Source organism: Mesorhizobium sp. LjNodule214, from assembly GCF_964252735.1.
Lineage (GTDB): Bacteria > Pseudomonadota > Alphaproteobacteria > Rhizobiales > Rhizobiaceae > Mesorhizobium.
The window spans coordinates 1222407-1674745 of sequence record NZ_CAXUPE020000001.1; the positions used below are offsets into that span (position 1 = coordinate 1222407).

At 63.4% G+C, this 452339-nt stretch carries 409 protein-coding genes, 3 tRNA genes, 1 other RNA gene, 7 pseudogenes and 1 riboswitch (1 of these 421 only partly in view); of the genes and pseudogenes, 230 read left to right on the plus strand and 190 right to left on the minus strand.

The window, feature by feature from the left end; all coding sequences use genetic code 11:
- Window positions 1-59 precede the first annotated feature (59 nt).
- The 3 genes from rpe (at window position 60) to ACSQ3Z_RS05960 (ending at window position 3420) form a co-directional block, all read left to right on the plus strand.
- On the plus strand, window positions 60-737 hold the full coding sequence (gene rpe, locus ACSQ3Z_RS05950) for a ribulose-phosphate 3-epimerase (RefSeq protein WP_436170415.1): 678 nt from the start codon (window positions 60-62) through the stop codon (window positions 735-737).
- 342 nt (window positions 738-1079) lie between these two features.
- The gene (locus ACSQ3Z_RS05955) at window positions 1080-1826 is read left to right on the plus strand and encodes a GntR family transcriptional regulator (protein ID WP_436170416.1); all 747 of its coding nucleotides are present in this window, start codon (window positions 1080-1082) and stop codon (window positions 1824-1826) included.
- 64 nt (window positions 1827-1890) lie between these two features.
- Window positions 1891-3420, plus strand: a complete 1530-nt coding sequence (locus ACSQ3Z_RS05960) for a malonate--CoA ligase (protein WP_436170417.1) — start codon at window positions 1891-1893, stop codon at window positions 3418-3420.
- 36 nt (window positions 3421-3456) lie between these two features.
- On the opposite strand, the gene ACSQ3Z_RS05965 is transcribed toward ACSQ3Z_RS05960, so the two are convergent.
- From ACSQ3Z_RS05965 to ACSQ3Z_RS05990, 6 genes are all read right to left on the minus strand, one after another.
- The gene (locus tag ACSQ3Z_RS05965; protein ID WP_436170418.1) at window positions 3457-4569 is read right to left on the minus strand and encodes an NAD(P)/FAD-dependent oxidoreductase; all 1113 of its coding nucleotides are present in this window, start codon (window positions 4567-4569) and stop codon (window positions 3457-3459) included.
- A gap of 65 nt (window positions 4570-4634) precedes the next feature.
- Window positions 4635-4955: a hypothetical protein gene (locus ACSQ3Z_RS05970; RefSeq protein WP_436170419.1), complete on the minus strand. Its 321-nt coding sequence runs from the start codon at window positions 4953-4955 to the stop codon at window positions 4635-4637.
- Window positions 4956-4999: 44 nt separating this feature from the next.
- Window positions 5000-6178 (minus strand): N-acetylglucosamine-6-phosphate deacetylase, encoded by a 1179-nt coding sequence (nagA, locus tag ACSQ3Z_RS05975; RefSeq protein ID WP_436170420.1) that lies wholly within the window; start codon window positions 6176-6178, stop codon window positions 5000-5002.
- A complete protein-coding gene (locus tag ACSQ3Z_RS05980; protein WP_436170421.1) occupies window positions 6175-7209 on the minus strand; it encodes an SIS domain-containing protein in 1035 nt (344 codons plus the stop codon). Before ACSQ3Z_RS05980 ends, nagA begins: the two co-directional genes overlap by 4 nt.
- Complete coding sequence (locus tag ACSQ3Z_RS05985) at window positions 7206-7985, minus strand: GntR family transcriptional regulator (protein ID WP_436170422.1); 780 nt, start codon at window positions 7983-7985, stop codon at window positions 7206-7208. Before ACSQ3Z_RS05985 ends, ACSQ3Z_RS05980 begins: the two co-directional genes overlap by 4 nt.
- The gene (locus ACSQ3Z_RS05990; RefSeq protein ID WP_436170423.1) at window positions 7982-8863 is read right to left on the minus strand and encodes a BadF/BadG/BcrA/BcrD ATPase family protein; all 882 of its coding nucleotides are present in this window, start codon (window positions 8861-8863) and stop codon (window positions 7982-7984) included. Before ACSQ3Z_RS05990 ends, ACSQ3Z_RS05985 begins: the two co-directional genes overlap by 4 nt.
- 199 nt (window positions 8864-9062) lie before the next feature.
- Here ACSQ3Z_RS05990 and ACSQ3Z_RS05995 point away from each other — a divergent pair, with 199 nt between their 5' ends.
- From ACSQ3Z_RS05995 to ACSQ3Z_RS06025, 7 genes are all read left to right on the plus strand, one after another.
- On the plus strand, window positions 9063-10019 hold the full coding sequence (locus ACSQ3Z_RS05995; protein WP_436170424.1) for an N-acetylmuramic acid 6-phosphate etherase: 957 nt from the start codon (window positions 9063-9065) through the stop codon (window positions 10017-10019).
- 2 nt (window positions 10020-10021) lie between these two features.
- Window positions 10022-11281 carry an ABC transporter substrate-binding protein gene (locus tag ACSQ3Z_RS06000; RefSeq protein ID WP_436170425.1) on the plus strand — a complete coding sequence of 420 codons (1260 nt, stop codon included), beginning with the start codon at window positions 10022-10024 and terminating at the stop codon, window positions 11279-11281.
- 219 nt (window positions 11282-11500) lie between these two features.
- On the plus strand, window positions 11501-12430 hold the full coding sequence (locus ACSQ3Z_RS06005; protein WP_436171841.1) for a carbohydrate ABC transporter permease: 930 nt from the start codon (window positions 11501-11503) through the stop codon (window positions 12428-12430).
- A gap of 10 nt (window positions 12431-12440) precedes the next feature.
- Window positions 12441-13280 carry a carbohydrate ABC transporter permease gene (locus ACSQ3Z_RS06010; protein WP_436170426.1) on the plus strand — a complete coding sequence of 280 codons (840 nt, stop codon included), beginning with the start codon at window positions 12441-12443 and terminating at the stop codon, window positions 13278-13280.
- Entirely contained in the window at window positions 13277-13744 is a 468-nt protein-coding gene (locus tag ACSQ3Z_RS06015) for a DUF4304 domain-containing protein (RefSeq protein WP_436170427.1), read from the plus strand. Before ACSQ3Z_RS06010 ends, ACSQ3Z_RS06015 begins: the two co-directional genes overlap by 4 nt.
- Before the next feature lies 1 nt (window position 13745).
- Complete coding sequence (locus ACSQ3Z_RS06020; RefSeq protein WP_436170428.1) at window positions 13746-14801, plus strand: Gfo/Idh/MocA family protein; 1056 nt, start codon at window positions 13746-13748, stop codon at window positions 14799-14801.
- A gap of 18 nt (window positions 14802-14819) precedes the next feature.
- Entirely contained in the window at window positions 14820-15818 is a 999-nt protein-coding gene (locus ACSQ3Z_RS06025; protein ID WP_436170429.1) for an ABC transporter ATP-binding protein, read from the plus strand.
- Window positions 15819-16029: 211 nt separating this feature from the next.
- Here the strand turns inward: ACSQ3Z_RS06025 and ACSQ3Z_RS06030 are convergent, their stop codons facing one another.
- The 5 genes from ACSQ3Z_RS06030 to ACSQ3Z_RS06050 form a co-directional block, all read right to left on the minus strand.
- Window positions 16030-16875: a fumarylacetoacetate hydrolase family protein gene (locus ACSQ3Z_RS06030; protein WP_436170430.1), complete on the minus strand. Its 846-nt coding sequence runs from the start codon at window positions 16873-16875 to the stop codon at window positions 16030-16032.
- Window positions 16876-17094: 219 nt separating this feature from the next.
- A complete protein-coding gene (locus tag ACSQ3Z_RS06035; protein WP_436170431.1) occupies window positions 17095-17826 on the minus strand; it encodes an SDR family oxidoreductase in 732 nt (243 codons plus the stop codon).
- 191 nt (window positions 17827-18017) lie between these two features.
- Window positions 18018-20390: an aldehyde dehydrogenase family protein gene (locus tag ACSQ3Z_RS06040; RefSeq protein ID WP_436170432.1), complete on the minus strand. Its 2373-nt coding sequence runs from the start codon at window positions 20388-20390 to the stop codon at window positions 18018-18020.
- A gap of 48 nt (window positions 20391-20438) precedes the next feature.
- Window positions 20439-21488 carry a deoxyribose-phosphate aldolase gene (gene deoC, locus ACSQ3Z_RS06045; RefSeq protein ID WP_436170433.1) on the minus strand — a complete coding sequence of 350 codons (1050 nt, stop codon included), beginning with the start codon at window positions 21486-21488 and terminating at the stop codon, window positions 20439-20441.
- A gap of 166 nt (window positions 21489-21654) precedes the next feature.
- Window positions 21655-22482, minus strand: a complete 828-nt coding sequence (locus tag ACSQ3Z_RS06050) for a ferredoxin--NADP reductase (protein ID WP_436170434.1) — start codon at window positions 22480-22482, stop codon at window positions 21655-21657.
- Window positions 22483-22702: 220 nt separating this feature from the next.
- Between ACSQ3Z_RS06050 and ACSQ3Z_RS06055 the strand changes: the two genes are divergently transcribed.
- Entirely contained in the window at window positions 22703-24775 is a 2073-nt protein-coding gene (locus ACSQ3Z_RS06055; RefSeq protein ID WP_436170435.1) for a hydantoinase/oxoprolinase family protein, read from the plus strand.
- A gap of 1 nt (window position 24776) precedes the next feature.
- Window positions 24777-26474 (plus strand): annotated as a pseudogene (locus ACSQ3Z_RS06060) (hydantoinase B/oxoprolinase family protein); the annotation flags it as partial.
- Between the two features lie 461 nt (window positions 26475-26935).
- On the opposite strand, the gene gyrB reads toward ACSQ3Z_RS06060, so the two are convergent.
- The 4 genes from gyrB to ACSQ3Z_RS06080 all read right to left on the minus strand — a co-directional run bounded on the left by gyrB (window position 26936) and on the right by ACSQ3Z_RS06080 (window position 32846).
- The gene (gene gyrB / locus ACSQ3Z_RS06065) at window positions 26936-29407 is read right to left on the minus strand and encodes a DNA topoisomerase (ATP-hydrolyzing) subunit B (RefSeq protein WP_436170436.1); all 2472 of its coding nucleotides are present in this window, start codon (window positions 29405-29407) and stop codon (window positions 26936-26938) included.
- A gap of 161 nt (window positions 29408-29568) precedes the next feature.
- Window positions 29569-31071: a hypothetical protein gene (locus ACSQ3Z_RS06070; RefSeq protein WP_436170437.1), complete on the minus strand. Its 1503-nt coding sequence runs from the start codon at window positions 31069-31071 to the stop codon at window positions 29569-29571.
- On the minus strand, window positions 31053-32189 hold the full coding sequence (locus tag ACSQ3Z_RS06075; RefSeq protein WP_436170438.1) for a caspase family protein: 1137 nt from the start codon (window positions 32187-32189) through the stop codon (window positions 31053-31055). The genes ACSQ3Z_RS06070 and ACSQ3Z_RS06075 overlap by 19 nt, the downstream gene beginning before the upstream one ends.
- Before the next feature lie 87 nt (window positions 32190-32276).
- Window positions 32277-32846, minus strand: a complete 570-nt coding sequence (locus tag ACSQ3Z_RS06080) for an NADPH-dependent FMN reductase (protein WP_436170439.1) — start codon at window positions 32844-32846, stop codon at window positions 32277-32279.
- A gap of 185 nt (window positions 32847-33031) precedes the next feature.
- Here ACSQ3Z_RS06080 and ACSQ3Z_RS06085 point away from each other — a divergent pair, with 185 nt between their 5' ends.
- Window positions 33032-34408 carry a cytochrome P450 gene (locus ACSQ3Z_RS06085; protein ID WP_436170440.1) on the plus strand — a complete coding sequence of 459 codons (1377 nt, stop codon included), beginning with the start codon at window positions 33032-33034 and terminating at the stop codon, window positions 34406-34408.
- 86 nt (window positions 34409-34494) lie between these two features.
- Here the strand turns inward: ACSQ3Z_RS06085 and ACSQ3Z_RS06090 are convergent, their stop codons facing one another.
- The 7 genes from ACSQ3Z_RS06090 to ACSQ3Z_RS06120 all read right to left on the minus strand — a co-directional run bounded on the left by ACSQ3Z_RS06090 (window position 34495) and on the right by ACSQ3Z_RS06120 (window position 40916).
- Complete coding sequence (locus ACSQ3Z_RS06090) at window positions 34495-35469, minus strand: complex I NDUFA9 subunit family protein (RefSeq protein ID WP_436170441.1); 975 nt, start codon at window positions 35467-35469, stop codon at window positions 34495-34497.
- Window positions 35470-35631: 162 nt separating this feature from the next.
- Window positions 35632-36084 (minus strand): DoxX family protein, encoded by a 453-nt coding sequence (locus ACSQ3Z_RS06095; RefSeq protein ID WP_436170442.1) that lies wholly within the window; start codon window positions 36082-36084, stop codon window positions 35632-35634.
- Window positions 36085-36470: 386 nt separating this feature from the next.
- On the minus strand, window positions 36471-37472 hold the full coding sequence (locus ACSQ3Z_RS06100) for an Ldh family oxidoreductase (protein ID WP_436170443.1): 1002 nt from the start codon (window positions 37470-37472) through the stop codon (window positions 36471-36473).
- A gap of 92 nt (window positions 37473-37564) precedes the next feature.
- Window positions 37565-38374 carry an ABC transporter permease gene (locus tag ACSQ3Z_RS06105; RefSeq protein ID WP_436170444.1) on the minus strand — a complete coding sequence of 270 codons (810 nt, stop codon included), beginning with the start codon at window positions 38372-38374 and terminating at the stop codon, window positions 37565-37567.
- The gene (locus ACSQ3Z_RS06110; RefSeq protein ID WP_436171842.1) at window positions 38374-39039 is read right to left on the minus strand and encodes an ABC transporter permease; all 666 of its coding nucleotides are present in this window, start codon (window positions 39037-39039) and stop codon (window positions 38374-38376) included. The genes ACSQ3Z_RS06105 and ACSQ3Z_RS06110 overlap by 1 nt, the downstream gene beginning before the upstream one ends.
- 213 nt (window positions 39040-39252) lie before the next feature.
- Window positions 39253-40047, minus strand: coding sequence for a transporter substrate-binding domain-containing protein (locus ACSQ3Z_RS06115; RefSeq protein WP_436170445.1), 795 nt, complete (start codon window positions 40045-40047; stop codon window positions 39253-39255).
- A 56-nt stretch (window positions 40048-40103) separates the two neighbouring features.
- Window positions 40104-40916, minus strand: coding sequence for an ABC transporter ATP-binding protein (locus tag ACSQ3Z_RS06120; protein ID WP_436170446.1), 813 nt, complete (start codon window positions 40914-40916; stop codon window positions 40104-40106).
- 222 nt (window positions 40917-41138) lie between these two features.
- Here ACSQ3Z_RS06120 and ACSQ3Z_RS06125 point away from each other — a divergent pair, with 222 nt between their 5' ends.
- The 3 genes from ACSQ3Z_RS06125 (at window position 41139) to ACSQ3Z_RS06135 (ending at window position 44449) form a co-directional block, all read left to right on the plus strand.
- Complete coding sequence (locus ACSQ3Z_RS06125) at window positions 41139-41987, plus strand: dimethylarginine dimethylaminohydrolase family protein (protein WP_436171843.1); 849 nt, start codon at window positions 41139-41141, stop codon at window positions 41985-41987.
- Window positions 41984-43564 carry a 5-guanidino-2-oxopentanoate decarboxylase gene (locus ACSQ3Z_RS06130; RefSeq protein ID WP_436170447.1) on the plus strand — a complete coding sequence of 527 codons (1581 nt, stop codon included), beginning with the start codon at window positions 41984-41986 and terminating at the stop codon, window positions 43562-43564. Before ACSQ3Z_RS06125 ends, ACSQ3Z_RS06130 begins: the two co-directional genes overlap by 4 nt.
- Before the next feature lie 177 nt (window positions 43565-43741).
- Window positions 43742-44449: an SDR family NAD(P)-dependent oxidoreductase gene (locus ACSQ3Z_RS06135; RefSeq protein ID WP_436170448.1), complete on the plus strand. Its 708-nt coding sequence runs from the start codon at window positions 43742-43744 to the stop codon at window positions 44447-44449.
- 76 nt (window positions 44450-44525) lie between these two features.
- On the opposite strand, the gene rpsA is transcribed toward ACSQ3Z_RS06135, so the two are convergent.
- From rpsA to aroA, 3 genes are all read right to left on the minus strand, one after another.
- Window positions 44526-46223 (minus strand): 30S ribosomal protein S1, encoded by a 1698-nt coding sequence (gene rpsA / locus ACSQ3Z_RS06140; RefSeq protein ID WP_436170449.1) that lies wholly within the window; start codon window positions 46221-46223, stop codon window positions 44526-44528.
- Between the two features lie 207 nt (window positions 46224-46430).
- Window positions 46431-47081: a (d)CMP kinase gene (cmk, locus tag ACSQ3Z_RS06145; RefSeq protein WP_436170450.1), complete on the minus strand. Its 651-nt coding sequence runs from the start codon at window positions 47079-47081 to the stop codon at window positions 46431-46433.
- 272 nt (window positions 47082-47353) lie between these two features.
- Entirely contained in the window at window positions 47354-48712 is a 1359-nt protein-coding gene (gene aroA / locus ACSQ3Z_RS06150) for a 3-phosphoshikimate 1-carboxyvinyltransferase (protein WP_436170451.1), read from the minus strand.
- A gap of 193 nt (window positions 48713-48905) precedes the next feature.
- Here aroA and ACSQ3Z_RS06155 point away from each other — a divergent pair, with 193 nt between their 5' ends.
- The 4 genes from ACSQ3Z_RS06155 (at window position 48906) to ACSQ3Z_RS06170 (ending at window position 51186) form a co-directional block, all read left to right on the plus strand.
- On the plus strand, window positions 48906-49298 hold the full coding sequence (locus ACSQ3Z_RS06155; RefSeq protein WP_436170452.1) for a TIGR02300 family protein: 393 nt from the start codon (window positions 48906-48908) through the stop codon (window positions 49296-49298).
- A 173-nt stretch (window positions 49299-49471) separates the two neighbouring features.
- A tRNA-Ala gene (locus tag ACSQ3Z_RS06160) sits at window positions 49472-49547 on the plus strand.
- A gap of 36 nt (window positions 49548-49583) precedes the next feature.
- A complete protein-coding gene (locus ACSQ3Z_RS06165) occupies window positions 49584-50033 on the plus strand; it encodes a hypothetical protein (RefSeq protein WP_436170453.1) in 450 nt (149 codons plus the stop codon).
- 133 nt (window positions 50034-50166) lie between these two features.
- Window positions 50167-51186 carry an LLM class flavin-dependent oxidoreductase gene (locus ACSQ3Z_RS06170; RefSeq protein WP_436170454.1) on the plus strand — a complete coding sequence of 340 codons (1020 nt, stop codon included), beginning with the start codon at window positions 50167-50169 and terminating at the stop codon, window positions 51184-51186.
- A 78-nt stretch (window positions 51187-51264) separates the two neighbouring features.
- Here the strand turns inward: ACSQ3Z_RS06170 and ACSQ3Z_RS06175 are convergent, their stop codons facing one another.
- Window positions 51265-51609, minus strand: coding sequence for a hypothetical protein (locus ACSQ3Z_RS06175; protein ID WP_436170455.1), 345 nt, complete (start codon window positions 51607-51609; stop codon window positions 51265-51267).
- Between the two features lie 50 nt (window positions 51610-51659).
- Between ACSQ3Z_RS06175 and ACSQ3Z_RS06180 the strand changes: the two genes are divergently transcribed.
- Window positions 51660-52310 (plus strand): DUF2161 family putative PD-(D/E)XK-type phosphodiesterase, encoded by a 651-nt coding sequence (locus tag ACSQ3Z_RS06180; RefSeq protein ID WP_436170456.1) that lies wholly within the window; start codon window positions 51660-51662, stop codon window positions 52308-52310.
- A 69-nt stretch (window positions 52311-52379) separates the two neighbouring features.
- Here ACSQ3Z_RS06180 and ACSQ3Z_RS06185 read toward each other — a convergent pair whose 3' ends face one another.
- The gene (locus ACSQ3Z_RS06185; RefSeq protein WP_436170457.1) at window positions 52380-53327 is read right to left on the minus strand and encodes a GlxA family transcriptional regulator; all 948 of its coding nucleotides are present in this window, start codon (window positions 53325-53327) and stop codon (window positions 52380-52382) included.
- 88 nt (window positions 53328-53415) lie between these two features.
- Between ACSQ3Z_RS06185 and ACSQ3Z_RS06190 the strand changes: the two genes are divergently transcribed.
- From ACSQ3Z_RS06190 to ACSQ3Z_RS06220, 7 genes are all read left to right on the plus strand, one after another.
- Window positions 53416-54123, plus strand: coding sequence for a DJ-1/PfpI family protein (locus ACSQ3Z_RS06190; RefSeq protein ID WP_436170458.1), 708 nt, complete (start codon window positions 53416-53418; stop codon window positions 54121-54123).
- A gap of 122 nt (window positions 54124-54245) precedes the next feature.
- Window positions 54246-54977: a FadR/GntR family transcriptional regulator gene (locus ACSQ3Z_RS06195; RefSeq protein WP_436170459.1), complete on the plus strand. Its 732-nt coding sequence runs from the start codon at window positions 54246-54248 to the stop codon at window positions 54975-54977.
- Entirely contained in the window at window positions 54974-56176 is a 1203-nt protein-coding gene (locus tag ACSQ3Z_RS06200; RefSeq protein ID WP_436170460.1) for a PLP-dependent transferase, read from the plus strand. Before ACSQ3Z_RS06195 ends, ACSQ3Z_RS06200 begins: the two co-directional genes overlap by 4 nt.
- A 29-nt stretch (window positions 56177-56205) precedes the next feature.
- Complete coding sequence (locus ACSQ3Z_RS06205; RefSeq protein ID WP_436170461.1) at window positions 56206-57483, plus strand: ABC transporter substrate-binding protein; 1278 nt, start codon at window positions 56206-56208, stop codon at window positions 57481-57483.
- Window positions 57484-57662: 179 nt separating this feature from the next.
- Window positions 57663-58586: a carbohydrate ABC transporter permease gene (locus ACSQ3Z_RS06210; protein ID WP_436170462.1), complete on the plus strand. Its 924-nt coding sequence runs from the start codon at window positions 57663-57665 to the stop codon at window positions 58584-58586.
- Window positions 58586-59434 carry a carbohydrate ABC transporter permease gene (locus ACSQ3Z_RS06215; protein WP_436170463.1) on the plus strand — a complete coding sequence of 283 codons (849 nt, stop codon included), beginning with the start codon at window positions 58586-58588 and terminating at the stop codon, window positions 59432-59434. The genes ACSQ3Z_RS06210 and ACSQ3Z_RS06215 overlap by 1 nt, the downstream gene beginning before the upstream one ends.
- Window positions 59435-59437: 3 nt before the next feature.
- Window positions 59438-60505: an ABC transporter ATP-binding protein gene (locus ACSQ3Z_RS06220; protein ID WP_436170464.1), complete on the plus strand. Its 1068-nt coding sequence runs from the start codon at window positions 59438-59440 to the stop codon at window positions 60503-60505.
- Window position 60506: 1 nt separating this feature from the next.
- Here ACSQ3Z_RS06220 and ACSQ3Z_RS06225 read toward each other — a convergent pair whose 3' ends face one another.
- Both ACSQ3Z_RS06225 and ACSQ3Z_RS06230 read right to left on the minus strand, forming a co-directional pair.
- Window positions 60507-61358: a TIGR01459 family HAD-type hydrolase gene (locus ACSQ3Z_RS06225; protein WP_436170465.1), complete on the minus strand. Its 852-nt coding sequence runs from the start codon at window positions 61356-61358 to the stop codon at window positions 60507-60509.
- Window positions 61355-62629, minus strand: a complete 1275-nt coding sequence (locus ACSQ3Z_RS06230) for an FGGY-family carbohydrate kinase (protein ID WP_436170466.1) — start codon at window positions 62627-62629, stop codon at window positions 61355-61357. The genes ACSQ3Z_RS06225 and ACSQ3Z_RS06230 overlap by 4 nt, the downstream gene beginning before the upstream one ends.
- A 219-nt stretch (window positions 62630-62848) precedes the next feature.
- On the opposite strand from ACSQ3Z_RS06230, the gene ACSQ3Z_RS06235 reads away from it, so the two are divergent.
- The 5 genes from ACSQ3Z_RS06235 to ACSQ3Z_RS06255 all read left to right on the plus strand — a co-directional run bounded on the left by ACSQ3Z_RS06235 (window position 62849) and on the right by ACSQ3Z_RS06255 (window position 67757).
- Window positions 62849-63631, plus strand: coding sequence for a DeoR/GlpR family DNA-binding transcription regulator (locus ACSQ3Z_RS06235; RefSeq protein WP_436170467.1), 783 nt, complete (start codon window positions 62849-62851; stop codon window positions 63629-63631).
- Window positions 63628-64968 carry an FGGY-family carbohydrate kinase gene (locus ACSQ3Z_RS06240; protein ID WP_436170468.1) on the plus strand — a complete coding sequence of 447 codons (1341 nt, stop codon included), beginning with the start codon at window positions 63628-63630 and terminating at the stop codon, window positions 64966-64968. Before ACSQ3Z_RS06235 ends, ACSQ3Z_RS06240 begins: the two co-directional genes overlap by 4 nt.
- Window positions 64969-65049: 81 nt before the next feature.
- Window positions 65050-65535, plus strand: a complete 486-nt coding sequence (locus ACSQ3Z_RS06245; protein WP_436170469.1) for a hypothetical protein — start codon at window positions 65050-65052, stop codon at window positions 65533-65535.
- A gap of 158 nt (window positions 65536-65693) precedes the next feature.
- Entirely contained in the window at window positions 65694-67133 is a 1440-nt protein-coding gene (locus tag ACSQ3Z_RS06250) for an aldehyde dehydrogenase family protein (protein WP_436170470.1), read from the plus strand.
- Between the two features lie 48 nt (window positions 67134-67181).
- A complete protein-coding gene (locus ACSQ3Z_RS06255; protein WP_436171844.1) occupies window positions 67182-67757 on the plus strand; it encodes a DUF1349 domain-containing protein in 576 nt (191 codons plus the stop codon).
- A gap of 86 nt (window positions 67758-67843) precedes the next feature.
- Here the strand turns inward: ACSQ3Z_RS06255 and ACSQ3Z_RS06260 are convergent, their stop codons facing one another.
- The 5 genes from ACSQ3Z_RS06260 to ACSQ3Z_RS06280 form a co-directional block, all read right to left on the minus strand.
- Window positions 67844-69412, minus strand: coding sequence for a glycosyltransferase (locus ACSQ3Z_RS06260; RefSeq protein ID WP_436170471.1), 1569 nt, complete (start codon window positions 69410-69412; stop codon window positions 67844-67846).
- 141 nt (window positions 69413-69553) lie between these two features.
- On the minus strand, window positions 69554-70699 hold the full coding sequence (locus ACSQ3Z_RS06265) for a glycosyltransferase (RefSeq protein ID WP_436170472.1): 1146 nt from the start codon (window positions 70697-70699) through the stop codon (window positions 69554-69556).
- A gap of 283 nt (window positions 70700-70982) precedes the next feature.
- Window positions 70983-71735 carry an SDR family NAD(P)-dependent oxidoreductase gene (locus ACSQ3Z_RS06270; RefSeq protein ID WP_436170473.1) on the minus strand — a complete coding sequence of 251 codons (753 nt, stop codon included), beginning with the start codon at window positions 71733-71735 and terminating at the stop codon, window positions 70983-70985.
- Window positions 71736-71842: 107 nt separating this feature from the next.
- Window positions 71843-72772 (minus strand): TIR domain-containing protein, encoded by a 930-nt coding sequence (locus tag ACSQ3Z_RS06275; RefSeq protein WP_436170474.1) that lies wholly within the window; start codon window positions 72770-72772, stop codon window positions 71843-71845.
- Between the two features lie 121 nt (window positions 72773-72893).
- Window positions 72894-73676 (minus strand): helix-turn-helix domain-containing protein, encoded by a 783-nt coding sequence (locus ACSQ3Z_RS06280; protein WP_436170475.1) that lies wholly within the window; start codon window positions 73674-73676, stop codon window positions 72894-72896.
- A gap of 158 nt (window positions 73677-73834) precedes the next feature.
- Between ACSQ3Z_RS06280 and ACSQ3Z_RS06285 the strand changes: the two genes are divergently transcribed.
- From ACSQ3Z_RS06285 to ACSQ3Z_RS06305, 5 genes are all read left to right on the plus strand, one after another.
- On the plus strand, window positions 73835-75985 hold the full coding sequence (locus tag ACSQ3Z_RS06285; protein WP_436171845.1) for a hydantoinase/oxoprolinase family protein: 2151 nt from the start codon (window positions 73835-73837) through the stop codon (window positions 75983-75985).
- Between the two features lie 13 nt (window positions 75986-75998).
- Window positions 75999-78203, plus strand: coding sequence for a hydantoinase B/oxoprolinase family protein (locus tag ACSQ3Z_RS06290; protein WP_436170476.1), 2205 nt, complete (start codon window positions 75999-76001; stop codon window positions 78201-78203).
- Complete coding sequence (locus tag ACSQ3Z_RS06295; protein ID WP_436170477.1) at window positions 78200-78691, plus strand: acetone carboxylase subunit gamma; 492 nt, start codon at window positions 78200-78202, stop codon at window positions 78689-78691. Before ACSQ3Z_RS06290 ends, ACSQ3Z_RS06295 begins: the two co-directional genes overlap by 4 nt.
- 103 nt (window positions 78692-78794) lie before the next feature.
- Window positions 78795-79622: an SDR family NAD(P)-dependent oxidoreductase gene (locus ACSQ3Z_RS06300; protein ID WP_436170478.1), complete on the plus strand. Its 828-nt coding sequence runs from the start codon at window positions 78795-78797 to the stop codon at window positions 79620-79622.
- A gap of 243 nt (window positions 79623-79865) precedes the next feature.
- Entirely contained in the window at window positions 79866-81149 is a 1284-nt protein-coding gene (locus ACSQ3Z_RS06305) for an O-antigen ligase family protein (RefSeq protein WP_436170479.1), read from the plus strand.
- Between the two features lie 17 nt (window positions 81150-81166).
- On the opposite strand, the gene ACSQ3Z_RS06310 is transcribed toward ACSQ3Z_RS06305, so the two are convergent.
- The 3 genes from ACSQ3Z_RS06310 to ACSQ3Z_RS06320 form a co-directional block, all read right to left on the minus strand.
- Window positions 81167-82258, minus strand: a complete 1092-nt coding sequence (locus tag ACSQ3Z_RS06310; protein ID WP_436170480.1) for an acyltransferase family protein — start codon at window positions 82256-82258, stop codon at window positions 81167-81169.
- Between the two features lie 107 nt (window positions 82259-82365).
- Window positions 82366-83529 carry a polysaccharide biosynthesis/export family protein gene (locus ACSQ3Z_RS06315; protein ID WP_436171846.1) on the minus strand — a complete coding sequence of 388 codons (1164 nt, stop codon included), beginning with the start codon at window positions 83527-83529 and terminating at the stop codon, window positions 82366-82368.
- 193 nt (window positions 83530-83722) lie between these two features.
- Window positions 83723-84400 (minus strand): sugar transferase, encoded by a 678-nt coding sequence (locus ACSQ3Z_RS06320; RefSeq protein ID WP_404275008.1) that lies wholly within the window; start codon window positions 84398-84400, stop codon window positions 83723-83725.
- A 609-nt stretch (window positions 84401-85009) separates the two neighbouring features.
- Between ACSQ3Z_RS06320 and ACSQ3Z_RS06325 the strand changes: the two genes are divergently transcribed.
- Complete coding sequence (locus ACSQ3Z_RS06325; RefSeq protein WP_436170481.1) at window positions 85010-85282, plus strand: exopolysaccharide production repressor exox; 273 nt, start codon at window positions 85010-85012, stop codon at window positions 85280-85282.
- 33 nt (window positions 85283-85315) lie between these two features.
- Here the strand turns inward: ACSQ3Z_RS06325 and ACSQ3Z_RS06330 are convergent, their stop codons facing one another.
- The 6 genes from ACSQ3Z_RS06330 to ACSQ3Z_RS06355 form a co-directional block, all read right to left on the minus strand.
- Window positions 85316-87205: an ABC transporter ATP-binding protein gene (locus ACSQ3Z_RS06330; RefSeq protein ID WP_436170482.1), complete on the minus strand. Its 1890-nt coding sequence runs from the start codon at window positions 87203-87205 to the stop codon at window positions 85316-85318.
- A 7-nt stretch (window positions 87206-87212) separates the two neighbouring features.
- The gene (locus ACSQ3Z_RS06335) at window positions 87213-88205 is read right to left on the minus strand and encodes a serine kinase (RefSeq protein ID WP_436170483.1); all 993 of its coding nucleotides are present in this window, start codon (window positions 88203-88205) and stop codon (window positions 87213-87215) included.
- Entirely contained in the window at window positions 88202-90121 is a 1920-nt protein-coding gene (locus tag ACSQ3Z_RS06340) for a lasso peptide isopeptide bond-forming cyclase (protein WP_436170484.1), read from the minus strand. The genes ACSQ3Z_RS06335 and ACSQ3Z_RS06340 overlap by 4 nt, the downstream gene beginning before the upstream one ends.
- A 3-nt stretch (window positions 90122-90124) precedes the next feature.
- Window positions 90125-90514, minus strand: coding sequence for a lasso peptide biosynthesis B2 protein (locus ACSQ3Z_RS06345; protein WP_436170485.1), 390 nt, complete (start codon window positions 90512-90514; stop codon window positions 90125-90127).
- A gap of 10 nt (window positions 90515-90524) precedes the next feature.
- Complete coding sequence (locus ACSQ3Z_RS06350) at window positions 90525-90824, minus strand: PqqD family protein (protein WP_120011969.1); 300 nt, start codon at window positions 90822-90824, stop codon at window positions 90525-90527.
- Between the two features lie 136 nt (window positions 90825-90960).
- Window positions 90961-91113 (minus strand): lasso peptide, encoded by a 153-nt coding sequence (locus ACSQ3Z_RS06355; protein WP_006205257.1) that lies wholly within the window; start codon window positions 91111-91113, stop codon window positions 90961-90963.
- A gap of 510 nt (window positions 91114-91623) precedes the next feature.
- Here ACSQ3Z_RS06355 and ACSQ3Z_RS06360 point away from each other — a divergent pair.
- From ACSQ3Z_RS06360 to ACSQ3Z_RS06395, 8 genes are all read left to right on the plus strand, one after another.
- Window positions 91624-92769: a nucleotidyltransferase family protein gene (locus ACSQ3Z_RS06360; protein WP_436170486.1), complete on the plus strand. Its 1146-nt coding sequence runs from the start codon at window positions 91624-91626 to the stop codon at window positions 92767-92769.
- A 64-nt stretch (window positions 92770-92833) separates the two neighbouring features.
- Window positions 92834-93853, plus strand: coding sequence for a glycosyltransferase (locus ACSQ3Z_RS06365; protein ID WP_436170487.1), 1020 nt, complete (start codon window positions 92834-92836; stop codon window positions 93851-93853).
- Between the two features lie 249 nt (window positions 93854-94102).
- The gene (locus ACSQ3Z_RS06370; protein ID WP_436171847.1) at window positions 94103-94495 is read left to right on the plus strand and encodes a hypothetical protein; all 393 of its coding nucleotides are present in this window, start codon (window positions 94103-94105) and stop codon (window positions 94493-94495) included.
- A gap of 153 nt (window positions 94496-94648) precedes the next feature.
- The gene (locus ACSQ3Z_RS06375) at window positions 94649-95515 is read left to right on the plus strand and encodes a family 16 glycosylhydrolase (protein WP_436170488.1); all 867 of its coding nucleotides are present in this window, start codon (window positions 94649-94651) and stop codon (window positions 95513-95515) included.
- Between the two features lie 133 nt (window positions 95516-95648).
- A complete protein-coding gene (locus tag ACSQ3Z_RS06380; RefSeq protein ID WP_436170489.1) occupies window positions 95649-96980 on the plus strand; it encodes a UDP-glucose dehydrogenase family protein in 1332 nt (443 codons plus the stop codon).
- Between the two features lie 81 nt (window positions 96981-97061).
- Complete coding sequence (locus tag ACSQ3Z_RS06385; RefSeq protein WP_436170490.1) at window positions 97062-98504, plus strand: GMC oxidoreductase; 1443 nt, start codon at window positions 97062-97064, stop codon at window positions 98502-98504.
- A 13-nt stretch (window positions 98505-98517) separates the two neighbouring features.
- The gene (locus ACSQ3Z_RS06390; RefSeq protein WP_436170491.1) at window positions 98518-98967 is read left to right on the plus strand and encodes a hypothetical protein; all 450 of its coding nucleotides are present in this window, start codon (window positions 98518-98520) and stop codon (window positions 98965-98967) included.
- Between the two features lie 71 nt (window positions 98968-99038).
- The gene (locus tag ACSQ3Z_RS06395) at window positions 99039-100121 is read left to right on the plus strand and encodes a glycosyltransferase (protein WP_436170492.1); all 1083 of its coding nucleotides are present in this window, start codon (window positions 99039-99041) and stop codon (window positions 100119-100121) included.
- Window positions 100122-100181: 60 nt separating this feature from the next.
- Here ACSQ3Z_RS06395 and ACSQ3Z_RS06400 read toward each other — a convergent pair whose 3' ends face one another.
- On the minus strand, window positions 100182-101204 hold the full coding sequence (locus ACSQ3Z_RS06400; RefSeq protein WP_436171848.1) for a phosphoribosyltransferase: 1023 nt from the start codon (window positions 101202-101204) through the stop codon (window positions 100182-100184).
- A 31-nt stretch (window positions 101205-101235) separates the two neighbouring features.
- Window positions 101236-102732: a lipopolysaccharide biosynthesis protein gene (locus tag ACSQ3Z_RS06405; RefSeq protein ID WP_436170493.1), complete on the minus strand. Its 1497-nt coding sequence runs from the start codon at window positions 102730-102732 to the stop codon at window positions 101236-101238.
- A 190-nt stretch (window positions 102733-102922) separates the two neighbouring features.
- On the opposite strand from ACSQ3Z_RS06405, the gene ACSQ3Z_RS06410 reads away from it, so the two are divergent.
- From ACSQ3Z_RS06410 to ACSQ3Z_RS06435, 6 genes are all read left to right on the plus strand, one after another.
- The gene (locus ACSQ3Z_RS06410) at window positions 102923-104095 is read left to right on the plus strand and encodes a glycosyl transferase family 1 (RefSeq protein ID WP_436170494.1); all 1173 of its coding nucleotides are present in this window, start codon (window positions 102923-102925) and stop codon (window positions 104093-104095) included.
- 36 nt (window positions 104096-104131) lie between these two features.
- Window positions 104132-105163, plus strand: a complete 1032-nt coding sequence (locus tag ACSQ3Z_RS06415) for a glycosyltransferase family 2 protein (protein ID WP_436170495.1) — start codon at window positions 104132-104134, stop codon at window positions 105161-105163.
- Window positions 105163-106110 carry a glycosyltransferase gene (locus tag ACSQ3Z_RS06420; RefSeq protein ID WP_436170496.1) on the plus strand — a complete coding sequence of 316 codons (948 nt, stop codon included), beginning with the start codon at window positions 105163-105165 and terminating at the stop codon, window positions 106108-106110. The genes ACSQ3Z_RS06415 and ACSQ3Z_RS06420 overlap by 1 nt, the downstream gene beginning before the upstream one ends.
- Entirely contained in the window at window positions 106100-107050 is a 951-nt protein-coding gene (locus tag ACSQ3Z_RS06425) for a glycosyltransferase family 2 protein (RefSeq protein WP_436170497.1), read from the plus strand. The genes ACSQ3Z_RS06420 and ACSQ3Z_RS06425 overlap by 11 nt, the downstream gene beginning before the upstream one ends.
- A 72-nt stretch (window positions 107051-107122) precedes the next feature.
- Window positions 107123-108019, plus strand: coding sequence for a UTP--glucose-1-phosphate uridylyltransferase (locus tag ACSQ3Z_RS06430; protein WP_436170498.1), 897 nt, complete (start codon window positions 107123-107125; stop codon window positions 108017-108019).
- A 167-nt stretch (window positions 108020-108186) separates the two neighbouring features.
- Window positions 108187-110571: a polysaccharide biosynthesis tyrosine autokinase gene (locus tag ACSQ3Z_RS06435; RefSeq protein ID WP_436170499.1), complete on the plus strand. Its 2385-nt coding sequence runs from the start codon at window positions 108187-108189 to the stop codon at window positions 110569-110571.
- Between the two features lie 98 nt (window positions 110572-110669).
- Here ACSQ3Z_RS06435 and ACSQ3Z_RS06440 read toward each other — a convergent pair whose 3' ends face one another.
- From ACSQ3Z_RS06440 to ACSQ3Z_RS06450, 3 genes are all read right to left on the minus strand, one after another.
- Window positions 110670-111434, minus strand: coding sequence for a metallophosphoesterase family protein (locus tag ACSQ3Z_RS06440; RefSeq protein WP_436170500.1), 765 nt, complete (start codon window positions 111432-111434; stop codon window positions 110670-110672).
- 153 nt (window positions 111435-111587) lie between these two features.
- Window positions 111588-112667 (minus strand): acyltransferase family protein, encoded by a 1080-nt coding sequence (locus tag ACSQ3Z_RS06445; protein WP_436170501.1) that lies wholly within the window; start codon window positions 112665-112667, stop codon window positions 111588-111590.
- 130 nt (window positions 112668-112797) lie between these two features.
- Window positions 112798-114705, minus strand: a complete 1908-nt coding sequence (locus tag ACSQ3Z_RS06450) for a propionyl-CoA synthetase (protein WP_436170502.1) — start codon at window positions 114703-114705, stop codon at window positions 112798-112800.
- Window positions 114706-114902: 197 nt separating this feature from the next.
- Between ACSQ3Z_RS06450 and ACSQ3Z_RS06455 the strand changes: the two genes are divergently transcribed.
- The 4 genes from ACSQ3Z_RS06455 to ACSQ3Z_RS06470 all read left to right on the plus strand — a co-directional run bounded on the left by ACSQ3Z_RS06455 (window position 114903) and on the right by ACSQ3Z_RS06470 (window position 117927).
- Window positions 114903-115709 carry a DUF2259 domain-containing protein gene (locus ACSQ3Z_RS06455; protein ID WP_436170503.1) on the plus strand — a complete coding sequence of 269 codons (807 nt, stop codon included), beginning with the start codon at window positions 114903-114905 and terminating at the stop codon, window positions 115707-115709.
- A 522-nt stretch (window positions 115710-116231) separates the two neighbouring features.
- A complete protein-coding gene (locus ACSQ3Z_RS06460; RefSeq protein WP_436170504.1) occupies window positions 116232-116519 on the plus strand; it encodes a PqqD family protein in 288 nt (95 codons plus the stop codon).
- Complete coding sequence (locus tag ACSQ3Z_RS06465) at window positions 116519-116944, plus strand: lasso peptide biosynthesis B2 protein (RefSeq protein WP_436170505.1); 426 nt, start codon at window positions 116519-116521, stop codon at window positions 116942-116944. The genes ACSQ3Z_RS06460 and ACSQ3Z_RS06465 overlap by 1 nt, the downstream gene beginning before the upstream one ends.
- A complete protein-coding gene (locus ACSQ3Z_RS06470) occupies window positions 116941-117927 on the plus strand; it encodes a serine kinase (protein ID WP_436170506.1) in 987 nt (328 codons plus the stop codon). Before ACSQ3Z_RS06465 ends, ACSQ3Z_RS06470 begins: the two co-directional genes overlap by 4 nt.
- A gap of 33 nt (window positions 117928-117960) precedes the next feature.
- Here the strand turns inward: ACSQ3Z_RS06470 and ACSQ3Z_RS06475 are convergent, their stop codons facing one another.
- Complete coding sequence (locus ACSQ3Z_RS06475; RefSeq protein ID WP_436170507.1) at window positions 117961-118980, minus strand: nucleotidyltransferase family protein; 1020 nt, start codon at window positions 118978-118980, stop codon at window positions 117961-117963.
- Window positions 118981-119137: 157 nt separating this feature from the next.
- On the opposite strand from ACSQ3Z_RS06475, the gene ACSQ3Z_RS06480 reads away from it, so the two are divergent.
- Window positions 119138-119233 (plus strand): putative RiPP precursor, encoded by a 96-nt coding sequence (locus ACSQ3Z_RS06480; protein ID WP_436170508.1) that lies wholly within the window; start codon window positions 119138-119140, stop codon window positions 119231-119233.
- 44 nt (window positions 119234-119277) lie between these two features.
- On the opposite strand, the gene dhaK is transcribed toward ACSQ3Z_RS06480, so the two are convergent.
- The 14 genes from dhaK to ACSQ3Z_RS06550 form a co-directional block, all read right to left on the minus strand.
- Window positions 119278-120264, minus strand: a complete 987-nt coding sequence (dhaK, locus tag ACSQ3Z_RS06485) for a dihydroxyacetone kinase subunit DhaK (RefSeq protein ID WP_436170509.1) — start codon at window positions 120262-120264, stop codon at window positions 119278-119280.
- 33 nt (window positions 120265-120297) lie between these two features.
- Window positions 120298-120723, minus strand: coding sequence for a hypothetical protein (locus ACSQ3Z_RS06490; protein WP_436170510.1), 426 nt, complete (start codon window positions 120721-120723; stop codon window positions 120298-120300).
- A gap of 8 nt (window positions 120724-120731) precedes the next feature.
- Window positions 120732-122333 carry a phosphoenolpyruvate--protein phosphotransferase gene (ptsP, locus tag ACSQ3Z_RS06495; protein ID WP_436170511.1) on the minus strand — a complete coding sequence of 534 codons (1602 nt, stop codon included), beginning with the start codon at window positions 122331-122333 and terminating at the stop codon, window positions 120732-120734.
- Window positions 122317-122619, minus strand: a complete 303-nt coding sequence (locus tag ACSQ3Z_RS06500; RefSeq protein WP_436170512.1) for an HPr family phosphocarrier protein — start codon at window positions 122617-122619, stop codon at window positions 122317-122319. Before ACSQ3Z_RS06500 ends, ptsP begins: the two co-directional genes overlap by 17 nt.
- 19 nt (window positions 122620-122638) lie before the next feature.
- A complete protein-coding gene (gene dhaM / locus ACSQ3Z_RS06505) occupies window positions 122639-123028 on the minus strand; it encodes a dihydroxyacetone kinase phosphoryl donor subunit DhaM (RefSeq protein WP_436170513.1) in 390 nt (129 codons plus the stop codon).
- A complete protein-coding gene (dhaL, locus tag ACSQ3Z_RS06510) occupies window positions 123025-123627 on the minus strand; it encodes a dihydroxyacetone kinase subunit DhaL (protein WP_436170514.1) in 603 nt (200 codons plus the stop codon). Before dhaL ends, dhaM begins: the two co-directional genes overlap by 4 nt.
- A 76-nt stretch (window positions 123628-123703) precedes the next feature.
- The gene (locus ACSQ3Z_RS06515; RefSeq protein WP_436170515.1) at window positions 123704-125347 is read right to left on the minus strand and encodes a dihydroxyacetone kinase subunit DhaK; all 1644 of its coding nucleotides are present in this window, start codon (window positions 125345-125347) and stop codon (window positions 123704-123706) included.
- An 82-nt stretch (window positions 125348-125429) separates the two neighbouring features.
- The gene (locus tag ACSQ3Z_RS06520; RefSeq protein ID WP_436170516.1) at window positions 125430-126443 is read right to left on the minus strand and encodes an ABC transporter ATP-binding protein; all 1014 of its coding nucleotides are present in this window, start codon (window positions 126441-126443) and stop codon (window positions 125430-125432) included.
- Window positions 126436-127548 carry an ABC transporter ATP-binding protein gene (locus ACSQ3Z_RS06525; RefSeq protein ID WP_436170517.1) on the minus strand — a complete coding sequence of 371 codons (1113 nt, stop codon included), beginning with the start codon at window positions 127546-127548 and terminating at the stop codon, window positions 126436-126438. Before ACSQ3Z_RS06525 ends, ACSQ3Z_RS06520 begins: the two co-directional genes overlap by 8 nt.
- 3 nt (window positions 127549-127551) lie before the next feature.
- Window positions 127552-127758, minus strand: coding sequence for a hypothetical protein (locus ACSQ3Z_RS06530; protein WP_436170518.1), 207 nt, complete (start codon window positions 127756-127758; stop codon window positions 127552-127554).
- The gene (locus ACSQ3Z_RS06535) at window positions 127755-128705 is read right to left on the minus strand and encodes a carbohydrate ABC transporter permease (RefSeq protein WP_120012003.1); all 951 of its coding nucleotides are present in this window, start codon (window positions 128703-128705) and stop codon (window positions 127755-127757) included. The genes ACSQ3Z_RS06530 and ACSQ3Z_RS06535 overlap by 4 nt, the downstream gene beginning before the upstream one ends.
- Entirely contained in the window at window positions 128702-129649 is a 948-nt protein-coding gene (locus ACSQ3Z_RS06540; protein ID WP_436171849.1) for a carbohydrate ABC transporter permease, read from the minus strand. The genes ACSQ3Z_RS06535 and ACSQ3Z_RS06540 overlap by 4 nt, the downstream gene beginning before the upstream one ends.
- Before the next feature lie 108 nt (window positions 129650-129757).
- Window positions 129758-131089 (minus strand): ABC transporter substrate-binding protein, encoded by a 1332-nt coding sequence (locus tag ACSQ3Z_RS06545; RefSeq protein ID WP_436170519.1) that lies wholly within the window; start codon window positions 131087-131089, stop codon window positions 129758-129760.
- Window positions 131090-131340: 251 nt separating this feature from the next.
- Window positions 131341-132030, minus strand: a complete 690-nt coding sequence (locus ACSQ3Z_RS06550; protein WP_436170520.1) for a PIG-L deacetylase family protein — start codon at window positions 132028-132030, stop codon at window positions 131341-131343.
- Window positions 132031-132056: 26 nt separating this feature from the next.
- Here ACSQ3Z_RS06550 and ACSQ3Z_RS06555 point away from each other — a divergent pair, with 26 nt between their 5' ends.
- The 5 genes from ACSQ3Z_RS06555 (at window position 132057) to nhaA (ending at window position 138814) form a co-directional block, all read left to right on the plus strand.
- Window positions 132057-132947: a DMT family transporter gene (locus tag ACSQ3Z_RS06555; RefSeq protein WP_436170521.1), complete on the plus strand. Its 891-nt coding sequence runs from the start codon at window positions 132057-132059 to the stop codon at window positions 132945-132947.
- A gap of 55 nt (window positions 132948-133002) precedes the next feature.
- Window positions 133003-135465, plus strand: a complete 2463-nt coding sequence (gene hrpB / locus ACSQ3Z_RS06560; RefSeq protein WP_436170522.1) for an ATP-dependent helicase HrpB — start codon at window positions 133003-133005, stop codon at window positions 135463-135465.
- 62 nt (window positions 135466-135527) lie between these two features.
- Window positions 135528-136850: an ActS/PrrB/RegB family redox-sensitive histidine kinase gene (locus tag ACSQ3Z_RS06565; protein ID WP_436171850.1), complete on the plus strand. Its 1323-nt coding sequence runs from the start codon at window positions 135528-135530 to the stop codon at window positions 136848-136850.
- A 106-nt stretch (window positions 136851-136956) separates the two neighbouring features.
- Entirely contained in the window at window positions 136957-137520 is a 564-nt protein-coding gene (locus tag ACSQ3Z_RS06570; RefSeq protein ID WP_436170523.1) for an ActR/PrrA/RegA family redox response regulator transcription factor, read from the plus strand.
- Between the two features lie 97 nt (window positions 137521-137617).
- Window positions 137618-138814 carry a Na+/H+ antiporter NhaA gene (gene nhaA / locus ACSQ3Z_RS06575; RefSeq protein WP_436170524.1) on the plus strand — a complete coding sequence of 399 codons (1197 nt, stop codon included), beginning with the start codon at window positions 137618-137620 and terminating at the stop codon, window positions 138812-138814.
- Between the two features lie 98 nt (window positions 138815-138912).
- On the opposite strand, the gene ACSQ3Z_RS06580 is transcribed toward nhaA, so the two are convergent.
- From ACSQ3Z_RS06580 to ACSQ3Z_RS06595, 4 genes are all read right to left on the minus strand, one after another.
- Window positions 138913-139947, minus strand: a complete 1035-nt coding sequence (locus tag ACSQ3Z_RS06580) for an RNA polymerase subunit sigma-70 (RefSeq protein ID WP_436170525.1) — start codon at window positions 139945-139947, stop codon at window positions 138913-138915.
- A gap of 42 nt (window positions 139948-139989) precedes the next feature.
- Window positions 139990-140736 carry an SDR family NAD(P)-dependent oxidoreductase gene (locus ACSQ3Z_RS06585; RefSeq protein WP_436170526.1) on the minus strand — a complete coding sequence of 249 codons (747 nt, stop codon included), beginning with the start codon at window positions 140734-140736 and terminating at the stop codon, window positions 139990-139992.
- A gap of 185 nt (window positions 140737-140921) precedes the next feature.
- Window positions 140922-141422 (minus strand): MmcB family DNA repair protein, encoded by a 501-nt coding sequence (locus ACSQ3Z_RS06590; RefSeq protein WP_436170527.1) that lies wholly within the window; start codon window positions 141420-141422, stop codon window positions 140922-140924.
- Between the two features lie 395 nt (window positions 141423-141817).
- Window positions 141818-142060 (minus strand): hypothetical protein, encoded by a 243-nt coding sequence (locus ACSQ3Z_RS06595; protein WP_436170528.1) that lies wholly within the window; start codon window positions 142058-142060, stop codon window positions 141818-141820.
- A 103-nt stretch (window positions 142061-142163) separates the two neighbouring features.
- On the opposite strand from ACSQ3Z_RS06595, the gene ACSQ3Z_RS06600 reads away from it, so the two are divergent.
- Complete coding sequence (locus tag ACSQ3Z_RS06600; RefSeq protein ID WP_436170529.1) at window positions 142164-143123, plus strand: IS1595 family transposase; 960 nt, start codon at window positions 142164-142166, stop codon at window positions 143121-143123.
- Between the two features lie 8 nt (window positions 143124-143131).
- Window positions 143132-143311: a hypothetical protein gene (locus tag ACSQ3Z_RS06605; protein ID WP_436170530.1), complete on the plus strand. Its 180-nt coding sequence runs from the start codon at window positions 143132-143134 to the stop codon at window positions 143309-143311.
- Here the strand turns inward: ACSQ3Z_RS06605 and ACSQ3Z_RS06610 are convergent.
- From ACSQ3Z_RS06610 to ACSQ3Z_RS06620, 3 genes are all read right to left on the minus strand, one after another.
- Window positions 143308-144150 carry a hypothetical protein gene (locus ACSQ3Z_RS06610; RefSeq protein ID WP_436170531.1) on the minus strand — a complete coding sequence of 281 codons (843 nt, stop codon included), beginning with the start codon at window positions 144148-144150 and terminating at the stop codon, window positions 143308-143310. The genes ACSQ3Z_RS06605 and ACSQ3Z_RS06610 overlap by 4 nt on opposite strands.
- A gap of 283 nt (window positions 144151-144433) precedes the next feature.
- Window positions 144434-144820 (minus strand): hypothetical protein, encoded by a 387-nt coding sequence (locus ACSQ3Z_RS06615; protein ID WP_436170532.1) that lies wholly within the window; start codon window positions 144818-144820, stop codon window positions 144434-144436.
- Window positions 144821-144965: 145 nt separating this feature from the next.
- Window positions 144966-145133, minus strand: coding sequence for a hypothetical protein (locus tag ACSQ3Z_RS06620; protein ID WP_436170533.1), 168 nt, complete (start codon window positions 145131-145133; stop codon window positions 144966-144968).
- A gap of 27 nt (window positions 145134-145160) precedes the next feature.
- Here ACSQ3Z_RS06620 and ACSQ3Z_RS06625 point away from each other — a divergent pair, with 27 nt between their 5' ends.
- The gene (locus ACSQ3Z_RS06625; protein ID WP_436170534.1) at window positions 145161-146420 is read left to right on the plus strand and encodes a hypothetical protein; all 1260 of its coding nucleotides are present in this window, start codon (window positions 145161-145163) and stop codon (window positions 146418-146420) included.
- 262 nt (window positions 146421-146682) lie between these two features.
- Here ACSQ3Z_RS06625 and ACSQ3Z_RS06630 read toward each other — a convergent pair.
- Window positions 146683-147623 (minus strand): annotated as a pseudogene (locus ACSQ3Z_RS06630) (IS1595 family transposase).
- 249 nt (window positions 147624-147872) lie between these two features.
- Between ACSQ3Z_RS06630 and ACSQ3Z_RS06635 the strand changes: the two are divergent.
- The gene (locus tag ACSQ3Z_RS06635; protein WP_436170535.1) at window positions 147873-148208 is read left to right on the plus strand and encodes a hypothetical protein; all 336 of its coding nucleotides are present in this window, start codon (window positions 147873-147875) and stop codon (window positions 148206-148208) included.
- Window positions 148209-148306: 98 nt separating this feature from the next.
- Here ACSQ3Z_RS06635 and ACSQ3Z_RS06640 read toward each other — a convergent pair.
- Together ACSQ3Z_RS06640 and ACSQ3Z_RS06645 are read right to left on the minus strand one after the other, a co-directional pair.
- Window positions 148307-148429 (minus strand): annotated as a pseudogene (locus ACSQ3Z_RS06640).
- Window positions 148430-148872: 443 nt separating this feature from the next.
- The gene (locus tag ACSQ3Z_RS06645; RefSeq protein WP_436170536.1) at window positions 148873-149070 is read right to left on the minus strand and encodes a hypothetical protein; all 198 of its coding nucleotides are present in this window, start codon (window positions 149068-149070) and stop codon (window positions 148873-148875) included.
- Window positions 149071-149203: 133 nt separating this feature from the next.
- Here ACSQ3Z_RS06645 and ACSQ3Z_RS06650 point away from each other — a divergent pair, with 133 nt between their 5' ends.
- Window positions 149204-149398 (plus strand): hypothetical protein, encoded by a 195-nt coding sequence (locus ACSQ3Z_RS06650; protein WP_436170537.1) that lies wholly within the window; start codon window positions 149204-149206, stop codon window positions 149396-149398.
- 76 nt (window positions 149399-149474) lie between these two features.
- Here the strand turns inward: ACSQ3Z_RS06650 and cueR are convergent, their stop codons facing one another.
- Window positions 149475-149864: a Cu(I)-responsive transcriptional regulator gene (gene cueR, locus ACSQ3Z_RS06655; RefSeq protein WP_436170538.1), complete on the minus strand. Its 390-nt coding sequence runs from the start codon at window positions 149862-149864 to the stop codon at window positions 149475-149477.
- 226 nt (window positions 149865-150090) lie between these two features.
- Between cueR and ACSQ3Z_RS06660 the strand changes: the two genes are divergently transcribed.
- A complete protein-coding gene (locus ACSQ3Z_RS06660) occupies window positions 150091-150708 on the plus strand; it encodes a L,D-transpeptidase (protein ID WP_436170539.1) in 618 nt (205 codons plus the stop codon).
- Between the two features lie 220 nt (window positions 150709-150928).
- Here the strand turns inward: ACSQ3Z_RS06660 and ACSQ3Z_RS06665 are convergent, their stop codons facing one another.
- From ACSQ3Z_RS06665 to ACSQ3Z_RS06690, 6 genes are all read right to left on the minus strand, one after another.
- Complete coding sequence (locus ACSQ3Z_RS06665; protein WP_436170540.1) at window positions 150929-151498, minus strand: NifU family protein; 570 nt, start codon at window positions 151496-151498, stop codon at window positions 150929-150931.
- 190 nt (window positions 151499-151688) lie between these two features.
- Entirely contained in the window at window positions 151689-152180 is a 492-nt protein-coding gene (locus tag ACSQ3Z_RS06670) for a universal stress protein (RefSeq protein ID WP_120012020.1), read from the minus strand.
- Window positions 152181-152270: 90 nt separating this feature from the next.
- On the minus strand, window positions 152271-153338 hold the full coding sequence (gene trpS / locus ACSQ3Z_RS06675; RefSeq protein WP_436170541.1) for a tryptophan--tRNA ligase: 1068 nt from the start codon (window positions 153336-153338) through the stop codon (window positions 152271-152273).
- Window positions 153339-153633: 295 nt separating this feature from the next.
- Window positions 153634-155241: a murein biosynthesis integral membrane protein MurJ gene (gene murJ, locus ACSQ3Z_RS06680; protein ID WP_436170542.1), complete on the minus strand. Its 1608-nt coding sequence runs from the start codon at window positions 155239-155241 to the stop codon at window positions 153634-153636.
- Between the two features lie 46 nt (window positions 155242-155287).
- Window positions 155288-158227, minus strand: coding sequence for a [protein-PII] uridylyltransferase (locus tag ACSQ3Z_RS06685; protein ID WP_436170543.1), 2940 nt, complete (start codon window positions 158225-158227; stop codon window positions 155288-155290).
- The gene (locus ACSQ3Z_RS06690; RefSeq protein WP_436170544.1) at window positions 158124-159053 is read right to left on the minus strand and encodes a glycosyltransferase family 25 protein; all 930 of its coding nucleotides are present in this window, start codon (window positions 159051-159053) and stop codon (window positions 158124-158126) included. The genes ACSQ3Z_RS06685 and ACSQ3Z_RS06690 overlap by 104 nt, the downstream gene beginning before the upstream one ends.
- Before the next feature lie 107 nt (window positions 159054-159160).
- Between ACSQ3Z_RS06690 and ACSQ3Z_RS06695 the strand changes: the two genes are divergently transcribed.
- The 3 genes and pseudogenes from ACSQ3Z_RS06695 to ACSQ3Z_RS06705 all read left to right on the plus strand — a co-directional run bounded on the left by ACSQ3Z_RS06695 (window position 159161) and on the right by ACSQ3Z_RS06705 (window position 163036).
- Entirely contained in the window at window positions 159161-161668 is a 2508-nt protein-coding gene (locus tag ACSQ3Z_RS06695; RefSeq protein ID WP_436170545.1) for a heavy metal translocating P-type ATPase, read from the plus strand.
- Between the two features lie 44 nt (window positions 161669-161712).
- Entirely contained in the window at window positions 161713-162105 is a 393-nt protein-coding gene (gene copM, locus ACSQ3Z_RS06700; RefSeq protein ID WP_436170546.1) for a CopM family metallochaperone, read from the plus strand.
- A gap of 86 nt (window positions 162106-162191) precedes the next feature.
- A pseudogene (locus ACSQ3Z_RS06705) lies at window positions 162192-163036 on the plus strand (aldo/keto reductase).
- Window positions 163037-163060: 24 nt separating this feature from the next.
- Here ACSQ3Z_RS06705 and mutS read toward each other — a convergent pair.
- Window positions 163061-165796, minus strand: coding sequence for a DNA mismatch repair protein MutS (gene mutS / locus ACSQ3Z_RS06710; protein ID WP_436170547.1), 2736 nt, complete (start codon window positions 165794-165796; stop codon window positions 163061-163063).
- Window positions 165797-166035: 239 nt separating this feature from the next.
- Here mutS and ACSQ3Z_RS06715 point away from each other — a divergent pair, with 239 nt between their 5' ends.
- The 6 genes from ACSQ3Z_RS06715 (at window position 166036) to ACSQ3Z_RS06740 (ending at window position 172933) form a co-directional block, all read left to right on the plus strand.
- Complete coding sequence (locus tag ACSQ3Z_RS06715) at window positions 166036-168315, plus strand: NADP-dependent malic enzyme (protein ID WP_436170548.1); 2280 nt, start codon at window positions 166036-166038, stop codon at window positions 168313-168315.
- 118 nt (window positions 168316-168433) lie between these two features.
- Window positions 168434-169006, plus strand: coding sequence for a PP2C family protein-serine/threonine phosphatase (locus ACSQ3Z_RS06720; protein ID WP_436170549.1), 573 nt, complete (start codon window positions 168434-168436; stop codon window positions 169004-169006).
- Window positions 168993-169505, plus strand: coding sequence for a hypothetical protein (locus ACSQ3Z_RS06725; RefSeq protein WP_436170550.1), 513 nt, complete (start codon window positions 168993-168995; stop codon window positions 169503-169505). Before ACSQ3Z_RS06720 ends, ACSQ3Z_RS06725 begins: the two co-directional genes overlap by 14 nt.
- 98 nt (window positions 169506-169603) lie before the next feature.
- On the plus strand, window positions 169604-170557 hold the full coding sequence (locus tag ACSQ3Z_RS06730; RefSeq protein ID WP_436170551.1) for a protein kinase domain-containing protein: 954 nt from the start codon (window positions 169604-169606) through the stop codon (window positions 170555-170557).
- Complete coding sequence (locus ACSQ3Z_RS06735) at window positions 170554-171633, plus strand: serine/threonine-protein kinase (protein WP_436170552.1); 1080 nt, start codon at window positions 170554-170556, stop codon at window positions 171631-171633. The genes ACSQ3Z_RS06730 and ACSQ3Z_RS06735 overlap by 4 nt, the downstream gene beginning before the upstream one ends.
- Before the next feature lie 226 nt (window positions 171634-171859).
- Window positions 171860-172933, plus strand: a complete 1074-nt coding sequence (locus ACSQ3Z_RS06740) for a sensor domain-containing diguanylate cyclase (protein ID WP_436170553.1) — start codon at window positions 171860-171862, stop codon at window positions 172931-172933.
- A gap of 90 nt (window positions 172934-173023) precedes the next feature.
- Here ACSQ3Z_RS06740 and ACSQ3Z_RS06745 read toward each other — a convergent pair whose 3' ends face one another.
- The 3 genes from ACSQ3Z_RS06745 to ACSQ3Z_RS06755 all read right to left on the minus strand — a co-directional run bounded on the left by ACSQ3Z_RS06745 (window position 173024) and on the right by ACSQ3Z_RS06755 (window position 176431).
- Window positions 173024-174106, minus strand: coding sequence for a porin (locus tag ACSQ3Z_RS06745; RefSeq protein ID WP_436170554.1), 1083 nt, complete (start codon window positions 174104-174106; stop codon window positions 173024-173026).
- A 337-nt stretch (window positions 174107-174443) separates the two neighbouring features.
- Window positions 174444-175181 (minus strand): antitoxin Xre/MbcA/ParS-like domain-containing protein, encoded by a 738-nt coding sequence (locus tag ACSQ3Z_RS06750; protein WP_436170555.1) that lies wholly within the window; start codon window positions 175179-175181, stop codon window positions 174444-174446.
- Window positions 175182-175438: 257 nt separating this feature from the next.
- Window positions 175439-176431, minus strand: coding sequence for an adenosine kinase (locus ACSQ3Z_RS06755; RefSeq protein ID WP_436170556.1), 993 nt, complete (start codon window positions 176429-176431; stop codon window positions 175439-175441).
- Window positions 176432-176704: 273 nt separating this feature from the next.
- On the opposite strand from ACSQ3Z_RS06755, the gene ACSQ3Z_RS06760 reads away from it, so the two are divergent.
- Together ACSQ3Z_RS06760 and ACSQ3Z_RS06765 are read left to right on the plus strand one after the other, a co-directional pair.
- The gene (locus tag ACSQ3Z_RS06760) at window positions 176705-177607 is read left to right on the plus strand and encodes a DMT family transporter (protein ID WP_436170557.1); all 903 of its coding nucleotides are present in this window, start codon (window positions 176705-176707) and stop codon (window positions 177605-177607) included.
- A 75-nt stretch (window positions 177608-177682) separates the two neighbouring features.
- Window positions 177683-178381, plus strand: coding sequence for a sulfate transporter family protein (locus tag ACSQ3Z_RS06765; RefSeq protein WP_436170558.1), 699 nt, complete (start codon window positions 177683-177685; stop codon window positions 178379-178381).
- Between the two features lie 41 nt (window positions 178382-178422).
- On the opposite strand, the gene ACSQ3Z_RS06770 is transcribed toward ACSQ3Z_RS06765, so the two are convergent.
- From ACSQ3Z_RS06770 to ACSQ3Z_RS06790, 5 genes are all read right to left on the minus strand, one after another.
- Window positions 178423-179226, minus strand: a complete 804-nt coding sequence (locus ACSQ3Z_RS06770; protein ID WP_436170559.1) for an isocitrate lyase/PEP mutase family protein — start codon at window positions 179224-179226, stop codon at window positions 178423-178425.
- A 78-nt stretch (window positions 179227-179304) separates the two neighbouring features.
- Window positions 179305-180156, minus strand: coding sequence for a hypothetical protein (locus ACSQ3Z_RS06775; protein ID WP_436170560.1), 852 nt, complete (start codon window positions 180154-180156; stop codon window positions 179305-179307).
- A 76-nt stretch (window positions 180157-180232) separates the two neighbouring features.
- Complete coding sequence (locus ACSQ3Z_RS06780; RefSeq protein ID WP_436170561.1) at window positions 180233-180889, minus strand: HAD family hydrolase; 657 nt, start codon at window positions 180887-180889, stop codon at window positions 180233-180235.
- Window positions 180889-181374 (minus strand): dUTP diphosphatase, encoded by a 486-nt coding sequence (dut, locus tag ACSQ3Z_RS06785; protein WP_436170562.1) that lies wholly within the window; start codon window positions 181372-181374, stop codon window positions 180889-180891. The genes ACSQ3Z_RS06780 and dut overlap by 1 nt, the downstream gene beginning before the upstream one ends.
- A gap of 84 nt (window positions 181375-181458) precedes the next feature.
- Window positions 181459-181929: an Lrp/AsnC family transcriptional regulator gene (locus ACSQ3Z_RS06790; RefSeq protein WP_436170563.1), complete on the minus strand. Its 471-nt coding sequence runs from the start codon at window positions 181927-181929 to the stop codon at window positions 181459-181461.
- Window positions 181930-182044: 115 nt separating this feature from the next.
- Between ACSQ3Z_RS06790 and ACSQ3Z_RS06795 the strand changes: the two genes are divergently transcribed.
- The 3 genes from ACSQ3Z_RS06795 to ACSQ3Z_RS06805 all read left to right on the plus strand — a co-directional run bounded on the left by ACSQ3Z_RS06795 (window position 182045) and on the right by ACSQ3Z_RS06805 (window position 184606).
- Window positions 182045-182296, plus strand: a complete 252-nt coding sequence (locus tag ACSQ3Z_RS06795) for a DUF6356 family protein (RefSeq protein ID WP_436170564.1) — start codon at window positions 182045-182047, stop codon at window positions 182294-182296.
- Window positions 182297-182311: 15 nt separating this feature from the next.
- Window positions 182312-183112, plus strand: coding sequence for a class II glutamine amidotransferase (locus tag ACSQ3Z_RS06800; RefSeq protein WP_436170565.1), 801 nt, complete (start codon window positions 182312-182314; stop codon window positions 183110-183112).
- Between the two features lie 120 nt (window positions 183113-183232).
- Window positions 183233-184606 (plus strand): amidase, encoded by a 1374-nt coding sequence (locus ACSQ3Z_RS06805; RefSeq protein WP_436170566.1) that lies wholly within the window; start codon window positions 183233-183235, stop codon window positions 184604-184606.
- Here the strand turns inward: ACSQ3Z_RS06805 and ACSQ3Z_RS06810 are convergent.
- On the minus strand, window positions 184600-185673 hold the full coding sequence (locus ACSQ3Z_RS06810; RefSeq protein ID WP_436170567.1) for an NAD(P)/FAD-dependent oxidoreductase: 1074 nt from the start codon (window positions 185671-185673) through the stop codon (window positions 184600-184602). The genes ACSQ3Z_RS06805 and ACSQ3Z_RS06810 overlap by 7 nt on opposite strands.
- A 140-nt stretch (window positions 185674-185813) precedes the next feature.
- Here ACSQ3Z_RS06810 and ACSQ3Z_RS06815 point away from each other — a divergent pair, with 140 nt between their 5' ends.
- Complete coding sequence (locus ACSQ3Z_RS06815; protein ID WP_436170568.1) at window positions 185814-187406, plus strand: peptide chain release factor 3; 1593 nt, start codon at window positions 185814-185816, stop codon at window positions 187404-187406.
- A gap of 214 nt (window positions 187407-187620) precedes the next feature.
- On the opposite strand, the gene ACSQ3Z_RS06820 is transcribed toward ACSQ3Z_RS06815, so the two are convergent.
- The 3 genes from ACSQ3Z_RS06820 to ACSQ3Z_RS06830 all read right to left on the minus strand — a co-directional run bounded on the left by ACSQ3Z_RS06820 (window position 187621) and on the right by ACSQ3Z_RS06830 (window position 189111).
- Window positions 187621-188091, minus strand: coding sequence for a VOC family protein (locus ACSQ3Z_RS06820; RefSeq protein WP_436170569.1), 471 nt, complete (start codon window positions 188089-188091; stop codon window positions 187621-187623).
- Between the two features lie 35 nt (window positions 188092-188126).
- Window positions 188127-188654: an SRPBCC family protein gene (locus ACSQ3Z_RS06825; RefSeq protein WP_436170570.1), complete on the minus strand. Its 528-nt coding sequence runs from the start codon at window positions 188652-188654 to the stop codon at window positions 188127-188129.
- A 112-nt stretch (window positions 188655-188766) separates the two neighbouring features.
- The gene (locus tag ACSQ3Z_RS06830) at window positions 188767-189111 is read right to left on the minus strand and encodes an ArsR/SmtB family transcription factor (protein ID WP_436170571.1); all 345 of its coding nucleotides are present in this window, start codon (window positions 189109-189111) and stop codon (window positions 188767-188769) included.
- Between the two features lie 197 nt (window positions 189112-189308).
- On the opposite strand from ACSQ3Z_RS06830, the gene ilvD reads away from it, so the two are divergent.
- A complete protein-coding gene (gene ilvD, locus ACSQ3Z_RS06835; RefSeq protein ID WP_436170572.1) occupies window positions 189309-191153 on the plus strand; it encodes a dihydroxy-acid dehydratase in 1845 nt (614 codons plus the stop codon).
- Between the two features lie 235 nt (window positions 191154-191388).
- On the opposite strand, the gene ACSQ3Z_RS06840 is transcribed toward ilvD, so the two are convergent.
- Window positions 191389-193143, minus strand: coding sequence for an ABC transporter ATP-binding protein (locus ACSQ3Z_RS06840; RefSeq protein ID WP_436170573.1), 1755 nt, complete (start codon window positions 193141-193143; stop codon window positions 191389-191391).
- A gap of 177 nt (window positions 193144-193320) precedes the next feature.
- Here ACSQ3Z_RS06840 and ACSQ3Z_RS06845 point away from each other — a divergent pair, with 177 nt between their 5' ends.
- The 3 genes from ACSQ3Z_RS06845 to ACSQ3Z_RS06855 all read left to right on the plus strand — a co-directional run bounded on the left by ACSQ3Z_RS06845 (window position 193321) and on the right by ACSQ3Z_RS06855 (window position 196035).
- Complete coding sequence (locus ACSQ3Z_RS06845) at window positions 193321-194613, plus strand: amidohydrolase family protein (protein ID WP_436170574.1); 1293 nt, start codon at window positions 193321-193323, stop codon at window positions 194611-194613.
- 115 nt (window positions 194614-194728) lie between these two features.
- Window positions 194729-194980, plus strand: a complete 252-nt coding sequence (locus ACSQ3Z_RS06850) for a hypothetical protein (protein ID WP_436170575.1) — start codon at window positions 194729-194731, stop codon at window positions 194978-194980.
- Between the two features lie 131 nt (window positions 194981-195111).
- Window positions 195112-196035, plus strand: a complete 924-nt coding sequence (locus tag ACSQ3Z_RS06855; protein WP_436170576.1) for a DMT family transporter — start codon at window positions 195112-195114, stop codon at window positions 196033-196035.
- A 12-nt stretch (window positions 196036-196047) separates the two neighbouring features.
- On the opposite strand, the gene ACSQ3Z_RS06860 is transcribed toward ACSQ3Z_RS06855, so the two are convergent.
- Window positions 196048-196950 carry a phosphotransferase gene (locus ACSQ3Z_RS06860; RefSeq protein WP_436170577.1) on the minus strand — a complete coding sequence of 301 codons (903 nt, stop codon included), beginning with the start codon at window positions 196948-196950 and terminating at the stop codon, window positions 196048-196050.
- Between the two features lie 102 nt (window positions 196951-197052).
- On the opposite strand from ACSQ3Z_RS06860, the gene ACSQ3Z_RS06865 reads away from it, so the two are divergent.
- Complete coding sequence (locus ACSQ3Z_RS06865) at window positions 197053-197685, plus strand: class I SAM-dependent DNA methyltransferase (RefSeq protein ID WP_436170578.1); 633 nt, start codon at window positions 197053-197055, stop codon at window positions 197683-197685.
- Between the two features lie 17 nt (window positions 197686-197702).
- Here ACSQ3Z_RS06865 and ACSQ3Z_RS06870 read toward each other — a convergent pair whose 3' ends face one another.
- Both ACSQ3Z_RS06870 and ACSQ3Z_RS06875 read right to left on the minus strand, forming a co-directional pair.
- Window positions 197703-200144: a GcvT family protein gene (locus ACSQ3Z_RS06870; protein ID WP_436170579.1), complete on the minus strand. Its 2442-nt coding sequence runs from the start codon at window positions 200142-200144 to the stop codon at window positions 197703-197705.
- Window positions 200141-201025, minus strand: coding sequence for a phosphotransferase (locus tag ACSQ3Z_RS06875; RefSeq protein ID WP_436170580.1), 885 nt, complete (start codon window positions 201023-201025; stop codon window positions 200141-200143). The genes ACSQ3Z_RS06870 and ACSQ3Z_RS06875 overlap by 4 nt, the downstream gene beginning before the upstream one ends.
- 415 nt (window positions 201026-201440) lie before the next feature.
- On the opposite strand from ACSQ3Z_RS06875, the gene ACSQ3Z_RS06880 reads away from it, so the two are divergent.
- From ACSQ3Z_RS06880 to ACSQ3Z_RS06910, 7 genes are all read left to right on the plus strand, one after another.
- Entirely contained in the window at window positions 201441-202217 is a 777-nt protein-coding gene (locus tag ACSQ3Z_RS06880) for a DeoR/GlpR family DNA-binding transcription regulator (protein ID WP_436170581.1), read from the plus strand.
- A 170-nt stretch (window positions 202218-202387) separates the two neighbouring features.
- Window positions 202388-203299, plus strand: coding sequence for a LysR substrate-binding domain-containing protein (locus tag ACSQ3Z_RS06885; RefSeq protein WP_436171851.1), 912 nt, complete (start codon window positions 202388-202390; stop codon window positions 203297-203299).
- Window positions 203300-203441: 142 nt separating this feature from the next.
- Window positions 203442-204596, plus strand: coding sequence for an ABC transporter substrate-binding protein (locus tag ACSQ3Z_RS06890; protein WP_436171852.1), 1155 nt, complete (start codon window positions 203442-203444; stop codon window positions 204594-204596).
- 217 nt (window positions 204597-204813) lie between these two features.
- Window positions 204814-205812 (plus strand): ABC transporter ATP-binding protein, encoded by a 999-nt coding sequence (locus tag ACSQ3Z_RS06895; RefSeq protein ID WP_436170582.1) that lies wholly within the window; start codon window positions 204814-204816, stop codon window positions 205810-205812.
- Window positions 205813-205871: 59 nt separating this feature from the next.
- Window positions 205872-206777, plus strand: a complete 906-nt coding sequence (locus ACSQ3Z_RS06900; RefSeq protein ID WP_436171853.1) for an ABC transporter permease — start codon at window positions 205872-205874, stop codon at window positions 206775-206777.
- On the plus strand, window positions 206767-207582 hold the full coding sequence (locus ACSQ3Z_RS06905; RefSeq protein WP_436170583.1) for an ABC transporter permease: 816 nt from the start codon (window positions 206767-206769) through the stop codon (window positions 207580-207582). The genes ACSQ3Z_RS06900 and ACSQ3Z_RS06905 overlap by 11 nt, the downstream gene beginning before the upstream one ends.
- Window positions 207583-207607: 25 nt before the next feature.
- Window positions 207608-209035: a gamma-aminobutyraldehyde dehydrogenase gene (locus ACSQ3Z_RS06910; protein WP_436170584.1), complete on the plus strand. Its 1428-nt coding sequence runs from the start codon at window positions 207608-207610 to the stop codon at window positions 209033-209035.
- A 356-nt stretch (window positions 209036-209391) separates the two neighbouring features.
- On the opposite strand, the gene ACSQ3Z_RS06915 is transcribed toward ACSQ3Z_RS06910, so the two are convergent.
- The 7 genes from ACSQ3Z_RS06915 to ACSQ3Z_RS06945 form a co-directional block, all read right to left on the minus strand.
- Window positions 209392-209700 (minus strand): formate dehydrogenase subunit delta, encoded by a 309-nt coding sequence (locus ACSQ3Z_RS06915; protein WP_436170585.1) that lies wholly within the window; start codon window positions 209698-209700, stop codon window positions 209392-209394.
- Window positions 209690-210520 (minus strand): formate dehydrogenase accessory sulfurtransferase FdhD, encoded by an 831-nt coding sequence (gene fdhD / locus ACSQ3Z_RS06920; RefSeq protein WP_436170586.1) that lies wholly within the window; start codon window positions 210518-210520, stop codon window positions 209690-209692. The genes ACSQ3Z_RS06915 and fdhD overlap by 11 nt, the downstream gene beginning before the upstream one ends.
- A gap of 2 nt (window positions 210521-210522) precedes the next feature.
- On the minus strand, window positions 210523-213432 hold the full coding sequence (gene fdhF, locus ACSQ3Z_RS06925) for a formate dehydrogenase subunit alpha (RefSeq protein ID WP_436170587.1): 2910 nt from the start codon (window positions 213430-213432) through the stop codon (window positions 210523-210525).
- Between the two features lie 10 nt (window positions 213433-213442).
- Window positions 213443-214999, minus strand: coding sequence for a formate dehydrogenase beta subunit (locus ACSQ3Z_RS06930; protein WP_436170588.1), 1557 nt, complete (start codon window positions 214997-214999; stop codon window positions 213443-213445).
- Entirely contained in the window at window positions 214996-215475 is a 480-nt protein-coding gene (locus ACSQ3Z_RS06935; protein WP_436170589.1) for a formate dehydrogenase subunit gamma, read from the minus strand. Before ACSQ3Z_RS06935 ends, ACSQ3Z_RS06930 begins: the two co-directional genes overlap by 4 nt.
- A 134-nt stretch (window positions 215476-215609) precedes the next feature.
- Entirely contained in the window at window positions 215610-216509 is a 900-nt protein-coding gene (locus ACSQ3Z_RS06940) for a LysR family transcriptional regulator (protein WP_436170590.1), read from the minus strand.
- Window positions 216510-216569: 60 nt separating this feature from the next.
- On the minus strand, window positions 216570-216947 hold the full coding sequence (locus ACSQ3Z_RS06945) for a VOC family protein (protein WP_436170591.1): 378 nt from the start codon (window positions 216945-216947) through the stop codon (window positions 216570-216572).
- 197 nt (window positions 216948-217144) lie between these two features.
- On the opposite strand from ACSQ3Z_RS06945, the gene ACSQ3Z_RS06950 reads away from it, so the two are divergent.
- A complete protein-coding gene (locus ACSQ3Z_RS06950) occupies window positions 217145-218314 on the plus strand; it encodes an Mrp/NBP35 family ATP-binding protein (RefSeq protein ID WP_436170592.1) in 1170 nt (389 codons plus the stop codon).
- 12 nt (window positions 218315-218326) lie between these two features.
- Here ACSQ3Z_RS06950 and ACSQ3Z_RS06955 read toward each other — a convergent pair whose 3' ends face one another.
- Entirely contained in the window at window positions 218327-218776 is a 450-nt protein-coding gene (locus tag ACSQ3Z_RS06955; protein WP_436170593.1) for an SRPBCC family protein, read from the minus strand.
- 149 nt (window positions 218777-218925) lie between these two features.
- Between ACSQ3Z_RS06955 and ACSQ3Z_RS06960 the strand changes: the two genes are divergently transcribed.
- Entirely contained in the window at window positions 218926-220731 is a 1806-nt protein-coding gene (locus tag ACSQ3Z_RS06960; RefSeq protein ID WP_436171854.1) for an IlvD/Edd family dehydratase, read from the plus strand.
- Window positions 220732-220935: 204 nt separating this feature from the next.
- Here the strand turns inward: ACSQ3Z_RS06960 and ACSQ3Z_RS06965 are convergent, their stop codons facing one another.
- Entirely contained in the window at window positions 220936-221352 is a 417-nt protein-coding gene (locus ACSQ3Z_RS06965; RefSeq protein WP_436170594.1) for a GFA family protein, read from the minus strand.
- Between the two features lie 164 nt (window positions 221353-221516).
- Between ACSQ3Z_RS06965 and ACSQ3Z_RS06970 the strand changes: the two genes are divergently transcribed.
- Window positions 221517-221915: a hypothetical protein gene (locus ACSQ3Z_RS06970; protein ID WP_436170595.1), complete on the plus strand. Its 399-nt coding sequence runs from the start codon at window positions 221517-221519 to the stop codon at window positions 221913-221915.
- A 13-nt stretch (window positions 221916-221928) separates the two neighbouring features.
- On the opposite strand, the gene ACSQ3Z_RS06975 is transcribed toward ACSQ3Z_RS06970, so the two are convergent.
- Window positions 221929-223518: a trimethylamine methyltransferase family protein gene (locus tag ACSQ3Z_RS06975; protein WP_436170596.1), complete on the minus strand. Its 1590-nt coding sequence runs from the start codon at window positions 223516-223518 to the stop codon at window positions 221929-221931.
- 197 nt (window positions 223519-223715) lie between these two features.
- Window positions 223716-225209: a PLP-dependent aminotransferase family protein gene (locus ACSQ3Z_RS06980; RefSeq protein ID WP_404275162.1), complete on the minus strand. Its 1494-nt coding sequence runs from the start codon at window positions 225207-225209 to the stop codon at window positions 223716-223718.
- Between the two features lie 308 nt (window positions 225210-225517).
- Here ACSQ3Z_RS06980 and pgi point away from each other — a divergent pair, with 308 nt between their 5' ends.
- From pgi to ACSQ3Z_RS06995, 3 genes are all read left to right on the plus strand, one after another.
- The gene (gene pgi / locus ACSQ3Z_RS06985; RefSeq protein WP_436170597.1) at window positions 225518-227161 is read left to right on the plus strand and encodes a glucose-6-phosphate isomerase; all 1644 of its coding nucleotides are present in this window, start codon (window positions 225518-225520) and stop codon (window positions 227159-227161) included.
- 5 nt (window positions 227162-227166) lie between these two features.
- Window positions 227167-227889, plus strand: coding sequence for an HAD family hydrolase (locus ACSQ3Z_RS06990; protein WP_436170598.1), 723 nt, complete (start codon window positions 227167-227169; stop codon window positions 227887-227889).
- A gap of 173 nt (window positions 227890-228062) precedes the next feature.
- Window positions 228063-228674 carry a hypothetical protein gene (locus ACSQ3Z_RS06995; protein ID WP_436170599.1) on the plus strand — a complete coding sequence of 204 codons (612 nt, stop codon included), beginning with the start codon at window positions 228063-228065 and terminating at the stop codon, window positions 228672-228674.
- Between the two features lie 123 nt (window positions 228675-228797).
- Here the strand turns inward: ACSQ3Z_RS06995 and ACSQ3Z_RS07000 are convergent, their stop codons facing one another.
- Window positions 228798-229454: a class I SAM-dependent methyltransferase gene (locus tag ACSQ3Z_RS07000; protein ID WP_436170600.1), complete on the minus strand. Its 657-nt coding sequence runs from the start codon at window positions 229452-229454 to the stop codon at window positions 228798-228800.
- 83 nt (window positions 229455-229537) lie between these two features.
- Entirely contained in the window at window positions 229538-231559 is a 2022-nt protein-coding gene (locus tag ACSQ3Z_RS07005; protein WP_436170601.1) for a long-chain fatty acid--CoA ligase, read from the minus strand.
- A gap of 469 nt (window positions 231560-232028) precedes the next feature.
- Between ACSQ3Z_RS07005 and ACSQ3Z_RS07010 the strand changes: the two genes are divergently transcribed.
- Genes ACSQ3Z_RS07010 through ACSQ3Z_RS07030 form a run of 5 tightly spaced genes read left to right on the plus strand, consistent with a single transcriptional unit; the run spans window position 232029 to window position 237268 of the window.
- A complete protein-coding gene (locus ACSQ3Z_RS07010) occupies window positions 232029-233627 on the plus strand; it encodes an ABC transporter substrate-binding protein (protein ID WP_436170602.1) in 1599 nt (532 codons plus the stop codon).
- Between the two features lie 47 nt (window positions 233628-233674).
- Window positions 233675-234682: an ABC transporter permease subunit gene (locus ACSQ3Z_RS07015; RefSeq protein ID WP_436170603.1), complete on the plus strand. Its 1008-nt coding sequence runs from the start codon at window positions 233675-233677 to the stop codon at window positions 234680-234682.
- A gap of 47 nt (window positions 234683-234729) precedes the next feature.
- Window positions 234730-235590: an ABC transporter permease subunit gene (locus ACSQ3Z_RS07020; RefSeq protein ID WP_436171855.1), complete on the plus strand. Its 861-nt coding sequence runs from the start codon at window positions 234730-234732 to the stop codon at window positions 235588-235590.
- Entirely contained in the window at window positions 235590-236441 is an 852-nt protein-coding gene (locus ACSQ3Z_RS07025; protein WP_436170604.1) for an ABC transporter ATP-binding protein, read from the plus strand. The genes ACSQ3Z_RS07020 and ACSQ3Z_RS07025 overlap by 1 nt, the downstream gene beginning before the upstream one ends.
- Entirely contained in the window at window positions 236438-237268 is an 831-nt protein-coding gene (locus ACSQ3Z_RS07030) for a dipeptide ABC transporter ATP-binding protein (RefSeq protein WP_436170605.1), read from the plus strand. Before ACSQ3Z_RS07025 ends, ACSQ3Z_RS07030 begins: the two co-directional genes overlap by 4 nt.
- Before the next feature lie 176 nt (window positions 237269-237444).
- On the opposite strand, the gene ACSQ3Z_RS07035 is transcribed toward ACSQ3Z_RS07030, so the two are convergent.
- From ACSQ3Z_RS07035 to ACSQ3Z_RS07055, 5 genes are all read right to left on the minus strand, one after another.
- Window positions 237445-238734: a cysteine desulfurase-like protein gene (locus ACSQ3Z_RS07035; RefSeq protein WP_436170606.1), complete on the minus strand. Its 1290-nt coding sequence runs from the start codon at window positions 238732-238734 to the stop codon at window positions 237445-237447.
- A gap of 48 nt (window positions 238735-238782) precedes the next feature.
- On the minus strand, window positions 238783-239457 hold the full coding sequence (locus ACSQ3Z_RS07040) for an amino acid ABC transporter permease (protein WP_436170607.1): 675 nt from the start codon (window positions 239455-239457) through the stop codon (window positions 238783-238785).
- A 216-nt stretch (window positions 239458-239673) separates the two neighbouring features.
- On the minus strand, window positions 239674-240471 hold the full coding sequence (locus tag ACSQ3Z_RS07045) for an ABC transporter substrate-binding protein (RefSeq protein WP_436170608.1): 798 nt from the start codon (window positions 240469-240471) through the stop codon (window positions 239674-239676).
- 73 nt (window positions 240472-240544) lie between these two features.
- Window positions 240545-241741, minus strand: coding sequence for a pyridoxal phosphate-dependent aminotransferase (locus tag ACSQ3Z_RS07050; RefSeq protein ID WP_436170609.1), 1197 nt, complete (start codon window positions 241739-241741; stop codon window positions 240545-240547).
- Window positions 241742-241920: 179 nt separating this feature from the next.
- Window positions 241921-242697, minus strand: a complete 777-nt coding sequence (locus ACSQ3Z_RS07055) for an HpcH/HpaI aldolase family protein (protein ID WP_436171856.1) — start codon at window positions 242695-242697, stop codon at window positions 241921-241923.
- Between the two features lie 123 nt (window positions 242698-242820).
- Between ACSQ3Z_RS07055 and ACSQ3Z_RS07060 the strand changes: the two genes are divergently transcribed.
- The gene (locus tag ACSQ3Z_RS07060; RefSeq protein WP_436170610.1) at window positions 242821-243912 is read left to right on the plus strand and encodes an LLM class flavin-dependent oxidoreductase; all 1092 of its coding nucleotides are present in this window, start codon (window positions 242821-242823) and stop codon (window positions 243910-243912) included.
- Window position 243913: 1 nt separating this feature from the next.
- Here ACSQ3Z_RS07060 and ACSQ3Z_RS07065 read toward each other — a convergent pair whose 3' ends face one another.
- From ACSQ3Z_RS07065 to ACSQ3Z_RS07120, 12 genes are all read right to left on the minus strand, one after another.
- On the minus strand, window positions 243914-244309 hold the full coding sequence (locus ACSQ3Z_RS07065; protein WP_436170611.1) for a RidA family protein: 396 nt from the start codon (window positions 244307-244309) through the stop codon (window positions 243914-243916).
- Window positions 244310-244376: 67 nt separating this feature from the next.
- Window positions 244377-245525, minus strand: a complete 1149-nt coding sequence (locus ACSQ3Z_RS07070) for an acyl-CoA dehydrogenase family protein (RefSeq protein ID WP_436170612.1) — start codon at window positions 245523-245525, stop codon at window positions 244377-244379.
- Window positions 245526-245576: 51 nt separating this feature from the next.
- Entirely contained in the window at window positions 245577-246389 is an 813-nt protein-coding gene (locus ACSQ3Z_RS07075) for an enoyl-CoA hydratase family protein (protein WP_436170613.1), read from the minus strand.
- Window positions 246386-246856 (minus strand): MarR family winged helix-turn-helix transcriptional regulator, encoded by a 471-nt coding sequence (locus ACSQ3Z_RS07080; protein ID WP_436170614.1) that lies wholly within the window; start codon window positions 246854-246856, stop codon window positions 246386-246388. The genes ACSQ3Z_RS07075 and ACSQ3Z_RS07080 overlap by 4 nt, the downstream gene beginning before the upstream one ends.
- Entirely contained in the window at window positions 246850-247623 is a 774-nt protein-coding gene (locus ACSQ3Z_RS07085; RefSeq protein ID WP_436170615.1) for an SDR family NAD(P)-dependent oxidoreductase, read from the minus strand. The genes ACSQ3Z_RS07080 and ACSQ3Z_RS07085 overlap by 7 nt, the downstream gene beginning before the upstream one ends.
- Window positions 247620-249914, minus strand: coding sequence for a bifunctional salicylyl-CoA 5-hydroxylase/oxidoreductase (locus ACSQ3Z_RS07090; RefSeq protein ID WP_436170616.1), 2295 nt, complete (start codon window positions 249912-249914; stop codon window positions 247620-247622). The genes ACSQ3Z_RS07085 and ACSQ3Z_RS07090 overlap by 4 nt, the downstream gene beginning before the upstream one ends.
- Window positions 249915-250031: 117 nt before the next feature.
- A complete protein-coding gene (locus tag ACSQ3Z_RS07095; protein ID WP_436170617.1) occupies window positions 250032-250868 on the minus strand; it encodes an ATP-binding cassette domain-containing protein in 837 nt (278 codons plus the stop codon).
- Window positions 250861-251742: an ABC transporter ATP-binding protein gene (locus tag ACSQ3Z_RS07100; protein WP_436170618.1), complete on the minus strand. Its 882-nt coding sequence runs from the start codon at window positions 251740-251742 to the stop codon at window positions 250861-250863. The genes ACSQ3Z_RS07095 and ACSQ3Z_RS07100 overlap by 8 nt, the downstream gene beginning before the upstream one ends.
- The gene (locus tag ACSQ3Z_RS07105; protein ID WP_436170619.1) at window positions 251739-252587 is read right to left on the minus strand and encodes an ABC transporter permease; all 849 of its coding nucleotides are present in this window, start codon (window positions 252585-252587) and stop codon (window positions 251739-251741) included. Before ACSQ3Z_RS07105 ends, ACSQ3Z_RS07100 begins: the two co-directional genes overlap by 4 nt.
- Window positions 252580-253587, minus strand: coding sequence for an ABC transporter permease (locus ACSQ3Z_RS07110; protein WP_436170620.1), 1008 nt, complete (start codon window positions 253585-253587; stop codon window positions 252580-252582). Before ACSQ3Z_RS07110 ends, ACSQ3Z_RS07105 begins: the two co-directional genes overlap by 8 nt.
- A gap of 71 nt (window positions 253588-253658) precedes the next feature.
- Entirely contained in the window at window positions 253659-255185 is a 1527-nt protein-coding gene (locus ACSQ3Z_RS07115) for an ABC transporter substrate-binding protein (RefSeq protein ID WP_436170621.1), read from the minus strand.
- A 108-nt stretch (window positions 255186-255293) separates the two neighbouring features.
- Complete coding sequence (locus tag ACSQ3Z_RS07120; RefSeq protein ID WP_436170622.1) at window positions 255294-256868, minus strand: phytoene desaturase family protein; 1575 nt, start codon at window positions 256866-256868, stop codon at window positions 255294-255296.
- Between the two features lie 119 nt (window positions 256869-256987).
- On the opposite strand from ACSQ3Z_RS07120, the gene ACSQ3Z_RS07125 reads away from it, so the two are divergent.
- The 15 genes from ACSQ3Z_RS07125 to ACSQ3Z_RS07195 all read left to right on the plus strand — a co-directional run bounded on the left by ACSQ3Z_RS07125 (window position 256988) and on the right by ACSQ3Z_RS07195 (window position 272601).
- Window positions 256988-257779 carry a cyclase family protein gene (locus ACSQ3Z_RS07125; RefSeq protein WP_436170623.1) on the plus strand — a complete coding sequence of 264 codons (792 nt, stop codon included), beginning with the start codon at window positions 256988-256990 and terminating at the stop codon, window positions 257777-257779.
- A 161-nt stretch (window positions 257780-257940) separates the two neighbouring features.
- Window positions 257941-259512, plus strand: coding sequence for a phytoene desaturase family protein (locus ACSQ3Z_RS07130; protein WP_436170624.1), 1572 nt, complete (start codon window positions 257941-257943; stop codon window positions 259510-259512).
- Window positions 259512-259994 (plus strand): MarR family winged helix-turn-helix transcriptional regulator, encoded by a 483-nt coding sequence (locus ACSQ3Z_RS07135; RefSeq protein WP_436170625.1) that lies wholly within the window; start codon window positions 259512-259514, stop codon window positions 259992-259994. Before ACSQ3Z_RS07130 ends, ACSQ3Z_RS07135 begins: the two co-directional genes overlap by 1 nt.
- Before the next feature lie 44 nt (window positions 259995-260038).
- Window positions 260039-262192 (plus strand): thiamine pyrophosphate-dependent enzyme, encoded by a 2154-nt coding sequence (locus ACSQ3Z_RS07140; RefSeq protein ID WP_436170626.1) that lies wholly within the window; start codon window positions 260039-260041, stop codon window positions 262190-262192.
- Window positions 262185-263777 carry an indolepyruvate oxidoreductase subunit beta family protein gene (locus tag ACSQ3Z_RS07145; protein WP_436170627.1) on the plus strand — a complete coding sequence of 531 codons (1593 nt, stop codon included), beginning with the start codon at window positions 262185-262187 and terminating at the stop codon, window positions 263775-263777. Before ACSQ3Z_RS07140 ends, ACSQ3Z_RS07145 begins: the two co-directional genes overlap by 8 nt.
- A gap of 84 nt (window positions 263778-263861) precedes the next feature.
- Complete coding sequence (locus tag ACSQ3Z_RS07150; protein WP_436170628.1) at window positions 263862-264128, plus strand: GCG_CRPN prefix-to-repeats domain-containing protein; 267 nt, start codon at window positions 263862-263864, stop codon at window positions 264126-264128.
- A 586-nt stretch (window positions 264129-264714) separates the two neighbouring features.
- Window positions 264715-266358, plus strand: coding sequence for a cytochrome-c oxidase, cbb3-type subunit I (gene ccoN, locus ACSQ3Z_RS07155; protein WP_436170629.1), 1644 nt, complete (start codon window positions 264715-264717; stop codon window positions 266356-266358).
- Window positions 266359-266361: 3 nt separating this feature from the next.
- A complete protein-coding gene (ccoO, locus tag ACSQ3Z_RS07160; RefSeq protein ID WP_436170630.1) occupies window positions 266362-267099 on the plus strand; it encodes a cytochrome-c oxidase, cbb3-type subunit II in 738 nt (245 codons plus the stop codon).
- Window positions 267096-267266, plus strand: coding sequence for a cbb3-type cytochrome c oxidase subunit 3 (locus ACSQ3Z_RS07165; protein WP_436170631.1), 171 nt, complete (start codon window positions 267096-267098; stop codon window positions 267264-267266). The genes ccoO and ACSQ3Z_RS07165 overlap by 4 nt, the downstream gene beginning before the upstream one ends.
- Window positions 267257-268138 (plus strand): cytochrome-c oxidase, cbb3-type subunit III, encoded by an 882-nt coding sequence (gene ccoP / locus ACSQ3Z_RS07170; protein ID WP_436170632.1) that lies wholly within the window; start codon window positions 267257-267259, stop codon window positions 268136-268138. Before ACSQ3Z_RS07165 ends, ccoP begins: the two co-directional genes overlap by 10 nt.
- Window positions 268135-268365, plus strand: coding sequence for a hypothetical protein (locus tag ACSQ3Z_RS07175; protein ID WP_436170633.1), 231 nt, complete (start codon window positions 268135-268137; stop codon window positions 268363-268365). The genes ccoP and ACSQ3Z_RS07175 overlap by 4 nt, the downstream gene beginning before the upstream one ends.
- Window positions 268366-268393: 28 nt before the next feature.
- Complete coding sequence (locus ACSQ3Z_RS07180) at window positions 268394-269179, plus strand: DUF2189 domain-containing protein (protein WP_436170634.1); 786 nt, start codon at window positions 268394-268396, stop codon at window positions 269177-269179.
- Window positions 269180-269216: 37 nt separating this feature from the next.
- On the plus strand, window positions 269217-271508 hold the full coding sequence (locus ACSQ3Z_RS07185) for a cation-translocating P-type ATPase (protein ID WP_436170635.1): 2292 nt from the start codon (window positions 269217-269219) through the stop codon (window positions 271506-271508).
- Entirely contained in the window at window positions 271505-271651 is a 147-nt protein-coding gene (gene ccoS, locus ACSQ3Z_RS07190; protein WP_436170636.1) for a cbb3-type cytochrome oxidase assembly protein CcoS, read from the plus strand. The genes ACSQ3Z_RS07185 and ccoS overlap by 4 nt, the downstream gene beginning before the upstream one ends.
- 473 nt (window positions 271652-272124) lie before the next feature.
- The gene (locus tag ACSQ3Z_RS07195; RefSeq protein ID WP_436170637.1) at window positions 272125-272601 is read left to right on the plus strand and encodes a histidine kinase; all 477 of its coding nucleotides are present in this window, start codon (window positions 272125-272127) and stop codon (window positions 272599-272601) included.
- Window positions 272602-272618: 17 nt separating this feature from the next.
- Here ACSQ3Z_RS07195 and ppk2 (ACSQ3Z_RS07200) read toward each other — a convergent pair whose 3' ends face one another.
- Together ppk2 (ACSQ3Z_RS07200) and ACSQ3Z_RS07205 are read right to left on the minus strand one after the other, a co-directional pair.
- Window positions 272619-273443, minus strand: coding sequence for a polyphosphate kinase 2 (gene ppk2, locus ACSQ3Z_RS07200; protein ID WP_436170638.1), 825 nt, complete (start codon window positions 273441-273443; stop codon window positions 272619-272621).
- A gap of 48 nt (window positions 273444-273491) precedes the next feature.
- Window positions 273492-275171 carry a SulP family inorganic anion transporter gene (locus tag ACSQ3Z_RS07205; protein ID WP_436170639.1) on the minus strand — a complete coding sequence of 560 codons (1680 nt, stop codon included), beginning with the start codon at window positions 275169-275171 and terminating at the stop codon, window positions 273492-273494.
- Between the two features lie 83 nt (window positions 275172-275254).
- Here ACSQ3Z_RS07205 and ACSQ3Z_RS07210 point away from each other — a divergent pair, with 83 nt between their 5' ends.
- The 3 genes from ACSQ3Z_RS07210 to ACSQ3Z_RS07220 all read left to right on the plus strand — a co-directional run bounded on the left by ACSQ3Z_RS07210 (window position 275255) and on the right by ACSQ3Z_RS07220 (window position 277411).
- A complete protein-coding gene (locus ACSQ3Z_RS07210; RefSeq protein WP_436170640.1) occupies window positions 275255-276805 on the plus strand; it encodes a CHAD domain-containing protein in 1551 nt (516 codons plus the stop codon).
- A 118-nt stretch (window positions 276806-276923) separates the two neighbouring features.
- Complete coding sequence (locus ACSQ3Z_RS07215) at window positions 276924-277100, plus strand: hypothetical protein (RefSeq protein ID WP_436170641.1); 177 nt, start codon at window positions 276924-276926, stop codon at window positions 277098-277100.
- A 101-nt stretch (window positions 277101-277201) separates the two neighbouring features.
- The gene (locus tag ACSQ3Z_RS07220) at window positions 277202-277411 is read left to right on the plus strand and encodes a hypothetical protein (protein WP_023799928.1); all 210 of its coding nucleotides are present in this window, start codon (window positions 277202-277204) and stop codon (window positions 277409-277411) included.
- Window positions 277412-278514: 1103 nt separating this feature from the next.
- On the opposite strand, the gene ACSQ3Z_RS07225 is transcribed toward ACSQ3Z_RS07220, so the two are convergent.
- Window positions 278515-279492, minus strand: a complete 978-nt coding sequence (locus tag ACSQ3Z_RS07225; RefSeq protein WP_436171857.1) for a SulP family inorganic anion transporter — start codon at window positions 279490-279492, stop codon at window positions 278515-278517.
- A gap of 135 nt (window positions 279493-279627) precedes the next feature.
- Here ACSQ3Z_RS07225 and cls point away from each other — a divergent pair, with 135 nt between their 5' ends.
- From cls to ACSQ3Z_RS07285, 12 genes and pseudogenes are all read left to right on the plus strand, one after another.
- Window positions 279628-281064 (plus strand): cardiolipin synthase, encoded by a 1437-nt coding sequence (cls, locus tag ACSQ3Z_RS07230; protein ID WP_436170642.1) that lies wholly within the window; start codon window positions 279628-279630, stop codon window positions 281062-281064.
- A gap of 591 nt (window positions 281065-281655) precedes the next feature.
- Entirely contained in the window at window positions 281656-282924 is a 1269-nt protein-coding gene (locus ACSQ3Z_RS07235) for a tyrosine-type recombinase/integrase (RefSeq protein WP_436170643.1), read from the plus strand.
- A gap of 232 nt (window positions 282925-283156) precedes the next feature.
- The gene (locus ACSQ3Z_RS07240) at window positions 283157-283420 is read left to right on the plus strand and encodes a DNA-binding protein (protein WP_436170644.1); all 264 of its coding nucleotides are present in this window, start codon (window positions 283157-283159) and stop codon (window positions 283418-283420) included.
- A gap of 134 nt (window positions 283421-283554) precedes the next feature.
- Window positions 283555-283761: a hypothetical protein gene (locus ACSQ3Z_RS07245; protein WP_436170645.1), complete on the plus strand. Its 207-nt coding sequence runs from the start codon at window positions 283555-283557 to the stop codon at window positions 283759-283761.
- Window positions 283758-284972 (plus strand): AAA family ATPase, encoded by a 1215-nt coding sequence (locus ACSQ3Z_RS07250; protein ID WP_436170646.1) that lies wholly within the window; start codon window positions 283758-283760, stop codon window positions 284970-284972. Before ACSQ3Z_RS07245 ends, ACSQ3Z_RS07250 begins: the two co-directional genes overlap by 4 nt.
- A 154-nt stretch (window positions 284973-285126) precedes the next feature.
- Complete coding sequence (locus ACSQ3Z_RS07255; RefSeq protein WP_436170647.1) at window positions 285127-285549, plus strand: hypothetical protein; 423 nt, start codon at window positions 285127-285129, stop codon at window positions 285547-285549.
- 479 nt (window positions 285550-286028) lie between these two features.
- Window positions 286029-287093, plus strand: coding sequence for a hypothetical protein (locus ACSQ3Z_RS07260; protein WP_436170648.1), 1065 nt, complete (start codon window positions 286029-286031; stop codon window positions 287091-287093).
- Window positions 287094-287501: 408 nt separating this feature from the next.
- Window positions 287502-288122 (plus strand): hypothetical protein, encoded by a 621-nt coding sequence (locus tag ACSQ3Z_RS07265; protein ID WP_436170649.1) that lies wholly within the window; start codon window positions 287502-287504, stop codon window positions 288120-288122.
- Window positions 288123-288128: 6 nt separating this feature from the next.
- Window positions 288129-288521, plus strand: coding sequence for a hypothetical protein (locus ACSQ3Z_RS07270; protein ID WP_436170650.1), 393 nt, complete (start codon window positions 288129-288131; stop codon window positions 288519-288521).
- Window positions 288522-288670: 149 nt separating this feature from the next.
- Window positions 288671-289558, plus strand: coding sequence for a PhzF family phenazine biosynthesis protein (locus tag ACSQ3Z_RS07275; RefSeq protein ID WP_436170651.1), 888 nt, complete (start codon window positions 288671-288673; stop codon window positions 289556-289558).
- Window positions 289559-289670: 112 nt separating this feature from the next.
- Window positions 289671-290235, plus strand: a pseudogene (locus ACSQ3Z_RS07280) (ATP-dependent DNA ligase).
- 300 nt (window positions 290236-290535) lie between these two features.
- A complete protein-coding gene (locus ACSQ3Z_RS07285; RefSeq protein ID WP_436170652.1) occupies window positions 290536-290826 on the plus strand; it encodes a hypothetical protein in 291 nt (96 codons plus the stop codon).
- Between the two features lie 182 nt (window positions 290827-291008).
- Here ACSQ3Z_RS07285 and ACSQ3Z_RS07290 read toward each other — a convergent pair whose 3' ends face one another.
- Window positions 291009-292097, minus strand: a complete 1089-nt coding sequence (locus ACSQ3Z_RS07290; RefSeq protein WP_436170653.1) for a hypothetical protein — start codon at window positions 292095-292097, stop codon at window positions 291009-291011.
- A gap of 747 nt (window positions 292098-292844) precedes the next feature.
- On the minus strand, window positions 292845-294404 hold the full coding sequence (locus ACSQ3Z_RS07295; protein ID WP_436170654.1) for an ORC-CDC6 family AAA ATPase: 1560 nt from the start codon (window positions 294402-294404) through the stop codon (window positions 292845-292847).
- 148 nt (window positions 294405-294552) lie between these two features.
- On the opposite strand from ACSQ3Z_RS07295, the gene ACSQ3Z_RS07300 reads away from it, so the two are divergent.
- Window positions 294553-294942 carry a hypothetical protein gene (locus ACSQ3Z_RS07300; RefSeq protein ID WP_436170655.1) on the plus strand — a complete coding sequence of 130 codons (390 nt, stop codon included), beginning with the start codon at window positions 294553-294555 and terminating at the stop codon, window positions 294940-294942.
- Window positions 294943-295073: 131 nt separating this feature from the next.
- Here ACSQ3Z_RS07300 and ACSQ3Z_RS07305 read toward each other — a convergent pair.
- Window positions 295074-295149 (minus strand) — tRNA-Thr (locus tag ACSQ3Z_RS07305).
- A 196-nt stretch (window positions 295150-295345) separates the two neighbouring features.
- Here ACSQ3Z_RS07305 and ACSQ3Z_RS07310 point away from each other — a divergent pair.
- Window positions 295346-295594, plus strand: coding sequence for a hypothetical protein (locus tag ACSQ3Z_RS07310; RefSeq protein ID WP_436170656.1), 249 nt, complete (start codon window positions 295346-295348; stop codon window positions 295592-295594).
- 62 nt (window positions 295595-295656) lie between these two features.
- Complete coding sequence (locus tag ACSQ3Z_RS07315; protein WP_436170657.1) at window positions 295657-296799, plus strand: hypothetical protein; 1143 nt, start codon at window positions 295657-295659, stop codon at window positions 296797-296799.
- Window positions 296800-296860: 61 nt separating this feature from the next.
- Here ACSQ3Z_RS07315 and ACSQ3Z_RS07320 read toward each other — a convergent pair whose 3' ends face one another.
- Both ACSQ3Z_RS07320 and ACSQ3Z_RS07325 read right to left on the minus strand, forming a co-directional pair.
- Entirely contained in the window at window positions 296861-298459 is a 1599-nt protein-coding gene (locus tag ACSQ3Z_RS07320) for a cisplatin damage response ATP-dependent DNA ligase (protein WP_436170658.1), read from the minus strand.
- A 61-nt stretch (window positions 298460-298520) separates the two neighbouring features.
- Window positions 298521-299531, minus strand: coding sequence for a ligase-associated DNA damage response exonuclease (locus ACSQ3Z_RS07325; RefSeq protein WP_436170659.1), 1011 nt, complete (start codon window positions 299529-299531; stop codon window positions 298521-298523).
- Between the two features lie 107 nt (window positions 299532-299638).
- Here ACSQ3Z_RS07325 and ACSQ3Z_RS07330 point away from each other — a divergent pair, with 107 nt between their 5' ends.
- Together ACSQ3Z_RS07330 and ACSQ3Z_RS07335 are read left to right on the plus strand one after the other, a co-directional pair.
- Window positions 299639-300562, plus strand: coding sequence for a class I SAM-dependent DNA methyltransferase (locus ACSQ3Z_RS07330; RefSeq protein WP_436170660.1), 924 nt, complete (start codon window positions 299639-299641; stop codon window positions 300560-300562).
- A complete protein-coding gene (locus ACSQ3Z_RS07335) occupies window positions 300559-301044 on the plus strand; it encodes a hypothetical protein (protein ID WP_436170661.1) in 486 nt (161 codons plus the stop codon). Before ACSQ3Z_RS07330 ends, ACSQ3Z_RS07335 begins: the two co-directional genes overlap by 4 nt.
- Window positions 301045-301054: 10 nt before the next feature.
- On the opposite strand, the gene ACSQ3Z_RS07340 is transcribed toward ACSQ3Z_RS07335, so the two are convergent.
- The 7 genes from ACSQ3Z_RS07340 to ACSQ3Z_RS07370 form a co-directional block, all read right to left on the minus strand.
- Window positions 301055-301996 (minus strand): 2-hydroxyacid dehydrogenase, encoded by a 942-nt coding sequence (locus ACSQ3Z_RS07340; protein ID WP_436170662.1) that lies wholly within the window; start codon window positions 301994-301996, stop codon window positions 301055-301057.
- 29 nt (window positions 301997-302025) lie between these two features.
- Window positions 302026-303654 (minus strand): ABC transporter ATP-binding protein, encoded by a 1629-nt coding sequence (locus ACSQ3Z_RS07345; RefSeq protein ID WP_436170663.1) that lies wholly within the window; start codon window positions 303652-303654, stop codon window positions 302026-302028.
- Window positions 303651-304790, minus strand: coding sequence for an ABC transporter permease (locus ACSQ3Z_RS07350; RefSeq protein ID WP_436170664.1), 1140 nt, complete (start codon window positions 304788-304790; stop codon window positions 303651-303653). The genes ACSQ3Z_RS07345 and ACSQ3Z_RS07350 overlap by 4 nt, the downstream gene beginning before the upstream one ends.
- Entirely contained in the window at window positions 304790-305884 is a 1095-nt protein-coding gene (locus ACSQ3Z_RS07355) for a microcin C ABC transporter permease YejB (protein ID WP_006202912.1), read from the minus strand. The genes ACSQ3Z_RS07350 and ACSQ3Z_RS07355 overlap by 1 nt, the downstream gene beginning before the upstream one ends.
- A gap of 30 nt (window positions 305885-305914) precedes the next feature.
- Window positions 305915-307783, minus strand: coding sequence for an extracellular solute-binding protein (locus ACSQ3Z_RS07360; protein WP_436170665.1), 1869 nt, complete (start codon window positions 307781-307783; stop codon window positions 305915-305917).
- Entirely contained in the window at window positions 307783-309660 is a 1878-nt protein-coding gene (locus tag ACSQ3Z_RS07365; RefSeq protein ID WP_436170666.1) for an extracellular solute-binding protein, read from the minus strand. The genes ACSQ3Z_RS07360 and ACSQ3Z_RS07365 overlap by 1 nt, the downstream gene beginning before the upstream one ends.
- A 158-nt stretch (window positions 309661-309818) precedes the next feature.
- Window positions 309819-310481 (minus strand): c-type cytochrome, encoded by a 663-nt coding sequence (locus tag ACSQ3Z_RS07370; RefSeq protein WP_436170667.1) that lies wholly within the window; start codon window positions 310479-310481, stop codon window positions 309819-309821.
- A gap of 191 nt (window positions 310482-310672) precedes the next feature.
- Here ACSQ3Z_RS07370 and ACSQ3Z_RS07375 point away from each other — a divergent pair, with 191 nt between their 5' ends.
- Complete coding sequence (locus ACSQ3Z_RS07375; RefSeq protein ID WP_436170668.1) at window positions 310673-311401, plus strand: 3-deoxy-manno-octulosonate cytidylyltransferase; 729 nt, start codon at window positions 310673-310675, stop codon at window positions 311399-311401.
- Window positions 311402-311410: 9 nt separating this feature from the next.
- The gene (locus tag ACSQ3Z_RS07380) at window positions 311411-312274 is read left to right on the plus strand and encodes a prephenate dehydratase (RefSeq protein ID WP_404275227.1); all 864 of its coding nucleotides are present in this window, start codon (window positions 311411-311413) and stop codon (window positions 312272-312274) included.
- A gap of 47 nt (window positions 312275-312321) precedes the next feature.
- Here ACSQ3Z_RS07380 and ACSQ3Z_RS07385 read toward each other — a convergent pair whose 3' ends face one another.
- On the minus strand, window positions 312322-313164 hold the full coding sequence (locus ACSQ3Z_RS07385) for a LysR family transcriptional regulator (RefSeq protein ID WP_436170669.1): 843 nt from the start codon (window positions 313162-313164) through the stop codon (window positions 312322-312324).
- 85 nt (window positions 313165-313249) lie between these two features.
- Between ACSQ3Z_RS07385 and ACSQ3Z_RS07390 the strand changes: the two genes are divergently transcribed.
- A complete protein-coding gene (locus tag ACSQ3Z_RS07390; RefSeq protein WP_436170670.1) occupies window positions 313250-314236 on the plus strand; it encodes an aldo/keto reductase in 987 nt (328 codons plus the stop codon).
- Window positions 314237-314286: 50 nt separating this feature from the next.
- Here ACSQ3Z_RS07390 and ACSQ3Z_RS07395 read toward each other — a convergent pair whose 3' ends face one another.
- From ACSQ3Z_RS07395 to ACSQ3Z_RS07405, 3 genes are read right to left on the minus strand one after another with little or no spacing between them, the layout of a single operon-like run.
- The gene (locus ACSQ3Z_RS07395; RefSeq protein WP_436170671.1) at window positions 314287-314589 is read right to left on the minus strand and encodes a Dabb family protein; all 303 of its coding nucleotides are present in this window, start codon (window positions 314587-314589) and stop codon (window positions 314287-314289) included.
- 10 nt (window positions 314590-314599) lie between these two features.
- Window positions 314600-315541: an NAD(+) diphosphatase gene (gene nudC, locus ACSQ3Z_RS07400; RefSeq protein ID WP_436170672.1), complete on the minus strand. Its 942-nt coding sequence runs from the start codon at window positions 315539-315541 to the stop codon at window positions 314600-314602.
- 39 nt (window positions 315542-315580) lie between these two features.
- Window positions 315581-316000, minus strand: a complete 420-nt coding sequence (locus ACSQ3Z_RS07405) for an HIT domain-containing protein (protein WP_120015023.1) — start codon at window positions 315998-316000, stop codon at window positions 315581-315583.
- 202 nt (window positions 316001-316202) lie between these two features.
- Here ACSQ3Z_RS07405 and ffs point away from each other — a divergent pair.
- The 11 genes from ffs to ACSQ3Z_RS07460 all read left to right on the plus strand — a co-directional run bounded on the left by ffs (window position 316203) and on the right by ACSQ3Z_RS07460 (window position 327316).
- Window positions 316203-316299: signal recognition particle sRNA small type (gene ffs / locus ACSQ3Z_RS07410), an RNA gene on the plus strand.
- Window positions 316300-316404: 105 nt separating this feature from the next.
- Window positions 316405-318207 (plus strand): DNA polymerase III subunit gamma/tau, encoded by a 1803-nt coding sequence (locus ACSQ3Z_RS07415; RefSeq protein WP_436170673.1) that lies wholly within the window; start codon window positions 316405-316407, stop codon window positions 318205-318207.
- 17 nt (window positions 318208-318224) lie between these two features.
- Window positions 318225-318548: a YbaB/EbfC family nucleoid-associated protein gene (locus ACSQ3Z_RS07420; RefSeq protein WP_120015025.1), complete on the plus strand. Its 324-nt coding sequence runs from the start codon at window positions 318225-318227 to the stop codon at window positions 318546-318548.
- Window positions 318549-318765: 217 nt separating this feature from the next.
- Window positions 318766-319761 (plus strand): cell wall hydrolase, encoded by a 996-nt coding sequence (locus ACSQ3Z_RS07425; RefSeq protein ID WP_436170674.1) that lies wholly within the window; start codon window positions 318766-318768, stop codon window positions 319759-319761.
- Window positions 319762-319882: 121 nt separating this feature from the next.
- Window positions 319883-320488, plus strand: a complete 606-nt coding sequence (gene recR / locus ACSQ3Z_RS07430) for a recombination mediator RecR (protein ID WP_006199390.1) — start codon at window positions 319883-319885, stop codon at window positions 320486-320488.
- 24 nt (window positions 320489-320512) lie between these two features.
- Window positions 320513-321829, plus strand: a complete 1317-nt coding sequence (locus tag ACSQ3Z_RS07435) for a lytic murein transglycosylase (RefSeq protein ID WP_436170675.1) — start codon at window positions 320513-320515, stop codon at window positions 321827-321829.
- 259 nt (window positions 321830-322088) lie between these two features.
- On the plus strand, window positions 322089-323726 hold the full coding sequence (locus ACSQ3Z_RS07440; RefSeq protein ID WP_436170676.1) for an ABC transporter substrate-binding protein: 1638 nt from the start codon (window positions 322089-322091) through the stop codon (window positions 323724-323726).
- Between the two features lie 18 nt (window positions 323727-323744).
- Window positions 323745-324812 carry an ABC transporter permease gene (locus ACSQ3Z_RS07445; RefSeq protein ID WP_436170677.1) on the plus strand — a complete coding sequence of 356 codons (1068 nt, stop codon included), beginning with the start codon at window positions 323745-323747 and terminating at the stop codon, window positions 324810-324812.
- On the plus strand, window positions 324809-325729 hold the full coding sequence (nikC, locus tag ACSQ3Z_RS07450) for a nickel transporter permease (RefSeq protein WP_436170678.1): 921 nt from the start codon (window positions 324809-324811) through the stop codon (window positions 325727-325729). Before ACSQ3Z_RS07445 ends, nikC begins: the two co-directional genes overlap by 4 nt.
- A 10-nt stretch (window positions 325730-325739) precedes the next feature.
- The gene (locus ACSQ3Z_RS07455) at window positions 325740-326573 is read left to right on the plus strand and encodes an ABC transporter ATP-binding protein (RefSeq protein WP_436170679.1); all 834 of its coding nucleotides are present in this window, start codon (window positions 325740-325742) and stop codon (window positions 326571-326573) included.
- Entirely contained in the window at window positions 326570-327316 is a 747-nt protein-coding gene (locus ACSQ3Z_RS07460; RefSeq protein WP_436170680.1) for an ABC transporter ATP-binding protein, read from the plus strand. Before ACSQ3Z_RS07455 ends, ACSQ3Z_RS07460 begins: the two co-directional genes overlap by 4 nt.
- Window positions 327317-327352: 36 nt before the next feature.
- Here the strand turns inward: ACSQ3Z_RS07460 and ACSQ3Z_RS07465 are convergent.
- Together ACSQ3Z_RS07465 and ACSQ3Z_RS07470 are read right to left on the minus strand one after the other, a co-directional pair.
- Window positions 327353-328471 (minus strand): annotated as a pseudogene (locus ACSQ3Z_RS07465) (efflux RND transporter permease subunit); the annotation flags it as partial.
- Window position 328472: 1 nt separating this feature from the next.
- Window positions 328473-329175, minus strand: a pseudogene (locus ACSQ3Z_RS07470) (efflux RND transporter periplasmic adaptor subunit); the annotation flags it as partial.
- 254 nt (window positions 329176-329429) lie between these two features.
- Between ACSQ3Z_RS07470 and ACSQ3Z_RS07475 the strand changes: the two are divergent.
- The gene (locus ACSQ3Z_RS07475) at window positions 329430-330707 is read left to right on the plus strand and encodes a 4-aminobutyrate--2-oxoglutarate transaminase (RefSeq protein ID WP_436170681.1); all 1278 of its coding nucleotides are present in this window, start codon (window positions 329430-329432) and stop codon (window positions 330705-330707) included.
- Here the strand turns inward: ACSQ3Z_RS07475 and ACSQ3Z_RS07480 are convergent.
- Entirely contained in the window at window positions 330704-331954 is a 1251-nt protein-coding gene (locus ACSQ3Z_RS07480; protein ID WP_436170682.1) for an NAD(P)/FAD-dependent oxidoreductase, read from the minus strand. The genes ACSQ3Z_RS07475 and ACSQ3Z_RS07480 overlap by 4 nt on opposite strands.
- A 425-nt stretch (window positions 331955-332379) precedes the next feature.
- Here ACSQ3Z_RS07480 and ACSQ3Z_RS07485 point away from each other — a divergent pair, with 425 nt between their 5' ends.
- From ACSQ3Z_RS07485 to trmB, 18 genes are all read left to right on the plus strand, one after another.
- The gene (locus tag ACSQ3Z_RS07485; RefSeq protein WP_436171858.1) at window positions 332380-333669 is read left to right on the plus strand and encodes an imelysin family protein; all 1290 of its coding nucleotides are present in this window, start codon (window positions 332380-332382) and stop codon (window positions 333667-333669) included.
- A gap of 151 nt (window positions 333670-333820) precedes the next feature.
- Entirely contained in the window at window positions 333821-334132 is a 312-nt protein-coding gene (locus tag ACSQ3Z_RS07490; RefSeq protein ID WP_006201122.1) for a hypothetical protein, read from the plus strand.
- Window positions 334098-334583, plus strand: a complete 486-nt coding sequence (gene bfr / locus ACSQ3Z_RS07495) for a bacterioferritin (protein WP_065518165.1) — start codon at window positions 334098-334100, stop codon at window positions 334581-334583. The genes ACSQ3Z_RS07490 and bfr overlap by 35 nt, the downstream gene beginning before the upstream one ends.
- A 12-nt stretch (window positions 334584-334595) precedes the next feature.
- On the plus strand, window positions 334596-336203 hold the full coding sequence (locus ACSQ3Z_RS07500) for a di-heme oxidoredictase family protein (protein WP_436170683.1): 1608 nt from the start codon (window positions 334596-334598) through the stop codon (window positions 336201-336203).
- Complete coding sequence (locus ACSQ3Z_RS07505; protein WP_436170684.1) at window positions 336203-337276, plus strand: imelysin family protein; 1074 nt, start codon at window positions 336203-336205, stop codon at window positions 337274-337276. Before ACSQ3Z_RS07500 ends, ACSQ3Z_RS07505 begins: the two co-directional genes overlap by 1 nt.
- Before the next feature lie 61 nt (window positions 337277-337337).
- Window positions 337338-338444, plus strand: coding sequence for a DUF1513 domain-containing protein (locus tag ACSQ3Z_RS07510; protein ID WP_436171859.1), 1107 nt, complete (start codon window positions 337338-337340; stop codon window positions 338442-338444).
- Between the two features lie 138 nt (window positions 338445-338582).
- Entirely contained in the window at window positions 338583-339320 is a 738-nt protein-coding gene (gene tsaB, locus ACSQ3Z_RS07515) for a tRNA (adenosine(37)-N6)-threonylcarbamoyltransferase complex dimerization subunit type 1 TsaB (RefSeq protein ID WP_436170685.1), read from the plus strand.
- Window positions 339320-339814, plus strand: a complete 495-nt coding sequence (rimI, locus tag ACSQ3Z_RS07520; RefSeq protein ID WP_436170686.1) for a ribosomal protein S18-alanine N-acetyltransferase — start codon at window positions 339320-339322, stop codon at window positions 339812-339814. The genes tsaB and rimI overlap by 1 nt, the downstream gene beginning before the upstream one ends.
- Before the next feature lie 128 nt (window positions 339815-339942).
- The gene (locus tag ACSQ3Z_RS07525) at window positions 339943-340743 is read left to right on the plus strand and encodes a lysophospholipid acyltransferase family protein (protein WP_436170687.1); all 801 of its coding nucleotides are present in this window, start codon (window positions 339943-339945) and stop codon (window positions 340741-340743) included.
- A 62-nt stretch (window positions 340744-340805) separates the two neighbouring features.
- Entirely contained in the window at window positions 340806-342215 is a 1410-nt protein-coding gene (gene miaB / locus ACSQ3Z_RS07530) for a tRNA (N6-isopentenyl adenosine(37)-C2)-methylthiotransferase MiaB (protein WP_436170688.1), read from the plus strand.
- Window positions 342216-342298: 83 nt separating this feature from the next.
- The gene (locus ACSQ3Z_RS07535) at window positions 342299-343291 is read left to right on the plus strand and encodes a PhoH family protein (RefSeq protein WP_436170689.1); all 993 of its coding nucleotides are present in this window, start codon (window positions 342299-342301) and stop codon (window positions 343289-343291) included.
- Between the two features lie 17 nt (window positions 343292-343308).
- Window positions 343309-343815, plus strand: coding sequence for an rRNA maturation RNase YbeY (gene ybeY, locus ACSQ3Z_RS07540; RefSeq protein WP_436170690.1), 507 nt, complete (start codon window positions 343309-343311; stop codon window positions 343813-343815).
- 27 nt (window positions 343816-343842) lie between these two features.
- Window positions 343843-344916, plus strand: coding sequence for a hemolysin family protein (locus ACSQ3Z_RS07545; protein ID WP_120015045.1), 1074 nt, complete (start codon window positions 343843-343845; stop codon window positions 344914-344916).
- A 10-nt stretch (window positions 344917-344926) separates the two neighbouring features.
- Entirely contained in the window at window positions 344927-345397 is a 471-nt protein-coding gene (locus ACSQ3Z_RS07550; RefSeq protein WP_436170691.1) for a VOC family protein, read from the plus strand.
- 94 nt (window positions 345398-345491) lie between these two features.
- The gene (gene lnt / locus ACSQ3Z_RS07555) at window positions 345492-347084 is read left to right on the plus strand and encodes an apolipoprotein N-acyltransferase (RefSeq protein WP_436170692.1); all 1593 of its coding nucleotides are present in this window, start codon (window positions 345492-345494) and stop codon (window positions 347082-347084) included.
- Between the two features lie 140 nt (window positions 347085-347224).
- Window positions 347225-347644: a helix-turn-helix domain-containing protein gene (locus tag ACSQ3Z_RS07560; protein ID WP_006202918.1), complete on the plus strand. Its 420-nt coding sequence runs from the start codon at window positions 347225-347227 to the stop codon at window positions 347642-347644.
- A 167-nt stretch (window positions 347645-347811) separates the two neighbouring features.
- Window positions 347812-349077 carry a methionine adenosyltransferase gene (gene metK, locus ACSQ3Z_RS07565; RefSeq protein ID WP_436170693.1) on the plus strand — a complete coding sequence of 422 codons (1266 nt, stop codon included), beginning with the start codon at window positions 347812-347814 and terminating at the stop codon, window positions 349075-349077.
- Window positions 349078-349097: 20 nt separating this feature from the next.
- Complete coding sequence (gene trmB, locus ACSQ3Z_RS07570; protein ID WP_436170694.1) at window positions 349098-349796, plus strand: tRNA (guanine(46)-N(7))-methyltransferase TrmB; 699 nt, start codon at window positions 349098-349100, stop codon at window positions 349794-349796.
- A 61-nt stretch (window positions 349797-349857) separates the two neighbouring features.
- On the opposite strand, the gene ACSQ3Z_RS07575 is transcribed toward trmB, so the two are convergent.
- Complete coding sequence (locus ACSQ3Z_RS07575) at window positions 349858-350022, minus strand: hypothetical protein (protein ID WP_120015150.1); 165 nt, start codon at window positions 350020-350022, stop codon at window positions 349858-349860.
- Window positions 350023-350332: 310 nt separating this feature from the next.
- On the opposite strand from ACSQ3Z_RS07575, the gene rimP reads away from it, so the two are divergent.
- The 10 genes from rimP (at window position 350333) to ACSQ3Z_RS07625 (ending at window position 362648) form a co-directional block, all read left to right on the plus strand.
- Window positions 350333-350977: a ribosome maturation factor RimP gene (gene rimP, locus ACSQ3Z_RS07580; RefSeq protein WP_436170695.1), complete on the plus strand. Its 645-nt coding sequence runs from the start codon at window positions 350333-350335 to the stop codon at window positions 350975-350977.
- A gap of 47 nt (window positions 350978-351024) precedes the next feature.
- A complete protein-coding gene (gene nusA, locus ACSQ3Z_RS07585) occupies window positions 351025-352620 on the plus strand; it encodes a transcription termination factor NusA (protein WP_436170696.1) in 1596 nt (531 codons plus the stop codon).
- A 38-nt stretch (window positions 352621-352658) separates the two neighbouring features.
- Window positions 352659-353309 (plus strand): RNA-binding protein, encoded by a 651-nt coding sequence (locus ACSQ3Z_RS07590; protein WP_436170697.1) that lies wholly within the window; start codon window positions 352659-352661, stop codon window positions 353307-353309.
- Window positions 353306-355876, plus strand: a complete 2571-nt coding sequence (infB, locus tag ACSQ3Z_RS07595; protein WP_436170698.1) for a translation initiation factor IF-2 — start codon at window positions 353306-353308, stop codon at window positions 355874-355876. The genes ACSQ3Z_RS07590 and infB overlap by 4 nt, the downstream gene beginning before the upstream one ends.
- Before the next feature lie 126 nt (window positions 355877-356002).
- On the plus strand, window positions 356003-356407 hold the full coding sequence (rbfA, locus tag ACSQ3Z_RS07600) for a 30S ribosome-binding factor RbfA (protein ID WP_006202926.1): 405 nt from the start codon (window positions 356003-356005) through the stop codon (window positions 356405-356407).
- A complete protein-coding gene (gene truB, locus ACSQ3Z_RS07605) occupies window positions 356407-357387 on the plus strand; it encodes a tRNA pseudouridine(55) synthase TruB (protein ID WP_436170699.1) in 981 nt (326 codons plus the stop codon). Before rbfA ends, truB begins: the two co-directional genes overlap by 1 nt.
- A 45-nt stretch (window positions 357388-357432) precedes the next feature.
- The gene (gene corA, locus ACSQ3Z_RS07610; protein WP_436170700.1) at window positions 357433-358527 is read left to right on the plus strand and encodes a magnesium/cobalt transporter CorA; all 1095 of its coding nucleotides are present in this window, start codon (window positions 357433-357435) and stop codon (window positions 358525-358527) included.
- Between the two features lie 204 nt (window positions 358528-358731).
- The gene (rpsO, locus tag ACSQ3Z_RS07615) at window positions 358732-359001 is read left to right on the plus strand and encodes a 30S ribosomal protein S15 (protein WP_436170701.1); all 270 of its coding nucleotides are present in this window, start codon (window positions 358732-358734) and stop codon (window positions 358999-359001) included.
- A 408-nt stretch (window positions 359002-359409) separates the two neighbouring features.
- Window positions 359410-361557 carry a polyribonucleotide nucleotidyltransferase gene (gene pnp / locus ACSQ3Z_RS07620; RefSeq protein WP_006202930.1) on the plus strand — a complete coding sequence of 716 codons (2148 nt, stop codon included), beginning with the start codon at window positions 359410-359412 and terminating at the stop codon, window positions 361555-361557.
- An 80-nt stretch (window positions 361558-361637) separates the two neighbouring features.
- On the plus strand, window positions 361638-362648 hold the full coding sequence (locus tag ACSQ3Z_RS07625; RefSeq protein WP_436170702.1) for a class I SAM-dependent methyltransferase: 1011 nt from the start codon (window positions 361638-361640) through the stop codon (window positions 362646-362648).
- Window positions 362649-362662: 14 nt separating this feature from the next.
- On the opposite strand, the gene ACSQ3Z_RS07630 is transcribed toward ACSQ3Z_RS07625, so the two are convergent.
- The 4 genes from ACSQ3Z_RS07630 to fabA form a co-directional block, all read right to left on the minus strand.
- On the minus strand, window positions 362663-364213 hold the full coding sequence (locus ACSQ3Z_RS07630) for a putative bifunctional diguanylate cyclase/phosphodiesterase (protein ID WP_436170703.1): 1551 nt from the start codon (window positions 364211-364213) through the stop codon (window positions 362663-362665).
- 84 nt (window positions 364214-364297) lie between these two features.
- On the minus strand, window positions 364298-365107 hold the full coding sequence (gene fabI / locus ACSQ3Z_RS07635) for an enoyl-ACP reductase FabI (protein WP_436170704.1): 810 nt from the start codon (window positions 365105-365107) through the stop codon (window positions 364298-364300).
- Window positions 365108-365119: 12 nt separating this feature from the next.
- Complete coding sequence (fabB, locus tag ACSQ3Z_RS07640) at window positions 365120-366340, minus strand: beta-ketoacyl-ACP synthase I (RefSeq protein ID WP_436170705.1); 1221 nt, start codon at window positions 366338-366340, stop codon at window positions 365120-365122.
- A 31-nt stretch (window positions 366341-366371) separates the two neighbouring features.
- A complete protein-coding gene (fabA, locus tag ACSQ3Z_RS07645) occupies window positions 366372-366890 on the minus strand; it encodes a 3-hydroxyacyl-[acyl-carrier-protein] dehydratase FabA (RefSeq protein ID WP_006202935.1) in 519 nt (172 codons plus the stop codon).
- A gap of 270 nt (window positions 366891-367160) precedes the next feature.
- Between fabA and irrA the strand changes: the two genes are divergently transcribed.
- Complete coding sequence (gene irrA / locus ACSQ3Z_RS07650; protein ID WP_436170706.1) at window positions 367161-367592, plus strand: iron response transcriptional regulator IrrA; 432 nt, start codon at window positions 367161-367163, stop codon at window positions 367590-367592.
- Between the two features lie 10 nt (window positions 367593-367602).
- A complete protein-coding gene (locus tag ACSQ3Z_RS07655; RefSeq protein ID WP_436170707.1) occupies window positions 367603-367962 on the plus strand; it encodes a DUF4260 domain-containing protein in 360 nt (119 codons plus the stop codon).
- 36 nt (window positions 367963-367998) lie between these two features.
- Here ACSQ3Z_RS07655 and ACSQ3Z_RS07660 read toward each other — a convergent pair whose 3' ends face one another.
- Complete coding sequence (locus ACSQ3Z_RS07660) at window positions 367999-368556, minus strand: SH3 domain-containing protein (protein ID WP_436170708.1); 558 nt, start codon at window positions 368554-368556, stop codon at window positions 367999-368001.
- Between the two features lie 156 nt (window positions 368557-368712).
- Between ACSQ3Z_RS07660 and ACSQ3Z_RS07665 the strand changes: the two genes are divergently transcribed.
- Window positions 368713-369714 (plus strand): 2-hydroxyacid dehydrogenase, encoded by a 1002-nt coding sequence (locus ACSQ3Z_RS07665; protein WP_404275301.1) that lies wholly within the window; start codon window positions 368713-368715, stop codon window positions 369712-369714.
- 7 nt (window positions 369715-369721) lie between these two features.
- Here the strand turns inward: ACSQ3Z_RS07665 and ACSQ3Z_RS07670 are convergent, their stop codons facing one another.
- The 11 genes from ACSQ3Z_RS07670 to ACSQ3Z_RS07720 form a co-directional block, all read right to left on the minus strand.
- The gene (locus ACSQ3Z_RS07670) at window positions 369722-370135 is read right to left on the minus strand and encodes an aconitase X swivel domain-containing protein (RefSeq protein ID WP_436170709.1); all 414 of its coding nucleotides are present in this window, start codon (window positions 370133-370135) and stop codon (window positions 369722-369724) included.
- Window positions 370132-371385: an aconitase X gene (locus ACSQ3Z_RS07675; protein ID WP_436170710.1), complete on the minus strand. Its 1254-nt coding sequence runs from the start codon at window positions 371383-371385 to the stop codon at window positions 370132-370134. The genes ACSQ3Z_RS07670 and ACSQ3Z_RS07675 overlap by 4 nt, the downstream gene beginning before the upstream one ends.
- Entirely contained in the window at window positions 371382-371870 is a 489-nt protein-coding gene (locus ACSQ3Z_RS07680; RefSeq protein WP_436171860.1) for a GNAT family N-acetyltransferase, read from the minus strand. The genes ACSQ3Z_RS07675 and ACSQ3Z_RS07680 overlap by 4 nt, the downstream gene beginning before the upstream one ends.
- Window positions 371871-371883: 13 nt before the next feature.
- Window positions 371884-372639, minus strand: coding sequence for a molybdopterin-synthase adenylyltransferase MoeB (locus ACSQ3Z_RS07685; protein ID WP_436170711.1), 756 nt, complete (start codon window positions 372637-372639; stop codon window positions 371884-371886).
- Between the two features lie 31 nt (window positions 372640-372670).
- Window positions 372671-373831 carry a DNA replication/repair protein RecF gene (gene recF / locus ACSQ3Z_RS07690; RefSeq protein WP_436170712.1) on the minus strand — a complete coding sequence of 387 codons (1161 nt, stop codon included), beginning with the start codon at window positions 373829-373831 and terminating at the stop codon, window positions 372671-372673.
- Between the two features lie 98 nt (window positions 373832-373929).
- Complete coding sequence (gene dnaN / locus ACSQ3Z_RS07695) at window positions 373930-375048, minus strand: DNA polymerase III subunit beta (RefSeq protein WP_436170713.1); 1119 nt, start codon at window positions 375046-375048, stop codon at window positions 373930-373932.
- A 199-nt stretch (window positions 375049-375247) separates the two neighbouring features.
- Window positions 375248-376720 (minus strand): chromosomal replication initiator protein DnaA, encoded by a 1473-nt coding sequence (dnaA, locus tag ACSQ3Z_RS07700; protein ID WP_006202947.1) that lies wholly within the window; start codon window positions 376718-376720, stop codon window positions 375248-375250.
- A gap of 916 nt (window positions 376721-377636) precedes the next feature.
- Window positions 377637-377903, minus strand: a complete 267-nt coding sequence (gene rpsT, locus ACSQ3Z_RS07705) for a 30S ribosomal protein S20 (RefSeq protein WP_006202948.1) — start codon at window positions 377901-377903, stop codon at window positions 377637-377639.
- Between the two features lie 146 nt (window positions 377904-378049).
- Window positions 378050-378823 (minus strand): enoyl-CoA hydratase, encoded by a 774-nt coding sequence (locus ACSQ3Z_RS07710; RefSeq protein ID WP_436170714.1) that lies wholly within the window; start codon window positions 378821-378823, stop codon window positions 378050-378052.
- 46 nt (window positions 378824-378869) lie between these two features.
- A complete protein-coding gene (mutM, locus tag ACSQ3Z_RS07715) occupies window positions 378870-379760 on the minus strand; it encodes a bifunctional DNA-formamidopyrimidine glycosylase/DNA-(apurinic or apyrimidinic site) lyase (RefSeq protein ID WP_436170715.1) in 891 nt (296 codons plus the stop codon).
- Window positions 379744-380991 (minus strand): phosphopentomutase, encoded by a 1248-nt coding sequence (locus ACSQ3Z_RS07720; RefSeq protein ID WP_436170716.1) that lies wholly within the window; start codon window positions 380989-380991, stop codon window positions 379744-379746. Before ACSQ3Z_RS07720 ends, mutM begins: the two co-directional genes overlap by 17 nt.
- Window positions 380992-381151: 160 nt before the next feature.
- On the opposite strand from ACSQ3Z_RS07720, the gene ACSQ3Z_RS07725 reads away from it, so the two are divergent.
- Window positions 381152-382117, plus strand: a complete 966-nt coding sequence (locus ACSQ3Z_RS07725) for a phosphate/phosphite/phosphonate ABC transporter substrate-binding protein (RefSeq protein WP_436170717.1) — start codon at window positions 381152-381154, stop codon at window positions 382115-382117.
- 16 nt (window positions 382118-382133) lie between these two features.
- Here ACSQ3Z_RS07725 and ACSQ3Z_RS07730 read toward each other — a convergent pair whose 3' ends face one another.
- From ACSQ3Z_RS07730 to ACSQ3Z_RS07740, 3 genes are all read right to left on the minus strand, one after another.
- Window positions 382134-382754, minus strand: coding sequence for a TadE/TadG family type IV pilus assembly protein (locus tag ACSQ3Z_RS07730; RefSeq protein WP_436171861.1), 621 nt, complete (start codon window positions 382752-382754; stop codon window positions 382134-382136).
- Between the two features lie 37 nt (window positions 382755-382791).
- Window positions 382792-383415 (minus strand): TadE/TadG family type IV pilus assembly protein, encoded by a 624-nt coding sequence (locus ACSQ3Z_RS07735; protein WP_436170718.1) that lies wholly within the window; start codon window positions 383413-383415, stop codon window positions 382792-382794.
- Between the two features lie 152 nt (window positions 383416-383567).
- Window positions 383568-383990 (minus strand): pilus assembly protein N-terminal domain-containing protein, encoded by a 423-nt coding sequence (locus tag ACSQ3Z_RS07740; RefSeq protein WP_436170719.1) that lies wholly within the window; start codon window positions 383988-383990, stop codon window positions 383568-383570.
- 356 nt (window positions 383991-384346) lie between these two features.
- On the opposite strand from ACSQ3Z_RS07740, the gene ACSQ3Z_RS07745 reads away from it, so the two are divergent.
- The 9 genes from ACSQ3Z_RS07745 to ACSQ3Z_RS07785 all read left to right on the plus strand — a co-directional run bounded on the left by ACSQ3Z_RS07745 (window position 384347) and on the right by ACSQ3Z_RS07785 (window position 393463).
- A complete protein-coding gene (locus ACSQ3Z_RS07745) occupies window positions 384347-384517 on the plus strand; it encodes a Flp family type IVb pilin (protein ID WP_436170720.1) in 171 nt (56 codons plus the stop codon).
- A 174-nt stretch (window positions 384518-384691) separates the two neighbouring features.
- The gene (locus tag ACSQ3Z_RS07750; RefSeq protein ID WP_436170721.1) at window positions 384692-385210 is read left to right on the plus strand and encodes an A24 family peptidase; all 519 of its coding nucleotides are present in this window, start codon (window positions 384692-384694) and stop codon (window positions 385208-385210) included.
- A gap of 192 nt (window positions 385211-385402) precedes the next feature.
- Window positions 385403-386215, plus strand: a complete 813-nt coding sequence (gene cpaB / locus ACSQ3Z_RS07755) for a Flp pilus assembly protein CpaB (protein ID WP_436170722.1) — start codon at window positions 385403-385405, stop codon at window positions 386213-386215.
- On the plus strand, window positions 386212-387729 hold the full coding sequence (locus ACSQ3Z_RS07760; RefSeq protein WP_436170723.1) for a type II and III secretion system protein family protein: 1518 nt from the start codon (window positions 386212-386214) through the stop codon (window positions 387727-387729). Before cpaB ends, ACSQ3Z_RS07760 begins: the two co-directional genes overlap by 4 nt.
- Before the next feature lie 14 nt (window positions 387730-387743).
- Window positions 387744-388484 (plus strand): CpaD family pilus assembly protein, encoded by a 741-nt coding sequence (locus ACSQ3Z_RS07765; RefSeq protein WP_436170724.1) that lies wholly within the window; start codon window positions 387744-387746, stop codon window positions 388482-388484.
- A gap of 29 nt (window positions 388485-388513) precedes the next feature.
- The gene (locus ACSQ3Z_RS07770; protein WP_436171862.1) at window positions 388514-389797 is read left to right on the plus strand and encodes an AAA family ATPase; all 1284 of its coding nucleotides are present in this window, start codon (window positions 388514-388516) and stop codon (window positions 389795-389797) included.
- 29 nt (window positions 389798-389826) lie between these two features.
- Window positions 389827-391329 (plus strand): CpaF family protein, encoded by a 1503-nt coding sequence (locus ACSQ3Z_RS07775; protein WP_436170725.1) that lies wholly within the window; start codon window positions 389827-389829, stop codon window positions 391327-391329.
- 29 nt (window positions 391330-391358) lie between these two features.
- Window positions 391359-392372, plus strand: coding sequence for a type II secretion system F family protein (locus ACSQ3Z_RS07780; protein ID WP_436170726.1), 1014 nt, complete (start codon window positions 391359-391361; stop codon window positions 392370-392372).
- Window positions 392373-392440: 68 nt separating this feature from the next.
- Window positions 392441-393463 carry a type II secretion system F family protein gene (locus tag ACSQ3Z_RS07785; protein ID WP_436170727.1) on the plus strand — a complete coding sequence of 341 codons (1023 nt, stop codon included), beginning with the start codon at window positions 392441-392443 and terminating at the stop codon, window positions 393461-393463.
- Window positions 393464-393557: 94 nt separating this feature from the next.
- On the opposite strand, the gene ACSQ3Z_RS07790 is transcribed toward ACSQ3Z_RS07785, so the two are convergent.
- The gene (locus ACSQ3Z_RS07790) at window positions 393558-394379 is read right to left on the minus strand and encodes a tetratricopeptide repeat protein (RefSeq protein WP_404279997.1); all 822 of its coding nucleotides are present in this window, start codon (window positions 394377-394379) and stop codon (window positions 393558-393560) included.
- A 125-nt stretch (window positions 394380-394504) separates the two neighbouring features.
- On the opposite strand from ACSQ3Z_RS07790, the gene ACSQ3Z_RS07795 reads away from it, so the two are divergent.
- The 5 genes from ACSQ3Z_RS07795 (at window position 394505) to pdeM (ending at window position 400513) form a co-directional block, all read left to right on the plus strand.
- Window positions 394505-395869 carry a leucyl aminopeptidase family protein gene (locus ACSQ3Z_RS07795; protein WP_436170728.1) on the plus strand — a complete coding sequence of 455 codons (1365 nt, stop codon included), beginning with the start codon at window positions 394505-394507 and terminating at the stop codon, window positions 395867-395869.
- Between the two features lie 59 nt (window positions 395870-395928).
- Complete coding sequence (locus tag ACSQ3Z_RS07800; RefSeq protein WP_436170729.1) at window positions 395929-396279, plus strand: MarR family winged helix-turn-helix transcriptional regulator; 351 nt, start codon at window positions 395929-395931, stop codon at window positions 396277-396279.
- A 46-nt stretch (window positions 396280-396325) separates the two neighbouring features.
- Window positions 396326-397186: an NlpC/P60 family protein gene (locus tag ACSQ3Z_RS07805; protein WP_436170730.1), complete on the plus strand. Its 861-nt coding sequence runs from the start codon at window positions 396326-396328 to the stop codon at window positions 397184-397186.
- 69 nt (window positions 397187-397255) lie between these two features.
- Window positions 397256-399775, plus strand: coding sequence for a ligase-associated DNA damage response DEXH box helicase (locus ACSQ3Z_RS07810; RefSeq protein ID WP_436170731.1), 2520 nt, complete (start codon window positions 397256-397258; stop codon window positions 399773-399775).
- 21 nt (window positions 399776-399796) lie between these two features.
- Window positions 399797-400513 (plus strand): ligase-associated DNA damage response endonuclease PdeM, encoded by a 717-nt coding sequence (pdeM, locus tag ACSQ3Z_RS07815; RefSeq protein WP_436170732.1) that lies wholly within the window; start codon window positions 399797-399799, stop codon window positions 400511-400513.
- A gap of 7 nt (window positions 400514-400520) precedes the next feature.
- On the opposite strand, the gene ACSQ3Z_RS07820 is transcribed toward pdeM, so the two are convergent.
- The 4 genes from ACSQ3Z_RS07820 to ACSQ3Z_RS07835 are packed head-to-tail and all read right to left on the minus strand — an operon-like array spanning window position 400521 to window position 405277.
- Entirely contained in the window at window positions 400521-401456 is a 936-nt protein-coding gene (locus tag ACSQ3Z_RS07820; RefSeq protein WP_436170733.1) for a dimethyl sulfoxide reductase anchor subunit family protein, read from the minus strand.
- A gap of 4 nt (window positions 401457-401460) precedes the next feature.
- On the minus strand, window positions 401461-402195 hold the full coding sequence (locus ACSQ3Z_RS07825) for a 4Fe-4S dicluster domain-containing protein (protein WP_436170734.1): 735 nt from the start codon (window positions 402193-402195) through the stop codon (window positions 401461-401463).
- Window positions 402192-405122, minus strand: a complete 2931-nt coding sequence (locus ACSQ3Z_RS07830) for a molybdopterin oxidoreductase family protein (RefSeq protein WP_436170735.1) — start codon at window positions 405120-405122, stop codon at window positions 402192-402194. Before ACSQ3Z_RS07830 ends, ACSQ3Z_RS07825 begins: the two co-directional genes overlap by 4 nt.
- A complete protein-coding gene (locus tag ACSQ3Z_RS07835; RefSeq protein WP_436170736.1) occupies window positions 405119-405277 on the minus strand; it encodes a hypothetical protein in 159 nt (52 codons plus the stop codon). The genes ACSQ3Z_RS07830 and ACSQ3Z_RS07835 overlap by 4 nt, the downstream gene beginning before the upstream one ends.
- Window positions 405278-405402: 125 nt before the next feature.
- Here ACSQ3Z_RS07835 and ACSQ3Z_RS07840 point away from each other — a divergent pair, with 125 nt between their 5' ends.
- Window positions 405403-406299 carry a LysR substrate-binding domain-containing protein gene (locus ACSQ3Z_RS07840; protein ID WP_436171863.1) on the plus strand — a complete coding sequence of 299 codons (897 nt, stop codon included), beginning with the start codon at window positions 405403-405405 and terminating at the stop codon, window positions 406297-406299.
- Between the two features lie 5 nt (window positions 406300-406304).
- Here the strand turns inward: ACSQ3Z_RS07840 and ACSQ3Z_RS07845 are convergent, their stop codons facing one another.
- From ACSQ3Z_RS07845 to ACSQ3Z_RS07860, 4 genes are all read right to left on the minus strand, one after another.
- Complete coding sequence (locus ACSQ3Z_RS07845; RefSeq protein ID WP_436170737.1) at window positions 406305-407561, minus strand: Hsp70 family protein; 1257 nt, start codon at window positions 407559-407561, stop codon at window positions 406305-406307.
- 172 nt (window positions 407562-407733) lie between these two features.
- Window positions 407734-408525 (minus strand): TIGR02186 family protein, encoded by a 792-nt coding sequence (locus tag ACSQ3Z_RS07850; RefSeq protein WP_436170738.1) that lies wholly within the window; start codon window positions 408523-408525, stop codon window positions 407734-407736.
- Window positions 408525-409448, minus strand: a complete 924-nt coding sequence (locus ACSQ3Z_RS07855) for a sulfite exporter TauE/SafE family protein (protein ID WP_436170739.1) — start codon at window positions 409446-409448, stop codon at window positions 408525-408527. The genes ACSQ3Z_RS07850 and ACSQ3Z_RS07855 overlap by 1 nt, the downstream gene beginning before the upstream one ends.
- A 194-nt stretch (window positions 409449-409642) precedes the next feature.
- A complete protein-coding gene (locus ACSQ3Z_RS07860; protein WP_436170740.1) occupies window positions 409643-413614 on the minus strand; it encodes a peptidoglycan-binding protein in 3972 nt (1323 codons plus the stop codon).
- 457 nt (window positions 413615-414071) lie between these two features.
- On the opposite strand from ACSQ3Z_RS07860, the gene ACSQ3Z_RS07865 reads away from it, so the two are divergent.
- From ACSQ3Z_RS07865 to ACSQ3Z_RS07900, 8 genes are all read left to right on the plus strand, one after another.
- On the plus strand, window positions 414072-414533 hold the full coding sequence (locus ACSQ3Z_RS07865; protein WP_436171864.1) for a MerR family transcriptional regulator: 462 nt from the start codon (window positions 414072-414074) through the stop codon (window positions 414531-414533).
- A gap of 282 nt (window positions 414534-414815) precedes the next feature.
- A complete protein-coding gene (locus ACSQ3Z_RS07870) occupies window positions 414816-416612 on the plus strand; it encodes an acyl-CoA dehydrogenase (protein ID WP_436170741.1) in 1797 nt (598 codons plus the stop codon).
- Between the two features lie 52 nt (window positions 416613-416664).
- Window positions 416665-417837, plus strand: a complete 1173-nt coding sequence (locus ACSQ3Z_RS07875) for an acyl-CoA dehydrogenase family protein (RefSeq protein WP_436170742.1) — start codon at window positions 416665-416667, stop codon at window positions 417835-417837.
- A 32-nt stretch (window positions 417838-417869) separates the two neighbouring features.
- The gene (locus tag ACSQ3Z_RS07880) at window positions 417870-419078 is read left to right on the plus strand and encodes an acetyl-CoA C-acetyltransferase (protein WP_436170743.1); all 1209 of its coding nucleotides are present in this window, start codon (window positions 417870-417872) and stop codon (window positions 419076-419078) included.
- 23 nt (window positions 419079-419101) lie between these two features.
- Complete coding sequence (locus ACSQ3Z_RS07885) at window positions 419102-421321, plus strand: 3-hydroxyacyl-CoA dehydrogenase NAD-binding domain-containing protein (RefSeq protein ID WP_436170744.1); 2220 nt, start codon at window positions 419102-419104, stop codon at window positions 421319-421321.
- A 65-nt stretch (window positions 421322-421386) separates the two neighbouring features.
- Window positions 421387-421932, plus strand: a complete 546-nt coding sequence (locus ACSQ3Z_RS07890; protein ID WP_436170745.1) for a thioesterase family protein — start codon at window positions 421387-421389, stop codon at window positions 421930-421932.
- 137 nt (window positions 421933-422069) lie between these two features.
- Window positions 422070-422714 (plus strand): S24 family peptidase, encoded by a 645-nt coding sequence (locus ACSQ3Z_RS07895; RefSeq protein ID WP_436170746.1) that lies wholly within the window; start codon window positions 422070-422072, stop codon window positions 422712-422714.
- Window positions 422715-423554 carry a thermonuclease family protein gene (locus ACSQ3Z_RS07900; RefSeq protein WP_436170747.1) on the plus strand — a complete coding sequence of 280 codons (840 nt, stop codon included), beginning with the start codon at window positions 422715-422717 and terminating at the stop codon, window positions 423552-423554.
- Here ACSQ3Z_RS07900 and ACSQ3Z_RS07905 read toward each other — a convergent pair.
- On the minus strand, window positions 423517-425166 hold the full coding sequence (locus ACSQ3Z_RS07905) for a lysine--tRNA ligase (RefSeq protein WP_436170748.1): 1650 nt from the start codon (window positions 425164-425166) through the stop codon (window positions 423517-423519). The genes ACSQ3Z_RS07900 and ACSQ3Z_RS07905 overlap by 38 nt on opposite strands.
- 156 nt (window positions 425167-425322) lie before the next feature.
- Between ACSQ3Z_RS07905 and ACSQ3Z_RS07910 the strand changes: the two genes are divergently transcribed.
- Window positions 425323-425736, plus strand: coding sequence for a tellurite resistance TerB family protein (locus tag ACSQ3Z_RS07910; protein WP_436170749.1), 414 nt, complete (start codon window positions 425323-425325; stop codon window positions 425734-425736).
- Window positions 425737-425899: 163 nt separating this feature from the next.
- Here the strand turns inward: ACSQ3Z_RS07910 and ACSQ3Z_RS07915 are convergent, their stop codons facing one another.
- Window positions 425900-426742, minus strand: coding sequence for a transporter substrate-binding domain-containing protein (locus tag ACSQ3Z_RS07915; protein WP_436171865.1), 843 nt, complete (start codon window positions 426740-426742; stop codon window positions 425900-425902).
- Window positions 426743-427005: 263 nt separating this feature from the next.
- Between ACSQ3Z_RS07915 and ACSQ3Z_RS07920 the strand changes: the two genes are divergently transcribed.
- The 3 genes from ACSQ3Z_RS07920 (at window position 427006) to ACSQ3Z_RS07930 (ending at window position 429239) form a co-directional block, all read left to right on the plus strand.
- Window positions 427006-427737 (plus strand): helix-turn-helix transcriptional regulator, encoded by a 732-nt coding sequence (locus ACSQ3Z_RS07920; protein WP_006199958.1) that lies wholly within the window; start codon window positions 427006-427008, stop codon window positions 427735-427737.
- Between the two features lie 97 nt (window positions 427738-427834).
- A complete protein-coding gene (locus ACSQ3Z_RS07925; RefSeq protein WP_436170750.1) occupies window positions 427835-428473 on the plus strand; it encodes an acyl-homoserine-lactone synthase in 639 nt (212 codons plus the stop codon).
- A 16-nt stretch (window positions 428474-428489) separates the two neighbouring features.
- Window positions 428490-429239 carry an enoyl-CoA hydratase-related protein gene (locus ACSQ3Z_RS07930; protein ID WP_436170751.1) on the plus strand — a complete coding sequence of 250 codons (750 nt, stop codon included), beginning with the start codon at window positions 428490-428492 and terminating at the stop codon, window positions 429237-429239.
- A 91-nt stretch (window positions 429240-429330) separates the two neighbouring features.
- On the opposite strand, the gene ppk2 (ACSQ3Z_RS07935) is transcribed toward ACSQ3Z_RS07930, so the two are convergent.
- Window positions 429331-430236, minus strand: coding sequence for a polyphosphate kinase 2 (gene ppk2 / locus ACSQ3Z_RS07935; protein WP_436170752.1), 906 nt, complete (start codon window positions 430234-430236; stop codon window positions 429331-429333).
- Between the two features lie 99 nt (window positions 430237-430335).
- Here ppk2 (ACSQ3Z_RS07935) and ACSQ3Z_RS07940 point away from each other — a divergent pair, with 99 nt between their 5' ends.
- From ACSQ3Z_RS07940 to ACSQ3Z_RS07950, 3 genes are all read left to right on the plus strand, one after another.
- A complete protein-coding gene (locus tag ACSQ3Z_RS07940; RefSeq protein WP_436170753.1) occupies window positions 430336-431601 on the plus strand; it encodes an ATP-binding protein in 1266 nt (421 codons plus the stop codon).
- Window positions 431602-431710: 109 nt separating this feature from the next.
- Window positions 431711-432436: a phosphate signaling complex protein PhoU gene (gene phoU / locus ACSQ3Z_RS07945; RefSeq protein WP_436170754.1), complete on the plus strand. Its 726-nt coding sequence runs from the start codon at window positions 431711-431713 to the stop codon at window positions 432434-432436.
- A 91-nt stretch (window positions 432437-432527) separates the two neighbouring features.
- The gene (locus tag ACSQ3Z_RS07950; protein WP_436170755.1) at window positions 432528-433535 is read left to right on the plus strand and encodes a magnesium and cobalt transport protein CorA; all 1008 of its coding nucleotides are present in this window, start codon (window positions 432528-432530) and stop codon (window positions 433533-433535) included.
- An 89-nt stretch (window positions 433536-433624) separates the two neighbouring features.
- Here the strand turns inward: ACSQ3Z_RS07950 and ACSQ3Z_RS07955 are convergent, their stop codons facing one another.
- On the minus strand, window positions 433625-434143 hold the full coding sequence (locus tag ACSQ3Z_RS07955; RefSeq protein WP_436170756.1) for a GcrA family cell cycle regulator: 519 nt from the start codon (window positions 434141-434143) through the stop codon (window positions 433625-433627).
- Window positions 434144-434499: 356 nt separating this feature from the next.
- On the opposite strand from ACSQ3Z_RS07955, the gene ACSQ3Z_RS07960 reads away from it, so the two are divergent.
- From ACSQ3Z_RS07960 to ACSQ3Z_RS07970, 3 genes are all read left to right on the plus strand, one after another.
- Window positions 434500-435699: an aspartate aminotransferase family protein gene (locus ACSQ3Z_RS07960; RefSeq protein ID WP_436170757.1), complete on the plus strand. Its 1200-nt coding sequence runs from the start codon at window positions 434500-434502 to the stop codon at window positions 435697-435699.
- Between the two features lie 17 nt (window positions 435700-435716).
- Window positions 435717-436628, plus strand: a complete 912-nt coding sequence (argF, locus tag ACSQ3Z_RS07965) for an ornithine carbamoyltransferase (protein WP_436170758.1) — start codon at window positions 435717-435719, stop codon at window positions 436626-436628.
- Between the two features lie 78 nt (window positions 436629-436706).
- The gene (locus ACSQ3Z_RS07970; RefSeq protein ID WP_436170759.1) at window positions 436707-437741 is read left to right on the plus strand and encodes an Hsp33 family molecular chaperone; all 1035 of its coding nucleotides are present in this window, start codon (window positions 436707-436709) and stop codon (window positions 437739-437741) included.
- Between the two features lie 94 nt (window positions 437742-437835).
- On the opposite strand, the gene apaG is transcribed toward ACSQ3Z_RS07970, so the two are convergent.
- Complete coding sequence (apaG, locus tag ACSQ3Z_RS07975) at window positions 437836-438228, minus strand: Co2+/Mg2+ efflux protein ApaG (protein WP_436170760.1); 393 nt, start codon at window positions 438226-438228, stop codon at window positions 437836-437838.
- Window positions 438229-438458: 230 nt separating this feature from the next.
- Here apaG and ACSQ3Z_RS07980 point away from each other — a divergent pair, with 230 nt between their 5' ends.
- On the plus strand, window positions 438459-439607 hold the full coding sequence (locus ACSQ3Z_RS07980) for a ceramide glucosyltransferase (RefSeq protein ID WP_436170761.1): 1149 nt from the start codon (window positions 438459-438461) through the stop codon (window positions 439605-439607).
- Window positions 439608-439646: 39 nt separating this feature from the next.
- Here the strand turns inward: ACSQ3Z_RS07980 and ACSQ3Z_RS07985 are convergent, their stop codons facing one another.
- Window positions 439647-440834 carry an O-succinylhomoserine sulfhydrylase gene (locus ACSQ3Z_RS07985; RefSeq protein WP_436170762.1) on the minus strand — a complete coding sequence of 396 codons (1188 nt, stop codon included), beginning with the start codon at window positions 440832-440834 and terminating at the stop codon, window positions 439647-439649.
- A gap of 56 nt (window positions 440835-440890) precedes the next feature.
- A riboswitch (SAM riboswitch) is annotated at window positions 440891-440968 on the minus strand.
- 143 nt (window positions 440969-441111) lie between these two features.
- Between ACSQ3Z_RS07985 and ACSQ3Z_RS07990 the strand changes: the two genes are divergently transcribed.
- Both ACSQ3Z_RS07990 and ACSQ3Z_RS07995 read left to right on the plus strand, forming a co-directional pair.
- Window positions 441112-442206 (plus strand): 2'-deoxycytidine 5'-triphosphate deaminase, encoded by a 1095-nt coding sequence (locus ACSQ3Z_RS07990; protein ID WP_436170763.1) that lies wholly within the window; start codon window positions 441112-441114, stop codon window positions 442204-442206.
- 96 nt (window positions 442207-442302) lie between these two features.
- Window positions 442303-443076 carry an ABC transporter substrate-binding protein gene (locus tag ACSQ3Z_RS07995; RefSeq protein WP_436170764.1) on the plus strand — a complete coding sequence of 258 codons (774 nt, stop codon included), beginning with the start codon at window positions 442303-442305 and terminating at the stop codon, window positions 443074-443076.
- A 61-nt stretch (window positions 443077-443137) separates the two neighbouring features.
- On the opposite strand, the gene araD1 is transcribed toward ACSQ3Z_RS07995, so the two are convergent.
- From araD1 to chvE, 4 genes are all read right to left on the minus strand, one after another.
- Window positions 443138-444130: an AraD1 family protein gene (gene araD1 / locus ACSQ3Z_RS08000; RefSeq protein ID WP_436170765.1), complete on the minus strand. Its 993-nt coding sequence runs from the start codon at window positions 444128-444130 to the stop codon at window positions 443138-443140.
- Window positions 444131-444331: 201 nt separating this feature from the next.
- Window positions 444332-445624 carry a multiple monosaccharide ABC transporter permease gene (gene mmsB / locus ACSQ3Z_RS08005; protein WP_436170766.1) on the minus strand — a complete coding sequence of 431 codons (1293 nt, stop codon included), beginning with the start codon at window positions 445622-445624 and terminating at the stop codon, window positions 444332-444334.
- Window positions 445621-447153, minus strand: a complete 1533-nt coding sequence (gene mmsA, locus ACSQ3Z_RS08010; protein WP_436170767.1) for a multiple monosaccharide ABC transporter ATP-binding protein — start codon at window positions 447151-447153, stop codon at window positions 445621-445623. Before mmsA ends, mmsB begins: the two co-directional genes overlap by 4 nt.
- Before the next feature lie 100 nt (window positions 447154-447253).
- Window positions 447254-448321 carry a multiple monosaccharide ABC transporter substrate-binding protein gene (gene chvE, locus ACSQ3Z_RS08015; protein WP_436170768.1) on the minus strand — a complete coding sequence of 356 codons (1068 nt, stop codon included), beginning with the start codon at window positions 448319-448321 and terminating at the stop codon, window positions 447254-447256.
- 295 nt (window positions 448322-448616) lie between these two features.
- Between chvE and ACSQ3Z_RS08020 the strand changes: the two genes are divergently transcribed.
- Window positions 448617-449606, plus strand: coding sequence for a LysR family transcriptional regulator (locus tag ACSQ3Z_RS08020; RefSeq protein WP_436170769.1), 990 nt, complete (start codon window positions 448617-448619; stop codon window positions 449604-449606).
- 4 nt (window positions 449607-449610) lie between these two features.
- On the opposite strand, the gene ACSQ3Z_RS08025 is transcribed toward ACSQ3Z_RS08020, so the two are convergent.
- Window positions 449611-449684, minus strand: a tRNA-Gly gene (locus tag ACSQ3Z_RS08025).
- Window positions 449685-450079: 395 nt separating this feature from the next.
- On the opposite strand from ACSQ3Z_RS08025, the gene ACSQ3Z_RS08030 reads away from it, so the two are divergent.
- Together ACSQ3Z_RS08030 and ACSQ3Z_RS08035 are read left to right on the plus strand one after the other, a co-directional pair.
- Complete coding sequence (locus ACSQ3Z_RS08030) at window positions 450080-450883, plus strand: hypothetical protein (RefSeq protein ID WP_436170770.1); 804 nt, start codon at window positions 450080-450082, stop codon at window positions 450881-450883.
- A 112-nt stretch (window positions 450884-450995) separates the two neighbouring features.
- On the plus strand, window positions 450996-451259 hold the full coding sequence (locus tag ACSQ3Z_RS08035; protein WP_006204546.1) for a DUF6460 domain-containing protein: 264 nt from the start codon (window positions 450996-450998) through the stop codon (window positions 451257-451259).
- A gap of 1 nt (window position 451260) precedes the next feature.
- On the opposite strand, the gene ACSQ3Z_RS08040 is transcribed toward ACSQ3Z_RS08035, so the two are convergent.
- Complete coding sequence (locus ACSQ3Z_RS08040) at window positions 451261-452163, minus strand: histone deacetylase family protein (protein WP_436170771.1); 903 nt, start codon at window positions 452161-452163, stop codon at window positions 451261-451263.
- A 126-nt stretch (window positions 452164-452289) separates the two neighbouring features.
- Here ACSQ3Z_RS08040 and ACSQ3Z_RS08045 point away from each other — a divergent pair, with 126 nt between their 5' ends.
- A protein-coding gene (locus ACSQ3Z_RS08045; RefSeq protein ID WP_436170772.1) for an MATE family efflux transporter crosses the window boundary here: on the plus strand, window positions 452290-452339 show its 5' portion. 1282 nt of this gene lie beyond the right edge of the window; 50 of the gene's 1332 nt are visible here — the first part of the coding sequence; its start codon is at window positions 452290-452292; its stop codon lies off the right edge, out of view.

Genomic DNA, 452339 nt, shown 5'->3' on the forward strand with positions numbered 1-452339 from the left:
TTCCGATTTTCGGGCCGATGCGTTAGGGCGGGAGCGGGTTCCAAGAACGGGAAGTGGACATGGCTCAAAAGACCCTGATCGCGCCATCGGTGCTGGCGTCGGATTTCTCGAAGCTCGGCGACGAGGTCGAGGCCGTCGCGGCGGCCGGCGCCGACTGGATCCATCTCGACGTGATGGACGGCCATTTCGTGCCCAACATCACCTTCGGCCCGCCGGTGGTCAAGGCGATCCGCAACCGCACCAAGGCCTTCTTCGACTGCCATTTGATGATCGCGCCGGCCGATCCCTATCTGGCCGCCTTCGCCGAAGCCGGCTGCGACGGCATCACCGTGCATGCCGAGGCCGGGCCGCATCTCGACCGTTCGCTGCAGACGATCAGGAACCTCGGCAAGAAAGCGGGCGTGTCGCTCAATCCGGCGACGCCCGAAAGCGCGATCGAATATGTGCTCGACCGGCTCGACCTGATCCTGATCATGACCGTCAATCCCGGTTTCGGCGGCCAGGCCTTCATTCCGGCTATTGTCGACAAGGTGAAGCGGGTCAAGGCGATGATCGGCAAGCGGCCGATCCGGATCGAGATCGACGGCGGCGTCTCGCCGGAGACGGCGCCGCTGGTCACCGCTGCCGGCGCCGACGTGCTGGTCGCGGGTGCGGCCATCTTCAAGGGCGGCAGCGTCGAAGCCTATCGGGCAAACATCGAGGCGATCAGGACGGCAGCGGACCGCGCCGCCGTCTGAAATCGATTGCAGCAAGATTCGACAGCTTCAGCCTGCCCTGACGATGAACCCGAAATTGCTAGGCCAGGCACGGGCTTGGTCGCCAAACTTCCGATTGTAACGGCAAAGGAAACGCGCCAAACGCCTCTTGTTCGGCGCGCGCGGGTTTCTTCGCGACAAAAAGATTTTCCTGACAATAGTTACATTGGCGGATGGGGTACTACCATCTCTCCTCTTTAAGTCGAATACCGCCATCTTCTGCTTGAGGGTCGAAAGCAGGGCGCGGTATAGTACGCGTACGGGATCAATGCTGCTTTGACACAAGAATCCACAACGGGCCCCAAGCAGGCAACAGGAGCTATATTGACATACGGAACCGCCGATCTGGGCGATGAAGGGGCCGGACCCAAGAGCACCCTCGCCAGCACGGTCTATCATCAGCTACGCGACGATCTTCTGCGCGGCGTGCTCGAAACCGAGAGCAAGCTTCGGGTCGAGTGGGTGGTTTCGCGGTATGGCGCCGGGGCTTCGCCCGTGCGCGAAGCTCTCAACCGTCTCGCCTCGGAAGGTCTGCTCGGCCGGCACGACCAGCGCGGCTTCTTCCTCATGCCGGTCAGCGCCGAGGAACTGGAGGAGTTGACCCGCACGCGCTGCTGGCTGGAAGAGCGGGCGCTTCGCGAATCGATCGCCCACCGCACGGCGGAATGGGAAGAGCAGCTGGTGCTGGCGCTGCATCGCCTGGCGCGCGCGCCGCGCCGCCTGCCGGAGGAGCCTTCCTCGAACAATCCGGACTGGGAAAAGCTGCATCGCGCGTTCCATCGGGCGCTGATTGCAGCCTGCCGGTCGCACTGGCTGGTCGGGTTTTGCGACCAGCTTTCCGATCAGGCCTCCCGCTACCGGCTGATGTCGCAGGTCAGCCCGGCAATCGAACGCGACGATCTCGGCGAGCATCGCCTGATCGCCGAACGCACGCTGGATGGCGACGCCGACGGCGCGGTCGAAGCTCTGCTCAGCCACTACCGCCTGACGGCGGCCATGTGCATGGAGCGCTTCGCCCAGGACGAACAGGCTAAGGCCGGCGCTGGCAAGGCATCGCGCGGCCGCAAATAGCTGCTCGTCCCGCACCAAAAATCTGATATTTGCGCTGCTGCAAAACGCCATATCAGGGAAAACCATGAGCAATCACCTGTTCGACGCTTTCCGCGCCCGCATGCCCGGGCCCGGGCGGCGGTTGATGGAGACGGATGACGGGCGCTCCATCACCTATGGCGAGATGCTGGCCCAGTCCGCGCAGCTGGCGCATGCGCTCTCGCAATTCGGCGTCAAGCCGGGCGACCGCGTTGCCGTCCAGGTCGAGAAAAGCCCGGAGGCCATTTTTCTCTACCTTGCCTGCCTGCGCGCCGGTGCTGTGTTCCTGCCGCTCAACACCGCATACACGTTGGCGGAACTTGGCTATTTCTTCGGCGATGCCGAACCGCGGCTGGTCGTCTGTGATCCGGCGAAGGCGGCCGATATCGGGCCGCTGGCGGAGGCATCGGGCGCCGCTGTGGCCACGCTTGGCGCCAAAGGCGATGGCTCGCTGACCGGCCATGCAGCGCACCAGCCGAGGGATTTCCACGATGTGGCGCGCGGGCCGGACGACCTCGCCGCCATCCTCTACACGTCAGGCACGACCGGCCGTTCGAAAGGCGCCATGCTCAGCCACGACAACCTCGCTTCGAACGCGTGGGTGCTGGTTGACCACTGGCGTTTCACCTCTGACGACGTGCTGATCCATGCGCTGCCGATCTTCCACACGCACGGCCTGTTCGTCGCCACCAACGTCATCCTGATGGCCGGGGCCTCGATGCTGTTCGAGCAGAAATTCGACGCAGGCCGCATCGCCTCGCTGCTGCCCGGCGCAACAGTGCTGATGGGCGTGCCGACCTTCTATGTCAGGCTTTTGCAGCAGGCAGGCCTCAACGGCCAGGCGGCAAAAAACATCCGCCTGTTCATATCCGGGTCGGCACCGCTTCTGGCCGAGACGCATGCGGCCTGGCGCGAGCGCACCGGCCACGCCATTCTCGAGCGCTACGGCATGACCGAGACCAACATGAACACGTCGAACCCCTATGATGGCGAGCGGCGCGCCGGCACGGTCGGCTTTCCGTTGCCGGGCGTTTCGCTGCGCATCGCCGATCCCGACAGCGGCGGCACGCTCGCCCAGGGTGAGGTTGGCATGATCGAGGTGAAGGGCCCGAATGTCTTTGCCGGCTATTGGCGCATGCCGGAGAAGACCAAGGCCGAGTTCCGCGAGGACGGCTTCTTCATCACCGGCGATCTCGGGCTGATCGATGCCGATGGCTATGTGCACATCGTCGGGCGCGGCAAGGACCTGATCATTTCCGGCGGCTACAACATCTATCCGAAAGAGATCGAGAGCGAGATCGACGCGCTTGCCGGGGTCAGCGAGAGCGCTGTGATTGGCATTGCCCATCCGGATTTCGGCGAAGGCGTCACGGCGGTCGTGGTGCGGGCGCCGGCCTCTGCCATCAGCGCCGCCGATATCATCGCGGCGATCGGTGCACGGATCGCCAAATACAAGCATCCCAAGCAGGTGATCTTCGTCGACGAGTTGCCGCGCAACACCATGGGCAAGGTGCAGAAGAATCTTTTGCGCGAAACCTACAAGGACCTTTACGCGCCATCGAAAGCCGGCTCATGAGCTGAACTCGGTTCGGACATTGCAGCCTGCGCGGGGTCAGTTCGGATACAACAGCTCGAAAACATGTTCGGCGATGGCGAGGCTCGCGGTCAGGCCAGGGCTCTCGATGCCGAACAGACTGACAATGCGGCCGGCACCATGGTCGGCCGGGCCCTGGATCAGGAAATCGGCCGCCGGCTGGCCCGGACCGGACAGTTTCGGCCTGACACCGGCATAGGCCGGGAGCAGGGCGTCGTCCGCAAGACCCGGCCAGTAACGCCTGATCTCGCCGTAGAATGAATCGGCTCGGCCGGGATCGACCGTATAGTCGACATGGTCGATCCATTCGACATCGGGTCCGAAGCGCGCGCTGCCGCCGAGATCGAGCGTCAGGTGGACGCCAAGGCCGCCATCGACGGGGACTGGATAGATCAGCCGCGAGAAGGGCGAACGGCCCGAAAGCGCAAAATAGTTGCCGCGCGCCAGCCATTGCTGAGGGATGAGGTCTTGCGGGAAACCCTCGATCCGCCCGGCCAGGGCCTGCGCGTCAAGGCCTGCAGCGTTGACGAAGGCGCCAGCCTTCAATTCGAACGGTTCACCGCTGGCGTCGAGCGTGCGGATTTGCACCCCATCGGCTCCGGCGACCGCCGCGGCAACCGTGGTCAGGAAAGCAAAAGAAGCGCCGGCTGCTTCCGCGTCGCCGCGCAGGGACAGCATCAGTGCGTGGCTGTCGACGATGCCGGTCGAGGGCGACAGCAATGCGCCAGCGCAGTTCAGATGAGGTTCGAGGCTTTCGGCTTCCTGTCGCGTCAGCAATTCGAGATCGTCAACGCCGCTGCGTTGCGCATTGGCCCGGATCGTCTGCAGCCTGTCGAGTTGTGCCGCTTCGACGGCAACGATCAGCTTGCCGGTGCGGGCATGGCCGATGTTGCGCTCGCGGCAGTAGGCATAGAGCCTTTCGCGTCCTTCCACGCAGAGACAGGCCTTAAGGCTTCCCGGCGCGTAGTAGATGCCGGCATGGATGACTTCGGAATTGCGCGAACTCGTTCCGGTGCCGATGTCTGCCGTCTTTTCGACCACCAGCACCTCGCGGCCCGACAAGGCAAGCGCGCGGGCGACGGCGAGGCCAACGACACCTGCCCCGGCAACAACGCAATCGACTGTGTGCATCGGTCCGCTCCCCGAGGTTAAAACTCAATCATTCTCAACGATCGGGTTCGACCCGGTGCGGACGATCAGCCAGGCGCCACAAGCGCGTAAGACTTCATCAGGTCGAGTACTGTCTCGGCCCGAACAGAAAGGTTGTCTGGCACCTCAATTCGAACGAGCAAAACGTCCGTTCCCTGATCAATTCCGAACAAAGCGGTAATGGGTCGGGGACCATCGAATTGGCACGATGCCCATCGCGGTGGAGATGCATCCGTATCGGACTCTTTGAGCTCGTCGTCGAGAATCCTGCGCAACCCCACGTCAAGGGCCTCGCCAGCCATGTGACCGATCTGATCAATCAGCGGATCCCAATTAACGAGCCAAACCCAATTCTGCACCAAGGCCACTTGCTGGTCTCCAGTTTGAGACGAAAGCCAACGGGTCTCTGACTCTAATGCAAAATGTCGGGGCCGGCCGCAAAAACCTTAGTGCCGTCGATCCAGACGCCTTTGACATTCAGATCGTCCGACAAAGCGACGATATCGGCCGCGGTGCCGTTGGCGAAGCGGCCGAGCCGGTGCGACTGGCCGATCGCCTGTGCCGGATAGAGCGAGGCCATGCGCAACGCCTCCGAGAGCTCCAGCCCGACGACCCGGTGGACATATCGGACAGCCGAGATCATGTCGAGATCGGCACCCGCCAGCGTTCCGTCGGCCAGCCGCAGGCTGCCGTCCTTGCGATAGATGGTACGGCCGTTCAGCGTGAACGAGGTCATGTCGGTGCCGATCGTCGCCATGGCGTCGGTGACCAGCACGATCTTGCCGGGCCCCTGCTTGGCGCGCAGCGCAATCGCCATGGTGGCAGGATCGACATGGATGCCGTCGGCGATGATGCCGGCAAACAATGTGCCGGTGTCGATGGCGGCTCCCGCCAGCCCCGGCTCACGATTGCCGACCTGGCTCATGGCGTTGAACAGATGGGTGACCACGGTCGCACCGGCGCCGGCGAAGGCGCGTGCCCTGGCGTAGCCGGTGTCGGAATGGCCGAGGCTGACGACGATGCCGGCCTTGGCCAGCGCTGCAACGCGCGACGGCTCGACGGATTCAGGTGCGATCGTCGTCAGCAGGACGGGAAGCTCTTTCCGAGCCGCGATCAGCGCCGCCTGGTCGGCATCCAGCATCGGCCGGATCAGAGCCGGATCATGCGCGCCCTTGCGGGCAACGGACAGATGCGGACCTTCGAGATGCAGGCCGAGAAAGCCCGGCACCTTCTGCCGCGCGGCTTCGGCTCCTGCGGCAACCGCCGCCGCTGTGATCGCGGGCGTGTCGGTGATTAAAGTCGGCAACAGCGCCGTCGTGCCGAAGGGCGCGTGCGCTCGGCAGATGGTCGCGATCGAGGCGACGTCAGGATGGTCGTTGAGCATGACGCCGCCGCCGCCATTGACCTGCAAATCGACGAAGCCCGGCGCAAGCAGCCCGCCGCCGGTCTCGACTTTGATGACGTCGGACGGAACGGCGCCGGCAGGCACGATGGCCTCGACCAGACCGCCCTGCACGACAAGGGCGGCATCCTCGTGCCAGTCGGCGCCGTCAAAGATGCGAGCGCCAGTCAGGGCGAAACGGTCGCTCATACGGTTTCCGTCACTTTGCGCAGATTGGGCGGCGTGTCCGGATCAAGGCCGCGATGACGGGCAAAGGCTTCGACGAAGCCATAGAAGGACACGATCAGCGCCAGCGGGTCGGTCAGCGGGTGGCCGGTGGCGACATAAGGCAGGCGCAGCGCGCTCTTCGCCTTGTCCGACGTCACGAAGACCGCCGCGCCCTTGCCCGCCAGGCTGTCGGCCGCCTCGGCGACCGACGGTTCGGAGGCATCGCGGGCAGCCAGCGCCAGCACCGGGAAGCCCGGTCCGACCAATGCCAGCGGACCGTGCATGACTTCGGCGGCGCTATAGGCCTCGGCATGCATGCCGCAGGTTTCCTTGAATTTCAGCGCCGCCTCGTTGGCGATCGCGGCAGACGGACCACGGCCGAGGATGAACAGCGATCTAGGTGTCTCCAGTGCGCCGGCCAGCGCCATCCAGTCGCAGGCGATCGCCTTGCGGAAATGCTCGGGCAAGCCGGCGAGTGCGGCCAGCAGCGCATCGTCACCGGTGGAATGCGCCATCAAGGCGAGACCGGCAACGGCGGAATTGACGAAGGTCTTGGTCGCCGCGACGCTGCGCTCCGGTCCGGCGAGGATGTCGATGGCATAGTCCGAGGCGCGCGCCAGCGGCGAATCGGCGGTGTTGGTGATGGCGACGGTCAGCGCGCCGCCGGCCCTTGCCGCTTGCGCCATGGCGACGATGTCGGGGCTCTTGCCCGACTGCGAGATGGCGAGGCAGGCAGAGCCGGCAAGCCTCAGCTTGGCGCCATAGATGGACGCGATCGATGGGCCGACCGAAGCGACGGCAAGGCCAGCGGTCAGCTCGACGGCGTATTTCATGAAGGTGGCGGCGTGGTCGGACGAGCCGCGCGCCACAGTGACGACGAAGCTCGGGTCGCGCTCGCGGATGCCACGCCCGGCTTCGGTCAACACCGCCGCCGAGCCGTCGAGCAGGCGGGCGGTGGCTTCCGGGATCTCCTCGATCTCGCGCCGCATATGGGTGGTTGATGTTGCGCTCATGGCCGGCCCTCTTCGCCCGGCCCGCTCAGCCGGAGTTCGGCGACGAAATCATAGGCGTCGCCCCTGTAGATTGAGCGGGTGAATTCGATCACCTTGCCGCTCGCCAGATAGGAAATACGTTCGATATGCAGTCCGGCAATGCCCGGTGGCACTTCGAGCAGGCGCGCGTCGCTGTCGCCGAGATTGGCGGCGGAGATGCGCTGCACCGCCCGCACCGGCCGATTGCCGGATATTTCCAGTGCCGCGTAGAGCGACGAGCCTATTGCCTCCGGGTCGGGCAGCACGCTGGCCGACAGCGAGGCGCGTTCGATCGCCAGTGGCGTGTCGTTGGCAATGCGCAGGCGTGCCACGCGCGCCACAAGTTCGCTCGACGACAGGCCGAGCACCATCATCTCGTCGGGCGAGGGCGCATAGAGGCCGCGGTCGAGCCAGGCCGAACGCACCGCCATGCCGCGCCGTGCCATGTCCTCGGTGAACGAGGTCAGCCGCGACAGCGACTGCTCGACCCGTTCCATGCGCGGCGCAACGAAAGTGCCGGAGCCGTGGCGCTGGACGAGAATGCCGCCCTTGACCAGATCCTGCACCGCCTTGCGCACGGTAACGCGCGAAATGTCGGCCTTGCTGGCAATGTCGCGTTCGGACGGCAGCGCGTCGCCGGGTCCGATCAGGCCGCGATTGACCGCGTCCTCGATGCTCTTCCTGAGCTGCAGGTAGAGCGGCGCACCGCTTTGCGACGACTCTTTCAGCATGGCGAAGATCTGGTCGGCGGCGTTCATCCGGCCGTCTCCGCGGCATTGGCGAAGATGCGCACCGCCATCTGCACCGCGCCACCCAGCGCATCGTCGAGCGGCGGCTTGAGCAGCGCCTGGTAGCGCGCCGACAGGCGCGGCGCATAGAGCGGCGCCAGCCCGCCGAGCAGGCAGAGCGGGGCACCGCCCGAGAGATCGAGCGCGCCGAGCGAGGCCTCGACATCGGCGATTGTCTTGTCGAGGATCCAGTTGGCGACGATGTCGCCCTTGGCGGCGTGATCGAAGACCTTGGGCGCGAAGCCGCCGAAATCACCGGGCTTGGCATTGGTGGTGAACTCGACCACGTCCTCGGGATTGTTGCGGAAGACGGCGAGCATGGCGTCCGTCAAGGGCGAGGCGGGGCGAATGCCGTCATAGGCAAGCAGAGTCTGTTCGAGCAGGTCGCGGCCGATGCGGGCGCCACTGCCCTGGTCGCCGACCTGGAAACCCCAGCCGCCGATGGCGCGCGACGTGCCGTTCTTGCGCGCCATATAGGCGGTGCCGGTGCCGAGGATGGCCATGGCACCGTCGCCGGAGCCAACCGCGCCCTCCAGCGCGATCTCGGCATCGGTCTCGACGCGGCTTTGGCTGAACGGCAGGATCGCTTCGAGCTGCTGCCTGTAGGTGCCGACATTGGCGCCGGCAAGACCGAGAATGGCTGGCGTCTGCGGGATCAGTTCCGGATCCTGTCCGGCGGCGATAAAGGCCTGCCGTGCCGCCTCGACGATGTTGGTCCGGGCGCCGGTGAGATCGGTGCGGATGTTGGCGGCGCCGCTCTTGGCGCGGCCGACGACCATGCCGCCCGCTGTTGCAAGGGCTGCCCTGCAGCTGGTGCCGCCGCCATCGATGCCAAGCACGAAATTCACGCGATTTCTCCTCCGGGCGAATAATACCAATAAAATACCAATAGCCAAGAGTTAATTTCGGTTTCAAAAAGATTAAGGCGTATTTTATTGAAAAATCAACGTATTTTGCCGGCAGTCCAATTTCTGAGCAATGAATTCGTTAATGCGTGTGGACAAGTGGTATTTTTTTGGTATTGTTTTGTGAGTTGGAGGGAATTGGATGGCCGAGAAGCGCACAGAAGCGCATCACCAGAATGCCGAGGGACTGGACATCCAGGCCCCGGACGCCATCCTTTCCTTTTTGGCCGACGCACAGATCGAGGCCGCCAGGGCCGTGCGCGGCGCCATTCCCACTATTGCCAAGGCCGCCGAGATCATCGCCGGCCAGCTGGCCAGTGGCGGCAAGCTTGCCTATGCGGCGGCCGGCAGCTCGGGCCTGATGGCATTGGCCGATGCCCTGGAACTGCCGGGCACGTTCGGCATAGCGCGCGATCGGATCGCCATCCTGATTGCCGGCGGCGACGAAGCCTTCAAGGCACTGGCCGGTGGACCGGAGGACGACACCCAAGAGGCCTCGGCGGCCGTCGCTGGTGCCGGTATCGGCAATGGCGATTGCCTGATCGCCGTCTCGGCCAGCGGCTCGACGCCTTATGCGGTCAGGGCCCTGGAGGATGCGCGCAGCCGGGGTGCCGCGACCATCGCCATCGCCAACAACAAGGACACGCCGCTGCTCAAGCTGGCGGATGTCGCCATCCTGCTCGAGACGCCGCCGGAGATCATTGCCGGCTCGACCCGCATGGGCGCCGGCACGGCGCAGAAGATCGCGCTCAACATGCTGTCGACGCTCACCGCCATCCATCTCGGCCATGTCCATGACGGCTACATGGTCAATCTCACCGCCGACAACATCAAGCTGCGCGATCGCGCGGCACGCATCGTCGCCGCCATCAGCGGGCGCGGCAGGGACGATGCGGTGCGGCTGCTCGAAAAGAGCGGCGGCGTCGTCAAGACAGCCATTCTGCTCGCCGCCGGCGCCGCCAACGCCGATGCGGCTGAGAAGATACTGGAAAGGACCGGCCGGAAACTGCGGCCGGCGCTTTCCGCGATCGAGGGGAACAAGGGCGCGAAAGCCTCTGTTCTCAAAACCGAACCTGAAAAAGGTCAACAGGGAGACTGAGCATGACAACGAAACTACTGACGGCCCTTCTTCTCGGCACCAGCATTCTCGGCACCGCCGGGGTGGCCTATGCCGACGACGTAACGCTCAACATCGAAAGCTGGCGCGGCGACGACCTTGCCATCTGGAAAGACAAGCTGATCCCGGCTTTTGAGGCCAAGAACCCCGGCATCAAGGTGGTGTTCGCACCGTCGGCGCCGACCGAGTACGACGCGGCGCTGGGCGCCAAGCTCGCCGCCGGCTCGGCGGGAGACCTGATCACCTGCCGCCCGTTCGACAAGTCGCTGGTGCTCTACCAGAAGGGCAACCTCGCCGATCTGTCGGCGCTGCCCGGCATGGAGAATTTCTCCCCCGTGGCCAAGGCCGCCTGGCAGACCGACGACGGCAAGGCGACGTTCTGCGTGCCGATGGCCTCGGTCATCCACGGCTTCATCTACAACAAGGACGCCTTCGACAAGCTCGGCATCAAGGTGCCGGAGACTCGCGACGAATTCTTCGCCGCGCTCGACAAGATCAAGGCCGACGGCACCTACATCCCGATGGCGATGGGCACCAAGGATCTCTGGGAAGCAGCGACCATGGGCTACCAGAACATCGGCCCGAACTACTGGAAAGGCGAGGATGGCCGGACAGCGCTCATCAAGGGCGAGCAGAAGCTGACCGACAAGGACTGGGTGGCGCCGTATGAAGAACTTGCCAAGTGGAAGCCTTATCTTGGCGACGGCTTCGAGGCGCAGACCTACCCGGATAGCCAGAACCTGTTCACGCTCGGCCGCGCCGCCATCTACCCGGCCGGCTCGTGGGAGATAGCACTGTTCAACACCCAGGCGCAGTTCAAGATGGGCGCCTTCCCGCCGCCGGTCGAGAAGGCCGGCGACACCTGCTACATCTCCGACCACACTGACATCGGCATGGGCCTCAACGCGGCTTCGAAGAATGCCGATGCGGCCAAGACCTTCCTGTCCTGGGTCGCTTCGCCTGACTTCGCGACCATCTACGCCAACGCGCTGCCAGGCTTCTTCAGCCTGAACAACACGCCGGTGAAGATGGAAGACCCGCTTGCGCAGGAATTCGTCTCCTGGCGCGGCAAGTGCAAGTCGACTATCCGCTCGACCTACCAGATCCTGGGCCGCGGTACGCCGAACCTCGAAAACGAGACCTGGGTTGAATCGGCCAACGTCATCAACGGCACCGACACGCCGGAAGTGGCCGCCAAGAAGTTGCAGGACGGTCTCGACAGCTGGTACAAGCCGGCAAAGTAAGAGCTCAGGCAACGGGCCGGCCGGGCAAATGCCCGGCCGGCATTCGAGAAGCGTCTGTTTTGAGATTGCGATTGTCGGCCCTGCCTCTCAGCCTTCCTCGCTTTGCGGGGAAGGCGAAGCTGACGTGTCGCAGGCCTCCATTCTTGGATGCGGGCCGTGCATCGAGGCATCATCGAGCATCGCATCACCTGGAACCGAGAGACGGCGGGGACCGAACTCATGGCCGCACAAACACGACCCAAACGACCGTTCCGCTGGCACATCGGCATCTTCCTGGCGCCGGCGGTGCTGGTCTATACGGCGATCATGATCCTGCCGCTGGCCGGCACGCTGCAGCTGTCGCTGTTCCGCAACATCGAGCAACATCAGGTCTTCATCGGGCTGCAAAACTTCCGCACCCTATTCGGCGACCCTAACTGGTCCGTGGGCTTCTGGAATGCGCTCCGGAACAACGTCTGGTTCTTCATCATCCACATGCTGGTGCAGAACCCGATCGGGGTCCTGCTGGCGGCACTTCTGTCCAGCCCGCGGCTGAGGTTCTCCGCATTCTACCGCACGGCAATCTTCGTGCCGACCATCCTCTCCTTCGTCATCGTCGGCTTCGCCTGGAAGCTGATCCTGTCGCCGCTGTGGGGCGTGGCGCCGCATTTGCTCGACCTTGTCGGCCTGAAGAGCCTGTTCACGCCATGGCTCGGCAAGGAAGAGTACGCGCTGACCGCGCTCAGCCTGATTTCGGTCTGGCAGTTCGTCGGCATTCCGATGATGCTGATCTATGCGGCACTTCTGTCGATCCCCGATGAGGTGCTCGAGGCGGCCGAATGCGATGGCATCACCGGCATGTCGCAGTTCTGGAAGATCAAGCTGCCCCTGATCCTGCCGTCGATCGGCATCATCTCGATCCTCACCTTTGTCGGCAATTTCAACGCCTTCGACCTGATCTACACCGCGCAAGGAGCGCTTGCCGGGCCGAATTATTCGACCGACATCCTCGGCACCTACCTCTACCGCGCCTTCTTCGGCTTCCAGCTACAAATCGGCGATCCCAACATGGGCGCGGCGATCGCCACCATGATGTTCCTGATCATCCTCGGCGGCGTCTGCGTCTACCTCTTCCTCGTGCAGACGCGCCTGCGTCGCTACCAGTTCTGAGGGGCGACAGATGAGCACCGCAACCCGTTCGCTGCCCCGCACTATCGGCGCCCACGCGATCTTGTTGACCTATACGGCGATCGCGCTGTTTCCGGTCATCATCGTGATCATGAATTCGTTCAAGTCGCGCGCCGGCATTTTTGGCGAGCCGCTGACGCCGCCGACGCCGAAGACGTTCGACCTGATCGGCTACACCACGGTCATCGGCCAGGGTGACTTCATCCACTATTTCCAGAACAGCCTCGTCGTCACCGTCGCTTCGCTGTTCTTCGTGCTTCTGTTCGGCGCCATGGCCGCCTTCGCGCTGTCGGAATATCGCTTCCGCGGCAACACGCTGATGGGGCTTTATCTGGCGCTCGGCATCATGATCCCGATCCGGCTCGGCACCGTCGCCATCCTGCAATTGATGGTGGCGAGCGGCCTGGTCAACACGCTGACGGCGCTGATCCTGGTTTACACCGCGCAAGGCCTGCCGCTGGCTGTCTTTATCCTGTCGGAATTCATGAAGCAGGTGTCCGACGACCTGAAGAATGCCGGCCGCATCGACGGCCTGTCGGAATACACGATCTTCTTCCGGCTGGTGCTGCCGCTGGTCAGGCCGTCGATGGCGACAGTCGCGGTCTTCACCATGATCCCGATCTGGAACGATCTGTGGTTCCCGCTGATCCTGGCGCCGTCGGAAGAGACCAAGACGGTGACGCTCGGCGCGCAGCTCTTCCTCGGCCAGTTCGTCACCAACTGGAACGCCATCCTGGCAGCACTCTCGCTGGCGATCATGCCGGTGCTGATCCTCTACGTCATCTTCTCGCGGCAGCTGATCCGCGGCATCACGTCTGGAGCCGTCAAGTGAGTGACGGGCGAGAGACTATCGTACAGGCCCTCGTCGAGACAGCGAGCCGCTATGGATTCCGGGGCGTTCGCGCCACAAATTTCTACCGGGAGTGGCCAGAGACGATCTGCGTGCTGAACCTTCAGAAGTCTTCCTGGGGGCCGCAGTTCTATGTCAACGCCGCGGTGTGGTTTAAGCGGCTTGGGCCGGAGCGCCGGCCGAAGGAATACAACTGTCACATCATCTGGCGCGTCGACTCTCTGATGACTAGCGAGCAATCCAAGGCATTCACGGAGGCGCTCGATCTGGATCATTCGATCCCGGATGACCGGAGATATTCTCTGATCAAAGAGGGTGTCGATACGTACGGCTTCGGACTTCTGGCACGTTGCGAAAGCGAACAGGCTGCTCTGCAGATCGCCAGTGAGAATGGGCCGACTGTGAGGGTAGCTCTCAAGGCGCGCGGGCAAGAAAAGGCAGATTGAAATGGCTCAACCCCTTCGCGTCGTCGTCGCCGGCCTCGGCAATATGGGCCGCAGCCACGCGCTCGCCTATCACAACAATCCGGGCTTCGAGATCGCGGCACTGGTCAACCGCTCCGACGTGCCGCTGCCTGAAAAGCTTTCCGGCTATGGCATCAGGCGCTCCTTCGACGAGGCGTTGCGCGACGAGAAGCCCGATGTCGCCTCGATCGCCACCTATTCGGACAGCCATGCCGACTATGCGGTGAAGGCGTTCGAGGCCGGTTGCCATGTCTTTGTCGAAAAGCCGCTGGCAACGACCGTTGCCGATGCCGAGCGCGTCGTCGCGGCGGCCAAGGCCAACGGCAAAAAGCTGGTGATAGGCTACATCCTGCGCCATCATCCGTCATGGATCCGGCTGATCGCCGAGGCACGCAAGCTCGGCGGTCCGTACGTGTTCCGCATGAACCTCAACCAGCAATCCTCGGGCCATACCTGGGGCACGCACAAGCAGCTGATGCAGACGACCTCGCCGATCGTCGACTGCGGCGTGCACTATCTCGACGTGATGCTGCAGATCACCGACGCCAGGCCGGTCGAGGTGCGCGGCATGGGGGTGCGGCTGACCGAAGAGGTCGCGCCCTCGATGTACAATTACGGCCACCTGCAGGTGCTGTTCGATGACGGCTCGGTCGGCTGGTACGAGGCCGGCTGGGGGCCGATGATTTCGGAAACCGCCTTCTTCGTGAAGGACGTGATCTCACCGAACGGCTGCGTATCGATCGTCATGAAGGAAGGTGTCAAATCCGACGATATCGACACCCACACCAAGACCTCGACCATCCGCCTGCACAGTGCCGCGACCGGAGCCGACGGCAAGTTCGCCAGGCCCGACGAGATGCTGTCGATGGAAGGCGAGCCGGGCCACCAGGACCTGTGCGATCTCGAGCAGGCCTTTGTGCTCAAGGCGATCCGCGAGGATCTCGATCTCAACAGGCATATGGACGACGCGGTGAAGTCGCTCGCCGTCTGCCTTGCCGCCGACGAGAGCGTGCGCAGCGGCGCCGCCGTCAAACTCTAAAAGCTAGGAACCAATATTGTGGGCTCGCTGAAGATCGAGAATGTGAAGAAGGCTTTCGGGCCGGTCGAGGTGCTGAAGGGCATCAACCTCGAAGTGACGGACGGCGAGTTCGTCGTCTTCGTCGGCCCGTCCGGCTGCGGCAAGTCGACCTTGCTCAGGGTCATCGCCGGGCTGGAGGATTCGACCTCGGGCCGCGTGGTGATCGACGGCGACGACGTCTCCGTTACGCCACCGGCCAAGCGCGGCATCGCCATGGTGTTCCAGACCTATGCGCTCTACCCGCATCTGACGGTGAAGAACAATATGGGCCTCGGCCTGAAGCAGGCCAGCACGCCGGCGGCCGAGATCGACCGCCGCATCGGCATTGCGTCCTCGATGCTGTCGCTGGAGCCCTATCTCGAGAGGCGGCCGGCCGAACTCTCGGGCGGCCAGCGCCAGCGCGTCGCCATCGGCCGCGCCGTGGTGCGGGAACCCAAGCTTTTTCTCTTCGACGAGCCTTTGTCCAATCTCGATGCCGCGCTACGCGTCAACACCAGGCTGGAAATCGCGCAGCTGCATCGCCGGCTGAAAGCGACGATGATCTACGTCACCCACGACCAGGTCGAAGCGATGACGCTGGCCGACAAGATCGTCGTGCTCAATGCGGGCCGGATCGAGCAGATCGGCGGGCCGATGGAGCTCTACAATTCGCCGGCGAACGAATTCGTCGCCGGCTTCATCGGCTCACCGAAGATGAATTTCATCGACGGCGCGAGACTGGGCGAGACGGCCAAGACCATCGGCGTCCGGCCAGAGCACCTGACCGTTGACACGAAATCGGGAGCCTGGAAGGGCACGGTGGTGCATGCCGAGCACCTCGGCGCCGACACCAATCTCTATCTCGACTGCGAAAAGGCCGGGCTGATCACGGTGCGCATCTTCGGTGTCTACAATGCGGAGCCGGGTGCCACGCTTTATGCGACGCCGGACCCGGCGAAGACCTATCGCTTCGGGGTTGATGGGAAGGTGTTGAAGTAGCTTCGCAGCATTGGCCGGCGCTGCCCCTCATTGCCCCGCCGGGCATTTCTCCCCGCAAACGGGGAGAAAGAAAGCTGGCCGCAGCGCTGGCGCCTTTTCCGCAACGTAGGCGATCGGCGAAATCGTCGATGACGGCGTCCTTCTCCCCGTTCACGGGGAGAAGATGGCGGCAGCCAGTTGAGGGGCGGCGCAAGCCTGTGAGGTGATACGCCTACGCGTCCGCCTTGAACGTCTGCTTCTGCTGACCCAGCCCCTCAATACCGAGCTCGACAACATCGCCCGCCTTGAGGAACACCGGCGGCTTCATGCCCAGTCCGACGCCGGGCGGCGTGCCGGTGGATATGATGTCGCCGGGATGCAGCGACATGAACTGGCTGAGGTAGGAAACCAGATAGGCGACGCCGTAGACCATGGTCTTGGTCGAACCGTTCTGCATCGTCTTGCCGTTGACCGTCAGCCACATCTTGATGTTCTGCGGGTCGGCCACCTCGTCCTTGGTCACCAGCCACGGGCCGATCGGGCCGAATGTGTCGCAGCTCTTGCCCTTGGTCCACTGGCCCTGGCGTTCGGCCTGGAATGCGCGCTCCGACACGTCATGCGCGACGCAGTAGCCGGCAACATAATCCAGCGCCTCGGCCTCGCTGACATATTTTGCTTTTCTGCCAATAACCACGGCGAGTTCGACCTCCCAGTCGGTCTTGACCGAGCCGCGCGGGATCAGCACGTCGTCGTCAGGCCCGACGATGGCCGAGCTTGCCTTCATGAAGATGATCGGCTCCGGCGGCACTGTGGCGCCGGTCTCGGCGGCATGGTCGGAATAGTTCAGCCCGATGCAGATGAATTTTCCCGTGCCGGCGACGCAGGCGCCGATGCGAGGGTTACCGGAAACCGCCGGCAGCGATTTCGGATCGAGCTTCGACAGCATGTCCAGCGAGGCCGGATGAAGCACCGTGCCGGCGATGTCGGCGACATAAGCGGAGAGGTCGCGGATCGTCCCATCCGCATCGAGCAGGCCGGGACGTTCGCTCCCTACCTCGCCATAGCGCAGCAGTTTCATGCAGTCTTTCTCCTGATTGCGGCCCGAGGCCTTTTGCAAACTCTCCGCCGAGGCAACGATATGGTTTTCAGAAACCGGGCGGAACGTACCTATTGGACCTGACTCCGGGCAAGCGCAGAAGCCATTTCAAGCGCTGGCGGGGTGGGATTTTCAGACTCCTCGATCCTGATCCATCCATGACCTTTTCCGAAAACCGGTTCCCACTTTTCGGGATCATGGTCAGATCGACCAGCCGCCATCGATGTTGTAGGCCTGCCCCGACGTGTAGGTGGCGCCGGCCAGATAGACGGCGAGATCGGCGATTTCCTCCGGCGTGCCGAGACGGCCCATCGGCTGGCGGGCGATGAAGGCGGTGCGGGCGGCTTCGTAGTCGCCTTGCGCATGCATGCGATCCTGCAGCGACGGGCTCTCGACGGTGCCGGGGCAGATGGCGTTGCAGCGTATGCCCTTGCCGACATAGTCGGCGGCGACCGCCTTGGTCAGGCCGATGACCGCGGCCTTGGTGACGCCATAAGCGAAACGGTTGGGCACGCCTTTGCCGGCACCGGCGACCGAAGACATGTTGACGATCGATCCGCCGCCACGGTCCAGCATTCCCGGCAGCACGGCGCGGATGGTACGGATCATCGCGCGCACATTGAGGTTGAAGGCGAAGTCGAGATCGGCGTCCGCCATTTCGAGGATCGAGCCGGAATGGACGAAGCCAGCGCAATTGAACAGCACATCGACAGGCCCGATTTCGGCGAAGCCCGATTTCACCGCCTCGTCGTTCAGCACATCGAGCTTGCGGGTCTTGATGTCAGACGTCTTGCCGAGTTCGGCCAGCAGCACCTCGTTGATGTCGGTGGCGTGCACCACGGCGCCTGCTTTGGCGAAGGCCAGCGCGCTCGCCCTGCCGATGCCTTGCGCCGCTGCGGTGACGACAACGACCTTGCCTGCCAGATCCGCCATGCTTTTCTCCTCGACTGTATGTCGCCGCCCGGATTTCTAAGGGCATTCGGCCAATGTGCAATGTGCCAGGCAGGCACTATCGTGCCGCCTGTGCGGGGGCGTGCCCCTGCAGGCCAATTGTTTTTTCTCGTTAAAGAACATCCATTGACCCGTCAAGCCCGAACGTCAGCGCCGGACGCTCGGGTGGACCGTCAGTCGCCGTAGGGCACCCAGACGTTCTTGACCTCGACGGCACGGCGCAGGAAAGCGTCCCCTGCGGCTTCGCCCGATGCCCAGTCGAGGCTGCGGCCATTGCCGGTCCAGACGCGCTTGAGGTTGCCGATCGAGTCGGCTTCCGCCTTGGCGCAGGTCTCGGCATCGGCAAACACCCAGAGCCCGTCGACATCGTCGTGCTTGGCCAGCACGCCGGCAAGCTCGGCGCTGCGGCCGGTGACGATGTTGATGGCGCCGGCCGGAACGTCGGAATACTCGATCACCTGATAGAGATCGGTGGCCAGGAGCGGATATTTTTCCGAAGGCACCGCCACCACCGTGTTGCCCATGGCGAGCGCCGGAGCAACCAGCGAGATCAGACCGAGCAAGGGTGCTGCGTCGGGCGCGACGATGCCGACGACGCCGACCGGCTCGTGCAGCGCCAATGTGACAGCCCGGGCAGGCGGCTGGTGCACGCGGCCCTCGAACTTGTCGGCGAGGCCGGCATAGAGGAACAGCCGCTCGATCGACTGCTCGACCTCTTCGCGCGCGGCTTTTGCCGCCACACCCGTAAGCTGGACAAGACGCGCGGCGAATTCATCGGCACGGCCGGACAGGTTTTCGGCCAGATAATAGAGCACCTGGGCACGATTGTAGGCGGTCGCTTCCGGCCAGCCCTTGCAGGCGCGGGCAGCCGAGACGGCGTCGCGGATATCCTTGCGGTTGCCGAGCCCAACCTCGCCTGCAAGCTTGCCCTTGGCAGTGGCAATGCCAAGCGAATAATTGCCGTCCGGCCTGACCTGCTTGCCGCCGATGAACAGCTTTGCCGTGCGATCGATGGCGTCGCCTTCAGATTGCTCGACAGGCTGCGCGGAAGATGTCGTCGGCTTGATCACCGGGCCGAGCGGCAGTTTCACGGACAGATATTCGAACATCCCCTCGCGGCCGCCTTCGCGGCCGAAGCCGCTCTCGCGGTAGCCGCCGAAGCCGCAGGCGGCGTCGAACATGTTGGTGCCGTTGACCCAGACGACGCCGGCCTTCAGCTGCGGCGCGACATGCAGCGCAAGGTTGACGTTTTCGCTCCACACCGAGGCTGCCAGCCCATAGCGCGTGTTGTTGGCGAGCTCGATCGCTTCCTCGGTGTTGCGGAAGGTCATGGTGGCCAGCACCGGGCCGAACACCTCCTCCTGCGCCAAGATATTAGCCGGCGAAACACCAGTCGCGAGCGTTGGCAGATGGTAATAGCCGGAGGACGGCAGTGCAGCATCGGGCTGCCAGCAGACGGCGCCCTGTTTTGCCCCTTCGGCGACCAGTCCCTTGACGCGCTCGAGCTGGGTCAAGTCGACCAGCGGGCCGATATCGGTGTTCTTGTCCAGCGGGCTGCCGACGCGCAGCCGGCCCATTCGGGTCTTGACCTTGGCGATCAAGGCATCGGCGATGCCTTCCTGCACCAGAAGCCGCGAGCCGGCGCAGCAGACCTGGCCCTGGTTGAACCAGATGCCGTCGACCAGGCCCTCGACGGCGCTGTCGAGATCGGCGTCCTCGAAGACGACGAAGGCCGACTTGCCGCCGAGCTCCAGCGATATCTTTTTCCCCGATCCCGCCGTGGCTTTGCGGATGATCTTGCCGACCTCGGATGAGCCGGTAAAGGCGATCTTCTGGACGCCCGGATGGTTGACGATTGCAGCACCCGCCTCCGGCCCGCCTTGGACGATGTTGACGACGCCTTTGGGCACGCCTGCCCGTTCGCAGATCTCGGCGAACAGGATGGCGGTGAGCGGCGTGAACTCGGCCGGCTTCAGCACCACCGGGCAGCCGGCGGCGAGTGCCGGCGCGATCTTCCAGGCCAGCATCAGCAGCGGGAAGTTCCACGGGATGATCTGGCCGACGACGCCGACGCCCTTATGATCTGCGAAATCCTTGTCCAGCGCCTGTGCCCAGCCGGCATGGTGGATGAAATGGCGGATGGCTAAAGGCACGTCGATATCACGGCTTTCGCGGATCGGCTTGCCGTTGTCGATCGATTCCAGCACCGCGAACAGGCGCTGATGGCGCTGCATGGCGCGGCCGATGGCATAGAGCACCTTGGCTCGGCTGTAGCCGGTGCTGGCGCTCCATTTCGGCAAGGCTTTTGCTGCAGCCGCAACCGCGGCGTCGATATCGGCTGCACCCGCATCCGAGACTTTTGCGAGCAGCTTGCCGGAGGCGGGATCGCTGGTGTCGAAGGTCTGGCCGCTGCCCGCCGCCTTCCACTCGCCGCCGATGAACAGCGCCTTGCCGAAATCTCGCGCGGCAAGCCAGGCGTCCGCCTCGTTGCGGGCCTCCGGCGCCGGGCCGTAATCCATGGCGTGATAGCGTTCGATAATGTTCATCGGGCGTCTCCGCTAGGAGGAGGTTTTTGTGCGGCGCGGTGTGGCGCCTCAGGCCATCGCGTGGCGATGGTTGGCCGAGTAATGGCCGGTCAGATGGTGTTCGAGCTGGCGCTCGATGTCGGTCAGCAGGCTCGATGCGCCGAAGCGGAACAGGTCGGGCTCCAGCCATGGCCGGCCCAACTCTTCCTTCATCAGCACCAGCCAGTCGAGCGAGGCCTTGGCGGTGGAAATGCCGCCGGCCGGCTTGAAGCCGATAAGATAGCCGGTTTCCTCGAAATAAGCGCGGATGGCGCGCACCATGGCGAGGCCGACGGGCAGCGTCGCGTTGACGCTTTCCTTGCCGGTCGAGGTCTTGATGAAATCCGCGCCCGCCATCATCGCCACCATCGAGGCCAGCATGACGTTGCGCAGCGTGGCGAGGTCGCCGGTGCCGAGAATGACCTTGAGATGCGCCTCGCCGCAGGCTTCGCGCATCGAAACGATCTCGTTGTAGAGTTCCTGCCATTTCGCCCCGAAGACCAGCCCGCGCGGAATGACGACGTCGATCTCGTCGGCCCCGTCGCGGACCGAGGCTTCAATCTCCTGCAGGCGCGTCGACAGCGGCGCGAGACCGTGCGGGAAGGCGGTCGAGACGGCAGCGACATGGATGCCGGTGCCGCGCACGGCATCGACGGCGGTGGCGACGAAGGGATGATAGACGCAGACCGCCGCCGGGCGGATGGTTTCGCCCGCTATGCCCAGGCCTTCGACGATGTCGCGGCGAAACGGGTTGATCGCCTTGGCGCAGAGCCGGCGCACGCGCTCCTCGGTATCGTTGGAATTCAGTGTCGTCAGGTCCATGCAGGCGACGGCGCGCAGCAGCCAGGCCGCCTGGTTGTCGGCCTTGATCGAGCGCCGCTTGGTCAGGCTGGCGACACGGCGCTCCAGCGCCGAGCGGTTGACGCTGCGCACCGATTCCATGAAGCCGAGATCGAGCCGCATGCCGGGATTGCGGGCAATAGCGTGGTCCGGCAGTGCGGGCGTGTTGGCGGCGGTGCGCGCCGGCAGCGGCGTGACCTTGGACGCGCCGACGTCGGCTTCACGGATTGTGCTGCTCATCTCCTGCCCTCTTCATTCAGCGGCGTGCGCCGAAGATAGCCCGTGAAGGTGCACTTCACGAGTCCTCAAGCGGCTCATAGCTGAAAAAGGCAGCGAAAGCAGCAGATCTTTGACCGCGTGGTCAAAAATGCAGATTTGGCGGAAGGACGTTAAACGTCCCGACGTCTCAGCCGACGAAGGCGCGCTCGACGACGAAGCTCGACGGATGATGCAGCGAGCCTTCCTCGAAGCCCAGGCTCTCGGCCAGTTCCTTGACGTCCTTGAGCATGTGCATCGAGCCGCAGATCATGATGCGGTCGGTCTCGGGGTTGAGCTTGTCGATGCCGAGGTCGCTGTAGAACTTGCCCGAGCCGATAAGCGCGGTGATTCGGCCCATGCGCGCCGACTCTTCGCGCGTCGTCGAATTGTAGAGGGTGACGCGGCCGCCGGTCAGTTCGCCGATCAGCGGGTCGTTTTCGAGTGCGGCGACCAGCTCCTGGCCGTAAACCAGCTCGGCATTGTCGCGGCAGGTGTGGGTCAGGATGACCTGCTCGAACTTCTCATAGGTGTCGGGATCGCGCAGCAGGCTGGCGAAGGGCGCGATGCCGGTGCCGGTCGAGATCATGAACAGGCGCTTTGCCGGGGTCAGCGCATCGAGCACCAGCGTGCCGGTCGACTTCTGGCGCATGATGACGGTGTCGCCAACCTGGATCTTCTGCAGCTCGGAGGTCAGCGGGCCGTCCGGCACCTTGATCGAGAAAAATTCCAGTTCGTCGTCCCAGGACGGGCTGGCGACCGAATAGGCGCGGTACACCGGCTTCTCGGCATTGGGCAGGCCGATCATGACGAACTCGCCGGAGCGGAAGCGCAGCGACTGCGGCCGGGTGATGCGGAACGAGAACAGACGGTCGGTGTAGTGCTTCACCGAGACGACCGTTTCGGCATAGACATTGGCCGGAATCGGAAACTGCAGCGGCCGGGCGCCGGCGGTGTTGAACGCGGATGTGGTGTTCATCAAATCCAACCTTCTGGCCCAATTTCAGACGCGGGCGCCAAACCTTCTCCTGCACGCCCGAACCAGTCAGGTTCCGGCGTGCCCTTTGCACACTGCGAAGCGGTAAGCTCTTGTGTCCCGAATTTATTAGTATACAAATGATATTTGCGTCAAGAGACCAGCGTAAAACACCTTTCCAAACTGTGACATATCCGTAGTCCGGGCATTTCGGGTTTCGACAATGAAAGAGAATTTTTCGGCGTTACCGGGCAATGTCGTCGCCGGCATCGATGTTGGCGGAACCTTTACCGACCTGCTTTTGATCGATGGCAAAGACGGCGGCCGGGTGCATATTGCCAAGACCCCGACCACGGTCGACAACCAGGCCTTCGGCGTCGTTTCAGCGCTTGGCGCCACCGGCTTTCCCATCGACGGCATCGACCTCATCGTGCACGGCACGACCACCACCACCAACGCCGTGCTGGAGCGCCGGCTGGCGAAAACCGGCATGATCACCACGCGCGGCTTTCGCGACGTGATCGAACTCGGCCGGCGCACCCGGCCGCAGCCCTATGGCATGACAGGAACGTTCGTGCCGGTCATTCCGCGCAATCTCAGGCTCGAAGTGTCGGAGCGGGTCGAGGCCTCTGGCGCGGTTCGCGTTCCGCTCGACGAAGCCGAGATGCGCATGGCTGTCTCACAGCTGATCGAGGCCGGCTGCGAATCCCTCGTCATCCACTTCCTGCATTCCTATGCCAATCCGGCGCATGAGCGCCGCGCCGCCGAAATCGCCGCCGAACTTTGGCCGAACGGCTACATCACCGCGGGCCATGCGCTGCTGTCGGAAGCGCGCGAGTTCGAGCGCGGCGTGACGGCATCGGTCAACGCCTCGGTGCAGCCGATCCTCGAGCGCTATGTCGAAAGGCTGCGCAAGGAGCTTGGAGCAAAAGGCTACGCCCGCGATTTTTTGATCATGAACGGCAATGGCGGCATGATCTCGGCCCGTTTCGTCACCCGTGAATCGGCAAAGACCGTCATGTCGGGGCCGGCCTCGGGCGTCATCGCTGCCGCCTATACCGGCAAGCGCGCCGGCTTCGAGAACTTGGTCACCTACGACATGGGCGGCACCTCGACCGACGTGGCGCTGATCCGCAACGCCGAGCCGGCGGTGTCGAACGAGATCGAGATCGAATATGCAATGCCGATCCATGTGCCGATGGTGGCGGTGCACACGGTTGGCGCCGGCGGCGGCTCGATCGCCCGCGTCGATGCCGCGGGGCTGATCCAGATCGGCCCGGAAAGTGCCGGCGCCAATCCCGGCCCGATCTGCTACGGGCGCGGCGGAAACGAGCCGACCGTCACCGACGCCAATCTGGTGCTCGGACGGCTGGCGCCGAAGAAACTGCTGGCGGTGGAAAATCCCGTCACCGTCGAGCGCGTTACCGGCATATTCGAGGACAAGATCGGCAAGGACACCGGCCTTTCCGGCGTCGAAGCCGCAGGTGCGGTGCTCAGGCTCGGCAACATGAAAATGGCCGGCGCCATCCGCATGGTCTCGGTGTCGCGTGGCCACGACCCGCGCGATTTTGCGCTGTTTGCCTTTGGCGGTGCCGGGCCGCTGCATGCGACAGCACTGGCGCGCGAGCTTGGCCTGCCCAAGGTGCTGGTGCCGGCGCGGCCTGGCATCACCAATGCGCTCGGTTGCGTGGTCGCCGATCTCCGGCACGACTTCGTCAACACCGTCAACCAGCCGGTGTCCAGTCTCGATGAGACCCAGCTTCACGCCATATTGGAACGGCACCGGAACGAAGGCGAGGAGCTGATCGGCAAGGAAGCGGTAAAGCCGGAGACGATCCGCGTCACCCATTCCGCCGACATGCAGTTCGTCGGCCAGACCCACATCATCAACGTGCCGCTGCCTTCCTCTTCCGTCACACGTGAAATGTTGCAGCTTCTGTTCGAAAAGGCCTATTTCGCCCGCTTCAAGGTCGAATTGCCGGAGATCCGCGCCAACCTGGTCAACCTCAACACCTCGGTGACCGGTGTCAGGCCAGCGATCGATCTGTCGCGGCTGATCGACCCGGCCGGTCGCGCGGCGACGCTCGCCGACGCACGGCGCGAAATCCGGCCGGTCTGGTACGCCGGCACCTGGCACGACACGCCGATCTACGCACGCGAAAAACTGCCGCTCGATGCGGTGATAGAAGGTCCGGCGATCCTGGAGCAGATGGACGCCACCACGGTGCTCGAACCCGGCGACCGGGCGCGTTCGGACGCCGATGGCAACATCATCATCGACATTGGCGAGGCCTGAGATGGCAAGGCTCGACACCATCACGCTTTCGGTACTTCAGGCAGCCCTGCAACAGGTCTGCGACGAGATGGACCTGACATTTTCGCGCGCCGCCTTCTCGCCGGTCATCGCCGAAGCCAACGACCGTTCCGACGGCATATATTCGGCGCTCGACGGCTCGCTGATCGCGCAGGGCTCGCAGGGTCTGCCGGTGTTTGTCGGCGTCATGCAATATTCGACCAAGACGGTCATAGAGATGATCGCCGACGGGCGCTGCCTGCCGCCCGAGCCAGGCGACATCTACATCGTCAACGATCCCTATCTCGGCGGCACGCATCTGATGGATGTCCGCTTCGCCATGCCGGTGTACCGGAACGGCAAGATTTTCTGCTGGCTGTCGAACACCGGCCACTGGCCCGACATCGGCGGTTCGGTGCCGGGCGGCTTCTCGGCCTCCGCAACCGCGGTCGAGCAGGAAGGGCTGCGGCTGCCGCCGGTAAAGCTGTTCAAGAAGGGCGTGCTCGACGCGGAGATCTACGCCATCATCTGCTCCAACATCCGTGTTGCCGATCAACGCATCGGCGATATCCGGGCGCAGGCCGCGGCACTGCTGATCGGCCAGGACCGCCTCAATGGGATCCTCGATCGTTACGGAGATGAAACGGTTGTCGAGGCGATCGCGGAACTGCGCCGCCGCGCCGCCGAGCAGATGCGCGCCAACATTGCCGCCATCCCGGATGGAACCTACCGGTCAAAAGCCTTCGTCGATTCCGACGGGGTGGTGAACGAGCCGCTGACCATCGCGCTAGCCGTCGAGAAGCAGGGCGATATGCTGACCTTCGACTTTTCCGGCTCATCAAAGCCCTGCGCCGGGCCGATGAACAGCGTGCTGGCGACGACCTTGTCGTCGGTCTATCTCGCCATGCGCCACATCTTTCCGGACGTGCCGATCAGCGCCGGCGCCTTCGAGCCACTCATCGTCAAGCGACCGGAAGGCACCTTCCTCGATGCCAGATATCCGCGTCCGGTGTCGGGCTGCGCGGCCGAGGTTTCGCAGCGCATCGCCGAAGCGGTGTTCGCGGCCATGGTGCAGGCGCTGCCAGACAAGGTGACGGCGGCTCCCGCCGGCTCCAGCGGTAATTTCGCGCTCGGCGGCAACGACCCGGTGCGTGGCCGCGACTACGTCATGTACCAGATTTCCGGCGGCGGCTATGGCGGCAATGCCGGCCATGACGGCCTGACCAATGGCTGCTCGACCATCGGCATTTCCAAATCGCCGCCCGTCGAGATCATGGAGCAGGCCTTTCCCGTGCTCTACCGCCACTATGCCCTGCGCGAAGGCTCCGGCGGCGCCGGCAAGCAGCGCGGCGGTTTCGGGCTCGCCTATGAGGTCGAGATCCTGCGCGGCGACGCCCGCGCCTCCTTCGTTATGGATCACGGCCGCTTCGGCCCGCAAGGCGCGCTTGGCGGTAGGGACGGCGCCCCCAACACGGTGACGGTGTTCCGCGGCGGCGAGGCGCATGTGCCGCCGCACCTTTCCAAGGAGCAGGATATCGCGCTCAAGGCCGGCGACCGCGTGCGCGTCGGTACGCCTGGCGGCGGCGGCTATGGCGATCCGCTAGCTCGTGACCCGGCGCTGGTCGCGCGCGACGTGGCGCTCGGCTACTATACGCCAGAACAGGCCAGAGAGATGTTTGGAGCCACCGTTGATGATGCTGGATGGTCCAAGTGCCGTGTCTGCGGGCTGGGTCAATTCCCGGATTTGCCTTGGGGTGAAAACGGCGAAGAACCCAGCCATGACATATGCGTCTGTTGCGGCGTCGAGTTCGGCTATGAAGACGACGGACTTGAAAACTGTCTGTTGGTCCGGCGCCGCTGGGTGGAAGTCAACCGGTGCAAATGGTTCGCACCTGAGCATCGTCCGGCCGACTGGGATATGCCGGCCCAAATCAGAGGCATCCCGAGAGCATACAAGTCCGACGATGATGATGAGAGGCTGATCCAAGCCTATCTTCAAGCAGGCGAGCCGCCTCCACAAGGCTTGGCGGCCTTGAGCGCAGTCGAGAGGCCGAACCGCTAACCAGTCCGCCATGGCGGGTGCATTTTGCCGACAGCGTCACGCCGGCCCTTCATGGCTTGATGAAGCAGAATGGCTCCATCAAGGCGTGAATCTAAGCCGGCTCAAATATCCAGATTGGCAACCGATAGCGCATTGTCCTGGATGAACTCGCGCCGGGGTTCCACCTCGTCGCCCATCAGCCGCGAGAACAGGCTGTCCGCGTCGGTGGCGTCATTGACCTTGACCTGCAGCAGCGAGCGCACATTCGGGTCGAGCGTGGTTTCCCAGAGCTGTTCGGCGTTCATCTCGCCAAGACCCTTGTAGCGCTGCATGGTCAGGCCCTTGCGGCCGGTCGCAAACACCGCGTTGAGCAGCGCCAGCGGTCCCGAAATGGTCTCGGAGACATCCTTGCGGCGCAGCACTGGCGGCGTGCCGTAGACTTCGGTCAGGCGCGGCGCATAGCGGTCGAGCTGGCGGGCGTCGGCCGAATTGATCAGCCCGAGATCAAGCTGCGCGAATTCCTTGACGCTGCGCACCGTGCGCTCGAACACATAGCCGCCGACGCCTTCGTTCGAGGTCGACATGCGGCCGGTCCAGCCGCGCTCGGTGTCCTCGGCGATGATGTCGAGGCGCTTGGCGACACGGTCGGCCATGGCGTCGGCGCGGCCAAGATCGGCAAGCACGTCCGGGTTGAGCGCGCCGGCGATCGCCGCCTGCTCGACCACGGCGCGGTTGTAGCGCGTGTGCAGCCCGTTGATCAGCTGCCGCACCGCCAGCGCGTCGTCGATGGCGCTGCGCAGGTCTTGTCCCGCCCGCACCTCGCCGGAACCCAGCGAAAGCGACGCCTCCTCCAGTCCCGAACCGATCAGGAACTCCTCGAACGCACCTTCGTCCTTGATGTATTGCGAGCTCTTGCCGCGCGTCACTTTGTAGAGCGGCGGCTGGGCGATGTAGAGATGGCCGCGTTCGATCAGCTCCGGCATCTGCCGGAAGAAGAAAGTGAGCAGCAAGGTGCGGATGTGGGCACCGTCGACATCGGCGTCGGTCATCAGGATGATCTTGTGGTAGCGCAATTTGTCAGCGTTGAACTCGTCCTTGCCGATCGAGGTGCCGAGCGCGGTGATCAGCGTGCCGATCATGTCGGAGCCGAGCATGCGGTCGAAACGTGCTCGCTCGACATTGAGGATCTTGCCGCGCAACGGAAGAATGGCCTGGTTCTGCCGCGAACGGCCGCCCTTGGCCGAGCCGCCGGCCGAGTCACCCTCGACGATGAATATTTCGGACTTGGCCGGGTCGCGTTCCTGGCAGTCGGCCAGCTTGCCGGGCAGCGAGGTGACGCCGAGCGAACTCTTGCGGGTGATGTCGCGCGCCTTGCGCGCGGCTTCGCGCGCCGCGGCGGCCTGGATCACCTTCTCGATCACCACCTTGCCCTCGGTCGGGTGTTCTTCCAGCCAGGTGCCCAAAGCCTCGTTGACCAGCCCTTCCACCACCGGGCGAACCTCGGACGAGACCAGTTTGTCCTTGGTCTGCGAGGAGAATTTCGGGTCGGGAACCTTGACCGACAGCACCGCCGTCAGGCCCTCGCGGCAGTCGTCGCCGATCAGCGACACCTTCTCCTTCTTGGTCTGGCCGGAGGATTCGCCATAGCCGGTGATCTGGCGCGTCAGCGCGCCGCGGAAGCCGGCCAGATGCGTGCCGCCGTCGCGCTGCGGGATGTTGTTGGTAAAGGCCAGCACGTTCTCGTGGTAGCTGTCGTTCCACCACATCGCCACTTCGACGGTGATGCCGTCGCGCTCGGCCTTGATGGCGATCGGCTTGTCGATCAGCGGTTTCTTCACGCGGTCGAGATATTTGACGAACTCCTCGAGCCCGCCATCATAGTGCAACTCGTGGCGCACGATGTCGGCATGGCGGGCATCGGTCAGCACGATGCGCACACCGGAATTCAGGAAAGCCAGCTCGCGCAGCCGGTGCTCCAGCGTGCCGTAGTCGAACTCGACCATGGTGAAGGTCTCGGCCGACGGGAAGAAGGTGATCTCGCTGCCGCTGCGTCCCTCATAGGTGCCGGCGGTCTTGTTCTGCGCGTAGCTGCCAGTGACCTTCAGCGGCGCGTCGGCATCGCCATGGGTGAAGCTCATCTCGTAGATCTGGCCGTTGCGGCGGATCCTCAGTTTCAGCCAGGCCGACAGCGCGTTGACCACCGACACGCCGACGCCATGCAGGCCGCCCGACACCTTGTAGGAATTCTGGTCGAATTTGCCGCCGGCATGCAGCTGAGTCATGATCACTTCAGCCGCCGAAATGCCTTCGCCGGTGTGGATATCGGTCGGAATGCCGCGGCCATTGTCGATGACGGTGACCGATCCGTCGGGATTGAGCGTCACCGTGACGAGGTCGGCATGGCCGGCCAGCGCCTCGTCGATGGCGTTGTCGACCACCTCGTAGACCATGTGATGCAGGCCCGAGCCGTCATCGGTGTCGCCGATATACATGCCCGGCCGCTTGCGGACAGCATCCAACCCCTTCAAAACCTTGATGGAATCGGCGCCGTACTCGGCTTCCGCGCCAATGGCGCTTTCAGTCTGATCGCTCATGAAAACCTGTCTGATTGATGGCGCTGGCCCGGTGCCGGAAATTGGCTCCGAATCGCGCCGTTTTGATGTCCTAGATATAGGCGCAAAAGGCGGTTTTTCCAAGGTTTGCGAGGATTTCCGGGGCGGAAGAGCCGGCTATCGACGACCGGCTTCAGTCAGGCCTATTTCACGCGGGCCAATCGATCCTTGAGAAACTTGATCATGAACTTGTAGCGTGGCGCCAGCCGGCCGCTGCGGTCGAGTTCCAGTGTGATGTCCAGCGCCTGCGAAAGAACCGCCTTCGGGTTCTTGGCGACCTGCGCATAATCGATCATCGCAACCACCAGATCGCGCTGCCAGGTGGCGTTTTCGGGGTCGGATCGGGCAAGTTGCTGGCGGATGTCCAGGCTGTCCTGGAACGCCTGCCGCGCGCCCTTGATGTCGCGCTGCTTGACCTTGAGCATGCCGATCTCCGACAGCGTTATCGACAGGTCGCGCTGCCAGTCAAGATTGGCCGGGTCGAGCTTCGCCAGCCTGTCGACGATGACGAAACTGTCGAGATACAGTTTGAGCGCGCCCTTGCGGTCGCCCTGGATGGCAAGCACGCCGGCGACCTTTTCGAGGCTGACCGAGAGGTCGCGCTGCCACTCCGTATTTCCGGGGTCGCCGTCCGCCAGCTGACGGGCCTGCGCCAGCCCTTGTTGATAGGCCGCAAGGGCAGCCGGCCAATCCTCATGATCCTTCAGCGCGTTGCCGATCTTGGTGTTGCCGACCGACAGGTCGCGCTTCAGCTCGGTGTTGTCGGGGTCAAGGCTCGCCAGCCGTTCGACAATTTCCAGGCCTTCGCGGTAGGCGGCAAGCGCGCCGACGGCGTCGCCGCGCTCGCGCTTGAGGTCGCCGATCGTGTCGTGGCTGACCGAGACGTCGCGCTGCCTTTGCGCGTCGTCAGTCGCCTTCGCGGCCAAGGCAAGGCGGATCTTCAGGCTTTCCTCAAAGTCCGCCTGCGCGTTGTCCAGCTGTCCCGCGGCACGCGCAAGGCGGGCGATCTCGTCATAGGAGATGGTCAGGTCACGCTGCAGGTCGGCGCGCTCCGGCTCGTTGGCGGCGAGCACTTTCTTGATCGACAGGCTTTCCTGGTAGACTTGCGAGGCGCCGGCCAGATCGCCGTTCGTCACCAGCACGTCGCCGATCTTGTCGTCGTTCATGGCCAGATCGCCGAACCATTCCAGGCGGCCCGGCTCGGCCGAAATCAGGTCGTGCAGCATCGCGCGCGCCGTCTGGTAGTTCTGCAAGGCGGCTGGCAGATCGCCTTGCGCCATCCTGATATCGCCGAGCTTGGTGTGGCTGATGGCGAGATCGCGCCGCACGCCCGGATCGGCTTCCTGCCGCGATCTCTGCTCGAGATTGGCCCGCAGCGCCTCGAAGGCGCGGCCGGCGGCGGTGATGTTGCCAACGATGGTGTAGAGTTTGCCCAGCTCATCCTGGGTGCGGATCTGGCGGTCGAAATCGTCGGGCTCGAGCGCCGACTGCCCGGCCTCGCCATAGAGTGCCAGCACCGCCTCATAGTCCTTGATGGCGGCGGCATAGCTGAGGTCGGCGCGGGCCGCGCCGCCCGAGAGGAAGCGCGTCGCGGCTTCGGACAGTGTGCGACTGGCGAAATTGGCCTTCAGCGCCTTGCGCGACACACTGTCGATGCCGGCGGCCTCGGCGAGTTTTGCCCGCGCGGCGTCGAAGGCGCGCCCAACGAAAGCTGCTCTTGCGCCTGCTGGCGCAACGCGCTCACCTGCGGATCGCTTGGGCCGAGAACCTTCATTTCGCTGCGCACCTTGACGAAGGCGTCCGCCGCCTCGCGCAGCCTGGCGTCCAGGCTTTCAGCCGAAAGATGGCTCGCATCGGTGCTGATCAGTGCGCCGTAGAGCGGCGCCAGCGGCATGTCGGCGTCGCTGGCGATCCGTTCGACCTCGCCGCGCATCTCAGGTGTCACCTCGGCCATCGCCAGCAGCAGCCGTTCGCGCTCCGGCAACTGCTCCCTGGTGGATGTGGCAAAGAACAGTTGCGGCAGGCCGCTTTCGACATAGGGGAGCTGTTTGCCGCGCGTCAGGTCGTAGACCTCCTGCTGCACCAGTGTCAGCACCGAGCGGATTTCGAGCCCATCGGTGCCAAGATATTTGGTCAGCGCTGCCGTGAAGGGCGAGTTCTGCCCCGAACCGTCCGCGGCGGTCTCGCCGGGCGCGGACGCGAAGGCGAACAGGATGTTTTCCGCCTTCCCGATACGGCCGAGACCGGGCCGCACCTTGTCCGAGACATCCTTGGCCAGCGCAGTCGCGCCGCGACCTTCGCCGGCGCTTGCCGTGAACGGATCGCGGCGGCAGGCATCGAGCACGATCAGCCCGACCTTGGCCGTGGCGGCGACAGCATCGCGCACCTCTTCCAGCGGCAGGCTGGTCCTTTTCAGCGCATCGAGCGAAGAGGCGTCGGCATCGACCGGCAGCAGCCGGTTGTCCCCCGAGATTTCGACGCCATGGCCGGAGAAATACACCAGCGCCACGTCGGCGCCCTTGGCGTCCTCGCGAAAATCGTCGAGCGCGCGGCGCATGCGGCGCAGGTCCCGGTTGGTTTCGAGCACGACCGCGAAGCCGAACTTCTTCAGCGCCGCCTCAATCGCCTCGCCGTCATTGACGGGATTTGCCAGCGGCCGGATCAGCCGGTAGTCGTCATCGGCGACGACCAGCGCGACGCGCCGCTCCGCCATGGCGGCAGCGGCCGTCGACAAGATCAGCAATAGCGCAAACAGAAATCGCAAGCGAACCGCCCCGGCCCGGTCAATGGCCGGAGCATTTCATCTCTTTATGGCGTGAACAAGCCGCGTTGTTCGAGCGGCGGTCGGCCCCTAGCCGGCGCGCAGCGGCTTCAGCGCCTCGCTCCAGCGGAACAGCTCATCCAGCATGATCCTTGCCTCGCCAAGCACGTATTCGCTCGGCTGGAAAGCACGGTCCTTGTCGAGCAGCTTCCTGTAGGACTGCAGGGCCACGTCCTCCGGGATGGGCATCACACCGACCCCGGTCAGCAGCGGCTTGATCGCCTCCGCCGCACGCAGCCCGCCGGAGACGCCGCCATAGCTGAAAATGGCGGCCGGCTTGTAGCGCCATTCCTTGAGCAGATAGTCGATCGCGTTGACGATCGCCGGCGCCACGAAGTGATTGTATTCGGGCGCGACGAAGACAAAGGCGTCGGCCGCGTCGATCGCCTTCGACCACGCCTTGGTGTGGTCCTTCTCATATTTGGCGAGCTTGGGATGGTGCGGTTCGTCCAGCAAAGGCAGGTCGAACGAGGCGATATCTGTCAGGACAGGCTCGAATTTCTCGTGCTCGCGCGCGAAGCCGTCCAGCCATTCGGCGAAAATCGGCCCGGCGCGGCCGGGTCGCGTGCTGCCGATGATGATGCTCAACCGATGTTTCAAGGCGTGCTCCTGCGGATAGCGGTATCTGTTGGTGGCTGCCCGTAGGGCACGCGGCAACTGGCAGCAAGAGGGCAGGGCTCGGGCGGCCGGTCAAAATCCGGAGAGCGGATGCCGGTGCCCTGCCGTTCGGCGGCATGGACGCCGGCTTTGCCGCTCACTACATTGGGGTATCAGCGGAGCATCCCATGGACACGCAGCCCGCCCCTTTCGTTCCGCCCGCGCCGAAGCCGCGCACGACGCCGCCTTCGACGCTGGAGATGATGCGCATCGTCTATCGCAATCCGCTCGAACTGTGGGGCGAGCACACCTACAACGAGCCCTGGATCTCGGTGAACGGCGTCGGCGGACCATTGGTCGTCGCCAACGATCCTGGCCTCATCCGCCACGTACTGGTCGACAACGCCAGGAACTACAAGATGGCGACGGTGCGCCAGATGATCCTGCGCCCGATCCTGCGCGACGGCCTGTTGACCGCCGAGGGCGAGGTGTGGAAGCGGTCGCGCAAGGCGATGGCGCCGGTGTTCACGCCGCGCCACATCTTCGGTTTTGCCCAGCCGATGCTGAGACGCGCGCTGGACTTCGTCAATCGCTACGAAGCCGGCGGCATCTCCGACATCGCCCATGACATGACGCTGCTCACCTACGATATCCTGGCCGAGACGTTGTTTTCCGGCGAAATATCGGGCGAGCCGGGCAGCTTCGCCAGGGAGATCGACCGGCTGTTCGAGACCATGGGCCGCGTCGATCCGCTCGACCTGCTGCGCGCGCCAGAATGGTTGCCGCGCCTGACCCGCATCCGTGGCCGCAAGACCATGGCCTATTTCCGCAAGATCGTCACCGACACCGTCCGGATGCGCGAGGAGCGGCTGAGGCGCGATGCCGATACCGTGCCGCAGGACTTCCTCACCCTGCTGCTCAAGGCCGAGGGGCCGGACGGGCTGACGCGCGCCGAGGTCGAGGACAATATCATCACCTTCATCGGCGCCGGCCACGAGACCACGGCCCGCGCCCTGGGCTGGACGATTTATTGCCTGGCCGAGGCGCCCTGGGAGCGCGAAAAGGTCGAGCGCGAAATCGACACAGTGTTGGCGCGCGAGCCCGATCCGACGAAATGGCTCGATGCAATGCCTCTCACCCGCGCCGCTTTCGAGGAGGCGTTACGCCTCTATCCGCCCGCGCCGTCGATCAATCGCGAGCCGATCGAGCCGGAGACCTGGAACGAGCTTTACATTCCCAAGCGCGCCGCGGTGCTGGTGATGCCGTGGGTCGTGCATCGCCACAGAAAACTGTGGGACAGGCCGGACGCCTTCATGCCCGAACGCTTCCACCCGGGAAATCGTGAAAAAATCGACCGCTACCAGTATCTGCCCTTCGGGGCCGGCCCGCGCGTCTGCATCGGCGCCAGCTTCGCCATGCAGGAGGCGATCATCGCGCTGGCCGTCATGCTGTCGCGCTTCCGCTTTGACACCACTCCTGAGACGAAGCCCTGGCCGGTACAGAAGCTGACGACGCAGCCGCAAGGCGGCCTGCCGATGCAGGTCACCGCCAGACGCGCGTCGTAGCCTGAAGCGAATTTCTACCGGCTCTATCTGTTCGTTTTGACGCAATTCCGGACGGAAAACCGCTACGCACTTTTCCTGGAATTGCTCTACGCAGCCGACTTGCGCTGGAACTGGCCGGCGGCGCGGAAGCGCCAGAGGTAGCTGGGCAGGATCGTGCCGATCGACTGCGGCTGGATGCCGAGGCCGGCAAGCGTCCTGCTTTCCCTGGCGGCCGCGTCCGAGACGATGTTGTGCTCGCGCAGTTGCAGCACCTGGTCCTTGGTCAGCACCGGGTTGGGCAACAGCCCGAGAACCGACGCCTGCATGTTCGCCACCCACCACGGCACGGGCAGCAAAATCCGCTTGCGCTCGATCACGGTGAGCAGTTCTTCCATGCATTCCTTGAAGGTGAGCACCTGCGGCCCGCCGAGTTCGTAGATCCGGCCGCCTTCGACCTTGCCGTCGACCGAGCGCGCCACTGCCTCGGCGACATCGCCGACATAGACCGGCTGGAACTTGGTCAGCCCGCCGCCGAGCAGCGGCAGCACCGGCGAATAGCGTGCCATGTTGGCGAAGCGGTTGAAGAAGGCGTCCTCCGGTCCGAAATTGATCGAGGGACGGAAGATGACAGCATCCGCGATCGTCTCCAGCACCGCCTTTTCGCCGAGTGCCTTGGTGCGGGCATAGTCCGATTTCGCGTTGAGATCCGCGCCCAGCGCCGAAATATGGGTGAGGCCGGCGCCGACCGCGCGCGCGGCTTCGGCGATGGCGCGGGTGCCGAACTCATGCACGGCGGAAAATTTCTGCCGGCCGCTCTCATGCAGGATTGCGACCAGGTTGATGACATGGTCGGCGCCCTGCACGGCACGGTCGACCGACCAGCGCACGCGCACATTGGCCTGCACCGGCTGGATCTGGCCGACATTGCCGAGCGGCTGCAGATGGCCGGCGAGATCGGGCCGGCGCACGGGCACCCTGATACGGTAGCCGCGCTTGGCCAGTGCCTGCACCACGTGGCGGCCGACAAAACCGGACCCGCCGAACACGACGACGAGCTTGGGGGTCTGCAGGATTTCGGTCATGGCTGGCTCCGGCGCTCGCAAGCTTGGCTGAAGCCGCTTCTTAATCCGTTTCGAGGCAAAGGCAAAGAGCGACTGGAGGTCGCTCGTGACCTTGTTTCAGAGCAATTCCAGGAAAAGTGTGAAGCGGTTTTCCGTCCGGAATTGCGTCTAAACAGACCCGCCTCAGAACGCCTTGCCGATGCGCGCGTCGACCGAATGGCGGTTGCCGCCACGGATGACGAAGAAGAGCAGGATCGCTGCCCACAGCAGCGACTTTTCGGCGCCGGAAAAACCCTCGCCGACGGTGACCCAGTGGAACCACACAGTCACCAGAAGCACGAACATCCCGGCAAAGGCAGCTGGGCGGGTAAGCAGGCCGATGGCGATGAAAATGCCGCCGAAGAATTCGGTGCAGGCGAGAAGCAGCGACCAGAACGCGCCGGGATAGAAGCCGAGGCCCTCGACCATCTCGGCGGCGCCGAACGGATCGGTGATCTTCTGCGAGCCATGGATGGTAAGGAAGATGCCGGCGACGGCCCGCAGCATGGTTTCCGCGGCATTGTTGAGTGTGGCGTAGACGCCGCCAAGGGCGGGAACGAAAAGGCTGCTGCGAGTGTTGTCGGTGGTTGCGGACAAGGCGGTCTCCTCTGTGTTGCTGTCATCCGCAAACGCCCGATGGGGTCGGGCAGTGTCAAATAAACAAAAGTTGACCATCGCTCACATGTTTTTCTTGACAGCAGGCAAAACGCAGAAAACCCCGCCGAAGCGGGGTTTTCCGGGTGACGTTCGTGTCGAAACCAGGGTCCAACGAGACGGCCTGACCTGAGACGGTATCAGCTTGGCGTGAGACGCCCGCCCCAGCCCTGGACGCATCCGACGGTAGACACCGACCGGGCAAACCCGACCCGGACATGAATTGGTCACGGCCACCCACCGGAAGGTTCAGCGACAAACGCAAAAAAATCCACGCCTGCCCACAGCCTCGCGGGAGAGGTCAGCTATTTATTTGATGGATAAGGATTTCAGCCCGAATAGCGCTCGGCGAATTCGGAAATGCGCTGCACCACCGCCTTGGGCGCGTCTATGCCCCGTGCTTGCGCCTTCTCCGCCGCCTCGGCCCGGGCGCGTCCCGGCACGTGCACGCCGTAGCGCCGCCGCAGCCGGTCGAGTTGGCCTCTCATGCGCTGCTCGAAATCCGGATCGAGCAGCTTCGGCTCGATCGCAAGCACGAACAGGCCGGTTCCCGGGCTGTCCGGCCCGCCGGTGAACCAGGGGGCGTCGATTGACCAGTTGGCGCCGGACAGGCCGGCGGCCAGCACCTCGACCATCAGCGCGATGTTGGCGCCGCGCTGGCCGCCGAAGGCAAGCATGGCGCCTTTCATGGCCGCCGCCGCATCGGTGGTCGGGTTGCCGCTAGCATCGAGCGCCCAGCCTTCGGGGATCTTCCTGCCATCCTCGGCCGCCTTGCGGATGTTGACGAAGGCGGTGGCGCTCGACGACTGGTCGATGACTAAAGGCGAACCGTCGGCGGCTGGAGCGGCAAACGACATCGGGTTGGTGCAGTAGACCGGCTTGACCGAGCCTGAACCGGCAAGCACCGCCGGCCCGTTGGTGGCGGCGAAGGACACCAGCCCAAGTGCTGCCAGCCGTCCGGTGAAATAGCCGAGCGCGCCGCATGTATAGGCGTTCTTCTGCGAGAAGATCGAGACGCCGAACAGTTTTGCGGCCTTGGCGAGATCGTCGATCGAACGGTCGAAGCCGGTATGGGCGAGGCCGCCACGCGCATCGGAAAGATAGACCGCGAGCGCCGGCCTGGTGATGACGGGGTCGGCATTGCCATCGATGCGGCCGGCTTCGATCGCTTCCAGATAGTCGATGAAATGCGTCAGCCCGACCGAGGTCAGCCCTTCCGCCTCGGCCGCGACGATGGAGGCGGCGAGCGACTGCGCCGCTTCCTCATTGGCGCCGGCGCCGAGTGCCGCCATCCGGCACAATCCGGTTGCCTGGTCGAGACTGAGTTGCATGGCGATTGCCCTTAGTGAGTAGTGAGTGGGGATTAGTGAGTGGTGGGAGCGACTGCCTGCACACTACTCACTCCTGGCTACTCACCAAAATCCTACCCGACCTTGTTCGGGATCCGCGCTTCGATCCGGCTGAAGGCGAAGACGAGAATGCCGGTGATGGCCATATAGATCAACGCCAGCAGCAGCAAGGGTTCATAGGTGAGGTAGGTGTCCTGCCGCACCTTGGAGGAGACGGCGAAGATATCGATGACGCTGATCGTCGCCACCAGTGGCGTCGACTTCAATTGCAGCACGGTTTCGCCGGTCAGCGTCGGCAGCGCCCGGTAGATGGCCTGCGGCAGCCAGATGCGCCGGAATATCTTCCAGCGGCTCATGCCGAAGGCGCGGGCAGCCTCGAGCTGCCCCTTCGGCACGCCGGCAAAGGCGCCGCGCATCACCTCGCCCTCATAGCCGGCGAAGGACAGTGTCAGCGCCAGGACGCCATAGGGCCAGGCCTGGCGGAGATAGGGCCACATCCAGGACTCGCGGATCCACGGATACTGGGGAAACAGCGAACCCAGCCCGTAGTAGAGCAGCCAGAGCTGGATCAGCAGTGGCGTGCCCCGGATGACGGTGCAGAAGGCCTTGGCCGGTGCGGAGAACCAGAATGGGCCCGCCGCCTGCGCCAGCCCGAGCGGCACGGCGAGCATGAAGCCCAGGAAGCAGGTGACGGCCAGGATCCATAGCGACCGCCAGATGCCCAGCAATCCCATTTCGTAATATTGCGGCAGCCAGTCCCAGCGCATGAAGAAGGCGGCGCCGAGGACCAGCGCCAGCGCGATCAGGATCAGCACGATGCGATGCGGCTGCAGCCATAGCGATGTGCGCGCGGCAACGTTGATGACGGTCGCTTCGCCGGCCATCAACGTGCCTCCTTGACCGAAGGCATGCCGCGCCGCGACCAGGCCTCGATCCGGCCGAGGATCACGTTGGAAAACAGCGACAGCATGAGGTAGAGTGCGCCCGCCGCGACATAGAAGGTGAAATAGGCCTTGGTGACGCCCGCCGCCTGCCGCGTTGCCAGCGCCAGTTCGAAAAAGCCGACGACTGCCAGCAGCGCGGTGTCCTTGGTGGCGATCAGCCAGAGGTTGGCAAGGCCGGGTATGGCGAAAGGCAGCATCGCCGGTAGTGTGATGCGCCGCAGCAGCAGGCCGGGAGACATGCCGTAGGCGCGCGCGGCTTCGATTTGGCCCTGCGGAATGGCAAGGATGGCGCCGCGGATGACCTCGGTCGAATAGGCGCCCTGGACGAAGCCCAGCACCGCAATGCCGGCCGCGAGCCCGCTGATGTCGATGCGCGGATAGCCCATCGCCGTCAGCAGCTGGTTGATCAGGTCGGTGCCGGCATAATAGAGCAGCAGGATCAGCACTAGTTCCGGCACGGCGCGCACCACCGTCGTGTAGACTGCGAGGAGATCGCGCACCACCGGGCCGCCATACAGCTTGCCATAGGCGCCGCACGTACCGATCAGCAGGCCGAGGCACGTTGCACCGACCGCGATCTCTATCGAATGAAGCAGACCGAGCAACAGAGTCCCGCCCCAGCCGGGCGGCACGGGCGAGAGAAGCTCGATGATGCCGGCCGCCGAGGCCAGAAGAAGTGCTTCGATCAGCTTCGCCCCCAAATGGCTGGCGCCGGCCGCGGGCTGCGCCCGTCAGCGGAAAGCATGCGTGGACAGATTTCGGCGAGGCTGCACGGCGCGCATTACGCGCCGTGCAGACATTCGCTCGTGCGCGAGCCGTCAGTTCGACTGGCTGTCTTCGCCGTAGATGTCGAAATCGAAGTACTTCTTCGAGATCTCTTCATACTTGCCGTTGGCGCGGATGGCCTTGATGCCGGCGTTGATCTTGGCCTTCAGCTCGGTGTCTTCCTTGCGGATGCCGGCGCCGACGCCGGGACCCAGAACTTCTAAGTCCGGAGCCACCATGCCCTTCAGGTCGCAGCATCCCTTGCCCTGGTCGGACTTGAGGAATTCGCCGAGTGCGATCGAATCGGCCTGCACCGCGTCGACACGGCCGGCTGCGAGGTCCTGGTTGGCCTCATCCTGGGTCTGGTATTCCTTGATTTCCGCCGCACCGGTGAAGTGCTTCTTGGCGTAGACGGCATGCACGGTCGACACCTGCACCCCGATGATCTTGCCCTTGAGGTCATCCGGCGTGGCGCCGAACTTCTGGTCCTTCGGCCCGACAATGGCGGTCGGTGTGTTGTAATACTTGTCGGAGAAGTCGATCGTCTTCTTGCGCTCGTCGGTGATCGACATCGAGGCGGCGATGACGTCGATCTTCTTGGTCGTCAGCGCCGGAATGATGCCGTCCCAGCCGACCGGGGTGATGACGCAGTCGAGTTTCTCTTCGGCGCAGACGGCGTCGATGAAATCGACCTCCCAGCCGACCCACTTGCCGGAGGCGTCCGGTGAGGCGAAGGGCGGATAGGGTTCGGCGGCGACGCCGATCTTGACCGGATCGGCCTTGGCCACGCCAATGGCGGCGACGCCGAGCAGCAACGCTGCGGCGAATGTCTTCAGAACAGTCTTCATGTCAGAACTCCCAGTTTGTTGTTGGTTCCCGGTTCTTCGCCCGCTTTCGGCCTGATCTAGCCGATGTTGCGGATGAATTGTTTGAGCCTTTCGGATTTGGGCGCGCCGAAGATCTGCTCCGGCGGTCCTTCTTCCTCGACCAGCCCGTTGTAGAGATAGACCACATGCGTCGCGACCTCGCGGGCAAACTTCATCTCATGGGTGACCAGCACCATGGTGCGCCCTTCGCGCGCCAGGTCGCCGATCACCTTCAGCACCTCGCCGACCAGCTCGGGATCGAGTGCCGAGGTCGGTTCGTCGAACAGCATGACGCGCGGGTTGATCGCCAGCGCGCGAGCGATCGCCGCGCGCTGCTGCTGGCCCCCCGACAGATAGGCTGGATAGACGTCGCGCTTTTCGGCCAGGCCAACGCGGGCAAGCAGCTTTTCGGCCTGGGCGATCGCCTCGTCGCGCTTGACGCCAAGCACGTGCACCGGAACTTCGATGACGTTCTCGATCAGCGTCATATGGCTCCACAGGTTGAAGTTCTGGAACACCATGCCGAGCTTGGAGCGGATGCGTTCGATCTGCTTGCGGTCTGCGGGAACGGTGTGGCCGTGGCTGTCGGCCTTCAGCTTGATCTCCTCGCCATTGACGCGGATGATGCCGCTGGTCGGATTTTCCAGGCAGTTGATACAGCGCAGAAGCGTCGACTTGCCGGAGCCTGAGCCGCCGATGATGGCAATGACCTCGCCGTCGCGCGCCGACAGCGAGACGCCCTTCAGCACATGCAATTCGCCGAATTTCTTGTGCAGGTTCTCGACATGGATGGCTTCGGCGGCGCCGTCCTGCGCCGTATGTTTCAGTGCGGGAGCCGTAGCCAACGCCATTACGCTTTCGGTGCTCCGCGGAGCCGCCGGAGCCATCGCTGCTGAAATCTTTTACCCATTACCCGTCGCAAAACAGAAGTTCCCTTTCGCAAGATGGACCGTTCCGCTTGCATCCGTCAACCATGGTTTTTGGACCATTGATCACAGCCTGTTGTGGTGGTTAGTGGCGGCAACGGACGTTTCAGGGAGAATTTGGTGGGCAAAACATTCGGGTCGCAGTCCATGGCCGGGCAGCTTGAGCGCGTGCTGATGCGCTCCGCCGCCAGCGCCATGCGCCGTGCCAGGGCATCGGAGTGGCACTATGGCCCCGGTTTCGATCCGCAAAAGGCCGCCGCCCAGCATGAGGCGTTGACCAGGCTGGTTTCGGCCTCCGGCGCCGAGATCGAATGGCTGACCGACGCCGATGACGGGCTGGCCGATTCCGTCTTCACCCACGACCCCTCGCTGATGACCGACCATGGCGCCATCATCCTCGCCATGGGCAAGGCGCTGCGCGTCGGCGAACCGGCTTTGCACGAAGCTGCCTACAGTCGCATGGGCATTCCCGTTCTTGGCCGTATCGAAAGCCCCGGCCAGGTCGAGGGCGGCGACTGTGTCTGGGTGGACAGAACCACGCTGGCCGTGGGCCGCGGCCTGCGCACCAACCAGGATGGCATCCAGCAGCTTGCGAACCTGCTTTCGCCGAAGGGCATCCATGTCTATGGCTTCGACCTGCCGCTCTGGCACGGCGAGGAAGCTTGCCTGCACCTGATGTCGGTGATCAGTCCGCTGGCCGACTATCTGGCGCTGGTCTACGCGCCGCTTCTTCCGGCTGCCTTCTACCAGATGCTGCGCGGCCGCGGCATTCGCCTGGTCGAGGGCGACGCCGAGGAGTTCTTCGCCTCCAACGGGCTCAGCCTCAACGTGCTGCCGACCGCCCCGCGCCAGGTGATCGCCGTCGCCGGGTTTCCGAAGACCGCCGCCGCCATGCAGGCCGCCGGCTGCACGGTCTCGACCTTCGAGGCGGACGCTCTGTGCATCGCCTGCGAGGGCGGCCCGACCTGCCTCACGCGTCCGGTGCTCAGACAATGACCACGATCGGCGAAGCGCTCATCACCTTGCTCGAGGCCCATGGCGTCGATACCGTCTTCGGCATTCCGGGCGTCCACACGGTCGAGCTCTATCGCGGCCTGGCGCGCTCGAAGATCCGCCATGTCACGCCGCGCCACGAGCAGGGCGCCGGCTTCATGGCCGACGGCTATGCCCGCGCCAGCGGCCGCCCGGGCGTCGCCTTCGTCATCACCGGGCCGGGGCTGACCAACACCATCACCGCCATGGGCCAGGCGCGCGCCGATTCGGTGCCGATGCTGGTGATCTCCGGCGTCAACGCCATGCCGACGCTCGGCAAGGGTCTCGGCCATCTGCACGAACTGCCCGACCAGCGCGGCATGATGGAGAAGGTGGCGTTGTTCTCGCATCGTGTCACCGAGGCCGGCGAATTGCCCGGCGTGCTCGCCCGCGCCTTCGCGCTGTTCTCGTCCTCGCGTCCGGGCCCGGTCCATATCGAGATCCCGACCGACGTCATGGTCAAGCCGGGCGACGGCATCGAAGCCTTGCTGAGCAATGCCGCGCCGCCGATTCCCGATGCGGCGGCGATAGAGGAGGCAGCCAGGCTTTGCGCGGACGCCCGCCGCCCGCTGATCCTTGCCGGCGGCGGCGCCAGGCGGGCCGAGGCGCCGTTGCTGCGGCTGGCCGAAAGGCTCGGCGCGCCGGTCGTCGAGACCGCCAATGCGCGCGGCCTGCTACACCGCCATCCGCTGTGCGTGCCGGCAGGCCCCTGCCTGAAGGCGGTGCGGGCGCTGATGGCGGAGGCCGACCTGGTCATTGCCGCCGGCACCGAATTCGGTCCGACCGAGTATGACGGTTATAGCGATGGCGGTTTCGTCCTGCCGGCCAATCTGATCCGCATCGACATCGGCGCGGACCAGCTCGCGCGCCGCCCGGCCACCGTCGCCATCCAGGCTGACTGCGCCGAGGCGATCGAGGCCCTGCTGGCTCGGCTTGGCGACAGGCCGCCTGCTTCGGCCGACGGCCCGGCCCGCGCCGCCGCAACCCGGCAGGCCGCATTTGCAGAACTTGGCCCGGCCATGCAGGCGCAGATGCGCGCGGTCGAAGTGATCCGCGATGCACTGCCCGGATCGATCATCGTCGGCGACTCGACGCAGCCGATTTACGCCGCCAACCTTTACTACGACCATGACCGGCCGGGTGGCTGGTTCAACGCTGCCACCGGCTTCGGCGCGCTGGGCTTTGGCCCGCCGGCGGCGATCGGCGCCGCGCTTGCCGTGCCCGAGGCACCGGTGGTCTGCCTCACCGGAGATGGCGGCTTCCAGTTCACCTTACCGGAGCTGGGCGCCGCGCTCGATGCGGATGCGCCGGTCATCTTCGTCGTCTGGAACAATCGCGGCTATCGCGAGATCGAGACCTCCATGCTCGACGTCGGCGTCGAGCCGGTCGGTGTGTCGCCGGCGCCGCCGGATTTCTGCAAGCTGGCCGAGGCCTATGGCATTGCCGCCGAGCGGCTTGCCGGCGTTGGCGGCCTGGCGGATGCGCTCAAGCGCGCACGCGCGACCGGACTGCCCTACGTCATCGAAATAGCCGTCGACTGAATTTGGCCGAGCGACGCGCTTCATGCGTCAGCCTGGCGAGACTTCCGTCTGGCCGGCGGCCCGAGCGATGCAAAGACGCGACCCAGCCATGTCGATATTTCAGTTGAGTGATCGAGCGAAAGGCGCGACTTTCGCCGGCGGCGTGGCCTAAGCATAAGAACACTGGAGCAGTCGAATATGACGGAAACACTGGACGGCAGGCATATCGTGGTGACCGGCGGCACCGGGGCGCTGGGCGGCGCGGTTGTCGGCAAGCTCTTGGAACAGGGCGCGGTCTGCCATGTGCCCAATGCCCATGCCGCCGCGCCTTCGCATTTTCCTTTCACCACGCATGACCGCGTCAGGCTGGCGCACAATGTCGACCTGTCGGACTCCGCCAAGGTCGAGGCGTTCTACCACCAGCTTCCGGAGCTCTGGGGTTCAATCCATCTGGCGGGTGGCTTCACCATGGCGCCGGTGGAGAAGATCGAATCGGCGTCCTTCGCCGAGATGATGGACACCAACGCCCGCACCACGTTCCTGTGCTGTCGCGCCGCTGTCCGCTCGATGCTGGCGTCAAGCACGGCGGGTCGCATCGTCAACGTCACGGCGCGCGCTGGGCTCGAGCCCAGGCGCGGCTCCGGCATGGTCGCCTATGCCGCCAGCAAGGCGGCGGTCGCCGCGATGACACTGGCGATGGCCGAGGAATTGAAAGGCAAGGGCATACTGGTCAATGCCGTGGCGCCCTCGACGCTCGACACGCCGGCAAACCGGGCCGACATGCCGGACGCCGATTTCAGCAAATGGGTCAGCCTCGAAGCGGTGGCCGAAGCCATCGCCTATCTCGCCTCGCCGGCCAATTTGGCAATGAGCGGCACGCTGGTGCCGCTTTACGGCCGGGCCTGATCCCTCGGCATATCCCAAAGAAAAACCCCGCCGGATCGCTCCGGCGGGGTTTTGTTTTCAGTCGTTGCGAAGGCGCTTAGCTGCCCTGCTTCTTCAGCGCGGCACCCAGGATGTCGCCCAGCGAAGCGCCGGAGTCGGTCGAGCCGTACTGAGCGACCGCTTCCTTCTCTTCGGCGATTTCCAGCGCCTTGATCGAGACCTGCAGCTTGCGGGTCTTCTTGTCGAAGGCGATGACGCGGGCGTCGACCTTCTGGCCGACGGTGAAGCGCTCGGGGCGCTGCTCGTCGCGGTCGCGGCTCAGATCGGAGCGCTTGATGAAGGTCTCGATGCCGCTGTCGACCAGCCGCACTTCCAGACCGCCATCCTTGACACCGATAACCTCGCAGGTGACGACGGCGTTCTTGCGCAGTTCGCCCGAAGTCGCCGCTTCGCCGACCGTATCCTTGGCCAGCTGCTTGATGCCGAGCGAGATGCGCTCCTTCTCGATGTCGACGTCGAGTACCTGCGCCTTGACCATGTCGCCGCGATTGTACTCTTCGATGACCTGCTCGCCCGGACGGGTCCAGTCGAGGTCGGAGAGGTGCACCATGCCGTCCACGTCGCCTTCCAGGCCGATGAACAGGCCGAACTCGGTCTTGTTCTTGACCTCGCCCTCAACCTGGCTGCCGACCGGATGGGTGCGCGCGAAGGCTTCCCAAGGGTTTTCCAGCGTCTGCTTGAGGCCGAGCGAAATGCGGCGCTTGGCCGGATCGACTTCGAGCACCACCACGTCGACTTCCTGGGTCGTCGACAGGATCTTGCCGGGGTGCACGTTCTTCTTCGTCCACGACATTTCCGAAACGTGGATGAGGCCTTCGATGCCCGGCTCCAGCTCGACGAACGCGCCGTAGTCGGTGATGTTGGTGACGGTGCCCTTGATCTTCTTGCCGATCGGGAACTTGGTGCCGATCTCGGACCACGGATCGCTCTCGAGCTGCTTCATGCCGAGCGAGATGCGGTGGGTTTCCTGGTTGATGCGGATGATCTGCACCTTGACCGTCTGGCCGATGTTGAGGATTTCGGTCGGATGGTTGACGCGGCGCCATGCCATGTCGGTGACATGCAGCAGGCCGTCGATGCCGCCGAGGTCGACGAACGCACCGTAGTCGGTGATGTTCTTGACTATGCCTTCGACCACCTGGCCCTCTTCGAGGTTCTGCACGATTTCCGAACGCTGTTCGGCGCGGCTCTCTTCGAGCACGGTGCGGCGCGACACCACGATGTTGCCGCGGCGGCGATCCATCTTGAGGATCTCGAAGGGCTGCGGGTTGTGCATCAGCGGGGAAACGTCGCGGATCGGACGGATATCGACCTGGCTGCGCGGCAGGAAGGCCACGGCGCCGTCGAGGTCGACGGTGAAGCCGCCCTTGACCTGGTTGAAGATGACGCCTTCGACGCGCTCACCCTTGGTGAACTTCTCTTCGAGACGCACCCAGCTCTCTTCGCGACGAGCCTTCTCACGCGACAGCATCGCTTCGCCAAGCGCGTTCTCGATGCGCTCGACATAGACTTCGACGGTGTCACCAACCTTGAGGGTGGTGTCCTTGCCCTTGACGCCGAATTCCTTCAGCGGCACGCGGCCTTCGACCTTGAGGCCGACGTCGATGATGGCCATGTCCTTTTCGATCGCGGTGATCGTGCCCTTGACGACCTGGCCTTCGCCGGAATGGCCGGCGGTAAAAGATTCTTCGAGCAGGCTCGCGAAATCATCGCGAGTGGGATTTGCAGCTGACATATTTTCTCCTGGAATGCCCCGCATCTCAAGCGGGACGGGCGCCGTGGGTTAGCGTTGCGTTGGCCTGCCGGCGTTCCGGGCTACAAAAGCCCTGGGCCGCTTTCAGGCGGCAATTCCGGCGCATGAAGAATGCTGGCAGGCTGGTTCGTGCCCGATATGGGTATTTTCTTCGCCGCCGGCAATCGGCAGCGTGAGGAAAAACCTAGATCAGGCCTTGTTTCTCTTGGCCAGCACGTCGTCGATGATCGCCATGGCTGCAAGAAACGCGGCTTCTATAGCCATTTCGCTTGTATCAAGCAAGTGCGCGTCGGCCGCCGGCTTCAGCGGCGAGTCGGCGCGGCCCATGTCGCGCTCGTCGCGGCGCATGATGTCGGCAAGGATCTCGTTGAAATTGGCGGTGCCGCCGATGCTTTCGATCTCGGCCAGCCGCCGCCGCGCCCGCACCTCGGCGCTGGCGGTGACATAGAGCTTGATGTCGGCGTCGGGGCACACCACGGTGCCGATGTCGCGCCCGTCGAGCACCGCACCCGGCGGCGTTTTAGCGAAGCCGCGCTGCTTCTCGACCAGGATGCGCCGCACGGTCGGATACACCGCCACCTTCGAGGCGGCCTCGCCGACCGCATGCGCCGACAGCACGGCCCGGTCGAGCTTGGCCAGGTCGACCTGGCGCGCCGCGGTTTCCGCCGCCGAGACATTGTCGAGCGGCAGGGCGTGCTGGATGAGCGCATGCGCGACCGCGCGATAGGTGAGGCCGGTGTCGAGCAGGTTCAGCCGGTAGTGGTCGGCGAGCCGCCGGGCGAGAGTGCCTTTACCGGCGCCCGCCGGGCCGTCGATGGCGATGGTGAAGGTTGGGGTCATTGGTAGGTCAACGCCCTTGTTCGCTTGGCAACTCGCGCCTTCGTCATCCCAGGGCGCAGCGAACGCGCAGCGGAGCGAAGACCCTGGGATCCATGCCGTGACATCAGCCGAAGATTGTTGCGGACCAGAATTCTGCACCGTTGCGGCGCTCCGATGCAACGGCATGGATCCTGGGGTCTGCGCCGCGTCGCTTCGCTCTTTGCTCCGCCCCAGGATGACGAAGGGAGAGATGTCAGGCGCCAATTTCCCAGGGTTGCCATTGCCATCGACCGCTATCCGATCTCCGCTCCAAGCCCCTTCATCAGTCCCATGAACTCCGGAAAACTCGTCGCGATCATCGCCTGATCGTCGATGGTCACCGGCTTCTCCGTCGCCAGCCCCATGACCAGAAAACTCATCGCGATGCGGTGGTCGAGATGGGTCTGGACGATGGTGCCCTGGCCATTGGGGTGCTGGCCCAGTCCCTTGCCGCCGGGCCTGCCGCGCACGGCCAGCGTCGCTTCGCCCTCGGTGCAGTCGACGCCGTTGAGCTTCAGCCCGTTGGCCACCGCCGACAGCCGGTCGGATTCCTTCACCCGCAACTCCTCCAGCCCCTGCATCAGCGTCTCGCCTTCGGCGAAGCTCGCCGCCACGGCGAGCACCGGGTACTCGTCGATCATCGACGGCGCCCGCTCGGGCGGCACGACGACGCCCTTGAGCTCGGAGGAGCGCACGCGCAAATCGGCGACATCCTCGCCGCCGGCATTGCGTGGGTTGAGGATATCGATCCGGCCGCCCATTTCCTGCAAGGTCAGCAATAGCCCGGTGCGGGTCGGGTTCATCAGCACGTTTTCAATGGTGATGTCGGAGCCCGGCACGATCAATGCCGCCACCAGCGGGAAGCCGGCCGAAGACGGATCGCCAGGCACGGCGATGGTCTGCCCCGTGAGCTTGCCCTGGCCTTCGATGAAGATGTGGCGCACGCCGCGTTCGTCGGTCTCGACCGACAAATTGGCGCCGAACCCCTTCAGCATCTTTTCGGTGTGGTCGCGCGTCATCACCGGCTCGATCACGGTGGTGATGCCGGGCGTGTTCAACCCGGCGAGCAGCACCGCCGACTTCACCTGCGCCGACGCCATCGGCACGCGGTAGGTGATGGGGGCGGCATGCTTGGGCCCGCGCAGCGTGATCGGCATGCGGTCGCCGGGCGTCGCCTTCAGCACCTGCACGCCCATCTGGCGCAAGGGTTCGAGCACGCGGCCCATCGGCCGGCCGGACAGCGAAGCATCGCCAATGAAGGTGGTTTCCATGTCGTAGGTGCCGACCAGGCCCATGGTGAGGCGCGAGCCGGTGCCGGCATTGCCGAAGTCGAGCGGGCCTTCCGGCTGCAGCAAAGCCCCGTTGCCGGTGCCGCGGATCACCCACTCGTCGCCATGCTTCTCGATATGCGCGCCCATCGCCTTCATGGCCGCACCGGTGCGCATCACGTCCTCGCCCTCCAGCAGGCCGGTGATGCGGGTCTCGCCGGAGGCCAGCCCGCCGAACATGAAGGAGCGGTGCGAGATCGACTTGTCGCCGGGCACGCGCGCGGCGCCGGAAAGTGCTGGGGATTTGCGGGCCGTGGCCGGTTTCGGGGCGGCAGCGTGAGACATGGTTTTCCCTGGATGGAATGCCGGCGGACCGGCCATTTTCTTTTGTTGCGGCGGTCTCGTATCACGGCGGACGGAAATGGTCATCCCCTTGTGCCGGGCCCTCGACGGCCGGCTTTTGCAACGCCGGCTTTTGGCTTTGACAGCGCCGTAAACAGTGGTTAAGGGGACCAACCTTTTATCTACGAGGCTTGCCGTGGCAAAACCCGAACTTGGCACCAAACGCATAGACCCGGAAACGGGTCGCAAATTCTATGACTTGAACAAGGACCCGATCGTCTCGCCCTATACCGGCAAGAGCTATCCGCGTTCCTATTTCGACGAAGGCAAAATCACCGCGATCGAGGAGGACGAGGAAGTCGCGGAGAAGGAAGTCGACGCCGAGGAGGAAGAGGGTGCCGAGGTCGTCTCGCTCGAAGAGGCTGACGACGAGGCGAAGGGCGGCGACGATCTTCCTGATCTGGGCGACGACGAAGACGATGTGGACCTCGGCGACGAGGAGGACGACACCTTCCTCGCCGACGAAGAGGAAGAAGACGACGATGTTGCCGACATGATCGGTGTTGGCGACGACGACGACGAAGTCTGATCGGCCGCGGGCGCAAGCGCCCGCAGGCTTTCTTGGGTTGTGACGAAAAAGCGGCTCTGGAAGGCTTGATATTGACGGAAGGCGGGGTTAGAAGCCGCCTGCACTAACGGCGCGGTCTTCACAACCCGCGCCGATCTCTTCGCCGGAAACGGCGCCGGCTGACTGCCGGGAGTGGGGCCATAGCTCAGTTGGGAGAGCGCTTGAATGGCATTCAAGAGGTCGTCGGTTCGATTCCGATTGGCTCCACCAAACAGTCCTCTTCCGACGCTTGGTTTGGCGGCATTCATGCTCGCCGCCTGCCAGTCTGCTCCTGAAACACCGCCACCGCCTGCTCCCCAGCCCGCTCTTCCCGCTGTTGCGGCGCCTGCTCCGGAGGGTTCGGCGGTTCTGGATCCCTCCGTTGCCATCATTCCACCCGCCAAGGGCGTTCCGCCCAAATACGCCGCTTTTTCCGGCATCTGGGCCGGACGGCTGGATGGGCTGTATGAAGGCAAGCTGGCCGTGCTGACGATTTCTCCGCGCGGGCAGGTGACGGTCACCTATGCGTGGGGCGATCTGGCCGACAACAGGCCGGGAGTGGCCGACGGCGCCGGGAAGATTGTGGGGAACACGATGAAGCTTGGGCGGCTTCCCAACGGCGCGGATGCCAGCTTTGCGATGCTGCCGGACGGAACGCTGGCCGCCACCTATACGCTTGCCGGGCAGACCTACACGGGCGCGTTCGCCAGGCAATAGTCGAGGCAGACAAACGCCGTTCTCGGAACCTTGACAGTCTGTGTCATGGACGATGGGTGCGTGGACGCGCTACCCACGGACCCGACGTAATCCTGTCGCGCCGACGAGGATGTAGAATGAACGGGCTTGTCGCATGAAGAAGATTGGCTTCCTTTCCTTTGGCCATTGGTCGCCCTCGTCCCAGTCGCAGACGCGGTCGGCGTCCGACGCGCTTCTGCAGTCGATCGAACTTGCGGTGGCCGCCGAGGAGCTGGGCGCGGACGGCGCCTATTTCCGCGTGCATCATTTTGCCCGCCAGCTTGGTTCGCCCTTTCCGCTTCTGGCTGCGGTTGGCGCCAAAACCAGCCGCATCGAGATCGGCACCGCCGTCATCGACATGCGTTACGAAAACCCGCTGTATATGGCCGAGGACGCAGGCGCGGCCGACCTGATAGCCGGCGGTCGCCTGCAACTTGGCATCAGCCGGGGATCGCCGGAGCAGGTGATCGACGGGTGGCGCTATTTCGGCTACGTGCCGCAGGAAGGCCAGAGCGATGCCGACATGGCACGCAGCCACGCCGAGGTTTTCCTCGAAGTGCTGCGCGGCGAAGGCTTCGCGCAGCCCAACCCGCGGCCGATGTTTCCCAATCCGCCTGGAATGCTGCGCCTCGAGCCTTTCGCGGCCGGTTTGCGCGATAGAATCTGGTGGGGCGCCGCCACCAACGCCACCGCGCAATGGGCGGGCAAGCTCGGCATGAACCTGCAAAGCTCGACGCTCAAATTCGACGAGGGCGGACAGCCGCTCCACATCCAGCAGGCCGAGCAGATCCGGGCTTTTCGCGCGGCGTGGAAGGAAGCAGGACATGCGCGCGAGCCGCGAGTGTCCGTCAGCCGCAGCATCTTCGCGTTGGTGAATGACCACGATCGCGCCTATTTCGGCGGCAACGGGAGCGAGGATCATTTCGGCTACATCGAGCCCGACAAGCTTGCCGTGTTTGGCCGCACCTACGCCGCCGAGCCGGATGTCCTCGTCGAACAACTGAGAGAGGACGAAGCGATCGCCGAGGCCGATACGCTGCTGCTAACCGTCCCCAACCAGCTCGGCGTGGATTACAACGCGCATGTCATCGAAGCGATACTGAAGCACGTCGCACCGGCCCTCGGCTGGCGCTGACGTTCCGACCTTGTTGGCGCGGGCGGGCGCGGCGCCTATGCGCTCGCGCAAACCGCCCAAGCCGCCCTGCGGCGCAGCTTACTTCGGCTTTCGGCCGAGCCATTCGACGTCCGCAGTGCCGTGGAAATTCCGCGGCAGGCGCTCAGTGCGAGCAATGACATTGAGCAGAGCGCGAGCTCGACAGTCGATCAAACGCAGTTCAATCCCGCGCGAGCCGAGTTGGCATCTGCTCTTGCCCGCATCGGATGGCACAATGCGAGGACCATTCTTCGCGACATCGACGATGATGTCATGAGCGCAACCGGACGAACCGGGTTTCGCAAGATGTGTCGGGAAGCGGCTGGCCCTGCGGCGATGCTGAGGTCGCTCGTCGGTTTCTGGTGAAGTCTGCCGCGCCAGGCACCGCAGGATCGTAGCGGGCATTGCGCGGTCCCCACGGTGCCAGCTTGGCCCGAATCGGCTAAGCCTTGCGCATGCAGGAAACGTCCCTCTACGCGCCGGTGAAGCGGTTCCTTGAGAGCCTGGACTTCACCATCAAAGGCGAGATTGGCGGTTGCGACATCGTCGGCGTGCGCGATGGCGAGCCGCCCGTGGTCGTCATTTGCGAACTGAAACTGCAGTTCAACCTCGAACTCGTGCTCCAGGCAGTCGATCGCGCCGCGGCCTGCGACGAAGTCTGGCTTGCCGCGCGCATGTCGGCACGCGGCAAGGGCCGCGAGCACGATCGCCGGTTCAGGGCGTTGTGCCGGCGGCTCGGCTTCGGCCTGCTGGGCGTTGGCGGCAAGGGCGAGGTCGAACTGCTGCTCAGCCCCGCCGCGCTGCCGCCAAGGCGCGACCCGAGGAGACGGTCGCGATTGATGGACGAGCATCGGCGCCGGCGCGGCGATCCCGCACCCGGCGGCAGCACGCGCGTGCCGATCATGACCGCCTACCGGCAGGACGCGCTGGCTTGCGCCGCCGCCATGGCCGATGGCCCGAAGCGGCCGCGAGATTTGAAAGCCGTTTCACCACGCGCGGCCAGCATCCTGCTGCACAATTACTACGGCTGGTTTGCGAGGGCCGAGCGCGGCGTCTATGCGCTGACCGACCTCGGTCACGCCGCCATGCAATCGTCTGACGTCTGACTCCTTGGTATCGGTGAGCGCTGTCGCGTCCGGCGATGCATTCGCTTCCCCACCCAATAAGTCGGCGCGTCAGAAACGCTCGCGATAGTCGCGCGGGTTCGTGCCGAGGACGCGCAGAAAGCCGCGCCGCATCGTCTCTTCCGAGCCGAAGCCACAGCGCCGGGCCGTCTGGTTGACGGCCAGGCCCCGTTCCAGCATCCGTCGCGCCGCCTCGATCCGGATCTCTTCGATCGCACGGGCGGGCGTCCGGCCCGTTGCGTCCCGATAGTGCCGCGAGAAGCTGCGCGGGCTCATATTGGCGCGGTCGGCCAAGTTCGGCAACGACAGGTCGCCGTCCAGATTGTCCAGGATCCAGCCATGCAGCCGGTCGAAGCGCTCGTCGCCTTCCTGCAGCTTGAGGGTCTGGCTGAACTGCGCTTGGCCGCCGGGGCGTTTCAGGAAAACAACCAGCTGGCGAGCCACGGCAAGAGCCATGCGCCGGCCAAGGTCGGCCTCGACGAAGGAGAGCGCGAGATCGATTCCCGCTGTCACGCCCGCGGACGTCCAGACATTGCCGTCGCGAATGAAGATCGGGTCGGGTTCGAGCCGGACCGCCGGAAAGCGCTGGGCAAACTCGGCGCAGCGTCCCCAATGGGTAACGGCGCGACGGCCGTCGAGGAGACCCGCCGTCGCCAGCAGGAAGGCGCCGCTGCAGACCGAAGCCGTTCGCGTGGCGCCGCGCGAGCGGCCGATGATCCAATCGATCAGCGTTGGATCCTCGCAGGCTGCGTTGACACCCCAGCCACCAGGCACGATCAGCGTGTCGATCTCGAGCTCATGCGGCGGCAGCGCCGCGGTCTCGAGCACAAGGCCGGCCGATGTCCTGGTCCGCGGCGAAGCGGCGACGACCACGACCTCATAGGCAGCCGGCTCGCCGGCCCGCACCAGGAAGTCGTTGGCGCTGGAGAAGACCTGAAGCGGCCCGCTGACATCGAGGAGCTGGACGTCCGGATAGGCAAGGATATCGATGCGACGCATGGCGATTTGGCTCGAAACGAGGGGCGATTGGCGATCGTGCCAAAGCATGATGCCTTAGATTGGCGGGAGTCAACCTGCAGAGATTTCCATGGCCCTTCTTTTCGGCATCCTTGTCTTCCCCAATGTTCAGCAGCTCGACCTCACCGGCCCTTACGAAGTCCTGGCCTCGGCAAAGGGTGCCGAGGTGGAACTGATCTGGAAGGACCGCAATTCCGTAATGTCGTCGACCCGACTGTCCCTCAGCCCGACGGCGACCTTCGACGATTGCCCGCCTCTCGATGTGCTGTGCGTTCCAGGCGGTGGCGGCGTCAACGCGCTGCTGGAGGATCAGGCGGTCCTCGATTTCGTGCGGGAGCGCGCGGCGCAGGCCCGTTACGTCACGTCCGTGTGCAGCGGCGCCCTAGTGCTTGGCGCAGCCGGGCTGCTCAAGGGCAAGCGGGCGACGACGCATTGGTATGCGCATGACTTCCTTGTCGAGTTCGGCGCCATTCCTGTCGACGAGCGAATTGTCGAGGACGGAAACCTGATCACTGCCGGCGGCGTCACCTCGGGGATTGATTTCGGTCTCCTCTTGGTCGCTAGGCTCCTCGGACAGGCCGAAGCCGAAACGGTGCAGCTCTCGCTCGAATATGCCCCAGCTCCTCCCTTCCGATCCGGCACGCCCGCACAGGCTTCGCCTGTCGTGCTGGCGCAGGCAAAGGAGCGGCTTGCGGGTTCGAGGCGGGCTCGCGAGGAGATGTTTGCCCGCTGGCGCAGCGCCGGTGCGGATCCAGCGCCGTCGCGCGCTCACGGCTGAACCGGACCGGTCGAATGGCGCATCTCCGCGCTATTCGGCCCCGCTTTGTTTCGGCGGTTGACTCGGTCTTCGGTCTGTGCAGAAATTGGTTGGACCATTGAACCACTTTGGGCTTAGCCTGCGTGACCGATTTCCTTCCGCCGATCCAGACGACGGCCCGCGACGACGCGGTGCTGAAGGCGTTGGCCGGCTTCGTCACGCAGGAAAAGCTGCAGCCCGGTGAGAAGCTGCCGACCGAGCGCATCCTCGCCGAGCGCCTCAAGGTCAGCCGCAACACGGTGCGCGAGGCGCTGACGCGCTGGGAGGGGCTTGGCCTGGTCGAGCGCCGCCAGGGCAGCGGCACCTATCTCAAGGCGGCCGTTTCGCTCGATATGCTGCACATGCCGCTGACATTGGCCGGCGGCAATGACTTCACCGGCCTGATGCGCACGCTGGAAATCCGCCGCGCGCTGGAGGCCGAGGCTGCCGCCCTGTGCGCCGTGCGCGCCGACGAGGCCGACCTCGCCGAGATCGAGCGCAAGCTCGACATCATGGAAGAGGCCTTCCAGACCCGCGCCGGCATGTCGTCGGAGGAGGACTGGGAGTTCCACCAGGCGGTTTATCGCGCCTCCGGCAATCCCCTGTTCGAGCAGATCATCAGTGCCATGCACGAACTCTTCCACCGCTTCTGGGAACATCCGCTCGGCGTGCGCGATTTCGGCCATGCCAGCTTTCCCTATCACCGCACCATCTTCAATTGCATCGCCGCGCACGATCCGGAAGGAGCTCGGGCCGAGGCGCTGAAGCTCATCGCCACCGTCGAGAACGATCTGAAGCGCGGCGCCGCCAATCTCAAACTTTCGGACCGAAAATGAACGAGCACCCCACCGGCTTCGACCCAGGCACTTTTGGCAGCGACTACCTCGCCGAGGCGGCAACTCTTCTGGCGCATGACGATCCGTTCCCTGGCGGTGCGGTGGTGCCGCCGATCTACCAGACCTCGCTGTTCACCTTCGCCAACTATGCCGAGATGGCCGATACTTTTGCCGGCCGGCGCCGCCAGCCGATCTATTCGCGCGGCGACAATCCGACGGTAATGGAATTCGAGGCGCGCGTAGCGGCGCTTGAGGGCGCGGAAGCCGCACGTGGCTTTTCCAGCGGCATGGCGGCGATCAGCGCCACGGTGCTCGCCTTCGTCGGCGCCGGCGAGCGCATCGTTGCGGTGCGCAACTGCTATGGCGACGCATACCGTCTGTTCGAGCGGCTGTTCCCGCGCCTCAACATCAAGGTCGACTATGTCGACGGCTCCGATCCGGACGCCGTCGCGGCCGCACTGCCCGGCGCCAAGCTGCTCTATTTGGAAAGCCCAACCTCGATGATGTTCGAGTTGCAGGACATCGCGCATCTGACGCGGCTGGCCAAGGAACAGGGCATCGTCACCACGATCGACAATTCTTGGGCGACGCCGGTGTTCCAGAAGCCGATTTCGCACGGCGTCGACCTCGTGCTCCATTCGGCCTCGAAATATCTCGGCGGCCACAGCGACACCGTCGCCGGCGTGGTGGCGGGTTCGGCTGCCCATATCGGTCGCATCAACGAGCAGACCTATTCCTCGCTCGGCGGCAAGCTGTCGCCTTTCGAGGCGTGGCTGCTGCTGCGCGGCCTGCGCACGCTGCCGCTGCGGCTGCCTCACCACATGAAGAGCGGGCTTGTTCTCGCTGAACGGCTGAAGGCGCATGGCCAGGTCGAGCGCGTCAACCACCCGGCCTATTCCAACCATCCGGGCAAGGCGACGCTTGCCGGCTATGCCGGGCTGTTCTCCTTCGAGGTGACGGAGGATGTCGACATTCCGGCCTTTGTCGATGCGCTGAAATTCTTTCGCATCGGCGTCAGCTGGGGCGGTCACGAGAGCCTGGTCGTTCCGGCAAAGGCCTCGCTCGAGCAGACGCCGGGCCTGAATTCGATGGCGCGCTTCGGCGTCAGCCCCCGAACCATCCGCTTCAACGTCGGATTGGAAAGCGTCGAGGACCTCTGGGCCGACATAGCCCAGGCCTTCGACAAAGCAAAAAAATAACGAGGCAGTTCAAAATGGGAGTACCGAACATGAAAAGACTGACATTCATGCTTGCCGCCGTCGCCGGACTGGCGATCTCCGCCGGCAGCGCCATGGCCGAATCGACGCTCAAGATGGTCGAGGTCATCACCAGCCCGCCACGCACGGAATTCCTCAAGAAGCAGATCGCCGAGTTCGAGGCCGCCAATCCGGGCGTCAAGGTCGAGCTCGTCTCGCTGCCCTGGGGCCAGGCGTTCGAGAAATTCCTCACCATGGTGCAGGCCGGCGACACCCCCGACATCGTCGAGATGCCGGAGCGCTGGATGGGCCTCTACGCCACCAACGGCCAGCTCGAGGATCTCGGGCCCTATATGGCCAAGTGGGACGACGCCAAGACGCTCGGCGACCGCGCCAAGCAGTTCGGCTCGACGGTCAACAACACCCAGTTCATGATCCCTTACGGCTACTATGTGAACGCGCTGTTCTGGAACAAGAAGCTGTTCAAGGAAGCCGGCCTCGACGGCCCGCCGGCGACGCTCGATGAATTCGTCGAGGATTCCAAGAAGATCTCGGCCATTCCCGGCAAATATGGCTACTGCCTGCGCGGCGGTCCGGGCGCCTTCAATGGCATGCACATGTTCATGAACATCGCCGCCGGCAAGGGCGGCTACTTCAACGAAGACGGCACCTCGACCATCAATGATGAGGGCTCGGTCAAAGGCCTGCAGATGCTAGCCGACATGTACAAGAACGGCCTGGCGCCAAAGGATGCGGTGAGCTGGGGCTTCAACGAGACCGTCACCGGCTTCTATTCCGGCACCTGCGCCATGCTCAACCAGGATCCGGATGCGCTGCTCGGCATCGCCGACAAGATGAGCGCCGACGACTTCGCCGTGGCGCCATTGCCGGTCGGGCCGAGCGGCAAGTCCTACCCGACGCTCGGCTATGCCGGCTGGGCGATGTTCGCCAATTCCCAGCACAAGGACGATGCCTGGAAGCTGATGGCGACGCTGCTGTCGCCCAAGGGCAATCTGGAATGGGCCAAGGAAGTCGGCGTCGTCCCGATCCACAACGGCGCCGACCAGGATGCCCATTTCAAGACCGAGCAGTTCAAGGGCTGGTTCACGGAGCTGAGCGACAGTTCCAAATATGAAATGGTGACGCCGCCGACGCATCTGGAAAACCTCGGCAATTTCGTCGACCAGGTCGCGATCAAGAACTTCCAGGAAGTGCTGCTCGGCCAGAAGACGGCAAAGGAGGTCGCCGACCAATGGGCCGCGTTCCTGACCAAGGAACAGCAGGACTGGATGGCCAAGAACAAGAAGTAAGCGCCCTTTTCCCTTCTCCCGTTCACGGGGAGAAGGTGGCCCGATAGGGCCGGATGAGGGGCAGCGCCGAGTTCTGCCAACCTGGCTCGGCCCCTCATCTGCCTGCCGGCATCTTCTCCCCGTGAACGGGGAGAAGGACGCTGTCCCCGACGCTGCTCCAGGAGACGATCCAGAAGCCGATGACCTATGCCGTGTCCGCAATACGACCCGCAGGCAAGCCGCGAAGGAAGCGGCTATCCCATGCCGCCATCGAGCCCTGGCTCTATCTTTCGCCGGCTATCGTTCTGCTGGTCGTCGTGCTTCTCGTGCCGCTGATCATCGGCATCAGCTACTCGTTCCGCAAATTCTCCGCCTTCAGGTCGGAATATGTCGGCCTCGGCCAGTACGAGACGATGCTGTCCGACCAGGTGCTGGGGCAGGCGCTGGTCAACACGCTGTGGTGGACGGTCGCCAGCCTGTTTTTCCAGTTCTTCCTCGGGCTTGGTCTGGCGCTGCTGCTCGACAAGCCGTTCATCGGCCGCAAACTGGTGCAGGCGGTGGTGTTCCTGCCCTGGGCGGTGCCGTCCTTCCTGTCGGGCCTCACCTGGGCCTGGCTGTTCAACCCGATCATCGGGCCGCTGCCGCACTGGCTTTTTGCGTTGGGCCTGAAAGCCGAGCCGACCAACATCCTGTCCGATCCGGCCACCGCCATGTGGGGTCCGATCATCGCCAACATCTGGTTCGGCATCCCGTTCTTCGCCATCACGCTGCTGGCGGCGCTGAAGTCGATCCCCTCGGAATTGCATGAGGCCGCGGCAATCGACGGCGCCTCGCCCTGGCAACGCTTCACCAAGGTGACGCTGCCTTTCCTGGCGCCGACCATCGTCATCACCGTCATGCTGCGCACGATCTGGATCGCCACCTTCGCCGACCTGATCTTCGTCATGACCGAGGGCGGGCCGGCGGGTTCGACCAGCACGGTGCCGGTCTACATCTATGTCAGCGCCTTCAAGTCGCTGGACAAGGGCTATGCCTCGGCGGTGGCGGTGCTGCTGCTGGTGCTGCTGATCGCCTATGCGGTGGCGCTGATCGCCATCCGTCGCATGCTGGTGAGGCACGTCTGATGATCGCCGGACGCTCCACCTCCTCGCGCATCGTCGGCGGCATCGGCCTCTACGGTGCCATTGCTGCCTACATGATCTTCGCGCTGTTCCCGATCTTCTGGACGCTGAAGATCTCGGTGACGCCCGAGCGCCTGCTCTATTCCGAAGGCATCACACTGTGGCCGTCGCAGACGACGCTCCGGAATTTCGTCACCGTGCTCGAAGCCTCCGACTTCCCGCGCTATTTCATGAACAGCGTCATCGTCTCGGTGTCGACGGCAGCCTTCGTCACGGTCATCGCCACGCTCGCCGGCTATGCCATGTCGCGCTTCACCTTCCGTGGCAAGGCGACGCTGGCGATCCTGCTCCTGCTCACCCAGACCTTCCCGCTGGTGATGGTCATTCCGCCGATCTATCGCGTGATGGGAGAACTTGGCCTCACCAACAGCCTGGTCGGCCTGATCATCATCTACACCGCCTTCAACACCGCTTTCGCCACCTTCCTGATGCAATCCTTCTTCGACGGCATTCCCAAGGACCTCGAAGAAGCGGCGATGATCGACGGCTGCACGCGGGCCCAGGCGATGCGCAAGGTGATCGTGCCGCTGACGCTGCCCGGCATGGGCGCCACGCTCGGCTTCGTCTTCACCGCCGCCTGGAGCGAGCTCTTATTCGCGCTGATGCTGATCTCCAGCGACGACCAGAAGACTTTTGCCGTCGGCCTGCTCACCTACATCGGCAAATTCGCCGTCGACTGGGGGCAGATGATGGCGGCTTCCATCCTGGCGCTGATCCCGGTCTGCATCTTCTTCGCCTTCCTGCAACGCTATCTCGTCACCGGCCTCACCGCCGGCGCGGTCAAAGGATAATCGATGGCTTCCGTCACGCTGCAACATGTCGAGAAGGACTACGGCTCGCTGCGCATCCTGCACGGCGTCGACCTCGAGATCGCCGACGGCGAGTTCGTCGTGCTGGTCGGCCCGTCCGGCTGCGGCAAGTCGACCCTTTTGCGCATGATCGCCGGACTGGAGGAGGTGTCGGGCGGCGAGATCCGCATCGGCGAACGGCTGGTCAACGATGTCGCGCCGAAGGACCGCGACATCGCCATGGTGTTCCAGTCCTATGCGCTCTACCCGCATATGGACGTGTCGTCGAACATGGGCTTCAGCCTGCTCCTGAAGAAGGCCGAGAAGACGACGATCGACACCAGGGTGGGCGCGGCCGCAAAGCGCCTCGGCCTCGACAGTTTCCTCGGGCGCCTGCCGCGCCAGCTTTCAGGCGGCCAGCGCCAGCGTGTCGCCATGGGCCGCGCCATCGTGCGCGATCCCAAGGTGTTTCTCTTCGATGAGCCGCTCAGCAATCTCGACGCCAAATTGCGCGTCCATATGCGGGCCGAGATCAAGGCGCTGCACCAGCAGCTCAAGACCACTTCGGTCTATGTCACGCACGACCAGATCGAGGCGATGACCATGGCCGACCGCATCGTTGTCATGCATGACGGCTTTGTTCAGCAGGTCGGTCATCCGCTCGAACTCTATGACCGGCCGATCAATACATTCGTAGCCGGCTTCATCGGCTCGCCCGGCATGAATTTTTTACCGGCAGCGGTCAGCAAGGGCGGCAAGGTGGATGCCGTGCTGGCCGATGGCCAGAAGCTCAGATTGCCGGACGGACTGCCCTTGAAGGATGGCGATGCGCTCACCGTCGGGCTGCGGCCGGAGCACATCCAGCTCTCCGAAGATGGGGCGATCGAAGCCGAGGTCGAAGTGGTCGAGCCACTCGGCCTGTCGACGCAGTTTTATGTCAAGCTTGCCGGACAGCAGGTCTGCGTCTTCGTCATGGGGCGTAGCAATGTCAGGCCCGGTGATACGGTGCGGCTCGCCGCCGATCCGACTGTGCTGCATCTGTTCGATCCGGCGAGCGGCAATCGCATAGGATAGGTCAGCCCCAGCGGAACGCGTCCAGCGTGTAATCCGGATACGCGCCCTCCCGGTCGAAAACGCCGGTGAGGTCAGTGACATCGGCCAGTATGCCCGACAACACCAGCGCGGTGTCGACACCAACGCCGGCACCACCGGCGATGTCGTGCTCGACGCTGTCGCCGATACAGACCACGCTGGCCCGGTCCGGGTTGCCGGCCAGCGCCAACACCGCGTCGTAGATCGCGGGATAGGGCTTGCCGATGCGGGTGACGCTGCCGCCGAGGCTTTCATAAAGATCGGCGAGCTCGCCGGCGCCGAAGCGCGGCCCGACCGCCGTCAGCATGATCCTGTCGGGATTGGTGCAGAAGCACGGCACCTGCCGCGCCGCCGCCGGGCCAAGCAGCCGGCGATAGTGGTCGAGGTCGAAACGATCGCCTTCGCTGGCCGAGATCAGCACCAGTTCGGCATCGTCGCCGCGGTCGGCCAGGGTCAAGGGCAGGCCGTCGATCGCCGAGCGGTCGCTATCGCGGCTGATCAGCAGGCACTTCGTGCCCGAGCGCAACTCTCCGGATGCCGCCATGGCGTGAAAGGCGCGCCACGCCACCTCGCCGGAAGAAACAAAATAATCCCAGCTCCCAGCCTCGAAGCCGAGCTTCAGCAGGCGCCGCTCGTTGGGCTCCGCACGCTTGCCGGAATTCGAGATCAGGACCACCGTCTTGCCGGCGCGCTTCAGCGCCGACAGTGCTTCCACAGCCCCCGGATAGGGCTGCTGGCCATCATGCAGTACACCGAACTGGTCGAGCAGGAACACTTCGTAGCGCTCGGCCAGCGCTCTAACCCCGTCGAGATGTTTTGCCCGTTTCGCGCTCACAGCAGTCCCGCCTCGCTTGCGCCCATCAGCGCCAGCCGCGCCGTGCCGGCGGCGGCCTCGTCGGAAAGCGCCGGCAGGAAATCGACCCCAAGTTTGCGCTGGCGGATCGCGGTCCAGGCGGCATTGGCGGCACCGCCACCGACGCTTCGGACCGATGTCAGCCTAGGCGCGCCGAGCTCGGCAAGCCTCTGATAGCCGAGCGCCTCGATGGAGGCGATGCCTTCCAGCATCGCCTTGAGATAGTCGGCCTCGGACGCGGGCCGCGGCTCGAAGCGCGGCGGCAGTGTCGGGTCGGCGATGGGGAAGCGTTCGCCGGCCGTGCCGAGTGGGTAGTAGTCGAGGCCGGTCTGCGTCTCTGGGTCGATCGCTGCACTCAATTCGATGATGCGCGCGAGCGAAAAATGCTGGGCGAGCACCTTGCCGCCGGAATTCGAGGCGCCGCCGGCCAGCCAGGCATCGCCGAGGCGATGGCTGTAGATGCCGTAGCGCGGCGCCGAGATCGGCCTGTCCGACAGGATCTTGATGGTCAGCGACGATCCGAGCGCGGTGACGCCGTCACCGGCAGCCGCGGCACCCGTCGCCAGGAACGAGGCGCAGCCATCCGTCGTTCCGGCAACCACTGCCACGTCACGCGTCAGGCCGAACAGATCGGCGGCGCTTGGCGTGAGCCTGCCGGAGACAGTGCCGGGTGCGACGACATCGGGCAGCAAATCCATCCGCATGCCGGTGGCCGCGATCCAGTCCGGCCAGCGGCGGGCCCCGGCGTCGTAGCCGGTTTTCAGCGCATTGTTCTCGTCGCTGGCGTCGAAGCGACCGGAAAACTGTCCGGCGATCCAGTCGGCCTGGTGCAGCATTCGAGCGACGCCGGGCAGGCGCTGGAACCACAGCGCCTTGGCGAGGCCGGAGGTTGCGCCGTGCGCGGCACTTGCTTCCGGCGCCACGCGGGCAATCGCGGCGAGGATGGCGTCGTCCGAAACCTTGTCGTTGTACATCAGCGGCTCGTCCAGCGGCCGCCCGGCACTGTCGACCGGCAGCAGCGTGCCCGACGTGCCGTCCACGGCGATCGAACGCGCCGCCGCGCGATCGATGCATTTGAGCAGCTCCGCCAGCGTTGCTGCAACCGCTTCCCACCACACGGCGGGGTCGCGGCCGTTGTCGCCAAACCGCTCGAGAGACAGGGCGGAATGCGCGGCGATGGAAAAGTCCGGACGCATGGCGATGGCGCGCGCACCTGAGGTGCCGATGTCGATGCCGATGGCAAGTGGCATCATGTCATCCGTCCCTTGCTACTGGCGGCCGTGTTCCTCTAACGACCCGGCCGGGGTCTCGCTCGAAATCCCGTCACCGGGACCGATGTCGGTATGGATATCGCAGACCCGAGCGATCTGCGTCAATAGTGACCTATGATCATCAAAATCGGTTGGCTGTTTGGCTGATTTTGAGTAAGTTAAACCAAATTCCATGCCGAAAGTGCATCCCAGGAGCAAAAGTTGAGCGACTCCGGCCGCCAGCGTCAGATTGTCGAGCTGTTGCGGGATCGCCCCTTCGCCTCGGTGCGCGAGCTGCAGGAGCGGCTTGGCGTTTCGGCCGCGACGGTCAGGCGCGACATCGACAAAATCGACGAGGCCGGCGAGGCGCGAAAGGTCTATGGCGGCATCTCGGCGCTCGATGGCGCTGCGCAGGCCGGCGTCGCCTATGCCAGGCCCTATGACGAGAACCGCGATCTTGCGGTCGAGGCCAAGCGGCGGATCGCCGCCCTTGCGGCAACCATGGTGCGCGATGGCGACGCGGTCATCGTCCATGGCGGCTCGACCTGCTTCCATCTCGGCGTCAGGCTCGCCGACCGCAACATCCGCCTCTACACCAACTCGATGCCTTTAGCGGCCTATCTCAGCGACCACGGCCATTGCAGCTTGACGGTCGCCGGCGGCGAGCTGCATCGCGAGCCTGGCATCATCCATTCGCTCACCCAGGCCGTGCCCTTCTATGCCTCTCAATTCTTCATCGGCGCGCAAGGCCTCAGCCAGGAAGGCGTGCTGGAATCACATCCACTGCTGGTGCGCTCCATCATCGACCTTAGCCCCTGCGCCGACCAGATCGTGGTGCTGGCCGACAGTCGCAAGCTGTCGATCCACGCGCGCAACGTCGCGCTGCCGCTGTCGCGCATCGGCACGCTGGTGACCGATGACGGCCTCTCCGACACCGATGCGCGCATGCTGGCGGATGCCGGCGTCATGGTGCGGATCGCCTCGGCCTCGGGGCCCGTCCAGTGAAGGTGGCGGTGCTCGATTTCGGCAAGACCAATTCGAAGCTGTTCGTCTTCGATCAGGACGGCCGCATCCTCGGCGAGCGCCGGACCAAGCCCGCCTGGACGCGCAAGGGCGGCTTCAGTGTGCTCGACGAGGCGGTTTTGCATGACTGGGCGCGCGGCGCCGTCGCCGATGCGGTCGACACCCACGGCGTCGAGGGGCTGATGGTGTCGGGCCATGGCTGCACATTCGCCCTTGTCGATGAGGCGGCTCTGACCCATCCGATTCTCGACTATGAACAGGAGCCGCCGGCCGAAATCGCCGCGCAAATCGATCGCAGCATCCCGGATTTCGCCGAGACCTTCTCGCCGCGCCTGCCGCTCGGTTTCAATTATGGCCGCCACATGCTGTGGCTGAAGGCGGTCGAGCCGGCCGCCTTCACGGCGGCGACATCGATCCTCGGCTATCCGCAATATTGGAGCTGGCGTTTCAGCGGTCGCGCGGTCTCGGAAGTGTCCTATCTCGGCTGCCATTCGCATCTGTGGGCGCCGCGCCAGCACGACTTCTCATCGCTGGTCGACGCCGAAGGCTGGCGCGGCCAGATGCCGGCCTTCGCGCGCGCCGGCACCGTCATCGGCGAGCAGCGGTTCGGTGAAGCCGCGCGGCCGATCGCCATCCACAATGGCGTCCATGACTCGAATGCCGCGCTCCATGCCTATCGCCGGCAGCGGCTCGGGCCGCTCACCGTGGTGTCGACCGGCACCTGGGTCGTGGCGCTCAATCCGGACTGCCCGCTCGAGGTTCTCGACCGCGACCGCGACATGCTGGTCAATGTCGACGTCGATGGCGGCGCAGTGCCGACCATCCGTTTCATGGGCGGGCGCGAATTCGCAACCATCAGCGGCGGCTGGCAAGGCGCGATCACGCCGTCCGCAATACAGCATGCGATCGACGCCGGCATGATGGCGCTGCCGAGCTTCGCGCCGGGCGGGCCGATGCCCGGCCGTCGCAGCGAAATTGTCGGCGACACACCCAATGCCGAACAGCGCGCGGCTGTGGCGCTGCTCTATGTGGCGCTGATGGTCGACCTCTGCCTCGACCTGATCCATTCGCAAAACACCGTCATCGTCGATGGCGGACTGAACACTGGCGGTCTGCTCGCCAGTCTGCTGGCCGATTTGCGTCCCGGCCAGGCCTTCCTGCAAGGCGCCACGCTCGAAGGCAGCGCCACCGGTGCCGCGGCGCTCGCCTTCGAGAGCGTCGGCCGCGACTTTGCCGCTGAAGCACCGGAGCCGGTGCGCGCCTTGCATTTCGCCGGGCTGGCGGGTTATCGGGACGATTGGCGCGGTCGAGCGAACTGAAGCCTGCGGCCAATTTCAAAACCGTGCGCTAAAATCGTCCTTGTTGATTCGCCCAGATCGGACTCTTGAACAAGGAACGGCATGAGCAAGGCCCTCACCACATTCGCATTGGTCGCGGTGCTCAGCGCCTTGCTCATGGCGCTCAGTCTTGCGGTTGCCAGACACGGCTATCCCTATGGCGCGATCGGCGTGAAGCGCCTCGACGGTATTGCCGATGCCGGTTCGTTTGTGCCTTTGGCCGCTGTCTATTTCTTCAGCGCGCTCTTGATGATGATCCTCCCCATCCGCGCCGCCAGCATTGTGCTGACCAATGCTGCCGATGCCCTGTTCTGGGCAGCGATCGCGCTGTTTGCGACCATTGTCGGCTGCCTCGTCGCCCGATGGGCCTTCGGCCAGGGTGGCGTGCTGTGGGCTTTGGTCAACTGGCGGTTCCTGTTTGTCGCGGCCATCGTCGTCGCCCATCTCACCATGAACGAGCTTCGCCGCAACGTCCTGTTGAGAAGCCTGTTCTTCGTCGTCTTTGCCGCGGCGACGCTGGCCTGCCTGTTCTGGTCCTTCGCGGTCTGACCGGGCTTTCACCGGCGCGCCTCATCGGTTATCGAGGGCTCGATTTGAAACGTCCTCACACTGTCGCTATTTGTCTGATAAATGACTTGGGCGATTGATGACTGGGTGATAAATGACCCGGCAGACAGCCCACCAGCGAACCACCACAAGGAAAGACCATGACCCAGTTCCGCAAAAACCTCATCGATGGCGAGTGGGTGGGCGAGGCCGGCTCCCGCAACATCAACCCCTCGAATACGGGCGATGTGGTCGGTGAGTATGCTTCTGCCGGCCCGGAACAGGCCAAGCAGGCGATTGCCGCGGCAAAGGCGGCCTTTCCCGCCTGGTCGCGCTCGGCGCCGCTGGCCCGCCATGCGGTGCTGAAGAAGGCGTCGGACGAGATCATGGGCCGCAAGGACGAGATCGGCCGCAACCTGGCGCGCGAGGAAGGCAAGACGCTGGCCGAGGGCATCGGCGAGACGATACGCGCCGCCCAGCTTTTCGATTTCTTCGCCGGGGAAACGCTGCGCCTGTCGGGCGAGCTGGTGCCGAGCGTTCGGCCGGGCGTCGGCGTCGAGATCACGCGCGAAGCGGTCGGCGTCGTCGGCATAATCACGCCGTGGAATTTCCCGATCGCCATTCCAGCCTGGAAGATCGCGCCGGCGCTGGCCTACGGCAACACCATCGTCTTCAAGCCGGCGGAACTGGTTCCCGAGAGCGCCTGGACCATCGTCGACATATTGCATCGCGCCGGCCTGCCGAAGGGCGTGCTCAATCTGGTCATGGGCAAGGGCTCCGTGGTCGGCCAGGCCATGCTCGACAGCCCCGACGTCAATGCCATCACCTTCACCGGCTCGGTCGGCACCGGCAGGCGCGTAGCCGCGGCCAGCGTCGAGCATATGCGCAAGTTCCAGCTCGAAATGGGCGGCAAGAACCCGCTCGTCGTGCTCGATGACGCCGACCTCGGCACGGCCGTCGATTGCGCCGTCAACGGCGCCTATTTCTCCACCGGCCAGCGCTGCACGGCCTCTTCGCGTCTCGTGGTGACCGACGGCATCCACGATCGCTTCGTCGCGGCACTCAAGGAGCGCATGGAAAAGCTGGTCGTCGGCGATGCACTGGATGCCAAGACCCAGATCGGCCCAGTCGTCGACGAGACCCAGCTGAAGCAGGACGAGGACTACATAGCCATCGGCCGCAAGGAAGGCGCCGAACTCGCCTTCGGCGGCGAGCGGCTCGATGCTGCGACGCCCGGCTTCTATCTGAGGCCGGCGCTGTTTACCGGTGCCACCAATGCCATGCGCATTTCGCGCGAGGAGATTTTCGGGCCGGTCGCCAACGTCATCCGCGTCAAGGACTATGACGAGGCGCTTGCCGTGGCCAACGACACGCCTTTCGGCCTGACCTCGGGCATTTGCACGTCGAGCCTCAAGCACGCCACGCATTTCAAGCGCAATTCCGAGGCTGGCATGGTGATGGTCAATTTGCCGACGGCGGGCGTCGACTTCCACGTTCCCTTTGGCGGCCGCAAGGGGTCGAGCTACGGCCCGCGCGAACAGGGCCGCTACGCCATGGAATTCTACACCACGGTGAAAACGGCCTATAGTTTTGCTGGCTGACCAACGCGCGGCGGTTCATAGGACACAACCAGGCAGGCGAGCATGTCGATGACACCCGCGGACCTGAGCTGGCTCAACCCGCCGCCGCATCATGAATTCGGCGACAACACCGTGCACGTGCGCACCGGCAAGGAAACCGACTTCTGGCGCGAAACCTTCTATGGCTTCCGGCGCGACAACGGCCATTTCCTGCATCGATCGGTCGAAGGCGATTTCACCGCCGAGGTCACCGTCAAGGGCGACTATCAGGTGCTCTACGACCAGGCCGGACTGATGGTCCGCTCGAGCGAAACGCACTGGATCAAGGCCGGCATCGAATACACCGACGGGCTGGGCTATTTCTCCGTCGTCGTCACCAACGACACCTCCGACTGGTCGCTGGTCAGCATCCCGGCCGACCCTGAAGGCGTCAGGATCCGCCTGACCCGTCACGCCGAAGCCATCCGCGTCCAGTATCTGGACGCTTCAGATGGCCACTGGAAGCCGGTACGAATAGCTTATTTCCCGCCCTCGAAGTCGGTCGACGTCGGCATGATGTGCTGCTCGCCGCAGCGCGAAGGTTTTGAAGTCACCTTCGTTGATTTCTCGATTGGCCCGCCGATCTCGCGGGAGCTGCACGACTGAGGCAAGAGCAATTCCAGGAAAAGCGTAGCGGTTTTCCGTCCGGAATTGCGCAAAACAAAGAGTCGGGCGGAGACGGCACCGCTGGCTCACCACGGCACATGCAGGATCTCGAGCTTGGGAAGGCCGACCGGCCTGATGCCCAGATCGTTGGCAAGGGCGCCAAAGCCTTCGGTTTCGATCAGGTCCCGGTAGGGAATTTCCGGAAACCGAAGACCGCCGCGATGCAGTGCGGCATCGACCAGCAGCACGGTTCCGCCGACGCCGTCCAGGCCTATCCTCTCGAGGTGCCGGACGTCGCTGAGAAGGAGCCGACCCGGTGCGCCGGTGGCAGGCTGGTAAAGGCCGTCGCGGATGGCGCGGTAATAGCGATAGTCCTTCGTATGGCGGGTTGTGACGAAGCTGTTCTGGTCGAAACTGTCGCCGCCGGTGATCTTCACGCAATTGGGCACCGCGATGCGATGCCCGGTTCCGATAAGCCGGCTTACAATGTCGGTCGGGAATCGCCAGACGTCGATGTCGATCCACAGCGCCCAGTCATCGTCGGCGTCCAATCCGTGATCGATGAGGTGATTGCGGACCTTGGCGATATTGCCGCGTCGGCTCCGCTGCAGCCGCGGCATCGCTCGCTTGGCGCGGTCAAGGCTGGCGCCACCGAGCTGTTTTTGCAGCAGCACGATGCCGCGATACGCCCCGGCCAGCGACGCCACCACCGCCTGCAGCCGGTCCCAGCTTCCATCCGAGCTGTCGCCTTCGCAGAAGGCGAGCTTGATCCTGTCCTTCGGGTAGTCGAGCTGCCGCAAGGCGTCGAGGAACGGCTGGATATGATCGGCAGCGTCGCGAAGCGGCACCAGGATGGCTATGTTGCGCCCAGTCGGTGGCGGCGCCGAAAGGGCCGCCTGGCTGACGCCGCGTTTGGCTGCCGTCTCATCCAGATGGGCGCCGCGCGTCAGCTGGTACCACGACCGGTAGGCGAGGGTGCGGATCCGGTCCAGCAAACGCGGCGGAGGTTCGGGCGTCCACCATGTGCCGGCCCAGTGGTGGATCGACAGCGTCTGCCCGCCGCCGCTGTCTTTGCGCCCTGACGAGTCGAGGGGCGTGAACAAAGCGGGCGAATGGACGGCGAACGCCGTCTGGTCGCGATAGCCGAGCTGCGCGGAGGTCAGCAGGCAAGGCCCGGTCGCATCGATCGCCTGATTGGCATGGGCCAGTCCGGGCAGCATCGACAGGATCTCGAGCCAGAATGGATGCCGGGGCGGGCTGGCCATCGTTCCATTGAACAAAAGATAGGGCAGCCCGCGAAAGTCCGCCTGCACCAGCGCGTGCGTGTCCGGCTCCTTGCAAAGCACGATCCGGTCTTCGCTCATCACGGGATCGAAAGGCGCCACGCATTCGCAGTCTATGTCGGCATAGACGCCGCCGAAATGGTAGAGCAGCAGATAGCGCCCCGCATCGGCACGCAGCACGCCGTGCGAATAGCTGCAAAAGCTCGGCAGGAAGTCCGAATAGTGCTCGGCGACGAATTCGAGCAGCATCCGGTCGCTCCAGAACATCATCGTCCAGTCGGGATGATACCGCTTCCAGCTCTCGACATAGGCCTGGAAACGGGCAGGGACGGCGTCGGTCTTCCATGTCTGGTGCAGGATACGCGGGATCATCGGCGGCTCATCGATCGCTGACTGGGCACAGCTGGAGCAATTCCAGGAAAAGTGTGAAACGGTTTTCCGTCCGGAATTGCGTCAAAACAAAGAGATAGAGCGGTTCTGCGTTTCCGTGAAACGATGACCGCCCTAAGCGCGTCACGCATCCTGATCGGCCAGTCCGAGGCCGTTGCGGACGGCATCGCGTATGGCTTGCGGCCCGAACCTCGACCAAACCGCTTCATGGGCGTGGGCGCGCTGCCGGGCCATGCGAGCTGGATCCGCGCAGAGCGCGATCGCCATCGCCGCCAGTTCTTCATCCGAAGCTGCCAGCAGCACCTCTTCGTTTTCGACCAGATCCAGCCCTTCAGCCGCCAGCGGCGTGGCAACGACGGGCACGCCCCAGGCCATCGCCTCGAGGATCTTGATGCGTGTGCCGCCGCCCATGGACAGCGGAACGATGCTGAGATGCGCGGCCGACAGCAGCGGCCTGACATCGTCAGGGTTCTCAAGCAGCGTGACGCCGTCCAGCCTTGCCAGGGCCTGCACGGACGGGGTGGGCGAGCGGCCGGCAAGGGTAAGCCTCGCCGTCGGCAGCTCCCGCCGGATGCGTGGCAGGATGTCGCGGGCCAGCCGTTGGGCGGCATCGATGTTCGGTTCGTATCCAAGATGGCCGACGAGCAGAATGGACGGAAAGCCGCCGGACGGGGCTGCCCTCAGCGCCTCGGGTATGTCCTCGGCCCGCGGGATACCGTTCGCAACGATATCCACCGGCACTGTGCTCGAGACGAGCGCCTTAAATTTCTCGCGGTCGAGGCGCGAGCAGACCCAGATCCTGTCGACGATCGCGGCCGCCTTTCTTTCGAGGCGCCTGACATCGGGTGCGCCGGAGCGCTGGGCTGGTTGCAACTGCCCAGCGAGGTCCGATTCGACATTGTGCATGTCGAGGATGAGTTGTCCGGCCAGCTGCCGCAAAGGTCTGAGCAGCCTGAACAGCGGAATGCCCTCGACCAAGATCGTGTCGGGGCGAAATTCGCGAACCAGCGCCTCGAGCCGCGCCAGCGCCGGACGCGGGATCCGGGTCTCGGTCTTGGTCCTCCACAATCCGAGCGCCCGCGCGCGTGGTTCCCCCTCGGCAGTCAGGGCAACGACGCGAATGTTGGCCGGCAGCGGTTGCGGCGGATCGGCCAGCGGCCTGACCGAGACAAGGCAGACCGGACCGAGTTCGGCTGCCGCCACGGCGTTGCCGAAGTTCCTGAGATCGGCGCCCGATGTCGGCGGAAAGGCCGGATCGACGCAAACCACCAGGGTTCGTCGCTCCTGTCCGGATGCCGACGCCGATGCGGCTTGCGGAGCCGCCCGGGTCGGTCGTCCGAAGCGAGTGTGGGGATGATGCTGCAAGGTCTTCCAACTCCCGCCCAACGCCTTGCAGGTGCTAGGGCAATTCCAGGAAAAGTGTGCCACGGCTTTTCCGTTCGGAATTGCGCAAACCTAATAACGGCGCGTCATATCCGCTGCATTGGCAAACCGGGTACGATATAGCCACGGGAAAATGCGGGCATGCAACCCATATGCGGCTCCGCTCGCCTCAATAGGTGGCGCGGCCGCCGGAAACGTCGAAAACACCGCCGGTGGTAAAGGAGCATTCCTCGGAAGCGATCCAGGTGATCAGCGCCGCCACCTCCTCGACTTCGCCGAATCGCGACATCGGGATCTTCGACAGCATGAAGTCGATATGCTGCTGGCTCATCTGGTTGAAGATCGCCGTGCGCACCGCCGCCGGCGTGACGCAATTCACCGTCACTTTGGTCTTGGCCAGTTCCTTGCCCAGCGACTTGGTCAGCCCGATCACTCCCGCCTTGGATGTGCTGTAGGCCGAGGCGTTGGGATTGCCCTCCTTGCCGGCGATCGAAGCGATGTTGACGATCCTGCCATAGTCGCGCTCGAGCATATGCGGCACCAGTGCCTTGTTGCAGTAGAAGACACCGTTGAGGTTGATGTCGATGACCCGGCGCCAGTCCTCAACCGAATAGTCCCAGGCCGTCATGTTCGGACCGGTGATGGCGGCACTTGTGACCAGGATGTCGACGGCGCCGAGGGCGTTGATCGTCTCTTGCGCGGCACGCCCGACCGCCTCGGCATCGGCGACGTCGAGGATTACCCCATCCAGGCCCGGGGTCGCGGCCATGGCCTTTTCGATCTGGCCCGGATCGCGGTCCCAGACCGAGACGCGCCCGCCTTCGGCGACGATCCTTTGCGCCACCTCCAGGCCGATGCCTGAGGCGCCGCCGGTGATCACGGCCGATCGTCCGGCAAACCGTCCTGCGAAACGCATCGACATGCGGCACTCCTCCCGATCGGCGGCGAATGTGAAGTCAACGTCCGCCAAGTTCAAGTCGGGATTGGAGCCGCCGGTGGGGATCTTGGTAGGCCAGGAGCCGCACGCTGTCAGCCGTTCTTGATCGATTGCCAATGGCTCAGCTGCTCTGCGATCAACTCCACCCGCCGCTGATTGTCGCGCCCGTCCAGGATCGCCAAGTCCTCGGCATCGGCGCGCAAATAGACGCCGGAGGTGCGCGCATTCAGTTCTGGTTGCGTGTCCGCGCGCGTCGTGAAATAGCCCGACGCGCGATCGGCGGTCTCCAGCCGGATCTCGCCTGTCCCATGCAGCTGCGGCGCGTTTGCATCCAGGGGCCGTTCTCCGTTCCAATAGTAGAAGATGCCGGAAGGCTCCCTCTTCTCTTTCAGCGCTTCGCTCCAGTACCTGGCTGACAGGCTGCCGTTCTCCTGCCATGAGCGACCCGTCAGCTCCAGCGCACCGTCGCGGTTTCGCGAGATGCGCAGCAGGCTCACGGCGGACGGCTCCTTCGCGGTGCGCTCCGACAGGGAAAACTGCCACCAAAGCCCCTCTATGCGGGCGACATGGCCCTCATTTTCGATTGCGTTCCGCAATTTTTGATTGATCGCTCTCATCTCGGCAGCGGTGGCTGCCTCGCCGTACCGTACCGAGGTCAGGCCGAGCAGATCGCTGGGAAGCTTGGCGCCGTTCGCATGGAGGATAAACGTTCGGCGCATCCCGAGGACTCCGCCGAAAAGGCCGGCTTCGAAAACCACATTGTCTCGGGGAGAAGCTTGAGCCGATACCGAAGGGGACGATTCCGGCTGGCTCGCGCTCGTCCAGTCGTCCTGTGCGAACACAAAAGCGGCGAAGTCGACCTCGCGGGTAAGCTCGATGAGGCGCCCCAGTGTGGTCGTGCCAGGGCTGAAGGAGGTCGTCCAGGGCTCGACTTGCGCGATCTCTTCAAGACCACGTGTCAGAGCGTCCAGCAGTTTCTTCTGCTTTCCCGACGAGCCCAGGAAGATTCGCGGTTTGCCCATCCGTTCTCTCCAGCTGCGTATCCGCCTTTGCTGCCAACATAGCCTGCGCGGGCGACGTTTCGCCTATTGTATTCATCTCCCGGGAGGCAGCAACGGCGCGACGACAGGCGCGATATCCCGGCTACGCGTTCTCTGTCCGGTGTTGGAAGAACTGCAGGAACAGCTCCCGCTCGGTGGTGATGTCTAGCTTCTCATAGATGCGGCGGCGATGGTTCTTGACAGTGCCGACGGTGATGCCGAGACGCTCGGCGATGTTCGCGGTGGGGTGGCCGGCCAGGATCAGCTGGACGAGTTCCCGCTCGCGCAGCGACAACTCCGGCCACAGGCTCGCCGGAATGCTTGGCTTCTGTTGCGGCGAAGCACCGGGGCCGGTCGGCGCCGATGTGCGGGAGAAGTCGGCGCCACGCGCCCTGATGTCGAGCGCATGTAGGGCCTCGAACACCGCCAGCCGTTGCTGCAATTGAGCGATTTCGCTGTCCCTGAACGACGTCGTCGAGCGGTCGAGGAAGATGCCGAGGCACCAGTCGCCGCCATCGGCAAGCAATATGCCGACCTCGTCGCAGATTTCCGACTGCGCCAGGAAGCCGGCTATGTATTGGCCGCGCTTGGCTTTGTCGTCGGCGAACCGCTTCAAAGGCATGATGCCGAGCCGCCGCTCCTGCCGCCATGAGGCGTAGAAGGGGTCGAACACATAGTAGCTGGCGAGATAGCGCCGGACCATCTCGTCCGAAAACCGCCGGTGCTTGACGAATTCGGGTGTCTTCGTCGCCGAATAGCGGGTGACGGTGACGAGATCATGCGCGATGTCTGCGCCGATCAGGTCGATCAGGCAGTCGACATGCCGGTCCGTACCGGTGGCGGTGATCGCCCTGGCCAGCGGCGCCCAGATATTGCCCATGCGCATGCCCTCTTCTCGACGATAATCAGCCCGGCCGTCATTGTGTCTTTTGGCATATGGCGCAAGGCCGCCCGTCGCATCTAGCCTTGCGTCATCCTAGACCAGACCCCGAGGCGACCGTGACCCAGCCAAATCCCACCGGCCCCATCGTTGGCAATCCGCCCATCGTTGGCAATCCGCCCATCGTTGGCAATCCTATCGTCATCGGTATCGACGCCGGCGGCACGATGACCGACACGATCCTTGTCGATCAGTACGGCCACTTCAAGATCGGCAAGTCGGCGACGACACCGAAGAACGAGGCCGAGGGCTTTCTCGCTTCGGCCGAGGACGCGGCAGACGCCTGGGGCATCTCGCTGGAGGCGCTCTTCTCGGGCGTCAACGTCGTGCTCTATTCAGGCACTGGCATGCTCAACACGCTGTTGTCGCGCACCGGGCGCCGGCTCGGCCTGATCACCACGAAGGGCCTCGAGGACATGATCCTTATGGGGCGCGGCCTGCAGGCCTGGGCCGACTATTCCTATGCCGACCGGCTGCACGCGGTGACGCATCACCATCCCGATCCGCTGGTGCCGCGCCGCCGCACCCATGGCGTCACCGAGCGCATCGACCAGTTCGGCGACATCGTCCTGCCGCTCTACGAGCATGAGGTTTCCGCCGCAGCGAGAAAGTTGATCGCCGACAAGGTCGAGGCGATCTGCATCATGACCATCTTCTCGCACGTCAATCCGGCGCACGAGAAGCGCATCGCCGAGATCTGCCGCGACGAGATCGCCGCCGCCGGCGCTGACATCCTCGTCTACACCAGCCACGAGGTCCGTCCCGTCATCCGCGAGCAGTCGCGCCTGAACTCGGTGCTGATCGAGGCCTACGCCACCTCGCGCGGCCGCAAGCAGCTCAAGGGCATCGAGGACGTCTCCAAGAAATACGGCTTCAAATATGGCGTGCAGACGCTGCTTTCCTTCGGCGGCCTGACCTCGATCAACCATCCGCGCCTGCACGAAACCATGATCTCCGGCCCGATCGGCGGCATTTTGGGTGCTGCCTATGTAGGCAAGCTTATCGGCAATGATTCACTGATTTGTTCGGATATGGGTGGCACCTCCTTCGACATGGGCATCATCACCCGCGGCCAGACGCGGATCGAGAACGAGCCGCTGATGGATCGCTTCAAGCTCAACGTGCCGACGCTGCATCTCGACACGATCGGCGCCGGCGCCGGCATGATCCTGAAGGTCGATCCGCTGACGAAAAAGGTCTCGCTCGGACCGGAAAGTGCCGGCTCCGATCCCGGCCCGATCTGCTTCGCCAGGGGCGGAACCGAACCGACCATCGCCGATTGCGACGCCATTCTCGGCCGGCTGAACCCGCACTACTTCCTCGGCGGCAAGGTCGTGCTGCAGGTCGAGAAGGCTCGGCAAGCCTTCGAGGAGAAATGCGCCAGCGTGCTCGGCGTCGGTGTCGAGGAGGCGGCCGAAGGCATGATCGATATGCTCGAGGCCGACGCCAACAATGCGCTGCGACGCGTCATCTCCGGGCAAGGCATCCACCCGTCGGAGTTCACGCTGCTGTCGTATGGCGGTTCGGGCCCGCTGCACCTTGCCGGCTGCTCGCGCGGCATCGGCTTCAAGGACATCATCACCTTCCAGTTTGCCGCCGCCTTCTCCGCTTTCGGCTGCACGACGGCCGATTTCATGCGCCGCCATTCGGTGTCGACGCAGCACGACATCCCCTCGCGCGCCGACGAAGCGACGCTTGCGGGCTATGGGTCGAAGGTCACGGCGGTCTGGAACGACCTGACCAGGGCGGCGGTCGACGAGATGATCGCCGACGGCCATGCCCGCGAGAAGATCAGAACCGTGCCTTTCCTGATGATGCGCTACACCGGCCAGCTCGAGGACGTCGAAGTCATGGCACCGCTCGCCGAGGTCAACTCTGCCGAGGACATGCGCAAGGTTCTCGACGAGTTCGAGGCCGTCTACGCCAAGGTCAACCATCGCGTTTCGCGCTATGGCGAGGCGGGCTTCACCATCACCGAACTGGGCCTGATCGCCACCGCCGACAAGGTCAAGCCGGTGCTGCTCAAACGTCCGCTGGGCAATTCAAATCCCGCCTCCGCCCACAAGGGCGTGCGCGAGGCCTATATCGCCGGGCGCTGGCACGAGGCCAATCTCTACGAGATGGATTTGCTGCAGCCCGGCCATGAAGTAATCGGTCCGGCCATTATCGAACATCCCGCCACCACGCTCGTCGTTCATCCGCAAGACCGCGTCTTCGTCGATGAATGGACGCTGCTTCACTATTCCCATGCTTGAGAGGGCGACCGCCATGTTGGACAAACCTGCCTCGGCCCTGCGCCTTCGCGAACGGCTGCTCGATTCCGAGCGATTGATGGAAGAGACCTGTTGCTATGACGGCATCACCGAACTCTCGCTGCGCAACCAGGATCCGCTGAAATTCGAGACGCTGCACACCAAGCTGCGCGCCTGTTGCGTGTCGGCGCGCGAAATGGCCCGCCGCATCTCGGCCTCGCCCGGCGTGCGCGAGGTCGGCGAGATGGTGGTGGCGATCTATACTCCCGAAGGCGACGCCATCGCGCTCTCCAACGGCATCATGGTGCATGTCCACACGATGAGCCGCTTCATCAAATGGATGATCAAAAACGGCTACGAGGACAACCCGCGCATCCGCGAAGGCGACATCTTCGCCAACAACGACGCCTTCATCGGCACCGTGCAGGTGCCCGATGTGATGGATGTGGTGCCGATCTTCCATGAAGGCATTTTGGTCGGCTGGGCCGGCGCGGTCTGCCACGAACTGGAAGCCGGTGGCATCACGCCCGGCGGCGATGTCTGCCTGGCGCAGGAGCGCTTCACCGAAGGCCTGTTCGTCTGCGCCGAGAAGATCGGTGAGAATGACGAGATCCGCCGCGACTACGTCATCCGCTGCGAGCGCAATCTCAGGATGCCGATCTACTGGGTGCTGGACGAGAAAGCCAAGGTCGCCTCCTGCATCGACATGCGCGAGAGCGTCAAGCAGCTGATTTCGGAAATCGGCCTCGACTACTGGATGCAGGTGTCGAAGGAGTTCATCGAGGAGGGCCGTCGCGCCCAACTCGCCCGCACGCGCCAGCTCACCGTGCCCGGCATCTATCGCGGCCACACTTTTTATGGCCACGTCACCGCCGGCAAGCCGGGCTTCCAGCCGCTCGGCGATCCCGATTGGCTCTACAACATCCCGATCGAGATGGAGATCGGCACCGACGGCAAGATCACCATGGACTTCGAGGGCACCCAGCCATGGGGCTACCATTCGATGAACTGCACGCCGGCCGGTATGGATGGCGGCATGTTCGTGACGCTGACCCAGCACATGAATTTCGAAGGCCTGGTCAATGACGGCGCCTGGATGGCGACCGAACTCAAACTGCCGCACGGCACCTGGACCAACCCCGACAACGAGATGGTGGCAACGGCAACCTCATGGGCGCTGCTGCTGCCGGCCTATGGTGTCTTCCAGCGGCTGCTATCGCGCAGCTTCGTCGCGCGCGGCTATGTCGAGGAAGCCTTTGTCGGCCAGGTCAACAGCCCGATGATCGAGATGGGGGGCGAAAGCCAGTACGGCACGCCGTTCGGCATGGCGCATTTCGAATGCGCCGCCGCCGGCTCCGGCGCGCTGGCCATCAAGGACGGGCTCGACACCGCCTATGTCGGCTGGAACCCGGAATCCGACATGGGCAACATCGAGGTCTGGGAACAGTCGATGCCGATGGTCTATATCGGCCGCTCGATCGTCCCCAACTCGGGCGGTGCCGGCAAATATCGCGGCGGCTGCTCGTTCATTTCGACCTGGCTGATCAACAAGACCTCGCATCTCAGGTTGCACACGTCGGAGCACTCCTCGCGCGTGTTCGACAATGGCGGCATGTGCGGTGGCTATCCGGCGCCGACCTGCCAGAAGCATCGCGCCGTGCGCAATTCCAACATCCATGAACTGGCGGCCAAGGGTGAACCGCTGGCGCATGCGCCGGGCACCGATCCGCATGTCTCGGATTACGAGAAGCACATCGGCGGCGACCATGTCGTGGTCGAGGGCCCTTACATCACCGCCCCGCACAAGGAAGGCGACATCTTCAGCCATTCCTACAATGGCGGCGGTGGCTATGGCGACGTGCTGGAACGCGACCCGATCAAGACGGCATGGGATGTCGAGAACGGGTTTCTCACCCGCGAGGCGGCGGACCAGGTCTTCGGCATCGTGCTGAAGGACGATGGGGAGGGCTATCCGGTCGCCGATATCGACGCGACCGTCAAGCGCCGTGCCGCCATGCGCAAGGCGCGTCTCGCCAAGGCAATCCCGGTGGCGGACTGGATCGCCGCCGAGCGCAGCCGCGTCGAAAAGGCCGACTTCGCCCCGGGGGTGAAGAAAATGTATGCCAGCGCGATCAAACTGTCGTCGCGCTTCACCAGGGATTTCAGCGATTTCTGGCACGTCGACGCCAGATCGATCTTCACGCCGGGAGCAAAACCATGACCTCATACAGCAAGGAAATCATCCGCGATCTGGCTAGCGGTCAACTGCCCTGGCCGCAGACAAGGCGCATCATGAGCGCCTACAAGGACGAGGACCGTTTCTTCAAGATCGTCGCCGTCCATCAGGACCGTGTCGCCTGGAAGGATCCGATCCTGATGCCGGTCAGCGATCATCTGTTCATCTGCCAGAGCGGCGATGAGCGGATAACGCGATGCGAATGCGGCCATTCCTTCGGCGACTACCGCAAGAACTGGAAGCTGAAAGCCGCGATCCATGTTCGCAACACCGAAGAGACACTGCGCGAGATCTACCCCAACAGCGATCTGCCGGATCCCGAATGGATGGAGATCCGCGAGTTCATCTGTCCGCAGTGCGGCACGCTGCACGAGGTCGAGGCCGCGGCACCCGGCTATCCGATCGTGCATGATTTCGAGCCGGATCTGGAGGGTTTCTACCGCGATTGGCTTGGCAAGCCGCTGCAGCCTTGACCAGGCCGGTTGCCGGGCCTTGGATGGATCGCAGGTCGTCACCGGCTCCATATGATTGTCGATGGCGGGCTGCCTTGCGGTGTGATTGCGGAGGACCAGTTCGATGACCAATCTCTCGGGCCGTGGCGCCATCATCACCGGCGGTTTTTCCGGCATGGGCTTGGCCATCGCCACCGCGCTTGCCAGGGCCGGGACCAACGTCGCCGTCGGCTCCTATGTGGCCGCGCCGGGCCCGGGCAGGACCGACGCCGCCTATTATCCCGGCGCCGAGGAGATCGAACGGGTGCGCTCGGCTCTGGCTGCGCATGGCACAAGGGTCCACGCCGCGCATCTCGACGTGCGCGACAGCGGTCTCAGCAATCGCTTCGTGGCCGAGGCGGAGGCCGCGATCGGGCCGGCCGACATTCTCGTCAATGCCGCCGGCACCACCGCCGAGCAGCCGGTCTGCGGCCATTCCGACGAACTCTGGGACAAGATCGTCGACACCAACCTCAGCGGCGCCTTTCGTGTCACCCGCGCCGTGCTGCCCGGCATGATCGGGCGCGGCTGGGGCCGCATCGTCAACATCGGCTCGACCGCGGCCTCCGTCGGCTGGAAGGACAATCCGGCCTATTGCGCCTCGAAGGCCGGCCTGCTCGGCCTGACCCGCTGCGTGGCTCTGGAAGGCGCCCCGCACGGCGTCACTTGCGTCATGATCAGCCCGACCTGGGTGGAGACCGAACTGATGCGCCGCAACGTCGCGCAAGTCGTCGAGCGGGAAGGCAAGGGCCGCACGCCAGAGGAAGCCATGGCCGAAATCGCGCGCGGCAACCCGCAGCAGCGCATGCTGCAGCCGGAAGAGATTGCGGCACTTGCCGTCTTCCTATGCTCGGACGCTGCCAGGGGCATCACCATGGAAAACATCCAGGTCACCGGCGGCGCCTTGTGGTAATGCCCGCCCCAGGGCCGGTTCCGGCCCTTATGAGGCAAGCGCGCCGCATTAACGCCATTCCCCTGTTGCAGGATGGCGCGCAGGTTCTTCCCGTTTTACCCGCGACAACATTTGTCATTGAGTGAGGGGCGATAGAACGGTAGGTTATGTTGCACTGCACAATGGACGCCCAGATCGGGGTCCGGACCAGCCTTTGACAGGCCGAGCCGTCAAGGCTCAGTGGATGAGAGATCCGGTAGGGATATGAAGATTCCAAAATCCTTGTTGATCGATCCGGAGAAGAGTGTCGTCTACGGCACCTTCGCCGTCGCCGTTTCGATCTTTGCCTTCGCCTACTCGACCAATTTCGGCAAGATTCTCATCCTCGCCTACTACGCGGTCTGGCTTCCGCTCATCCTTGTCGATTACCGGCGGTTTTTGCGGCATCTCTCCGACGCCTGGCTGCCGCTGCTGTTTGTCGCCTATGTCTGCTTCTCGGTCTTCTGGTCGCATGCGCCCGGCACGACCGCGAGAGCGTCGCTCCAGTATTTCTCGCATGTGCTCTGCGCCTACGTCTGCGCGCGCACGGTCAATGTTCGCACATTGGTGGTGGGTTCCCTGATCGGGATCTTCTTCGTCCTGCTCTATTCGCTGCATGTCGGCGCCTATGCGCTCGACACCATCGATGGGACCACCAATTTCGTTGGTGCCTTCGGCTCCAAGAACCAGGTCGGCTTCTTCGCTTCGCTCGGCATCTATCTCTGCTTCGTCTTTGTCGTCTTCTACCGGCGCGGCTGGCCAAGCCTGGTCTGGACGGCGCCGATCGGCCTGCTGTCGCTTTACATGCTGGCCATCGCCCATTCCGCCACCTCGGTGGCGTCGCTGCCGGCCGGGCTGGCGGTCGTTATCCTGCTTGGCATGAGCAAGGTGCTGTCACGCCGCTACAGGCGGGTGCTGTTCGCGGTCGGCGCCTTCACGCTGGTCGGGGCGATCATGGCGGCGCTCAATCTTGGCCTTGTGGATTTCGTGCTCGGCATCTTCGGCAAGGATTCGACGCTCACCGGGCGAACCTATCTCTGGGAACAGGGCTGGGAGGCCGCGCAGCAATTCCCGGTTCTCGGCTATGGCTATGCCGCCTATTGGGTGCAGGGCTTCGCCGAGGCCGAACGGCTGTGGGCCGAGTTCTACATCACGACCCGCACCGGCTTCCACTTCCACAACACCTATATCGAGACCCTGGTCGAACTCGGCTTTGTCGGGGTGACGCTGATTGCGTTGGTCATCCTGCGCGCCTTCTATGGACACGTATCGTCCGTGATCTTCCGCGACTGGCGCGCCGATTCGGTCGTCCTTGCCGGCGCGGTCGGCCTCATGCTGCTCCGCTCCTTCTTCGAGGTCGAAATCCTCGGGCCTTATTTCACGGCCTCGTTCGTCGTCTATTACAGCCTGTTCAAGCTGCGCGAAGTGCCGGTGGTGCGGCCGCAACGGTCGCGGATTGCCATCCAGGAAGCGAAAACCGCAAGCGGCGGAATCCACGCAATAGGCTAAGTGGCCAGCCGCGACGCTCAGGCGATGGCGCGCGAACGCTGCATCTGCCGTTGCAGGAACCGCCGCACCGGCTCGTCATAGAGGCGGGTTGCGATATCGGCGATGGCGATCACCGCAAGCGCCATGACGATGCCGAACCAGGGATGGTTGGCGAACGGATCGATGGAGATGGCCTTGCCCGCTCCCGCGATGATCATCAGCATCGGCGTGTGGATGATGTAGATCGGATAGGAAATCCGCCCGAGCCAGCCATAGAGCCTGGCAAGGCCTGGACGGGTCGGCGCTACGGCGCCAACCGTGACCAAGAGCGGAAACAACAGCACGACGCAGATGAGATCGTAGGGCGCGCGGCCGGCGCCTGTCGGCGCGATGGCAAAGACCACCAGTGTCAGGACCATCGCCATCTCGACCCAGTAGCCTTTCTGCAGGAACCCGAGACTCCCCTGGATCCTCCCCATCGACCGGCAAAGCAGCACGCCCAGAAAGAATGAGAAGGTGACGCGCGGCAGGCCGCTGGCGATGGTCTGTCCGGTCATGCCGAAATCGAGCGTGCCGACCAGCACCGCGGCAAGGATCAGCAACGCCAGGCTGCCGGCGATCAGCACCGCCAGCACCCTTTTCGACAGCACGAAGAACAGCAGCACATAGGCAATGTTCACCAGCAGCTCGAAAAACAGCGACCAGGAGGCGGGATTGAGCGGAAAGATGGTGTGATAGGCATCGCCGACCAGCGGAATGAACAGCATGCCCGTCGTCAGCATGACGGCAATGTCGGAGACCGGCAGATATTCGGCCGGTATCAGCCGGTTCTTGATCACCAGATAGAAAAAGCCGAGCAGCGTGCCGGCAAGGTAGAGCGGATAGAGGCGGATCAGCCGGATCAGCAGGAAGGAGCCGATGCTCATCCCGGTTTCGATCTTTCTGTCATAGGCGTGCGCAATGACGAAGCCGCTGAGCAGGAAGAACAGGTCGACCGCGAGGTAGCTCGAAGGCAGCACCTTGCCGTCCGAGATGAATGGCGAGAAGTGGTAGAGCATCACGCTGATCGCCGCCACGCCGCGCATCGCATCGAGATTGAGGTAGACGTGACGGGGGGCGGCGGGCTGCATTTTATGCCTTCAAGCGGTCCAAACAGATCGCCGCCCGCGCTCCTCGAACGCGGGCGAACCCTTCCTTGTCATCCCGCCTCCGCCGTACGGCTTGGGGCGAGATTGAGCTACTGGCTGGCCATTGGCGCCAGCTTGACCTTGATCACGTCGCCCGGCAGCACCGGCGTGTCTTCCTTGGCTTCGATCTCGCTCGTCTTGCCGTCGGTAACGCGTACCAGCGAATAGAGGAGGGCCGGTTCTTCGCCGCTTGTGATGGCAGCCGTCGTTGCCGGATCCGTTGCCTGGGCCATCAGGCCTTTTTGCATGCCCACCCTGAGCGCAGCCTCGTTCAGATCGGCTTCGGTCTGCTGCCGGTCGGCGGCGAGCTTCGAACTCAAGGTGTTTTGGGCATCGAGGGCATCCTGCGCCGCCTTGCTGATCGACTGCTTGGCGGTGAGGATGGCCGTTTCGTAGTCCAGGATCTTGCCCTGCAGGTCGGCGACGGATTGCTGCGAATCCAGCAGTCGCGAATTGTTGACCAGACCCTTTTGAGCCAGCGGACCAATGTTGCTGAGCTGTTTCTGCGCCAGATCGACCTGCTTCTGCTGGTTCACGATCTTCTGCTGCAGCGATTCGATTTCAGACTGCAAAACGCTCTTCAGCTCGTCGAGCGCCTGCAGCTTCAGCTTCAGAGCCTTCTGGTCGGAGGTGAGGATCGTCATCTCGTCGGCGACGATGGCCTGCAACCGCGGATCGCCCTCGACCTCCTTCGGCGCGTCGAAAGTCGTCTTGCCGGCCAGATCGGCATCGATGCGGGCGCGTTTGACCACCAGCCGAACCCGCTGGTCGTCGTAAATGTCAAAGTTGCCCTTGGCGGTGACCAAATCCTTACCGAGCTGGGAGCCGAGATCGCTATTGCGGCGGATGCCGCCGGCAACGCTGATCGCCTTGAGCACCGTCAGTTCTGGGACGTAAGGAAACTGACCAGGCGACTGCACTTCGCCCGAAATGTAGAACGGCCGGAACTGCACCATTTCCACGGATGCTTCCGGCTTGTCCGCAAGCGCCAGCTTACGCTGCAGGGCCTCGCTGATCGTCGCCGCGATCTCGGCGGTGGTCTTGCCGGCGGCGGGCAATTCGCCTGCGAAAGGCACTGAGAGTGTTCCGCCGGGGCCGACCGAATAGTCTCCGTTGACCGCCGACCAGTCACGGAACGTGCCTTCGACGGTCTGCCACTCCGCGATGCGGATGTTGAGTTTGTCCTGCGGTCCAAGCTGGTAGTCGCCGGCCATGGCCGGGACCGAAAGCGAGAGCGCCAGGCAGGCTGCGATGAGCCGTACCGGCGCCGTGGATCTGCTGCGAAGAAGTCCGACGATGTCTGTTTTCAACTGAACGTTTCCGATCCGCTTTGCCCCCACCGCCCGATGAGTTCGCTGCTGGCCGAAGGCGGCCGCCTCGGTGCAAGACCGGCCGTGTGAGACTGACTCAGTAGGAGCCGCGCGACATCCACACCGCAGGCACGGTCTTGACGATGATGCGAACGTCCTCGAACAACGACCAGTTCTCGACATAGTGGCGATCGAACGCCACGCGGGTGTCATAGGAGACGTCGTTGCGGCCGCTGACCTGCCACAGCCCGGTCAGGCCGGGGCGCGACTTCAGATAGTAGACGGCGGCGCTGCCGTAGATCTCCAGTTCGTCGCGCACGACGGGACGAGGTCCGACGAGGCTCATGTCGCCCTGCAGGATGTTGATGATCTGCGGCAGCTCATCGAGGCTGAGCTTCCTCAGCACCGCGCCGACGCGGGTGACACGCGGGTCGTTCTTCAGCTTGCGCGTCGCGATCCATTCGGCATTCGCTTCCGGATTGGCGGCAAGGTAAGCGGCAAGCACGCGCTCGCCGTCCGGGACCATGGTGCGGAACTTGAGGCAGGGGAATACCCGGCCGCCGCGGCCGATACGCTTGTGGCCATAGAAGATCGTGCCGCCGTCCGACAGCTTGACCAGAAGGGCCACCATCACGAACAGCGGGCTGAGTAGTACCAGGCCGACCAGTGAGCCGACAATATCGAAACTGCGTTTGAGCAGGCCGCCGATGGGTGGCGGAAAATCAATGCCGACCTGCGAAAACCCCGCATTGGCCGACTTGGCGACGTCCCTCATGCTTAAAGCTCCATACGTTGAACGAATGGTTTACGGCACGATATCAAAAAAATGCTGCAGCGCAACACACAATTTCCCATCACGATGAAATAGTCACGTCATGAATTGACTAAATAATAAACGCGCTCTGCCCAAAAATTCGCCTTTGTGGCACGTTTGTGACAATTTATGAGCAAGTGCCGAAAATGTAGTGCTTTTTTGGGGCCGATTTTGGGCGAACCGTTCTTCGCCGCAAAGCGCAGAGCACTAAATTGCTTAAGATTCGCCGAATGACCTAGGTTATGTGCATAAAATACTAATTAACATTGTAGCTTTTACTGCGGTAGAATCCATTTCCTGCTAATCGCTATGGTACCTGTGTGTGCGTCGCAGCATGGCAGAGTCGATCCCGTCGGCCCGCTCAAAATTATTTGCGGTTGGCCTTGCCGACAGTTTCACGCCTTAATAGAGTCGCAAATTGTTCCTGTTAGAGTTTGGATAGGTTTGGAAAGGCCGGAAGCAACCGGTCGAAAGTGGGCATCAGAATAAGCTCACGTGGCGCATGGGGAGATACTCGGGTGGGTAAGTCGTCGCTTTTGCATGCTCGCGTCGGTTGACGGGACGACGGGCATGTCACTACCAAAATTCATCATAGGAATGGTTTTCGCCATCGCGATCGTGGTCGCGTGGTCCTATTTCGATGGCGCTTCGCTGGGCATGACTCTGCTGCGTGCCATCGCTTGCGCCGCCATCATTCAGCTTGGCTACTTTCTGCTGGTCTTCGTCATGGTCGCCAGGAGCGCCCCGACGCCAGCCGACAAGGCACGCGAAGCCGAAAGAAACCTGGGCCTGGACCAGACGGCCAAGAACGAGAAATTCAGCGCCAGGCGAAGCATTCACTGATTTTTGCTTCGCTGCGCGGTGGCCAAATCGTCCTCAGCGAACGTCGGCGGTCTGTCTCTCGGCCTGCTCGCCTGACAGCATTCGGGACAACCGGCTGCCGGATTTCTGCTTCAGCCGCTGATATTGGCCGACCTCCACGATCCGGCCATTCTCGATCGCCACGACCCAGTCGGCGAACGCGATCATCGACGGCCGGTGCGCAATGGTCAGGATCGTCATGCGGCCGCGCAACCCGTCGATCGACTTGGCAATCAGCGACTGGTTTTGCCAGTCGAGCGCGCTGGTCGCCTCATCGAGGATGAGAAGGGAAGGGCTGCGCAACAGCGCGCGCGCCAGCGCAATGCGTTGGCGTTCGCCGCCCGAGAGCCGGACGCCGCGGTCGCCGACCACTGTACCCAGTCGATGTTCGAGCCGTTCGACGAAGTCGGCTGCATGCGCCGACCGCAGCGCCGTCCACAGTTCGTCGTCGCTGGCCTGGGGCGCGGCAAGGCGCAAATTCGCGGCGATCGTATCGTGCAGCAGGAACACGTCCTGCGGCACATAGGCCACCTGGTCGCGCCAGCGCCGGCGGTTCTCCGCCCCGATCTCGACGCCATCGGCGAGGATATTGCCTTGCGTCGGTTCGAGCAGGCCAAGCAGCATGTCGGCGATCGTGCTCTTGCCCGATCCCGAAGGGCCGATGAGGGCGGTGACCTTGCCGGCGGGAAGGCCGAAGGTGATGCCGCTCACCACCGGTCTGCCGCCCCCTTCGCCATCCCCGGTTGCTGGGGAAACGTCACCATAGGCGAACGAAACATCGCGTATGTTGAGCCCGACATCGAGCGCCAGCCTGGCGCCTTCAGCGGGTTCGCTGCTTGCCGATTCGCGCTCCGCGTCGAATTCGCGCTCCGCGTCGAACCGCGTCTGCAGGTCGCGCATCGAAGCATAGGCAGGCAAATTGATCAGCACCTGCTGCGCCTGGGTTTGCATGTCCATGAAGCGCGGCGCGATGCGCATGAAAACCAGCAGCAGCACGACGATCTCGGCCAGCGAAAGCTGGAAGCGAACCAGTGCGATATAGATGAACAGACTGAGCCCGACGACGCTCGCCACCTGGAACAAAGCGGTGCCGATCGTTGAGTTGCGCACATAGTTGATGTTGTCGGCCTTCATCTTTTCGAGGGTCGCCTGCAGTTGCGCGAAATAGCTCGCCTCGACATTCAGGCTCTTGGCCACCTTGATGCCGCCCAGGAATTCCGAGACCGTACGGTACTGATCCTGGCGATTGGTCGTCACCACCCGGCCGAACGCCGTGGCCCGGGTGCGAAATGGCCGCAGCGCGACGAACATCAGCACGCCGATCACGATGGCGAAGCCTGTCATCACCGGCGAGATGAACAGCGATATGACGAGGTAGCCTGCCAAAAGCACGCCGATCTGCGCCAGCATCAGCAGCGAGAATGCCGCGGCCTGCACGCGGTCTATGTCGCCGGTGAGCGCGTGGTCGAGATCGGAACTGCGCATGCATGAGAAGATGCCCCAGCGCGCCTTGCCGATGCTCTCGAACAGATTCATGCGCAGGCGGTTGATGAAATCGAACAGAAGCCTGGCCATGTAGACGGACTTGAAGCGGTTGAAGGCCGCCTGCAGCGCGACAAGCCCGACCAGCGCGCAAAGCACCGTAGTCAGCTGCAGCGTCCCGTCAGGCACCAGCCAGCGCACGAGGTCGTTATCCGGCAGTCTGACCGCGAAATTCTGCTCGGGACGCCCCACCAATTGCAGCAAAGGGATGAGAAGCAGGATCGAGATGCCTTCGGTCAGGCTTCCCAGGACCAGGAACAGCAAAGCCGTCCAGGTCCGCCGCCCGCCGATCCTGGCAATGACGCCGGCAAATCCGGCGATTTCCCGAAACAGCGACAAGCGAAGGACGGATGATGCCGGCATGCTCAGCTCACCGCGCGCGTTCGTCGGACGCCAGGTCCTGCTCGATCAGGGCCACGGCCTCGCCGATCCGGCCAAGGCCAGTAGGCACCTCGAGGCGGCACACGCCGATATGGCCCGCCAGCCCGGCACAGTGGCGAAGGTGCCGGGTGGCGAAATCGCCGACCAGCGCCGGCCGACCGAAGCGTGTCACATAGGAGAATTTGATGACGGCAGACAGCGCCTCGACCTCGGGCAGCGGCGATATCGCCGCCTTTTCACCGCGCTCGAGAATGTAGAGCCTCGTTACCGGAACCTTGTCCGGCGAAAATCCGCCATGCAGGCGATGCTGTGCCTTGTCGATCGCCGGATGCACCTGTGGGCGCACCTCCGCTTGCCGGATCGGGATGGCGGCCGCGGCGTCGGCAGCGAGTTTCAGCTGCGGAAAGCCTGGGACGATCATCGGCTGGTTCGGGTTGGACAGGTCGAGCGCCACGACATCGTCGGTCAGCAATCCGTGCCCGGCGCTGATCATCGCACCAGCCGTCGTCGATTTGCCGGCGCCCTTGTCGCCCATGAAGATCGCGCTCCTGCCGCCGACGGCAATCGCGCTGGCATGCAGGATGAGCAGGCCGCGCTGGTGCAAAAGCAGCGCCATGACCGGCCCGAGCAGCGGAAAGGCGATCAGCTGGTCGTCTATCCCGGGCGCCGGATCGACAATGATGCAGCAGGCATCGCTGATCAGGAAGGCGCCGACCGCCTGCCATGCCAGATACTGTTGCCTGGGTTCGAAGCGGAAGGCGGTTCCGGCCTCGAGCGAGGGTTTTGGAGAGTCGATCGGACTGACGGCGATCACGATGTCGGCCGCTGCGGGCGTCGTCGGCTCGAGTTCGGGCAAGGCCAGTTCCGAGCTGATCGTCAGGCCATAGGCCTTATAGAAGCGGCGCTCTCTCTCGCGTCTGCCTTCCGCATGTAACCGGGCATGCCCAAGGTCTGGCGCGAGCGACGTGTTCGATCTCGTCATGCTTGGCTCCCACGCAGTTGAACTTGCCGTAACCAGAGAGAAAGCGCGATTGAGCGCCAGACACATTGGACATCGGGCAGGGTCGCCTCATCCGGCTGCCGCAGGATCCGCGCATAGGCCGCGCTGACCTCAGGCAGGTTGACATAGGGCGCGATGCGGTCCGCATCCGAGACCAGCACCTTGTCGACGAGGTCGCGGTGGTTGCCGAGCATGCCGTGGACGAGGTTGGACTTGAAATCGATCTTGTCGCGCCGCCACTGGACGGACGGCGGCAGGATCCCTTCCATGGCCCGTCGCAGCACATGGCGGCCGAAGCCATTGTGCAATTTCTGCTCGCCCGGCAGCGCCAGGCAGAAATCGACCAGCGGCTTGTCCCAGAACGGATAGCGCGGCTCCACGCCGAAATTGGCGGCGGCCTTGTCGAGAACCTCGAAGGCGTGCGGCACGACCCCGTTCGACAGGATCCAGCGATGGCTAAGCGCTTCGCTGGCACTCACCGTGGACGGCATGTGTCCGGCCCGGTGAAAACGGTCGACGAGGTCGGTCCGCCTGGCTAGGTCCGGATTGACCAGATGGCGCCAGCTCGGGCCGCGCGGTGCCGCCGGACTGTTGCGAACCCTGTCCAGGATACGGCGTGTGGTGTGCCTGAGTTTTGCGATGCGCCAGGCCGGCCCGTAGAGCGTCAGGAACTGGTAGTACAGGCCCACCATGCTGTCGCCATAGGTGTTCGAGGCACTGCGGATTTCCCGCCACAGCTCGATCCATTTGCCGGCATTGGCAAGCTCGTGCAGATGACCATGACCTTGCGAGACGACTTCGTCGCCGCCATGGCCGTCCAGCAGCACCTTCATGCCTTTAGCGCCGGCTTCCCTGTAGATGCCGCGCGTCAGCGACAGGCCGGGAGCCAGGAACGTCCCCTCCTGTTCTTCGAGGATACGTTCGAACTCGGCGAACGGGGCGTAGTTGCCGACGGCAATCAGCGTGCCGTCGACCTTCTGCTGGCCGATCACCGCGTCGATGAAAGGCCTCTCGTCCATCGAGGAACCCCGTTCGAAGATCAGCGAAAAGGTCGGCAATCTGGGCTTTCGGGCCATGTCGTTTTGCAGGCTTGCCACGCAGGCGATCGCGGATGAATCGAGGCCGCCGCTGAGCATCGCGCCGACCGCCGGTGTGCCCCGCATGCGGTTACGCACCGACTGCGAGAACAGGTGGCGGAATTCCTCCGCGGCATCGGACCGCATTGGCTTCGACGACGGCTCGATCTGCCAATAGCGGCGCAGCACCACTTGGCTGTCGCTCACCGTCAGGCTGTGGCGGGCCGGCAGGCGGAAGATGTCGGTGTAAGGAGTCGACTGCGGATCGTCGGGCAGCCCGGCCAGAAATCCGGAAATCTGATGCTCGCTGAGGCGCGCGCCGGCACCGCCGATGCTGAGGATGGGTCCGATCTCCGAGGCGAAGAGGAAAATTCGGTCATCCGCATGATAGTAGAAGGGTTTCACCCCGAAATGGTCGCGCGCACAAAACAGGATCTGGCGCTCGCTGTCCCAGATGGCGAAGGCGAAGTCGCCTTGCAGATAGGTCGGGCAGGCCTCGCCCCAGCGCAGATAGGCCCGCATCAGCAGCGAGCCGTCGGCAAGCGAAGAGTCCCTGATGCCGAGCCTGGCCAGTAATTCCTCGCGATTGTCCAGCCGGCAGTCCGCGGTGACGGCAAGCTTGCCGCCGGCCATTGTCAGCGGGCCGGGGTCGGCTTCATCCGTGGTGTTCAGCCAGGCATGGCCAAGCGCCGCAGTCCTGTCCATCCACCACGAACTGCCGTCGCGGGCGCGATGCTGCATGCGAGCGAGCATTTGCTGGATGTCGGCCGCGGCGGTCGGCCTGCCTTGCTGCCTGGGCAGAATTCCGGCGATGCCGCTCATTGGCTACTGGCCGTGATCGACGAGATGGGCGAAACCATTGATGGAACCGCCAAGGACAATGTGGTTGCCGCTCATCAGCCAGGCATGGGCCTTCAATTGCGTGCCCGTATCCCGCTCGATGCCTATGCGGATCTTCGAGGCGTTGCCCTGGCGGGCGAGAATATATTGGCCGGCGAGCGCTTGGGTAAGGCAGCTTGCATAGGGAACGCGCCGCGCCGCCGCGGCAACGCCCCAGGCGACTCGCCTGAGGTCGCCGATGCCGGCCTCGTGAGGCGCATCGAGCTGCGTCACCATGCGGCGAAGGCGGTTGTACGAAAACAGCGTCAATCCCAGCCGCACCACCGCGACCACCAGCAGGCAGTGCGCCAGAAACAGCATCTCCGAGCCACTCAAGGAGAGAACCCTAGACAAGTTCCTCATGGTGGAGCCTCGCAAGCCCTGCCTCGGCCAGGCCTTTCAACAATCCGTCGACGTCGGCCTTGCAACGCTCCGGATCGACGTCGTAGCGCGTGAGCACCGCGCTGCGGATATCCGCGATCGGCCGCGGCTCCTGGATCAGTTCCCAGATATAGGCGCCGACGCTGTTCAGGCTGTAATAGATGTTGGATTTCAAATTGAGCAGCGCCAGCCCGTTGCCGAACTCGCAGGCCACGGCGTCATTGGTCGCACTTACGCTATCGCGGTCCGATGGGTTCCAGTTCATGCTAAAACCTCGTTTACAATACGCTACGCTTCGTCATGTTCAGGACCGGTTGGAAAGCCGGGGGTTCTGCGCCCCCCGGCCTCCCTTATCATTTACGCCCGGAGCCCCAACTTTGTACTCCGGGACGAAATCAAGCTCAGGAGAACGTGAGTTCGCCGATCGGCGTGTGGGCGGGAAACGACGCGTCGAGCGCCGTCGAGCCGCCGCCACCTTGCGTGATGGTCTCGATCGAACCGTGAACCGTCAGGCTAGGCGTTTCGTACTCATGCTTTTCAACATTCTGTTCCATTTTACTCTCCGATAAGGACTGGAAACGGCCTGTCGAGTGCCGTCAGCACATAACAATGCTGCAATGCAATAGCTGCATGGCGTCATATGTGAGTCAAGCCTGATTTACCAACTGTTAATCAATTGTCGGTTGCGCTTGGCTCTGCCTGTGATCAAACCTTCGGCAATCGCATCCTAGTCACGCTTGATAGCGGAATTCAACGACGCGCCAATGACGTCGAATTAAGCATCTGATTTGATTGTGATAAATTTTTTGACTCAAATGCCCGCTAAATAAGCACGAAGAAATTTGTCCCCAAATCGCTCAATTTGGCGTTTATAGCGGCCCTGGTTAAGCCCTTGATTGGAGTTTCGGCTGGCCATGTCCGCATACCGCATTTGAACGTTGTGGTTGTATCAGAACGGGGCACTGAAGGAAAAACTGGACGGCGGAAGCGATTTTGGCGATGCTTTGCTTCGCAACTGCAATATAAGGCGCCGACCGGAATTTTTGCGGAGACATTTGTCAGGAATGGCCGTGCAGGAAGGTTCTTACGAAAGGCTGCGCGCCGCCGACTGCGCCGATGAGGTTGCCTATGTGCAGGCCTGCCTGAGGCTGTTCTTCGCTTCCGGACCGGCCGCGGCGGGCGAGGCGCCAGCGCCGGCCATCTCGCTTGCCAGCGTCGCCGACATCGTCAGGCTGAACAAGGTTGCCACCTTCGTGCTCAAGGCCCTGTCGCGCGCGCCGGCAACACAAGCGCCGCCCGAACTGCTTGCATGGCTCGACACCTACCGCAGGCGGACGGTTTCGATGAACTCGTCCTGCATGATGGACTCGATGGCCATCCACCAGGTACTGCGCGACAGGCGGATCGATTTCGTCTTCCTGAAGGGGCCGTTCCAGCAACAACTGCTCTATGGCGATCATTTCATGAAGCCTTCGGGAGACGTCGACATACTGGTCTCGCCGGGCGGCTTTTTCGAAGCGCGCGAGGCGCTGCGCTCGATCGGTTACGAAGTTGCCGGCAAGTCCCGCTCGGTCTGGTGGCTGCGCTTCCTTGGCGAGCAGCACATGGTCCGCGGCGGTGGGCTGAAACAGTCCACGGTCGATCTCCACTACCGGCTGCAGCAGCCGGGATCGCCGAGCCCGCGCGATACGGATGGGTTCCTGCGCCGCAAGCGCGAGGTCGAGATCGCCGGCGCCAGGGTGCCGTTCACCTCGGCCTCCGACACGCTGCTCTTGTCCTGCATCAGCGTCGCCAAGGCCTTCTTCAATCGCGAGCCCTGCGCCGGCTATGTCTGCGATATCAGGGCCAGCGCCAGCCGGCTGAGCGAAGCCGAACAGCAGAACGTGCTCGACTACGCGGCCGGGCAGGGGCTGGCGGACACGCTGCTGCTCGGCCTCAGGGCTGCCGATGTGCTTGTTGGCGGCTCGGACACGCTCCTGTCGGAGCGCGCTACCCGTATTCTGTCGCGCATCGAAAATGCCGACCTGTTCCACATGGTGATCGCGCCCTGGCTGTCGTCCTTGCGCTGGCCGCAGCGGCGCACGGTGTTGTGGGAATTGTGCGGCCGCGAGCCGGTCCGCTATCTGGCCGAGGCCGGCTGGGCGGCATCCGCCGATCTCAGCCGGCGCATTTTCGAAAGGTCGACAGTCAGCCAGGCGGACAGCCGGTGAAGATCGTTTTGGGCATCAAGGGGCAGAACATTCGGAAGAACTCGTGCAATCGAGAGGTGAATTGATGTCCAGCACAGGATCCCAGGTCTGCGTGATCATCGCAGCCCGTAACGCAGCCCGCACCATCCCGGCCGCCATCGCCTCGGCGCTGCGCGAGCCCGAAGTGGCGGAAGTCGTCGTCGTCGACGATGCCTCCACCGACGATACCGCGGACGTGGCGCGCGCCGCAGACGATGGCAGCGGCAGGCTCTCGGTCATGCGTCTCGACATCAACAAGGGCCCCTCTTTCGCCCGCAACGCCGCGATCGCCGGCTCCACGTCGCCGTTCATCAGCATTCTCGACGCCGACGATTTCTTCCTCGAGGGCCGGTTTCGCAGGCTGTTCGCCAGCGCCGACTGGGACTTCGCCGCCGACAACATCATGCTGATCAGGGACGATGCGGCGACCGATGTCTCGAAGGTCGTCGCTCCGCCATTCTCCGCCGATCCGGAATTCCTCGATCTCGAACGGTTCGTCGAAGGCAACATTTCCAGGCGCCGCGTGCAGCGCGGCGAGCTTGGCTTCCTCAAGCCGGTGATCAGCCGGGTCTTTCTCGAGCGCCACGGGCTGCGCTACGACGAAAGCCTGCGCCTGGGCGAAGACTATGAGCTCTATGCGCGCGCCGTCGCCCGCGGGGCGCGCTTCAAGGTCATACGGTCCTGCGGCTACGGCGCGATCGTTCGTGCCGATTCGCTGAGCGGCCGCCACAGGACGCTGGATCTGAAGCGTCTGGCCGACGCCGACCTGGCGCTGCTCAAGATCGACAGCCTGCCGGAAACCTCAAAGGCGGTGCTGCGCAAGCACGAACGCCATGTGCGCGACAAATACCGGCTGCGCAACTTCCTCGACGTGAAGGCCGAGCAGGGCCTGGCATCGGCTGCCGCCTATGCCCTGGCCAGCCAGTCGAACCTCATTCCCATCGTTCGTGGCGTCGCCGCCGACAAGCTGGAGGCGCTGTTTCGCCATACCGGCCTTGCCTCGAAACGCCAGCAGGTACCGCCGATGCGCTTCCTCATGGCGGCCAACGCCGCCGCGGAGAACTAGAGCATGATCCCGAACCGGAGGTCAGCGTAGCAAAAAGTGGGAACCCGGTTTTCGGAAAAGATCATGCTCAAACAAAATGATAGAGCCCCATCCCGATACCATCGGGATGGAAGCAGGCTCTAGGTTTCGGGCCGCCGCAGCGGCGGTCGGAAATTCGAAAAAAACGCCTTTGCCAAACTCCGAGGTTGCCTAGTTGGCCTGGGAATGGCAGTGTATGTTGCGGTGCAGCAATTGTGGAAGGCCAACCCGATGGCTTCGATATTCGGCTTCAGATCCAGGGATCCATCCCGGGACCGGCAGACCGATCTTCAGCGTTTCGATCGTCTTGCAAGGTTGCTGGATCAGATCGCGACCGAGATCGAGGCGGAAAAGACCGGGCTTGAGAATCGCTATCGGTCAAAGGCGACGAACGCTGCCTTCCTGGTCGAGGCGATGGAGAACGGCTCGGCATCGACGAGCAAGGTGTCCGAAGTCAGCGAACTGACGACATCGATCCTGAATTGCGAGCGGCGCATCGCAGCGCTGGCCCGCCAGAACAGCCTGATGAAGGAGCTGCGTCATTCACTCGACGCGATCGTCGAAGAGAATGGCGGGTCTCCCAATATGCAGGCTGGGTTCGTCAAGCCCGCAGGCAGGGCCTGACGGCGCGGTTTCGGTTCCGGCCGCCGGTCTGGCGGCACGAGGCAGGTAACGAGGAAGATAGAAGATATAAGGGCGGAGAATCAGGAGCGGCTCGTCATGCGGCGGGCCAATTGGTGACTTTGGGTTGGGCGGACAGCACAAAGGTAAGTTGGTATGAACGCAGATCCCAAGACTATTTCCATCGTCGTGGCCGATGCCATGCCGTCGGTGCGGTCGAATCGGCAAGGCAGACTGTGGCAGCTGTGCACGGCGGGCGCGCTTCTCCTGGCCGTTGCCGCAACGTCGCACCCGGCCCACGCCCAGGACTTGCCGAGCGCGCCCTCATTCGTCGATGATTTCACCAAGTTCGATCATTCGCGCTGGTACGTCTCCGACGGCTGGTCGAACGGCCCGCACCAGAACTGCACATGGTCGAAGAGCCTGGTCAGCCTGTCCGACGGCGCACTCACGCTCGGCTTCGAGAAGCGCCAGACCAAGGACCGCGCTTTTGCCTGCGGCGAGATCCAGACCAAAAAGCGTTACGGCTACGGAACCTATGAGGCGCGCATGAAGACGGACACCGGGTCCGGCCTCAACGCCGCGTTCTTCTCCTACATCGGTCCCCAGGACAAGCAGCCATGGGATGAGATCGATTTCGAAGTCCTGACCAAGGACACCTCCAAGGTGCAGGTCAACACTTACATTTCCGGCAAGCCGAAGAACGAAAAGCTCGCCGATGTCGAAGGCGGCACCGACAAGGGTTTCAACGACTATGGCTTCGTCTGGGAGAAGGATCGGCTGCGCTTCTACGTGAACGGCAAGCTCGTCCAGGAAGTGACGAACCCGGCGGAGTTGCCGACCCACTCGCAGAAGATATTCTTCAGCCTCTGGGGCAGCGAGAAGCTGACCAGCTGGATGGGCCCCTTCTCGGATCCAGGCCGCAAGGTCACGATGCAGGTGGAGCGCGTCGCATTCACCGCGCTTGGCCAGCCCTGCCAGTTCCCGGAATCGCTGGCATGCAGCATAAGCAACAGCAACTAGGCATGATCCCGAACCGAATGCAGCAGAAAGTGGGAACCGGCTTCGGATCGTGCTCCAATAGGAAACTGGCCCTGGACGGCCTGCCATCTGAACCGGCCGGACCGAAGACGGCCCTGAACAGGAAGCACACCGAATGAACTTGACGGTCTTTGGAATAGGCTATGTTGGTCTCGTGCAGGCAGCCGTGCTCGCGGAAGTCGGGCATCAGGTGGTGTGCGTCGACATCGACGAAAAGAAGGTCGAACGGCTCAACCAGGGCCTTATCCCGATCTTCGAACCCGGGCTCGAAAGCCTCGTCAAGGAAAACCACGCCGCCGGCCGCATCAAATTCACCACCGATGCCAAGGCCGCGATCAAGCATGGCGAGATCCAGATGATCGCCGTCGGCACGCCGCCCGGCGAGGACGGTTCGGCCGACCTCAAATACGTGCTGGCAGTCGCCGAGTCCATCGGCCGCGAGATGGAGGCGCCCAAGATCGTCGTCGGCAAGTCGACCGTGCCGGTCGGCACCTGCGAAAAGATCAAGGCCAGGATCGCCGAGACGCTGAAGAAAAGAGGCCGCGAGGACCTGACTTTCGACGTCGCCTCCAATCCGGAGTTCCTCAAGGAGGGCTCCGCGGTGGCCGACTGCATGAAGCCGGACCGCATCATCGTCGGCACATCGAGCGAAGGCACCGAGGCGGTGATGCGCGAGCTCTACGCTCCGTTCAACCGCAACCACGAGAAGATGATCGTGATGGACGTGCGCAGCGCCGAGTTCACCAAATACGCGGCCAATTGCATGCTGGCCACCAAGATCAGCTTCATGAACGAGATGGCCAATCTGGCCGAACAGCTCGGCGCCGACATCGAGGAGGTGCGCAAGGGCATCGGCAGCGATCCGCGCATCGGCTACCACTTCATCTATCCGGGTCTGGGCTATGGCGGCTCGTGCTTCCCCAAGGACGTGCGCGCCCTGATCAAGACCGCCGAGGGTGTCAAGTTCGACGCCAAGCTGCTGCGCGCCGTCGAGGAGCGCAACAACGAGCAGAAGTCCGTCCTGTTCGACAAGGTAAACCGCTACTTCAAGGGCAACCTCAAAGGCAAGACCTTCGCGCTGTGGGGCCTGGCCTTCAAGCCGAACACCGACGACATGCGCGAGGCGCCGGCCCGCAACCTCATGGAAGCGCTGTGGAAGGCGGGCGCGAAGGTACAGGCCTATGATCCCGAGGCGATGCAGGAATGCCAGGCCATCTATGGGCTGCGCGACGATCTGCTGCTCTGCGGCACCAAGGAGGCGGCTCTGCGCGGCGCCGAGGCGCTGCTGATCGCCACCGAGTGGAAGAGCTTCCGCGCGCCCTCCTTCGACGCGCTGAAGGATGCGCTGACCACGCCGGTCATCTTCGACGGCCGCAACCTCTACGACCCGAAGGTCATCGCCCGCCACGGCATCGAATATCATTCGATCGGCAGGGTGGCTGCGTGAAGGCCCGCTCCGAAGGCGGCCTCGACGAACGACAACGAGGCCGTCGGTGAACGCGCTGCTGTCGGGAAAGGATAGGATCTGATGGCGCTGGATATCAGGCCCGAGCAAATCGCCAACGAGCATTTCGATATCATCGCCATCGGCTCCGGTTTTGGCTCGGCCTTCTTCCTGCACGCATTCGCCAAGCGCCGTAAAGCGCGTGTCCTGGTTCTGGAATGGGGCCGGCACAACACGCATGAGTGGCAGCTCGGCCAGAACGCCAACACCGACATCGACGACGAGTCGACCTACAAGTCCAACTCCGACAAGCCGTGGAACTACACCATCGGCCTGGGCGGCGGCACGAATTGCTGGTTCGCGCAGACACCGCGCTTCCATCCCAACGACTTCCGGTTGAAAAGCACCTATGGCGTCGGCAATGACTGGCCGATCAGCTATGACGAGCTCGAGCCGTTCTACTGCGACGCCGAGGAGGTCATGTCGATCTCGGGCGATCCCGACATGGCTCAGATGCTGCCGCGCTCGAGACCGTTTCCGCAGCCGCCGCATCGCATGTCGACGCCCGATCGGATGATGAAGGCAGCGCAGCCCGACCAGCACTTCGTCATGCCGACCGCGCGGGCTCGGGTGCCAACTTCGCAGCGAACCTCGTGCTGTGCCAATCTGCGCTGCTGGCTGTGCCCGGCCGATGCCAAGTTCACGGTCAACAACGGCCTGATGCACGTCTTCGAGCATCCGGATGTTTCGGTCTGCCTCAGCTCGGAGGTGCGGCGGCTCGACCATGTCGGCGGCTCCGTTCGCTCAGTGGTGTTCACCCATGGCGGCAAGGAATATTCCGCCAGTGGCGACCTTTTCGTGCTCGGCGCCAACGCGATCCAGAGCCCGGCGATCATGCTGCGGTCCGGGCTCGGCGGTGAATTCGTCGGCCTCGGCCTGCACGAATCCTATGGCTGGAACTTCGAGGTCTATCTCGACGGCGTCGACAATTTCGACGGCAGCACCATCACCACCGGTCTGAATTTCGGGCTCTATGACGGTCCCCACCGCGCCGAGCACGCGGCCGCGCTGGTCTATTTCGAGAACCGCTGGCAGCACGGCATGCGGGCCGAGAAGGGACGGCTGCGGCAGACGCTGCCGCTGGTCATAGTCACCGAAAACCTACTCGATCCGGAAAACCGCGTCATCCTAGACAAGGATGAGAACGCCTTCGTCAGCTTCAAGGGAGCGTCGGACTATGCCGTCAACGGCATGGCCAAGGCGCTGGAAAGGCTGCCGGCGCTGCTTAAGCCGCTGCCGGTCGAGAAGCTGTTCGATCGAGGCATCCGGCCGACCGAATCGCATGTGCAGGGCACGTTGCGGATGGGCACTGGCCCCGCGGATTCGGTCGTCGACCGCGACATGATCCACCACCAGCTGAGGAACCTCGTCGTTGTCGGCACGAGCACCTATCCCAGTTGCTCCTGCGTCAATCCAAGCCTGACGGCGGCGGCTCTGTCGCTGAGGGCGGCGAGCCGGATCGCATGAAGGGAGCTCTGCAATGATGAAGATCACGCGACGCTCCGCATTGGCCCTGGTCGCCGGCGGGCTTGCTTCCACCGGCATTGCTTACGCCGCCGTGTCCTCGTTCTCGGACGAGGACCTGGTCCGCGTCACGCTGGAAAGATATCTCGGTCCGCTGAACATGCGCATCGAGCACCTGCAGCAGTTCGTGCTGGAATTCCGCAACCGGAATCCCTGGATATTTCCGAACGAAAAACTGAGCGATGCGGTCACTCTGGTCGAGGAGCTCAAATTGGGCGCCGCACGCCGACTGCTGCCGCATGAAAAGCGGGAAGACCTGGTGCATTTCGACCGCTGGGTCATCGCCGAATTCCATGTGCTGACCGACTACGCATGGCGCAGCTCGCCGAACGACGCGATCCGGTTTACCGGCTGGCAGTCCTGTACCAATCCGTTCGCAAATCTGGAGCCGCCGAAAGTCGCTTGAGGCGAAGGCAAGACGCTGGTCCTGGCCAGCGTCCGAACGAAACACGAAAATGCGACAAGGAGCCCGATCCCATGAAAGTCCTTTTTGCAGGTGGCAACGGTTACACGCCGCAGTTCAGCGGCGGCGTCCAGTCCAGCACCCATCATCTGGCCGAGCAGTTGATCGAGCATGGCCATGAGGCGTCGGTGCTTGCCGCGCTCTTCGGCCAGGGCGTTTTCGGCTACAAGGCGCGCGCCAAGATGAAGCTTTTGCGGCAACGGGCCGTCATCGACTCCTATCCGGGTTATCCGGTGGTGCGGGCCTGGTTTCCCTGGGAGGCTGCCGGCTTTGCCGTCAAGAAGCTGAGGCCGGATGTCGCCGTGGTCCAGTGCCACAAGTCGGTTCCGATCGGCAAGGCGCTGGAGGCGGAAGGCGTGCCGCTGGTCGTCTATCTCAGGAATGTCGAATTCCATGAACTGGGCGGCGACCTGCGCGAGTTGCGTTCGGCTCTCTACATCGCCAATTCCGAATTCACGGCCCGCACCTACAAGCAGAAATTCGACATCGATTCGACGGTCATTCCGCCGACCATCAATCCCGGCTTCTACAGCACGCCGACGACAGGCGAGTTCGTCACGCTGATCAACCCTTACGAGGAAAAGGGCTTCGACCTTGCGGTGCGCATCGCCGCCGCCTGCCCCGAAATCCCGTTCCTGTTCGTCGAAAGCTGGAAGCTCGACGACGATCATCGAGCCCGGATCGAACAGACGATCGCGCCATACCCCAATGTTAAGCTGGAGAGCCGCACCAGCGACATGAAGACGGTCTATGGCCGCACCAAGATCCTGCTCGCTCCCAGCAAGTGGGAGGAGGCCTGGGGCCGGGTGGCGTCGGAAGCCCATTGCAGCGGCATTCCCGTCGTCGGCTCGCGGCGCGGCGGCCTGCCCGAAGCCATCGGCTCGGGCGGCGTGGTGCTGGACTATGACGGTCCGCTCGACGATTGGGTGGCGGCGATCAGGCTTCTGTGGAACGATGCCCAGGAGTATGCGCGGCTTTCCACGGCGGCGCGTACATTCTCGGAGCGCCCCGCCTTGGACCCGCAGCGTCAGTTCGCCACCTTCTTCCAGCTGCTCGACAAGGCGGCGGCGCAACGGACTGCACGCAAGGCTGCATGAGCTTCGCGAAGCAGCGCCCGTCGTGACGCTGCATCCCGGTTCCAGCAGTTATTGGTGAGGTCAGGCCGGTCTCTTAACCCGGCTCTTCAGCGTCTCGTAGCCGCGTTCGCCGAGCAGCGTGCGCGCCACTTTCTTGACCACCGTCTTGCGCCCTTCGGGCGAATTGACCTGGCGCAGCCTGGCCGGCAGGTTGCGCGCCGCCTGGTTGAGCGCCGGCAGCGACAGCGCGTCGGGGTAGGTCACCAGATGGGTTTCCACGCACAGCACCGGCTTGCCGGAAAGCTTGGCGATCTTGAGCGCCTGCTGGTGCTCGCTTTCGATGAACAGGATTGCATCGGTCTTGGCGTAGAAATCGGCCTTGAAACTGCCATGCACGCCGAGCCGCTGCCGTTCCGCCTTGCTCGGCAGGTCGAGCATGATCAGCTCGTTGTATTTGACGTCGTGCTTGTCGAGCCAGGCCTCGGTGAGCTTGCGGTACTTCTCCAGCCGGCTGGTGACCAGCCAGCCGATCTTGCGGGTCGGGGCAAAGAGCGGCCGCGCTTCGGCGAGGAATTTCTCATAGGCCGGGCCGTCGTCGTTTTCCGCCTCGGTCGGGTCGAGGCAGAGCACGCCGTCGATGTCGACACAGCTTTGCTCGAGGAATTTGTGGTGCATGAAATTCCACTGGAACATCCTGGGATGCGGCACCACTTCGAAAACGACATCGGTTTCCTGGTGCTGTGACAACAGCCCGAACACCGCTGCAAAGATGAAGTCCGCCTTGATGCCGGAGGCCTCGATCCGGTTGCGTGCGTCACGCATCGCGTTGCCGCCGCTGACGCTGTCGTCGATCACCAGGATCTTGCGCATGTCGGAGGCCTGCCGGTCGAGCGCGGCACGGCGCTTGGTGATGCCCGATGAATAGATCCTGCCGGCGATGAAGCTGTCGAGGTCGGTCATCGGGATGTTTGCCGCAAGGCTCACCAGCGTGGCGGCAAGAATGCCGCTTCTCGGCACGCCGACCACCAGGTCGATGTCGCGCGGCAGCCGGTGAAGGTTGCTGACGATGGCGTCGTTCATGTCGGAAATCGAGCGGTAGTGCATGGTCTGGGTCGGATCCTCGAGTGTGCGCATGTTATTTTGCTCCGCTGGGTACAGCCGCCGGCGCCCGCATCGGCACCAGCCTCAACGCCTCGCGCAAGGCTTCGCGGCCGGCGGCGAAGCAGAGCGCGACCAGGATGGTGGTGACATAGGCCAGCACCACCGCGCCGGCCATGGCGACGATATGCTGTTGCGGCAGGAACGGCTTGGCGAACCAGACGGCGGCCAGCGCCAGGTGCGCGCCAAGCACGAAGGGGGTTGCCGCGCGCAGCACATGGTGCGCCTTCAGCGGCCCGGTCTTGCCGATATAGAGCCACAGGAAAGGCGTTCTGAGATATTCGCTGACCGCATAGGCGATGGCCACGCCGAGCGCGCCATAGGGCAGGCCGACCAGGAAGGCCAGCACCGATGTCACCGCCGTCACGATGCCCCAGCGCATGAAATCGCCTGAGCGGCCCTGGCTGACGAACAGCCAGCCCGCCGGATTGTTGAGCGGCTGCAGAAGCCCGGCAAAGCCGAGCGCCAGGAAGATGTCGGAGCTCTGCCGCCACTGCTCGCCGAGCACGAAGGGGATCAGCACGTCGGACATGGCGGTCGCGAAGGCGACGCCCGGCAGCGCCACCAGCAGGATCAGCGGCATGACACGCAGATAGGCGCTGCGGTAGCGGTCCGGCTCGTCCTTCAGCCTGGAAAGTGCCGGCACCATGACCTTGGACAGCGGGTTGGTGATCTGGCTGAGCGGAAACAGCAGCAGTTTGTAGGCGCGGTCATAGAGGCCGAGCTGAGCCTCACCCCAATATTTGCCGATCAGCACATTGTCGAGGTTGCGGGCAAAGAAGTTGGCGAAGTTGAAGCCGGTGATTCCGGCGCCGAAATTGAGCAGTTGACCAATGCCTTCGACCTTGCGCGGCATGCCCGGCCGCCATCTGGAGTTGACCCAATAGCAAAGTGTCGGCAGCACCGCTCCGGTCAGCGTGCCGGCAAACAGCGCCCAGTAGGAACGGTCGATGAAGGTCCAGGCGATCGAAACGGCAAGACCCGTGACGGCGCTGGCGACGTCGATGATCGCCAGGCGGGTGAACTGCATGCGGCGCGTCAAAAGCGCCAGGTGCTGGGCGCCGAGGCCATAGGCCATGATCTGCAGCCCCAGTGCCGCCACCAGGCCCGAAACGCGCGGTTCGCCGTAGAAGGCGGCGACCAAAGGTGCGGCGCCGGCCAGCACGCAGGCAAGGACGGCACTGACCGCGACATTGATCCAGAACAGGGAATTGACCTCGTCGTGACGGATGCCGGTCTTCTGGATCGTCGCCTGGGTCAGGCCGAAATCCTGGAACAGCGCGATAAAGGCAAGCACCGGCGCACACATCGCCACGACGCCGAAATCCTGCGGCGACAAAAGCCGCGACAGTACGATGACGGAGATGATCTGCGTCGCGACGCGCACGGATTGCGCCATGGCCGTGACGATGGCACCGCGCCCGACCGATCTGCGGAGAGAGCCCTCTGGCGGATCGAATGCATTGGCTTCCAAATTCAGGATCCCTGATTTTCGCGCCGGCCGTGACATTACGACCGGCAAACCGCCGCCTTGGACAAACTACGGCAATATTTTTGCAGTGCAACAAAAAACATGGATTCTTGCTACGCTGCACCAAAAATGTTGCGATGCAGCAAAAGCTGTACTAGCATCCCTGTGGGTGGGCCAACAGCGGTCGAGTTTCATGCTGCATGTCTTGTACCTGGTACATGACGTTTCCGATCCGGCGGTGCGACGACGGATCATAATGCTCAGAGCAGGCGGCGCCAGGGTTACACTGGCGGGCTTCCGCCGTACCACAGGCCCGGTCACGGAGATCGAGGGACTGCGTCCGATCGACCTCGGCGCGACGCGCGACGGCCGATTCGGCCAGCGCCTGGCGGCGCTCGCCAAGGCGGCGGTGTCGATCGGCTCGAAGCTTGCGGCGATCGAACGGCCCGACCTCATCATCGCGCGTAACCTTGAAATGCTGGCGCTTGCCCGGCGCGCCAAGGCCGTGTTCCATGGGGCGGTACCGATCGTCTACGAATGCCTCGACATCCATCGTCTGGTGCTTCGCGACGATTTGCTGGGCAAGGCGCTGCGCGGTGCGGAACGCTATCTGGCGCGCGACGTGAAGCTTCTGGTGACTAGTTCGCCGGCCTTCATCGCCAATTATTTCAAGCCGTTTGGACAAATCGCCGCACCGGTCGAGCTGGTCGAAAACAAGTACTTCGATATGGCGCCGGTGGCGGTCGATGACCGGTTGAAGGCGGAAAATCCTGCCGCACCGCCGTGGCGAATCGGCTGGTTCGGTGCGCTCAGATGCCGCCGCTCGCTTGAGCTGCTGGCAGAATTCACCCGCCGCCTCGACGGGCGCTTCGAGGTCATCCTTCGGGGCCGCCCGGCGCTTTCCGAATTTCCCGATTTCCACGCTTTCGTCGAGGCCGAGCCCTTTCTCTCCTTCCGTGGCCCCTACCGCAACCCGGAGGACATGGCGGCGATCTACAGGGAGGTGCATTTCTCCTGGGCGATCGACTTTTTCGAGGAGGGCCAGAATTCCGAATGGCTGCTTCCCAACCGCCTCTACGAGGGATGCCGCTTCGGCGCCGTGCCGATCTCGATGGGCAATACCGAAACCGGGCGCTTCCTCAACCAGCAGGACATCGGCGTTCTGTTGCCTGAGGCCGCGCCCGAGGTGCTCGAGACGGCGCTGGGCAGGATGGAAGAGGATCGCTTCCGCAAGCTGAAGGCGCGGGTGCTTGCCCGCAACCCGCGGACCTGGAGCTACGACCGCAGCGATTGCCTGGCCTTCGTCGACAAGCTGCGTGGCCTGGCTGCCGCGCCCGGCCCCTTCGTCACCGAGGCGCTGGCATAGGATGACCGGGAATGGAAACAAGGATGGACGAGGCCGATGACGCAAACCGAAATGCCCGCATCGAGCCTGCCCGCATCGAGCCTGCCCCCATCGAACTTGATCGTCATTCCCTGCCTCAACGAAGCAGCCCATATCGGGGCGCTGCTCAGGCAGCTTCGGCCGGCGGCCGAACGGCTCGGCGCCCGCATCGTCGTTGCCGATGGCGGCAGCACCGACGGAACACTGGGGATCGTCCAGGCGGTTGCGGCAAAGGATCCGCGCGTCGTCCTGCTCCATAACCCCAAGCGCATCCAGAGCGCCGCGCTCAATCTTGCCGTGGCCACCTTCGGTGATGCTGCCGAATATCTGATCCGGATCGATGCGCATGGCGGCTATCCCGAGGACTACTGCGACCGGCTGGTCGAGGAGGCGCTGGCCACGGGTGCGGATTCGGTCGTCGTCTCGATGCTGACCAGCGGCACCGGCGCCGTACAGAAGGCGGTTGCCGCGGCGCAGAACTCGAAGCTCGGCACTGGCGGCTCCAAGCACCGGCATTTGTCGGCTGGAGAATGGGTCGACCACGGTCACCACGCATTGATGCGCATATCGGCCTTCAGGGCGGTGGGCGGCTATGACGAGACGTTCAGCCACAATGAGGATGCCGAGTTCGACCACCGGCTTCGCCAGGCCGGCTACCGGATCTGGATGAGCGGCAGGACGCAGATGGTCTACTATCCGCGCTCCTCGCTGAAGAGCCTGTATTTCCAGTATCTCGGCTATGGCCGCGGCCGCGCCAAGAACGTTCTCAAGCACCGCGTGATGCCGAAGGTCCGGCAGATGATACCGCTGCTGGTGTTTCCCGTGGTTCTGCTGACGCCCTTTTGTCTCGTGTACATGGTGGCGGCGTTGCCGTTCCTTGTATGGGCGATGGTCTGCATCTTCTATGGCGTCGTGACCGCCATCAGGCGGCGCGATATGGCGCTTGCGCTTGTCGGGGTGTCGGCGATGGTCATGCATCTGGGCTGGTCGATGGGCTTCTGGCTGCAGCTTCTCGAGCCGCGACCGCAGACGCAGCACGGGGTGGCGTGATGGGCGTGGCAACAAAGGGCAGCGTCGACATCTGCGTCTGCACGTTCCGGCGGCCTGAGCTTGCCGACACGCTTCGCTCCATCGCCGCCTTGGACCGACTGGCTGGCTTCGAAATCGGCGTGGTCGTCGCCGACAATGACGACGCGCCGAGCGCCCAGCCGCTGGTCAAGGCGCTGGCGCAGGAATTGAAGCTCCCGGTCCGCTACCGCCATGCTCCCGCGCGCAACATCTCGGTCGCGCGCAACGCCTGTCTCGACGCAAGCGTATCGGACTTTGTCGCCTTCATCGATGACGACGAAACAGCCTCGCCGCAATGGCTCGCCGAACTGGTCGCGACGGCCGAGGCGAGTGGCGCCGCCGCCGTGCTCGGCCCGGTGCGGGCGCGTTACGGCTCGGATGCGCCGGCCTGGATGCGCAAGGGCGATTTCCACTCGACCCTGCCGGTCTGGGTGCATGGCGAAATCCGCACCGGCTACACCTGCAACGTCCTGCTGAGGACAAGCGACGCCAGCCTTCGCGACCGCCGCTTCAGCCTGGCGCGCGGCCAGACCGGCGGCGAGGACACCGAATTCTTCGATCACATGGTCAAGGCCGGCGGCCGCATCGCCTTTTCGCCGCAGGCCTTTGTCGACGAGGTGGTGCCGCGCGCCAGGGCCGCATTCGACTGGCTGCGCCGCCGCCGCTTCCGTTTCGGCCAGACGCATGGTCACCTGCTCGGCAACAACGCAACGGGCGTCCGGCGAGCCAGGGAGATCGGCCTCGCCTCGGCAAAGGCGGCCTATTGCTTTGCCATGGCGATCGCGACGGCGGTCAGCCCGGTTCGCCGGAACCGCAGCGTGCTGCGCGGCATCATGCATGTCGGCGTTGTAAGTGGCCTCGTCGGCGTTCGAGAAATCCGCCAATATGGACTGCCCTCGCCACAGGAAGGGGGCAAGCGTGCAGCCTGACGTCAGCTTTGTCATCGCCGCCTACAACGCCGAGGCGACCCTCGACAGGGCGATCGCCAGCGCGATTGCCCAGCGCGACGTCAGCGTCGAGGTCGTCGTCGTCGACGACACCTCGCGCGACCGGACGCTCGAGGTGGCGCGGTCCTACCCGCAAGACATCGTGCGCGTCGTCGCTCTTCCCGAAAACCGCGGCCCCGGCGGCGCCAGGAATGCCGGCCTCGAGCTTGCTCGCGGCCGCTGGGTCGCCGTCCTCGATTCCGACGATGCCGTCTATCCCGGCCGGCTCAGCACCATGATCGCGCGGGCGGAAAAGGCCGGCGCCGAGATCGCGATCGACAACCTCCAGGTCGTGCGCGAGGACGGCGTTGCCGAGGACACGATGTTCCCGGCCGCCTATCTGGAAAGCCTGAGCGAAATCTCGCTGGCCGATTACATAGCCGGCAACATAGTTTTCGAATCGCGGTTCAACCTCGGTTATCTCAAGCCGATCTTCCAGCGCCGTTTCCTCAACGAGAACGGCCTTCGCTACGATGAAGGTCTGATCATCGGCGAAGACTACATCCTGTTGGCCAGCGCCCTGGCCAAGGGCGGCAAATGCGTGGTCGAACCGACGACCGGCTACGTCTACCACATCCGCAGCGGCTCGATTTCCCGCGTGCTCGAGCTTCATCATGTCGAAGCGATGCGCAAGGCCGATGCGATCTTTGCCGAGACGCATGCTATGGACCCGGAGGCCGCGGCCGCATTCGCCAGGCGCAGCCGCAGCTTGCGCCGGGCGGCATCGTTCCTGTCTCTGGTTCAACACATCAAGGCGCGGTCCCCGCTCAAGGCGATACGGACGGCGCTCAGCGATCCGGCAGCGGTCAGGCATATGGGCATGCCGATCGCTGTCCGGCTGCGACGGGTTGCGGCACAGTTTGCCGTGGGGGCGGGGAGGTGAAGATGCGGGCACATGAAGGAACTTTCGTGGCCGGCAGGTATTGAAAGTCGATCTCCTCAGAAGGAATTTGCAATGAAGAAAGTCAGGAAGGCAGTCATACCGGTGGCGGGGTTGGGAACGCGGTTCCTGCCGGCGACCAAGTCGATGCCCAAGGAAATGCTGCCGGTGGTCGACAGGCCTGTCGTGCAATATGCGGTGGACGAGGCCTTCGAGGCCGGCATCGAGCACATCGTCTTTGTCACCGGCCGCAACAAGGCAGTCATCGAAGACTATTTCGACCTGCATCCTGAACTGATCGGAACCCTGGAACAGACCGGCAAGAAGGCGCAGCTCCAGTCGCTGGAAAGCCTGCTTCCGGTGGCCGGCGCCACCAGCTTCATCCGCCAGCAGTCGCCGCAGGGTCTCGGCCATGCGGTGTGGTGCGCCCGCGAAGTCATCGGCGACGAGCCCTTCGCCCTGCTGCTCCCCGACATGGTGTCCTTCGGCGGGCGCGGATGCCTTGCCGAAACCGTCGACCTCTATCAGCGCACCGGCGGAAACGTCATTGCAGTCGAGCGCTGCGATCCCAGCGAAACCAGCAAGTATGGTATCGTCGGCCGCGGCGCCGAGGTCGGCAGCGGCTTCGAGGTGACCGGCATGGTCGAGAAGCCGGCGCCCGCCAATGCGCCGTCGAACTTCTACATCAACGGCCGCTACATACTGCAGCCCGAGATTTTCGCGCTGCTCGGTAACCAGCAGCGCGGCGCCGGCAACGAGATCCAGCTGACCGACGCCATGGTCCGCCTGTCGCAGTCACAGGCCTTCTTTGCCCAGCCTTTCAACGGTCGCATGTTCGACTGCGGTTCGAAGGAGGGTTTCATCCAGGCCAATGTCGCATTCGCCCTGGCGCGCGACGACATGAAGGGACCGATCTTCGAAATGCTTCAGGAGTTCGTCCGGTCGCATGAGCGCCGGGAAGAAGCCGCATAATGCCCATTTTTTGGGAGTATGTGCGTATCGATGATGGCGCGACATACGCCGCCGCGCTTGGCCGATCCGGCCAAGCGCCTTCTGGCATGAATGTTGCGCGGTCTTTTCTGGTGACGACGCCAACCTTCGAAGGCCGATAGCGCCTGCAACCTGGAATTGGACCGACGATGAACTATGCCAACTTTCCTCTCGACAAGAGGGTGCCTTTGCCCGGTACAGACGCGGAAAAGGGCGAAGACTTCATCGATATCGAGCGCCTGCTCGGCATGGCTGCCCGGCAGGCCAAGGTGGTGGCCGTGTGCGCGATCATCGGTCTGTTCATGGGCGTGCTCTATCTGCAGACCACCCCCAAGCAGTATATCTCGGTTGCCAGTGTGCTGATCGACGAAGGCCTGAACAAGGTCGTCGACGACATCTCGGCGGCGTCGGCCACCATGCAGACCGATGCCTCTCTGCTCAGCCAGATCGAGATCCTCACCTCCGCGCGGCTGGCCTCGGTGGTGGTCGACAAGCTGAAGCTTGACCAGAACCAAGAGTTCATGAACCCTCCGACGTCTGCCCTGGCGAAGGGCATCGGCTTTGTGCGCGGGCTGGTTGGCTATTTCCGTGGCAGTTCGGGCCCGGACATCCCTGGCCTCGAAAATGTCGACGCCGCGACGCGCGAGGCCATGATGGCCACCGCCCGCCGCGACTACGCGATCCTCAAGCTGCAAAGCGAGGTGCTGGCGCAGCGCAACGGCCGCAGCTATGTGATCGACATTGGCTATCAGTCGACGGACCCGGCGCTCGCGACCGCAATCACCAAGGCCTTTTCCGAGGCCTATCTCGCCGACCAGCTCAATGCGAGCTTCGACGCCACCGAGCGGGCGGCGGTCTGGCTGCAGGGCCGGTTGACCGAGCTTCGCGAAAGCTCGCAGAAGGCCGCCCTGGCGGTCGAGATGTTCAGGGCCGAGCACGGGTTGTCCGCGGGCAGCGACGGCCAGCTGATCAGCGACAAGCAACTGTCCGACCTGAACAGCCAGCTCATCGTCGCGCAGGCCGACACGGCCCGAGCCAGCGCCCGCTACCAGCAGTACAAGGCCATCGTGGACAGCGGCTCGGACAATGCTTTCCAGGACTCCGCGATATCGAGCGACCAGCCGGCCAGCTCGGTCATTGCCACGCTCAAGACCCGCTATCTGACCGTCTCCAAGCGGCTGCAGGATGTCGAGGCCAATTTCGGCAAGGATCACCCCCAGGCGGTAGCACTTGCCAAGGAAAAGGCCGATGTGTCGGCGCAGATCTTCGGACAGCTGAAGCAACTGACCGAAAGCTATCGCAACGATTATCAGGTGGCGCAGGCGCGCGAGACCGCGCTCAAGGAGAAGATCGCCACCGCCGCCGGCAAGAGCTCCATCGACAACCAGTCGCAGGTCAAGCTGCGCGATCTCGACCAGCAGGCGACGGCGCTCACCACGCTCTATCAGACATTCCTCAGCCGCTATGAGGAAGCCTCCCAGCAGCAATCCTTCCCGGTCGGCAAGGTCCGCATCATCTCCGATGCGACAATGCCGCTGTCGGCGGTAGGCCCGCGCACATCCAAGGTGCTGGCGCTTACGCTCGTGCTTGGCGTGTTGTTGGGGGCTGGATTTGGCGGCTTGAACGAGTTCAACGAACGGTTCTTCAGAACCGGCGAGGACATTCGCGATCGCGTCGGCCTCAAATTCCTCGGCTATCTGCCGACGATCGGTGGCGGCAAACCCGGCAAGGACGCCAAGCCGGACGATGTCCAGGCCGATGCCAAGATCGCCAGCCTGTCGGCCGCCGAGAAACGGGCGCGCATGCGGGTCAGCATCGACGCTCCGGCCTCGATGTTCGCCGAAACGCTGCGCAACGCCAAGATCGCCTTCGACGTCGTCATGGAAGGGCAAGGCAGCAAGGTCATCGGCGTGATCTCGCTGCTGCCCGGCGAGGGCAAGTCGACGGTCGCGGCCAATCTGGCCGGATTGCTTGCCGCCAATGGCGCCAAGACGCTGCTCATCGACGGCGATTTGCGCAATCCCGGTCTCAGCCGCAGCCTCGGCATGGAAACCGAACAAGGGCTGATGGAAGCTGTCGTCAGCGGCCAGACCTGGCAGTCGGTCGGCAAGGTCGACCGGCAGACGAAGCTGGCGATCATCCCGGCCGTCCTGCGCGGCCAGTTCTCGCACACCAGCGAGCTTCTCTCCTCGGCCGGCATGCGGCGCTTCATCGAGAACGCCAAGGAGACGTTCGAGTACATCGTCGTCGATCTGCCGCCGCTCGGTCCCGTAGTCGACGCCAAGGCCTTCGCTCCGCTGGCCGACGGTTTCGTGCTGGTCACCGAATGGGGCCGCACGCCACGCGCAGTGGTGCGCTCGATGTTGGAATCCGAGCCATACGTCGCCAACAAGATCGTCGGCGCGGTGCTGAACAAGGTCGATCTGAAGAAGCTGGCCAAATACGGATCGCTCGGCGGATCCGAGAAGTTCTTCGACAAATATTCGACCTACTATCTGGACAAGTCGGAAACGCGCACCAGGGCGGCCGCCTAGGGCAATTCCAGGAAAAGTGCGTAGCGGTTTTCCGTCCGGAATTGCGTAAAAACAAATACTTAGAGCGGGTCAGCGGTTTTATGAAAAGCCGAACCGCTCTAGGAAAATAGCAGCTTGCCGTACCTGCCAGCTATCCTGACGGCGGTCAGCCGTCCGCTCTGAAAGGCGCCGGTGTCGATGCCGAGCCGGCGCCCGTCGAGCCTGGGCACGTCCACGATCGTATGCCCGTGCACCACCCATCGGTCGAGCAGATGGACGGCGTCGAAGAAGTCCGCGCGGATGCTGAGCAGGTCGTCTTCGTCCTGGTCGGCGAGATCGATGCCGGGCCTGATGCCGGCATGGACGAAGACGAATTTCCTCGAGCAGACCATGACCGGCAGCGCGCGCATGAAGCTGACATGGCTGGCGGGAATGACCTCGCGGATACGCCGGTCGACCGCTTCGCTCGAACTGTAGAGATTGCCTAGATGCTGCGCATCGACCCCGTAGGAAAACAGCGTCTCCAGTCCGCCCGTCGCCAGCCAGGGTTCTCGCGGAAGATAGCCGTCGAGATAGTTCAGCATCGCCACCTCGTGGTTTCCCGCTAGGCAGACGCGCAGGAAGCCCCTCGGCGGCGGCGCCGTGAGATGGTCGAGCACGCGTTTGGACTGCGGCCCGCGATCGACATAGTCGCCAAGCATGATGATGATCTTGCGCCCGCGGAAGGGCAGCGCATCGAGCAGGATCTTTTGCTCCAGCGAACGCAGTTCGTTGTAGCACCCATGCACGTCGCCGATCGCATAGACGACCGTATCCTGCATATCCATCTGCAGCCGTTCGCGCGGCGCGGCACGCGGCTTTCTCGATCGCTGGAACAGGCTCACGGATTGAGGCTCGGTGCTCGCACAGGTTTTTCTGCGTTAGGGAGCATGACACACGGGGGCACGCATGAAACCTCGATACCATGCTTGGCGCCGGAAATTCCATACCGGTGAGGAGCAGGCCCTGTCTTGGTAAATAAGTGCTGGGAGCGGCGTTTATGCCGTCCTGAGCCTGTAGCGGAAGACGGTATGGTCAAGCAGCAGCCTTATGCGCGGTTCGGCCTCTATCGCTACCAGCCAGCTCGCGGCGATCATGGTCGCGCCGACAGCTGCGATCGACAGAAGGTACGGCACCCCGGCGCGGACCAGGGCGCCGAGCATGGCGGCGCCGACGACGTCATGGATGAGGTAGAGCGGGTAGGTCATCAGCCCGATCCGGCGCCAGCCGCGCCAGGACAGGTTAAGCCGCAGCGACCATGCCATCAGTCCCGTGGCGACCAGGAAGATGAGGATCGGCGGCGCATAGGGCATCGCGGCTTCGACCTTGATGCTGTGCACGTCGACCGAGCTTGCGATCTGCAGCACGCCGCCGGCCAGGAACAGCGCGGAGAAACCGAGGCGTGTTCCCGTCACCGCCTTGAACCGCATCAGCCACAGCATCACGCCGACGGCGAAAAAGCAGCCGTGATGCACCAGCGCAAGCTGGAGCCAGCGCGTCTCGGCGAGGTCGGACAAATCGAGGGGATAATAGAGGCACCAGAAGAACGTGCTGATCAGCCCGATCGCGATGGCCACGGTTTCCATCACGTCGAAGCGGCCGAGCCGCAGCAAGGTCCAGACCACGGTATAGAAAGCGATTTCGATGCCGAGCGTCCAGTAGACGCTGTCGACCCACGGATCGAAGGGAACGAACAGGCCGGTGCGAACGAGCCGGATCACAGCATCCGTCGGCCAGCTGAGGTCGACCAGAAGCAACACCGCCGCGGTGATCGGCGCGCATACCCATACCGCCGGCGCCAGGCGCTTCACCCTTGCCTCGAAGAACCGCAACGGCGTCGAATTCTCGGCGCTGAAGGCGATGACGAAGCCGCTGATGACGAAGAACACCTGCACGCCGACCCAGCCGGAGCCTAGGAAGTCCATTTCCGGGTGCGCCGGGATGCCGCCAGTGGCGCGTGCCGAAACACCGCCGGGGAATGCCCAAACCCAGTAGCCGTAGTGGTAGAACATCACGAGGACAGCGGCGAGAAACCGCAAGATGTCGACGCCGCCAAATGTAGTCTTTTGCTGAGCCATGCCGTATCATCGGGTGGCCCCCCAGGCAAACCTTAAGGTCTGTTGCTGCAATGCACAACAGACGATTGCAATGCGGGACAAATTCGTGAATTCACCCTGCGTCACCCGCTTGCAGCGGGCTGAAGGCGGCCTACAGGCCTATGCCGCGCCCCTTCAGTGCCGCGGTGATCTCGTCAAGGATGGCTGGGTCGTCGATGGTCGCCGGCATCGTCCATTCTTCCTTGTCGGCGATCTTCTGCATCGTGCCGCGCAGGATCTTGCCGGAACGCGTCTTGGGCAGGCGCTTGATCGTCACCACCGTCTTGAAGGCGGCGACCGGGCCGATCCGTTCGCGCACCAGCGAGACGACCTCGCTTTCGATGGCGCCGGTGTCGCGCGCGACGCCCGCATTCAAAACGACAAAGCCGAGCGGAACCTGGCCCTTCATCTGATCGGCGATGCCGATGACGGCGCATTCGGCAACGTCGGGATGCGCCGATAACACCTCCTCCATGGCGCCGGTCGACAGCCGATGGCCGGCGACGTTGATGATGTCGTCGGTGCGGGCCATGACGAACAGATAGCCGTCCTCGTCCATCATGCCGGCGTCGGCCGTCTTGTAGAAGCCGGGGAATTCTTCGAGATAGGCCTGCCGGAAACGGGCGTCGGCATTCCACAGCGTCGGCAGGCAGCCGGCCGGCAGCGGCAGCTTGACCACGACATTGCCCAGAGTGCCGCGTGGTACCTCATGGCCGGCATCGTCGAGCACGCGGATGTCATAGCCGGGCATCGGCACACCGGGTGAGCCGTATTTCACCGGCAGCAGCCCGAGCCCGGCCGGGTTGATGGTCATCGGCGAGCCGGTCTCGGTCTGCCACCAATGGTCGATCACCGGCACGTTCAGTTTCTGCTCCGCCCATTTGATGGTTTCCGGGTCGGCGCGTTCGCCGGCGAGGAACAGCGTGCGGAAATTCGACAGATCGTATTTCGGCACGAATTCGCCGCGCGGATCCTGGCCCTTGATGGCGCGGAAGGCGGTCGGCGCGGTGAACAGCGCGACCACGCCATGCTCGGCAATGACCCGCCAATAGGTGCCGGCATCCGGCGTGCCGATCGGCTTGCCCTCGAACAGGATGCTGGTCGAGCCATGCAGCAGCGGGCCGTAGACGATGTAGGAATGGCCGACCACCCAGCCGACATCGGATGCCGCCCAGAACACCTCGCCCGGCTTCACGCCGAACTCGTTTTCCATCGTCCATTTCAGCGCGACCATGTGGCCGCCATTGTCGCGCACGATGCCCTTCGGCTGGCCGGTCGTGCCTGACGTGTAGATGATGTAGAGCGGATCGGTGGCAAGCACCGGGACGCAATCGACATTGGCGCCCGCCGCGCGCTCGCGGGCAACGGCGTCGGCATAGTCGATGTCGTAATGGTCCTTCAGTTCGCAGCGCAGCTGCTCGCGCTGCAGGATCAGGCAGGCTTCCGGCTTGTGCCGGGAAAGCTCGATCGCGGTGTCGAGCAGCGGCTTGTAGGCGACGGTCCGCCCGGGCTCCAGGCCGCAGGAAGCGGAAATAATCAGCTTCGGCCTGGCGTCGTCGATGCGAGTGGCAAGTTCGTGCGAGGCAAATCCACCGAAGACGACCGAATGCACGGCGCCGATGCGCGCGCAGGCAAGCATGGCGAAGGCCGCTTCCGGCACCATCGGCATGTAGATGATGACGCGGTCGCCCTTGCGGATGCCGCGATTCTTCAGCACCGAAGTCAGCGCGACCACTTCGCGCTTCAGTTCGGCATAAGTGAATTTCCTGACCGTGCCGGTGATCGCGCTGTCGTGGATCAGCGCGATCTGGTCGGCGCGGCCACCCGCCACGTGACGGTCGACGGCATTGAAGCAGGTGTTGCAGGTGGCGCCATTGAACCAGCGGCCGTAAACGCCGGCTTCTGCATCGAAGACGCTGTCAGGGGGCGAATACCAGTCGTTCGCCTTGGCCGCCTCGGCCCAGAATTGTTCCGGGTCGCGTTTCCAGCCTTCGTAGACTTCATGGTAGCGTGACGCCATCCAACTTCCTCCCAGGAAAATTTGCCGTCTTGCATTAGCCTATGCCGTTTTTCGAAACCATGTCTTCCCGGAATTTCATCAATGTCCGATCTCGCCTTGGAGAGGGATATCCGGCACCATGGTCTCGGGGGATGACGATGCTGCGGCAAACAACGTTTGGCTCCGCGGCTGCTGCCCGGTGATACGAGGGGAAGAAAATGCAACGCCATTGGCAATTCGTCATCCGGCCGCTGTTTGCAGCGGCGATCAGTACCGCACTGGTAGTCTTCGCCGGAACCGCCCATCCCGGCGACGCGGCGGCGAGGCGCATCATCGGCTTCTCGCCCGACGGCACCTACTTCGCCTTCGAGCAGTACGGCCAGCTCGACGCCGGCGCCTCCGATTCAGGCTATTCGGAGATCGACATCATCGACACCCGCACCGATCAGTTCGTCGGCGGCAAGCCCATTCTCATCGTTGACGAAACGGAGGATGCGACGCTGACCCTCGAACAAGCGCGGGCGCAGGCTGCCGCGCAAGCCGCACCCATCCTTGCCAAATATGCCATCGCGCCGCGCGGCGAACGGATGGCCTTCGACAAGTTCACCTTTCCTGAGGACATGGTCGCCTACAACGACATCGCGCGCCTCGAACAGGTCGCGCAGAAATGGCTGTCGCCGATCTATGACGAGCTTGCCATCTCGACCATCCAGCTCGACCAGATCCTGGCCGGGAGCACGACGGATTGTTCGGTCAGTTTCGACGAGACGCGGGATACGGCAGGAAAAGCCCTCGGTTTCCGCCTGTCGCTGCAGGGCCAGGACGGCAAGCCGTTCAAGCTCCTGCACGAGGACAAGACTGTCCCTGGGTCAAGGAACTGTCCGACCTCCTACAGCCTGTCGGAAGCCTATGAATTCACCCCCGACGGCAAGCCGGCCGTGCTTGCCGTGCTCGTGCAGCGTTTCAGCCAAGGCTTTGAAGGGCGCGACCGCCGCTTCATCGCCGTGACCGGCCAGGCACGCTGACCCGGCCCGGCCTGCGGCAGGCAGTCCGCAAGCTCTCATGCGCCCCGGAGGCGTTCGTGTCGGTCGATGGTATCAGCGGTTAGAGCGGCAATGCCGCCAGCATCAGGCCGACGCCCCCGGCTATCAATATCGCCGCCGCCAGCGCCTTCCGATGACGCTCGAACGCTGTCGGCGCCCGTTCCCAATTGTAACGCATACTAACTACTCCCTAGGCCCCCGGCAACTTTTAGCTTACCTTGGGGAACAAAAGCAACTCTCGGCTGCGTTGCTTCGCCGGCTTGACAAGGCCTGCCATTGATCGGCACGTACAATGATCGATGAATTTGGGGGTTCCAATGAAGAAAACTTACGAAAAGCCTGTGTTGACCAAGCGCGAGAAACTGTCGAACGTGGCGGCTACGGTTGCCAGCAGGTAGCTGACGCAAGAAGCCCGCTTCACGATAGAAGCGGCCCGACGATAGACAGCACCGCGCTGCCGCGCTAATTGCTCTCCAGCTAATGTACATGGTCTGGGGAGGGCCCATGGTCGAAATCGCTTCTGAAATGGTTCTGCGGCTGGCGGACGACGCCTCGGTGCAGCATGTCGGCGACGGCGCCGTCGTGCTTCTGGCGCGCAGCGGCCAGCTCTATACCTGCAACGGCACCACCGAAGCTTTTCTCGACAAGGTCGACGGCGCGCGCAGCCTCGACCAGATCGTCGATCTGCTGTCCGACGAGTTCGAGGTCGACAAGGATATGCTCGATCAGGACATGGCGGCCCTGGCCGCCGAACTGGTGACGGAAGGTATCCTCGCCGATCCGGGGGCGTGATGGCTGACGGACCGTTCCTGCGCGCGCTGTTTCGTGCCCATCTATGGGCCAGCGCGCGGCTGATGCCGGTGCTGATCGGCCAGCGCGATTTCGAGACCGTGCTGAAATGGGCGCCGCTCAGCGCGCCGACCCCCTATCTCGGCCTGCCCTCCTCCTACATCGTCGCCAGCGTCAACCGCACGGTCAGGCATCCCTGGCTGATGCGCGACCGCAGGTGTCTCAGGGAAGGCCTGCTAGCGCATCGGTTCCTGCGCCTTGCCGGCTTCGACCCGGATCTGCGCTTCGGCGTCGACCCGAAATCGATGCATGCGCCACGCATGTCGGCGCATTGCTGGGTCTGCCTCGACGGCCGGCCGGTGGTCAGCGACAGCCTGCCCGGCATGGTGGAGATCTATCGTCACCACGCCGAGGGCAAAACCGCTTGAGCGGCTCGGCCGCAGATGCCTGCTATGCCCTTGACGGACAGGTCATCGGTGTCTCGGCCGAACGCGCCGAACTGTGGCGGGAGTTGGACCGCATGCTCGGCACCTTGCGCATCACCAGTCCGGTAGAGCCGGGTTTTCACGTCAGCGTCGTCGAGACGCTTTCACTGCCCGAGACGCCGGACGGGACACTCGCCTTTGACGGCGAGGTGCCCGAGGACGGCCATTGCCGCATGATCGACGGCGGCGACATCGTCCATCTGATTTTCCCCGGCCGCCAGACAGTCTCGATCCATGCCGGCGAGCGTCGGGCCGAAATCCACGTCCGCCCGGATGCCAAGATTGCCTGGACGCTCTGGATGCTGGTCCTCGACGCCGCGCTCGATGCCGGCGGCCAGCATATGCTGCACACGGCCGGCCTGACGCTGCCTGACAGCGATGCCCTGGTTCTCATCCATGCGCCCAGCGGCACCGGCAAGACGACGACATCGCTCGCTCTGGCTTCGCAGGGCTTCGGCCTTTGCTCCGACGATGCCATGATCCTGAATGTGGCGTCAGACAAGGCCGTCGCCTGGGGCCTGCCGCGCCATGTGAAGATCCACCGCAGGACGGCCGAGCTGGTCCCGCTCGTCGGGCCCTGCCTCGGTCCCTCCTGGGACCGCAATGGCGAACAGGCCGTTTCGCTCGAGCACCTCGGCAAGTTCATCCGCGTCGAAGGCCCCGGTGCCCGGCCGGTCGCCGCACTCTTCCATCTTGCACGCTCGGCCGATGGCCAGAACCGGCTGGTTGCGATAGCCAGGACCGATGCCATGGTGGCGCTGGCCGCTGACAATGTCAGGACCGGCATGACCGGCCTGCTGCCGCTGCAGAAGCGCCGGCTGGCGACGATCGCCAGGCTGGTATCGACGGTTCCGACCTTTACCCTGGAGGTGGGCGCACAACCGGCCGACGCGGCATCCTTGATCCGCTCGGCGTTAGCCGGCTGAAGGCCGGGATCGGCTGACCGGGCTTGTTCGGGGTCAGGCGCGATATGGCCTTGGCTTCGCCAATCTCTGGACCCAGCGGAAGGCATCGCGTCGCAGGCGCGAACGCATCCTGTCCCTTGAATTGACGCCGAGCAGCGTATCCCTGGTGATCAGCCATCTGGCGAGCCGGATGCCGAGATCGGGCCTGATCCGGTTGGCGAGTTCGAGTGCGCGGGGCGCGTCGAACAGCCGGCCGGTCACATCGAGCACGGTCGCCAGTTCAAGCTCGATCCCGGTCATGCGCGCCGCCTCGAGCAGGCGTGCTTCCGCATCAGGCGTCTGCAGCGCCCGCACCCCTTGCAGCACGTCGACGCAAAGCTGCAGCCGGTGGAACTTGTGTCCGCCCGAAGCGTGGACGATGGCGATGGTGAGCAGGGCGGCCGGCGTGTCGGTTTCATCACCGTCGATCGCGTGCAGTTCCTTGAATCCCAGCGACAGCCGACGCCGCATGCCGGAATCATGCACCAGATTGCCATGCAGCTCGACCAGCAGGCTGGAATTCTCCTTCTCCAGCCATTTGAACTCCTGCAGATCTTGCGACTGGACTTCGCCGCTGCACAGCCGGAAACCGGATGCCGCGATCACCCGGTTGGCGTCGTTGAGACGGGCCGGCTCGACCAGGATGTCTATGTCGGTAAAGGGGCGGTCGACGACATTGCGGTACAGCTTTCGCGCAAAGACCGGACCCTTGACGATCCGCGCCGGGATCTTGTCCGCGGCGAGCGCCTTCATGATGCGGTCGCCATGGTATTGCAGCAGCATCGATTGTCCGGTGATCAACGTCGACTTCTGGCGCAGATCGGATAGCGTCTCCTGCAAGCCGGCATCCCGAGGCATATGCGCGTCGCCGCACTCCTGCAGTTTGCGCAGCATGATCGGCAGCACGCCGTGAAATTCGGCATTGGCCAGCAGGGCCAACAAAGTTTTAGCTGTCGGAACCTCGGCCGTTCGAGCCTCCGGGTCCGCATAGTTCAGCAGCAGATTTTCATCGGCGGGCGCAAGTGGTGGCAGCATCAACCCTGTCGGCGTTTTGCGCATTGGAAGACAATGTTGCGAATATGGTTGCAGAAAAGCACCACGGAAACCAGTGCGGCGGTGCCGAAACTGGCGCCAGAATTGACGTGGCCAAGGGTCATCCTCCATTCTTGGCGCAGAATCGGAGGTTATTCGGATGACCAAGAAGAAGTATGTGGCGCCGGTGCTGTGCAAGGCCGGCAGATTGTCCAGCGTCACGGCGGGTAACGGCAGCTCAGGCCCGGTACTCTGATCCAAGGATTTTGACGGCCGCCTGACAGACCGTCGCGGTGCGGGCTACATTCCCCGGCGCAGCGCAGCTGTATGCACGGGCGCGTCCCACAATGCGGTCGTCTCGGCGTCGAGCATGGTCAGCGTGATCGAGCAGCCGGCCATGTCGAGTGATGTGACATAGGATCCGACCAGCGAGCGGGTCACTGTCACCCCGTGCTTCTCGAAAATTGTCCGGGCGCTGTTGTACATCAGGTAAAGCTCCATCAGCGGCGTGCCGCCGAAGCCGTTGACGAACAACAGCGCCGAGCCTTTCGCCTGGTCGCCGAGATCGCCCAGAATCGCGGTACAAATCTCCTCGGCTATGGCATCGGCGCTCTTCAAGGCATCGCGTCGCCTGCCGGGCTCGCCATGGATACCGACACCGAACTCCATCTCGCCATCGCCGATATCGAAGGTCGGTTTGCCTGCCGCCGGTACCGTGCAGCTGGTCAAGGCCACGCCCATCGAACGCGCCGCGCCATTGACGCGTTCGCCCAGTGCCTTCAGCGCTTCCAGCCCCATGCCTTGCTCCGCCGCCGCGCCGAGGATCTTCTCGACCACCAGCGTGCCGGCGACGCCGCGCCTGCCGGTCGTGTAGGACGAATTCTCGACCGCGACGTCGTCATTGGTCACCACCTGCATGACGCCCTCCGACATTTCGGCCGCCATGTCGAAATTCATCACGTCGCCTTCATAGTTCTTGACGATGAACAGGCAGCCGGCGCCGGTGTCGACGGCCTGCGCCGCCGCCAGCATCTGGTCCGGCGTCGGCGAGGTGAACACCTGGCCGGGGCAGGCGGCATCCAGCATGCCGTGCCCGACCAGCCCGCCATGCAACGGTTCGTGGCCCGAGCCGCCGCCCGAGATCAGCCCCACCTTGCCCGGCTTCAGCACCTTGCGGCGGACGAATTTGTGCTCCTCGCCCAGCACAAGGATGTCGGCATGGGCGGCGACGAAGCCATCGAGGCTTTCGGTCAGCATCGTGTCCACCGAATTCAGGAATTTCTTCATGGTGTCCTCCCGACACACTTTTGCTTAGGACGGTCAGCCGCTGCCCTTGCCGGCGATGCTGGTGATCTTCTGGATGAAATCGTTGATTGCACGGTCGAGCGCCGCGTTCTGCTTGTCGTCGCCGAAATCGGGAACGATCAGCGACACATGCCGAGTCTTGCGCAGACCCGATGCCACCGACATCTTGCCTGGATGCGCCTGGTGGTAAGCGGTGAGAAACTGGTCGCGCTCGGCCTGACTGAAGTGGCAGACGGAAAAGATAGCCGGCAAATGTTTCGATGGGATCGGGATCGAATAGGCCGGGCTGGAGATCTGGGTGACGAAGCTGCGATGCTTGCCGAGCGCATCGGCAAGGCGCTGGCGCATGCCGGACGGGCGCTGGTCGATGACATGCGACAGGATCGTCTTGTAGGCGCGGATCGCTTCTTCCGAACCGGGTTCAGGTGTCTTGTCGACCATGCCGGCGCCTAGACGGTTACGTCCGCGATGGCCGCCTTGGCCATGGCGAGTTGAGCCTGCGCCACCGAGAGATCGCGCAGGCCGGCTTCGAGCAGCGCCGGGATCGATGCCGGGTCGCCGCCGGCATCGCCGCACAGGCTGACCGGTATTCTCCGCTCCTCGCCGAAGGCCACGACCGAGGCGATCAGCCGGAGCACGGCCGGATGCCTGACCGAATTCAGATGCGCGACCGAAGCATTGTCGCGCGCCGCCGCCATCACATATTGCGTCAAATCGTTCGAACCGATCGAGAAGAAGGCGACATCGGCGAACGCCTCGGGCGCGATCGCCACGGACGGCACCTCGACCATGATGCCGAGCGGCGGCATTTTGTGCGCGACACCGCGCGCGGCAAGCCCGGCCTGCTCCTCCGTGAACAGGGCTGCGGCGCGCGTATATTCGTCAGTGACGGCAATCATCGGAAACATCACCTTCAGATTGCCGTGGACGGCGGCGCGCAGCAATGCCCGCATCTGCACGCGGAGGATTTCGGGCCGCGCCAGCGACAGCCTGATGCCGCGCAAGCCGAGGAACGGGTTGCCTTCCTCGACCGTGAAGCCCGGCACCGGCTTGTCGCCGCCGGCATCGACGGTGCGGATGGTCACCGGTTTTTCTCCGGCCCATTCCAGCACCTTGCGATAGGCACGGTACTGCGTCTCCTCGTCCGGCAATGTCTTGCCAAACAGGAACTCGGTGCGCATCAGCCCGACGCCGTCGCAGGTGGCGATATCGATGCCGTCGACGTCGGACGGATCGGCGATGTTGACCTGAACCCGCACAGCCGTGCCGGCCTTCGTCACTGCCGGCCGCGCCAGATAGGTTTCCGCCTTGTCGCGGCGTGCCGCGAAGGACGACGACGACCGGCGGAACGCCTCGATCTCGGCCGCCGACGGCGACAGCACAATGCCGCCATGCTCGGCGTCGAGCAGGGCCACGCCGACGGGATTGGCCGGCGAAGCGCTTGGCCCTGCCGCCCCAAGCCCGACAACCATCGGCACGCCGCGCGAGCGCGCCAGCATGGCGACATGGCTGGCGGCACTTCCGGCTTTCAGCGCGATGCCGCCGCCAGAGCTCCAGTCGGTTTCGAGAAAGCGTGTCGGCGCGATGTCCTCGCCATAGAAGATGGCGCCGGCAGGTGCCGCGCTCTCGTCGTCCTCGGTCAAAGCGCGCAGCACTTGGTCCCTGATATCGCGCAGGTCGGCGGCGCGCGCCCGGAAATAGTCCTGGTCGGAAGTCTCGTAGCCGGCGATTTCGGTATCCAGTGCCTGTCGCCATGCCGCATCGGCAGGTTGACCGGAGGCGATCGCCGCAAAAGCCGGGCCGCTCAGCGCGTCGTCTTCCAGCATGGCGATCTGGAATTCGAGGATCCCGGCGGCCTCGTTGTCGGCGGTCTCGATCAGGCCGCCAAGCCGCCTTGTCGCCATGCCGATTGCTGTCTCCAGCGCCGCCCTTTCATCAGCTACGGTCGCCTTGACGGTGTAGTGCGAGGCGGTGCGGTCGAGACTGAACAGCGGCCCCTCGGCGTAGCCGGCCGAGGCGGAAATCCCCTGCAGCCTAAGCGGTTCGGGCATGGTCCGCGCCCTCGTCGAAATCGCGCCGAACCAGCTCGACCAGCGCCCCGACCGCCTCTCCGGCGCCGTCCCCTTTGGCCCGGATATGCAGCAGCGTGCCTTTCGGCGCCTTGGCCGCCATCACCTTGACGATGCTCTTGGCGTCGAACCACGGCCCGTTGGCGGCGAGCGCCACCTCGACCTCGGCTGCAAACGTCTTGGCGAGCTTGGTGAACTTCACCGAAGGGCGCGCGTGCAGACCGACCGCGTGGGTGATCAGGACGGTGGCTTCGGTGGATGCGGACATGCTTGTCAAAATTCCTGTTTCACGACGGCGACAATTCGTGCGCCGTCGCCACTACTTCCTTGAGCGAGGCGCCGCCGGACGCCTCGGTCGCGGCCATCACCGCGCCTTCGACGATTGGTGCGTTGCAGACGACGATCTTCTGCGCGCGCGGCTCACCGATCATCTCCACCGCCATCTCCGAGTTGGTCTCGGCGCCGCCGAGATCGACGAGAATGGCCACACCCGCTTCCGACCAGGCCTTTTCGATCGCGCCCATGATCGCCTCGACGCTGGTTCCCAGCCCGCCATGGCCGTTTCCGCCGCACCATGCAAGCGGCACTTCGTCGCCGACCATCTGGCGCACCATGTCCGCCGTGCCTTGGGCGACCAGCGGCGAATGCGATACGATGACAATGCCGACATTGCTCATGCGTGCCTCTCGATTGTCTCGGCCACCGCCCGTACCAGCAGTGCGGTGGAGCGCGCCCCGGCGTCCATATGGCCGATCGAGCGGTCGCCGAGGAACGAGGCGCGCCCGCGCAAGGCCTTCATCGGCACCGTGGCTTGCGCCGCCTTGTCGGCAACGGCGACGATCTGAGCCGCTGTCTTTCTCTCGGCCAGCGCCTCATGCACCGGCTGCAGCACGTCGAGCATGGTTTTTTGTCCGGTTTGCGACTTGCCGCGCGCGGCCACGGCTTCGATGGCCTTGCCGAAGGCCGCGGTCAGCATGGCACGGTCCGGCTCGGCCGAAATCTCCTTGCCCAGCGCCATGAACAGAGTGCCGAACAGTGGTCCGGAAGCACCGCCGACGGTCATCACCAGCTTGGTGCCGATCGCCTTCAGCGCTTCCGGCAACGGCTTTGCCGCGAACGCCTCGGTCTCGGTACGCACCGCCTCGAAGCCGCGCTTCATATTCAGCCCATGGTCGCCGTCGCCGATCGCCTGGTCGAGCGCGGTCAGCTCGTCGGCATGCGCCGCGATCGTGTCCGCCACTGCTGCGATCAACCTGGATAGATCCGATGCCGCCATTGTCATGCTCCCGGCTCCTGCTCGGTCGGCAGTGTGGAAAGGATACGTGCCCGACATGTGCAGCATCGCCTTCCTGTCAGGCCGCCGCAAGCAAGGCGGCTGCGGCCGCGAAGACTTCGGCTACGGCACAGGCGCCGGGGTCGACGACGCCGTAGAGCTGGCTGCCGACATAAGCGGACCGTCCGGCCTTGGCCTTGCGCATGGCGGCAGTGGCCTCGGCGCCCCGCAGCGCCGCCGCCGCGGCGTCTTCCAGGCCGCCGGTGTCGAATGCTTTCAGGGCGGGCTCCAGAGCATCGATCATGGTGCGGTCGCCTGGCCTGGCGCCACCGTAAAAAGTCATCCGGTCAAGGCCGGCAAGCAGCGCCTTGCTCACGCTGGCGCCGCCCTCCAGCGCCTGTGCCGCGGCGGTGAAGAAGATCGACAGCAGCACCCCGCTGGAGCCGCCCATGGACTTGCTCAGAATATCGCCCACCTCGCCAAGAGTCGCGGCAGGGTCGGCGAGCGGCAGGGTGCCAAGCCGGTCGAGCACGCTGCGCGCGCCGGTCGCCACTGTCGAGCCGGTGTCGCCGTCTCCTGCCTTGGCATCCAGTGCGTTCAATGTCGCTTCAAGCGAGATCAGCCGCTCGCAGATGGTGACGACAAGGCGCTCGGTGTGCGCGTCCTTGCTGGCATCCCTGGCGGCGTGCCGAACAGGTGCACTTGCCACCGGCACGATCACCGGCGCACGAACGGCTCGCGCCGGCATCCAGGCGTGCGGCGCCACCGGCGCCCGCAGGGCCGCCTCGCGTCCCGTATCGAGACGGATCAGCGACAGCGAAAAGCCGTTCATGTTGAGCGCCGTCATCAACGGCCCTGGCCCGACGGTAAGCGCCACCCGTGCCGCCAGCGGCGAGGCAAGCACGGCATTGGCGACAAGCGCCATCTCGAGCGGTGGTACGGAGCCGAGATTGTTGATCAGCAACGCATAATCGGCTGCGGGATCGAGCCGCGCGGCGATGCGCTCCACCATGATCGCGACCAGCTTCTCGGCACTCTGCACGGCAATGCGTTCGACGCCCGGCTCGCCGTGAATGCCGAGGCCGAGCTCGCCGTCGTCGGCCCCCAGTCTTTCCTCGTGCGGCTGACCCGGGATCGAGCAGGACGAGAGCGAGATGCCGAGCGAAACGATATCGGCGGCCGCAGTGCGCGCCGCCGCCGCGACCGCCGTCAGATCATGGCCGGTCTCCGACAGGTGCCCGGCGATCTTGTGCACGAATAAGGTGCCGGCGACACCGCGCGGCTGGGCGATGTCGGGCAGCGCGATGTCGTCGGCGACGATGACCATCTCGACGCGAAAACCTTCGGCGCGCGCCTTCTCGGCGGCCAGGCCGAAATTGAGGCGATCGCCGGTATAGTTCTTGACGATGAGCAGGCAGCCGGCAGGGCCTGTGACGGCGCGAATGGCCGCCAGCACCGCTTCCACGCTCGGCGAGGCGAAGATCTCGCCCGAAACCGCGGCGGTCAGCATGCCCTTGCCGACAAAGCCGGCATGCGAGGGTTCATGGCCGGCGCCGCCACCCGACACGACACTCACCTTCGTCTTGTCCCAGTCGGCGCGCAGGATGACCTTTATCTCGGGATAGCCGTCGAGACGCGCCAAATCGCCGGCGCCGATTGTCCTGAGCAAACCGTCCAGCGCTTCGGTGACGATCGAGTCCCTGCGGTTGAAAAAGTGCTTCATCGAATTCGTCCCGTCCCGTGCCACGTCAGTCAATCAGAAATCCGGCGTTGCAAGGTCCCGGATGGAGAACACTTCGAACCGCTCACATCAGCCTCTGCCCGTCCGCACCGAAATAAAGCGGCGCCCGGTAGCGGATCGTGACCTTGTCGCCCTTTTCGAAAGACGTGTCGGGGTCGGTCAACGTCACCAGTCTTTTGGCCCCGACCGTCACATGCAGATGGTTCTGATCGCCCAGATGCTCGACCCAGTCAACGACGCCGTCGACATGGCCATTCGCCGCCTTGTCGATCGAAAGATGCTCGGTGCGAGCACCGATGGTCTTGGTTCCGGCCGGGGCGCCGCCGTCCGGCAGCAGCCCCGCCGGCAACAGATTGATCGCCGGCTGGCCAAGCCGTGCCGCGACATGAAGGTTTGCCGGCTCCGAATAGATCGTGCGCGGCGTGCCGATCTGCACCAGAACGCCATCGGCGAGGATGCCGATGCGGTCGGCCATGGTCATTGCCTCGATCTGGTCGTGGGTGACGTAGAGCATGGTGGCGCCGAGCTCGGCCTGGATGCGCTTCAGCTCGAGCCGGAGATCGCCGCGCAGCTTGGCGTCGAGCGACGATAGCGGCTCGTCCATCAGATAGATTGCCGGCTTGCGCACCAGCGCCCGGCCGATGGCGACGCGCTGCATCTCGCCGCCCGAGAGTTTCGTCGACCGGTTGGAGAGCTTGTGGTGGATGCGCACCATCCTGGCCACGTCCTCGACGCGGCGGCGGATCTGATCCTCCGGCATCTTTCGCGCCGGCGAACGCAGCGGGAAGGCAAGGTTGTCGTAGACCGACAGATGCGGATAGAGCGAGTATTGCTGGAAGACGAAGGCGGTGTCGCGCTCGGCCGGCGACAGCGCCGTGGCATTATGGCCGCCGATGTAGATCGTGCCGGCATCCGGCCGTTCCAGCCCGGCGATCAGCCGCAGCGTCGTCGTCTTGCCGGCGCCGGTCGGTCCGAGCAGCACGACGAATTCACCGTCGGCGATGTGCAGGTCGAGACCGCTCACGGCAAGCTGCTCGCCGAAGCTCTTGCTCACGTTTCTGATGTGCACGTCAGCCATGCTGCGCTCTCCCCTGGGAGGCCGAGTCATGGATCGCGGTTCTGACCGCGCGCCCTGACCCTTTGTCGAACAGCGACAGCCGCGCGCTGTTCAGCGAAAGGCCGACATGGTCGCCCGCGGCGAGCCGGATTTCGGCCGGCACCCGTGCCTTGATAATGCCGTCCGCGGTCTCCACCGCGACGATCTGCGTGGTGCCGAGATATTCGGTGCCGTAGATGGCGCCGCGCAGCTTCGAGCCATCGTCGAAGCGGATGTGTTCGGGACGGATGCCGAGCGCCATGTCGGCGGGCGCGACATCCTCGCGCACCTCCGGCACCGCCACCTTGGCGCCTTGCACGATGATCTCCTTCGCGCCCCTTGCCAGTCCACCGTCAAATGCCAGAAAATTCATCGGCGGCGAACCGATGAAATCGGCGACGAACATGGTTGCGGGACGATCGTAGATCTCACGCGGCGTGCCGAACTGCTCGATGACGCCATGGTTCATCACCGCGATCTTGTCGGCCATCGACATGGCTTCCATCTGGTCGTGGGTGACATAGACCGTGGTGGCATGGATGCGGTTGTGCAGCTCGCGCAGTTCATGGACCATCAAATCGCGGAATTCAGTATCAAGGGTCCCCAGCGGCTCGTCCATGAGGAAGCACTTTGGCCGGCGCACGATGGCGCGGCCGAGCGCGACGCGCTGGCGGTCGCCGCCGGCAAGGCCGGAGACGGATTTGTTGAGCAAATGGTCGATGCGCAGCAGCTTCGCCGTCTCTTCGACCCTGGTGCGGATTTCAGCGGAAGGCATTCCCTGCGCCAGCAGCGGAAAGCCGATGTTCTTGCGCACATTCATGTGCGGATAGAGCGCGAACAGCTGGAAGACGAAAGCGATGTCGCGCTCGCGGGCGCGTCGCATGGTGACGTCCTCGCCACCAAGCAGGATGTTGCCGCCGGTCGGCAATTCCAGCCCGGCGATCATGCGCAAGGTCGTCGTCTTGCCGCAGCCCGACGGCCCGAGCATGACGAAGAACTCGCCATCCTCGACGACAAAGCTGGAATCCTGCACGGCGACGAAATCGCCGAAGGCTTTCCTCAAATTCTGGACGCGGATTTCGGCCATCGTCTACTCCGGGAACTTCGAGACGACGATGAACATCGCCGTGCCGAAAAGCATGGTGATGAAGGAATAGGTGTAGAGCGACAGCGCGAAGGGTTGGAACAGCATCAGGAAGCCGATGGCGATGATCGCGGTGGCGATGTTTTCCATCAGTCCGCGCCGGGCCCAGGCAGGCCAGCGCGATTTGCGTTTCGTCGGTTGGGTCAGGCTCATTTGCGCACCGCGCCGAAGGTGATGCCGCGCAGCAATTGCTTGCGAAGCAGGATGGTGAAGACCAGGATCGGCACCAGGAAGATCGTCGTGCCGGCGGCCACCGCCGGCCAGTCCTGGCCGCCTTCGCCGATGATGGTCGGGATGAAGGGCGGTGCGGTCTGCGCCGTGCCGGACGTCAGGAGCGCTGCAAACGCATACTCGTTCCAGGCAAAGATCAGGCAGAAGATGGCGGTCGCCGCAATGCCGGTTGTCGCCTGCGGCAGCACCGTGCGCCAGAAGGCCTGCAGCCGCGTATAGCCGTCGATCATTGCCGCTTCCTCATATTCGCGCGGGATCTCGTCGATGAAGCCTTTCAGCAGCCACACCGCGAGCGACACGTTGACCGCCGTGTAGAGCAGGATCATGCCGAGCGCGGTGTCGGAGAGGCCGAGCTCGCGGTACATCAGATAGATCGGGATCGCGACCGCGATCGGCGGCATCATGCGCGTCGACAGGATGAAGAACAGAAGGTCGTCGGCCAAAGGCACCTTGAAGCGCGAGAAGCCGTAGGCCGACAGCGTGCCGAGGAACACCGCGCAGAAGGTCGAGCCGAAGGCGATGATCAGCGAGTTGACGAAGCGCGGCAGGAAGTTCGACGGGCCGGCGATCACCATGTTGCGCTTGCGCACCGTCTCGTCGCAGAAGCCGGTCGCCGGTCCGAGCGAGTTGATGTATTCCGGCGTCTGCCTGGTGCGGGTCGTGAACAGATTGCAATAGCCCTCGATGCTCGGCTGGAACACGACCTTCGGCGGATAGGCGATCGAGTCCGGCGGCGTCTTGAAGCTGGTGGCGAAGATCCACAGCAGCGGCACGATCGAGATCAGCGCATAGGCGACGATGATCGTGCCGGCGATGAGCTTCGCGTTTGCCGAAGGTGCGACGACGGAATGGGCTGTGGTCAGGCTCATCTCTGCTTCACCTTGTTCAGCGCCTTGACGTAGATGTTGGCCAGCCCGAACACCGCGACGAACAGGATGATGGCGAAGGCCGAGGAATAGCCGGTGCGCCAACTTTCGAAGGCCTGCCGCTTCAGCGTGATCGAAGCGACCTCGGTGGTCGAGCCCGGTCCGCCGCCGGTCAAGAGATTGACCATGTCGAACATCTTGAAATTCTCGATGCCGCGAAACAGCACCGCCAGCATGATGAAGGGCAGCGCCATCGGCAGCGTGATCGACCAGAACTGCCGCCAGTTGGAGGCGCGGTCGACCTCGGCGGCCTCATAGATGTATTCGGGGATCGAGCGCAGGCCGGCGAGGCAGATCAGCATCACGTAGGGCGTCCACATCCAGGTGTCGACGATGATGATCGACCACGGCGCCAGCGAGACGTTGGAGAGCATCTGGATGTTCGTCGGCGGAATGCCCGATACGAACGAGATGGCGTAGGCGAACAGGCCGATCTGCGGCTCGTAGAGGAAGCGCCAGAAATTGCCGACCACCGCCGGCGACAGCATCATCGGCACCAGGATGATCGTCGTCCAGAAGGCATGGCCGCGGAATTTGCGGTCGATCAGCCAGGCCAGTGCAAAGCCGATCAGCGTCTGCAAAAGGATGGTCCAGAACACGAAATGCGCCGTCGTCTGCATGGCGATCCAGATGTCCTGGTCGCCGAGAATGCGCCTGTAATTGGCGAGACCGAGATTCTTCACCACCTCATTCGGGCGGTTGGCCCGGTAGTTGGTGAAGGACAGGTAGATCGCCCAGAACAGCGGGAAGATGTTGATGGCGAGCAGCAACAGGATCGTCGGCGAGATGAACAGCCAGGCGAGGCCTTTGTCGCTGATGCCCCGGACTCGGCGGGCCAACGGCTCAGGCGTGGCCCGGGCAACGCTGTCCGCAGTCCGATTGAGCATGGTGAGTCCTGCTTCGGTCACTTTAAGTCTCGACAATGGAATTTATCTGAACTGCGTCCCGTGCCAAGGGCGGCACGGGACGCTCGGGTCGAGCTCGGGAGGAGCCGTTCACATCTTGCCGTCGTCCTGGAAGACCTGCGTCCAGTCCTTGACCAGGCCGTCAAGCGCGTCCTTGGCCGAACCCTGGCCGGCGACGACATAGTCGTGGAAGCGCTTCTGCGAGGCCTGCAGCAGCGGCGCGTAGCTCGGCTCGGCCCAGAAGTCCTTCACGATGGCCATCGAATCGAGGAAGGTCTGCGCATAGGGCTGGCTGGCCGGGAAGTTCGGATCCTTCACGACCGCGTTGAGGCAGGAAAAGCCGCCAAGCGACCACCACTTGGCCTGCACGTCCTTGTTGGCGAACCACTTGATGTATTTGAGCGCCGATTCCTGCTTGTCGGAATAGGACACCACCGAGATGCCCTGGCCGCCGAGCTGGGCGAACTGCTCGCCGTCGGGACCCTTCGGATTGGCGAAGTAGCCGATCTTGTCGCCACCGACATTCTCGTCCTTCTGCAGGCCCGGCCAGGTGAAGGCAAAGTTCATGTGCATCGCCACCTGCCCGGATTTGAAGGCATCGACGCCTTCGCCCATGTAGCTGTTCGAAGCGCCGGGCGGCGTGCAGCAGTCATAGAGCGCCTTGTAGAACTCCAGCCCCTTCACCGATTTCTCGGAGTTGACGAAGCCGTCCATCTCGTAGGGCTTTTCGGGGTTCTCGTATTTGAAGCCGAAACTGTAGAGCACATCCATGGCGCCCATGGTGATGCCTTCCGAGCCGCGCTCGGTATAGATCGAGGCGCCGTACACCGTCTTGCCGTCGATTTCACGCTTCTGGAAGAACTCGGCGATCTGCTTCAGCTGGTCGAAGGTCGTCGGAGCGGCGAGATCCCAGCCATACTTCTCCTTGAATTCCTTCTGCAGTTCCGGCTTGGAGAACCAGTCCTTGCGGTAGGTCCAGCCGACGACGTCGCCCATGGCCGGCAGCGCCCAGTAGTTCGGCGAATTCTTCGGCCATTCCGAATAGCCGACCACGGTCGCCGGCACGAAGTCGTCCATGCTGATCTTCTCCTTGTCGAAGAAGTCGTTCAGCTTGACGTAGTGGCCGTTCTCGGCCGCGCCGCCGATCCACTGGCTGTCGCCGATGATCAGGTCGCACAGCTTGCCCTTCGAATTGAGCTCGTTGAGGAAGCGGTCGGCGTAGTTGGTCCACGGCACGAACTCGAACTTCATGCCGATGCCGGTTTCCTTGGTGAAGTCCTTGGACAGTTCCACGAGTGCGTTGGCCGGGTCCCAGGCTGCCCAGCAAAGCGTCAGGTCTTCCGCATGCGCGACATTCGAGACGGCTGTCGACGCAAGCATCGCCGAGGCCAGACCCAACGTCAGTTTCAAGGTCGATTTCATGCCTTCCTCCCATTTGCGAAACGCGTCCGGATGACGGTTTCAAGAGCCCGCTAACCCCTCCTCCGGGGCCCAAACATGGCGGCGCGGTGGCGCGGCGAATGTTTAGTAATTTGTTTAGTGATGCAATTTTTACTAAACAACGCAAGCGAATTCGTTGCTGCATCGCAACATGGTTTGCGAAGGCGTTGAGCTGGCTAAGAAATTTCTGGAGGCGCGTGGCTGTCAGAGCGCCCGGCGTGCCGGCAGCCGGCTCACATGACCGTCTTCGTGCTGACCGTCACCGGCCGGATCGGCGGCGCCGGCGGCAGCAGGGCGCGGATGTCGGCAAAAGGGAACACCGGCTCGAAGCGGAACGCCTCGGCCAGCGCGCCTGGCGCGCCGTTGCACTGGCCGGCGCGAAAGGCGTTCTGCACGCGCGCCGCATCGACGAAGCGCTCGGGATCCTGCGAGTGATGCGCCCGGATCGCCTGCGCCTTGATGTCGGTGTGCGCGGAAATGTCGACATAATGCGTCGGCGAAAAGCCGGTGCCGCCAAGCGTGTCGGCATGCAGCACCGGCACCGTGAAAGACGCGGCGATTCGCACTCCGTCCGACAGCGCGCGGTGGTCGCCATGATAATCGTTCGGCGCATGGGTGATGATGAGATCGGGCTTCACCTCGCCGATCAGCGCCTTCAGCGCCGTGATCAGGGCGGCGTCGGCGACCAGGCCGCCATCCGGGAAGTCGAGGAAGCGCGGCGCAACGCCGAGCAATCCCGCCGCCGCAGTCGCCTCCTCCCGGCGCACGCGGGCAAGCGTTGCCGGGTCGCCGCGGCCGCCTTTGGCACCATCCGTGGCTACGGCGAAAGTCAGTTCTGCGCCTTGCGTGGCATAGGCGGCCATCGTACCGAACATGAATATCTCGATGTCGTCCGGATGCGCGCCGAGCGCCAGTACTCTCACTCTACTCTCCCCGGAAATGGAACAACGTGCCGAACGGTATCCTGCTCGCCCTGATCGCCTATGCAAGCTATTCGTGCAACGACGCCGTTGTCAAAAGCCTGGGCGGGCAGTTCACCGTCTTCGAGATCGGCTTCTTCTCGACGCTGTTTTCCGGCTGTTTCTTGCTCTTCACCCGGCCGAACGGCGAACGCTGGCGTGACTTCTGGCGCACCAAGCGGCCCTGGGCGGTGCAGGCCCGCGCCTGGGCCGGCATCGCGTCGGGCGTGCTCAGCGTCTATGCCTTCACCACCATCCCGCTGGCCGAAGCCTATGCGCTGATCTTCCTGGCGCCGCTCTGCGTCACCATCCTTTCCACCGTCGTCCTCAAGGAGAAGGTCGGCCCCTGGCGATGGCTGGCGGTGGTCGCCGGTTTTGTCGGCGTCATGCTGGTCGTGCGGCCGGGTTTTCGCGAGTTGCATCTCGGCCACCTCGCCGCTTTCGGCGTCGCCTTCCTCGCCGCCGCCAGCGTCATCCTGATGCGCTCGCTGGCGCAGCAGGAAAAGCGCACGACCATGCTCGGCGTGCTGATCGGCTACGGCCTGGTCTTCAACGGCATGGGTGCTGCCGCCACGTCGTTCACGCTGCCCGACGCCAGGCAACTGGTCTGGTTTGTCATATCAGGCGCCTTCACCTCCTGCGGACAACTGCTGCAGCTGCTCGCGGTCAAGTACGCTCCCGCCAACCGCATCGCGCCGACGCATTATTCGCAGATCGTCTGGGCGGTGATCCTCGGCGCGCTGTTCTTCAGCGAATACCCGGATGCCCTGTCGCTGGTCGGCCTCGCCGTCGTCGGCGGCTCCGGCCTGCTGACCATGGTGCGCGAGGAGGTGCGGCTGGGCACGGTGCGCTGGAACCCGTTTTCGCGGACTCGGCTTTGAGCCGGCCGGAATGACCCGGTTGCACGCTGACCACAGCCGCTGATATGCGGACGCGATGAACATCAAACCCTTGCCGGAGCTCCCCGTCTCCGCCGTTCTGCCGGCGCTTGGCGAAGCGCTGGCAAAGCAGAGCAGCGCCGTTCTGGTGGCGCCGCCCGGCGCCGGCAAGACGACGCTGGTGCCGCTGGCGCTGCTCGACGCGCCATGGCTGGGCGCGGGCAAGATCGTCCTGCTCGAGCCGCGCCGGCTCGCCGCCCGCGCCGCCGCCCGCCGCATGGCCGAACTCATCGGCGAGGAGCCCGGCGGCACGGTCGGCTACGCCATGCGCATGGAGAACCGGACATCGGCTCGGACCAAGATCCTCGTCGTCACCGAAGGCGTGTTGTCGCGCATGATCCTCGACGATCCCGAACTGCCGGGTGTTTCGGCGGTGCTCTTCGACGAGTTCCACGAGCGCTCGCTCGACGGCGATTTCGGCCTGGCGCTGGCGCTGGACGTGCAGGGCGCGCTGCGGCCGGACCTGCGCCTGCTGGTGATGTCGGCGACGCTCGACGGCGCGCGCGTCGCCAGGTTGCTGTCCGAAGCTCCGGTGATCGAAAGTCAAGGCCGCGCCTTTCCCGTCGACATCCGTTACGACGAGCGGCCGCCCGGTGTCCCCGTCGAAGACGCCATGGCCAAGGCGATCCGCGCCGCGCTCGCCGAGGAGAGCGGCAGCGTGCTCGCCTTTCTGCCCGGCCAGCGCGAGATCGAGCGGACCGCCGAGCGGCTGCACGACCGGATCGGCGCCGACACCGATATCGTGCCGCTCTACGGCATGCTCGACAACAGGGCGCAGGATGCCGCCATCAAGCCGTCGCCCTCGGGTCGCCGCAAGGTGGTGCTGGCGACATCGATCGCCGAAACCTCGATTACCATCGACGGCGTGCGCGTCGTCATCGACTCCGGCCTGTCGCGCTTGCCGCGCTACGAACCGGCCAGCGGACTGACGCGGCTGGAGACGGTGCGGGTCAGCCGCGCCTCGGCCGAGCAGCGCGCCGGCCGCGCCGGGCGCACGCAAGCCGGCGTCGCCGTCCGGCTGTGGCGGGTCGAGCAAACGGCGGCCCTTCCCGCCTTCACGCCACCGGAAATCCTCGAGGCGGATCTGTCCGGCCTGCTGCTCGATTGCGCCGCCTTCGGCGTTGCAGATCCCACGAGCCTCTCCTTCCTCGATATGCCGCCGGCGCCGGCGCTCAACGAGGCGAGGGCGCTGCTCAGCGCGCTGCACGCCATCGACGGGGCCGGGCGGCTGACGGAAGCGGGCGTCGCGATGCGCAAGCTGGCGCTGCCGGTGCGGCTCGCCCACATGGTCGCCGAAGCGGCAGGGAGCGGTCACGCCTTCGAGGCGGCGACGCTCACCGTGCTGCTCACCGAGCGCGGCCTTGGCGGCGACGGTGCCGACCTCGAGCGCCGGCTGATGCGGTTTCGCACAGAGAAGTCGCCGCGTGCCGTCGCGGCGCGGCAGCTTGCCGAGCGGCTGGCGAAACAGGCCGGCGGCAGGAGAAGCAATGAGCCGGCCTCCGCCGGCGCGCTCCTCATCCACGCCTGGCCGGATCGTGTCGCCAAGGCACGCGGCGCGCGCGGCCGTTTCGTGCTGGCCAACGGCTCGGGCGCCATGCTCGACGCCGCTGACCCGCTGGCGGGCGAGACCTGGCTGGTCGTTGCCGATCTGCAGGGCAAGGCGCAGAACGCCCGCATCAGCGCCGCGGCTCCAGTCGACGAGGCCGATCTCCGTGCGGCACTCGCCGACAGGATCGAGACCCGCCGGGAGACGAGCTTCGACCGCGACCGGCGCGCCGTGCGCGTGCGCGAGACGGCTCGGCTCGGCGCCATCACGCTCTCCGAGCGCATGCTGCCGGCGCCATCGGGCGCCGACGCGGATCAGGCGATCCTCGATGCCTTGCGCGAGCATGGCCTGTCGCTGCTGGACTGGGGCAAGGAGGCCGAGACCCTGCGCCAGCGGCTCGGCTGGCTGCATCGCGGCCTCGGCGCGCCCTGGCCCGACATGTCCGACGCAGCATTGATCGACCGCCTCGACGACTGGCTGCTGCCGTTCCTCGGCGGCAAGGCGTCCTTCGCCGCGATCGATCCAGGCACGCTTTCATCAGGCCTGATGGCGCTGGTGCCGCATGATCTGCAGCGCCGGATCGACGCGCTGGCGCCGACCCATTTCGATGCGCCGTCGGGCAGCCACGTGCCGATCCGCTATGACGGCGAATGGCCGGTGCTGGCGATCCGTGTGCAGGAATTGTTCGGCCTCGACCGGCATCCGGCGATCGCCAACGGCAGCGTGCCGCTGACACTCGAACTGCTGTCGCCCGCGCACCGGCCGATCCAGACGACGCGCGACCTGCCCGGTTTCTGGCGCGGCTCCTGGGCCGATGTGCGCACCGACATGCGCGGCCGCTACCCCCGCCATGTCTGGCCGGAGAACCCGCTCGCTGCCGCAGCCACCAGCCGCGCCAAGCCGCGCGGGACGTGATGGTCTGGAAATAGCGACGTCGCAGTCTACCGTTTCTGCTTTCCCGGCTATAATCCTTGGCCATGATAAAAATCCTCAACGCGCCCGATTTCCAGCAGAGCCAGCGGCTGCGCCTCAACACGCTGATCAGGCTGCGCTGGCTGGCCATCGTCGGCCAGAGCCTGACGGTGCTTCTCGTCGCCTACGGGCTGAAATTCCCGCTGCCCGTCAGCATGTGCTTCGCGCTGATCGCCTGCTCGGCGTGGATGAATTTATGGCTGACCTTCCGCTATCCGGCGGCGCACCGGCTGACCCCGCTGCCGGCCTTTGTCATCCTGACCTTCGACAGCCTGCAGCTTGCCGGCCTGCTCTACATGACCGGCGGCCTGACCAACCCGTTCTCGGTGCTGATGACCGTGCCCGTCGTCATCTCGGCGGCGTCGCTGCCGCTGCGCCTCACCGCGGTGCTCGGCGCGCTGGTCATGGCGGCGGCCACCTTGCTGGTCTTCTTCCACCAGCCGCTGCCCTGGCATGAGGACGCGCCACTGGAGATGCCGTTCGTCTATGTCGCCGGCATCTGGATGGCGGTGTTCTCGTCCATCGCCTTCACCGCCATCTACGCCTTCCGCGTCGCCGAGGAAGCGCGCCTGCTCGCCAATGCGCTCGCCGCCACCGAACTGGTGCTGCAGCGCGAACAGCACCTTTCCGCCCTGGATGGCCTTGCCGCCGCTGCCGCGCATGAACTGGGCACGCCGCTCGCCACCATCGCGCTTGTCGCCAAGGAGATGGAGAAGGTGCTTGGCGACGACCCGAAATACCGCGAGGACGTGACGCTGCTGCGCTCGCAGAGCGAGCGCTGCCGCGAGATCCTGAAACGGCTCACCAGCCTGTCCTCCGAAGGCGAGGCGCATCTGTCGCGCCTGCCGCTGACCTCGCTGGTCGAGGAGGTGACGGCGCCGCACCGCGATTTCGGCATCTCGATCAAGCTCCGGCCGGGCGAGCGCATCGGCGCCGAACCGGTCGGGCGGCGCAACCCGGGCGTCATCTACGGCCTCGGCAATCTGGTCGAGAACGCCGTCGACTTCGCCCGCAAGACGGTGACCGTGCGCTGGAACTGGGACGACGACCATGTCTCCTTCTCGATCATCGACGACGGGCCGGGCTTTCCGCCTGAGATCATCGACCGCATCGGCGAGCCCTATATGTCGACGCGCCAGGGCACCGAGGCCGGCGGCGGCCTGGGTCTTGGCCTGTTCATCGCCAAGACCTTGCTCGAACGCTCGGGCGCCACGCTCGATTTCCGCAATTCGAGCGGGCTGGGCGAGGGCGCCGTGGTGCAGATTTCGTGGCCGCGCAGCGTCTTCCTCAATCCCGAATCGTCGTCGAGCATGTTCGACACCGCCTGAAACCTGCATCGTGGCCCTATCAAGCCCGGTGCAGGCGCTAAAAATTGGACAATAGTGCTGCGGAACTGTATCTGCGTAAACCAAGACAGCAGGATTTCTGGAAGCGATGAGCGGAGACGAAACGACTGGCGCAATGGTTGAAGGCGAGGACACCTCGCTGCTGATCGTCGATGACGACAAGCCGTTCCTGACGCGGCTTGCCCGCGCCATGGAAACCAGGGGCTTCGTGGTCGAGACGGCCGACAGCGTCGAGGAGGCTGTCGCCAGGGCGCGCGCCCATCCGCCGGCCTATGCGGTGGTCGACATGCGGCTCGGCGACGGCAATGGCCTCGACGTCGTCGCCGCCATCCGCGAGAAGCGCGACGACGCCCGCGCCGTCATCCTCACCGGTTACGGCAACATCGCCACCGCGGTGACGGCGGTGAAGCTCGGCGCCATCGACTATCTGTCGAAGCCGGCCGACGCCGACGACATCTTTGCCGCGCTCACCCGTACCTCGGGCGAACGCGCCGCACCGCCGGAAAATCCGATGTCGGCCGACCGCGTGCGCTGGGAGCACATCCAGCGCGTCTACGAAATGTGCGACCGCAATGTTTCTGAGACCGCGCGCCGGCTCAACATGCATCGCCGCACGCTGCAGCGCATCCTGGCCAAGCGCGCCCCACGCTGACCACAGGCTGACTGGCGGGCTGCTTGCCTCCCAGTCGGGGCTTGCGCATCATCCTGCCAAAATGATTCCGGCCGACAGGCAGAGTGACGGAGGCGACATGCGGGACGACGAGCGGCCGGTTTCCATCTTTCGCGAATTCCTCGATGGCGAGGCGGCCGGCGGCATCATCCTGATGGCCGCCGCGGCACTTGCCCTCATCGTCGCCAACTCGCCGCTGTCCGAAACCTATTTCGCCGCCCTCCACGCCTATCTCGGGCCGCTCAGCGTCTCGCACTGGATCAATGACGGGCTGATGGCGGTGTTCTTCCTGCTCGTCGGCCTGGAGATCAAGCGCGAGATGCTGGACGGCCAGCTCTCGACCTGGCCGCGCCGGGTGCTGCCCGGCATTGCCGCCGCCGGCGGCATGGTGGTGCCGGCGCTGGTCTATGTCGCCATCAACCGCGACAACACGGCGGCCCTGTCCGGCTGGGCGATCCCGACCGCCACCGACATCGCCTTTGCGCTCGGCGTGCTCTCGCTGCTCGGCAATCGCGTGCCGGCCTCGCTGAAAATATTCCTCACCGCTTTGGCCATCATCGACGATCTCGGCGCCGTCATCATCATCGCGCTGTTCTACACAAGCGGCCTGTCGCTCGCCTATCTGGGTGCTGCTTTCGCCGTCATCGCCGTGCTCGTCGTCCTCAACCGCATGCGGGTGCTGACGCTCCTGCCCTATCTCGTGCTCGGCATCGTCTTGTGGGTGCTGGTGCTGAAGTCGGGGGTCCACGCCACGCTTGCCGGTGTCGCGCTGGCGCTGACCATTCCGCTCGAGCGCTCTCCCGGCATCAGCCACGACCTCGAGCATTCGCCGCTGCACCGGCTTGAGCACGGCCTGCACAGAATAGTGCCCTTCTTCGTCGTCCCGATCTTTGGCTTTGCCAATGCCGGCGTGTCGCTCGCCGGCGTCAGCCTTGCCGCCTTGGTCGAGCCGCTGACGCTCGGGGTGGCCGCCGGTCTCGTCGCCGGCAAGCTGGTCGGCGTCTTCGGCTCCTCGGCTTTAGCCATCCGGCTGGGCTTCGCCGACCTGCCGGCAAATGCCGGCTGGCTGCACCTGATCGGCATCTCGCTGCTGTGCGGCATCGGTTTCACCATGAGCTTGTTCATCGGCCTGCTCGCCTTCGCCAGCGACGTGGCGCTGCAGGATGCGGTGAAGGTTGGCATCCTCGCCGGCTCGCTGATCGCCGCGCTGCTTGGCGCGGCGGTGCTGATGATGGCACCGGCTGCTGGCGAAGCCGATGGGGCGGACGAGGACTAGAGCAATTCCAGGAAAAGTGTGAAGCGGTTTTCCGTCCGGAATTGTGTCAAAACAAAGAGATAGAGCGGTTCTGCGTTTCCGTGAAACGATGAACCGCTCTAGGTTGGCGGTAGACGGAAGCCCGCAAACAATGAGGGACCGAGCGGCGGCACATAGATCGTCAACGAGGCGATCTTCCCGTCGGCGGGCTCGATGACATGCAGAGAATGGGGCAGCCACGCAACGTTCTGATGGCTGCGCGCGTAGACCGCGACCGCAGGCTGGCCATTGGCCCCGGTGGCCACCGCGCGATAGCCGGCAAAATTGCCCCAGACGGTATCGAGAAAAGCCCGGATCGCCTCGCGTCCCCGGTACCATTCTCGCCATGGCGGCATGTGGTAGGTGGCGTCCTCGCGCAGCAGGTCGACGAGGCCGTCGAGGTTGTCCGCTTGCCATGCCTGCATGTAGCGTTCGAGCAGCAGCCCCTCTTGCGGGTTGGGTTGCGATCGCTGCAGGGGACGCCCCCGAGGATAGCTCTTGCCAAGTGTTGCGCGGGCCCGCTGCAGGGCGCTGTTGATAGAAGCGGTCGAACCGCCCAGCAAGTGCGCCGTCTCGACCGCTGACCAGCCAAGCACGTCGCAAAGCAAAAGGGCGGCCCGCTGCCTGGGCGGCAGAAGCTGGATCGCCGCGACGAAAGCGAGTTGCACCGCTTCACGGGCCTCGTAGCGCGCGTCCGGACCCGGTTTGTCGTCGACCAGATCCGGAAGCTCCGCGTCCGGATAAGGCTCCAGCCAGGTGAGCTCGGCGGCGGGCCCGCCGGTCGCCCTCGAGTCAGAGGGCGGCCGTTCGGGCTCAAGCAGAATGCGATGCACACTCGACCTCGCCTTGATGGCGTTGAGGCAGCTGTTGGTGGCGATCGTGTAGAGCCAGCCGCGAACCGAGCCTCGGCCGTCGAATTGCGACCGCGCGCGCCAGGCTCGCAGGAACGTGTCCTGGACGAGGTCATCGGCCTCATGCAGTGAGCCCATCATCCGGTAGCAATGCAGCTTGAGCTCGCGGCGGTGGACCACTGTCAGGCGCTCGAAGGCCAGCCGATCGAGGATCGGCTGGCCTGGTCGGCCCAGGGGCTCAACGGGACCAGGAGCGTCTGTCATGGGGAGCCTGCGGTGCTGAAGTTGGCCGGCATCCTGCTCGCCTCATGCCGCCGCCGCAAGTCCGCTGCCGCTCACCGTGAAGGAGCTGCCTTGCGGTTTGCCGATGGCGAGCGCGACCACCGCGCGAGCGACGTCGGCCGGCGTCTGCATGTCGGTCAAGCTGGCGAGGAAGTCCGCCGGGCGGATGCCCATATAGGCCGAAATGCTGGCGATACCGCGGTCACCAACGCCGGTGCCCGGCATGATGCGCGCCGGCGCAAGCGCCATGAAGCGCAGGCCAAGGCCGAGCCGGTCCGCTTCCTTCTGGCTATGACCGGCCAGGAACATCTGCATGCGTTTTGCGCCGGAATAGCCGCCTGAATTCGGCGGCCCGCCGCTGAAGGCAGCACCACTGGAGATCAGCACCACCCGGCTCCCCGGCTTGAGCCGGCCCTGCAGCGCTGCCTTGCAGAACAGGAACGACGCCTTGACGTCCATGTCCCAGTTGACCGAGAAGAGCTCCCAGCTCTGCTCCTGGATGGGGACGGTCGGCGCGAGAGCGCCGGCTGAGATCACCAGCACATCTGGCGCCAGCGCGCCGAAAACCGCGTCGGGTGCGGTCTCCTCTGTCGCGTCGACCGCAAGCATCTTCACGCCGGATGCCTCCCAGGAGAGTTCTTTCGGGTCGGCCGCGCTGCGGGCAACGGCAAGTACGGTCGCCCCTTCGCCAAGTGCTGCTTCCACGATCGAGCGGCCGACACCTCGGCTGCCTCCGATGACGACGACATTCTGACCTTCCAACGATCCCATGGATCACCTCTCTTTCCGGCCGCCGGACCATCCGAGCGTGCCTGTTGATCAGGACAGCGCAGGCGGGCGGAAATCATCGGTGCGAGGTCAAAGATCTTCTTGGGGATCGGTAAGCTCGGGCAAAGCCGTGGTCGGGCGCGGGCGACAGACGGCGGCGCGCTGGACCTGTCGCGTCTGCGGTGAACCTATTCGCTCTCGCCCTCGAGCGCCGGCACCGACACCCCCGCAAGCTCCGCCGCCAGCAGCCGCGAGGCGCCGGCGCGGGCGATCCGAAGCATCAGCGCCTTGCGCGTCGCCGCCGCCATGCGGTGCTCGGGCGCGCCGCGCAGGATCTCGGCGCCGTAGCCGTCGGAAAGGATGAAGCCGCATTCCTCGGGGAAGATCTCCTGGGGCACGGCGGGATGGGTGGCGAAGAAGAAGCGGTCGGAATGCAGCCGGTAGTCGGGCCATTTGCGGTCGACCCGGAAATCCTCGATCGAGGATTTGATCTCGATGATCCAGATGTCGCCCTGGCGCGTCAGCGCGACAAGGTCGGCCCGGCGACCGGTGGCCAAGGACAGTTCCGGCAGCACATGCGCACCCATGTCCATCAACAACCGCTGCACCCCACGCCGCACCAGCATGGCGCGCTCCGACTGGCGGCCGTCGATCAAAGGGTTGAGGGGAATCGGGGAAATGATGGGCATGGCAGGCACCATGCCAGATTTTGTTCACGGTTTGAACCCGTTTTCTTGGGGCGATTATATATTTGACAGACCCGGATTTGCGTTAGGGCAACATCCTGCTAATTTTAGCCCGCTCTTTTAGAGCGGGGAGGAATGAGCCGGTGACTCTCTTCGGTGTTTTGATGTGCATCAATTTCACGCATCCTCCACAGCCGGCCCAATGCTTCATGATTAGCAACCCGCGCGGATTTCTCTCTGCAGAGGAATGTGAGACAGAGCTCGAACGGCTAAGAAGATTAGCGGCGCATGGACAATTGCCGCTTGACCCGATCGACGGCCAAAGAATGGGCCGGTACACCGAACTTTCGTGCCAGACGTTTCAACGTGTGAACTGAGAGTTCGCATTGAGTTTGGCGCTACCCAGCCGCAGGCGGCTTCACCGGTCCCGTCCCGTTCAATGCAATGAACGGCACTTCCTTTCCGGTGATCTCCCGCACCGTCTTCAACAGTGCCTCTTGCAAGGTCCGCGTAGCGCGGTAGTGATCACAGATAGGCGATATCAGCGGGCCGACGATAGCCTTATGCAGCGCTTCCGCTGCCGCCAGAAAGCGCTCGATTTCAGCCTGTGAAAGCTGTTTGGATTTGATGCGTCTGCCCATAGCGACCTCCGTTGAGAATCGCCTCACTAGGACTATTGTCCGCATATTATACTTGACGTACCCACATAAACGGATTAGGTTGATTCCATAAGGAGTTAGTCCGATGTCCGTGCTTTCAGACCGCCACTTTCACGACGAAGCCGCCGCCTACAAGTTCGTAGAAGCCAGGATTTGGCCGAACGGTCCTGTTTGCCCGCATTGCGGCGGCTTTGAGCGCATCTCGAAGATGGAAGGCAAGAGCACCCGTATCGGCACCTACAAGTGCTACCAGTGCCGCAAGCCCTTCACCGTGAAGATCGGCACCATCTTTGAAGCCAGCCACGTCAAGCTCAACCATTGGCTACAGGCGATCTTCCTTATCGCTTCGTCCAAGAAGGGCATTTCGAGCAACCAGCTGCACCGCACCCTTGGCGTGACCTTGAAAACCGCTTGGTTCATCTCGCATCGCATCCGTGAAGCAATGCGCGACGGCAAGCTTGGCCCGCTTGGCGGCAACGGCATGATCGTAGAGGCAGACGAGACCTACTATGGCCCGACCAAAGAGAAGCGCACCCTTTCCACTCGCGGTCGGCCCTTCACCAAGAGCGGCAAGACTGGCCCGTCAAACAAGCGCGCTATCCTTGGCCTAGTCGAGCGCGGCGGCAACGTTCGCACCTTCCATGTAGTGCAGGCGACCAAGGTCAACGTTGCGGCGCTGGTGACTGAGAACGTTCACCACGAAAGCACCCTCTACACCGACGAGAGCAAGCTCTATCACGGCATGAAGGATCACTTCGCCGCTCACGATAGCGTCAAGCACACTGGCGGCGAATACGTTCGCTACGAGGGCGGCGCGGTCATCCACTCGAACACCATCGAAAGCTATTTTTCGGTGTTCAAGCGCGGCATGCGCGGCACCTATCAGCATTGCGCCGAGAAGCATCTGCACCGCTATCTCGCCGAATTTGACTTCCGCCATAATTCGCGCGTAGCCCTTGGCGTGAACGACGAAGCGCGGGCCGCTCGCATCCTTGACGGCGTGGTTGGCAAGCGCCTGACCTATGAAACGACTAGTGCAAGGTGAGGCACCCTATGGCGTCTGGCGACCGTCCAAATACCGCCCGAAAGCCGCCCGGAAAAAAGACCGGAAAGCTTAGTCAGAAAGAGCAATCCGAGCGGTTCAAGGAAGCCGCTCGGGAGCTTGAGGCCGACGAAAGCGGCGCAGCTTTCGACCGCGCCGTTAAGATCATCATCCCGTCAAAAACTACCTAGAGCAGCAGCCCCGCAAGATGCCGCATGAATGAGCCGGATGCCTCATAAACGGCTTTGGCTTCTTCTTCGGTATAGGTTTGCTTCGGGTGCATTGTTTCGGTTCTCCATGCTTGGTTGACATGGTAGAGGAGTGCCTGCGCTTGCGAGTAGGCGGCCCTGTTTGGGTAATCTTTTGGCAGCTTCTCAATCTTCGCCGCTATGTTGGCGATGATAACCCCCCAAGTCAGGGAGCCACCGTGGCCGTTGGCCACCGTAGCGCTCAACTTCTTCCCTAACGCTCCCACGGCCACCTCTAGAGCTCGCATTAGGTGGAAAACAACTGCGGTCCAACGCGCGAACGACATGCATTTGCGCGCTTCTTCAAGGTCAAAAGCGGTGTCTTGGAAGCACTTTCTAACCTCGTCGCCGAACGGCGGCTCAGTTCCTCTTGAGTAGCCGGCTTCCGATGGAGACAAAGAATACACGACCGCGTTGGCTAATTCGTCCTCTATTCTATTTTTTAACTCTCCAAGAACTGTTGAATATCTGTTGCGTACAACCTCCACGGCGTACTCTGGGTTATTTTTAATATCTATCGCATAGCGAAGACGCCCTACCATCTTTATCGACAGTGGCAACTGCAAGTTCTCAAGTTCGACAAGAAGTTTATCGCAGCACTCTAGCGCGTACTTTTGATTCCTCTCGTTTGCAAAAAACTGCGCGTCTTGCCGACTAATGTAGTCAAGCTGCGACAGCCATTCCATCGAACTGAAGAAATGCGCGCCTTCAAACTTAAACATATCCAACAAGCTCCAAAGCTTGCCGGGCGCAAAACGATTCTCCCGGCCGGGCATGTTCATATCATGCTCCTACCGGTTTGGGTACGCGAAGTAGAATATGCTGACTATTGTCCTACAGTGCGCGCAATAGGTAAACCTCCGCTTGACAATTCGACCGCGAATCGATAGGATTATTGTCCTACCCTTGGCCCAACTTTTACAGGACCAATGGCGAATGGCTCACGCAAGATTGACGGTGCACACTCCCAAGGCAGTTGGGAGTGTAGTCATGCCATCGATCGGGATATGGGCCGTTCGCCTATTGCGAAAGCTTCCACACTCAGAAGCCTTTGACGAACACCTGTCACGGTGTGCGTTTTCGGTATCGCTCTTTGACGAAAATCTTACTCTGGGCAAAGTTCTTGGCTGGACCCGCCTGCAAAGCGGCATAGGCGAATTTGATTCGGCTCGGAAGGCTATCGATGCTGCCGTACTTGCCGGCCATAGGCTTCAAGGGGATCAAAGCCCAGTAGTTTTCGAAGGCATCAACTTCGAGCCAATTCCGAAAACGTTCCACTAGCTCTGTCGGCGTGCCGTATCGAATTGTCACAAAGGCTGCATGACGTTTCCCTTGCATGCACGGGTATGTGTCGGCCCCGAGTGCTTTTCGAAGCGCTGTCACTTCGCGAAGGCAATGCTCGGGCTCATACTTCAAAATCACCTGCAGTAAGATAACTGTCTTGGATGACATTAGGGGAAGCTCACGAATCGAGGGAGGGACCCTGATTATGTAGGATTCCCCAGCGTCAACAAGGACTCGGGTTCTACTATTGTTCTAAATGCATGGTTTTTGGGGATAACACCGCCGGCGCCAGCAAAAGGATAAAAGCCAAGCGCTATAGCTTGCTGCCTTTAGGCGTCTTCTTTGCGGGCTCGTCCTTCGGTGGGGTTGACTTCGCGACCTTCTTCAATACGCGGTCGAAATGCTCTTCGGACTCGTCGGTTTCCAGTTCACGGGCAACCTGCTTGAATTTCTCCAATTGACTTTGTTTCGTGTCTGCCATTTTTTACCTCTCCGGGGGAGATTTGGTATGCAAGAAGCTGAGGCTCAGCAAAAGCTCAAACCATTTTTGGATAATAACCCAAAATCGGAAGTGAAGAAAATATCACTTGCCGGCGAGGATATTTTGGCGGTCGTCAATCCCTGGGGCGATGCCGCCCTTGTCGTCGAGCTAGACAATGATGCCGAGCAGATCGTTTCGGCACTGAATAATCTTATCTTTCCCGAGAGGCTGTCAGCTATCTTCCATGTTGACAGCAGGGAACTTGAGGTTCTTTGGACCGCATATGCTCTTAGCCCGAACAATCAGCAGGTTTTTGGGCGATCATTCGAATTCGCATATAATAATAAGACGTACAATTGTGAGTTCAAGAAAGCCAGCAATTCGCTTATGCTACTGTCTGGTGTCCTAAAGCCAATCGGGCCTTCTGACAATAGCTACAGGAATGTATTGTCATTCGTGAATTACTCATTGTCTCTCGGTCTTGATGACGAGGTAGACAAGAGATTTGGCACACCATCGTGTTTTTACATCGAAGGGATCGATTATTCGGAAGACAAGATAGTGGAGTTTCTGAATTGCCTGAATTTTTACATGTCGTACTACGATATGCTAACTCCGCGGATTTTGATCCATCCGCCGCAATTACCAAAAGCGCCTAGTGATATGGGAACACGCTACCGGTATGGCAAATTTCCGGCTGTAATTTCAGGCCGTCAATTGGATCCGGAGTTGTTGCAGTTTTGGGGCGCAACTGACAATGCGGAACCTGCTCGGAAATTTCTCTACGCCTACCGCATCATTGAGCATTCCGCCTTCTTCTTCGTGGAGAGCGCGCCCAAAATCGCCGTTAGAAAGGCGTTGATGGCCCCTCATGCGTTGGACGACATCAGCGGGACGGCCGATCGTGTCCTCGCGGCTGTGAGGTCGTCAAAAATTGACGAATATCAGCGCTTCGAAGCAGTTATGGCGAAGGCCGTAGACCCAGAAATCCTTTGGAAGTTTGTCGAGATAAATGTCGAAATGTTTTCAAAGGCGGAAACATTCGATGGCGGGTTCGAACTCAGCGCGCTCGTCGCAGGGCTCCAGAGCAAAGATGACTTTATGAACAATGGCGTGCGAAATATCTGCAATTTAGCCAGGCGGATACGAAACGCGCTTGCCCATGGGCGCGAGGACAAAAACGCTACCGTCATTCTACCGACTAAGGCGAATTATGAGAAACTTCGTCCATGGTCCAATCTGATCGTCCGAGCGGCCGGGGAGATTATTCTATACGAACACGCCTAACGGGAATGTGGTTTCAATTTGTTAACCTATTTGCAATGGGTTTTCTTGTATGTCATAATCTCAATAACTATGTTGGGGGCAACTAGTAATCGCTCCGAAGGGCAATTTGGAGATACGTCAATGACCATCGGTGGTTAAAGAAACCCGCCCCTCGAAAGGGCGGGTTTCGTGTTTTTATGGCCGGCGGCGCTTCCGAAACGGCTCGCCCTTCCAAAGTGGTAGCTTTAGCTGAACCGGCTTTCGGTAATGATCCTTCTTCGCGTCAAGCAGGTTGACGATACGTGAGGCGCTTACCCTTGGCACCCTTCAAGGCGATGAGCGAACGAACGTTGTCTTCAATGCCCATGGCCGAACGGTTCGAATAGCGGAAATCAAATTCGGCCAGATAGCGGTGCAAGTGGTGTTCGGCACAATGCTGATAGACACCCTTCATGCCGCGCTTGAAGATGCTGTAGTAGCCTTCCACGGTGTTCGTATGCACCGTGCCGCGAACATATTCGTCCTTAGAATGCGTGACGAAATCGTGCGAGGCAAATTCCTGGCCCACGCGACGGTACACACCGGCCTCGTCCGTCATCAATGCGCTTTCCTTGGCGATGTTGGTGCGACAATCGGCATGATAGTGCCGAGACGAGCGGTATCCACATGGAAAGAACGGGCAATGCCGCCGCGCTCGACAAGCGTAACGACAGTGTTCTTGTGCGCGCCGCCGCCCGGCTTAACCGGAGTGCCAGCCAGACGGCCGATATACGTCTCATCGACTTCGATGGTCTTGCCATTGCCGCCCATGGGCGAGAAGTCGCCCGAGCGCATAGCCTCGCGAATGCGATGGCAGAGAAACCACGCCGTCTTGTAGGTGACTTCCAAGACGCGGTGCATCTGGTGGGCGCTGATACCCTTCTTGGACGAGCACATAAGGTGGATAGCCTGCAACCACTTGTGCAGCGGCAGATGGCTTTCCTCGAAGATCGTGCCCATGCGAACGGTGAACTTCTTGCGGCAATCCGAGCACTTGTAGAGGCCGTGGATTTCGACGCCGTGAGGGTTCTTCTTGGAAGCCTTCGTGCGACCGCCCTTCAAGGCGTAGTGCTTTTCCATCGAGCCGCAGTGACGGCAGACCGGACCCTGCGGCCAAAGCATGCCTTCGACATGCTCAAATGCGACAGCTTCGTCGTGGAAGTAGGGGCGGGACAAGACGGACATGGCGATAACTCCTTGGAATCTTTATCGCATATCCAGTTGGGTCTGTCAAATATATAATCGCCTTTCTTGGGGCGATCATACGGTTGACAAACCCAAAGTGACTAGGAATATAATCAGGGCAGGCCGGGACCGATTTGACTCGCTAATCCCCGACTAAGGCGTACAGAAAGGATCGTCGCTGGCCAATTTGAACGGGCGCCTGGCGCTTGGAAGAGTCGATCACGCTTTCGCCCCACAAGGGATAAAGCGATGTCATTCGACGATCATCTCGACTCCGAGCAACTCGCAACGCTGGCAAAGGTTCTTAACGACTATTGCACAGAGGCAGGAATTCCCGAAGGCCATCCGGCATGGGAACATTTCGGCCGGCGCCTCATGAGCCTATTCCAGTCCGGGATACATCAGCCCGATGAACTGACGTCCAAAATGAACACTGGCTACGAGGATTGGCTAGGCGAGATCGGCGCTACCGGTCCTTTCATACCGCCCAAACTATCGTCCGAAGACCGTCTCCTAGGCGACAATATCTTGCCAGGATCGGACCGCAGAGGCAGGCCAGCCGACCGCAGGAACAATGGCGGGTAGCGTTCGTTCGCTTATAGAAGAATACGAAAACGCCGCTCGACCGGAAGGGAGCGGCGTTTATCAAGTGTGGCGTCCTAATCCCTAGACGAAACCCCGATTGGTCGGGGCCGTCGGACTTGAACCGACGTTTCCAACTTGTTCGCTATCAGGGTTTAGATGGTGATTTTCAGTCGTCCTTGCAAGTGTGAAAAGACCGGTGCAGCGCCCTAGCCAAGACCCCAACTGCACCGGCCCTGCGAGACTAGTAGCCCAGCTCTGAAACGCATTTTATAGCGGATTAGCAATCTCTAAAATGAGACCGAAGGCTTAAGGTTGCTAGGCACAAAGACGTAAGGCGAGCTAGCGCTACCCAGCCGTAGGGGAATGGCCGCTACAGGACCTGGTAAAAACAAAGCCCCACGACCCTTTCGAATCGTGAGGCTCTGATTTTCGACTCGCGTCTCCAATTCTGCTCTCTCTCGTCGCGTTGCCGCTCTGGTATCTCTACAAGGGGCCATCGAAGCGCTAGGCGCTACCTTGCCGCAGGCGGCCTCGCCGGCCGTGTCCCGTACCGTTGAATGAGCCGCGGTCCACCTGTCACATCAGCGTAACAATTCGTGGGTACTTGATAGGGCGTAGCCTACTTTTCCTCCGCCCCGCCAGCTTCATCCAAAGAAGGCGGGGCTTATTTTTGTTCAAGATGTTGCTGCACCGGTCCTGTCCCGTGCCATCGAATGAACGCTGCATCGCGCCCCGTGATGTCCTTCGCCGTCTTCAACAGCGCCTCATGCAAATCCTGGGAGCGAGCGGTAGTGATCGCAACTAGGCGATATCGGCGGCCGACGATGCGGTTGTGCAGCAGGCGATCGTAAATTGCCGCCAAGATGAGATGACCGCCACCGCAAAGGGGCAATTACACCCAAAAGAAGTCAGGCTAGGCCCCTTTTCAGCCTTGAAGGCCCACGAGCTCGGATCATATAAGAATATATACTTTTCCGATTGCTTCAGGGGTCGGCATGGCGGTGGACAGGGCAGCATCAAAAGGCGAGAGGCTCTCGGCCTTCGATCTCGATGCTCTGCGCGAGGTGTTCAGGAAGTCGGTTCGTGAGCATGATGTCTCAGCAGCCGATTGGGCGGAACACGCCAAATTGTTCCTCAAGCGGACAACCAGGCGCGAACCCGGCAAAGAGATTATCAACCGCGTCGTTTAGGCGGCCTGGTTCACCGGCCCGGTAGCGGCCGTTGATGCTGCAACCGTCGCTTCATACCGCTGGCACTCGATTGCCTTCAGCCGCCCCCAGCCATATCGTCCAAAATCGGGCAGTCCGGCCTGTCGTCGCCGTGGCAGGCGTGGATCAGCTTTTGCAGCGTTGCGCGCATCGACTGCAACTCGCGCACCTTCTCCTCGATGGCGCGAACATGGGCGGCGGCGATCTCGCGCACGTCGTGGCTGGCGCGGCTGCGGTCCTGGTAGAGCGCCATCAGCTGGCGGCAGTCGTCGATGGAGAAACCGAGGTTGCGCGCACGGCGCAGGAAGGCCAGCCGGTGGATGTCGTCGCCCGAATAGTCGCGGTAGCCATTGCCGGCGCGCGCGGGCGCGATCAGGCCGATTTCCTCATAGTAGCGGATGGTCTTGGCCGGCAGGCCGGAACGCTCCGCGGCATCTCCGACATTCATGGCGTCTTCCCTGCTTTCGGCAGCTCTTGGAACTGCCCCATTGAAATTGCTTCACAATCCTGTGACGGCTGTTGCCGAAATGCCGCAGTCGCGAGCTTACCGGCACGTAAGATCCTGCATATAGGCATCGCGCGCTTGGCAAGCAACGCAAATGCCAGCATGAATGGATAAGAAAAAAGCGGCCGACTCGTGCCGCGATCAACTGGGCAGGGCATCGGACCTATTCATGCGCATGAAGTCGTTTGCAATTGTCGCTGCCCTCGCGCTGTCGACCACCATTAGCGGTTGCAGCACCATCGGCTCGCGGCTGTTCACCAACAACTACGGCGCGGTCACCGATGCGGGCTATCAATTGCCGCGCATCCCGATCGAGAAGGTGCCGGCGAAGTATCACCGGCAAGAGGTGAATTACGACACCAAGGAAAAGCCGGGCACCATCATCGTCGATACCCAGAACAAGTTCCTCTACTTCGTCGAGGGCGACGGCCGTGCGATACGCTACGGCATCGGCGTCGGCCGTGAAGGCTTCGAGTGGCACGGCACCGCGCGTATCGCGATCAAGCGCGAATGGCCGACCTGGACTCCGCCCTCGCAGATGATCAAGCGCCAGCCCGAGCTGGCCAAGTTCGCCGGCGGCATGGACCCCGGCCTGAAGAACCCGCTCGGCGCGCGCGCCATGTATCTGTTCAACAAGGGCGGCGACATGGGCTACCGCCTGCATGGCAGCCCGGAATGGAACTCGATCGGCAAGGCGATGTCATCGGGCTGCATCCGTTTGATGAACCAGGACATTATCGACCTCTACGACCGCGCCTCGGTCGGCGCCAAGGTCATCGTGCTGTAAGGACCATGATCCCGAAAAGTGGGAACCGGTTTTCGGGTAAGATCATGGTCAGACTGGAATACGTTTTTATGACGCGGACCGTCTAGGCAACAAATGGACGTCCAAAAACAGAAAACCGGGCAATTCGGCCCGGTTTTTTGTTGTCTGAACTGGGACATGATCTCAGGCAAACCGCTGAGAATTCGCTCCGCCGCGTCAGGCGGCCGGCGGAGTAGAATTATCAGGAGACCTGTTCGACCTGCTGCACCTCGGGCACGAAATGCCTGAGCAGGTTCTGGATGCCGTGCTTCAGCGTCGCCGTCGATGACGGGCAGCCGGCGCAGGCGCCCTTCATGTGCAGGAACACGGTGCCGTTCTCGAAGCCGCGGAAGGTGATGTCGCCGCCATCCTGGGCAACCGCCGGGCGCACCCTGGTGTCGAGCAGTTCCTTGATGGTGATGACCAGCTCTTCGTCGGCCTTGTCGTAGAATTCGCCGGTCTGGCTGGTCTCGGCCGCGGGGCCGGCCCTGACCATGACGGGCGCGCCCGACATGAAATGTTCCATGATGGCGCCGAGGATCGCCGGCTTCAGATGCTGCCAGTCGGGACCGTCCTTGGTCACGGTGATGAAATCATAGCCGAAGAAGACGCCGGTCACGCCCGGGATCTCGAACAGCCGGCCGGCCAGCGGCGAAGCTCCTGCCGCACTGTCGGCGTCGCGGAAATCGGCGGTGCCTTCGCGCAGCACTTCCTTGCCGGGCAGGAACTTCAGCGTCGCCGGATTCGGCGTCGATTCGGTCTGGATGAACATGGCTGTCTCCATGCCCGTGTCGGGCAATAGTTTGGAATAGTTCTAAATAGGCTCTATCGGCTGGACATTCAAGCGAAACGCATCGCCTGAACGGCTGGCTGGCGGAATGTTTTTTCAGCATCCCTGCGACGCGCTTTTGGGCGTGTTGAGCTTCAGGTCAGGCCGGCCTCACCTGAATATCGGCACACCTTCACGCCAGGCTGTCGATCTCCTCGTCCGAAAGATTCTGCGGCACCACGGTGACGGGAATGGGGAAGGCCGCGCCCTTGCCGGCCACCGCGCCGACCAGCGGCCCGGGGCCTTCCTTGCCGGCGCCGGCCGCCAGCACCAGGATGGCGATGTCCTGGTCTTCCTCGATCAGTCTGTGGATCTCTTCGGTCGGCTTGCCTTCGCGCACCACCAGCTCCGGCTCGATGCCGAGCTTCTGGCGCACCTTGTTGGCATAGCTGTCGAGCGCGGTGCGCGCCGTGGCGTTGGCCTCTTCGCGCATGATCTTCTCGACCCCCAGCCAGTGCTGGAAATCGTCCGGCTCGATCACATAGAGCAGCACCAGCACGCCACTGGTGCTCTGCGCCCGCTTCGAGGCATAGGCGACGGCACGCTCGCATTCCGGCGTGTCGTCGATGATCGCCAGGAACTTGCGGCGGTGGCCGACTTCGCGGCTGAGGCGTTTGGAGACCATGTCTATCTACCAGGTGTCATTTCGGCCTCAATCTGCCACCGCCACAGACCGACCGCAAGCGGCCGGCAGTTGGGATGGTGACAGGACAGATCAGCCTTGCAAAAGGCCGATGATGTCGCGCACCGTCTTCATCGTGGATTCCGCCAAAGTGCCGGCGCGTTCGCCGCCGTCCCTCAGCACCGCGTCGACATAGGCACGGTCGCCTTCGATGCGGCGCATCTCGCCGGCGATCGGTGCGAGCCTGTCCACGGCAAGGTCGGCCAGCGCCGGCTTGAACACCGAAAACTGTTGGCCGCCGAACTCCTTCAGCACATCCGACTTCGAGAGTTCGGCGAGGCCGGCATAGATGCCGACCAGGTTTTCCGCCTCGGGCCGGCCGGCGAGGCCGTCGAGCTCGCTCGGCAAGGCTTCCGGATCGGTCTTGGCCTTGCGGATCTTCTTCGAGATGGTGTCGGCATCGTCGGTCAAATTGATGCGCGACAGATCCGACGGGTCCGACTTCGACATCTTCTTGGAGCCGTCGCGCAAGCTCATGATGCGCGCCGCCGGCCCGCCGATGACCGGTTCGGTCAGCGGGAAATAGCCGTTCACCGTCTCCTCGCCGACCTGCATCTCGACGCCGACGCCAAGCGCCGCGATGCGGTCCGAAAAGTCGTTGTTGAATTTTTGCGCGATGTCGCGGGTCAGTTCCAGATGCTGCTTCTGGTCCTCGCCCACCGGCACGTGCGTGGCACGATAGAGCAGGATGTCGGCAGCCATCAGGCTCGGATAGGCGAGCAGGCCGAGCGAGGCGTTCTCGCGGTCCTTGCCAGCCTTGTCCTTGAACTGCGTCATGCGGTTCATCCAGCCGATGCGCGCCACGCAGTTGAAGATCCAGGCAAGCTCGGCATGCTGCATAACCCGCGACTGGTTGAAGACGATGTGCTTCTTCGGGTCGATGCCGGAGGCGAGGAAGGCCGCGGTGATCGAGCGCGTCTGGTCGGCAAGGTCCTCATAAACGAGTTGCGCGGTCAGCGAATGCAGGTCGACGACGCAATAGATGCAGTCGGACGTGTCCTGCAGGGCGACGAATTTCTTGATGGCGCCGAGATAGTTGCCGAGATGCAGATTGCCGGTCGGCTGGACGCCTGAAAAGACGAGCGGTTTGAAGGCGGTCATGATGTCCTCATGGCTTGTGGAGGGCCGTTTCGCGCGCGGCGAAAGTCTTGCGACGGCGCGCTTATGGACGAGACTTGCGCTCTGATCAAGACGGGCGCCGCCCCTCACCTGCCTGCCGGCATCCTCTCCCCGTAGAGTGACGGGGAGAGGGGTGCTCTCATCGGCGATTTCGCCAATCTCCAGCATTGCAGAAACAGCACCGAGGCCGCGGCCAGTTCCCTTCTCCCCGTCACTATACGGGGAGAAGGTGCCAGCAGGCGGATGAGGGGCAGCGCCAACACCCGGAAGGCCTGGCCTACTCGTCCAGATCGGCTTTTGCTTGCGACGGTGTCGCCTTGGGCGAGCCGCGTTTGACATTGCGCCGGATCATGCCGAAATCGGCGCCGCCGGTGGCGAAGGCGGTGATGAAATAGAGCAGTGCACCGCCTGCGACGAGACTGAGCAGCGTTGTCGCCTTGACCACCAGTGGCGAGCCGGGGCCAAGCCTGACGGCCAACCAGTGCTCGGCGAAATAGAGCGCCGCTGCCATCACCGCCGCAGACAGCACAAGCCTCGGAATGCGTTTCAGCAGCGGCACGTCGCGGCCCCAATGGCCGCGCCGGATCAGCACGGCAAGCAGCATCAGCGCATTGACCCAGCCGGCGACGGCCGACGCCACGGCAATGCCCGGCGCGCCCATCTTCGGAAACAGTGTCAGTGCGGTCGCGACGTTCACCGCCACCGAGATGGCGGCAAACATCATTGGCGTGCGCGTGTCCTCGCGGGCGAAATAGCCGGGGGTAAACGCCTTGATCAGCACGAAGGCCGGCAGGCCGAGGCCGAAGATCGCCAGGATCGCCGCCACCGTCGGCGTCGAGTGGTTGGCGGCAAAGGCGCCGCGCTCATAGACAAGCCGCACGATCGGCTCGGACATGACCCACAGAGCGGCGGCCGCCGGCAAGGTCATGAACAGCGTGAACTCGACCGAGCGGTTCTGCAGATTGGCGGCCTCGATGAGGTTCCCGGATTTCAGCGCCCGCGACAGTTCCGGCAACAGCACGATCGCCACGGCGACGCCGACGACGCCGAGCGGCAGCTGGTAGATGCGGTCGGCATAGGCGAGCGAGGAGACGGCGCTGTCCTGCGCCGAGGCGATCGCCGTGCCGATCAACTGGTTGATCTGGGTGATGCCGCCGGTGATCGCCGCCGGCAGCGCCAGGATCAACAGCCGCTTGACACTGGGCGTCATCTTCGGTCGGCGAAAACCGATCGAAATGCCGGCATGGCGCACCGCCACCCAGACGATGGCAAGCTGCACCAGCCCCGCCGCGAGCACGCCCCAGGACAGGCCGAAGCCGACGGCGTGGGCGTCCAGTCCATTGTACCAGGCATAGGCCAAAACGCCGATCAGGATGATGTTGAGGAACACCGGCGCCACCGCGGCGGCGAAATAGCGGCGCAGCGAATTCAGCATGCCGGCCATCATGGCGCCGAGCGACATGCAGATCAGGTAGGGAAACATGATGGTCGCAAGCCGGACCGTCGTCTCGAACTTGCCCGGCGTGTCGGCAAAGCCCGGCGCCACCAGATAGCGCACGATCAGCGGCATCGCCAGTTCCATGACGATGGTCAGTGCCAGCAGCGCCGTGAACAGCACGCCGAACACCTCTTCGGAAAAGCGCTTGGCGCCCTCGGTGCCGTGGGTCTCGATCTCCTTGGCGAACAGCGGCACGAAGGCGGCGTTGAAGGCGCCTTCGGCGAACAGCCGGCGGAAGGTGTTGGGAAACTGGAAGGCGGCGTTGAAGGCGTCGGCGACCGGCCCGGTGCCGAGTGCGGCGGCCATCAGCATCTCGCGGCCGAAGCCGAGGGCGCGGCTCATCAGCGTGCCGGACGCGACGGTGGCGAATTTCTTGACAAGGCTCATGCGCGGGGAGACTGACCGTGGGAATGGGACAAAGTGATGGTGATCCTCACTCGGCGGCCGCCTTGGCCTTGCCGTTGCGCTCCGGCGCGGTGCCTTCGAGGGTCTCGATCAGCCTTTTGTGAATGGTGGCCATGCGAGTCGGGCTGTCGATCTTCTGCCCCGTCAGGTCGGTGACATAGAAGGTGTCGATCACCTTTTCGCCGAAGGTGGTGATGTGCGCCGAGGCGATGTCGAGCGACAGGTCCGACAGCGCGCCGGTGATCTCCGACAGCAGGCCCGGCCGGTCCAGCCCCTCGATCTCGATCACCGAGAAGCGATTCGACAGCGAGTTCCGGATTTCGGCGCGCGGCTGAATGCGGAAGACCTTGGCTCCGCGCCGGGGCTTGGTGCGCTTCTCGATCATTTCGGGCAGCCAGCTCTTGCCCGACAGCACGTCCTCGATCAATCGGCCGACGCGCTCGGCGCGGCGACGCTCATCTTCGTCGAGGTCGAATTCCCGGCTGATCAGGATGGTGTCCAGCGCACGGCCGTCGGAGGTGGTGAAGATCTGCGCGTCGACGATGTTGCCGCCGGCCCCGGCGCAGGCGCCGGCGATCACCGACAGCAGGCGCGGATGGTCCTGCGCCAGAACGGTGATCTCGGTCACCGCCTCGAACTGATGGGTCTTGACCATGGTGGCGAGCTTCTTGCCCGCCGCGTCCGCCTCGCGGATGAATTCGGCGTGGCGCAGCTGGTCGGCTAGGTCCACGGTCAGCAGATAGTTCTCGTAATGCTGGGCGACATAGCGCTTGCGGTCCTTGGCCGGCCATTCGGCCAGCGCCTCGGCCAGCCGCTCGCGCGCGGCGGCAGTGCGCTCGGCGCGCGACACTTCCGAGAAGCCTCCGGTGAGAAGCAGTTCGGTCTCGTAATAGAGCGTGCGCAGCAGTTGGCCCTTCCAGCCGTTCCACACGCCCGGCCCGACGCCTCTGATGTCGCAGACGGTCAGGATCAGCAACAGCTTCAGCCGCTCGACCGACTGCACGATCGAGGCGAAATCCTCGATCGTCTTGCGGTCGTTGAGGTCGCGCGTCTGCGCCGTCATCGACATTACGAGATGGTTCTCGACCAGCCAGGCGACGGTTTCGGTGTCGGCCGCCGACAGGCCCATATGCGGGCAGATGCGCCGCGCGATGCGCGCGCCAACCTCCGAATGGTCCTCCAGGCGCCCCTTGGCGATATCGTGCAGCAGCACCGCCACATAGAGCGCCTCGCGGCTCTTCTTCAGTCCGGGCATCAGCGTGTGGGACAGCGGATGCACCTTCTCGCCGTCGCCGCGCTCGATCTCGGCCAGCACGCCGATGCAGCGGATCAGGTGTTCGTCCACCGTATAGTGGTGGTACATCGAGAATTGCATCATGGCGACGATCTTGCCGAAATCGGGGATCAGTCTGCCGAGCAGCCCCGCCTCGTTCATGCGCCTGAGATTGAGCTCGGCGTTGCGATCCGAGGTCAAGATGTCGAGGAACAGCCGGTTGGCCTCCTCGTCGCGCCTGAGCGCCTTGCCGACCAGGCCGAGCGAACGGGTCAGGAGCTTCAGCGCGTCGGGATGGAACTCCAGCCCGTGCTTGTCGGCGAACCAGAACAGCCGCAAGAGATTGACCGGATCGCGCTCGAACACCAGGTCGTCGGCGACGTTGATGCGGTGGTTGTCGACGATGAAATCGGACGTGCCGGCGAGCTTGCGCTTGCGGCGCGAGAAGGTGAGGAAGATGCGGTTGAAGCCCGGCACGTGCTTGGCCTGTTCCTCCTCCAGCGCCGCGCAGAAGATGCGGGTCAGGTCGCCCACATCCTTGGCGACGAGGAAGTAGTGCTTCATAAAGCGCTCGACCGCCGACAGGCCGGGATGAGTGGTGTAGCCCAGCCGTTCGGCGATCTCGCGCTGGATATCGAAATGCAGCCGCTCCTCGGGCTTGCCGGTGAGGAAATGCATGTGGCAGCGCACCGCCCAGAGAAAATCCTCGGCTTTCTGGAACTCGCGGTATTCGGCTTCCGTGAAAACGCCCTTGTCGACCAGCTCCCCGCCGGTGCGCACACGGTAGAAATACTTGGCGATCCAGAACAGGGTCTGCAGGTCGCGCAGGCCGCCCTTGCCATCCTTGACATTGGGTTCGACGAGATAGCGGCTTTCGCCGGCTTTGGCATGGCGCTCATCGCGCTCGGCAAGCTTCGCCTGCACATATTCGGGCCCTGTCGTGCGCACCACCTCGTGGTCGAAGCGCAGCAGGAGCTCGTCATAGAGTTTCAGCTCGCCCCACAGGAAACGCGCTTCCAGGATCGAGGTGCGGATGGTGATGTCGGTGCGCGACAGTCTCAGGCACTCGTCGATGTTGCGGGTGGCGTGGCCGACCTTCAGGCCGAGATCCCACAGCATGTAGAGCATGTATTCGACGATCTGCTCGCCCCACGGCGTCTGCTTGTAGGGCAGCAGGAACAAAAGGTCGATGTCGGAGCCCGGCGCCAGCGTGCCGCGGCCATAGCCGCCGACCGCGACCACGGCCATGCGTTCGGCCGAAGACGGGTTCTTGACGCGGTAGACATGGGTCGCCGCGAAATCGTAGAGCGCGCGGATGATCTCGTCCATGAGATGCGACAGCCGGGCGGCGCAGGCGGTGCCGCCGCCGTCGTCCTTCAGCATGGTCTCGGCGATCTTTCGGCCGTCGGCGAGCCGGCCCTTGAGCAGCTGGAGGACGCGACCCCGCGTGGCCTGGCCGGACCCGTCGCCGGCCGTTGCCGCAGTCAGTGCCGTCATCTCGCGGCGCAAGGCGTCGCCGTCGATCAGCTCGTCGAGTTTCAGGGATATTTTTGCCATATGCGGAGGTTGGGTCTCGCCTTTTTGGCGGCGTCTATAGCGCGTTTTCGCGGGGCTGGGTATGGGGCGGTCGAACGCGCTTGCCTTGATGCTCGAACGGGATGGTCTTCCACTGCCGCAGCCGGCAGAAATCGGCAAACTGCCGTGTCAGGCGCCTGATCTCGAGCCTTACCCTGGTGATGGTGGACTTCTTGCGTTTCCTGTCCGTGCCGCTCGTGGCGAGCTGATCGTCGCGATCCCGCTTGAGCAGGCTCGGTAGCCGGACAGCATTGCCTGCCAGGAACTGGCCCTGCACACACAGCGCCGGAACCATCTGGTAGATCGTCTTGCTCGACGATGTCTCGAATTTCGGATTGAAGAGGAGCTGATCGACCGGGATGCCGATATCTTCGGTAGCCTTGATGAGATCGCTCGCCGCCTGTCGTGAGAGGATGTAGCCGGCCGAACCGATATGGGTCGCGTGCAGCCTGCTGACTGAAAACCCGTGGCCGGCGGCAATGCGTTTGCGCGCGATGGTGGTCCTGTTGAGGAACGTCTCAAGCTTGACGATATCGGCGTCGGCGGGAACCCAACTGGGATCGGCGAGCAATGCGCCGGCTCTCCCGGAAAAGATGACATCGTCCTCGAAGATGGCGCCGTAGGCATCCTCGCCTGCCGCGACGATCGTCCAGCAAGCTCTGTGGCTGAGCAGGCAGGCGATCTCGGCGTCGGCGAGGCGCCATGGCGCTATGCGCTTGACCTTGAGCGGCATCGAGGCCAGATCCGGCCGTTCCTGCGCGTCGATCGCGGCGACCCGCTCGAATCCCACACCGATGCGCGAGAACTCGCCCTTGATATGGGCAAGTCTGTCGGCGGACCGATCGAGGTTGATGACCAGGCACTTCATTTGAGCGGGATCGATGCGATTGCGGGAAGTGGGCGTCCATAGCATATGGCGCAACCGCGCGCGGTATTTCTTTGCCAATGCGATTTCGACTGCGCCACGGCACGAAAAGTCGAAACTGGCCCTTGACCTTCCAGTTACTGGAAGCCCTACTTCCGCACCAGATCGAGACATCAGAGGCATTCCGGATGGCCCATTCCGACCATGATCATCACGCGCACGCCGGAGGCTGCTGCTCCGCGAAAGGTGCCGCGCCAGGCGCGGCGGCCGTCATCCGCGATCCGGTCTGCGGCATGACCGTCGATCCGGCCGTCGGCAAGCCGATGGCCGAGCATGGCGGTCAGGTTCACCATTTCTGCAGCGAGCGTTGCCGCGCGAAATTCGTCGCCGAGCCGGAAAAATACCTGACGGCCACCGATCCCGTGTGCGGCATGAGCGTCGACCGCGCCACCGCAAAGTACTTTTTGCGTCACGAGGGTCAGGGCCTCTATTTCTGTTCCGCCGGCTGCAGGTCGAAGTTCGAGGCGGAACCCGCGAAATATCTCGGCGATAGGCCCGAGCCGCAGGCGATGCCGAAAGGCACGCAATACACCTGCCCGATGCATCCCGAAATCATTCGCGACAAGCCTGGCGCCTGCCCGATCTGCGGCATGGCGCTGGAGCCGATGGGCGTGCCGACCGGCGACGAGGGGCCGAACCCGGAACTGGTCGATTTCACCAGGCGCTTCTGGGTCAGCGCGGTGCTGTCCTTGCCTTTGCTGATCATCGCCATGGCGCCGATGCTCGGTCTGAGCTTCGAAAGCCTCATCGACGATCGGTCGAAGGCCTGGCTTGAACTGGCGCTGGCGAGCCCGGTGGTGCTGTGGGCGGCATTCCCCTTCTTCCATCGTGGCGGGCAGTCGGTCCTCAACCGCAGCCCCAACATGTGGACGCTGATTTCGCTGGGCGTCGGCGCGGCTTACCTCTACAGCGTCGTCGCCACGCTGTTTCCGGATATATTTCCGCATCAGTTCCGCGGCCACGGCGGCACTGTCCCGGTCTATTTCGAGGCCGCCGCCGTCATCGTCGCGCTGGTGTTCCTCGGCCAGGTTCTCGAACTGCGCGCCCGTGAAAAGACCGGCTCGGCGATCCGCGCCTTGCTAGACCTGGCGCCGAAGACGGCCAGGCTGATCGGCGCGGACGGTTCCGAGACGGACGTGCCGCTTGACACGGTCAAGGCCGGTGACCGGCTGCGCATCCGCCCCGGCGATGCCGTGCCGGTCGACGGCACCGTGCTCGAAGGCCGCTCCTCGGTCGACGAATCGATGATATCTGGCGAGCCCCTGCCGGTCGAAAAGACCGAAGGCGATGCCCTGACCGGTGGCACGCTCAACAAGAACGGCTCGCTGGTCATGCGCGCCGAGCGGATCGGCGCCGAGACGACGCTGGCCCGCATCGTCGAGCTCGTCGCCAAGGCGCAGCGTTCGCGCGCGCCGATCCAGGGGCTGGCCGATCGCGTCTCCTTCTATTTCGTCCCTGCCGTCGTGCTGGTCGCGATCATCGCCTTCGTCGCCTGGGCAATCCTCGGTCCCCAGCCCAGCCTGATCTTCGCCATCGTCTCGGCGGTGTCAGTTCTGATCATCGCCTGTCCCTGCGCGCTCGGCCTGGCGACGCCGATGTCGATCATGACCGCGACCGGGCGCGGCGCCCATGCCGGCGTGCTGATCAAGGAGGCCGCGGCACTCGAACGCTTTGCCTCAGTCGATACGCTGATCGTCGACAAGACCGGCACCTTGACCGAGGGCCGGCCGCGATTGACCGATGTCGTCGCCGCCGAAGGCATGGCGGAGAATGAATTGCTGGCACTCGCTGCCGCCCTCGAAAAGGGCTCGGAGCATCCGCTGGCCGAGGCCATTGTCGATGGCGCCGGCGAACGGGGCCTGAAGGTCGCCGACGCCAGCGATTTCGAGGCGGTCACCGGCAAGGGTGTTTCCGGCACGGTGTCGGGCAGCAAAGTTGCGCTCGGCAACGCAGCGATGATGGCCGATCTCGGCATCGTCACCGCGCCGCTCGGTGAACAGGCAACGGCGCTGCAAACGGACGGCAAGACGGTGATGTTCGTTGCCGTGGGGAAAAGGCTGGCCGGCATCGTCGCCGTCGCCGATCCGGTCAAGGCGACGACAGCGGAGGCGATCAAGGCGCTGCATGACAGGGGCTTGAGGATCATCATGGCGACCGGCGACAATGAGCGCACGGCCAAGGCCATAGCCGGCAGGCTCGGCATCGACGAGGTTCGCGCCGGCATGCTGCCGGAACAGAAGGCGGCCCTTGTCGAGGAATTGCGCTCGAAAGGCGCAGGGGTCGCCATGGCCGGCGACGGCGTCAACGACGCGCCGGCACTTGCTGCCGCCGATGTCGGCATCGCCATGGGCACCGGCGCCGATGTCGCGGTCGAAAGCGCCGGGATCACCCTGGTCAAGGGCGACCTCAACGGCATCGTCAGGGCGCGCACGCTTGCCCAGGCGACGATCCGCAACATCCGCCAGAACCTGTTCTTCGCCTTCCTCTACAACGTGCTCGGCGTACCGGTCGCCGCCGGCGTGCTCTACCCGCTCACCGGCACGCTTTTGTCGCCGATGCTGGCGGCGGCGGCGATGAGCCTGTCCTCGGTCTCGGTCATCGGCAACGCGTTGCGGCTGAGAACGTTGAAACTCTGAGCAAAGCTCCCAAATACGGAATTCCATTCAACAGGAGATCACGGATGAATTTGGCCAAGAAGATTGTGCTTTTGCTGATGGCGGCGGGAATGCTGCTCGCAGTGTTCCTCGAAAGCGTTCCTGCACAATCGGAGGAGATGAAGCACGACATGTCCGGCATGGCGATGGGCGCCGACAGCCCTTCGGCCGCTGGGTACAAGGCGGCGATGGACAAGATGCACGCCGACATGATGGCGATCGAAAGTACCGGCAATGCCGACCTCGATTTCGTTCGCGGCATGATCCCGCATCATCAAGGCGCGATCGACATGGCCAAGGTCGAGCTTGCCAACGGCAAGGATCCGGAAATCCGCAAGCTGGCCGAAGGCGTCATCGCCGCGCAGGAAGCCGAGATCAAAGAGATGCAGGCCTGGCTCGCCGCTCATCCGGTGAAGTAGCAGCAGGCCGGGACCGTCCGGACGGGACATTCGTCTGGATTTCCCACGTCGCCTGTGCTGCGATCCGGCACCAAGTGGAGCATGCCATGCCGTCAACGATCAGAACCACCACTTTGCCCTCCGGCGAAGCCGTCGCCGTGCTCGGCCAGGGCACCTGGAAAATGGGCGAGGATGCCCGTCGCCGTGCCGATGAGGTGAAGGCTCTGCAGCTCGGCCTGGACCTTGGCGTCACGCTGATCGACACCGCCGAAATGTATGCCAGCGGCGGCGCCGAGGAGGTGGTGGCGGAGGCTGTTGCCGGGCGCCGCGACGAGACCTTCCTGGTCTCCAAGGTGCTGCCCTCCAATGCCTCGCGCTCCGGCGTGCAGCGCGCCTGCGAGAGCAGCCTGAAACGCCTCGCCACCGACCGGATCGATCTCTATCTCTTGCATTGGCCGGGCAGCGTGCCTTTGGCGGAGACGGTCGAGGCGTTCGAGGCGCTGAAAAAGGCCGGCAAAATCCGTCCTGGGGCGTCAGCAATTTCGACACCGACGAGATGGAGGAACTGGTCGGCCTGCCTGACGGCGGCAGTGTCCAGACCAACCAGGTGCTCTACAATCTGTCGCGGCGCGGCCCCGAATTCGACCTTGCACCGTGGAGCCGGCAACGCGGCATTCCGCTGATGGCCTATTCGCCGGTCGAGCAGGGTGCGTTGGCGCGCAACACCAGGCTCGAGGCCATCGCCGCCCGCCACAATGCTACCCCGGCGCAGATAGCGCTTGCCTGGGTGATGGCACAGCCGGACGTCATCGCAATACCAAAAGCGACGAAGCAGGAGCATGTGCGCCAGAACGCCTCCGCGCTCGACATCAAGCTGACGCCACAGGATCTCGCCGACCTCGACCGCGCCTTTCCGCCGCCGACCCGCAAGCGCGGGCTGGAGATGATTTGAGCGGCAGCTTCGGCGACGCCGCTCTTACTTCCCCGCCATCCCCTTCAGCCTGTACAGCGCCTCCAGCGCCTCGCGTGGCGTCATCTCGTCAGGATTGATCGCGCCCAGTGCCTCGCCCAGGGCATCGTTCTTGACCGGTTTCGGCGCTTCCCGCTTCACCGCCACCGAAAACAGCGGCAAATCGTCGACCAGCCGGTTGGCCTTGCCCGAAACCTCACCTTCCTCCAGCTGGTGCAGCACCTCCTTCGCCCGCCCGACCACCACTTCCGGCAGGCCGGCGAGCCGCGCCACCTGGACGCCGTAGGAGCGGTCTGCGGCACCCTTGCCGACCTCGTGCAGGAAGACCACGTCGCCTTCCCATTCCTTGACCCGCATGGTGACGTTGTGCAGCCGCGGCAGCTTGCCGGCCAGCGCTGTCATCTCGTGGAAGTGGGTGGCGAAGATCGCCCGGCAGCGGTTCTTCTCATGCAGATATTCGACCGCCGCCCAGGCGATCGACAGGCCGTCGAAGGTGGCGGTGCCGCGGCCGATTTCGTCCAGGATGACGAGTGCGCGTTCACCCGCCTGGTTGAGGATCGCCGCCGTCTCGACCATTTCGACCATGAAGGTCGAACGCCCGCGCGCCAGGTCGTCCGAGGCGCCTACCCGCGAAAACAGCCGGTCGACGACGCCGATATGGGCAGATGTCGCCGGCACGAACGAGCCGGTCTGGGCAAGGATGGCGATCAGCGCGTTCTGCCGCAGGAAGGTCGATTTGCCGCCCATGTTGGGGCCGGTCAGCAGCCAGATCGCGCCGTTCTTCGCGCCGCCTTCCGGCGACAGGTCGCAATCATTGGCGACGAACGGTCCTTCGCCCGAACGCCGCAACGCCTGTTCGACCACCGGATGCCGCCCGCCGGAGATATCGAAGGCAAGGCTGGAATCCACCACCGGACGGCACCAGGCCTCGCTTTCCGAAAGCAGGGCAAGGGCCGCCGACACGTCAATCACGGCAAGCGCCTCGGCGCCGGCGCGGATGCTGTCTGCTTCGCCCACCACCTCCGCCGTCAGCCTGTCGAAAGTGGCCAGTTCGATGCTCAGTGCCCGGTCGGCCGCGTTGGCGATTTTTGTCTCGAGTTCGGCGAGCTCCGTCGTGGTAAACCGCATGGCGTTGGCCATGGTCTGGCGATGGATGAAGCGCGCCTTGGCGCCGTCGCTGCCGGTCATGATCGAGTGGTGATTGGCGGTCACCTCGATGTAATAGCCGAGCACATTGTTGTGCCGGATCTTGAGCGAGCGGATGCCGGTCTCCTCGATCAGCGAGCGCTCCAGCCCGGCGATCACTTTTCGGGATTCGTCGCGCAGTGCCCGCATCTCGTCGAGTTCGGGATGGTAGCCGCCGCGCACGAAGCCGCCGTCGCGCTTGAGCAACGGCAGCTCCTCGCTGAGTGCCTGGCTGAGATGCTCTGAGAGCGTGCGCGGCAATGCCTTGATGGCGGTGAGCGCTGCCGCCAATTCGTGGGGCAGGGCGGTCGCGGCAAAGATCTCGGCAATCGCGCCTGCCGCCTCGAAGCCGGCGCGCAGCGCGCCGAGATCGCGCGGACCGCCGCGGTTGAGCGCCAGCCTGGACAGCGCGCGCGGCATGTCGGCGACGCTCTTCAGGTTCGTCCGCACCGCCTGGCAGAGCCGCGTCTCGGAACGGAAGAACGACACCGAATCCAGCCTGGCGCCGATCGCCACCGGGTCGGTCAACGGCGCCATCAGCCGGTCGGCCAGCAGGCGTGCGCCGCCACCGGTCACCGTGCGGTCGATCGCCTTGAACAGCGAACCCTCGCGACTGCCCGACAAAGTGCGCAGCAGCTCCAGATTGCCGCGCGTCGCCGGGTCGATGAACAGCGTCGAGCCGGCTTCCTCGCGCTCTGGCCGCGACAGTGGCGGCCGCTCGGCCTTCTGCGTCTTCTCGACATAGGCAATAGTGCCGGAGATCGCCGACAGCTCGGCGCGGGAAAACGTTCCAAAACTGTCCGGCGTCGCCACCTCGAAGAAGCGGGCTATGCGCCCAGGCGCCGATGCCGAATCGAACAGTGACGGCGGCTGCGGACTGGCGACGCGGCCGATGACGTCGAACACCGGCTTCAGCTCCGGGTCGTAGAATACCGGTTCGGCGACGATCAGCTCGCGCGGATCGACGCGGAACACGTCGGCCAGCAGCCGGTCGGCGGTGGTTTCGGCGGCGCGGAAGACGCCGGTCGACATCTCGATCCAGGCCAGCGCGAAGGAATGCTCGGCGGCCCCGCCCTTCACCCGCCCCAGCGCCATCAGGAAGCTTGATTCCGACGGCGCCAGCAATTTGTCCTCGGTGATGGTGCCGGGCGTCACCAGCCGCACCACGTCGCGGCGCACCACCGATTTGCCGCCGCGTTTCTTGGCTTCCGCCGGGTCCTCGATCTGCTCGCAGACGGCGACACGAAAACCCTGGCCGATCAGCTTCTGCAGATAGTCGTCGGCCGCATGCACCGGCACGCCGCACATCGGGATGTCGTGGCCCTGGTGCTTGCCGCGCTTGGTCAAGACGATGCCGAGCGCCCGGCTCGCCTTTTCGGCGTCGTCGAAGAACAGCTCGTAGAAATCGCCCATGCGGTAGAACAGCAGCGAATCCGGGTTCGCCGCCTTGATCTCGATGTACTGCTCCATCATCGGCGTGGCGCCGGCTGGCGCGGCGGCGGGCGTAGGCGTCATCGCCTCTGGGGCGTCGGGCTCGGTTGGCGTGTGCATGTTCATGCCAGCACGCTAGCAGATGTGATGGCGCGGTTTAATGCCGGCGGCTCGAAAAGCAGGGGAAGAAGCGGCCGCTCCTGCTGTTGCCAGCGCCGGACCGCCAACAGCCCGCGACATGCTGGAAGCGCATTTCCGGATCGCTTGGCGGTTTACAGCGTCCTCGTGTGGCCTTAATCCGGAAGCTCACAAAAACATGGCATCCATCTCAAGGGTGCCGCACCGGCGAGGAAATCAAGAGCATCATGGCCAGGAAAACCGAAAACAGCGGTCCCTCCGTCAGCGCCCAGGAGGCGTTGGAATTCCATGCCATGGGCCGCCCGGGCAAGCTGGAGATCGTCGCCACAAAACCGATGGCGACGCAGCGTGACCTGAGCCTCGCCTATTCGCCGGGTGTCGCCGTTCCCGTGCGCGCCATCGCCGAGGATCCGAGCCGCGCCTTCGACTATACGACGCGCGGCAACATGGTCGCCGTCATCTCCAACGGCACCGCCATCCTCGGTCTCGGCAATCTCGGCGCGCTGGCCTCCAAGCCGGTGATGGAAGGCAAGGCGGTGTTGTTCAAGCGCTTCGCCGATGTCGATTCCATCGACCTCGAAGTCGACACCGAGGATGCCGACGAGTTCATCAACTGCGTGCGCTACCTCGGGCCCTCGTTCGGCGGCATCAATCTCGAGGACATCAAGGCACCCGAGTGCTTCATCATCGAGCAGCGGTTGCGCGAATTGATGGACATTCCGGTCTTCCATGACGACCAGCACGGCACCGCCATCATCTCGGCCGCCGGCCTGATCAACGCGCTGGAGATCACCGGCCGCGACATGAAGACCACGAAGATGGTCTGCAACGGCGCCGGTGCCGCCGGCATCGCCTGCATCGAACTGATGAAGGCGATGGGTTTTTCGCCGGAAAACATCATCCTGTGCGACACCAAGGGCGTCGTCTTTCAAGGCCGCACCGAAGGCATGAACCAGTGGAAGTCGGCGCATGCGGTCAAGACCGAGGCGCGCAGCCTGGCCGAAGCGCTGGACGGCGCCGACGTTTTCCTCGGCGTCTCCGCCAAGGGCGCGCTGACCACCAAGATGGTGCAGTCGATGGCCAAGAACCCGATCATCTTCGCCATGGCCAATCCCGATCCGGAGATCACGCCGGAGGAAGTGGCCGAGATCCGCACCGACGCCATCATGGCCACCGGCCGCTCGGATTATCCGAACCAGGTCAACAATGTGCTCGGTTTCCCCTACATCTTCCGCGGCGCGCTGGATGTCAGGGCCACCACCATCAATGACGAGATGAAGATCGCCGCGGCCCACGCGCTGGCCGAACTGGCGCGCAAGGACGTGCCCGACGACGTCGCCGCCGCCTATCAGGGCAACCGGCCGAAATTCGGCCCCAACTACATCATCCCGGTGCCGTTCGACCCGCGCCTGATCGCGGCCATCCCGCTTGCGGTCGCCAAGGCGGCGATGGACTCGGGCGTCGCCCGCAAGCCGATCCTCGATCTCGATCGCTACGCGCAGGAGCTTTCGGCCCGCCGCGACCCGATCGCCTCGACGTTGCAGCGCATCTACGACCGCGTGCGCCGCCAGCCCAAGCGCATCGTCTTCGCCGAGGGCGAGGAAGAGCAGGTGATGCGCGCCGCCGTCTCCTATGTGAACCAGAAGCTCGGCACCGCCATCCTGCTCGGCCGCGACGACGTCATCAAGGAGAATGCCAAGCAAGCCGGCATCGAGCTCAACAAGCAGGGCATCGAGATCATCAATGCCAGGCTGTCGCGCCGCAACGGCATCTACACCGACTATCTCTACGAGCGCATGCAGCGCAAAGGCTTCCTGTTCCGCGACTGCCAGCGGCTGATCAACAACGATCGCAACCATTTCGCCGCCTGCATGGTGGCGCTGGGCGATGCCGACGGCATCGTCACCGGCGTGACCCGCAACTATTCCACGGCGCTCGACGACATCCGCCGCATCATCGACGCCAAGCCCGGCCACCGCGTCATCGGCGTGTCGATCGTGCTCGCGCGGGGACGGACGGTGCTGGTCGCCGACACCGCCGTGCACGACATGCCGAATGCCGAGCAGATTGCCGACATCGCCGAGGAGGCGGCCGGCTTTGCCCGCCGCATGGGCTACGAGCCGAGGCTCGCCATGCTCGCCTACTCGACGTTCGGCCATCCTCAGGGCGAACGCTCCGAGCGCGTGCAGGAAGCGGTGCGCATCCTCGACAAGCGCCGCGTCGATTTCGAGTATGACGGCGAGATGGCCGCCGACGTGGCGCTGAATGCCCGTGCCATGGCGCAATACCCGTTCATAAGGCTCACTGGCCCGGCCAATGTGCTGATCATGCCCGCATTCCACTCGGCCTCGATCTCGACCAAGATGTTGCAGGAGCTCGGCGGCTCCACCGTCATCGGCCCGCTGCTGGTCGGCCTCAACAAGCCGGTGCAGATTGTCTCGCTGAACGCCAAGGACAGTGACATCGTGAATATGGCGGCGATTGCGGCGTATACGGCGGGGGCCTGAGAAATGGCTGCATAAGAGCAATTGGGGGGCAAGCTTCCGTCCCCTAGTGCACGTGTTTGTTGGACAGCCTATGTGGAGCCATGTCAAAATCAGCGCAGACCGAGACGAAGGGGCGACTGTGAACCAAGAGCTTTCAAGGAGGCTTCAGTTTTTTTTGGAACGTGGTGTTTCCGGAAGGAGCACTCAGTCGGCTCCTGGACTGGCTATCGGATCGCTGCGAGGCCCGGTTCGAGAAGACAATCAAGACCGGGCTGCCGTCGCATACATGGTTTCTAAAAGCGGTGCTGCTGCCTTGGTAGGAGTTGTCTGCGACGGGATGGGAGGTATGGCGGAAGGTGGCGTTGCGGCCACGCTTGCAACTAGCGAGTTTTTAGCAGGGCTGGTTTCTAATCTTGATAATCTTTCGCCGCCTGTAATCTCCGTTGCCGTGCGAAACGCCAATGATGTAGTCTATCGTCAGCTAGGTGGAAATGGAGGCACAACACTTACAGCGTTGGTTGCATTGGGTACAGGTCATAGTTGGGCCGTCCATGTTGGAGATAGCCGTCTATATTCCATCGATGATACTGATGGGTTGGTTCTTCTCACTAGGGACGATACTATCGAAGGTGTGGTCAAAGGTTCTCAGGCCGACGAGGACTCCCTCGACAGTCGCCTGCTGCAGTTTATTGGGATCGGTGATTTCTATTGACCCCCACATTTTTCCTGTCGATGGACAGGTCAGAAAGCGCTTTTTACTAACGTCGGATGGAGCTCACAGTCTGGGGAGAAAGATCCTTGAGGGGGTTTTTCGTAATACTCGTGGTGCAGTCGATGCGGTAAGGAGGCTCACCTATATCGCAGACGCAACCAACGTTGCAGACAATGCTACAGCCATCGCGCTATCCATGGCGGATTTTTCTCCTGTGCCGCAGTTTCACGGTGGATCAACGTTGATGGTTTGGAGTCCCTCAGGTGCACTCGAACTCTGGCTGCAAGGTGGTGGGGCTGACTCCACAGACCGCCCGGTTAAGCGGATCGCTAGTAGCCATCCGGCACCAAAACGTGAAAAGTCCTCCAAGCCGAATAACAAGGTTGGATCAAAACGCAACGTGCGTGAAAAAGTGACAGGTTCTAAAGAAAAGACTAAGCCTCAGCGACCTCAACTTAGTATCAAGTTCGGAGCTGACGGGAGCAGTTCGGATGATTAGTCTGCCACCAAGGTACGCCAAAGTACTAAAGGTGCTCGACGGCGGGGGAATGTCAGATACCTGCCTGTGCGAAGATTCTCATCTTCAGCGCCGCGTCGTTGTTAAGGGCCTTAAGCCGGGAATCGAAAAAGCATCGTTTGATGGATGAGCTGGCGGCCCTCTCAGCCATTCGATCTAAGTATGTCGTTCAGGTCTTAGACGTCATCTATGACGGCGGTGAAATTGTTGGTCTTGTCGAAGAGTTCATTGATGGCCCTGACCTTGCGCCGCTCCCGGCGCCTATTGATATGACAGCGGCTCTGAGGGCACTTTATCCGATGTTCGCGGGTATTGCAGAGGTCCATGCCCACAGCCGGCTGCACCGTGACCTTAAGCCCGAGAACATGAAATTTGACGGTGCCGGAGTCCTTAAACTCTTCGATTTCGGGTTGGCGAAATTGGCAACTGATGCGAAAACGCAAGTGCTCTACTATACAAAGGGGTACGCAGCGCCGGAGATATTTCAGACCGATGCGTCAGGTAATCACAACTTCACCACCGCAGTTGACGTCTTCGCGATTGGCGTCTCGTCCTTGTGGCTTCTTGGTGGCGGCAAGATACCGGCGGAGTTGTACCATATCCCGCCGACGCTCCCTTGTTTTGATTTTGCCGCGCTAGGCATCGCGTTTCCACCGAGTATCGCGACAGTTATGAATCGAACAATAGCCCAAAGTCCGAAAGATAGGCCGAGCGCAGAAGAGGTGCGACTAGTGCTTTCGCGCCAATTACTATTTGACAAGCATAGGATGTTGATTACAAACGGTGCGCAAGTTCACAGCTTGAGTGCTCTGTCTCGGAATGTTAAGTTAACTGTTGGATCTGACACGGTAAGCCTAAAATACGATGGGTACGATTTCTCGGTTACGGCTGTTTCAGGGCATGTGCGACGAAATAATAAGCAGATGATTGTTGGAGATAAACTCGTCGGAGCGTCCGTGATAGTGCTTGGGCCCCCAAATGGTTACAGAACCTCTATAACTGCCGATGTTTCTCATCCGGAGGTTGTGCTATGAATGGTCCACTTACAGCGGACACGCCTCCGATAGGGGGGCGGTACCAGCCGAAGTCATGGATTAACGCGGGGGGCATGCAGCATGTGTACCTGGCCGAAGATAAGCTCTTTGGCCGAGAGGTTGCACTCAAGACCCCGAAGGATGATGCCGGTGCGAAGCGTTTCAGGCAATCCGCAGTTGTTAGTGCAAAGGTGAATCAGGCAAATGTAGCTAAAACATTGGATTACCTTGAAGAACCGGACGATCGAGCATTCTTGGTGGAAGAACTGGTTCACGGGGCTGATCTGGAGACGGTGATGTCAATCTACTTGCCATTCTTGCCGCCGACTACGTGCGCAAGATTGATGCATCAGCTGGCAAAGGGATTGGCTGCGTCTCATGCAGCAAAAGTTGTTCATCGTGACCTCAAGCCAAGCAACATTACGATCGTAGGCGGCTGGAAATTTGAAGGAGCCAAAATCACGGATTTTGGTATAGCAAAGTTGGCGGAAGATGAGATAGGCGCGTGGGCTGGGTCTCAGGGTACAACGCAATTAAAAACTGTGTTGGGAGCAATTCCCTACATGTCTCCAGAAAGTATAAACGATTTCAAGGTGGCAACCATGCCATCTGACGTGTGGTCGATTGCTGCTATAATATATCGACTTCTCTCGGGAGTGCCGCCTTTTGGAACTGGTCTGAAGTCGATACCAAAGATAATTGATGCAGTGGCGCCTGAGCTTCCTCAACAAGTTCGTCCTGTGCAATTTATGGAACTTGGAAAGCAGCTTTTTGAAATAGTAATTAATTGTTTAAAGAAAGATCCATCCAAACGTCCAACTGCGGAAGAGCTGGTAAAACATTGCGAGGCGCTGTGCTACTCCTTAGATCCCTACGAGCTAGGTGTTATAAGCAAGATTAATAATAGCACGACGGGATTCATACACGCAGACCATGGGAAAGATTTAATGTATCACAAAGCAAACTTCTATGGCGGTGGAGGCGTATCCGTTGGAAAGCGAATTTGGTTCGCTCGGGCTCCTGGTTTCGGCAACGACCGCGCGTTTCCCATTGTCTACTTGAACACCAAGAAATAGGCGTTGCCCGTTAAGGGCCGCCTACCAGTGGTCGGACGACATTGCCGCCAACTGGCCGCTGGCCAGCAGGTCCTGCGCCATGATGTGGTCATCGGATCGGTCAAAGTGCGGATAGCCCACCCCAGCCATAAGAGATTGATAACGTCCATCGGGTATAGGGAACCTCTTGCCGACTTGCCGTAACGGCATGTGCGGCGCGCTCAGACCGCCAAATGGGGGTGCGGCCATGAAGCATGACGGAGTTCCTGCATCCGCGGTCGGCCACGGGGTCTACCACGACGAGCGGCTCGATGCGCTGCTCAGCATCACCGGCCGCATGGACGGCTATCTCTACCGCTGCCGCAACGATCAATCCTACACCATGCTCTATATCAGCGACGGCATTTTCACCGTCAGCGGCTATCCGCCCACGGATTTCGTGCACAACGCCGTGCGCGACTATGTCTCGGCCATCCACCCGGACGATCTTGCCTCGGTCTATGCCGCCGTCGACGCCGCGCTCGAGGCGCGCCGCAACTGGAACGTCGACTATCGCATCGTGCCGAAGGCCGGCGAACCGCTCTGGGTCCGCGAGATCGGCGGCGGTGTCTGGGACGATGCCGGCGAGCTCGAATTCCTGGAAGGGTTCGTCGTCGACATCAGCGACCGCAAGGTTGTCGAGGACCTCAACGCTGAGCTGCTGCAGGATCTGAAGGTCGCCAACGAGGAACTCTCCGCGCAAAAGCGCGAGATCGAGCTCGCCAAGCAGCAGAGCGACCATTCGGCCAACCACGATCTGCTGACCGACCTGCCCAACCGGCGCGCCTTCCACAACGAGCTCAAATCGGTGGTCGCCCGCTGCGGCGGCACCGGCCAGGCGGCCGGCCTTCTGTTCATCGACCTCGACCGGTTCAAGGAGGTCAACGACACGCTTGGCCACGAGGCCGGCGACGCGCTGCTGCAGCGCGTGTCGAACCACCTTCGCTCCGTCCTGCGCAGCGACGATTTCGTGGCGCGGCTCGGTGGCGACGAGTTCGCCTTCCTGTTCTCGGGGCAATCGGACCAAGCCAGGCAAAAGGCCGTGCGCGTCGCCGAACGCGTCCTGGAACGGCTGCGCATCAAGGTTCGAGCGCCGAATGGCGACATCCAGGTCGGCTGCACCATCGGCGTCGCCATCTATCCATCCGAAGCCGGCGACGGCGACGCTCTGGTCGCGCTGGCCGACCGGCTGATGTATGTCGGCAAGAAAAACGGCCGCGACCGGCTGGTCACCGCCGACGCCCTGGAGCCTGCGGCCAGCAAGCATCGCCGGACTGCCTGAGCGGCGCGCTCATCGCAACGGCCTCGGCCCTCGACATGAAAAAGGCCCGCAGCGTTCGCCGCGGGCCTTTTCGTCGAGATTGCGGATTTCTCAGAACGAGCGCTGGAAGCGGACGATGCCGCCGATCGCGTCGGAGTCGTCCGCGTCGAAATTGTCGTAATAGTCGACTTCGCCGGTGATCGTGTAGCCCGGAACGATGGTGTAGGCGACGTTCGCCGCCACGGCGAAGTCCTTGGCGTCGGTGTAGGAGACCTGCGCGTTGAAGGCCGTCTTCGAGTTGAACTTGTAGGTGCCGCCGCCCCAGACGGCGAAGTTGCCGGTCCATGGCTTGTAGAAGCCGACGCCGTTGGCCGGGATGGCGTTGCTGGCGTCCGAGAGGTTGTCGTCGGTGCCGTAGCCGGCCATCACGAACAGGGTCAGTTCCTTTGTCGCATTCACGTCGAGGCGAACCTTGCCGGCCACCTCTTCATAGTTGCTGTCATAAGCAACGACGCCGGTGATCGCACCCCAGTCGCCATTGTACTTCACGCCGCCGACGACGTGCGGGACATAGCTGTCGATCGTGCCAATCGCGCCGGAGCCTTCTTCGAGCGAAACCACCGCCGAGAAGCCGTTGCCCGCGTCGAAATAGTAGCTGATCAGGTTGGTGTCCTTGATGCCGTAGGGAATGATCGTGTCCTGTACGACATTGCCGGCATAGCCGATGAACGAGTCATAGACGGATTCGTCCTTGCCGACCCGCAGCCCGCCGAGCTGGATCCAGGCGAAGTTCAGCGAGACACTTGAGGGACCACCATTCGGGTAGTTGAAGCGGGTCTCGGTGTAGGTCTTCAAGGTGCCGAGCTCGGTTTCCTGGCCGGTCCAGGTCTTCAGTGCGAAGCGCGCGTTCTTTTTCCAGGTGTCCTGAACGTCGCCGTCCTGGACGTCGGTGGCTGTCCGGCCGTCCAGCACACGACCACCGTCGCCGAACGAGGCGTCATAGCGGATGTAGCCGCCGATGCGCAGGCAGGTTTCGGTACCGGGGATGTAGAAATAGCCGGCGCCGTAGACGTCGCAGATCTTGACATACTCGGCCGGTTCCGGCTCGGCGACGACGACCGCGTCGGCGGCGCGTGCGCCCGAAACTGCGATCAAAGCCGCAGCGGAGCCGAGAAGAAGGCTCTTGATGTTCATTTTCTTGAATCTCCAGTCAAAGGTTCAAATCAGGTCGGGCATGGCTCTGAAGCCTGCCGCTTCACCCCACGTTGAAAGCCGCGCATCGCGCCGTTCTTCCGCCCCCGACATGGCCTGAGCGGCGGCGGCATTCAACAGAGATTGTGTTCGAAAAACGACTTTTCGCGTCACGTCATACATTTGCCAAGATGGCACAAGCGGCACGTCTGAAACAAATGACACAAGATTTGTATTTCAATAGGCTTGAGATAGGCGGATTTTGACTGTTTTTCGAAGGGTACTTATTCGACTAATATCTGGGAAGGAGGCTCACGAGCGATGGATCAAACCCGGAAGGTCAATCGGGCGAAAGATCGCGCGCGGCCGGCACGACGTCGCCCACCATGTCCTGCTTCAGCATCTCGATCGGAATGCGGCCGTCGAGTTCGGGCGAAGGGCGGGTCAGCCAGAACCAGGCAAGCCTCGGATTGGCGATCGCCGCCAGCACCTCGCTGATCCCCGCGGCAGGCCTGCCGTCGACGAACTGGGTCAGCGGGAAGGCATGCTTGCGGCCGCCCTTGCGCAGCGCAATGACCTCGTTGCGCCTTTGCCAGCGGTGCAGCGTCGAGCGCGGTATGCGAAACTTCTCCTCCAGATAGGTCGATCCGGCGACCTCGCCTGCCCAGTCCTCGATCAGCATCGACTGAAGATCATCGATCGGCTTGCGGAGGGGCGGGGATGCAAGCCTCTCGATGTCCTTTCCCGGCGCAGGGCTCTCATCCGCGCTGTCGGCACTTGCCATGCCCGGGCCGGCGCTTGCCGTGCCCCCGCGCGCGATATTGTCCGCCATTGCGCGGAGGAATTCGGTAGCGAGCGCAGTCCATTCGCCCTTGAAGGAGCTGACCGCAAGCCGCTCCGTCTGCGACAGGAAGGGAAGTGCCGCAGCGATGCTGCCGGCGATCACGCTGGCTGAAGCCAGGGCCTGTGTGTCCAGGAGGACGCCGTGCTGGATCAGGGCCTGTTGCACAGCTTCCGCCACCAGGCCCGCCAAGGCCTCCTGCGAAGTTCCGTCCATCGGATTTTGAAATCTGGTCATGCATCTGTCTTGCTGGTCGCGCGCTCTCCTCCACAGCTGCGGCCGGTTGTGGAACGGCTACAGCGGAAAGCGGAAATCGAGCCGACAACGGATGCAGCGACCCGACAGGCTGCTGTCTTGCATTTTTGACACCCCGACTGGCTGCGGGCGTCTCGAAATATCAGTCGCGAAACGCCTCGATCGCGTCTAGGTGCGCTCTATGACAGGCGCGCGACAGGCGGCGTCGTTTGATGCCAATCAGGGGTGACGCAACGAGACTATAGCAGCCCCGCCTGCTCGGCTTCGCGGCGCAAATTCTGCCGCGGCCGCGGGCCGATCTGCTGGATGACCAGCCCGGCCGCCAGCGAGCCGAGGTCGCCGCAGTCCTTCAGGCTGCGTCCCGTCGTGTAGCCATAGAGGAAACCGGCGGCGTAGAGGTCGCCGGCACCGGTCGTGTCGACCAGGTCCTTGATCGTCGTCGCCTCGATGGTGACGGTCTCGTCGCCGCGCACGATGACCGAGCCCTTTTCCGAGCGGGTGACGGCGGCGATCTTGCAGTCCTTGCGGATGGCGGCCAGCGCTTCGTCGAAAGCGGCGGTCTGGTAGAGCGATTTGATCTCGTGGCTGTTGGCGAAGACGATGTCGACGGTACCCGATCGCATCAGGTCGAGGAACTCGTCGCGGTAGCGGTCGACGCAGAACGAATCCGACAATGTCATCGACACTTCGCGCCCCGCGGCATGCGCCAGCCGCGCGGTCTGCCTGATCGCCTCCTTGGCGCGCGGCGGGTCCCACAGATAGCCTTCGAAATATGTGACCGCAGCACCCGAGGCCTTGTCGGCCTCGACGTCCTCCGGGCCGAGCTCGACGCAGGCACCGAGATAGGTGTTCATCGAGCGCTCGCCGTCCGGCGTGACGAAGATCATCGAGCGTGCCGTCGGCGGCTCGCCTTCGAGGGGTTTGGTATCGAAGGCGACGCCCTGGGCCTGGATGTCATGGGTGTAGATTTCGCCGAGCGCGTCGTTCGACACCTTGCCGAAGAAGGCGGTGCGGCCACCGAAGCTGGCGATGCCCGCCGCCGTGTTGCCGGCGCTGCCGCCGGACGCCTCGATCGCCGGCCCCATGCGGCTGTAGAGCAGTTCGGCGCGCCTGGTGTCGATCAGGTTCATCGCCCCCTTGATGATGCCGTTGGTCTCGAGGAACGCCTCGTCGCACTGGGCGATGATGTCGACAATGGCATTGCCGATGCAAAGCACGTCATAGTCCGGCATCAATATCTCCGCCAACAACCACCGGCTTTTTGCCATGCCGGCCGGGCGCGGGTCTAGCGAGTTGGAGCCGCTTTGCCTACCCCGAAAATCGGCATCGCCTTCCGCCGTGCCGACTCGCCGTCGGCCACGATGTCCGGGGCTGCGGCAGCCATCGCATCGAACTGGACCATGTCAGCCACGACGATGGCGGCTATGGTTGCGTCGCGATCGAAACATTTCCGCCTCGCCGTGAGCTAGAAGCGGTCCGATCAATTGTGAAAGTGCGAACGAGCAATGCCCGCAAAGCCCGACATGACCACCGAACTGGCCCTGCTCGGCGTGCTGGCCGTGCTCTGGGGGGCGTCCTACTCCTTCATCAAGGTCGGCGTCGAGACGATCCCGCCGGTGACCTTGATCGCAGGGAGGACACTGATCGCCGGCGGCATCCTGCTGGCGCTCATCCGCTGGCGCGGCCTCGCCTTGCCGAGGGATGCCGTGACCTGGCGCCGGTTCATGTTCCAGGCCTGCCTGAACAGCGTCGTGCCGTTCACGCTGATTGCCGACGCCGAACGCTCGATCGATGCCGGCCTTGCCACTATCCTCAACGCGACCTCGCCGATCTTCACCTTCCTGCTGACGGCGCTGATCACCCGCCATGAACCGGTGACGCTACGCAAACTGGTCGGCGTCGGCGCCGGCATTGCCGGCATATGTCTCATCGTCGGCGCGCAAGCGCTGGGCGGCCTTGGCCACCAGCTCTGGGCGCAGCTTGCCGTCATTGCCGCCACCGTCAGCTACGCGGGTGCCGCTATTTTCGGACGCAACTTCAGGGGACTAGACCCGATGCTGCCGGCCGCCGGCTCGATGATCTGCGGCGCGGCGATCCTCATACCGTTGAGCCTCGTCTTCGATCGGCCCTGGACGCTTTCGCCCTCGACCGCGTCGATCCTTGCGCTGCTTGGACTGTCGGTGTTTTCCACCGCGCTCGCCTTCTCGATCTTTTTCCGCCTCATCCATACATTGGGCTCGGTCGGCACGACGTCGCAAGCCTATCTGCGCGTGCCGATCGGCGTCGGCATCGGCGCGCTTTTCCTCGGCGAGAGCCTGGGTTCGACGGCCTGGCTCGGCATGGGTTTTGTCGTCGCCGGCGTGGCGGCCATGACCATCCCGGCCCGCAAGGCAGCGCTCGCAGGGTAGGTAAGTCGCCCTTGTGGCCTGTCGGGTCGCCGCCTATCTCGGAGATGTCCGTTTTGTCCCAGGGGTGGAAACGCCGTGATCCTTGACGCTGCCCGCGCCGCTGCCAGTCAGCTGTTCTCCCCCGAATTCCGAGCGGTTTTCCTGAAGACGCTCGGGCTGACCCTGCTGGCGCTGGTGGCGCTGTGGTTCGGTCTGACCGGTCTTGTCGACTGGCTGGCCCTGCCGTGGGTCGAAGCGCTGTTGCCCGGTCTACCGTCCTGGGCCGGATGGCTGAGCGGCCTCGTCGCCGCCATTGCTCTTGCCTTCGGGATGGCGTTGCTCATCGCACCGGTGACGGCGATCATCGCCGGCCTGTTCCTCGATGATGTCGCCGAAGTGGTCGAGCGCACCGACTATCCCGGCGATCCGCCCGGACGCGCCGTGCCGGCGCTGCGCTCGCTGGTGCTGTCAATAAAATTCTTCGGCGTCGTCATACTCGGCAACGTCGTCGCCTTGCTGCTGCTTTTGGTGCCGGGCATCAACATCGCCGCCTTCTTCATCGTCAACGGCTATCTGCTCGGGCGCGAGTTCTTCGAATTCGCCGCCATGCGCTTTCGCCCGGAGGCCGAGGCCAAGGGCCTGCGCAGACAGTATGCCGGCACGGTGTTTCTGGCTGGGCTGGCCATCGCTGCCTTCCTCGCCGTGCCGTTGCTCAATCTGGTGACGCCGCTCTTCGCCGCCGCCATCATGGTGCATCTGCACAAGGCGATTTCGGCACGCGAAAGCCGCCGGTGACGATCCTCAGCGGCTCGCCGCCATATCGACGACCGTAAGGCTCATTCGCCGGACTTGCCAAACAGCGCCTGCAGCTTGCCGAACGGCATGGCGGAGCGGGTGAAGCCGAACGTGCCGTCCTGCTGGATCTCGCGCGCCGCCGTCTCCAGCATGCCGAAGGCGAAATTGGTCAGCCACGGTCCGAGCGAGATGCGCTTGACGCCTGCCTGGGCAAGGTCGGCGACGGTGAAGCCCGGGCGCGCCATGACATTGACCGGCTTGCTCACCGCCGAGCACACGGTGCGCACGGTCTCGATATCGCCGAGCCCGGGTGCGTAGAGCACGTCGGCTCCGGCCTTCTCGAAAGCCTGCAACCGCTTGATCGTGTCGTCGATGTCGTTCCTGCCCCACAGGAAATTCTCGGCCCGCGCCGTGAAGACGAAATCGCGCTTCAGCGCGCGCGCCGCCTCGACCGCTGCTGCGACGCGCTCGACCGCGTGCGAAAAATCGTAGATCGGCTTGTCGGGATCGCCGGTGTGGTCCTCGATCGAGCAGCCGGCAAGGCCGGCCGCCTCGGCCGCGAAGATGGTTTCGGCGGCACGCTCGGCGCTGTCGCCCTTGCCGCGCTCGAGATCGGCTGAAACCGGCAGGCTGGTCGCCGCCGTCACCTCGCGGCAATGGTGGATCATGGCGTCGAACGTCACCGCGCCGTCGGGCAGGCCGCGCGAGAAGGCAAAGCCGGCGCTGGTCGTGGCCAGCGCGTTGAAGCCGAACGAGGCGAGGAGCTTCGTCGTGCCGACATCCCAGGGATTGGGCATGACGAAGGTCGAGGCATGCAGGTCGCGAAAGATCTTGCCCTTGTCCATGGAGACTTCCTTCAGATACGGAATTGTGGGGCGGAGTCTATCGTGCCGGTTTCCGCCGGGCAAACGAATGCGTTTGGCTCAGAAGCGTTTGGCGTTATCTGCTGACAAACGCTCGAATGCGTCGGAGTCCTTCGCATAGCGTGGCGCCGCCTTGTCCCAATGATAGGTGACGGAAATATCGTCCGACGAGGCCTTGGGTGGCGGCTCATCGCAGCTCTCGCCGCTCGGCACGGTGGCGTCGGTGACAGTCACCTTGATCGTCGCGTAGGGCTGATCGCCGCCACTTGTCTGGAAGGCCAGGTTCTGCGTGCGCCTGTAGGCGCAGACATTTTCATCGAACGTGTGGATCATGTCGATCAGTTCGAACCGGTCGTTGCGCACCATGATCAGCGGCGTGGCCACGTAGCCCTGGTTCGAATTGAAATGCGTGCTCATGGTGATGAGGACGTCATCGCCGGGACCGATCGACAGTTCTCCGGGATCGCGAAAATAGGTGCTCCTGTCGACGGCGACATTGACGGCGTCGAGCAGTTTCGGCTTGCCGGTGATGTCGTAGAGCGCCAGCACGGCATAACCTTCGGCGCTGTCGGGAGAGTCGCCGAGGTCGAACAGCATGGTCAGCCGGTTCTTGCCGCCGGCCTTGATGCCGAGCACGGCAGCATTGGGGAGGCTCGATGTCGGCGGCGGCGAGCCACCGCTATCCGGACCCTCGATGTGGCGCATCTCGATCGGCAAGGTGCCACCATAAAAGCCGTCGGTGCCCATCTTCAGGTCCGGAATGACCATTCTGGCAAGGTCGAGATAGGTGACGTCCTGGTGACCGGGCAGGGCAGTACCCAGATCGGGAAAGCCGACGCCTTGCGCACCCGCGGTCGCCCCAAGGCAAGGCAGCAACAGGCAGAAAAGGACAAAGCGAAGCAAAAGGTTCATGCGTGGCCCCGGGGCTGGCGGGCATCAAGCTAGCACGGACAAACGAGGCATACAGCCGGGTGTACCGGCTGAAAGCTCAGTGGATCGGCACCAGGCCGGCCAGCTCGCGCATGTCGTCGAACAGGATGCCGCCGGCCTCCGCCAGGCCGTCGGGGTCGGAATACGGATCGGCGTGATAGGAAAACACCCGCATGCCGGCGGCGATGCCGGCTTCGGTCCCGGCGACGCTGTCCTCGATGACGATGCAGTCGGCGGGCGCGCAGCCCATCGTCTTCGCGGCATGGAGGAACAGATCCGGAAACGGTTTGCCGCGCCCAACCATGGTCGAAGAGAACATGGCGTGCTCGAACAGCGGCAGCAGCCCCGTTTGGCCAAGCGTGATATGCATCTTCGACACCCGCGCCGACGATGCGACGCAGTACGGGATGCCGGCCGCACGGACTTTCTCGATGAACTCCCGAACGTATGGGATCGCCTCGACGCCATGCGCGAACAGATCCGGCAAGCCGGCGTTCCAGCGGTCGACGAAATCGGCGCCCAGGCTGATGCCGGTCGCCTCGATCTCCTTCTGCACCGAGACCATGCTGCGGCCGGAGAAATGCTTGCGGCAGTATTCGAGCGTGGTTGTAAAGCCGGCGGCGCTCAGCCATTCAGCGAGGCGTTGATTGGCGAGATTCTCGGTGTCGACCAGAATACCGTCGCAATCAAAGATAACCAGTTTCGGTATGCTCATCAGGCGGTGCCGGTCGACCCAAATCCGCCCGAGCCGCGCGCCGTGCCGCCGGCCAAGGTGCGCTCCTCGACCACTGCTTGTGTTACCGCCGCAAAGACGATCTGGGCGATGCGCATGCCGCGCGTCACGGCAAAGTCCTCGTCGCCGAGGTTGATCAGCAGCACCTTCACCTCGCCGCGATAGTCGCTGTCGATGGTGCCGGGCGTGTTGAGGCAGGTCAGCCCATGCCTGAAAGCAAGGCCGGAGCGCGGCCGGACCTGGCCTTCCATGCCTTCCGGGATTTCCAGGATCAACCCGGTCGGCACCAGCGCGCGTTTTCCAGGCAGGATCAGCAGCGGCCGGTCGTCCGGCACTGCGGCGCGCAGGTCCATGCCGGCGGCTCCCGAGCTTTCATAGGCTGGCAACGGCAGACCCTCGCCATGTGGCAAGCGAACGAAACCGACGGCAGGGCCGATGACGGAAGTGGGATAAAGAGCTGCGCGCATGAGGCCGATCCTATCGGCAAGAGCGCCGATCCAGTCAACTCGGCGGCCAAGCTATCAACGGCTTTCTTTTGCGACGGTTCCGTTTCAGCGCAGTTCCACCGGCACGACCGTCGTTTCCTTGATCTCCTCCATGACGAAAGAGGCCGAGACGTCGGACAGCGGCACCTTGGCGATCAGCCGCTGGTAGAGCCGGTCATAGGCTTTGACGTCGGCGACGCGGGCGCGCAGCACATAGTCGAGATCGCCGGACATGCGATAGACGCCGGTGATCTCGGGAAAGCCGGTCACAGCCGCACGGAACTTGTGCAGCCAGTCGGGATCGTGATTGGAGGTACGGATCAGGATGAACACCGATAGCCCCAATCCAACCCTGTCGGCGTCGACCAGCGCCACCCGCCCGGTGATGACGCCATCCTCCTCCAGCCGCTTGACCCGCCGCCAGCAGGCATTGCGCGACAGCGATACTCTTTCGGAAAGCTGGTCGACCGACAGCGTGCCGTCGCGTTGCAGCTCGGCCAGCAATCTTCGGTCTATTTCATCGATTTCCTGCGCCATATTGGGATGAATGTCCCAAATTGTAGGCCATGACAAGGACAAATTGAGACCAATGAACCTTCGGCCTGTGGCAGGATACCCAGCATCGGGGCTTATCCCGGCAGGAGGGATCACCATGACGCAGCTTTCGAAGCTCTTCACCTCGCACCCGGCCAAGGTGGGCGAGACCTATTTCAGCCATATGGCCTTTGCCGGTTGGTTCTGCTCGCGCCTGTCGATGGCTGCCGGTGCCGCGCTCGTTCACGCTTTCTTGCCGTTTCTGTTCGAGACTACGGCAAGCCGAATCGTCCGCGAGCTCTACGAGCGGACGCACAACAGAGGCTCGCACGCGACCAAGGAGCCGGCGGCTCTGATGGATCGCGCATAACGGACGGTAGAAGCGATGTGCCGGTGGGCGGCCTATCTTGGTGAAGCGGTCTTCCTCGAAGATATCGTCACGGCGCCCTGCCACTCGCTGATCGCCCAGAGCCACTGCGCCCAGGAGGCCAAGTCGCCGACCAATGGCGACGGTTTTGGTCTCGCCTGGTATGGCGACAGGCCCGAGCCTGGCCTCTATCGCGACATCCTGCCGGCCTGGTCCGATCCCAATCTGAAGAGCCTGTGCCGGCAGATCAAATCCGGCCTGTTCCTCGCCCATGTGCGCGCCTCGACCGGCGGCGCCACCAGCCGTATGAACTGCCACCCGTTCATCTCCGGCAACTGGTCGTTCATGCACAACGGCCAGATCGGCGGCTTCGAAAAGATCCGCCGCGCGCTCGAGAATTCGCTCTCCGACGCCGTCTTCGACCAGCGCGAAGGCACCACCGATTCCGAACTCTTTTTCCTGCTGATGATCGACGAGGGTCTTTTGGCCGATCCGCAGGGGGCAGTCTCGCGCGCCACCAGCCGCGTCATCGAAGCCTCCCGCCGCGCAGGTCTTGAGCCGGCTTTGAAACTCACCGCCGCCTTCTCGGACGGGCAGGCGCTTTACGCCGTGCGCTATGCGACCGACGCCCATGCGCCGACGCTCTACACCTCCGTTTTTCGCCATGGCGCAGGGCGGTGCATTGTGTCGGAGCCCTTCGACCGCGATGGCGGTGACTGGCAGGCAATCCCGCCATCGAGCCTTGTCACCATCGGCAGTGATGGCATGGCCATTCGTCCTTTCGCGCCGGCCGTCGCAAAGCTGGCACTCGTCGTCTAATTGCAAATTGGCGCAATCCCGATCAAGCGTCATCGATGCTCGAATGCTGAACTTGGCTTGAAGCTGCGCCGCAATCCTCCATTTGGTGAGGCAAGCGCGGCCAAAGCCGGAGCATTCGTCATGGACCTCGTCTTTTCCTCGACCATCGAACTGGCCGCCGCCATCCGTGACCGCAAGATTTCCACAGTCGCGGCGCTGGACGCACATCTGGCGCAGATCGATAGGCACAACGGAGCGGTCAACGCAGTCATCATTCTCGACCGGGAAGGAGCCCGCGAACGCGCCAGGCAGGTCGACGCGGCATTGGCGCGCGGCGAAATCCTTGGCCCGCTGCACGGCGTGCCCTTCACGTTAAAGGACATGCACCAAACGGCAGGCATGAGAACAACGGTCGGCTTTCCACCCTTTGCCGACTATGTAGCGAAGGCGGATAGCCCCGTGGTCGCACGGCTGAAGGCAGCCGGTGGCGTGCTGATGGCCAAGACCAATGTCGCGACGATGCTGGGTGATTGGCAGTCGGACAATCCGCTGTTCGGCCGCACCGGCAATCCATGGAACCTCGATCGTACCGCCGGTGGCTCCAGCGGCGGCGCGGCTGCCGCGGTCGCAACGGGCATGACGCCGTTCGAGGTCGGCACCGACATGCAGGATTCGATCCGCCTGCCTGCCAGCTTCTGCGGCGTCTATGGCCTGAAGCCGACCGAGCACCGGATCTCGCTGGCCGGCGCCTTTCCCGATCCCGGCGGCGCTGCGCGCAGCGTGCGGCTGATGTCTTGTCTCGGCCCGCTGGCGCGGACTGTCGAGGACCTGGCTTTGATCTACCGGATCATCGCCGGGCCGGACGGAGCCGACACCGACCTCGCGCCGGTACCGGTCGAGGCCATGCCCGAGCTGGACCTCAAGGCGCTGCGCATTGCCATCGCGCCGTCCTTTTCCGGCTTTCCGGTGGCCGGCGAGATCAGCGCTGCCGTCGAGCGCCTTGCTCGCCAGATGGAGGGCGAGGGCGCCGCGGTGGAAGAAGCAAAACTGCCGAAGCTCGACCTGCACGACGATCTGGAACAGGGCGGCGAACTGATCGGCATGATGCTGGAGGCCGCGCAGCCGGAAGCACCGGAGCAGCCGACACCGCTCTCGCGCTGGTTCGAGGCGCTCGCCCGCCGCGACCGCTCGATCCTCGCCTGGGACCGGTTCTTCGAAACCTGCGACGCGCTGCTGTGCCCGGTCGCGATGTGCACGGCGTTTCCGCATTGCGAACCGGGAACGTCGATCGAGATCGATGGCAAGCAGCAAATCTATTGGATGTTGCCGGCCTATGGCGCGGTCTTCAACTATTCCGGCCATCCGGCGCTATCGTTGCCCGGCGGCCAGGACAGCAATGGCCTGCCCATCGGCCTGCAACTGGTCGGCAGGCGCTGGTCGGAAGCACGGCTGCTCGGCATCGCCAGGGCGATCGAGCCGCTCACCGGCGGCTTCCGCCGCCCGCCTGGCTATTGAGCGAAACGGCCAAGCCCATACGGAGTAAGCAGCGCATTGCGCTCGCCGTCGAGGATCTCCTGGGCAGCAAACAGGCCGACGGCGGGCGCCAGCGTGATGCCGGAATGCATGACCGCGACATAGAGGCCGCTGACGCCCTCGGCGCGGCCGATGATTGGAAAGCCGTCGACAGGTGTCGGCCGGTAACCGATCGTGTGGAAATCCAGCTCCAGCCCGTCGGCGCCGCGCAGCATGCTCTTCGCCGTCGCGAACAGGTCGCGTGCGGTCGCTTCGGGGTCCAGACCCGGATCGCCGCCGCCGAAATCGGAACCGACGATGATGCGGCCCTCCAGCGTCTGGCGCATATGCAGCGGCTCGCCCATCACCAGGCCGTTGAGTAGTTTTTTATACGGGCGAGAGTGGACGATCAGGCCGGCCGGCGTCTCGATCGGCAGCTTTATCCCGGCCGTCTCGGCGATGGCCGGAGCGCCGGCGCCGGCAGCGATCACCACCTCGTCGGCGGCAATCCGCTGCCCCGAAATCTCCACGCCGGTGACCTTGCCGTTGCTGTGCACCAGGGCGGTGACGGCTCCGACGATCATGTTCGCCCCGCGCCGTTCGGCATCGGCCAGCAAGGCCTTCGCGGCCGCAACCGGCTCGGCCACGCCTTCTTCGGCTACATGCAAAGCGAAATCGGGAGGTTCGACGAGATTGGGCTCAATGCGCGCCGCTTGTTCGCGGCCGATACGCTCGACGCCATAGCCCCAGGACGAATGCTCGGCGGCATGCGCTTCCAGCCTGTCCACCGGCATGTCCCAGCACAGGCTGCCGCACCAGGCCAGCGGCAGGCCGGGCAGGTCCTTCGCCAGCCGCGTCCATTCCTTCATGGCACGGGTGCGCAGCCGGTAATAGATCTCGGGATTGCCCCAGCTGGCATTGATCCAGGCAAAGGAATTCGGCGTGGCGACACCGCCGGCGCCGCTCTCAGCGATCACCGTCACGCGTGCACCTGCCTTGGCCAGATGCCAGGCGATGGAGGCGCCGATGATGCCGGCGCCGATGACGATGACTTCCTTCGCACTGCTCATACTGAACTCTCTCCGAATGGGCTCCCTGATGCCATTGCGGTGGTCCAAGCTCAAGTGCGGTCAAGGCCTGTCCGCCCAAAACCGTCGACAGGCCGGGAAAGCGCTGCTAGAAGCCCGCGCCACAGACAGGATTCCATAAATTGGCTGAAGACATCGATCAGGCGGTATCGCGCCGCCGCACTTTCGCGATCATCGCGCACCCTGACGCTGGCAAGACCACGCTAACCGAAAAGCTGCTGCTGTTCGGCGGCGCCATCCAGCTTGCCGGCGAGGTCAAGGCCAAGAAGGACCGCATCCAGACACGGTCCGACTGGATGAAGATCGAGCGCGAACGCGGCATTTCGGTCGTCACCTCGGTGATGACCTTCGAATATGAGGACAATGTCTTCAACCTGCTCGACACGCCCGGCCACGAGGATTTCGCCGATGACACTTACCGCACCTTATCGGCGGTGGATTCGGCGGTCATGGTCATCGACGCCGCCAAAGGCATCGAGCCGCGCACGCTGAAACTGTTCGAGGTCTGCCGGCTGCGCGACATCCCGATCATCACCTTCGTCAACAAGATGGACCGCGAAAGCCGCGACCCGTTCGAGATACTCGATGAGATCGAGCAGAAGCTGGCGCTGGACACCGCCCCGATCACCTGGCCGATCGGCCGCGGCAAGACCTTTGCCGGCACCTATCACCTGGCGCTGAATGCCGTGCGCAAGGGCGACGCCGAGAAGGAACGCACGCCGGTCAACGGTCCCGATTCCAACCGCGTCGCCGGTCTGTTACCGGAAAACGAGCGCGAGGCCTTCATCGAGGAACTGGAGCTGGCGCGTGAAGCCTGCCGCCCGCTCGACATCGATGCTTTTCGCGAGGGCCATCTGACGCCGGTCTATTTCGGCTCGGCACTGCGCAATTATGGCGTCCGCGACCTGATCGAGGCGCTCGGCGCCTTTGGCCCGCCGCCGCGCGCGCAGGAGGCCGACAGCCGCAAGGTCGAGGCGACCGAGGACAAGATGACCTCCTTCGTCTTCAAGATCCAGGCCAACATGGACCCCAACCACCGCGACCGCATCGCTTTCGTCCGCGTCTGCTCCGGCAAGCTCGAGCGCGGCATGAAGGCCAGGCTGGTGCGCACCGGCAAGCCGATGAGCCTGTCGGCACCGCAATTCTTCTTCGCCCGCACGCGCGTCACCGCTGACGAAGCCTTTGCCGGCGACGTCGTCGGCATTCCCAACCATGGCACGCTGCGCATCGGCGACACGCTGACCGAGGGCGAGGAGATCCTGTTCCGGGGCGTCCCGAACTTCGCCCCGGAAATCCTGCGCCGCGTCCGCCTTGGCGATGCGATGAAGGCCAAGAAGCTCAAGGGAGCGCTGCACCAGATGGCCGAGGAGGGCGTCGTGCAGCTGTTTTCGCCGGAGGACGGCTCGCCGGCCATCGTCGGCGTCGTCGGCGCGCTGCAGCTCGACGTGCTGAAGGAACGGCTGAATTTCGAATACACGCTGCCGGTCGATTTCGAGATGTCGCGCTTCTCCGTCTGCCGCTGGATCTCGGCCGACGACAAGGCCGAAGTCCAGCGCTTCATCGAAGCGCATCGCGGCGACATCGCCCGTGATCTCGACAATGATCCGGTGTTCCTCGCCCAGCACGCCTTCTCGCTTAACTACGAAGCCGAGCGCTGGAAGGCGATCCGCTTTGCCGCGGTGAAGGACTATCAGGTCCGCGACAAGGCGGCTTGAGTCAGATCATCTAGCGCGGCGCTGCCCCTCACCCTTCCCCTCTCCCCGTGAAGAACGGGGAGAGGGGAACGCCAGCGTTGCGGCCAGCCATTTCTCCCCGTCACTATACGGGGAGAAGTGCCCGGCAGGGTGATGAGGGGCAGCGCCGACATTGGCAATTGATCGTTCCGGCATGAATGGGACAAAGATCATTTGCCCGAAGCGATGCCTTCGCTCAGCCTCTGGCTGCCTCTTCGATCTTGGCGATGTCGATCTTGCCCATTTGCATCATCGCATTCATCGCCCGGCCGGCCTTTGCCTGATCAGGGTCCTGCAGCAGCCTGGGCAATTGCTCCGGCACCACCTGCCAGGAGACGCCGAACTTGTCCTTCAGCCAGCCGCATGGGCCGGGCTCACCGCCGCCCTCTGTGAGCCTGGTCCAGAAATGGTCCACCTCTTCCTGCGTCTTGCAGTCGATGGACAGCGAGATCGCTTCGGTGAACTTGTATTGCGGTCCGCCGTTGAGCGCCAGGAACGGGACGCCGTCGAGCTCGAACGAGGCCACCAGCACGCTGCCTTCAAGAGCGTGGCCCTTGGGCCAGCGCGTCACGCTCAGTACCTTCGAGTTCTTGAAGATGGAGATGTAGTGGTTCATGGCCTCTTCGGCCTGACCGTCGAACCACAGGAAGGTGGTGATCTTTTGCATGGTCTCTCTCCTTGGCATTCTCTTTGGGGGAAGGGTCAGGCGGCGCCCTTGGCGGCGTCCTGGAGGGAAGCAAGATAGGCGTCGAGCTGGGCATAGCTTGCGTCCATGCCGGTGGTCATGCCGGTGCCGAGTGCGCCGTCCCGCGCCGCTTGCGAGGCGTAAAGCACCGTCTGCGTCAGCAGGGTCTTTCCGGTCTGCTCGGCGAAGATCACCGTTCCGACCGTCTCGCCGCCAGTCCAGTCCTCATCGAACAGTTCGGTGGCGACGATCCGGGCCGGGCGCACGATCTCGCGATAGGCGCCGCTCATGCCCATGCTGCGGCCGTCGCGGTGCTGCCAGACATAGCGTGTGGCGCCGCCCACCCGCAGGTCGATTTCGCAGACCGTCAGCCGCCAGCCGTCCGGGCCGTGCAGCCAGCCTTTCAGAAGTTCCGGTATGGTCCAGCAGTCGAAGACCATGGGACGGGGCGCATCGAAGACGCGGGTGATCTGGACTTCGCGGTCGCTGGGCGTCGTCACGGTCAGTGTCGCGACGGTCGAGCCGGGCAAAATTGTGGTGCTCACGATGATCCTCCTGTGCTTCCCAGTTTGCCCAAGGACGTTCGGCCAGTTGGCGATCCGACACGGGTTCTTTATTCTCTCAACGAGCGTTCGAGCGGATACGCGCGGCTTCCTTCTATTGGTTCGCGTCGCCGGGGTTCTTTTCGGCCTTCATTGCGCCCAGCAAGGCGTCGAGGCGCTGAAAATTGCCCTCCCAGATCTTGCGGTAGCGTTCCAGCCAGTCATTGGCTTCGGCAAGCGGCCTGGCTTCCAGCCGGCAGGGCCGGCGCTGCGCGTCGCGGCCACGCGAAATCAGCCCGGCGGCTTCCAGCACCTTGAGATGCTTGGAGATCGAAGGCTGGCTCATCGCAAACGGCTCGGCCAGTTCCATCACAGAAGCCTCACCCTGGATGAGGCGGGCAAGGATCGCGCGCCGCGTCGGGTCGGCAAGCGCGGCGAAGGTGGCGTCCAGATGGTCCATCAGATGTCCATAGCCAGCAAGGTATATACCCAATCGGCTATATATGGCGGAAACACCTTCGTCAACCGGATCGGGCGAATTTCTGGCGCAGCGCAAAATTGTGGCCAGACCACACCATGGCGTCTATAACGCCTGCGGCCCGAATTCAGCTCCGCCGCGCCACCAGTCGAGCGCGACGCAGACAGCAAGGAAAATGCATGCCCGCCTATCGTTCCCGCACCACCACCCACGGCCGCAACATGGCCGGCGCTCGCGGCCTGTGGCGCGCCACAGGCATGAAGGACTCGGACTTTGGCAAGCCGATCATCGCCGTGGTCAACTCCTTCACGCAGTTCGTGCCGGGCCATGTCCACTTGAAGGACCTCGGCCAGCTGGTCGCGCGCGAGATCGAGAAGGCCGGCGGCGTCGCCAAGGAATTCAACACCATCGCCGTCGACGACGGCATCGCCATGGGCCATGACGGCATGCTCTATTCGCTGCCTTCGCGTGAGCTGATCGCCGACTCGGTGGAATACATGGTCAACGCGCACTGCGCCGACGCCATGGTCTGCATCTCCAATTGCGACAAGATCACGCCCGGCATGCTGATGGCCAGCTTACGCCTCAACATCCCGACCGTCTTCGTCTCCGGTGGGCCGATGGAGGCCGGCAAGGTGGTGCTGGCCGGCAAGACGCAAGCGCTCGACCTGGTCGACGCCATGGTCGCTGCCGCCGACGACAAGATCTCGGACGAAGACGTCAAGATCATCGAGCGCTCGGCCTGCCCGACCTGCGGTTCCTGCTCCGGGATGTTCACCGCCAATTCGATGAACTGCCTGACCGAGGCTTTGGGCCTCTCGCTGCCGGGCAACGGCTCGACGCTGGCCACCCATGCCGACCGCAAGCGGCTGTTCGTCGAGGCCGGCCATCTCGTCGTCGATCTCGCCCAGCGTTACTACGAGCAGGACGACGAGACGGCGCTGCCGCGCAGCATCGCCTCCAAGGGCGCCTTCGAGAACGCCATGACGCTCGACATCGCCATGGGTGGCTCGACCAACACGGTCTTGCACATCCTCGCCGCGGCGCATGAGGGCGAAGTCGACTTCACCATGGAGGACATCGACCGCCTGTCGCGGCGTGTTCCGGTGCTGTGCAAGGTGGCTCCGGCGAAATCCGACGTCCACATGGAAGACGTTCACCGTGCCGGCGGCATCATGGCCATCCTCGGCCAGCTCGACCAGGCCGGGCTGATCAACCGCGACCTGCCGACGGTGCATACGGCGAGCCTCGGTGAGGCGCTCGACCATTGGGATATTTCCCGCACTTCGAGCCAGAACGTGCGCGATTTCTTCCTGGCCGCACCCGGCGGCGTGCCGACGCAGGTCGCCTTCAGCCAGGATCGCCGCTGGGACGAGCTCGATCTCGACCGCGAGAAGGGCGTCATCCGCTCGGCGGACACTCCCTTCTCGAAAGATGGCGGCCTTGCCGTGCTGAAGGGCAATCTGGCGCTGGACGGCTGCATCGTGAAGACGGCCGGCGTCGACGAGTCGATCCTGAAATTCACCGGCCCGGCCCGGGTGTTCGAAAGCCAGGACGCCTCGGTCAAGGCGATCCTGTCCAACGAGATCAAGGCCGGCGATGTCGTCGTCATCCGCTATGAAGGGCCGCGCGGCGGACCCGGCATGCAGGAAATGCTCTACCCGACCAGCTATCTGAAGTCGAAAGGCCTCGGCAAAGCCTGCGCGCTGATCACCGACGGCCGCTTCTCCGGCGGCACGTCGGGCCTGTCGATCGGCCACGTCTCGCCGGAAGCTGCGGAAGGCGGGCTGATTGGCCTGGTGCAGGAAGGTGACACGATCGAGATCGACATCCCCAACCGCAAGATCCATCTGGCGGTCGGCGAAGCCGAACTGGCCGCGCGGCGCGCGGCGATGGAGGCCAGGGGCGCTGGCGCCTGGAAGCCCGAGGAAATGCGCAAGCGCAAGGTAACGACCGCTCTGCGCGCCTATGCCTCGATGGCAACCAGCGCGGCCAAGGGCGCGGTGAGGTTCGTGCCGGAGTAGTTTTCGATCCGGGGCGGTCGGCGCCGCCCCTCATTGTCCTGCCGGACATTTCTCCCCGTATAGTGACGGGGAGAAAGGTGCCGTCATCGGCGATTTCGCAAATTTCGGCGCTGCAAAACGAGGCGGCAAGGGCGCAGCCTCTTCCTTCTCCCCGTCACTATACGGGGAGAAGGTGCCGGCAGGCGGATGAGGGGCAGCACAGACGCTGCAAAATTGCCCGCCCCAACTCACCGCCTCACGGCATCAGCTGATATTCATAAAGCTTCTGATAGAGCCCGCCCTGCTTGAGCAAGATCTTGTGCGAGCCGCTCTCCACCACCTTGCCGGCTTCCAGGACCACGATCGTGTCGGCCTGGTGCACGGTCGACAGGCGGTGGGCGATGACGATGGTCGTGCGCCCCACCGTCAGCTGCTGCAGCGCGTCGCGGAACAGGGCCTCGGATTCGGCGTCGAGCGCGCTGGTCGCCTCGTCCAGCAGCAGGATTTCGGCGTTGCGCAGCATGGCGCGGGCGATCGAGATGCGCTGGCGCTGGCCGCCTGAAAGCAGGGCGCCGTTCTCGCCCACATCCGTCTCGTAGCCTTTCGGCGTGGCGCTGATGAAGTCGTGGGCATTGGCCGCCTTGGCCGCGGCGATCACCTCCTCGTCGGTGGCGTCCTGACGCCCAAGCCGGATGTTGTGCATGATGGTGCCGACAAACAGGAACGTGTCCTGGCTGACATAGGCGATCTTTTCCCTGACCGAAGCCAGCGTTGCGTAGGAGATGTCCTGGCCGTCGAACAGAACCTTGCCGCTTTGCGGGTCGTACATGCGCATGATCAGGTTCAGTATGGTCGACTTGCCGCTGCCCGAAGGCCCGACCAGCGCCGTCATCCTGCCGGGCGCCAAGGTGAGGTCGAAGCGCTCCAGCACCGGCTGCCCCTCAGGGTAGGCAAAACTCACATCGTCGAATCTGATCTCGCCCGGCCCGGCCTTGAGCGGCTTGGCGTCTGGCTTTTCGGCCAAGGTCAGCGGCCGATCGGCCAGCTGAAACATCATGCGCACGCCGACGATGCCGGTTTCCAGCGATATGCGCACGCGCGCCAGCCGTTTCGCCGGTTCATAGGCAAGCAGCAGCGCCCCGATGAAGGCCATGATGTTGCCCGGCATCTGGCCACCCTGCAGGACCAGGAAGCCGCTGACAAAGACGGCGCCGGATATCGCCAGCCCGGCAAGCGTTTCCATCACCGGGCTGGTGGCGGCCTCCAGCGTTGCGATGTTGTTGGCGCGGTTCTCGACGTCCGATACCGCCTTGTACATGCGCTTGCGCATCGCGCCTTCGAGATTGAAGGATTTGACGACACGCACGCCAATTGCCGTTTCCTGCATTACATGCACGATCTGGCCGAGCGAGCGGAACTCCATCGCGGCAATCTTGCGGACGCGCTTCAGGATGCGGTTGACGCCGAATATGGCGACCGGCCCGATGACGAAGCAGATCAGAGACAGTGCCGGCTGCTGCCAGACCATCACCGCCACCAGCACGATCAGCGTCACCAGATCCCGCACATAGGACGTCACAACGAGGTCAAGGACGCTGCGTGCGGCCTGTGCATTGTTGGTCATGCGGGTGATCAGGTCTGACGACGAGGTCGAATGGTAGAATTCGATGCCTTGCGCGAGGATCCGGTCATAGATCTTGCGCTGCCGGTCGGCGATGATGGCGTTGCCGACGCGGCTCATGAAATAGGCCTGGACGAAATTGGCGACGCCCTTGAAGATGAAGATTGCGGCGACCGCGGCCGCAATCAGGTTCACGCGGTCCAGTCGCTTGTAGATGACGAATTCGTTCGTGATCTCGCGCAGGATCCAGGCGCTGGCGCCTGTCATGGCGGCCACCACCAGCATCGACAATATGGCCGCGCCATATCCGAACTTATGTTCTCGGAAGGATTCCTTGACCAGCCTTACGATGAGGCGCTGGTTCTCCGTCGAGCGGAAGAAGCGAAACAAACGGCTGATCCCATGCCTGGCTGACGCGAATTTCGAATTCGCCACGGAGGCGAAAGGCGGCTTATAGAGCGAGTTGCCGCCGGAGGGAACCTTTCGCCGCCGCGGAAGGAAATGGCTGCGGCAAGGTGACTTTTGCGCCACGATGGCACGATGATTCTGGAAAGAGGATGACGAAAGATGGATTTCGACCTCATCGTGCGCGGCGGCACGCTGCCTGACGGCAGGATTGCCGACATCGGCATCATCGGCGAGACGATCGCAGCGATCGAGCCCGAACTGAACGCTGCCGCGGGCACGGTGATCGATGCGTATGGCAATCTGGTATCGCCGCCTTTCGTTGATCCGCATTTCCACATGGATGCCACGCTCTCCTACGGCATCCCGCGCATCAATGCGTCAGGCACCCTGCTGGAGGGCATTTCCCTGTGGGGCGAGCTGAAGCCGCTTTTGACGCACGAGGCGGTGCGCGAGCGCGCGCTTGCCTATTGCGACTGGGCCGTATCGATGGGCCTTCTCGCCATCCGCACCCATGTCGATGTCTGCGACGACCGCCTGCTCGCGGTCGAAGCCCTGCTCGACGTCAGGAAGACGGTGGCGCCCTATATCGACCTGCAGCTGGTCGCCTTCCCGCAGGATGGGCTCTACCGTTCGCCGACGGCGCTTGAGAACACCATCCGCGCGCTCGACATGGGCGTCGATATCGTCGGCGGTATTCCGCATTTCGAGCGCACCATGGCCGACGGCGCGCGTTCGGTGACGGAGCTCTGCGAAATCGCCGCCAGGCGCGGCCTGATGGTCGACCTGCATTGCGACGAGACCGACGACCCATTGTCCCGTCATATCGAGCAGCTTGCCTATGAGACGCAGCGACTGGGACTGCAGGGCAAGGTGGCCGGCTCGCACCTCACCTCCATGCACTCGATGGACAACTACTACGTCTCGAAGCTGTTGCCGCTGATCGCCGAGGCCGGCGTGTCGGCCATCCCCAACCCGCTGATCAACATCATGCTGCAGGGCCGCCACGATACGTTCCCCAAGCGCCGCGGCCTGACCCGCGTCAAGGAAATGCTCGCCATGGGCATCCGCGTCGGTTGGGGCCAGGATTGCGTGCTCGACCCTTGGTATTCGCTGGGCACGGCCGACATGCTCGATGTCGCCTTCATGGGCTTGCACGTCGCTCAGATGTCGAGCCCGGCCGACATGGCGCGCTGCTTCGACATGGTCACCAACGTCAACGCCGCCATCATGAGCCTCGACCATCTCGGCCTTGCCGTCGGCAGGCGCGCCAGCCTCGTCGTCCTCGACGCCGGCAACCCGGTCGAGGCCATTCGCTTGCGCCCTGAACGTCTCTGCGTCATCGCCAGGGGCAAGGTGGTTGCCGAGCGGACGAAGCAGGAGACACGGCTGTCGATCGCCGGCCGGCCGGCGCAGGTGAACCGTCGGCACAAGGCAGCCGGCTCCCTGTCATAGGCGAGCCGAGCCTTTCAGGCCCAACAGGCCAGCCTCTCTGCATCAAGGCTCTCCGCTTCGTCTGGCCATAATTAAGTCTACAATAAACCTCCACTTTGGTTCGAGGAGGATCACCATGTGGCAAAAGACTGTGATGGCGGTTGCGCTGGCGGCGGCTTGCGCGGGCTGCATGTCGGCGGAGGACCGCCGCGCCGCCGATGAGGCGAAATGCCGGTCCTACGGCTTCACCAAGAAGAACGACGCCTTCGCCGAATGCCTGCAGCGCATCGATCTCGATCGGCGCGCGGAACTCAGAAGCGCTTCGGCTTTCGATCCTTGGGACAGGCCGATCCTCTATCGCCCGATCATCGTTCGGCCGCAGCCCTAAATAGCGACCGTGCCGACGCGGCCTGCCGAAAGCGCGCCGAAGGCATAGAACCAGCCGATTTCCGCCGCTGGTCTTATCGGCTCCCTCGAATTCCGCTCGTCAAATCGGCTGCTTGCGTCTACGGAGCCGGCATGGCTCCCTCCCTTGCCCGCAATCTTACGATCAGGAACGTGCTTTTGGCCGGCATTTTGCTGATGCTGGCCGGCGATTTCCTGTTTGCGCTCAACGACGCGATGGGCAAGTGGCTGGTCGCCAGCTTCTCCGTCGGCCAGGTCGTGCTGATCCGCTCGGTCGGCGCCTTTTTCGTGCTCGGCCCGATGATCGCAAACCAGCGCGCCGGCAAGCTGTTCCGCGTGGAGCGGCTGGAACTGCAGGTCCTGCGCGTGGTGATGACGACGCTCGACACAGCGCTGTTTTACGCCGCCGTGGTCTATCTGCCACTCGCCGACGTGATGAGTTTCTACATGGCGGGGCCGATCTATGTCGCGGCGCTGTCGCACTTCCTGCTCGGCGAAAAGGTCGGCTGGCGCCGGTGGGCGGCGATCCTGGTCGGCTTCTGCGGCGTTCTGATCATGCTGAAGCCGTCTTCGGCGGCGTTCTCGCTGTCCTCCATATTCGCGCTCGTCGGCAGCATCTCCTTCGCTTTCGCCATCATCCTCAACCGGCGGCTGCGCGGCACCAGCGACACCACTCTGGTCACCTGGCAGACCATCGGCACGCTGGTCGTCGGCGGCGTGCTGAGCATCGGCGCGTGGCAGACGCCGTCGGCGCTCGATTTCGGCGCTATGCTGCTGCTCGGCATCGTCTCCTGCGCTGCTCACCTGATGATCACCAGGGCGCTGAAACTGGCACCGGCCTCGACGCTGGCGCCGCTGCATTACACGCTGCTCCTGTGGGCGGTGGTCTTTGGGCTGGTCTTCTTCGGCGACGTGCCCGGCCCACGCATCCTGATCGGCTCGGCCATCGTCGTGCTCGCCGGCCTGTTCATCTTCCACCGCCAGAAGGTGGTCGACACCGTGGTGCCGCCGGAGAACGTGCCGAAGGGCGTGAACTGAACCGAGCCGGGCTTAACCCTGGCGCACCGCCGCCAGGTGCCGTGAAAACTCCGGCGTCTCCATCAGCACCTTGCAGCGGGCGAAGCGGCCGTCGGCATAGGCGCGGAAATCGTCGACCGGATTGTTGTTGGCAAGCTGGATCAGCCCCCACAGCGTCCACAACAGATCGCACATCGCCTTGTAGATGACGATGCGGCCGCGCTCGGCCGGTTTAGGTTCGCGGCCGAAATAGGCGCGCATCAGTTCTTCATCCTGCGCGGTATCGAACTTGCCTTCGACGCTGAGATCGCCGAGGTCCCAGAGCGGGTCGTTCATCCCCGAATATTCCCAGTCGACGATCCACATCCGCCCGCCCGTATCGAGGAAGTTCTCGCACAGCGGATCGCAGTGGCAGGCGGCAAGCGGCAGCGGATGGGCGGCAAGCGCGGCACGTACCGTTTCGGCCTCGCGCACGACATCGTGGTAGCCAGTTGGCAAGGCTACGTCCTTGGTCGACAGCATCTTCAGATAGTCGTCGATCATTGCAAACAGCTCGAAGCGGAAGGGAAACACCGCACCGGAAGTGTGCAGCTTGCGGAAGACCTCGCCCGCGCGCGCCGGGCTGCCCGGGCGCAGTTTGAACTTTTCCGGCGACATCGTCTCGGCGCCGGCGACGAACCGGCTTACCATCATGCCCGTGCCGGCGTCGACATGCAGCACCTCGGGGCTGACGCCGGCCTTCGCCGCCTCGCGCGCCGCCACGGCTTCGTTGGAGCGGTTGATGTACTCCTCGGTGCCTTTGCCGGGGATGCGCAGGCAGAAATCACCGGCCCTGTAGACAAGATTGGTGAGGCCGCCGAGCCGTTCCAGCGGTCCGTCATAGCCGGCCAGTACTGGAATGGTTGCCAGTGCCGCGCGCGCTATCTCATCCGCCATCGCCTCGATCCCCCTTCACGCCTTTATTATCACGGCGACGGTTCCACAGTTTTCGCCATTTGGCTATCATCCCGTGACAGGCAAAGAGTCGGGCGAGCGGCAATGGCACACAGCAAGCAGAACACTGCGCTCGGCGCGGCCTATGCGGCGAAGCGGCCCGAGGAGGTGGCGGCGCTCTACGACAGCTGGTCCGAGACCTACGATGCCGACATGTCAACGGCCGGTTACCGCCATCCGACGATCTGTCTCGCTCTGCTGGCCCGTCATCTGCCGCGCGGGGCAGCACCGCTTCTCGATGCCGGCGCCGGTACCGGGCTCAGCGGCGAATGGCTTGCCATCACCGGCTATCCAGAAGTCGAGGCGCTCGACATTTCCGAGGGCATGCTGGCCAAGGCGGCCGCCAAGGGTATCTATTCGGCGCTTCACTGCCTGGCGCTCGGCGGGCCGCTGCCTTTCGCAGACAATGCCTATGCCGGGATCGTCTCGGCCGGCGTCTTCACTTCGGGTCATGTCGGCGCCGAAGGACTGGACGAGCTGATCCGCATCTGCCGGCCGGGCGGCGTGATCGTGCTGACGGTCAAGAACACGCTGTGGGAGGCCGGCTTTGCCGCCCGTATCGCCGAGCTGGAAGTGCAAGGCGTCGTCACGCGCGACGAGGAGACGGCGCCGTATGTCTCGATGCCGGGCGAAGCCGACACGGTGCCCAGTCGCGGTCTCGTCTTGCGCGTCAACTGATCGAAGCTGGAGAAGGCCTAAGCCCGGACCTTTTCTCCTGCCGGATCATAGAGCGGCTCGGTATGGATTTTTGCCGGCGTGCGCTCCATCGCCACCACCAGCTCGTAATCGCCGGAGGTGAGGAAGTCGTCGCTTATGCCGTCGGCATTTCGCACATAGCCGAAGCCGACATTCCTGCCCACCGTGTAGCCATAGCCGCCACTGGTGAGGTAGCCGACCGGCTCGCCATTGCGCAGGATCGTCTCGCGGCCGACCAGCACGATCTCCGGATCGTCGACCGTAAAGCCGGCAAACTTTTTCTTCGGCGCTTCGCCATTCACCTTCTCAAGTGCCCGCCGGCCGACGAAGTCGGTGTTCTTGCGGAGCTTCACCGCCCAGCCAAGGCCGGCCTCCTGCGGCGTGTCGTTGGGCGTGATGTCTGAGCCCCAGGCGCGATAGCCCTTCTCCAGCCTGAGCGATTCCAGCGCGCGGTAGCCGACGGGGCGGATGTCGTATGTCTTGCCCGCCGCCATCAGCGCGTCGAAGATCTCGCCGGTTGCCGCGATCGGCACATGCAATTCCCAGCCGAGCTCACCGACATAGGTGACGCGCAGCGCCCGAATTGTATGGCCGGCAATGGCGAACTCGCGCACATGGCCGAACGGGAAGGCGGCGTTCGAAACATCCGCGTCGGTCACTGCTGAAAGGACGTCGCGGGCGCGCGGCCCCATCAGTGACAATGTGCCGAAATCCTCGGTGACGTCGCTGAAGGTGACGTCGAGATCCTTGCCGACATGGTCGCCGATCCACGCGAAATCATGCGTGCGGAAACCGGTGCCGGTGACGATGTAGAATTTTTCTTCGCCAAGCCGCGCCACGGTCAAATCGGCCTCTATGCCGCCGCGCGTGTTGAGAAGCTGCGTGTAGGTCAGCCGGCCGACCGGCTTGGCGACGTCGTTGGCGCAGATCCAGTCGAGCGCCTTCTGCGCATCCGCGCCGGTCATCTCGTATTTGGCGAAAGACGACTGGTCGAAAATGCCGACCTTCTCGCGCACATGCCTGTGCTCCTCACCAACCGCCGAGAACCAGTTCTGCCGGCCCATCGAATAGATGTCTTTGGGCGCGGTGCCCTCGGGCGCGAACCAATTCGGCCGTTCCCAGCCGAGTTTCGAGCCGAACACCGCGCGATGTGTTTTCAACCGCTCATAGAGCGGCGAGACGATGCGCGGTCGTCCCGAGAGGTATTCCTCATGCGGAAAGCCGATCGTGTAGTGCTTGCCATAGGCTTCCAGCGTGCGGTCGCAGACCCATTGCCGATCGCGATGCAGGCCGGAAAAGCGCCTGATGTCGACCACCCACAGATCGAGCGGCGCTTCGCCATCGACCACCCATTGCGCCAGTACCCAGCCGGCGCCGCCACCGGAGGCGATGCCGAATGCGTTGAAGCCGGCGCCGACGAACATGTTGGTGCATTCCGGAGCCACGCCGAGGATGAAATTGCCATCAGGCGTGAAACTTTCCGGCCCATTGATCATCTGCTTGACGCCGACGGTCTCGAGCGCCGGAACCCGTGCAATCGCCTGGCTCATATGCTGCTCGAAATGATCGTAGTCGTCGTCGAACAGGCGGAATTCCCAGTCGTTCGGAACGTCCCCTGTCGTCCAAGCCTGCGGGTTCGGTTCATAGCCGCCCATCACCAGCCCGCCGACCTCTTCCTTGAAATAGGTGCGGCGGTCGGGGTCGCGGATGGTCGGCGCGTCGGTCGCCAGGCCCTCGATCTTCTCGGTAATGATGTACTGGTGCTTGACTGGCTGCAGCGGCACGTTGATGCCGGCCATGGCACCCACCTGCCTTGCCCATTGCCCGGCGCAGTTCACCACCTTGTCGCAGCCGATATCGCCCTTGCTGGTCTTCACCGCGGTGATGCGGCCATCCGTCATCTCGAAGCCGGTGACGCGGACATCCTCGAACAGTTTCGCACCATGCATCCGTGCGCCCTTGGCCAGCGACTGCGTGATGTCGGACGGGCTTGCCTGGCCGTCCGTCGGCAGCCAGGAAGCCCCGACGAGATCACCGGTTTCGAGCAGCGGCCACATCGCCTTGACCTCGGCCGGCGACAGCAATTGCATGTCCATGCCGAAGCTTTTCGCCGTCGTCGCCAACCGCTTGTATTCGGTCCAGCGGTCGGCATTGGTGGCCAGCCTGAGGCACCCGGTCATCTTCCAGCCGGTTGCGAGACCTGTTTCGGGCTCCAGCCCCTTGTAGAGTTCGACCGAATATTTGAGTACGCGCGTGATCGAAGCCGACGAGCGCAACTGCCCGACCAGTCCCGCCGCATGCCAGGTCGAGCCCGAGGTCAGCTTGCCCTGTTCCAGCAGCACGACATCGGCCTTGTGGTCGCGCGCCAGATGGTAGGCCGTCGAGCAGCCGATGATGCCGCCGCCGATGACGACGATCCCGGCATGGCTGGGCAAGGTCATGTCAGCATCCCGTATTTTGTCCGGTAGTTTTCCAGCGCCGCTTCCAGCCGCACCAGGTTTTCCTCGGTGTAGGCAACGTAATCGATGCCCGGCGCGTCGAGGTAAAGTTCGGAGACCATGCTCCACATCGCCTCGCGCAGCAGCGAGGCGCATTGCATGGCCGCATGCGAGCGGCGGATCGCCTCGTCCGGCTCCTTCATGAAATAGGCGGTGAGCAGAGCGAAAGATTCCTCGTCGCTCAGGCCGGCATTCGAGGCGGCACCTGCAAGGTCGAACATCGCCGTGTTGAAGCCGGCATATTCGAAGTCGATCAGCCACAGCCTGTTGCCGTCGTCTAGAATGTTGGCCGGCAAAAGATCGTTGTGACCGAAGACGATCGGCAAGAGCTTCTGTGCCCGCTCGAGTTCGTCCGCCAGCGTCAGGAGATAGGGCAGGTCGCCCCGCTTGCGGCTGCCGCCTTCCTCAAGCGTGCGCGCATAGTCGCGGATGACATGGAACACCCAGAACATGAAGCCGGGGCCGGAGATGTGGTTGGGCATCTCGCGGTGGAACCCCCGCATCAGCGCCGCGACGCGGCCGATATTGGCGCGCACGTCTTCGGCCGTATAGGTCCTGGCGCCGAGATATTCCGTCACCATGATGCCCGGCTCGGCATAGCGGACCGCCGGCGCGAAGCCGGCGGCATGGGCCGCCCGCGATGTCATCACCTCGCGCTCGCGAAAGACGTGATGGAAAGGATAGTCCTGGCCGAAGCGCACAACATGCCGTCCGGCCGCGTCCTTGACCACATAGTTGGCGTTGCTGAGGCCGCCCGGCAGCGGCGCAATCTCGATGCTGCCGGTCCAGCAGGGCAGGGCGCGGATGCGGTCTTCGGCAATCACGGGATTATCCCTGGTTTGGCTGAGGTTCGACATAGCGCCGCGGACAGCGCAACGACCGCGGGAAGATACGCAAAAACCTCGTCGGTGCGGGACGCCGGGTCATTATCCCGCACCGCACCGACGAGCCCCTTGGCCAGGTATTCGAACCCCCGGCATCCGCCCCCGCGGATCTGAAAATTCCTTGCGCAGGCACGTTCCAGACGCTCTGGCCTGTGCGTTTGCGTGCGGCTCTGCCATCAACCTCCAGTGGCAGTTCCGAGCCTGTCACGTCTTGATCTCACGCCAGTGCTGCCTGGCTGTCAACAAAAAGCTGTGACTTTTTTTGGGTGTTTTGCCCGAAAACATAAGCAATTCCTTTAAAAACGTTTGAATTGCCTTAGAATCGGTCAACGGCGCAAGTCCCCGGGAAAACCTCATGGTCCACTCGAAACGGCATGGCGAGATCCTGCGCCTCCTGCAGGAGGAAGGCACCGTCACAATCGCCAGTCTGGCCGATCGCTTGGGGGTTTCGCTGGAAACCGTGCGCCGCGACGTCAAGCCGCTCACCGGCGACGGTTCCGTCCTCAAGATGCACGGCGCCATCGGTCTGCCGTCATTGGTCGGCGAGGCGCCGTTCGAGCGGCGCATGCGTGATAACGCCGACGCAAAGCGCCTCATTGCCCGCATGGTCGCCGCCACCATCCGCGACGGCGAATCGATCATGCTCGACACCGGCACGACGACGTCGTTCCTCGCCCGCGAGCTGCTCGGCCACCGGCGGCTGACGGTCGTCACCAATTCGTCCGACATCGCCCGCACGCTGGCCACCGTCAACGGCAACAAGGTCTATATGGCCGGCGGCGAACTGCGCAGCGATTCCGGCGCGGCCTTCGGCGCCTCGGCCGTTGAATTCGTCAGCCGCTTCTCCGTCAGCCACGCGGTGATCTCCATCGGCGCGGTCGATGCTGTCGCGGGTGTGATGGACTATGATCTGGATGAAGCGGAATTCGCCCGCATGGTGCTGTCGCGCGGCCAGCGTTCGCTGGTCATCACCGACCACTCGAAGTTCGGCCGCCAGGGGCTGGTCCAGGTCTGCGGTTTCGACGGCTTTTCCGAACTCGCCACCGACCACCCACCGCCGCGCGACATAGCCGCCGCCCTTGCCGAGTCCGGCGCGCGGCTGAGCATTGCGAGCGCCGAAGCCGGGTTCTGATCCCTCGCAGGATCAGCGACCTAGAGCAATTCCAGGAAAAGTATGAAACGGTTTTCCGTCCGGAATTGCGTCAAAACAAAGAGATAGAGCGGTTCTGCGTTTTCGTGAAACGATGAACCGCTCTAGTGTTGCCACTTCCCAGCGTGGCCTTCGCCGTGTTTAGTCCGGCCATGGCCTTCACCATCCGCCAATTGCAGTTCTTCGTCGCCGTCGCCGAGCAAGGCACTGTGTCGGGCGCAGCCCAGAATCTGTCGATCTCGCAATCCTCGGTCACCGAGGCGATCAAGGAGCTTGAGAGCGATCTCGGCGTCGAGCTGTTCGAGCGCCATCCGCGCGGCCTCAACATCACCCACAAGGGCCACCAGTTCCTGCGCCACGCAACCAAGATCCTGGCCGACGTTTCCGACGCGCGCCGTGCTTTCTTCGGCGACCAGTTGGTGGCCGGCGGCCGCCTGCAGCTCGGCGTCACCTCGCTGGTCGCCGGCTATGTGCTCTCCGACCTGCTCGCCCGCTACCGCCGCGCCTATCCGGGCGTCGAGGTCTCGGCCATCGAGGACAATGGCGATTACCTTGAGCACCTGCTGATCGGCGGCAAGCTCGACATCGCCGTCATGGTTACCTCGAACCTGCGCGACCGCACCGCGCTGCAATCGGAAATCCTCGAGGTCTCGGCCTACCGCTTGTGGGTGCCGCTCAGCCACAAGCTGGCCAGCGCCGACATCATCGGCATCGGCGACATCGCCGGCGAACCGCTGATCATGCTCACCGTCGACGAGATCGAGGAGAACACCGGCAAGCTGCTGGTTGCGATCGGCGCCAAGCCGCATGTCGCCTTTCGCACCCGCTCGGTCGAGGCGGTGCGCAGCCTGGTTGCCACAGGTGCCGGTGTGGCACTCTTACCCGACCTGGTCTACCGGCCGTGGTCGCTGGAAGGCGACCGTATCGAATCGCGCGATATTTCCGGCACTCTGCCGGTGGTCCAGGTCGGCATGGTCTGGCGCCGCGGCTCCAGCCTGCCGCAGGCGGCGCGCGACTTCATCGGCCTTGCGCAGTCGCAGCGCACGGTCCGCCAGCGGCCGTGACAAGGTCCGTCTTCTATCTATCGGTAAAACCGATATCGCCTTTCTGATAAATGAATTTGCGAAACCGGAAATTTCGCAGCACCTTTCATTTCAGGGACCAAAGCCGCCGCGAGAGTGCGGCCCCTAAAATGGGAGATCGATGATGAATTCATTCCTGAAGTCATGCACTGCATTGACGGTCGCGCTGACCTTTTCCAGCCAGGCAATCGCCCAGGTCAAGGAACTCGGCAAGGGCGAGGGCGAGGTCAATATCGTCGCCTGGCCGGGCTATATCGAGCGCGGCGAAACCGACAAGGGCTATGACTGGGTGACGTCCTTCGAGAAGGACACCGGCTGCAAGGTCAACGTCAAGACCGCCAACACTTCGGACGAGATGGTCTCGCTGATGAATGAGGGCGGTTTCGATCTCGTTACCGCCTCGGGCGACGCGTCGCTGCGGCTCGTCGCCGGCAAGCGCGTGCAGCCGATCAACACCGATCTCGTCCCGAGCTGGAAAACGGTCGACGACCGCCTGAAGGACGCGCCCTGGTTCACGGTCGACAAGGTGCACTACGGCGTTCCCTACCAGTGGGGTCCGAATGTGCTGATGTACAACACCGAAGTCTTCAAGGAAGCGCCAAAGAGCTGGAGCGTCGTCTTCGAGGCGATGGACCTGCCCGACGGCAAGCCGAACAAGGGCCGCGTCCAGGCCTATGATGGTCCGATCCACATCGCCGACGCCGCCAACTACCTGATGTTCCACAAGCCGGAACTCGGCATCAAGGATCCTTACGAGCTGACCGAGGACCAGTACAAGGCGGCGCTCGACCTTCTGCGCGTCCAGCGCACGCTGGTTGGCCGCTACTGGCATGACGCCGCCATCCAGGTCGACGATTTCCAGAACGAGGGCGTCGTCGCCTCGGGCTCGTGGCCCTACCAGGTCAACACGCTGGTCGCCGCCAAGAAGCCGGTCGCCTCGACCGTTCCGGAGGAAGGCGTCACCGGCTGGGCCGACACCACCATGATGCAGGCCGACGCCGCCCATCCGAACTGCGCCTATATGTGGCTCGAGCACTCGCTGTCGCCGAAAGTGCAGGGCGACGTCTCGGCCTGGTTCGGTTCGCTGCCCGTGGTGCCTGCCGCCTGCAAGGGCAATGAATTGCTTGGCGAAGAGGGTTGCAAGACCAACGGCTACGACAATTTCGACAAGATCAAGTTCTGGAAGACGCCGGTGTCGAAATGCGCCAGCGAGAACAACCAGTGCGTGCCTTATTACCGCTGGGTGTCGGACTATATCGGCGTCATCGGCGGTCGATGATTTTGCCCATTGCCCTCCCCCTTGTGGGAAGGGTGGACGTGTAACGTTGGGGTGGGGTCCGCGAGGTGGGGGGATACTCGGCAAGTCTTGCCGGATCACCCCCACCCGGGGCTTCGCGCGACCTCCCCACAAGGGACGCGCAGTTCACTGGCTCCGCCCGCAATCCGTGGCGGCGCTGGCGATATCGACAAATCAACCGGCAACAGACTGACAGCCCATGACCTCCGCCGTCTCCTTCCAAAGGGTCTCCCGCCATTTCGGCAGCGTGCGCGCCGTCGATGCGGTCGATCTCGACATCGCGCCGGGCGAATTCTTTGCCATGCTCGGTCCGTCCGGGTCCGGCAAGACCACCTGCCTGCGCCTGATCGCCGGCTTCGAGCAGCCGACCGCCGGCTCGATCTCGATCTTTGGCGAGCGCGCCGAGGGCGTCCCGCCCTATCGCCGCAACGTCAACACTGTCTTCCAGGACTACGCGCTGTTCCCGCATCTGAACGTGCTCGACAATGTCGCCTACGGGTTGATGGTCAAGGGCGTCGGCATGCCCGAGCGGCAGAAGGCGGCCGAAGAGGCACTGTCGCTGGTGCGGCTGCCAGGCTATGGCGCGCGCCGCCCCGGTCAGCTTTCCGGCGGCCAGCGTCAGCGCGTTGCGCTGGCGCGAGCCCTGGTCAACCAGCCCAAGGTGCTGCTGCTCGACGAGCCGCTCGGCGCACTCGATCTCAAGCTGCGCGAGAACATGCAGGAGGAGCTGAAGTCGCTGCAGAAGGCGCTCGGCATCACCTTCGTCTTCGTCACCCACGACCAGGGCGAGGCGCTGTCCATGGCCGATCGCGTCGCCGTCTTCAACGACGGCAGGATCATGCAGATCGGCACGCCGGAGGATATCTACCAGCGGCCGAAGACGCGCTTCGTCGCCGATTTCGTCGGCTCCTCCAACGTGCTGCCGCCGGATTTCGTCCAGCGCTATTCCGGCCAGCACCGCTGGGGCAGCCTGCGTCCCGAATCCATCCGTGTCGGCCGCGGGGCCAAGGGCGACGGCGTTGCCGCCCGTCTCGTCTCGACCAACTATCTCGGCGCCACGACAAGGCTGGCGCTCGATGCCGACGGGTTGAGGCTGCACGCCATCGTGCCGGCCGGCACTGCCGTTCCGGAGGAAGGTGAGGCCGTCATGCTCACCTTCAACCGCGAACACCTGCATCTGATGGACGAGCCGGCATGAGTCTCAACCCCGCCATCCCACGCGCCACCGCCCCCGCCATCCTGCCAGGCAGCGGCGGCATGCGCGGCGCGCTATCGGATCTCTTTTGGCGCCGGCCGCAGCTCTTGCTTTTGCTCATGCTGCTGCCGCCGGTTCTGTGGCTCGGCGTCGTCTACATCGGCTCGCTGTTTGCGCTCTTGCTGCAGAGCTTCTTTTCGATCGACGAGTTCTCCGGCCTGATCAACCGCGAGTTCACGCTCAAGACCTATGGCGACCTGTTCCAGGCCGCCAATCTCGACATCATCCTGCGCACGGTGACGATGGCGGCCCTGGTCACGCTGGCATCGGCGGTCATCGCCTTTCCCATCGCCTATTATGCGGCGCGCTATGCGCGCGGCCGCTGGAAGGCGCTGTTCTATCTCGGCGTCATGCTGCCACTGTGGTCGAGCTACCTGGTCAAGATCTACGCCTGGAAGCTCATCCTCGCCAAGGAAGGCATCCTCACCTGGCTGCTCGCCAAGCTGCACCTCCTGTGGCTGCTCGATGGCTGGCTGTCGCTGCCCATCGTTGGCGGCAATTCGCTGTCGGTCTCCTTCACCGGCACCTTCATCGTCTTCGTCTATGTCTGGCTGCCCTTCATGATCCTCCCCGTTCAGGCCGCGCTCGAACGCGTGCCCGGCAATCTGGTCGAGGCCTCGTCCGATCTCGGCGCCTCACCCAGCCAGACCTTCCGCAACGTGCTGTTCCCGCTGGCGCTGCCCGGCATCGTCGCCGGCTCGATCTTCACCTTCTCGCTGACATTGGGTGACTACATCATCCCGCAGATCATCGGCACCTCGCGCCTGTTCATCGGCCAGGCCGTCTATTCGCAGCAAGGCACCGCCGGCAACATCCCGCTCGCCGCCGCCTTCACCGTGGTGCCGATCCTCATCATGGGGTTCTATCTCTTGGGCGCCAAGCGCATGGGGGCCTTCGATGCGCTCTGACCGCGGCCAGTCGGCCCCTCTCGGACTGAAGATCGCCGCTGCCTGCGGCCTGCTCTTCCTGCATCTGCCGATCCTGCTGATCTTCGTCTATGCCTTCACCACCGAAGAGAAAAGCTTCGTCTGGCCGCCGCCGGGGCTGACCACGCAATGGTTCGCCGTCACATGGAATCGTCCGGATGTCTGGGAAGCGCTGTCGCTGTCGGTCCGCGTCGCGGCCATCTCGACGGCCATCGCGCTGGTGCTCGGTACGCTCTGCGCCGCCGCTGTCTCGCAGACGCGCTTCTTCGGCCGTGAAGCCATCTCGCTGCTGGTCATCCTGCCGATCGCGCTACCCGGCATCATCACCGGCATTGCGCTGCGCTCGGCTTTTTCGCTGGCCGACATCCCGTTCTCGTTCTGGACGATCGTCCTTGGCCACGCCACCTTCTGCGTCGTCGTGGTCTACAACAATGCGGTCGCCCGCTTCCGCCGCACTTCCGGCTCGATGATCGAGGCCTCGATGGATCTCGGCGCCGACGGCTTCCAGACGTTCCGGCATGTGGTGCTGCCCAACATCGCCACCGCACTGCTTGCCGGCGGCATGCTCGCCTTCGCTTTGTCCTTTGACGAAGTCATCGTCACCACCTTCACCGCCGGCCAGCAGCAGACCGTGCCGATCTGGATGCTGGAGGAGCTGATCCGGCCGCGCCAGCGCCCGGTCACCAATGTCGTCGCCATGGTCGTCGTGCTGGTGACGCTGCTGCCCATCCTGCTTGCCTATTACCTGACCCGCGACGGCGACCAGATCGCCGGTTCGGGCAAATAACCCCAAAGAATAAGGGAGAGACTCCATGGACACCCAGATGCTGATCGGCTCGACCTTCGACAAGGGCACTGAGACCGAAGAGCCGATCCTCAATCCCAAAACCGGGGCGACCATCCTAAACCTGCCGGAAGCCAGCCCGGCGCAGATCGAAGCGGCGGTGGCTGCGGCGGAAAAAGCCTTCGTCACCTGGTCGCGCACCACGCCGGCGCAGCGCTCCGGCTATCTCTTGAAGATCGCCGACCGCATCGAGGCCGAAGCGCAAGAATTCGCTGCGCTCGAGGCGCTGAACTGCGGCAAGCCGATCAATGCTGTGCTCAATGACGAGATCCCGGCGATCGTCGACTGCTACCGCTTCTTTGCCGGCGCAGTCCGCTCGATGCCAGGCGTGGTCGCCGGCGAATATCTGCCGGGCCACACCTCGATGGTCAGGCGCGACCCGATCGGCATTGTCGCCTCGATCGCGCCGTGGAACTATCCGCTGATGATGATGGCGTGGAAGCTGGCGCCGGCCATCGGCGGCGGCAACACAGTCGTGTTCAAGCCGTCCGAGCAGACGCCGCTGACCGCGCTGAAGCTGGCCAGGATCCTCGCCGAGGTGCTTCCCGAGGGCGTCGTCAACGTCGTGCTCGGCCGTGGCGACAGCGTCGGCAACACGCTTATCAATCATGCCAAGGTCAATATGATCTCGATCACCGGCGACGTCGCCACAGGCAAGAAGGTGCTGCAGGCGGCCGCCAAGTCGGTCAAGCGCACGCATCTCGAGCTCGGCGGCAAGGCGCCGGTCATCGTCTTCGACGACGCCGACCTCGGCGCCGTCGTCAACGGTCTGCGCGCCTTCGGCTACTACAATGCCGGCCAGGACTGCACCGCCGCCTGCCGCATCTATGCCGGCAGGAAGATCTATGACAAGCTCGTCGCCGATCTCTCTTCGGCGGTCTCGACCATCAAATACAACCGCCCCGACGACACCGAGAACGAGATCGGGCCGCTGATATCGCGCCGCCAGCGCGACCGCGTGTCGAGCTTCGTCGAGCGCGCTTCGGAGCTGAAGCACATCGAGATCACCACCGGCGGCAAGCCTGGCGAGGGCTCGGGTTTCTTCTACCAGCCGACGGTCGTTGCCGGCGCGCTGCAGGAAGACGAGATCGTGCGCCGCGAAGTGTTCGGTCCGGTCGTTTCGATCACCCGCTTCTCGGAGGTCGACGAAGCCGTGAACTGGGCCAATGACAGCGACTACGGGCTGGCGTCGTCGGTGTGGACCAAGGACGTCTCGCGCGCCATGGCGACCGCCGCCCGCCTGCAGTATGGCTGCACCTGGATCAACACCCACTTCATGCTGACCAACGAGATGCCGCATGGCGGCCTGAAGCAGTCCGGCTACGGCAAGGACATGTCACTCTACGCGCTAGAGGATTATACAGCCGTTCGCCACGTTATGGTGGCGCATGGGTAGCGCTTCTTCCCTTCTCCCCGTTCACGGGGAGAGGGTGGCCCGAAGGGCAGGATGGGGGGCGGCACAAGCTTCTGCGAACTTGGCTCCGCCCCTCATCTGCCTGCAGGTCGAGATTGGAGATGAAAGCCCGGCACGAACACGAGATCGAACGATCCCTGGCCGACCACCTGATAGGCAATCGCACATCGCCACTACGGGCATATCGAGTTTCGATCGGCCTCACGCAAATACCCCGCCCGGCCAGACGTCTTCTTGTCGTCAACCATAGCAGAGCCATGGGCGCGCTTGCGGCACCCAAACCTTAGAGGGCTGAAATATAGGAGCTTTGGCGACTGGCGCGCTGTTGTCAGGCTATCTCAGCGGGCTGCGTTCTCGGCCGCGGCAGGCCCGGTGTAGCCGATGTTCTTGTCGGCCTGTTCTGGCGCCTTGGGCCGCTTGATCCTGGCAGAGGCGGCCACCACCAGTTCGTTGAAATTCTCGGTGCCGCCGTCCAGCATCTCGAACAGCTGCCGCCGCATCCTAGGCTCCCAGAACTTGTTGATGTGCTCGGCAACGCCGGCAATGCCTTCCTCGCGCGGCTTGGAATGGAAGAAATCGGCGATCTGGTTGGCCATGCGCACCAGCTTTTCCTTGGTGCTCATGATGTGTTCTTCGTCATGCGACATGCTTGGCAACTCCGGAAGCCACCCGGTCCGGGTGGGTGAAAACATCGAAATCGTCGCCGCGAACCAACGCGACGAGCGTCATGCCCGCGTCTTCCGCGGTGCGGATGGCAAGTGCTGTCGGCGCCGAAACGGCGATGATGATGGCGGCACCGATGGCCGCCGTCTTCTGCACCATCTCGACCGACACGCGCGACGTCACAACCACGGCGCCCGACGCACCGTCGATGCCGGCTTTCGCCATTGCGCCGGCCAGCTTGTCCAGCGCATTGTGGCGGCCGACATCTTCGCGCGCCATGACGATGCCCTTGCCTGGGATATAGAAGCCCGCCGCGTGCACAGCGCCGGTCTCGGTGTGCAACGGCTGCACCTTCGACAAAAGCTTGACCGAGCGGACGATATCGTCGGCTGAAAGCGTAAGTTTTGACGCACTGACCGCGTCGACCGAACGCATGGCCTCTTCGATAGACTCGATGCCGCACAACCCACAGCCGACCGGACCGGCAAGCCGCCGCCGCCGCGCCTGGAAGCGCGTATTGGCCTTGTCCTTCAATCGGATCTGGATGTCGATGCCGGCGCCAAGATCTTCGACCTCGATCGCCTCGATCTCGTCAGGAGCAGCAACGATGCCCTCGGTCAGCGAGAAGCCGAGCGCGAAATCCTCGAAATCGGCAGGGCTTGCCATCATCACCGCGTGCGTGGTGCCGGCGAAGGAGAACGCCACCGGCGTTTCCTCCGGCACCATGCGGTTGGCGGCCGCCGTCCCGCTCGCGCGGTGCGCCAACCGCGATATCTGCGTCGTCGCTTTGCGGCGCGCGGCCAAGATTACTCCGCCGCTTCCAGCGGAGCGATGCGGCGGCTCTGGCGCGCCTGCTCGTTATAATCCCTCTGCCACTCGGTCGGGCCGTTGGACGGCGCCACCTGCACGGCGGTGACCTTGTATTCCGGACAGTTGGTCGCCCAGTCCGAGAAGTCGGTGGTGATCACATTCGCCTGCGTGTCCGGATGGTGGAAGGTCGTGTAGACCACGCCAGGCGAGACGCGGTCGGTGATCAGCGAGCGCAGCGTCGTCTCGCCGGAACGGCTCGCCAACCGCACCCAGTCGCCTTCGCGAATGCCGCGGTTCTCGGCATCGTGCGGATGGATCTCCAATAGGTCTTCGGCATGCCACATCACATTTTCGGTGCGCCTGGTCTGCGCGCCGACATTGTACTGCGACAGAATCCGCCCGGTGGTCAGCAGCAGCGGGAAGCGCGGACCGGTTCTTTCGTCCGTCGCCACATACTCGGTGCGAATAAACTTGCCCTTGCCGCGCACGAAACCGTCGACATGCATGATCGGTGTGCCGAGCGGCGCCTTCTCGTTGCAGGGCCACTGCACCGACCCGACACGGTCGAGCAAATCGAAGGAGACGTTGGCGAAGCTCGGCGTCGTCTTGGCGATCTCGTCCATAATCTCGGAAGGATGTTGATAATTCCAGTCCAGCCCGATCGCGCGGGCAAGCTCCTGCGTCGCCTCCCAATCGGCGTAGCGCGCCTTCGGCTCGATGACCTTGCGCACCATGTTGATGCGGCGCTCGGCATTGGTGAAAGTGCCGTCCTTCTCGAGGAAGGTCGAACCTGGCAGGAACACATGCGCGTAGTTCGCCGTCTCGTTGAGGAAGAGGTCGTGCACGACGACGCACTCCATCGCGGCAAGACCGGCGGCGACGTGCTTGGTGTCGGGATCGGACTGCAGGATGTCCTCGCCCTGGATGTAGATGCCCTTGAAGGAGCCGTCGACGGCGGCATCCAGCATGTTGGGGATGCGCAGGCCCGGCTCGTCGTCGAGCTTCACGCCCCACAGGCTCTCATAGATGTCGCGCACGGCTTCGCCGGAGATATGGCGATAGCCGGGCAGTTCGTGCGGGAAGGAGCCCATGTCGCATGAGCCCTGCACGTTGTTCTGGCCGCGCAGCGGGTTCACGCCGACGCCCGGACGGCCGATATTGCCGGTAGCCATGGCCAGGTTGGCGATCGCCATCACCGTGGTTGAACCCTGGCTGTGTTCCGTCACGCCGAGGCCGTAATAGATCGCGCCATTGCCGCCGGTGGCGTAGAGACGCGCCGCCCCGCGGATCAGCTCGGGATCGACGCCGGACAGCTTGCCGACGGTTTCGGGGCTGTTTTCCGGCAAGGCGACGAAAGATGCCCAGTCCTGGAACTCCGCCCAGTCGCAGCGTTCGCGGATGAAGGCTTCGTCGAAGAGACCTTCAGTGACGATGACATGCGCCAGCGCCGTCAGCACCGCCACATTGGTGCCAGGCTTCAGCGGCAGGTGATAGGCCGCTTCAATATGGGCCGACTTGACCATCTCGGTGCGGCGCGGATCGAGCACGATCAGTTTGGCGCCCTGGCGCAGCCGCTTCTTCAGCCGCGAGGCGAACACCGGATGGGCCGATGCCGGATTGGCGCCGATGACGACGGCGACGTCGGTGAAATCGACCGAGTCGAAATCCTGCGTGCCGGCCGAAGTGCCGTATGTCTGGCCGAGGCCGTAGCCGGTCGGCGAATGGCAGACGCGCGCGCAGGTGTCGACATTGTTGTTGCGGAAGCCTTGCCGCACCAGCTTCTGGACGAGATAGGTCTCCTCGTTCGTGCAGCGCGAGGAGGTGATGCCGCCGATCGCGGTGCGTCCGTACTGGTACTGGATGCGGCGGAATTCCTTGGCCGTATGGGCAACAGCCTCTTCCCAGCTCACTTCGCGCCAGGGATCGGAGATCTTTTCCCGGATCATCGGCGACAGGATGCGATCCTTATGGGTGGCGTAGCCATAGGCGAAACGGCCCTTCACGCAGGAATGGCCGTGGTTCGCCTTGCCATCCTTGTAGGGCATCATGCGAATGACCTCGTCGCCCTTCACTTCGGCCTTGAACGAACAGCCGACGCCGCAATAGGCGCAGGTGGTGACGGCCGAGCGCTCCGGCATGCCCTTCTCAAGCACCGTTTTCTCGCGCAGCGCGTCGGTCGGGCAGGCCTGCACGCAGGCGCCGCAGGACACGCATTCGGAGGCGATGAAATCCTCGTGCATGCCGGCGACCATGCGCGATTCGAAACCGCGGCCCTCGATGGTCAGCGCGAAGGTGCCCTGCACCTCCTCGCAAGCCCGCACGCAGCGCGAGCAGACGATGCATTGCGCCGGATCATAAGTGAAATAGGGGTTGGATTCATCGCGGGCGATGTAGTCGACAGCCAGCGAGCCGTGCCCGGGCGCGACGCCGTTTTCCTTGACGTGGTTGCGGCCTTCGACGCCGAAGCGGTTCTCGGTCAGGCCGACCGACTTCGCCACAACGTCGAACTCGCTGGCGCCGGTGCCGGCCTTTTCGTTCCAGCCGGTCGGATGGTCGGAAACGTAGAGCTCCATGACGCCGCGGCGAATGGCGTCGAGCCGTTCGGACTGCGTGTTGACCACCATGCCTTCGCCAACCGGCGTCGTGCAGGACGCCGGCGTGCCGCCGCGGCCCTCGATCTCGACGAGGCAGACGCGGCACGAACCGAACGAGTCCAGCATGTCGGTGGCGCAAAGCTTCGGTATCTCGACCCCGCCTTCCATCGCCGCCCGCATGATCGACGTGCCTTCCGGCACGGTGATGCTGCGGCCATCGACGGTCAGCGTGACCTGCTTTTTCGCAGTGGATTGCGGGGTTCCGAAATCGGTCTCTTCGATGAGCGATGGGAAGTCGGCCTTGATGTTCATCTGCCAGCTCCTATTCAGCCGCCACGCGCGCCGGCGCCGGCTTGAAATCTTCGGGGAAATGGGTGATCGAGCTCATCACTGGATAAGGCGTGAAACCGCCCAGCGCGCACAGCGATCCGAACTTCATCGTGTTGCAGAGGTCGGTGACCAGAGCGAGGTTCTTCTCCGGCTCGATGCCGGCAGCGAGCCTGTCGATGGTCTCGACGCCACGCGTCGAGCCGATGCGGCAGGGCGTGCACTTGCCGCAGCTTTCGATGGCGCAGAACTCCATGGCGAAGCGCGCCTGCTTCAGCATGTCGGCGGTGTCGTCGAACACGGTGATGCCGGCATGGCCGATCAGCCCGTCCTTGGCGGCGAAGGCTTCGTAATCGAACGGCGTGTCGAACAAAGCGCGCGGGAAGTAAGCGCCGAGCGGTCCGCCGACCTGCACCGCCTTCACCGGCCGTCCCGTGGCCGTCCCGCCGCCGATATCGTCGACGATCTCGCCGAGCGTCATCCCGAAAGCCGCCTCGAACAGGCCGCCATGCTTGACGTTGCCGGCAATCTGGATCGGGATCGTGCCGCGTGAGCGCCCCATGCCGTAGTCCTTGTAGAAGGCGGCACCCTTGTCCATGATGATCGGCACCGAGGCCAGCGAAATGACGTTGTTGATCACCGTCGGCTTGCCGAACAAGCCTTGAATCGCAGGCAGCGGCGGCTTGGCGCGAACCACGCCGCGCTTTCCTTCCAGGCTGTTCAGCAGCGAGGTTTCCTCGCCGCAGACATAGGCGCCGGCGCCGACTCGGATTTCCATGTCGAAGGCGTTGGGCGAACCCATCACATTGGTGCCGAGCACGCCGGCCTTGCGGGCGACCTCGACGGCCCTGTTCATCGTCGCCACCGCATGCGGATATTCCGAGCGGATATAGACAAAGCCCTTGGTCGCGCCGGTGGCGATGCCGGCGATCGCCATGCCTTCAATGAGCACGAAGGGGTCGCCCTCCATGATCATGCGGTCGGCGAAAGTGGCGCTGTCGCCTTCGTCGGCGTTGCAGACGATGTATTTGCGCTCACCAGCGGTATCGAGCACCGTCTTCCACTTGATGCCGGTCGGGAAGCCGGCGCCGCCGCGGCCGCGCAGGCCGGATTCGGTGACCTGCTTGACGATGTCGGCCGGCGCCATCGCCACCGCGTTCTGCAGGCCCTTCAGCCCGCCGAGCGACTTGTAGGCATCGAGCGAAATCGGGTCGTTGATGCCGCAGCGCGCGAAAGTCAGGCGCGTCTGCTTGGCCAGGAACGGGATCTTGTCCGGCGCGCCCAGCCAGCGCTTGTGGGGGGCGCCGGTGAGGAAGCCGCTGTCGAACAGGCTCTTGACGTCGGAAGGCTTGACCGGTCCATAGGCGACGCGGCCATTGGCGGTCGCCACTTCGACCATCGGTTCGAGGAAATAGGCGCCGCGCGAACCATTGCGCACGATCTTGGCCTCGATGCCGCGTTCGGCCAATTCCTTGGCGATCGTCTTTGCGACCTTCTCGGCGCCGAGCGCCAGCGCGCCGGAGTCACCTGGAATGTAGATGCGCGGGATCATGAGCGTACCTCCGCGACGATCTCTTCGATCTTCTCGTCATCGAGCCGCCCGATCACCTCGCCGTCCAGCATTGCCGACGGCGAACAGGCGCAAAGCCCGAGGCAATAGACCGGTTCCAGTGTAACCGATCCGTCGCGGGTGGTCTCGTGAAAATCGATGCCGAGCAATTGCTTGATCTTGGCGGCGACGGCATCCGAACCCATCGACTGGCAGGCTTCCGCCTGGCAGAGCTTGAGCACATGCCGGCCGGCCGGCTTGGCGCGGAAATCATGATAGAAGGTGACGACGCCGTGCACTTCGGCCCTGGAGAGGTTCAGCCCATCGGCAACGACCGGCAGCGCGTCGTGCGGCACATGGCCGAACTCTTCCTGGATGCCGTGGAGGATCGGCAGCAGCGGACCTTCGAGGTCCTTCAACTCCTGGACGATCGCCGCCGTGCGCGATGCGATCTCGGTACTTGCAGGCTGCATCGTCATGCAGCGCCCTCCCTGGTCGATAGCCTTTATCGCTAAGTCTTTACAAAATCAGAGGAAACCCCTGAAATCAATAAAGCTGATCCGTTGCTTGATAGAAATTCTCTATCAAGGCTGTTCAGCCAGCACTGTCTAGCTCAGCGGCGGGTGTGGAAATCGTCCGCCAGCGCCATCGCCTCGTCCAGAAGCGCCTGCACCAGCGGCGTGTGCGGCTCGCGCGGCGTCGCCACCAGCCCGACCGTGTGGCTGGCATCAGGCTCGACGATCGGAATGGCCCGGATCGGCTCGGAAAAGCCGAATGTTTCCGCAAGGTTGAGCGGCATGATCGACGACCATTTGCCGGTGTGGATATGCGAAAACAAGACGATCATCGAGTTGGATTCGAGCGTCGGCCGCACCTGCACGCCGGCCTCCGCCAGATGCTGGTCGATGATGCGGCGGTTTTGCATATCCGGCGTCAAAAGGCAGAGCGGCAACCGGCTGATTTCCGCCCATGTCACTTTGTCGCGGTCGGAATAGGGGTTTCCGACCGCCGTTATCAGTTGATAGCGCTCGTCATAGAGCGGCACGCTGATCACCCGCCCCAGCGGCTCGTTGTCGAGATAGGTAATGCCGGCATCGATGTCGAAATTGCCGAGCAGCGACAGCACCTCGATCGAGGTTCGCGACAGCACCGAGAAGGTGACGCCCGGGTGTTTCTCGCGAAACGGCGTCGTCAGCCGCGCCACCATGGCAAGTGCCGTCGGGATGGCGGCGATGCGGATGCTGCCGGAAAGGCCATGCCGCGCCGCCCGCATTTCCTCGCGCATGGCGCGGCTGTCGCCGACGATGCGCCGTGCCCACACCAGCACCTGCTTACCTTCCGGTGTCAGCCCCTGGAAGCGCGAGCCGCGCAGCACCAGCATCACGCCGAGCTGGCCTTCCAGCTGTTTGATCCCGGCCGAAAGCGTCGGTTGCGTCACGTCGCACACTTCCGCGGCCCGGCCGAAATGCTCTTCCTTGGCCAGCGCTATGAAGAATTCCAGCTTGTCGATCATCGGTGCAAGCTAACCGGCGCAAGGCAGCTGCGCCAGATCATGCCTGCGGCGCCTAGCTGCCTATTTGTCCACCAGGTTCAGGATGTTGCCGTCCGGGTCCTTGAACCATGCGACCTTCATGCCGTAGCCGACATGGATATCGCCCTCGAGCGTCAGGCCTGGCATCTCATAATGCTCGAAGGCGACACCCTTCGATTTCAGCGATTTGACGACATTGCCGATCTCGTCGCCGACCGTCCAGGTTACCGCCGTCGCCTTGTTGGTTCCGGCGAACTCGGAATGATAGACGTTGATGACGGTGTCGCCACTTTTGTAGACGACCAGTTCGTCGCCCATATTGTCCACCTGCTTGAGGCCCAGCGTGCCTTCATAAAAGGCCTTTGCCTTCGCCAGGTCCTTCACCGCCAGATTGGCCGTCGCATTGCTGTTTGCGAGCATGATCGTCTCCTTCCCTTGATATCGTGCTCAAGCTGGTCTTTCAGATAGGTCGCGCCGGATGGTTGGCGACCATCGATCAGGCAAATCCGACAGCCTCCGTCGTTTTTCGAGGCACACCAGGCCGGCTATTGCTCCACGGCTTGGTTCTGCCCGGAAACTGCATTATCTCAGGCGCAAGCTTGCATAAGGAAGACCTGATGTCCGTTACCAAGGAAATCGTCATCGAGCGCCTGAAGACGGTCAACGGGCCGGACTTCACCGGCAACATCGTCGACCTCGGCATGGTTTCCGAGATTTTCATCGCCGATGGCAAGGTGTTCTTCTCGATCACCGTTCCCGCCGCCCGTGCGCAGGAGATGGAGCCGCTGCGCGCCGCCGCCGAGCGGGTGGTCAAGGCGATCCCCGGCGTTGCCGGCGCCATCGTCGCGCTGACCGCCGAGAAGAAAGGCGGCGGCATGGAGGCTCCGGTTCCGCCGCGTCCTGCACCGCGGCCGACGCCGCCGGCAGCACCCGCGCGGCCCGCGCCACAGGCGCCGGCGTCGCACAGCCACGGCAAGCGCGGCGTGCCCGGCATCGAGGCGATCATCGCCGTTGCCTCCGGCAAGGGCGGCGTCGGCAAGTCGACCACCGCCGTCAACCTGGCGCTTGGGCTTGCCGCCAATGGTTTGAAGGTCGGTGTGCTCGATGCCGACATTTACGGCCCGTCGATGCCGCGGCTGCTCAACATTCATGGCCGGCCGCAGACCGTCGACGGCAAGATCCTGAAGCCTATGGAGAATTACGGCCTCAAGGTGATGTCGATGGGCTTCCTCGTCGACGAGGAGACGCCGATGATTTGGCGCGGCCCGATGGTGATGTCGGCGCTGACGCAAATGCTGCGCGAAGTCGAATGGGGCCCGCTCGACGTGCTCGTCGTCGACATGCCGCCCGGCACCGGCGACGCCCAATTGACCATGGCCCAGCAGGTGCCGCTGGCCGGCGCCGTCATCGTCTCGACGCCGCAGGATCTCGCGCTGATCGACGCGCGAAAAGGCCTCAACATGTTCAGGAAGGTCGACGTGCCGCTGCTCGGCATTGTCGAGAACATGAGCTACTTCCTCGCTCCCGACACCGGCAAGCGCTACGACATTTTCGGCCATGGCGGCGCCCGCCGCGAGGCCGAACGCCTCGGCGTCACCTTCCTCGGCGAAGTGCCGCTCGAAATGGGTATCCGCGAAAGCTCGGACGCCGGCACGCCGGTGGTGGTGTCGAAGCCGGAGGGCGCCGAGGCGAAGATCTATCGGGATATCGCGGCGAAGGTTTGGGACAGGGTCAATGAGGAGCGCGGCGCTGCCGAGGCTGCGGTGCCAAGCATCGTGTTCGAGTAAGGCGGGCGCGGTTCAGCCGCCCACCTTCTCGCCGAAGCTCGAGAAAAACTGCCCGGCCAGCTTCTTCGAGGTCGATTCGATCAGCCGGCTGCCGAGCTGGGCGATCTTGCCGCCGACGTCGGCTTTGGCCGCGTATTTGAGCACCGTCGTGTCCGGCCCATCGGCAGTCAGCGTCACGTCGGCGCCGCCCTTGGCGAAGCCGGCGATGCCGCCCTTGCCCTCGCCCTGGATCGTGTAGGAATGCGGCGGCTTGAGGTTTTTCAGCGTCACCTCGCCGTTGAACGTCGCCTTGATCGGCCCGATCTTCAGCACCACGGTCGCCGCCATCTCGGTGGCCGACTTCATTTCGAGGCTCTGGCAGCCGGGGATGGTGTCCTTCAGTATCTCGGGGTCGTTCAGCGCTTCCCACACTTTTTGCAGGGGTGCGGCGATGCGTTCCTCGCCTTCGATCACCAAAGCCATCAAAAACCTCCCGGAAAGATTGGCTCGAAGCCCTAGCGCAGGGGCGCTGTTGTGTCTATCGCACCAAAGTGTTGGTTCGGATCGCGCATGCCTCTTGCCTGCTTCCGCGCGTTGCCATATCGATTTGTCCTACAAATATGGAGACCATGATGGCCGGCGCCCCCACAGATAAGAAGAAATTTCGCTCGCAGGAGTGGTTCGACAACCCTGATAACCCCGGCATGACGGCGCTCTACCTGGAGCGCTATCTGAATTACGGCCTGACGCGGGCCGAGCTGATGTCGGGCAAGCCGCTGATCGGTATCGCCCAGACCGGATCGGATCTGTCGCCTTGCAACCGTCACCATATCGAACTGGCCAAGCGCGTGCGCGAAGGCATCGTCTCGATGGGCGGCATCCCTTTCGAGTTCCCGTGTCATCCGATCCAGGAGACCGGCAAGCGCCCGACCGCGGCACTCGATCGCAACCTTGCCTATCTCGGCCTGGTCGAGGTGCTGTACGGCTATCCGCTCGACGGCGTCGTGCTCACCATCGGCTGCGACAAGACCACGCCCGCAATGCTGATGGCGGCGGCCACCGTCAACATTCCGGCCATCGCGCTGTCGGTCGGCCCGATGCTCAATGGCTGGCACAAGGGCAAGCGCACCGGCTCCGGCACCATCGTCTGGGAGTCGCGCCAGCGCCTGTCGGCCGGCGAGATCGACTATGACGAGTTCATGGACATCGTCGCCTCCTCGGCGCCGTCCACCGGCTATTGCAACACCATGGGCACCGCCACCACCATGAACTCGCTGGCCGAGGCGCTGGGTATGCAGTTGCCGGGTTCGGCCGCCATTCCGGCGCCCTATCGCGAGCGCGGCCAGATTTCCTACGAGACTGGCAGGCGCATCGTCGAGATGGTGCATGAGGATTTGAAGCCGTCCGACATCATGACGCGGCAGGCGTTCGAGAACGCCATCGTCGTCAATTCGGCCATCGGCGGCTCGACCAACGCGCCGATCCATCTCAACGCCATCGCCCGCCATCTCGGCGTGCCGCTCGACAATGACGACTGGCAGACGGTCGGCCTCAATGTGCCGCTGATCGTCAATCTGCAGCCGACGGGCGAATATCTCGGCGAGGACTATCACCATGCCGGCGGCGTGCCGGCCGTGGTGGCCGAACTGCTGAAGGCCGGACTGTTGCCGCACCCCGACGCCGTGACCGCCAATGGCAAGTCGATCGGCGACAATTGCCGCAGCGTGGCCAACGAGAACGCCGACGTCATCCACACCGTCGCCAAGCCGCTCAAGGCCAATGCCGGCTTCATCAACCTCAAGGGTAATCTGTTCGATTCGGCGATCATGAAGACCAGCGGCATCTCGCCGGAATTCCGTGAGCGCTATCTGTCCAATCCGAAGGACCCGGAAGCCTTCGAGGGCAACGCCATGGTTTTCGACGGACCGGAGGATTACCACGCGCGCATCGACGATCCGGCGCAAGGCATCGACGAGCACACGATCCTGTTCATGCGCGGTGCCGGCCCGATCGGCTATCCGGGCGGTGCCGAGGTCGTCAACATGCAGCCGCCGGCCTATCTCATCAAGAAGGGCATCCACGCGCTGGCCTGCATCGGCGACGGCCGCCAGTCGGGCACGTCGGGCTCGCCGTCGATCCTCAACGCTTCGCCGGAAGCGGCGATCGGCGGCGGCTTGGCGCTGCTCAAGACCGGCGACCGTGTCCGCATCGACCTGAACAAGGGCACCGCCAACATCCTCGTCAGCGACGAAGAGATCGCGCAGCGGCGTGCGGCGCTGCAGAACAATGGCGGCTTTCACTACCCGCAACACCAGACGCCGTGGCAGGAGATCCAGCGCGGCATGGTCGACCAGTTCTCGGCCGGAATGGTGCTGAAGCCGGCGGTGAAATACCAGGATGTGGCGCACACCAGGGGTGTGCCGCGCGACAACCACTGAGCGGCCCATCGCGGACGACAAATGGCGGCTTGATCTGATCAAGCCGCCATTTACGCCTGATCTAGAGTAACTCCAGGAAAAGTGCGCGGCGGTCTTCCGTCCGGAATTGCGTAAAAACAAATACTTAGAGCGGGTCGGCGATTCTACCAAAAGCTGAACCGCTCTAAGCCTGACGACGGGCCTCCTGGGTTGGTCCGGGACCGCTCACAAATATCCGGTGATCTCGGGCGGCTGGTCCTGCCGGTTGCGTTTGCCGTCCTCGTAGATGATCGGTGCGGCGGCGAGTTCCTCCTCGGTGACGTCGTCGAGGCAGGCGACATTCACCGCCCAGAAATTGCCGCCCATGAAATCGAGGTAGCCGCGGGAGAAGAAATTCGCGCCGCAGTTCGGGCACATATAGTGGTTGATATCGCCTTCCGGCCAGTTGGATGGGCTCGCCTTGTATTCCCGCATCCGGTCGCGGCCGTCCGTTACGCGCAGCGCCTCGAAGGCCGTGAAGGATTTCCTGTAGCCGAGCTTCCAGCAGAAACTGCAGTTGCATTTGCGGATGCCCTCGGCGAGGTCGAGATCGGCCTCGAAATGCACCGCGCCGCAATGGCAGCTACCGTGATAGGTCTTCATCGTGGGGTCTCCTCGCAGAATTGCCCTGCCCGTCGATGGTCGGCGAAGCCAGGCTCATGTTTGCAGCTACGCCAGATAGGTTCCCAATCTATCCGGGCAATGCGTCCCTATGTGCAATAGCGGCGCGCGGTGCCCATATTGTCTGAAAGCGGAACAGGACCATCATGACCAGACGGCGCTCTTCTCTCGGATTCCTCGGCATGTTCGGCCGCTCGGGCGACCTGAGGCAACTCGATGCCGCGTTGCGCGGCGCCGATCTTCATCCTGCCCTGGTGCCCGAGGGCGTCAAGCTTACCATCGTCAATCTGATGCAGGATCGCTGGCCGGACGAGCCGCCGGAGCGGGCCTATTCATCCGTGGCACAACTGTGCAGCTACTGCATCGCCGGAGCGGAGACGTTCGAGCAGGCGAATGGACGGGAAGCGAGGCTTGAGGCGGAGCGGCGGATCGAGGCGGCGCTTGAGACCGGCGACAGCTTCGATGCGCAGATCGTGCTGATGACGCTACATGCAAAACTGATCAGCGCCGACGTCGTCGAGCGCTATGGACTCAGCGCTGAATGATCTGAAAGCGGTCCTAGCCGCCCATGCTTCCGCGCGGCAGCTTGATCATCTCGCCGAAGCGGGCGCGCAGTTTGTCGTCGACCAGCTTAGGCACGTGGCGCGGGAAGCGCTCGGCAAGCACGCGCTTCTTCTCGATGATCGCCCGCTGCAATATGTCGGGCCGGCCCTTCTCGTTCCATTCCTTCGGTGAAAAGCGGTCGCCGACGGCCGGATAGAAATATTCGGTCTGCATCAGCCTGAGCGTCTGCTCGTTGCCGAGATAGTGACCCGGTCCCTTCAGGCAGACATCGGCGATGGTGTCGATCGACAGCGCCTCGTCGGTCACCTCGATGCCGCGCACGCAGCGCAGGCAGTGGCCCAGCATGTCATTGTCGATGATCAGGCTTTCCAGGCAGAAGCCGAGCAGCGAGGCATGCATGCCGGCCGATTCGTAGACGAGGTTGAGCCCGGCAAGGCCGGCCATGACGTCGGTGATGCCCTTTTCGTAGCCGGACTGGATGTCGGGCAGTTTCGAATCGGTCATCCCGGCGGCCGAGCCGCCCGGCAGATCGTAGAATTGCGCCATCTGCGCGCAGGCCGCGGTCAGCACCGCCTGCTCGGCCGAGCCGCCCGACATGGCGCCGGTCCTTAGGTCCGAGACGAACGGCCAGGTGCCGAAGATCGCCGGGTGGCCGGGCTTGATGGCGTTGACATAGACGAGGCCGGCAAGCACTTCGGCCACCGCTTGCACCACCGCGCCGGCAATCGCCGCCGGAGCAGTGGCACCGGCCTGGCCGGCCGACAGCAGCAGGATCGGGATGCCGCCTTCGACGCAGGCTTCGAGCACGCCGCAGGCGTCCTCGGCGAACTTCATCGGCGGCACGACAAAACAGTTCGAGTTCGACACGAACGGCCGGGCGCGGAAATTCTCCTCGCCACCGGCGATCGCGTAGAGCATCTCGAGAGCCGGCTGCACGTTCTCGCGCACCGTGAACGAGGTGCCGACATGCTTGGACGTTCCCATCACGCAGGCGTAGAGCGTGTTGAAGTCCATATCGAGCGGATCGGGAATGTCGCGCGGCACCATCGGCCGCTGGAAGAAGTGGATGTTGTCGAGCCCCTCGACGATGCGGGCGGCGTCATAGATGTCCTGCAGCAGCGACTCGCGGTATTCGCGCTTTTCGACATCGACCAGGTGAACCGCGGCCCCGGCCGTGCCGTAGTGCACGCGCTTGCCCTTGATCAGCATGTCGTGCCTGGGGTCCTGGCCGTGCAGGGTGAAATGCCGTGCTGCCTTCCTGATCGTTTCCAGCACCAGCGCGCGCGGGAAACGGACACGCCCGTCATCGCCATAGATGGCGCCGGCCTTGGTCAGCGCTTCGATGCAGGAAGGAATGGCGTTGGCGAAGCCGACCGTCTCCAGCAGCGTCAGCACCGCCTCGTGGATGCGCTCGCGATCGTTCTCGCCGAGCGGTCCATAACTGCCGCCTTCGAGGCCGGCGCGCACCGGTCTGATGTCGTCGGCAAGCGGTGCCGCCCGCATGGCGCGGCGCGCTTCGCGCCCGCCAGAGCGCCGCGAACGCTGGTCCGTCGACGCATCCTGCTTCTCAAGAGCCACTGACATGGAGGCACTCCACCTTTAGCTGCGAAGCAGGAGGCGGTGGTTGGTCCACCATCGGCCTGCTTCGTCCCCTTTATGCATCGACTATGCCGCCGGCATTGGCACAGCCTATGAGCCAGCGGGTCCCGTCGCATATGCCAGGGCGCTAAACAAAACGGGGCCGTTTCCGGCCCCGTTGTAAATTGGCTTCAAGCAGCCTGTCAGGCTGCCGCCGGCCTGCGGCCTGCCGCCGTCGCCAGCTCGCGAATGCCGGGCTCGATGTGCTGCAGCGCGATCGAGGAAATGCCCAAACGCATGAAGCGCGACGGCTTTTCGGTCCTGTCGAAGAAGCGGTCGCCGGGTTCGATGATGACGCTGCGCGAGGCAGCCGCCTCGGCCAGGCCTCGCGAATCGGTGCCGCGCGGCCCTTCGAGCCAGAGCGACGTGCCGCCGGCCGAGTCGGTCGAGCGCCATTCCGGCAGGAAGGCGGAAATCGCATGGACCAGACGCTTGCGCCGCTCGTCGAAGGCGGATGACAGCCGCCGCACCAGCGCCTCGTGGTGGCCGAGCGACAGGAACAGCGCGACGGCGCGCTGGTTGTTGGCCGGCGGATGCCTGAGCATGAAGCGGCGCAACGCGCGTAGCTCGGCGATCAGCCCTGCCGACGCCACGATGTAGCCAAGCCGAAGGCCGGGAGCCAGCGTCTTCGACATCGAGCCGACATAGACGACGCGGCCGGAGCGATCGAGGCTCTTCAGCGCCTGCTGCGGTGCTTCGTCGAGAAGCTGGCTGTCATAGCCGTCCTCGATGATGATCTGGTTGTGGCGGTTGGCGCGCGCCAGAAGGTCCTGCCGCCGCTCCGCCGACAGCGGCACCATGGTCGGGCAATGGTGGCTGGGCGTCACGAAGACGAAGCCGGAATCGTTGGGGATGGACGAGGTGACGATGCCGGACTGGTCGACCGGGACCGGCTGGATGTCGGCGCCCGCCAGCCGGAAGATCGAGCGGGCGTCGGGGTAGCCCGGGTCCTCCATCGCCACCTTCGAGCCCTTGGTCATCAGCAGCGTAGCCAGCATATAGAGCGCGTTCTGGGCACCCAGCGTGACGATGATCTCGTCCGGATTGGCGAAGATGCCACGCCGCGGCAGGAGCCGCGCCTGGATCTGCTCGATCAGCAGCGGATCGTCGCGGTCGACCATGTCGGAGGCCCAGTTGCGGATTTCGAGCACGGCCAGCGCCATGCGGTTGCACTCGCGCCATTCGGCGGTCGGGAACAGCGCCGGGTCGAACTGGCCGTAGACGAAGGGGTAGGACGACTTGATCCAATTGTCGTGCTTGGCCGGCGGCGGCATGTCGCTGGCGGCGATCTGCCGGCGCGCCTTCCAGTCGATCTCGTTGGCCTGGTCGGGCGCCTTCTGATGCGGCTTGGCCGGCGTCGCCAGCACGTCCGGGTTGACGAAATGGCCGCGCCGTTCGCGCGCCACCAGGAAACCCTGGTCGACCAACTGCTGGAAAGCCAGCACCACCGTGCCGCGGGCGACGCCGAGTTTCTCGGCCAGGATGCGGCAGGACGGAAGCGGCATCGAAGCGGCAATTTGCCGGTCGAGGATGGCGGCGACGATCGCCTGACGGATCTGCGCCTGCAGGGTCTGCCCGGATTCCGCAGAAATCCGGAACAGGCCGGACCAGATGGCCGTGTCATTACGCTGTGGCATGGGAAATGTTCCTCGATGGCCAGCCTTTTTCACTTGGCTGGACCAGCCGAACGTAACCGTGGCACAAGGGGTTGCGCCAATCAATTTTTCTGATCGCTGGGATTTATGCCAGTGATCCTTCACGTGATTTTGATGCTGCACTGCTGGCGGAGTGCGGCATCCAAGCGTGAGGCGACGCCTCATCGCGGCGTGACGCACTGCGTCATCGCGCCCATTGAAACGGATGGAATTCGGCTCGATACATTGTCGCGACGACACGCGCCGGAAACATCCGGTCCGTAATGATGGCACAGGTCTCGGAGTTTGCAGTGGATCAATCGTCCTTTCAAAAACAGCTCGCCGCGTTGCGCGATCATCGCACAGCCGCGTCCGCCAGCATGCGCGAGGCCTTTGCCGCCGATCCCAAGCGCTTCGAGACATTCTCCGCCACCGACGGCGACCTGTTGCTCGACTGGTCGAAATGCGCGGTCGACGCGAAGACGATGGACCTGCTGGAGAAATTGGCCGGGGCCGCCGACCTCGAAGGCCGGCGCGCCGCTATGCTCTCAGGTCAGAAGATCAACGTCACTGAGGGCCGCGCCGTGCTGCACACGGCGCTGCGCAACCTCAGCGGCAAGGGCGTGGTGCTCGACGGGCAGGATGTGAAGACCGAGGTCCTCGCCGTGCTCGACGCGATGGGCGCCTTCGCCGACGCCGTGCGCTCCGGCAAGGCGGCCGGCGCCACCGGCAAGAGGATCACCGACATCGTCAACATCGGCATCGGCGGCTCCGATCTCGGCCCGGCCATGGCGACGCTGGCGCTGGCGCCCTATCACGACGGGCCGCGCGCGCATTATGTCTCCAACATCGACGGCGCCCATATCCACGACACGCTGAAGGGCCTGTCCGCCGAAACCACGCTGTTCATCATCGCCTCCAAGACCTTCACCACGGTCGAGACGATGACCAATGCCGAGACGGCCAGAAAGTGGGTGCAGAAAGCGCTCGGCAAGGAAGCCGTCGGCAAGCATTTCGCCGCGGTTTCGACCGCGCTCGACCTGGTGGCGAAGTTCGGCATCGAGGCCGACCGCGTCTTTGGCTTCTGGGATTGGGTCGGCGGCCGCTACTCGGTCTGGAGCGCCATCGGCCTGCCGGTGATGATCGCCATCGGCCCGAAGAATTTCCGCGCCTTTCTCGACGGCGCCCATGAGATGGACGAGCACTTCCGCACCGTGCCGCTACAAAGGAACCTGCCGGCGCTGATGGGGCTGATTGGCTGGTGGCACCGCGTGGTCTGCAAATATCCGGCCCGCGCCGTCATCCCCTACGACCAGCGCCTGTCGCGGCTGCCGGCCTATCTGCAGCAGCTCGACATGGAATCGAACGGCAAGAGCGTGACCCTTGACGGTGGCGCGGCCACCACGCCGACCGGCCCGCTGGTCTGGGGCGAGCCCGGTACCAATGGCCAGCACGCCTTCTTCCAGTTGCTGCACCAGGGCACCGACGTCATCCCGGTCGAATTCCTCGCCGCCGCCGTCGGCCACGAACCCGATCTCAAGCACCACCACGACCTTTTGCTCGCCAACTGCCTGGCGCAATCGGAGGCCCTCATGAAGGGCCGCACGCTGGATGAAGCTCGCACCCAGATGCTGGCCAAGGGCATGAAGCCGGCCGATGTCGACAAGATCGCGCCGCACCGCGTCTTCTCGGGCGATCGTCCGTCGGTGACCATCCTCTACAGGAAGCTCGACCCGCGCACCTTCGGTCGGCTGATCGCGCTCTACGAGCAACGCGTCTTTGTCGAGGGCACGCTGTTCGACATCAATTCCTTCGACCAATGGGGCGTCGAACTCGGCAAGGAACTTGCGACCGGCCTGCTGCCTGTCGTGGAAGGCAAGGAGAATGCCGCAAAGCGGGACGCCTCGACTGCCGGACTGGTGGAACACATTCACCGCTTGCGCGGTCAGGAGTGAAAAGTTTGGCGGATATCAAGGGCATATTGTTCGACAAGGACGGCACGCTTGTCGACTTCAACGCGACATGGCTCGGCATTGCCGATTTCATGGCCATGGACGCCGCCGAAGGCGATCGCTGGAAGGCCGACAGGCTGCTTGCCGCGGCCGGCTTCGATTTCGTCAACAAGCGCTTCAAGCCCGATTCGATCTTCGCCTCCGGCTCGAACATGGATGTCGTCGAGCTGTGGTTCCCGCGCCTGTCCGACGAGGACCAGATGCTTGCCGTCGCCCGCTTCAACGAGATCACCTCGGTCCAGGGCTCGGCCATGGCAGTGGAGCTGCCCGGAATCGTCGATTCGCTGAGGGCACTTCACAAGAGATCCTACAGGCTGGGCGTCGCCACCAACGATTCGACCAGCGGCGCCGAAAAGACCCTGGTGACGCTCGGCGTGGCGCAGCTTTTCGACGCCGCCTATGGCTACGACTCCGTGGCAAGGCCGAAACCGGCGCCGGATACGATCCTCGCCTTTTGCGACCTCACCGGGCTCAGGCCGGCGGAGATCGCGATGGTCGGCGACAACCGCCACGACCTCGAAATGGCGCGGGCCGGCCGCTGCGGGCTGGCGGTCGGGGTGCTCTCCGGCACCGGCACGCGCGAATCGCTGTCGTCGATCGCCGACGTCGTTCTGGATTCGGTTGCGGATCTGCCCGGCTTTCTTTCGGCGCGGGTCAAGGAGACGGTCTGACCGGCAAGGACTAGGGTCAAAACTCAAATCAACCTGGGCTTTCCGCCAATGGCCGATATGGATGGTTAGCCGTCGGTCGCTCGCGCAGCCAACTTGCTAAGGCATCCATACGGACCAAGCATACGGACCAAGCTAAATTTTCATTTGCGGTCCCCATTTTCTAAGAGAAGTTCATGAGCGAACGTCTTCGCGATATCTTCAAATCAAGAAGTCCAGCGGACAGAGAACGCGCAAAGTTTCTCTCAAGGGCCTTTGGTATCTTTTCCGAGAAAATCGTTTCGGTATGGACTGGTGACGAGCGTTCGCCTTACGAAAACCTCGGCCGACCAACAATCAAGACAGGTGAAGGTGGCCGAGGGTACACACTAGACTTCGCCCTTAGAGAACGTGCCAGCGGCAGGGTCTATGTGAGCGAAATGAAGTGCGAGATTGAGTTTCAGAACTTTAAATTCTTTGTTCTGGAACATGTTTCTCAACTCGATCATCACAAGAAGCCTGCATTTGAAGCATTCCAGAGGGCCGCACGTCCAACGGTTCACCAGACGATTTTCGTGGAAGGGAAGAGCATCGATACTGATGGCGCAATCCTCATTTGGGGTGCTGTTGCACCCGAAGGCCGAGACGGAGCTATTAGGGCAAAGGGCTTCCATGATGTATTATCGGTCGAACAGATTTGCGCGGACTTGGCTTCGTGGAAATGTGTGCGGTACGCGGCACTAATTGAGCAGCGCCAGAAGTGGTGCAATGAGCTTTTCACGAGCTTACTCGAAGGCCGCGCCAGCTGATGCTCCGGAACTCAGGCTAAGGGTCCGCACGACTGCGGCTCTCGTACGGCCGAAGGCGAGCGAACTTCCGCATAGGGTCGGTCGAACCCGGTCATTCAGAGTGATTGGGTTTTGATCTCAGCGCTAACGATCTTCCACCTCGAAAGCAAAGACGCCGCTCGGCTTGCTCGCGGCACCCCTCGCGTCGCCGAAATCCGGCACCTGATATTCGGCGAGCAACCGCAGCCGCGACAGCGGCAGATCGGCGCGACGGGGATCGCCGACCAGCACATCGATGCCGGCTGCCAGGCAGCGGTCGAGAAATGGGGTAACCCGTAGGGCAACCTCACGGCCGTAAAACACGTCGCCTGCGAGCACGAGGTCGACGGCCGGTGGCGGACCCGTGGTGATGTCTTCGCCGATCACCGTGATCGTCACACCGTTCGCCGCCGCGTTGAGGCCGAGCGCCGCAACGCCGTTGCAATCGATCTCAGCCGCGATCACCGTGCTGGCTCCGGCCGTGGCGGCGGCGATGCCGACGAGGCCCGAGCCGGCGCCGAGGTCGAGCACGCGCCGGCCCGCCACCGTCTGCGGCCGGTCGAGTATGTAGCGGGCAAGCACCGCGCCGCCGGCCCAGGCAAAGGCCCAGTAGGGCGGCTGCGGTTCAGGCTCGTCGGCCTCGGTCTCGTCTTGCGACTCGGCCCCATTGTCTCGCCACTCGGTAAGCCGCCGGAGGCCGCTTGCCGGATGGGCCGTGTAGAGCCGGATTTCAGGAAGTGCAGGAACAGGCATTAGGCGCATGTTCGCCTTGATAAACGCCGCCGGATCGGGACGTCGACTATCCGCTATCCCACCGTTGCCGGGGCCGCCGTTCAAAATCGCGCCTAGTCCCGCAATGCCCGGCGCAGGATCTTGCCCACCGGCGTCTTCGGCAGTTCGGTCCTGAACTCGATGTATCTCGGCCGCTTGTAGCCGGTCAGGTTCTCGCGGCAATAGGCGGTCAAGGTTTCGGCGGTCAGTGCCGGATCCTTCTTGACCACGAACAGCTTCGGCACTTCGCCGGAATGCTCGTCCGGTACGCCGATCGCCGCCACTTCGAGCACACCCGGATGCTGGGCCACGACCTCTTCCAGCTCGTTCGGATAAACGTTGAAGCCGGAGACCAGGATCATGTCCTTCTTGCGGTCGACGATCTTGGTGTAGCCGCGCTCGTCCATGAAGCCCATGTCGCCCGACTTGAAGAAACCGTCCTTGGTCATCACCTTGGCGGTCTCGTCCGGCCGGTTCCAGTAGCCGGCCATCACCTGGGGACCCTTGATGCAGATCTCGCCGACTTCGCCGAGCGGCACATTGTTGTCGTCGTCGTCTCGGATGGCGATCTCGGTCGAGGGCAGCGGCAGGCCGATCGTGCCGGTGAAGTCGCCGGCGCTGAACTTGTTGGCGGTCGCCACCGGCGAGGTTTCCGACAGTCCGTAGCCCTCGCTGACCGGGCAGCCGGTCAGCGCCTTCCAGCGCTCGGCAACGCCCTTCTGCACCGCCATGCCGCCGCCCAGCGTCAGCACCAGCGGCTTGAAGTCGAGCTTGCGGAAATCCTCATTGTTGAGCAGCGCGTTGAACAGCGTATTGAGGCCCGGGAAAATGTGGATCGGGTATTTCTGCAGCTCCTTGACGAAGCCGGGGATGTCGCGCGGGTTGGGAATGAGCACGTTCTGGGCGCCTTGCTGCATGCCCATCAGCGCGTTAACGGTCAGCGCGAAGATATGGTAGAGCGGCAGCGCGCAGACGAAGTTGGCATGCGCCGGTCGCGGCCTGACCGTATACGCATCCTCGAGCCAGAGCGCGTTCTGCGCGACATTGGCGAGCACGTTGGAGTGCAGCAGCGTCGCGCCCTTCGAGACGCCGGTGGTGCCGCCCGTATATTGTAGGAAGGCGATGTCGTCTGCCGCGACCTTGGCCGGCTTGAAGGCGATGCCGGCGCCGTCCTTCAGGGCCGCGTTGAATTTGACATGGCCGGGCAGCGACCATGTCGGCACCATTTTCTTCACCCGGCGCACGACGAGGTTGACGATCGTCCCCTTGAGCGCGCCAAGCATGTCGCCCATCGCGGCGACCACGACATGCTTGACCGCCGTCCTGGCGATCACCGCCTGCAGCGTATTGGCGAAATTCTCGAGTATGACGATGGCCTGCGCGCCTGAGTCCTTGAGCTGATGCTCCAGTTCGCGCGGCGTGTAGAGTGGATTGATGTTCACCACCGTATAGCCGGCGCGTAAGATGGCCATCATCGCGACCGGATATTGCAGCACGTTCGGCATCATCAGCGCCACGCGCGCGCCCTTCTGCAGTCCTGTCGATTGCAGATAGGCGCCGAAGGCGGCCGACTGCCGTTCGAGTTCGGCATAGGTGATCGACTTGCCCATGCACACGAATGCCGGCTGGCCGGCAAACTGCTTGCAGGCGCCCACCAGAAAGTCGCCGATGCAACTGTAGGGCAGGGGTCCGATCTCGGCCGGGACGCCTTTCGGATAGCTGGCGAGCCATGGCTTTTGTGGCAGGCCGGCGGCCAGCGCGGTCAGCGCCTTCGGCAATCGCTTGGCCGGGCTCGATGCCGGCTTCGACGCGGGCTTTGCCGACGCGGCCTTGGCTGCCGGCCTGGCAGCAGCGGGCTTGCTGGTTACGGGCTTGGCCGCCGCCGCTGTCTTTGCGTCCGGCTTGGCTGTCTCTGCAGCCACGGTTCTGGTCGCAGGCTTTGCGCCTGCCTTCGCCGGTGCGACTGCCGCCTTCGGCTTGGTCGGCGTGGCGGCCTTGGCGGCTGGCGCTTTCGCCTTGCCGGTGCTGGCGGCCGGCTTTGAAGCGGCCTTGGCTTTTGCCTTCGCCGGGGCCGTTGTCTTTGCTGCTTTTGCCACCTGTCCCTCCCTCGATCTTTCGTTCGTGCCGCGTCGCCTCTGAATGACAGAAACGTCCTTCGCTGCAGCGGTTACGGATTCCCCAAGAAATCCAGCATGCCGCCTATGTATTGCGACTAGCGGCGGCCGTGCAAGTCTTGCCCTTGCGGCAGAGCGGGAAAGATTTGCCGTCGAAATTCCCCCGGCGGCGAGCCCTTCTGGCCTCTGCCTCCTGCCGTGACGACGGCGAAGCGATGCCTGTGGTTCATTGTATTCGCGGCATCGGCAATCAATAAAAAAATGCAGTCGTTAACAATACTGTGATTGGTAGGTTTTGCTATTTTTTTCTGAAATTGCGCAAAAACCGAGAAACATTTTCTGCTTACGGTGGGGTAGGCAAACAGGGAGTTCCAAAGCCGGGAAAACGGTGCTTATATGCGCGCTTCGCGAGCCTGATAGAGGGGCTTGGCAGAACATCAGGGAGTGCTCAATGAAAAAGAAACTGACTTTTGCAGCCGCGTTGCTGGCTGCAAGCGTCCTCAGCGGCGTGGCCAGCGCAAAGACGCTGGTCTACTGCTCGGAGGCATCGCCGGCCAACTTCGACCCGGGTACCACAACGGGTGGCAACGATTTCGACGCCTCGTCGCGCACGGTCTATTCGCGCCTGGTCGAGTTCAAGCATGGCGGCACCGAGATCGAGCCCGGTCTCGCCGACAAGTGGGAAATCTCGGACGACGGCCTGGTCTATACCTTCCACCTGCATCCGGGCGTGAAGTTCCAGACCACCGACTATTTCAAGCCGACCCGTGACCTCAACGCCGACGACGTCGTCTTCTCCTTCGATCGCCAGTTCAACAAGGAAAACCCCTGGAACGGCGAGAAGTATCTGCCGAACCTGACCTGGGACTATTACACCGGCATGGACATGCCGAAATACGTCGCCAAGTGGGAAAAGGTCGATGACCTGACCGTCAAGCTGACGCTGACCGAGCCGAACGCGCCGATGCTTGCCAATCTCGGCATGGACTTCGCCTCGATCGTGTCGAAGGAATATGCCGACCAGTTGGAGAAGTCCGGCAAGATGGCCGATTTCTCGACCAAGCCGATCGGCACCGGTCCGTTCCAGTTCGTCGACTACCAGCTGGATTCGGTCATCCGCTATGCGGCCCACCCGGACTACTTCAAGGGCAAGGAAAAGATCGACGATCTTGTCTTCGCCATCACGCCCGACGCGACGGCCCGCATCCAGAAGGTGATGGCCGGCGAGTGCGACATCGCTCCCTATCCGAATCCTGCCGACATCGGCACGATCAAGGCCAACCAGGACGTGACCCTGATGGATCAGGCCGGCCTGAACATCGGCTATATGAGCTACAACACGACGATCCCGCCGCTCGACAAGCCTGAGGTGCGCCATGCGCTCAACCAGGCGATCGACCGGGAATCGCTGATCAAGTCGCTGTTCCAGGACGCCGGCGCGACGCCTGCCGACAATCTGATTCCGCCGACCATGTGGTCGTGGGACAAGAACGTGAAGTTCGATTCCTACGATCCGGAAGCGGCCAAGAAGGTGCTGGCCGATGCCGGGCTCAAGGAAATCCAGCTCTGGGCTTCCGATCGCGTCCGTCCTTATAACCCGAACTTCCAGCGCGCCGCCGAACTGATCCAGGCCGACTGGGCCAAGGTCGGCGTCAAGGCGGAGATCGTCAACTACGAGTGGACGAAGTATCGTGAGGAAGGCAAGAAGAAGGACCGTCCCGGCGCCTTCCAGATCGGCTGGACCGGCGACAATGGCGATCCGGACAACTTCTTCGCCACGCTGTTCGCTTGCTCCGCTATCGGCGTGTCGAATTATTCGAGCTGGTGCGACAAGGACTTCGAGGACCTGATCCAGAAGGCCAAGAAGACCAGCGACCAGGGCGAGCGCACCAAGCTCTATGAGCAGGCGCAGGTTGTCTTCCAGAAGCAGGCTCCTGCCTTCCTTATGGCGCACAGCCAAGTCTACGCAGTCGTGCGCAAGAATGTCAGCGGTTTCATGATGGACCCGCTCGGCATTCATCGCTTCGACGGCGTCGACAAGGCCGAATAGAACGGTTAGGCGGGCGGCGCGCAATCAAGCGCCGCCCCCTTTTCAAGATGCTCCGATACCTCCTCAACAAAATCGCATTGGTGATCCCGACACTTATCGGCATCACCATCTGTGCCTTCGCTTTCGTCAGGCTGCTGCCCGGCGATCCCATCCTTGCGATGGCCGGCGAGCACGGCGTGGCGCCGGCGCGCTACGAACAGCTCAAGGAACAGTTCGGCTACAATCTGCCGATCTGGCAGCAATATGCGCGCTATGTCGGCGCGGTCGCGACCGGTGATTTCGGCGTCTCGATCTCGTCCAAGCGGCCGGTCATGGAAGAGTTCAAGACCCTCTTTCCGGCGACGATGGAACTGTCGTTCTTCGCCATGATCTTCGCCATGGTGCTCGGCATTCCGGCCGGCATCGTCGCTGCGGTCAAGCGCGGCTCCTGGTTCGACCAGTCGTTGATGGGCACGGCGCTTGTCGGCTATTCCATGCCGATCTTCTGGTGGGGCCTGCTGCTGATCATCTTTTTCTCCGGCTACCTCGGCTGGACCCCGGTTTCGGGCCGCATCGGCCTGCAATTCTTCCTGAAGCCGATCACCGGCTTCATGACCATCGACACCCTGATCTATGGCAAGTGGGACGCCTTCCGCTCGGCGTTGAGCCATCTGGTCCTGCCGGCGATCGTGCTTGGCACCATCCCGCTGGCGGTGATCGCCCGTCAGACCCGTTCGGCCATGCTCGAGGTGCTGGGTGAGGACTATGTGCGGACCGCGCGCGCCAAGGGCCTTTCGTCGGCCCGTGTCATCGGCGTGCATGCCTTGCGCAACGCGCTGATCCCCGTCGTCACCACCATCGGCCTGCAGGTCGGCACGCTGCTCGCCGGCGCCATCCTCACCGAAACCATCTTCGCCTGGCCGGGCATCGGCAAGTGGATGGTCGATTCCATCTTCAAGCGCGACTATGTCGTCGTGCAGTCAGGCCTGCTTTTGATCGCGCTCATCGTCATGGCCGTGAACCTGATCGTCGACGTGCTCTACGCCGTCATCAACCCGCGCATACGGGCGGCATGATGAGCCAGTCGACTGAAATCACGCCGCTTGCCGCCAGCCCAGACCGCATGTTGGGGTTCAGGACCTTCTGGCACTATTTCTCGGTGAACCGTGGCGCCGTCATCGGCCTGTTCGTCTTCATCCTTTTGGTTGTGGCGGCAGTGCTTGCACCGGTGCTGGCGCCCTATGCGCCGGATGTCCAAGACAAGACCGCGTTCTTGAGACCTCCGTCATGGCAGGCTGGCGGCAGCACCCAATATCTGCTCGGCACCGACGCGGTCGGCCGCGACATGCTCTCGCGCCTGCTCTACGGCGCCCGCTTCTCGCTGCTCATCGGTGCGGTCGTGGTCACGCTATCGCTCTTCGGCGGCATCACGCTCGGCCTGCTTGCCGGCTACTTCCGCGGCTGGGTCGACGTGGCGATCATGCGCGTCATGGACCTGATCCTCGCCTTTCCGTCTCTGCTGCTCGCGCTGGTGCTGGTCACCATCCTCGGTCCTGGCCTGTTCAATGCGATGCTGGCGATCTCGCTCGTCCTGCAGCCGCATTTCGCCCGACTGGTGCGCGCCGCCGTCATGGCGGAGAAAAGCCGCGAATATGTCGTGGCCGCGAAGGTTGCGGGTGCCGGACATCTCAGGCTGATGCTTCGCACCATCCTGCCGAATTGCCTGGCGCCGCTGATCGTCCAGGGCACCTTGTCATTCTCGAACGCCATTCTCGAGGCGGCGGCCCTCGGCTTCCTCGGTCTCGGCGCCCAGCCGCCGACGCCTGAATGGGGCACCATGCTCGCCTCGGCGCGTGAATTCATCCTGCGCGCCTGGTGGGTCGTTACCTTCCCCGGCCTCGCCATCCTCATCACCGTGCTCGCCATCAATCTGGTCGGTGACGGCCTGCGCGACGCGCTCGATCCGAAGCTCAGGAGGTCGTGATGGCGTTGCTCGACATCCAGAATCTCGTCGTCGAGTTCCAGACCGCTTCCGGTCCGTTCCGGGCGGTCGACGGCGTCTCGCTTCACGTCGAGGAGCGCGAAGTGCTGGCCATCGTCGGCGAATCCGGCTCCGGCAAGTCAGTGTCGATGCTGGCGGTGATGGGCCTCTTGCCGTGGACGGCCACGGTCACGGCCGACAAGATGAGCTTTGCCGGCCGCGATCTGCTGAAATTAAGCGCTGCCGAGCGGCGCAAGATCGTCGGCAAGGACATGTCGATGATCTTCCAGGAGCCGATGGCCAGCCTCAACCCCTGCTTCACCATCGGTTTCCAGATCGAGGAGGTGCTGCGCTTCCATATGGGCATGGACAAAGCCCAGCGTCGGGCCCGCGCCATCGAGTTGTTGAAGCAGGTCGGCATTGCCGAACCGGCGGAGCGGCTGGACTCCTTCCCGCACCAGATGTCGGGCGGCCAGTGCCAGCGCGTCATGATCGCCATTGCCATTGCCTGCAATCCGAAGCTTCTGATCGCCGACGAGCCGACCACTGCGCTCGATGTCACCATCCAGAAGCAGATCCTCGACCTGCTGGTCTCGCTGCAGGCCAAATACGGCATGGGGCTGATCATGATCACCCACAATATGGGCGTGGTGGCCGAGACCGCCGACCGCGTCATTGTCCAGTACAAGGGCCGCAAGATGGAAGAGGCCGACGTGCTGTCGCTGTTCGAAAGCCCGAAGAGCAACTACACCCGCGCGCTGCTGTCGGCGCTGCCGGAAAATGCCGTTGGCGACCGGCTGCCGACTGTATCCGACATGCTGTTCGAACCGGCGCCCTCGGGAGCTGTCTCATGAGCGTCAGGGTCCTCGAAGGCAAGAACATCAAGCGCGACTACCATGTCGGCGGTGGGCTGTTCCGCGGTGCACGCACCGTGCATGCGGTCAAGGGCGTCTCCTTCAGCGTCGACAAGGGCAAGACGCTGGCCATCGTTGGCGAGAGCGGCTGCGGCAAGTCCACGCTGGCGCGCATCATCACGCTGATCGATCCGGCGACATCGGGCGAACTGTTCATCGACGGCAACAAGGTCGACATCGCCAGGGACGGGCTGACGAAGGAGATGCGCCGCAAGGTGCAGATCGTCTTCCAGAATCCCTACGGCTCCCTCAATCCGCGCCAGAAGATCGGCGACGTGCTGGGCGAGCCGCTGCTGATCAACACCGACAAGCCGGCCGAGGAACGCCGCGACCTCGCCATGAAGATGCTGAAGAAGGTCGGCCTCGGCACCGAGCACTACAATCGCTACCCGCATATGTTCTCGGGCGGCCAGCGCCAGCGCATCGCCATTGCCCGCGCGCTGATGCTGAACCCGAGCCTGCTGGTGCTGGATGAGCCGGTCTCCGCGCTCGACCTGTCGGTCCAGGCGCAGGTGCTCAACCTGCTCGCCGACCTGCAGGACGAGTTCCAGTTGACCTATGTCTTCATCAGCCATGATCTCTCGGTGGTGCGCTACATCGCCGACGACGTCATGGTGATGTATTTCGGCGAGGCGGTCGAATACGGCTCGCGTGACGAGGTCTTTGCCGATCCCAAGCACAGCTACACCAGGACGCTGTTCGCCGCGACGCCTCGTGCCGACGTGGCCAGCATCAAGGCAAGGCTGGCGAAGAAGAAGGCGGCCTGACCCAGGTGTGTCGATATTCAGATGAGGCCGGCCTGCGAATGGCGGCTTCCTCCGCTTCCGGTGCTCACGTACCTAAAGTACGCTGCGCTCCGGTTCTCTGAACCCACCATTCTCGACTCGGCCTGACCTGAATCTCGACACACCTGGTCTAATCGATCGTCGTCGCAAAAAACTGCTCACGACAACTTGGCGATGATCGCGCGCAGCGCTTCGCCGAAGCGGCGCACTTCATCCACCGTGTTGTAGTGGACCAGCGAGGCGCGGATGGCGCCGCTGTCCATCGAGAGGCCCAGGCGCTTCATCAGCCGCGGCGCATACATGTGGCCATCGCGGATGCCGATCTGCATTTCGGCCATTTCCTCGACGATCCGCTGCGGCGACAGCGTGCCGATGTTGAAGCAGAAGGTCGGCACGCGCTCATGAATGCGGGCCTCGTCGGCGACGCCGTAGATCGTGGCATTGCAGCTCTTGAGCACGGCGAACATCTCGCGCGCCAGCACCAACTCGTAATCGCGGATGGCGTTCATGCCGGCGACGATGTTGTCACGCCGCGACCGGTTGTTCTCGGGCAACAGGTTGCGGCCGATCGATTCCAGATAGCGCACGGCGGCATCCATGCCGGAGACGTTCTCGTAGATGAAGGTGCCGGCCTCGACCTTGTAGGGCGGCTCGTCGGGGATGAAATCCTCGCGGAAGGTCGGCAGCCGCTTCAGCGTTTCGAAGCGGCCCCACAGGAAGCCCATATGCGGCGAGAAATTCTTGTAGCCGGAGCAGACGAGGTAGTCGCAATCCCAGGCCTGCACGTCGATCAGTCCGTGTGGCCCGTAATGCACGCAGTCGAGGAAGACTTCGGCGCCCGCCGCGTGGGCGATCTTCGCCACGGAAGCAACGTCGACGATCGAGCCGATCGAATGCGCCGTCACCGTGCAGGCGACGAGCCTTGTGCGCTCGGAAACCAATGGGCGCAGGTCGTCGACATGCAGATTGCCGTCCTCGCGCATGCGCCACCATTTGAACCTGGCCCCAGCCGATTCCAGCGCCAGCCATGTGGCAATGTTGGCGTCGTGGTCCATGTCGGTGATGACAATCTCGTCGCGTTCTGTGTCTTTGGCGAGCATCTGGCCGATGCCGAGGCTGACCAGGCGGATGAACGAGGTGGCGTTCATGCCGAAGCAGATTTCCGATGGACTAAAGGCGTTGATCAGCAGCGCCACGCTTTCACGGGCATCGGCGACCGACTGGTCGACAGTGACGCTGCGGCCATAACGGCCGCCGCGCTGCACATTGTGCGCTACCAGATGGTTGGTCACCGCGTCGAGCACGCTCTGCGGGATTTGCGCGCCGGCGGCATTGTCCAGGAAGATGAAGTCGCCAGCCCGCTGCAGGGCGGGGAACATCGCGCGGATGGCCTCCACCGGAAACGCGCCGGCGGCGCTGTTCGCATTGGCGGTTTGATGCTTGTTCACGGTCGTCTCCTGCGAAGTGCTTGGTAGATGGGAAACTGTTGGCGGCGGTCAGCGCGTCTTTTCGGTCTTGAAGCGGCTTTCAAGCAGGCTGACGAGGCGGACCATCGGCCAGAGGAAGATGAGATAGACCAGGGCTGCGCCGATCAGCGGCGAGGGATTGGCGTAGAGCGACTGTGCGTTGGTCGCTTCCTTCAGCAGTTCGGGCAGCGCCACGGTGGAAGCGAGCGAGGTGTCCTTGAACATCGAAACGCAATTGCTGGTCATCGGCGGAATGACCACGCGGATCGCCTGCGGCAGCACCACCTTGCGCAAGGTCAGCAGGAACGGCAGGCCGAGCGCCTGCGCCGCCTCGAACTGGCCGCTTGGAATGCTCTCTATGCCGGAGCGGAACACCTCGGCCGAATAGGCCGCCATGATGATGGCGAACGCCGTCACGGCGGACGTCCAGGAGGACAGGCGTATGCCGAGGAACGGCAGCGCGTAGTAGATCAGGATCAGCACGACCAGCACCGGCATGGCGCGGAAGATATCGATGTAGCCGACAGCCAGCAGCCGCAGCGGCTTCGGTGCGTAGAGCCGCACCAGGCTGATCGCCAGGCCGATCGGGATGCCGATGCCGATGCTGAGGATCCCGAGCAGCAGCGTGTTCAGGAAGCCGCGCAGCAGCGCCGGCAAGCTCGACATCATGACGTCGGCGTTGAAGAAGGTGTCCAGCAGCGACATGGGAGCATTCCCGAAACGGTTGGCGTCCCGCGACGCTAGAGCAAAGGATGCTCAAGTTGAAACTAATCCGTCCCGCTGAGGGCAAGACTGCGCGGCAGCCGGCGCTGGTGCGTGAAATCGAGGGCCGCGACGCTCTTGCGGATCGGCAGCATGCGCGGCGCCGCGATGAATCGTGCCAGCCCGGCGAGCCGGCACGATTGCAGCGAAACCTGCCGCTCAGGCCTTCGGCAGCGGCATTTCCTTGACGGTCGAAGAATCGGCCGGCGCGTCGCTGCCGAACCACTTCTTGTGGATCGCGGCGATTGTGCCGTCCTTCTTCATTGCGCTCAGCGCGTCGTTCAGCTTGCCGAGCAGCGGGTGATCCTTGGTCATCATCAGGCCATACTGTTCGCCGGTCTTGATGCGCTCTTTCACGGTGAGGTCCTTCATCTTGGTGAAGGAGTATTCCATGCCGGGGATGTCGCTGACGGCGGCGTCGACGCGGCCCGCGCTGAGATCGAGCAGCAGGTTCTGCTGCGTGTCATAGCCTTTCACATCGCTGAACCCGTCGGCCTCCTGGTGCTCCTTGACCCAGGTTTCGCCGGTCGAGCCCGACAGCACGCCGATGATCTTGCCCTTGAGGTCAGCCTCGGCCTTGATCGGGCTGTCGGTCTTGGTGGCGATGCCCATGTCGGAATCATAGTAGGGCTGGGTGAAGGACTGCGACTTCAGCCGCTCCGGCGTGATGGTGATCGACGAGATGGCGACGTCGATGCGCTTTGACGTGGTGGCGGCGAACAGTGCCTGGAAGCCGAGATCGGCGATTTCCGTGGTCATGCCGATGCGCTTTGCCGCTTCGTTGACGATGTCGACTTCAAAGCCCTCGAACGTGCCGCTCTCGTTCTTGTATTCGAACGGCGGATTGGTCGGATAGGCGCCGACATTGAGCACATCCGCGGCATGGGCGGTGGCGGGGCCGGCGGCGATGCCGATGGCGGCAGCGAGAAGAAGCAGGTTGCGACGCGTGAAGCTCATTGGAGTTCCCTCTGTTGTTGAACGGGCGGGTTGGTCCCGCACGGTTTTTTGCCGCCCCGTTTTCGACAGGGCGTCAATTCATGGCAGCGACCATGCGATCGAGCGCGGTCGCTATCTGGTCGCGGTCACGGCAGACACACATGCGCAGGAAGGCCGTTGCCGAGCTTCCGAACAGATGGCCGGGCGCCAGCCCGACACGCGCCGTCTCCAGGATTTTCGCACAGACGCGGCGGGCGTCGCTTTCGCCTTCCATCGCGAAGAACGCATACATGCCGCCGCGCGGCTTTTTGGGCAGGACGATGCCGGGGATATCAGCCAGCCTACCATAGGCAAGGTCGAGGCCGGTCTTGATCCGCTGCCGGATCTCCTCGACCAGCGGCTCGCCCTGGCGGATCGCAGCGACGGCACCAGCCTGGATCGGGGCTGCCGTCCCGCTGTTGACATATTGGGTCATGGCGCCGAGCTGGTCGGCCACATCAGAGGGATGAGTCAGCCAGCCGACGCGCCAGCCGGTCATCGCCCAGGCTTTCGAGAAACTGTTGACCGACAGCACCCTGTCGCCATCTTCGGCAATCTGCAGGATCGAGGGCGCCACGTCGCCGTCGAAATAGAGCCGGCCGTAAACCTCGTCGGAGATGATCCAGATGCCGGTGCGCCTGCTGAAATCGAGCAGGGCCTGCATCTCCTCGCGCGACGCGGTCCAGCCCGTCGGGTTGGACGGCGTCGACAGGAAGATCGCGCGCGTACGCGCATCGCAGGTGGCAAACAGCCAGTCGAGATCGAGCTGCCAGTCGCCCTTGAAGTCGAGTGAAAACGGGCGCGGCTCGCCACCGATCAAATGGATGGCGTTGTGGATGTTGGGCCATTGCGGCGCGACGTAGACGACATTGGTGCCGGTATCGACCAGCAGATCCAGCGCCAGGAACAGGGCTTGCATGCCGCCGGGCGTGACGGTGGTGCGCGCAATCGGGATCGGCCGGCCGTGGATGCGCGTCTGGTACTCCGACAGCGCCTCATTCAACGGGCCGTGGCCGCGCATGTTGGGCACGTAGAACGTCAGGCCGTCATCGAACGCTGCCTTGGCTGCGTCGCGGATGAAGGCGGGCGTCACCATGTCGCCTTCGCCGTACCAGAGCGCGATCACGTCGCCCAGTTCGCGGGCGCGCACGGCAAGGTTGGCGATGTTTTCGGTGTGCAGATCGCGGATTTGGGCGCGCACGCCATCGAAAGCGTAACGCGCGCTGGCCAGAGACGATGACTGGGGCAGCATGAACGACAAGGACTGAACCTCGCACCCTGAACGCCTCGACAGGACTGCCGGCAAGCCCGTCCGGCACGGCAGCCACGATCGATATTGAATGCTTATCCAAAGCGCCGGACTTTTCAAGGCAAAAGTTTTAAGCTTAAAAAGTTTTCCGCTGTACCACCGGCGATGCACTTCAGGCCGAATTACCGGCGATCGTCTCGTGCCAGTTCAGCGCGTGCCGCGGCATAGTTGGCGGCAGCGCCGGCACCGAGAAACATCGTGTCGCTCGCCAGGACGAAGAAGCTGACGCCGATGGCCACCCATTGGGCGATATCCTCAGGCTTGGCGCAGAATATGCCGGCGGCCTTGTCGTGTGCGATCGTCACGCCGATGATCGTCCGGATCGCCGCGTTGAGCTTGTCGGCGCCTTTCGCTCCAATCGCGTCGATCGATACCGAAAGGTCTCCAGGGCCGACGAAGATCACGTCGACGCCGTCCATTGCTGCGATCGCCTCGATGTTGGCGAGCCCTTCGGCGGTCTCCACCTGCACAGCGACAACCGTCCTGGCGTTGGCCTGAGCGAGATACTCCGGGATGCGGTAGCCATAGCCTGCGGCCCGTCCCGGCCCGACGCCGCGCTCACCTTGCGGCGGATAGCGCGAAGCCTTCACCGCGGCCTCGGCCTGGGCAGCAGTCGAGATGCGCGGCACGAGGACACCTTGCGCACCGCTGTCCAGCGCTGCCGCGATCGCTTCCGGCTGGTGGCCGGGGACGCGCACCATGGCGGGAACGCGATGCACGTCGGCGGCCCGGACCATGTTCTCGATCATGTCCCTGGATATCTGGGCATGTTCCCAGTCGATACAGAGGAAATCGAGGCCGGACGGCGCCATCACCTCCACCGCGACGGCATGCGGTATGGCGGCGAACGATCCGACGAGGCTTTTCTTGCCGATGCATTTCTGGCGGAATTCGCTCATGCCGATCCCCTTTTTCATCCAGCCCAAATCCATATCCGCAAACCGCGATCAGGCGAAGCTATTTCAGGCTTGAAATATTTTCCCGGAGCCGTAGCGTGCCGTCTCTGCCCAAGAGTTTGCGACATGATCAAAGCCCATCCCCTGCACGGCCCGAACCGGTTGAAGCTCGGAGTCTTTTCGACGAATGCCGATGGCGGACTCGCCATCACCGACGTTCCGGAACGCTGGACGGCAAGCTGGCAGGACAATCTGACGGCGGCTCGGATCGCCGACCGCGCCGGGCTGGAATTCATGCTGCCGATCGCGCGCTGGCGCGGTTTTGGCGGCCGCAACAAGGTGCGCGAGTGGTCGTTCGAGACGTTCACCTGGGCGGCGGCACTCAGCATGGCCACCGAACAGATCGGCCTGTTCATGACCGTGCATGTGCCGCTGGTGCATCCGCTTTACGCCGCCAAGGCATTGGCGACGGTCGACCACATCAGCCAGGGCCGTGCCGGGCTCAACATCGTCTGCGGCTGGAATCCGAAGGAATTCGGCATGTTCGGCACGCCTCTGGTCGAGAGGGGCTACGACCAGGCGGCCGAATGGATCGAAATCCTGGAAAAACTTTACGCCTCGAATGAGCCTCTCGATTACGAAGGCACATATTATCATCTCAAGGAGGCAGTGAGCCGGCCGGCCAGCCTGCAGCGGCCACGGCCGGTAACCATGAACGCCGCCTTCGGCGGACCGGGCCGGGATTTCGCCGCCGCCAAATGCGACTATCTGTTCACGACCTTTTCCGAAATGGCCGATGCCGGCAAGCACGTCGCCGACATCCGCGAACGGGCCGACAAGGTGGGCCGTGATGTCGGCGTCTACACGGTAGCGCATGTCGTCTGCCGCGAGACGATGGAGGAGGCGCAAGCCTATTACGCGCGCTATGCCGTTGATATGGCCGACCACGACGCGGTCGACGCCCACATGGCCGGCAAGAAGGAGTTTTCGCAGTCGCATGACCCGCATGCCTATGACCGCTACCGGCAGCGTTTCGCCGGCGGCGCCGGCACCTACCCGCTGATCGGGACGCCGGAAACCATCGCCGCCGACATGATTGCCATCGCCGGGCACGGCTACCAGGGGATTGCGCTATCCTTCGTCAACTACACGCAGGAACTGCCCTATTTCTGCGACCGCGTGCTGCCCCTGTTGAGGCAGGCGGGCCATCGGGGATAATTCATTCAGGAATGACGGCAGCGGCCTGAATTTCCACCTTGGCGCGATCCTCGACCAGCGCCACCACCTGCATCGCGGCCATGGCCGGAAAATGCCGGCCGATCACCGCGCGATAGGCCTCGCCGATCCCCTTGAGGTTGGCCAGATACTCGGCCTTGTCGGTGAAGTACCAGGTCATCGAGGTGATATGCTCGGGCCTGCCGCCGGCCTCGGCCAGCACCGCGACGATGTTCTCAAGCGTCTGCCGCACCTGGCCGACGAAATCATCGGTCTCGAACCGGCATTGCTCGTTCCAGCCAACCTGGCCGCCGATAAACACGAGCTGCCCTCGCGCGGCGACGCCATTGGCATAGCCGACGGGTTTCGCCCAGCCTTCCGGCTGCAGGATGGTGTGCATGTCATGCCTCCCGATACTTCGCAAAATGTCCAGGTTCGAAAACAATTGGCCGTATAATTTCCCCGCCTCAGGCCGCGCCCATCACTTGTCTGGCGATCACCACTTTCTGCACGTCTGACGCACCCTCGTAGATGCGCAGCGCCCGGATCTCGCGATAGAGGCTTTCGACGATATGGCCTTTGCGCACGCCTTCGCCGCCATGCAACTGCACGGCCTTGTCGATCACCTTTTGTGCCTTGTCGGTGGCGAACAGTTTTGCCATCGCCGCTTCGCGGGTGACGCGGGCGGCCCCCATGTCCTTGGTCCAGGCGGCGCGATAGACGAGCAGCGCGGCGGCATCGACATCGAGCGCCATGTCGGCGATATGGCCCTGCACCATCTGCAACTCGGCCATCGGCGCGCCGAACAGTTTGCGTTCGGCCACCCGTTTGATGCTTTCATCAAGCGCACGCCGGGCAAAGCCGAGTGCCGCCGCACCCACCGTCGAGCGGAAGACGTCGAGCACCGACATGGCTATACGGAAGCCGTCGCCGGCCTTGCCGATCAGCGCGGCGGATGGAACGCGGGCGTTTTCGAAGGAGAGCCGTGCCAGCGGATGCGGCGCGATCACCTCCAGCCGCTCGGCGATGCTCAGGCCCTTCGTTTCTGCCGGCACGATGAAGGCGGACAGCCCTTTGGCTCCCGGCGCCTCACCGGTTCGAGCAAAGACGATGTAGAGGTCAGCGATGCCGCCATTGGAGATCCAGGTCTTTTCGCCCGACAGCAGATAGTCGTCGCCGTTGCGCGTGGCCGACATCTCCATGTTGGCGACATCAGACCCGGAGCGCGGCTCCGACAGCGCGAAGGCGGAAATCGCCGTGCCGGCGCGCGTCTTCGCCAGCCATTGCTGCTGGTCCGGCGTGCCGAAGAGGCTGAGCGCGCCGGTGCCGAGCCCCTGCATGGCGAAGGCGAAGTCGGCCAGCCCATCATAACGGGCCAGCGTCTCGCGTGTCAGGCAGAGTGTGCGCACGTCGAGTGGCGCGGGATTGTCGGTGTCGAGCGCCGTCGGCTTCAGCCAGCCGTCTTTGCCCAGTCTCGCTACAAGCTCGCGGCAGGCGGCATCGACATCGTGATGATCGACCGGCAGGTTCTTCGCGCACCAGGCGTCGAGCTGTTCGGCGAGCGCGCGATGGCGGTCCTCGAAGAAGGGCCAGCTGAGGAAGGAACGGTCAGGCATGCATATCTCCTTCTATGCCCCGTTCAGTGCCTCGGCAAAAACCAATCATCCTCAATTCCCCTCGAACACCGGCTTTTCCTTGGCCACAAACGCCTTGTAAGCGCGCTCGAAATCGCCGGTCTGCATGCAGATCGCCTGCGCCTGCGCTTCCGCCTCGATCGCCTGTTCCAGGCCCATCGACCATTCCTGGTTCAACTGCGTCTTGGTGATGCCATGCGCGAAGGTCGGGCCGGAGACGATGCGCGCCGCCATCTCCAGCGCATCCGCCTCGAGTGCCGCGGCATCGACCAGCCGGTTGTAGAAGCCCCAACGCTCGCCTTCGGCCCCCGTCATGGTGCGGCCGGTGTAGAGCAGTTCGGCGGCGCGGCCCTGGCCGATGATGCGCGGCAGGATCGCGCAGGCGCCCATATCGCAGCCGGCGAGCCCGACGCGCGTGAACAGGAACGCCGTCTTCGCCTCTGGCGTCGCGATGCGAATGTCCGAGGCCATGGCGATGATGGCGCCGGCGCCCACCGCCACACCATCGACCGCTGCGATGATCGGCTTGCCGCAATTGAGCATCGCCTTGACGAAATCGCCGGTCATGCGGGTGAAGGCGAGCAGTTCCTTCATGTCCATCTTGACCAGCGGCCCGATGATGTCGTGGACATCGCCGCCGGAGCAGAAATTGCCGCCATTGGGCAGGAACACGACGGCGTCGACATCGTCGGCATAGACGAGGTCGCGAAAAATATCACGCAGCTCGGCATAGCTGTCGAAGGTCAGCGGGTTCTTGCGCTCGGGCCGGTCGAGTCGGATCTTTGCGACCTTGCCTTCGACCTGCCAGAGGAAATGCTTCGGCTTGCGGCCGGCCATTTTTGTCATTCGCGTCCCTCCCAATTGCTGCGGAACGAGGTCAGCATGCCGGTCAGCCGGCGCGCTTCCTCCTCGCTGACATTGCCCAGCAACTCGCCGACCCAGCCTTCATGCGCGGCGGCGATCACGGCGAAGGCCCTCGAACCTTCCTCGGTCAGCCGCACCATCGAAGTGCGGCGGTCGCCGTTGCGGCGGGCCCGGGCGACAAGCCCTTCCGACACCAGCCGGTCGACGATGCCCGTTACATTGCCATTGGACACCAGCAGGAAGCGCGACAGGTCGCTCATCAGCATGCCTTCCGGCGCACGGTACAGCGCCGCCATCACGTCGAAGCGCGGCAGCGTCGTGTTGAACTCCTTCTTCAGCCGCTCGCGCAGCTCCGCCTCGATCGTGCGCGAGGCGCGCAGCAGGCGTATCCATAGACGCAGCCGGTCCTTGCCGGGTCCTGAAGGGGTGGGCAGGGGGCCTGCTACCATGTCTCGCCTCCTGAAATTGAGATTGCTTGTCCGGTGATCGATGCCGCCGCATCGCCGCACAGCCACAGCACCGCGGCGGCGACTTCCTCCGGCTGGATGAAACGTCCCTGCGGATTTGTCGAAGACAGGCTTGTGCGCGCGTCCTCGGCCGAGCGACCGGTCTTTTCGACAATGCGCTGGATGGAGGTTTCCAGCATCTCGGTTTCGACGAAGCCCGGGCACACGGCATTGACGGTGATGCCGGATTTGGCGGTCTCCGCGGCCAGCGCCCGCATCAGCCCGACCACGCCATGCTTGGCGGCGACATAAGCCGATACGTAAGCATAGCCTTTCAGGCCGGCGGTCGAAGCGATGAAGACGATCCGGCCGGCCTTGCGCGCCGCCATGCCGGCCAGCGCCGGCTTCACCGTCAGGAAGGCGCCGGTCAGGTTGACGTCGAGGGTGCGCTGCCAGTCGGTGAGTGAAGTCCGCTGCGCCGGCGCGCTGCCGGACATGCCGGCATTGGCGACGACGATGTCGAATGGTCCGCGCGCCGCTTCCGCTTGGCTGAAGAGGGATGTCATCGACGCCTCATCGGTAACGTCGGCGGCAATGCCGAAGATGCGGTCGCCCTCTCCGGCGACTTCGGCAAGCGTCGCCTCGCGCCGGCCGCAGATGGTGACCTTGATGCCGGCACCGGCCAACGCCAGCGCGATGGCGCGGCCGACACCGGAGCCGCCGCCTGAGACCAGCGCATGCCTGGCCGCGATTGAGGGCACGGCGCTCATACTTTCAGCCCCGCTGCCGCATCGCGCTCGGCCAGCCGATAGATCTGGTCACGGCCCGGCAGATAGGGATCCGGCCATTTGACGCCGCGGTCGCCAAGCGTGACGGCCGCATGCAGCGTCCAGTAGGGATCGGTGAGATGCGGCCTTGCCAGCGCCACAAGATCGGCGCGGCCGGCCATCAGGATCGAATTCACATGGTCAGGCTCGTAGATGTTGCCGACCGCCAGGGTCGCCATCCCGACCTCGTTGCGGATGCGGTCGGAAAACGGCGTCTGGAACATGCGGCCATAGACTGGCTTCGCCAACGCCGAAGTCTGGCCTGCCGAGACATCGCAGATGTCGACACCGGCCTCATGCAGCATGCGCGCGATCTCGACCGCATCGGCAGGTGTGACGCCTTCGATGCCGACCCAGTCATTGGCCGAGATGCGCATCGAGATCGGCTTTTCGGCCGGCCAGACAGTGCGCACCGAACGGAAGATCTCCAGCGGATAGCGCATGCGGTTTTCGAGCGAGCCGCCGTAGGCATCCGTCCGCCGGTTGGTGATCGGCGTGATGAAGGAGGAGAGCAGATAGCCATGCGCGGCATGGATCTCCAGCATGTCGAAGCCGCAGCGTTCGGCCATCTCGGCCGAAGCGACGAACTGGCCGCGCACCATGTCCATGTCGGCACGGTCCATCGCCTTCGGCACCTGGTTCTGCGGCGACCATGGCACCGCCGATGGCGCCATCACCGGCCAGTTGCCGGATGGCAGCGGCACGTCGGTTCCTTGCCAGCCGAGCCGGGTCGAACCCTTGGCACCGGAATGGCCGATCTGGGCGCAGATCTTCGCCTCGGTTTCGGCATGGACGAAATCGACCAGCCGCCTCCACGCCACCTCGTGCTCGGGCGCATAGAAGCCGGGGCAGCCCGGCGTGATGCGGCCTTCAGGGCTGACGCAGGTCATCTCGATGTAGAGCAGGCCGGCACCGCCCTTGGCCCGTTCGGCATAGTGGGCGAAATGCCAGTCGGTCGGACAGCCGTCGACCGCCTTGTACTGCGCCATCGGCGAGACGACGATGCGGTTGGCGAGCATCATGTCGCGCAGCCGAAACGGCGCGAACATTGGCGCACGGCGCAGGCTGTTGCCGCCGGCCCCGGCCTGGCGCTGGAACCATTCCTCGGCGCCGGCCAGCCATTCGGCATCGCGCAGCCTGAGATTCTCGTGGCTGATGCGCTGCGAGCGGGTCAGCAGCGAATAGTTGAACTGCACCGGATCGAGACCGAGATAGCGCTCGACCTCCTCGAACCATTCCAGCGAATTGCGCGCCGCCGACTGCAGCTTCAGCACTTCGGTGCGACGCGCATCCTCATATTTGCGGAACGCCGCCTCGAGGTCCGGCTCGGATTCGACATAGTCCGCGAGCGCGACAGCGCTTTCCAACGCGAGTTTGGTGCCGGAGCCGATCGAGAAATGCGCCGATGCCGCGGCGTCGCCCATCAGCGCGAGATTCTTGTATGACCAGCGCTCGCACAGCACGCGCGGGAAATTGATCCAGGCCGAACCCCTGATGTGGTTGGCGTTGGTCATCAGCGCATGACCGCCGAGATGTTTTTCGAAGACGCGCTCGCAGACGGCGATCGATTCCTGCTGCGTCATCGAGCCGAAGCCGAAGCGCTCCCAGGTCTGCTCGCTGCATTCGACGATGAAGGTCGCGGTCTCGCTGTCAAACTGGTAGGCATGCGCCCACACCCAGCCATGCTCGGTCTTCTCGAAGATGAAGGTGAAGGCGTCGTCGAATTTCTGGTTGGTGCCAAGCCAGACGAACTTGCATTTGCGGGTATCGATGTCGGGCTTGAAGATTTCGACGAAGGTGCCGCGCGCTCTCGAGTTCAGACCGTCGGCGGCGACCACCAGATCGTGGCTCTCCATGTACGGGCGCGGATCGGCGACATCGGTCTCGAACTCCAGCTTGATGCCGAGCTCGCGCGCCCGCCTTTGCAGCAGGATGAGCAGCCGCCTGCGGCCGATGCCGCAAAAGCCATGGCCGGTCGAAACCGTGCGCACGCCGTCATGGATGACGGCGATGTCGTCCCAGTAGGCAAAATGCTTCTTGATCCAGACCGCGCTCACCGGATCGTTCTTGGTGAGGTTCTCGAGCGTCTCGGCCGACAGCACGACGCCCCAGCCGAATGTGTCGTCGGCGCGGTTGCGTTCGAACACCGTCACGTCGTGCGCGGCGTCCCTTAGCTTCATCGAGATGGCAAAGTAGAGGCCGGCTGGTCCACCGCCGAGAACCGCAACCTTCATGCCTGCGATCTCCTCTTCGCTTCTTGACGCTCAGTATCGCGCTGTCGCGAAATTATTTCAAGCTTAAAGTTTTATATCGAAACGATTCCCCGCTCTGTGTGTGGCATGCGAATGAGTTCACGTCGTTGCCATTGTCGTGGCAAGCGTACCCAGCCAGGCCGGGTCGATTTCGGGCAGTGGGATGGCTGATATCAGGTCGCGTGTGTAGGCGTCCTTGGGACTGTCGAAAAGGGCGTCGGTGGCGCTCGCTTCGACAATCCTGCCTTCGCGCATGACGATGACCTGCTGGCACAGTCGCCGGATCACCGACAGATCATGGCTGATGAAGGCGACCGTCAGGCCCATCTCCGCTGCAAGCTTTTCCAGCAGCGTCAGGATCTGCGCCTGCGTCGAGACGTCGAGGCCGGAGACGATCTCGTCGGCGAGCACGAATTTCGGCGACAGCGCCAAGGCGCGGGCGATGCCGACGCGCTGGCGCTGGCCGCCTGACAATTGGTGGCGGTAGCGGCCGGCGAAATTCTGCGGCAGGCCGACGCGCTGCAGCGCCTCCGCGACACGACCCTTCAGATTGTCGCCAAGGCCGTTCTGCCTGAGTGGCGCAGCGATGATGCTGAAGATGGTGCGGCGCGGATTGAGCGACGACATCGGATCCTGGAAGATCATCTGCAGATTGCGGCGCAGCGGCCTGAGCTCCGCTTCCGAAAGATGGCCGATGTCGCGGCCATCGAAGCTGATCGAGCCGGCGCTGGGCTCTAGCAGCCGCACCAGGGTGCGGCCGAGCGTCGATTTGCCCGAGCCGGATTCGCCGACGATGCCGGTCACCGATCCCTTGGGCAGGTCGAAATCCAGCCCTTTCAGGATATCGGCCAGCGGCGCCCGGCCGATCAGCGGCTTGCGGGTCATGTCGGGCAGCGCGACCTTCAGCCCGCGCACGGAGATGAGCGGCTCAACCATGGCGCGGCCTCCAGGCCTGGTCGGCAGCAGCGATCTCCGCCGCCAGCCCGGCCAGCACCGCCTCATCGACCGGTTTCAGCGAGGCGAGCGGGTCGGTGTAGCGTGGCGTGGCTTGCATCAGCGCCCGCGTATAGGGGTGCTGCGGCGCGGCGAAGAGAGCAGCCGTGTCGGCCTCCTCCACCACCTTGCCGGCATAGAGCACCGACACCTTCTGGCTGATCTTGGCGACGACGCCGAGATCGTGGGTGACGAACAGGATCGCCGTGCCGTGGTCGCGCTGCAATTGCGCGATCAGGCGCAGGATCTGCTTCTGCACGGTCACGTCCAGCGCCGTCGTCGGCTCGTCGGCGACGATCAGCCTTGGCTCGGCGGCAAAAGCGGCGGCGATCAGCACGCGTTGGCGCATGCCGCCGGAAAGCTCGTGCGGATAGCTTTTCAGCACACGTTCCGGGTCGCGGATCTGCACCTCGTCCAGCAACTGGCGGATACGCTGATCGGCCCTCTCGCCGCTCCAGCCGAGGATGCGCACCAGCCGGTCGGTCATTTGCGGGCCGATGCGGCGCGACGGGTTGAGCGCGGTCAGCGGGTCCTGCGGGATCAGCGCCGTGCGGGCGCCGATCAGCGTGCGTCTTGCCTTCGGCTGAAGTTGGCCGAGGTCTTCGCCTTCCAGCAGCATGTCGCCTTCGACGACGCGCACGCTGGATGGCAGCACGCCGAGCACAGCCTTGCCGATCATCGTCTTGCCGGCGCCGCTCTCACCAACCAGCGCGCGCACCTCGCCCGGCTGGACGGAGAGCGACACCGAGCGCAGCACGCGCTGGCCGTTCGGCAGCACGGCGCTCAACGAGCGGATGTCGAGGCAAGCGGCGCTCATCTCAGCACCGGATCGAAACGGGCCTTCAGCGCCTCGCCGAACTGGCTGAACGACAGCACGGTCAGGATCAGCGTGATCAGCGGGAACACCAGCACCCACCACGCCTGGTGGATCGACAGCCGGCCCTCGGCGATGATGCCGCCCCAGGTCGGATCGTCGGTCGAGATCGACAAATTGACGAAGGACAGGATCGCCTCGACGATGACGGCGATGCCCATTTCCAGCGACAGCAGCGCAACGATCGACGGCACCACATTGGGCAGCACTTCGCGCAGCATGATGCCGAGGCGGCCATAGCCGGCGATGCGGGCGTTCTCGACATAATCCATGCGCGACTGGCCCATCGCCTCGGCGCGGATCACCCGGCAGAAGCGCGTCCAGTCGATGACGGCGATAGCTATGATGACCGAGCTCAGGCCGGTGCCCAGCACCGCCACCAGCAGGATGGCGAACAGCACCGGCGGGAAGGCCATCCAGATGTCGACGATGCGCGAGATGATACGGTCGGCCCAGCCGCCGAAATAGCCGGCGATCAGCCCGAGCGCCGAGCCGACCAAGCAAGCAGCAATGGCGGCGGCGAAGGCGACGATGAAGGCGATGCGGCCGCCGAAGATGAGCCGCGACAGGAGATCGCGCCCAAGGCTGTCGGTGCCGAGCCAGTAGCCGGGTTCCGCACCGTCAAGCCAGAACGGCGGCAGCCGCTCCAGCATCAAATCCTGCGCCAGCGGGTCCTGCGGCGCGATCAGCGGTGCCAGGATCGCCGCCAGCAGCGCCAGCAGCAGCCAGCCGCCGGCAAGCCACAGCCTTGGTCCCACTCCGCGCCTGGCGATGCGCGCCTCATCCATCGCGCAGCCTCGGATTGAGCAGCGCATACATCATGTCGACGGCAAGGTTGATGAGCACGAACAGCAGCGCGAAGACCAGCACGATGCCCTGGATCAGCGGCAGGTCGCGGTTGATGACGGCATCGATCGCCATGTTGCCGAGGCCTTCATAGGAAAACAGCCGCTCGACGATGACCGTGCCGCCAATCAGGAAGGTGAACTGCACGCCGACCAGCGTCAATGTCGGCAGTGCTGCGTTCTTCAACGCCTCGCGCAGGATGACCTGCGTTTCCGAAAATCCCTTTACCCGCGCGAGCACGACATAATCGAGGTCGAGCACCTCCTTCAGCGACTGTTTCAAAAGCTGCGCGATGATCGCTGCCAGCGGCAGCGCCAACGCCACGGCCGGCATCAGCATGTGTTTGAGGAGATCCCAGGTGAGGTCGAAGCGCAGCCGCAGAATACTCTCGACGAGATAGAATTGCGTGACGAAGGGCAGGTCGAGCTGCGGCGACACCCGGCCGGATATGTCGAACACCGGGATCAGCACGCCGAACAGCAGGATCAGCACCAGCCCCCACAGGAAGTCGGGAATGGAAAGTGCCGTCCCACTGGCGATGTCGATGCCGGCCTCGACCGCCGTGCCGCGCTCGCGCGCGCCGAGGATCGCAGCCGTGCCGCCGATCGCCACTGCCATCAGGAGCGCCACGGTGGCGAGCTCCAGCGTCGCCGGCAGCCGGTTGAACACCAGCCCCAGCACGTCCTGGCGCAGCGAGATCGAGGTGCCGAAATCGCCGCGCACGACGCCGGCGAGCCAGATGAAGAATTGCTGCACGATGGTCTTGTCGAGCCCATAGAGCGCGCGCAACCGGGCGATGTCGGCGTCGGTCGCACCGGGCGGCAGCATCATCGCTATCGGGTCGCCGGGCGCGACGCGGATGACGACAAAGACGACGACGGCGACGCCGAACAGCGTGATCGCCATCGTCAGAAGACGGATCAGGAATCTTTGCAGAAGCATGGTCGCCTGTACGTCTGGCGAAAAAGGGCGCGCCACCTCTCGCGGTGGCGCGCATGCAGTCTATGCCGCTATCAGGCCGGGGTCATCAGCGCCGGCAGCAGCGCGCCGGACACATGCTGCACGACATTGACGCCCTTGGCATGCACGATCGGTTGCGCATACTGGATCAGCGGCAACACATAGGCCTGCTCGGCGATGTATTTGTCGACCGCCTTCCAGCCGGCGATGCGCTTGGCCTCGTCCTTCTCGCCCCACAGCGGATTGATCATGTCGATCAGGTCCTGGCTGTCCCACACCGAATGCGGGCTCGGGCCATACATGGCAAAACCGGTCGACGTCGTCGGGTCGCCGATGGCGTTGCCCCAATTGTAGAAGGCTGCCGGCGCCAGCTTGTCGGCGGCACGCAGTTCGTAATGCTTGGCGATCTCGTAGACCTCGATCGTCGCTTCGATGCCGACCTTGCGCCACATGCCGACGATCGCCTGGATCATCTCGTAGTCCTTGGGCTTGAAGCCCTTGGTCGTCTGTATCGTGAACTTGACCGGCTTTTCCGGCGAATAGCCGGAAGCGGCCAGCAATTCCTTGGCTTTCTCCGGATTGTGCTCGACCTTGATCGAGGCATCGAAGGCCGTGTATTCCGGCGTCTCCAGCGTAGCGATCGACTGGCCATAGCCGCGCAGAAGCCGCTTGACCAGAAGCTCCTTGTCCACCGCCATGACGGCGGCCTGGCGGACATTCTTGTCCAGCATCGCCTCGATGTCGTTGAAGAAGATCATGCCGATGTCGGACACGTTCTTGCACGAGCCGGCGAGTCCGTCCTTGGCGATCAGCCGGTCATACTCTTCATAGGGAATTTCGAGCGTCACCTGCGAAGAGCCGGACTCGATTTCGGCAACGCGGCTCGCCGCATCGGTGACGAACTTGATCGTCACGTTCTCGAAGGCTGGCTTATCGCCCCAGTAGTTCGGATTGGCCTTGAGCCGCAGGAAGGCGTTGCGCTCGAATTTGTCGACCATATAGGGGCCGGTGCCGATCGGCGCCTTCTCAAACCCTTCAGCGCCGACCTTCTCGTAATAGGCCTTCGGCATGATGTAGCCGGTCAGGAACGACATCCATTTGAAATACACCGGGTCGAACTGCACGACATCGCCGGTGATCTTGTTGCCGTCGATCTTGAAGTTGCTGACGTTCTTCCAGACGAACTGGATCGGGTTGCCGGTCTTTTCGTCGCCCGCCCGCTGCAGCGACCAGACCACGTCCTCGGCCGAGAACGGCGAGCCGTCATGCCATTTCACGCCGTCGCGCACCGTCATCATGATCTTGGTGCGGTCTTCGTTCCAGCCCCATTCGGTGAGCAGGCCCGGCGCGAAGGACAGATCCGGCTTCTGCGGGATGAACTGGTCGAACACCGACTGGTAGAGGCCCTGGATGGTCGGGTTGACGGCCGAAGGTCCGGTCGTCGGGTCCCAGGACGGCAGGTTGACGTTGTAGGCGATGGTCAGTTCACCGGCCGCCCTGGCGATCTTCGCCAGGCCGAGTGCGGTCGCGCCGATCGCTGCCGCGCTGTATCCGAGCAAGTCTCGTCTGTTGATGGTCATGGTCGTTCCCCTGTTGGTTTTGTCTGCGCGGCGTCGTTGTCGTTCGCTGGGTTCAGGCTCCTTGGGCAATCGCGCCTTGCCCTCCTTCGCCCTGGAAATTCTTGGATCCTACCTCCCGCCAAGTTGTTCAGCGAGCATGAAGCCCGAGGCCGCGCCGGTGCCGGCGCCCGGCCATGTCGCGGCACCAGTCAGGTGCAGATTGGCGACCGGCGTGTTCCAGCCGGCATAGCCGCGCGCCGGGCGGAACAAAAAATTCTGCGCCAGATGGTGGCTGCCACAGATCTGGTCGCCGCCGACGAGATTGGGATTCTCTCGCTCGAGGTCGAGCGGCGAGAACACGGCGCGGCCGAGGATCTTTTGGCGCAGGCCGGGTGCGTAGCTTTCGATGATGTCGAGCACGCGCTCGGCATAAGCGTCCTTCACCCTGGCCCAGTGGTCGGGCGCGATCTGCCCTGCCGCATCGCCTGCTATCTCGGCCGGCAGCATCCGCACCTGAACCCACAGAACATGCTTGCCCTCGGGCGCCCGCGACGGATCGACCGCCGTCGGCTGGCCGACGACCAGCACCGGCTCGTCCGGCAGCATGCCCGCCATCGCCTGCTGATAGGTGCGCGACATGGCGTCGAGTGACTGCGAAAGATGCACATAGGCGAATTGCCGAAGCTCGGCCCCGGCGCGCCAGTCAGGCAGGTCGTCGAGTGCCAGATGGATCATCATCGTGCCCGGCGCATGGCGGAACTTTTTCATCGCCGTATCGAAGCCTGTGTCGCCGGAGCCATCGGGTAAAAGCTTGCCGGTAAGCGCTTTCGGCGCCACCCCGGCGATGACCGCCTTGCTGGCGATATGAAAATCCCCTGAAGCGAGCCGTACGCCGGTCGCACGGCCACCGGCGACCGTGATCTCCGCCACCTCGGCTCCGGTGGCGATCTTGCCGCCGGCCGCTGTGACCATGCCGGCGAGCGCACGGATCATCGTGTCGGCGCCACCTTTGCCGAGCACCATACCGAAGCTCTGGTTGGCCATCGATTCCAGATAGGGGAACACGGCTCCCCCGGCGATATCGGGCGCGAAGTCGAGATGCATGCCCCACGCAGCGAGTGCGGTCCGGACATGCGGGGATTCGAAAGTCTCCTCGAGCCACGCGCGGGGCGAGGAAAGCAGCAGCCGCCCAGTGTCGAGCGCGCCGGAAAAACCCTTCTTGCGCCACAGGTTCCAGGCCGTGCCGGCAAGGGCACGTGCGCTCATCGGCGAGCCCAGCAGGCGGAACAGGTGCTCGGCCTCCCCGAGGAAAGCCGCAACCAGCTTGCGCCATGTGGCCGCATCGGCGGCGGAGAAGGCGGCGATGCGGGCGGCGGTCTTTTCCAGATCGCTGCTGACGCCGAACCAGCGTCCGTCCGGGAAGGCGCTGGCGAAACAATCACCGACCGGGGCGAATTCCAGCCCATGGGTTTTCAATTCATTTGCATATTTCCGGTGAAAGGCCGAGCCGGCGAACAGGCTCAGATTCATCGCGCCGAAATCGTGGCGGAAGCCGGGAAGGGTGTATTCATGGGTCTGGACGGCGCCGCCGATTGCTGCGCTGCGTTCAAAAACGGCCGTTTTCCAACCCTTGAGCGCCAGATGCGCGGCGCATGCCAGACTGTTGTGGCCTGCCCCGACAAAGATGGCGTCGAACTCGCTCACGCCCCAAACCCATTTCCTTTATGCTTAAAGATAATTGCAGATGCATATGTTTTCGTCTAGTAGGATATTAAGGGCCGAGACGAGCCTCGATCATCATCGACAAAGAGGGAACTGAGACCATGGACACGCAGAAACTCCTCGGCGAAGTCGCCGGCCAGTTGCTTTCAGGCGGCATCAAGGTGGTCGACCTGTCGGCGCCGCTCGGACCCGACACGCCGCTGATCAAGCTGCCGCCGGAGCTTGCCGTCGACACGCCGAAGGTCGAGATCCACTCGATCTCCCGCTATGACAAGAACGGTCCGTGGTGGGCCTGGAACTGGCTGAAGCTCGGCGAGCATTCGGGCACGCATTTCGACGCGCCGCAGCACTGGATTACCGGCAAGGATTATCCGGACGGCGCCACCGACACCATTCCGGCCCAAAATTTCGTCGGCCCGGTCAATGTCATCGACTGCTCGAAGGAAGCCGCCGCCGACCACGATTTCCTGCTCACCGTCGACCACATCAAGGCATGGGAAGCCAAGCACGGCGCCATCAATGCCGGCGAGTGGGTGGTGATGCGCACCGACTGGTACAAGCGCAACGGCTCGGAAGCCGAATTCCTCAACGCCAACGAGACCGGCCCGCACACGCCGGGCCCGACCGCCGAAGCCATCCAGTTCCTGATCAGCAAGGACATCAAGGGCTGGGGCAGCGAGACGATCGGCACCGACGCCGGCAAGGCCGGCGGCATGGAGCCGCCATTCCCGGCGCACACGTTGATGCACAAGGCCAACCGCTACGGCCTTGCCAGCCTCTGCAACCTCGACCAGCTGCCGCCGAAAGGGGCGATCCTGATCGCCGCCCCGCTCAAGATCGAGCACGGCACCGGCAGCCCGATCCGCGCGCTGGCGCTGGTGTCAGGGAAATAGGGGCGAGGAGGCGGTCTTCGGGAGAAGATCATGGCGAAGGTGGCGGTGACGGCCGATCTCCCCCCGTGTGGGGGAGATGTCCGGCAGGACAGAGGGGGGCGCGAAGGAACGCTACCCCGCGCACTTGAACCCCACCTGCTGCCGGCGGGGAGCAATCGACAATGAACGCGCCCGATCACATCATCGTCGGCAGCGGCATCAATGCCCTGGTTTGCGCGGCGATGCTCGGCGCCAAGGGCGCCAAGGTGCTCGTGCTCGAGCGCAACGACCGCATCGGCGGCTGCATGCGCACCGAGGAGATCACCGCACCCGGCTTCGTCCATGACGTGATGGCGACGACTTTCGTCCTGTTCATCACCTCGCCGGCCTTTGCCTCACTGGGCAAGGATCTGGCACGGCATGGGCTGGAATTCTGCCACACCGCCACGCCCACCGGCGTGCTCAGGCCAGACGGCAGCCATGCCGTGCTCAGCACCGACCGCGCCGCCAACGTCGCGGCGCTCAACAAGATTGCGTCCGGCGCCGGCGACCGTCATGGCAGCGACGTCGGTGGCATCGAGCGCAATGCCGGCCTGTTGTTCGGCCTGCTCGGCGGCAGCCTGTGGTCCTATCCGACGGCCAAGATGCTGGCTGGCGACGCCTGGCGGCGCGGGCCGCGCGGTCTTGCCGCCTTTCTCGGCGAGGCGCTGGTGCCGGCGCGCAGCTGGCTGGAAAGCACCTATCAATCCGAAACCATCCGTGCGCTCTGGGCACCCTGGGTACTGCATGCCGGCCTTGGTCCGGAAGATGCGTTTTCCGGTCAGATCGCCAAGGTCATCGCCTTCGCGCTGGAGGCCGCCGGCGCGCCGATCGTCAAGGGCGGCGCAAGGAATCTGCTTGCCGCTTTCGAGGCGCTGATCATCGAGCGCGGCGGCGTCATCTCCACCGAATCGGACGTTGCTTCCATCATCCTGGATGGAGGCCGCGCCACCGGCGTGCGGCTGGCCTCGGGCGAAACGGTCCACGCGAAGAAGAGCATCATCTGCTCGGTCACGCCGACGCAGCTCTACGGCCGCCTGCTCGGCAAGGATGCGCCGGAGGCCGCTACTGAAGCCGTGCGGAACTATCGCTATGGCAAGGGCAACTTCCAGATCCACTATGCCCTGGACAAGCCGCCCGCGTGGCGCGGCGAGGGTCTCGACAAGGTCGCGCTCCTGCACCTGACGCCGGGGCTCGATGGCGTCTCCAAAGCCTGCAACGAGGCGATGCGCGGTCTGCTGCCGGAGGTGCCGACCATCTGCGTTGGCCAGCCGCATGCGCTCGACCCGTCGCGCTGTCCGGACGGCAAGGCGATCCTGTGGCTGCAGCTGCCCGAGGCGCCCAGGCATATCAAGGGCGATGCCGCCGGCAAGCTGCAGGCTCCCGCCGACGGCCAGTGGACCGCTGAGCTGCGCGAAGCCTATGCCGATCGCGCCGAGGCCATCCTTGCCAACCATATCGACGGGTTCAGGGAGAGCGTCATCGCGCGCCGCGCCTATTCGCCGGCCGACCTCGAAGCCATGAACATCAACCTGGTCGGCGGCGATCCCTATGGCGGCTCCTCGACCATCGACCAGTCGTTCCTGTGGCGGCCGTTCAAGGCCAGCCGCAACCACGACACCGGCATCAAAAACCTCTACCACATCGGCGCCTCGACCCATCCCGGCGCCGGCCTGGGCGGCGGCTCCGGCTACCTGCTGGCGGGGAGGCTGTGATGGAACAGAAGGTTCCTGAAAAACGCCAGCGCATCTCGACCCTGGGCGAGATCGGCCTGCAGCAGTTCGCGCCCTATCTGATGAACCGCATCATGGGCCGCTACAATGCCACCTTGCGCGACGATTTCCGCAAGCAGGGCCTGACCATTCCGCAGGTGCGCACGCTGGCCGTGCTGTCGGTCGCCGACGGCGTCACCGTCAACGACCTCTCGGTTTACACCGTCATCGAGCAGTCGACCTTGAGCCGGACGCTCGACACACTGGAGGGACAGAGCCTGGTGCGGCGCGAGCAGGGTGTCACCGACAGCCGCTTCCGCCATGTGTTCATGACCGACGAGGGCCGCGCTCTGTTCGCGCGCGCCTGGCCGGCCATGCATGACGCCTTCGAGGCGATGTTCGACGGCGTCGACGACGCCGAATATGTCGCGCTTATCGCCACGCTTTTGAAGATGCTGAAGAACATCCGCAAGCACGACATCTAGACCTACGCGCCGCCAGCGCCGGGCGGCAACGGAAGGAGTCAAAAATGGCCGAACGATCTTTTGCCAAGGAAGTCGAAAAGCTGAGGCTCGGCGCCGGCGAGGAGTTTGCCGGCGAGGGCATCCTCGCCATCACCAAGGCGTTGCTGCAATGCGGCGTTGGCTATGTCGGCGGCTACCAGGGCGCGCCGATCAGCCATCTGATGGACGTGCTGGCCGACGCGCAGGACATTCTGGGCGAGCTCGGCGTGCATTTCGAGGCGAGCGCCTCGGAGGCCACCGCCACCGCCATGCTGGCGGCATCGGTGCATTATCCGATCCGCGGTGCCGCCACTTTCAAGTCGACGGTCGGCACCAATGTCGCCTCGGATGCACTGGCCAACCTGGCATCCGGCGGCGTCACCGGCGGTGCGCTGATCATCGTCGGCGAGGACTATGGCGAGGGCTCCTCGATCATGCAGGAGCGCAGCCATGCGTTTGCCATGAAGAGCCAGGTCTGGCTGCTCGACCCGCGCCCCAATTTGCCGTCGATCGTCAAGGCGGTCGAGGACGGCTTCGAACTGTCGGAGGCCTCCAACACGCCGGTCATGCTGCTGGTGCGCATCCGCTGCTGCCATGTACATGGCCATTTCATAGCCAAGGACAACAAGCGGCCGCCAATGTCGGTGGCGGATGCGCTGGAGGCGCCGCGCCGCGACACCGGCCGCATCGTGCTGCCGCCCGCCTCCTTCCTGCACGAGAAGGAAAAGATCGCCAAGCGATGGCCGGCGGCGGTCGATTTTATCCGCAGGAACAAGATCAACGAGATCTTTGGATCGGACCACGGCTCGGTCGGCATCGTCATGCAGGGCGGCATGTACAATGCGGTCATCCGCGCCCTGCAGCGGCTCGGCCTTGCCGACACCTATGGCGACACCGACGTGCCGCTCTATGTTCTGAATGCCGTCTATCCGCTGGTCGACGACGAGTTCCTGTCCTTCTGCGAGGGCAAGCAGGCCGTGCTGGTCGTCGAGGAAGGCCAGCCCAACTACATCGAGCAGGCTTTTGCGGCGATGCTGCACAAGGCCGGACGCGGCACCAGGCTGGTCGGCAAGGAGCATCTGCCGATGGCCGGCGAATACACCGGCCAGGTCATGCTCGACGGCATCGGCTCCTTCCTGCGCGCCGAGGCGCCGCATCTGCTGCCTGGCGAAGTGCGCGCACCGAACAAATCAGGCGAAGGCGTCGACACCGCCGATCTGATCAATGTCGTTCCAGGACGACCGCCCGGTTTCTGCATCGGCTGCCCGGAGCGGCCGATCTTCGCCGCGACAAAACTGGTCGAGCAGGAACTCGGCAAGCACCACATCGCCTCCGACATAGGCTGCCATCTGTTCTCGATCATGCCGCCCTTCGAGCTCGGCGCCACCACCATGGGCTATGGCCTCGGGCCCGCCTCGGCCTCGGCCTTCAACTCGCCCGACGCCAAGCGCCGCTCGATCTCCTTCGTTGGCGATGGCGGCTTCTGGCACAACGGTCTGACCTCCTCGATCGGCAATGCGGTGTTCAACAAGAACGATGGCGTCATCGTCATCGTCGACAATTTTTACTCCGCCGCCACCGGCGGCCAGGACATCCTCTCGTCCCGCGCCGGCAACAAGACGAAATCGACCAAGCATCCGATCACCGAGGCGGTGAAGGGCATGGGTGTCAAATGGCTGCGCCACATCGACCGCACCTATGACGTCGGCAAGATGCAGGCCACGCTGCGCGAGGCGCTGACGACCGAGGAGAAGGGGCCGAAGGTCATCGTCGCTTCGTCCGAATGCATGCTGAACCGCCAGCGCCGCGAAAAGCCGCTGGTCGACAAGGCGATCAAGGGCGGCGAGCGTGTGGTGAAACCGAAATTCGGCGTTGACGAGGACATCTGCACCGGCGACCACGCCTGCATGCGGCTCTCCGGCTGCCCGTCGCTATCGGTGAAGTCGCTCGACGATCCGCTGCGCGACGATCCGGTGGCACATATCGACCAGAGCTGCGTCGGCTGCGGCAATTGCGGCGAGGTGGCCGATGCGGCGGTGCTTTGCCCGTCCTTCTACCGCGCCGATGTCGTGCACAATCCGAGCCGCTGGGATCGCTTCCTCGAAAGTTCGCGCCGGGCCGTGATCGGCCTTATGCAGCGGCGTCGCGAAAGCCGTCGTTTGATGTTCGCCGATGCTTGACCACAATGCCCCATTGCGCCCGAAGGCGGGCGCCACAGAAGACGAGCGCGTCATCAAGCTCGCGGTGCTGGCCGTCGGCGGCCAAGGCGGGGGCGTGCTGGCCGACTGGATCACCGACGTCGCCGAGCGCAACGGCTACGTCGCCCAGTCGACCTCGGTCGCCGGCGTCGCCCAGCGCACCGGCGCCACAATCTACTATGTCGAGATGGCCCGCGACACCGGCCGCCTGCCGGTCTTCGCGCTGTCGCCCGCGCAGGGCGACGTCGACATACTGATCGCCGCCGAGCTGATGGAGGCCGGACGGGCCATCATCAGGGGCTTCGTCACGCCCGAGCGCACGACGCTGATCACCTCCTCGCACCGCATCGCCGCCGTCTCGGAAAAGGTCGAGCCCGGCGACGGCCGCGCCTCGTCGACGAAGGTGCACGCGACGGCGGAGGTGGCAGCAAAACGCTTCATCGCCTTCGACATGGAAAAGATCGCTGCCGACAACGGCACGATGATTTCGGCCAGCCTGCTCGGCGCGCTGGCTGGTTCTGGCGCGCTGCCGTTCACGCGCGAAAGCTACGAGCAGGCGATCGGTGCCGGCGGGCGTGGCGTCAAGGCCAGCCTCGCCGCCTTCGGCGCCGCCTATGACCGCGCGCGCGGCATCGTCGAGGCTGCCTCTTCGGGCGAAACGGCGCCGATGCCGGCGGCACCCGAAACCGGTTCCGGCGTGGCGGCGAAGGTGAGCGGGCCGGAAAGCCTGCTGCAGGGCTGGCAGCAACTGGCCGCCCGCATCGATGCTTTGCCGGCGCCTGTTCGCGACATGGCGCTACGCGGCCTGAAAAAAGTCGTCGACTATCAGGACATCGCCTATGGCAGCGAGTATCTTGACCGTCTCGACCGGGCGGTCGCGCTGGACGATGCCGGCCGTTCCTGTGCGCTGTCGGTCGCCGCCGCCAAGCATCTGGCCAATGCCATGTGCTACGACGACATGATCCGCGTCGCCGATCTCAAGACCCGCTCGACCCGCGACAGGCGGGTGCGCAACGAGGTCGGCGTCAGGGATGGAACCGTCCTGCAGGTGACCGAATATTTCCATCCGCGCATCGAGGAGTTCTGCGGCACGCTGCCGGCGGGGCTGGGCAGCTACATCGAGAGCCGGCCGAAGCTTGCCGCCTTCCTCGACCGCCGCATCAATCGCGGCCGCCACATCCGCACCGACAGCTTTGCCGGCTTTGCAGCACTCTGGTTCATCGGCGGCCTGCGCCGCTGGCGCCGCAGCCTGCTGCGCCACAAGGTGGAGGTCGCGCATCTGGAACGCTGGTTCGAATTGGCGCTCGACCATGTTCGCGCAGACTACGCGCTGGCGGTCGAAATCCTCAACTGCCGCCGGCTGATCAAGGGCTACAGCGACACCCACGCCCGCGCCCAGTCGAAGTTCGACCGTGTGCTCTCGGCGCTTGATCTGGTCAAGGGCCGCTCCGACGCCTCCGACTGGATCCGCCGCCTGCGCGAAGCGGCACTGAAGGACGAGAAGGGCGACATGCTCGACGGCGCGCTGAAGACCGTGGCGACGCTGGACCAGAGCCCCGACCGCTAACGAATTTGTGATTGTCTCGTTCACCCGGCATTCAGCCGCCCAGGTGCTGTTTCATCGCGGGGGTGACCCATGGAGACCACAGTCATGCTCACCAAACACATCCTGCCTCTCGCATTGGCGGCTGGCACTTCGATGCTGTCCGCCGCCGGCTCGCAGGCCATGCCAATGGCAAAGCCCACCGCCGCCCCGCTCCCCATCGAAACTGTCGGCTGGCGATGCGGTCCCCGTTGGCACATGAATCGCTGGGGCAATTGCGTGCCCAACCGGTATGTAAGGATCCGGCCCATCCGCCATTGGCATCCCGGCCTCTGGTATCACCACCGCTGGCACCCGGGCTATTGGAGCTTTTGACAGCTGACCGAATGCGGCGCCCGCGTCGGAAACGGCGCGGGCGTCTTTGCCGTCAGGCAGACCGGGATTGCAGGCTGAAGCAAGTGGTGCCGCTTAGGTGACTCGAACACCTGACCCCATCATCTACAAAACTGTACTCACCGTTGCACAACCCCTTGCAAATCAGGCATTTGGAGCCCGCGAATCGACCGAGAGAGGGCTTTGGGACATGAAACGAGACACAACGACCCATCGTCGAGCTTCGACCATGATGCGTGCCTCGCGCGCACGCGTGAGTGTCCGGAATGTTCGGAATGCCCAACCCGTTCCCTGGCGGAACGGGCGACATTCAGGCCGGCTGGGCATCGTCGTGACCTGACCCGTAGGTGACATTCGACGACGTTATGGGGAACGTCCGCTTTTTGAACCTAAGACTGCATCTAAACCGTTAGCGGTGCGGTCCGCCATCAAGTGGAACGGATAAGGCAGCGGGAACTCAAACGGCGGTTTCGGGCCGCTGAAGCTATTCTGGACAACGCAGTAACAAGAGGATCATTATAAGGGCGCTTCGGCACATCTGTGTTCAACCAAAGGGGGGACACTTGATATGGTCGCACAGCTCACAGCAGGCGAACGTCAGATTGCAATCATGGTTCTCATGCTTGTTGCGATCGCTGGCCTGGCGATGGCAGCAGCCGGCCGAGCCGACCCCCTCGGCGTGCATGGCTTTATCATTCTGGCAATTTGCGGCGGTCTCATCTTTGTCGTGCTCGGCGCGTATTACGCACCGGAGCCGTCTCCGGAACGGCTGGAGCATTACTATGACGACCCCAGCAAGGTCGGCATTGTGCTTGCGATGGCTTGGGCGGTGGTCGGCATGTTCCTCGGCGTCTGGGTCGCAAGCCTGCTCGCATGGCCGGACCTGACCTTCGACGCCGCATGGGCGAGCTTCGGCCGCCTGCGCCCCGCCCATACCAGCGCCGTCATCTTCGGCTTTGGCGGCAACGCGCTGATCGCTACCTCCTTCCACGTTCTCCAGCGCACGTCCCGGGCGCGGCTACCGGACCAGTTCAGCCCATGGTTCGTGCTCATTGGCTACAATCTGTTCTGCGTGGTAGCGGCGACGGGCTATTTCATGGGGGTGACCCAGTCGAAGGAATATGCCGAGCCGGAATGGTATGCCGATTTCTGGCTGGTCATCGTCTGGGTGACGTATTTCGCCATCTACATCCGCACGCTCGCGCGGCGGAAGGAGCCCCATATCTACGTTGCCAATTGGTACTATATGGCCTTCATCCTGGTCGTCGCGATCCTGCACATCGTGAACAACCTCGCGGTTCCGGTGTCATTCGGGCATGCCAAAAGCTATTCCGCGTTTTCGGGCGTCCAGGACGCGATGATCCAATGGTGGTACGGCCACAACGCCGTCGCCTTCTTCCTTACGGCAGGCTTCCTCGGCATGATGTACTACTACCTTCCGAAGCGGGCCGGACGTCCGATCTTTTCCTACAGGCTCTCCATCATCAGCTTCTGGGGCATCACCTTCATGTATATGTGGGCGGGTTCCCACCACCTGCATTACACAGCCTTGCCGCAGTGGGTTCAGACCCTCGGCATGACGTTCTCGCTAGTGCTGCTCGTGCCTTCCTGGGCATCGGCCGGAAACGCGCTCGCCACGCTCAACGGCGCCTGGCATAAGGTTCGTGACGACGCAACGCTGCGCTTCATGATGGCCGCTGCGGTTTTCTACGGACTGACCACATTCGAGGGGTCGTTCCTGGCTATTCGCCCCGTCAACTCGCTATCCCACTACACTGACTGGACCGTCGGACACGTACACGCCGGCGCGCTTGGCTGGGTCGCGCTGATAACGTTCGGTTCGATCTACTGTATCGTTCCGTGGCTCTGGAAGCGCGAGCGCATGTATTCGGCGCGGCTGGTCGAAGTCCATTTCTGGTTGGCCATTATCGGAACGGTTATCTACGCCTTCGCGATGTGGAACTCCGGCATTCTGCAAGGCTTGATGTGGCGGACCTACAACGAGAACGGAACGCTGACCTACTCCTTTGTGGAGTCCATGGTCGCCATGCATCCTTACTACATCGCCCGCGCCTTTGGCGGTCTGCTGTTCCTGCTGGGCGCTATTGTCGGCTCCTACAACATCTGGATGACGATCCGTGGCGAGCCGGAGACTGCCTCGGAGTCCGCAGACCTCCCCGAGCCCAGGCTCGCGCCCGAGCCGGCGGAGTAGGACGTGGCCGAGTTCCATCGCAAAATCGAACGCAACGCCATGGGCTTCGTGCTCGCCATCGTCGCGGTCGCCAGCATAGGAGGTTTCGTCGAGATCGCCCCGCTGTTCACGATCGACGACACGGTCGAGAACGCGCCGGACATGCGGGTCTATACCCCGCTGGAGCAGGCCGGGCGCAACATCTACACGCGCGAGGGTTGCTACGCCTGCCATTCTCAAATGATCCGGACACTGCGCGACGAAGTCGAACGCTACGGTCCCTATTCGCTCGCCGTTGAATCGAAATACGATCATCCGATGTTGTGGGGATCAAAGCGCACAGGCCCGGATCTGGCCCGCATTGGCGGAAAATATTCCGACGCCTGGCAGGTCGCCCATCTGGTCAACCCCCGCGACGTCGTTCCGGAATCGGTCATGCCGAAGTATGGTTGGCTGCAGCGCAACGCACTGCGGATCGACGACCTCGGCGAGCATCTGGTCGCTCTCAGAGACGTCGGCGTTCCCTACACCGATGACATGATCGCCAACGCGACCCAGGATGCGCTCGGCCAAGCCGCTCCGGACGGTGATTTCGCAGCCGGCGTTGTCAAGCGCTACGGAAAAGCAACGCAGGTCAGGGCTTTTGACGGCGATCCGGCGACCATTACCGAAATGGATGCGCTGGTCGCCTATCTCCAGATCCTTGGCCACCTGACCGACGCTGCCCACAAGCAGGCGGCAGCCGCGGAGCCTGCAACATGATCCTCGACCATGACACCATCGTCGCCTTCACGAAAAGCTGGGGGCTGTTCTACCTGATCGCCATGGCAGTTGGTGTCCTGATCTATGTTTTCTGGCCTGCGAACTTAGGGCGGTTCCACCAGGCGAAGAAGAGCATCCTCGACGAGGACGACAAGCCATGGAAGTAGGCGAACGCGATTCCGTCAGCGGCCAGTTGACGACGGGTCATGAATGGAACGGCATAAAGGAGCTCTATACCCCGGTACCGCGGGTAGTGATTTTCTTTCTGATCGTGACTACCCTTTTCGCCGTCGGATACTGGATTCTCATGCCTGCCTGGCCCTTGGGCCGGACATACACGAAGGGCCTTCTCGGGATTGACCAGAAAACGACAGTCGAACGCCAGGTTCAAGAGGCCACCGCCGAACGCACGGTATGGACTAAGCGGATTGACGAGATGGATTTCGCGGCGATCAGAGCCGATCCGGCACTGATGGAAACCGTGCGCGAAGCCGGAGCGACGCTTTTTAAGGACAATTGCGCGGCGTGCCACGGAGCCCGTGGCACGGGAGGTAAGGGTTTTCCCGACCTGACAGCAGCCGCGTGGCTATGGGGCGGCAATCCAGAAACGATCGCCGAAACGCTGCGCGTTGGGATCAATTCAGCGCATGAGGATACACGGACCTCGCAGATGCTCGCCTTCGGCCGTGACGGTATCCTCAGCCTACCGCAGATCAACGACGTGCGTGCCTACGTTCAGTCTCTCGGCGGGTCGACCGAAACGACCGTCGCTTCGCCTGAAGCCGTTTCTCGCGGAAAGGAAGTCTTTGTCGCGAACTGTGTCGCCTGTCATGGAGAGGATGCCAAAGGCAAACAAGACTTAGGCGCTCCAAACCTCACCGATGCCAGCTGGATCTATGGGGGCGATAGCCAGTCGATCCACACGTCGATCTATTCGGGGCATCAAGGACAGATGCCGTCCTGGGAGCAGCGCCTTTCGACGACCCAACGCAAGATTCTAGCGCTTTATGTCCTGTCACTTTCGGAGAAGGGATCGTGACGGTCGCCGCTGAAAAAACAGAAAGAGGGATCGCGCCACGGGCATTCTGGCGCGGCAAGGCCCTGGCGATCCTCTTGGTTGCCGTTGGACTTGCCACTTTCGCCGTTGCAAACGGACATTTCCTCTACGTGGCAATCATGTCGCAGCCGGACTGCGTTCCACACAGCAAGGTGTCACGATCCGCCATTCCGGGAGGCCTCTACCAAGCCGCCGATCCGGCTTGCTAACGAACCAAGGGCAGGAAGGAACATCGCAATGGGCAATGTCGATCTGGCGTCAGCGGATGGGCCCATCTTCGCGGAGGCCCGCAATCGCCATCTTCCCGCCGGCGCCGCCCTCGGCTGGCTGCGCGCCGGTTGGCGTGACCTCATGGCAGAGCCTGGTTCCAGCCTTGCCTACGGTCTCGCTGTGTTCATCGTTTCAGTCGCGATCGTCGCGGGACTTTTCTTCCTCGGTCTCGACTACATCCTGTTTCCCGCCATCGCTGCCTTCATGGTCGTCGGTCCGCTTGTCGCCATCGGTCTCTACGAAAAGAGCCGGCTGATCGAGGTCGGCGAACCAGTTTCGCTGCGGCGCATGATCTTCGTCAGGCCGACCTCCGGCGCCCAGGTCCTGTTCACCGGTGTCATCATGCTGGGGTTGGCCTTGCTGTGGATGCGCGCCGCCGTCATTCTCTTCGCGCTGTTCTTCGGTTTGCGGCCGTTTCCAGGCCTCGACCATGTTGCTTCGATGCTGTTCACCACGGGCATCGGTTGGGCCATGCTCGTCACGGGCACCGTCGTCGGCGGGGTTTTCGCGGCGTTTTCCTTTGCGATCAGCGTTTTCTCCGTCCCGATGCTCCTCGACGAGCGGACGGACGCTTTTACGGCAATGGGCATGAGCATTTCCCGCGTCTGGAACAATCGTACTGTAATGATCACTTGGGGCGCGATTGTGCTTGCGCTGAGCGCGATCGGCCTGCTGACGGCAATGGTCGGCCTGATCGTCGTTTTTCCGCTGCTCGGGCACGCTACCTGGCATGCCTACAAGGCGATCAAATGACCTCGGTTGTGCTCAGTCTGCGAAAGGCTGATGGCTCATGAGTTGTTGCGCGCCTGGTGCTGAGGCTGCCTTGTCGATCGCAGGGATCGATGATCGGTCGAACCCGGCGGACGAAATCCGCCTGGCCAGCCGTGATCTCGGCAGCGGCACCCGCCAGATCGATCTTTCGGTCCCCGGTGTCCATTGCGCGGCCTGCATCGCATCGGTCGAGAGAACCCTGTCGACACTGCCCGGTGTTGAGTTTGCCCGCGTGAACCTGTCCATGAAGCGAGCCACCGTCACTTGGCGCGCAGCCGAAAACGGCGCGCCCGATCTGATCGGGGCTCTGCGCGCCGTCGGCTACGATGCACATGTATTCTCGATCGAATCCGATCGGCGCGATCCTGAGTATTCGCGGCTCATCCGGGCGCTCGCCGTTGCCGGGTTCTCGGCGATGAACATCATGCTTCTGTCCGTATCTGTGTGGTCAGGCGCCGATGCGGGCACACGCCAGGCCTTCCACTTGATATCGGCGGTGCTTGCGCTGCCTGCGATGATCTACTCGGGGCAGATTTTCTATGCCTCTGCGTGGTCCGCGCTTCGTCACCGACGGACCAACATGGACGTGCCTATATCGGTCGGTGTTACGCTTGCCTTCGCGCTTAGCCTTTACGACACCGTCCACAACGCACCTCAGGCATATTTCGATGCTGCGACTTCGCTTCTGTTCTTCCTGCTGATCGGCCGTACACTCGACCATGTAATGCGCGAAAAGGCGCGCTCGGCGGTGGCTGGCCTGGCCAGGCTGGCGCCTGCCGGCGCAAACGTCATCGAAGCCGATGGCCAGCGGCGCTACGTGCCGGTTGTCAAGATCGAGCCCGGAGCGTCCTTACTCGTTGCCGCTGGTGACCGAATCCCTCTCGACGGGGTGGTGACGGAAGGCGTTTCCGAACTCGATTGCTCGCTGGTTTCGGGTGAGGCCACACCCAAATACGCCGGACCTGGGACCACGCTCCAGGCAGGATTGATGAACCTTACGGGTCCGTTGACGGTCAGGACCATTGCGCGTGCGGATAACTCATTCATTGCCGAAATGGTCCGGATGATGGAGGCAGCCGAAGGCGGACGGGTGCGTTACCGCCGGCTGGCCGACCGGGCCTCCGCCCTCTATTCTCCGGTGGTTCACGCAATCGCCCTGCTTTCCTTCCTCGGCTGGATTTCAGCCACAGGGGACTGGCACGCATCCATCACGATCGCTATCGCCGTCCTGATAATCACCTGCCCCTGCGCGTTGGGCCTTGCCGTGCCGATCGTCCAGGTCGTGGCCGCGCGCCGTCTCTTCGAGAAAGGCATCATGGTCAAGGACGGCTCGGCGCTGGAGCGGCTTGCCGAAGTCGACACGGTGCTCTTTGACAAGACCGGAACGCTGACGCTCGGAAAGCCTCGGCTTGTCAACGTCCGCGACATCGAACCGTCTGCCTTGGGGACGGCGGCGGCGATCGCCGCCCGTTCCCGGCATCCAATGTCTGTTGCCATCGCTGACGCTGGACAAATGTGCGGGCAGGCATTTCCTGAGTTTGACCGGATTTCGGAACATCCGGGCTGTGGACTGGAAGCGCGTGCGGGAAAAGATATCTATCGTCTCGGCCGACCGGACTGGGCGCTTGGCCGCAAATCCGCTAATTCCGATAAACGCGCATTCTCCGTTTCGCTCCTCGTCAAGGACAGCGCGCCGTTGGCCAGCTTCGTATTCGAGGACGGCAATCGTCCTGATGCACGAGAGACGGTCAGTCGGTTGCAGCGGCACGGCCTTGCTGTCGAAATCCTCTCTGGGGACCGACGAATCGTCGTTGAGGAACTGGCGTCATCTCTCCGGATCGACAGCTTCATGCCGGAACTGCTTCCTTCCGGCAAAGTTGCGCGCATCGCCGAGCTGAGCAAGGCCGGAAGCACGGTTCTGATGGTCGGCGACGGCCTGAACGATGCTCCGGCGCTTGCGGCCGCTCATGTGTCGATGGCTCCCGCGACGGCAGCCGATGTTGGCCGCAACGCCGCGGACTTCGTCTTTCTACACGGGAGCCTTTCGGCCGTGACAGATGCTCTCGAAATCTCGCGCAATGCGGGAATCCTGATTCGCCAGAATTTCGCACTGGCGATCGGCTACAACGTCATTGCAGTGCCGATCGCGGTCCTCGGTCACGTGACGCCGCTTGTCGCTGCGGTCGCGATGTCTCTCTCTTCGATTGTCGTTGTGGCCAATGCTCTTCGCCTCGGCCCCTCTGGAAAACTGCACAGCCGGCAAGCCGCATCTACTCACGGCGACCTTCAAACGATGGCTGCAGCATCATGAGCTACCTAGCCGTTTTGGTGCCTGTCGCAATCCTGATGGGCCTTGTAGGGCTCGCCGCCTTCATGTGGACGCTACGTTCAGGACAGTATGACGATCTCGACGGGGCGGCCGAGCGAATCCTTATGGACGACGATCGAGAGTAATAAGGCAAGGAAGCCAGCGTGGCCCGGTCGAGGTGGCTACTGAATGCAGCCGCCTGTGACGGGATATGATCGTTGGTGGACATTCGCTCGGCATTCACCGATGACCGATCATGGCGCAGTGCGCCTGTTGAGTCCTTGACCTCGCAACGGCCCGAAGCTGGTAGGCAATCAGGTCTGCGCAAAGCGGAACTGCGGCGATCAAGCGACCGGTCGTCGCGGGGCATCGCTGCCGCGGCGCATTCCACCGCCTAACGAGAATTTGACCGGGATGAGCCCTCATGCGATCATCGGATGTCAGTTCTACGCGCGTTGAATAGGTGGCGCGGCCACCAAACGTGCAAGCCTGCCTCGGCCGACTACATTAAGCTGCTGACGGCCGAGGGGATGACCTGAGACATCGAACGAGATAGACGTTGGCAAAACGCCGTTCCTCATCGGTGTCGAACGCTCAACGGCTCGGGGAGGAGTAGCAAATGGCCAACATCAAAGACACAGCTTCAGACATAAATACGCCGGCGCCGAGTGCGGAACAGCTCCGTATGGCCCTCCTGCAAGAGCAAATGAAGGAAGCCGACAAGCAGGCAAAATTCCAGGCGAAACAGAATGAAGCACTTACGAAGTTCACCGATAGCTTCCTGAAGGACCAAGTGAGTGACGACGAAGTTGCAATGATTCGCCGCCTGGTGATGAACGCCGTGAAAAATGGCAAGTACGAGGCACTCGTCTACAGCTTCCCATCAGAGCTTTGCACTGACAGCGGCCGGGCTATCAACAGCGCTGATCCGCGATGGCCCGAAACGCTCCAGGGCAAGGCCAAGCAGCTCTATGAGCGCTATCAGAAGAATTCGAAGCCGCAGGGTTACAAGCTTAAGGCCATGGTTATTAACTTCCCAGGCGGAATGCCTGGTGACATCGGCTTCTTTCTCAATTGGGCCCCGCATACCAAATAGGTCTGGGGTCCACACGGTCAGAACACGTCCGGCACCACGTTGCGGGGAGTTGCATCGTCCACGAAGTTTTCGGGCCGCTTCTGTCGTTTGCTGAAGTTTGGTTTATCGAACTCGACGCGCTCATAGGGGATTGAGCTCAGGATGTGCGAGATGCAGTTGATGCGCGCGCGCTTCTTGTCGTTCGACGGCACGATCCACCAGGGCGCATGCTTTGTGTCTGTCGCACGGATCATTTCTTCGTAGGCGCGGGTGTAATCCCACCAGCGGTTGTACGATTCGACATCCATCGGGCTCAGTTTCCACTGTCGAAGGGGGTCGTCGGCCCGCTGCCGGAAACGCCGCTCCTGTTCTTCCTCACTCACATCGAGGAAGTATTTGAGCAACGTTATACCGCTTTGGACAATGGCGGCCTCAAAAGGCGGTGCCTGTTCGAGAAAGCGCCGCGCCTGCTTGTCGCTACAAAAACCCATGACGCGCTCGACGCCGGGACGATTGTACCAGGAGCGGTCGAATATCACGATCTCGCCTGCCGCAGGAAAGTGCGCGAAGTAGCGCTGCATATAGATCTGGGTCTTCTCCCGATCGGTCGGCGCCGGCAGTGCGACGACCCGAAACACTCGCGGGCTGACCCGCTCGGTCAGGCGCTTGATCACTCCCCCCTTCCCGGCGGCGTCGCGGCCCTCGAACACGATCGCGATGCGGGCACCGGACTTCTTTACCCAAGCCTGAAGGTGGGCAAGCTCAACGTGCAACCGGGCGAGCTCTTTCGAATATTTTTTCCCTCCCGATTTCTCCTCGACAAGCTCAGATACGAGGGCCAGCTTATTCTTCTTCTTACCCATGGTTTCCTCCCTTCAACACAACTCACACGGTGCAAATTCCTTGAACTGTCATGCCCGGACCTCGAACGCGTGATACGCGTCTTCGAGAATGTCGAAGACCATTTCGGAGCCAATGCGCTCGATCACGCCGGCCCGATCAAGGATTTCGCGCGCTTCGGCGTGAAGCTCCGCCAAGCCAAGACTGATCCCGCGATTGCGCAATTCGTCACATAGCTCCTCCAGCATTGCCGCTGCCGAGCTGTCGATCTGGGAAATTGCACTTGCATCGATCAGCAGCCAGCGCGTGTCGGCCGGCAATTCCCCGGCAATGGACCGCAGCCGCGATGCGACGTGATCGGTGTTGAAGAACAGCAGGCTGCCTTGAACGAGGCATACGGCGAGGCCGGGCACCTGACGGGCCTCGGGCGTTCGATGCAGTTTGTAGAAGCCGTCATGACCGGGAACACGGCCGAGCATGGCGTCGCGGGGAAACATCAGCTTGCGCAAAACATAGACCAGCGTCGCACCGATCGCGATGACGACCCCGTTGAGCACGCCCAGACCGATCGGACCCCACATCGCAATGAGGGCGAAGACGAACTCCATGCGGCTGATGCGCCAAATCTGCCTAAGGGCGGCGAAATCTATCAGGCCGATTGCAGTAGCCGCAAGAATCGCCCCGAGCGCAGGGATCGGGATAATCCTTAGGGTCGGCCCGAGAAACAGCAGTGTCGCGATCAGGGTCGCGGCAGCCACAATGCTCGTCACCTGCGAGCGTCCGCCAACGGTAAGGTTGACCGCCGTGCGCGAGTCGGAGGCCGTCACCGGGAAGGCGCCGAAAAGGCCCGCGCCTATGTTCGCAGCGCCAAATCCGATGAGTTCGCGGTTTGGATCGACCGGGTAGCCGCCTATTGCCCCAAAGCTGCGGGCCGTAATGATGCCGGCGCCGTAGCTCACGAGGAAGATCGCCGCAGCGCCGAGGGCCAACGTCTGGATCGGAAGGTCAGCGATCGCTGGCAACGACAACGAGGGCAACCCTGTCGGAATATCGCCAACTACGGCGATGCCGCGTCCTTCAAAGTCGAAGACCGCCGAAAGCACTACGGAGAGGATCACTACCAGCACTGGCCCGGGAACCGGAAAACGCATGATCCGTACGATCTGCAACAAACCGAACATCCCCAAGGCCAGCAGGAGAGACGGCCAATGTATCGATCCGGCCTTGCGCAGAAGTTCGAGGACCGGTGCTAGCAGGCCATCCGCCTCGATCTTGACTCCGGTGAAGCGACCGATTTGCCCGATCAGGATCGAAAGCGAGATGCCGATGAAGAACCCCGTCAGGATGGGACGCGACAGGAAGGTCGCAAGAACGCCGAGCCGAAGCACCCACGCAGCCAGGCAAAACAACCCCACGCCAAGCGCGAGGATTGCTGCGACCGCAGTTCGGTCCACGGCGAGCCCGACTGGCACGCTCGCTGTAACGGCAACCAAAACCGCCGCAAGCACTGTCATCGTAGCCGCGTCCGGACCGACTATCAGCTGACGCGAGGGGCCAAAGATCGCGTAGGCCACCAGCGGCGCGATACTCGCGTAGATGCCGGTCTCCGGCGGCAGGCCCGCTATAGCGGGATAGGCGATGGCACTGGGAAGCCCAACCGCAGCAACTGCAAGCCCGGCGGAGACATCGCTCCGCACCCAGCCCGGTTGATAACCGGAAAGGCTCGTAAGCACGGGAAGGCGCAAGCCCACCGGGTTGAATCCTTAGCTGGCATAGTAATTTTATTGGCTTCAAATAGTTTACCGCGTTATAACAGGTCTGACAACAATCGGCCATGAGCGGGATCGAGTTAAAATTCCTCCTTGACGAACTGACGTCGAGCCAACTGGGCGCGCGCGTGAAGGCGTTGAAGCTGGCCACTGGCCGCCCGAAAACGAGAATGCTCAGAAGCATCTATTTTGACACCGCTGATCATGCGCTGAAGAAGGCAGGAATCACGCTCAGGCTCCGGCGTGACGGGCGACGTTGGATACAGACCGTCAAGACCAAGCCAAAGCTGCATCGCGGCCTGTCGCAGGTTGGCGAGGAGGAGAACCCGGCTCCAGGCGGGCGGCTGTGTCTCGTAGCGATTCCGGACGCAGCGGTCCGAGAGGAGGTTGTTCGCCGCGTGAACGGCGCGCCGCTTGAGCTCATCTGCGAGACCGTGATCAGGCGTTCCGCCAGCGAGCTGTCCCTTGAGGACGGCACGCGTGCGGAACTGGCAATCGACATCGGCGAAATCCACGCCGGGGAACGCTCGGCCGAGTTGCGTGAACTCGAGATCGAACTCATCGAGGGCAGCCTGGGCGGACTGTTTGACATTGCACGTCTCCTGTTTCCCGACGGGGGCTTGAGGTTCTCCCGCCTTTCCAAGGCGGCGCGCGGCTATCTGTTCGCGGAACAGGGATGGATCGACCCGCCGCTCGCGCCCCGCAATGCCGAGGACGCTGTGCTCGATCAGGCCCAGATCGCAGAGCAGGCGGCACGCAACCTCCTTCGCGAGTGCCTCGATCAGATCGCCACGAATGTCGTGGTGATCCGGAAGCTGGACGATCCCGAAGGGCCGCACCAGTTGCGGATTGGTCTGCGCCGATTGCGAAGCGCGTTTTCTGTCTGCGCTTCCGTTCTGAAATGCCCGGAAATGACGCGGCTCAACATGGAAGCCCGCTGGCTTGGTCAGGAGGTCGGGCGCCTCAGGGATCTCGACGTGGTGGCGAACAATATCGTGCGGCGGGAGGCCGAGGCCCACGCGGATGAACCGGGTCTGCCGCCCCTTGCCGATGCGCTCTCGCGGCAGGCGGGGGGACTGCGCGATCACCTTCGCAAGCTTCTCCCCGGGGCGCGCGCGCAGGCGTTCCTGATCGACCTGGCGCGGTTCGTGGAGGCGGGAGGCTGGCTCGTTCCTCAAGATTTTGGCCAGACCGAGCGGCTTGCAGCGCCGGTCGTCCAGTTGGCCGGCAAGGCACTCAGCAAGCGCTGGAAGAAGGTTAGCAAGCGCGCGCAAGGACTTGAGGCCTTGACGGTTGAGCAACGCCACGATCTGCGCAAGGAGCTGAAGACGCTGCGCTATGCAGTTGAGTTCTTCTCTCCTTTGTACCCGGCGAAACGTGCTGAACCGTTCCTGAAGCAATTGAAGAATCTTCAGGCGGTCTTCGGCGACCTGAACGACGCGGCGATGATCAGAGCCATGTTGACGGGGGCGGAAGCGCCCGGCGCCGGCGATCCGACCGCGCAACGCGCCATCGGATGGGTGATCGGAGCGAGCCAGGCGCGCGCCGAATTTGGCTGGGCTGGCGCAAAAACCTTGTGGGAAAACCTAGATGAGACCCGCCTCTTCTGGAAGTGACTCGGCACCGCGGGATGGAGATCGCTGGCCTGGCTTTTGGCCTCCGGAAAGACGCGGCGATTGTATACTTGACAGACCAGACTTTGCGTTGATGGCATTTCCCCGCAGTCCTGCTAATATGCTTGGCGTCGCCAAGTGGAGTTTTGCTGTGGAAGCGGGCGAGATGCAGGCTATTGCCGACACCCTGATGCGGGTCGTGACGCCAGACATGACGCCTAAGCAATTGACCAAGGCGGCAATGAAAGAGCATCCGAACGCGTCAAAGAAGGATATCGCCTGCGCGGCGTTCTTCTAAATTATGCCAACGCCGATCAGGACCACGGCAAGGTCAAGAACCTGCAGGCGATCGCAATAGCCGAGCGCGTAGCCGGCGGCTCTTGATCGGGAGCATGGCGCTTGCGTCCAACCAATGCCGACCGAATAGCAATCCGCGAGCAACAGATTGAGCTTTGCCGCGACATGATTGCGTGGGAAGCGTCACACCATTGGGGCGATGCAGTCCAACTCGCGCATTTCTCGACTGATATCATCGAGGAATACAAGCGCCTGATCGCCACGCTGCAGCTAGTCAGCGACGGGTTGCGGAACCTTGAACCAGTTCAGTGACTAATTCACTGGCCGCGTCCCGTGCCATCTTATGAACGGCGCATTCTTCCCGGGGATCTCCACCCGCGTACAGAGCCTGGCCCAGCCTCCGGAATTGGTACGTCGCAAAACTCAAACGGCTTCTGATACCCGACAAATCGAAGAGCCCGCATGGTCTTGCCGTCAGTCGTATGACCCTCCTGTCGTTGATCCTGGGCAGGACCACAAGATACACGCACGCAACACAGAATCCAAAGAACGTCGGCGCGCCGCCCCTCAGTAAGAAGTTGGTGGCGCTGGGGTCCGCATCCGCCCGCCTGGCTGTGTAAGGGTGAAGTGCCGGTCTGGGTTCTTAGTTGGGTGACGGACTTCTTGCGCTGAGCCTAAACTTGCCAGATGACACAATATGCGCGAAACTTGGTTTTCGAAGAGCCGCTCATAGAGCAGATGTGGGAATAGCGTGGTTGTCCACACCACCGTCACAACCGGCATCAAAAATAACGGCGAGCAAAGTGGGGTCCAATCAAATGGCATATGTCGCGTCTTGGCGGAATCCTCGCGTGAAGGCGCGTGGTATGGTCATAAGAGCAACTTTCGCCGCCACTGCGTTATCGCAGTTAGCGGCCATCGCGCATGCCAGCGAGGGATCATTTGATGACTTTCCCTTCTTAGTACATTGCGAGGTTAGCGGTCTGCATCGTGTTTTCTATTTGTCCACAATTGGCCAAGACGGGGTTGCCGTCTATATTTCGCCAGACAGGCAGGCCGGCACCATAACTGTAAGCGGCAAGGCCGATCCGGTGGGCGGAGACGGGTCGGGAAGTTGCGCAGGAAAAACACTTGAGCAATTACGATCGACGGGTCAAGCATATGACTTGCAACACTGATCTTTGAGGAATGTTGTCTTATTCTTTGACCTACTATCTCAGCTAGGACACCGGCTGCGGCCGGCTGAATGCCCGGTTTTCGTACGTGCCTTCCTTCGAGCCAATGCTGCCTGTCTCGCGCCTGACAGAGTACATGGGATGATCAGCGAAGTTCCATCCGACCGCACTTCACGGCAGGATCCCCAGTCATATTCACGCCCACCGAGAGGTGGCTCACGACCGAGCGCCAATGGGTGCCTAGTTTTGATTGAAACTCGTCGTATAGTGCTGAATAGCTCCGCGGACGCTGGAAAATAGGCGCTCGGGTCCTAGTCGATCGGCGAAGCCAGAGGCCCGGATGTATTCGAGTACGCTGGGGTTCAGCGCCACCATCCAACACGTCATTCCTTGCTCGGTTATGCGGCGTTCGCCCTCCATCAACATCTGGAGAGCGGAATACTCGATGTCGAAGACCCTGCTCAAGTCGAGCGCGAGGACGCGCGGCTTGTGCTCGACGACCAAGGCCTGGATCCGATCCGCGACCCGCTGGGCATTGGCGAAGAAGAGCCGTCCCTCCGGCCGGAGGATAAGCAGGCCCTCAACCGTCTCATCGTCCGGGTGCTCGGGTGACAACGGACGGATTATGTCGGTCCCCCGCTTGCGGCCGATCACGTAGACATTTGGGTTGGCCGACTGACTGGCCAAGCCAACGAGCGACAGAACGATCGCCACGACGATGCCCTGCGGCGAATGGGGCCAGAACCGCTCCATCGCCAACAGCGCCAGCATTGCCGCGATGGCGATGGTCAGAGTGAGCAGCGACGCGTCGGGCAAATGGTGCGCCACACTCAGAATGTCGCGGAGGAAGCCTTCCTTTGCAATGTGCAAGCCGAGCAGCTTCGGCACCTGGTCGAGTGCGATCACAAGGCCGATACCGGCCTTGAAACCGGTCAGAACGCGAGACGAAATGAAATTGGCGATGAACCCGAGGCGAAGCACGAAGGCACCGATCAGCAGGGCTCCGGTCAGCGCGGTGAGCGTCGCAGTTGCCGTGATCAGCATATCCGGATTACCGTCCGGAACTGCAAGCCCGAGCTGTGTCCCAGCGAGGATCGCAAGGGTGGTCGTAGAGCTTACACTCAGGACGCGCGATGTGCCAAGCAACGCGTAGACGATCATCAGCACGAAGGGATGCAGCCGCCTGCGAAGACCGCAGTGGTCGAAACGCCGCACTATCTGGGTCACCGCGACCGGTTGCGCAAATGCCTTCACCGCCGCCCCAGAAGCGAAATTCAAACTGTGGTACTAGAAGTGAGCCGCGGCAATCAGCGCGAAACCGACCGACCACTACTGTCGGATTGAGCCCATTTCATGAGCGTCGTTCTCGAATATTCATCAATCACGATCGCCTTCATCCTGGTGGAGTTGGCTGTGCTCGCGCGCATTCTCCTGCGCCCGAACCGCGATCCGACTTCTCGACTCGCCTGGCTCTTTGTCGTTGCCCTGTTACCGCTTTTGGGCATTTTTGTCTATTTGCTCTTCGGCGAGGTGAGCATCGGCCGCCGTCGCGTTGCACGGCGCCGCGCGGTTCTCGCGCGACTTCAGAACGCCCAGGCTGAAGGAGCCGAGGCGATCGTACTCGAGCGTCATTCGAATCTCTTTCGCCTCGGCCAGTCCATCAGCGGGTTTCAGCCCGTCGGCGGCAATACGGCGCGATTGCTCTCCGATTCCAATGCGACGATCGATTCGATCGTGGCCGACATCGATGCGGCAAAGGAACACGTCCATCTACTTTTCTACATTTGGCTGCCGGACAACAACGGCTGCAAGGTCATCGAAGCCCTGAAGCGCGCCGCTGCGCGCGGTATCACGTGCCGGGCGATGGCTGATGATCTGGGGTCGCGCACGCTGATCCGCTCCGATCATTGGCAGGCCATGCGCCGGGCAGGTGTGCAGGTGGCCAACGGACTGCCGGTCGGCAACCCTCTGTTGCGGCCCTTCATGGGACGCATTGACCTTCGAAATCACCGCAAGATCGTCGTCATCGATGGTCGCGTTACCTATTGCGGCAGCCAAAACTGTGCTGATCCGGAATTTCTGGTAAAGGCACGCTACGCCCCTTGGGTTGATGCGATGATGCGCTTCGAGGGCCCGATTGCCCGCCAGAACCAGTTACTGTTCGCCAGCGACTGGATGTCCCGTGTGGATGAGGATCTGGAAGGCCTCTTTCGCGAGGGCCACCTCCTGGCCAAATCCGATGCGATGCCCGCACAGGTAATCGGAACCGGACCGACGGCACGATTTTCGGCCATGCCGGAAATGTTTGAATCCCTGATGTATGCAGCGCAACGCGAACTCATCATTTCGACCCCCTATTATGTGCCCAGCGAATCCCTGCAAGGCGCGCTTTGCACGGCAGCCCGCCGGGGTGTGGATACGAAGATCATCTTTCCCGCCAGGAACGACTCCCGGATCGTGGGAGCCGCGAGCCGAAGCTACTACGCGGATCTCCTCGCCGCGGGCGTTGAGATCCACGAATATGTCGGTGGCCTTCTCCACACTAAATCGCTGACGCTCGACGGAGAAGTCACCTTGATCGGCTCGGCGAACATGGACCGCCGGAGCTTCGATCTGAACTACGAGAACAACATCCTGTTTTACGATCTCGATCTCACCGCCGCCATGCGGCAGCGCCAGCTTGACTACATCGCCCGCTCGACCCCCGTCACAAGCAAGATGGTGGCTTCATGGTCACTGCCACGGCGCCTTTGGAACAACAGCATCGCCACACTCGGACCCCTGCTGTGAGGCAATTCTACCACTGGGAAGGGTAAAGTCTCGAATCTGTATTCGCCTTGGATCGAACGACCGTCACTCTGTGGGCGATCTGACGCATTTCGCCGACGCCAAGGCGTAGGCATCGGGTTGAGCCTTGCTCTGAAGGGTCAAACCCAACCACTCTAAATGACTAGGTTCTCAACCTGCATCCTGCGGACTGGCCGGATGCTCCGCAGCCCACTTCGCGGTGGCATGCTGGACAGCGGCGATGAACAGGGCCGTGGTAACCCCGAACATCATCAGCCCATTGGCGGCCTGAAGCGGCGCAAGTAGCCGCATGCGGCCGGCGCTTTGCCCGGGCCGGCTTTGGCCCGCAATCCCTTGGAAAGATTGGTGCCGCTTAGGTGACTCGAACACCTGACCCCATCATTACGAATTATATGCCGCGCCCTTTCTTACCCAAACAATGGTCGACATTTCTGCCGTCAGATAGCAAAAAATCCGTTAAATTTCAATCAATTGGGCGTACAGTAATTAACATTCGCAAACAGTCCCAAACATGGCTATGATTTTCCCCCAGCTTTCCCCGAACCATCCGGGGAAACAAAAACGGGTGAGAAAATGGCAAAGGCAAATTCATCGTTCACGGCCAAATGGGTCGAGGCCGTCAAGGCAGCCGGCAAGCGACAGGAAATACCGGACCCTGGCCTCAAGGGGTTTTATCTGGTCGTCCAGCCACTGCCTTCAGGGGCGAAAAGCTGGGCCGTCCGCTACAAGGGCCATCCGAAATATACGATAGGCGGCGTTGCCGCATGGAGCCTCGCCGACGCCAGAAAGGAGGCTGGCCGCGTCATGCGGGCCTATGACGAGGGTCGCGATCCGCGCGAGGAAAAAAAGGAAGCGGCAAGCGACGAGAACCTCGTCGAAAACGTGCTCGACGAATTCATCAAACGTCACGTCCAGAAGAAGAATCGCGCCTCGACGGCGCGCGAACAGCAGCGCTTCATTGACAATGAGCTTCTGTCGCGATGGAAAGGCCGCCGGATCAGCGCGATAACCAAGCGCGATATTGTCAAAATGCTGAACGAGATCGTTGATCGGGGAGCACCGCAGTCGGCGCTTCGAGTCAAAGCACTGGTGAGCAAGTTCTTCGCTTGGTGCGTCGGCTCAGGCCGCGTCGTCGCTTCGCCTTGCACCGGCATTGAACCGCCTGCGGCTGTCACAAAGCGCAAGCGCGTCCTGTCACCGGACGAAATCCGGCTGGTCTGGAAAGGAGCCAAGGCCATCGGCTGGCCGTTCGGCCCGCTGACGCAATTGCTCCTTCTGACCGGCCAGCGCCGCGAGGAAGTGGCCGGAGCAAGCTGGCGCGAGTTCGATCTTGACGCGAAACAGCCAGCTTGGACGATTCCCGAGCAAAGAGCGAAAAACGGCAACTCGAATATCGTCGCGCTAGCACCTGTCGCACTTGCCGTGTTGGCGTCGCTACCGCGCATCGCCGGGAAAGCCGATCTCATTCTGACAACCAATGGCGAGACATCGATCAGCGGCTATTCGCGCGGCAAGCGGCGGCTTGATGAGGCAATGCTTGCGGCGGCCCGCAAGGAGGCGGAGGAACGAGGCGACGATCCCGGCAAGGTGGCGATCCCGGAATGGACACTGCATGATCTAAGGCGAACTCTAGCGACGCGAGGCGGCGATCTTGGCATTCTTCCGCATACCGTCGAGGCTATTTTGAACCACGCCCGCGTCGGGATCAGCGCGCACTACAACCACGCGCGCTATGAGGCCGAAAAACGCGCCGCGCTGATTCGTTGGGCGGCCTATGTCGAGCGGCTTGTGGCCGGAAAGCCGGGCTCAAATGTCGTCCCGTTCAAAACAGCGCGGCAATGAATGGTTGCGAAAGCACACCTTGACACCCCCCTTTGGGCGGCGCGGCAACGCATTGTTTTCCTGTGCCTAAAGCAGCAAATGCATCAAAATCCAAGGTTGCATTAGAAATATCGGATGAAAGGAAAGCTTGACAAATCAATGACTTAGCACGATCCCGATTTGCCAGAATGCGCGCATTTGGCGTATACTGACCGCAACTGTTTTGGGTCGGGGGCACACAAGGGAGCGCGCCATGTCAGGCAAAAAGTACCTCACCCGGCCAGCACTACGCGAGCGCTACGGCGGCATTGCCGACATCACGGTGGGACGGTGGATCAAAAGCGGCCGCATTGATCCGCCGCTACAGATCAACAACAGGCACTATTTCGATGAGGCCAAGCTTGACGAGTCCGACCGTCGGCACGCTGCCGCATTCCAGCGCGCGCGGGTAAACCCGCAAAAGCACAGGCCGCCGCAACGCAAGACCACTATCGAGGAAACGCTCCCGACAGATTGAGCCCCGCCGCTACTGGCGCGGCGAAGGCTCGATCAGGTAGGTAGAGGGTTTTCTCGGGGAGCGAGAAACCTAAAAATAAACCGAGCTATAGGACTGCGTCAAATTGGCGGCGATCTCCACAGGAGATCAGCCTGATGAACCGCATCCCCAGCTTTTCGGAATTCGAGAGCCGGTCTGGCATCAACCCTACCCGGGCCGCCGCCGCGCGTTGGCTGGCCGAGGAACGCCACGATCCAAGCCGGCCAAAATGGCCGCAGCTTCGCGAGCAATTCGGCCTGACCGCGATTGAGGCGCTCGACGCCATCCGCCTGGCCGACCAATGGCGGGCCGAGCGGCGATGACGACTGACGACCTCCATATCGCCAGATCGGCCGTCGAATGGCGCAAGGAGCAGGCGCGGCGGATCAAGCCACAAGCCCACACGCCGCCGCGTGGCGCCGATCCGCCAAATCCGTTGCCGACCACCGTAGCCGCGACCTTGGCCGCCCATGAGCCGCCCGCCCGCCAGTTTCTCGACAGCGCCTGCCTCCTGCCGGCTCGGAATGTTGTGCTTCTGTCGGGCGATGGCGGCACCGGCAAATCGCTGCTGGCCTTGCAGCTTGCGCTTGCCGTCTCCACCGCCAGTAAATGGATCGGCATCGAGGTCTCGTCCGGACCCGTCCTCTATCTTTCCGCCGAGGAGGATCAGGACGAAACCCACGCCCGGCTGGCGGAAATCTGCGCAGCGGAAGGCATGGAGCTTGGCGAGGCCTACACCTTGAACATAGCCTTCATGGCCGGTGAGGATGCCGTGCTGGCCTTCGAGGACAAGGGCACAAGGCTGACGACGACACCGCTCTATCGCAGCCTTGCCGCCACGCTGGAGGCGATCGAGCCGGCGCTGCTGATCCTCGACAATCTGGCCGACGTTTTTTCCGGCAACGAGAACAGCCGCACGCTCGCCAAGCATTTCGTCGGCATCCTGCGCCGCCTGGCGATCCGGCACGATTGCGTCGTGCTTTTGCTCGGCCATCCCAGCCTGTCGGGGCTGCATTCCGGCTCGGGATCGTCTGGCTCGACCGCATGGTCGAATTCGGTGCGGGCGCGGCTCTATCTCCACAAGGACTCGGACGGCTCCGGATTCGAGGCCGACCAGACGCGCCGGCTGCTGGAAACGAAGAAGGCCAATTACGGCCCGAGCGGCCTGCCTATCGGGCTGCGCTGGGAGCGCGGGCGCTTCGTCCGCAGCGATCCGCCGAAGCCGTTCGACGCGGTTTCGCTCGCCGATCTGGAAAAGGTGCAGGCCGCCTTTGCGGCCGGCCGCTATCGCGCAAACGATCAGGCGACCGATTGGGGCGGCTATGTGGTCGCCTCGATCCTCGACCTCGATGTCGGGCGCGGCATGGGATCGAAGGAACGGAGCGCCGAGCAGAACCGGGCGCGCGCCAATGTCAAACAGGTGCTCGCGACATGGGTGCGCAACAAGGCGCTTTTTATCGTCAGGGGCTTCGACGCCAAGCGCGAGCCGACGACATTTTTCAGCGTCAAGGAGGGCGACGATGGGCTCGTCTGAAGGTCCGGCAAAGGTCCGGCAAAAGCGCGTTCAACCGATAACCGGGCCAGCCGGACCCCCCTTCCACCCCTTTAGGGGTGAAGGGGTCCGGCACGGTAGGTCCGGCAAGAAATCCCGGCGTCAATCCCGGCGCCGGCAAAACAGGAGAGCGACCATGACAGCAATGATCGGCCATAACAGGCCGCCGAGCGAGGCAGAGGAAGCCGAGCGCTTCCGTTTCCTGATCTTGTGCAACGTTATTGCCAAGCTCCGCTCGCTCGGCGCCACCTACCGGGCGCTTGCCCGGCTGACCGGCGTATCGAAATCGACGCTGAACCGCTGGATGCCGGCGATCGAGCATTTCGCGCGCGAATGGGAGACGGACGAAGCGTGTCAGGCGCGCTACCGGCGCTTTGCCGAAGAGCTTCATCCCAACGATTTGTCCCAAATGGGACTTACGGTTGCGCGGAACCCCAGACATCCGGCGTTTCCAAAAGCCGGTTTATCCCATTTGGGACAAGCCAACAAAGGGAGGCCGACATGCCAAAACCGAAAAAGCCCACACTGGACGAGGAGCGTAAGGCGCATTGCGACCTGATCATCCAACACATGGCGGGCAGTATCGTTCCCTGATGTCCGAAACGGGTGCCGCATGACGGACCCGCTCGACGCTTCTCGGCTGCGCCGCATCTCGGCCGCGCTTCGCGATGGTCTCTCGATAAATCCGGCCGACGCCGTGCCGCTTTTCCCCGAACACGTTCGACGCGCCTTGCTGAAAGAGGAACGCGACCAGGCCATTCGTTCGGCGGTGGAAATATTCGATCTGTCGGCGGCGGCATTGGCAATCGAACTCGCCCGATATGCATCCTCGTCATGGCTTCGGGAGCGCGCGCTCGAAACGTGTCCGCCGCGGCATGTCGGCCGACTGCAGGCGCACCTTTGGCATGCTCTACGCGCGCACCCTCATGTGATCGGCGAGCGTCAGATCAGCAGAATAATTCGGACATGAGACCCCTCTTCTGATGTCTGGCGACCTGGCCGAATCTCACTCTCAACAACGTAACAACGGAGACCGCGATGTCCGCCGGCAGCGTCAACGCATCGGTTCAGGCTGGCAATGGCGCCAAGGGCGAGGGCTCTACGCTCAATGACGCCGTTCGCATGCGAAACATGCGCCTGCCCGGTAGCAAAATCAGCGACGTCGCCGATTTTCTGCCATCCGAGGCACGGGCGAGACTGGTCGCTCTGCGGGAGGAAAAGGACGACTTGCTTGCGACCACACGCGCCACGAGCGAAGCCTACCAGGAGGCGATCAAAGCCAAGCGCGAGGCGTCCAATCTGGTCAACGTCCTGACCGAACATTCGGTCGCCATACGCGTTGGCTACGACCGAATCTATCCTGAAGACCACAACCTTGTCATCGAAGCCCGGCAGACCCTGACCAAGGCAACCGATGAATTTGCACGGATCACCGAAAAGCGCGACGCGCGTTCGCACAGGTGGCAGCAGGTGGCGCATCTGGTCCAGGCCGTTGAGCGCTACCTGGCATCCGTGTCGGCGCCGTTTTCCTCTTTCACTGGCAAGACCGAGAAGAAGCCGGCCAGCCTCGATGCAGCGCGCAAGACAATCGCCACGCTCCTTGCCGATCGACAGGAAGTGCAGGCCGCACCGATCCCATCCACCAAGGTCAGACAGTCGGTCCGCGCCGAGATCGACGCGCTCGCCGAAAAGGGCAGGCCGGCATTGTTCGCTGCCATCGAATACGGCGAGGCCATCGGCTGGCCAAAGCAGGATCTTCCGATCGAGTCCGTCGCCCTGATGGTCAACGACGAGGCCCGCACCCCAGTCATTGGACGCGCCCATGCGGAAGGACCGAACACCCTGGCCTTGTTCGCCTGGCTGCATCGCGACGCTCTGATCGAAGCGCTCGACAAGGAGATCACCGAAGTCTCCGATGACGGCGCCGCGCTCGATGACGAGACAAGAGCCAAGAAGCTGGGGCAGATCGCCGACGATCTGCTCGATGCCGAGCGCGCCGAGTGCGCATTGATCGAAGCGAGTGGCGACAGAACCGCTTACCGAGTCGATACCGATCCACGCGCGCTGCTCGCCATCGTTGGCCCGGCACCGCGCGCAGACTGAAGTTCATGGCATGGTGTTGATCCTTCACCATAACCACGAGACGGGCGAGGCCGAGCGCACCGCCCGTCTCAACCCAATGCCTCTGATGAGCTGGTTTCCTTTTTCTCGCTCATCAGTGTGCACAGGCCGGTCGCGTTGCCGATCCCAGCGTGGCCGGCCAACCTTGCAATGCGGCTGCCGGGATGGGCGACGCCCGTCACATGCAGCGCCGGCGCCTGGCCTCGGTTCCTCCTGCGCCAAAAACCCTTCGAGGGGGTGTCGTGTGCGCGAGGCATTTCTAGGCTTAGACCCCTCAAATCTTGGGCATGATCACGAGGCAATCGAGCCAAAGCCTTATGGCACTTGGCGTGGAAGCCTCGAACTGCGCAACGGGGAAGTAAAGTCATGGGGGCATCCATGGGGACCCTGATGTCGTTCTCCGCATATGCCGCCCAGATCGGCGTCAACGCCTCAAGCGTGAGCCGAGCCGTTGCCAAGGGTAGGCTTCCCGTCGTGCAACTTGCTGACGGTCGGCGATTGATCGACCCCGCTGCAGCCAACACGGCAAGACGCAAGAATAGCAACATCCACTCCGGGCACGGCGGTAAGCCCGACCGGACATTGCGCCGAGCGTCGGAATGGAAGGCACGGCAAGCCGATGGTTTCGATCCGGCGGTCAGGGCCTGCGTCTGCGTCATGCGCTCGGACTGGCCCGACCTGGTCCGCAAGGCCATGGCCGTGCTTGGAGCCGACGAATTGAACCAGGCGCGGGCGGTGCTGGCGGTGCGCGAACTCACGGACACGCTCGCTTGCGCCGCGCACTACGACCTGAACGCTGGTGGAGTTTGGGACTTCCGAGAGGCGCTGACCCCTATTCCGGCAATGACATGGTCCGCTCCCGACGTTCAGACATTCTTCGAGCGGGCGGGCGGCAGGGCCGAAACCGAACAAGGTCTATGGACCTCCGACGATGAGGCCGGCCTTCCCGGCGGCGATGAATGGGCATTCGAAGCCTGCTCTGCCCACGACGCTGTTAGAGCAGGGAGATAAGCAACAATGATCCCCGCAGATTTCCCTCCGCACTGGCGCGCGGCCATCGAGACCGGCGACGCTTCGGGCTTCAAAACCCAAGACGATTTCGTGGCCTTTTTCCGCGCAACCAGCATTGTCAACGGCTGCTTTGGCGAGCTTTCAGATGCCGAGACAGACAACGTTGTGGGCCTTCGCGATGGTTTTCCCGAGGTCAATGAGGCCGCAAGGCAAGCTGCCACCAAGGAACGCGAGGCGGCGCCGCGCTTCATCGGCGTCACCAACCTGGCCCGAGCGCCAACGCTCGCCGAGCTGCAACCGGAAATCGATGCGATCGAAACCGGGCTCGGAAAGATGAGCAGGAGCGCGTCCGAGTCATGGGCCAAGGTCATCGCCAAACACAATCAGGGTGTGCCGTGATGGCCCCAGTACATTATTGGGACACAGATTCACGGTAGAAATTTGAGCGGCTTACCGTCCCGACGTTATGGCGTGAATAGGTGGATTGGAGACAGACTGCTTTGCATCGTTCATTGTGATGTAGCTGCCGAACAGACTGGACCGATGACATGCCAAATTTGCCGTTCTTCACGATCGACGTGTTCACCGGCACTCGCTTCGGCGGCAATCCTCTCGCCGTCGTAATCGGCGGCGATGCGCTGGATGATGCGACGATGCAGGCGATAGCTGCTGAATTCAATCTAAGCGAGACGACCTTTGTCTTGGCGCCTGCCGACCCAAATAATGTCGCCCGCGTCCGTATCTTCAACCGAACGGCGGAGATGGCGTTCGCCGGTCATCCGATGGTCGGCACAGCCTTCGTTGTCGCAAAGCAGCGTCCCGATCTGAGCACCGCGGTGTTCGAGATTCCCGCCGGGATTGTGCGCGTTCAGATCGAGCGCGATGCCAATGGCGCACCGGTCGGCGCCGCTATCGATGCTCCCCAACCGTTGACTATCGGAGAAACGGTTGCACCTGCGTTCATCGCTCGTGCGCTGCAATTGACGCCGGCTGACGTGGTGACAACGCACCACGCGCCCGTATCAGTCTCAAACGGCAACGCCTTTGTCGTTGCGGAAATTACAGGCGAGGCGCTGTCACGTTGCGATCCCAATCTAGCTGCGTTCCGCGAAGCTCTAGATGCCCATCCGCAGTTCGGCAGTCGCTTTCCCGTCCACGTCTATACCAAAGAGGGAAGTACGCTCCGCGCGAGGATGTTTGCGCCACTTTCCGGAACCTGGGAGGATCCAGCCACAGGAAGTGCCAACGCGCCTCTCGCCTGCTTGCTGTTATCGCTCGAGCCGGACGCGCAGGAAGCCAGTTTCCAAATCCACCAGGGCGTTGAAATGGGAAGGCCCAGCCTGTTGCATGTCGATGCGCGCCGAACACCGGAGGGGATCGTTGCGACCTTGCGCGGATCATGTGTGGCGGTCATGCACGGCGAGATCGAACTATGACCGCGTGATGGATGGCGCTGGCGGGGCTCGCCGGGATGCTTTTTTAGCGACAGCTAACGGAACGGAAACACCTCTGCGATATTGAATCAAATTCGAGTTGCGGGGAGTTCCGATGCGTAAGCGTGCCGGTGGGGTCCGGTTGTCGTTCATTCCTCCGCTGATGCCGACGCTCGTCGAGAAGCCTCCCGAGGGCGACGGATGGTCCCATGAAGTCAAGTTTGATGGCTACCGCTCCCAGATCGTCAGGGATGCCGACGGGGTGCGCATCTTCACCCGGCGGGGTCTCGATTGGACGTCGAAGTACCGCGACCTCGCCAAGGCGGCCGGCGAGCTAAAGGCTGAAAGCGCTATCATTGACGGCGAGATCATTGTTCTGAACGATGCCGGCCTGTCTGACTTCGGCGAATTGCGCAAGGCCATCACCCGGCGCCAACACGATCTGTATTTCGTGGCCTTCGACCTCCTGCATCTGAATGGCCATGACCTGCATCACCCTGAACCGCGAGATGCGCGAACGCCTGTGGAAACGTGTCCAGGAGCGCGCAGGACCGGCGCCAAAGGGCATGAAGCGAGCGGCGGCGCAATGGGTCAAGCCGGGGCTGATCGGCCGTGTGAAGCATCTGCGTGGCGAGGAAGACCTTCGGCACGCGTCGTTGCAGGATTTCAGCGAGGAGTAATTATCCCCCGAAAACTAATTGTACGTCCTGAACGCAATCAGACCACAGAGAATGACTATCGCAGTCAGGATCAGCGCCCACGATACGGCGTTTCGCGAAAGGCGCCTCCGGCGACTGCGCAGGGTGCGATCTCGCCAGCGTTTAGCCTGATCTGCCCCAATGTTTAGTTTGTCCATTGCCCTTCTCCCAATGAGCAGAATGCGACTCGTGCCGGTTGGTGTCCAGATGCACTTGCCAGCGCCATCGAGATCAGGAATATAATCCTCTCCGTGGCGATGAACCCCTTCAACGGAGATCGCCATGTCCCAAAAGACCCTCGCCGATACATTGGCCGCCCGCGAATCCGTCTATGTCAATTGCGGGCATCCGATGTGCTGCAAATCGACCAAACTCGACGTTCAGGCTCTGATCGACAGGCTCGGCCCCGAGCACGGCTCGATGCATTGCGACCTGGTCGGGGTCTTCGGCTGCTCGAATTGCAAGGCCGCCGGCCGTGATCGCCGACCGGTGTTCTTCACCTTCACTCCTGACTACGAAGGCCAGCAGAGGGAGCGGAACCGCGACTGGAAACCGACTTTCGATCGAAGGTGAAATGGTGAGGCGGGCATGTTAGTCGGCCATCTTTTGGGGCTGCGCCCTGGCGGGCGATTAAAATGGACGGCCGTTGCGTTGAAGGCGGTTGCGCGCGCGTCTTCGCCGGCCCGAGTGGAACCCAGTATTCCGTCTCGGACAAAATGTTGGCCGGACGGCGCGATCGCCTCGCAACGCAACGATCAAAACGGTGTAGCCTGCGCGGGCGCGAGCCGCCCGCCGCGTTGGTACTTTTCAAGAAAAGGGCGGATGCGGGCCCACCTGCTGTATAGCGGCATTAAATGAGCTTCTCCGGCCACGATACCCAATTCATCGTAAAAATAGTGAGGATTCTGACTCTCATCATACATCGTCACATTCGATGCGATCGGATGGCCAAGTGTGCTGATGTCGCCGCTGAGTCTCTCGAAAACAGCAACGATGCGCTGCCGAATAAGGTCCGGAATTGAAGCCGCATCGGGTTCCTTGAGCGCCAGTGCGATTTGCGCAACCCCGGAGGTTGTGAGGAAGCGAGCGTAGCTGATCGGGTACGCGACTGGCGCGAAATTGCTCGAAAGAGCGTCCATGTGAAGCAACGCGATGAACATTCCTGCAACATACTGCTTTCGAACCGAAAGTCGCACAGCTTCCGGTGTCGTATGCGCGGGCAGTCTTCCTGACGCGATCACATGATCAATAAGCCGTTCGAATACCTCGATTACTGACGTTGTGGCCGAACTGTCTGCGTCCATCTCCAAGGTCCGGAGAGTGAGATTTCGGTCGCTTTCGTCTTTACAAAACTCCAGGAAATCGCTCGACGCACGGAATTCCAAATGGCCGTGTGAAATATGCGCGATCTCATGTCCGACAATAAATGTGTTGGCAGCCTGATAGACTATTCTGCAGTTAATATTACGTGCATACGGTAAATTAGGGTCGGCATGAAAGGTAAAGTTTTTTACAATATCAGCGAGAAGCATTCCCTGATAATCTTTATCACAATCAATCTCCGCGATATCCAATACTTGTGCAAGGGGAGGTAGAGACTGAATGCGCAGGCAAAGTCCGAGGAGCATATAGAATGCCCTCCTATCAATCAGCACCACGAAGGAACCGTTGCCCAGATGTACGACTTGGTACGGCGCTTGCGACGCCGCAACCGCAAAGCTTATCTCCCCCTTGATCGAAAGTATGATCGGTAGCGCCTCCATGATCCAGCTTGTCTCGTGAAGAACAGCGTAGAAGGGCTCCGCCGCTTCCTCCTCCGTGTAGATGTAGTACGCTTTGCTCAATGCGCGCCCGCCATTCTGGACATGTCGCACCACAGCATCTGACGCATAAAACGAAGGCATAGGCAGGGAGCTCGCTCAGAACTATTAAAGCGGCTCCACCCTAGCAGCGGAAAGACAGGCACGCGACGGTCCTAATGCCTCGTGCGCGTGGAAGGGCGTGGTGCTAGTACCGAGGTTAAACTACGGCTTGGCGTGATTTCTAGGTTCTTTGAGGAACGTCGGGACATTCACAGCAGGGTTCAGGGGGGGGGCGGGTGCAACCTTGCCGGGGCCGAGTGCCGCCGGGCCTGCGCGGCCCCCACGGACAGAATTTTTTTCTGCCGGCGAAAAATCGGCGGGCTTTCCGGTTCAACTGTTCAGATTGGACAGTTCCATTTTCGGCATTTTGGGAATTCGCAGATCGAAAATGAGCGCACAGCCGAACAAACGCGGTCGGCCTCCGCATGAGCCGACCAAGGCCAGGCGGTTGGCGGTCGAGGCGCTCGCCGGTTCCGCCGTTCCGATCGCGGCAAATATGCGACGTGCTCGATATCCCGAGATCAACGCTTTATCGACACTATCGGCCTGAGCTTCGCCGGGGCGCCGCGCGCGTCGAGGTCGAGCTGGTCGGCAATCTCCTGCGCATTGCCGCCGGCAATGATGGCGTGGCGCTGAAAGCAATCACCTTCTCGCTTCGATGCCGCTTTGGTTGGTCCCGATATATGCCGTCGATGTCCGATTGAGGCTGTTGCCCTATGAAAGAGATCGTTAGCTGGGTAGCTCCTCTACATTGAGAATTGCCCTTCGAATTGATCGATAGTCATCCAGTGGCACATCAGTATGGCCGCCATCGTCAATCGCAAATAGACCTTCTGTCGCCTTTTGTGTGTTGATCAGCTCAACGTAACAGCCGTAGTCGATCTTGAAAGCATCGTATCGCTGGCCGGGGTCGTCGTGCGAAGAAATATTCTTCTTCAGGAGATGGATCACGCGATAGTCGAATAATCGATCTATAACTTCATTTCTCGTGTTTGCTTTCAGCAGGAAGGCGCGCGCTCTTCGATTTCCGATGACCTCGCCAATGATGTATTCGAGAGCCTTATACAACTGCGTACTGGCTTGGACGGAAGCAGCCTTATCTTGCTGATACCAGTCGCGAGCGGCGGCGCGGACATCTGTTATCGAAACCGCCTTACCGAACGACTTTGTCGCCACCTTGGCTGCCAAGTTCAGGGCGTCGCGCGGAACACCTTCGGCAGCTCGCACAAGCTCGTCAAAGGCAGGCGCCTGCGTGAACGCAATTTGCACCATCTCCTCCGGGGATGTAAATTCCGGTCCGGCCTCTGAGGCCTTTAGGTGTCTGAAAAGCAGCCTTTTAAAGAAGTCTACTGACTTGCCCTGATCATTATCGAAGACAAGGAAGTCGTCGAGATTTAGATCGGTCGATATGTCTGCGCCCAATTCAAAGCCGACATATTCCCCGCGACCTTTTGGTAGGAAGAAAGAAGATCGGTGCTCGATGGCAGCAATCTTTACGATAAAATTGTCGATGGGAAGCAATGTCCTCCTCAAGAGGTCGGCTAGAAGGGGCTGAAGGTCGATAGGAATTTCGCTCCACTCATCGATCAGCACCCAAATCCTCGGATTGCCGAGCACTTCAAGCAGGCTCCTCAAGGCGCTTTGCACCCTACCGAAATGCAGCGAGAATTGTTCACGCCCGGATGTTGTCCTTTCCGTCTGACGTTCCTCTCCCGCACTCACGCTTGACGACGCTGAAATCGTCCCGGTGACTGTTGAAAGAACGCCGACGAGTGATCCCGCGAAAGATTTAGACGCGCTCGAGGTCGATGTTTGCTTTTCCTCGGCAGTGGTGTCGCCAACAATCCGCACTTCGCTAAATGACGACTCGAGATCATCTAGCCTAACGGTTATTTGGTCGGGATGATCGGAGCTTGCGATTCGCTCCACGGCAATCCCATAGAGTTCGTTCCCGATAGCTTTCAATACATCGAGAACGAGCCGGACACTTCTCTCAGCCAGCGACCTTGACAGGTCATTGTAGATCGATCCGTCAGAGCCAATCGAGCGCAAGTCCAAATAAATCGTGCTTTCGCCTTGGCCTCTTACGCTCTCTGCCAAGTATAACAACGCATGCGTCTTTCCAGTTCCCCTCCGTCCATACAGGATTTGATTGTTGCTGGTTCCTAAAATAGTGGTCAATGGCTCTGTGTCGACAAAGGTGTGACTAAGGATGTCGGAAGACACCTTCTCGGCACGCTTTGCGAAACCTAGAAATGCAGTATGTATTTGTGTAATCTTGTCGTTCATGCCCCGACCCCGGTTGATAGCCACCCCGTATGACTAGCGGCCTTCGACTCGCCGCGATGCAAGATGCCACATTGCCGCCAGATCGTCCAAGAACCAGCGCAACATATCTGCCGCCCGTCAGCCTTTCCCGCTTGCTAGCGGCGATCTCATGCAAGGCCATGCCCTGACCGCAAACGAGCGCCACGAGCTGAAAGCCGCGCTCGCCGAGCAGCGCCCGGCATTTCCGCAATTCCTGACCGGCATCGATCTGGTGCTGGCTGATGCCGTCCAGCATTTTCCCGCCGTCGACGACGATGCGGCCCGGATCGAAGCCGGATGCTCCCTTGCCGGCCATTGCTTCCCACAATGCCCGGAACCGCGTTGCCGCCTTTATCTGCGCGGCATCGAGCGCGCTGCGGGAGGCCAGCATGGTGATGGCCGATTCGCGAACGTTAACGGCGGCCGGGATCGTGCGTGGATTGCTTGCGCCGGCGGGATGGGCGCGGGAAAAGAATGGGTTCGGAACGGTGGCGGGGCGGAGCTTTTGATGTGGCGATGACATGGCGCGGATGATGCCAGATGGTCAGGGGAACGGAAAGCCGACTTTCCCCCAGATTTTCCCCTGTAGCGATTCGCGGAGACAAATGTAGCGCTACCGAAACCATAAATAATTGTTTTTCTTGAGGTTTTTGGTGCCGCTTAGGTGACTCGAACACCTGACCCCATCATTACGAATGATGTGCTCTACCAACTGAGCTAAAGCGGCCTACCAAGGCAGGGATCCCATACTAGAGCCCTACTATTTCAATCTCCTTACCGCCACATCGCTGATTTCGCACAGCTTTCGAAATTAGGCCTGCTAATTACGAATGATGTGCTCTACCAACTGAGCTAAAGCGGCCCGGGAAGCCGAGGCCTCCAAGATGGGCTGCGTGATAGACTCAACTAGGTGGGAATTCAAGATGGGCCGTCACGAATTCAAGATGGGCGGCCGCGAATTCAAGCCGGGACCGGCAATTCGTGTTGGCGTTCCAATTCGAACCCGAACTCCGGCGGCACGCTTCCGCCGGCCGACAGGATGGCGGCGCGCGGGCAAGTTGCGCTCGAAGGCGCTGGGCGATCAGGCGAAATCTGTTGATTTTCTTGCTGAAAACCGCCGAAATCGGCCTTGGATGCATGCCCAGGGCAGAATGCGGCCGCTCGCTTGTTGATTGATTGGTCGCCTGCGGCTAACGATCATGGCAATGTGAGCGAACGTGCAGAGGGAATTCGCTTGGACCCGATCGAAAAAGCGATCCGGAACGCCTTCGACAAGGGCAATGCCGAGGACCGTGCGTTTCGCGAGCGGGTCTACCGCTCGGCCTTTGCCGCGCTGGACCGTGTGCTCCAGGCCAATCCGAACGTGACGGTGGAAGTCGCCATCAAGCGCCGCAAGGCGGTGCAGGCCAAAATCGCCGAGATCGAGTCCGAATTCCTGCCGGCGGTTCCCGATATTGCCCTGCAGATGGAAACTGACGCGGCAGCCCCCGTCGTGGAGGCGCCGACGGTGGCTGCGGCGGAAGCCGCGCCGTCACCCGCTGTCGTCGTCGACGGGCCGGTCCAGCCGCCTGCATCCGACGCGCCAAGGTCGCGCGTCCTGCCTGTCGTTCCAGATATCATGCCGGATGCGGTGCTTCCCGGTGCGCCGGAGCTGGATTCTCCGGCCGCCGTCTCGGCGGAGAACGGCGAGGCCGAGGTGGCGCCGGACCGCGATGAGCGGCGCATAAGAGGGCGGCGCCTGCCGCTGACCGCGATCTTCCTGGGCGTGACGCTGCTCGCCGCGGCCGGCATCGGCCTCTATTTCGCCCAGCAGACCGGCGTGTTCAAGACGCCGGCCCAGCTCGATACGGCTCCGCCCGAGGCGCCGCCGACGGTCGAGGACGACGACTTCACGCCGCCTGCCGGCTCGCCGGAGAAGTCGGGCGAGGCCGAACAGGCGCGTGACTGGATCAACGTGTTTTCGCCCGCCGACCCGACCCATGTCGCGGCACCCTCCGATGCCAAGGCCGAGGTGATGGAGGACGACACCGGATCGTTCCTGCGCATCCGTTCCGGCGCCTCCGGCTCGGCCATCGCCTTCGATGTCGGCCAGGGCGTGCTGGAAAAGCTCGCCGGCAAGCACGCAGTGTTCGACATCGTCGCCCGTTCCGAAGAGGGCAAGGAGACGCAGATTTCGGTCGACTGCAATTTCGGCGAGCTCGGCGATTGCGGCCGCAAGCGCTACGCCGTCGGCCACGAGCGCAACGAATATCTGTTCGACGTGCAATTCCCGAACAAAGCCCCCGGTGCTGCCGGCACGATCGCCATCAATTCCGACTTCGACAAGCAGGGCAAGTCGGTCGACATCTACGAAATCCGCGTCTCGATCGCGCAGTAAATCTTGTTGTTTCTGCGCGTGTCGTTATCCCAAAACCGCCACACACTTTTGGGGACACGCGCTAGCGATCAAGCAGCGCCTGCAGCGTCTCGATGCGGTCGGCTTCCGCCGCCGGCTTGTCCCAGCGCAGCCGCGAGATGCGCGGAAAGCGCATGGCGACGCCCGATTTGTGCCGGGTCGAGCGGTTGAGCCCTTCGAAGGCCACTTCGAGCACCAGCCCGTTCGCGCGGTCGGCGCGCACCGAGCGCACCGGACCGAAGCGCTCGACGGTGTTGTCACGGACATATTTGTCGATCTGCTTCAGCTCCTCGTCGGTGAAGCCGAAATAGGCCTTGCCGACCGGCACCAGCTCTTCCGCGCCTTCCGGACCCGACCAGACGCCGAACGTGTAGTCCGAGTAGAAGCTCGATCGCTTGCCGTGGCCGCGCTGGGCATACATCAGCACCGCGTCGACCGTGTGCGGATCGCGCTTCCATTTGAACCAAGGGCCTTTCGGCCGGCCGGCGAGATAGGGCGAATCCCAGCGCTTCAGCATCACCCCTTCGATGATCGGATGCGGCGGCGCCTGGCGCAGCTGCTCCAGCGCCTGCCAGTCCTCGAATTGGACCAGCGGTGAGAGATCGAAGCGGCTGGGGTCGAGCGTGCCGACGAAGGCCTCGAGGCGGAGCCGGCGCTCACGGAAGGGCAGCGCGCGCAAATTCTCGCCGCCGATTTGCAGCACGTCGTAGCAGCGCATGAAGGCCGGATATTTCTGCTGCATTTTCGGCGTGACGGTCTTGCGGTTCAGCCGCTGCTGCAGGTCGGAAAACGTGCCTGTCGCCGAGGGCTCGCCGACCAGCAGCTCGCCATCGAGGGCGGCCGAAAAATGCATGGCGTCGGCGAGGTCGGGAAAGGCGCCGGAGACGTCGTCGCCGGTGCGCGAATAGAGCCGGCGTACGCCGTCTTCGCAGACTGCCTGGACGCGGATGCCGTCCCACTTCCACTCCGCGGCATAGTCGGCAGGATCGAGCTTTTCCAGATCGCCGTCGCCGATCGGGTTGGACAGCATCACCGGCCGGAACAGGGCCGACGCCGTCCTCTGCGGCTTGTCCGCCTTGCCCTCCAGCCAGGCGAACAGCCCGGCATAGGGCGGTGTCAGCCCGTGCCACAATTCCTCGATCTCGGCGACGTCGACCTTGCCGAATTCGGCCAGCGCCTGCTTGGCCAGCCGCGCCGAGACGCCGATGCGCAAGCCGCCGGTGACCAGCTTGATGATGGCGAAGCGGGCCGAGATGCCGGCGCTATCGAGCAGCCGGGCCAGCACTTTTGGCCCGTCGGAGCGGCTGGCCGCCTGCAGTTTCGCCACGACCTCGCCGAGCGTCGGCTCCCGGTTCAGGATATGTCCGGGCGTTGGCGGCCAGACCAGCGACACGGTCTCGGCGAGGTCGCCGACATAGTCGTAGGAATAGCCGAACAGCACCGGGTCCATGCGCTCGACCACCAGCGCACGCAGCATCGCCGGCTTGACCGCCGCGATCGACAAGTCGCCCGTGATCGCCGCCAGCGCCAGCCCGCGATCCGGATCCTCGACGCTGCGGAAATAGTCGATCAGCAGCGTCAGCTTGCCGTTGCGCGACGGCGTCAGCACGAGACGGTCGAGAAGGTCGGCGAAGCGGTTCATGGACGCACTGCTGGGCGGGCTTGGCGCTTCGGCACACCCCCCTCCACGCCGGTGATCATCATCAATCGCCCTCGTCCTCATACCCGACCAAATGCAGCGGCCGGGCCGCGATGCCCTCCAGTTCGCACCAGCGCACCAGCGCCTCCTCGCGGCCGTGCGTCACCCAGATCTCCTCAGCCCCCGTCTCCTTGATCGTGGCGGTCAACTCGTCCCAGTCGGCATGATCGGAGATGATCAGCGGCAGCTCGACACCGCCCTGCTTGGCGCGCTGGCGGATGCGCATCCAGCCGGAGGCGAAGCAGGAGATCGGATCGGGAAAGCGCCGCGCCCAGCGGTCGGCGAAGGCCGATGGCGGGCCGACGACGATGGCGCTGGCGAAGTCCTCCTTGCCGCCGCTGTCGACCGTTGCCGGATCGAGCTGCCCGAGGTCGATGCCCTGGCTCTGGTAGTATTCGCTGAGCTTGGCCAGCGCGCCGTGAATGTAGATCGGCCTGTCGTATCCGGCGTCGCGCAGCAGCCGCATGACGCGCTGCGCCTTGCCGAGCGCATAGGCGCCGACCAGATGCGAGCGCGCGGGAAACTGCGCCGCCGATTTCAGCAATCGCGCGATCTCCTCCGTATCCGGCGGGTGGCGGAAGACCGGCAGGCCGAAGGTCGCCTCGGTGATGAACACGTCGCAGCGGACCGGCTCGAAGGCCTCGCAAGTGGCGTCCTTCTGGCGCTTGTAGTCGCCGGAGGCGACGATGCGCAGGCCCTGGTGCTCGACCGCGATCTGCGCCGAACCGAGCACATGGCCGGCCGGATGAAAACTGACCGAGACGCCGTTGAGCGCCATCGTTTCGCCAAGTACCGCAGCTTGCGTTGCTCCGGCAAAATCCTCGCCGTAGCGCAGCCCCATGATGTCGAGCGTCTGCCTTGTGGCGAGCACGGAGCGATGGCCGGAGCGGGCATGGTCGGAATGGCCATGCGTGATCAGCGCACGGTTGACCGGCCGCACCGGGTCGATGAAGAAATCGCCGGGCGGGCAGTAAAGGCCTTCCGGCCGGGGATGGAGCAGGTCGCTGGCGCGCATCCCGCCAAGATAGTTGCTAATTCAGCCGCGGGAAGCCTGTTGCAAGAGACTGCTGACTCGTCCTACAGCCAGCCACCGGCTGTTTCCGCCGGCGGGGTCCTTTCACCATGAAACCGTTCCAGGCCACGTCCGGCGATCTGACCGCCGACCGTCGCGCCGACTTCGCCGAGATGCTTTACGCCTCCGGCGAGCCGGCAGCCGCGGCCGAACTGCTGCTCGGAGCGCTGGAGCTGGCGCCGCAATGGGCGGCCGGCTGGTTCCGTCTCGGCGAGATGCAGGAGGTGGCCGCACCCGATCAGGCGGCGCAAGCCTGGACCATGGCGCTGACGCTGGAGCCGGCGGATAGGCTGGGCGCCGCGCTGAAGTTGCAATTGATCGGCAAGGCACTGGCCGCCGCGGCACCGCCCAGCGCCTTCGTCGAGATGCTGTTCGACCATTATGCCGAGAGCTTCGAGGAGTCGCTCGTCGACAAGCTCGGCTACCGGTTGCCCGACTTTCTCGATCAGGCCATCCGGAGAGCAAGGCCGGGACGTTTCCGGCTGGCGCTCGATCTCGGCTGCGGCACCGGCCTGATGGGGCAGAGACTGCGGTCGATCGCCGACCGACTCGAGGGCTACGACATCTCCGCCGCCATGCTGAAGAAGGCACGCGCCAAGGGCGTCTACGACTTGCTCGCCAAGGCTGACTTGCAGGATTTCTCGTATGCCGGTCCGAAAGCCGATCTGGTCGTGGCGGCAGACGTGTTCATCTATGTCGGTGCGCTCGAGCACGTGGTCCGCAGGATCGCCGGCCTGCTTACCGCTGACGGGCTGTTTGCTTTCTCCGTCGAGACACTGGTGGGCAAAGGTGGCTTCGCGCTGCAGCCGTCACGCCGCTATGCGCATTCGCATGCCTATGTCAGGCAGGTTCTGGCCGCCAACGGCTTTTCGGTCCTGTCGATGGAAAGCACGATCATCCGGCACGACCGCCGTGAGCCGATTGAAGGTCTGGCTGTGGTGGCGGAGAAGCGTCCAAAACCACCGATGTTGTGATCCTTCCCACCCCCCTCTGTCCCGCCGACCGTCGCATCTCCGCTGCGAAAAAGCCCGAATCGCGTGGCCGGGTGGCACGGGGCGGGCATCAACACGGAGTAGATCCCATGCGCTGGAACTTGGTGGTTTTGGCATCTTGCCTGGCTATGGCCGGCTGTGTCGGCGGCAACTCGATGGCGGAACGCCAGGACGAAAATGTCCAGTCCTCGCTGCAATATGACAGCGTGACTTGCGATCATCTGCTGGCGCAGCGCAATGGGTTGGCGCAGCAATACAACCTTCCAACGACCGCAAAGCCGACCTTCTCCAATCCCGCAATGGGCTTCGGCCCGTTCACGCCCGACATGCGCTCCAAGGCCAAGCGCGATAGCGACAAGGCAACCGGCGAGATCGATGCCATGAACCGGTCGATCGAGCGCCGCGACTGCGGCAAGCCGAAGAAGAAGGAAACTTTTGCTCTGCCGGGCGCCAAAACCGGTTGAAGGCCGAGTCTCAGTAACCCGCCTTGCGATCCACCAGGTTCTCCAGCTTTTCGCCGCGCTCGCAAGCCGCCATCTGCCGCAGCATGATCGGCACCAGGTGGACGGGGTCGGACGTTGCCGCCGCATGCGGCGTGGCGAACACTTTCGGATGCGCCCATAGCGGGCTGGTCTTCGGCAGCGGCTCGACCTCGAAGACATCGAGGCTCGCTTCCTTCAGCGTCCCGTCCTCCAGCGCCCGCAAGATGTCGGCGTCCTTCTGCAGCCGTCCGCGCCCGGCATTGATCAGCACCGCGCCGCCGAGGCCGTTGCGCTTCCTGAGCTCCTTCAAGAGATTGTAGTTGACGATGCCCTGTGTCTGGGCGGTTAGCGGCAAAAGCACCACCAGCATGTCCGTGGCGTTGAGGAACGGGATCAGCCCGGCATCGCCCGCATAGGTGGAAACGCCCTTCATCGGGTGATCGCTGCGCGACCAGCCATTGACGGCAAAGCCGAGCGACAACAGCACCGACGCCGCCGCGCGGCCGAGATTGCCGAGCCCCATGATGCCGACGGAGATGTCGCCGGCTGGCCGCTGCGGCGGCTCGTGCCAGGTCTTCTTCTGCTGCTGCGCGCGGTAGAGCATGCCCTGGCGGTGATGGTCGAGCACCCGCCAGACGACATATTCGGTCATGTATTGGGTCAGGTTGTCCGCGACGACCTTGACGATAGGCACGTCCGGCAGGCCTGGGTCGGCGAAGATATGGTCGACGCCGGCGCCGATCGAGAAGATGGCGCGCAGATTGGGCAGTTTCGACAGAAGGTTCGGCTTCTGCTTCCACACCACCGCGTAAGTGATCGAGGGATCGCTGGCGCCGTCCGGCTCGAGCACCACCTCGCGCTCGGCCGACAGCAGCTCGCGCCAGCGCTGCGGATGAAAGCCGGTAACGGCAAGCAGGATACGGCCTTTTTCCATCTGCGGATGCTTTTCCCTGTTTCTTCAGCCTACTCGCTGACGATGCCGGCCGGCGCCGTCTCGATCTTGAACGCGGCCGATATCAGCGCCCGAGTATAGTCGGTTTGCGGGTTTCCAAAAATCTGTTCGGAAGGCCCGGCTTCGACGATTTGGCCATTGCGCATGACGATGACGTCGTTGGCAAGCGCGCGGATGACTTTCAGATCGTGGCTGATGAACAGATAGGCCAGATCATGCTTGGCCTGCAGGCTGCGCAGGAGATCGACGACCTGCGCCTGCACGCTCATGTCGAGTGCCGAGGTCGGCTCGTCCAGCATGACGAAGCGCGGGTTGAGCACCATGGCGCGCGCGATGGCGACGCGCTGGCGCTGGCCGCCCGAGAATTCGTGCGGATAGCGGTTGCGGGTGGCCGGATCGAGCCCGACCTCCTTCAGCACATCGACGACGCGCTCGTCACGCTGGTCCGGCGACAGTTTCGGCTCGTGGATCTTCAAGCCTTCCTCGATGATCTCGGACACCGACATGCGCGGGCTGAGCGAGCCGAACGGATCCTGGAACACGATCTGCAGCTCGCGCCTGAGCGGCCGCATGGCGTTGAAGGACAACTGGTTGATGTCGCGGCCGTTGAACTGGATGGTCCCGGTCGATGAGATCATCCTGGCCAGCGCCAGGCCAAGCGTCGTCTTGCCCGAGCCGGATTCGCCGACGACGCCGAGCGTCTGGCCGGCACGCACGGTGACGTCGATGCCGTCGACCGCCTTCACATTGTCGACGGTGCGGCGGAAGAAGCCCTTCTTGATCGGAAACCAGACCTTTATGTCGCTGCCCGTCATCACCGGCTTGGCGGCCGCGTTGGCGGCCGGCGGCTTGCCCTTCGGCTCGGCCGCCAGCAAATGCCTGGTATAGGCGTGCTGCGGGTTGGCGAAGATATCCTTGGTCGGTCCGGTCTCGACGATCTTGCCCTTGGTCATCACGCAGACCCGGTCGGCGATCTTGCGCACGATGCCGAGATCATGGGTGATGAACAGCATCGACATTGCCTTGCGGCTCTTCAGCCCCGCCAGCAGTTCGAGGATCTGAGCCTGCACGGTGACGTCGAGCGCCGTGGTCGGCTCGTCGGCGATCAGCAGCTCCGGCTCGTTGGCCAGGGCCATGGCGATCATGACGCGCTGGCGCTGGCCGCCGGACAGCTGATGCGGATAGGCGTCGAGCCGCTTCTGCGGCTCGCGGATGCCGACCTCGTTGAGCAGTTCCAGCGTACGCGCCCTGGCTTGGCGATCGCCGAGGCCCTGGTGCAGCTTCAGCACCTCGACGATCTGCTGCTCGATCGTGTGCAGCGGATTGAGCGAGGTCATCGGCTCCTGGAAGATCATGGTGATCTTGTTGCCGCGCACCCGGCGAAGCTGCTTCTCGCTCATGGCAAGCAGGTCGGCACCATGGAACAGGATCCTTCCCGAAGGATGGCTGGCGCTCGGATAGGGCAGCAGCTTCAGCACCGACAGCGCCGAGACCGACTTGCCGGAGCCGGACTCGCCGACCAGCGCCACCGTCTCGCCCTTGGCGATATCGAAGGAGATGTGGTCGACGGCCATCGACTGGCTGCCGCCTTGCGCGAAGGCGACGCTGAGGTCGCGAACGGAGAGCAGGGCGTCGCTCATTTGAACGTCTTGCGCGGGTCGAAGGCGTCGCGCGTCGCCTCACCGACAAAGACCAGCAGCGACAGCATCAGCGAAATGACGACGAAGCCGGAAATGCCGAGCCACGGCGCGTTGAGGTTGCGCTGCGCCTGCTTCAGCAATTCGCCGAGCGAGGCGGAGCCGGGCGGCAGGCCGAAGCCGAGATAGTCGAGCGAGGTCAGCGTCGAGATCGATCCGCTGAGCAGGAACGGCAGGAAGGTCAACGTCGCCACCATGGCGTTGGGCAACAGATGCCGGAACATGATGGTGAGGTTGCGCACGCCGAGTGCGCGGGCCGCGTTGACATATTCGAAGTTGCGGGCGCGCAGGAACTCGGCCCTGACCACGCCGACCAGCGCCACCCAGGAGAACAAGAGCATCAGCCCGAGCAGGATGAAGAAGCCGGGCGGCAGGATGGCGGCGACGATCAACAGCAGATAGAGCACCGGGATCGCCGACCAGATTTCGATGAAGCGCTGGAACAGCAGGTCGGTCCAGCCGCCGAAATAGCCTTGCACGGCACCGGCCGCGACACCGATCAGCGCCGAACCGAAAGTCAGGATCAGGCCGAACAGCACCGAGATCCTGAAGCCATAGATCACGCGCGCCAGCACGTCGCGCGCCTGGTCGTCGGTGCCCAGCCAGTTCCAGTTGCCGACGATGCAATTGGGGTCGGCCGCTCCTTGCGGGTACTGGCTGCAGCGCGTCTTGACGTCATACTGCCAGGAAGGCTTGGCGGGCGCCGCCTCGGGAATGGCGTTGTTGACGGTCTGGTAGGAGTAGCGCACCGGCGGCCAGATCATCCAGCCATTGGCATTGATCTCGTCCTGGATGACCGGATCGCGATAATCGGTGACCGCATAGAAGCCGCCGAATTTTTCTTCCGGATAGGCGACCAGCACCGGAAACAGGATCTCGCCCTTGTAGGAGGCGATGATCGGCTTGTCGTTGGCGATCAATTCGGAAAACAGCGACAGCACGAACAGGAACAGGAAGATCCACAGCGACCAGTAGCCGCGCCGGTTGGCCCTGAAGTTCTGCAGGCGCCGCTTGTTGAGCGGCGACAGCCAGGGCCGGGCGATCCGTTCCGGCGCCGTGCCGGCAGCGGCCTCTGCCATCAGACGTCTCTCCGCTCGAAATCGATGCGCGGATCGACCCAGGTGTAGATCAGGTCCGATAGCAGGCCGACGAACAGGCCGAGCAGCGAGAAGATGTAGAGATTGGCGAACACCACCGGATAGTCGCGTTCGACCACCGACCTGAAGCCGAGCAGGCCGAGACCGTCGAGCGAGAAGATGTTCTCGATCAGCAGCGAGCCGGTGAAAAAGGCCGAGATGAAGGCGCCCGGAAAGCCGGCGATGACGATAAGCATGGCGTTGCGGAAGACATGGCCGTAGAGCACCTTCCGCTCCGACAGGCCCTTGGCCCGCGCGGTCACCACATACTGCTTGCGGATCTCCTCGAGGAAGGAGTTCTTGGTCAAAAGCGTCGTCGTCGCGAAGGCCGACAGCACCAGCGCGGTCAGCGGCAAGGTCATGTGCCAGAAATAATCGACGATCTTGCCTGACCAGGACAGCTGGTCCCAATTGTCGGAGGTGAGGCCGCGCAAGGGAAACCAGTCCCAGAAGGATCCGCCGGCAAACAGCACCATCAGCATGATGCCGAACAGGAAGCCGGGAATGGCATAGCCGACAATGACGACGCCGCTGGTCCAGACGTCGAAGGTCGAGCCGTCCTTGACCGCCTTGCGGATGCCGAGCGGGATCGAGATCAGGTAGGACAGAAGCGTGATCCACAGCCCGATCGAGATCGACACCGGCATCTTTTCCAGGATCAGGTCGAGTACCGAGATGTCGCGAAAATAGCTGTCGCCGAAATCGAAGCGGGCATAGTTCCACAGCATCATGCCGAAGCGCTCGAGCGGCGGCTTGTCGAAGCCGAACTGCTTTTCCAGCTTCTTGATGAATTCTGGGTCGAGCCCCTGCGCGCCGCGATATTTCGAGCTGACGTCGCCGGCCACATCGACATTGCTGCCGCCGGCATCGCCACCGCCACCGCCGAGGCGGTCGCTGCCGCCCTGGTTGGTCAACCTGGCGATGACCTGTTCGACCGGCCCGCCGGGCGCGAACTGGATGACGGCGAACGATATCGCCATGATGCCGAACAGCGTCGGGATCATCAGCAGGATGCGGCGGAGTATATAGGCGCCCATCAGGCTGCCGGCCCTGCGCGAACTGGAATGTCAGGCTTTGCCAATTTTTGCCGCCTTGCCCTTGTCGAACCACCACAGCGCTTCGACCGGAAAGCCGAAATCGGGTTTCTGCTCGGGAAAGCCGAACATGTCCCAATAGGCGCTTCGGTGATTCGCCAGGAACCAACTTGGAATCCAATCGCGCCGCGCACGCAAGGCCCGATCGAGTGCCCGCATTGCGACGGTCAGGCTTTCGCGGTCCTTGGCGGCGCCGACCGCGTCTATCAGTGTGTCAATGGCCGGGCTTGAGATACCCGGCAGGTTGCGCGAGCCGGACACCGTCGCCGTGCTCGAATGAAAGAATATCTCTACATCGTCGCGGGTCGGTGTCGCCGAAAACGAGAAGGCGACCGAGATCAGGTCGAAATCGAAGTTGGACTGCCTGAGCTGGTATTGCGCTGGATCGACCAACCTTATCGTGGCGTCGATGCCGACCGCCCTCATATTGGCGATCCAGGGCGAATAGACCTTCACGAAGGTGTCGTCGTCGACGAGGAATTCGGCCGATAGCCGCCCGCCCCTGTCGTTGACAGCGAAATCGCCGGAACGTTTCCAGCCGGCCTCGGCGAGAAGTTTCGCAGCCTTCCCCAACATCTTGCGATCCCGCCCTGAACCGTCCGAGGCAGGCTGCGTCACCGCCTCGCCGAAGGTCTCCGGCGGCAGGTTGTCACGCAGCGGCTCCAGCAGAGCGAGTTCTTCAAGCGAGGGCGTGCCTTCGGCACGATAGTCCGATTTCTCGAAGCAGGATTGCGAGCGTTCGTAGGAGCCGTAGAAGAAGTTGCGCCGCGTCCATTCGAAGTCGAAGCAGAGCGCGATCGCCTGCCGCACGCGCGCGTCGCGAAACTGCTCACGCCGCTGGTTGACGGCGGTGGCCTGCATGGAAGGGACTGTTTCAGCGGGAAATTCGTGCTTGACCACCTTGCCGGCGATGAAGGCCGGAAAGTCATAGGCCGTCGCCCACACCCGCGACGTGAACTCCTCTCGGTAGAGGATCTCGCCTTTCTTGAAGGCCTCGAAACCGGCGGTGCGGTCCTGGTAGAACTCGATGCGGATGCGCTCGAAATTGTTCTGGCCGCGATTGACCGGGAGATCCTTGCCCCAATAGTCGGCGACGCGCTCATATTCGATCCACGACCCCGCCGACCATCGCCCGACCTTGTAGGCGCCGCAGCCGAGCGGAGGGTTCAGTTGCGAGGAATCGAAGGGATTAGCGCTGTAAAAGGCCTTCGACAGGATCGGGAATTCGGCGACGTTGAGGATGGTACGGGCGGAGTGCTTGCCGGAAAAGCTCAGCCTGAGCGTGCGCGGATCGACGGCGACCGCATCCTCAAGATGCGTGAGCGACAATGATAGGTCGGGATGGCCCTTTTCCTTGAACAGCTTGAAAGTGAAGGCGGCGTCCTCGGCGGTCAGGGGCGTGCCGTCGTGGAAGCGCGCTTGCGGCCTGAACGAGAAGTCGAAGCTCTTGCGATCGTCCGAAATGGTCACGCCGTCTGCGATCAGGCCGTAAACGGCATCCGGCTCGTCCAGCGCCCTGGCCATCAGTGAATCGAAACACATCCCCATGCGTGGCGGCGCATCGCCCTTCGGCGTGAAGGAATTCAGCGTGTTGAAGGTCTCCGTGTTCTGGTTGTAATTCCAATTAGGCGGCGAGAAGTTGAAAGTGCCGCCCTGCGGCGCGTCGATGTTGACGTAGTCGAAATGGGTGAAGTCCGGCTTGTATTTGAGATCGCCGAAGGCCGACAGTCCGTGCATTTTGACGCCGGTCGGAATGGCGGCGAAGGAACGGCTTGGCAGCAATGCTGCCGCGCTGGCCGCGGCGCCCAGCGCCAGGACGTCGCGGCGGGAAAGCGTTCCCATCAATTGCCACCCTTGTATTTGGCGGCCAGCGCCTTTTCCTTCTCAGGATCGATCCACCAGGAGTCGGTGTCGGCACCCCTGTAACTCGGCTGCTTTGCCGGTATGCCGAACTTGTTCCAATAGGCGAGCCACACCACGGCCCGATAGTATTGCGGTACGACATAGTAGTTCCACAAAAGCACCCGATCGAGCGCGTGCGTGGCGGCGACGAGATCGTCGCGGTCGGTGGCAAAGATGATGCGGTCGACAAGAGCGTCGACGACCGGGTTCTTGATACCGGAATAATTGCGCGATCCCGACGCGTCGGCGGCCTTCGAACTCCAGAAATCGCGCTGCTCATTTCCGGGTGATTCCGACTGCCCAAGCTGCCCGATGATGACGTCGTAATCGAAATTGTTGACGCGGTTGATGTATTGGGTCTGGTCGATCAGGCGCAGCGTCGCGTCGACACCAATCTTGCGCAGATTGGCGATGTACGGGCTGGAGATGACCTGGTCCGTGTCGTTCGTGCCGAGGATCTCGAACTTGAACGGCTCACCGGTCTTGGCATTGACCATCTTGCCGCCCTTGATCACCCAGCCGGCCTGGGCGAACAGGTCGACGGCCTGCTTCAGGTACTTCCGCTCCGCCTGCGGTGAATCATAGACCGGCAGCTTGAATTCCTGCGTGAACAGTTCCGGCGGCAGCTTGTCGCGGTATTGTTCCAGGATTTCCAGTTCCTTGCCTCGCGGCAGGCCGCTCGACGCCAGTTCCGTGCCTTGGAAGTAGCTGCTGGTGCGGGTGTTGAAGCCGAAGAACAGCGTGCGGTTCATCGTCTCGAAGTCGAAGGGGTAGGTCAGCGCGGCGCGCACCAGGCGATCCTGGAATAGCGGACGCCTCTGGTTGAGCATGAAAGCCTGCATCGGCTCGGGCGACGTGGTCTTGAATTCGTGCTTGATGACGTCGCCGGCCTTCACCGCCGGAAAATCATAGAATGTCTTCCAGCGCTTCGAACTGTTTTCCGGCTTGATATCGTCGAAGCCGCCCTTGGTGAAAGCCTGCCAGGCGGCGTTGTCGTCGAGGATATAGGTGAAGCGCTCCGTGTCGAAGTTCTCGCGGCCGATCTTCACCGGCAATTTGGCGGCCCAGTAGTCGGGCACACGCTGCCAGACGACTTCCGAGCCCGGTTTGAAGCTGGCGATCTTGTAGGCGGCGGAGCCGAGTGGCACTTCCAGCGTCGGTTTTGTGACGTCGCGCTTCTTGCCGTTGGCGTCGGTGCCTTCCCACCAGTGTTTCGGCAGCACGGCGAGGTCGCCGAGTATCTTCGGCAGTTCGCGGTTGCCCTTCTGGTTGAAGTGGAATTCGACCTCGCGGTCCGAGATCGCGACCGCGTCGGTGACGTTCTCGAAATAGCGGCTATATTGCGGGCTGTTGGCCTTCAGCACCTGGAACGACCAGATCACGTCGTCGACGGTGATCGGCTGGCCATCATGCCATTTGGCGCGTGGGTCGAGCCGGTAGGTCGCCGAGGAATAGTCATCAGGATATTTGTAGGCGTCGGCAATCAGCGGGTGGCTGACGCTGCCTTCGTCGGTCGCCTGATCCATCAGCGTGTCGTAGAGCAGGCCGCCACCGAACCCGACAAGGCCGGCGGCCGGCGACCCCTGCACGATGTACGGGTTGAAGCTGTCGAACGTGCCAAGCTGCACTGAATTGTAGGTGCCGCCCTTGGGCGCGTCGGGATTGACGTAGTCGTAGTGCTGGAATTTGTCGCCGTATTTGGACGGGCCGATCAGCGAGGAGGTGGTGCGCCATTCATCCGCATGGGCCGCCTGCAACTCGGCGGTCAAAAGCGCCGCCGCCAGCAACGACCTGAGAACCGTTCGGCCAACCGTCATGCGTTCTCCTCTTCGCGATGCACGTCCACAGGCAATTTAGATCATTTGACGCCCGTGAAAACCGCAATGGACGGGCTTTGTCGCCGCACATGCGGTTTTCCTAACAAAAAAGCCGGGCTGAACCCGGCTTTTCTGTGAATGTCCGCATGACAAATTCGTTATTTGGCGGGCGCCGCACCTTCGGCCGGCTTTGCCGGAGCGGCTGGCGCCGGTGCTGCCGGTGCCGCACCTTCGGCTGGCTTCGCCGGCGCGGTCGCGTCGGCGGCCGCACCTGGCGCCGGCAGCGGCTTCGGATTGTCGGACAGCGTGCGCAGATAGGCGATGACGTTGGCGCGATCCTCGTCCTTCGCCAGGCCGGCGAAACCCATTGCCGTGCCCTTCACGAACTTCTTCGGCGAAAGGAGGAAGTGGTTGAGGTTGTCGTAGGTCCACTTCTCGGCGCCGCCCTTGGAGAAATCCTTCATGCCGGCCGAATAGGCAAAGCCCTCATGCTCGGCCACCGGGCGGTCGACAAGATCCCAAAGATCGGGGCCAACCTTGTTCGGACCGCCCTTTTCGCCGGTATGGCAAGCCTGGCATTTCTTGAACACGGCAGCGCCCGCCTCGGCATTGGCGGTGGCTAAAAGATCGGCGATCGGCTTGGCTTCCGCCGCCGGGCCAGCCGCTCCGCCTTCGGCGGGCTCGATCGCCTCGATCGCGAAGCCGGGCTTTTCGGGCGCGGGCGAAGCAAACAGCGCGTCGGAGACGATGCCGACGGAAAAGACGATGAAACAGGTGCCAAGGAATCCGCCGAGCAGCTTGTTGACTTCGTTGGAATCCATACGCCCCTTGCTCCCTTTTCCGGCGGACCGACCGTCCACTCCGTCCGTCGGTATCGTGGCCCGCCCCGCTGGGGCGGTCAAATCGGGCGGAAACTAGGTCTTTTGCTCTGGCGTTGCAACACCTATAAGGGCGCTTCCAGTGAGACCTTTTGCCACTTTCCCATCCGCTTTTCCAACGCCCCGCAACCTCGATGTCCACGCTCATCCTCATCCCGGCCCGCATGGCCTCGACCCGGCTGCCGGGCAAGCCGCTGGCCGACATTGCCGGCGCGCCGATGATCGTGCAGGTCGCCCGCCGCGGCGCCGAGGCCGGGCTTGGCCGGGTGGTGGTGGCGACCGACACCGAAGCCGTGGCCGACGCAGTGCGTGCGCACGGGTTCGAGGCGGTGATGACCCGTGCCGATCACCAATCCGGCTCGGACCGCATCTTCGAGGCGCTGACCGTCCTCGACCCCGACCGCAAGGTCGAAACCATCGTCAATGTCCAGGGCGACCTGCCGACAATCGAGCCTGAGATCATCGTAGCGGCGCTAAGGCCCTTCGAGGACGCGTCGGTCGACATCGCCACGCTCGGCGTCGAGATCGTCCGCGACGAGGAAAAGACCAATCCGAACGTCGTCAAGATCGTCGGCTCGCCGCTGTCGGCGACGCGGCTCAGGGCGCTCTATTTCACCCGCGCCACCGCGCCCTGGGGCGAGGGGCCACTGTATCATCACATCGGCCTCTACGCCTATCGGCGCTCGGCGCTTGAGCGCTTCGTCGCCCTGAAACCGTCGCCGCTGGAGCGGCGCGAACGGCTGGAGCAATTGCGGGCGCTGGAGGCCGGCATGCGCATCGACGCCGAGATCGTCCAGTCGCTGCCGCTCGGCGTCGACACGCCGGAAGATCTCGAACGCGCCAGAGAAATCCTTTCAAACTGAGATTTGGGCATGCCTGAAAAGACCAACAGAATATCCTTCCAGGGTGAACCGGGCGCCAATTCCGACACCGCCTCCCGCAATATGTTCCCGGCGATGGAGCCGTTGCCGTGCCCGACCTTCGAGGATGCCTTCAACGCGGTCGAGACCGGCAAGGCCGAGCTCGCCATGATCCCGATCGAGAACACGATCGCCGGGCGTGTCGCCGACATCCATCATCTCCTGCCGGAATCGAAGTTGCACATCGTCGGCGAATATTTTCTGCCGATCCACTTCCAGTTGATGGTGCTGCCGGGTGTGAAGCGCGAAGAGATCAAGACCGTGCACAGCCATATCCATGCACTCGGTCAGTGCCGCAAATACATCCGCAAGAATGGCTGGAAGCCGGTGGTCGCCGGCGACACGGCGGGTTCGGCGAAGCTGGTTTCCGAGGTCAAGGACCGCACCATGGCGTCGCTCGCCCCGGCGCTGGCCGCAGAGCTCTACGGGCTCGACATCATCGAGAAGAATGTCGAGGACACAGACTCGAACGTCACCCGCTTCGTCGTACTGACCAAGAACAAGCACTGGGCTGAGCGCCCGGCGCCGGACGTCAAGATGATGACGACCTTCATCTTCCGCGTTCGCAACGTGCCGGCCGCGCTCTACAAGGCCATGGGCGGCTTCGCCACCAACGGCATCAACATGACGAAGCTCGAAAGCTACCAGCTGGGTGCCTTCACCGCGACCCTGTTCTACGCCGATATCGAGGGCCATCCCGACGATCCGCTGGTCAAGCTGGCGCTCGACGAGCTGCGCTTCTTCTCGCGCGAAATGCGCATCCTCGGCGTCTATCCTGCCAGCCAGTCACGCGAGCAGTGGAAGGTGGCCGACTAGCGCCCTCGTTTGAACGGGATCGTCCGCGACCGGTGGACTGCGGACGGTCAACTCTTGCCGTCGAAGGCTCGATCCGAACCAATGAGCCGTGCGATCTTGTCGATCGTCGCGCGCACCTCCGGCAATTTGCGATCATCGCCATGCACCACCAGCCATTGTTCATGTGACAACTCCTCGATCACATCATCGGTGCGGACCAGATCGTTGTGGGCATCGCCAACGAAGCAGGGCAACACCACATGGCCGGCGCCGGCAAGCGCGAGGTCGAGGAGCGAGCGCGGCTGGGTGACTTCAAAGCGTATTTGATCTCGCTTGTTGGCGCGCACCCAGATTGCCGATGGCGTGTTCACTGTAGCCGCGATCCAATCAGTCTTTCGAACAGCATTCGGATGTGCGTAGGGAGCAAATGCGACGGTCTTTGTCCTGCGAGCCGCGACTCCCTGCTCGGACGGCCTCCGGTTCCGAATCCCGATCAATGCCTCGCGCCTGCCTATGTTCTGCACCTCTTCAACGGCGCTGAAGACGATATTCCGGTCGCTCAACCCCAGTTTTTCGATGTTGCGTGCCAGGTACCAGGTCATCCAGGTGCCAGCGGACACACGGATGGGCGCCGACACGTTTCGTCGCGAGAACTCCCTGGCAATATCCAGGAACCGCTGCTCGATGGTCTCCGCCTGAGACGTCAGCGCTCGACCTGCCGCTGTCAGCTCATAGCCAGATGGCAGCCGGGAGAACAACTCGGCGCCCAGCGCCCGCTCAAGATCGACGACATGTCGGCTCAGCGTTGCCGCACTCTGGCCAACGGCCTTGGCTGCGGACGAAAGGCTTCCATCGCGCGCGACTGCCAGAAAGATTCTCAGATCCGACCAGTCGACATCCATTTCATTCATGCGCAGCCCTCTCCATTTTTGTCGACTCCCATCTGAGGTCGATCTGGCGCCATATCAATACCGGGCAGCCTGCGGAGACATGAATATGGCAATGAAAATTCATCTGGGATCGCGGATTGGCATGGGTTGCTGGGCAATCGGCGGCCCCTTTTGGTCAGGAGAGAGTGCGGTCGGATATTCCGGCACTGACGACAGCCAATCCGTGAAGACCATTCATGCGGCATGGGATGGTGGAATTCGGCTCTTCGATACGTCGGCGGTGTATGGGGCCGGGCACTCGGAGGAGCTTTTGGGCGAGGCGCTCTCGGACCGTTCGGAAGCAGTCATCGTGTCGAAGTTCGGCCATTCCTTCGATCCGGATTCCCGCCAGATGATGGGCGCAAGGTTCGACCCCGACTATGTGCGCCGGTCGGTTGCTGAGAGCCTCCGCCGACTGGGCCGCGATCGCATCGACGTGATGCTGCTTCACCTGAACGATCTTGCGATCGAAGATGCGGCACCCGCGTTCGAGGTCCTGGAGCAACTTGAACAGGCTGGCGATATTCGAAGCTATGGCTGGAGCACGGACTTTCCGCCAAGCGTCGAGGCATTCGCTGACCGGAGCGGCTTTTCAACGGTCCAGCATGCGATGAATGTCTTCTTCGATGCGCCGTCCATGTGCAAAACCGCACATGACAACGGCTTGGCGCAGCTGATCCGGTCGCCGCTCGCCATGGGCGTGTTGACGGGGAAATTCTCGGATGGACGGACGGTTCCACCCGACGATGTCAGGTCGGTTCCCGCGGATTGGCAGGTGTACTTTGAAGCATCACGCGCCCGTTCCGACTTGACCAGGCAGATCGATGCAATCCGCGACTTGCTCACCGCCGGTGGGCGGACGCTCGGTCAGGGGGCCTTGTGCTGGCTGCTGTCGAAAGGCGGCAACATTCACCCGATCCCCGGCGCAAAAACTCCCAGGCAGGCTGTCGAGAACGCCGCGGCCCTGGAGTTTGGGCCGCTGCCTGAGACCGTGATGGCTGAGATCGAAACCATTCTCCAAAGACCGCCAGAAGGTGAGTTTCGCGCTCGATAGCTTCACAATGGCCACTTTGGATCGAACGCGGTCGTCGGAGTGACTGGATCCTAATTCCAGCCGAGCGGCACGTAGTCGATCTCCATGAAGGCTTCGACTTCCGGCAGCCAACGGTCGCGGACGAAGGCGACATGATCGGGGTGGTCGTTGTACCGCGTATAGGCGGCCTGATCGGCGAACTCCATCGAGAAGCCGAAGCGATAGTCGTTCTTCGGGCTGACCTGCCGCAACTGCTCGAAATGGGTGACGCCCTTGATCGCGGCGAGGATACTCTTGGCGTCGGCGAGAAACCTCTTTTCCTCCAGCGAATGCAGCGGATGCTTCAGCGTGAACACGACGGTATGACGGATCATTTTTCTGCTCCTACTCGCTATCGACCCAAGCGCGGATAAGGTGGTGGGCGATTGCCCCTTTCGGCGGTGTGATCAGGCCGCCCGCATGCTCGCGGGTCAGCATTAACCGCACCTCGTCGCGGTAGAACCAGCGGCAGTCTTCGAGCTCGTTGAGGTCGGCCTGGATGTCGTCGTTGAGCGGTTCGCCGAAGCAGCCGATCATTAGCGAATAGGGGAACGGCCAGGGCTGGCTGGCGTGGTAGACGACACGGCCAAGCCGGATGCCGGCCTCCTCCAGCGTTTCGCGGCGCACCGCCGCCTCGATCGTTTCGCCCGGCTCGATGAAGCCGGCGAGCGCCGAATACATGCCCGGCCCAAAATGCCGGCCGCGGCCGAGCAGGCATTTTTCCGGCGTCACCGTCAGCATGATCGCCACGGGGTCGGTGCGCGGGAAATGCTCGGTGCCGCAGGCCGGGCAGTGCCGCTTGTAGCCGCCCGCCCGCATTTCGGATTCATTGCCGCATTTGCTGCAGAAGCGATGGCTGGCATGCCAGGCAAGCAAGGCCGCGCCTTGCGCCAGCGCGCCTGCCGCCGCCTCGTCGATCAGCCCTTGCATGTAGACCGAGCGGTAGTCGATGGCCTTGATCGTCTCGGGAAGCTGCTCGGGCTCGATCCCGACCGGCACGGCAAGCACCGGGCCGCTCTCGGAAAAGCCGAGCAGGACCCCTTGCGCAAGTGATGGCTGGAACGGCCCGCTCTCGGTCACGTTGAACCAGGGATTGAGCCCGCCATCCCCGAGCTTCAGATGAAGCCGGCCGCCATGCATCAGCAGAAGCCTTGCCGCAGGGTCGGCGAGCGCCTTTTCGACGGAATCGTCGGCGCGGTTCTCGGACTGCCGGTCGATCGTGTTGCCGGCAAAGCCGACGAACTGGCTCGGCTCGCGCAAGGGCGCGTCAAACAGGCGGAAGCTCATGGAGACTCGAAACTGCTCAGGATGGACTCGGGGGTCCGCTTATAACGCCGCCTTGATCGTTTGGGCAAACCGGCGGATGTCGGACTTTTGGTAGGGCTCGCGCATGCCGTGCCCCCAGACCGGCCCCGGCCAGCCCGGATCGCCCTCCGAGCGCGCGATGACATGGACGTGCAGCTGGCGCACGATATTGCCGAGCGCGCCGGTGTTGATCTTGGTGCAGCCGGTGGTCCTTTTCAGCGCCTGCGCAACCATGTTGGTCTCGAAGGTCAGCATCGCCTGGTCGAGCGGCGTCATGTCGTGGATTTCTTCCACGCCCGGCCGCTGCGGCACCAGGATCAGCCATGGCCAGCGGCGGTCGTTCATGACCCTGAGTTCGCACAGGCCAAGCCACATCAGCTGCTCGCTGTCCGCCTCCAGCCTGGCGTCGAGCGTGAATCCGGCCTTGAGGCCCGGCAGCATAGGCGTTTTCCTCACTTTTATGGGCTTCGCAGCGCTTTTTTTTGACTCATGGACGCTAGAGCGGCTGCAAGGGGGCTGCAAGCGATTCATTGGCCGGTATTGCGGATTTGAAGGCCTGTCGGGCGAAGAACCTTCCGGGCTTCGTGGCGCCGATTCTCGTGCGCCCTTGCATTTCATCGCCGAATTGCCGATATGGAACGCGGGAGGTTGGTGGTGGACGATCCACTCGCCAACCGGGTCAGGTCCGGAAGGAAGCAGCCCTAACGAGCCCGGAACGGGTCATTGTTCCAGCCTCCCGCCTCTTCGCCTTACTGTCGCGACATTGACGGCGCCAAGCCGTGCGGGCGAAACTATGCGCAGGAATCGGCCGCCTTCCGTCGCGGTCCTGGGAGCTTTGACGGCGAATGAGCGAAGCCGGAAATTTGGGGACGGACAAGGCCGGCGCCTACCGCGTCCTGGCGCGCAAATACCGTCCCTCGAATTTCTCCGAGCTGATCGGCCAGGAGCCGATGGTCCGCACGCTGACCAATGCCTTCGCCTCCGGCCGCATCGCCCAGGCCTGGATGCTGACCGGCGTGCGCGGTGTCGGCAAGACGACGACGGCCCGCATCCTGGCACGCGCCCTGAACTACAAGACCGCCACCGTCGACCAGCCATCGGTAGACCTTGCCGTCTTGGGCGAGCATTGCCAGCCGATCATGGAAGGCCGCCATGTCGACGTCATCGAGATGGACGCCGCCTCGCACACCGGCATCGACGATATCAGGGACATCATCGAGCGCGTGCGCTATGCGCCGGTCTCGGCCCGCTACAAGGTCTACATCATCGACGAAGTGCACATGCTCTCCACCCAGGCCTTCAACGGCCTGTTGAAGACGCTGGAAGAGCCGCCGCCGCACGTCAAATTCATCTTCGCCACCACCGAAATTCGCAAGGTGCCGATCACCGTTCTGTCGCGCTGCCAGCGTTTCGACCTCAGGCGCATCGACGCCGGTGCGCTGGTCGCGCATCTCTCGTCCATCGCCGGCAAGGAAGGCATTGCGGTCGACGACGACGCGCTGGCGATGATCGCTCGCGCCGCCGAAGGCTCGGCCCGCGATTCGCTTTCCATTCTCGACCAGGCGATCGCCCATGGCAGCGGCGCGGTCAGCGCCGAAGCCGTGCGCGCCATGCTGGGCCTTGCCGACCGTGCCCGCATCGTTGACCTGTTCGAACATGTCATGAAGGGCGACGTCGCGGCGGCACTCGCCGAATTCCGCAACCAGTACGACACCGGCGCCGATCCCGCCGCCGTGCTGACCGACCTTGCCGAGTTCAACCATCTCGTCACTCGCCTGCGCTTCGTGCCGACCGCCCTCGATGACGCCTCGCTGTCCGAGGACGAGCGCCGGCGCGGCGCCGATTTCGCCAGGACGCTTTCGGTCCGGGTGCTGTCCAGGACATGGCAGATGCTCCTGAAAGGCATCCCCGAGGTGCAGTCGTCCAACCGGCCGGTCAGCGCCGCCGAAATGGTGCTGATCCGGCTCGCCCATGCCGCCGACCTGCCGACGCTGGACGAGGCGCTGAAATCGCTGGAAGGCGCCGCATCGGGTCCCAATGGCGCGCCTCGCTCGAATGGGGCCCCCGCTAACCCCGGCAATGGCGGCGGTGCCAGCGCGGTGGCGCAGACACGCATGCCGACGACCGGCGGCGGTGCGCAGACGATGCGGCTGGTCGAGGCCGAGCCGCTACCCACCGCTTTCGTGCCGGCACCGGAACCGATCGCCGAAGTGCCCGTGGTTCCGGTGAAATCGCTGGCCGACATCGCCGCGCTCGCCGACGTCAATCGCGACATCGCCTTCAAGGTGCTGATCAAGCGCTGCGTGCGCCTGGTGCGCATCGAGCCCGGCCGCATCGACGTCAGCCTGACTGACGACGCGCCGAAGATGCTGCTCAACGACCTGACGACCAAGCTGCGCGCCTGGACCGGCCGCAACTGGCTGGTGTCGCTGTCGAAGGAAGCCGGCGGCCAGACAATGGCCGAGATGGAATCGACGAAACGCGAAAACGCCTTCCTCGATGCCAAGAGCGATCCGACGGTTGCCGCCATCCTGGCGCGCTTTCCCGGCGCCAAGATCATCGACGTGCGCATTCCTGACACGCCGGAAGTCGACGACGCCGAGGCCGAGCTGCCGGTCGAATCGGCGGCGGACGACGAAGAAAACTGAAAACTGAGGACCTAACGATGAAAGATCTTCTCGGCCTGATGGGCAAGGCGAAGGAAATGCAGGCCAAGTTCCAGGCCATGCAGGACGAGATCGCCACGCTGGAAGCCACCGGCCAGGCCGGCGGCGGCCTGGTCGTCGTGACGCTGACCGGCAAGTTCGAGATGAAGTCGCTGAAGATCGATCCGTCGCTGTTCAAGGAAGACGAGGTCGAGATCCTCGAGGACCTGCTTCTCGCCGCCCACAATGACGCCAAAAATAAGGTCGAGCAGGTCATGCAGGAGAAGACCAAGGCGCTGACGGCAGGCTTGCCGATCCCGCCCGGAATGAAATTGCCGTTCTAAGCCGGCTCCGACCAGTTAATTGATTATGAACGGAAATTGGACGCCGGGGCTGTTGTTAGGACTTTCCCTGGCTTAGTTCACGCCGTCATTTCCGGGCATTTATAAAGTTTTACCTATGCTGCACGAATGCTAATCCTTTAGCCATCTTTTTGCCGTTAAGAGTCTCATTCTTGCCACATCTCGGGGCGGGCTGGCAGCTGGAAATGAGGCATTTTTGTTGATCGCGACGCGATGGAAGACGCCGCTGCTGCTCAGCATCGTCACTTCTCCCCTGTTCCTGGCCGGTTGCAGCCAGACCACCACGCACGGCATGTCGGTCGCCAGCCTGACCAACGCCATCACGCCAAGCTTCCTCAGCACAGGCGCCTACGGCCACACGCCGAAGGAGAAGGAGTGCCTGGAGCGGGCGATGTTCTTCGAGTCCAACCGGTCGAGCCGCGACGGCATGATCGCTGTCGGCACGGTGGTGATGAACCGGCTGCGCTCTGGCCAGCATGGCAACACCATCTGCGAAGTCGTCGGTGAGAAAGGCCAGTTCGCGCCGGGCGTGATGACGCGGCCGATGAACTCCAAGGCGATGCCCGATGTCGAGGAAGCCGCCGAGGCGGTGCTCAAGGGCGAGCGCAAGGGCAAGCTGAAGAACACGATGTTCTTCCACACCGCCGGCCTGCGCTTCCCCTACAAGAACATGCACTACACGATGGTCGCCGGCGGCAACGCCTTCTATGAGAAGCGCGGCCGCAACTGGAAGCCGCTGCCGGACGAGCCCCAGACGATGGTTGCCTCTGCGACGCCTCGGTCATCGGAGGCCGCCGCGCCGGTGACGCTCGTGGCTTCCGCGGAGCCTTTGCCCGGTGTCAAGGCTACCACCGCCAAGGCGACGGCTGCCAGGGCGACGGCCGACAAGACAGTTCCCGCCCAGGCAGCCCCCGCCCAGGCAACCTATGTCACCGCTGCGGTAGCGCAGCCGGCGAAATCCTCGCGCGTCGCTGCGGCGGTGAAATCCGCGCCGCCCAAGCAGACCGTTGTGGCGATGCAGGAGCCCATGCAGGAACCGGACGCTTCCCGTTTCGGCGGAGCCGCACCCCAGCAGGCCATCACCTCGTTCCCGGCGCCGCAAGAGGCAGCGATGGGGTTCCAGTCGACGCCTGAGAACACCGATGCCATCGGCGCGCTGATCGTCAGCCAGAGCCGGCCGCTCGAAACCTACTAAGGAACGGTCGGCGCTCAGCGTCTTGGCTGGGCGTTTTGGGCTGACTGGTTATGGCAGGTAGCGTGCGGACGCGTGGCGCTGCGCTGTTCCAAAGCGTGTGGAAAAATCCTAGATCAGTGCGATGTCCAAGCGAATCGCCGGTCCCGAGATCGAACGCCTGATCCAACTCCTGGCCAAGGTGCCGGGGCTCGGTCCCCGTTCAGCTAGGCGTGCCGCCCTTCATCTCATCAAGAAGAAGGAGCAGCTTTTGTCGCCGCTCGCCGCCGCCATGGGCGAGGCGGCCGACAAGGTGCGCATTTGCACCACCTGCGGCAATGTCGACACCTCCGACCCCTGCATGATCTGCACCGATCCGCGCCGCGACGCCGCCACGCTGATCGTCGTCGAGGATGTCTCCGACCTGTGGGCGCTGGAGCGGGCAGCCGCCATGAACGTGCGCTACCATGTGCTTGGCGGCACGCTGTCGCCGCTCGACGGCATCGGCCCCGAACAGCTCAACATCCGCTCGCTGGTCGACCGTGTGGCGGGTGGCGAGGTAAAGGAGGTCATCCTCGCCGTCAACGCCACCGTCGAGGGCCAGACCACGGCTCACTATTTGACGGATCAGCTTTCCGGCTTCGAAATCAAAGTCACTCGTTTGGCGCATGGTGTGCCGGTCGGCGGCGAGCTTGATTATCTCGATGAAGGCACGCTTGCTGCCGCGCTACGCTCGCGGACGGCGTTTTGACGCAATTGGCGGGGAGGATCTGTGATGAGCGGTTTTCCTGAAACGATTGTTCTCCGTCCCACCCCCCTCGGCAGGACAGAGGGGGGTGTGAAGGAACGCCAATCTCTCAAATTCGCTCTGCTTTACGTCTTCGCAGCGCTGATCGCGCTCCTCGCCACCTTCCCCGCCTCCGCCGCAAAAATCGACGACCAGTTCTATGCCTGGCTGCAAAACAACCTCTGGCCCGAAGCCAAGGCCAAAGGCATCTCCAAGAAAACCTTCGACGAGGCCTTCGTCGGCGTGAAGCCGAACCTCAAGTTGCCCGACCTGGTTATGCCCGGAGAGAAGCCGAAGACGCCGCAAAAGCAGCATCAGGCAGAGTTCGGATCGCCCGGTGCCTATTTTGCCGAGAGGACCGTTCGCGCCGTCACAGCCGGCGGACGGACGCGCGAGGGCGCCAATGCGAGGGTGCTCGGATTGCTTGAGAAGCGCTACGGCGCACCGGGCGAGGTGCTGCTGGCGATCTGGGGCCGCGAAAGCGGCTTCGGCGCGGCCAAGATGCCCTACGACGCCTTCGAGGTGCTGGGCACCAAGGCATTCATGTCGACGAAGAAGGACTTCTTCCGCACCGAGCTGCTGGCGGCACTCGAGATCGTCGAGCGCGGGCTGGCCCCGGTTGGGGCGATGAAGTCGTCCTGGGCCGGCGCACTCGGCCAGCCGCAATTCATGCCGACATCCTTCCTCAAACATGCTGTCGATTTCGATGGCGACGGCCGGCCCGACATCTGGAATTCGGCGCCTGACGTGCTGGCCTCGATCGCCAACTACCTCGTCCACTATGGCTGGGTGAGGAACCGCGGCTGGGGGTTCGAGGTGACAGTGCCGCAAAAAGTCTCCTGCTCGCTCGAAGGACCCGACCAGGGCAAGAAGATCTCCGAATGGGTGGCGATGGGCATCAGGCGCGTCGGCACGAAAGCCTTCCCGGCAAGCGAATTGAAGGCCGAGGGCTTTCTCCTGATGCCGGCCGGGCGCAGCGGCCCGGCCTTCATCGTCACGCCCAATTTCTACGTGCTGAAGGAATACAACACCAGCGACCTCTACGCCCTGTTCATCGGCCATGGCGCCGACCGCATCGCCCAGGGCGACTCGAATTTTACCGGCAGTTGGGGGCCGGTCGGCGGCCTGCACAGATCCGACATCGCCGCCCTGCAGCGGGCACTCGAGGCCGAGGGCTACGATGTCGGCAGCGCCGACGGCCTGCCCGGCTTCAAGACGCGCCGCTCGATCGGCAACTGGCAGGCAAAGAACGGTCGCGCCGCCACCTGCTTTCCGGACGCCGATCTGGTCACAGTGCTGAAGTAGCCCAGACATTGGCAGTTGTTTCCCGATTGGTGGCATTGGTTAGCCGGAGTTTGCCTCGGCTTGGCAAGCCATTCTGGACCAATATACGGCCTTGCAAATGCTCGTTGCCGGCTTGGAAGCCGCCGGATATGGTGTTGACCAATTGGACAAAAACCACGACGCTAAAGGGTCATGGGGCCGTCGTTCGGCCCCTAAAGAATTCTGCAATCCTGAGCCGGGAACTCAGGTCAACAAACCGACAAAACAGGGAACGATCACCATGATGCTGGAAAAGTTTGCTCTCCGCTCACGCGCATTGCTTGCAGGTGCCGCACTGTCCGCGCTGCTCGTAGCACCCGCGTTTGCCGTCACGCCCGCCGACACGCTGGTCGAAGGTTTCGCCATCGACGACATCATCTCCATGGATCCAGGCGAGGCGTTCGAGCTGTCGACCGCGGAGGTCACCGGCAACACCTACGATCTCCTGGTCCGCCTCGACCTCAGCGACACCTCCAAGGTCAAAGGCGATCTCGCCGAAAGCTGGACCGTTTCCGACGACGGCCTGACCTACACCTTCAAGCTCAAGCCCGGGCTTAAATTCGCTTCCGGCAACCCGATCACGGCGGCCGACGTCGCCTATTCCTTCGAGCGCGCCGTCAAGCTGGACAAGAGCCCGGCCTTCATCATCGGTCAGTTCGGCGTCAGCGGCGACAATGTCGCCGAGAAGGCCAAGGCCGTCGACGACGCGACCTTCCAGTTCACCGTCGACAAGGCCTACGCGCCGAGCTTCGTGCTGAACTGCCTGTCGGCCACCGTCGCTTCAGTGGTCGACGCCAAGGTGGTCAAGGAACATGTCGCCGCGGTGACGCCGAGCGCCGACTACAAATGGGACAACGACTTCGGCAATGCCTGGCTGAAGACCGGCTATGCCGGTTCCGGCCAGTTCAAGCTGCGCGAATGGCGCGCCAACGAGGCCGTCGTCCTTGAACGCAACGACAATTACAATGGCGACAAGGCCAAGCTCGCCCGTGTCATCTATCGCAACATGAAGGAAAGCTCGGCGCAGCGCCTGGCGCTGGAGGCCGGTGACATCGACGTTGCCCGCAATCTCGAGCCGAACGATCTCGACGCCATCGCCAAGAATGCCGACCTCACCACCACCAGCGCGCCCAAGGGCACGGTCTACTACATCAGCCTCAACCAGAAGAACCCGAACCTCGCCAAGCCCGAGGTTCGCCAGGCCTTCAAATATCTGGTCGACTACGACGCGCTGAGCTCGACCATCCTCAAGGGCATCGGCGAAATCCACCAATCCTTCCTGCCCAAGGGCGACCTGGGCGCAATCGACGAGAACCCGTTCAAGCTCGACGTCGCCAAGGCCAAGGAACTGCTGGCCAAGGCCGGCCTGCCCGACGGCTTCAGCGTCACCATGGATGTGCGCAACGGCCAGCCGATCACCGGCATGGCGGAATCGATCCAGCAGACGCTGGGCCAGGCCGGCATCAAACTGGAGATCATCCCCGGCGACGGCAAGCAGACGCTGACCAAGTACCGCGCCCGCAACCACGACATCTATATCGGCCAGTGGGGCCAGGATTACTTCGATCCGAACTCCAACGCCCAGACCTTTGCCTCGAACCCCGATAATTCGGATGCCGGCAAGACCAAGACTCTGGCCTGGCGCAATGCCTGGGACATTCCGGACCTGACCAAGCAAACCGAAGCCGCCCTGCTCGAAAAGGACTCGGCCAAGCGCGCCGAGATGTACAAGGATCTGCAGAAGACGATCCTTGACACCAGCCCCTTCGTCGTCATCCACCAGCAACTGGAAGTGGCCGGCCTGCGCAAGAACCTCAAGGGCTTTGCGCTCGGCCCGAGCTTCGACACCAATTTCGTCGGTTCGGTCTCAAAGGAGTGATGCCGGCGGACACGCCGCATGAGCGCGGCTGAAAACCAGGTGGCGGCAGGGCGCGGCAGCGCCCGTGCCGTCACTGTTCTATCATCGATCGGCCGCTTCCTGGTCATCGCGATCACGACCTATCTCGGTCTTCTCGCGGTGACCTTCTTCATCGGCCGCGTCATCCCGATCGACCCGGTGCTGGCGGTGCTGGGCGACCGGGCGCCGGCCAATGTCGTCGAGCGCACCCGTCGCGAGATGGGGCTCGACCTGCCGCTGATCGAGCAGTTCTACATCTACGTGAAAGGCGCGCTGAACGGCGATTTCGGCACCTCGGTGCTGACCACCAACCCGGTGATGACCGACATCCGCCGCGCCTTCCCGGCGACCATCGAACTGGCGACGCTCGGCACGCTGATCGGCTCGGTCGTCGGTGTGCCATTAGGCGTGCTGGCAGCAGTCCGGCGCGGCAGCCTCATCGACCAGATCGTGCGCATCATCGGCCTGATCGGCTATTCCGTGCCAATCTTCTGGCTGGGCCTGCTCGGGCTTGTCCTGTTTTACGCCAAGCTGCAGTGGGTGGCTTTCCCGGCGCGGCTCGACGTCGTCTACGAATACACCTTCACGCCGATCACCGGCTTCTATCTCCTCGACGCGGCGATGCAGGGGCAGTGGGATGTCTTCTACGACGCCTTTCGCCACATCATCCTGCCGGCCTCGCTGCTCGGCTATTTCTCGCTCGCCTATATCAGCCGCATGACACGCTCCTTCATGCTGAACGAGCTTTCGCAGGAATACATCGTCGCCGCGCGCGCCAAGGGCCTGTCGGAACGGCGCATCATCTGGTCCCACGCACTGCGCAACGCCGCGGTGCCGATGGTCACGGTGATCGCGCTCTCTTATGCCGGGTTGCTCGAAGGCTCGGTGCTGACCGAGACGGTGTTTTCGTGGCCGGGCATCGGCCTCTACATCACCAATTCGCTGCAGAACGCCGACATGAATGCCGTGCTCGGCGGCACCATCGTCATCGGCTCGGTCTTCATCGCCATCAATCTTTTCTCCGACCTGCTCTACCGGGTGCTCGATCCGAGGACCAAGGCAGGATGAGCGCGGAAACAATCCAGACCCGCCGCGACTGGCTGCTCAGCGATCGGCCGGCCTCGCGCATGCAGGCAAGGCTCGGCCGTGCCTATGTGACCTGGCGGCGCTTTTCCGCCAACCGGCTGGCATTTGTCGGGCTGCTCATCATCATCGGACTGCTGGTAGTCGCGGCTTTCGCCGACGTGCTGGCGCCCTATTCGCCAACCATTGGCGACCTCAAGGGCTCTCGCCTGCTGGCGCCAAGTGCCGCGCACTGGTTCGGCACCGACGATCTCGGCCGCGACATCTATTCGCGCATCATCTACGGCTCGCGCTGGACGCTCTACGTCGTCATTCTCGTCGCCATCATCGCAGCGCCCATCGGCCTGCTGGTCGGCACCGTCGCCGGCTATGCCGGCGGCTGGACCGATGCCATCCTGATGCGCATCACCGACATCTTCCTCGCTTTCCCGAAGTTGATCCTGGCGCTGGCCTTCGTCGCCGCCCTTGGCCCCGGCATCGAGAACGCGGTGCTGGCGATCGCCATCACCTCCTGGCCGCCCTATGCCCGCATCGCGCGCGCCGAGACGCTGACGGTGCGCAATTCGGATTACATCAAGGCAGTGCAATTGATGGGCGCCTCGCCGTTCCGCATCGTTCTGCGCCACATCATGCCGCTCTGCATCTCCTCGCTGATCATCCGCGTGACGCTCGACATGGCCGGCATCATCCTCACCGCCGCCGGCTTGGGCTTCCTCGGCCTCGGCGCGCAGCCGCCACTGCCGGAATGGGGCGCCATGATCGCATCCGGCCGCCGCTTCGTGCTCGACCAATGGTGGGTGGCGGGCGCGCCGGGCTTCGCCATCCTCATCGTCAGCCTCGGCTTCAACCTGCTCGGCGACGGCCTGCGCGACGCGCTCGATCCCCGGAGTGGTGACCAATGAGTGGTGACCAATGAGCACGCTTCTCGAAGTCGACGACCTGCGCGTCAACTTTCCGACCCGGACCGGCCTGGTCCAGGCGGTGCGCGGCGTTTCCTTCTCGCTCGGCCGCGAGCGGCTCGGCATCGTCGGCGAGAGCGGCTCCGGCAAGTCGCAGACCGGCCGCGCCATCATGGGCCTGACGCCGCCGCAGGCCGAGGTGACGGCGAAAAAGCTAGCCTTCGACGGCATCGATCTGCTGGCGGCGCCGGCCCGCCAGCGTCGCGCGCTGCGGGGAAAACGCATCGCCATGATCCTGCAAGATCCGAAATATTCGCTCGATCCGGTGATGAGCATCGGCCGCCAGATCGTCGAGACGCTGCGCACGCATGAGAAGGTCGGAAGGGCCGAGGCGCGCGAGCGGGCGCTGGCTATGCTGGAGGCTGTGCAGATCCGCGACCCGGCCCGCGTCTTCGATCTGCATCCGCACGAGGTCTCGGGCGGCATGGGCCAGCGCGCCATGATCGCCATGATGCTGATCGCCGGTCCCGAGATGATGATCGCCGACGAGCCGACTTCGGCGCTCGACGTTACCGTGCAGCTCGATGTGCTCGGTATCCTCGACAGACTGGTCAGCGAGCGCGGCATGGGGCTGATCTTCATCTCGCACGATCTGCGCCTGGTCTCTTCCTTCTGCGACCGCGTCATCGTCATGTATGCCGGCAAGGTGGTCGAGCAGCTCAAGGCGTCGGAGCTCCGCGACGCCCAGCATCCCTACACGCGCGGCCTGCTCAATTGCATGCCCAGGATCGGCTTCGAACGCCACCCGCTGCCGGTGCTCGACCGCAAGCCGGAGTGGGCGTCATGAATGCCGCGCTTTCCATTGACGGGCTGGAGGTGGTCTTCGACGGCTTTCGCGCGCTGAAAGGCGTCAGCCTCGAAGTCAAATCAGGCGACTCCTACGGACTGGTCGGCGAGAGCGGTTCCGGCAAATCGACGCTGCTGAAAGCCATCGCCGGTCTCGCGCCGGCTGCATCTGGCACCATCGCCGTCAACGGCAAGACGCTCGGCACGCGCCGTGACAAGGCCTTCTACCGCGAGGTGCAGATGGTCTTCCAGGACCCCTATGGCTCGCTGCATCCGCGCCAGACGGTCGACCGCCTGCTGCAAGAGCCGCTCGCCATCCACGGCTTTGCCGATGGCGAAAAGCGCATTCAGCGCGCGCTGGACGAGGTGGGCCTCGGAACCGGTTTCCGCTTCCGCTATGCGCATCAACTCTCCGGCGGCCAGCGCCAGCGCGTGGCGATTGCGCGGGCACTCATCCTCGAACCGTCGATCCTGCTGCTCGACGAGCCGACCTCGGCGCTGGACGCCTCGGTGCAGGCCGAAGTGCTCAACCTGCTGGAAGAGATCCGGCGGCGGCGCAAGCTCACCTTCCTGATGGTCAGCCACGACCTCGCCATCGTAACCCACATGTGCGAGCGGCTGATGGTGATGCAGAACGGCGAAGCGGTGGAAAATCTCACGGCGAGCCAACTGATCGGGCATCGCGTGACCAAGGACTACACGCGCAACCTGCTCAGGGCGAGCGAAGGATTTGTGAGGGTGTAACTTCTATCGCTTACGTCGCAACTCGAATTTTCTGCCTCAGGCTGCCCCACCTTCCGGCACCGTTTTGCCTTGTGAGCTTTCGCTCTCCTGCGCCTGCTTCGGCTCCTTGATCCTGAACCACGTCACATAAAGCGCCGGCAGGAACAGCAGCGTGATTGCCGTGCCGGCGATGATGCCGCCCATCATGGCGTAGGCCATCGGCCCCCAGAACACTTCGCGCGCGATCGGGATCAGTGCCAGGCTGGCGGCAGCCGCCGTCAGCGCGATCGGCCGCATGCGGTGCTCGGTCGCCTCGATGACGGCCGCCCAGCGATCCTTGCCTTCGGCGACGAGGTCTTCGATCTGCACGATCAGGATCACAGAGTTGCGGATCAGGATGCCGATCAGCGCCAGCACGCCGAGGATGGCAACGAAGCCGAGCGGCGCGCCGCTCGGCACCAGTGCGGCCACCACGCCGATCAGCCCCAGCGGCGCCACCGCCACGACCAGGAACAGACGCTGGAAGCTCTGCAGCTGCACCATCAGGATGGTCGCCATGATGAACAGCATCAGCGGCACCACGGCAGCGATCGGGCCCTGGCTGTTGGCGCTCTCCTCGACCGAGCCGGCGGTGGCAACCGAATAGCCCGGCGGCAGCTTGGCGATGAAGGCATCGACCGACGGCTTCAATTCGTTGACGACGGTGGCGGGCAGCACGTCGCCGACCAGCCCGGCGCGCACGGTGATCGTCGGGATGCGGTCGCGGCGCCATACTGTCGGCTGTTCGAGCTCGTAGCGGAAGTTGGCCACCGCCGCGAGCGGGATCGACTCGCCGGTGCCGGTCGGCAATTGCATGTTCTGCAGCGTTCCGATCGAGCCGCGTTCGGCCTCGCGCGAGCGGGCGACCACATTGATCAGGTAGGTGGCGTCGCGCACCTGGGTGATAGTGACGCCGCCGACCTTGCTGTTCAGCGCGCTGGCGATGTCGGAGGAGGTGATGCCGAGCTGGCGCGCCTTGTCCTGCAGCACGTCGACCCGCAGCACGCGCTGCGGCTCATTCCAGTCGAAGGTGGGGGCTGCCAGCTTCGGATTGGTGGAAATGATGCCGGCGAACTGCTGCGCCAGGTCGCGCACCGTCTGGATGTCGGGACCGCCGACGCGGTACTGCACCGGGCGCAACCAGCGTCTCCTGCACGTTGAAGACCGCGTCGCGATCGCCATCCTCGGCGATGGTGAAGACGGCCTGCGCCGCCTGCACCACCTGTCCGGCTTCGACCTGGCGGGCGGTGATCAAACCGGCCGCACCCGCCTTGAGTTCGGTGAAGGACAGGTTCTCCTTGGCGTTGGCGAGCGCGCTCTGGGCTGCGTCGAGGCTGCCTTGCGCCACCTTCGACGCCTGGTCGGCCGCGGTCGTACTCTCGCCTTGTGGTGAAGCCCTGTGCGAGCAGCGTCTTCTGCCGCTCGAAGGCGGCCGCGGCCTGGGTCAATTGCGCCTGCGCAGCGTCGAGATCGGCCTGCGCCGAGCGCCGGTCGGATTCCTGTTCCTGCGGATCGATGCGGGCAAGCACGGCACCCCGATCGACGTGCTGGCCGACATCGACAAGCCGTTCGGCGACGCGGCCGCCGACACGGAACGACAAATTGTTCAGCGTGCGCGCGGCGATCACGCCGGTGAGCGAGGTCCTCGGCGCATAGTCGGCCATCGCCACTGTCTCGGTGCGCACCATGACCGGCAGCTTCTTGTCGGCCGCCTCCTGCTTCTGGCAGCCGGTCAGAAGCAGCGGCAGCACTGCAAAAACGAGAATGGCGCGAGTGGTCGGGAATGACAAAAGGCGGGGGGAGGACGGCTGCGGGGCGGAGGATGTCGCGTTCCTGCTCATGGGTCCCTCACCAGCCCGGGGCGCTCTTGACGACGAGTTGTCACAGGCGATTGCGAGGATAGTCGATCCCCGAAAAAGGGAACCTCTTCGTACGCGTATCGGTTGGTTAAGGGCAGGCCGGCACAGGCTCCGGGGCGCGGCGGCAGGCCCAATCGCCTGGCAATGCTGCCGACTTGAGGAAAACGTGAAATAAGGTCAGAAGAGGTCTGGAACAGCCATCAACGAGAACGGGCGTCGGCCCGATGAGGGATGAAATGAAGAATTCAGCCATTTCCGAGCGCAAGAACCAGTCGATTTCGCGCGGCGTCGGCATGACGACGCAGATCTACGCCGACCGCGCCGAGAATTCCGAGATCTGGGACGTCGAAGGTCGCCGCTACATCGACTTCTCGTCGGGCATCGCCGTCGTCAACACCGGCCATCGCCATCCCAAGGTGATCGAGGCGGTCAAGGCGCAACTCGACCGGTTCACCCACACCTGCCACCAGGTCGTGCCTTATGAGAGCTATGTGCGGCTGGCCGAGCGGCTGAACGGCATGCTGCCCGGCAAGTTCGACAAGAAGACGATCTTCGTCACCACCGGCGCCGAGGCGGTCGAGAACGCCATCAAGATCGCCCGCAACGCCACCGGCCGTCCCGCCGTCATCGCCTTTTCCGGCGGCTTCCATGGCCGCACCTTCATGGGCATGGCGCTGACCGGCAAGGTTGTGCCCTACAAGGTCGGCTTCGGCGCCATGCCGGCCGACGTCTTCCATGCGCCGTTCCCGGTGGCGCTGCACGGCGTTTCGGTCGCCGATTCGCTGGCGGCGCTCGACCGGCTGTTCAAGGCTGATGTCGACCCGGCCCGCGTTGCGGCGATCATCCTCGAGCCCGTGCAGGGCGAGGGCGGTTTCTACGAAGCGCCACGCGATTTCATGGCGGCGCTGCGCAAGATCTGCGACCAGCACGGCATGCTCCTGATCGCCGACGAGGTGCAGACCGGCTTTGCCCGCACCGGCAAGATGTTCGCCATGGATCATCACGAAGTCGCCGCCGACATCACCACCATGGCCAAGAGCCTTGCCGGCGGCTTCCCGCTGGCGGCGGTCACCGGCCGCGCCGAACTCATGGACGCGCCGAACCCCGGCGGTCTCGGCGGCACCTATGGTGGCAGCCCGATCGGCGTCGCCGCGGCACACGCCGTGCTCGACGTGATCGAGGAGGAAAAGCTCTGCGACCGCGCCAATGCGCTGGGCGCCCGCCTGAAGCAACGGCTGCAGTCGATCCGCGACGACGTGCCCGAGATCGTCGATATCAGGGGCCCGGGCTTCATGAACGCGGTCGAGTTCAACGATGTGAAGAAAGGCCTGCCGTCGGCCGAGATCGCCAATGCGGTACGGCTGAAGGCGCTCGACAAAGGCCTGATCCTGCTTACCTGCGGCGTCTACGGCAATGTCATCCGCTTCCTGGCGCCGATCACCATCCAGGATGGCGTCATGAATGAGGCGCTCGACATTCTGGAAAGCTCGATCCGCGAGGCTCGCGCCGCTTAACCAGCCACTCGGGCAGGTTCGTCCTGGAAGGCGGCAAGCGCCGCCTTCAATCCATCGGGCCCAGTCGCAACCGTCTGCGGCGTTGGCGAGAAGCCGGCGCCGAGCATTTTGCGGCCGAGCATGTGGTCACCCGGACGGTTGACCGATTCGATGCCGAGCAGCCGGTTTGCCGCGTAGTGGTAGATCGAGAACTTGTTCTCGTTGATGTCGCCCAGCACGACATGGCTGTCGCCGCCCGATGTCAGGCCGACCATCTGCAGTTTCATGTCGCCGATATCCGACCAGAACCACGGCACGGCCGAATAGGTTTCGGCATGGCCGACGATGGTGCGCGCGGCAAGCCGCGCCTGGTCGGTGGCGTTCTGCACCGATTCCAGCCGCACGTCGGCGTTAGTGAACCAATGGCGGTAGGACGCGGCGTCGCCGATCGCGAGAATCTCGGGCAGCGACGTGCGCATCTGCGGGTCGACGCGGATACCGTTGGCGATGGCGATGCCGGCGGCCTCGGCTAGCTCGACATTCGGCACCACGCCGATGCCGATGATGACCATCTGCGCCGGCAGTTGCTCGCCGCTGGAGGTGATAGCGCCCGACACATGGCCGTCTTCACCTTCGAGCCGATCGATGGTGGTGCCGGTGAGGATGCGCACGCCCATCGCTTCCAGCCGCTGCCGGACATGGCTGGCAATGACCGGCGCCACCGCCCGGCCAAGCAGCCGTTCGACGGCTTCGACCACCGTCACCTTGCGGCCGGCCGCTCTCAGCGTCGCCGCGATCTCCAGCCCGATGAAGCCGCCGCCGAGGATGACGACGTCCTCGCTTTGCGAACTCAATTCGCGGATCAGGCGGGCGTCGGCGATCGAGCGCAGCGACAGTACCCCGGCAAGCTCCGAACCCGGCAACTTGAGAATGCGCGGCCGCGAGCCGGTCGCCAGGATCAGCCGGTCGAAGCCGAGCGTGCCGCCGCCTGATATCTCCAGCCTACGGGCGTTGGCATTGATAGCGTCGATCCGGATGCCCGGCCTGTAGTCGATGGTGCTGCCGGTGTAAAAGGCCTCGCCGCGCAGCGGCTGCGGCTTGGCCTCCTGGTCCTTGATGAAGGTCTTCGACAGCGGTGGCTTGTGGTAGGGCAGCTCATTTTCGTCGCCGATCAGGATGACGGGGCCGTCGTAACCTTCTTCACGCAGGCTCGCCGCCGCCTGCACGCCAGCGTGACCCGCACCGACAATGACCACCCCGTTCTTCATCGCAATCCTGCTTTTTCATTTCAAATCTAGGCTGTTACGCCAGGTGGCGATTGTCCGCCGCCGTCGCAAGAGCCCCGATCCGGGTCGCACCGGGAATGGTCGCCTGTCAATCGCTGTGTTCTAGGGGCACAAGGCTTAAAGTTGACAGTCGCAGTTTAGAATAATTCTAAACTGTTGTTTCAATTGAATTTTCTGATGCGTGCCAGTTGACTTCCGGCCCCTTCGCCGCTTTATGGAGGCTCGCGCGTCAGCGCATCCCTTTGATGTCTGGGCCTTGAACCCTTTCGATTGGAGGCATTTCGGTGTCTTTCTTCCGCGAACCGCGCAATGGCGCGGCGTCTCTTGTGTCATACGGCATGGCTATGCCCTGGCACCGGTCGGCACGCACGCCTTTTCCTGAATTCCCAATGAACTGGAGAACGATGATGACAGCACGATATGGCGGCAGGCTGGCTGCGATCGGCGCTACGGCTCTATTGACGGCGGCGGTGTTCGTGCTGCCGGCCAAGGCGGAAACCGATGCCAAGGCGGTCATCAAGACCTATGCCGACATCGCGCTCGCCAAATATGAGGATTCGCTAACCACCGCGCAGGCGCTCGACAAGGCTGTCGACGCGCTGCTCGCCAAGCCTTCGGTGGATACGCTGAATGCCGCCCGCGAGGCCTGGAAGGCATCGCGCGTTCCCTACCAGCAGACCGAGGTCTACCGTTTCGGCAACAAGATCGTCGACGACTGGGAAGGCAAGGTCAACTCCTGGCCGCTGGACGAAGGCCTGATCGACTATGTCGCCAAGAGCTACGGCACCGAGTCCGACACCAATTCGCTCTACACCGCCATTGTGATCGCCAACAAGGAGATCGAGATCAATGGCAAGAAGGTCGACGCCTCGAAGCTGTCGCCGGAATTCCTCTCCGGCACGCTGCAGGAGGCCGGCGGGGTCGAGGCCAATGTTGCGACCGGCTATCACGCCATCGAATTCCTGCTCTGGGGTCAGGATCTGCACGGCACCGGTCCGGGCGCCGGCGAGCGGCCCTACACAGACTACGACCTCGCCAACTGCACCGGCGGCAATTGCGACCGCCGCGCCGAATACCTGAAGTCGGCCAGCGACCTCCTGGTTTCCGCCCTGCAGGATATGGTCAACGACTGGAAGGAAGACGGCGCCGCCCGCAAGAGCCTCATTGACGGCGAGCCGAACACCGCCATCACCGCGATCTTCACCGGCATGGGCTCGCTGTCCTATGGCGAACTGGCCGGCGAGCGCATGAAGCTCGGCCTGCTGCTGCACGATCCGGAAGAGGAGCACGACTGCTTCTCCGACAACACCTACAACTCGCATCTCTACGACGCCATCGGCATCCGCGCTGCCTATCTTGCCAGCTACACGCGCCTCGACGGTACCGTCGTTCAGGGGCCTTCGGTGCACGACATGGTCAAGGCGGCCGATCCGGCGATCGATAAGGAACTGTCGGACAAGCTGGATGTCTCCGTCGCCAAGATGGAGACCATCAAGGCGCGTGCGCTGGCCGGCGAGGCGTATGACCAGCAGATCGCCGAAGGCAACACCGAAGGCAACGCCACGGTGCAGGCGGCGATCGACGCGCTGATCGACCAGACCAAGTCGATCGAACGCGCCGTCGGCTCGCTGAAGCTCAACACCATCGCCTTCGAGGGTTCCGACAGCCTCGACGCGCCGGACAAGGTGTTCCAGTAGGACCCAAGCATGACCCCGAACCGGAGGTCCGCGTAAGCGAAAAGTGGAAAGCCGGTTTTTGCTTCGCTGACCTGCGGTTCGGACAAGGTCATGCTCAACTAAAAGTACCAGCCAAACGGCGTGGAGGAACGCCGTCAGCCAGGGCAAATGAATGCTGATCTGCCATTGCAACATCATCACAGAGAGGGAGATTGAGCAGTCGATCGTCGAGTTGCTGGACCAGGATCCCTGGCAGCTTATCGTGCCGGCAAAGGTCTATCATGCCATGCACAAACGCGGTCGCTGTTGCGGCTGCTTCCCAAATGTGGTGGAAACGATCATTCGGGTAACCGAGAACTACCATGCCCGCTCGGAGGCGAGCGGCGTGGACATCGTTTCACACCTGGATCGCGTCAGAGGCCTGCGCGTCCAATACGGGAGCAGAACCCATGAAAGGCGAAAAGCAGATCATCGAGCGGCTTAACGAGGCTCTGTTTCTTGAGCTTGGCGCCGTCAATCAATATTGGGTGCATTTCCGGCTGCTCGAAGACTGGGGATACGCCAAGCTGGCAAAGAAGGAACGCGCAGAATCGATCGAGGAGATGCACCATGCCGACAAGCTCGTGGCCCGCATCATCTTCCTCGAAGGGCATCCGAACCTGCAGTCCGTGGCGCCGCTGCGCATCGGCCAGAACGTCAAGGAAGTGCTCGAGTCCGATCTTGCCGGCGAGTATGACGCGCGCACCGCCTACAAGCGCTCGCGCGAGATTTGCGAAGAAGCAGGCGACTACGTGTCGATGAAACTGTTCGAGGAATTGCTGTCCGACGAGGAAGGTCACATCGACTTCCTCGAGACGCAGCTCGACCTGCTTGCCTCGATCGGCGAGGAAAAATACGGCCAGCTCAACGCCGCATCGGCCGACGAGGCGGACTAAGGACATGCGGGAATGCGGCGCCCCGTAGAAGTCTTGCGCCGCTTGCGGCGGGCCCAAGATCATGGCCCGTCGCTCCAGAAGACCCCGCGATACCAGGTGTTTCGCGGGGCTTCGCTTGCAGTTGTGCTGACACTTTCGGCTTCGGCCCTGGCCGGCGCGCCGGAACCGGGGGGCCTCGCCACCAGCCGCACCGATCTGACGCCGAAGGATCAGGCTCGCGTCATTGCCGTCACCCGGCCGACGTCGGATTTTTCCAAGCCCGAGCCGTTCGAGCTGATGCAGGGCGGCGCCGGTACGTCGCGCAAGGACGCCAACCGCGACGCCTTCTCGCAATTCTCCGCCAACATCACCTTCGAGGAAGAAGGCACCTTCAAGCTCGGCAATGCCCTTTTCCGCAAGAACTGGGTGTCGTCGCCATCCTCGACCCAAGCTTCGGACGGGCTTGGCCCGCTGTTCAACGAGCGCGCCTGCCAGAATTGCCATTTGAAGGACGGCCGCGGCCACCCGCCGGAAGGTGACGGCGGCACCACCTCGATGTTCCTGCGGCTGGCGCGCGACGCCAGCACCGCGGAAGAAAAGGCTGAGATCGCCGACCACAAGGTGCTCAATTTTCCCGACCCGGTCTACGGTTCGCAACTCCAAGACCTCGCCGTTCCCGGTCTGCGCGGCGAAGGCAGGATGCATGTCGCGTATCAAGAACAGAAGGTGACGCTCGGCGACGGCAGCGTCGTTTCGCTGCGCAAGCCCAGCTATTCGGTCGATGGCCTGGCTTACGGGCCGCTCGACCCGCACACCACGCTGTCGCCGCGTTTGACGCCGCCAATGATCGGCCTTGGCCTGATCGAACAGATCGCGCCGGCCGACATCCTTGCCCATGCCGATCCGGACGACCGGAACAGTGACGGGATTTCAGGCAAGCCGAACATCGTGCGCGACGGCCTGAGCGGCGAACTGACGCTCGGCCGCTTCGGCTGGAAGGCACAGACCGCGTCGATCCGCGAGCAGGCGGCGGACGCTTTCTCCGGCGACATTGGCATCTCGACGCCCGAGATGCCGATAAGCGAAGGCGACTGCACCGCCGCCGAAAAGGCATGTCTCGACATGCCGAACGGTGTGCAACAGCGCCTCGGCCCGGTCGAGGCGCCGCCGCCGGTAATGGACCTCGTCACCTTCTATTCGCAAAACCTTGCCGTGCCGGCACGGCGCGATCTCGACGCGCCCAACGTGCTGGCCGGCAAGAAGCAGTTCTATGAGATGGGCTGCATTTCCTGCCACACGCCGAAATTCGTCAGCCTTCGCGGCACGCCGAACAAGGCGCAGGCCTTCCAACTGATCTGGCCGTATTCCGACTTCCTGCTGCACGACATGGGGCCTGATCTGTCCGACGGGCAGGCCGTGGGCGAGGCGACGGGCAGCGAATGGCGCACCCCGCCACTGTGGGGCATAGGCCTGACCGAGACGGTCAACGGCAACAGCTTTTTCCTGCATGACGGGCGCGCGCGCACGCTCGCCGAGGCGATCCTCTGGCATGGCGGCGAGGGCAGGAAGGCGCGCGACCGCTTTGCCGCCGCCAAAGCGGCCGACCGCGATGCGCTGGTCAAGTTCCTGGAGTCACTCTGATGCTCAAGCGTTTTTTGCCCGCTCTCGTTCTTCCGCTGGCCATGCTTGGTGTTTCCCCGGCGGAGGTGAAGGCTACCGACGTCATCCAGCGCGCGATCGACGGCTTTGTCCGCCCTGCCTATGCCAGTCTGCATCGGCACGCTGAAGCCTTGACCAAATCGATGCGCAATCTGTGCGATGCACCTTCGCAAAGTGCTCTCGATGCGGCGCGTGCCGAATATTCGGCAACGGTCGAGGCCTGGTCGGAGGCCGAGATCATCGGCTTCGGGCCGATCAAGGAGAACAACCGGCTGGAGCGCATGCTCTACTGGCCGGACCGCAAGAGCATCGGCCTGAAGCAGGTGCAGGCGGCATTGGCCGGCAAGGACCCGACCGCCACCGATCCGGCGCAACTGGCTGGCAAGAGCGTCGCCATGCAGGGGCTCGGCGCACTGGAATTCGTGCTTTATGGCGACGGCGCCGAACCTCTCGCCGGCAAGGACGATCCCTACCGCTGCGCCTATGGCGCGGCAGTCGCCGGCAACATCGAAACGATGGCCGCCGACGTCGATGAGGCCTGGAAGAAGCCTGACGGATTTGCCGCACTCTGGGCCAATCCGGGACCTCAGAACCCGCTCTACCGCGACGGCACCGAAGCAGTGACCGAACTGGTGGGCGTCTTCATCAACGAGCTGGAAATGGTCCGAGACGTCCGTCTGAAAGGCTTCCTGGGCGGCAAGCCGGAAGGTGACAAGCCGAAACAGGCGATCTATTGGCGCTCGCAAAACACCGCCACGTCGCTGGCTGGAAACCTCACCGGCATGGATACGCTGTTTCGGGCCTCGCAACTTGGCGACGCACTGCCGAAGGACGCACGCTGGATGGCCGAGTCGATCCATATCCAGCTGGTCAACGGTGTCGCCACCGCGAAGTCCGTCCAGGGTCCGATCGACAAGGCGCTCGCCGATCCGGCGCAGCGCGAAAAACTCGACCATTTCGCGCTGATCACCTCCAGCCTGACGACCCTGATCGGCACTAAGCTGACCGCCGAATTCGGCCTGACCGCCGGCTTTTCCTCGCTGGATGGAGACTGAGCATGATCCCAGAAAAGTTGCAGACTTTTTGGACAAGATCATGCTCGAACGGAGATTGATCATGCGCACGCCGCTGATCGACCGCCGCGATTTCCTCAAAGCCGCCGGCGCGGGCTTCATCGCCACGATGGCGCCTCAGGCCTGGGCAAACACACTTGACGCCGACGCGGTCTTTGCTACCGCCTTCGTTAAGCGCGACGGCAGCTACGGCGCCGCGGTACTGTCCGAGGCCGGCAAGGTGCTGCATGCGATCGACCTGCCCGACCGTGGCCATGACGTCACTTTCGATCCGGTGTCGAAACGCTCCGTAGTCTTCGCTAGGCAGCCCGGTACTTTCGCCGTGGTCTTCGACCATAAAGGCCGCGACAAGCCGCTGACCATCGCCAGCATCACCGGCCGCCACTTTTTCGGTCATGGCGTGTTCTCGGCCGACGGCGCGCTGCTTTACGCCACCGAAAATGACTTCGACAACGCTGCCGGCGTCGTCGGCGTCTATGACACGCGCTCAAAATTCAGCCGCGTCGGCGAGTTCCCGACCTATGGCATGGGTCCGCACGAACTCTTGCTGCTGGGCGACGGCAGGACAATCGCGATCGCCAATGGCGGCATCGAGACGCATCCGGATTACGGCCGCGCTGAGCTCAACATCGCGACGATGAAGCCGTCCTATGTGCTGGTCGACCGCATCACCGGCGACCTCATCGAAAAGCACGAACTGCCGGCAGCACTGCACCGGCTGTCGATCCGCCACATGGATGCCGATCCGTCCGGCACGGTGTGGTTCGGCTGCCAGTACCGGGGGCCGAGCACCGACCGTCCGCTGCTGCTTGGGCGCGCTGCGCGCGGCAAGGATCTGCAACTGCTTGACATGCCACAGGACGTGCTGTCAGGCTTCAGGAACTATATCGGCTCGGTCGCCGCCAACCCTGCCGCGGGCACGGTCGCCGTCTCCTCGCCGGAAGGCAATTCGCTGGCCGTCATCGACGCCGCCGGCGGCCGCATCGTCGCCACCAGAGCGCTGGTCGAGGTCTGCGGCCTGGCGCCGGATGGCCCGGGCTTCATGGCGACGACGGGCGCTGGCGAGATCGTCGAGGGCAATGGTGCGACGCGCTCCGAGCCTGACTATGTCTGGGACAATCACATGCTGCGCATCGAGCAGGTGGCATAGGCGGCGGCCCGAAGGCCGACGGATCTGGACCCTGGCCGAAGCGAAGCCGCTTAACAATTGTGCACCGTCCCCCTTGCGGCGGCGGGCCATGGCGGGCACAGGGGATTGTTTTTCAACCCTGGGCGTTGACCAGAGACTATGAAGTTGCTTGCCATCGACTGTGCCGCCAGTCTCTGCGCCGCCTGCGTCTATGACGCGGCGGCCGGCAGCGAGCTTGGCCGCCACGTGCTCGATCTCGGCAAGGGCCATGCCGAGCACTTGATGGCGGTCATCGATGCGGCGCTGAAGGCCGCGGCGACCGACTATCCCGGCCTTGGCGCCGTTGCCGTCTCCATCGGTCCGGGATCCTTCACCGGATTGCGTGTCGGCGTGTCGGCGGCGCGCGGCCTGGCGCTGGCGCTGAAAATCCCGGCAATCGGCGTAACGACGCTGGAAGCACTGGCGGCGGAGGCGGCGACCATGTTTCCGGGTCGGCCGGTGCTGGCCGCGCTCGATGCCGGACGCGACGAGATCCACGCCGCTCTGTACGATAAGGCGTCAGTTTTGACTTACGGACCGGCGGTGACGACGTTTTCTCAGGCCGCCGCCATGGCGGCGGACATGTCCGTGGTGCTCGCCGGCACAGCAGCACCGCAAATCGCGGCGTCGGCCGGCCGCACCTTCGACATCGGCTCGACCGTGGCCACCGCCGACATCGCCGTCTATGCGAGGCTGGCCGCCATCAAGGGTGCAGGCGAAAAGCCGAAACCGCTTTACCTGCGCGGGGCCGACGCCAAGCCGCAGGCAGGCTTCATTCTACCGAGACAGGACCATGATCCCAAAAAGTGGGATCCTGTTTTTGGAGAAGATCATGGTCCAGGAGGAAACAAGTCCTGATGCGCATTCCTTTCTTTCAGCCGCGCCGCAGGGACTATGCGCTCGAACCGCTGACGGTCGCCGATAGCCCGGCGGTCTCAGTGCTGCACCAGGAGGATTTTGTCCGACCCTGGACCGACGGCGAGTTTGCCTCGCTGCTCGAGCAGGACACGGTGTTCGGCTATGCCGCGCGCGAGACCGGACAGGGCTCCAAACCGCCGGTCGGCTTCGTGCTGGCGCGGCTGGCGGCCGGCGAAGGCGAGATCTTGACCGTTGCCGTCGCCCGCTCCCACCGCCGCCAGGGCCTTGGCTGGCAGTTGATGGATGCGGTGCTGCGCGAATTGCACGCGCAGCGCGCCGAGGCACTCTTCCTCGAGGTCGACGAGACCAACGTCGCGGCCATCGCCCTATACCGGCGGCTCGGCTTCCGCGAAGTCGGCAAGCGCGCCAACTACTACAGATCGCCGGAGCACGGCCCGACCGGCGCGCTTGTCATGCGCCGCGACCTTCGCTAGCCAGACGCCGCATGACCCCGAAAATCGGATCCGATTTTTCGGAAAGGATCATGCGCCAAAATAAAAGTGTTACAGCGTCCTTTGCGCGTCCAAAAGGACGCGCGGCGCTGTAACGGCAGGGCCAGCGAATGATCAAGAAATTCAGGATTTTCATGGCGCTGGCCCTCGTCGCCACCGGCACGCTGATCTTCGCGCCTCTGCAGATACTGTCGATGAAGACCGGGCTCTGGCCGGAGACGTTCATCCTGAAAATCTGGCACAGGATGATCGCCAGGGCGCTGGGATTGCGCATTCACGTCAAGGGAACGCTCTCCAGCCAACGCCCGCTGCTGGTTGCGTCCAACCACATCTCCTGGACCGACATCATGGTGCTCGGCTCCATGGTCGACGTGAGTTTCATCGCCCGCGCCGATATGGAAGGCTGGCCGCTGATCGGCATGCTGTCCAAACTGCAGCGCACCGTCTTCATCGAGCGCGAGCGCAAGCGCACGTCGGGCGACCAGGCAAGCGAGATTGCCAGCCGCATGGCCAAGGGGGATGCCATGGTGCTGTTCGCCGAGGGCTCGACAGGTGACGGCAATCTGGTGTTGCCGTTCAAGAGCACGCTGTTCGGCGCTGCCTCGATGGCGATTGCGGAAGGCGCCGCCGCCGAGGTGTTCATCCAGCCGGTGGCGATCGTCTACACCCGCCTGCACGGCGTGCCGCTCGGCCGCCGACACCGGCCAATCGCCGCCTGGATCGGCGACGAGGACCTGATGCCGCATCTCAAGGTGCTGCTGGCCGAGGGCGCGCTGGACGTCGAGGTGCATTTCGGCGAGCCCTTCGCATTCTCCAAGGGATCGAACCGCAAGGAGACGGCGAGGCTGATGGAAGCCAGGGTGCGCGAAATGGTGCAGGCCGCGCTCGCCGATCCGCGCCCGAGCCGGTAGGCTGAAATCGCTAGGCCAGAATCGTCTGTTTTTTGTCACGGAAAGGCGTTAGAAGCCGCCGGATGGACTTGAACACGATAGAGCGCGACGATATCGGCCCTGCGGCTGACAGCGCACCTGCACCCGCTGGCACGGCGAAAAAAGTCTTTGTCAAGACCTATGGCTGCCAGATGAACGTCTACGATTCGCAGCGCATGACCGATGCGCTGGTCGCTGACGGCTACGTCGCCACCAATGCTGTCGACGACGCCGATCTGGTCCTGCTCAACACCTGCCACATCCGGGAAAAGGCGGCGGAAAAGGTCTATTCCGAGCTTGGCCGCATCCGCGACATGAAGGCCGAGCGCGCCGCAGCCGGTCGCGAACTGCTGATCGGCGTCGCCGGCTGCGTGGCGCAGGCCGAAGGTGCCGAAATCATCCGTCGCTCGCCCGCCGTCGATCTGGTCATCGGCCCGCAGACCTACCACCGGCTGCCCGACGTGCTGGCCAGGGTGCGCGGCGGTGAAAAGATCGTCGAGACCGAATACGCCGTCGAGGACAAGTTCGAGCATCTGCCGCAGCCGAAGCGCGCCGAAGTGATCAAGCGCGGCGTCACCGCCTTCCTCACCGTGCAGGAGGGCTGCGACAAGTTCTGCACCTTCTGCGTCGTGCCCTATACGCGCGGTTCCGAAGTGTCGCGGCCGGTGGCACAGATCGTCGCCGAGGCCGAGCGCCTGGCCGAGGCCGGCGTGCGCGAGGTGACGCTGCTCGGCCAGAACGTCAATGCCTGGCACGGCCTGGGCGAGGACGGCGCCGAATGGGGCCTTGGCCGCCTGCTGTTTCGGCTGGCCGAAATCCCCGGCCTGGCGCGGCTGCGCTACACCACCAGCCATCCGCGCGATATGGACGACGAATTGATCGCTGCCCACCGCGACTTGCCGGCGCTGATGCCTTATCTGCATCTGCCGGTGCAGTCAGGCTCGGACCGTATCCTCAAGACGATGAACCGCAGGCATACCGCAAGCGATTATCTGGCGCTGATCGAGCGTATCCGCGCGGCGCGCGGGGACATTGCGCTGTCCGGCGACTTCATCGTCGGCTTTCCCGGCGAGAGCGAAGCGGATTTCGAGGCGACGATGGAACTCGTGCACCAGGTCAACTACGCCTCGGCCTTCTCGTTCAAATATTCGCCGCGTCCCGGCACGCCGGGCGCCGAAATGGCCGATCACGTGCCGGAAGCCGTCAAGGACGAACGCCTGCAGCGCCTGCAGGCCCTGCTCGTGAAGCAGCAGCAGGACTTCGGCATGAGCCTGGTCGGCAGGACCATCGACACGCTGATCGAGAAGCCGGGCCGCCAGGCCGGCCAGAAGGTCGGCCGCTCGCCATGGCTGCAGCCGGTTATTGTTGATGAAAAGGCCGGCGAAATCGGTGACATTATCCAAGTGCGAATCACAAGGACGGGCTACAATAGCCTGTTCGCCGAATTGGCCTGACGGCCTCGGCAGATGAGGAGAGACGGTTGAGCGCTGCTGAACTGAAGAATCTGCCCCCGAGCCAGGCATCTGGGGCCTCTGACATGGCGCACATCGTTCTGACCTTCGACAACAACAAGCTTGCCAGCGCCCTGTACGGCCAGTTCGACGAGAACTTGGCGAGACTCGAGCAGAAGCTCGGCGTCGATATCCGCTCGCGCGGCAACCAGCTGACCATAAAAGGCTCGGCCTCGGCCGCCGAGCAGGCGCGCCGCGCCTTGGACAATCTCTACGGCATTCTCCAGAAAGGCGCCGATATCGGCCAGTCCGACGTCGACGGCGCCGTGCGCATGGCGATCGCCGCCGACGACCAACTGACGCTGCCGACGCTGGAGCGCAAGGGCAAGATGTCCGCCGCCCAGATATCGACGCGCAAGAAGACCATCTATGCCCGCTCGCTCAACCAAGACGCCTATATGCGGGCGCTGGAGCGGTCCGAGCTTGTCTTCGGCATCGGCCCGGCCGGTACCGGCAAGACCTATCTGGCGGTGGCGCATGCCGCGATGCTGCTCGAACGCGGCATGGTCGAGCGCATCATCCTCTCGCGACCCGCCGTCGAGGCCGGCGAGCGACTGGGCTTCCTGCCCGGCGACATGAAGGAAAAGGTCGATCCGTATCTGCGGCCGCTCTATGACGCGCTCTACGACATGATGCCGGCCGACAAGGTCGAGCGCGCGATTGCCGCCGAAGTGATCGAGATCGCGCCGCTGGCCTTCATGCGCGGCCGCACGCTGGCACATGCCGCCGTCATCCTCGACGAGGCGCAGAACACCACGCCGATGCAGATGAAGATGTTCCTCACCCGTCTCGGTGAGAACTCGCGCATGATCGTCACCGGCGATCCGACGCAGATCGACCTTCCCTCGAACACCAAATCGGGCTTGGTCGAAGCGCTGCGTGTCCTCGATGGCGTGGCGGGCGCGGTGACCGTGCGCTTCGGCGACGGCGATGTGGTTCGCCATCCGCTCGTGGCGGAAATCGTCAGGGCCTATGACCGCGACGCCAAGCTGGCGCGCGGCCTGGGCACCGAGAACTGATGTGACGATGCGGGCTCATGCCTGAAGACATAAAACCTGGCGGCGGGGATCTTTCGGTTCCCGTCGACATCGATATTTCGATCGAGTCGGGCGACTGGCCCGATGAGGCGGCATTGGCAGGCCTGGTCGACCGCGCCGTGTCGGCCGCCTTTGCCGAAACCAGCACCGACGGCCGTTCCGAACTCAGCATCGTCTTTTCCGATGACGCTCATATCCGCACCCTTAACGCCGGCTGGCGCGGCAAGGACAAGCCGACCAACGTCTTGTCTTTCCCGGCTTTTCCGTTTCCGAAAGGCGGTCCGCTGCCGCCGATGCTGGGCGACATCGTGCTGGCCGCCGAGACGGTCACTAAGGAAGCGGGTCTGGAAGACAAGCCGCTCGAGAACCATATCACCCATCTCGTCATCCACGGCCTGCTGCACCTTTTGGGCTACGATCACGAGACCGACGCCGAGGCCGAGGAGATGGAAGCGATCGAGCGCTCAGCGCTTGCGAGGCTTGCCATTCCCGATCCCTACGCGTAACTAAAAAGATCAATTGACCGGACGACGATGAACGACAAACCAGAGACTGCCGCCCGCCCCGACGCCGGCAGTGCGACCAAGCCTTCCGAAACGACGGAAGAGGGCTCGAGTCCGAGTACCACGACCGGCAGCATCGCCAGCGAGCCATCGCCTGCCGGTCCTTCCCTGTTCGATCGCGTGCTTGGCCTGTTCAGGCAGCGCAACGGCACCAGCCTGCGCGAGGAAATCGCCGGCGCGCTTGCCGAAACGACCAGCGATGCCGGTGCCTTCTCGCCCGGCGAGCGGGCGATGCTCAACAACATCCTGCGCCTGCGCGAGGTGCGCGTCGAGGACGTCATGGTGCCGCGCGCCGACATCGAGGCGGTCGAGATCACCACGACGCTGGGCGATCTTCTCGGCCTGTTCGAACAGTCCGGCCATTCGCGCATGCCTGTCTATTCCGAGACGCTCGACGATCCGCGCGGCATGGTCCACATCCGCGACGTGCTGGCCCACATCACCAAGGTTGCCCGCGTCAAGAAGGGCCGGACCAGCCGGAAGGCGCCGGCGACGACGCTGCTTGATCTCGCCCAGGTCGATCTCGCCCGCACCATCGGCGATCTCAACCTGATCCGCCCGGTGCTGTTCGTTCCGCCGTCCATGCTTGCCTCCGACCTGATGGGCCGGATGCAGACGACACGCACCCAGATGGCGCTGGTCATCGATGAATATGGCGGCACCGACGGCCTCGCCTCGCTGGAAGACATCGTCGAGATGGTCGTTGGCGACATCGAGGATGAGCATGACGACGACGAGCCGATGATCACCCAGACCGGTGAGGGCGTGTTCATCGTCGACGGCAAGGCCGAGATCGACGAGGTCGCCAAGATGATCGGCGAGGATTTCGCCGCCGGCGAGCATGGCGAATATGTCGACACGATCGGCGGTATGATTTTCAACACGCTTGGCAGGGTGCCGGCCCGTGGCGAAGTGGTGCAGGCCATACCCGGCTTCGAGTTCCACGTGCTCGACGCCGATCCGCGCCGCGTCAAGCGCGTGCGCATCGTGCAGAGCCAGAAGGGCGAGCGCCGGCGCCGCGCCGCCCGCGCCGAACAGGCCTAAGCGCCGACCGATGTCGGTCGACGACCCGTTCAAGCACTCGACCATAGGCTCCGGCGTATTCTACAAGGACCCGCGGGCCGCATTGAAATGGCTCGAAAAGGCCTTCGGCTTCGAGCCGAGCATGGTCGTCAGCGACTCTGAAGGCAGGCTCGTCCATTCCGAGATGCGCTTCGGCGATGGCTACATCATCGTCGATTCCGAATGGGCCGACCATATTGCCAGCCCGGCCTCCGTCGGCGGCCGGAACACGCAGGCGATCTACATCCGCCTCGCTGCCGGCCTGGATGCGCATTGCGAGCAGGCGAGGGCGGCCGGCGCCGACATCACCCAGGAGCCCGCCGACCAGTTTTATGGCGAACGGCTTTACCGGGCGCGCGATCCCGAAGGCCATGTCTGGACATTCACCCAGACCATACGCGCCGTACCACGTGAAGAGGCTGAGCGGCTCGGCGAGCTGAAGATCGAAGGCTGGCACCGATAGCACGGTGATTGGCCGGTCCGGGTTTCTCGGCGCAAGCCCCGTTCCGATAAATCTGATAAATCTGCTGTCGTGATTCGCGCGACTGGAAGTGTGTATGCAGCGCCTGGCCGGCCGGATAATACTGCTTTGGGGTTGGCGTCGTGCGCTGGTGGCGTTTCTCGCCGGAGCGTTGGCGGTTCTCGCCCAGGCGCCCTATGATTTCTTCGCCGTCTGCTTCGTCTCCTTCCCGCTCCTGGTCTGGCTCCTTGACGGTTCGACCGGCGAGGCCTCCGACGGTTGGCTGAGGCGGCTCAAGCCCGCATTCGCCATCGGCTGGTGGTTCGGCTTCGGCTATTTTCTTGCCGGCCTGTGGTGGATCGGCCAGGCACTGCTGGTCGAGGCCGACAGTTTCGCCTGGGCTCTGCCCTTCGCGGTGGTCGGAATCCCCTTTGCGCTCGCCTTCTTCTACGGCTTCGCCACGGTCGTCGCGCGGCTCCTGTGGAGCAACGACATCGGCCGCATTGCCGCACTCGCCTTCGGTTTCGGCCTGGCGGAATGGCTGCGCGATTTCCTGTTTACCGGTTTTCCCTGGAATGCCGTCGGCTACGCGGCAATGCCGGTGCCGCTCTTGATGCAGAGCGTGTCGGTGACCGGCATGATCGGCATGAACGCGCTGGCGGTCTTCATCTTTTCGCTGCCCGCGCTCGTTGCGGGTCGGCGGCACCTTCGCCTGGGCTTTGGGCTGCTTGTCCTGCTTGTCGCCGCCCATGTCGGCTTCGGCTATGTCAGGCTTGCCATGCCGGTCGAGCCGGCAACCCGCTCGATCGATGTCCGCATCGTTCAGCCGGACGTCGATCTCAGCGAAAAGTGGGACGCCTCGGTGCGCGACCGCATCTTCGCCACTTTGCTCGGCCTGTCGGCGAAGGAGCCGGAGCCCGGCCACGCCAAGCCGCAGCTGATCCTGTGGCCGGAGACCTCGGTGCCGTTCCTGTTCACCGAGCGCCCGGACGCACTGACCGCGCTGGGCGACATGCTGGGCGAAGGCCAGATGCTGATCGCCGGCGTCGTTCGCGAGGAGGGCGGCTCGGCGGCCGGTGCCGGCAGCCGCTATTACAATTCCGTGGTGGCGATCAACGACAAGGGCGAGATCACCGACGCCGTTGACAAGGTCCACCTGGTGCCTTTCGGCGAATACCTGCCCTTCGCCGGCCTGCTCGGCCGCTTCGGCATCGAACAACTCGTCGCCGGGCCGATGAATTTCGCGGCCGGCAACGAACGGCATCCGATCACGCTGCCGGACGGTGTGCGAGCGCTTCCGTTCATTTGCTATGAAGTTATCTTTCCCGATCTGGTTGCAGTTGACGCAACGTCATCCGAGCTTATTGTGAACGTTACGAACGACGCTTGGTTCGGGGATACACCGGGTCCGTACCAGCACTTCAGGCAGGCTCAGATCCGGGCCGTGGAGAATGGTTTGCCTTTGTTGCGCGCCGCTAACAATGGCATTTCCGCCGTTGTCGACCCGCGCGGACGCATCGTCGACGCGCTCGCCGTCGACGTGCGTGGAGCCATTGATGTGCGGGTGCCGATATCTGGGCGCGCCCTCATTTCCGCCGCCCAGCGGCGAATTAACGGATTGCTGGTCATATTCCTGTTCGCCCTGGGAGGGTTCACATTGAATGTAAGGCAACGGCTACGGGTGAATTGACAGCCGACACATTAGAAACTCATACTGTAAGTGCCTAAAATTTTCTCGAAGTCGGTTGGTGGTTCTGTTGGGGCAGTTGGCTCCGGCTTCGTTTGGGCAGGAAAAAATAGAAAAAGCCGGAAAAATTCGGCGAGGAGAAAATGACAGAAGAAAACAAGAAAAAGCCGAACCCGATCGACATCCATGTCGGAAGTCGCATCAGGCTCCGGCGCAATATGCTTGGAATGAGCCAGGAGAAGCTGGGTGAGAATCTCGGCATCACGTTTCAACAGATCCAAAAGTATGAAAAGGGCACGAACAGAGTGGGCGCCAGCCGTTTGCAGGCGATAGCCTCCATTCTCAGCGTGCCCGTTGCCTTTTTTTTCGAGGATGCCCCGGGTCAGGAGGCCGTGGGCAATCGTGGATTTGCCGAAGACGCGTCGATGGCTTTCGCCGTCGAATTCTGCGGCAGTCCGGAGGGGCTTCAACTCAACCGCGCCTTCGTCAAGATTGGCGACGTCAAGGTGCGCCGCAGGATCATAGATCTGGTGAAATCCCTTTCCACCGATGACGCCGACTGATCCAGAGGCTTGTGCCACCGGCGGCGCCCTGCCGTCGCTGGCACAAGCCAACTGTGCTGACATTTCATGCCAGAACCGCGGCAGCGCTTGACGAGCGGCGCCCGGCACCGCTAACACGTGGCGCGCCAAAATCGGCAACCTGCCGATCTTTTCAAGAGGGGACACCCGTGACGCGGCAGAATTACTTCTTCACCTCGGAATCCGTTGCCGAGGGCCATCCCGACAAAGTTTGCGACCGTATCTCCGACGAAATCGTCGATCTGGTCTATCGCGAGGCCAAGAAGACCGGCATGGACCCCTGGAAGGTCCGTGTCGCCTGCGAGACCCTGGCGACAACGAATCGCGTCATCATCGCCGGTGAGGTCCGGGTTCCCGAGACGCTGCTGAAAAAGGACAAGGCCGGCAACATCCTGATGGATGGCGCCGGTCATCCGGTCGTCAATCCGGCAAAGTTCAAATCGGTGGCCCGCAAGGCGATCCGCGAGATCGGCTACGAGCAGGCCGGCTTCCACTGGAAAACGGCAAAGATCGAGGTTCTGCTGCACGGCCAGTCGCCGGACATCGGCCAGGGCGTCGACAACGCCGCCGACCGGCAGGGCGAGGAAGGTGCCGGCGACCAGGGCATCATGTTCGGCTATGCCTGCCGCGAGACGCCGGACCTGATGCCGGCGCCGATCTACTACAGCCACAAGATTCTCGAACTGCTGGCCGCCGCGCGCCATGAAGGCAGCGGCGATGCGGGCAAGCTCGGGCCGGACGCCAAGAGCCAGGTCACCGTGCGCTATGTCGACGGCAAGGCCGCCGAGGCGACGCAGATCGTGCTGTCGACCCAGCACCTCGATTCGAGCTGGGATTCGAAGAAGGTCCGCAAGGTCGTCGAACCCTATATCCGCGAGGCGCTGGGCGATCTCAGGATCGCCGACGACTGCAACTGGTACATCAATCCGACCGGCAAGTTCGTCATCGGCGGACCGGACGGCGACGCCGGCCTGACCGGCCGCAAGATCATCGTCGACACCTATGGCGGTGCCGCACCGCATGGCGGCGGCGCCTTCTCCGGCAAGGACACGACCAAGGTCGACCGCTCCGCCGCCTACGCGGCGCGCTACCTTGCCAAGAATGTGGTGGCGGCCAAGCTCGCCGACCGTTGCACCATCCAACTGTCCTACGCCATCGGCGTCGCCCAGCCGCTGTCGGTCTATGTCGACCTGCACGGCACCGGCAAGGTCGAAGAGGCCAGGCTCGAAGACGCACTGCGCACCGTGATGGACCTGTCGCCGTCCGGCATCCGCCGTCACCTCGACCTCAACAAGCCGATCTACGCCAAGACCTCGTCCTATGGCCATTTCGGCCGCAAGGCAGGTCGCGACGGTTCCTTCTCCTGGGAGAAGACCGATCTTGCCAAGGCGCTCAAGGACGCGGTCGCCGCCTGACGGCGGCGCGGGACCCGTCCATGGATCCGAAAGACAGGCCGAGCCGCGCGACCGAATGTTTTTTCGGTCGCCGGCACGGCAAGACCATTCGTCCGCAGCAGGCGGCGGCGCTGGAAAGCGGTCTCGGGATCTATGGTCTCGACCTGGCCGAATCGCCTGCCGAATTGCGCGAGCTGTTCAAGGCGGATGTCTCTGCGGTTCGGCTCGAAATCGGCTTCGGCGGCGGCGAACACCTGCTGCACCGCGCCACGGAGGCCCCGGCGACCGGCTTCATTGGCGTCGAGCCGTTCGTCAACGGCATGGCCAAGCTGATGAAGGCGGTGAACGAAAAGCCGCTTGCCAATCTGCGCGTCCATGACGATGACGCCACGCGCCTGCTCGATTGGCTGCCGCAAGCCTCGCTCGACGGCATCGATCTGCTCTACCCCGACCCCTGGCCGAAGAAAAAGCACTGGAAGCGGCGGTTCGTCGGTCCGTTAAATCTCGACCGTTTTGCCCGGGTGCTGAAATCCGGCGGAAAATTCCGCTTTGCTTCCGACATCGACAGCTATGTCAATTGGACGCTGCTCAACTGCCGGGCGCATGGCGCGTTCGCCTGGCAGGCGCAGGAAGCCGCAGACTGGCATCGGCCCTATGAGGGCTGGCCGGGCACGCGCTACGAGGCGAAGGCCATCCGCGAAGGCCGGCGCCCGGCCTATCTTACCTTTATCAGGAAATAGCTGCGCAAAGGCGCGTTTGCGGGGAGGTTCAACGCCCCCGCGCCAGACGCCCGGAGTTTTCTTAGAAGCGGCCGATCCTGTCGAAGGCGGCCGGATTGATACCCAGATTGCGCAGATCCCGGTCACGGGGCTTGCGGCCGGCCTGCACGGCATGCGAGGCGGCCGCAGCACTGCCAAACGCGGTAAAGAAGCCGCCGATGGCGGAAAACATCAGGCGATTGCTCATGGTCATATCCTTTCGCGCGCCACCGCGCGCCGGTCATATTTGTGCAACGCAACATAGATAGGCGCGCGATGCCGGCAAACACAGGTGGATTAACGCATAGGCACCATGCACCTGATGCAACGCTGTTGCCGCTGCCCTGGCCTTTGCCCGTCCGGTACGGCGGACTGTCGGTACGGCGGACTTGAAACGCCGGCCGGTATCGTCTATATCAGCCTCAAATTCTTGGTCGGTATGACGAAGAGTGGGTCCACCCGGTCCCGCTCTTTTTTATTACCTGCCGGTCAGCCACCAATCGAACGACAGGGATCGAATGACTGCAACGGCAAGCGAAAGCGACGACCGCATCATCCGCGAAAGCGGTATCGATGCGCGCATCGCGCTGATCGTGCAGCCAGTGCTGCGCGGGATCGGCTTTCGCCTGGTGCGGGTGCATCTGTCGGGCCAGAACGGGCTCACGCTGCAGATCATGGCCGAGCGCGAGGACGGCACCATGACCGTCGAGGATTGCGAAGAGGTCAGCCGGGCCGTGTCGCCGGCGCTCGATGTCGATGATCCGATCGAAAAGGCGTATCATCTCGAAGTGTCGTCGCCGGGCATCGACCGGCCGCTGGTGCGCAAGTCGGACTTCGCGACATGGACCGGCCATCTGATCAAGATGGAGACCTCGGTCCTCGTCGCCGAACGCAAGCGCTTCAAGGGCAAGATCGCCGAAAGCGACGCGGATGGCGTGCTGATCGCGCGCGACAAGGCGGCCTATGGCGAGGAGCCGACGGTGCGCGTGCCTTACGATGCGATCGCCGACGCCCGGTTGGTGCTGACCGACGATCTCATCCGCGATGCCCTGTCGAAGGACAACAGGGCGCGCAAGGAAGCAAAGAAGCGCCGCGGCGAACCAGAAGATGCGCCAGAGGGTGCTGAACTGGACGCCGAAGACGGAACCGAACAGGAAAGTTGATTGAGCTGCCGGGCGAGAGCTCCGGCAACACGCTCGGGAGAAAGACAATGGTTGTAAGCGCCAACAGACTCGAACTGCTGCAGATCGCCGACGCGGTCGCGCGTGAAAAGTCGATCGACAAGTCGATCGTCATCGCCGCCATGGCCGATGCTATCCAGAAGGCGGCGCGTTCGCGCTATGGCCAGGAAACCAACATCCGCGCCGACATCAACGCCAACACCGGCGAGATGAAGCTGCAGCGGCTGATGGAAGTGGTCGAGAAGGTCGACGACTACGCCACGCAGATCGCCATTTCCTCGGCGCGCGAACGCAACCCCGACGCCCAGCTTGGCGATTTCATCGCCGAACAGCTGCCGCCGATGGATTTCGGCCGCATCGCCGCCCAGTCGGCCAAGCAGGTCATCGTCCAGAAGGTGCGCGAGGCCGAGCGCGACCGTCAGTATGACGAATACAAGGACCGCATCGGCGAGATCGTCAACGGCACCGTCAAGCGCGTCGAATACGGCAACGTCATCGTCGATCTCGGCCGCGGCGAGGCGATCATCCGCCGCGACGAGCTGATTCCGCGCGAGAACTACAAATATGGCGACCGCGTCCGCGCCTATGTCTACGACGTGCGCCGCGAGCAGCGCGGTCCGCAGATTTTCCTGTCGCGCACCCATCCGCAGTTCATGGCCAAGCTCTTCACCATGGAGGTGCCGGAAATCTACGACGGCATCATCGAGATCAAGTCGGTCGCCCGCGATCCGGGCTCGCGCGCCAAGATCGCCGTCATCTCGCGCGACTCGTCCATCGATCCGGTCGGCGCCTGCGTCGGTATGCGCGGCAGCCGCGTCCAGGCGGTGGTCGGCGAGTTGCAGGGCGAGAAGATCGACATCATTCCGTGGTCGCCCTCGGCCGCTTCCTTCATCGTCAACGCGCTGCAGCCGGCCGAAGTCGCCAAGGTGGTGCTCGACGAGGATGCGGAGCGCATCGAGGTCGTGGTTCCTGACGATCAGCTGTCGCTGGCCATCGGCCGCCGCGGCCAGAACGTCCGTCTTGCCTCGCAGCTCACCGGCTGGGACATCGACATCTTGACCGAGCAGGAAGAGAGCGAGCGCCGCCAGAAGGAATTCGTCGAGCGTTCGGCGCTGTTCATGGAAGCCCTCGACGTCGACGAGATGGTCGGCCAGGTGCTTGCTTCCGAAGGTTTTACCAGCGTCGAGGAAGTGGCTTACGTCGATTCCGGCGAGATCGCCTCCATCGACGGTTTCGACGAGGACACTGCCTCGGAAATCCAGACCCGCGCCCGCGAGTATCTGGAGAAGATCGAGGCCGAGCACGACGACAAGCGCAAGGCGCTGGGCGTCGCGGACGAACTGCGCGAAATCCCCGGCATCACCACCGCCATGATGGTGACGCTTGGGGAGGACGGCGTGAAGACGATCGAGGATTTCGCCGGCTATGCCGCCGACGATCTGACCGGCTGGAAGGAACGCAAGGACGGCGAGACCAAGGTCTATCCCGGTGTGCTCGCCAATCACGGCGTTACGCGCGCCGATGCCGAGCAGATGGTTCTGGCTGCCCGCCTCAAGGCCGGCTGGATCACCGAGGACGAGATTGCCGCGCAGGAAGCGCCGGCTGACGAAACCGTCGGTGCGTGAGGTGAAACCGCATCGCACAGAACCCGCCCTTGGACGAGATGAACGATCGCACCTGCATCGTCACCCGCAGGCAGGCCGAACCGGATGAACTGATCCGGTTCGTCGTCGGCCCGGATTCGGCCGTCGTTCCGGACATCAAGAGAAATCTGCCCGGCCGCGGTTGCTGGGTTAGCGCCGAGCGCCTACATGTCGACAAGGCAGCGGCGAAGAACCTGTTTGCGCGCGCCTTCAAGGCGCAGGTGACGGTTCCCGCCGATCTCGGCGGCATGGTCGACGGGCTGCTTTCCAGATCCGCTCTGGGCATGCTGGGCCTTGCCCGCAAGGCAGGAGCAATCGCTCTTGGCGCCACCAAGGTCGAGAGCGCCGTGCGCGCAGGATTGGCGCTTTTCGTGCTCCACGCGACTGAAGCGTCCAACGATGGCGTGCGCAAAATCAGCCAGGCGCGGCGGGCAACCGTCCATCTCGGCGGCCCCGCCATCCTTGCCTACAAACTTTTCTCCGAGGCCGAGTTGAGCTTGGCATTGGGGGGTACAAATGTGATACATGCTGCCGTTCTCGCGCAAGACGCGGGCAGGGCGGTCCAGAGGCGCATGGTTGCGCTCGACCGGTATCGGGGCGGTTCCCCGGACGATCTGGCAATGCTTGCGGCCGTTGCTGACGAAGATGATGCCGCAGAGGATATGGAATGAGCGATACGAAATCGGGCGACGACAAGACGTTGAGCGTTACGCCGAAGAAGACCTTGACGCTGAAGCGCCCCGGTACCGAGCAGGGCGTCGTGCGCCAGAATTTCTCGCATGGCCGCACCAAGCAGGTCCAGGTCGAGATCAAGAAGCGCAAGTTCTCCATGCCCGGCGACAAGCCGGAGCCGGTGGCCGCGCCTGCGTCCGTGTTCGCGCCGAAGGCGGCCGTTGCGGCTGCACCCGCCGTGCAGGAAGCGCCCAAGGCGCCGCCGCCTCCGCCGCCGGTCGAGCGCAGCGGCATGGTGCTGAACGAATTGTCGCGTGGCGAGATGGAAGCCCGCCGCAGGGCTCTCGAAGGCTCCAAGGTTCGTGAGGTCGAAGACCGCCAGCGCGCCCAGGAAGAGGCCAAGCGCCGCGCCGAGGACGAAGAGCGCCGCAAGCGCGAGCGGGAGGAATCCGCGCGCCGCCAGGCCGAGGAAGAAGCGCGGCTGCAGACCGAGGCCGAATCCCGGCGTCGCGCCGAGGAAGAGGCACGCCGTCGCGCGCCGCTGGCCGCCGAACTGGCGACAGTCGACGACGACGAGGACGTCAAGCCGAAGCGCACTGGCGCCGGCGCCCCCGTGCGCCGCCCGGTCACGCCCGAGGTGGCGCGTCCGGCCAAGCCCACCAAGGGCGAGGAAGACCGCCGCCGTGGCAAGCTGACCCTCAACACAGCGCTTTCAGACGAGGATGCGCGCGCCCGCTCGCTGTCGTCGATGCGTCGCCGCCAGGAAAAATTCAAGCGCGCGATGCACAATGAGCCGCGCGAGAAGGTTATGCGCGAAGTGATCCTGCCCGAAACCATCACCATCCAGGAACTGGCGCAGCGCATGTCCGAGCGCGCGGTCGACGTGGTCAAGTTCTTCATGAAGCAGGGCCAGATCATGAAGCCGGGCGACGTCATCGACGCCGACACGGCTGAACTGGTCGCCACCGAATTCGGCCATACGGTTCGCCGCGTCGCCGAGTCCGACATCGAGGAAGGCCTGTTCAACATCGCCGACAATGCCGAGGACCTGGTGTCGCGTCCGCCGGTGGTGACGATCATGGGCCATGTCGACCACGGCAAGACCTCGCTGCTCGACGCCATCCGCAACGCCAACGTCGTCTCCGGCGAGGCCGGCGGCATCACCCAGCACATCGGCGCCTACCAGGTCGAGAAGAACGGTCAGAAGATCACCTTCATCGACACGCCCGGCCACGCCGCCTTCACGGCGATGCGCGCCCGCGGCGCCCAGGCGACCGACATCGCCGTGCTGGTGGTGGCGGCCGACGACAGCGTCATGCCGCAGACGATCGAATCGATCAGCCATGCCAAGGCGGCCGGTGTCCCGATCATCGTCGCCATCAACAAGATCGACAAGCATGATGCCGACCCGCAGAAGGTGCGGTCAGAGCTGCTGCGCCACGAGGTCTTCGTCGAATCCATGGGCGGCGAGGTGCTGGACGTCGAAGTGTCGGCCACCAAGGGCACCAATCTCGACAAGCTGCTCGAGGCGATCCTGCTGCAGGCCGAAATCCTCGACCTGAAGGCCAATCCGGACCGCACCGCCGAAGGCGTCGTCATCGAGGCTCAGCTCGACAAGGGCCGTGGTCCCGTCGCCACCGTGCTGGTGCAGACCGGCACGCTGATGCCCGGCGACATCCTGGTTGCCGGCAACGAATGGGGCCGGGTGCGCGCGCTGGTCAACGACCGTAGCGAGCATGTCAAGGAAGCGCCGCCGGCGATGCCGGTCGAGGTGCTTGGCCTGCAGGGCACGCCGCAGGCCGGCGACCGCTTCGCGGTGGTCAACAACGAGGCTCGCGCCCGCGAGATCACCGAGTATCGCCAGCGCCTGGCGCGCGAGAAGGCGGTGGCCAAGCATGCCGGCCAGCGCGGCTCGCTCGAACAGATGATGTCGCAACTGCAGACGAGCGGGCTGAAGGAATTCCCGCTGGTCATCAAGGGCGACGTGCAGGGTTCGATCGAAGCGATCAACGCCGCGCTCGACAAGCTCGGCACCGACGAGGTGCGGGCACGCATCGTCCATGCCGGCGCCGGCGCCATCACCGAAAGCGACGTGTCGCTGGCGGAAACCTCGGGTGCCGCCATCATCGGCTTCAACGTCCGCGCCAATGTGCAGGCGCGCGCCGCTGCAGCGGCCGCGGGTATCGAGATCCGCTACTACTCGATCATCTACAATCTCGTGGATGACGTGAAGGCGGCGCTCTCCGGCCTGCTCTCGCCGGAGCGTCGCGAGACCTTCATCGGCAATGCCGAGATCCTCGAGATCTTCGACATCACCAAGGTCGGCAAGATCGCCGGCTGCCGTGTCACCGAAGGCAAGGTCGAGCGTGGTGCGGGCGTGCGCCTGATCCGCGACAACGTCGTCATCCACGAAGGCACGCTGAAGACGCTGAAGCGCTTCAAGGACGAGGTTTCGGAAGTGCCGGGCGGCCAGGAGTGCGGCATGGCCTTCCAGAACTACGAAGACATGCGCGTCGGCGACGTCATCGAGTGCTTCCGTGTCGAGATGGTGACCCGGACGCTCTGAGCTCGTATACTGTCGATACGACCGGGCGGTGGTCGAAAGGCCGCCGCCCAAGCCGTATTGAGAAAGCCCTATTGAGACATGCGGCGCGGTCCCATCCCGCGCTTCACGATTTCAGGATCGAGAAAAATGCCCCGTTCAACCACATCAGGCCCATCCCAGCGTATGCTGCGCGTCGGCGAACAAGTGCGCCATGCCCTGTCCGAAACCCTGCAGCGCGGTGAGATCATCGATCCGCTGATCGAGAATGCCGTGGTTTCGGTGTCGGAAGTGCGCATGTCGCCCGATCTGAAGATCGCCACCGCCTTCGTCTCGCCGCTTGGCGTCAAGGACACCGATGCCGTGGTCGAGGCGCTCAACAAGCATGCGAAATTCGTTCGCGGCCGTGTCTCGGGCGCGCTGCGGCAGATGAAGTACATGCCGGAATTCCGCTTCAGGCTCGATACGTCCTTCGACAACTTCGCCAGGATCAACGACCTCTTGAAATCGCCCGAAGTGGCGCGCGATCTCGACAACGACAAGGACGAGAAATAATGGGGCGCCGCGGCAAGAAGAAGGGCCGGCCGGTCTCCGGCTGGCTGGTGCTGGACAAGCCGGTCGGCATGGGCTCCACCGAAGCCGTCTCCAAGATCAAGTGGCTGTTCCAGGCCGACAAGGCCGGCCATGCCGGCACGCTCGATCCGCTCGCCTCCGGCATGCTGCCGATCGCGCTCGGCGAAGCCACCAAGACCGTGCCTTACGTCCAGGACGGCGCCAAGATCTATCGCTTCACCGTTGCGTGGGGTGACGAACGCTCGACCGACGACCTCGAAGGCCCGGTAACGAACAGCTCGGACAAGCGTCCGGCCGAGACCGAGGTAAGGGCGCTGCTGCCGAAATACACCGGCGTCATCATGCAGACGCCGCCGCAGTTCTCGGCCATCAAGATCGCCGGCGAGCGCGCCTACGATCTCGCCCGCGACGGCGAAACGGTCGATATACCCGCGCGGGAGATCGAGATCGGACGTTTGGACGTCATCGAGCACAGTGGTGAGCGGACCATTTTCGAAGTCGAATGTGGCAAGGGCACTTATGTCCGCTCGCTGGCCCGCGACATGGGCCGCGACCTCGGCTGTTTCGGCCACATCGCCGAATTGCGCCGGATCGAGGTCGAGCCGTTCACGCAGGAGGACTTCGTCACCATCGCCGAGCTGGAAGCCGCCCGTTTCGGCGGTGAAGGCGATGGGGATCCGGACACGGCCGATGATGCATCCGACGCTGCTGATCTGCCGGTCGACTTCACGGCCATCGATGCGCTGCTGGTCGACACGTCAGCCGCGCTCGATTGCCTTCCGCAGGTCGCCATCAGCGACGATGCGGCGGTGAAAATCCGGCTCGGCAATCCGGTCATCATTCGCGGCCGCGACGCCCCTGTCGAGGCCGAGGAGGCCTGTGCCACGGCGCGCGGCAGGCTAGTCGCCATCGGCGCCATCGAGCAGGGCATGTTCAAGCCCAAGCGGGTCTTTGCTGGATGATGGCTCTCGGCTAGTTTCGGCTCGACATTACGCTTGAGGGGGCACATGGCAAAAGCTGACACGACAAGGAAGCGGGCGCCGCTGAAAACAAGGCGGCCGCCCGTCGGCGCCTCGCCGGGCACGCTGATCGCCGATCCGTCGGCGCGGCGCAGCGAGCTCAGGCTGACCCTGATGTCGCCCGAGAAGTTCGAGACCATCGAAAATGCCAGTATCGACGACCTCAACACGCATTGCGACAGCTGGCCGGTCATCTGGCTGGATTGCACCGGCCTTGCCAACATCCCGCTGATCGAGGAGATCGGCCGCATTTTCAGCCTGCACCCGCTGGCGCTGGAGGACGTCGTCAACACCGGCCAGCGGCCGAAGGTGGATTTCTTCGAGGATCACGCCTTCGTCGTCGTGCGCATGATCGACGACGTCACGGCGCACCGCTACGAACAGATCTCCGTCTTCTTCGGCAAGAATTTCGTCGTCACCTTCCAGGAGCGCGAGGGCGACCCGTTCAATCCCGTGCGCAAGCGCATCGAGAGCTCGATGCCCAACCGGCTGCGATCGCGCGGCGCCGACTATCTCGCCTATGCGCTGATCGACGCCATCGTCGACAGCTATTTCCCGCCGATCGAGGCGGCCGGCGAACAGGTCGACAGCATCGAGGACCAGATGCTGAACACGCCGCACAAGCACCAGATGCAGCAATTGCACGAATTGCGGCGCGACGCCAATGTGCTGAAGGGCGTGCTGTGGCCGATGCGCGATGCGCTGGCGACGATGATCCGCAACGACGTGCCCTATGTGAAGGCCGAGACCAAGATCTTCCTCAACGACACGCTCGACCATTCGCTGCGGCTCATCGAGCTGGTCGAGACCCAGCGCGACATGCTGACCGGGCTGATCGAGATGCATCTGTCGCTGAGCCAGGCGCGCACCAACGAGGTCATCGGCTACTTGACCATCGTCTCGGGGGTCTTCATGCCGCTCACCTTCCTGGTCGGCGTCTGGGGGATGAACTTCGATCCCGAAACCTCGCCATGGAACATGCCGGAATTGAGGGCCCATTACGGCTACCCGGCAGCGCTTGGCTTCATGGCGGCCGTTGCTGTCGGGCTTGTAGCCTTCTTCAAATGGAAGAAGTGGCTATAGAACTCGTTTGGCTGCGGAAATTCTTGATCTTCGCAGCAAAAAGCCTGCGACAAGCCGGCTTCGTGAATTGGGCTGGTGTTTTCCGGGGAATTGCCCTATATGCGCCGCAGCATCGCGCCCTGACGCGTTGCTTGCACCGGCCCCTGCTGGACGACATCCCGGCTGAGGGCGTCCCGTTTCCTCGAACAGATAAGGAAAAACACGATGTCGATTACTGCTGAGCGCAAAAAGGAATTGATGGGTGAATTCGCAACCGCCAAGGGCGATACCGGGTCCCCGGAAGTCCAGGTGGCCATCCTTTCCGAGCGCATCAAGAACCTGACCGACCACTTCAAGGACCACAAGAAGGATAACCATTCCCGCCGTGGTCTGCTTGCTCTCGTCTCCCAGCGCCGCAGCCTGCTTGATTATCTCAAGCGCAAGGACGACTCGCGCTATCAGACGCTGATCGAGAAGCTCGGCCTGCGCCGTTGACGAATTGACCGGCGGGCTTTCTTCGGAGAGCCCGCCGGTCGCGCATTGGAGCATCGGGTCAATCCAGTACTCCAATGCAGGAATGGAGCGCCGTGCGTCCCCCTTTGGACGCGCAAAAGGACGCTCCGAAAAGTTTGAATTTGCGCGTGATGCTTCCCGAGATTTTCGGAGTTATGCGCAAGGCCGGTCGGATCGATTGGCCAGACCCGGTTTCGAAAGTGCAGAGGGCCATTCGGAACCGCCCATGGACGGTCATGGGGCAGGATTGCAGGATGCTCGTGCGGCCACCGTGCCGATTGACCCGAGCTTCCCGTTGTCTTGCCCGTGGCTGCCCGAGAAAGGAAGCCAGGCAAGGGCATACGCGCACCGTGAAACGGCGCGGCCCTTTCCGCATATGAAGGACAAGATATGTTCAATCACCACAAAGTGGAAATCGAATGGGGCGGCCGTCCGCTCGTTCTGGAGACCGGCAAGATCGCGCGCCAGGCTGATGGCGCGGTGCTGGCCACCTACGGCGAGACCAAGGTTCTCGCCACCGTCGTCTCGATGAAGGAGCCGAAGCCCGGCCTCGACTTCTTCCCGCTGACCGTCAACTACCAGGAAAAGACCTATGCCGCCGGCAAGATCCCGGGCGGCTATTTCAAGCGCGAAGGCCGTCCGAGCGAGAAGGAAACGCTGGTTTCCCGCCTGATCGACCGCCCGATCCGCCCGCTCTTCGCCGATGGCTACAAGAACGACACGCAGATCGTCGTCACCGTCGTCCAGCATGATCTCGAGAACGATCCGGACATCCTGTCGATCGTCGCCACCTCGGCCGCGCTGACGCTCTCCGGCGTCCCCTTCATGGGCCCGATCGGCGGCGCCCGCGTCGGCTACATCAACGGCGAATACGTGCTCAACCCACATGTCGACGAGATGCAGGAATCCAAGCTTGACCTCGTCGTCGCCGGCACCACTGATGCCGTGCTGATGGTCGAGTCCGAGGCCAAGGAGCTTGGCGAGGATCTGATGCTCGGCGCCGTCATGTTCGGCCACAAGGGCTTCCAGCCGGTGATCGACGCGATCATCAAGCTGGCCGAAGTCGCCGCCAAGGACCCGCGCGACTTCACCGCGCCGGACTATTCGGCGCTCGAGGGCGAGATGCTGAAGATCGTCGAAAACGAACTTCGCGACGCCTACAAGATCACCGACAAGCAGAAGCGCTACGCCGCCGTCGACGCCGTCAAGGCGAAGGTCAAGGCCGCGTTCACCCCGGCCGAAGGCGAAGACGCCAAGTACACCTCCGAGCAGATCGGCAGCGTGTTTAAGGAACTCCAGGCCAAGGTCGTGCGCTGGAACATCCTCGACACCGGCTCGCGCATCGACGGCCGCGACCTGAAGACGGTCCGCAAGATCGTCTCGGAAGTCGGCGTCCTGCCGCGCACCCATGGTTCGGCCCTGTTCACCCGCGGCGAGACCCAGGCGCTGGTCGTCGCCACGCTTGGCACCGGCGAGGACGAGCAGTATGTCGATTCGCTGACCGGCATGTACAAGGAGAAGTTCCTCCTTCACTACAACTTCCCTCCCTATTCCGTCGGTGAAACCGGCCGCATGGGTTCGCCGGGCCGCCGCGAAATCGGCCACGGCAAGCTCGCCTGGCGCGCCATCCGCCCGATGCTGCCGACCGCTGACCAGTTCCCCTACACGCTGCGCGTCGTCTCGGAGATCACCGAGTCCAACGGCTCGTCGTCGATGGCCACCGTCTGCGGCACCTCGCTGGCGCTGATGGATGCCGGCGTTCCGCTGGCCAAGCCCGTCGCCGGCATTGCCATGGGCCTGATCAAGGAAGGCGAGCGCTTCGCGGTTCTCTCCGACATCCTTGGCGACGAGGATCACCTCGGCGACATGGACTTCAAGGTCGCCGGCACCGCCAACGGCATCACCTCGCTGCAGATGGACATCAAGATCGACGGCATCACCGAGGAGATCATGCAGATCGCGCTCGGCCAGGCCAAGGACGGTCGTCTGCATATCCTCGGCGAAATGGCTCATGCGCTGTCCGGCGCGCGTGCCGAGCTCGGCGAGTTCGCGCCGCGCATCGAGGTCATGCACATCCCGACCGACAAGATCCGCGACGTCATTGGCTCCGGCGGCAAGGTCATCCGCGAGATCGTCGAAAAGACCGGCGCCAAGATCAACATCGAGGATGACGGCACGGTCAAGATCGCTTCGTCCAACGCCAAGGAGATCGAGGCGGCGAAGAAGTGGATCCACACCATCGTCGCCGAGCCGGAAGTCGGCGAGATCTATGAAGGCACGGTCGTCAAGACCGCCGACTTCGGCGCTTTCGTCAACTTCTTCGGTCCGCGTGACGGCCTCGTCCACATCTCGCAGCTGGCCAACGATCGCGTCGCCAAGACCTCCGACGTCGTCAAGGAAGGCGACAAGGTCTGGGTCAAGCTGATGGGCTTCGACGAGCGCGGCAAGGTTCGCCTGTCGATGAAGGTCGTCGACCAGGCCACCGGCAAGGAAATCGTCCGCGACAAGAAGGCCGAAGGCGAAGAAAACGCCGCCTGAACGGTCTGACCACGCAATCGAAGCGGGCGCGGCTTATGTCGCGCCCGTTTTCATTTTCACGGTAAGAACGAGATCGAAGAATGTCCGCTGAGCCGCTGAAGACGCTTTTCCATCCGTTCGAGGCGGAGGCTGTTCCTCTGCCACGAAAGGGCGGGCATGTTGTCTTTCTGGGCGCGGAACCCGCTTTCCGTTTGCCTGAAGGCTTTGAGACCGCGCTTCACCTCGTGCAGGGCTTCCGGCCCCATTTCCGCGCCCTGCTGGCGTCGGGCTTCAATGTCACGCCACAGGCCGAAGGCGCCAACTTCGACGCAGCACTGGTGCTTGCCGGGCGTCATCGCGGGCAAAACGAATTGCGCATTGCCGAAGCGATGGAACGTGTCGCGGCGGGCGGATTGATTGTCGTCGCCGGCGGCAAGGATGATGGCATTGCCAGCCTGCGCAAGCGCATCGACGAGCTTGTGCCGCTTGACGGCCACCTGCCGAAACATCACGGCATCGCCTTCTGGTTCGCCCGACCGGCCGATAGCAGAGCCGCATCAGTGCTTCGGGCTGCCAATCCAGACCTTGTATTGGAAGGCCGCTTTCGCACCGCGCCCGGCATGTTCTCCTTCGACAAGGTTGACACCGGTTCCAGATTGCTGGTGGACAATCTGCCCAACGATCTGCGTGGCAACATCGCCGATTTCTGCGCCGGCTGGGGCTATGTGGCAGCCGAAGTCGCGGCGCGATCGTCCGGCATATCCAGGCTCGATCTCTTCGAGGCGGACTTCGCCTCGCTGGAGGCAGCGAAGGGCAACATCGGCACGGCAGCCGAGACACATTTCTTCTGGACCGACCTGCTCAGCGAGCCTGTCGAGCGCCGCTATGACGCGATCGTCATGAACCCGCCTTTTCATCGCAGCCGGGCGGCCGAGCCGGAGATCGGCGCTGGCATGATCCAGGCAGCGGCCAAGGCGCTGAAACCGGGCGGCAGGCTGTTCATGGTGGCGAACCGGCAGCTTCCCTACGAGGCAGTGCTGGCGGCGGCCTTCTCAAGCCATGCGGAGACTGCCCGCAACGGCATGTTCAAGGTTTTCTCGGCGCGCCGGTAACCGGCGAGTTTTGGTCAATGCATGCTGACGATGCGCGCTTCGCTCTTGACGTGGACGACCTGCGCTTCGCCAGGCCCGATCTTGAGCGGCGCCGGGCGGCCGAACAGATAACCTTGCACCACCTCGCAACCGGCGGCCCTGAGCAGCGTCGCCTGGCTCTCGGTTTCGACGCCTTCGGCGATGATGCCGACGCCGAGCGCCCGCGACAGCCCGACGATGGTCGAGACGACGGCGCCCGAGTTGGAATCCGTGTCGATGCGGCTGACGAAGGAGCGGTCGATCTTCAGCTTGCCGAACGAGAAATCGATCAGGTAGCTTAGATTGGAATAGCCGGTGCCGAAATCGTCGACTGCGACCGAGATGCCCATGTCGGCGAGTTCCCGCAGGATGATGGCGGCGCGCTCGCGGTCCTGCATCATCGCCGTCTCGGTGACTTCCAGCTCAAGCCGCGACGGCTTGATGCCGGTGCTTGCCATCGTCTCGCGCACGATGCCGACGAAATCCTTGGTCATGAACTGGACCGGCGAGATGTTGACGGCAACGAAACAGTCCTCGGGCAGATGGCGGGCGTCGTTGCACGCCTTGCGCAGCACCCACTCGCCGATCGGGTTGATCATGCCTGTCTCTTCCGCGATCGGGATGAACTCCATCGGCGGGATCATGCCGCGCTCCGGGTGCTTCCAGCGGATCAGCGCCTCGTAGCCGATGATGCGGCCGCTCGGCAGGTCGAGCTGCGGCTGGTAATGGAGGTCGAAATCACCCCGCTCGAATGCGGTATGCAGCTCGGATTCGATCCACTGCCGATGGTCGGCGACCCGACCCATGTCGGAATGGAAGACCGACCAGTTGCCTACCCCTCCGGCACGTGCGTTCTGCAGCGCCAGGTTGGAGCGGCGCAGCACCAGGACAGGATCGACGCCATCCTTCGGCATGGCCACGATGCCGACCGACAGGCTGACCGACTGCTGATGGGTATCGAGCTGGTAGGGTTCCATCATCTCGTCGATGAGCTTCTCGATGATCCGTTCCACGGATCCCTTGATCTCGCGATCCGGCAACAGGACCGCGAACTCACCGGCGCCGATGCGCCCGATCACCGCGCCTTCCGGCATGCTGGTCTTCAATCGCTGGGAAAAGGCGCGGATCAGCTCGTCACCGTGGCTGTAGCCGATCGCGTCGTTGATTTGCTTGAAGCGGTCGATGTCGATGTCGATGAGAAACACCGGTTCGCCGCTGCGGATCGTCACCGATGCCGCGTCCGCGATCTTGCCGACCATGGCTGGGCGCGTCAGCAGGCCCGTCAGCTTGTCGAAATTGGTTTCGTTGAAGACGTAATCGGCCGATTCGTCGACACCGGCGAAGAAGGACAGCGCGGCGCCCGCGGCGGCCAGCGCGCAGAGCAGGGCCATGACCGCGACCATCGTCTGGGCCGGCATGCCGGCAAGGCCGTCGCCGAAACCGAACTTCAGGCCCCAGACACCGAGGATAAAACTGCCCATGCCCGAGCTGGCAATGGTGATCAGCCGGAACAACGGTGTGCGCTTCGGGTTGCTGACAGCAGGCATGCGGGTCCCTAAGTTATGGGACCTCTAGCGGATATCTCCTTAAAATGGGTTTCCGCCATTGCGTCCAATTTTACCGGACAGGAACTATTCTCGGCCGTCGCTCTGCTTCAGCTCATCGAGCGTCGGCATGGAAACGATGTGATAGCCGGAATCGACATAGTGGATTTCGCCAGTGACGCCGGAAGACAGATCGGACAGCAGGTAGAGCGCTGACCCGCCGACCTCGTCGATGGTCACCGTGCGGCGCAGCGGCGAATTGCGCTGCTGGTAGGAAAACATGTGGCGCGCATCCGAAATCCCGGCGCCGGCCAGCGTTCGGACCGGTCCCGCCGATATGCCGTTCACCCGGATCCCGCGCGGACCGTAGTCGTTGGCGAGATAGCGCACGCTAGCCTCCAGGCCGGCCTTGGCGACGCCCATGACGTTGTAGTTCGGCATGACGCGGACCGAACCGGCATAGGTCAGCGTGATCATCGAGCCGCCGTCCTTCATCAGCGCGGCGGCGTGCCGGGCGATCTCGGTGAAGGAATAGCAGGAGATGACCATGGTGCGGACGAAATTGTCGCGGCTGGTGTCGGCATAGAGGCCCTTCAGCTCGTTCTTGTCGGAAAAGCCGATGGCATGGACGACGAAGTCGAGACCGCCCCATTCCTTGCCGAGCGTCTCGAAGGTGGCGGCGACCGAAGCGCTGTCCTCGACATCGCAGGGCACGACCAGCGCCGCACCAAGCCTCTCGGCAAGCGGCTTGACCCGGCGGCCAAAGGCGTCGCCCTGGTAGGTGAAGGCCAGTTCGGCACCGTGCTCGGACAATTTCTGGGCGATGCCCCAGGCGATCGAATGATCGTTGGCGACACCCATGACAAGCCCGCGCTTGCCCTTCATCAATCCGTCCATGGCTGGCAATCCTTATGCGGAATAGCGCTGGAAAATCAGCGTTGCGTTGGTGCCACCGAAACCGAACGAATTGGACAAAACGGTGTCGATCCTGGCGTTATCGATGCGCTTGCGTACGATCGGCATGCCCTCGAATTCCGGATCGAGTTCCTCGATATGGGCGCTTTCGCCGATGAAGCCGCCCTGCATCATCAGGATCGAGTAGATCGATTCCTGCACGCCGGCCGCGCCCAGCGAATGGCCGGTCAGCGACTTGGTCGAGGTGATGAAAGGCATCTTGTCGCCGAACACTTCGCGGATCGCGCCCATCTCCTTGGAATCGCCGACCGGCGTCGAGGTGCCATGCGTGTTGATGTAGTCGACCGGCGAGGAAACCGTGGCCAGCGCCTGGCGCATGCAGCGCACCGCGCCTTCGCCCGAGGGCGCCACCATGTCGTAGCCGTCCGAGGTCGCGCCATAGCCGACGATCTCGGCATAGATCTTGGCGCCGCGCGCCTTGGCGTGCTCGAGCTCTTCCAGCACCAGCACGCCGGCGCCGCCGGCGATGACGAAACCGTCGCGATTGACGTCATAGGCGCGTGAGGCGGCCGACGCCCTGTCGTTGAACTTCGACGACATCGCGCCCATGGCGTCGAACAGGTCCGACATCGTCCAGTCGAGGTCCTCGTGGCCGCCGGCAAAGACCATGTCCTGCTTGCCCCACTGGATCAGCTCGTAGCCATTGCCGATGCAGTGCGCCGAGGTGGAGCAGGCGGACGAGATCGAATAGTTGACGCCGTGGATCTTGAACCAGGTGGCGAGCGTCGCCGACGCGGTCGACGACATCGCCTTCGGCACCGCGAACGGCCCGATGCGCTTGGGGCTGCCGTTCTTGAGCGTCGTTTCGGCCGCCTCGACGATGGTGCGCGTCGATGGTCCACCCGAGCCCATGACGATGCCGGTGCGCTCGTTGGTGATGTCGCTCTCGCCGAGGCCCGCATCCGCGATCGCCTGGTCCATGGCGACGTGGTTCCAGGCCGCGCCTTGCGACAGGAAGCGCATGGCGCGCCGGTCGATCATCGCCGACGGGTCGAGCGACGGCGCGCCCCAGACCTGGCAGCGGAAGCCGTGTTCGGCGAATGAATCCGAAAAGCTGATGCCGGACTTGGCATCGTGGAGCGAGGCCTGCACCTCATTGGCATTGTTGCCGATCGACGACACGACGCCGAGGCCTGTCACTACGACCCGTCTCATGGGCTGCTCCTTCCAAAGTGTCCGGTGGCGATCAGGCGACCGCCGACTGCTTTGACAGACCTACCTTGAGATCCGTTGCCGCGTATATGGGTTCGCCATCCGCCTTGAGCCAGCCATCGGCGATGCCGAGCACCAGCCGGCCGCGCATCACGCGCTTGAAATCGATGCCGTACTCGACCTTCTTGACCGACGGCGTTACCATGCCTTTGAACTTCACCTCACCGGTCGACAGCGCCATCCCCTTGCCGGGCTCGCCGAGCCAGCCGAGGTAGAAGCCGGTCAACTGCCACATGGCATCGAGGCCAAGGCAACCCGGCATGATCGGGTTACCGATGAAATGGCAGGCGAAAAACCACAGGTCCGGCTTGATGTCGAATTCGGCGCGGATGAAGCCCTTGTCGAATGCACCGCCGGTTTCGCTGATCTCGGTGATGCGGTCGAACATCAGCATCGGTGGATAGGGCAGCTGCGCATTTCCCGGTCCGAACAGCTCGCCGCGGGCGCAGGCAAGCAGTTCCTCGTAATCGTAGCTGGACTTCGAACCTGCCATCAATTTCGTCCCCGTGATCGTCCTGGGCGGCAGGGCGCCCTTGTCGTTGGTTTCCTAACACAGTCTGTTTATGGCCGGAAACCGGCGTCTGCGCTTAACCCGCCCGCCTGCCGGGGTCAATGCGCACCGGGATATCTGCGCACATGTTGCTCTATTGATCGAATTCGGCCGACAGAATATATGTCAGGAGCTGTCCAGTTTCGGCCGATGCCGTTTTTTCGCCATTCTGGGCGGGTTTTTGGGGCCGAACCGCGAGCTTCGACGGATAGGATGGATCAGGGCTGCCGGAAGGATAATGTCGCTGTGGACAAGCGGGTTCGCGAAGCCGGCCTGAGGCCGACGCGCCAGCGCATTGCGTTGGCTGATCTGCTTTTCGCCAAGGGCGATCGTCATCTTTCGGCCGAGGAACTGCATGAGGAGGCGATTGCCGCCGGCGTGCCGGTGTCGCTTGCCACCGTCTACAATGCCCTTCACCAGTTTACCCAGGCGGGCCTGCTGCGCATCCTGGCCGTCGAGGGCTCGAAGACCTATTTCGACACCAACACCTCCGATCACCATCATTTCTATATCGAAGGCGAAAACCGCATCTTCGATATCGCCAGCGGTCCGGTGACGGTTTCCAACCTGCCGGAGCCGCCGGAAGGCCTGGAGATCGCCAATGTCGACATCGTGGTGAGGTTGCGCCCGAAACGTCGCGATTGATCCGCGCTCGATGAGACCCGTCGATCTGGCAGTACGGCTCGAATGGATTGCCGTTGCGGTGGTCGCGCTCGTTCTCTACGCGCTGGCCGGTGCCTCCTGGTGGCTGTTTGCCTTGCTCATCCTGGCGCCGGACCTGTCGATGTTGGGTTATCTCGCCGGGCCGCGCGTCGGCGCCGTCGCCTACAACGCGTTGCACATCCTGATTGTCCCGCTGCCGCTGGCGCTTGCCGGATACGTCTTTGCCAATCCGATCGCGATCGCCGTCGCTCTGACTTGGATCACCCACATCGCCGTCGACCGCGCGCTGGGTTACGGCCTCAAACTGTCGAGCGGTTTTCGGGACACCCATCTCGGCCGCATCGGCCGCTAGACCAACCGGTTTTGCTGCGCTGACCTACTAGAAAAGTCAGTTCTTGACGTGTTCGCCTGGATAAGCGCCCCAGACGACCGATTGGGGGAGCCAGCCGGTGTGGCCGTCGAAGGTCATTTCGCACCACTGGCCGTCGCAGGACTTGATCGATCCCATGACGCCCGGCTCGATGATGGCCACCACGCTGGCGTCCTTGTCCTTGTCGTCAAGCAGGTTGATTCGGCCGCCCTTGCCGCGCTGCCAGGGCGCGACGATCGCCGTGCGGCGGCCCGACAGCAGCGACTGGTTGATCCAGCCTTCCGAACCGTCGGCATCGCGTACGCGGCGCCAGGTATCGAATTCCTGGATGATTTCCATCGGCAACCCGGCCTTCATGTACATCCAGTTGACGGAGTAGTTGGCGCCGGGGCCGACGCGCGCGTTGACGCGGCCCGATTTCAGGCTGACGAAACGCGGCAGCGGCAGGCCGCTCGGCCCGAGCGTGATCGTCTGCGCGGGGGCCGCGGCGCTCGGCGCCACCGTTTGCGGGGAACAAAGGAGGGCGCCGAGGACTGCTGCGCTGAAGGCCAGGCGGAGCGACGCGAAACCAGACACTTTCATTCCTTTCGGCGCTTGCCCGTCGGCACCGGCGCCCCTTTTTCTTTGTCTTCGGCGGCACCGCTTGTTACAGAGTGGCAGGCACCGCGACCGGCTTCGATTTTCGCCTGTCTTGGTTAAAGAGGTCTCAACGAGATCGGGTTCGAGGAAACAATGGCAGGCAAGAAAAGGCCCCTCGTCGTCATCACGCGCAAGCTGCCCGATCCGGTCGAAACCCGCATGCGCGAACTGTTCGACGCACGGTTGAACGTCGAGGACAGGCCGATGACGCAGCCCGAGCTGGTCGCGGCGATCAAGGAAGCCGACGTCCTGGTGCCGACGATCACCGACAATATCGACGCGGCCCTGATCGCCCAGGCCGGCGACAATCTCAAGCTGATCGCCAATTTCGGCAATGGCGTCGACAAGATCGATGTGGAGGCGGCGGCCAAGAAGGGCATCACTGTCACCAACACACCGAACGTGCTGACCGAAGACACGGCCGACATGACCATGGCGCTGATGCTGGCCGTGCCGCGGCGCCTGGCAGAAGGCGCCAACGTGCTGACCAGCGACAAGAAATGGGCCGGCTGGTCGCCGACTTGGATGCTCGGCCGGCGCATCTGGGGCAAACGGCTTGGCATCGTCGGCATGGGCCGCATCGGCACCGCCGTCGCCAGGCGCGCCAAGGCCTTCGGCCTGTCGATCCACTATCACAACCGCCACCGCGTGCTGCCGGCCGTAGAAGACGAGTTGGAGGCGACTTATTGGGAAAGCCTCGACCAGATGCTGGCCCGCATGGACATCATCTCGGTCAACTGCCCGTCGACGCCGGCAACCTTCCACCTGCTGTCGGCGCGTAGGCTGGCGCTCATGCAACCGTCAGCCTACATCGTCAACACCGCGCGTGGCGACATCATCGACGAGGAATCGCTGATCAAGCTGATCCATGACGGCAAGATCGCCGGCGCCGCGCTGGACGTCTACGAGCACGAGCCGGCGCTGAACAGCAAACTCTTGAAGCTCGCCGCCAAAGGCAAGGTCGTGCTTTTGCCGCATATGGGCTCGGCGACGCTCGAAGGCCGCATCGACATGGGCGAGAAGGTGATCATCAACATCCGCGCCTTCTTCGACGGTCATCGCCCGCCGGACCGCGTGCTGCCGCTGCGAACATAAATAGTGGTCAACTGGCTACGGCGAGCGCGCCGTCGTCGGTGACTGTTACGGTGCTTCCGCGATAGGTGTCGAAGTTATCGCGCCCGAGCTGCAGCGCCATTGGCGTCTCCCAGCCCATCTCCCTGGCCACGATCAGGCCGAGCAGCAGGATCGCATCCGGTTCGTGCAGCACCAGTGCCGCCGGCGCATGGCCATTGTGGACAAGTTCCATCAACACGGCCGACGCCGAGGACGAGCCGATCGTGCCTGGCAGGAACAGCACGCGCCCCGACAGGTTTTCGCCGTGCTGTGGATGCCGGACATCGGCGATGCGGCCGGTCTTCGGATCGACGCCGCCCCAGAAGCTGATCGGCGCCGTCAGCACCAGCGCCTCGCCTTCGCCGGCCCGGCCCGGCACCAGGATTTCTGCTGGAGCGCTCATGCCGCGATGTCCGTAAATGCTGGCTTACCAATAACGGCACTTTCGACACAGTCGGCCAGCGAGCCGTAAAGCACGGCATATCCGGTATTGCCCGGCGCGTAATGCGCGAACTTTCCGGAGTTGGTCATCAATATGCCTCCGGCAAGCTCGGGCATGATCGGCGTCACCACCACGCAGGTGTCGGCCACGATGACGACACCGCTTGCTTCGAGCATCTTGCGCCGCCCGTTCTTTTCGAGCGACGAAAGCACATGGCGCCCGGTGCAGGCATAGATCGGCACGGTGAGGCGCCGTCCGGCGATCAGCCGCTCCAGCATGTAGAACTCGTCGAGTGACAGATGCGGGCTGCCGATTGCCACTGCATCAATGGTTTTCGGCCCTGTTGCCGTCGACAAGCCCGCGCGGGCCTTCGCCGCCATCTCCGGCGTGACGCGGATCACCGTTTCCGGCGCAGCGCCCGCCAGGATGGTTTCGGCGACGGGCGCCTCGGGTGTCACGCCGGCAATATGGAAAAGGCCGACCGCACCGGATGAGGCGGCGGCCGCGCCGAACGCCTTCAGCGCGTCCTCGCCGGGATGGCCCGGCACGCCGGTGACGACACCGATTGTGTTGCCGACTTCGCGGCCATAGAGGCTGCCCAGCACTGGCCAGGCGATCTCGGAGCCGAGGAACGACGCGGAGAGTCCGGAGACATCGAACACCAGCCGCGCCCGCCGGTTCTCTGCACGGTGCAAGCCGTAGTCCGGCGCGCGGCCCGATATGGCGCAGGCGATGTCGAGGAAATCGCCGTAGCGGTTGGTGCGCGCGCCAAGCACCGAATTGCAGAACACAACGGCGTTGGATTCGCCCCAGGCGACGTCGCTTCCCAGTGCTGGCCGATGCCCGGCCTGGTAGGGCGCGCAGGTCCAGCTCTGCTCGCAGCCGAGCTTGCGGTAGGCCTCCATCATCCGCCGCGCCATGCCGCGCGCCGGCTCCTCGAGGCGGATGCGCGAGCAGCCCATCAGGTCGAGCGCCCCGACATTGAGCGTCGAGCGCACCGCGACCCGGGCACCGCCCTCGACCAGCCTTTCGGCGAACAGCGTGCCGGAATCGCCGTGATAGAGCGCCCCGTCTATGTGCGCCGAGGCGATCGGGATCAGCCGCGGCGCGCCGAGCAGGCTGGCGCTGTCGGCGACGATGCGCATCGCCATCGCCGCGCCGTCCTTGCCGGAGGCGATTGTCTGTTCTTCCGGACTGAGGGCGAGGCTCACGAAAGCACCTTGCGCATGGTGATCGAGGTCGGACGGTTATAGCTCGTATGCGCCGTGCGTCCGGTCTCACGAAAGCCGAGTCGGGAGAAGGCGGCGTGGTTTTCGCTCAGTTCGATGCGCGTCTGCAGCTCGATGGCGCTCTTGCCGCTGCTGCGGGCAAGGTTCTCGACGGCCTGCATCAACCGCCTGCCGATGCCTTGTCCCTGGAGGCCCGGCTCGACGGCGAGCTTGCCGACATAGACATCATCAGCCCGCTCAAGTGCGAAAATACAGCCGACGATCCGGCCGGCCTCGAGCGCCAAAAAACCCGTCTCCTGCCGGGCCTTGGCCTTCAGGCCTTCAGGCGTCAGCAGATGCGACGAGGACGGCGGATCGATGATGCCGTCCATGAAGGCGAAGGCGCGCAGGATCAGCTTGAGTAATTCGTCCCAGCGCTCGAAATCGGGCGCAATCTGCGTAACGAGAACAGCTGTGGACTGGCCCATCTGGTCCATGCGGTCAGTTTCTCTTGTAGCGAATGGTGTCGAAGCGCGCCGAAAGCGCATCATAGAGCAGCAAGCGGCCGACCAGCGGTTCACCGATGCCGGTGATCAGTTTGATCGCCTCCATTGCCTGCAGCGTACCGACGACGCCGGTCAGCGCGCCGACAACGCCGGCCACTGCGCAGGATGGCACCAGGCCCGGCGGCGGCGCCTCGGGGAAAAGATCGCGATAGCCCGGGTTCAGCCTGCCATCCGCGCCGGTCTCGAAAGGCTTCAGCACGGTCAGCGAACCGTCGAAGCGGCCGACGGCGGCATGCACCAGCGGCCGTTTCTCCGCGGCGCAGGCGTCGGCGACGGCATAACGCGTCTCGAAATTGTCGGAGCCGTCGACGATGATGTCGTAGCGCGCAATGAGGGCAGGGGCGTTTTCCGCCGTCAGCCGAAGCTGGTGCAGTTCCACCGAGACGTTGGGGTTGATGCGCGCGATGGCCGCCTTGGCGCTGTCGGTTTTCGCCACGCCGACCGCGTCGGTGCCGTGGATCACCTGCCGTTGCAGGTTCGACAGCGAAACGTCGTCGTCATCGACGATGCCGAGCGTGCCGACGCCGGCGGCGGCGAGATATTCGAGCACCGGCGCCCCCAGCCCACCGGCGCCGATCACCAGCACCCGAGCCCGCTTCAGCTTTTGCTGGCCGGCGCCGCCGATCTCGGGCAGCACGATGTGGCGCGCATAGCGTTCGAGCTCTTCCTCGGTGAGGGCGGCGTTCATCATCGCCGGACCATATAGTGGGCGAAAAACCTTGTCAGGTATCTTTGGTTGGCCCAACTGTGCCGTGATCGACCGTCAGGAACTGTGCACGTCCAGCGAGACTGGAAAACAGCGCCGCATCGGTTCCGGTCATGAACGCCTGGCAGTTGAGCTCTTCCAGGATAGAGAACAGCGCTGCGCGCCGGCCGGCGTCGAGATGCGCCGCGATCTCGTCGAGCAGCAGGATCGGCGTCATGCCCGACATCTCGCCGGTCAGCCTTGCATGCGAAAGCACGATGCCGACCAGCAACGCCTTCTGCTCGCCGGTCGAGCAAAGTTCGGCAGGCATCGCCTTGGGCCGGTGTCGCACGACGAGGTCGGAACGGTGCGGGCCTTCCAGTGTGCGCCCGGCGGCGCGGTCGCGGTCACGGCCGTCGGCAAGTGCAGCGCGGAACCGCTCCTCGACATCGACGGCAGGCGTTGTGGCCACCTGCTCCTCCAGTTCGCCGGAGAGGCCAATGTCTGCCTGCGGAAACGGGCCGCTATCGGGCAGCCGGTCGATCATGGCTGCGAGCAGGCGCACCAGTTCCGCCCTTGCGGCCGCGATCGCCACGCCGGTCTCGGCCATCTGCGTCTCGATAGCGTCGAACCAGGCGCCGTCGCGCGATCCTTCCGTAAGCAAGCGGTTACGGCCACGCATGGCCTTTTCATAGTCGAGCGCGCGCTGGCCGTGTCCGGGGTCGATCGCCAGCACCAGCCGGTCGAGAAAGCGCCGGCGGTCGGCGGCCGGCCCCGGGAACAGGCCATCCATCGCCGGCGTCAGCCAGACGACACGTAGCCATTCCAGCATGTCCTCGGCCGATCGCGCCGTAGCACCATTGATCCGCACCCGCCTGCCGCCTTCGCCGGCGTTGTCGCCACCCGCAATGCCGGTGCCGATTTCAACCTCTCCTTCGGCCCCTTCGATCCTCGCGTGCAGGGCAAAGCCGCCATCGCCGCCTTCGCGCGCCACGTCGGCATAGGGCGCGCGGCGGAGCCCACGTCCCGGCGTCAGCAGCGAAACCGCTTCCAAGAGATTGGTCTTGCCGGCGCCATTGTCGCCGGAAAGCACCACGGCGCCAGGCTTCAGGTCGATCGACAGCGCCGCATAGTTGCGGAAATTGGTAAGTGTTAACTTACTTATATGAGTTTGTTTTTGAGACTGTTTGGCGGTCACGACGGCAAAAAGGCGTGCCGGTCTCCACCTCCCTCGATGAGCAGGGGATGTCCGGCGGGACGAACAAGGGTGATTTCTCGCATAGGCCTCGTTCGGGCCTACACCCGCATCGGCATCAGCACGTAAAGAGCGGTTTCGTCGGCCATGTCGTGGATCAGCGTCGGTGAACCGGCATCCGCCAGCATGAACTTCGCTTCCGTACCGGTCAGTTGGGCGGCGACGTCGAGCAGATACTTGGCGTTGAAGCCTATCTCGATCGGATCGGACGAGTAATCGGCCGCCAGTTCCTCAGTGGCGCTGCCCGAATCCGGATTGTTGACCGCGAGCGTGACCTGGCCTTCGGCGATCGAAAGCTTCACCGCCCGGCCGCGCTCGGACGAAATGGTCGAGACGCGATCGACGGCGGCGGCGAAACTCTGCCGGTCGATGATCAGCTGCTTGTCGTTGCCGGTCGGAATGACGCGCTGGTAGTCGGGGAAGGTGCCATCGATCAGTTTCGAGGTCAGAACGACGCTGCCGATGGTGAAGCGGATCTTGGTATCCGACAATTCGGTGGTCACGGCGACGTCCGGATCGTCGACCAGCTTCTGCAACTCGCTGACCGTCTTGCGCGGGATGATGATGCCGGGCATGCCCTCTGAGCCTGCCGGCGCGTCGATCTCGGCGCGCGCCAGGCGATGGCCGTCGGTGGCAACCGAGCGCAGCTTCAGCTTGCCGCCGGCCTCATGCGTGTGCAGGTAGATGCCGTTCAGATAGTAGCGCGTCTCTTCGGTCGAGATGGCGAACTGGGTCTTCTCGATCAGGCCCTTCAAACCGACCGAATCGAGCCGGAAGATATGCGAGAAGGAGCCGGCCGAGAGTTCTGGGAAATCGGATTGCGGCAGGCACTGCAGGCGGAAGCTCGAACGGCCCGACGTCACCGTCATGGCGTTGCCGTCCTCGTCGGTTTTCAGCATCACCTCCGCCCCGTCGGCGAGCTTGCGCACGATGTCGTAGAGCAGATGCGCTGGCACCGTCGTGGCCCCGCCGCGCTCGACCTTGGCGGGCGTGGCTTCGGTCACCTCGAGGTCGAGGTCCGTCGCCTTCATTTCAAGGCTGGCGCCTTCGGCGCTGAGCAGCACGTTGGACAGGATCGGTATGGTGTTGCGTCGTTCGACCACGCGGTGAACGTGGTTGAGCGACTTCAGGAGATTTGACCGTTCCAGGATAACACGCATGACGAAACAGGCTCGCTTGAATGGATGAGCGGGTCTCCGGCAGGCGGCGCCCCGCGAAAGGTCTGAACAGGCTCAGAATCTGCGTAAGCTGATAGGAAAAAACCTGCAAACGCAAGCCCGCGCCACCGGTTCAGGCCGGTTACGCGGGCTTTCTGGGGATAAAGCCGGCACGGCGCGCCAGCCGGCGTTTCCCACCCGATCAGGCCTGGTCGTTGATCAGCCTTCTCAGCAGTTCCAGTTCCTGCGCCAGCGTGTTGTCGTTGCCGGAAAGATCCTCGATCTTGCGCACGGCATGCAGCACCGTGGTGTGGTCGCGTCCGCCGAAACGCCGCCCGATCTCCGGCAGCGAACGCGGCGTCATCACCTTTGACAGGTACATGGCGACCTGCCGCGGCTTGACGATGGTGCGCGTGCGCCGGTTGGACAGAAGCTCGGTCTTCGACACATTGTAGTGGCGCGCCACGATGCGCTGGATATCCTCGATGCGCACCCGCTTCGGCTCGCCCGAACGGTAGATGTGGCCAAGGATCTCGTCGATGCGGTCGATGCTGATCTGCGGTTCGAAGGATTGGCGGAACAAGAGCTGGTTGAAGGCGCCCTCGAGTTCGCGCCCGCTGCCCGTCACCGTGCGGGCGACATGGTTGAGGATCTCCTCCGAAATATCGAGCGAGGCGTCATCGACCTTGGCGGTGGCAAGACGCAGCTTGAGCATGCCGATCCGCATGGCGAAGTCGGGCGCCGACATTTCGAGCGCAACGCCGCCATTGAGGCGAGAGCGCACGCGGGGCTCCAGCGATTCCAGCTCCGACGGCGGCCGGTCCGCGGCAACCACAACCTGCTTGGCGCTGTCGAGCAACATGTTGATCAGATGGCAGAATTCATGCTGGATCGACTTGCCCTGCAGGAACTGCATGTCGTCGATGATCAGGAGGTCGATGTCGCGCAGCTGTTCCTTCAGCGTCAGCGCGTTGTTGTCGCGGATCGCGGTGGCGAAGCGCCACATGAAATACTCGGCCGTCAAATAGACGACGCGCGACTTCGGATTGTGCCGCAGGGATTCGGCCGCGATCGCTTGCAAAAGGTGCGTCTTGCCGAGCCCGACCGTCGCATGAAGGAAGAGCGGATTGAAACGCACCGCGCTCGACTGCGATTCCGCCACAGCCTTGGCGGCGGCGAAAGCCACCCGGTTCGACGGGCCTTCGATGAAGGAGCCGAAGGTGTAGCGTGGGTCTAGCGGCGAGCCCAGCACATTGTGCCGGTATTCGGCTTCGATGGGCGTGCCCTGGCGCGGCGCCGGCGCCCGTTCCACCCTGCCGGGCCCCGCAGTGCCGGCGGCCAGCGTCGTCTGCGTCTGCCGGGTCATCTTGCGCGCCGGAACGGCCTCCGGCTCGACGCCGTTGCGTCCCTGGCGCGTGGCGGTGCGCACGACGATCTCGATCTTGAGGATTTCGGGATCTTCGTGCTTCCACAGTTCCGCTATGAGGTCGAGGTAATGGCCGTTGATCCAGGACCGCAGGAAGGCCGTCGGCACGGAAATGCGCACAATGCCACGGGATGCTTCGGCAACCTTCATGCGGCCGAACCAGCTTGAATAGACCTCGACTCCCAGACGTGCCTTCAGCTGGGTCTTGACGCGTTCGAACTTCTGTTCCGCGTCGCTGGAAGCCGCCATGCCGTCCCCTCCGACAAATGTTGCTGGGAATGGGAGTTCGCTCTTTAACTCCCTCTCGGTGCCGCTCTGCATGATCGAGTTCCTTGTCCTTTTGTACCCTTTTTCCGCCGGGGATGCGCCTCCTGCATCCATGTTTCCGACGACCGTATCTTTGCTGCGACACCACCGCCGCCGCCGGCAGGTGAACATCGCCTCGTCACAAAGGGACCGGTGCCGGCTCTTGCAAGCCGGGCCGTTCTCGACACACCAGGCAATACGATGCCATCCGGCGAAAACGCCGGCACCATCGACCTGCCATGTACAGTTACGCCAGTCCCCTACCGCCTCGAAAAGACAAACCAAGCCCGTTCGCGGAATTGATCCACGTCATGAATTCTGCCATTTTGTGCTGGCCAATTCAGGCTAGGTGAGAGCCAAAAGCCCGTCCCTTCGATGGAGGGACATTACCGAAATCGCTGTGGATAGGGCAAGGCCACGACTAACGGATTTTTAACGAATCTGGTTAGCGGAGACGGGTTCGGAGCAGATGCCGCAACGGCACATTTTGATAAAGCCATTGTGATTCAAACCCTTTTCCGGCGAATATGAAAACGGCCACCCGGCGCGAAATTTTCTGAAATAATTCTCTTGACAGCAACTTGTCCCCCATCGCCCGGATGCGATGTGAACAAGCTGTGGACCACCATCTGCAAGTTGTTGAAAAATATATGGAATTTGTGTCAGCCGAAATTGCCGACCCTGCCGCTTTCGGCATAACCGGGTATCAGCGCACATGTATATGCCGGCAAACCATTCCGGACTTTGAAATCCAAGCCAGACGCGCTTTGCGGGCGTTCTTTTTAAGTACTTGCCGGCAAACGAAAAAACCCGGCGGGATCCGCCGGGTTTGAACAAGCCAAGTTTAGTTAAATGTATATTAGGCCGACAGCACCTTAAGGCGGTGGGCCAGGCGCGACACCTTGCGGGATGCCGTATTCTTGTGCAGCACGCCCTTGGTCGCGGCGCGCATCAATTCCGGCTCGGCGGCCTTGAACGCGGCCAGCGCGGCGGTCTTGTCGCCGGCGGCCAGCGCCTCTTCGACCTGGCGGACATAGGTCCGAACACGCGAGCGGCGGTTCTTGTTGATCGCCGCGCGGCGGGCGATCTTGCGCGTTGCCTTTTTGGCCGAGGAGGTATTGGCCATGATGCCTCTCTTCTAATCTGGTGGGCGCATGCGGATGCCGCAGGGCGCAAAAAACAAACGGGCAGCCAAAGGCCGCCTCGGTTGGAGCGGCTTATAGTTCAGCTTTTCCGGCGCGTCAACGCCGCTTGGCCTTCTTTTTGACCCGCCTAGCGGTTGGTGAAATTCGGCTTCCGCTTCTCGGCAAAGGCGGCCATGCCTTCCTTTTGGTCGTCCAGCGCAAACAGCGAGTGAAACAGGCGCCGTTCGAAGCGAAGCCCTTCGGCAAGGGTCGTCTCATAGGCGCGGTTGACCGCCTCCTTGGTCATCATCACCGACGGCAGCGAAAACTCGGCGATCTTGCCCGCTGCCTTCAGCGCTTCCTCCAGAAGGTCGCCGGCGGGCACGACGCGCGATACCAGGCCGCAGCGCTCGGCCTCCGCCGCATCCATCATCCGCCCGGTCAGGCACATGTCCATGGCCTTCGACTTGCCGACGAAGCGGGTCAGCCGTTGCGATCCGCCCATGCCGGGCATGACGCCGAGCGTGATCTCGGGCTGGCCGAACCTTGCATTGTCGGCCGCGATGATGAAATCGCACACCATCGCCAGTTCGCAGCCGCCGCCAAGCGCATAGCCGGCGACCGCGGCGATGACAGGCTTTCGCGTACGCGTAAGTTCCTCCCAGCCGACGAAGAAGTCCTGCACATAGGCGTCGACGAAGGTGATCGCCTGCATTTCCTTGATGTCGGCGCCCGCCGCAAACGCCTTCTCGGAACCGGTGATGACCATCGCGCCGATCGCGGCATCGGTGCCGAACCCGTTCACGGCCGCCACCACCTCCGCCATGACCTGGGAATTCAGCGCGTTGAGCGCCTTGGGTCGGTTCAGCGTGATCAGCCCGACCTTGCCGCGCGTTTCCACGATGATGGTTTCATAGGCCATGGCTTCGCCTCCTCGTTCCTGCCGATTGCTGTCGACTGGTCCTAGCTTACCGCTGACAGGTCCGGCAATAGAAGGTCGAGCGCCCGCTTTGCACGATGCGCTCGATATGGCCGCCGCAGCCGGGCGTTGAGCATGGCTCGCCTTCCCGGTCGTAGACCGCGAAGGAATGCTGGAAATAGCCCAGCGAGCCGTCCGTCTGCACATAGTCGCGCAGCGACGATCCGCCGGCGGCGATCGCATCGGCGATGACCGAACGGATCGCTCCCGCAAGGCGTTCGCTCTGTGCCGCCGCCTTCTTTCCAGCCTTGGCGATCGTGCCTGATTCACGCAGCGGCGACAGGCCGGCGCGCCACAGCGCTTCCGAAACATAGATGTTGCCAAGTCCCGCGATCAGCCGCTGGTCGAGAAGCGCTGCCTTCAACGGCGATCGGCGGCCTTCGAGCAGCGAGGCGAGCAAGGCGCCATCCAGCGCATTGCCGGTCGGCTCGACACCCAGTCCGGCCAGCATCGGATGCGTGTCGGGCGCTCCTTCGGCAAACAGCATGAAACCGAAGCGGCGCGGGTCATTGAAGATGACGCGGGAGCGGGCACCGCCGGCCGAGACCACATCGAACACGACATGATCGTGCGCGGTGCTCTTCGAGCGCTCATGATGGAATACACCCGGCGTCTCGCTGCCATCTGACGTCTCGATGCGGAACGAGCCAGACATGCCGAGATGGCAGATCAGCACCGGACCGCCCTCCACATGCATGGTGAGATATTTGGCCCGCCGGCCGAGTGCGGTGATGGTCTTGCCGGTCAGCCGCTCGGAAAACTTTTCGGGAAACGGAAACCTGAGATCGGGCCGGCGCGCCAGGACGCCAACGAGGCGGGCGCCTTCCAGAACCGGTTGCAGGCCGCGCCGGACCGTTTCGACCTCAGGCAATTCGGGCATGGCCACCTATCGTCGCATAGAAAGAAGTGCCGTGAAGGCCACGCGCCAGCCCGAGATGCTCGGCGACGGTTTCGCCGATGTCGGCGAAGGTCGTTCTGAGCCCGACGTCGCCCCCTGTAAGGTCCTGTCCGACGCCGATCACCGGAATGCGTTCGCGCGTGTGGTCGGTGCCGCGCCATGTCGGGTCGTTGCCGTGGTCCGCTGTGAGGATGAGAAGGTCGCCTTGCTTCAGTTTGGCAAGCGCCTCGGGCAGACGCCGGTCGAAGGCTTCGAGCGCGGCCGCATAGCCGGCGACGTCGCGGCGATGGCCGAACTCGGTGTCGAAATCGACGAAATTGGCAAACACCAGATCACCGTCGCCGGCGTCGTCCATCGCACCCAGCGCCTTGTCGAACATCGCCATGTTGCCAGCCGCCTTGCGCACTTCGGAGATGCCACGATGCGCGAAGATATCGCCGATCTTGCCGACCGCGATGACCTTGCTTCCGCGCGTTGTCAGCCGGTCGAGCAGCGTCGGTTCCGGCGGCGGCACCGCATAGTCTCGGCGGTTATAGGTGCGCTCGAAGGTAGCGACGGTTTCCCCGACAAAGGGCCGTGCGATCACCCGGCCGATGTTCAGCGGATCGACCAGCCCGCGCACCACCTTGCAGAACTCGTAAAGCCGCTCCAGTCCGAAATGCACTTCGTGCGCGGCGATCTGCAGGACAGAGTCGACCGACGTGTAGCAGATCGGTCTGCCGGAGCGGATATGCTCCTCGCCGAACCGCTCGATGATCTCGATTCCCGCAGCATGGCAATCGCCGAGAATGCCGGGCACCTTTCCGTCCCTGATCATCGCCTGCGTCAGCTCGGCCGGAAAAGCCGGCACTGTCTCGGGGAAATAGCCCCAGTCGAAGCGTACCGGTAGGCCAGCGATCTCCCAGTGGCCCGAGGGCGTGTCCTTGCCGCTCGAGACCTCCTGCGCCGCGCCATGAAAAGCTGTGGCAAGCGGCATCCTGCCGCCGTCGAACCGGAATCCGGTCGCGGTTTCCGCCGCGCGGGCAAGACCGAGCGAGACCATGTTTGGCACGGCGAGCGGCCCCTTGCGCAGGCCTTCGCGATCTGCGCGGCCCTCTGCGCAGGCCAGCGCGATGTGCCCGAACGTGTTGGCGCCGGCATCGCCATAGCGCTCGGCATCGGCGGCGCCGCCGATGCCGAAGGAATCGAGAACGAAGAGGAAAGCGCGTGCCATCGAATGGGATCGTGTTGCCTGTCTGCGGTCCCAGACATAGGGTTCCACATCGCCATTGGCAATTCGGAAACCAAACGGCAACGGCTTGGGCGCGATAGACGGGGCGAGACCGGATGCCGACGCGGGCAGGGCAGTGATGAGACATGGCGGCGCATTTTCGGTGAGGTCCGCCTTGAAGGCATGCGCGGCCGCATTTGCGTTGCTGGCCGCATCATGGCCGAACGCGGCGCGTGCCGACTGGCGCGATGACATCGGCACGTTCCGCATCGGCATCGTCGCCGAAGCCGGCGGCGGCAACACCGTTCCGGGCCTGGCGCTGCTGACGGACGCCTATACCAAGGGGCTCGGCATGAAGGTGGAATTTGTCGTCGCCCGCGACTACGCGGCGCTAATCGAGGCGCAGGCAAGTGGCCGGATCGAGTACGCGGTCTATTCGGCGACGGCCTACGCCACCGCCTCGCGACGCTGCGGCTGCGTCGAACCTCTCGTGGCGCCGGTCGATGCCGATGGCGCCATCGGCATCCGCTCCGTCCTGGTGACGCGCGACGGCAAGGTTCCGGATCTTGCGGCCATGGCGTCACACCGGATCGCGATGGCGCCTTCCGACAGCATCGGCGGTTCTTTGATGCCGCTAGCCGGGCTCAAGGCGGATGGCGTCGAGCTCAGCGAGGACGCGCCATATCTTGTGCACGCCGCCTCGGCCGCCGCGGCCGAAGCGATGCTGATAGACGGCCAGGCCGATGCCCTGTTCGGTTGGGAGAAAGCCATGGCGGACGGCCAACCGGCTGTCCTGGACGGGCAATCGGCGGTACTGGACGACCGATTGGCCGAACCGGCCGGCACGGTGGCGAGGCTTGAGGCGGCGGGTCTTCCAAAGAGCGAACTTCAGCTCGTATGGACGTCCGGCTTGCTCAGATACGGCCCGCATGCCGTCCGCAGCGACCTCGACCCCGAGGCCAAGCGCCGGCTCACCGTTTTCCTCACCAACCTCAAGTCGATGACGCCTGATGTCTACGATCTGCTGGAGGCGGCGCACTCCGGCGGGTTCGCCATCGCTTCCTCGAAGGACTATGCGATGGCCGCGGCCATCGTGAAGCTGGTTTCAGGCAAAAGCGGCCAGCAATAATCGGGAAGACGCTGTCTCAGCAGTCGCTGCAGGGGATCGTCGTGCTGCGACGGGGGCGCAGATAATAAGTCTCGCCCATCGATATCTTGTTGAAGGCCGTGGTCAACCCAAGCCGTTGCTGGCCGTCCGCCGACCAGGTGATGACCGGCTCGTAGGCAAGGTCGCTTTCGACACGAATAAGAAAAGTGCCTGCAACCTTCAGCGTGGCGGGAACCGTGGTGGGAGTGTCCTTGACGGCATCGACGCTCGACGTACCATCGACCAGCTTGCGCGACCAAACGACTTGCACTTTCGGGGTGGCATCGCTCGTGACCTCTATCGCCGTGATGACGATCTTCGGGGTCGAGCGGTTGTAGGGCTTCAAGGTCGATGTACCGATCTTCATGATCGCATCGAGATCTGCCTTGTAAATTGTATTCTGCTGCGTGACGAGATCCGCCACCATGCTGCCGATGCGGCTGACCTTCTTGCTGGTCTCGATGGCCTGCGAAGCCTCCATGGTCACAAAATACATGACGAGCAGAACAGGCACGATGAACGCAAACTCGATGGCCGCCACGCCGCGTCGGTCGGCGCAAAACCGCATCGCCCTTGCCCAGACTGCCAAAATCCCCCGGTGTGCCCCCGCACGATACATGCCTTTACCCCCGTTTTGCCAAAGCAAACCTGCAATCTCAGTTGTCGAACGGTTCGTTCTGCCAAGTCACGGACGCGAAATGCAGCGTTTTGCCGTCCTTGAGATTGGCCATCGACTTGGCCATGAAATCTGTCATGACAGGCCATTTGTAGAAAACCCGCAGCATGTTCTTCGATTCCGCCAGGCCGGGAGATACCTCGAAGCTCGTCGAATTCGTGCCTTGTGTCAGCTCGATCTCGCCGTTGACGATCTTGAAGCTCGCCGCAGCGGCGTCGGCAAAGGTCGGATACTCTCGAAGGTCCACCAGCAGTGGAGCATTTGACCCAGAACCGGGGCAATTGTCGCCGACCATGATTTTCAGCCTGTCGCAGATCAGCTGCTTGATCGAGGCTTCGGTGACGTCGGCCTTCTTGATCTGCCCGGTGCGCAACTGACGGGCGATATCGTCCGTGGCGTTGGCCATCACTTCCTGGCCGGCAAATGAAATGCAGCTCTCGAGGATGGCGAAGACGAGGGCTGCAAACGGAGCGGCAAGCATGGCGAATTCTATCGCCGTGCTGCCGCGCCTGTTATCAAGGAAACCATCGCCCAGGAAACGGGAGCGGAACCTTGGCCGCCTGTTGCTGCGATTGCCGTCTTCGGGTGCCGGATCCCTGCTCATGTGCCGTTCCTGCCGATGCGTGTGCGGTGTCGCGGGCACATTAGCGAAGACCCATTGAAACCCGGTTTTGATGACCGCTAAATTCGTCGAGACGCCCTTAACCGGCCACTAACCGTGGCGGCCGTCGCACCAAGTGCCGACAGCCGGAGCGCTCAGTGGCCGGCGCTCATCTCGGCTTCCGAGGCCTTCTCGCTGTCGCTCTTGTACGAGCTTTCGCAATAGGGCGTGCAGGACATGGTCTGAATTTCGGAGCGCCTGTAGATTCTGACCGAAGACGCGTCCTGCCGCACGACCGTGACCTGTTCGTCGATGATCGGGCTGCCGTCCTGGTCCAGCACAACCAGGTTGGTGACGCCGAATCCCTTGCCGGTCAGAACGATTGTCGAGGCATCCTGAACGGCGGCGTCGGCGATCGCCGGATTGCCGACGACGATGGTGTCGGCGGCGCGCGACAACTTGACGATCTTCGCCTGGTTCATCGTGACTTCGATGCCGGATCCGGCCATGGCCGGCATGACGAAGGCAGAGGCGGCGAGAAGCGCGGCAACTGCAAATGACGATCTCGACCCGGTCATTGAGACGCTCCAAGGCGGCAAACTGTTCAACGGAACATGAACGAGATTGGTGAACCAACGGTTAAACCTGGGCTGGGCGCGATAAGGATTGGTGCGCCGAACTCGCGGTGCGCTACAGCCTGGGCTGTTTTAGCAATACTGAAGGTGCGCCGATCTCCGCCCTTTCCCTGCCTGCCGGTCCACGTTCCCAGCGTTTAGCGCACGGTTAACCACGCAACGGGTTCGGTGCCGGAAAGGAATCGGTAAGGCTGTTTATTAAGCCGATCGAAAGAGCTTCTCCCTAGATTGGCAGCATCCGATCAACCGGCAAGAGAAGTTGACGGAAGTGCTGTAACACGTGGAGTAGGAGCTCTCGAATGTCTAACCTGATCGCACGTTTTGTGAAGGACGAATCCGGCGCGACCGCCATCGAATATGGTCTGATCGCTGCTCTCATCGCGCTCGCCATCATGGTCGGCGCTGGCGCCCTTGGCAATGCTCTGAACGCCAAGTTCGAGAACATCGCCGAAGTAGTCAACGCCTCGTAATACCGAAGCAACCTGGTTGCTTGCAAACAAAAGGGCCGCCTTTCGGGCGGCCCTTTATTTTATGGTGTCTGCATTTTGTGATGTCCGGCGCTTTTGAAGTCCCCGCCTCATCAATCGTTAAGCGAACATGCCTAGGCTGCTGCCAGGTACATCTTGACCACAGGCGCCGCGCCCATGCTTGAAGCCCTGATCTTCGTCGTGTTTCCGTTCTGCATGCTTTTCGCCGCGATCTCCGACACATTGTCGATGACAATCGCCAATCGCGTGCCGGTGCTGCTTGTGGCTGTCTTTGCCCTGGTCGCGCCGCTGACGGGTATGGATTGGGCAACCTATGGCTGGCATTTCGCCGCCGGTGGCCTTGTGCTGGCCGTGACGTTCGGTCTGTTCGCGCTCGGCGGCATGGGAGGCGGCGACGCCAAGCTGCTGGCCGCCACCGCCATCTGGATGGGGCTCAACATTCACCTTGTCGAATACCTCGTGGCGTCGACAATCATCGGTGGCCTGTTGACGATCGCCATCCTCGTCTACAGGAAATCGCCGCTGGCGACCTATACCGGCCACAACCCGTTCCTGCGCCATTTCGCAGACGAGACGTCCGGCGTTCCCTATGGCATCGCGCTTGGCATTGGCGGACTGCTCACCTATCCGGACTCGCCGCTGATGGTGTGGGCGCTGGCAAGGCTGGCGGCTTAGCCATCTTTATCTAGTTTCGCTTTCGAAGAGGCGGCCTGGCCGCCTTTTTTGCGCGCCAGAGGCAGTTCGTTCTAATTTATGTAAACCTTAAATTAATCACGATCGTAAGCATTACATTAACCTTGTTTTGACGATTGCTGCTGCAAAGTCCCCCTTGGCTAGGTGGTTTGCCAAAGGCGAGGGTTCGGACAGATGCCAGCATCCCGACTGATCATACTGAGCGTGGCGGTGGCCGCGGCGGGTGGTGCAGGATATGTGGCGAAGAACATGGTGGCGACTTCGCCGCCTCAGGTCATCGTCGGTTCTCCGCAAGCGCCGGCCATCGCCCTGCAGGACGTGCTTGTCCTGACGGGCGATGTCGGCATGGGCAGTCCGCTGGAGAACAACATCAGCTGGGAGTCGTGGCCGTCCAACGGCGTCAACGCCAATTTCATCACCCGCGCCGCGGAGCCCGATGCGGTCGAGAAGCTGAAGGGTTCCGTTGCCCGCGTGGCGATGTACACCGGCGAGCCGCTGCGGCGTTCCAAGCTGATCGGCGAGGGACAGAGCTTCATGTCGTCGATCCTGCCCTCCGGCATGCGCGCCGTTGCGACCGCGATATCGGCTGACACGTCCGCTGGCGGCTTCATCCTGCCCAATGACTTCGTCGACGTCATCATGACGCGCCGCTCCGATACCGGGACCGGTGGCAACGGTTTCACCACCGAGACCATCCTGAAGAATATCCGCGTTCTGGCGATCGACCAGACCATCCAGGAGGATGAGGAAGGCAAGAAGACCAGGGTCGGCCAGACCGCTACGCTGGAGCTGACGCCACAGCAGGCCGAGATCATCACGGTTGCGCAGCAGATGGCCGATCGTCTGACGCTGGCTCTGCGCCCGATCACAGACGCTCACGAAAAGAATTTGGGCGAGGCTGACTATCTCGTTTCCGGCAACGGTCGGCGCGGAACGGTGCGGTTGATCAAGTCGGGCGAAGTTTCCGAAGTGGGAGCAAGGAAATGAGGCTAAACGGTAAACTGCCGTTCGCGATGGCGGTGGCAATCGGCCTGTTCCTGGTCGGTACGAACGCGCCTGGCCTTGTCGAAGCAAAGGCTGCGAACAGGAGTGCCGGCGTGACGGCATCCGTTGCCACCCAGCGCGTCAAGCTTGGCCTCAACAAATCGGTGGTCATCGACCTGCCGAGCGATGCCTATGACATTCTCGTCGCCAATCCCGCGGTTGCCGATGCGGTGACCCGCACCGCAAGGCGAATCTATCTGTTCGGCAAGGCCGTCGGCGAGACAAATATTTTTGTCTTCGGTCCCAATGGCGAGCAGATCGTCAGCCTGGATCTGGCGGTCGAACGCGACGTCGCCGGATTGGAGGACTATCTCAAGCGCTTCATTCCATCCTCCGAGATCAAGGTCGAACTGCTGAACGACAACGTCGTTCTGACCGGATCCGTCGACACCCCTCTCGATGCCAAGCGCGCGGTCGACCTGGCAACCATCTTCGTCTCCGGCGGTGAAGCGACGACGGGACAGTATTCGCAGACCGCGGCCGGCGGTGACGCCAATGGCGGCGTCGACATCAACAACCCGGACCAGGTACGCCGCGTCTCTAAGATCGTCAACCTGCTGCAGATCATCGGCGACGACCAGGTCACGCTGAAGGTGACCGTCGCCGAAGTCAGCCGCGTGGTGATGAAGCAGCTTGGTGTCAACATGATCGGAAGTGGTGGCAGTAACGGCATCAGCTGGACCGCGATCAGTGACAATTTCACCGGCCTCGGCAAGTCGCTGTCGCATTCGGGCCTCAGTTTCGCAACCTCTAATTTGCAGGGCTACATCAACGCGATGGAGCAAGCTGGCGTCATGAAGACGCTCGCCGAGCCGACATTGACTGCTGTCTCCGGTGAGAAAGCAACCTTCAAGGTCGGTGGCGAGTACAATATTGCGAACAGCCAGACGATCCCGGACAACAACGGCAACGTCACCTATTCGTTGCAGAAGATCGAGTATGGCATCGGCCTCGAATTCCAGCCGGTCGTGTTATCGCCTGGACGCATCAGTCTGAAAGTCAGGACCTCGGTTTCGGAACCGACACTCGAAGGATCGGTGGCCCTTTCAGCTGGTGTGAAGCAACAGGGCATGAATGTGCTTTCGCTTCGCAAGCGCCTGGCCGACACAACGGTTGAACTGCCCTCTGGCGGCTCCATGATGATCGCCGGCCTCGTTCGCGACGATGTTCGGCAGGCGGTTACCCAATTTCCCGGTCTAGGCAAGATTCCGGTGCTTGGCACGCTTTTCCGTAGCCGGGACTTCGTGCGCAACGAAAGCGAGCTCGTCGTCATCATCACGCCTTATCTGGCGCGGCCGGTGGCGCGTAACGATCTGGCCAAGCCGGACGACAATTTCAACGCGCCGAGCGATGGCGCCGGCATGTTCCTTGGCCGCGTCAATCGCGTCTTCGGTACAATGCAGACCGACAAGCCCAACGGCCGCTACCACGGCGTTGTCGGCTTCATCTACAAGTGAGCGGGGAAGCGGACATGTTCCAGTCAGCATCAAAGGCCATGATGATCACCGCCGCAGGGTCCGGCCGCAAGCGGATCCACCGGACGGTCGCTCCGGCCCTGGCGGTCCTGCTCGTCGCATCGCTTGCCGGCTGCGCCAACCTCAAGCGCGACAGCGTCACGGTCGGCGCCATTCCGGACGACTATCGCACCAACCACCCGATCATGATCGCCGAGAAGAACCAGAAGATCGATCTTCCGGTCGGCGCCGGCGACCGCGGCATGACCGGCTCACAGCGTGACACGCTTCTGGGCTTTCTGGACGGCTATGACCGGAGCGCGGCTCCGGCGCTGACGATCGCAATCCCGGTTGGCTCGGCCAACGAGATCGCGGCGGCCGCGGCGGGACGCGATTTCGCCAGGCTGGCGGTCGCCAGCGGCATCAAGCGGAACCGGATCGTGATGACGTCCTATCAGTCCGTTTCCGTCGAAGCATCGGCGCCTGTGCGCGTCGCCTACATCTCGGTGAAAGCCCAGACCGACAAATGCGGACGCTGGCCCGACGATCTGGCGCAGACGTCGGAAAACAAGCACTATGCCGATTTCGGCTGCTCGTATCAGAACAACCTTGCCGCTCAGATGGCCAATCCGGCCGATCTGCTCGGCCCGCGCAAGTCTTCCGATATTGATGCCGAAAATCGCAGCGCGGTGATCGACACGTACCGCAGCAGAGGCATTTCGGACGAGTTCCTGGGCAATTCGGAAGTGACCTACTGAGCGGCGCAAGTCACGGAAAGAGCATGACGATGAGCAATCTTGCCTATGACACTCCCGTAGATGGCGCAGAAACCTCGCAACAGGACATTGCCGCGATGCAGGCCCTGCGGCCGGTCCCGCGCATCTCGATCCAGGCTTTTTGCGAGACCGAGGGCGTCGCCAATCCGGTCAAGCTCGCCGGTGAGGATCGCCGCATGGCGAAGGCTCATCTGAAGGTCCATATGGGAGGCATCGCCACGGCGATCGAGTTCTACCAGTCGGCGCCGACGCCGAACCTGATCCTGCTTGAATCGCGCAGCGAGCCCAAGCAGCTGCTGGAGCAGCTTGCCCAGCTATCCGAATATTGCGACCCGACCTCGAAGGTCGTGGTGATCGGCCACTACAATGATGTCGGCCTTTACCGCGAACTCATCCGCTCCGGTATTTCCGAATATGTCATCGCGCCGGTGTCGATGACCGACATCGTCAGCGTGGTTTCGTCGATCTTCGTCGATCCGGAGGCCGAGCCGATCGGCCGTTCGATCGCCTTCATCGGCGCCAAGGGCGGCGTCGGCTCCTCGACCATTGCCCACAATGTCGCCTGGGCGATGTCGACGCTGTTCAAGTCCGAAGTTGTGGTGGCCGATCTCGATCTTGCTTTCGGCACGGCCAACATCAACTTCGATCAGGATCCGGCACAAGGCATCGCCGAAGCTGTATTTTCGCCCGAGCGCGTCGATGAGGTCTATCTGGACCGGTTGCTGGCGCAATGCGCCGAGCACCTGTCGCTGCTGGCGGCTCCGTCGACGCTCGAGCGGGTCTACGATTTCGATCCCGACGCTTTTTCGCAGCTGATCGACACGGCCCAGCGCAGCGCACCGCTGCTGGTGCTCGATGTCCCGCACGTCTGGACGGGATGGGCCAAGAGCACCCTGATCAAGGCTGACGAGATTGTCATTACCGCGACGCCGGAACTGGCCAATCTGCGCAACACCAAGAATATGGTGGACATGCTGAAACGGCTTCGCCCGAACGATCCGCCGCCAAGGCTGATCATCAATCAGGCGGGCGTGCCGAAGCGTCCCGAGATCGGATCGTCGGATTTCGCCGAGCCGCTCGGCATCACGCCGATGGCGGTCATCCCATTCGAACCGCTCCTGTTCGGAAACGCAGCCAACAACGGGCGCATGCTTGGCGAGATGGATGCCAAGAGCCCGATCGTCGGCCTGGTCAATGAGATCGCCCATGTGCTGACCGGGCGCAGCGAAATCAAGGCCAAGAAGAAGGCAGGTCTTGGCATGCTCCTGAGCAAGCTCTCACGCAACAAGAAGTGACGCTCAAGCAGCGGAATTGGTAGTCGATCATGTTTGGTAAGAGAGGCTCAGACGACGGCAACCGGTTCAATCCGGAATTCCGTCAGCCGGCACCGGCGCCGGCTGCGACCGTGCCTGCGGACACGGCGGTTCTCGCGCGGCCGGCGCCTGCGTCGCCGCAACCTGGTGCCGCCGTTGCCCCACCCGCCCGACGCCCGGTCGAGCCGCCGCCGTTGGCGCCGCCGCCGAAGAAGGTCCAGCGCGAGCGCAGCGAAAGCTACTACGACACCAAGAGCCAGGTCTTCTCCGCGCTCATCGACACGATTGACCTGTCGCAGCTTGCCAAGCTCGATCCCGAAAGCGCGCGCGAGGAAATCCGCGACATCGTCAACGACATCATTGCGATCAAGAATTTCGCGATGTCGATCGCCGAGCAGGAGGAACTGCTCGAGGATATCTGCAACGACGTGCTCGGCTACGGTCCGCTGGAGCCCCTGCTCGCCCGCGACGACATCGCCGACATCATGGTCAACGGCTCCAAGAACGTCTATATCGAAGTCAACGGCAAGGTCGAACAGACCGGAATCCGCTTCCGCGACAACCAGCAACTGCTCAACATCTGCCAGCGCATCGTCAGCCAGGTTGGCCGCCGCGTCGACGAATCCAGCCCGATCTGCGATGCCCGCCTCCCCGACGGCTCCCGCGTCAACGTCATCGCGCCGCCGCTCTCCATCGACGGCACCGCGCTCACCATCCGCAAGTTCAAGAAGGACAAGCTGACGCTCGACCAGCTGGTCAAGTTCGGCGCCATCTCGCCGCAAGGCGCCGAGGTCCTCAAGATCATCGGCCGTGTCCGCTGCAATATCGTCATCTCGGGCGGCACCGGCTCGGGCAAGACGACGCTGCTCAATTGCCTGACCAACTACATCGACCGCGAGGAACGCGTCATCACCTGCGAAGACTCGGCCGAGTTGCAATTGCAGCAGCCGCATGTGGTTCGCCTCGAAACCCGCCCGCCCAATCTCGAGGGTGAGGGCGAGGTGACCATGCGCGATCTGGTCAAGAACTGCCTGCGCATGCGGCCGGAGCGGATCATCGTCGGCGAAGTGCGCGGACCGGAGGTCTTCGACCTGCTGCAGGCGATGAACACCGGTCACGACGGCTCGATGGGAACCATCCACTCGAACAGCCCGCGCGAATGCCTGAACCGTATCGAATCGATGATCGCCATGGGCGGCTACTCGCTGCCGCAGAAGACCGTGCGCGAAATCGTCGTCGGCTCGATCGACGTGATCATACAGGCGGCCCGCCTGCGCGACGGTTCACGCCGCATCACCCACATCACCGAGGTGATCGGCATGGAAGGCGACGTCATCATCACGCAGGACCTCGTCCTCTACAACATCAAGGGCGAGGACTCGAACGGCAGGCTGCTGGGCGAGCACGTCTCGACCGGCATCGGCCGTCCGCATTTTTGGGATCGCGCCCGCTACTATGGCGAGGAACAGCGCCTCGCCACTGCGCTCGAGGCCATGGAGAAACGCGCTGACTGACGCATCTGGAGGCGTAGGGGTCCTGGTCGATGTTCGGAATTGACACCACAGTACTGGCGTTTGTCGTGCTGGCCGGCTCCAGCGCCGGCGCGGTCGCCTATGCTTTCCTGTTCACCCGGATGAGCAACGAGAAGCAGGTCGGCAAGCGCCTCGAGACCATCAAGACTGCCGAAACCGACCGTTCCGTCGTCAAGGCCTCGCGTGATCGTGCCGCCGAAGCAACCAAGCGGCGAAAGTCCGTCCAGGATTCGCTGAAGCAGCTCGACGAAAAGCAGAAATCCAACGATCGCAACGTCAGGAAGCCGCCGCTGAAGGCGCAGATCCGCCAAGCCGGCATGACGATTTCCATCGAGCGCTTCTACATCTACTCGGCCGTCTGCGGCATCGTACTCACCGCTCTCGCCTATATGGCCGGTGCGCCCTTGCTGATCCTTCCCGGTGCGTTGCTGGCCGGCGCCCTTGGTCTGCCGCGCTGGTTCGTCGCGTTTCGCCGCGGCCGGCGCGTCAAGGCATTCCTCGCCGAGTTTCCGAACGCCCTCGACATCATCGTGCGGGCGGTCAAGTCGGGCCTGCCGCTCAATGATGCCATCCGCCTGATCGCCAACGAATCTCCGGAACCGGTAAAGACCGAGTTTCGCCGGATCATCGATTCGCAGCAGATGGGCATGTCGATCCCCGATGCGGCGATCCGCATGGCCGAGACCATGCCTTGCCCTGAGGCGGGATTCTTCGGCATCGTGATCCAGATACAGTCGCAGGCCGGTGGCAATCTTTCCGAGGCGCTTGGCAATCTTTCGCGCGTGCTGCGCGACCGCAAGAAGATGAAGGCCAAGGTGCAGGCGCTTTCGATGGAGGCCAAGGCCTCCGCGGTCATCATCGGCGCCCTGCCTTTCGTCGTGGCCTTTCTCGTCTACCTGTCGAGCCCGAACTACATCATGCCGCTCTTCACCACCAGCACCGGCCACCTGATCATCGGCTGCTCACTGGTCTGGATGTCGATCGGCATCATGGTGATGCGCAAGATGATGAACTTCGAAGTCTAGAGCATGATCCCGAAAAGTGGGTCCCGGTTTTCGGAGAAGATCATGCTCGAACAAAAAGATAGAAACCAATGACAGACCAGGTCGTCAAATCCCTTACCGACCCCGCCTTCCTGATCGCGCTCCTGGTCGGCATTGCGGTGTTTGCGACCGTCTTCACGCTCTTGCCCGCCCTTGGCGGCAACCAGCTCAAGTCGCGCATGAAATCGGTGGCGCTCGAGCGTGACGAATTGCGCGCCAAGCAGCGCACGCGACTGGCCAACGAAGCCGATCGCCGCCGCAAGGGCGGCGGCCTGCGCGAGGAACAGTCGATCGGCATGCGCAACATCGTCGATCGGCTGGATCTGAGGCACGCGCTGGCCGATGAGAGCACACTGCAGAAACTCAAGGTGGCGGGTTTTCGCGGCCAGAATCCGCTGACGCGCTTTCTGTTCTTCCGCCTTATCCTGCCCTTCGTCGGTTTCGCGTTGGCGGCACTCTACGTTTTCATGCTCGGCGGACTGCCTCTGCAGCCGCCTTTCATCAAGCTGTTCGTCTGCGTTGTCGTCGCCTATGGCGGCTTCTATGCGCCGATACTCTACGTCAACAACCGCGCCGCCAAGCGCAAGCAGTCGATCCAGATGGCGTGGCCGGACGCACTCGACCTGATGCTGATCTGCGTCGAGTCCGGCATGTCCGTGGAGGCCGCCCTGCGCAAGGTTGCCGAAGAGATCGGCGCGCAATCGGTGGCCTTGGCGGAAGAATTTGTCCTGACCAACGCCGAGCTCTCCTACCTGCAGGAACGCAAGGTGGCCTATGAGAACCTCGCCAGCCGCACCGGCCTGGAATCGGTCAAGTCGGTGACGCAGGCGCTGGTCCAGGCCGAGCGCTACGGCACGCCGGTGGCGCATGCGCTACGCGTGCTGGCCGCAGAAAGCCGCGACATGCGCATGAACGCGGCCGAGAAGAAGGCCGCCGCCCTGCCGCCCAAACTCACCGTGCCGATGATCCTGTTCTTCCTGCCGGTGCTGTTCGCCATCATCCTCGGCCCGGCCGGCATCCAGGTCAGCCAGCGCGGCGTCTTCGGCGATCAGCACAAGTCGAGCAGCGAGTAGCGCCGAGATCCGGCTCACGCATACACAAAAGCCGCGCTGCCTATGCCGCGCGGCTTTTGTCTTTGGCGAGATTGGAGGATCGGACGCGCTACTGTCAGTTGGTCGCGGGTTTGTCCTTGTCCTGATCCTTGAGCTGGCTCCAGGCGTTCTGCTGCGCAAGCATCTGGCGCAGATAGGCGACGTTGGCCTGCGCCTGCTCGGGCGAGAGCTCCTGCGAGGCGATCTTCTCGGCCTCGTCGAAGCGGCCCTGCAGGCCGACGACCAAAGCCAGGTTCTGCCGGACCCGGCTGTCGGCGTTGGGCTGTTCGGCGGCCGAGCGCATATAGGTCTCTGCCGTGCGCAGATCGCCTTCCAGCACGTAGGACATGCCGAGATTGGACAGGATCGAGGGTTCGTTCGGCTTGAGGTCGAGCGCCTTGCGGTAATCCTGGCGCGCTTCGTCCTTCTGCCCCAACTGGTCGAGAATGGCTGCTTCCGCCGAAACCAGCCGCCAGTCCGGATACTCCGGCGTTTGCGCGCGGCGCACCGCATCGAGCGCCGGCTCGAACTGCCCGTTGGCGGCCAGCGCCTTGCCGTAGGCAGCAAGCACGTCGCGGTCCTTGGGGTAGGCGATGGCCAGCTTGCGCATGACGGCGAGCGACTGGTCGGCATCGCCGTCCATCTGCAGTGCCGCCGCGTAGTTCGTGGCGATGCGCTTGTCGTTGGGATTCTTGGCATAGGATTCGCCGAGCGCTATCGTCGCGTTGTGCAGTTCGCCGGCGGCCATGGTCTCCAGTGGTTTGCTGCTGGAGCGTGAAATCGAGCCGGTCGTGAACTTGCTGGTGGTGCCGCAACCCGCTACGCTCGCCGCCAACGCCGCCAAGAATGCCGTGGTGATCAGACGCTTGCCTGTGATGTTCGACACTTTGATCGGCATTGGCACCCGGTCTCCATTCACGCGGCCATTGCCTGGCCGTCTTCCCTCCCGCAGAAATATTCTGTTAACCCTAACGGACCGTTAAGAAACGCCGACTCGCAATGCGATCGGCCGGAGATCATCGTATGCCTGTCGAACTTGTCGAACGCACGCTGCAGACCGCCTTGCCGGTTCATCTGGTGGCAAAGGGCGATCTGGAGGCAGCCGGTCTCGCGCCGTCGTCGATCGCTTGGGCCAAGGCCAACGGTTTCTCCGGTGAGGCCGGCAGGACGCTTGTCGTTCCCGGCGAGAACGGCGCGCTTGCCGGTGCGTTGTTCGGCACCGGCGACGGAGAGGGCACGCTTGCCGTTGGTGCCTTGGCACGGGCCTTGCCGGAAGGCGACTGGTATTTTGCCTCCGACCCCGCGGAGCCCGAACTCGCCGCCATAGCACTGGCGCTCGGCGGCTATGTCTTTACCCGCTACGGCAAGAAACCCGGCAAGGCGCTGCGCTTCACCTTGCCATCCGGCGCCGATGCGGCGCATGTCGGCCGCATCGTCGACGGCGTTTTCCTGACGCGTGACCTGGTCAACACGCCGACCAGCGACATGGGGCCTGACCATTTGGAGGTGGCGGTTCGGATGCTGGCCGCGGCGCACAAGGCCGAGGTGTCGGTGATGAGGGGCGACGACCTGCTCACTCAGAACTTCCCCATGATCCATGCCGTGGGCCGCGCATCATCCGATGCGCCGCGCCTGATCGACATGAGATGGGGACCGGAGGATGCGCCGAAGGTGACGCTGGTCGGCAAGGGCGTTTGCTTCGATACGGGTGGTCTCGACATCAAGCCATCGTCGGGCATGCTGCTGATGAAGAAGGACATGGGCGGTGCCGCCAATGTGCTGGGCCTCGCTTCTATGATCATGGCCGCTGGACTTTACGTGCGGCTGCGCGTGCTCGTCCCCGCGGTCGAGAATTCGATTGCCGGAAACGCGTTCCGGCCGGGCGATGTGCTGACGAGCCGCAAGGGCATCACCGTCGAGATCGGCAACACCGACGCCGAGGGGCGGCTGGTGTTGGCCGATGCCTTGGCGCTGGCCGATGATGAACAGCCTGAACTGCTGGTCGACATGGCGACGCTCACCGGAGCGGCCCGCGTCGCGCTTGGTCCCGACCTGCCGCCCTTCTATACTGGCGACGAAGCGCTGGCGGACGATCTGACGGCAGCTTCCGTCGCGGTCGAGGATCCGTTGTGGCGGATGCCGCTGTGGCGGCCCTATGACGCAAAACTGTCGTCGAAAATCGCAGACATCAACAACGTCACCACGGATGGCTTCGCCGGCTCGATTACCGCGGCACTTTTCCTCAAGCGCTTCGTCGAGAAGACCGCGGCTTGGGCACATTTCGACATCTTCGCCTGGAACCCGTCCGATCGCCCGCACGGCGTCGCCGGCGGCGAGGCGCAAGGCATTCGCGCGCTGGAGCGGATCATCTCGACACGTTACGGCTGATGCTAGCGAGATGTCGTGACTGAAACGGAACCGAAACAATTTGCCGTCATGCTGGCGCGATGTCGATCTCGATGCGCCCGAGCCAGGCCATGCGATTGTGGCAGCAGGTGATGCTGTCGCAGGTGCGCGACGGCGCGCCCGATCTCACCATGCGCCAGACGGCGATCCTGTTCACCATCTATCTCGACCCGCCGCCGCACACGGTACGCGGGCTGGCCGCAAGGCTCAACGTCACCAAGCCGGTCATCACCCGCGCGCTCGATACGATGGGCTCTCTGAAGCTGGTGTCGCGCCATCGCGACGAACTCGACAAGCGCAATGTGCTGATCAGGCGCACTGTGGAAGGCGCGCTCTTTGTCGAGCGCCTCGGCGATGGTATCGTTGCCCGGGCTCATGAACTGCCCATCTGACCAATTGTCGATTTGCCCAACTTACCGATTAAAACGAGTTGCCGATTTGACCGCCAGGGATGCCCGCCTTCACGCCTTTCGCGCCGACCTCGCCGATGCACGGCTGAAGGGCGAAGTCTCCGCCGATCGTTTCGTCGCCGGGCGCCCGGCGCGAATTGCGGTTTCCGTGGCCGATATCCGCAAGGCGCCTCGCCCCGATGCCGGCGTCAACACGCAAGCCCTGTTCGGCGACGATGTCCTCGTCTTCGAAAATACGGACGGCTGGGCCTGGATCCAGGTGGAGCGCGACGGCTATGTCGGTTACGTCGCCGATACCATGCTGGGCGGACGCGATCATGCGCCGACCCATCTCGTCTCGGTGCCGCGCACCTTCCTCTATCCCGGTCCCGACCTGCGCTTTCCGATCAGCGGGCAGCTGTCGATGGGCTCGGCGGTGACGGTGACGGGTACCGCTGAAACCCGCGGCACGCACTATGCGCTGCTGCCCTCCGGTCAGGCGGTCATTGCTGGTCATCTCAGGCCGATCGCGGACACCACCGCAGACTATGTATCGGTCGCAGAGACCTTTCTCGGCACACCCTATCTCTGGGGCGGTGCCTCCGGCTTCGGCATCGACTGTTCGGGCCTGGTGCAACTGGCGATGCGCATGGCGGGCCAGGACGTGCTGCGCGATTCCGACATGCAGGCGGCGACCATTGGCGAGCCGCTCGAACCCGGCCCGGATTTCAGCGGGTTGCGTCGTGGCGACCTCGTATTCTGGAAGGGCCATGTCGCCATCATGACCGACGCCGACACCATGATCCACGCCAATGGCCACACCATGCTGGTCTCGCGCGAAGGGCTGAAGGACGCCATCGCCCGCATCGGTTATCTCTACGGTGGCCCGACAGGCCTCCGGCGGCCTTAGCAGCGTCGTCGATCACCTTTTGTTCCGATTTTGCTTGGCGATCACGCGCGGCCGCGCTACCTCTGGCGCGTGACACAACAGCCGCGCCTCGCTGACCGGAATGCCGCAGTCGTCCTGCCCGAGCCATTCGTCAGATGGTTCGCGCAAAAAGGCTGGTCGCCGCGTGCCCACCAGATCGAGTTGCTGGCGAGGGCACAAACCGGGCAGTCGGTGTTGTTGATCGCCCCAACCGGCGCCGGCAAGACGCTGGCCGGCTTCATGCCGTCCCTGACGGAACTCGCCGATCGTCCCAGACGAAAACCGGGCCAGGCGCATCGCGGCATCCACACGCTTTACATCTCGCCGCTGAAGGCGTTGGCCGTCGACATCGAGCGCAATCTCGGCAAGCCGGTGGAAGAGATCGGGCTGCCCGTCACCATCGAGACGCGCACAGGCGACACGCCTTCGCACAAGCGTCAGCGGCAGAAGCTGGTGCCGCCCGACATCCTGCTGACGACGCCCGAACAACTGGCGCTGTTGATTGCCGCGTCCGACGCCAGGCGCTTCTTCGAGGATCTGCGTTATGTCGTGCTCGACGAGCTGCATTCGCTGGTGACGTCGAAGCGCGGCCATCTCCTCGCGCTCGGGCTGGCGCGGCTGCGCAACTATGTGCCTGGTCTGCAGACGATCGGGCTTTCCGCCACCGTGGCGGAGCCCGACGAATTGCGGCGCTGGCTGGTCGCGCAGAACCCACCCGGCGCCATGGCCGGGCTGATCACCGTCGCTGGCGGCGCCAAGCCCGACATCTCCATTCTCGATTCACAAGAACGCGTGCCGTGGTCCGGCCATTCGGCCCGCTATGCCATTCCCGAGATCTACGAGGCGATCAAAAAGCACCGCACGACGCTTTTGTTCGTCAACACCCGCAGCCAGGCCGAGCTGCTGTTCCAGGAGCTGTGGCGGGCGAACGAGGATTCGCTGCCGATCGCGCTCCATCATGGCTCGCTCGACGTCGGTCAACGCCGGCGCGTCGAGAAGGCGATGGGCGAGAACGCGCTGCGCGCCATCGTCGCCACCTCGACGCTCGATCTCGGCATCGACTGGGGCGATGTCGACCTGGTCGTCCATGTCGGCGCACCGAAGGGCGCCAGCCGGCTGGCGCAGCGCATCGGTCGCGCCAATCACCGGATGGATGAGCCGTCCAAGGCGATCCTGATCCCGGCCAACCGCTTCGAGGTGCTGGAATGCCGCGCCGCCCTCGACGCCAACTATCTCGGCGCGCAGGACACGCCGCCACTGATCAAGGGCGCGCTCGACGTGCTGTCGCAGCATGTGCTGGGTGTCGCCTGCGGCGCGCCTTTCGATGCCGATCTGCTGTTCGAGGAGGTGCGCAGTGCAGCGCCCTATGCCGCGCTGGAGCGTGAGACCTTCGACCGGGTCGTCGACTTCGTCGCCACCGGCGGCTATGCGCTGAAGAACTATGAGCGCTACGCCCGCATCCGCAAGACGGTCGACGGGCTGTGGCGCGTCTCGCATCCGCGCGTCGCCCAGCAATACCGGCTGAATGTCGGCACCATCGTCGAGATGCCGGAGCTCAACGTCCGCTATGTCAGGCAAGGGCGCGGCATGGCCGGGCGCGGCGGGCCGGTGCTCGGCAAGATCGAGGAGTATTTTGCCGAGACGCTGCGCCCAGGAGACAATTTCCTGTTCGCTGGCAAGGTGCTGCGCTTCGAAGGCATCCGCGAAAACGAGTGCGTCGTCTCCAGCGGCGCCGGAGCCAACATCATCGTGCCATCGTATGCAGGCGGTAAATTCCCGCTGTCGACCTATCTCGCCGAACAGGTGCGCGGCATGCTGGCCGATTCCGATCGCTGGCAGGCCCTGCCCGAGCAGGTGGCCGATTGGCTCCGGCTGCAAACGGAAAAGTCGGTGCTGCCGAAGCGCGGCGACCTGCTGGTCGAGACCTTTCCGCGTGGCAACCGCCACTACATGGTCGCCTATCCGTTCGAAGGGCGGCTGGCGCACCAGACGCTCGGCATGCTTTTGACCCGGCGCCTGGAGCGGGCGGGTGCGAGGCCGCTCGGTTTCGTTGCGACAGACTATTCGCTGGCCGTCTGGGCGCTGGACGACATGGCGGCGCTGTTCAAGGCAAGAAAGCCGTCGCTGGGGGCGCTGTTCGACGAGGACATGCTGGGCGACGACCTCGAAGCCTGGCTGAACGACAGCTGGATGCTGAAGCGCACCTTCCGCACCTGCGCGGTCATCGCCGGACTGATCGAGAAGCGCTATCCTGGCCAGGAGAAGAGCGGCCGCCAGGTGACGGTGTCGGCCGACCTGATCTACGACGTGCTGCGCAGCCACGAGCCGGACCATATCCTGCTGCAGGCGACGCGCACCGACGCCTCTGCTGGCCTGCTCGATGTCAGCAGACTTGCCGAGATGCTCTCGCGCGTGCGCGGGCGCATCGTGCATAAGCATCTCGATCAGATTTCGCCGCTGGCGATACCGGTGATGCTGGAGATCGGCAAGGAACCGGTCAATGGTGGCGCCAACGAGACGCTGCTGATGGAAGCGGCCGATCTGGTCGAGGAGGCCATGGGCCGAGGATGACGAACTGAGAGTGATGGGGGCATGAATTTCTCGCTGGCGCGCACATCGCTGATGGCAGAGGCCGATCTGGTCGGCATCGCCGGTGAGCGTGCGGTCTGCGATCCGCGTGGTGTGCTCTATTTTCCCGAGCTTCGGCTGCTGGCGGTGTCCGACCTGCATCTCGAAAAAGGCTCGTCCTTTGCCCGGCGCGGCGCGCTGATCCCGCCTTACGACACAGGCGCCACGTTGCTGCGGCTACAGGCCGTGATCGCCGACTATCAGCCGGCGATCGTCATCAGCCTCGGCGATAGTTTCCACGATGGCGGCGGCGCCGAGCGCATGCATTCGAGCTTTCGCGAGCGGCTGGAAGCGCTGATGGCTGGCCGCGACTGGTTCTGGGTCGCCGGCAACCATGATCCGGAAGCGCCCGCCGATCTGCCCGGCGACACCGTGCGCGAACTCGCCATCGGCTCGCTGCTGTTCCGGCACGAGCCATCGAAGGTGCGCGTCGAAGGCGAGATCGCGGGACATCTGCATCCCTGCGCCCGCATCGTCCAGCGCGGCCGCTCGGTGCGGCGGCGCTGCTTTGCCGCTGACGGCGGCCGCATGATCATGCCGGCCTTCGGTGCCTATACCGGCTCGCTCAACGTGCTCGACCGCGCCTATGCCGGCCTGTTCCGCCGCGAGACGCTGATGGCCTATATGCTTGGCGCCGAACGCATCTTTGCCATTTCCGGCTCGATGCTGAGACCCGGCTGAAACGCCACTATCTACCGTAGTAGAGCGTGACCGTGTGCTTCGCTTCAGCGAAGAACAGCCAGCGCTCGACCAGCATGCCGGCGAACTGGACGACGGCTGCGAGCCCCGATGCGATCGCCGCCAACGGCCAGGGCAGAAAGAACGCCGCGAGCAAAAGCAAGGTGGGCAAGGCGAAGGCCAAAACCTGTGTGATCAGCCGCAGCTTTGCGCCGTGCTTGCGCGCGATGCGAAAACCCATTTCCTTGAGCAGATAGTTTTCCTCGGTGTGCGGCCATTCCAGCGACCGCACTGTGCCGCCGGCAAGTCCAGTTGCGGTGTTGGCGTTGGTCGGGATTTCCTGCCTGTCATTGTAGCGCCAGGTCGCCAGCTTCCAGCCCGAGCCGAGCAATGTGACAAGCAACGATGCTACCAGCACGGTTCTCATACCAACGCCGAAGCTTTGCAACAGGGCGTTCAGGAGCGTGCTGCCGGTCATCGCCGAGAAGATGAGGTAGGCCAGCAGCGTGTAACGGCTGTGCCACTGGGCGATCGGCTTCAGCGAGGCATAGATCATGCCTGTGGTGCAGACGGTGACGATCGCGCCGACGGCCGCCAGCAATCCGGCAATGGCCACCCAGCCACCAGCGCGGCCGAAAAACACCCAGCCGATGCCGAACAGCCCCGCCGGAATGAAGGTCAGGACCGACGCCACGCCTTCGCGCGACAGCCAGGAACTGCGCCATTGCGAGAAGGCGCGCCAGGCGCGTTCAGGCCGGCCGAGATGGCCGGTCGACGACAGCAGGCCGGCGGCGATCAGGCCGAGCGCCAGCCCCATGCCGATGAGCCCGAGCCAGAAATCAGGTGGGATCAACCCCCATCCGCCGAGCACGCCAAGCAGCGCAAGCAGGCCGTAGCCGGCACCGGTGGCGGTGGTGAAGAAGACGACGGAAAAGGCTGGATGCATCGGGTCAGTTCGAAAGCATGCGGTCGACCCAGCCGAGAAAGCCGCCTTCGGCCCATACCGGCTCCAGCGCGGGTGCCGGCACCGATGCGGCGCGCTGGGTATGGGCGCGCGGCGGCAGGTATTTGTTGGTCGGGCTGTAGCCCATCTCAGGCATCAGGTCGACGCCGCCGCGCTCCGCCACCAGCTGCGAGACCGCCGAGGCGGGATCGCCGAGATCGCCAAAATGCCGGGCGCTGGTCGGGCAGGCAGCGACACAGGCCGGGACGCGGTCTTCCTCGGCCAGATTGTCGTTGTAGATACGGTCGACGCACAGCGTGCACTTCTTCATCACGCCGACATCGGTGTCAAATTCGCGCGCGCCATAGGGGCAGGCCCAGCTGCACAATTTGCAGCCGATGCACTTGTCCTCGTCTACCAGCACGATGCCGTCGGAGGCTCGTTTGTAGGACGCCCCTGTCGGGCAGACGGTAACGCAGGCCGGCGTCTCGCAATGCAGGCAGGAGCGCGGGAAATTCACCGTGCGGCCGCCCATCTCGGTCGTGTGCTCGTAACTGTGGACGCGGTTGAACCAGACGCCGTCGACATTGCCGCCATAGGGGTCGATGTCGGTCAGCGGCGCCATGTGGCCGCCGGTGTTCCACTCCTTGCAAGCGGTAACGCAGGCCTGGCAACCGACGCAGGTGTCGAGGTCGATGACCAGGCCGAGCCTTTTGTCGGTGTGGGCGGGAAGGCAGGTCATTCGGCGACTTCCCTGTTCATGCGGAATTCGGCGCCGAAGCGGAGTGTGTCGGGTGCAGGTTCGAAACGCGGCGGCTGCCGGAAGCGTTCGAACTGCGGTTCGGTGAAACCGGCTTCGTCCGGCGCGCATTTGACAATGCGCACCCTGAGGTCGAACCAGGCCGCCTGTCCCGTGACCGGGTCCGAATTCGAATAGCGCTTGCCGTTCGCATCGGCGGAGGTCTGGTCGCCGATGATATGGTTGAGCAGGAAGCCGCGATTGCTCTCGGCGGCGTCGTCCTTCAGCCCCCAACTGCCGCGCCGCTTGCCGATGGCGTTCCAGGTCCAGACAGTATCCGCGTTGACGCCGTCGACCAGCTTGATCTGTCCCTTCACACGGCCGTTGATGCTCTCGATCCACACCCAGTCGTCATCGGCAAGCCCGAGGCCGGCTGCGGTCTGTTGGTGCAAGAACAGCCGGTTCTGGCTGGTGATCTGCCTGAGCCAGGCGTTCTGCGAACCCCAGGAATGGTACATGTGCATCGGTCGCTGCGTCAGCGCATGCAGCGGATATTTTTGCAGGTCGACGGCTGCTTCCTCGAACGGCGCGTACCAGAACGGCAGCGGGTCCATATAGGTCTCGATGCGATTCCGCTCGGCTTCCGGTGGCTGCACCCTTCCATGGCCGCGTGCAGCAAGTCGGAAACGTTGCATCGGCTCGGAATAGAGCTGGAAGACGGTTCGCTCGGCCTTCGGGATGAAGCCCATCTCAACCGCGAAGTCGAGATAGGAGCGGTTGGCCATCTTGTAGTAGCGCTGGTCGGCGGAAAAATCGTGGTGCCAGAAGCCGCCATTGTCGATGTAGCGCTGCAACTGGTCGGGATTGACCGCGCCGCTGCCGATCGCCGTCCCGTCCTTGCCGCGCCAGCCGGCCAGCGGCCCGATGCCGGGCGTGCGTTCGTGATTGACGATGTAGTCGGCATAGTCGCGGTATTTGGCCGAGCCGTCGTCGTTAATGAAGCCGGGCAGGCCGAGCCGCGCACCGAGTTCGATCAGCACCGACTGGAACGGCCTGACGTCGCGGTCCGGCTCGACGACAGGATGGCGGATCGCGTCGCCGGGCCCGTCGGCGTGGCTGATCGGCCGGTCGAGAAGGCTGATGCAGTCGTGCCTTTCGAGATAGGTCGTATCGGGCAGCACCAGATCGGCGAACGGCACCGTCTCGGAATAATAGGCGTCGGAATAGATGATGAAGGGGATCTTGTGCTCGCCCGACGCATCCTGGTCGGTCAGCATGGCGATGGTCTCGACGGTGTTCATCGAGGAATTCCAAGCCATGTTCGACATGTACATCAACAGCGTGTCGATCCGGTAGGGATCGCCCGCCCAGGCGTTGCGGATGACGGTGTGCATCAGGCCGTGTGCGGCCAAAGGGGCGTCCCAGGAATAGGCCTTGTCGATGCGTATGGGTGTGCCGGTCTCATCGACCAAGAGATCGTCCGGCCCGCAGACGAAGCCGAGCGGCATGCCTTCGAGCGGCGTCATCGGCTGCACATTCTTGCCCGCCGGCTTCGGCCCCGGCGGTGCCGGGCGGGGATAGGGCGGCTTGAAGCGGAAGCCACCCGGCACGTCCACCGTGCCCAGCAGCACTTGCAGCAGATGAATGGCGCGGCAGCTGTGAAAGCCGTTGGAATGGGCCGAGATGCCACGCATGGCATGCATCGACACCGGCCGCCCTTTGATCGTCTCATGGCGGCGGCCGGCCCAATCGGTCCAGGCCACCGGCAGTTCGATAGTCTGCTCGAAAGCGACGTGAGCCAGTTCGGCGGCGATCCGGCGGATCGTGTCGGCCGGGATGCCGCAGCGTTCGGCGACTGCATCGGGCGAATAGTTTTCGTCGAGATAGCGATCGGCGACGAGTTGGAACACCGGCACGCAGCGACGGCCGTTGATGGTGAAGCTGCCGGTCAGCGCCGGTTTCGCATCCGGGTCGGCTGCGCCGATGGGCGTCCTGGCCACCCTGTCCCAGGCCAGCGGATTGCCGGCGCCATCGCGCACGAACAGCCCGTCATCGGCGGCACCGGGCTCCTGCACGACAAGCACATGCGCGTTGGTGTAGCGCAGCAGATAATCGAGATCGACGCGGCCGGCCCTCAGCAACTCGTGGATGAGGGCGAACACGAACAGGCCGTCGGTGCCGGGCCGGATGCCGACCCAGTCGTCGGCAATGGCATTGTAGCCGGTCCGGCAGGGATTGATCGAGACCACCTTGGCGCCGCGCGCCTTGAGCTTGCCCAGGCCGATCTTGATCGGGTTGGAATCATGGTCCTCGGCGACGCCGAACAGCATGAAGTATTTGGTGTTGTCCCAGTCGGGCTCGCCGAATTCCCAGAACGAGCCGCCGATCGTGTAGAGACCGCCGGCCGCCATGTTGACCGAGCAGAAGCCGCCATGGGCGGCGAAATTCGGCGTGCCGAACTGGCTCGCCCACCAGCCGGTCAGCGATTGCGACTGGTCGCGTCCGGTGAAGAAGGCAAGCTTCTTTGGATCGGTCCGGCGGATCGCCGAAAGCCGCTCCGTCGCGATCGAGAAGGCTTCCTCCCATTCGATCTCGCGGAATTCGCCCGAGCCGCGCGGGCCGGTGCGCAGCAGCGGCTTCTTCAGCCGCGCCGGGCTGTAGTGCTGCATGATGCCGGAGCTGCCCTTGCCGCAGATCACGCCGCGATTGACCGGATGGTCCTTGTTGCCGTTGATGTAGCGGACCTTGCCGTCCTTGATGTGCACATCGATGCCGCAGCGGCAGGCGCACATGTAGCAAGTGGTCTTGGCGATGCGGTCGGAGACGCTTGGCGAAGTGTCGACGCCGTCGCCCTCGTCGGGCGCGCGCGTGTCGGCCAACGGCCGTTGCGACGGTGCTGAATTGGCGCCGCGCGGCGCTCCGTGGCTCATGATCCGCGAACGCCCTTGCCGCTCGCCGTCTTGGCTTTCGTCTTCGGTCCGGGGCCGCGCATGTAATGCTGTTCAGGGTGGTAGCGCTCGCCGGCGAACTGCCGCCTTACCCGGCGGGTCCAGTGCGCGAACAGCGATTTGAAGCGCCCGATCAATTTCCCAGCCTTTGCGGCGGTGCCGCCAATTTTTTCCAACTTTCCGCAAAAACTTAGAACAAAGCAATTGATCTGTCTAACAAGCAGCTCTTGTAATTCCGATCGAATTTGCTTCTTAATTGACTATGACCCTGGACCAGTTGCGCATCTTCGTCGCCGTCGCCGAGCGCGGCCACATGACCAAGGCAGCAGAGCTTTTGGGCATCTCCCAGTCGGCGGCATCGGCCGCCATTCGCGCACTCGAACAGCAGCATGGCGTCCAGCTCTTCAACCGGGTCGGCCGCAACATCGAGCTGGCGCAGACCGGTCGCCGGTTTCTGCCCGAGGCCAAGGCCGTCCTCGAACGGGCGGCCGCCGCAAGCAACGTGCTCGAAGATGTCTCGCAGACCGTCACCGGCTCGCTTTCGATCGCCGCCAGCCAGACCATCGCCAGCTATTGGCTGCCGCGCCGGCTGGCCTCCTTTCACGAGGCGTACCCCGCCGTCAGGCTGAGCGTCACCATTGGCAACACCAGGCAGGTCGAGACCCATGTTCTGGACGGCACGGCGGATTTCGGCCTGGTCGAGGGGCGCACAGAATCCGACATCTTGCGACGCGCCAAGGTCGACATCGACAGGCTGATGCTGGTCGTCGCCACCTCGCATCCGGAGATCGCCGAAATCGTGCCGGGCCGCCCCGACATCAGGGGGCTGCGCTGGATCATCCGCGAGGGCGGTTCCGGCACGCGCGAGGTGCTGGAGGATCTGGCGCGCCGCGAGGGGATTTCACTCGCCGAGCTGCAGATATTCCTGGTGCTGCCGAGCAACGAGGCAATCCGCCAGGCGGTCGAAGCCGGCGCAGGCGCCACCATCATTTCCGAGCTCGTCGTCGCCGGCGCGATTGCCGAAGGCAGCCTGCGCTCGGTGCCGATCGACCTGCCGAAGCGCGACTTCGCCATCATCGCCCACCGCGACCGGCAGGCTAGCCTCGCCCAGATGGCATTGAAGGCGCATCTGAGCGAGAAGGCGATGGCGTCAGCCTAGCTGTATCAGCCGAACTTCCGCTGGGCGTCCAATGCTAACCCGAGCCCGACCGAGCCGAACATGTCGCCCTCGATGACGGAGGCCTGCGGCACCAGTTCCAGGATCTGCCGCCTCGCAAGCGGGATTGCCGTCGATCCGCCGGTCAGGAACACGGCGGTGATGTCAGAAGCCCTTACACCAGCGTCGCTGATGGTCTGGCCGACCGTCGCGGTCACCCGCTCGATGTCGCCGGCAATCGTCGCTTCGAGGCCAGCCCGCGTGATCTCGGCGGCGAAGCGCGCGCTGGGAAGCGGGACCTGCACGCCGGCCGAAGGCTGGTCCGTCAGCGCGATCTTGGCCTTTTCGACCAGACCTGCCAGCGCATGTCCGTAACGATGTTCCACGATATGGATGAAGCGGTCGACCAGGTCGGGGCGTTCGGCCTCGAAGCGGATCTGTCTCAGATGCGTCATCGCCCTTGCGGTGTAGACGAGGTTGATGCGCTGCCATGTCGCCAGGTCGATGAAATAGCTGGCCGGCAGATTGCGCTTGCCGTCCTTGGTCGGCGTCAGATAGCCGAGCTGCGGCATCACATGGGCGATGCTCAGCAGCCGGTCGAAATCGGTGCCGCCGATATGGATGCCCCGGTTGGCCAGGATGTCGTCCTTGCGGTCGGTTGAACGGGCGCGCTCGGGCGAGACGCGCACGATCGAAAAGTCAGACGTGCCGCCGCCCATGTCGACGATCAGCGCCAGTTCTTCCCGAGTGACCTTCTGTTCGTAGTCGAGCGCCGCGGCGATCGGCTCGAACTGGAAGGCAATGTGCTTGAAGCCCTGGATGCACGCTGCGTTCTCGAGCTCGCCTTCAGCCTTGGCATCGGCTTCCGCGTCGTCGTCGACGAACTGCACCGGACGCCCAAGCACCACGTTTTCGACGGGCGCCTGGGCGTCTTCCTCCAGCCTCTTCTTCAAATGGCCGACGAATTGCCCGACGATCTCCATGAAGCCGATCGAGCGCGCCTTGATGCGCGTCTTCTCATGCACCAGCGAACTGCCGAGCACGCTCTTAAGCGAACGCATCAGGCGGCCTTCGATGCTGTCGGTATAGTCGGCGATGGCCCGGCGCCCGAAATAGGTGTGGTTGTCGTCGAAGTTGAAGAACACAGCACTTGGCAGCGTCACCTGGCCGTCCTCCAGCGCCACCAGCCGCGGCTGTCCGTCGCGGATCACGCCGACGGTGGAATTGGACGTGCCGAAATCGATACCGCCGAATGCTGGTCGCATCGCAGTTTCCTGTCGTTTTTCTGGGGCAGCGGGGTGGCGCCTTGTCTGCTGCGCCAATGTCCGGGTGACCGGACCTTTCTGCCGAACCGGATTGTGATGTGCGCTTGTTGCGCCGGGAGGCGGCGGTCTAGCGCATGAGCCCGCAAAGGGGAACAGGCTTTCGCGAGGAAATCTAGTCTTTGCGGAAGATCAGCCTTCCAAGCCAGCCGGTGAGCATGGCGAGCGATACAGCGAAGACGCCGTAAAGAAAGGAATAGTCGTGCGCGACGCGGAAGATCGACTGTTCGAAACCGGATTTGCGGATTTCGAGCTGGGCCGAGCTTTCCTTGATGAACATGCCGCTCTTGAACAGGAAGGCGCGGGCCTTGTGGGTGCCGACCGGGACATTGGGCGCCAGCCTGACGGTGGCGCGAAACAGGTTCTGCGACAGGAACTGCACGCCGCCGACGTTCTCGCTGTAGAGGCCGGTTGCGGTCTTGCGGTCCCTCAGCGCGGCGGTGAACTCTTCGATCGTCGCCGGGCTGTCGGTCACGTCGGCTGGCTTCATGTAGAGATTGGAAGCGCCGAGCGAGAGCTGCTTGTAGCTGTTCGGATCGGTGACGTCCTGCAGCGGGCGCGTGGTTGCCACCGAATAGGACACCGGCACGTTCTCGAACGTCTCCGACTCCAGATTGATCCAGACGCCGAGCACCCTGTCCTTGCGCCGCACGACCACCGGCCGTGGCGGGCCTTCGAGCACGACGATCACGTCGTAGCGTCCCTGGCGCGCGACGAGCGGATCGGCGTTTTCCAGCGAACCGAAGATGGTCAGGTCGGCCCCCGAAAACCCTGCCGTGATCGAAACGGCGTCGGTCGACAGCCCGATCTGGATGCTTTCGGTCGGCAGCGTCTGCGCTCTTGCAGGCAATATGGCTGCGGCGAGCGACAGGAAAGCAGCGGCTGCGAACGCTTTCAGGCCCGCCATCAGTTCAAGCCCGAGGCGGACAGCGAATAGAGATTGGGCGGCGTGACGAAGAGATCGACGGCAAGCCGGATGGCGACCGCCAGTACCAGCATTGCCAGCAGCGCCCTCAGCTGCTCGCCGCGCAGCTTCTGGCCGGCCTTGGCGCCATATTGCGCGCCGGCGACGCCGCCCGCCATCAGCAGGAAGGCGAGCATGACGTCGACCGTCTGGTTGGTGGTGGCGTGGACCAGCGTGGTGTAGGCCGAGGTGAAGATGATCTGGAACAGCGAGGTGCCGATGACGACGTTGGTCGGCACTTTCAGGAGGTAGATCAGCGCCGGCACCATGATGAAGCCGCCGCCGACGCCCATGATCGACGACAGGAAGCCGATGCCGGCGCCGAGGCCCAGCACCGGGATGACGCTGACGAACAGTTTTGAGGCGCGAAAGCGCATCTTCAGCGGCAGCCGGTGGATCCAGTTGTGCTGGCCGGATTTCTTCAGCACCGGAGCGGCGCCGCTGCGGGTGGCGCGCAGCGCGTTGACGCTTTCGACCAGCATGAGGCCGCCGACCGTGCCGAGCAGCACGACGTAGAGCAGCGAGATGAACAGGTCGAGCTGACCTAGCCGGCGCAAAAGCGCAAAGACGAAGATGCCGCCGGTCGAGCCGACAATGCCGCCGGCAAGCAGCACCCCGCCGAGCTTGAAGTCGAGCGTGCCGCGCTTCATGTGCGACAGCGCGCCGGAGAAGGAGGAGGCGATGACCTGGTTGGCGCCGGTGGCGACCGCGATCGCCGGCGGAATGTTGTAGAAGATCAGCAGCGGCGTGATGAGAAAGCCGCCGCCAACCCCGAACATGCCCGACAGGAAGCCAACCGCCGCCCCCATGGCCAGCAGTACGAAGACGTTGACGGAAATTTCCGCGATCGGGAGATAGATGCCCACCCGTCAGTCTCGATCAGTTTGCCTGTCGGCGATTGCAGCCGTTCGCGGGCAGTGTCGCACCGAAAAGCCAATTTTTTCTTGCGCCGGCGGCGCGGCCGGGTCTAACCCATGCCGCGCCGCCGAAACAAAAAACATCTCAATCAGTTAACAGGCAAATGTGTGGCAAGGGCGTCGCGGAAGCGACGCATATGCCGTTATTTGCGCGCCAGCAGTGCCTTTACCAGATCCGCGTCGATTTCGCCGGTCGCCTTCATCTTGTTGTCGGTCTGGAAGGCTATGATCGCATCTTTGGTCTTTTGGCCCATCACACCGTCGGCGCCGCCGGCCTCGTAGCCGTTCTTGTTGAGGATGAGCTGGATGTTTTTGACCGCCTTCTTCATGTCGATGCTGGCGGTCGTCTGCGGCGTGCCATCCTGCCAGGATTCGGGGATGTCGGCCGAATTGGCCGCCTGGTCGAGCGGCTTGGCCTTCCACAGCTCGGTGGCGACGCGCGCCCGCTCCAGCTGCTCGGGCCGCAGCGCATTGGCGATCTCGTCGCGCTTGGCCGCCGCATCCTTGTCGCCGGTCTTGGCGACAAGCGCGAACCATTTGTAGGATTCCTCGAGGTTCTGCTTCATGCCGACGCCCTTGGCCGCCAGGATGCCCAGATTGAACTGGCTGTCCTTGACGCCGAGGTCGGCCGCCGCCTGGAACCAGTGCGCCGCCGATTCATTGTCGGTCACGCCGTCCGCCGCCATGGCGAACAGCACGGCCAGATTGTGCATGGCGCTGGCGTTGCCCTGCGCTGCCGCCATCTGGTACCAGGTCTTCGCCTTCTTGATGTCGCGCGCGACGCCGATGCCCTTCTCGTAGAAATTGCCGATGCGGTATTCCGCCGGCGCGAAACCGAGCTCGGCCGATTTCTCGTACCATTTGGCGGCTGCCGCCATGTCTTCCTTGACGCCGCGCGACTCGGCAAAGCGCGAGCCGACCTCGAACAGAGCCTTGGCGTCTCCGCCGGCGGCCGCATCGCGCAGCGCCTGCGGACCGGCATCGGCCGGAATGTCGATCTTGGCCGCGGCTGCAGCCGTGGCGGTATTGGCGGGAGGAACGGCACCCGTGGTGTCCTGGGCCGGGGTCGGTGCGACCGGCGGGGCAGCCATTGGCTGATTGTCCGCATCCGATGCTGCCGGTTCCGCGGCCGCAGGTGCTGACGCCGCAGTGGTTGGCTCCGCCTGATCGGAAGGCGCCGTTGAATCCATGGGGGCGGGCGCCGGCTCGGAGACGGCATCCATCGGCATATCGGCGCCTGATGGCTGGGCGGAGGCGGGTTGCGCCAGCATGTCGTCCTTGACTGTCGGCTCGGAAGGCTCCGCTTGCCTGACGGCACGGGCCGGCGCGTCCTGCACCATGGCCTCGGCCTTCGGCTCGCTTGTGGCATTGACCGATGCGGTTTCCACCGGCTGCGGGGCGATGATCGGCGCAATTTCGTTGCTGGCCACCGGCGCAGGATCGGAGAAGAAGGCTTTGCCCAGCTGCAGGCCGGCCAGCGCCAGCATGATCGCCGCCGCCGCCATCAGGATCGGCTTGCGCCGTGCCTTGAGCAGGTCGCCGATCCTGAGCGCCTTGACCGGTCCGCTCATCGTCGACTGGCGCTTCAAAGCGTCGGCTTCGGCGGCGGCGGCTTGCGCGGCGCGCCTGGCAGCGGCGATGAAATCCGACTTGGCCGCGTCGCCCTCGCTGCGCTTGACCGGCTGGCCGCGCTCGTCGCGCACGCGCTTCATGATGGCGTTGAGGTCGGGTGCGCCGGAGCCTGGCTCAAGCGGCCGGTTGGCAAGCTTCGGGTCGAGCGGCTCGTCGAGATCGACGCTCGGTACGTCGACATCGTGCGCCGAGCCGGCCAGCGGCGGCATATCCGGGTCCTTCTTGCCCCTGAAGGCGCGGGCCAGTCCGCCGAACATCGATTTCCTGCGGCCGGTCGTGTCCTTCTTGTCGGTGATCGTGTCCGAGCCGAGCGCCGCCATGGCGGCTGCGGCTGCAGCTTCCGCCGGCGTGCGCGGGGCAGGTTCGCCACGCGTAACCGGTTCGCCACGCGTAACCGGTTCGTTGCGCAGGATGGCGGCGGCGCGGCCGTCGAGGTCGGCCATGTCTCCGGTCAGCGGCAGCGGCTGGTCGATATCCATCGACGGCGCGTCCTGCACCGCGATCTTGGAGCCGCGTCCGCCCCGCTTGCCCGTTGGTTGCGGGTCCACGAGTTCGCTGACGGCCTCCATCGGTTCGCTGGTTTCCAGCGAGCCCAGGCGATCGACGATCTTGAGCAGCGTGTCGTGGATGGCCTCGAAGGTGCGCGAATTGCGCTCGTCCGAACGGCGTGTCAGGGATTCGAGCGTCTTCAGGTCCTGGGCGAGGCCGCTGACGGCCGCCGTGTTGGCACTCGTATCGGCCATCGAGCGCACCGCGCTCTCGGCCGCCTCGCGCGCCGCGCTGAGGATGGAATCGCGGGTCCCGGCCAGCGACTTCTCGATCTCGTTGAGGCGCGGGCTGATGTCCTCGAATTCCGGCAGCGGCGTGCCGGGCTTGGTCAGGTGCGCCGAAAGGCCGGAAACCTGCGCCTCCAGGCTGCGGATCAGTGCCGGGTCGATGCCGGCGACCTGCGCGGCCGACGATTCCAGCCGGCTTGAAATGTCTTCGAGCCGGCTCTCCAGGCCACGGATCGCCGCTTCGTTGGCGGGATCGGGAACCCGTGTCTCCAGGCGCTTGGCTAGAGCGGTGAAGCGGACGTCGATGGCGTCCATGATGCCGGCGCTGTCGGCTTGCGGCATGCGCTGGTCCAGCCTGTCGGCGACTTCCTCCAGCCGCCGCTCGAGATCGCGAAACAGCATGTTGCCCTGTTCGATCGCGTCGCCCTGGCGGCGTTCCATGATCCCTGACAGCGCGTCGAAGCGCTGTTCCAGACCCTGGAAGATATAGTCGGCGTCCGGCATGGCCGGCGCGCGGTCTATTCTGTCGGCGATGAGCGCGATCTGCTTGCCGAGCCGCTCCATCGCCTGTTCCGGCAGATTGGCGCGGCCGGCCAGTTCATCGACACGGTTCGACAGCATGTTGAGGCGGTCGATGACTTCGCCGCTTGGCTGAGCCTGTGTGACCTCTTCGATCTGCTGCGCCAGCGAGGCGATCCGCCTCTCGATGCGCTCGAAGGGCTCGGCATCGAAGGCGTTGGCCTGCGCCGCGACTGTCGAGGCGACGATGGCGCGTGAAATCTCGTCCAGCCGCTCGTCGATCATGCCGAACGTTTCGCTGCTGCGATTGCTCTGCTGGCTGACGAAGTGGTCGACGGCGCCGGCAAGCGTGCGGACCTTTTCCTCCAGCGACCGCAGCGACAGCGATTCCGGCAGATTGTTGACCGCACTGCTGATCTGTTCGAGCCGCTCGGTCAGCGCCGTAAGGCCGGCACCGTCAGAGCGCTTACGCTGATCGGCGTCGACGCGGTCCTCGAAAGCGCTCCAGCGGCGGTCGAAATCGTCCCAGCGACGGTCGACCGCCTGCACGCTCTCCTCGCGCGCCAGCGTGTCGAGTGCCGCCTTGACCTGCTCCACCTCGAGCCGCAGCATGTTGACGCTTCTGTCGTCGCTCTTTTCGGCCAGCGTCTGGATGGCGCCCGAAAGCCGCTCGAATTCGACGCCGAGTTCGGCGCTGCTCTTGCCCGCCTGGCCGCCCGATTGCCCGCTTGCCTGGAAGGCCAGCTCGATGTCCTTGCGCAGCGCATCGAATTCGCGCTTCAACCCGGCGGTCATCTGGTGGCGCAGTTCCTCGCGCAGGCCGCGCAATTCGCCGGCGATCTTGCCGACCACGGCGACGCTGTCCTCCTGGCCGCGCACGCGGTCGATGTCGCGCGCGATCGCCTGGTAGTTCTGGTCGAAGGCAGGTGCTGACGGCGCCGGGCTCTTCGGCCGCGGCGCGGGCTGTGGGTCCTCGTACCAGCGCTGCTGGTTATAGGGCTGGGCGCTGGCGTAACGCGGTTCGGCTGCAGGCCGGCGCGGTTCGAAACGTTCGGCGGTATCCTCGCGCGTCCGCTCCAGCCGCTGTTCCAACGTTTCCAGGGAGCGGTTCAGCTGTTCGAGCGTGGTGGTCGGCTTGCGCTGCCTGCCGGCATTGAGTGTATCGAGATAGGACCGCTTGCTGTTCATCGATGCGCCCGTGTTCAGAATGGCCGGCTCGTGACCGGATTCCCCAAAGTCCTGCCGGGAACGAAGACGACCGCGCGGTTCTGCTGCGGTGGAAGACGAGCCTCCCGGGTTTCACCCGCGCTTCGAAAAACCGTGAAAAATTCGCTACAGAATAAACACGGGTGACCGACATGCGCACATTTCACCCAACGTGGTAAACAACGCGTTAACCAAGCTTAAGAAGTTGCAACATCCTTGACGGGCTGCCTGTCGGGTGCGGCATAAAGTTCTGGCCCGAGAACGCCCTTGCGTCATGAGACGGCTATCGGTATAGCATTGACGTAAACGTAAACGGTGCGCAGATCCCGCCTTTTGCGATTTGTTTGTTGAAACCACGACTGGAAGCATGCCCCCGCTTCCACTCAGGCGACGCAAGGTCCCGGACCGCGGTGCCACCAAACGGGGAAAGCCAGTGACCATGAAACTTGTTTCGCCCGGCGAAGCCGCGGCCAATACCAATGACATACCGAGTGATGCCGGCGAGGATCTTGTCCGCATCGGCGAGATGGCCAAGAAATACGGCGTCACGCTGCGCACCTTGCGCTTCTACGAAGACAAGGGCCTTCTCAATCCGCAGCGCGACGGTTCGACCCGTCTCTACACGCGCCGCGACAGGGCAAGGCTGAAGCTGATCCTGCTCGGCCGCAAGGTCGGCTTCTCGCTGCGCGACGTCAAGCAGATGATGGATCTCTACGATCCGACCGGCTCCAACACCAAGCAGTTGCGGCTGGCGCTGGACAAATCCGAGAAGCAGCTTGCCCGCCTGCAGAAGCAGCGTGCGCTCATCGAGGACGCTATCAACGAGCTCAGCGGCTCGATGGCCGCCGTGCGGCAGATGCTCGCCGAGCGTTCGGCGCCGCAAGCCAGCGCGGCCAGCTGATCCGCCGGCATCCGGCAAACCGCCTATTGACCAATGAGAGCCGCGCGGCCCGTGCCGCGCGGCTCTTTGCGTTGCTCCCTCACGAAGAGATGCGTCCGCCGCGCTGGCGTCCTTGACGCGGGGCCGCTACCGTTCGGATGCATGGTGCCAGGGAAAATTTGTCGCAACGGCAAAAATTGACGTTTACGCAAACGTCAATTTTTGCTATCCGGGCTTCAGCATTGGTCCGTCTGCCGAGCACGGCACGATTTTGGGGCCAAGACCGCATGGTGGAGGAAACGCATGCCGATCTACAGGGCCCCGGTCCAGGACACGCTGTTCGTTCTCAACGACGTGCTGGGCTACCAGCGCTATTCCAATCTTCCCGGATTCTCCGACGCGACGCCCGACGTGGTCGAGGCGATCCTCGCCGAAGGCGCCAAGCTTGCCGAGAACGTCATGCATCCGTTGAACCGCGTCGGCGACATGGAAGGCTGCGTGCGCCATGACGACGGCTCGGTGACGACGCCGAAAGGCTTCAAGGAAGCCTTCGACCAGTACCGCGAAGGTGGCTGGATGGGGCTGGCCGCGCCGGTCGAGTTTGGCGGCCAGGGCCTTCCCTATGCGGTGCATACCGCGGTTGCCGAATATATGGTCTCCGCCAACATGGCGCTGATGATGTATCCCGGCCTGACGCAAGGGGCGATCGCGGCGATCATCACCCATGGCACCGACGAGCAGAAGGCGACATGGCTGCCGAAACTGGTCGAGGGCGCCTGGACCGGCACCATGAACTTGACCGAGCCGCATTGCGGCACCGATCTCGGCCTGCTGCGCACCAAGGCCGTGTCGAACGGCAACGGCACCTACAAGATTTCCGGCCAGAAGATCTTCATCTCGGCCGGCGAACACGACATGGCGGACAACATCGTCCATCTGGTGCTGGCCCGCATCGAAGGCGCGCCGGAAGGCGTGAAGGGCATTTCGCTGTTCATCGTGCCGAAGCTCAAGCTCGATGGCTCGGGCAATCCCGGCGAGAAGAACACGCTCTCCTGCGGTTCGATCGAGGAGAAGATGGGCATCCACGGCAATTCGACCTGCGTCATGAATTATGACGAGGCGGAAGGCACGCTGCTCGGCGAGGCCAATGGCGGCCTGAAGGCCATGTTCACGATGATGAACGAGGCTCGTCTCGGCGTCGGCCTGCAAGGGCTTTCGCTGTCGGAGATCGCCTACCAGAACGCCGTGTCCTACGCCAAGGACCGCCTGCAGGGCCGTTCGCTGTCCGGCGCCAAGGCGCCGGACAAGAAGGCCGACCCGATCATCGTCCATCCCGACATCCGCCGTTCGCTGATGACAATGAAGGCCTTCAACGAGGCCGGCCGCGCGCTGGCGCTGTGGACGGCGATCAAGTCCGACATTGCCCACCGCTCGGGCGACGACAAGGACCGCCAGTCGGCGGACGACTACACCAGCTTGCTGACGCCGGTGGTCAAGGGCGTGCTCACCGACAAGGGCTTCGACCATGCCGTCATGGCGCAGCAGGTGTTCGGCGGCCACGGCTATATCGAAGAGCACGGCATGAGCCAGTTCGTGCGCGATGCCCGCATCGCCATGATCTATGAAGGCGCCAACGGCATCCAGGCGCTTGATCTCGTCGGCCGCAAGCTCGCCCTGAACGGCGGCCGCGCCGTGCAGGCCTTCTTCAAGGAGGTCGGCGAGTTCTGCGAGGAAAACCGCGCGGACGCGAAGATGGCGCCCTTCACCAAGGCGCTGAAGAAGGGCCTCAACGACCTGCAGGCGGCGACCATGTGGCTGGTGCAGAACGGCATGGCCAAGCCCGACAATGCCGGTGCCGCCTCGACCGACTACATGCATCTCTTCGGCCTGGTGGCGCTGGGCTATATGTGGGCGCAGATGGCCAAGGCGGCCGGGGTGAAACTGGCTGACGGCGCCAACGGTTCGGCGCCCTTCTACGACAACAAGCTGGTGACGGCGCGCTTCTTCATGGAGCGGATCATGCCGGAGACGTCGGCACATCTCGCCCGCATTTCCAGTGGCGCGGACACGCTAATGGCGCTGCCGGCGGAAGCGTTCTAGGTTTGGCGGGCCGGTACAGCCGGCCCACAATTGTCGGAACGCGGAGGAAATCGTGGCGACAAATCCAGCCGAAGTTCTTGGCCTGCCGAAGCCCGCCTGGGCGGCGGACGAGGTCGGCATGCTCTACGACATGGCGCATCGCTTCATGTCGGAAGAAATCGCGCCGCGCTATGATGAGTTCGAGAAGAACGAGATGGTCGATCGCGAGAGCTGGCTGAAGGCCGGTTCGGCCGGCCTGCTCTGCGCCTCGATGCCGGAGGAATATGGCGGCTCAGGCGGCACCTTCGCGCATGAGAGCGCCATCATCGAGGCGATCGGCCATGTCGGCGTCGACGGTTTCGGCATCGGCCTGCACAATTCGATCGTCGCTCCCTACATCCTCCACTACGGCTCGGAGGAGCAGAAGAAGAAGTGGCTGCCGAAGCTGGCGACCGGCGAATTGATCGGCGCCATCGCCATGACCGAGCCAGGCGCCGGCTCGGACCTGCAGGGCGTCATGACGCGTGCCGAAAAGGACGGCAACCAGTACAGAATCAACGGTTCGAAGACCTTCATCACCAACGGCCAGCTTGCCAATTTCGTCATCGTCGTCACCAAGACCGATCCGGCCAAGGGCGCCAAGGGCACCTCGCTGATCGTCGTCGAGACCGACGAGGTCGATGGCTTCGAGCGCGGCCGCAACCTCGACAAGATAGGGCTCAAGGCCAACGACACGTCGGAACTGTTCTTCAACGACGTGCGCGTGCCGACCGCCAACCTTCTCGGCCACGAGGAAGGCCAGGGCTTCATCCAGTTGATGCAGCAATTGCCGCAGGAGCGGCTGCAGATCGGCACCGGGGCGATTGCCATGATCGAGCGTGCACTGGCGCTGACCATCGACTACGTCAAGGAGCGCAAGGCCTTCGGCAAGGCGATCATCGACTTCCAGAATACCCAGTTCAAGCTCGCCGAGCTGAAGACCGAAGCCACCATCGGCCGCGTCTTCTACAATGACTGTGTTGCCCGTCACGTCGCCGGCGGCCTCGACCCGGTGACCGCATCGATGGCCAAATACTGGCTCTCCGACCTGCAGGGAAAAGTGGTCGACGAATGCCTTCAATTGCATGGCGGCTATGGCTACATGAATGAATATCCGATCGCCCGCATGTACCGCGATGCCCGCGTCCAGCGCATCTACGGCGGCACCAACGAGATCATGAAATTGCTGATCGGACGCTCTCTCTGAGCAGCTTTTCAGCAAACCCAAGGAGCATGAAAATGGCCGAAGCTTATGTCTACGACGCCGTGCGCACACCGCGCGGCAAGGGCAAGAAGGATGGCTCGCTGCACGAGGTGCCGGCGGTGCGGCTGGGCGCCAAGGTGCTGGAAGCGCTGCGCGACCGCAACGGGCTCGACACCGGCACTGTCGACGACATCATCTTCGGCTGCGTCGACCCGGTCGGCGAGGCGGGCTCGGTCATTCCGCGCGCCGCCGCCTTTGAGGCCGGCTACGACACCAAGGCACCCGGCATGCAGATCTCGCGCTTCTGCGCTTCCGGTCTCGACGCCATCAATTTCGGCGCCGCCAAGATCGCGCAAGGCGCCGACGAGATCGTCATTGCCGGCGGCGTCGAATCGATGTCGCGCGTCGGCATGGGCGCCTCCGGCGGCGCCTGGTTCATGGACCCTTCCGTCGGCCTGCCCGGCTGGTTCGTGCCGCAAGGCATCTCGGCCGACCTGATCGCCACCAAATATGGTTTTTCGCGCGATGACGTCGACGCCTATGCGGTCGAGAGCCAGAAGCGCGCCGCCAAATCCTGGGCAGACGGCCGCTTCAAGAATTCGGTGATCCCGATCAAGGACCAGAACGGCCTCACCATCCTCGACCATGACGAGCACATGCGGCCGTCGACCGACATGCAGTCGCTGGCCTCGCTCAACCCGTCCTTCGTCATGCCCGGCGAAATGGGCGGCTTCGATGCCGTCGCGGTGCAGAAGCACCCCGAGGTGGAAGAGGTCAACCACGTTCACCATGCCGGCAATTCGTCCGGCATCGTCGACGGTGCCGCTGCCGTGCTGCTCGGCTCCAAGAAGGCCGGCAAGGCGATGGGGCTGAAGCCGCGCGCGCGCATCCGCGCCTTCGCCAACATCGGCTCCGAGCCGGTGCTGATGCTGACCGGCCCGGTCGACGTCACCGAGAAGCTTTTGCAGCGCGCCAAGATGAAGCTGTCGGACATCGACCTGTTCGAGCTCAACGAGGCCTTCGCCTCGGTAGTGCTCCGCTACATGCAGGCCTTCGACATCCCGCATGACCAGATCAACGTCAATGGCGGCGCGATCGCCATGGGCCATCCGCTTGGTGCCACCGGCGCGATGATCTTCGGCACCGTGCTGGACGAGCTGGAGCGCCGCGACCTCAACACCGCGCTGGTGACGCTGTGCATCGGTGCCGGCATGGGCACCGCAACCATCATCGAACGCGTCTGATTTTCGGCCGGAAGGAGAAAGACATGACCTATACAAACTTCACGGTTGAGACCGACACCGACGGCATTGCGCTGGTCACCTGGGATATGCCCGACCGCTCGATGAACGTCTTCACCGAAGAGGTGATGAACGAACTCGACAAGATCATCGACCAGGCGGTGGCCGACGCCGGCATCAAGGGCGCGGTGATCACCTCGGGCAAGGACAGCTTCTCGGGTGGCGCCGACCTGACCATGCTGCAGAAGATGCTGACGGTCTTTGCCAAGGAGAAGTCCAAGGACCCGGAGAAGGCGGCCAGGCTGCTGTTCGACAATGCCGGCCGCATGACCGGCCTGTTCCGCAAGCTGGAGACGTCGGGCAAACCCTGGGTGTCGGCGATCAACGGCACCTGCATGGGTGGCGCCTTCGAACTGTCGCTGGCCTGCCATGGCCGCGTTGCCGCTGACTCAGACAAGGTCAAGATGGCCTTGCCGGAAGTCAAGGTCGGCATCTTCCCCGGCGCCGGCGGCACCCAGCGCGTGCCGCGGCTGACCGATCAGCAGCAGGCGCTGCAGATGCTCACCACCGGCCAGACGCTGTCGCCGCAGAAGGCGAAGTCGATGGGCCTGATCCATGAGATCGCCGAACCCAAGAACCTTGTCGAGACCGCCAAGGCGATGATCAGGAACGGCCTGAAGGCCGTCCAGCCGTGGGACGAGAAGGGTTTCAAGCTGCCCGGCGGCCAGATCTACTCGCCCGCCGGCTTCAACCTGTGGCCGCCGGCCATCGCCATCCTGCGCCGCGAGACCTATGGCAATTATCCGGCCGCCGCCGCCATCCTGAAATGCGTCTATGAAGGCCTGCTGGTGCCGTTCGACACCGGATTGCGCATCGAGCAGCGCTATTTCACCGAGATCATGCAGAGCAAGGAAGCGGCGGCGATGATCCGCTCGCTGTTCGTGTCGCTGCAGGAGCTGAACAAGGGCGCCCGCCGCCCGGCCGGCGTGCCGGAAACCAAGTTCAAGAAGATCGGCATTCTCGGCGCCGGCTTCATGGGCGCCGGCATCGCCTATGTCACGGCCAAGGCCGGCATCCCGGTGGTGTTGCTCGACCGCGACATGGAGTCCGCCGAGAAGGGCAAGGCGCATTCCGACAGCCTGGTGTCGGACCAGGTGAAGAAGGGCCGCGCCAAGCCCGAGGAGAAGGACAAGCTCCTGTCGCTGATCACGCCGACAGCCGACTATGCCGACCTCGCCGGCTGCGACCTGGTGGTCGAGGCAGTGTTCGAGGATTCGGCCGTCAAGAAGGCCGCCACCGAACAGGCGGAAGCCGTGCTGAAGCCGGCGGCGATCTTCGCTTCGAACACCTCGACCATTCCGATCACCGCGCTGGCCAAGAATTCGGCCCGGGCGAAGAACTTCATCGGCATCCACTTCTTCTCGCCGGTCGACAAGATGATGCTGGTCGAGATCATCCTCGGCAAGAAGACCGGCGACAAGGCTTTGGCCACCGCGATCGACTTCGTGCGCGCCATCAAGAAGACGCCGATCGTCGTCAACGACACGCGCGGCTTCTATGTCAATCGTTGCGTGCTCCGCTACATGTCGGAAGCCTACAAGATGCTGATCGAGGGCGTCCCGGCGCCGATGATCGAGAACGCGGCAAAGGCCGCCGGCATGCCGGTCGGCCCCTTGGCGCTGACCGACGAAACGGCGATCGATCTTGCCCAGAAGATCATGAAGCAGACCATCAGGGATCTCGGCGATAAGGCCGTCGACCCCAAGCAGATGGCGCTGATAAACACCATGGTCGACACGCACGGCCGCGCAGGCCGCAAGAACGGCAAGGGCTTCTACGACTATCCGGCGAAGCCGGCCAAGAAGAAGCTGTGGCCTGGCCTGAAGGACCTCTATCCGCAGCTCAAGCCGGAAAAGGTCGACTATGAGGAGCTGCAGCAGCGCCTGCTGGTCACCATCGCCCTGGAAGCCGCAAGGGTGATGGAAGAGGGCATCGTCACCGATCCGCGCGAGGCCGATGTCGGCTCGATCCTCGCCTTCGGTTTCGCCCCCTTCACCGGCGGCGCGCTGTCCTACATCGATGGCATCGGCGCGAAGCAGTTCGTCAAGATCGCCAAGGGCCTGCAGAAGAAGTACGGCGCCGAGTTCAAGGCGCCTAAGCTGCTGCTCGACATGGCCGAGAAGGGCGAGACCTTCTACGGTCGTTTCGACCCCTATGCGAAGGGCGAGGTGAAGAAGGCCGCCTGACGCATGCGCAGGATCAAGGGTGTTGCAGCGTCCCTTGCGCGTCCAATAGGACGCGCGGCGCTGTAATGTATGTCTGGGCGCGTATGGCGCGCATGATGGCCACGGCATCTCGCCGTGGCCCCTATCAGATAGGCGGCGAGAGCCGGCTAGCCTTTCGCTGCCTGCCGACCGATATCGACTTCAACAGCCATCTCAACAATGCGCGCTACATGATGCTGGCCGATCTCGGACGCATTGACATATTCCTGCGCGCCGGCCTGATCGCACTGGCGCGCAAGAATGGCTGGGCGCCGATGATCGGCGGGCTGCAAACGACCTATGTACGCGAGATCCGGTTGTGGCGGCACTTCGAGGTGGTGTCCTCGATCGAGACCTGGGAAGGCACGCAGGTCATCGGCAAGCACCGTTTCGTGCTCGACAATGGCGAAACGGCTGCGCTGATCATGACCACGGGCGGCGTTTACGATCGTCGCGGTCGCCGCTTTCTCGACATTGACGAGGTTGTGGCTGCGCTTGGCCGTTCTGCTCAACCACGCCCACCCACCGAGGCCGAGCGGATGTTCATGGCCTCCCATCAGGGCCTGCGCGGCCTGGCCAAGGGACTGGCCTGATCAGGGCTGGCCGCGCGCGCGGCGAGCCACGTGCGGCGCTGTCGCTTTGTTGATGATCCGCCGCCTGGCGGGTGGACAATCGAGCGGTTGCGGACTAGAAAGGAAAGGTATTTTTTCCTGTTCCGGAGGAGAGCAAAGTGCTCTCGCATGATCGCGTCTGGGCCGCCATCGATGCTCTCGCCGAGCGCTATTCGCTGTCGGCCTCGGGCCTGGCAAGGCGCGCGGGTCTCGATTCGACCGCCTTCAACAAGTCCAAGCGGCTGTCCTCGGATGGGCGCCCGCGCTGGCCCTCGACCGAATCGCTGGCCAAGATCATCGAGGCGACGGGTGCTTCGCTCGACGAATTCACCGGCCTGGTCGAGGGCCGCGACAAGACCGGCCTCGCGCCCGCGCGGCGGCCTTCGGTGCCGCTGCTCGGCTTCGCCCAGGCCGGCGCAGGCGGCTTCTTCGACGATGCCGGCTTTCCGGCGGGGCAGGGCTGGGATCTGGTCGAGCTGCCGGCGCAGGCGACCGAGACGTCCTATGCGCTGCAGGTGCAGGGCGATTCCATGCTGCCGCTCTACCGCAATGGCGATGTGCTGATCGTCGAGCCGGGCGCCGCCACCCGCAAGGGCGACCGTGTCGTCGTCAAGACCAATGCCGGCGAGGTGATGGCCAAGGTGCTGGATCGCCATACGACGAAGTCGATCGTGCTGATCTCGCTCAATCCCGAGCATCCGGATCGCGATATCCCGATGCGCGATGTCGAATGGGTGGCGCGGATCGTCTGGGCAAGCCAGTAGGTGCGGCTGTTCCATCTCTCCATAGCCGTCCTGGCGGTCCCGGCGATGGCGGCGCTGGTCGTCACCGGCGGTCGTACCGTGCAGCGTGGCGAAGGCAGCGGCACCGTCACTGTCGATCAGATCGAGCCAGACGTCGACGCCGCGCCCGAGGAGCCGGCCACCTCGGCCATCCCAGGGCCGCAGCCGATAATGCCGGCACCCCATTCCAGGTCGATCGATCCCGATATCGTGGCGCCGCCGCCGCTCACCGCCGAGGAACTCGAGCGGGCCGAACCGCGCGCGCCGTTGAGCGACCTTGCGCTGGCCGGCCCGCCCAAGCTGAAAATGCCCGACGACTGGAACGGCACAAAGCTGTTTCAGCCGGTGGCGTTAGCCGCCGGCGTGATCGAGGCGAAGGGTTATTCGGTGGCGCTTTCGGGTGTCGATGTCGTCAGACAGGACGAGACCTGCGCCGATGACGGCGGCAGGTCCTGGCCTTGCGGCATCCGGGCGCGCACGGCGTTCCGCGCCTTCCTGCGCGGCCGTGCAGTGGTCTGCACCGTGCCGCCCGAGGGCGGCCGCGACCTGATCACCGCCGAATGCCGCATCGGCAAGCAGGATGTCGGGCAATGGCTGGTCGAGAACGGCTGGGCCCGCGCCGCCGAGGGCGGTCCCTATGCCGAGGCCGGCGAGAAGGCGCGCGCGGCAAAAAAGGGCATTTTCGGATCGGCGCCAAACCTTTCCGGCCTGCCGCCGGTTCCGCCGGCACCGAGCCCCGCGCCTCAGGCGCCGGGCTCGATACTGCAGGAAGAGAACGGCGACCTTACGCCGCTAGCTGACCAGCCAGCGCCCGCCCAATGAGTGCGCGCGTTTCGGTTATGCCATAGAGCGCCGCGAAGGACCCGAAGCGCGGACCGCGCTCCTGGCCGATCAGCACCTGGTAGATCATCTGGAAGAAGGCGACGGAAACACCCGGCCCACCTTCCGGGCTCTGCTTCGAATGGTCCTGGTAGCGCTCGATCCGGCGCGCGACGTTGAGCGCCGCGTTCTGGATCGCCTCGCCATCGGCGGCGGCCGGCAATGCGGCGAGCGCCTCCGAGAGCTTGCCCAGCGCTTCGCGCTCCACCGTGTCGGCGGCGCGGTAGACCTTGGCCGGCTTCACGAAATCGTCGAAGTAGCGGATCGCATAGCCCGTCAGCCTGTCGAGTTCGGGATGCGTCGTCGGCGTCACGCCCGGCGCATGGCGCGAGATGAAGCCCCACAGAACATCCTTGTTCTGGGCGTTGGAAGCGCTGACCAGATTGAGCAGCAGCGAGAACGGCACCGGCAGGTCGATGGCGGGCGGGTTGCCGTCATGCATGTGCCAGACCGGATTGCCCAGCCGCTCCTTCCAGTCCTGCCGCGGATAGGCGGCGAGGAAAGTGTAATACTCGTCGACGGTCCGCGGGATGACGTCGAAATAGAGCTTCTTGGCCTGCCGCGGCCGCTGGTACATGTAGAGACCGAGGCTTTCCGTCGGCGCATAGGCCAGCCACTGATCGATGGTGATGCCGTTACCCTTCGACTTCGAAATCTTCTGGCCGTTCTCGTCCAGGAACAGTTCGTAGACGAAATGCTCCGGCGCCCGTCCGCCCAGGATGTTGCAGATGCGGTCGTAGACCACCGCATTCGTCTGGTGGTCCTTGCCGAACATTTCGAAATCGACGCCCAGCGCCGCCCAGCGCATGCCGAAGTCAGGCTTCCACTGCAGCTTCACATTGCCGCCCTTGATCGAAAGCGTGGTTTCGGTGCCTTCATCGTCGAAGGTGATGGTGCCGGCCTTGGCGTCGACATGCTTCATCGGGACGTAAAGCACGCGGCCGCTCTTCGGCGAGATCGGCAGGAACGGGCTGTAGGTAGCCTGGCGCTCCGACCCAAGCGTTGGCAGCATCACCGCCATGATCTCGTCATAGCGTTCGGCCGCGCGCAGCAGCACCGCGTCGAAACGGCCGGCCTTGTAATACTCGGTCGCGCTGGCGAATTCGTAGTCGAAGCCGAACGTGTCCAGGAAGCGGCACAGCATCACGTTGTTGTGGTCGGCGAAGCTTGCATAATCGCCGCCGAACGGATTGGGCACCGACGACAGCGGCTGGTGCAGATAAGGCTCGAGTGCTGCGCGATCGGGCACACTGTCGGGGATCTTGCGCATGCCGTCCATGTCGTCGGAGAAGCACAGCAGCTTGGTCTTGACCGCGTCCCTGGTCAGCACGCGGAAGGCGTGGCGCACCATCGAGGTGCGCGCGACCTCGCCGAAGGTGCCGATATGCGGCAGGCCGGACGGCCCGTAGCCGGTCTCGAACAGGACGGTCTGCGGAAAGTCCGTGTTCTTATAGCGCTCGATGATCTTTTTGGCTTCCTCGAACGGCCAGGCCTTGCTTTCGGCCGCCGCCACAAGCGTCTCGGGATTGAGATCGATGATGTTTGATCCCGCCATGTCACTGTTTCCAAGTCGTTCGCCGGCGCCGCCGGAAGGGATGTTTTCAACCGGTCTCTAGGCGTGCCTGCCTTGGGCGTCAACGATGGCGGCTGCTTTTCCTTGCGGCGCCGATATGCTGTTCCTAACTACGAGGCCCTTTCAAGGAGTTCCTGGATGCCATTGCCGACCCCGCATGAAGCCCTGATCTACCTGATGGTCATCACCTCGGCTTCCGACCGCGACATGACCGATGTCGAACTGGCGCGCATCGGCGACGTCGTCCGCACATGGCCGGTGTTCGAGGATTTCAACCACGACAGGCTGGTCGGCATCGCCCAGGATTGCCAGAAGAGCCTGCACGAAAAGGACGGCCTGGAAGGTGTGCTGGCGAGCGTCGCCGAAGCGCTGCCCGAAAGGTTGCGCGACACCGCCTATGCCGCCGCCTTCGAGGTCGCCGCCGTCGATCTCGAAATGCGCATGGAGGAAGTGCGGGTGCTGCAACTCATCCGCCTGAAGCTCGACCTCGACACGCTGACCGTCGCCGCTATCGCGCGTGCGGCCAAGGCCCGCCTTCGCACGCTCACCTAGGGTTTGCTGATATTCAGGTGATGCCAGCCTGCGAATGGCGGGTTTCCTGCGCTTCCGGTGCTCACGTACCCAAAACTACGCTCCGCTCCGGTTCTCGGAACCCATCATTCTCGGCTCGGCCTGACCCGAATCTCAACAAAGCCCTGGGCCGTGGCCCTTGGAATCAAAAAAAACTGACCGGGAAATAGCGCAGATAGAATTCGGCGAAGGTGCCTTTCACCGAGATCTCCTGCAGCGCGTAGTCCATGGCCGCGGCCAGTGCCGGATCGCCGGCCCTGGTGGCGATGGCCATGCCCGATCCCAGATATTCCGGCGCCAGATACGGCCCCCCGGCGAAACGGCAGCAGCCCGCAGCATCCGTGCCGCCCAGCCAGAAGGCAAAGCGCATCCCGTCGCCGAAGGCGGCGTCTATCTTGCCGGCCTTGAGGTCGCCGTAGAGCTTTTCCGGGCTGTCGAGGGGGACGACCTGAACGGCGCCGAAATAGGCGCGCAGCATGCGCTCATGCGCCGAACCTGCGATCACGCCGACGCGCTTGCTGCGCAACTTGTCCAAGATCGGCTCCGCCAAGGCCGTTGTCTTCGGCATGATGAAGCGCGCAGGAAACTGCAGATAGGAACGCGAGAACGCGTATTTGGATCGGCTCTCCGGCGTGGCGGCGATGCCGGCAATGATCGCCTCGCCTTCGCCCTTCTGCAGCGCTGCGTCGAGCTCGCCCCAGGGCAGCGCCTGGATCTGGCACTTTTCGGCGATGCCGAGTTCGGCGCAGATCGCCCGTGCCAGATCGACATGGAAGCCGGACAGCCGCCCGGCGCCATCGAGAAAGTTGAACGGCGGAAAATCGGTGGTGGTGAGGAATCTCAACCGCGGCAGCGCCGAAAGATCGGGCTTCGGCAGCCGCTCCTTGGCGTCCCACAGCACCGGCACCTGCGGCTCGGCGGCGGCGATGCCGGCAAACGACTGCGCCCCGACCAGTATCGATACCAGGGCGATGAGTATCCACCGCAATGTCACAATAGAGCTCCGCCCGTCATGCTTTCGGCTTTTCGTACGAAAATGACGCAGGCACAATGGTTTTTGATTTCAACTTGCCGATTTAGGCGTATGGTTTAGTGGGTTTGCAAGTAGCAGCGCGGCGCCGCCGAAAGGGAGGGCATTCGCCGGCGACACGAAAGCGGTGCAGCTTTGCAATCCGGGGTTGATGGCGAGGCGTGTGTCGGGCATCTACCATCGATCTCTGAGGCGGCAGGCAACATGGGGTAGATGTTGCGATGGGTCATTTCGATCGCACACTGGAATACATCGATCAGCTGCAGCACGCCAACACGGCGGCTGCGGTCTGTGAAAGGCTGCTTGGCGTCACGTCGGATTTCGGCCTGACGGCGCTGATGGCGGGAACCGTTCCGCAGCCGGGCACGCCGCGCGGCCAGCAGAAGGACCACGTGCTGTTGTGCGACTGGCCGGGCGAATGGCTGGAGCGCTACGTGGCACGCAACTATGTCGATCACGACCCCGTCGTCAGCCACATGAAGCAGCTTCAGGCGCCGTTCCAGTGGCGCGAAGCGTCCGAAAGCATTCGCATCGACAAGAGCAGCGGCGAAGTCATGGGCGACGCCAGGGAGTTCAAGCTGCGCGATGGCCTAGCCTTCCCGCTGATCACCCTCGACGGCCTGATCGTCATGGTGTCACTGGGCGGCGAGGCCGTCGAACTTTCGGAGGCCGAGTTCGGAATCGTGTCGCTGGTGTCGACCTATGCGATCGGCCGCGCCATGCAAATCCACACTATGGCGGGCAAGACCATCGATCACATTGAATTGACGCCGCGCGAGCGCGAATGCCTGCAGTGGGCAGCCGTCGGCAAGTCCGAGTGGGAGATATCTCAAATTTTAGGTATCTCGGAGCACACGTCCGAGAAACATCTCCTTAACGCCAAAAGCAAACTTGGTGCCGTCAATCGGGTGCAGGCGGTCGCGGAAGCGATTAGGCGCGGCTATATTAGTTAGGTCGGCCGCGCCGGCCTAGAAATTCTTGCCTACGTGATCGCGTAATTTTTTCGGGAAAGCTCGGCCGTATCTTCCTCTTGAAACCAGGAGACGGCTAATGCTTTTTTCCCTTACCACACAGGAATTGATGGATCGTCCCGACCTCTGGGAGGCCGTCCATCGTTTGCGCTACAAGATCTTCGTCGAGGAAATGGGGTGGACCGATCTTCAGCGCCCCGATGGCCTGGAGATTGACCAGTTCGACCATGACGAGGCGGTGCACCAGATCGTCATCCGCAACGGCGAGGTCGCCGGCTACCAGCGGTTGCTGCCGACGACACGGGCACATCTTCTGACCGAAGTGCTGGCGGACCTTTATGAAGGGACGCCGCCCTCGGGGCCGAATGTCTGGGAACTGACCCGCTATGCGGTGGCGCCGGGCTTTCGTGACGGCAAGCGCGGCGTGTCGACGGTCGGCACCGAGCTGATCGCCGGCTTCGTCGAGTGGGGGCTGCCGCGCAGCATCAACCAGGTCATCATCGAATTCGAGCCGATGTGGGTCCTGCGGGCGCTGCAGCTGCACTTCCTGGCTACGCCGCTCGGCTACCAGCGCACCTACGGCAACCAACAGGTCGTCGCCACGCTGCTCACCTTCAACGAACATACACTCGATGTCGTGCGTTCGCGCCGCAATCATTACGCGCCGGTGCTGGCCAGGGGATACCCCGACAGGCTCGGAATGAAACAGGCCTCGTGAGATTTGGAGACCCGCCATGAATACCCACCCGCAACCCGAATTGCGTGGCCACGCGCTGATCGTCACGGTTTCCTCGGACGACGGCCGGCCCGTACTCGACAGGCGCGCCTATGCGAGCCTCGCCAAGACCTTCCACGAAGCCGCCGTCGACGATGACGTCCGCGTCGTGGTGCTGCGCGGCCTAGCAGGCTGCTTCTGCCTCGGCGGCGACTTTTCCGAATTCCTCGACGCCACCAAGCATCAGCAGCTGATCGCCGCCGTCACCGACATGTTCCGCACGCTGGCGACCTTTCCCAAACCGGTGCTTGCCTGCGTGGACGGCGATGCCGTCGGCGTCGGCTGCACCATCCTGTTCCATTGCGACATGGTGATCGCTTCACGTGGCAGCACGTTCCGGGTGCCGTTTGTCGATTTCGGCCTGGTGCCGGACGCGGCAACCAGCATCCTGGCACCTCAGAAGCTGGGCTATGCCGGCGCCTTCCGCTTCTTCTGCCTGGGCGACACGCTTCATGCCGAAGATGCCAAGGCACTCGGCCTGGTCGGCGAGATCGTGGCGGACGGCGCTGCCGAGGAAGCGGCTCTCGGCCGGGCAAGGCAGCTCGCCAAGAAGCCGGTCGCGGCACTCCTGCAGACGCGCGGCCTGCTCAAGGGCGACACCAACGCGCTGTGCGACCGCATCGACCAGGAGATATCGCTGTTCCAGCAGGCGTTGCAGGATGACACCACCCTGAAGCGGCTGCAGCGGATTGCCCGGCTGGCGGCATAGAGCCGCCTGGCCGGTAAGTTGATCGTTGGCGAAATGGGCCGATCCGGAGGAAGGCTCGGCGTGTTTCCAGACCCGCTATTTTCCAGGCCAGTCATTTTTCCAGGAATGCTGGCCCTTCGCCGATGATCTTCTTGTCTTCCTTGCCGACAACATCGAGATCGCGACCGTCATAGGGCAGCGACAAAAGGATGCGCCGGATGACGGCCAGCCGCGCACGCCGCTTGTCGTTGGCCCGCACGATGATCCAGGGCGCGAATTCCTTGTGCGTGCGCTCGACCATGAGGTCGCGCGCCTTGGTGTAATCGTCCCATTTGCCGATGCCGGCGATATCGATCGGCGAGAACTTCCAGTTTTTCAGGGGGCTATAGCGACGGTCGTGGAACCGTTCGAGCTGTGTCTCCCGGCCGATGTTCAGCCAGAATTTGAAGAAATGGATGCCCTCATTGCAGATCATCCGCTCGAAATGCGGTGTCTCGTCGAGGAATTTCTCGTGCTGCTCTGGGGTGCAGAAGCCCATGACCGGCTCGACACCGCCGCGGTTGTACCAAGAGCGGTCGAAGGTGACGAACTCTCCAGCCGTCGGGAAATGGGCGACATAGCGCTGGTAGTACCATTGTCCAACCTCGGTCGGCGTCGGCTTGGTCAGCGCCACGTTGCGCGCGGTGCGCGGGTTCATGTACTGGCGCAGCACGAAGATCGTGCCGCCCTTGCCGGCGGCGTCGCGCCCTTCGAACAGTGCCATCACCCGCTTGCCGGTCGCCTGCAGCCAGGCCTGCGCCTTGACGAGCTCGATCTGCAGCCGCTCGAGCGTCTCGTCATACTCCTCGCTCTTCATCTTCTTGTCGTAGGGGTAGCCGCCGGCGGTCAGCTTGTTGTCCTCGATCCAGTCCGGAAGCACGGGATTCTCGATGTCGAACTCCCGCTCCTTGCCGTCGATCCTGATCGTCAGCGGACCCTGCGCTGGGGCCGGGGCGGGACTTTCCTTGGTTTTTTTCATCGAGACGAACCTTTCCAGCTTGCGGACTCATGCTATTGGGAGCCTCAAATCCGGTCCAGCGGAAGTTTTCCAGCCGGAGCAAGGGCATGGGACGCGCGAATGGCTGACATCGGCGCAGAGCGGCAAACCAGGGCGCAAGCTGTCGCGGCTCGGCTGTGGAACAGCCGCTGGCTGCTGGCCGCCGGCATCGTCGCGGTGCTCGCCGTCTATGGCTTTGCCGGCATGTCCGCCTATGTCGTCCTGGCCGCGTTGGCGCTGCTACTTGCGGCGGCGCTGTTGCCGTCCGGTGCCACGCGTCACTCCGCCGAGGATGCGGCGGCGATCGAGGCGAGCGGCCTGCAGCGGCTTTCCGGCGAATATCTCGCCGCCGCCGTTGCCGACCCGCTGATCATCTTCGACCGCACCTCCACCATCGTCCATGCCAATGCGGCCGCTTTTGCTGCCTTCGGCGGCATCGCACCGGGCATGTCGCTGTCGCTGAAATTCCGCGCCCCCGAAATGCAGGCCTTGCTGGATGATCTGCTGTCGGGAAAAGTCGCTTCGGATGTTGTCGACTACACCGAAAAGCTGCCGGTCGAGCGCGCCTACCGGGTCAGCGCATCCTCGGTCGGCCATGCCACCGATCTCTACGTGCTGGTGTTCAAGGATCAGAGCGAGGCGCGCCGGATCGACAGGATGCGCGCCGACTTCATCGCCAATGCCAGCCACGAACTGCGCACCCCGCTTGCCTCGATATCCGGCTTCATCGAAACGCTGAGAGGACCGGCCCGTGGCGATCCGGCGGCGCGCGACCAGTTCCTGCAGATCATGCAGAACCAGACCGGCCGCATGGCGCGCCTGATCGACGACCTCCTGTCGCTGTCCCGGCTGGAGATGAAGCCCTATCTGAAGCCGGGGACCGAGGTCGATCTGCGCCAGACCATCGACAGCGTCATCGACTCGCTTGGACCGCTGGCCCGGGAAACCGCCGTCGTCATCGAGCGCGATTTCGTCGAGGGGCCGCTTGAGGTGCCGGGAGACAGGGACGAGCTCTTTCAGGTCTTTGAGAACCTGTTGGAAAACGCCTGCAAATACGGCCAATCGGGTGGACGTGTGACGGTGTCGATCGCCCGCACCGAGACCGGCCCCGAAGCCGGCATCGACGTGACCATCAGGGACTACGGCCCCGGCATTCCCGAAGAGCATATCCCGCGCATCACCGAGCGCTTCTACCGCGTCGATGTCGAGAACAGCCGCACCCAGAAAGGCACGGGCCTGGGACTATCGATCGTCAAGCACATCCTGACGCGCCACAACGCCAGGCTCTCGATCAAGTCGGAAGTCGGCAAGGGCGCGGCGTTCTCGGTTCATTTGCCGGCGCGCTAAGGCTGTACTATCTACTAACTGGCTGTTTCTTCTTTCTGTCATCCGGCTCGCGTATCAGCACAGGATTCGAGGAAACGACTCGGGCCAGAAGATCCGGGGAAGGCGTCCCATGCAGTCCGTTCACATCGTCAGTGCCTATGACGAAGAGCTGAAATATCTGTCGAAGCGGATCGCTGCGATGGGTGGGCATGCCGAGCGCATGGTCGAGCAGGCGATCACTGCCCTGGTCAATGCCGATCCCGGTCTCGCCCAGAAGGTCATCCACGACGATATCGTCCTCGATGAAGGGCAGCGCGAGATCGACGACAAGGCGATCGTCATCATCGCCAAGCGTCAGCCGATGGCGACGGATTTGCGCGAGATCGTCGGCGCGATCCGCATCTCGGCCGACATCGAGCGCGTCGGCGACCTCGGCAAGAACGTCGCCAAGCGGGTGGCGGCCGTCACCGACGGGCGCCAACCGACCAGCCTGTTCCGCGGTCTCGAGGCCCTGGCCAATTTGGCGTTGACGCAGCTCAAGGAAGTGCTCGACGTCTATGCCTCGCGCTCGGTCGAGAAGATCGGCTTCGTGCGCGACCGCGACGACCAGATCGACGCCATGTACACCTCGCTGTTTCGCGAACTCCTGACCTACATGATGGAAGATCCGCGCAACATCACGCCCTGCACGCACCTGCTGTTCTGCGCCAAGAATATCGAGCGCATCGGCGACCACGCCACCAACATCGCCGAGACCATCTACTACATCGTCACCGGCGACCAGATGCCGGCCGAGCGGCCGAAGGGCGACAAGACGGACAAGATTGTCCTTCCCGGCGCCGTTCCGGCTAAGTGAACGACGTCCCCTCGAACCTCCGGCTAATTTAGGCTAAGCTTCACCGAACGTATCTGATCCTGACCCGAGGCCAGGCCTCGAGGAGGTAGCGATGGAAAACGTTCGGAACCTGACGCCGGCCCCGCCGACATCGGGCATCATCGCCTCCAGCGTCTATACCGCCGGCCGGCGCATCGCCGACATTCCGATCGAGGAGGCCGGCGAATGGGCGGCCAAGCCCGGCCACGTCGTCTGGATCGGGCTCCTGGAACCGGACCGCAACCTTTTGCTGCGCGTCCAGGCGCAATTTCATTTGCATGAGCTGGCGATCGAGGATGCCGAACATCCGCACCAGCGGCCGAAGATCGAGCAATATGGCGATGCCCTGTTCATCGTCGCACGCACCGCCCAGCTGATCGACGGTCGCGTCACCTTCGGCGAGACGCATCTGTTCGTCGGCGCCGGCTACATCGTCAGCGTCAGGCACGGCCCTTCAACCTCCTATGCCGCCGTTCGCCAGCACTGGGAAAGCTGCCCGCATTCATTGGCCAAGGGCGAGGATTTCGTCCTCTATGCCATTCTCGACTTCATCGTCGACAACTACATGCCGGTGCTCGAGCAGATCGAGGACGAGGTCGAGGCGATCGAGGACAAGGTGCTGCTGAAGCCAATGACCGGCCCCGACATCGAGCGGCTCTATATGCTGCGCCGCGATCTGTTGCGCCTGCGCAATGCGGCACTCCCCCTGGTGGAGGTCTGCCGCCGGCTGACCAGCGCCGAGTTGCCGCAGATCCATGCCGCCATGCACCCGCTGTTTCGCGACGTCACCGATCATATCCGCACTGTCCAGGAGAAGATCGACAGCCTGCGTGAGGTGCTTGCCTTTGCCTTCGAGGCCAGCCTCCTGGTCGGCCAGAGTCAGGAAACGGCGAACACCAAGAAGCTCGCCTCGTGGGCTGCCATCCTGGCGGTGCCGACGGCGCTCGCCGGCATCTATGGCATGAATTTCAACGACATGCCGGAACTGAGGATGGAATACGGCTATCCGGTCGTGCTGGTCACGATCGCGCTGATCTGCTCGTTCCTGTACTGGCGGTTTCGCAAGAATGGATGGTTGTGAAGGAGTGAGTAGCGAGTAGTGAGTAGTGATTGGTGGCAGCGGCGCTCGCCGCCCATTCCTCACTACTCACTACTCACTACTCACGCCGCTCAGCGACTCCGCCGCCGCTCCGCCGCCGGCTGGAACGCCACCCTTGCGTGATACTTGCAGTAGGGCCCGGTTTCGGCGGCATCGTTGCCGCAGAAGTTGAAGTCTTCCGAAAGCGGGTCGCCATTCGGCCATTTGCAGGTGCGCTCGGTCAGTTCGACCAGCTGCAGGTGCCGCGAGATCGGCACGACGACGTTCTCGACCGGGCGGATATAATGGCGCACCACCGGTTCGGCGTCGAACTGCGCCTGCAGCGCGTTTGCGCCGATCGAAGTGGTGACGTGGCGCTGCGTGCTCGCGGCGCGCGACACCGACTTCTGGATGGACGAGCCCTGCACGGCCTTCTTCTGGCGCGCCGGGCTGGCTGTCGCGCGTCCGCGGCCCGACAGCTTCAGGCGATGCACCTTGCCGATGACCGCATTGCGGCTGACCCCTCCGAGCTGTGCGGCAATCTGGCTGGCGCTCAGCCCCTCCGACCACAGTTTCCTGAGAAGTTCTACCCGCTCGTCAGTCCAGTTCATGACCGCGCTCCTGCTGAAGCGTGCGGCGATCGGAATCCTTTCCCGTCCCGGCTCTCGCCGGGCAGACAACACCACATATACCGGGTGATTGGGTCCGCCGCACGAAATCTAGTTATTTCTCGACTACAAATACCTCATGCGCTGACTCTGTGACAAGGGTCCCAAAGGCAACACGAATCAGTTTTTCCGGTTTTCCCCAACTTGCCCGGTCGCCGATGAGCCGGCGTCCTGTCGGAGGGCGTGCCGCGCGCCTATGCGCGACGTTTTCGTTGACTTCATGGCCGAAAAACACGATAAGCCGCGAAGGCCGCCGCTTTGGCGGCTTTTTTGATTTTCCGGTACCGGAGACGCATATAATGAGCGGTTCGGCGCTTTACGAGACCTTTGCTCGCGCACCCCTGGCCTTCGACCACGGGGAGGGGACTTGGCTGGTCACCGACAAGGGCGAGCGATATCTCGATTTTGCCGGCGGCATCGCGGTCAATTCGCTCGGCCACAGCCATCCGCATCTGGTCGCAGCGCTCACCGAACAGGCGGGTAAGCTGTGGCACGTCTCCAATCTCTATGAGATTCCGGAGCAGAGGCGGCTGGGTGAACGGCTGGCGGACGCCACTTTCGCCGACAAGGTGTTCTTCACCAATTCCGGCGCCGAGGCGCTGGAATGCGCCATCAAGACGGCGCGGCGCTACCAGTTCGTCAAGGGTCATCCCGAACGCTTCCGCGTCATCACCTTCGAAGGCGCCTTCCACGGCCGCACGCTGGCGACCATCGCCGCCGGCGGCCAATACAAATACCTCGAAGGCTTCGGCCCCAAGGTCGAAGGTTTCGACCAGGTCGGGTTCGACGACATCGACGCGGCGGAAAAGGCGATCACGCCGGAAACGGCCGCCATCCTGATCGAGCCGGTGCAGGGCGAGGGCGGCATCCGCCCGGTGCCGACGCAATCCCTGAAGCGGCTGCGGCAGCTTTGCGACCAGCACGGCCTGCTGTTGATCTTCGACGAGGTCCAGTGCGGCATCGGCCGCACCGGAAAGCTGTGCGCGCATGAATGGACGGGCGTGACGCCCGACATCATGGCGATCGCCAAGGGCATTGGCGGCGGTTTCCCGTTGGGCGCCTGCCTCGCCACCGACGAGGCCGCGGTCGGCATGACCGCCGGCGTTCACGGCACCACCTTCGGCGGCAATCCGCTGGCGATGGCGGTCGGCAACGCCGTGCTCGACGTGGTGCTGGAAGACGGCTTCCTCGAGGATGTGCAGCGCAAGGCGCTGCTGCTGAAACAGGGGCTGGCCGGCGTCGCCGACGAATTCCCCGACGTCATCGAGGGCATCCGGGGAACCGGCCTGATGCTCGGGCTGAAATGCGTGATGCCCAACACCAAGGTGAACATGGCATTGCGTGACCAGCATTTCCTGGCGGTGCCGGCCGGCGACAACGTCATCCGCCTTTTGCCGCCGCTCACCGTCACCGACGCCGAGATCAGCGAGGCGCTCGACCGCATCCGCGCCGGCGCCAAGGGCCTGGCCGATGCCATCGCCGCGGCCGCCGCGAAGTAATCCTGGAACCAGTCCCGATGAGCGTTCGCCATTTCACCGATCTGTCCGCCGTTTCCGAAGGCGACCTGCGCTTCATGCTGGACGATGCGGTGGTGCGAAAGGCCAGGCTCAAGGCCGGCGAGCGGACCAAGCCGCTCGAGGGCAAGGTGCTGGCGATGATCTTCGACAAGCCGTCGACGCGCACGCGGGTATCCTTCGACGTCGGCATGCGCCAGCTTGGCGGCGAAACCATCATGCTCACCGGCACAGAGATGCAGCTTGGCCGCTCCGAGACCATCGCCGACACCGCCAAGGTGCTGTCGCGCTATGTCGACGCCATCATGATCCGCACCACATCGCATGAGCGGCTGCTCGAACTGACCGAGAACGCCACCGTTCCTGTCATCAACGGGCTGACCGACGACACCCATCCCTGCCAGCTGATGGCCGACATCATGACCTTCGAAGAGCATCGCGGTCCGGTGGCTGGCAAGACCATCGCCTGGACCGGCGACGGCAACAATGTCTTGCATTCGCTGCTCGAAGCCTCGGCGCGCTTCCGCTTCAACCTCAATGTCGCGGTGCCGGAAGGCAGCGAGCCGGACGAGAAGCATGTCGACTGGTCGAAGGCCAATGGCGGCAAGCTGAGCATCACCCGCTCGCCCGAGGAGGCCGTCCATCAGGCCGATTGCATCGTCACCGACTGCTGGGTGTCGATGGGCCAGGAGCATCGTGCCCGCGGCCACAACGTCTTCCTGCCCTATCAGGTCAATGCGGCGCTAATGGCCAAGGCGAAGCCCGACGCGCTGTTCATGCATTGCCTGCCCGCGCATCGCGGCGAGGAGGTCACTGACGAGGTGATCGACGGGCCGCATTCGGTGGTGTTCGACGAAGCCGAGAACCGGCTGCACGCCCAGAAGGCGGTTTTGGCCTGGTGCCTGGGCGCTTGATCTCCGGAGGTGTGATGCCTATCTGCGGGCCATCACGCAAATTGAGCGCGTTTCGGTGCATGTGCCCCTCCGGGCCGCATGGCCGCGCGCCGGAGCTTTGTCATGTTGGAAACCCGTCAAGTGACTGAACATCACCCTCAACTCGGCGAATTCGGCTACGCCGGCGACGATCACGTCGTGCCGTTCGAGGTCGCCCCGCTCGACGTGCGCGGCCGCACCGTCCAGCTCGGACCGATGCTCGACGCTATCCTTGGCCGCCACGAGTATCCCGAACCGGTCGCCCGCCTGCTGGCGCAGGCCTGCGTGCTGACGGTGCTGCTCGGCACCTCGCTCAAATTCGAGGGCAAGTTCATCCTGCAGACCCGCACCGACGGGCCGGTCGACATGCTGGTGGCGGATTTTTCGACGCCATCCGCGTTGCGCGCCTATGCACGCTTCGATCCCGACCGGCTCGAGGCGCTGACGGCTGCCGGCGAAATCTCGCAACAGACGCTGCTCGGCAACGGCGTGCTGGCGCTGACCATCGACCAGGGCGCGCATACGCAGCGCTACCAGGGCATCGTTCAGCTCGACGGCGAGACGCTGGAAGAGGCCGCGCGCACCTATTTCCGCCAGTCGGAGCAGATCCCGACCGATCTCAGGCTTTCGGTTGCCAAGCTGGTGACGCCCGGCATCGGTGGTCCCCGCGAGCAGTGGCGCGCCGGCGGTCTCTTGGCGCAGTTCCTGCCGCAATCGCCGGAGCGCATGCGCGTGCCGGACATTTCCGGCGGCGACGGCGATCCGCGCGACGAGGTCCATGACCCGGTCGACAATTCCTGGCAGGAACTCCTGGCCCTGCTCGGCACCATCGAGCCGACCGAGCTGATCGATCCGACCGTCGGCGCCGAGCGGCTGCTCTACCGGCTGTTCCACGAGCATGGCGTGCGCGTCTTCGGCGGCGTGCCGGTGGCCGACCAGTGCTCCTGCTCGCGCGAGAAGATCCGCGGCATCCTCGAAGGCTTCTCGGCGCAGGAGATCAAGGACAGCACCGAGGATGGCGGCATCCACGTCGCCTGCGAGTTCTGCTCGACGCAGTACGATTTCGACCCGGCTGAATTCGCTGCGGCGCAGTGAGATAGTCCTTCTCCCCGTCACGATACGGGAGAACGACGAACGCTGGCAGGCGGATGAGGGGCAGCGATACCTTTCGGTACCTGGGGCGCCGTTCTCAGTTCACCGTCCGGCGCGTGCCCGGCAGATCGAGCGAGAAGGCGGGGATGGCGATGTCGAACGTCTCGCCCCGCTTGTTGCGCATCGTGTAGTGGCCGACCATGATGCCTGATGGTGTCGAGAGCGGGCAGCCGGACGTGTATTGGTAGCTGTCGCCGGGGTTGAGTTCGGGCTGATCGCCGACGACGCCGGCGCCGCGCACCTCCTCGACCCGGCCGCTGCCGTCGGTGATGTGCCAATAGCGCGACACTAGCTGCACGAACTCGTCCGACTGGTTGTCGATGGTGACGTGGTAGCCCCAGACATAGCGGTTCTCCGACGGATCGGAGCGATCCTCCAGATAGAACGGCCTGACCTGCACTTCGATGTTGCGCGTAATGGCGCGGTACATGAGCTACTCCAAACAGTCCCGGCGGAAGTCTCGGCGCGCTCTTTGACTAGGTCAACGGAGCGCGGCGCCTGTCTCTTCCGTCTTTGTGCGCACCTGCCGCCAAACAATGTCATTTAAGTGACACATGACAATGATGGTGTGCACGGACCGTGCCGGGCGACTCGGGCGCTCTGTCGACCTGTTCAAAACGGCCCTCTTCCGGCCGGCTTTTCCGGAGTGACGAGATCTCGATGGAACTGATCGTCATCGCCGCTGCCCTGCTTTCGACAGCCCTCATTCTTTCAAATCTCGCCAGCATCCTGCTTGCGGCCTTCAGGCTGAAGCGGCCGCGAGCGCTTGCGCAGCCAGCCGGCAAGGCGCCGCCGGTGTCGATCGTCATCCCATCCCGCGGCGTCGAGCCGTTCACCGAGGAGACGCTTCAGCGCGCCTTCTCGCTCGACTGGCCGCGCTACGAACTCGTCTTCTGTGTCGCCCATGCCGACGATCCGGTGGTCAAGCTGATAAACAGGGCGATCGTCCGGTTTCCCAAGATACCGGCCCGGTTGCTGGTCGGCGACGACCGCATCAGCGCCAATCCCAAGCTCAACAATTGCGTCAAGGGTTGGGAAGCGGCGCGCCACCACTGGGTCATCCTTGCCGATTCCAACGTGCTGATGCCGAGGGACTATGTCCAGCACCTGATGGCGGCGTGGCGACCCGACACCGGCCTTGTCTGCTCGACGCCGATCGGCTCGCGTCCGGACGGCTTCTGGGCCGAGGTCGAATGCGCCTTCCTCAACACGCTGCAGGCGCGCTGGCAATACACAGGCGAGGCGCTCGGCCTGGGCTTCGCCCAAGGCAAGAGCATGCTGTGGAAGAAACCCGTGCTCGACGCCAATGGCGGCATCCGCGCGCTTGCCGCCGAGATCGCCGAGGACGCCGCCGCGACCAAGCTGGTCAACGGGCTGGGGCTGCGCGTCAATCTTGTCGCTTCGCCCTTCGAGCAGCCGCTTGGGGAGCGCCATCTCGGTGACATATGGTCGCGCCAGGCCCGCTGGGCGCGCCTGCGCCGCGTCACCTTCCCGTTGTTCTTCGCCCCCGAAATCCTGACCGGCGTGGCCGTGCCGCTGGCACTGGCGCTGGTCGCAGCGGCCGGCGCCGGCATCAGTCTGTCGCTCACCGTGCTCTGCGTTCTGGCGCTCGCCTATGTGCCGGAATGCGCGTTGGCTTGGGCCAAGGGCTGGTATCTGTCGCCACGTACCATTCCGGCGATGATGGTGCGTGACCTGATGCTGCCGGCGATCTGGGCGCGCGGCTGGCTCGGCGGCTCGGTCGACTGGCGCGGCAATGCGATGACCATCCGCACCAAGGCTATGACCGAGCTGGAAGAGGGCGCCTGAGCAACGCTCAGGCGTTTGTCCAATCGCAGTCTGGACCCTTTATTTGGCGGATTTCAGCGCCTGTTCGACATCGGCGAGCAGATCGTCCGCATCCTCAAGTCCGACCGAAAGCCTGAGCGTGCCCGGGCCGATACCGAGCTCGGCGCGCGCCTCGTCGCTGAGGTTCTTGTGCGTCGTCGTCGCCGGATGGGTTATCAGGCTCTTGGCGTCGCCGAGATTGTTGGAGATCAGCACGATGTCAAGCGCGTTCTGGAAGGCGAAGGCCGCCTGCTTGCCGCCCTTGACGTCGAGACAGATCAGCGTCGAGCCGCCCGTCATCTGCTTCTTGACGATATCGGCCTGCGGATGGTCGGCGCGGCCCGGATAGATGACGCGGGCGATTTCTGGGCGCTCGGCAAGGAAGTCGGCGATCTTGCCGGCACTTTCCGTCTGCTGGCGCACGCGCAGCGGCAGCGTCTCCAGGCCCTTGAGCAGCGTCCAGGCATTGAACGGCGACAGGCTGGGGCCGGTGTGGCGGAAATAGTCGTGCAAATTCTCGTCGATCCACTTCTTGTCCGACAGGATGACACCGCCGAGGCAGCGGCCCTGGCCGTCAATATGTTTTGTCGCCGAATAGACGACGATATGGGCGCCAAGCTGCAAGGGCTTCTGCTGCAAGGGCGTGGCAAAGACGTTGTCGACGATCAGCCTGGCGCCGATCGAATTGGCCAGCGAAGCGACGGCGGCGATGTCGACCACTTCCAGCGTCGGATTGGTCGGGCTTTCGAGGAAGAACAGTTTGGTGTTCGGCCTGACCGCCTTTTCCCAGTTGGCGATATCGGTGCCGTCGACCAGCGTTGCCTCGATGCCGTATTTCGGCGCCAGCGTCTCGACCACCCAGCGGCAGGAGCCGAACAGCGCGCGTGCCGCCACGATATGGTCGCCGGCCCTGGCGCTGCACAGAAGGGCAGCCGTCACCGCCGCCATGCCGGAGGCCGTGGCGCGCGCGTCTTCCGCGCCTTCCAGCGCGCACATGCGCTTTTCGAACATGTCGACGGTGGGATTGGCATAGCGCGAATAGATGAAGCCCGGTTCCTCGCCCTTGAAGCGGGCTTCCGCCGCCTGTGCCGTCTCGTAGACATAGCCCTGGGTGAGGTACATCGCCTCGGAGGTCTCGCCGAAGCCGGAACGCAAGGTCCCGCCATGCACGAGTGCCGTCTGAGGTTTCCAGTCGCGCTTCTTGGTCATTGCTCTGTCCCAAACACAAAAAAAACCGGCCGCGAAAGTCGCAACCGGTCCATACGGCCTTGCGGCCAACGGTCCTTTAGCGACTTGTTTAACGTGGCTGCAAGCCGACCGGCCAAATCACCACGGGATAACGACCCTTTAGACCCGCACCGCGCTTGCGTCAATTGCCGGCTTCATTAAGAGGTTTGTACCAGGCAGGTTCCGCAAAAGTGTTCGACGGTTTTGCGGCAAGAACCTGCGGCGAAAAAAAGCCCGGCCTTGAAGCGGAGCCAAGCCTTTGCGGCAGACAGGCATTCTTCCCGATCAGGACATTTCCGCGCTTTTCCAGTCGGGCGCGCTGAAATCGCCGCGCGCTCTCGACGCCGACCAAATCCAGCCGGCCAGCCTCGATCTGAGGCTCGGCGACAAGGCCTGGCGCGTGCGCGCCTCCTTCCTGCCCGGTCCCAACCACCAGGTCGTCGACAAGCTCGAGCGGCTGAAGCTGCACGAGATCAGCCTCGCCGAGGGCGCTGTGCTGGAAACCGGCTGCGTCTACATCGTGCCGCTGCTGGAAAGCCTGGCCTTGCCGGCCGACATTTCCGCTTCGGCCAACCCGAAGAGCTCGACCGGGCGGCTCGACATCTTCACCCGCGTGATGACCGATCGCGGCCATGAGTTCGACAAGATCGCCGCCGGCTATCATGGTCCACTCTATCTCGAGGTCAGCCCGCGCACCTTCCCGATCGTCGTGCGCGCCGGCTCGCGGCTGTCGCAGATCCGTTTCCGTACTGGCAACGCGCTGCTGTCGGAAGATGAATTGCGCGACCTGCACCATGCCGAGATGCTGGTGGCCACCGAGCCGCCTAACATTTCCGGCGGCGGCATTGCGCTGTCCATCGATCTCGACGGCGACAAGGACGGGCTGGTAGGCTATCGCGGCAAGCACCACACCGGCCTGATCGATGTCGACAAGCGTGCCGCGCAGGATGTCGTCGATTTCTGGGAGCCGCTCTACAAGAGCGGCGCCGGCGAACTGGTGCTCGATCCGGACGAGTTCTACATCCTGGTGTCCCGCGAGGCGGTGCATGTGCCGCCGCTCTACGCCGCCGAGATGACGCCCTTCGACCCGCTGGTCGGCGAATTCCGCGTCCATTATGCCGGCTTCTTCGATCCGGGCTTCGGCCATTCGGCGGCCGGCGGCACCGGCAGCCGGGCGGTGCTCGAAGTGCGCAGCCATGAAGTGCCCTTCATCCTCGATCACGGCCAGATCGTTGGGCGGCTGGTCTACGAGCACATGCTGAAACGGCCGCAGGCGCTTTACGGCACCGATCTCGGCTCGAACTACCAGGCGCAGGGCCTGAAACTGTCCAAGCATTTCCGCGCCGCGCGCTGATCTTTCCGCCACCGCCAGACCGTGCTTGCCTGACCGGGCGCGCCATGCTTGGCTGTGCCTCGGTCCGTCAAGGTGACGGAAATAAAGGGGAAGACCATGCAAATCTCGAGATGGATCCTGTCGGCAGCCGCGGCTGCCATGCTGACGCTCGGCGCCGGTTCGATGTCGGTGCAGGCAGCGGAGAAACTGAAGATCGGCACCGAGGGCGCCTATCCGCCGTTCAACACCATCACTCCGGACGGCAAGGTCGTCGGCTTCGACATCGACATCGCCGATGCGTTGTGCGCGCAGATGAAGGTCGAATGCGAAATCGTCACCCAGGACTGGGACGGCATCATTCCCGCCCTGCAGGCCAAGAAATTCGACGCCATTATCGCGTCGATGAGCATCACCGAGGAGCGCAAGAAGCAGGTCGCCTTCACCAACAAATACTATACGACGCCGCTTGCGCTGGTCGCGCCGAAGGACAGCGAGCTGACCTCGACCGACCCGGCAGCCCTTGCCGGCAAGACCGTGGGTGCCCAGGCATCGACCACCCAGGCCGATTTCGCCCAGGACGTCTACGGCAAGGCCGGCGCCGAGGCCAAACTCTACCCGACCCAGGAAGAGGCGATCACCGACCTGCAAAACGGCCGCCTCGACGCGGTGATCTCGGACAAGTTTGTGCTGGTCGACTGGATGAAGAAGGCGAGCGACGGCTGCTGCAAGATGGTCGGCGACGTCAAGGGCACCGAGACTGAAGCCGGCATCGCCGTGCGCCTTGACGACACCGCACTGCGCGACAAGCTCAACGCGGCCATAGACGCCATCGTCGCCGACGGCACCTACAAGAAGATCCAGGCCAAGTATTTCGACTTCGATATTTATTGAGAGGTTGAAACTGCCAATCTCCCCCACAAGGAGGGGGGAGATCACGCTGTCATCGCCTGCTTTACAGCGCCTTCACCGCCACCTTCACCGGCTTTTCGATTTCGAGCGGGTTGCGCAGCGGCAGGCCGAAGTCACCGGCTTCGATCTCGAAAACATCGCCGGCTTCGGTCCTGATGCCGTCGGCGAAGGACAGCGTCGCCGTGCCGAACATGTGCACATGCACGTCGCCGGGCTGGCGGAAGGCCGAGTATTTGAAATGGTGGTGTTCGAGATTGGCGATGGTGTGCGACATGTTCGCCTCGCCCGACAGGAACGGCTTTTCCCAAAGCAGCTTGCCGTCGCGAACAATGCGCGATGAGCCCCTGACGTCGGAGGGCAGATCGCCAATCAGGATCTCCGGCCCGAACGAGGCGTTGCGCAGCTTGGAATGCGCCAGGAACAGGTAGTTCACGCGCTCGGTGACATGGTCTGAAAACTCGTTCGATAGCGTGAAGCCGACGCGGAACGGCGCGCCGTCGTCGCCGATGACGTAGATGCCGGCGATCTCCGGCTCCTCGCCGGCATCCTGTGCGAAGGCGGGCGACATCAGCGCCGCGCCTGGCGCCACCGCCATGGTGCCGTTGCCCTTGTAGAACCATTCCGGCTGCACGCCGGTCTGGCCCTTCGCCGGCTTGCCGCCCTCCAACCCCATGCGGAACATCTTCATGGAATCGGTGAGCTGCTCCTCGCCATCCGAATTGAGCTTCTTGTGCATGGAATCGCGCGTCGCCGCCGACCCGAGATGCGTCAATCCGGTGCCGGTGAGGTGGAGGTGCGCCGGATCCGGATGATTGATCGGCGACAGCACCCGTCCCTTCTTGTAGGCGGCGTCGAGATCGACGGCCTCACCAAAACCCTTGCGCTCGATCAGCGCGGCGAGCCCGGTGCCTGTGCGCGCGGCCTCCATGGCCAGCGAATAGACGCTGCGGGCGCCGTTGATGATCCGGGTCTTGCCGCCGTTGCGGGCAACGACGCGGATCGTCTCGGCGTCGTCGAGGATCTGGGAGATCAGCATGATGTACCCTCTCTCTGGTGCCTTGGCCCGGCCGCCTGCATGGCAAACCCTGACCATCGCGGCTCGGAACCAATCCGCGCCACGGGTGAAATTCTTCGTCCGGATTGCGCTCGCAGGCCTGGTCCCTCGGGGGACTTCTCTGCATCGGCGGGTTGCCGACGGCCGCGATGTGACCCGTATGCCTTCCTGGTTGCCTCGCCCTTAACCCTTGTTCTTGTTGTAGACGTCGAAGACCACGGCGCCGAGCAGCACCAGGCCTTTGACGACCTGCTGCCAGTCGACATTGACGCCCATGATCGACATGCCGTTGTTCATGACGCCCATGATGAAACCGCCAACCACCGCGCCGATCACCTGGCCGACGCCGCCCATGGCCGAAGCGCCACCGATGAACACCGCGGCGATGACGTCGAGCTCGCTGCCGAGGCCTGCAGCTGGAACCGCTTGTCCGAGCCGCGCCGCGATGATCAGGCCGCCAAGCGCCGACAGCACGCCCATGTTGACGAACACCATCAGGGTCAGCCGTTCGGTCTTGATGCCCGATAGCTGCGCCGCCTTGGCATTGCCGCCCATCGCATAGATGCGGCGGCCGATCGTCATGCGTTTGGTGACGAAGACGAACAGCGCGATCAGCACGCCCATCACCATGAGAACGATCGGCAGGCCCCTGTAGCTGGCGAACTGGTAGACAAGGAACAGCGCCAGCGCGCTGGTCACCAGGGTCTTGATGACAAACAGCGTGAAGGGCTCGGCTTCATAGCCATGTGCTTCGCGCGTACGCCGTGCCTTGAGCCCGAAATAGGCATAGGCAAGCACGGCGATCAGGCCCAGCACGATCGTCGTCATGTGCAGCGTCAGGCCGCTGCCGACGATGGTCTTGCCGGCGGCGTTCACCGTCGGCGGGATCAGCACCAAGGGGCCGATCAAGTCCGGAATGAAGCCGGAGCTGAGCGCCTTGAAGCCAACCGGAAGCGGCCCGACGGACGATCCGCCACCCAGCAGCGCCTGGCAGATGCCGCGGAAGATCAGCATGCCCGCCAGCGTGACGATGAAGCTCGGTATTCGGTGATAGGCGATCCAGTAGCCTTGCCCCGCGCCGATCAGGCCGCCGATGATCAGGCAGACAATCGACACCACCAGCGGATTGCTTAAGGGGCCGAGCGGCCAGATGACCATCATCATCGCCGCCAGCGCGCCGATGAAGCCGGCGACGGAGCCGACGCTGAGGTCGATATGGCCGGAGACGATCACCAGCAGCATCCCCAGCGCCATCACGATGATGAAAGAGTTCTGCTGGACCAGGTTGCTCAGGTTCACCGGCTTGAACAGCGTTCCGGACGTGGTGAACTGGAAGAACACCATGATGGCGATCAGCGCCAGGATCAGGCCGTACTCGCGCAAATTGGTGATTAGCGCAGAGACGGCAACACGCGGCCCCTGTGGCACGTCTTCGGCGACGCCGCTTTTCGGCGCGGGAGCGCTTTCGGTGCTCATGATGCTTTTCCTTCTCCCCGAACGATGGCGCGCATGATCTTTTCCTGGCTTGCGTCGCTTGCCGCCATTTCGCCTACGATGCGTCCTTCGTTCATGACGTAGATGCGGTCGGTGATGCCCAGCAGTTCGGGCATCTCCGACGAGATGACGATGATCGCCTTACCCTCGGAGGCGAGACGCGCGATGATGGTGTAGATTTCATACTTGGCGCCGACGTCGATGCCGCGCGTCGGCTCATCGAGAATCAGCACCTCCGGATTGGCGAACAGCCACTTCGACAGCACCACCTTCTGCTGGTTGCCACCCGACAGATTGCCCGTCATCTGGTAGACGCTGGACGAGCGGATGTTGGTCTTGGCCTTGTAGTCGTTGGCGACGGCCAGCTCGCGCATGTCGTCGATCACGCTATGACGCGACACGCCGCTGAGATTGGCCAGCGTGATGTTGTGTTTGATGTGGTCGATCAGGTTGAGGCCGTAGGTCTTGCGGTCCTCGGTGACATAGGCAATGCCGTGTTCAACCGCCTTGCTCACCGAGGAGACGTCGATCGCCTTGCCCTTGAGCATCACCTCGCCGGTGATGCGGCGGCCGTAGGAGCGGCCGAACAGGCTCATCGCAAATTCGGTGCGTCCGGCGCCCATCAGCCCGGCAATGCCCACCACCTCGCCCTTGCGGACATTGATATCGATGCCCTTGATCACCTGCCGCTCGGCATGGATCGGGTGATAGACCGACCAGTTCTTCACCTGCAGCACGGTCTCGCCGATCTTGGGCTCGCGCGGCGGATAACGGTCGTCGAGCGAGCGGCCGACCATCGAGGTGATGATGCGGTCCTCGCTGATATCCTTCTTGGCAAGCGTCTCGATCGTGCGTCCGTCGCGGATGACCGTGACCTTGTCGGCGACCCGGTTCACTTCGTTGAGCTTGTGCGAGATCAGGATCGAGGTCATGCCCTGCCGCTTGAATTCGAGCAAGAGGTCGAGCAGCGCCTGGCTGTCCTTTTCGGACAAGCTCGCCGTCGGCTCGTCGAGGATCAGCAGCTTCACTTCCTTGCTCAGCGCCTTGGCGATCTCGACCAATTGCTGCTTGCCGACGCCGATATTGGTGATCAGCGTCTTGGGGTCCTCCTTGAGGCCCACTTTCTTCAGCAGGGCGCTGGTGCGCGTCTCGTTGGCATTCCAGTCGATGATGCCGAATTTGGCGTGCTCGTTGCCAAGGAAAATGTTTTCGGTGATCGACAGCATCGGCACCAGCGCAAGTTCCTGGTGGATGATGACGATGCCCTTGTGTTCGCTGTCGTGGATACCTTTGAAATGGCATTCCTCGCCGCGGTAGACGATCGCGCCCTCATAGGTGCCGGACGCATACACGCCCGACAGCACCTTCATCAGCGTCGATTTGCCGGCGCCGTTCTCACCGACCACGGCATGGATCTCGCCTTCCTCGACACTGAGGTTGACGTTCGACAGCGCCTTCACGCCGGGAAACGTCTTGGTGATGTCGCGCATCTCCAAAATCGTCGAGGTCATCAGGAATTAGGCTCCTTCGAGGCCGCCAAACAATACCGGGCTCGCTGGTTAACGAAAAGGGGCCCTGCGTTGCGCAGGACCCCTGTCTTTACAACTGAGATTACTTCAGTTCGTCGGCCTTAATGTAGCCGGAGTCGACGACCAGCGCCTGGTAGTTCGACTTGTCGACGTCATGCGGCGTCAGCAGGATCGAGGGAACGACCTTGACGTCGTTGTTGTAGGTCTTTTCGTCGAGGCCGTCAGGCTTGCCGCCAGAGAGCACCTTGTCGACCAGCTGCACGGTCGCCTTGGCCAGTTCGCGGGTGTCCTTGAACACGGTCGAGTACTGCTCGTCCGAGATGATCAGCTTGACCGAGGCGGTCTCGGCGTCCTGGCCGGTCACGATCGGCCAAGGCTGAGCGTCCGTGCCGTAGCCGACGGCGCGCAGCGAAGCGGTGATACCGCGCGACAGGCCGTCATAGGGCGACAGAACGCCATCGACGCGGCTGCCGTCCGAGTAGTTTGCGGAGAGCAGATTGTCCATGCGCGCCTGGGCGGTGGCGGCGAGCCAGCGCAGTGTGCCGACCTTGTCCATGCCGGTCTGGCCGGACTTGATCTTGATCGAGCCGTCGTCGATCAGCGGCTGCAGGACGGAAATCGCACCATTGTAGAAGAAGAACGCATTGTTGTCGTCGGGCGAGCCGCCGAACAGTTCGACGTTCCACGGCTTGGTGTTCGGGAAGCGCTCCTTGAGGCCCTTGACCAGGGAATTGGCCTGAATCACGCCGACGCCAAAATTGTCGAAGGTGGTGTAGTAGTCGACATTGGCGGTCTTCTTGATCAGGCGGTCATAGGCGACGACGACGACGCCCGCGTCAGCAGCCTTCTGCAGCGCGTCCGACAGCGTGGTGCCGTCGATCGAGGCAATGATCAGCGCCTTCGGGCCCTTGGTGATTTCGTTTTCCAGCTGGCTGAGCTGGTTCGGAATGTCGTCCTGCGCGTATTGCAGGTCGACGGTGTAGCCGAGGGCCTCGAGCTGGGACTTCACGGCATCGCCGTCATTGATCCAGCGTTGCGAGGTCTTGGTCGGCATCAGCACGCCGACCAAGCCTTCGCCTGCCTGCGCAGGCAGCGTCATGGCCGCGATGCCAAGGGCCGCCACGGCGGCCAGTGTCTTGATGATTTTCACAGTAACTCTCCCTGGTTGATGGACGCGACACCTCGGGGCTTCGCGGGCCGCGCAGTCGAGCAGAAGCGCAAGCGCGCTGCTGTCGTCTATCGATCTCCGGTATCCTCCCAATCGGCCCCGGGACGCTGATTTTCAATCGATACGATTTTCCTCGTCATCGACTGGCACGCCCCAGGACGCGCGAAGGGTGTGTCCCTTTGACATAACTGTCAAATGCGATCTTTGATGATTGCTATACCGAAACTGATATATGATTGAAAACAGATCGATCCTTCGACGGGAACAGGCGACAATCATGGCGGCATTGCGGAATCCTTCTGGAATTTCCGGTAGTTACGACGAGCTGCCGGGCGACGGCGAAACCCTGCTGCGCAGCGGTTTGAGCCTGCGTCACATGCGCATGATCGCAGCGCTCGACGATCACGGCCGGGTGAGTGCGGCCGCGCAGGTGATGAACATCTCGCAGCCCGCCGCCTCGCGTATGATCGCCGAGATGGAGGCGGTGCTCGATGTCAAGCTTTGCGAAAGGCTGCCGCGCGGCATCACGCTCACGCCCTACGGCAAGGCGCTGGCCCGTCGCGCGCGCTCGATCCTGCTCGAGATGCGCGAGGCCGACCGCGAGATATCCGAGCTCAAGGCGGGCAAGGGCGGTTCGGTGTTCCTCGGCGCGGTGACGGCGCCGGCGATCGAGCTGGCGGTGCCGGCAATCCGCGAGATCCGCCGCATCTATCCGCGCATCGAGATCACCATGCAGGTCGAGACCTCCAACGTGCTGGCGCGCGAGCTCATCGCCACGCGCCATGATTTCATCATCGCGCGCATCCCCGACGACCTCAATCCGCGGCTGTTCGAATCGCGCGTCATCGGCGTCGAAAAGGCCTGCCTGATCGTACGCCGCGGCCACCCGCTGAGCATGGGCAAGGCGGTGCGGTTGGAGGACACCGCCGCCTATGACTGGGTCTTCCAGTCGGGCGGCTCGCCGCTGCGCCAAGCGATGGAAAGCAATTTCCTGAACCGCAACATCGCGCTCCCGGACCGCATCCTCAACACCAGTTCGCTGTTGCTCACCCTGGTCATGGTCGCCCAGTCCGACGCCATCGCACCGGTATCAATCCAGGTGGCGAAATTCATCCAGAGCCCGGAGGGGCTGGCCGGCGCCATCGACGTCGTCCAGACCGAGTTCGACATCGAGGTCAGGCCTTACAGCCTGATCACGGTCAAGAACCGCGTGCTGTCGCCGGCAGCCAAGATGCTGCACGACTTCATTCTGCGGGAGGTTGGGTGACGGTTGGAGCGGGTAGAGGGAATCGAACCCTCGCGTTCAGCTTGGGAAGCTGACAAGCTACCATTACATCATACCCGCGCGGCACCCTGGTTACCATGATGGCAGGGCCTCGGGCAATCGTCAAAGCACACCCTGTCTGGATGCCGCTGCGCGTCGCTGGCCGCCGAAGATCACCTTCTCAGCGCGTAGATCCCGACGCGTCGGCACAGCTGTTGCTCAGCTCATGCTAGATGGCGTAGAGACATAGCGGGGTTCCGGTCTCGACCGGGCAAGATATCTGCACGGGCTCGCCGGCGTCAGCGATGCGCGGGCCATCGGGGGGCATTGCTTTTGCGGATTGTCTGGTTCCATTCCGACACCCGTCCGTGCGAGACGGCGATCTATCCCGGCGTCGCGCCAGCCCTCACCCGGGGCACCCGGCCGTTCAGCCGGATAGGCCGGGGACGGCTCGATTTCAAAACCGGGACGCCGCAATGACGTCCATCGAGCCTGTCGTCAATTGCCTGTGGATCGGCTCCTCGCTGGGCAACGTGCACGCCGCCTGTCTGCGCTCCTTCGTGCTGGCGGGACACCGCGTGCTGCTTCACTGCTATGATGTTCCGGGCAACGTGCCGCCAGGCGTGGAAACGGTCGACGCTTCCAGGCTGATGCCCAGGGAGCGCATCGTCTACTACAGGTCGAACGGAAGTCCGTCGCTGTTTGCCAATCTCTACCGGCTGAAGATCCTCGAGGCCGGCATGGGGGTGTACGTCGATTGCGACATGTTCTGCCTCAGGCCGATACCCAAGCAGGATTACATCTTCGGCTACCAGACAAACAGCGAGATCAACAACGCCGTGCTGAAATTGCCTGTCGGCAGCAGGACGCTGCTCGAGGCGCTGAAGATGACCGAGGATCCGTATTACATCGCGCCGTGGCTGAGCCGCGAGAAGCGCCTGTGGTACCGGTCCCGCAAGGCAATAGGCCTGCCGATACATATTTCCCACTATGACTGGGGCCAATTGGGACCGAAGGCGATCACCCATCTCGCCAAGGCGGCAGGCGTCATGCATCACGCGGCGCCGATCGACGTCTTCTATCCCGTCCTCCATACCCAGGTCACGATGTTCCTCGATCCCGGTCTTTCCCTCGCCGATATCGGCACGCCGCGCACACTCTGCATCCATTTGTTCGACCAGATACTGAAGAAATGGATGAAAGGGCGCCTGATTCCGGCGAGCTCTCCCTTGGGCCAGATGCTCGACCGCTGCGGTCTGTCGCTTGAAGGCAGCCCCTGATGTCCTTGCGTGTAATCGGCGCGCCATAGGCCATGCAGCTTGATGCTGGACCGGCAAATGCGTATTTCTGCACCGGCACCCGAATCCGGGCACCTCAATCGGGAGACAGGCCTTGTCCGCACTGACGCGCTTTCTCGGAGACTCGCCGCTCAGGGTGCTGATCAAACTGCTGGTGGTGTCGTTCCTCGTCGGCCTGGTCATGAACGCCTTCGGCTGGTCGCCGATGGATGTTTTCTACGGCATCCGCAAATTCTTCGTCGACCTCTGGAACCTCGGCTTCCACGCCATAGACCGCTTCCTCGGTTATATCCTGCTGGGTGCGGCGATCGTCGTGCCGGCCTTTATCCTGATCAGGATCGCCAACTACCGCAAATAGCTCAGGCGTAGCCAGAGGCCACCTCGAACAGGATGGCGTGGCGCGCGGCCAATGCGGCCACGTCGGTCGAATAGCCGCCGCCGATGACGCCGCAGAGCGGAATGCCGAGCGCGCGGAAGTGGCCGATCACCATCTCGTCGCGGGCGCGCAGACCATAGTCGCTGAGGGCGAGCCGTCCCAGTCGGTCCTCGGCATGGACGTCGACGCCTGCATTGTAGAAGACGATGTCCCAACGCGCTTGCGCTGAGAGCTCCGGCAGGATGCTAACCAGCCGTTCCAGATAGGCGGCGTCGCCGGTGCCATCCGGCAGGGCGATGTCGAGGTCCGAAGCGATCTTGCGCGCCGGATAGTTGCGCTCGCCATGCATGGAAAAGGTGAACGCACGTGGTTCATCTTTCAGAATATCCGCCGTGCCGTCGCCTTGATGCACGTCGAGATCGACGATCAGGATGTTTTGGGCAGCACCTTCGGTGAGCAGTACCAGCGAGGCGACGGCGACGTCGTTGAAGGTGCAGAAGCCGGCACCTTGCGCGCGCCGCGCATGATGGCTGCCACCGGCGGCGTTGCAGGCAGTGCCGTGCTGCAAGGCGAGCCGCGCCGCCAGCACCGTGCCGCCCGCTGCGAGCTGCGCCCTCAGCGAAACGCGGGGACCGACCGGAAAGCCGATCTCGCGCTCGATTTTTTCGGGCACTTCGCAGGCCAGCACCTGCTCGACATAGTCAGGCGCATGCGCAAGCTTCAGCCAGGATGCCGGCGCTTGGTCGGGCAAGTTCGCCGCATCCGGGCGCGCCAGCCCGCGCGAACGCAGGGCTTCCATCAGCAGCGGATACTTGCTCATCGGGAAGCGGTGGTTGACGGCAAAGCCGGCGTCATAGTCGGGGTGATGGACGATCTGCAGCGACATGATCTGGGGCGGCCTGCGCCAGTGCTGGAATTCGGTTGGCCGCCATTGGTTGGCGATTGCGTAGCATCGCGAAACTGGGGCACATCGGCTGTCCGATCAAGCCGCAATCAGCAAGGCAGCACTCCTTTGGATGCGACCCAAGCCAACGCCAGAGCCTTCGTCGTCACCAACCGCTC

Excerpts from the sequence above, each read along its gene's own strand:
- ACSQ3Z_RS06310 (WP_436170480.1), bottom strand. The coding sequence starts at position 82,258 with ATGCAGCCCGCCGCCCCCCGTCACGTCTACCTCAATCTCGATGCGATG.
- ACSQ3Z_RS06740 (WP_436170553.1), top strand. The coding sequence starts at position 171,860 with ATGAAGCATGACGGAGTTCCTGCATCCGCGGTCGGCCACGGGGTCTAC.
- argF (WP_436170758.1), top strand. The coding sequence starts at position 435,717 with ATGAGCGTTCGCCATTTCACCGATCTGTCCGCCGTTTCCGAAGGCGAC.
- pdeM (WP_436170732.1), top strand. The coding sequence starts at position 399,797 with ATGAATTTCTCGCTGGCGCGCACATCGCTGATGGCAGAGGCCGATCTG.
- ACSQ3Z_RS06325 (WP_436170481.1), top strand. The coding sequence starts at position 85,010 with ATGTCACTACCAAAATTCATCATAGGAATGGTTTTCGCCATCGCGATC.
- ACSQ3Z_RS07685 (WP_436170711.1), bottom strand. The coding sequence starts at position 372,639 with ATGATGAACGCCGCCCTCACCGAGGAAGAGCTCGAACGCTATGCGCGC.
- hrpB (WP_436170522.1), top strand. The coding sequence starts at position 133,003 with ATGAACATCAAACCCTTGCCGGAGCTCCCCGTCTCCGCCGTTCTGCCG.
- ACSQ3Z_RS06295 (WP_436170477.1), top strand. The coding sequence starts at position 78,200 with ATGACCTCATACAGCAAGGAAATCATCCGCGATCTGGCTAGCGGTCAA.
- rpsT (WP_006202948.1), bottom strand. The coding sequence starts at position 377,903 with ATGGCCAATACCTCCTCGGCCAAAAAGGCAACGCGCAAGATCGCCCGC.
- dhaM (WP_436170513.1), bottom strand. The coding sequence starts at position 123,028 with ATGAGCAATGTCGGCATTGTCATCGTATCGCATTCGCCGCTGGTCGCC.
- ACSQ3Z_RS07955 (WP_436170756.1), bottom strand. The coding sequence starts at position 434,143 with ATGAACTGGACTGACGAGCGGGTAGAACTTCTCAGGAAACTGTGGTCG.
- ACSQ3Z_RS06010 (WP_436170426.1), top strand. The coding sequence starts at position 12,441 with ATGAGCACCGCAACCCGTTCGCTGCCCCGCACTATCGGCGCCCACGCG.
- ACSQ3Z_RS07960 (WP_436170757.1), top strand. The coding sequence starts at position 434,500 with ATGAGCGGTTCGGCGCTTTACGAGACCTTTGCTCGCGCACCCCTGGCC.
- ACSQ3Z_RS06475 (WP_436170507.1), bottom strand. The coding sequence starts at position 118,980 with ATGCTGCCACCACTTGCGCCCGCCGATGAAAATCTGCTGCTGAACTAT.
- ACSQ3Z_RS07845 (WP_436170737.1), bottom strand. The coding sequence starts at position 407,561 with ATGCGACCAGCATTCGGCGGTATCGATTTCGGCACGTCCAATTCCACC.
- ACSQ3Z_RS07420 (WP_120015025.1), top strand. The coding sequence starts at position 318,225 with ATGAAAGATCTTCTCGGCCTGATGGGCAAGGCGAAGGAAATGCAGGCC.
- ACSQ3Z_RS06865 (WP_436170578.1), top strand. The coding sequence starts at position 197,053 with ATGGCACACAGCAAGCAGAACACTGCGCTCGGCGCGGCCTATGCGGCG.
- ACSQ3Z_RS07070 (WP_436170612.1), bottom strand. The coding sequence starts at position 245,525 with ATGCCTGACCGTTCCTTCCTCAGCTGGCCCTTCTTCGAGGACCGCCAT.
- ACSQ3Z_RS06105 (WP_436170444.1), bottom strand. The coding sequence starts at position 38,374 with ATGGCCGGCGAAGCGACCGTCATCAACGTTGCCGCGCGCACATCGCTA.
- ACSQ3Z_RS06880 (WP_436170581.1), top strand. The coding sequence starts at position 201,441 with ATGGTCCACTCGAAACGGCATGGCGAGATCCTGCGCCTCCTGCAGGAG.
- mmsA (WP_436170767.1), bottom strand. The coding sequence starts at position 447,153 with ATGACCTCGACGATTTTGGAGATGCGCGACATCACCAAGACGTTTCCC.
- ACSQ3Z_RS07550 (WP_436170691.1), top strand. The coding sequence starts at position 344,927 with ATGTCGGTCGACGACCCGTTCAAGCACTCGACCATAGGCTCCGGCGTA.
- ACSQ3Z_RS06020 (WP_436170428.1), top strand. The coding sequence starts at position 13,746 with ATGGCTCAACCCCTTCGCGTCGTCGTCGCCGGCCTCGGCAATATGGGC.
- ACSQ3Z_RS06905 (WP_436170583.1), top strand. The coding sequence starts at position 206,767 with ATGCGCTCTGACCGCGGCCAGTCGGCCCCTCTCGGACTGAAGATCGCC.
- trpS (WP_436170541.1), bottom strand. The coding sequence starts at position 153,338 with ATGACCGCCTTCAAACCGCTCGTCTTTTCAGGCGTCCAGCCGACCGGC.
- ACSQ3Z_RS06210 (WP_436170462.1), top strand. The coding sequence starts at position 57,663 with ATGACCTATGCCGTGTCCGCAATACGACCCGCAGGCAAGCCGCGAAGG.
- ACSQ3Z_RS07360 (WP_436170665.1), bottom strand. The coding sequence starts at position 307,783 with ATGGGAACGCTTTCCCGCCGCGACGTCCTGGCGCTGGGCGCCGCGGCC.
- ACSQ3Z_RS06085 (WP_436170440.1), top strand. The coding sequence starts at position 33,032 with ATGGACACGCAGCCCGCCCCTTTCGTTCCGCCCGCGCCGAAGCCGCGC.
- ACSQ3Z_RS07395 (WP_436170671.1), bottom strand. The coding sequence starts at position 314,589 with ATGATCCGTCATACCGTCGTGTTCACGCTGAAGCATCCGCTGCATTCG.
- ACSQ3Z_RS06750 (WP_436170555.1), bottom strand. The coding sequence starts at position 175,181 with ATGACCAGATTTCAAAATCCGATGGACGGAACTTCGCAGGAGGCCTTG.
- cls (WP_436170642.1), top strand. The coding sequence starts at position 279,628 with ATGAGCGTCGTTCTCGAATATTCATCAATCACGATCGCCTTCATCCTG.
- infB (WP_436170698.1), top strand. The coding sequence starts at position 353,306 with ATGAGCGATACGAAATCGGGCGACGACAAGACGTTGAGCGTTACGCCG.
- ACSQ3Z_RS06845 (WP_436170574.1), top strand. The coding sequence starts at position 193,321 with ATGGATTTCGACCTCATCGTGCGCGGCGGCACGCTGCCTGACGGCAGG.
- ACSQ3Z_RS06810 (WP_436170567.1), bottom strand. The coding sequence starts at position 185,673 with ATGAGCAGTGCGAAGGAAGTCATCGTCATCGGCGCCGGCATCATCGGC.
- ACSQ3Z_RS07505 (WP_436170684.1), top strand. The coding sequence starts at position 336,203 with ATGCTCAAGCGTTTTTTGCCCGCTCTCGTTCTTCCGCTGGCCATGCTT.
- ACSQ3Z_RS06090 (WP_436170441.1), bottom strand. The coding sequence starts at position 35,469 with ATGACCGAAATCCTGCAGACCCCCAAGCTCGTCGTCGTGTTCGGCGGG.
- ACSQ3Z_RS07750 (WP_436170721.1), top strand. The coding sequence starts at position 384,692 with ATGCTTGAAGCCCTGATCTTCGTCGTGTTTCCGTTCTGCATGCTTTTC.
- ACSQ3Z_RS07030 (WP_436170605.1), top strand. The coding sequence starts at position 236,438 with ATGAGCGTCAGGGTCCTCGAAGGCAAGAACATCAAGCGCGACTACCAT.
- ACSQ3Z_RS07090 (WP_436170616.1), bottom strand. The coding sequence starts at position 249,914 with ATGAAGGTTGCGGTTCTCGGCGGTGGACCAGCCGGCCTCTACTTTGCC.
- ACSQ3Z_RS06000 (WP_436170425.1), top strand. The coding sequence starts at position 10,022 with ATGACAACGAAACTACTGACGGCCCTTCTTCTCGGCACCAGCATTCTC.
- ACSQ3Z_RS06220 (WP_436170464.1), top strand. The coding sequence starts at position 59,438 with ATGGCTTCCGTCACGCTGCAACATGTCGAGAAGGACTACGGCTCGCTG.
- ACSQ3Z_RS07445 (WP_436170677.1), top strand. The coding sequence starts at position 323,745 with ATGAGCGCGGCTGAAAACCAGGTGGCGGCAGGGCGCGGCAGCGCCCGT.
- fdhF (WP_436170587.1), bottom strand. The coding sequence starts at position 213,432 with ATGAACATCAAGGCCGACTTCCCATCGCTCATCGAAGAGACCGATTTC.
- ACSQ3Z_RS07560 (WP_006202918.1), top strand. The coding sequence starts at position 347,225 with ATGACAGAAGAAAACAAGAAAAAGCCGAACCCGATCGACATCCATGTC.
- ACSQ3Z_RS06305 (WP_436170479.1), top strand. The coding sequence starts at position 79,866 with ATGAAGATTCCAAAATCCTTGTTGATCGATCCGGAGAAGAGTGTCGTC.
- ACSQ3Z_RS07240 (WP_436170644.1), top strand. The coding sequence starts at position 283,157 with ATGTCAGGCAAAAAGTACCTCACCCGGCCAGCACTACGCGAGCGCTAC.
- ACSQ3Z_RS07295 (WP_436170654.1), bottom strand. The coding sequence starts at position 294,404 with ATGAACGACAAGATTACACAAATACATACTGCATTTCTAGGTTTCGCA.
- ACSQ3Z_RS06635 (WP_436170535.1), top strand. The coding sequence starts at position 147,873 with ATGTCATTCGACGATCATCTCGACTCCGAGCAACTCGCAACGCTGGCA.
- ACSQ3Z_RS06380 (WP_436170489.1), top strand. The coding sequence starts at position 95,649 with ATGAACTTGACGGTCTTTGGAATAGGCTATGTTGGTCTCGTGCAGGCA.
- ACSQ3Z_RS07250 (WP_436170646.1), top strand. The coding sequence starts at position 283,758 with ATGACGACTGACGACCTCCATATCGCCAGATCGGCCGTCGAATGGCGC.
- ACSQ3Z_RS06340 (WP_436170484.1), bottom strand. The coding sequence starts at position 90,121 with ATGAGCGGCATCGCCGGAATTCTGCCCAGGCAGCAAGGCAGGCCGACC.
- rpsA (WP_436170449.1), bottom strand. The coding sequence starts at position 46,223 with ATGTCAGCTGCAAATCCCACTCGCGATGATTTCGCGAGCCTGCTCGAA.
- ACSQ3Z_RS06625 (WP_436170534.1), top strand. The coding sequence starts at position 145,161 with ATGCAAGAAGCTGAGGCTCAGCAAAAGCTCAAACCATTTTTGGATAAT.
- ACSQ3Z_RS07065 (WP_436170611.1), bottom strand. The coding sequence starts at position 244,309 with ATGCACACCATCCTGCAGCCGGAAGGCTGGGCGAAACCCGTCGGCTAT.
- ACSQ3Z_RS07820 (WP_436170733.1), bottom strand. The coding sequence starts at position 401,456 with ATGCATCCAGCCTTTTCCGTCGTCTTCTTCACCACCGCCACCGGTGCC.
- ACSQ3Z_RS07890 (WP_436170745.1), top strand. The coding sequence starts at position 421,387 with ATGTATGTCTGGGCGCGTATGGCGCGCATGATGGCCACGGCATCTCGC.
- ACSQ3Z_RS07080 (WP_436170614.1), bottom strand. The coding sequence starts at position 246,856 with ATGGTAGCAGGCCCCCTGCCCACCCCTTCAGGACCCGGCAAGGACCGG.
- ACSQ3Z_RS07510 (WP_436171859.1), top strand. The coding sequence starts at position 337,338 with ATGCGCACGCCGCTGATCGACCGCCGCGATTTCCTCAAAGCCGCCGGC.
- ACSQ3Z_RS07125 (WP_436170623.1), top strand. The coding sequence starts at position 256,988 with ATGGACACGCAGAAACTCCTCGGCGAAGTCGCCGGCCAGTTGCTTTCA.
- ACSQ3Z_RS06465 (WP_436170505.1), top strand. The coding sequence starts at position 116,519 with ATGGCTGACGGACCGTTCCTGCGCGCGCTGTTTCGTGCCCATCTATGG.
- cpaB (WP_436170722.1), top strand. The coding sequence starts at position 385,403 with ATGCCAGCATCCCGACTGATCATACTGAGCGTGGCGGTGGCCGCGGCG.
- ACSQ3Z_RS07235 (WP_436170643.1), top strand. The coding sequence starts at position 281,656 with ATGGCAAAGGCAAATTCATCGTTCACGGCCAAATGGGTCGAGGCCGTC.
- ACSQ3Z_RS07095 (WP_436170617.1), bottom strand. The coding sequence starts at position 250,868 with ATGGTTGAGCCGCTCATCTCCGTGCGCGGGCTGAAGGTCGCGCTGCCC.
- ACSQ3Z_RS07215 (WP_436170641.1), top strand. The coding sequence starts at position 276,924 with ATGCTTGGCGTCGCCAAGTGGAGTTTTGCTGTGGAAGCGGGCGAGATG.
- ACSQ3Z_RS06460 (WP_436170504.1), top strand. The coding sequence starts at position 116,232 with ATGGTCGAAATCGCTTCTGAAATGGTTCTGCGGCTGGCGGACGACGCC.
- ACSQ3Z_RS07390 (WP_436170670.1), top strand. The coding sequence starts at position 313,250 with ATGGCAATGAAAATTCATCTGGGATCGCGGATTGGCATGGGTTGCTGG.
- ACSQ3Z_RS07575 (WP_120015150.1), bottom strand. The coding sequence starts at position 350,022 with ATGAGCAATCGCCTGATGTTTTCCGCCATCGGCGGCTTCTTTACCGCG.
- ACSQ3Z_RS07735 (WP_436170718.1), bottom strand. The coding sequence starts at position 383,415 with ATGAGCAGGGATCCGGCACCCGAAGACGGCAATCGCAGCAACAGGCGG.
- ACSQ3Z_RS06250 (WP_436170470.1), top strand. The coding sequence starts at position 65,694 with ATGACCCAGTTCCGCAAAAACCTCATCGATGGCGAGTGGGTGGGCGAG.
- ACSQ3Z_RS06420 (WP_436170496.1), top strand. The coding sequence starts at position 105,163 with ATGGGCGTGGCAACAAAGGGCAGCGTCGACATCTGCGTCTGCACGTTC.
- ACSQ3Z_RS07435 (WP_436170675.1), top strand. The coding sequence starts at position 320,513 with ATGAGCGGTTTTCCTGAAACGATTGTTCTCCGTCCCACCCCCCTCGGC.
- ACSQ3Z_RS08040 (WP_436170771.1), bottom strand. The coding sequence starts at position 452,163 with ATGTCGCTGCAGATCGTCCATCACCCCGACTATGACGCCGGCTTTGCC.
- ACSQ3Z_RS06535 (WP_120012003.1), bottom strand. The coding sequence starts at position 128,705 with ATGAGCCTGACCACAGCCCATTCCGTCGTCGCACCTTCGGCAAACGCG.
- ACSQ3Z_RS06455 (WP_436170503.1), top strand. The coding sequence starts at position 114,903 with ATGCAACGCCATTGGCAATTCGTCATCCGGCCGCTGTTTGCAGCGGCG.
- ptsP (WP_436170511.1), bottom strand. The coding sequence starts at position 122,333 with ATGCCCGAACCGCTTAGGCTGCAGGGGATTTCCGCCTCGGCCGGCTAC.
- nhaA (WP_436170524.1), top strand. The coding sequence starts at position 137,618 with ATGCGGGACGACGAGCGGCCGGTTTCCATCTTTCGCGAATTCCTCGAT.
- ACSQ3Z_RS07710 (WP_436170714.1), bottom strand. The coding sequence starts at position 378,823 with ATGGCCTATGAAACCATCATCGTGGAAACGCGCGGCAAGGTCGGGCTG.
- ACSQ3Z_RS06130 (WP_436170447.1), top strand. The coding sequence starts at position 41,984 with ATGACCACGATCGGCGAAGCGCTCATCACCTTGCTCGAGGCCCATGGC.
- ACSQ3Z_RS06515 (WP_436170515.1), bottom strand. The coding sequence starts at position 125,347 with ATGAAGCACTTTTTCAACCGCAGGGACTCGATCGTCACCGAAGCGCTG.
- rpsO (WP_436170701.1), top strand. The coding sequence starts at position 358,732 with ATGTCGATTACTGCTGAGCGCAAAAAGGAATTGATGGGTGAATTCGCA.
- ACSQ3Z_RS06125 (WP_436171843.1), top strand. The coding sequence starts at position 41,139 with ATGGCCGGGCAGCTTGAGCGCGTGCTGATGCGCTCCGCCGCCAGCGCC.
- lnt (WP_436170692.1), top strand. The coding sequence starts at position 345,492 with ATGCAGCGCCTGGCCGGCCGGATAATACTGCTTTGGGGTTGGCGTCGT.
- ACSQ3Z_RS07800 (WP_436170729.1), top strand. The coding sequence starts at position 395,929 with ATGTCGATCTCGATGCGCCCGAGCCAGGCCATGCGATTGTGGCAGCAG.
- ccoN (WP_436170629.1), top strand. The coding sequence starts at position 264,715 with ATGGTCGCACAGCTCACAGCAGGCGAACGTCAGATTGCAATCATGGTT.
- ACSQ3Z_RS06800 (WP_436170565.1), top strand. The coding sequence starts at position 182,312 with ATGTGCCGGTGGGCGGCCTATCTTGGTGAAGCGGTCTTCCTCGAAGAT.
- ACSQ3Z_RS06300 (WP_436170478.1), top strand. The coding sequence starts at position 78,795 with ATGACCAATCTCTCGGGCCGTGGCGCCATCATCACCGGCGGTTTTTCC.
- ACSQ3Z_RS07040 (WP_436170607.1), bottom strand. The coding sequence starts at position 239,457 with ATGTCGCTGCTGGACACCTTCTTCAACGCCGACGTCATGATGTCGAGC.
- ACSQ3Z_RS06350 (WP_120011969.1), bottom strand. The coding sequence starts at position 90,824 with ATGAACTGGAACCCATCGGACCGCGATAGCGTAAGTGCGACCAATGAC.
- ACSQ3Z_RS06780 (WP_436170561.1), bottom strand. The coding sequence starts at position 180,889 with ATGAGCATACCGAAACTGGTTATCTTTGATTGCGACGGTATTCTGGTC.
- ACSQ3Z_RS07345 (WP_436170663.1), bottom strand. The coding sequence starts at position 303,654 with ATGAGCGACGCCCTGCTCTCCGTTCGCGACCTCAGCGTCGCCTTCGCG.
- ACSQ3Z_RS07195 (WP_436170637.1), top strand. The coding sequence starts at position 272,125 with ATGGCCAACATCAAAGACACAGCTTCAGACATAAATACGCCGGCGCCG.
- ACSQ3Z_RS07045 (WP_436170608.1), bottom strand. The coding sequence starts at position 240,471 with ATGAGCTTCACGCGTCGCAACCTGCTTCTTCTCGCTGCCGCCATCGGC.
- ACSQ3Z_RS07415 (WP_436170673.1), top strand. The coding sequence starts at position 316,405 with ATGAGCGAAGCCGGAAATTTGGGGACGGACAAGGCCGGCGCCTACCGC.
- ACSQ3Z_RS06520 (WP_436170516.1), bottom strand. The coding sequence starts at position 126,443 with ATGGCTGACGTGCACATCAGAAACGTGAGCAAGAGCTTCGGCGAGCAG.
- ACSQ3Z_RS07525 (WP_436170687.1), top strand. The coding sequence starts at position 339,943 with ATGATCAAGAAATTCAGGATTTTCATGGCGCTGGCCCTCGTCGCCACC.
- ACSQ3Z_RS07730 (WP_436171861.1), bottom strand. The coding sequence starts at position 382,754 with ATGTATCGTGCGGGGGCACACCGGGGGATTTTGGCAGTCTGGGCAAGG.
- ACSQ3Z_RS06100 (WP_436170443.1), bottom strand. The coding sequence starts at position 37,472 with ATGCAACTCAGTCTCGACCAGGCAACCGGATTGTGCCGGATGGCGGCA.
- nudC (WP_436170672.1), bottom strand. The coding sequence starts at position 315,541 with ATGAGCTTCCGCCTGTTTGACGCGCCCTTGCGCGAGCCGAGCCAGTTC.
- cueR (WP_436170538.1), bottom strand. The coding sequence starts at position 149,864 with ATGAATGTCGGAGATGCCGCGGAGCGTTCCGGCCTGCCGGCCAAGACC.
- ACSQ3Z_RS07130 (WP_436170624.1), top strand. The coding sequence starts at position 257,941 with ATGAACGCGCCCGATCACATCATCGTCGGCAGCGGCATCAATGCCCTG.
- copM (WP_436170546.1), top strand. The coding sequence starts at position 161,713 with ATGAATTTGGCCAAGAAGATTGTGCTTTTGCTGATGGCGGCGGGAATG.
- ACSQ3Z_RS06185 (WP_436170457.1), bottom strand. The coding sequence starts at position 53,327 with ATGCGTCGCATCGATATCCTTGCCTATCCGGACGTCCAGCTCCTCGAT.
- mutM (WP_436170715.1), bottom strand. The coding sequence starts at position 379,760 with ATGCCCGAATTGCCTGAGGTCGAAACGGTCCGGCGCGGCCTGCAACCG.
- ACSQ3Z_RS06650 (WP_436170537.1), top strand. The coding sequence starts at position 149,204 with ATGGCGGTGGACAGGGCAGCATCAAAAGGCGAGAGGCTCTCGGCCTTC.
- murJ (WP_436170542.1), bottom strand. The coding sequence starts at position 155,241 with ATGAGCCTTGTCAAGAAATTCGCCACCGTCGCGTCCGGCACGCTGATG.
- ACSQ3Z_RS06410 (WP_436170494.1), top strand. The coding sequence starts at position 102,923 with ATGCTGCATGTCTTGTACCTGGTACATGACGTTTCCGATCCGGCGGTG.
- ACSQ3Z_RS07860 (WP_436170740.1), bottom strand. The coding sequence starts at position 413,614 with ATGAACAGCAAGCGGTCCTATCTCGATACACTCAATGCCGGCAGGCAG.
- ACSQ3Z_RS07370 (WP_436170667.1), bottom strand. The coding sequence starts at position 310,481 with ATGGATTCCAACGAAGTCAACAAGCTGCTCGGCGGATTCCTTGGCACC.
- ACSQ3Z_RS07655 (WP_436170707.1), top strand. The coding sequence starts at position 367,603 with ATGAGACCCGTCGATCTGGCAGTACGGCTCGAATGGATTGCCGTTGCG.
- ACSQ3Z_RS06715 (WP_436170548.1), top strand. The coding sequence starts at position 166,036 with ATGGCCAGGAAAACCGAAAACAGCGGTCCCTCCGTCAGCGCCCAGGAG.
- ACSQ3Z_RS06955 (WP_436170593.1), bottom strand. The coding sequence starts at position 218,776 with ATGGCTTTGGTGATCGAAGGCGAGGAACGCATCGCCGCACCCCTGCAA.
- ACSQ3Z_RS07760 (WP_436170723.1), top strand. The coding sequence starts at position 386,212 with ATGAGGCTAAACGGTAAACTGCCGTTCGCGATGGCGGTGGCAATCGGC.
- ACSQ3Z_RS06115 (WP_436170445.1), bottom strand. The coding sequence starts at position 40,047 with ATGAAGACTGTTCTGAAGACATTCGCCGCAGCGTTGCTGCTCGGCGTC.
- ACSQ3Z_RS06135 (WP_436170448.1), top strand. The coding sequence starts at position 43,742 with ATGACGGAAACACTGGACGGCAGGCATATCGTGGTGACCGGCGGCACC.
- rimI (WP_436170686.1), top strand. The coding sequence starts at position 339,320 with ATGCGCATTCCTTTCTTTCAGCCGCGCCGCAGGGACTATGCGCTCGAA.
- phoU (WP_436170754.1), top strand. The coding sequence starts at position 431,711 with ATGCAGTCCGTTCACATCGTCAGTGCCTATGACGAAGAGCTGAAATAT.
- ACSQ3Z_RS07055 (WP_436171856.1), bottom strand. The coding sequence starts at position 242,697 with ATGAGCGAATTCCGCCAGAAATGCATCGGCAAGAAAAGCCTCGTCGGA.
- irrA (WP_436170706.1), top strand. The coding sequence starts at position 367,161 with ATGGATCAGGGCTGCCGGAAGGATAATGTCGCTGTGGACAAGCGGGTT.
- ACSQ3Z_RS06770 (WP_436170559.1), bottom strand. The coding sequence starts at position 179,226 with ATGGACAAGGGCAAGATCTTTCGCGACCTGCATGCCTCGACCTTCGTC.
- mmsB (WP_436170766.1), bottom strand. The coding sequence starts at position 445,624 with ATGAGCACCGAAAGCGCTCCCGCGCCGAAAAGCGGCGTCGCCGAAGAC.
- tsaB (WP_436170685.1), top strand. The coding sequence starts at position 338,583 with ATGAAGTTGCTTGCCATCGACTGTGCCGCCAGTCTCTGCGCCGCCTGC.
- ACSQ3Z_RS07740 (WP_436170719.1), bottom strand. The coding sequence starts at position 383,990 with ATGACCGGGTCGAGATCGTCATTTGCAGTTGCCGCGCTTCTCGCCGCC.
- ACSQ3Z_RS06190 (WP_436170458.1), top strand. The coding sequence starts at position 53,416 with ATGGCCCTTCTTTTCGGCATCCTTGTCTTCCCCAATGTTCAGCAGCTC.
- ACSQ3Z_RS06980 (WP_404275162.1), bottom strand. The coding sequence starts at position 225,209 with ATGCCACAGCGTAATGACACGGCCATCTGGTCCGGCCTGTTCCGGATT.
- ACSQ3Z_RS06290 (WP_436170476.1), top strand. The coding sequence starts at position 75,999 with ATGTTGGACAAACCTGCCTCGGCCCTGCGCCTTCGCGAACGGCTGCTC.
- ACSQ3Z_RS06170 (WP_436170454.1), top strand. The coding sequence starts at position 50,167 with ATGAAGAAGATTGGCTTCCTTTCCTTTGGCCATTGGTCGCCCTCGTCC.
- ACSQ3Z_RS06035 (WP_436170431.1), bottom strand. The coding sequence starts at position 17,826 with ATGGCGGATCTGGCAGGCAAGGTCGTTGTCGTCACCGCAGCGGCGCAA.
- ACSQ3Z_RS06355 (WP_006205257.1), bottom strand. The coding sequence starts at position 91,113 with ATGGAACAGAATGTTGAAAAGCATGAGTACGAAACGCCTAGCCTGACG.
- ACSQ3Z_RS07480 (WP_436170682.1), bottom strand. The coding sequence starts at position 331,954 with ATGAAGAACGGGGTGGTCATTGTCGGTGCGGGTCACGCTGGCGTGCAG.
- ACSQ3Z_RS06120 (WP_436170446.1), bottom strand. The coding sequence starts at position 40,916 with ATGGCGTTGGCTACGGCTCCCGCACTGAAACATACGGCGCAGGACGGC.
- ACSQ3Z_RS06860 (WP_436170577.1), bottom strand. The coding sequence starts at position 196,950 with ATGGCGGATGAGATAGCGCGCGCGGCACTGGCAACCATTCCAGTACTG.
- ACSQ3Z_RS06360 (WP_436170486.1), top strand. The coding sequence starts at position 91,624 with ATGGCCGTGCAGGAAGGTTCTTACGAAAGGCTGCGCGCCGCCGACTGC.
- fabI (WP_436170704.1), bottom strand. The coding sequence starts at position 365,107 with ATGGACGGATTGATGAAGGGCAAGCGCGGGCTTGTCATGGGTGTCGCC.
- ACSQ3Z_RS07795 (WP_436170728.1), top strand. The coding sequence starts at position 394,505 with ATGCCTGTCGAACTTGTCGAACGCACGCTGCAGACCGCCTTGCCGGTT.
- ACSQ3Z_RS06385 (WP_436170490.1), top strand. The coding sequence starts at position 97,062 with ATGGCGCTGGATATCAGGCCCGAGCAAATCGCCAACGAGCATTTCGAT.
- ACSQ3Z_RS07460 (WP_436170680.1), top strand. The coding sequence starts at position 326,570 with ATGAATGCCGCGCTTTCCATTGACGGGCTGGAGGTGGTCTTCGACGGC.
- ACSQ3Z_RS07865 (WP_436171864.1), top strand. The coding sequence starts at position 414,072 with ATGAAACTTGTTTCGCCCGGCGAAGCCGCGGCCAATACCAATGACATA.
- ACSQ3Z_RS06660 (WP_436170539.1), top strand. The coding sequence starts at position 150,091 with ATGCGCATGAAGTCGTTTGCAATTGTCGCTGCCCTCGCGCTGTCGACC.
- ACSQ3Z_RS05980 (WP_436170421.1), bottom strand. The coding sequence starts at position 7,209 with ATGAGCGCAACATCAACCACCCATATGCGGCGCGAGATCGAGGAGATC.
- ACSQ3Z_RS06870 (WP_436170579.1), bottom strand. The coding sequence starts at position 200,144 with ATGACCTTGCCCAGCCATGCCGGGATCGTCGTCATCGGCGGCGGCATC.
- ACSQ3Z_RS06540 (WP_436171849.1), bottom strand. The coding sequence starts at position 129,649 with ATGCTCAATCGGACTGCGGACAGCGTTGCCCGGGCCACGCCTGAGCCG.
- ACSQ3Z_RS07050 (WP_436170609.1), bottom strand. The coding sequence starts at position 241,741 with ATGCTGCCCCAGTCATCGTCTCTGGCCAGCGCGCGTTACGCTTTCGAT.
- ACSQ3Z_RS07340 (WP_436170662.1), bottom strand. The coding sequence starts at position 301,996 with ATGGAAAAAGGCCGTATCCTGCTTGCCGTTACCGGCTTTCATCCGCAG.
- ACSQ3Z_RS07925 (WP_436170750.1), top strand. The coding sequence starts at position 427,835 with ATGCTTTTTTCCCTTACCACACAGGAATTGATGGATCGTCCCGACCTC.
- ACSQ3Z_RS07310 (WP_436170656.1), top strand. The coding sequence starts at position 295,346 with ATGGGCCGTCACGAATTCAAGATGGGCGGCCGCGAATTCAAGCCGGGA.
- ACSQ3Z_RS06480 (WP_436170508.1), top strand. The coding sequence starts at position 119,138 with ATGACCAAGAAGAAGTATGTGGCGCCGGTGCTGTGCAAGGCCGGCAGA.
- ACSQ3Z_RS06915 (WP_436170585.1), bottom strand. The coding sequence starts at position 209,700 with ATGTCGCATGACGAAGAACACATCATGAGCACCAAGGAAAAGCTGGTG.
- ACSQ3Z_RS06695 (WP_436170545.1), top strand. The coding sequence starts at position 159,161 with ATGGCCCATTCCGACCATGATCATCACGCGCACGCCGGAGGCTGCTGC.
- ACSQ3Z_RS06595 (WP_436170528.1), bottom strand. The coding sequence starts at position 142,060 with ATGGGCAGACGCATCAAATCCAAACAGCTTTCACAGGCTGAAATCGAG.
- ACSQ3Z_RS06585 (WP_436170526.1), bottom strand. The coding sequence starts at position 140,736 with ATGGGATCGTTGGAAGGTCAGAATGTCGTCGTCATCGGAGGCAGCCGA.
- ACSQ3Z_RS07020 (WP_436171855.1), top strand. The coding sequence starts at position 234,730 with ATGTTGGGGTTCAGGACCTTCTGGCACTATTTCTCGGTGAACCGTGGC.
- ACSQ3Z_RS06565 (WP_436171850.1), top strand. The coding sequence starts at position 135,528 with ATGATAAAAATCCTCAACGCGCCCGATTTCCAGCAGAGCCAGCGGCTG.
- ACSQ3Z_RS06900 (WP_436171853.1), top strand. The coding sequence starts at position 205,872 with ATGCGCGGCGCGCTATCGGATCTCTTTTGGCGCCGGCCGCAGCTCTTG.
- ACSQ3Z_RS07000 (WP_436170600.1), bottom strand. The coding sequence starts at position 229,454 with ATGCGCCTAATGCCTGTTCCTGCACTTCCTGAAATCCGGCTCTACACG.
- ACSQ3Z_RS06270 (WP_436170473.1), bottom strand. The coding sequence starts at position 71,735 with ATGTCGATGCGTTTCGCAGGACGGTTTGCCGGACGATCGGCCGTGATC.
- pnp (WP_006202930.1), top strand. The coding sequence starts at position 359,410 with ATGTTCAATCACCACAAAGTGGAAATCGAATGGGGCGGCCGTCCGCTC.
- ACSQ3Z_RS07015 (WP_436170603.1), top strand. The coding sequence starts at position 233,675 with ATGCTCCGATACCTCCTCAACAAAATCGCATTGGTGATCCCGACACTT.
- mutS (WP_436170547.1), bottom strand. The coding sequence starts at position 165,796 with ATGAACATGCACACGCCAACCGAGCCCGACGCCCCAGAGGCGATGACG.
- ACSQ3Z_RS05995 (WP_436170424.1), top strand. The coding sequence starts at position 9,063 with ATGGCCGAGAAGCGCACAGAAGCGCATCACCAGAATGCCGAGGGACTG.
- ACSQ3Z_RS07350 (WP_436170664.1), bottom strand. The coding sequence starts at position 304,790 with ATGGCAGAGGCCGCTGCCGGCACGGCGCCGGAACGGATCGCCCGGCCC.
- ACSQ3Z_RS06945 (WP_436170591.1), bottom strand. The coding sequence starts at position 216,947 with ATGCTCGCAAACAGCAATGCGACGGCCAATCTGGCGGTGAAGGACCTG.
- ACSQ3Z_RS07745 (WP_436170720.1), top strand. The coding sequence starts at position 384,347 with ATGTCTAACCTGATCGCACGTTTTGTGAAGGACGAATCCGGCGCGACC.
- ACSQ3Z_RS06365 (WP_436170487.1), top strand. The coding sequence starts at position 92,834 with ATGTCCAGCACAGGATCCCAGGTCTGCGTGATCATCGCAGCCCGTAAC.
- ppk2 (WP_436170638.1), bottom strand. The coding sequence starts at position 273,443 with ATGGGTAAGAAGAAGAATAAGCTGGCCCTCGTATCTGAGCTTGTCGAG.
- ACSQ3Z_RS07135 (WP_436170625.1), top strand. The coding sequence starts at position 259,512 with ATGGAACAGAAGGTTCCTGAAAAACGCCAGCGCATCTCGACCCTGGGC.
- ACSQ3Z_RS07110 (WP_436170620.1), bottom strand. The coding sequence starts at position 253,587 with ATGCTTCTGCAAAGATTCCTGATCCGTCTTCTGACGATGGCGATCACG.
- ppk2 (WP_436170752.1), bottom strand. The coding sequence starts at position 430,236 with ATGAAAAAAACCAAGGAAAGTCCCGCCCCGGCCCCAGCGCAGGGTCCG.
- ACSQ3Z_RS06820 (WP_436170569.1), bottom strand. The coding sequence starts at position 188,091 with ATGCAAAAGATCACCACCTTCCTGTGGTTCGACGGTCAGGCCGAAGAG.
- ACSQ3Z_RS06280 (WP_436170475.1), bottom strand. The coding sequence starts at position 73,676 with ATGCGCATGGGCAATATCTGGGCGCCGCTGGCCAGGGCGATCACCGCC.
- ACSQ3Z_RS07275 (WP_436170651.1), top strand. The coding sequence starts at position 288,671 with ATGCCAAATTTGCCGTTCTTCACGATCGACGTGTTCACCGGCACTCGC.
- ACSQ3Z_RS07905 (WP_436170748.1), bottom strand. The coding sequence starts at position 425,166 with ATGGCGGGATCAAACATCATCGATCTCAATCCCGAGACGCTTGTGGCG.
- ACSQ3Z_RS06890 (WP_436171852.1), top strand. The coding sequence starts at position 203,442 with ATGAATTCATTCCTGAAGTCATGCACTGCATTGACGGTCGCGCTGACC.
- ccoP (WP_436170632.1), top strand. The coding sequence starts at position 267,257 with ATGGAAGTAGGCGAACGCGATTCCGTCAGCGGCCAGTTGACGACGGGT.
- ACSQ3Z_RS07850 (WP_436170738.1), bottom strand. The coding sequence starts at position 408,525 with ATGGCGGGCCTGAAAGCGTTCGCAGCCGCTGCTTTCCTGTCGCTCGCC.
- ACSQ3Z_RS06855 (WP_436170576.1), top strand. The coding sequence starts at position 195,112 with ATGGCTCCCTCCCTTGCCCGCAATCTTACGATCAGGAACGTGCTTTTG.
- ACSQ3Z_RS07590 (WP_436170697.1), top strand. The coding sequence starts at position 352,659 with ATGAACGATCGCACCTGCATCGTCACCCGCAGGCAGGCCGAACCGGAT.
- ACSQ3Z_RS06320 (WP_404275008.1), bottom strand. The coding sequence starts at position 84,400 with ATGAGGGACGTCGCCAAGTCGGCCAATGCGGGGTTTTCGCAGGTCGGC.
- ACSQ3Z_RS06965 (WP_436170594.1), bottom strand. The coding sequence starts at position 221,352 with ATGAAGACCTATCACGGTAGCTGCCATTGCGGCGCGGTGCATTTCGAG.
- ACSQ3Z_RS07285 (WP_436170652.1), top strand. The coding sequence starts at position 290,536 with ATGTCCCAAAAGACCCTCGCCGATACATTGGCCGCCCGCGAATCCGTC.
- ACSQ3Z_RS06255 (WP_436171844.1), top strand. The coding sequence starts at position 67,182 with ATGACACCCGCGGACCTGAGCTGGCTCAACCCGCCGCCGCATCATGAA.
- ACSQ3Z_RS07085 (WP_436170615.1), bottom strand. The coding sequence starts at position 247,623 with ATGAGCGCCGTGCCCTCAATCGCGGCCAGGCATGCGCTGGTCTCAGGC.
- ACSQ3Z_RS06165 (WP_436170453.1), top strand. The coding sequence starts at position 49,584 with ATGCTCGCCGCCTGCCAGTCTGCTCCTGAAACACCGCCACCGCCTGCT.
- ACSQ3Z_RS06545 (WP_436170519.1), bottom strand. The coding sequence starts at position 131,089 with ATGAAATCGACCTTGAAACTGACGTTGGGTCTGGCCTCGGCGATGCTT.
- ACSQ3Z_RS06315 (WP_436171846.1), bottom strand. The coding sequence starts at position 83,529 with ATGGCCGGCGACTACCAGCTTGGACCGCAGGACAAACTCAACATCCGC.
- ACSQ3Z_RS06950 (WP_436170592.1), top strand. The coding sequence starts at position 217,145 with ATGTCCGTTACCAAGGAAATCGTCATCGAGCGCCTGAAGACGGTCAAC.
- ACSQ3Z_RS06450 (WP_436170502.1), bottom strand. The coding sequence starts at position 114,705 with ATGGCGTCACGCTACCATGAAGTCTACGAAGGCTGGAAACGCGACCCG.
- ACSQ3Z_RS06430 (WP_436170498.1), top strand. The coding sequence starts at position 107,123 with ATGAAGAAAGTCAGGAAGGCAGTCATACCGGTGGCGGGGTTGGGAACG.
- ACSQ3Z_RS06600 (WP_436170529.1), top strand. The coding sequence starts at position 142,164 with ATGTCCGTGCTTTCAGACCGCCACTTTCACGACGAAGCCGCCGCCTAC.
- ACSQ3Z_RS06760 (WP_436170557.1), top strand. The coding sequence starts at position 176,705 with ATGCCCGCAAAGCCCGACATGACCACCGAACTGGCCCTGCTCGGCGTG.
- ACSQ3Z_RS07485 (WP_436171858.1), top strand. The coding sequence starts at position 332,380 with ATGACAGCACGATATGGCGGCAGGCTGGCTGCGATCGGCGCTACGGCT.
- ACSQ3Z_RS06775 (WP_436170560.1), bottom strand. The coding sequence starts at position 180,156 with ATGAACCTTTTGCTTCGCTTTGTCCTTTTCTGCCTGTTGCTGCCTTGC.
- ACSQ3Z_RS06995 (WP_436170599.1), top strand. The coding sequence starts at position 228,063 with ATGAGCGAACGTCTTCGCGATATCTTCAAATCAAGAAGTCCAGCGGAC.
- ACSQ3Z_RS06370 (WP_436171847.1), top strand. The coding sequence starts at position 94,103 with ATGGCTTCGATATTCGGCTTCAGATCCAGGGATCCATCCCGGGACCGG.
- ACSQ3Z_RS07375 (WP_436170668.1), top strand. The coding sequence starts at position 310,673 with ATGTCCACGCTCATCCTCATCCCGGCCCGCATGGCCTCGACCCGGCTG.
- deoC (WP_436170433.1), bottom strand. The coding sequence starts at position 21,488 with ATGAGCAGCACAATCCGTGAAGCCGACGTCGGCGCGTCCAAGGTCACG.
- ACSQ3Z_RS07840 (WP_436171863.1), top strand. The coding sequence starts at position 405,403 with ATGACCCTGGACCAGTTGCGCATCTTCGTCGCCGTCGCCGAGCGCGGC.
- ACSQ3Z_RS05960 (WP_436170417.1), top strand. The coding sequence starts at position 1,891 with ATGAGCAATCACCTGTTCGACGCTTTCCGCGCCCGCATGCCCGGGCCC.
- ACSQ3Z_RS07105 (WP_436170619.1), bottom strand. The coding sequence starts at position 252,587 with ATGGATGAGGCGCGCATCGCCAGGCGCGGAGTGGGACCAAGGCTGTGG.
- ACSQ3Z_RS06400 (WP_436171848.1), bottom strand. The coding sequence starts at position 101,204 with ATGCACTACCGCTCGATTTCCGACATGAACGACGCCATCGTCAGCAAC.
- ACSQ3Z_RS07500 (WP_436170683.1), top strand. The coding sequence starts at position 334,596 with ATGCGGCGCCCCGTAGAAGTCTTGCGCCGCTTGCGGCGGGCCCAAGAT.
- rbfA (WP_006202926.1), top strand. The coding sequence starts at position 356,003 with ATGCCCCGTTCAACCACATCAGGCCCATCCCAGCGTATGCTGCGCGTC.
- ccoS (WP_436170636.1), top strand. The coding sequence starts at position 271,505 with ATGAGCTACCTAGCCGTTTTGGTGCCTGTCGCAATCCTGATGGGCCTT.
- dhaK (WP_436170509.1), bottom strand. The coding sequence starts at position 120,264 with ATGAAGAAATTCCTGAATTCGGTGGACACGATGCTGACCGAAAGCCTC.
- ACSQ3Z_RS06055 (WP_436170435.1), top strand. The coding sequence starts at position 22,703 with ATGAAAGAGAATTTTTCGGCGTTACCGGGCAATGTCGTCGCCGGCATC.
- ACSQ3Z_RS07330 (WP_436170660.1), top strand. The coding sequence starts at position 299,639 with ATGAAACCGTTCCAGGCCACGTCCGGCGATCTGACCGCCGACCGTCGC.
- gyrB (WP_436170436.1), bottom strand. The coding sequence starts at position 29,407 with ATGAGCGATCAGACTGAAAGCGCCATTGGCGCGGAAGCCGAGTACGGC.
- ACSQ3Z_RS07365 (WP_436170666.1), bottom strand. The coding sequence starts at position 309,660 with ATGACGGTTGGCCGAACGGTTCTCAGGTCGTTGCTGGCGGCGGCGCTT.
- araD1 (WP_436170765.1), bottom strand. The coding sequence starts at position 444,130 with ATGCTGATCTCCCAGATCCTCGACGACGCCGAGACGATCCGCGTCGTT.
- ACSQ3Z_RS07075 (WP_436170613.1), bottom strand. The coding sequence starts at position 246,389 with ATGACAAAAATGGCCGGCCGCAAGCCGAAGCATTTCCTCTGGCAGGTC.
- fabA (WP_006202935.1), bottom strand. The coding sequence starts at position 366,890 with ATGGCAGGTTCGAAGTCCAGCTACGATTACGAGGAACTGCTTGCCTGC.
- ACSQ3Z_RS07145 (WP_436170627.1), top strand. The coding sequence starts at position 262,185 with ATGCTTGACCACAATGCCCCATTGCGCCCGAAGGCGGGCGCCACAGAA.
- ACSQ3Z_RS07405 (WP_120015023.1), bottom strand. The coding sequence starts at position 316,000 with ATGCTGCCGGGCCTCAAGGCCGGATTCACGCTCGACGCCAGGCTGGAG.
- rimP (WP_436170695.1), top strand. The coding sequence starts at position 350,333 with ATGACTGCAACGGCAAGCGAAAGCGACGACCGCATCATCCGCGAAAGC.
- ACSQ3Z_RS06030 (WP_436170430.1), bottom strand. The coding sequence starts at position 16,875 with ATGAAACTGCTGCGCTATGGCGAGGTAGGGAGCGAACGTCCCGGCCTG.
- ACSQ3Z_RS06805 (WP_436170566.1), top strand. The coding sequence starts at position 183,233 with ATGGACCTCGTCTTTTCCTCGACCATCGAACTGGCCGCCGCCATCCGT.
- ACSQ3Z_RS07720 (WP_436170716.1), bottom strand. The coding sequence starts at position 380,991 with ATGGCACGCGCTTTCCTCTTCGTTCTCGATTCCTTCGGCATCGGCGGC.
- ACSQ3Z_RS07010 (WP_436170602.1), top strand. The coding sequence starts at position 232,029 with ATGAAAAAGAAACTGACTTTTGCAGCCGCGTTGCTGGCTGCAAGCGTC.
- ACSQ3Z_RS08020 (WP_436170769.1), top strand. The coding sequence starts at position 448,617 with ATGGCGGCATTGCGGAATCCTTCTGGAATTTCCGGTAGTTACGACGAG.
- corA (WP_436170700.1), top strand. The coding sequence starts at position 357,433 with ATGGCAAAAGCTGACACGACAAGGAAGCGGGCGCCGCTGAAAACAAGG.
- ACSQ3Z_RS06040 (WP_436170432.1), bottom strand. The coding sequence starts at position 20,390 with ATGAACATTATCGAACGCTATCACGCCATGGATTACGGCCCGGCGCCG.
- ACSQ3Z_RS07535 (WP_436170689.1), top strand. The coding sequence starts at position 342,299 with ATGGCGCACATCGTTCTGACCTTCGACAACAACAAGCTTGCCAGCGCC.
- ilvD (WP_436170572.1), top strand. The coding sequence starts at position 189,309 with ATGCCCGCCTATCGTTCCCGCACCACCACCCACGGCCGCAACATGGCC.
- ACSQ3Z_RS08030 (WP_436170770.1), top strand. The coding sequence starts at position 450,080 with ATGACGTCCATCGAGCCTGTCGTCAATTGCCTGTGGATCGGCTCCTCG.
- ACSQ3Z_RS05965 (WP_436170418.1), bottom strand. The coding sequence starts at position 4,569 with ATGCACACAGTCGATTGCGTTGTTGCCGGGGCAGGTGTCGTTGGCCTC.
- ACSQ3Z_RS07630 (WP_436170703.1), bottom strand. The coding sequence starts at position 364,213 with ATGCCTGCTGTCAGCAACCCGAAGCGCACACCGTTGTTCCGGCTGATC.
- ACSQ3Z_RS06610 (WP_436170531.1), bottom strand. The coding sequence starts at position 144,150 with ATGAACATGCCCGGCCGGGAGAATCGTTTTGCGCCCGGCAAGCTTTGG.
- ACSQ3Z_RS06605 (WP_436170530.1), top strand. The coding sequence starts at position 143,132 with ATGGCGTCTGGCGACCGTCCAAATACCGCCCGAAAGCCGCCCGGAAAA.
- ACSQ3Z_RS07790 (WP_404279997.1), bottom strand. The coding sequence starts at position 394,379 with ATGCCGATCAAAGTGTCGAACATCACAGGCAAGCGTCTGATCACCACG.
- ACSQ3Z_RS07025 (WP_436170604.1), top strand. The coding sequence starts at position 235,590 with ATGGCGTTGCTCGACATCCAGAATCTCGTCGTCGAGTTCCAGACCGCT.
- ACSQ3Z_RS07980 (WP_436170761.1), top strand. The coding sequence starts at position 438,459 with ATGGAACTGATCGTCATCGCCGCTGCCCTGCTTTCGACAGCCCTCATT.
- ACSQ3Z_RS06050 (WP_436170434.1), bottom strand. The coding sequence starts at position 22,482 with ATGAACACCACATCCGCGTTCAACACCGCCGGCGCCCGGCCGCTGCAG.
- ACSQ3Z_RS06745 (WP_436170554.1), bottom strand. The coding sequence starts at position 174,106 with ATGAACATCAAGAGCCTTCTTCTCGGCTCCGCTGCGGCTTTGATCGCA.
- ACSQ3Z_RS07380 (WP_404275227.1), top strand. The coding sequence starts at position 311,411 with ATGCCTGAAAAGACCAACAGAATATCCTTCCAGGGTGAACCGGGCGCC.
- truB (WP_436170699.1), top strand. The coding sequence starts at position 356,407 with ATGGGGCGCCGCGGCAAGAAGAAGGGCCGGCCGGTCTCCGGCTGGCTG.
- ACSQ3Z_RS07455 (WP_436170679.1), top strand. The coding sequence starts at position 325,740 with ATGAGCACGCTTCTCGAAGTCGACGACCTGCGCGTCAACTTTCCGACC.
- nagA (WP_436170420.1), bottom strand. The coding sequence starts at position 6,178 with ATGAGCGACCGTTTCGCCCTGACTGGCGCTCGCATCTTTGACGGCGCC.
- ACSQ3Z_RS07930 (WP_436170751.1), top strand. The coding sequence starts at position 428,490 with ATGAATACCCACCCGCAACCCGAATTGCGTGGCCACGCGCTGATCGTC.
- ACSQ3Z_RS07950 (WP_436170755.1), top strand. The coding sequence starts at position 432,528 with ATGGAAAACGTTCGGAACCTGACGCCGGCCCCGCCGACATCGGGCATC.
- ACSQ3Z_RS06615 (WP_436170532.1), bottom strand. The coding sequence starts at position 144,820 with ATGTCATCCAAGACAGTTATCTTACTGCAGGTGATTTTGAAGTATGAG.
- ACSQ3Z_RS07625 (WP_436170702.1), top strand. The coding sequence starts at position 361,638 with ATGTCCGCTGAGCCGCTGAAGACGCTTTTCCATCCGTTCGAGGCGGAG.
- ACSQ3Z_RS06940 (WP_436170590.1), bottom strand. The coding sequence starts at position 216,509 with ATGATCGACAAGCTGGAATTCTTCATAGCGCTGGCCAAGGAAGAGCAT.
- dut (WP_436170562.1), bottom strand. The coding sequence starts at position 181,374 with ATGCGCGCAGCTCTTTATCCCACTTCCGTCATCGGCCCTGCCGTCGGT.
- ACSQ3Z_RS06885 (WP_436171851.1), top strand. The coding sequence starts at position 202,388 with ATGGCCTTCACCATCCGCCAATTGCAGTTCTTCGTCGCCGTCGCCGAG.
- ACSQ3Z_RS07255 (WP_436170647.1), top strand. The coding sequence starts at position 285,127 with ATGACAGCAATGATCGGCCATAACAGGCCGCCGAGCGAGGCAGAGGAA.
- fabB (WP_436170705.1), bottom strand. The coding sequence starts at position 366,340 with ATGAGACGGGTCGTAGTGACAGGCCTCGGCGTCGTGTCGTCGATCGGC.
- ACSQ3Z_RS06795 (WP_436170564.1), top strand. The coding sequence starts at position 182,045 with ATGACGCAGCTTTCGAAGCTCTTCACCTCGCACCCGGCCAAGGTGGGC.
- ACSQ3Z_RS06200 (WP_436170460.1), top strand. The coding sequence starts at position 54,974 with ATGAACGAGCACCCCACCGGCTTCGACCCAGGCACTTTTGGCAGCGAC.
- ACSQ3Z_RS07775 (WP_436170725.1), top strand. The coding sequence starts at position 389,827 with ATGTTTGGTAAGAGAGGCTCAGACGACGGCAACCGGTTCAATCCGGAA.
- ACSQ3Z_RS07150 (WP_436170628.1), top strand. The coding sequence starts at position 263,862 with ATGCTCACCAAACACATCCTGCCTCTCGCATTGGCGGCTGGCACTTCG.
- ACSQ3Z_RS06830 (WP_436170571.1), bottom strand. The coding sequence starts at position 189,111 with ATGGACCATCTGGACGCCACCTTCGCCGCGCTTGCCGACCCGACGCGG.
- ACSQ3Z_RS07780 (WP_436170726.1), top strand. The coding sequence starts at position 391,359 with ATGTTCGGAATTGACACCACAGTACTGGCGTTTGTCGTGCTGGCCGGC.
- ACSQ3Z_RS07440 (WP_436170676.1), top strand. The coding sequence starts at position 322,089 with ATGATGCTGGAAAAGTTTGCTCTCCGCTCACGCGCATTGCTTGCAGGT.
- ACSQ3Z_RS06580 (WP_436170525.1), bottom strand. The coding sequence starts at position 139,947 with ATGACAGACGCTCCTGGTCCCGTTGAGCCCCTGGGCCGACCAGGCCAG.
- nusA (WP_436170696.1), top strand. The coding sequence starts at position 351,025 with ATGGTTGTAAGCGCCAACAGACTCGAACTGCTGCAGATCGCCGACGCG.
- ACSQ3Z_RS07320 (WP_436170658.1), bottom strand. The coding sequence starts at position 298,459 with ATGAACCGCTTCGCCGACCTTCTCGACCGTCTCGTGCTGACGCCGTCG.
- ACSQ3Z_RS07680 (WP_436171860.1), bottom strand. The coding sequence starts at position 371,870 with ATGGGCCAGTCCACAGCTGTTCTCGTTACGCAGATTGCGCCCGATTTC.
- ACSQ3Z_RS06180 (WP_436170456.1), top strand. The coding sequence starts at position 51,660 with ATGCAGGAAACGTCCCTCTACGCGCCGGTGAAGCGGTTCCTTGAGAGC.
- ACSQ3Z_RS07165 (WP_436170631.1), top strand. The coding sequence starts at position 267,096 with ATGATCCTCGACCATGACACCATCGTCGCCTTCACGAAAAGCTGGGGG.
- ACSQ3Z_RS06390 (WP_436170491.1), top strand. The coding sequence starts at position 98,518 with ATGATGAAGATCACGCGACGCTCCGCATTGGCCCTGGTCGCCGGCGGG.
- ACSQ3Z_RS06975 (WP_436170596.1), bottom strand. The coding sequence starts at position 223,518 with ATGTCAGTGGCTCTTGAGAAGCAGGATGCGTCGACGGACCAGCGTTCG.
- ACSQ3Z_RS06490 (WP_436170510.1), bottom strand. The coding sequence starts at position 120,723 with ATGGTCGACAAGACACCTGAACCCGGTTCGGAAGAAGCGATCCGCGCC.
- ACSQ3Z_RS06205 (WP_436170461.1), top strand. The coding sequence starts at position 56,206 with ATGAAAAGACTGACATTCATGCTTGCCGCCGTCGCCGGACTGGCGATC.
- ACSQ3Z_RS06330 (WP_436170482.1), bottom strand. The coding sequence starts at position 87,205 with ATGCCGGCATCATCCGTCCTTCGCTTGTCGCTGTTTCGGGAAATCGCC.
- ACSQ3Z_RS07770 (WP_436171862.1), top strand. The coding sequence starts at position 388,514 with ATGAGCAATCTTGCCTATGACACTCCCGTAGATGGCGCAGAAACCTCG.
- ACSQ3Z_RS07060 (WP_436170610.1), top strand. The coding sequence starts at position 242,821 with ATGATCAAAGCCCATCCCCTGCACGGCCCGAACCGGTTGAAGCTCGGA.
- cmk (WP_436170450.1), bottom strand. The coding sequence starts at position 47,081 with ATGACCCCAACCTTCACCATCGCCATCGACGGCCCGGCGGGCGCCGGT.
- ACSQ3Z_RS06245 (WP_436170469.1), top strand. The coding sequence starts at position 65,050 with ATGAGCAAGGCCCTCACCACATTCGCATTGGTCGCGGTGCTCAGCGCC.
- ACSQ3Z_RS07185 (WP_436170635.1), top strand. The coding sequence starts at position 269,217 with ATGAGTTGTTGCGCGCCTGGTGCTGAGGCTGCCTTGTCGATCGCAGGG.
- ACSQ3Z_RS07270 (WP_436170650.1), top strand. The coding sequence starts at position 288,129 with ATGATCCCCGCAGATTTCCCTCCGCACTGGCGCGCGGCCATCGAGACC.
- ACSQ3Z_RS07210 (WP_436170640.1), top strand. The coding sequence starts at position 275,255 with ATGAGCGGGATCGAGTTAAAATTCCTCCTTGACGAACTGACGTCGAGC.
- ACSQ3Z_RS06910 (WP_436170584.1), top strand. The coding sequence starts at position 207,608 with ATGGACACCCAGATGCTGATCGGCTCGACCTTCGACAAGGGCACTGAG.
- ACSQ3Z_RS06260 (WP_436170471.1), bottom strand. The coding sequence starts at position 69,412 with ATGATCCCGCGTATCCTGCACCAGACATGGAAGACCGACGCCGTCCCT.
- ACSQ3Z_RS07670 (WP_436170709.1), bottom strand. The coding sequence starts at position 370,135 with ATGAGCGCTCCAGCAGAAATCCTGGTGCCGGGCCGGGCCGGCGAAGGC.
- ACSQ3Z_RS06175 (WP_436170455.1), bottom strand. The coding sequence starts at position 51,609 with ATGCCCGCTACGATCCTGCGGTGCCTGGCGCGGCAGACTTCACCAGAA.
- ACSQ3Z_RS07325 (WP_436170659.1), bottom strand. The coding sequence starts at position 299,531 with ATGCGCGCCAGCGACCTGCTCCATCCCCGGCCGGAAGGCCTTTACTGC.
- ACSQ3Z_RS06215 (WP_436170463.1), top strand. The coding sequence starts at position 58,586 with ATGATCGCCGGACGCTCCACCTCCTCGCGCATCGTCGGCGGCATCGGC.
- ACSQ3Z_RS07885 (WP_436170744.1), top strand. The coding sequence starts at position 419,102 with ATGACCTATACAAACTTCACGGTTGAGACCGACACCGACGGCATTGCG.
- ACSQ3Z_RS06735 (WP_436170552.1), top strand. The coding sequence starts at position 170,554 with ATGAATGGTCCACTTACAGCGGACACGCCTCCGATAGGGGGGCGGTAC.
- ACSQ3Z_RS06525 (WP_436170517.1), bottom strand. The coding sequence starts at position 127,548 with ATGGCCGAAATCCGCGTCCAGAATTTGAGGAAAGCCTTCGGCGATTTC.
- ACSQ3Z_RS07825 (WP_436170734.1), bottom strand. The coding sequence starts at position 402,195 with ATGACCTGCCTTCCCGCCCACACCGACAAAAGGCTCGGCCTGGTCATC.
- ACSQ3Z_RS07115 (WP_436170621.1), bottom strand. The coding sequence starts at position 255,185 with ATGACCATCAACAGACGAGACTTGCTCGGATACAGCGCGGCAGCGATC.
- ACSQ3Z_RS05985 (WP_436170422.1), bottom strand. The coding sequence starts at position 7,985 with ATGAACGCCGCCGACCAGATCTTCGCCATGCTGAAAGAGTCGTCGCAA.
- ACSQ3Z_RS07985 (WP_436170762.1), bottom strand. The coding sequence starts at position 440,834 with ATGACCAAGAAGCGCGACTGGAAACCTCAGACGGCACTCGTGCATGGC.
- ACSQ3Z_RS07785 (WP_436170727.1), top strand. The coding sequence starts at position 392,441 with ATGACAGACCAGGTCGTCAAATCCCTTACCGACCCCGCCTTCCTGATC.
- ACSQ3Z_RS06275 (WP_436170474.1), bottom strand. The coding sequence starts at position 72,772 with ATGGGCAAACCGCGAATCTTCCTGGGCTCGTCGGGAAAGCAGAAGAAA.
- ACSQ3Z_RS07920 (WP_006199958.1), top strand. The coding sequence starts at position 427,006 with ATGGGTCATTTCGATCGCACACTGGAATACATCGATCAGCTGCAGCAC.
- ACSQ3Z_RS07970 (WP_436170759.1), top strand. The coding sequence starts at position 436,707 with ATGGCCGCGCGCCGGAGCTTTGTCATGTTGGAAACCCGTCAAGTGACT.
- dnaA (WP_006202947.1), bottom strand. The coding sequence starts at position 376,720 with ATGGCGGCTTCCAGCGACGCGGAACAGAAGTTCGAACGCGTCAAGACC.
- ACSQ3Z_RS06500 (WP_436170512.1), bottom strand. The coding sequence starts at position 122,619 with ATGTCCGCATCCACCGAAGCCACCGTCCTGATCACCCACGCGGTCGGT.
- ACSQ3Z_RS07265 (WP_436170649.1), top strand. The coding sequence starts at position 287,502 with ATGTCGTTCTCCGCATATGCCGCCCAGATCGGCGTCAACGCCTCAAGC.
- nikC (WP_436170678.1), top strand. The coding sequence starts at position 324,809 with ATGAGCGCGGAAACAATCCAGACCCGCCGCGACTGGCTGCTCAGCGAT.
- ACSQ3Z_RS06930 (WP_436170588.1), bottom strand. The coding sequence starts at position 214,999 with ATGATCCCGCGCATCTACATTCCAGGTGACTCCGGCGCGCTGGCGCTC.
- ACSQ3Z_RS07880 (WP_436170743.1), top strand. The coding sequence starts at position 417,870 with ATGGCCGAAGCTTATGTCTACGACGCCGTGCGCACACCGCGCGGCAAG.
- ACSQ3Z_RS06375 (WP_436170488.1), top strand. The coding sequence starts at position 94,649 with ATGAACGCAGATCCCAAGACTATTTCCATCGTCGTGGCCGATGCCATG.
- recR (WP_006199390.1), top strand. The coding sequence starts at position 319,883 with ATGTCCAAGCGAATCGCCGGTCCCGAGATCGAACGCCTGATCCAACTC.
- ACSQ3Z_RS07665 (WP_404275301.1), top strand. The coding sequence starts at position 368,713 with ATGGCAGGCAAGAAAAGGCCCCTCGTCGTCATCACGCGCAAGCTGCCC.
- miaB (WP_436170688.1), top strand. The coding sequence starts at position 340,806 with ATGGACTTGAACACGATAGAGCGCGACGATATCGGCCCTGCGGCTGAC.
- ACSQ3Z_RS07490 (WP_006201122.1), top strand. The coding sequence starts at position 333,821 with ATGCTGATCTGCCATTGCAACATCATCACAGAGAGGGAGATTGAGCAG.
- dhaL (WP_436170514.1), bottom strand. The coding sequence starts at position 123,627 with ATGGCGGCATCGGATCTATCCAGGTTGATCGCAGCAGTGGCGGACACG.
- aroA (WP_436170451.1), bottom strand. The coding sequence starts at position 48,712 with ATGTCTCACGCTGCCGCCCCGAAACCGGCCACGGCCCGCAAATCCCCA.
- ACSQ3Z_RS06970 (WP_436170595.1), top strand. The coding sequence starts at position 221,517 with ATGACCAGACGGCGCTCTTCTCTCGGATTCCTCGGCATGTTCGGCCGC.
- ACSQ3Z_RS06005 (WP_436171841.1), top strand. The coding sequence starts at position 11,501 with ATGGCCGCACAAACACGACCCAAACGACCGTTCCGCTGGCACATCGGC.
- ACSQ3Z_RS07765 (WP_436170724.1), top strand. The coding sequence starts at position 387,744 with ATGTTCCAGTCAGCATCAAAGGCCATGATGATCACCGCCGCAGGGTCC.
- ACSQ3Z_RS06755 (WP_436170556.1), bottom strand. The coding sequence starts at position 176,431 with ATGCCGGACTATGACGTGCTTTGCATCGGCAATGCCATTGTCGACATC.
- ACSQ3Z_RS07545 (WP_120015045.1), top strand. The coding sequence starts at position 343,843 with ATGAACGACAAACCAGAGACTGCCGCCCGCCCCGACGCCGGCAGTGCG.
- bfr (WP_065518165.1), top strand. The coding sequence starts at position 334,098 with ATGAAAGGCGAAAAGCAGATCATCGAGCGGCTTAACGAGGCTCTGTTT.
- ACSQ3Z_RS07140 (WP_436170626.1), top strand. The coding sequence starts at position 260,039 with ATGGCCGAACGATCTTTTGCCAAGGAAGTCGAAAAGCTGAGGCTCGGC.
- ACSQ3Z_RS07180 (WP_436170634.1), top strand. The coding sequence starts at position 268,394 with ATGGGCAATGTCGATCTGGCGTCAGCGGATGGGCCCATCTTCGCGGAG.
- ACSQ3Z_RS06530 (WP_436170518.1), bottom strand. The coding sequence starts at position 127,758 with ATGAGCCTGACCCAACCGACGAAACGCAAATCGCGCTGGCCTGCCTGG.
- ACSQ3Z_RS06960 (WP_436171854.1), top strand. The coding sequence starts at position 218,926 with ATGGCCGGCGCCCCCACAGATAAGAAGAAATTTCGCTCGCAGGAGTGG.
- ACSQ3Z_RS06570 (WP_436170523.1), top strand. The coding sequence starts at position 136,957 with ATGAGCGGAGACGAAACGACTGGCGCAATGGTTGAAGGCGAGGACACC.
- ACSQ3Z_RS07830 (WP_436170735.1), bottom strand. The coding sequence starts at position 405,122 with ATGAGCCACGGAGCGCCGCGCGGCGCCAATTCAGCACCGTCGCAACGG.
- ACSQ3Z_RS06895 (WP_436170582.1), top strand. The coding sequence starts at position 204,814 with ATGACCTCCGCCGTCTCCTTCCAAAGGGTCTCCCGCCATTTCGGCAGC.
- ACSQ3Z_RS06850 (WP_436170575.1), top strand. The coding sequence starts at position 194,729 with ATGTGGCAAAAGACTGTGATGGCGGTTGCGCTGGCGGCGGCTTGCGCG.
- ACSQ3Z_RS07300 (WP_436170655.1), top strand. The coding sequence starts at position 294,553 with ATGCAAGGCCATGCCCTGACCGCAAACGAGCGCCACGAGCTGAAAGCC.
- ACSQ3Z_RS06620 (WP_436170533.1), bottom strand. The coding sequence starts at position 145,133 with ATGGCAGACACGAAACAAAGTCAATTGGAGAAATTCAAGCAGGTTGCC.
- dnaN (WP_436170713.1), bottom strand. The coding sequence starts at position 375,048 with ATGCGTGTTATCCTGGAACGGTCAAATCTCCTGAAGTCGCTCAACCAC.
- ACSQ3Z_RS06790 (WP_436170563.1), bottom strand. The coding sequence starts at position 181,929 with ATGGCGCAGGAAATCGATGAAATAGACCGAAGATTGCTGGCCGAGCTG.
- ACSQ3Z_RS06395 (WP_436170492.1), top strand. The coding sequence starts at position 99,039 with ATGAAAGTCCTTTTTGCAGGTGGCAACGGTTACACGCCGCAGTTCAGC.
- ACSQ3Z_RS07910 (WP_436170749.1), top strand. The coding sequence starts at position 425,323 with ATGCCATTGCCGACCCCGCATGAAGCCCTGATCTACCTGATGGTCATC.
- ACSQ3Z_RS06230 (WP_436170466.1), bottom strand. The coding sequence starts at position 62,629 with ATGATGCCACTTGCCATCGGCATCGACATCGGCACCTCAGGTGCGCGC.
- ACSQ3Z_RS06435 (WP_436170499.1), top strand. The coding sequence starts at position 108,187 with ATGAACTATGCCAACTTTCCTCTCGACAAGAGGGTGCCTTTGCCCGGT.
- ACSQ3Z_RS07260 (WP_436170648.1), top strand. The coding sequence starts at position 286,029 with ATGTCCGCCGGCAGCGTCAACGCATCGGTTCAGGCTGGCAATGGCGCC.
- ACSQ3Z_RS07385 (WP_436170669.1), bottom strand. The coding sequence starts at position 313,164 with ATGAATGAAATGGATGTCGACTGGTCGGATCTGAGAATCTTTCTGGCA.
- ybeY (WP_436170690.1), top strand. The coding sequence starts at position 343,309 with ATGCCTGAAGACATAAAACCTGGCGGCGGGGATCTTTCGGTTCCCGTC.
- ACSQ3Z_RS07100 (WP_436170618.1), bottom strand. The coding sequence starts at position 251,742 with ATGAGCGCCGCTTGCCTCGACATCCGCTCGTTGAGCGCCGTGCTGCCG.
- ACSQ3Z_RS07245 (WP_436170645.1), top strand. The coding sequence starts at position 283,555 with ATGAACCGCATCCCCAGCTTTTCGGAATTCGAGAGCCGGTCTGGCATC.
- trmB (WP_436170694.1), top strand. The coding sequence starts at position 349,098 with ATGGATCCGAAAGACAGGCCGAGCCGCGCGACCGAATGTTTTTTCGGT.
- ACSQ3Z_RS06670 (WP_120012020.1), bottom strand. The coding sequence starts at position 152,180 with ATGGTCTCCAAACGCCTCAGCCGCGAAGTCGGCCACCGCCGCAAGTTC.
- ACSQ3Z_RS07940 (WP_436170753.1), top strand. The coding sequence starts at position 430,336 with ATGGCTGACATCGGCGCAGAGCGGCAAACCAGGGCGCAAGCTGTCGCG.
- ACSQ3Z_RS06665 (WP_436170540.1), bottom strand. The coding sequence starts at position 151,498 with ATGTTCATCCAGACCGAATCGACGCCGAATCCGGCGACGCTGAAGTTC.
- ACSQ3Z_RS06445 (WP_436170501.1), bottom strand. The coding sequence starts at position 112,667 with ATGGCTCAGCAAAAGACTACATTTGGCGGCGTCGACATCTTGCGGTTT.
- ACSQ3Z_RS07355 (WP_006202912.1), bottom strand. The coding sequence starts at position 305,884 with ATGGGCGCCTATATACTCCGCCGCATCCTGCTGATGATCCCGACGCTG.
- ACSQ3Z_RS06590 (WP_436170527.1), bottom strand. The coding sequence starts at position 141,422 with ATGCCCATCATTTCCCCGATTCCCCTCAACCCTTTGATCGACGGCCGC.
- ACSQ3Z_RS07475 (WP_436170681.1), top strand. The coding sequence starts at position 329,430 with ATGAAGAATTCAGCCATTTCCGAGCGCAAGAACCAGTCGATTTCGCGC.
- ACSQ3Z_RS06415 (WP_436170495.1), top strand. The coding sequence starts at position 104,132 with ATGACGCAAACCGAAATGCCCGCATCGAGCCTGCCCGCATCGAGCCTG.
- rpe (WP_436170415.1), top strand. The coding sequence starts at position 60 with ATGGCTCAAAAGACCCTGATCGCGCCATCGGTGCTGGCGTCGGATTTC.
- ACSQ3Z_RS06935 (WP_436170589.1), bottom strand. The coding sequence starts at position 215,475 with ATGACGATGCAGCCTGCAAGTACCGAGATCGCATCGCGCACGGCGGCG.
- ACSQ3Z_RS06335 (WP_436170483.1), bottom strand. The coding sequence starts at position 88,205 with ATGACGAGATCGAACACGTCGCTCGCGCCAGACCTTGGGCATGCCCGG.
- ACSQ3Z_RS07870 (WP_436170741.1), top strand. The coding sequence starts at position 414,816 with ATGCCGATCTACAGGGCCCCGGTCCAGGACACGCTGTTCGTTCTCAAC.
- ACSQ3Z_RS07995 (WP_436170764.1), top strand. The coding sequence starts at position 442,303 with ATGCAAATCTCGAGATGGATCCTGTCGGCAGCCGCGGCTGCCATGCTG.
- apaG (WP_436170760.1), bottom strand. The coding sequence starts at position 438,228 with ATGTACCGCGCCATTACGCGCAACATCGAAGTGCAGGTCAGGCCGTTC.